362 protein-coding genes, 2 pseudogenes and 1 other annotated feature (1 of these 365 cut by a window edge) are annotated in these 461,373 nt (G+C 44.9%); of the genes and pseudogenes, 85 read left to right on the top strand and 279 right to left on the bottom strand.

What is annotated here, in order from left to right:
- Positions 1 to 1,174: the 5' portion of a helicase-exonuclease AddAB subunit AddB gene (addB, locus tag ACSQ8O_RS16735; protein WP_436242615.1), read on the bottom strand. 2,357 nt of this gene lie to the left of the window's left edge; the window shows 1,174 of its 3,531 coding nt (coding positions 1-1,174); the start codon lies at positions 1,172 to 1,174; the stop codon falls past the left edge of the window.
- A 359-nt stretch (positions 1,175 to 1,533) separates the two neighbouring features.
- Positions 1,534 to 2,907, bottom strand: coding sequence for a class I SAM-dependent rRNA methyltransferase (locus ACSQ8O_RS16730; RefSeq protein ID WP_436242614.1), 1,374 nt, complete (start codon positions 2,905 to 2,907; stop codon positions 1,534 to 1,536).
- A gap of 120 nt (positions 2,908 to 3,027) precedes the next feature.
- On the opposite strand from ACSQ8O_RS16730, the gene ACSQ8O_RS16725 reads away from it, so the two are divergent.
- Positions 3,028 to 4,059: a Na/Pi cotransporter family protein gene (locus ACSQ8O_RS16725; RefSeq protein ID WP_436242613.1), complete on the top strand. Its 1,032-nt coding sequence runs from the start codon at positions 3,028 to 3,030 to the stop codon at positions 4,057 to 4,059.
- Here the strand turns inward: ACSQ8O_RS16725 and deoC are convergent.
- The 5 genes from deoC to prmA all read right to left on the bottom strand — a co-directional run bounded on the left by deoC (position 4,022) and on the right by prmA (position 8,723).
- A complete protein-coding gene (gene deoC, locus ACSQ8O_RS16720) occupies positions 4,022 to 4,702 on the bottom strand; it encodes a deoxyribose-phosphate aldolase (protein ID WP_436242612.1) in 681 nt (226 codons plus the stop codon). The genes ACSQ8O_RS16725 and deoC overlap by 38 nt on opposite strands.
- 132 nt (positions 4,703 to 4,834) lie before the next feature.
- Positions 4,835 to 6,169, bottom strand: coding sequence for a tRNA (N(6)-L-threonylcarbamoyladenosine(37)-C(2))-methylthiotransferase MtaB (gene mtaB / locus ACSQ8O_RS16715; RefSeq protein WP_056609765.1), 1,335 nt, complete (start codon positions 6,167 to 6,169; stop codon positions 4,835 to 4,837).
- Positions 6,170 to 6,175: 6 nt separating this feature from the next.
- Positions 6,176 to 6,943, bottom strand: a complete 768-nt coding sequence (locus ACSQ8O_RS16710) for a 16S rRNA (uracil(1498)-N(3))-methyltransferase (protein WP_436242954.1) — start codon at positions 6,941 to 6,943, stop codon at positions 6,176 to 6,178.
- A 123-nt stretch (positions 6,944 to 7,066) separates the two neighbouring features.
- Entirely contained in the window at positions 7,067 to 7,738 is a 672-nt protein-coding gene (locus tag ACSQ8O_RS16705) for a site-2 protease family protein (protein ID WP_436242611.1), read from the bottom strand.
- 10 nt (positions 7,739 to 7,748) lie between these two features.
- Positions 7,749 to 8,723 carry a 50S ribosomal protein L11 methyltransferase gene (gene prmA / locus ACSQ8O_RS16700; protein WP_436242610.1) on the bottom strand — a complete coding sequence of 325 codons (975 nt, stop codon included), beginning with the start codon at positions 8,721 to 8,723 and terminating at the stop codon, positions 7,749 to 7,751.
- 208 nt (positions 8,724 to 8,931) lie between these two features.
- Between prmA and ACSQ8O_RS16695 the strand changes: the two genes are divergently transcribed.
- Positions 8,932 to 9,738 (top strand): glycerophosphodiester phosphodiesterase, encoded by an 807-nt coding sequence (locus ACSQ8O_RS16695; RefSeq protein WP_436242609.1) that lies wholly within the window; start codon positions 8,932 to 8,934, stop codon positions 9,736 to 9,738.
- A gap of 81 nt (positions 9,739 to 9,819) precedes the next feature.
- Here the strand turns inward: ACSQ8O_RS16695 and ACSQ8O_RS16690 are convergent, their stop codons facing one another.
- The 17 genes from ACSQ8O_RS16690 to gpr all read right to left on the bottom strand — a co-directional run bounded on the left by ACSQ8O_RS16690 (position 9,820) and on the right by gpr (position 28,893).
- Positions 9,820 to 10,095, bottom strand: coding sequence for a hypothetical protein (locus tag ACSQ8O_RS16690; RefSeq protein ID WP_056609774.1), 276 nt, complete (start codon positions 10,093 to 10,095; stop codon positions 9,820 to 9,822).
- The gene (locus ACSQ8O_RS16685; protein ID WP_082595230.1) at positions 10,095 to 10,244 is read right to left on the bottom strand and encodes a YfhD family protein; all 150 of its coding nucleotides are present in this window, start codon (positions 10,242 to 10,244) and stop codon (positions 10,095 to 10,097) included. Before ACSQ8O_RS16685 ends, ACSQ8O_RS16690 begins: the two co-directional genes overlap by 1 nt.
- Positions 10,245 to 10,339: 95 nt before the next feature.
- Positions 10,340 to 11,131, bottom strand: a complete 792-nt coding sequence (locus ACSQ8O_RS16680; protein ID WP_436242608.1) for a hypothetical protein — start codon at positions 11,129 to 11,131, stop codon at positions 10,340 to 10,342.
- 12 nt (positions 11,132 to 11,143) lie between these two features.
- Positions 11,144 to 12,343 (bottom strand): ABC transporter permease, encoded by a 1,200-nt coding sequence (locus ACSQ8O_RS16675; RefSeq protein WP_436242607.1) that lies wholly within the window; start codon positions 12,341 to 12,343, stop codon positions 11,144 to 11,146.
- The gene (locus tag ACSQ8O_RS16670) at positions 12,340 to 13,062 is read right to left on the bottom strand and encodes an ABC transporter ATP-binding protein (protein ID WP_436242606.1); all 723 of its coding nucleotides are present in this window, start codon (positions 13,060 to 13,062) and stop codon (positions 12,340 to 12,342) included. Before ACSQ8O_RS16670 ends, ACSQ8O_RS16675 begins: the two co-directional genes overlap by 4 nt.
- A gap of 36 nt (positions 13,063 to 13,098) precedes the next feature.
- Positions 13,099 to 14,829, bottom strand: coding sequence for an alkaline phosphatase (locus ACSQ8O_RS16665; RefSeq protein ID WP_436242605.1), 1,731 nt, complete (start codon positions 14,827 to 14,829; stop codon positions 13,099 to 13,101).
- 887 nt (positions 14,830 to 15,716) lie between these two features.
- The gene (gene dnaJ, locus ACSQ8O_RS16660) at positions 15,717 to 16,850 is read right to left on the bottom strand and encodes a molecular chaperone DnaJ (protein ID WP_420851923.1); all 1,134 of its coding nucleotides are present in this window, start codon (positions 16,848 to 16,850) and stop codon (positions 15,717 to 15,719) included.
- A gap of 125 nt (positions 16,851 to 16,975) precedes the next feature.
- On the bottom strand, positions 16,976 to 18,814 hold the full coding sequence (gene dnaK, locus ACSQ8O_RS16655) for a molecular chaperone DnaK (RefSeq protein ID WP_236291007.1): 1,839 nt from the start codon (positions 18,812 to 18,814) through the stop codon (positions 16,976 to 16,978).
- Positions 18,815 to 19,029: 215 nt separating this feature from the next.
- Positions 19,030 to 19,593, bottom strand: a complete 564-nt coding sequence (grpE, locus tag ACSQ8O_RS16650; protein ID WP_436242604.1) for a nucleotide exchange factor GrpE — start codon at positions 19,591 to 19,593, stop codon at positions 19,030 to 19,032.
- 57 nt (positions 19,594 to 19,650) lie between these two features.
- Positions 19,651 to 21,192: a TCP-1/cpn60 chaperonin family protein gene (locus tag ACSQ8O_RS16645; RefSeq protein ID WP_436242603.1), complete on the bottom strand. Its 1,542-nt coding sequence runs from the start codon at positions 21,190 to 21,192 to the stop codon at positions 19,651 to 19,653.
- Complete coding sequence (gene hrcA, locus ACSQ8O_RS16640; RefSeq protein ID WP_056609791.1) at positions 21,189 to 22,217, bottom strand: heat-inducible transcriptional repressor HrcA; 1,029 nt, start codon at positions 22,215 to 22,217, stop codon at positions 21,189 to 21,191. Before hrcA ends, ACSQ8O_RS16645 begins: the two co-directional genes overlap by 4 nt.
- 110 nt (positions 22,218 to 22,327) lie before the next feature.
- Complete coding sequence (locus ACSQ8O_RS16635) at positions 22,328 to 22,801, bottom strand: N-acetyltransferase (RefSeq protein ID WP_235549958.1); 474 nt, start codon at positions 22,799 to 22,801, stop codon at positions 22,328 to 22,330.
- A 141-nt stretch (positions 22,802 to 22,942) separates the two neighbouring features.
- Positions 22,943 to 24,094, bottom strand: coding sequence for a radical SAM family heme chaperone HemW (gene hemW, locus ACSQ8O_RS16630; RefSeq protein WP_436242602.1), 1,152 nt, complete (start codon positions 24,092 to 24,094; stop codon positions 22,943 to 22,945).
- 83 nt (positions 24,095 to 24,177) lie between these two features.
- Positions 24,178 to 25,992 (bottom strand): translation elongation factor 4, encoded by a 1,815-nt coding sequence (gene lepA, locus ACSQ8O_RS16625; protein WP_056609796.1) that lies wholly within the window; start codon positions 25,990 to 25,992, stop codon positions 24,178 to 24,180.
- Positions 25,993 to 26,065: 73 nt separating this feature from the next.
- Positions 26,066 to 26,458, bottom strand: a complete 393-nt coding sequence (locus tag ACSQ8O_RS16620) for a hypothetical protein (protein WP_436242601.1) — start codon at positions 26,456 to 26,458, stop codon at positions 26,066 to 26,068.
- Between the two features lie 27 nt (positions 26,459 to 26,485).
- Positions 26,486 to 27,715 carry a stage II sporulation protein P gene (gene spoIIP / locus ACSQ8O_RS16615; protein WP_436242600.1) on the bottom strand — a complete coding sequence of 410 codons (1,230 nt, stop codon included), beginning with the start codon at positions 27,713 to 27,715 and terminating at the stop codon, positions 26,486 to 26,488.
- Between the two features lie 179 nt (positions 27,716 to 27,894).
- Positions 27,895 to 28,893, bottom strand: coding sequence for a GPR endopeptidase (gene gpr, locus ACSQ8O_RS16610; protein WP_056609801.1), 999 nt, complete (start codon positions 28,891 to 28,893; stop codon positions 27,895 to 27,897).
- 195 nt (positions 28,894 to 29,088) lie between these two features.
- Between gpr and rpsT the strand changes: the two genes are divergently transcribed.
- On the top strand, positions 29,089 to 29,340 hold the full coding sequence (gene rpsT / locus ACSQ8O_RS16605) for a 30S ribosomal protein S20 (RefSeq protein WP_056609803.1): 252 nt from the start codon (positions 29,089 to 29,091) through the stop codon (positions 29,338 to 29,340).
- Between the two features lie 65 nt (positions 29,341 to 29,405).
- Here rpsT and holA read toward each other — a convergent pair whose 3' ends face one another.
- The 4 genes from holA to ACSQ8O_RS16585 all read right to left on the bottom strand — a co-directional run bounded on the left by holA (position 29,406) and on the right by ACSQ8O_RS16585 (position 35,245).
- A complete protein-coding gene (holA, locus tag ACSQ8O_RS16600; RefSeq protein ID WP_056610145.1) occupies positions 29,406 to 30,425 on the bottom strand; it encodes a DNA polymerase III subunit delta in 1,020 nt (339 codons plus the stop codon).
- A gap of 207 nt (positions 30,426 to 30,632) precedes the next feature.
- Positions 30,633 to 31,865 (bottom strand): zf-HC2 domain-containing protein, encoded by a 1,233-nt coding sequence (locus ACSQ8O_RS16595; RefSeq protein ID WP_436242599.1) that lies wholly within the window; start codon positions 31,863 to 31,865, stop codon positions 30,633 to 30,635.
- Positions 31,862 to 32,431 (bottom strand): RNA polymerase sigma factor, encoded by a 570-nt coding sequence (locus ACSQ8O_RS16590; protein WP_436242598.1) that lies wholly within the window; start codon positions 32,429 to 32,431, stop codon positions 31,862 to 31,864. The genes ACSQ8O_RS16595 and ACSQ8O_RS16590 overlap by 4 nt, the downstream gene beginning before the upstream one ends.
- Positions 32,432 to 32,674: 243 nt before the next feature.
- Positions 32,675 to 35,245 (bottom strand): DNA internalization-related competence protein ComEC/Rec2, encoded by a 2,571-nt coding sequence (locus tag ACSQ8O_RS16585; protein ID WP_436242597.1) that lies wholly within the window; start codon positions 35,243 to 35,245, stop codon positions 32,675 to 32,677.
- Between the two features lie 212 nt (positions 35,246 to 35,457).
- Here ACSQ8O_RS16585 and ACSQ8O_RS16580 point away from each other — a divergent pair, with 212 nt between their 5' ends.
- Both ACSQ8O_RS16580 and ACSQ8O_RS16575 read left to right on the top strand, forming a co-directional pair.
- Positions 35,458 to 35,916: a MarR family winged helix-turn-helix transcriptional regulator gene (locus tag ACSQ8O_RS16580; protein ID WP_436242596.1), complete on the top strand. Its 459-nt coding sequence runs from the start codon at positions 35,458 to 35,460 to the stop codon at positions 35,914 to 35,916.
- A 15-nt stretch (positions 35,917 to 35,931) separates the two neighbouring features.
- Positions 35,932 to 37,203 carry an MFS transporter gene (locus tag ACSQ8O_RS16575; protein ID WP_436242595.1) on the top strand — a complete coding sequence of 424 codons (1,272 nt, stop codon included), beginning with the start codon at positions 35,932 to 35,934 and terminating at the stop codon, positions 37,201 to 37,203.
- Between the two features lie 162 nt (positions 37,204 to 37,365).
- Here ACSQ8O_RS16575 and ACSQ8O_RS16570 read toward each other — a convergent pair whose 3' ends face one another.
- Both ACSQ8O_RS16570 and ACSQ8O_RS16565 read right to left on the bottom strand, forming a co-directional pair.
- Positions 37,366 to 37,878, bottom strand: a complete 513-nt coding sequence (locus ACSQ8O_RS16570; RefSeq protein WP_436242594.1) for a deoxycytidylate deaminase — start codon at positions 37,876 to 37,878, stop codon at positions 37,366 to 37,368.
- Positions 37,879 to 37,981: 103 nt separating this feature from the next.
- A complete protein-coding gene (locus tag ACSQ8O_RS16565) occupies positions 37,982 to 38,584 on the bottom strand; it encodes a ComEA family DNA-binding protein (protein WP_436242593.1) in 603 nt (200 codons plus the stop codon).
- 193 nt (positions 38,585 to 38,777) lie between these two features.
- Between ACSQ8O_RS16565 and comER the strand changes: the two genes are divergently transcribed.
- Complete coding sequence (gene comER, locus ACSQ8O_RS16560) at positions 38,778 to 39,611, top strand: late competence protein ComER (RefSeq protein WP_436242592.1); 834 nt, start codon at positions 38,778 to 38,780, stop codon at positions 39,609 to 39,611.
- Positions 39,612 to 39,639: 28 nt separating this feature from the next.
- On the opposite strand, the gene leuS is transcribed toward comER, so the two are convergent.
- The 18 genes from leuS to ACSQ8O_RS16470 form a co-directional block, all read right to left on the bottom strand.
- The gene (gene leuS, locus ACSQ8O_RS16555; protein ID WP_436242591.1) at positions 39,640 to 42,099 is read right to left on the bottom strand and encodes a leucine--tRNA ligase; all 2,460 of its coding nucleotides are present in this window, start codon (positions 42,097 to 42,099) and stop codon (positions 39,640 to 39,642) included.
- Positions 42,100 to 42,180: 81 nt separating this feature from the next.
- Positions 42,181 to 42,424 (bottom strand) — a binding site (T-box leader).
- A gap of 72 nt (positions 42,425 to 42,496) precedes the next feature.
- Positions 42,497 to 43,258, bottom strand: a complete 762-nt coding sequence (locus ACSQ8O_RS16550) for a class I SAM-dependent DNA methyltransferase (protein ID WP_436242590.1) — start codon at positions 43,256 to 43,258, stop codon at positions 42,497 to 42,499.
- 1 nt (position 43,259) lies between these two features.
- Positions 43,260 to 44,156 (bottom strand): CvfB family protein, encoded by an 897-nt coding sequence (locus ACSQ8O_RS16545; RefSeq protein ID WP_436242589.1) that lies wholly within the window; start codon positions 44,154 to 44,156, stop codon positions 43,260 to 43,262.
- Entirely contained in the window at positions 44,153 to 44,500 is a 348-nt protein-coding gene (rsfS, locus tag ACSQ8O_RS16540; RefSeq protein WP_028557974.1) for a ribosome silencing factor, read from the bottom strand. The genes ACSQ8O_RS16545 and rsfS overlap by 4 nt, the downstream gene beginning before the upstream one ends.
- A gap of 19 nt (positions 44,501 to 44,519) precedes the next feature.
- Positions 44,520 to 45,092, bottom strand: coding sequence for a bis(5'-nucleosyl)-tetraphosphatase (symmetrical) YqeK (yqeK, locus tag ACSQ8O_RS16535; RefSeq protein ID WP_436242588.1), 573 nt, complete (start codon positions 45,090 to 45,092; stop codon positions 44,520 to 44,522).
- A complete protein-coding gene (gene nadD / locus ACSQ8O_RS16530) occupies positions 45,082 to 45,669 on the bottom strand; it encodes a nicotinate-nucleotide adenylyltransferase (protein WP_236291024.1) in 588 nt (195 codons plus the stop codon). The genes yqeK and nadD overlap by 11 nt, the downstream gene beginning before the upstream one ends.
- A 12-nt stretch (positions 45,670 to 45,681) precedes the next feature.
- Entirely contained in the window at positions 45,682 to 45,975 is a 294-nt protein-coding gene (yhbY, locus tag ACSQ8O_RS16525) for a ribosome assembly RNA-binding protein YhbY (RefSeq protein WP_056609831.1), read from the bottom strand.
- Between the two features lie 20 nt (positions 45,976 to 45,995).
- On the bottom strand, positions 45,996 to 46,856 hold the full coding sequence (locus ACSQ8O_RS16520) for a shikimate dehydrogenase (RefSeq protein WP_436242587.1): 861 nt from the start codon (positions 46,854 to 46,856) through the stop codon (positions 45,996 to 45,998).
- A 20-nt stretch (positions 46,857 to 46,876) separates the two neighbouring features.
- Complete coding sequence (gene yqeH, locus ACSQ8O_RS16515) at positions 46,877 to 47,992, bottom strand: ribosome biogenesis GTPase YqeH (protein ID WP_056609833.1); 1,116 nt, start codon at positions 47,990 to 47,992, stop codon at positions 46,877 to 46,879.
- Positions 47,993 to 48,001: 9 nt separating this feature from the next.
- Positions 48,002 to 48,496 (bottom strand): YqeG family HAD IIIA-type phosphatase, encoded by a 495-nt coding sequence (locus tag ACSQ8O_RS16510; RefSeq protein WP_236291027.1) that lies wholly within the window; start codon positions 48,494 to 48,496, stop codon positions 48,002 to 48,004.
- 207 nt (positions 48,497 to 48,703) lie between these two features.
- The gene (locus tag ACSQ8O_RS16505; RefSeq protein WP_436242586.1) at positions 48,704 to 49,480 is read right to left on the bottom strand and encodes an alpha/beta hydrolase; all 777 of its coding nucleotides are present in this window, start codon (positions 49,478 to 49,480) and stop codon (positions 48,704 to 48,706) included.
- 60 nt (positions 49,481 to 49,540) lie between these two features.
- Positions 49,541 to 51,772 (bottom strand): DUF4129 domain-containing transglutaminase family protein, encoded by a 2,232-nt coding sequence (locus ACSQ8O_RS16500; protein WP_436242585.1) that lies wholly within the window; start codon positions 51,770 to 51,772, stop codon positions 49,541 to 49,543.
- Positions 51,765 to 53,051 (bottom strand): DUF58 domain-containing protein, encoded by a 1,287-nt coding sequence (locus ACSQ8O_RS16495; protein WP_436242584.1) that lies wholly within the window; start codon positions 53,049 to 53,051, stop codon positions 51,765 to 51,767. Before ACSQ8O_RS16495 ends, ACSQ8O_RS16500 begins: the two co-directional genes overlap by 8 nt.
- A gap of 4 nt (positions 53,052 to 53,055) precedes the next feature.
- On the bottom strand, positions 53,056 to 54,015 hold the full coding sequence (locus tag ACSQ8O_RS16490) for an AAA family ATPase (RefSeq protein WP_436242583.1): 960 nt from the start codon (positions 54,013 to 54,015) through the stop codon (positions 53,056 to 53,058).
- 351 nt (positions 54,016 to 54,366) lie between these two features.
- Positions 54,367 to 54,717 (bottom strand): stage V sporulation protein AE, encoded by a 351-nt coding sequence (gene spoVAE / locus ACSQ8O_RS16485; protein ID WP_056609845.1) that lies wholly within the window; start codon positions 54,715 to 54,717, stop codon positions 54,367 to 54,369.
- The gene (spoVAD, locus tag ACSQ8O_RS16480) at positions 54,714 to 55,733 is read right to left on the bottom strand and encodes a stage V sporulation protein AD (protein WP_056609846.1); all 1,020 of its coding nucleotides are present in this window, start codon (positions 55,731 to 55,733) and stop codon (positions 54,714 to 54,716) included. The genes spoVAE and spoVAD overlap by 4 nt, the downstream gene beginning before the upstream one ends.
- A gap of 4 nt (positions 55,734 to 55,737) precedes the next feature.
- Positions 55,738 to 56,208 carry a stage V sporulation protein AC gene (spoVAC, locus tag ACSQ8O_RS16475; protein ID WP_056609847.1) on the bottom strand — a complete coding sequence of 157 codons (471 nt, stop codon included), beginning with the start codon at positions 56,206 to 56,208 and terminating at the stop codon, positions 55,738 to 55,740.
- Positions 56,209 to 56,232: 24 nt separating this feature from the next.
- Positions 56,233 to 57,093 (bottom strand): DUF421 domain-containing protein, encoded by an 861-nt coding sequence (locus ACSQ8O_RS16470; protein ID WP_436242582.1) that lies wholly within the window; start codon positions 57,091 to 57,093, stop codon positions 56,233 to 56,235.
- Between the two features lie 196 nt (positions 57,094 to 57,289).
- Between ACSQ8O_RS16470 and ACSQ8O_RS16465 the strand changes: the two genes are divergently transcribed.
- Positions 57,290 to 57,496, top strand: a complete 207-nt coding sequence (locus ACSQ8O_RS16465; protein ID WP_056609848.1) for a DUF1657 domain-containing protein — start codon at positions 57,290 to 57,292, stop codon at positions 57,494 to 57,496.
- 166 nt (positions 57,497 to 57,662) lie between these two features.
- Here the strand turns inward: ACSQ8O_RS16465 and ACSQ8O_RS16460 are convergent, their stop codons facing one another.
- From ACSQ8O_RS16460 to ACSQ8O_RS16440, 5 genes are all read right to left on the bottom strand, one after another.
- Complete coding sequence (locus ACSQ8O_RS16460) at positions 57,663 to 57,803, bottom strand: hypothetical protein (RefSeq protein ID WP_056609849.1); 141 nt, start codon at positions 57,801 to 57,803, stop codon at positions 57,663 to 57,665.
- Between the two features lie 30 nt (positions 57,804 to 57,833).
- Complete coding sequence (locus ACSQ8O_RS16455; protein ID WP_436242581.1) at positions 57,834 to 58,592, bottom strand: C1 family peptidase; 759 nt, start codon at positions 58,590 to 58,592, stop codon at positions 57,834 to 57,836.
- 120 nt (positions 58,593 to 58,712) lie between these two features.
- Positions 58,713 to 59,441 carry a DUF6081 family protein gene (locus ACSQ8O_RS16450; RefSeq protein WP_056609851.1) on the bottom strand — a complete coding sequence of 243 codons (729 nt, stop codon included), beginning with the start codon at positions 59,439 to 59,441 and terminating at the stop codon, positions 58,713 to 58,715.
- A 30-nt stretch (positions 59,442 to 59,471) separates the two neighbouring features.
- Positions 59,472 to 60,398, bottom strand: coding sequence for a prenyltransferase (locus tag ACSQ8O_RS16445; protein WP_436242580.1), 927 nt, complete (start codon positions 60,396 to 60,398; stop codon positions 59,472 to 59,474).
- A gap of 173 nt (positions 60,399 to 60,571) precedes the next feature.
- Positions 60,572 to 60,898, bottom strand: a complete 327-nt coding sequence (locus ACSQ8O_RS16440) for an L-rhamnose mutarotase (protein WP_436242579.1) — start codon at positions 60,896 to 60,898, stop codon at positions 60,572 to 60,574.
- 219 nt (positions 60,899 to 61,117) lie between these two features.
- On the opposite strand from ACSQ8O_RS16440, the gene ACSQ8O_RS16435 reads away from it, so the two are divergent.
- From ACSQ8O_RS16435 to ACSQ8O_RS16425, 3 genes are read left to right on the top strand one after another with little or no spacing between them, the layout of a single operon-like run.
- Positions 61,118 to 61,621 carry a TRAP transporter small permease gene (locus ACSQ8O_RS16435; RefSeq protein WP_436242578.1) on the top strand — a complete coding sequence of 168 codons (504 nt, stop codon included), beginning with the start codon at positions 61,118 to 61,120 and terminating at the stop codon, positions 61,619 to 61,621.
- Positions 61,621 to 62,913, top strand: coding sequence for a TRAP transporter large permease (locus tag ACSQ8O_RS16430; protein WP_436242577.1), 1,293 nt, complete (start codon positions 61,621 to 61,623; stop codon positions 62,911 to 62,913). Before ACSQ8O_RS16435 ends, ACSQ8O_RS16430 begins: the two co-directional genes overlap by 1 nt.
- Positions 62,914 to 62,956: 43 nt before the next feature.
- Complete coding sequence (locus ACSQ8O_RS16425) at positions 62,957 to 64,012, top strand: TRAP transporter substrate-binding protein (RefSeq protein ID WP_436242576.1); 1,056 nt, start codon at positions 62,957 to 62,959, stop codon at positions 64,010 to 64,012.
- Positions 64,013 to 64,052: 40 nt separating this feature from the next.
- Here the strand turns inward: ACSQ8O_RS16425 and ACSQ8O_RS16420 are convergent, their stop codons facing one another.
- From ACSQ8O_RS16420 to ACSQ8O_RS16395, 6 genes are all read right to left on the bottom strand, one after another.
- Positions 64,053 to 64,811 (bottom strand): response regulator transcription factor, encoded by a 759-nt coding sequence (locus tag ACSQ8O_RS16420; protein WP_436242575.1) that lies wholly within the window; start codon positions 64,809 to 64,811, stop codon positions 64,053 to 64,055.
- Complete coding sequence (locus ACSQ8O_RS16415) at positions 64,804 to 66,657, bottom strand: sensor histidine kinase (RefSeq protein WP_436242574.1); 1,854 nt, start codon at positions 66,655 to 66,657, stop codon at positions 64,804 to 64,806. The genes ACSQ8O_RS16420 and ACSQ8O_RS16415 overlap by 8 nt, the downstream gene beginning before the upstream one ends.
- Positions 66,658 to 66,733: 76 nt before the next feature.
- Entirely contained in the window at positions 66,734 to 67,051 is a 318-nt protein-coding gene (locus tag ACSQ8O_RS16410; protein WP_057314467.1) for a cupin domain-containing protein, read from the bottom strand.
- A gap of 131 nt (positions 67,052 to 67,182) precedes the next feature.
- Entirely contained in the window at positions 67,183 to 68,688 is a 1,506-nt protein-coding gene (locus ACSQ8O_RS16405; protein ID WP_436242573.1) for an alpha-glucosidase/alpha-galactosidase, read from the bottom strand.
- Positions 68,689 to 68,795: 107 nt separating this feature from the next.
- The gene (locus ACSQ8O_RS16400) at positions 68,796 to 69,707 is read right to left on the bottom strand and encodes an AraC family transcriptional regulator (RefSeq protein ID WP_436242572.1); all 912 of its coding nucleotides are present in this window, start codon (positions 69,705 to 69,707) and stop codon (positions 68,796 to 68,798) included.
- 93 nt (positions 69,708 to 69,800) lie between these two features.
- A complete protein-coding gene (locus tag ACSQ8O_RS16395; protein ID WP_157256813.1) occupies positions 69,801 to 69,965 on the bottom strand; it encodes a hypothetical protein in 165 nt (54 codons plus the stop codon).
- Positions 69,966 to 70,170: 205 nt separating this feature from the next.
- On the opposite strand from ACSQ8O_RS16395, the gene kduI reads away from it, so the two are divergent.
- Genes kduI through ACSQ8O_RS16375 form a run of 4 tightly spaced genes read left to right on the top strand, consistent with a single transcriptional unit; the run spans position 70,171 to position 73,435 of the window.
- The gene (gene kduI / locus ACSQ8O_RS16390; protein WP_056609867.1) at positions 70,171 to 71,004 is read left to right on the top strand and encodes a 5-dehydro-4-deoxy-D-glucuronate isomerase; all 834 of its coding nucleotides are present in this window, start codon (positions 70,171 to 70,173) and stop codon (positions 71,002 to 71,004) included.
- A 34-nt stretch (positions 71,005 to 71,038) separates the two neighbouring features.
- Positions 71,039 to 71,794 (top strand): DeoR/GlpR family DNA-binding transcription regulator, encoded by a 756-nt coding sequence (locus ACSQ8O_RS16385; protein WP_436242571.1) that lies wholly within the window; start codon positions 71,039 to 71,041, stop codon positions 71,792 to 71,794.
- A 54-nt stretch (positions 71,795 to 71,848) separates the two neighbouring features.
- Positions 71,849 to 72,601: a 2-dehydro-3-deoxy-D-gluconate 5-dehydrogenase KduD gene (kduD, locus tag ACSQ8O_RS16380; RefSeq protein ID WP_276574892.1), complete on the top strand. Its 753-nt coding sequence runs from the start codon at positions 71,849 to 71,851 to the stop codon at positions 72,599 to 72,601.
- Positions 72,602 to 73,435 carry a sugar phosphate isomerase/epimerase family protein gene (locus ACSQ8O_RS16375; RefSeq protein ID WP_436242570.1) on the top strand — a complete coding sequence of 278 codons (834 nt, stop codon included), beginning with the start codon at positions 72,602 to 72,604 and terminating at the stop codon, positions 73,433 to 73,435. It abuts the gene before it with no gap.
- Between the two features lie 84 nt (positions 73,436 to 73,519).
- On the opposite strand, the gene ACSQ8O_RS16370 is transcribed toward ACSQ8O_RS16375, so the two are convergent.
- The 3 genes from ACSQ8O_RS16370 to ACSQ8O_RS16360 form a co-directional block, all read right to left on the bottom strand.
- Complete coding sequence (locus ACSQ8O_RS16370) at positions 73,520 to 73,993, bottom strand: GlcG/HbpS family heme-binding protein (RefSeq protein WP_236291047.1); 474 nt, start codon at positions 73,991 to 73,993, stop codon at positions 73,520 to 73,522.
- A 186-nt stretch (positions 73,994 to 74,179) separates the two neighbouring features.
- On the bottom strand, positions 74,180 to 74,395 hold the full coding sequence (locus ACSQ8O_RS16365; RefSeq protein ID WP_171635149.1) for a hypothetical protein: 216 nt from the start codon (positions 74,393 to 74,395) through the stop codon (positions 74,180 to 74,182).
- Between the two features lie 424 nt (positions 74,396 to 74,819).
- Complete coding sequence (locus ACSQ8O_RS16360; protein WP_236291048.1) at positions 74,820 to 75,821, bottom strand: LLM class flavin-dependent oxidoreductase; 1,002 nt, start codon at positions 75,819 to 75,821, stop codon at positions 74,820 to 74,822.
- A 210-nt stretch (positions 75,822 to 76,031) separates the two neighbouring features.
- Between ACSQ8O_RS16360 and ACSQ8O_RS16355 the strand changes: the two genes are divergently transcribed.
- Positions 76,032 to 76,226 carry a hypothetical protein gene (locus ACSQ8O_RS16355; protein ID WP_236291049.1) on the top strand — a complete coding sequence of 65 codons (195 nt, stop codon included), beginning with the start codon at positions 76,032 to 76,034 and terminating at the stop codon, positions 76,224 to 76,226.
- A 472-nt stretch (positions 76,227 to 76,698) separates the two neighbouring features.
- On the opposite strand, the gene ACSQ8O_RS16350 is transcribed toward ACSQ8O_RS16355, so the two are convergent.
- Positions 76,699 to 78,201 (bottom strand): hypothetical protein, encoded by a 1,503-nt coding sequence (locus ACSQ8O_RS16350; protein WP_436242569.1) that lies wholly within the window; start codon positions 78,199 to 78,201, stop codon positions 76,699 to 76,701.
- 130 nt (positions 78,202 to 78,331) lie between these two features.
- On the opposite strand from ACSQ8O_RS16350, the gene ACSQ8O_RS16345 reads away from it, so the two are divergent.
- Positions 78,332 to 79,198, top strand: a complete 867-nt coding sequence (locus tag ACSQ8O_RS16345; RefSeq protein WP_436242568.1) for a helix-turn-helix domain-containing protein — start codon at positions 78,332 to 78,334, stop codon at positions 79,196 to 79,198.
- Positions 79,199 to 79,246: 48 nt separating this feature from the next.
- On the opposite strand, the gene ACSQ8O_RS16340 is transcribed toward ACSQ8O_RS16345, so the two are convergent.
- The 7 genes from ACSQ8O_RS16340 to ACSQ8O_RS16310 all read right to left on the bottom strand — a co-directional run bounded on the left by ACSQ8O_RS16340 (position 79,247) and on the right by ACSQ8O_RS16310 (position 87,409).
- Complete coding sequence (locus ACSQ8O_RS16340; RefSeq protein WP_436242567.1) at positions 79,247 to 81,019, bottom strand: histidine kinase; 1,773 nt, start codon at positions 81,017 to 81,019, stop codon at positions 79,247 to 79,249.
- A 157-nt stretch (positions 81,020 to 81,176) separates the two neighbouring features.
- A complete protein-coding gene (locus tag ACSQ8O_RS16335; RefSeq protein WP_436242566.1) occupies positions 81,177 to 82,058 on the bottom strand; it encodes a carbohydrate ABC transporter permease in 882 nt (293 codons plus the stop codon).
- Entirely contained in the window at positions 82,055 to 82,966 is a 912-nt protein-coding gene (locus ACSQ8O_RS16330; RefSeq protein ID WP_436242565.1) for a carbohydrate ABC transporter permease, read from the bottom strand. The genes ACSQ8O_RS16335 and ACSQ8O_RS16330 overlap by 4 nt, the downstream gene beginning before the upstream one ends.
- Positions 82,967 to 83,050: 84 nt before the next feature.
- Positions 83,051 to 84,478 carry an ABC transporter substrate-binding protein gene (locus ACSQ8O_RS16325; protein WP_436242564.1) on the bottom strand — a complete coding sequence of 476 codons (1,428 nt, stop codon included), beginning with the start codon at positions 84,476 to 84,478 and terminating at the stop codon, positions 83,051 to 83,053.
- Positions 84,479 to 84,586: 108 nt separating this feature from the next.
- Positions 84,587 to 85,909 carry a response regulator gene (locus tag ACSQ8O_RS16320; RefSeq protein ID WP_436242563.1) on the bottom strand — a complete coding sequence of 441 codons (1,323 nt, stop codon included), beginning with the start codon at positions 85,907 to 85,909 and terminating at the stop codon, positions 84,587 to 84,589.
- Between the two features lie 242 nt (positions 85,910 to 86,151).
- On the bottom strand, positions 86,152 to 86,751 hold the full coding sequence (locus ACSQ8O_RS16315; protein WP_436242562.1) for a hypothetical protein: 600 nt from the start codon (positions 86,749 to 86,751) through the stop codon (positions 86,152 to 86,154).
- Between the two features lie 205 nt (positions 86,752 to 86,956).
- On the bottom strand, positions 86,957 to 87,409 hold the full coding sequence (locus tag ACSQ8O_RS16310) for a cupin domain-containing protein (protein WP_056610156.1): 453 nt from the start codon (positions 87,407 to 87,409) through the stop codon (positions 86,957 to 86,959).
- 158 nt (positions 87,410 to 87,567) lie between these two features.
- Between ACSQ8O_RS16310 and ACSQ8O_RS16305 the strand changes: the two genes are divergently transcribed.
- Positions 87,568 to 88,518, top strand: a complete 951-nt coding sequence (locus ACSQ8O_RS16305) for a hypothetical protein (RefSeq protein ID WP_436242561.1) — start codon at positions 87,568 to 87,570, stop codon at positions 88,516 to 88,518.
- Positions 88,519 to 88,590: 72 nt separating this feature from the next.
- Here ACSQ8O_RS16305 and ACSQ8O_RS16300 read toward each other — a convergent pair whose 3' ends face one another.
- From ACSQ8O_RS16300 to fucU, 3 genes are all read right to left on the bottom strand, one after another.
- Entirely contained in the window at positions 88,591 to 91,293 is a 2,703-nt protein-coding gene (locus ACSQ8O_RS16300; protein WP_436242560.1) for a UxaA family hydrolase, read from the bottom strand.
- Between the two features lie 72 nt (positions 91,294 to 91,365).
- Positions 91,366 to 92,334: an aldo/keto reductase gene (locus ACSQ8O_RS16295; RefSeq protein WP_436242559.1), complete on the bottom strand. Its 969-nt coding sequence runs from the start codon at positions 92,332 to 92,334 to the stop codon at positions 91,366 to 91,368.
- Between the two features lie 66 nt (positions 92,335 to 92,400).
- Entirely contained in the window at positions 92,401 to 92,826 is a 426-nt protein-coding gene (gene fucU / locus ACSQ8O_RS16290; RefSeq protein WP_436242558.1) for an L-fucose mutarotase, read from the bottom strand.
- A gap of 123 nt (positions 92,827 to 92,949) precedes the next feature.
- Here fucU and ACSQ8O_RS16285 point away from each other — a divergent pair, with 123 nt between their 5' ends.
- Positions 92,950 to 93,957, top strand: a complete 1,008-nt coding sequence (locus ACSQ8O_RS16285) for a LacI family DNA-binding transcriptional regulator (protein WP_436242557.1) — start codon at positions 92,950 to 92,952, stop codon at positions 93,955 to 93,957.
- A gap of 10 nt (positions 93,958 to 93,967) precedes the next feature.
- Here the strand turns inward: ACSQ8O_RS16285 and ACSQ8O_RS16280 are convergent, their stop codons facing one another.
- Positions 93,968 to 94,561 (bottom strand): hypothetical protein, encoded by a 594-nt coding sequence (locus tag ACSQ8O_RS16280; protein WP_436242556.1) that lies wholly within the window; start codon positions 94,559 to 94,561, stop codon positions 93,968 to 93,970.
- 197 nt (positions 94,562 to 94,758) lie between these two features.
- On the opposite strand from ACSQ8O_RS16280, the gene ACSQ8O_RS16275 reads away from it, so the two are divergent.
- Positions 94,759 to 95,922: an FAD-dependent oxidoreductase gene (locus tag ACSQ8O_RS16275; protein WP_436242555.1), complete on the top strand. Its 1,164-nt coding sequence runs from the start codon at positions 94,759 to 94,761 to the stop codon at positions 95,920 to 95,922.
- A gap of 128 nt (positions 95,923 to 96,050) precedes the next feature.
- Positions 96,051 to 97,121 (top strand): bifunctional 3-deoxy-7-phosphoheptulonate synthase/chorismate mutase, encoded by a 1,071-nt coding sequence (locus ACSQ8O_RS16270; protein WP_436242554.1) that lies wholly within the window; start codon positions 96,051 to 96,053, stop codon positions 97,119 to 97,121.
- Between the two features lie 48 nt (positions 97,122 to 97,169).
- On the opposite strand, the gene ACSQ8O_RS16265 is transcribed toward ACSQ8O_RS16270, so the two are convergent.
- From ACSQ8O_RS16265 to ACSQ8O_RS16240, 6 genes are all read right to left on the bottom strand, one after another.
- Positions 97,170 to 97,679: a hypothetical protein gene (locus ACSQ8O_RS16265; RefSeq protein ID WP_236291078.1), complete on the bottom strand. Its 510-nt coding sequence runs from the start codon at positions 97,677 to 97,679 to the stop codon at positions 97,170 to 97,172.
- 125 nt (positions 97,680 to 97,804) lie between these two features.
- Positions 97,805 to 99,604: a CBM96 family carbohydrate-binding protein gene (locus ACSQ8O_RS16260; protein WP_436242553.1), complete on the bottom strand. Its 1,800-nt coding sequence runs from the start codon at positions 99,602 to 99,604 to the stop codon at positions 97,805 to 97,807.
- Between the two features lie 112 nt (positions 99,605 to 99,716).
- Complete coding sequence (locus ACSQ8O_RS16255; protein WP_436242552.1) at positions 99,717 to 100,562, bottom strand: helix-turn-helix domain-containing protein; 846 nt, start codon at positions 100,560 to 100,562, stop codon at positions 99,717 to 99,719.
- 195 nt (positions 100,563 to 100,757) lie between these two features.
- Positions 100,758 to 100,970, bottom strand: coding sequence for a twin-arginine translocase TatA/TatE family subunit (gene tatA, locus ACSQ8O_RS16250; protein WP_056609959.1), 213 nt, complete (start codon positions 100,968 to 100,970; stop codon positions 100,758 to 100,760).
- 21 nt (positions 100,971 to 100,991) lie between these two features.
- Positions 100,992 to 101,555 (bottom strand): RidA family protein, encoded by a 564-nt coding sequence (locus ACSQ8O_RS16245; protein WP_436242551.1) that lies wholly within the window; start codon positions 101,553 to 101,555, stop codon positions 100,992 to 100,994.
- 17 nt (positions 101,556 to 101,572) lie between these two features.
- A complete protein-coding gene (locus tag ACSQ8O_RS16240; RefSeq protein WP_436242550.1) occupies positions 101,573 to 103,180 on the bottom strand; it encodes an FAD-dependent oxidoreductase in 1,608 nt (535 codons plus the stop codon).
- 220 nt (positions 103,181 to 103,400) lie between these two features.
- Between ACSQ8O_RS16240 and ACSQ8O_RS16235 the strand changes: the two genes are divergently transcribed.
- The 4 genes from ACSQ8O_RS16235 (at position 103,401) to ACSQ8O_RS16220 (ending at position 106,182) form a co-directional block, all read left to right on the top strand.
- A complete protein-coding gene (locus ACSQ8O_RS16235) occupies positions 103,401 to 103,631 on the top strand; it encodes a MerR family transcriptional regulator (RefSeq protein ID WP_082595234.1) in 231 nt (76 codons plus the stop codon).
- A gap of 32 nt (positions 103,632 to 103,663) precedes the next feature.
- Positions 103,664 to 104,422 (top strand): twin-arginine translocase subunit TatC, encoded by a 759-nt coding sequence (tatC, locus tag ACSQ8O_RS16230; protein WP_436242549.1) that lies wholly within the window; start codon positions 103,664 to 103,666, stop codon positions 104,420 to 104,422.
- 78 nt (positions 104,423 to 104,500) lie between these two features.
- Entirely contained in the window at positions 104,501 to 105,388 is an 888-nt protein-coding gene (locus ACSQ8O_RS16225; RefSeq protein WP_436242548.1) for a LysR family transcriptional regulator, read from the top strand.
- A 461-nt stretch (positions 105,389 to 105,849) separates the two neighbouring features.
- Positions 105,850 to 106,182: a hypothetical protein gene (locus tag ACSQ8O_RS16220; protein WP_436242547.1), complete on the top strand. Its 333-nt coding sequence runs from the start codon at positions 105,850 to 105,852 to the stop codon at positions 106,180 to 106,182.
- A 77-nt stretch (positions 106,183 to 106,259) separates the two neighbouring features.
- Here the strand turns inward: ACSQ8O_RS16220 and ACSQ8O_RS16215 are convergent, their stop codons facing one another.
- The 5 genes from ACSQ8O_RS16215 to ACSQ8O_RS16195 all read right to left on the bottom strand — a co-directional run bounded on the left by ACSQ8O_RS16215 (position 106,260) and on the right by ACSQ8O_RS16195 (position 117,655).
- The gene (locus tag ACSQ8O_RS16215; RefSeq protein ID WP_056609977.1) at positions 106,260 to 107,180 is read right to left on the bottom strand and encodes an EamA family transporter; all 921 of its coding nucleotides are present in this window, start codon (positions 107,178 to 107,180) and stop codon (positions 106,260 to 106,262) included.
- Entirely contained in the window at positions 107,177 to 108,346 is a 1,170-nt protein-coding gene (locus tag ACSQ8O_RS16210) for an iron-containing alcohol dehydrogenase (protein WP_436242546.1), read from the bottom strand. The genes ACSQ8O_RS16215 and ACSQ8O_RS16210 overlap by 4 nt, the downstream gene beginning before the upstream one ends.
- Before the next feature lie 145 nt (positions 108,347 to 108,491).
- A complete protein-coding gene (locus ACSQ8O_RS16205; protein WP_436242545.1) occupies positions 108,492 to 113,681 on the bottom strand; it encodes an AAA family ATPase in 5,190 nt (1,729 codons plus the stop codon).
- A 29-nt stretch (positions 113,682 to 113,710) separates the two neighbouring features.
- Entirely contained in the window at positions 113,711 to 115,366 is a 1,656-nt protein-coding gene (locus ACSQ8O_RS16200; protein WP_436242544.1) for a hydroxysqualene dehydroxylase, read from the bottom strand.
- Between the two features lie 144 nt (positions 115,367 to 115,510).
- Entirely contained in the window at positions 115,511 to 117,655 is a 2,145-nt protein-coding gene (locus ACSQ8O_RS16195) for a methyl-accepting chemotaxis protein (protein ID WP_436242543.1), read from the bottom strand.
- A gap of 237 nt (positions 117,656 to 117,892) precedes the next feature.
- Between ACSQ8O_RS16195 and ACSQ8O_RS16190 the strand changes: the two genes are divergently transcribed.
- Positions 117,893 to 119,089 carry a PASTA domain-containing protein gene (locus tag ACSQ8O_RS16190; RefSeq protein ID WP_436242542.1) on the top strand — a complete coding sequence of 399 codons (1,197 nt, stop codon included), beginning with the start codon at positions 117,893 to 117,895 and terminating at the stop codon, positions 119,087 to 119,089.
- A gap of 524 nt (positions 119,090 to 119,613) precedes the next feature.
- Here ACSQ8O_RS16190 and cysI read toward each other — a convergent pair.
- From cysI to ACSQ8O_RS16135, 11 genes are all read right to left on the bottom strand, one after another.
- Positions 119,614 to 121,335, bottom strand: coding sequence for an assimilatory sulfite reductase (NADPH) hemoprotein subunit (gene cysI / locus ACSQ8O_RS16185; RefSeq protein ID WP_236291092.1), 1,722 nt, complete (start codon positions 121,333 to 121,335; stop codon positions 119,614 to 119,616).
- Between the two features lie 38 nt (positions 121,336 to 121,373).
- Positions 121,374 to 123,200 (bottom strand): assimilatory sulfite reductase (NADPH) flavoprotein subunit, encoded by a 1,827-nt coding sequence (locus ACSQ8O_RS16180; protein ID WP_436242541.1) that lies wholly within the window; start codon positions 123,198 to 123,200, stop codon positions 121,374 to 121,376.
- 208 nt (positions 123,201 to 123,408) lie between these two features.
- Positions 123,409 to 124,251, bottom strand: a complete 843-nt coding sequence (locus tag ACSQ8O_RS16175) for a carbohydrate ABC transporter permease (protein ID WP_436242540.1) — start codon at positions 124,249 to 124,251, stop codon at positions 123,409 to 123,411.
- Positions 124,252 to 124,303: 52 nt separating this feature from the next.
- Positions 124,304 to 125,230, bottom strand: coding sequence for a carbohydrate ABC transporter permease (locus ACSQ8O_RS16170; protein ID WP_436242539.1), 927 nt, complete (start codon positions 125,228 to 125,230; stop codon positions 124,304 to 124,306).
- A 33-nt stretch (positions 125,231 to 125,263) separates the two neighbouring features.
- Positions 125,264 to 126,601: an ABC transporter substrate-binding protein gene (locus ACSQ8O_RS16165; protein WP_436242538.1), complete on the bottom strand. Its 1,338-nt coding sequence runs from the start codon at positions 126,599 to 126,601 to the stop codon at positions 125,264 to 125,266.
- Between the two features lie 126 nt (positions 126,602 to 126,727).
- Positions 126,728 to 128,317 (bottom strand): response regulator, encoded by a 1,590-nt coding sequence (locus tag ACSQ8O_RS16160; RefSeq protein WP_436242537.1) that lies wholly within the window; start codon positions 128,315 to 128,317, stop codon positions 126,728 to 126,730.
- A gap of 6 nt (positions 128,318 to 128,323) precedes the next feature.
- Positions 128,324 to 130,126 (bottom strand): sensor histidine kinase, encoded by a 1,803-nt coding sequence (locus ACSQ8O_RS16155; protein WP_436242536.1) that lies wholly within the window; start codon positions 130,124 to 130,126, stop codon positions 128,324 to 128,326.
- 119 nt (positions 130,127 to 130,245) lie between these two features.
- The gene (sda, locus tag ACSQ8O_RS16150; protein ID WP_082595238.1) at positions 130,246 to 130,416 is read right to left on the bottom strand and encodes a sporulation histidine kinase inhibitor Sda; all 171 of its coding nucleotides are present in this window, start codon (positions 130,414 to 130,416) and stop codon (positions 130,246 to 130,248) included.
- Positions 130,409 to 130,576 (bottom strand): hypothetical protein, encoded by a 168-nt coding sequence (locus ACSQ8O_RS16145; protein WP_157256816.1) that lies wholly within the window; start codon positions 130,574 to 130,576, stop codon positions 130,409 to 130,411. The genes sda and ACSQ8O_RS16145 overlap by 8 nt, the downstream gene beginning before the upstream one ends.
- A 316-nt stretch (positions 130,577 to 130,892) precedes the next feature.
- Entirely contained in the window at positions 130,893 to 131,162 is a 270-nt protein-coding gene (locus tag ACSQ8O_RS16140) for a late competence development ComFB family protein (RefSeq protein WP_436242535.1), read from the bottom strand.
- Positions 131,163 to 131,213: 51 nt separating this feature from the next.
- Positions 131,214 to 133,919 carry a family 78 glycoside hydrolase catalytic domain gene (locus tag ACSQ8O_RS16135; protein WP_436242534.1) on the bottom strand — a complete coding sequence of 902 codons (2,706 nt, stop codon included), beginning with the start codon at positions 133,917 to 133,919 and terminating at the stop codon, positions 131,214 to 131,216.
- 228 nt (positions 133,920 to 134,147) lie between these two features.
- Between ACSQ8O_RS16135 and ACSQ8O_RS16130 the strand changes: the two genes are divergently transcribed.
- Positions 134,148 to 134,669, top strand: a complete 522-nt coding sequence (locus ACSQ8O_RS16130) for a metal-dependent hydrolase (RefSeq protein ID WP_436242533.1) — start codon at positions 134,148 to 134,150, stop codon at positions 134,667 to 134,669.
- 54 nt (positions 134,670 to 134,723) lie between these two features.
- Here ACSQ8O_RS16130 and ACSQ8O_RS16125 read toward each other — a convergent pair whose 3' ends face one another.
- Positions 134,724 to 136,475 (bottom strand): sensor histidine kinase, encoded by a 1,752-nt coding sequence (locus ACSQ8O_RS16125; RefSeq protein WP_436242532.1) that lies wholly within the window; start codon positions 136,473 to 136,475, stop codon positions 134,724 to 134,726.
- 201 nt (positions 136,476 to 136,676) lie between these two features.
- On the opposite strand from ACSQ8O_RS16125, the gene ACSQ8O_RS16120 reads away from it, so the two are divergent.
- Together ACSQ8O_RS16120 and greA are read left to right on the top strand one after the other, a co-directional pair.
- Positions 136,677 to 137,459, top strand: coding sequence for an SDR family NAD(P)-dependent oxidoreductase (locus tag ACSQ8O_RS16120; protein ID WP_436242531.1), 783 nt, complete (start codon positions 136,677 to 136,679; stop codon positions 137,457 to 137,459).
- A 98-nt stretch (positions 137,460 to 137,557) separates the two neighbouring features.
- Complete coding sequence (gene greA / locus ACSQ8O_RS16115) at positions 137,558 to 138,028, top strand: transcription elongation factor GreA (protein ID WP_056610031.1); 471 nt, start codon at positions 137,558 to 137,560, stop codon at positions 138,026 to 138,028.
- A 57-nt stretch (positions 138,029 to 138,085) separates the two neighbouring features.
- On the opposite strand, the gene murI is transcribed toward greA, so the two are convergent.
- The 14 genes from murI to ACSQ8O_RS16045 form a co-directional block, all read right to left on the bottom strand.
- Positions 138,086 to 138,859, bottom strand: a complete 774-nt coding sequence (gene murI, locus ACSQ8O_RS16110; protein WP_436242530.1) for a glutamate racemase — start codon at positions 138,857 to 138,859, stop codon at positions 138,086 to 138,088.
- A 40-nt stretch (positions 138,860 to 138,899) separates the two neighbouring features.
- Positions 138,900 to 139,670: a Cof-type HAD-IIB family hydrolase gene (locus ACSQ8O_RS16105; protein WP_436242529.1), complete on the bottom strand. Its 771-nt coding sequence runs from the start codon at positions 139,668 to 139,670 to the stop codon at positions 138,900 to 138,902.
- A gap of 127 nt (positions 139,671 to 139,797) precedes the next feature.
- Entirely contained in the window at positions 139,798 to 140,328 is a 531-nt protein-coding gene (locus tag ACSQ8O_RS16100) for an ATP-dependent Clp protease proteolytic subunit (RefSeq protein ID WP_056610039.1), read from the bottom strand.
- A 151-nt stretch (positions 140,329 to 140,479) separates the two neighbouring features.
- On the bottom strand, positions 140,480 to 144,157 hold the full coding sequence (locus ACSQ8O_RS16095; protein ID WP_436242528.1) for a family 16 glycoside hydrolase: 3,678 nt from the start codon (positions 144,155 to 144,157) through the stop codon (positions 140,480 to 140,482).
- Between the two features lie 97 nt (positions 144,158 to 144,254).
- Positions 144,255 to 146,195 carry an alginate lyase family protein gene (locus tag ACSQ8O_RS16090; protein ID WP_436242527.1) on the bottom strand — a complete coding sequence of 647 codons (1,941 nt, stop codon included), beginning with the start codon at positions 146,193 to 146,195 and terminating at the stop codon, positions 144,255 to 144,257.
- 21 nt (positions 146,196 to 146,216) lie between these two features.
- Positions 146,217 to 147,116 carry a carbohydrate ABC transporter permease gene (locus tag ACSQ8O_RS16085; RefSeq protein ID WP_436242526.1) on the bottom strand — a complete coding sequence of 300 codons (900 nt, stop codon included), beginning with the start codon at positions 147,114 to 147,116 and terminating at the stop codon, positions 146,217 to 146,219.
- A 14-nt stretch (positions 147,117 to 147,130) separates the two neighbouring features.
- Positions 147,131 to 148,030, bottom strand: coding sequence for a carbohydrate ABC transporter permease (locus tag ACSQ8O_RS16080; protein WP_436242525.1), 900 nt, complete (start codon positions 148,028 to 148,030; stop codon positions 147,131 to 147,133).
- 89 nt (positions 148,031 to 148,119) lie between these two features.
- On the bottom strand, positions 148,120 to 149,541 hold the full coding sequence (locus tag ACSQ8O_RS16075) for an ABC transporter substrate-binding protein (RefSeq protein ID WP_436242524.1): 1,422 nt from the start codon (positions 149,539 to 149,541) through the stop codon (positions 148,120 to 148,122).
- Between the two features lie 112 nt (positions 149,542 to 149,653).
- The gene (locus tag ACSQ8O_RS16070; protein WP_436242523.1) at positions 149,654 to 151,261 is read right to left on the bottom strand and encodes a response regulator; all 1,608 of its coding nucleotides are present in this window, start codon (positions 151,259 to 151,261) and stop codon (positions 149,654 to 149,656) included.
- A 1-nt stretch (position 151,262) separates the two neighbouring features.
- Positions 151,263 to 153,014: a sensor histidine kinase gene (locus ACSQ8O_RS16065; protein ID WP_436242522.1), complete on the bottom strand. Its 1,752-nt coding sequence runs from the start codon at positions 153,012 to 153,014 to the stop codon at positions 151,263 to 151,265.
- Positions 153,015 to 153,316: 302 nt separating this feature from the next.
- The gene (locus ACSQ8O_RS16060; protein ID WP_436242521.1) at positions 153,317 to 153,961 is read right to left on the bottom strand and encodes a transcriptional regulator; all 645 of its coding nucleotides are present in this window, start codon (positions 153,959 to 153,961) and stop codon (positions 153,317 to 153,319) included.
- A 163-nt stretch (positions 153,962 to 154,124) separates the two neighbouring features.
- On the bottom strand, positions 154,125 to 154,439 hold the full coding sequence (locus ACSQ8O_RS16055) for an MGMT family protein (protein ID WP_436242520.1): 315 nt from the start codon (positions 154,437 to 154,439) through the stop codon (positions 154,125 to 154,127).
- On the bottom strand, positions 154,436 to 155,524 hold the full coding sequence (locus ACSQ8O_RS16050) for a lactonase family protein (RefSeq protein WP_436242519.1): 1,089 nt from the start codon (positions 155,522 to 155,524) through the stop codon (positions 154,436 to 154,438). The genes ACSQ8O_RS16055 and ACSQ8O_RS16050 overlap by 4 nt, the downstream gene beginning before the upstream one ends.
- Positions 155,525 to 155,774: 250 nt before the next feature.
- The gene (locus tag ACSQ8O_RS16045; RefSeq protein ID WP_436242518.1) at positions 155,775 to 157,211 is read right to left on the bottom strand and encodes a collagen-like protein; all 1,437 of its coding nucleotides are present in this window, start codon (positions 157,209 to 157,211) and stop codon (positions 155,775 to 155,777) included.
- A gap of 158 nt (positions 157,212 to 157,369) precedes the next feature.
- Between ACSQ8O_RS16045 and ACSQ8O_RS16040 the strand changes: the two genes are divergently transcribed.
- Positions 157,370 to 158,479: a CotH kinase family protein gene (locus ACSQ8O_RS16040; protein WP_436242517.1), complete on the top strand. Its 1,110-nt coding sequence runs from the start codon at positions 157,370 to 157,372 to the stop codon at positions 158,477 to 158,479.
- A gap of 266 nt (positions 158,480 to 158,745) precedes the next feature.
- On the opposite strand, the gene pruA is transcribed toward ACSQ8O_RS16040, so the two are convergent.
- Positions 158,746 to 160,317, bottom strand: coding sequence for an L-glutamate gamma-semialdehyde dehydrogenase (gene pruA, locus ACSQ8O_RS16035; RefSeq protein WP_436242516.1), 1,572 nt, complete (start codon positions 160,315 to 160,317; stop codon positions 158,746 to 158,748).
- Between the two features lie 54 nt (positions 160,318 to 160,371).
- Positions 160,372 to 161,286 carry a proline dehydrogenase family protein gene (locus tag ACSQ8O_RS16030; protein WP_236291117.1) on the bottom strand — a complete coding sequence of 305 codons (915 nt, stop codon included), beginning with the start codon at positions 161,284 to 161,286 and terminating at the stop codon, positions 160,372 to 160,374.
- 232 nt (positions 161,287 to 161,518) lie between these two features.
- Here ACSQ8O_RS16030 and ACSQ8O_RS16025 point away from each other — a divergent pair, with 232 nt between their 5' ends.
- Positions 161,519 to 163,246 carry a sigma-54 interaction domain-containing protein gene (locus ACSQ8O_RS16025; RefSeq protein WP_436242515.1) on the top strand — a complete coding sequence of 576 codons (1,728 nt, stop codon included), beginning with the start codon at positions 161,519 to 161,521 and terminating at the stop codon, positions 163,244 to 163,246.
- Positions 163,247 to 163,374: 128 nt separating this feature from the next.
- Here ACSQ8O_RS16025 and ACSQ8O_RS16020 read toward each other — a convergent pair whose 3' ends face one another.
- The 3 genes from ACSQ8O_RS16020 to ACSQ8O_RS16010 form a co-directional block, all read right to left on the bottom strand.
- Positions 163,375 to 165,024 (bottom strand): exosporium glycoprotein BclB-related protein, encoded by a 1,650-nt coding sequence (locus ACSQ8O_RS16020; protein WP_436242514.1) that lies wholly within the window; start codon positions 165,022 to 165,024, stop codon positions 163,375 to 163,377.
- 309 nt (positions 165,025 to 165,333) lie between these two features.
- Positions 165,334 to 167,385 (bottom strand): exosporium glycoprotein BclB-related protein, encoded by a 2,052-nt coding sequence (locus ACSQ8O_RS16015; protein WP_436242953.1) that lies wholly within the window; start codon positions 167,383 to 167,385, stop codon positions 165,334 to 165,336.
- Positions 167,386 to 167,925: 540 nt separating this feature from the next.
- Complete coding sequence (locus tag ACSQ8O_RS16010; RefSeq protein ID WP_436242513.1) at positions 167,926 to 168,627, bottom strand: class I SAM-dependent methyltransferase; 702 nt, start codon at positions 168,625 to 168,627, stop codon at positions 167,926 to 167,928.
- A gap of 181 nt (positions 168,628 to 168,808) precedes the next feature.
- Here ACSQ8O_RS16010 and ACSQ8O_RS16005 point away from each other — a divergent pair, with 181 nt between their 5' ends.
- A complete protein-coding gene (locus ACSQ8O_RS16005; RefSeq protein WP_436242512.1) occupies positions 168,809 to 169,915 on the top strand; it encodes a glycosyltransferase in 1,107 nt (368 codons plus the stop codon).
- 58 nt (positions 169,916 to 169,973) lie between these two features.
- Here the strand turns inward: ACSQ8O_RS16005 and ACSQ8O_RS16000 are convergent, their stop codons facing one another.
- From ACSQ8O_RS16000 to ACSQ8O_RS15990, 3 genes are all read right to left on the bottom strand, one after another.
- Positions 169,974 to 170,933: a glycosyltransferase family 4 protein gene (locus tag ACSQ8O_RS16000; RefSeq protein WP_436242511.1), complete on the bottom strand. Its 960-nt coding sequence runs from the start codon at positions 170,931 to 170,933 to the stop codon at positions 169,974 to 169,976.
- Between the two features lie 33 nt (positions 170,934 to 170,966).
- Positions 170,967 to 171,806, bottom strand: a complete 840-nt coding sequence (locus ACSQ8O_RS15995) for a glycosyltransferase family 2 protein (RefSeq protein ID WP_436242510.1) — start codon at positions 171,804 to 171,806, stop codon at positions 170,967 to 170,969.
- 136 nt (positions 171,807 to 171,942) lie between these two features.
- Positions 171,943 to 172,782, bottom strand: coding sequence for a phytanoyl-CoA dioxygenase family protein (locus ACSQ8O_RS15990; RefSeq protein ID WP_436242509.1), 840 nt, complete (start codon positions 172,780 to 172,782; stop codon positions 171,943 to 171,945).
- 128 nt (positions 172,783 to 172,910) lie between these two features.
- On the opposite strand from ACSQ8O_RS15990, the gene ACSQ8O_RS15985 reads away from it, so the two are divergent.
- The 3 genes from ACSQ8O_RS15985 to ACSQ8O_RS15975 all read left to right on the top strand — a co-directional run bounded on the left by ACSQ8O_RS15985 (position 172,911) and on the right by ACSQ8O_RS15975 (position 175,876).
- On the top strand, positions 172,911 to 173,708 hold the full coding sequence (locus ACSQ8O_RS15985) for a helix-turn-helix domain-containing protein (RefSeq protein WP_436242508.1): 798 nt from the start codon (positions 172,911 to 172,913) through the stop codon (positions 173,706 to 173,708).
- Positions 173,709 to 173,796: 88 nt separating this feature from the next.
- Entirely contained in the window at positions 173,797 to 174,948 is a 1,152-nt protein-coding gene (locus ACSQ8O_RS15980) for an MFS transporter (protein ID WP_436242507.1), read from the top strand.
- A 46-nt stretch (positions 174,949 to 174,994) separates the two neighbouring features.
- Complete coding sequence (locus ACSQ8O_RS15975) at positions 174,995 to 175,876, top strand: exonuclease domain-containing protein (protein ID WP_436242506.1); 882 nt, start codon at positions 174,995 to 174,997, stop codon at positions 175,874 to 175,876.
- A gap of 194 nt (positions 175,877 to 176,070) precedes the next feature.
- Here ACSQ8O_RS15975 and ACSQ8O_RS15970 read toward each other — a convergent pair whose 3' ends face one another.
- The 6 genes from ACSQ8O_RS15970 to ACSQ8O_RS15945 form a co-directional block, all read right to left on the bottom strand.
- Entirely contained in the window at positions 176,071 to 176,445 is a 375-nt protein-coding gene (locus ACSQ8O_RS15970) for a hypothetical protein (RefSeq protein WP_436242505.1), read from the bottom strand.
- A 78-nt stretch (positions 176,446 to 176,523) separates the two neighbouring features.
- Complete coding sequence (locus tag ACSQ8O_RS15965) at positions 176,524 to 177,366, bottom strand: carbohydrate ABC transporter permease (RefSeq protein ID WP_236291226.1); 843 nt, start codon at positions 177,364 to 177,366, stop codon at positions 176,524 to 176,526.
- Complete coding sequence (locus ACSQ8O_RS15960) at positions 177,356 to 178,309, bottom strand: carbohydrate ABC transporter permease (protein WP_436242504.1); 954 nt, start codon at positions 178,307 to 178,309, stop codon at positions 177,356 to 177,358. The genes ACSQ8O_RS15965 and ACSQ8O_RS15960 overlap by 11 nt, the downstream gene beginning before the upstream one ends.
- Positions 178,310 to 178,379: 70 nt before the next feature.
- Positions 178,380 to 179,711 carry an ABC transporter substrate-binding protein gene (locus ACSQ8O_RS15955; RefSeq protein ID WP_436242503.1) on the bottom strand — a complete coding sequence of 444 codons (1,332 nt, stop codon included), beginning with the start codon at positions 179,709 to 179,711 and terminating at the stop codon, positions 178,380 to 178,382.
- A 141-nt stretch (positions 179,712 to 179,852) separates the two neighbouring features.
- Positions 179,853 to 180,593 carry a response regulator transcription factor gene (locus tag ACSQ8O_RS15950; protein ID WP_436242502.1) on the bottom strand — a complete coding sequence of 247 codons (741 nt, stop codon included), beginning with the start codon at positions 180,591 to 180,593 and terminating at the stop codon, positions 179,853 to 179,855.
- A gap of 4 nt (positions 180,594 to 180,597) precedes the next feature.
- Complete coding sequence (locus ACSQ8O_RS15945) at positions 180,598 to 182,295, bottom strand: sensor histidine kinase (protein ID WP_436242501.1); 1,698 nt, start codon at positions 182,293 to 182,295, stop codon at positions 180,598 to 180,600.
- A 197-nt stretch (positions 182,296 to 182,492) separates the two neighbouring features.
- On the opposite strand from ACSQ8O_RS15945, the gene ACSQ8O_RS15940 reads away from it, so the two are divergent.
- From ACSQ8O_RS15940 to ACSQ8O_RS15930, 3 genes are all read left to right on the top strand, one after another.
- On the top strand, positions 182,493 to 184,049 hold the full coding sequence (locus tag ACSQ8O_RS15940) for a hypothetical protein (RefSeq protein ID WP_436242500.1): 1,557 nt from the start codon (positions 182,493 to 182,495) through the stop codon (positions 184,047 to 184,049).
- Positions 184,046 to 187,009: a DEAD/DEAH box helicase gene (locus ACSQ8O_RS15935; RefSeq protein ID WP_436242952.1), complete on the top strand. Its 2,964-nt coding sequence runs from the start codon at positions 184,046 to 184,048 to the stop codon at positions 187,007 to 187,009. The genes ACSQ8O_RS15940 and ACSQ8O_RS15935 overlap by 4 nt, the downstream gene beginning before the upstream one ends.
- Positions 187,010 to 187,269: 260 nt before the next feature.
- A complete protein-coding gene (locus tag ACSQ8O_RS15930) occupies positions 187,270 to 188,724 on the top strand; it encodes a stalk domain-containing protein (RefSeq protein WP_436242499.1) in 1,455 nt (484 codons plus the stop codon).
- 108 nt (positions 188,725 to 188,832) lie between these two features.
- On the opposite strand, the gene ACSQ8O_RS15925 is transcribed toward ACSQ8O_RS15930, so the two are convergent.
- The 6 genes from ACSQ8O_RS15925 to ACSQ8O_RS15900 form a co-directional block, all read right to left on the bottom strand.
- A complete protein-coding gene (locus ACSQ8O_RS15925; protein WP_436242498.1) occupies positions 188,833 to 189,726 on the bottom strand; it encodes a glycosyltransferase family 2 protein in 894 nt (297 codons plus the stop codon).
- A 12-nt stretch (positions 189,727 to 189,738) separates the two neighbouring features.
- Positions 189,739 to 190,335 (bottom strand): hypothetical protein, encoded by a 597-nt coding sequence (locus tag ACSQ8O_RS15920; protein ID WP_436242497.1) that lies wholly within the window; start codon positions 190,333 to 190,335, stop codon positions 189,739 to 189,741.
- A gap of 222 nt (positions 190,336 to 190,557) precedes the next feature.
- Positions 190,558 to 191,133 carry a glycosyltransferase family A protein gene (locus ACSQ8O_RS15915; protein ID WP_436242496.1) on the bottom strand — a complete coding sequence of 192 codons (576 nt, stop codon included), beginning with the start codon at positions 191,131 to 191,133 and terminating at the stop codon, positions 190,558 to 190,560.
- 55 nt (positions 191,134 to 191,188) lie between these two features.
- Positions 191,189 to 191,899, bottom strand: coding sequence for a hypothetical protein (locus ACSQ8O_RS15910; RefSeq protein WP_436242495.1), 711 nt, complete (start codon positions 191,897 to 191,899; stop codon positions 191,189 to 191,191).
- Entirely contained in the window at positions 191,874 to 192,065 is a 192-nt protein-coding gene (locus ACSQ8O_RS15905; protein ID WP_436242494.1) for a hypothetical protein, read from the bottom strand. The genes ACSQ8O_RS15910 and ACSQ8O_RS15905 overlap by 26 nt, the downstream gene beginning before the upstream one ends.
- A 93-nt stretch (positions 192,066 to 192,158) precedes the next feature.
- A complete protein-coding gene (locus tag ACSQ8O_RS15900; protein ID WP_436242493.1) occupies positions 192,159 to 193,658 on the bottom strand; it encodes a DHA2 family efflux MFS transporter permease subunit in 1,500 nt (499 codons plus the stop codon).
- A 141-nt stretch (positions 193,659 to 193,799) separates the two neighbouring features.
- On the opposite strand from ACSQ8O_RS15900, the gene ACSQ8O_RS15895 reads away from it, so the two are divergent.
- Both ACSQ8O_RS15895 and ACSQ8O_RS15890 read left to right on the top strand, forming a co-directional pair.
- Positions 193,800 to 194,450 (top strand): TetR/AcrR family transcriptional regulator, encoded by a 651-nt coding sequence (locus ACSQ8O_RS15895; RefSeq protein ID WP_436242492.1) that lies wholly within the window; start codon positions 193,800 to 193,802, stop codon positions 194,448 to 194,450.
- Between the two features lie 4 nt (positions 194,451 to 194,454).
- Entirely contained in the window at positions 194,455 to 195,294 is an 840-nt protein-coding gene (locus ACSQ8O_RS15890) for an AraC family transcriptional regulator (protein WP_056613170.1), read from the top strand.
- Between the two features lie 398 nt (positions 195,295 to 195,692).
- Here the strand turns inward: ACSQ8O_RS15890 and ACSQ8O_RS15885 are convergent, their stop codons facing one another.
- The 4 genes from ACSQ8O_RS15885 to ACSQ8O_RS15870 all read right to left on the bottom strand — a co-directional run bounded on the left by ACSQ8O_RS15885 (position 195,693) and on the right by ACSQ8O_RS15870 (position 200,988).
- A complete protein-coding gene (locus ACSQ8O_RS15885) occupies positions 195,693 to 197,126 on the bottom strand; it encodes a HEAT repeat domain-containing protein (RefSeq protein WP_436242491.1) in 1,434 nt (477 codons plus the stop codon).
- Between the two features lie 160 nt (positions 197,127 to 197,286).
- Positions 197,287 to 197,931: a PAQR family membrane homeostasis protein TrhA gene (gene trhA / locus ACSQ8O_RS15880; protein WP_436242490.1), complete on the bottom strand. Its 645-nt coding sequence runs from the start codon at positions 197,929 to 197,931 to the stop codon at positions 197,287 to 197,289.
- Between the two features lie 1,339 nt (positions 197,932 to 199,270).
- Positions 199,271 to 199,897: a glycerol-3-phosphate acyltransferase gene (locus ACSQ8O_RS15875; protein WP_436242489.1), complete on the bottom strand. Its 627-nt coding sequence runs from the start codon at positions 199,895 to 199,897 to the stop codon at positions 199,271 to 199,273.
- Positions 199,894 to 200,988 (bottom strand): glycosyltransferase family 2 protein, encoded by a 1,095-nt coding sequence (locus tag ACSQ8O_RS15870; protein ID WP_436242488.1) that lies wholly within the window; start codon positions 200,986 to 200,988, stop codon positions 199,894 to 199,896. Before ACSQ8O_RS15870 ends, ACSQ8O_RS15875 begins: the two co-directional genes overlap by 4 nt.
- A gap of 173 nt (positions 200,989 to 201,161) precedes the next feature.
- Between ACSQ8O_RS15870 and ACSQ8O_RS15865 the strand changes: the two genes are divergently transcribed.
- Positions 201,162 to 201,419, top strand: a complete 258-nt coding sequence (locus tag ACSQ8O_RS15865) for a hypothetical protein (RefSeq protein ID WP_436242487.1) — start codon at positions 201,162 to 201,164, stop codon at positions 201,417 to 201,419.
- A gap of 37 nt (positions 201,420 to 201,456) precedes the next feature.
- Positions 201,457 to 202,209 carry a hypothetical protein gene (locus tag ACSQ8O_RS15860; RefSeq protein WP_436242486.1) on the top strand — a complete coding sequence of 251 codons (753 nt, stop codon included), beginning with the start codon at positions 201,457 to 201,459 and terminating at the stop codon, positions 202,207 to 202,209.
- Between the two features lie 465 nt (positions 202,210 to 202,674).
- Here the strand turns inward: ACSQ8O_RS15860 and ACSQ8O_RS15855 are convergent, their stop codons facing one another.
- Positions 202,675 to 203,292: a S1C family serine protease gene (locus ACSQ8O_RS15855; protein WP_056613154.1), complete on the bottom strand. Its 618-nt coding sequence runs from the start codon at positions 203,290 to 203,292 to the stop codon at positions 202,675 to 202,677.
- A gap of 321 nt (positions 203,293 to 203,613) precedes the next feature.
- On the opposite strand from ACSQ8O_RS15855, the gene ACSQ8O_RS15850 reads away from it, so the two are divergent.
- Together ACSQ8O_RS15850 and ACSQ8O_RS15845 are read left to right on the top strand one after the other, a co-directional pair.
- Positions 203,614 to 204,468, top strand: coding sequence for a helix-turn-helix transcriptional regulator (locus ACSQ8O_RS15850; protein WP_436242485.1), 855 nt, complete (start codon positions 203,614 to 203,616; stop codon positions 204,466 to 204,468).
- Positions 204,469 to 204,514: 46 nt separating this feature from the next.
- Positions 204,515 to 204,748 (top strand): hypothetical protein, encoded by a 234-nt coding sequence (locus ACSQ8O_RS15845; RefSeq protein WP_436242484.1) that lies wholly within the window; start codon positions 204,515 to 204,517, stop codon positions 204,746 to 204,748.
- Between the two features lie 259 nt (positions 204,749 to 205,007).
- On the opposite strand, the gene ACSQ8O_RS15840 is transcribed toward ACSQ8O_RS15845, so the two are convergent.
- From ACSQ8O_RS15840 to ACSQ8O_RS15780, 13 genes are all read right to left on the bottom strand, one after another.
- On the bottom strand, positions 205,008 to 205,916 hold the full coding sequence (locus ACSQ8O_RS15840; protein WP_436242483.1) for a phytanoyl-CoA dioxygenase family protein: 909 nt from the start codon (positions 205,914 to 205,916) through the stop codon (positions 205,008 to 205,010).
- A 62-nt stretch (positions 205,917 to 205,978) separates the two neighbouring features.
- The gene (locus tag ACSQ8O_RS15835; protein ID WP_436242482.1) at positions 205,979 to 206,776 is read right to left on the bottom strand and encodes a response regulator transcription factor; all 798 of its coding nucleotides are present in this window, start codon (positions 206,774 to 206,776) and stop codon (positions 205,979 to 205,981) included.
- A gap of 1 nt (position 206,777) precedes the next feature.
- Positions 206,778 to 208,559: a sensor histidine kinase gene (locus ACSQ8O_RS15830; RefSeq protein ID WP_436242481.1), complete on the bottom strand. Its 1,782-nt coding sequence runs from the start codon at positions 208,557 to 208,559 to the stop codon at positions 206,778 to 206,780.
- Between the two features lie 131 nt (positions 208,560 to 208,690).
- The gene (locus tag ACSQ8O_RS15825; RefSeq protein ID WP_056613145.1) at positions 208,691 to 209,518 is read right to left on the bottom strand and encodes a carbohydrate ABC transporter permease; all 828 of its coding nucleotides are present in this window, start codon (positions 209,516 to 209,518) and stop codon (positions 208,691 to 208,693) included.
- Between the two features lie 4 nt (positions 209,519 to 209,522).
- Positions 209,523 to 210,392: a carbohydrate ABC transporter permease gene (locus ACSQ8O_RS15820; RefSeq protein WP_236291200.1), complete on the bottom strand. Its 870-nt coding sequence runs from the start codon at positions 210,390 to 210,392 to the stop codon at positions 209,523 to 209,525.
- Between the two features lie 81 nt (positions 210,393 to 210,473).
- Positions 210,474 to 211,802, bottom strand: a complete 1,329-nt coding sequence (locus ACSQ8O_RS15815; protein WP_436242480.1) for an ABC transporter substrate-binding protein — start codon at positions 211,800 to 211,802, stop codon at positions 210,474 to 210,476.
- A 160-nt stretch (positions 211,803 to 211,962) separates the two neighbouring features.
- Positions 211,963 to 217,872: an S-layer homology domain-containing protein gene (locus tag ACSQ8O_RS15810; RefSeq protein ID WP_436242479.1), complete on the bottom strand. Its 5,910-nt coding sequence runs from the start codon at positions 217,870 to 217,872 to the stop codon at positions 211,963 to 211,965.
- A 119-nt stretch (positions 217,873 to 217,991) separates the two neighbouring features.
- Positions 217,992 to 219,503 (bottom strand): response regulator transcription factor, encoded by a 1,512-nt coding sequence (locus ACSQ8O_RS15805; protein ID WP_436242478.1) that lies wholly within the window; start codon positions 219,501 to 219,503, stop codon positions 217,992 to 217,994.
- A gap of 128 nt (positions 219,504 to 219,631) precedes the next feature.
- Positions 219,632 to 222,439, bottom strand: a complete 2,808-nt coding sequence (locus tag ACSQ8O_RS15800; RefSeq protein WP_436242477.1) for a carbohydrate binding domain-containing protein — start codon at positions 222,437 to 222,439, stop codon at positions 219,632 to 219,634.
- 536 nt (positions 222,440 to 222,975) lie between these two features.
- Positions 222,976 to 223,146 (bottom strand): hypothetical protein, encoded by a 171-nt coding sequence (locus tag ACSQ8O_RS15795; RefSeq protein ID WP_157256877.1) that lies wholly within the window; start codon positions 223,144 to 223,146, stop codon positions 222,976 to 222,978.
- 66 nt (positions 223,147 to 223,212) lie between these two features.
- Complete coding sequence (locus ACSQ8O_RS15790) at positions 223,213 to 224,049, bottom strand: helix-turn-helix domain-containing protein (protein ID WP_436242476.1); 837 nt, start codon at positions 224,047 to 224,049, stop codon at positions 223,213 to 223,215.
- A gap of 65 nt (positions 224,050 to 224,114) precedes the next feature.
- Entirely contained in the window at positions 224,115 to 224,849 is a 735-nt protein-coding gene (locus ACSQ8O_RS15785) for a phytanoyl-CoA dioxygenase family protein (protein WP_436242475.1), read from the bottom strand.
- Between the two features lie 116 nt (positions 224,850 to 224,965).
- Complete coding sequence (locus ACSQ8O_RS15780) at positions 224,966 to 225,412, bottom strand: DUF1761 domain-containing protein (protein ID WP_056613135.1); 447 nt, start codon at positions 225,410 to 225,412, stop codon at positions 224,966 to 224,968.
- A 338-nt stretch (positions 225,413 to 225,750) separates the two neighbouring features.
- Here ACSQ8O_RS15780 and ACSQ8O_RS15775 point away from each other — a divergent pair, with 338 nt between their 5' ends.
- Both ACSQ8O_RS15775 and ACSQ8O_RS15770 read left to right on the top strand, forming a co-directional pair.
- Complete coding sequence (locus ACSQ8O_RS15775) at positions 225,751 to 227,877, top strand: CotS family spore coat protein (RefSeq protein WP_436242474.1); 2,127 nt, start codon at positions 225,751 to 225,753, stop codon at positions 227,875 to 227,877.
- A 19-nt stretch (positions 227,878 to 227,896) separates the two neighbouring features.
- Positions 227,897 to 229,039, top strand: coding sequence for a glycosyltransferase family 4 protein (locus tag ACSQ8O_RS15770; protein ID WP_436242473.1), 1,143 nt, complete (start codon positions 227,897 to 227,899; stop codon positions 229,037 to 229,039).
- Positions 229,040 to 229,316: 277 nt separating this feature from the next.
- Here ACSQ8O_RS15770 and ACSQ8O_RS15765 read toward each other — a convergent pair whose 3' ends face one another.
- Entirely contained in the window at positions 229,317 to 229,739 is a 423-nt protein-coding gene (locus tag ACSQ8O_RS15765) for a hypothetical protein (RefSeq protein ID WP_436242472.1), read from the bottom strand.
- A gap of 238 nt (positions 229,740 to 229,977) precedes the next feature.
- Between ACSQ8O_RS15765 and ACSQ8O_RS15760 the strand changes: the two genes are divergently transcribed.
- The 4 genes from ACSQ8O_RS15760 to ACSQ8O_RS15745 all read left to right on the top strand — a co-directional run bounded on the left by ACSQ8O_RS15760 (position 229,978) and on the right by ACSQ8O_RS15745 (position 234,216).
- A complete protein-coding gene (locus ACSQ8O_RS15760) occupies positions 229,978 to 230,967 on the top strand; it encodes a sugar phosphate nucleotidyltransferase (protein WP_436242471.1) in 990 nt (329 codons plus the stop codon).
- A complete protein-coding gene (locus ACSQ8O_RS15755) occupies positions 230,964 to 232,256 on the top strand; it encodes a UDP-glucose dehydrogenase family protein (RefSeq protein WP_436242470.1) in 1,293 nt (430 codons plus the stop codon). The genes ACSQ8O_RS15760 and ACSQ8O_RS15755 overlap by 4 nt, the downstream gene beginning before the upstream one ends.
- A gap of 27 nt (positions 232,257 to 232,283) precedes the next feature.
- On the top strand, positions 232,284 to 233,237 hold the full coding sequence (locus ACSQ8O_RS15750) for an NAD-dependent epimerase/dehydratase family protein (protein ID WP_436242469.1): 954 nt from the start codon (positions 232,284 to 232,286) through the stop codon (positions 233,235 to 233,237).
- A gap of 436 nt (positions 233,238 to 233,673) precedes the next feature.
- Positions 233,674 to 234,216, top strand: coding sequence for a hypothetical protein (locus ACSQ8O_RS15745; RefSeq protein WP_436242468.1), 543 nt, complete (start codon positions 233,674 to 233,676; stop codon positions 234,214 to 234,216).
- Between the two features lie 302 nt (positions 234,217 to 234,518).
- On the opposite strand, the gene ACSQ8O_RS15740 is transcribed toward ACSQ8O_RS15745, so the two are convergent.
- The 3 genes from ACSQ8O_RS15740 to ACSQ8O_RS15730 form a co-directional block, all read right to left on the bottom strand.
- Positions 234,519 to 236,393, bottom strand: coding sequence for an LTA synthase family protein (locus tag ACSQ8O_RS15740; RefSeq protein WP_436242467.1), 1,875 nt, complete (start codon positions 236,391 to 236,393; stop codon positions 234,519 to 234,521).
- Between the two features lie 195 nt (positions 236,394 to 236,588).
- Complete coding sequence (locus ACSQ8O_RS15735) at positions 236,589 to 237,629, bottom strand: S-layer homology domain-containing protein (RefSeq protein ID WP_436242466.1); 1,041 nt, start codon at positions 237,627 to 237,629, stop codon at positions 236,589 to 236,591.
- Between the two features lie 165 nt (positions 237,630 to 237,794).
- Positions 237,795 to 241,112, bottom strand: coding sequence for a discoidin domain-containing protein (locus ACSQ8O_RS15730; protein WP_436242465.1), 3,318 nt, complete (start codon positions 241,110 to 241,112; stop codon positions 237,795 to 237,797).
- Positions 241,113 to 241,483: 371 nt separating this feature from the next.
- On the opposite strand from ACSQ8O_RS15730, the gene ACSQ8O_RS15725 reads away from it, so the two are divergent.
- The 9 genes from ACSQ8O_RS15725 to ACSQ8O_RS15685 all read left to right on the top strand — a co-directional run bounded on the left by ACSQ8O_RS15725 (position 241,484) and on the right by ACSQ8O_RS15685 (position 254,521).
- A complete protein-coding gene (locus tag ACSQ8O_RS15725) occupies positions 241,484 to 242,803 on the top strand; it encodes an extracellular solute-binding protein (RefSeq protein WP_436242464.1) in 1,320 nt (439 codons plus the stop codon).
- Between the two features lie 74 nt (positions 242,804 to 242,877).
- Entirely contained in the window at positions 242,878 to 243,753 is an 876-nt protein-coding gene (locus tag ACSQ8O_RS15720; RefSeq protein ID WP_436242463.1) for a carbohydrate ABC transporter permease, read from the top strand.
- 19 nt (positions 243,754 to 243,772) lie between these two features.
- On the top strand, positions 243,773 to 244,648 hold the full coding sequence (locus tag ACSQ8O_RS15715; protein ID WP_236291182.1) for a carbohydrate ABC transporter permease: 876 nt from the start codon (positions 243,773 to 243,775) through the stop codon (positions 244,646 to 244,648).
- Positions 244,649 to 244,688: 40 nt separating this feature from the next.
- Positions 244,689 to 246,461 carry a sensor histidine kinase gene (locus tag ACSQ8O_RS15710; RefSeq protein WP_436242462.1) on the top strand — a complete coding sequence of 591 codons (1,773 nt, stop codon included), beginning with the start codon at positions 244,689 to 244,691 and terminating at the stop codon, positions 246,459 to 246,461.
- The gene (locus ACSQ8O_RS15705) at positions 246,442 to 248,025 is read left to right on the top strand and encodes a response regulator transcription factor (protein ID WP_436242461.1); all 1,584 of its coding nucleotides are present in this window, start codon (positions 246,442 to 246,444) and stop codon (positions 248,023 to 248,025) included. Before ACSQ8O_RS15710 ends, ACSQ8O_RS15705 begins: the two co-directional genes overlap by 20 nt.
- A 31-nt stretch (positions 248,026 to 248,056) precedes the next feature.
- Positions 248,057 to 250,567: a beta-mannosidase gene (locus ACSQ8O_RS15700; protein WP_436242460.1), complete on the top strand. Its 2,511-nt coding sequence runs from the start codon at positions 248,057 to 248,059 to the stop codon at positions 250,565 to 250,567.
- A gap of 251 nt (positions 250,568 to 250,818) precedes the next feature.
- On the top strand, positions 250,819 to 251,907 hold the full coding sequence (locus ACSQ8O_RS15695) for a GerAB/ArcD/ProY family transporter (RefSeq protein WP_436242459.1): 1,089 nt from the start codon (positions 250,819 to 250,821) through the stop codon (positions 251,905 to 251,907).
- Positions 251,904 to 253,376, top strand: a complete 1,473-nt coding sequence (locus ACSQ8O_RS15690; protein WP_436242458.1) for a spore germination protein — start codon at positions 251,904 to 251,906, stop codon at positions 253,374 to 253,376. Before ACSQ8O_RS15695 ends, ACSQ8O_RS15690 begins: the two co-directional genes overlap by 4 nt.
- Positions 253,373 to 254,521, top strand: coding sequence for a Ger(x)C family spore germination protein (locus tag ACSQ8O_RS15685; RefSeq protein ID WP_436242457.1), 1,149 nt, complete (start codon positions 253,373 to 253,375; stop codon positions 254,519 to 254,521). Before ACSQ8O_RS15690 ends, ACSQ8O_RS15685 begins: the two co-directional genes overlap by 4 nt.
- A gap of 100 nt (positions 254,522 to 254,621) precedes the next feature.
- Here the strand turns inward: ACSQ8O_RS15685 and ACSQ8O_RS15680 are convergent, their stop codons facing one another.
- From ACSQ8O_RS15680 to ACSQ8O_RS15670, 3 genes are all read right to left on the bottom strand, one after another.
- A complete protein-coding gene (locus ACSQ8O_RS15680; protein WP_436242951.1) occupies positions 254,622 to 256,283 on the bottom strand; it encodes an FAD-binding dehydrogenase in 1,662 nt (553 codons plus the stop codon).
- Between the two features lie 128 nt (positions 256,284 to 256,411).
- Positions 256,412 to 258,142 (bottom strand): AAA family ATPase, encoded by a 1,731-nt coding sequence (locus tag ACSQ8O_RS15675; protein ID WP_436242456.1) that lies wholly within the window; start codon positions 258,140 to 258,142, stop codon positions 256,412 to 256,414.
- 89 nt (positions 258,143 to 258,231) lie between these two features.
- Positions 258,232 to 258,522, bottom strand: coding sequence for a hypothetical protein (locus tag ACSQ8O_RS15670; RefSeq protein ID WP_236291176.1), 291 nt, complete (start codon positions 258,520 to 258,522; stop codon positions 258,232 to 258,234).
- Positions 258,523 to 258,946: 424 nt separating this feature from the next.
- On the opposite strand from ACSQ8O_RS15670, the gene ACSQ8O_RS15665 reads away from it, so the two are divergent.
- Positions 258,947 to 261,112: an S-layer homology domain-containing protein gene (locus tag ACSQ8O_RS15665; protein ID WP_436242455.1), complete on the top strand. Its 2,166-nt coding sequence runs from the start codon at positions 258,947 to 258,949 to the stop codon at positions 261,110 to 261,112.
- A gap of 367 nt (positions 261,113 to 261,479) precedes the next feature.
- On the opposite strand, the gene ACSQ8O_RS15660 is transcribed toward ACSQ8O_RS15665, so the two are convergent.
- The 10 genes from ACSQ8O_RS15660 to ACSQ8O_RS15615 all read right to left on the bottom strand — a co-directional run bounded on the left by ACSQ8O_RS15660 (position 261,480) and on the right by ACSQ8O_RS15615 (position 274,973).
- Positions 261,480 to 262,400 (bottom strand): IS3 family transposase, encoded by a 921-nt coding sequence (locus ACSQ8O_RS15660; RefSeq protein ID WP_436241947.1) that lies wholly within the window; start codon positions 262,398 to 262,400, stop codon positions 261,480 to 261,482.
- 11 nt (positions 262,401 to 262,411) lie between these two features.
- The gene (locus tag ACSQ8O_RS15655) at positions 262,412 to 262,732 is read right to left on the bottom strand and encodes a transposase (RefSeq protein ID WP_436240722.1); all 321 of its coding nucleotides are present in this window, start codon (positions 262,730 to 262,732) and stop codon (positions 262,412 to 262,414) included.
- 311 nt (positions 262,733 to 263,043) lie between these two features.
- On the bottom strand, positions 263,044 to 264,150 hold the full coding sequence (locus ACSQ8O_RS15650) for a rhamnogalacturonan acetylesterase (protein ID WP_436242454.1): 1,107 nt from the start codon (positions 264,148 to 264,150) through the stop codon (positions 263,044 to 263,046).
- A gap of 18 nt (positions 264,151 to 264,168) precedes the next feature.
- The gene (locus tag ACSQ8O_RS15645) at positions 264,169 to 265,365 is read right to left on the bottom strand and encodes an FG-GAP-like repeat-containing protein (protein WP_436242950.1); all 1,197 of its coding nucleotides are present in this window, start codon (positions 265,363 to 265,365) and stop codon (positions 264,169 to 264,171) included.
- Positions 265,366 to 265,460: 95 nt separating this feature from the next.
- Positions 265,461 to 268,028 carry a hypothetical protein gene (locus ACSQ8O_RS15640; RefSeq protein WP_436242453.1) on the bottom strand — a complete coding sequence of 856 codons (2,568 nt, stop codon included), beginning with the start codon at positions 268,026 to 268,028 and terminating at the stop codon, positions 265,461 to 265,463.
- A gap of 123 nt (positions 268,029 to 268,151) precedes the next feature.
- Positions 268,152 to 270,497 (bottom strand): helix-turn-helix domain-containing protein, encoded by a 2,346-nt coding sequence (locus tag ACSQ8O_RS15635; protein WP_436242452.1) that lies wholly within the window; start codon positions 270,495 to 270,497, stop codon positions 268,152 to 268,154.
- A 245-nt stretch (positions 270,498 to 270,742) separates the two neighbouring features.
- Complete coding sequence (locus ACSQ8O_RS15630) at positions 270,743 to 271,246, bottom strand: hypothetical protein (protein ID WP_436242451.1); 504 nt, start codon at positions 271,244 to 271,246, stop codon at positions 270,743 to 270,745.
- 203 nt (positions 271,247 to 271,449) lie between these two features.
- Positions 271,450 to 273,036, bottom strand: coding sequence for an extracellular solute-binding protein (locus tag ACSQ8O_RS15625; RefSeq protein ID WP_436242450.1), 1,587 nt, complete (start codon positions 273,034 to 273,036; stop codon positions 271,450 to 271,452).
- 47 nt (positions 273,037 to 273,083) lie between these two features.
- Positions 273,084 to 273,968, bottom strand: coding sequence for a carbohydrate ABC transporter permease (locus tag ACSQ8O_RS15620; protein WP_436242449.1), 885 nt, complete (start codon positions 273,966 to 273,968; stop codon positions 273,084 to 273,086).
- A gap of 33 nt (positions 273,969 to 274,001) precedes the next feature.
- Positions 274,002 to 274,973, bottom strand: a complete 972-nt coding sequence (locus ACSQ8O_RS15615) for an ABC transporter permease (RefSeq protein ID WP_436242448.1) — start codon at positions 274,971 to 274,973, stop codon at positions 274,002 to 274,004.
- A gap of 253 nt (positions 274,974 to 275,226) precedes the next feature.
- On the opposite strand from ACSQ8O_RS15615, the gene ACSQ8O_RS15610 reads away from it, so the two are divergent.
- Complete coding sequence (locus ACSQ8O_RS15610) at positions 275,227 to 277,218, top strand: beta-galactosidase (RefSeq protein WP_436242447.1); 1,992 nt, start codon at positions 275,227 to 275,229, stop codon at positions 277,216 to 277,218.
- Positions 277,219 to 277,326: 108 nt separating this feature from the next.
- Complete coding sequence (locus tag ACSQ8O_RS15605) at positions 277,327 to 278,085, top strand: YheC/YheD family protein (protein WP_436242446.1); 759 nt, start codon at positions 277,327 to 277,329, stop codon at positions 278,083 to 278,085.
- Positions 278,086 to 278,283: 198 nt separating this feature from the next.
- Here ACSQ8O_RS15605 and ACSQ8O_RS15600 read toward each other — a convergent pair whose 3' ends face one another.
- The 7 genes from ACSQ8O_RS15600 to ACSQ8O_RS15570 all read right to left on the bottom strand — a co-directional run bounded on the left by ACSQ8O_RS15600 (position 278,284) and on the right by ACSQ8O_RS15570 (position 287,377).
- Complete coding sequence (locus tag ACSQ8O_RS15600) at positions 278,284 to 279,327, bottom strand: glycoside hydrolase family 88/105 protein (protein WP_436242445.1); 1,044 nt, start codon at positions 279,325 to 279,327, stop codon at positions 278,284 to 278,286.
- Between the two features lie 24 nt (positions 279,328 to 279,351).
- Positions 279,352 to 280,128, bottom strand: coding sequence for a carbohydrate ABC transporter permease (locus ACSQ8O_RS15595; RefSeq protein ID WP_420851928.1), 777 nt, complete (start codon positions 280,126 to 280,128; stop codon positions 279,352 to 279,354).
- 67 nt (positions 280,129 to 280,195) lie between these two features.
- The gene (locus ACSQ8O_RS15590; protein ID WP_056613083.1) at positions 280,196 to 281,098 is read right to left on the bottom strand and encodes a carbohydrate ABC transporter permease; all 903 of its coding nucleotides are present in this window, start codon (positions 281,096 to 281,098) and stop codon (positions 280,196 to 280,198) included.
- 543 nt (positions 281,099 to 281,641) lie between these two features.
- Positions 281,642 to 282,976 carry an ABC transporter substrate-binding protein gene (locus ACSQ8O_RS15585; RefSeq protein WP_436242444.1) on the bottom strand — a complete coding sequence of 445 codons (1,335 nt, stop codon included), beginning with the start codon at positions 282,974 to 282,976 and terminating at the stop codon, positions 281,642 to 281,644.
- A 96-nt stretch (positions 282,977 to 283,072) separates the two neighbouring features.
- Positions 283,073 to 284,635 (bottom strand): response regulator transcription factor, encoded by a 1,563-nt coding sequence (locus ACSQ8O_RS15580; protein ID WP_056613080.1) that lies wholly within the window; start codon positions 284,633 to 284,635, stop codon positions 283,073 to 283,075.
- 3 nt (positions 284,636 to 284,638) lie between these two features.
- A complete protein-coding gene (locus ACSQ8O_RS15575; protein ID WP_436242443.1) occupies positions 284,639 to 286,387 on the bottom strand; it encodes a sensor histidine kinase in 1,749 nt (582 codons plus the stop codon).
- Between the two features lie 147 nt (positions 286,388 to 286,534).
- Complete coding sequence (locus ACSQ8O_RS15570; protein ID WP_436242442.1) at positions 286,535 to 287,377, bottom strand: AraC family transcriptional regulator; 843 nt, start codon at positions 287,375 to 287,377, stop codon at positions 286,535 to 286,537.
- Between the two features lie 156 nt (positions 287,378 to 287,533).
- Here ACSQ8O_RS15570 and ACSQ8O_RS15565 point away from each other — a divergent pair, with 156 nt between their 5' ends.
- Positions 287,534 to 289,045, top strand: coding sequence for a sulfatase family protein (locus ACSQ8O_RS15565; RefSeq protein ID WP_436242441.1), 1,512 nt, complete (start codon positions 287,534 to 287,536; stop codon positions 289,043 to 289,045).
- 98 nt (positions 289,046 to 289,143) lie between these two features.
- Here the strand turns inward: ACSQ8O_RS15565 and ACSQ8O_RS15560 are convergent, their stop codons facing one another.
- The gene (locus ACSQ8O_RS15560) at positions 289,144 to 289,977 is read right to left on the bottom strand and encodes a hypothetical protein (protein WP_436242440.1); all 834 of its coding nucleotides are present in this window, start codon (positions 289,975 to 289,977) and stop codon (positions 289,144 to 289,146) included.
- Entirely contained in the window at positions 289,943 to 290,671 is a 729-nt protein-coding gene (locus ACSQ8O_RS15555) for a hypothetical protein (RefSeq protein WP_436242439.1), read from the bottom strand. Before ACSQ8O_RS15555 ends, ACSQ8O_RS15560 begins: the two co-directional genes overlap by 35 nt.
- Positions 290,672 to 290,907: 236 nt before the next feature.
- Between ACSQ8O_RS15555 and ACSQ8O_RS15550 the strand changes: the two genes are divergently transcribed.
- Positions 290,908 to 291,174 carry a hypothetical protein gene (locus tag ACSQ8O_RS15550; protein ID WP_436242438.1) on the top strand — a complete coding sequence of 89 codons (267 nt, stop codon included), beginning with the start codon at positions 290,908 to 290,910 and terminating at the stop codon, positions 291,172 to 291,174.
- Here ACSQ8O_RS15550 and ACSQ8O_RS15545 read toward each other — a convergent pair.
- The 4 genes from ACSQ8O_RS15545 to ACSQ8O_RS15530 form a co-directional block, all read right to left on the bottom strand.
- Entirely contained in the window at positions 291,128 to 291,949 is an 822-nt protein-coding gene (locus ACSQ8O_RS15545) for an ABC transporter permease (RefSeq protein ID WP_436242437.1), read from the bottom strand. The genes ACSQ8O_RS15550 and ACSQ8O_RS15545 overlap by 47 nt on opposite strands.
- A 4-nt stretch (positions 291,950 to 291,953) precedes the next feature.
- Complete coding sequence (locus ACSQ8O_RS15540) at positions 291,954 to 292,763, bottom strand: ABC transporter permease (protein ID WP_436242436.1); 810 nt, start codon at positions 292,761 to 292,763, stop codon at positions 291,954 to 291,956.
- Complete coding sequence (locus ACSQ8O_RS15535) at positions 292,760 to 293,809, bottom strand: ABC transporter ATP-binding protein (RefSeq protein ID WP_436242435.1); 1,050 nt, start codon at positions 293,807 to 293,809, stop codon at positions 292,760 to 292,762. The genes ACSQ8O_RS15540 and ACSQ8O_RS15535 overlap by 4 nt, the downstream gene beginning before the upstream one ends.
- A 152-nt stretch (positions 293,810 to 293,961) precedes the next feature.
- Complete coding sequence (locus tag ACSQ8O_RS15530) at positions 293,962 to 294,726, bottom strand: phytanoyl-CoA dioxygenase family protein (RefSeq protein WP_436242434.1); 765 nt, start codon at positions 294,724 to 294,726, stop codon at positions 293,962 to 293,964.
- 167 nt (positions 294,727 to 294,893) lie between these two features.
- Between ACSQ8O_RS15530 and ACSQ8O_RS15525 the strand changes: the two genes are divergently transcribed.
- Positions 294,894 to 295,715, top strand: a complete 822-nt coding sequence (locus ACSQ8O_RS15525; RefSeq protein WP_436242433.1) for a helix-turn-helix domain-containing protein — start codon at positions 294,894 to 294,896, stop codon at positions 295,713 to 295,715.
- A gap of 287 nt (positions 295,716 to 296,002) precedes the next feature.
- On the opposite strand, the gene ACSQ8O_RS15520 is transcribed toward ACSQ8O_RS15525, so the two are convergent.
- From ACSQ8O_RS15520 to ACSQ8O_RS15480, 9 genes are all read right to left on the bottom strand, one after another.
- Positions 296,003 to 298,291, bottom strand: coding sequence for a stalk domain-containing protein (locus tag ACSQ8O_RS15520; protein WP_436242432.1), 2,289 nt, complete (start codon positions 298,289 to 298,291; stop codon positions 296,003 to 296,005).
- A gap of 300 nt (positions 298,292 to 298,591) precedes the next feature.
- A complete protein-coding gene (locus tag ACSQ8O_RS15515; RefSeq protein ID WP_436242431.1) occupies positions 298,592 to 299,413 on the bottom strand; it encodes a helix-turn-helix domain-containing protein in 822 nt (273 codons plus the stop codon).
- A 157-nt stretch (positions 299,414 to 299,570) separates the two neighbouring features.
- Complete coding sequence (locus ACSQ8O_RS15510; RefSeq protein WP_436242430.1) at positions 299,571 to 301,220, bottom strand: exo-alpha-sialidase; 1,650 nt, start codon at positions 301,218 to 301,220, stop codon at positions 299,571 to 299,573.
- 291 nt (positions 301,221 to 301,511) lie between these two features.
- Positions 301,512 to 302,468: an ROK family protein gene (locus tag ACSQ8O_RS15505; RefSeq protein ID WP_436242429.1), complete on the bottom strand. Its 957-nt coding sequence runs from the start codon at positions 302,466 to 302,468 to the stop codon at positions 301,512 to 301,514.
- 11 nt (positions 302,469 to 302,479) lie between these two features.
- Positions 302,480 to 303,163 carry an N-acetylmannosamine-6-phosphate 2-epimerase gene (locus ACSQ8O_RS15500; RefSeq protein WP_436242428.1) on the bottom strand — a complete coding sequence of 228 codons (684 nt, stop codon included), beginning with the start codon at positions 303,161 to 303,163 and terminating at the stop codon, positions 302,480 to 302,482.
- A gap of 17 nt (positions 303,164 to 303,180) precedes the next feature.
- Positions 303,181 to 304,098: a dihydrodipicolinate synthase family protein gene (locus tag ACSQ8O_RS15495; protein WP_436242427.1), complete on the bottom strand. Its 918-nt coding sequence runs from the start codon at positions 304,096 to 304,098 to the stop codon at positions 303,181 to 303,183.
- An 82-nt stretch (positions 304,099 to 304,180) separates the two neighbouring features.
- On the bottom strand, positions 304,181 to 305,011 hold the full coding sequence (locus tag ACSQ8O_RS15490; protein ID WP_056613048.1) for a carbohydrate ABC transporter permease: 831 nt from the start codon (positions 305,009 to 305,011) through the stop codon (positions 304,181 to 304,183).
- 11 nt (positions 305,012 to 305,022) lie between these two features.
- Complete coding sequence (locus ACSQ8O_RS15485; RefSeq protein ID WP_057309617.1) at positions 305,023 to 305,919, bottom strand: carbohydrate ABC transporter permease; 897 nt, start codon at positions 305,917 to 305,919, stop codon at positions 305,023 to 305,025.
- 80 nt (positions 305,920 to 305,999) lie between these two features.
- Complete coding sequence (locus ACSQ8O_RS15480; protein WP_436242426.1) at positions 306,000 to 307,391, bottom strand: ABC transporter substrate-binding protein; 1,392 nt, start codon at positions 307,389 to 307,391, stop codon at positions 306,000 to 306,002.
- Between the two features lie 344 nt (positions 307,392 to 307,735).
- On the opposite strand from ACSQ8O_RS15480, the gene ACSQ8O_RS15475 reads away from it, so the two are divergent.
- From ACSQ8O_RS15475 to ACSQ8O_RS15460, 4 genes are read left to right on the top strand one after another with little or no spacing between them, the layout of a single operon-like run.
- Positions 307,736 to 309,355: a response regulator transcription factor gene (locus ACSQ8O_RS15475; RefSeq protein ID WP_436242425.1), complete on the top strand. Its 1,620-nt coding sequence runs from the start codon at positions 307,736 to 307,738 to the stop codon at positions 309,353 to 309,355.
- Positions 309,356 to 309,359: 4 nt separating this feature from the next.
- Positions 309,360 to 311,168 (top strand): cache domain-containing sensor histidine kinase, encoded by a 1,809-nt coding sequence (locus tag ACSQ8O_RS15470; RefSeq protein ID WP_436242424.1) that lies wholly within the window; start codon positions 309,360 to 309,362, stop codon positions 311,166 to 311,168.
- A 54-nt stretch (positions 311,169 to 311,222) separates the two neighbouring features.
- The gene (locus ACSQ8O_RS15465) at positions 311,223 to 311,621 is read left to right on the top strand and encodes a CidA/LrgA family protein (protein WP_436242423.1); all 399 of its coding nucleotides are present in this window, start codon (positions 311,223 to 311,225) and stop codon (positions 311,619 to 311,621) included.
- On the top strand, positions 311,618 to 312,310 hold the full coding sequence (locus ACSQ8O_RS15460; RefSeq protein WP_436242422.1) for an LrgB family protein: 693 nt from the start codon (positions 311,618 to 311,620) through the stop codon (positions 312,308 to 312,310). The genes ACSQ8O_RS15465 and ACSQ8O_RS15460 overlap by 4 nt, the downstream gene beginning before the upstream one ends.
- Positions 312,311 to 312,628: 318 nt before the next feature.
- Here the strand turns inward: ACSQ8O_RS15460 and ACSQ8O_RS15455 are convergent, their stop codons facing one another.
- From ACSQ8O_RS15455 to ACSQ8O_RS15425, 7 genes are all read right to left on the bottom strand, one after another.
- Positions 312,629 to 313,612, bottom strand: a complete 984-nt coding sequence (locus ACSQ8O_RS15455; protein ID WP_436242421.1) for an SGNH/GDSL hydrolase family protein — start codon at positions 313,610 to 313,612, stop codon at positions 312,629 to 312,631.
- A 22-nt stretch (positions 313,613 to 313,634) separates the two neighbouring features.
- Entirely contained in the window at positions 313,635 to 316,097 is a 2,463-nt protein-coding gene (locus ACSQ8O_RS15450; RefSeq protein WP_436242420.1) for a hypothetical protein, read from the bottom strand.
- A gap of 46 nt (positions 316,098 to 316,143) precedes the next feature.
- On the bottom strand, positions 316,144 to 317,028 hold the full coding sequence (locus ACSQ8O_RS15445; protein ID WP_436242419.1) for a carbohydrate ABC transporter permease: 885 nt from the start codon (positions 317,026 to 317,028) through the stop codon (positions 316,144 to 316,146).
- A gap of 20 nt (positions 317,029 to 317,048) precedes the next feature.
- Entirely contained in the window at positions 317,049 to 317,939 is an 891-nt protein-coding gene (locus tag ACSQ8O_RS15440) for an ABC transporter permease (protein ID WP_436242949.1), read from the bottom strand.
- Between the two features lie 133 nt (positions 317,940 to 318,072).
- Positions 318,073 to 319,740 carry a response regulator transcription factor gene (locus tag ACSQ8O_RS15435; RefSeq protein ID WP_436242418.1) on the bottom strand — a complete coding sequence of 556 codons (1,668 nt, stop codon included), beginning with the start codon at positions 319,738 to 319,740 and terminating at the stop codon, positions 318,073 to 318,075.
- 34 nt (positions 319,741 to 319,774) lie between these two features.
- Positions 319,775 to 321,547, bottom strand: coding sequence for a sensor histidine kinase (locus tag ACSQ8O_RS15430; RefSeq protein WP_436242417.1), 1,773 nt, complete (start codon positions 321,545 to 321,547; stop codon positions 319,775 to 319,777).
- A gap of 172 nt (positions 321,548 to 321,719) precedes the next feature.
- The gene (locus ACSQ8O_RS15425; RefSeq protein ID WP_436242416.1) at positions 321,720 to 323,432 is read right to left on the bottom strand and encodes an extracellular solute-binding protein; all 1,713 of its coding nucleotides are present in this window, start codon (positions 323,430 to 323,432) and stop codon (positions 321,720 to 321,722) included.
- A gap of 322 nt (positions 323,433 to 323,754) precedes the next feature.
- Between ACSQ8O_RS15425 and ACSQ8O_RS15420 the strand changes: the two genes are divergently transcribed.
- On the top strand, positions 323,755 to 324,987 hold the full coding sequence (locus tag ACSQ8O_RS15420; RefSeq protein ID WP_436242415.1) for a helix-turn-helix domain-containing protein: 1,233 nt from the start codon (positions 323,755 to 323,757) through the stop codon (positions 324,985 to 324,987).
- Positions 324,988 to 324,999: 12 nt separating this feature from the next.
- Here ACSQ8O_RS15420 and ACSQ8O_RS15415 read toward each other — a convergent pair whose 3' ends face one another.
- The 3 genes and pseudogenes from ACSQ8O_RS15415 to ACSQ8O_RS15405 form a co-directional block, all read right to left on the bottom strand.
- Positions 325,000 to 329,289 carry a S8 family serine peptidase gene (locus ACSQ8O_RS15415; RefSeq protein WP_436242414.1) on the bottom strand — a complete coding sequence of 1,430 codons (4,290 nt, stop codon included), beginning with the start codon at positions 329,287 to 329,289 and terminating at the stop codon, positions 325,000 to 325,002.
- Between the two features lie 409 nt (positions 329,290 to 329,698).
- Positions 329,699 to 329,830, bottom strand: a pseudogene (locus ACSQ8O_RS15410) (YebC/PmpR family DNA-binding transcriptional regulator); the annotation flags it as partial.
- Between the two features lie 679 nt (positions 329,831 to 330,509).
- Positions 330,510 to 331,112, bottom strand: a complete 603-nt coding sequence (locus ACSQ8O_RS15405) for a hypothetical protein (protein WP_436242413.1) — start codon at positions 331,110 to 331,112, stop codon at positions 330,510 to 330,512.
- Between the two features lie 180 nt (positions 331,113 to 331,292).
- On the opposite strand from ACSQ8O_RS15405, the gene ACSQ8O_RS15400 reads away from it, so the two are divergent.
- The gene (locus ACSQ8O_RS15400) at positions 331,293 to 331,529 is read left to right on the top strand and encodes a helix-turn-helix domain-containing protein (protein ID WP_436242412.1); all 237 of its coding nucleotides are present in this window, start codon (positions 331,293 to 331,295) and stop codon (positions 331,527 to 331,529) included.
- A 58-nt stretch (positions 331,530 to 331,587) separates the two neighbouring features.
- On the opposite strand, the gene ACSQ8O_RS15395 is transcribed toward ACSQ8O_RS15400, so the two are convergent.
- The gene (locus tag ACSQ8O_RS15395; protein WP_436242411.1) at positions 331,588 to 332,439 is read right to left on the bottom strand and encodes a copper amine oxidase N-terminal domain-containing protein; all 852 of its coding nucleotides are present in this window, start codon (positions 332,437 to 332,439) and stop codon (positions 331,588 to 331,590) included.
- A gap of 230 nt (positions 332,440 to 332,669) precedes the next feature.
- On the opposite strand from ACSQ8O_RS15395, the gene ACSQ8O_RS15390 reads away from it, so the two are divergent.
- Positions 332,670 to 332,930, top strand: a complete 261-nt coding sequence (locus tag ACSQ8O_RS15390) for a helix-turn-helix domain-containing protein (protein WP_436242948.1) — start codon at positions 332,670 to 332,672, stop codon at positions 332,928 to 332,930.
- A gap of 164 nt (positions 332,931 to 333,094) precedes the next feature.
- Here ACSQ8O_RS15390 and ACSQ8O_RS15385 read toward each other — a convergent pair whose 3' ends face one another.
- From ACSQ8O_RS15385 to ACSQ8O_RS15325, 13 genes are all read right to left on the bottom strand, one after another.
- Complete coding sequence (locus ACSQ8O_RS15385) at positions 333,095 to 334,591, bottom strand: SIR2 family protein (protein WP_436242410.1); 1,497 nt, start codon at positions 334,589 to 334,591, stop codon at positions 333,095 to 333,097.
- Positions 334,592 to 334,692: 101 nt separating this feature from the next.
- On the bottom strand, positions 334,693 to 334,911 hold the full coding sequence (locus tag ACSQ8O_RS15380) for a nuclease-related domain-containing protein (RefSeq protein WP_436242947.1): 219 nt from the start codon (positions 334,909 to 334,911) through the stop codon (positions 334,693 to 334,695).
- Positions 334,912 to 335,074: 163 nt separating this feature from the next.
- The gene (locus ACSQ8O_RS15375) at positions 335,075 to 335,707 is read right to left on the bottom strand and encodes an EcsC family protein (protein ID WP_436242409.1); all 633 of its coding nucleotides are present in this window, start codon (positions 335,705 to 335,707) and stop codon (positions 335,075 to 335,077) included.
- A 314-nt stretch (positions 335,708 to 336,021) separates the two neighbouring features.
- Positions 336,022 to 336,735: a hypothetical protein gene (locus tag ACSQ8O_RS15370; protein WP_436242408.1), complete on the bottom strand. Its 714-nt coding sequence runs from the start codon at positions 336,733 to 336,735 to the stop codon at positions 336,022 to 336,024.
- Positions 336,736 to 336,809: 74 nt separating this feature from the next.
- Entirely contained in the window at positions 336,810 to 337,781 is a 972-nt protein-coding gene (locus ACSQ8O_RS15365) for a stalk domain-containing protein (protein WP_436242407.1), read from the bottom strand.
- 519 nt (positions 337,782 to 338,300) lie between these two features.
- Positions 338,301 to 338,864 (bottom strand): hypothetical protein, encoded by a 564-nt coding sequence (locus tag ACSQ8O_RS15360; protein ID WP_436242406.1) that lies wholly within the window; start codon positions 338,862 to 338,864, stop codon positions 338,301 to 338,303.
- A 28-nt stretch (positions 338,865 to 338,892) separates the two neighbouring features.
- Positions 338,893 to 339,144, bottom strand: a complete 252-nt coding sequence (locus ACSQ8O_RS15355) for a hypothetical protein (RefSeq protein ID WP_436242405.1) — start codon at positions 339,142 to 339,144, stop codon at positions 338,893 to 338,895.
- Positions 339,145 to 339,397: 253 nt separating this feature from the next.
- The gene (locus ACSQ8O_RS15350; RefSeq protein ID WP_436242946.1) at positions 339,398 to 339,568 is read right to left on the bottom strand and encodes a tyrosine-type recombinase/integrase; all 171 of its coding nucleotides are present in this window, start codon (positions 339,566 to 339,568) and stop codon (positions 339,398 to 339,400) included.
- An 8-nt stretch (positions 339,569 to 339,576) separates the two neighbouring features.
- A complete protein-coding gene (locus ACSQ8O_RS15345; RefSeq protein ID WP_436242945.1) occupies positions 339,577 to 339,963 on the bottom strand; it encodes a tyrosine-type recombinase/integrase in 387 nt (128 codons plus the stop codon).
- Positions 339,964 to 340,279: 316 nt separating this feature from the next.
- Positions 340,280 to 341,140, bottom strand: coding sequence for an FRG domain-containing protein (locus ACSQ8O_RS15340; RefSeq protein ID WP_436242404.1), 861 nt, complete (start codon positions 341,138 to 341,140; stop codon positions 340,280 to 340,282).
- Between the two features lie 25 nt (positions 341,141 to 341,165).
- Entirely contained in the window at positions 341,166 to 342,029 is an 864-nt protein-coding gene (locus tag ACSQ8O_RS15335; RefSeq protein ID WP_436241980.1) for an IS3 family transposase, read from the bottom strand.
- An 11-nt stretch (positions 342,030 to 342,040) separates the two neighbouring features.
- A complete protein-coding gene (locus ACSQ8O_RS15330; protein ID WP_436241574.1) occupies positions 342,041 to 342,367 on the bottom strand; it encodes a transposase in 327 nt (108 codons plus the stop codon).
- Between the two features lie 138 nt (positions 342,368 to 342,505).
- On the bottom strand, positions 342,506 to 342,910 hold the full coding sequence (locus ACSQ8O_RS15325; RefSeq protein ID WP_436242403.1) for a DUF6979 family protein: 405 nt from the start codon (positions 342,908 to 342,910) through the stop codon (positions 342,506 to 342,508).
- Between the two features lie 106 nt (positions 342,911 to 343,016).
- On the opposite strand from ACSQ8O_RS15325, the gene ACSQ8O_RS15320 reads away from it, so the two are divergent.
- Positions 343,017 to 344,147 (top strand): SIR2 family protein, encoded by a 1,131-nt coding sequence (locus ACSQ8O_RS15320; protein ID WP_436242402.1) that lies wholly within the window; start codon positions 343,017 to 343,019, stop codon positions 344,145 to 344,147.
- Positions 344,148 to 344,644: 497 nt separating this feature from the next.
- Here the strand turns inward: ACSQ8O_RS15320 and ACSQ8O_RS15315 are convergent, their stop codons facing one another.
- From ACSQ8O_RS15315 to ACSQ8O_RS15270, 10 genes are all read right to left on the bottom strand, one after another.
- The gene (locus ACSQ8O_RS15315) at positions 344,645 to 345,727 is read right to left on the bottom strand and encodes a DNA sulfur modification protein DndB (protein ID WP_436242401.1); all 1,083 of its coding nucleotides are present in this window, start codon (positions 345,725 to 345,727) and stop codon (positions 344,645 to 344,647) included.
- Between the two features lie 377 nt (positions 345,728 to 346,104).
- The gene (locus ACSQ8O_RS15310) at positions 346,105 to 348,042 is read right to left on the bottom strand and encodes a DEAD/DEAH box helicase family protein (RefSeq protein ID WP_436242400.1); all 1,938 of its coding nucleotides are present in this window, start codon (positions 348,040 to 348,042) and stop codon (positions 346,105 to 346,107) included.
- Between the two features lie 55 nt (positions 348,043 to 348,097).
- Complete coding sequence (locus ACSQ8O_RS15305) at positions 348,098 to 348,517, bottom strand: hypothetical protein (protein WP_436242399.1); 420 nt, start codon at positions 348,515 to 348,517, stop codon at positions 348,098 to 348,100.
- Positions 348,518 to 348,603: 86 nt separating this feature from the next.
- The gene (locus tag ACSQ8O_RS15300; protein ID WP_436242398.1) at positions 348,604 to 349,299 is read right to left on the bottom strand and encodes a helix-turn-helix domain-containing protein; all 696 of its coding nucleotides are present in this window, start codon (positions 349,297 to 349,299) and stop codon (positions 348,604 to 348,606) included.
- Between the two features lie 153 nt (positions 349,300 to 349,452).
- Complete coding sequence (locus ACSQ8O_RS15295; RefSeq protein WP_436242397.1) at positions 349,453 to 349,713, bottom strand: hypothetical protein; 261 nt, start codon at positions 349,711 to 349,713, stop codon at positions 349,453 to 349,455.
- 204 nt (positions 349,714 to 349,917) lie between these two features.
- Entirely contained in the window at positions 349,918 to 350,829 is a 912-nt protein-coding gene (locus ACSQ8O_RS15290; RefSeq protein WP_436242396.1) for a tyrosine-type recombinase/integrase, read from the bottom strand.
- Positions 350,830 to 351,062: 233 nt separating this feature from the next.
- Positions 351,063 to 351,773 carry a YebC/PmpR family DNA-binding transcriptional regulator gene (locus ACSQ8O_RS15285; RefSeq protein ID WP_056613021.1) on the bottom strand — a complete coding sequence of 237 codons (711 nt, stop codon included), beginning with the start codon at positions 351,771 to 351,773 and terminating at the stop codon, positions 351,063 to 351,065.
- 176 nt (positions 351,774 to 351,949) lie between these two features.
- Positions 351,950 to 353,899 (bottom strand): hypothetical protein, encoded by a 1,950-nt coding sequence (locus ACSQ8O_RS15280; protein ID WP_436242395.1) that lies wholly within the window; start codon positions 353,897 to 353,899, stop codon positions 351,950 to 351,952.
- 144 nt (positions 353,900 to 354,043) lie between these two features.
- Positions 354,044 to 357,568 (bottom strand): S-layer homology domain-containing protein, encoded by a 3,525-nt coding sequence (locus ACSQ8O_RS15275; RefSeq protein WP_436242394.1) that lies wholly within the window; start codon positions 357,566 to 357,568, stop codon positions 354,044 to 354,046.
- A 211-nt stretch (positions 357,569 to 357,779) separates the two neighbouring features.
- Positions 357,780 to 358,634 carry an AraC family transcriptional regulator gene (locus ACSQ8O_RS15270; protein WP_436242393.1) on the bottom strand — a complete coding sequence of 285 codons (855 nt, stop codon included), beginning with the start codon at positions 358,632 to 358,634 and terminating at the stop codon, positions 357,780 to 357,782.
- Positions 358,635 to 358,774: 140 nt separating this feature from the next.
- Here ACSQ8O_RS15270 and ACSQ8O_RS15265 point away from each other — a divergent pair, with 140 nt between their 5' ends.
- Positions 358,775 to 359,641: a phytanoyl-CoA dioxygenase family protein gene (locus ACSQ8O_RS15265; RefSeq protein WP_436242392.1), complete on the top strand. Its 867-nt coding sequence runs from the start codon at positions 358,775 to 358,777 to the stop codon at positions 359,639 to 359,641.
- A gap of 312 nt (positions 359,642 to 359,953) precedes the next feature.
- Here ACSQ8O_RS15265 and ACSQ8O_RS15260 read toward each other — a convergent pair whose 3' ends face one another.
- Positions 359,954 to 361,936: a glycoside hydrolase family 127 protein gene (locus tag ACSQ8O_RS15260; RefSeq protein ID WP_436242391.1), complete on the bottom strand. Its 1,983-nt coding sequence runs from the start codon at positions 361,934 to 361,936 to the stop codon at positions 359,954 to 359,956.
- 144 nt (positions 361,937 to 362,080) lie between these two features.
- On the opposite strand from ACSQ8O_RS15260, the gene ACSQ8O_RS15255 reads away from it, so the two are divergent.
- Complete coding sequence (locus ACSQ8O_RS15255) at positions 362,081 to 362,950, top strand: AraC family transcriptional regulator (protein WP_436242390.1); 870 nt, start codon at positions 362,081 to 362,083, stop codon at positions 362,948 to 362,950.
- A gap of 433 nt (positions 362,951 to 363,383) precedes the next feature.
- The gene (locus ACSQ8O_RS15250; protein ID WP_436242389.1) at positions 363,384 to 363,929 is read left to right on the top strand and encodes a DUF559 domain-containing protein; all 546 of its coding nucleotides are present in this window, start codon (positions 363,384 to 363,386) and stop codon (positions 363,927 to 363,929) included.
- Between the two features lie 394 nt (positions 363,930 to 364,323).
- Here ACSQ8O_RS15250 and ACSQ8O_RS15245 read toward each other — a convergent pair whose 3' ends face one another.
- Positions 364,324 to 365,214: an SMP-30/gluconolactonase/LRE family protein gene (locus ACSQ8O_RS15245; RefSeq protein WP_436242388.1), complete on the bottom strand. Its 891-nt coding sequence runs from the start codon at positions 365,212 to 365,214 to the stop codon at positions 364,324 to 364,326.
- A gap of 166 nt (positions 365,215 to 365,380) precedes the next feature.
- Here ACSQ8O_RS15245 and ACSQ8O_RS15240 point away from each other — a divergent pair, with 166 nt between their 5' ends.
- Positions 365,381 to 366,457, top strand: a complete 1,077-nt coding sequence (locus tag ACSQ8O_RS15240) for a YncE family protein (RefSeq protein WP_436242387.1) — start codon at positions 365,381 to 365,383, stop codon at positions 366,455 to 366,457.
- A 500-nt stretch (positions 366,458 to 366,957) separates the two neighbouring features.
- On the opposite strand, the gene ACSQ8O_RS15235 is transcribed toward ACSQ8O_RS15240, so the two are convergent.
- On the bottom strand, positions 366,958 to 367,110 hold the full coding sequence (locus ACSQ8O_RS15235) for a hypothetical protein (protein ID WP_436242386.1): 153 nt from the start codon (positions 367,108 to 367,110) through the stop codon (positions 366,958 to 366,960).
- Entirely contained in the window at positions 367,089 to 367,439 is a 351-nt protein-coding gene (locus ACSQ8O_RS15230) for a hypothetical protein (protein ID WP_436242385.1), read from the bottom strand. Before ACSQ8O_RS15230 ends, ACSQ8O_RS15235 begins: the two co-directional genes overlap by 22 nt.
- A gap of 167 nt (positions 367,440 to 367,606) precedes the next feature.
- On the opposite strand from ACSQ8O_RS15230, the gene ACSQ8O_RS15225 reads away from it, so the two are divergent.
- Complete coding sequence (locus tag ACSQ8O_RS15225) at positions 367,607 to 368,083, top strand: CBO0543 family protein (protein WP_436242384.1); 477 nt, start codon at positions 367,607 to 367,609, stop codon at positions 368,081 to 368,083.
- 308 nt (positions 368,084 to 368,391) lie between these two features.
- Here the strand turns inward: ACSQ8O_RS15225 and ACSQ8O_RS15220 are convergent, their stop codons facing one another.
- Both ACSQ8O_RS15220 and ACSQ8O_RS15215 read right to left on the bottom strand, forming a co-directional pair.
- Positions 368,392 to 369,546, bottom strand: coding sequence for a glycoside hydrolase family 88 protein (locus ACSQ8O_RS15220; RefSeq protein WP_436242383.1), 1,155 nt, complete (start codon positions 369,544 to 369,546; stop codon positions 368,392 to 368,394).
- 25 nt (positions 369,547 to 369,571) lie between these two features.
- Positions 369,572 to 372,085 (bottom strand): glycoside hydrolase family 2 TIM barrel-domain containing protein, encoded by a 2,514-nt coding sequence (locus ACSQ8O_RS15215; protein WP_436242382.1) that lies wholly within the window; start codon positions 372,083 to 372,085, stop codon positions 369,572 to 369,574.
- A gap of 117 nt (positions 372,086 to 372,202) precedes the next feature.
- On the opposite strand from ACSQ8O_RS15215, the gene ACSQ8O_RS15210 reads away from it, so the two are divergent.
- Positions 372,203 to 373,093: a helix-turn-helix domain-containing protein gene (locus tag ACSQ8O_RS15210; RefSeq protein ID WP_436242381.1), complete on the top strand. Its 891-nt coding sequence runs from the start codon at positions 372,203 to 372,205 to the stop codon at positions 373,091 to 373,093.
- Positions 373,094 to 373,264: 171 nt separating this feature from the next.
- A complete protein-coding gene (locus ACSQ8O_RS15205; protein ID WP_436242380.1) occupies positions 373,265 to 373,630 on the top strand; it encodes a hypothetical protein in 366 nt (121 codons plus the stop codon).
- Between the two features lie 142 nt (positions 373,631 to 373,772).
- Here the strand turns inward: ACSQ8O_RS15205 and ACSQ8O_RS15200 are convergent, their stop codons facing one another.
- Complete coding sequence (locus ACSQ8O_RS15200) at positions 373,773 to 375,608, bottom strand: LTA synthase family protein (RefSeq protein WP_436242379.1); 1,836 nt, start codon at positions 375,606 to 375,608, stop codon at positions 373,773 to 373,775.
- 25 nt (positions 375,609 to 375,633) lie between these two features.
- Positions 375,634 to 376,089, bottom strand: a complete 456-nt coding sequence (locus ACSQ8O_RS15195) for a CBS domain-containing protein (RefSeq protein ID WP_056612979.1) — start codon at positions 376,087 to 376,089, stop codon at positions 375,634 to 375,636.
- Positions 376,090 to 376,292: 203 nt separating this feature from the next.
- On the opposite strand from ACSQ8O_RS15195, the gene ACSQ8O_RS15190 reads away from it, so the two are divergent.
- Positions 376,293 to 376,715, top strand: a complete 423-nt coding sequence (locus ACSQ8O_RS15190; protein ID WP_327205095.1) for a MarR family winged helix-turn-helix transcriptional regulator — start codon at positions 376,293 to 376,295, stop codon at positions 376,713 to 376,715.
- A gap of 107 nt (positions 376,716 to 376,822) precedes the next feature.
- Here the strand turns inward: ACSQ8O_RS15190 and ACSQ8O_RS15185 are convergent, their stop codons facing one another.
- The 14 genes and pseudogenes from ACSQ8O_RS15185 to ACSQ8O_RS15120 all read right to left on the bottom strand — a co-directional run bounded on the left by ACSQ8O_RS15185 (position 376,823) and on the right by ACSQ8O_RS15120 (position 399,700).
- Positions 376,823 to 380,986, bottom strand: a complete 4,164-nt coding sequence (locus tag ACSQ8O_RS15185; RefSeq protein WP_436242378.1) for a glycoside hydrolase family 9 protein — start codon at positions 380,984 to 380,986, stop codon at positions 376,823 to 376,825.
- Positions 380,987 to 381,434: 448 nt separating this feature from the next.
- Positions 381,435 to 382,787, bottom strand: a complete 1,353-nt coding sequence (locus ACSQ8O_RS15180; protein WP_436242377.1) for a hypothetical protein — start codon at positions 382,785 to 382,787, stop codon at positions 381,435 to 381,437.
- 22 nt (positions 382,788 to 382,809) lie between these two features.
- Entirely contained in the window at positions 382,810 to 384,384 is a 1,575-nt protein-coding gene (locus ACSQ8O_RS15175; RefSeq protein ID WP_436242376.1) for an ABC transporter substrate-binding protein, read from the bottom strand.
- A 78-nt stretch (positions 384,385 to 384,462) separates the two neighbouring features.
- Complete coding sequence (locus tag ACSQ8O_RS15170) at positions 384,463 to 385,374, bottom strand: carbohydrate ABC transporter permease (protein WP_436242375.1); 912 nt, start codon at positions 385,372 to 385,374, stop codon at positions 384,463 to 384,465.
- Positions 385,375 to 385,398: 24 nt separating this feature from the next.
- Positions 385,399 to 386,532 (bottom strand): ABC transporter permease, encoded by a 1,134-nt coding sequence (locus tag ACSQ8O_RS15165; protein WP_436242374.1) that lies wholly within the window; start codon positions 386,530 to 386,532, stop codon positions 385,399 to 385,401.
- Positions 386,533 to 386,669: 137 nt separating this feature from the next.
- Positions 386,670 to 388,520 carry a sensor histidine kinase gene (locus tag ACSQ8O_RS15160; protein WP_436242373.1) on the bottom strand — a complete coding sequence of 617 codons (1,851 nt, stop codon included), beginning with the start codon at positions 388,518 to 388,520 and terminating at the stop codon, positions 386,670 to 386,672.
- Positions 388,408 to 390,048, bottom strand: coding sequence for a response regulator transcription factor (locus ACSQ8O_RS15155; protein WP_436242372.1), 1,641 nt, complete (start codon positions 390,046 to 390,048; stop codon positions 388,408 to 388,410). Before ACSQ8O_RS15155 ends, ACSQ8O_RS15160 begins: the two co-directional genes overlap by 113 nt.
- Before the next feature lie 189 nt (positions 390,049 to 390,237).
- Positions 390,238 to 391,701 (bottom strand): RICIN domain-containing protein, encoded by a 1,464-nt coding sequence (locus ACSQ8O_RS15150; protein ID WP_436242371.1) that lies wholly within the window; start codon positions 391,699 to 391,701, stop codon positions 390,238 to 390,240.
- 281 nt (positions 391,702 to 391,982) lie between these two features.
- On the bottom strand, positions 391,983 to 393,230 hold the full coding sequence (locus tag ACSQ8O_RS15145) for an MFS transporter (protein ID WP_436242370.1): 1,248 nt from the start codon (positions 393,228 to 393,230) through the stop codon (positions 391,983 to 391,985).
- 17 nt (positions 393,231 to 393,247) lie between these two features.
- Complete coding sequence (locus ACSQ8O_RS15140) at positions 393,248 to 393,673, bottom strand: MerR family transcriptional regulator (protein WP_056612959.1); 426 nt, start codon at positions 393,671 to 393,673, stop codon at positions 393,248 to 393,250.
- Between the two features lie 503 nt (positions 393,674 to 394,176).
- A pseudogene (locus tag ACSQ8O_RS15135) lies at positions 394,177 to 394,800 on the bottom strand (YfbR-like 5'-deoxynucleotidase); the annotation flags it as partial.
- 153 nt (positions 394,801 to 394,953) lie between these two features.
- Positions 394,954 to 395,325 (bottom strand): response regulator, encoded by a 372-nt coding sequence (locus ACSQ8O_RS15130; RefSeq protein ID WP_436242369.1) that lies wholly within the window; start codon positions 395,323 to 395,325, stop codon positions 394,954 to 394,956.
- 156 nt (positions 395,326 to 395,481) lie between these two features.
- Complete coding sequence (locus ACSQ8O_RS15125) at positions 395,482 to 396,600, bottom strand: response regulator (RefSeq protein ID WP_436242368.1); 1,119 nt, start codon at positions 396,598 to 396,600, stop codon at positions 395,482 to 395,484.
- Positions 396,587 to 399,700 (bottom strand): hybrid sensor histidine kinase/response regulator, encoded by a 3,114-nt coding sequence (locus ACSQ8O_RS15120; RefSeq protein WP_436242367.1) that lies wholly within the window; start codon positions 399,698 to 399,700, stop codon positions 396,587 to 396,589. The genes ACSQ8O_RS15125 and ACSQ8O_RS15120 overlap by 14 nt, the downstream gene beginning before the upstream one ends.
- Positions 399,701 to 399,794: 94 nt before the next feature.
- Here ACSQ8O_RS15120 and ACSQ8O_RS15115 point away from each other — a divergent pair, with 94 nt between their 5' ends.
- Together ACSQ8O_RS15115 and ACSQ8O_RS15110 are read left to right on the top strand one after the other, a co-directional pair.
- Complete coding sequence (locus tag ACSQ8O_RS15115; RefSeq protein ID WP_436242366.1) at positions 399,795 to 400,337, top strand: hypothetical protein; 543 nt, start codon at positions 399,795 to 399,797, stop codon at positions 400,335 to 400,337.
- 94 nt (positions 400,338 to 400,431) lie between these two features.
- Positions 400,432 to 400,656 carry a hypothetical protein gene (locus ACSQ8O_RS15110; protein WP_436242365.1) on the top strand — a complete coding sequence of 75 codons (225 nt, stop codon included), beginning with the start codon at positions 400,432 to 400,434 and terminating at the stop codon, positions 400,654 to 400,656.
- Between the two features lie 18 nt (positions 400,657 to 400,674).
- On the opposite strand, the gene ACSQ8O_RS15105 is transcribed toward ACSQ8O_RS15110, so the two are convergent.
- Positions 400,675 to 403,065 carry an ATP-binding protein gene (locus ACSQ8O_RS15105; RefSeq protein WP_436242364.1) on the bottom strand — a complete coding sequence of 797 codons (2,391 nt, stop codon included), beginning with the start codon at positions 403,063 to 403,065 and terminating at the stop codon, positions 400,675 to 400,677.
- 85 nt (positions 403,066 to 403,150) lie between these two features.
- The gene (locus ACSQ8O_RS15100; protein ID WP_436242363.1) at positions 403,151 to 404,005 is read right to left on the bottom strand and encodes an AraC family transcriptional regulator; all 855 of its coding nucleotides are present in this window, start codon (positions 404,003 to 404,005) and stop codon (positions 403,151 to 403,153) included.
- 142 nt (positions 404,006 to 404,147) lie between these two features.
- Here ACSQ8O_RS15100 and ACSQ8O_RS15095 point away from each other — a divergent pair, with 142 nt between their 5' ends.
- Positions 404,148 to 406,535 carry a glycoside hydrolase family 2 TIM barrel-domain containing protein gene (locus ACSQ8O_RS15095; protein WP_436242362.1) on the top strand — a complete coding sequence of 796 codons (2,388 nt, stop codon included), beginning with the start codon at positions 404,148 to 404,150 and terminating at the stop codon, positions 406,533 to 406,535.
- A 675-nt stretch (positions 406,536 to 407,210) separates the two neighbouring features.
- On the opposite strand, the gene ACSQ8O_RS15090 is transcribed toward ACSQ8O_RS15095, so the two are convergent.
- The 9 genes from ACSQ8O_RS15090 to ACSQ8O_RS15050 all read right to left on the bottom strand — a co-directional run bounded on the left by ACSQ8O_RS15090 (position 407,211) and on the right by ACSQ8O_RS15050 (position 420,628).
- Entirely contained in the window at positions 407,211 to 409,367 is a 2,157-nt protein-coding gene (locus ACSQ8O_RS15090; RefSeq protein WP_436242361.1) for an MMPL family transporter, read from the bottom strand.
- Positions 409,368 to 409,376: 9 nt separating this feature from the next.
- Positions 409,377 to 410,528: an NAD(P)/FAD-dependent oxidoreductase gene (locus ACSQ8O_RS15085; protein WP_436242360.1), complete on the bottom strand. Its 1,152-nt coding sequence runs from the start codon at positions 410,526 to 410,528 to the stop codon at positions 409,377 to 409,379.
- A complete protein-coding gene (locus tag ACSQ8O_RS15080; protein WP_436242359.1) occupies positions 410,525 to 411,244 on the bottom strand; it encodes a methyltransferase domain-containing protein in 720 nt (239 codons plus the stop codon). Before ACSQ8O_RS15080 ends, ACSQ8O_RS15085 begins: the two co-directional genes overlap by 4 nt.
- Positions 411,237 to 412,382 carry a type III polyketide synthase gene (locus ACSQ8O_RS15075; protein WP_436242358.1) on the bottom strand — a complete coding sequence of 382 codons (1,146 nt, stop codon included), beginning with the start codon at positions 412,380 to 412,382 and terminating at the stop codon, positions 411,237 to 411,239. The genes ACSQ8O_RS15080 and ACSQ8O_RS15075 overlap by 8 nt, the downstream gene beginning before the upstream one ends.
- Before the next feature lie 235 nt (positions 412,383 to 412,617).
- Positions 412,618 to 414,459 carry a glycosyltransferase gene (locus ACSQ8O_RS15070; RefSeq protein WP_436242357.1) on the bottom strand — a complete coding sequence of 614 codons (1,842 nt, stop codon included), beginning with the start codon at positions 414,457 to 414,459 and terminating at the stop codon, positions 412,618 to 412,620.
- A 97-nt stretch (positions 414,460 to 414,556) separates the two neighbouring features.
- Positions 414,557 to 415,921, bottom strand: coding sequence for an RCC1 domain-containing protein (locus tag ACSQ8O_RS15065; protein ID WP_436242356.1), 1,365 nt, complete (start codon positions 415,919 to 415,921; stop codon positions 414,557 to 414,559).
- A gap of 99 nt (positions 415,922 to 416,020) precedes the next feature.
- The gene (locus tag ACSQ8O_RS15060; RefSeq protein WP_436242355.1) at positions 416,021 to 418,552 is read right to left on the bottom strand and encodes an S-layer homology domain-containing protein; all 2,532 of its coding nucleotides are present in this window, start codon (positions 418,550 to 418,552) and stop codon (positions 416,021 to 416,023) included.
- Positions 418,553 to 419,056: 504 nt separating this feature from the next.
- Positions 419,057 to 419,671, bottom strand: a complete 615-nt coding sequence (locus tag ACSQ8O_RS15055) for a PH domain-containing protein (protein WP_056620153.1) — start codon at positions 419,669 to 419,671, stop codon at positions 419,057 to 419,059.
- 93 nt (positions 419,672 to 419,764) lie between these two features.
- A complete protein-coding gene (locus ACSQ8O_RS15050) occupies positions 419,765 to 420,628 on the bottom strand; it encodes a helix-turn-helix domain-containing protein (RefSeq protein ID WP_436242354.1) in 864 nt (287 codons plus the stop codon).
- 138 nt (positions 420,629 to 420,766) lie between these two features.
- Between ACSQ8O_RS15050 and ACSQ8O_RS15045 the strand changes: the two genes are divergently transcribed.
- Entirely contained in the window at positions 420,767 to 421,549 is a 783-nt protein-coding gene (locus ACSQ8O_RS15045) for a phytanoyl-CoA dioxygenase family protein (RefSeq protein ID WP_436242353.1), read from the top strand.
- 49 nt (positions 421,550 to 421,598) lie between these two features.
- Here ACSQ8O_RS15045 and ACSQ8O_RS15040 read toward each other — a convergent pair whose 3' ends face one another.
- The 12 genes from ACSQ8O_RS15040 to ACSQ8O_RS14985 form a co-directional block, all read right to left on the bottom strand.
- The gene (locus ACSQ8O_RS15040) at positions 421,599 to 422,636 is read right to left on the bottom strand and encodes a DUF4432 family protein (protein ID WP_436242352.1); all 1,038 of its coding nucleotides are present in this window, start codon (positions 422,634 to 422,636) and stop codon (positions 421,599 to 421,601) included.
- A gap of 105 nt (positions 422,637 to 422,741) precedes the next feature.
- Complete coding sequence (locus ACSQ8O_RS15035) at positions 422,742 to 425,480, bottom strand: alpha-mannosidase (protein WP_436242351.1); 2,739 nt, start codon at positions 425,478 to 425,480, stop codon at positions 422,742 to 422,744.
- A gap of 92 nt (positions 425,481 to 425,572) precedes the next feature.
- Positions 425,573 to 427,123, bottom strand: coding sequence for an ABC transporter substrate-binding protein (locus ACSQ8O_RS15030; protein ID WP_436242350.1), 1,551 nt, complete (start codon positions 427,121 to 427,123; stop codon positions 425,573 to 425,575).
- Between the two features lie 82 nt (positions 427,124 to 427,205).
- Positions 427,206 to 428,090, bottom strand: coding sequence for a carbohydrate ABC transporter permease (locus ACSQ8O_RS15025; RefSeq protein WP_436242349.1), 885 nt, complete (start codon positions 428,088 to 428,090; stop codon positions 427,206 to 427,208).
- Positions 428,091 to 428,110: 20 nt separating this feature from the next.
- A complete protein-coding gene (locus ACSQ8O_RS15020) occupies positions 428,111 to 428,974 on the bottom strand; it encodes an ABC transporter permease (RefSeq protein WP_436242348.1) in 864 nt (287 codons plus the stop codon).
- Positions 428,975 to 429,260: 286 nt separating this feature from the next.
- Entirely contained in the window at positions 429,261 to 431,459 is a 2,199-nt protein-coding gene (locus ACSQ8O_RS15015; RefSeq protein WP_436242347.1) for a helix-turn-helix domain-containing protein, read from the bottom strand.
- A 167-nt stretch (positions 431,460 to 431,626) separates the two neighbouring features.
- Positions 431,627 to 432,385: a DeoR/GlpR family DNA-binding transcription regulator gene (locus tag ACSQ8O_RS15010; protein WP_436242346.1), complete on the bottom strand. Its 759-nt coding sequence runs from the start codon at positions 432,383 to 432,385 to the stop codon at positions 431,627 to 431,629.
- Positions 432,386 to 432,413: 28 nt separating this feature from the next.
- Positions 432,414 to 432,962: a D-lyxose/D-mannose family sugar isomerase gene (locus ACSQ8O_RS15005; RefSeq protein ID WP_436242345.1), complete on the bottom strand. Its 549-nt coding sequence runs from the start codon at positions 432,960 to 432,962 to the stop codon at positions 432,414 to 432,416.
- Between the two features lie 3 nt (positions 432,963 to 432,965).
- Complete coding sequence (locus ACSQ8O_RS15000; RefSeq protein WP_436242344.1) at positions 432,966 to 434,189, bottom strand: carbohydrate kinase family protein; 1,224 nt, start codon at positions 434,187 to 434,189, stop codon at positions 432,966 to 432,968.
- A 2-nt stretch (positions 434,190 to 434,191) separates the two neighbouring features.
- Complete coding sequence (locus ACSQ8O_RS14995; protein WP_436242343.1) at positions 434,192 to 435,349, bottom strand: Gfo/Idh/MocA family protein; 1,158 nt, start codon at positions 435,347 to 435,349, stop codon at positions 434,192 to 434,194.
- Positions 435,350 to 435,377: 28 nt separating this feature from the next.
- Positions 435,378 to 436,211 (bottom strand): class I fructose-bisphosphate aldolase, encoded by an 834-nt coding sequence (locus ACSQ8O_RS14990; protein ID WP_056620123.1) that lies wholly within the window; start codon positions 436,209 to 436,211, stop codon positions 435,378 to 435,380.
- 236 nt (positions 436,212 to 436,447) lie between these two features.
- On the bottom strand, positions 436,448 to 438,475 hold the full coding sequence (locus ACSQ8O_RS14985; RefSeq protein WP_436242342.1) for a beta-galactosidase: 2,028 nt from the start codon (positions 438,473 to 438,475) through the stop codon (positions 436,448 to 436,450).
- Between the two features lie 120 nt (positions 438,476 to 438,595).
- On the opposite strand from ACSQ8O_RS14985, the gene ACSQ8O_RS14980 reads away from it, so the two are divergent.
- A complete protein-coding gene (locus ACSQ8O_RS14980; protein ID WP_236283912.1) occupies positions 438,596 to 439,417 on the top strand; it encodes an AraC family transcriptional regulator in 822 nt (273 codons plus the stop codon).
- A gap of 62 nt (positions 439,418 to 439,479) precedes the next feature.
- Here the strand turns inward: ACSQ8O_RS14980 and ACSQ8O_RS14975 are convergent, their stop codons facing one another.
- From ACSQ8O_RS14975 to ACSQ8O_RS14920, 12 genes are all read right to left on the bottom strand, one after another.
- Positions 439,480 to 442,551, bottom strand: a complete 3,072-nt coding sequence (locus ACSQ8O_RS14975) for a glycosyl hydrolase (protein WP_436242341.1) — start codon at positions 442,549 to 442,551, stop codon at positions 439,480 to 439,482.
- Positions 442,552 to 442,672: 121 nt separating this feature from the next.
- A complete protein-coding gene (locus tag ACSQ8O_RS14970) occupies positions 442,673 to 444,886 on the bottom strand; it encodes a helix-turn-helix domain-containing protein (RefSeq protein WP_436242340.1) in 2,214 nt (737 codons plus the stop codon).
- A 188-nt stretch (positions 444,887 to 445,074) separates the two neighbouring features.
- Positions 445,075 to 447,501 (bottom strand): alpha-L-rhamnosidase C-terminal domain-containing protein, encoded by a 2,427-nt coding sequence (locus ACSQ8O_RS14965; protein WP_436242339.1) that lies wholly within the window; start codon positions 447,499 to 447,501, stop codon positions 445,075 to 445,077.
- 21 nt (positions 447,502 to 447,522) lie between these two features.
- On the bottom strand, positions 447,523 to 449,016 hold the full coding sequence (locus ACSQ8O_RS14960; protein ID WP_436242338.1) for a glycoside hydrolase family 28 protein: 1,494 nt from the start codon (positions 449,014 to 449,016) through the stop codon (positions 447,523 to 447,525).
- 203 nt (positions 449,017 to 449,219) lie between these two features.
- Positions 449,220 to 450,767 (bottom strand): extracellular solute-binding protein, encoded by a 1,548-nt coding sequence (locus ACSQ8O_RS14955; RefSeq protein WP_436242337.1) that lies wholly within the window; start codon positions 450,765 to 450,767, stop codon positions 449,220 to 449,222.
- 61 nt (positions 450,768 to 450,828) lie between these two features.
- Positions 450,829 to 451,686 (bottom strand): carbohydrate ABC transporter permease, encoded by an 858-nt coding sequence (locus ACSQ8O_RS14950; RefSeq protein ID WP_436242336.1) that lies wholly within the window; start codon positions 451,684 to 451,686, stop codon positions 450,829 to 450,831.
- Entirely contained in the window at positions 451,680 to 452,567 is an 888-nt protein-coding gene (locus ACSQ8O_RS14945) for an ABC transporter permease (protein ID WP_436242335.1), read from the bottom strand. Before ACSQ8O_RS14945 ends, ACSQ8O_RS14950 begins: the two co-directional genes overlap by 7 nt.
- A gap of 667 nt (positions 452,568 to 453,234) precedes the next feature.
- A complete protein-coding gene (locus ACSQ8O_RS14940) occupies positions 453,235 to 454,731 on the bottom strand; it encodes a response regulator transcription factor (protein WP_436242334.1) in 1,497 nt (498 codons plus the stop codon).
- Positions 454,706 to 456,496 (bottom strand): cache domain-containing sensor histidine kinase, encoded by a 1,791-nt coding sequence (locus tag ACSQ8O_RS14935; protein WP_436242333.1) that lies wholly within the window; start codon positions 456,494 to 456,496, stop codon positions 454,706 to 454,708. Before ACSQ8O_RS14935 ends, ACSQ8O_RS14940 begins: the two co-directional genes overlap by 26 nt.
- 91 nt (positions 456,497 to 456,587) lie before the next feature.
- Positions 456,588 to 457,613 (bottom strand): GDSL-type esterase/lipase family protein, encoded by a 1,026-nt coding sequence (locus tag ACSQ8O_RS14930; protein WP_436242332.1) that lies wholly within the window; start codon positions 457,611 to 457,613, stop codon positions 456,588 to 456,590.
- Positions 457,614 to 457,701: 88 nt separating this feature from the next.
- Entirely contained in the window at positions 457,702 to 459,375 is a 1,674-nt protein-coding gene (locus ACSQ8O_RS14925) for a glycosyl hydrolase (protein ID WP_436242331.1), read from the bottom strand.
- A 200-nt stretch (positions 459,376 to 459,575) separates the two neighbouring features.
- Positions 459,576 to 461,303, bottom strand: coding sequence for an FAD-dependent oxidoreductase (locus tag ACSQ8O_RS14920; RefSeq protein WP_436242330.1), 1,728 nt, complete (start codon positions 461,301 to 461,303; stop codon positions 459,576 to 459,578).
- Positions 461,304 to 461,373: the final 70 nt, after the last annotated feature.

Genomic DNA, 461,373 nt, shown 5'->3' with positions numbered 1-461,373 from the left:
GATGCAGCACTGAACGCTTCTGATCGAAAAAGTGAGGGATCTCATAATCGGTAAGCACCATGTTTAACAAATCTTGATACCCTTCCATGTTACGCACCATGATAGCCATTTCACGCCAACGCACACCATGTTCTCGAACTAGCTGAAGCATATCACGTACTGCACCCTCAACTTCTGCGCGACGATGAACGGCTTCCCTAATGACGAGCTGGTCGCCAATCTTTTCTCCTGGAGAAGGCTTATATTTCGGAGCTCCGCCACCGATTCGACGGTCAAAATTCTGCTCCAAATAGGCAAGCGCAGGACTATCCTCGTATCGCGGTGAACGCTCTTGACCGAGATGAAGAACTTCAGCCGCACCAAGACCCAGCTGCCATATCATATCCTGTAAACGTACCATCGTCGTAGCTGTCGGATGAAATAAATCCAATTCATCCGGGGTATCACCCGCCTGCAGTTCGCGATCCAGACATAATGTAATCGTTACTTGCTTACAAGTAGCAAACAGTGCACCAAGCACCTTGAACTCTTGCGGTGTAAAGCCATGAAATCCATCAATCCAGACTGTCGCTGAACGCAAATAAACCGAGTTCTGAACTTGCTCAGCGAGCAGCGTCAAGTAATCTTCTCCGTCCAAATACTGCCTCGCAAGCTCTGCCTCAAATTGACGATACACCAGTTGAATATCATGCATTTTGTCCCGCAGCAAACCGTGTTCACCCAGGTTAGTGACTCGCTTATTCTCATGCGTTTCCAATTGTTCAGCCGTCACACAATAGCGTTTCATTTCCGTAAAGAGCTGATTCAATCGGTCGATAAAGCCCATTTGCTCAGCGGAATGACCAAAGAGTCGGAGTTTATCCTTATATTTATGTAAAATGCTCGTTAACAGCAGTTTCTTTCCTGTATCATCAATAGGCAGACGAGCTGTCCCGCCTTCTTCTTGCATGACACGCCAAGCTAAACGGTGAAAGCTTAATACTTGCGCGCGGATCATCCCACGAATACTTGGATCCGATACCAGAGCATGCTCAGCTTGAAATGTAGCTTGTTCAGGAACAAGCAAAATCAACGGATCACCTTCGGGCGCCGATGCCAGCTGCTGTTTCATTTCAATCAGACAACGTTCACTCTTGCCGCTTCCGGCTCTACCAATCACGAATCGAATGGACATTCAAGGCCTCCTAACACTTTCCGTCGGAAAGCTTGCTTCGTAAGCAATTCTCGTATTCTATCTCTCTATTCTAGCATATTTTTGGTTGTGAGTCGGCGTGGTAGATGATGGAGGGGGATCTAAGGGGTTTAATTGGCGGAATCATATACGAACATACATTCTATCATTATAGCATGGAACGCAAAAAACAAAAAGGGATACGCTATGAAAACTATCTGATACACGCCTTACACAACTTTACAGAACATTATCTAGACGTCGATATCGGACTATTGGGTGGCAGCCCCCTCCCACCAACACCATAAAACTCAATAAAAAAAGCAAAGCCAGATTAACTAGCTTCGCTCACTTATATCAGTTTATTTGCTGCGCACTTCAAAAATCGCAAATTTCAAATAATGCCCTTCATCCACGCCTAGAATACGCGGGTGGTCCATCCCTGCGCCACGGAACTCAATTAAGCGTAGTAGCTTACCTGCATCCGTTGCTGCAGCATGAATCGTTTCAAGGAATAGCTCAGGATGCATATGGTAGGAACAGCTTGCTGTGACGAGATAGCCCCCTTCATTCACAAGCTTCATGCCATGCAAATTGATGTCTTTATAGCCGCGGCAAGCTCCTTCCACAGCACTTTTGGTCTTAGCGAAGGCAGGTGGATCGAGAATGACGACGTCCCAAGTACGCCCACCAGTGCCTACAGGCTTCGAAGTGTCTATCTTAGCTTGACCTGCTGCGCCAGCCACAGCACGAAGCTTGCGCTCATCCAAGCCCTTCACCTGCGTACGCAAGTACTCGAAGGCATCAGCGACGACGAATTCGACGCGATCCTCGAAGCCATTCAACGCAACGTTCGTACGAGCACTTTCAATCGCATGCTCGGAGATATCGAGGCAAGTTACTTTTTTGGCTCCGAATTGACACGCGTTAAGCGTGAAGCTTCCCGTATGTGAGAAGCACTCCAGCACAGAAGCGCCGTCCCACAGTGGAAACGTCACTACTTTGCCATTCGCGTTCACAGGGAGCATTTGCGTTACACCATTTTCTTCAACTTCCGTCAAATTGATGCCACTGCGATGCCCCCAGCCAGTCATCAACGGTGCGATCGCCGCGCGATTCTCACGTTGGTCGAAGAAGTAACCTGTCTTCTGCCCTTCCTCAATATCAACGCGAATGCGAAGGCCATTTTCCAAAATATCAACATGCTTCGCACAATCTCCATACAGAAGTCCCTTCGTCTGCTTCAGACCTTCCAGTTCACGTATGGAAACGTCACTTCGCTCATAGATCCCAACTGGCTTCATAACTTGTACCAGTGCGTCGACGATGTTGTCTCGGCAGAGATCCATCCCCAAAGTCAAAAGCTGAACAACCAATGTGTTCTCGAATTTATCAACAATAAGACCTGGGAGGAAATCAGCTTCTCCATATACCAGACGATAAGACTGCGCTCCTTTCACAAAGCGCTGTCGATGTAGAAAACAACGTGTGAATCTTTCGACGAAAAACTCCTTCGTCATCGTCTCAATCGGGTTATACGATACAATACGTACCGTAAGCTGTGAAGCTTCGTTATAATAGCCCGTTGCTAGATATTTGCCTAGGTGATTCTGAACGGATACAAGCTGTCCAGGCACAATGTCCCCATCCGTACGCTCAATTTCACTCTTATACACCCACGGATGTCCTTGCTCCAAGCGGGGTTTGCGTTTCTTATGTAAAAATACTGCTGCCATTATTTTAGCCGTCCTTTGCGTGAAACCGTTCACCTATACCATCTGGCTTGTCATGCTTGTCTTTACGGTCACATATATTGGTTGAAAACGTCGTACACTCACGAAAAGGAGATCCCTCTCATGATTCATGCTATTATACTGCCTGTTGCTACAGGCTTTATCTTATTTCTGCTCGGGATGAAGCTAATGGAAACCTCGCTTCAGACCTGGGCAGGACCCCGCCTCCAGCTGTGGCTGGAGCGGTTTACCCGAACACCGGTGCGCGGTCTTATCACCGGCACCGTGCTCACCGCGGCGCTGCAGAGCAGCACCGCCATCACAGTAATCGCCATCGGCCTCGTCGGCGCTGGCGTCCTGTCCTTCCCGAGAACACTAGGCGTGATTCTCGGAACCAATATCGGCACGTGCCTCACCACTGAGCTGATCGGGCTCAGCTTGGGCGGCATCGGCGTGCCGATCCTGATCGCCAGCGCCAGCGTTTGGCTGGCGAGCTGGCTGGCCGGGCCGCTGCCTCAGGCAAGCGAGCCCCGCTCCAACGCCGCGCAAGCAGGCGCGGCACTACCGCAGACCGCCGTGCATGACGGCGGTCGCCAAGGGCTGCGCAGCGTCCGCTACGGCTCGCTCGCGGTGGCTGGCTTCTCTCTCGTGCTGCTCGGCATCGAGATCATGCAAACCATCGGGCCTGCGCTGCAGTCCCGCGGTCTGTTCGCCTGGTTCGTGCACCAGGCGCAAACGAGCCTGCTATGGGGCATCCTCGCAGGCGCAGCGGTGACCGCGCTTGTGCATAGCAGCGCAGCCGTTATTGCGATGGCGATGAGCCTCGCCGCCACAGGGGCAATCCCCGTTGAGCTCGGGGTTGCCATTACCATTGGTGCCAACGTTGGTACCTGTGTCACTGCAGTGATCGCAGGCATGAGCAGCTCGCGCGCCGGGCGTTATGTCGCTTGGTCACATGTGCTGCTGAATGTGGGAGGTGCAATCCTTTTTTATCCGTTCATCCACTGGCTCGTCAGTCTTTCCGCTCTATTAGCTAATGATGCAGCATCGCAAATCGCAAGGTCCCAAACCATTTTCAACATCGTAGGTTCCTTAATCGCGTTGCCTCTCTGCTATCTTAGTATGTGGAAGCGCCTTGAGTTCCGTTCACAATAGCTACACCAGAGCTAGTCCCTAGTCTCGTTGCTCCCGCTTCAATCATCGCAATTGCCGTCTCTACGTCGCGAACACCGCCAGAAGCTTTCACACCAATCGTGCTTGATACATTTTGACGCATCAAGCGAACATCTTCTACCGTAGCTCCACCAGGTCCAAAACCAGTCGATGTTTTCACAAAATGAGCACCTGCTTCTTCCGAAAGACGGCAAGCTGTTGCTTTCTGATCATCATTCAGGAAACCCGTTTCCATGATCACTTTAACGATAGCTTTTCCTTTTACAGCATCCACGACTTGTTTAATATCCGAACGAACCGCATCCAGTTGTCCTTCCAAAAGCAATCCAATCGGCAAAACGGTATCGATTTCAGCAGCTCCGTTTTCAACAGCTTTTGCCGCTTCGAATGCTTTAACTTCACTCAAACTAGCGCCAAGTGGGAAACCAACTACAGCTGCAACCTTAACGCCAGTCCCTTCCAGAGCTTTGGCAGCAGTTGCTACAAACTGCGAATTTACACACACACTGAAAAATTGATGCTGCGCAGCTTCCTCACACAATTTGTGAATCGCCGCTGTGCTCGCATCTGCTTTCAATAACGTATGGTCAATATAACTAGCAATTTCTTTCGCGTTCAATGTCATTATGAAGCACCTCATCTAATTTAGTCATTTCATCCATAGCTCTGGGCTCCCGTGTAATCGAGAAAACCTCTATCGCAGTCATTCTAAAGGAACGACCACGCGTAGAGGTGGGTAATTGCCTTACAACTTCACTTACAAATTCACTACGCCTTCAAGAATGCGTACGAGTTGTCCCTTGCTTTCATTGACACCGGCTTCCGTAACCTTCACACGGCATACTTGACCGATCATCTCTTCCGAGCCTTCAAAAACTAACTGCACATAGTTGTCAGAATAACCACTGTACAATCCGCTATCTGGAGCGCCTTTGTAGGTACGTTCCGGAATGACTTCCAGGACTTGCCCAACAAATTTCTGCGCATACGCCAATTGCATTTTCTCAGATAGATCAATGAGTTCGTGAACACGCGCATTTTTGATTTCTTCATCCACTTGATCCTCCATCCGCGCAGCAGGCGTACCTGTCCGCTTGGAATAAGGGAAAACGTGCATTTCAGAGAACTTCATTTGCTCCATGAACTTGTAACCGTCACGGAACATCTCTTCTGTTTCACCTGGGAAACCAACAATAACATCCGTCGTGATGGCAACATCCGGCATAATTTCGTGAAGACGCTCAATTTTACGAGCGAACTCAGCAGTCGTATATTTCCGACGCATCCGCGCAAGCACCTGATCATCGCCCGCTTGTAACGGGATATGCAGATGACGGCACATTTTGTCCGAAGATTTCAGAACATCAATCACTTCATCTGTAATTTGGCTAGCTTCAATGGAAGAAATCCGAATACGCTTCAAACCTTCCACTTTATCCAAATCCTTCAAAAGCTTCGCCAAGCTGTAGTCTTCAATATCTTCGCCATAGCCCCCAGTATGAATACCTGTGAGTACAATTTCTTGATAGCCTGCTGCAACCAGCTGCTCCGCTTGTGCAATTACGCTTTGCGGTTCCCGGCTACGCATAAGACCACGTGACCACGGAATAATGCAGAAGGTACAGAAGTTGTTGCAGCCTTCTTGAATTTTCAGAAAAGCCCTTGTACGATCAGCAAAATCAGGCACGTCCAACTCTTCGAAAGTGCGGGTTTTCATGATGTTACGAACGGCGTTAATCGGTTGACGATCCGACTCAAATTGCTTCACAAGCGGAATGATTTTCTCACGATCCTGTGTCCCGATGACCATATCCACACCTGGAATTGCCATAATTTCAGCTGGTGACGTTTGCGCATAACAACCTGTTACTGCGACGATTGCTTCTGGATTACGACGAATCGCACGACGGATCATTTGGCGACTTTTCTTATCCCCTGTATTCGTAACCGTACATGTGTTAATCACATAGACATCCGCTGTATTTTCGAAATCAACTTGCTCATAGCCCTCATTTTTGAAAAGCTGCCAAATTGCTTCTGTATCATAAAAGTTTACTTTACATCCTAGTGTATGAAACGCTACCGTTGCCATTTTCGCTTATCCTCCCATTTCTCCGGTTTCATAGAACAGACACGTAAGGCCGACCATCGCGGCCGTCTCCGTCCGTAAAATACGATTCCCCAGCGAAACCGAGCGAAAGCCAGCTTCTTCAGCTTGCTTAATTTCTTGCTCTGTGAATCCACCCTCGGGGCCTACCGCAATCAACACTTGCTTACCTGGTTCGATTTGCCCTGCTGCAATCGCGGACTGAATCGCAGGTTTCAGTTGTTGACCATCTTCTTTCTCATAACAAATCCAAGCGACATCCGCTTCCTTCGCCCGCTGCAGCAGTTGCTTCCACGAGTAGACGGATTCAATCTGTGGTACACGGTTGCGATGGGCTTGCTCTGCCGCTTCCTTGGCAATTTTCTGCCAGCGCTCTGTGCGCTTAGCTTCTTTCTTCGCATCGTACTGTACAATGGTTCGTTCCGATAAAAAAGGAAGAAACCGGGCTGCCCCGATCTCGGTCCCTTTTTGAATAATTAGCTCCATCTTATCGCCTTTGGGTAAGCTCTGTGCAATCCATACGTCAACTGACGCTTCCGCATCCATCGCAAGCTCTTCCACGATCTCCGCGGTAACAGCTCCCTTATCCAGGTGAGTGATACGAACGAGTACCTCACGATCCACACCATTGCTGCAGATCACTTTATCTCCTACTTCTGCTCGCATGACACGACCAAGATGATGCGCATCGTCACCCTCAATGGTGACCGTTTGTGTAGAAGCATGGAACTGCTCAGGCGGGAGAAAATAACGTTGCATAGTCAAAGCCTCTCTATCTTCGTTCATGTGAACATCATTTGAACAGCTTGTTGCAAGTGAAACTTCCACACACCATCATACCTCGTTTGAGTCTTAAAATCCATATGGAACTATCTGGTTAGGTTACATGCCCAATATGGAAGTAATCACGATCGCAAATTGGTTAATGATGTCATCGCCTAAACGTAGGTATGGATCTAATGTAACTCGACGCAATGGGCCAATAAATACTACTAAAAGGAAAATGACTGAAGCCCATTGTTCAAACTTTTGAAGTGCCTCCGTATACCTGAGGTTTACCAAATCTTGAATAATTCGATAACCGTCAAGCGGTGGAATTGGAATTAAATTGAACATAAATAGTGTTATATTAATCTTCAACATCAGCTGCAAGAACAGAACAATCGCATCTGAGCTTCCCTTGGACATCCCATCTAGCCACCCATATTTCTGGAATAGCGCAAAAATAAATAAAGTAATAAAGGCCAAAACCAAGTTACTAATCGGCCCAGCCGCAGTCACAATAATCCCAAACAAGCGGGGACGCTTGAAATTCCCACGGTTTACAGGCACCGGTTTTGCCCAACCAAAACCAGCAATTAATAGCATAATCGTCCCGAAGAGGTCCAGATGGACCATAGGGTTCAAGGAGACACGACCAAATTTATAAGCCGTATCATCTCCTAATTTATAGGCGCTATACGCATGCGCCCATTCATGAATCGTAAACGACAGCACGAGTACCAAAATAACAAACGGCAACGTGCTCCAATCGTAAAATAATAAGCCTCCCATGAGCCAACACCTACAGCTTTCTAGCTACGATCACAACCCAATTCGAATCATAGTTTTTCTCTACGATCGTGAATTTAGCTGCAACCAGTGCTTTTTCTACATCCGCTTCTTTGTTCGTAATAATCCCTGAAGTTATGTAATAACCGCCTTGTTGCAACACCTCGTACACATCATCAACGAACATGACAATGACCTCAGCCAAAATATTCGCAACAACGAGCTGAACAGGAATGGAAACACCTAATCCCGCATCCCCTTCTGACTCGCTTTCTTTAAGTACGCCAAGAAGATCACTAAGTTTCACAGTAATTTGATCTTCGAGTTGGTTTTGCTTCGTATTATCCAACGCACTAGTAACCGCAACGGGATCCAGATCCACAGCAAGTACATGCTTCGCACCAAGCTTAGCCGCTGCAATGGAAAGAATACCTGAGCCCGTTCCAACATCAATCACATCATCACCAGGCTGAAGAACTTTCTCCAACGTTTTCAAACAAAGTGAAGTTGTTGCATGCGTGCCTGTCCCGAACGCCATACCTGGATCGAGCTCCAAAATCAATTCGCCTGGTGAAGCCGTATATTCTTCCCAAGTAGGTTTAATCGTCAAGCGATCGGATACACGAATTGGTTTGAAATATGTTTTCCATGCATGCGCCCAGTCTTCATCATCGACTTCAACAACCTCAAACGTCGGGTTCCCCGTATCAATATCAAAATCCGCCAATTGTTCCACAGAAGCCTTCAAATTAGCCAGAACAGGCTCCATGTCAGTGCCGTGGTAGAAGTAACCTTTGATGACAGCTCTACCTTCCGGGATATCGTTAAATGGCGTTTCGTATAATTGGCCAAACGACGTATCTCTCTCTTTATTTAAGGTACCGGATTCTTCAATGGAAACACCTCCGGCTCCCAATTCATGAACAAAGTTGGTTATCATTTCAATCGCTTCTTCTGTCGTATGTACAGTTAATTCTTGCCAAAGCATCGGTATTGCTCCTCCTGTCGGTTATTCCCTATGTAAAATGAACCTAATAGGTCTATTTTCACAAAGAGTATTGTACTACACTTCGCTTCTGGGGTAAAATGAAGTCATTCATGTAAGCGCTTTTTTATTTTCTTAACACAGTTCTAACACTTAGGTGTTACATTGAATTTGTCATCATCATTATGTATCGTAAGAACGGAGACATCTTATGCGCAAAACACTCATGGTTCTTCCTATTTTCCTTGCAATGGCACTCATCGCACCACTGACTACCAAAACCATGATGGCTGATAATTATAGTCAAGTTACTGCTCATCGCGGAAGTTCAGGGAATACACCTGAGAATACACTAGCTGCATTTCAACAAGCCATTACTGATCACGCAGGATACGCAGAGTTAGATGTGCAAGAAACCGCTGATGGTATCGTCATGCTCATGCATGACAATAGTGTGTATAGGACAACCGGTATCAACAAAAACATGTGGGAAGTCACCTCAACTGAACTCAAACAAGCAAGTGCAGGAAATTGGTATCATAAGGATTACAAAGATGAGCATGTCCCTACGCTGGATGAAGTTATTTCTCTCGTCAAAGGTCATATGAAGCTGAATATCGAGTTGAAAAATAATGGCCATGTAATGGAGCTTGCACAAAAAACAGTGGACATCATCCAATCGCATAATTTTGTTAAAGAATGTACGGTGACCTCTTTCGATGCAGATCTTTTGCATAAAGTAAAATCACTTAACGCCTCCATAAAGACAGGCCTCATCGTTGGTCAAAATACAGAAAATCTCGATGAACTAATGAAAAGTTCTGATTATGAAGTCATTTCTGCGGCCTACCCTCTTGTGAATGAATCTTTCATGAGACTCGCCGAGAATCGCCATAAAGAAGTTTATGTTTGGACTGTTAATGATACACGGATGATGCGACGCATGTTGGCACTTGGTGTGACTAGCATTATTACGAATAATCCGGATAAGCTCGTCAAATTGATGAGCGTTGAATAATTTCCCACTATCTCCACAGTTAAAAAGCACCTGTCCCGTCGACCCCGAAACTCGAGGTCCAATGGAACAGGTGCTTCTTGTTTAAACCGAGCCCCCCGCTGTTTCAATCACACGGATTGCCTGTTCATAACACTGCTCATCAATGACTGCTGCCAATACAATATCAAGTCCTACCGCATCGATCTCATGATCTTGACTAATCATACTGTCTGCCATCGACGTCTCAAATCCACTGCCGATATCATTTGTGAAGCGGTCAACCTGCACATCTACAGCGCGCAAGGCCTTCAATTTAGAAGCAACACCTTCCGCTTGTTCGGGGGAATGAAAATAGGCAAGAATCCCTCTTTCTGCCATTACTGATCTTCCTGACGGTCATCCGCCGCTTGCGCGCGCTCAGCAGCTTCGAAATCGTCTTTATCCGCTACTTCCGCTGAAAATTCTACATCCTCTTGCTTAGCAACGGGTAGATTGCTTTGTCCTTGATTATTGTTCTTCTGATTCATGTTGTCATGCCTCCAATATATTCCTAATTTCTTTCATGATAGCCCCATATATCATTTGCGAACGGACATCGTTTTATGCAAAAGCCAGACCACGTTTATTCTTTTATTTTCTCAAAAGACGCATCATATAGGCGAAACATCGTTTTGTAACCCGACTCATCAAGCTTAATGCCAACGTCAAGCCTCCCTGTGAGTTGCAAAGGGCCGGAGGTATACCTGAGTTTCATTGAATCAGGCACGTACACAATCATGATCTTATTCCAGTATGTTTCATCGCCATTATCAAATGGACACTCGGCACCAGGCTTAGGAATCAGTAGAAACCAATGTTTATCAAAGGATAACACTTCTCCCATAAAGCCTTTGATCTGTACGGTTTTTCCATTCAAATCCCAAAACTTATTAGAAGGTGTATCTTGTTTATCCGAATCGAAAAACTCATCCCATTTCAGTTCGTTTGACAATTGCTGTTGTTTCGCTGGTAACGCTGTGATAGGCTCAGGGGGCTTAGTTGTTGCCACTACAGTGCTCGAATTACCACTTTCTATCTGAGCCTGTGGGGAAGGCGTTGGAACTATGGAAGGGGCAGCATTGGACGATGCAGATGCAGTCACACTTTGAACAGCAGCGCTTGGGCTTGGAGTCACTATGGGGGTTACAATGGGAGTTGCAGCAGGTGTTTCGGCAGGCATTTCTGTAGGCCCAGCGGTAGGTGTCTCCTTAGAGGAGACACTGCTGTTCGGAATCGGAGATGCAACAGACTCCACATTTGACACGATACTTCCGAAGGATTGCCCTGAGAGCTTAGCCTCCTTTTGACCACAGCCAGTAAGGATAACGAACAAGGCAAGCAAACTCAGCCCAGTGATTCTATGTCTATTTTTCATCCTCATGTCACCTCAAGAACGGAATAATTGCAATGGATCTACACGATATGCTTGAATTGCTGGACCTATGGACGCGACAATCGCGATCAACAAGGTAACGATAACTAGTAAGGATTCACCTGGCACGAAAGCTCCCGCCTGTATTTGTAATCCTGTATTCGCAAAGACTGCATCACGGCTCACATATCCTCCGATATGTCCAGCAGCAAGCCCAAGCGTTAGGCCAATTAACGTTAAAATAACACCTTCACCAATAAGCGAAAGCCAGATGAAATATTTTGATTTCCCGATGAGTCGTAACAGTGCGACGTCTCTCTTGCGTTCATGAACCGCAGCAGTCAGCGACAATAGAATGGATCCCGCCGCAAGCAGAATACATATCATCGTCACGAACTTCACTGCCTGTGTCCCTTGATCAACAACATTTACAACATCTGCAATCGCCTTGCTTGTATAAACAGCCTGCACATTGTTGTATTGTGCGAAACCCGTTTTGATTGACTGGGCTCCTAGCAGTGATTTCGGTTTAACGACAATCGCAGTAATCTCTTTAGCCGAGTTTGGCTGACTTTCGTGAACAGCCCACGCATAGTCCAATGTAGTGAAAACAGCTCGATCATCCGATGTATGGAATGGTGGCAATATCCCCACTACCGTATAGGTGAATGCATGATGATGCTCTTCTTCCTCTCCATCTTCCTCCAAACCTTGTATCAGCCCATGTGCACCAGCGAAAGTGTCTCCTACATGAAGACCCAAAGAGCTTGCCACATAGGAACCAACAATAGTTTCACCTAGCTTACTGTAGAGCTTACCTTGTGCCATTTGTTTCTCAGCACCATAACGAGTTAAGAAATAACCGGGTTCCATGCCGACAATCGGAAAACCATTATAATTATCCCCCGTGGTCATGGCATAGGCTGAGTCGACGAATTCATTTTTGCGAACATCTTCTAAAACCGTAATCGGAACATTGCCCGTCGGCGCACCAATATGGTAGTAGGTATTAAGTGCAAGCTGAGAAGCGCTGCCTTTCGCGCCAATCGTGATTTCGAAGGGGCCATAGCCTTTTTCAGCACCTTGCTCCACACCTTGGCTGCATAACAGTAGAAATACAACAAGTGCTGCTGTAATTGCCACAGAGCTTATGGTCAAGAGTGACAAGGTTTTACGATGCCAGATGTGACTCCAAAGTAAGGAAATTACTTTCATACGGAAACACTCCTAAGTAGTTCGTTCAGCTCTTGCATATACACACGTTTGGGGAACATGTCTGCAATATGCCGATCATGTGTGACTGTCAGTAAAGTCAATTCCTCATCTCTGCAAATATCAAGCAGCAACGTCATCATTTCACTTGCTGTGTCCCAGTCCAAACTACCCGTAGGTTCATCCGCTAATAGCAAGGGAGGCTTGGTGATTAACGCCCGAACGATAGCGGCTCTTTGCTGTTGACCCCGAGATAATTGAGAAGGTAGATGATGCCCACGATCCTGCAAGCCCACACGCTCCAACCAATCGTCGAGCTTTTTCTTTCTCTCCTGCTTCGTCCCAGTGCGCGGCATGATGAGTTCAATATTTTGCCTAACAGTTAACGAAGCGATCAGATGAAAATCCTGAAAAATATAACCGATATTCTCCGCGCGGAAGCGATCTCGTTTACTTTCGGTGAGGAGATGAACGGGGCGTCCAGCCACCCAAACCTCTCCCTGATCAGCTGTTATGACCCCGCTAAGCAGATGTAAAAGCGTGCTTTTTCCACAGCCACTTGCTCCCATCAGTGCAATTCTTTCACCTTTTTGAATATGCCACTGGGTCACCTGTAAAATAGATAATCTTTGACCATGCAGTTCGAAAGATTTCGATATTCCTTGTAGACTAATCATCTGTAGGCCCTCGCTTCCATTCGACTCCAAAAGAAAAGAGGACACAGGGAAGGAGCTCCCCATGTCCGTCTGCTCCACTGTTTAATTTTTCACAATACGCTCGTTAAAGGAATCCCATGTGTACGTTTTTCCAGTCAGTTGATTAAAAGCTTCTAGTGGCAAATACAACTTGCCGTTATCCACATTACCAACCCATGCGCTTGCAGTACCATTTACTGTGATCGCACCAGATGAGACTAGAACGGAAACCTTTTGACTATCCTTTGTAAAAGTAACTGTACCCGTCGCTTCATCCCATGCTACTTGAATTCCGAGGGATTCTGCTAATGATCTTGCCGTAAACAAAGTTTTGGAGTCACGTGTTACTTTGAACATCGGGTACAGATATTTATCTTGAAGCTCTTTCGTTGCAGCTGCTAAATCAGCGCCAATCACTTTCGCACCGCTTTTAGCAATATCCGTGTTATCAATATCACCTTTGACAAGATCAGCTATCGGACCATAAGCCCAAACACCAACGTCAACCCCTGTATGACCATGTCCTGTCCAGCCTACAGCAAGACGCTTCGACACGACTGCATTATAACCGCCACCACGACCGTAGGATGAGCCATCACCGTTCAGAATCAATTGTACTTCCTCATCAGAAAGATCCGTGAAGCCAATGTTGTCTGCTACGATTTTGCGGATATCATCTGCGGTTTGAGCTTTTTTCAAGATGCCATCGATATACTCATACGAGTGCTTCTGTTTGTTAAACAAATCCACATTCAATTCATACACATTGTCTCTTGCAAGAGACAAACCGCCTGTTTCATGATCTGCTGATACGACAACAGATGTATTCCCATCTTTCTTAGCAAAATCCACTAACGTTTTAAATGTCGCATCCAACTCTAGCATTTCTTGAATGTTCGCAGGAAGATCGTTCGCATGACCCGAGTGGTCAATACGACCTTGCTCAACTAACAAGACGAAGCCATTTTTATTTTGGGATAAAATATCGAGTGCTTTTTGCGATAATTGTGGTAACGACGGCACCGTATCCGTACGGTCAAGTACATAAGGAATTTCGGCATCCGCGAAAAGTCCAAGCGCCTTGCCCGCGGTTACAGGGATAGCATCTAAGCCTTTTTTATCAAAAGCCGTTTGGTAGCCCTTTGCTTGAAAATCAGGAATGATATTTTTGTCAGTACGCTTACCTTTGTCCTCTTTCGTCGTGAAGTTAACTTTCCCTCCGCCGAAGATAACATCAACACCACTGTTCAAATATTGCGAAGCAATCGCATTCTGGTTACTGCGTTGGCGAACATGTGACGCCCATACAGCAGGAGTTGCCCCGGTAATATTGTCAGTTGATACTAAACCAGTTGCTTTGCCTTGCTTCATCGCTGCTTCAATAACAGAAGCATACGGCTTAGCTACATCCCCATTGGATACACTGATCGCATTGTTGTATGTTTTATTGCCTGTTGAAAAAGCGGTAGCCGCTGCAGCTGAATCCGTAATCGCACCTGACTCTGTTGTGTAAGGACTTGCTTGTGAATATGTAGTCGCTTTCCCCACATAATAGCCGCCATCCAATTCCAGACGGTCTTTACCCAGGAATTTCTTCGCGTAGTAACGAGCAGCTGTCACTTCAGCTGGCCCCATCCCATCGCCGATGAGTACGATCAAATTTTTAGAAGGAACTGATGACGGAGCTGTTGATGGTGTTGCTGAATCTGCAGCGGATACTGTGCCTGCTAAACTTAGAGTTAATAAAGAAACTGCCATTCCTGAACCCATTAATTGCTTTAACCCTTTTTTCAAATGTCTTCCCTCCAAAAATAGTATTTCACCTTCCTAGCATAAGGCTCGTAGATTCGGAGAACGTCAAAATCATATGAAAGTATTGTAAATTTGATAGGATTTGTTAAGAGATGATCAATGGTGCGAGAAGGAGAGCTTTCGTTAGGTGACGTCTGGGGCTACTAGCGTTTCACACTTCATGATTCAAAACAAATAACGTCTTCTATGTCCGTTAGGAGGCTGGAGGCTGGGTGCTGGGTGCTAGGTGCTGTATGATGGATGATGGATGATGGTTGATGGGCGCCGGTACGAGGTAACTGGTGGGGGCTGGTTATGTTTTCACGTTGCTCAATAGTCGATTGCATCCCCTAACGGACAGAGTGTACGCTAATTCACTTAAAAACCACCTTTTCTATGACTAACGGACACTATTGCAGCTATTTCGGTGAAATTTCCACAAATAAGCTGATTTACACCCCAATAGTGACTTCTGTGTCCGTTAGCGCTTCAATTCCCCTGATTTTAAGCAAATAGCGTCTGCCATTTCCGTTAGGTGGTGGGGGTGCTGGGTGCTGGGTGCTGGGTGCTGGGTGCTGGGTGCTGGGTGCTGGGTGCTGGGTGCTGGGTGCTGGGTGCTGGGTGCTGGGTGCTGGGTGCTGGTGCTGGTGCTGGGTATCTTCTGAAGGGTTTCTAGTCAAGAGGGGTTCGGAGTTCGGGTTCGGAGTTCGGGTTCGGAGTTCGGGTTCGGAGTTCGGGTTCGGGTTCGGGTTCGGGAGAAATCGCGAAGAAGTTTGCATTGGATATAAATTCACTGAAATGATAGAAATTCACTTCAAAGCAAAAAGCACCTCAAATGCGTGAATGCACAGATTAATCTGTTATCCACACACTTGAGGTGCCATAGTCATCTAGTCGCCTAAGAAGGCTCTTTTCATACGTTCAAAAATAGACTGGCTTTGCTCATGCGTATGCTCGCCACTTTGCTTGCCGAACTGACGCAGTAAATCCTTCTGATCTTCTGACAAGTTCGTCGGTGTCATCACGATAACTTTCACGTGTTGATCCCCTTGACCGAATCCACGAAGATGCGGAACGCCTTTGCCTTTCAGACGGAAGTACGTATCGGTTTGCGTACCTGCTGGAATCTTGAGCTTCACTTTCTCAGTTAGCGTAGGGATTTCGATTTCATCACCAAGCGCCGCCTGCATGAAAGTCAATGGCACTTCACAGTACACATCATTACCTTCACGTTGGAAGAACTCATGGTTTTTCACACGAATCACAACATAAAGATCACCTGACGGGCCTCCACGTGTTCCGCCTTCACCTTCACCAGAAACGCGAAGTTGAGCACCATCATCTACCCCAGCTGGAATCTTGATGTGAATGGTGCGAGTCTTTTTCACTTTACCAGCGCCATGACATGTTCCGCATTTTTCTTTGATGATTTTACCGGAACCATTACATGAGGTACACACGCGGCGATTCACAATACGGCCAAATGCTGTATTCTGAACCACTTCTTGTTGTCCGCTACCATGACAGCCGCCACATGTTTCTGGCTTTGTTCCAGCTTTGGCACCGGAACCATGACATGTATCACAATTTTCAGTACGCGGAATGTTGATATCCATTTCTTTGCCGAAAATGGCTTCTTTGAATTCCACTGTCATCGTGTATTGCAAATCATTACCGCGTTGTGGGGCATTCGGATTACGACGATTACCACCGCCACCGCCGCCAAAGAACATATCAAAAATATCCCCGAAGCCGCCGCTGAAGTCTTGACCGCCGCCAAATCCTTGATTCGGATCTACGTGACCGAACTGATCATACTGCGCTTTCTTCTGATCATCACTCAGAACGTCATAGGCGTCTTTCGCTTCTTTGAACTTATCTTCTGCATCTGCCGCTTTATTCACGTCAGGGTGATATTGACGTGCCATTTTACGGTAAGCCTTCTTGATCTCTTCCTGTGAAGCATTCTTCCCGAGACCTAACACCTCGTAATAATCACGTTTACTCACTTGTTCCACTCCCATGTTCAAGACTACAAACGGAAAGTCAAAGCCGTGGAGAAACTCCAGTGGGCTTTGACTCTAACGTTCCATGCGTAACAAACAGTGTTTAAAAAACTTCTTTAAACTTCTATTTAGTTAGAATATGTTTATTTTTTAGGTTCGTCAACCACTTCGTAGTCCGCGTCTACAACATTTTCTCTGCCTTTAGGTGCTTCGCCTGCGCCAGCATCAGGACCTGGGCCTTGATCTTGGGAAGCTTGCTCATATAATTTAACAGAAAGTTGTTGAATGACTTCAGTCAATTCTTCTGTTGCTTTTTTGATCGTTTCAAGATCGTTGCCAGCAAGAGCAGCTGTAACTTTCTCTTTCGCTGCATTCGCTTTGTCGATCTCGCCTTGATCTACTTTGTCGCCAAGATCTTTGATCGTTTTGTCAACGGAATACACCAATTGATCAGCTTCGTTACGAGCTTCTACAAGCTCTTTACGTGCGCGATCTTCTTCAGCATGCGCTTCCGCATCCTTCACCATTTGTTCAACTTCTGCATCGCTCAAGCCGCTGGAAGAAGTGATCGTGATTTTTTGGCTTTTGCCTGTTCCTTTATCCAAAGCAGACACGTTAACGATACCGTTCGCATCGATATCGAAGCTTACTTCGATTTGTGGAACGCCGCGTGGAGCTGGAGGAATGTCACCTAGCATGAAGCGGCCAAGTGTTTTGTTACCGCTAGCCATGGAGCGCTCACCTTGAAGTACGTGAATCTCTACGCTAGTTTGGTTATCTGCATAAGTGGAGTACACTTGTGATTTCGTAGTAGGAATCGTTGTGTTGCGGTCGATCATTTTCGTGAATACGCCGCCTGCTGTTTCGATACCAAGGGAAAGTGGTGTTACGTCAAGAAGAACAACGTCTTTCACCTCACCAGTCAAGACACCAGCTTGAACAGCTGCGCCAAGGGCAACAACTTCATCCGGGTTAACACCTTTGTGTGGCTCTTTACCGATTAATTTCTTGATCGCTTCTACAACCGCAGGAATACGAGTGGATCCACCGACAAGAACAACTTTATCGATTTGGCTTGTTGACAAACCGGAATCTTGAAGCGCTTGACGAGTTGGTCCTAATGTTCTTTCAACTAGACCAGCGGAAAGCTCTTCGAACTTCGCACGCGTCAAGTTTAACTCCAAATGCTGAGGTACGCCGTCTGCTACCGTGATGAACGGAAGGGAAACCGTCGTAGTCAAAACACCGGAAAGTTCTTTTTTCGCTTTTTCAGCTGCATCTTTCAAACGTTGTACAGCTGCTTTATCTTTGGAAAGGTCAATGCCTTGCTCTTTTTTGAATTCAGCAACGAGGTAATCGATGATCACTTGGTCAAAGTCATCGCCGCCCAATTTGTTGTCGCCGCTTGTTGCTTTAACTTCGAAGAAACCATCGCCTAGCTCAAGGATGGATACGTCGAATGTACCGCCACCAAGGTCATAAACGAGAATTGTTTGATCTTCTGTTTTCTCCAAACCGTATGCAAGTGCTGCTGCAGTTGGCTCATTGACGATACGAAGAACTTCAAGACCAGCAATTTTACCAGCATCTTTAGTTGCTTGACGTTGGCTATCGTTGAAGTAAGCAGGAACCGTGATTACCGCTTGCGTAACCGTTTGACCAAGGTAAGCTTCTGCATCCGCTTTTAGCTTTTGCAGGATGATTGCAGAGATCTCTTGTGGCGTGTAGTCTTTGCCATCAATGTGCTCTTTGTGGTTCGTACCAATGTGACGCTTGATGGAGCTGATTGTTTTGTCTGGGTTTGTGATCGCTTGACGCTTAGCAGTTTCACCAACTACACGCTCGCCATCTTTCTTGAAACCTACAACGGATGGCGTTGTGCGGTTACCTTCTGGATTTGGAATAACAACAGCTTCTCCGCCTTCCATTACGGCAACGCAAGAATTTGTAGTACCTAAGTCAATACCAATTACTTTACTCATGTAAAGATGCCTCCTTATGTCCCATAGGAACGTCATTAGTTTTTTAGGATGAAATAAGATCCTTTAGTCTGGTTTTCAGCACCGAGAAGATTGAAAGAAGCTAGGAAATGAGGAGCGGAGCGTAGTGTAAACTACGTGAACACCGGAATTTCCGGCTGAATTCAATATTCGATGTCGAATAAGCTTCTTGGACTACTTCGTGATCAAAATTAGACTTATACGCTAACTTTAACCATTGCTGGTCGGATGACCTTATCTTTCAAGATATAGCCTTTTTGCAATTCTTCAACGACGATACCTTCTTCATGCTCCTCGGATTCCACTTGCATCACGGCTTGATGGAACTCAGGGTTGAACGGTTGACCAACAGCTTCGATAGGCTTAAGCCCTTCAGCAGTTAATAGTTGATCAATACCGCGGTATGTCATATCCAAGCCCTTCACCAATGCGTCGAAATCCTTCGTCTCTTTGCTTGAAGACAGCGCGCGATCAAAGTTATCCACAATCGGTAATAGCTGCTCAATCAATTTTAGCGAAGCGTATTTCGCGAAATCTTCCTTCTCCGCTCTTGCACGGCGACGGAAGTTGTCGAAGTCCGCTTGAACGCGTAATAAACGCTGATAGTTTTCTTCGGCTTGCACACGCGCCTGTTCCAATTCGCTAGATACTGTAGCTTCCTCGGAAACTTCTACACCAGCTTCTTCAGTCATTGCTTCGTTATCGGCTGCGTATGTAGTGTCAATGTCTTGTTCGACTGTTTTGTTATCTCCAGTACTCAATTGTCCTTCACCTCCTAAACATAATACACGATGGATTTGGGTTTAGTTTGCCCATCTTTAGTTCTCTTCAAAAGGCTGCTTCATCTTAATCACTGTATGGATACGCAGTACCGCGGCAGCTACTTCCCCAGCCGCTTGCAGAGCGTGAATTTTCACATCTGTCGGATCCATGATCCCCGCTTCCACAAAATCCGTGATCAACCCCGTATCACAATCGATCCCTAGGCTGTCCGTATCCTGCGCAAGCTGGGCCGCTTTCAGCTCTTCAACCTTCTCGAGCGGATTGTAGCCTGCATTCACGACGATTTGAGACAATGGCTTGCGCAGTGCTCCCGCGACAGCGGCCACACCAAAGCCCTCCATGCCCTTCATCGTCTCGCGCACACGCTCCAGATCATGCGCGACGGCCATCTCCGCAGCGCCGCCGCCAGGCAAGTACCCGCCGCGTACTGCGGCTTGGACGGCTGACGCAGCGTCCTTCGCGATACGCGAGCGCTCATGCGCCGCTTCGCGCGTCGCGGCGCCAACGATCACGGTCACGTGCTGTTCGCCGTGACCGCGCGCCACGCGCACGCGCTCCAGCCGCTCGTCATACGCGGCATAGCCCGCGTGACCGAGCGCAGCGCTCAGCTCCGGCGCGCTCTTGCGCAGCGCCGTGCGCCGCACCGGCCTAGCGCCGGTGTGCTCGCTCAGCAGCTGCAAGTCCCGGCGGGACAGCCGCTGCAGCACGAGGATGCCATGGTCGGAGCAGAACTGCTCCGCCTCAGGGTCAACCCCGCGGTCTGATGCAATCAGCCCGACGCCAAGCTCCAGCAGCGAGCCGAGGCTGCTGCGGAAGAGCTCCCGGAGCTGCATGTAGCGCTGGAAGCCTGCCTCGGTGACCAGCGATTCCTCGCTGACCGCCTCAGGCTCCAGGGCATCATGCAGCACGAGGATGCGTGCATCTCGCCGCTCATGCTCGAGATGTAGGTTCATCGGCTTCTGGTTCAGCAGAATGCCGGTCCAAACCTCGCTGCTCGCTTCTTCATGTGCGAGCACGCTGTCCGCGAAGCGATAGCCTTCTTCGCGCAGTTTCGCCTCACCAACCGCTTCCGCTGCTTGAATGATAAGCTTAGCGATGTCCGTTTGCTCGCGACCTGCCGTGTAAGCAATCCGCTGCAGCGCGCGATCTCCAAGGCCAACAATCTGACGACTACGGCCCTGCAAGCTCGCTACGGCCAATTCAATGCCCTGTAGCATGCCAGTGACAACCTTGGCAACAGGAACGCCGCGAGTAACTTGTGCGACGCCTTCTTGCACCATGGCTCCGGCAAGCACTGTGGCTGTCGTTGTGCCATCGCCAATTTGGCGTTGTTGACTGCGAGCGACTTGAATCATTAGCCTAGCAGCAGGATGAGTTACATCCATCTTTTCCAATATGGTTACACCATCGTTAGTAATGATGACATCACCTTGGCCGCCAACTAACATGGTATCTAGTCCTTTAGGACCTAAGGTTCCTTCGACAGCAGAACAAATCGCTCTGACTGCCGCAGCATTATTCACTAACGTAGAGTACCGTTCTTCACTTTCACCGTGCATGGGTTTGACTCCTGTCATTTGCCATACCAACGTCCTAGGACCAATTCCATATGCTTCGATAGATGTTCCATTAAACCAATGACTCTACCGTATTCCATGCGAGTAGGTCCCAAAATACCAATCGTTCCAAGCGGCGTACCGCCAATGGAATAGGAAGCTGTAATTAAACTGCAATTCGATATGGCTTCAATACTATTCTCAGCACCAATTTTAATCTCAATGCCTTCATTTGACGGAGTAAATAGCTTGATTAGGGTTGGTGCTTCTTCCAGCAAATCAAAAATGCTCTTTACTTTCTCCACATCCTTGAACTCAGGCTGTGTAAGCATATTCGTCATCCCGCTAAGGAATACACGGTCCTTCTCATCACTTTGAAGCACGCTTTCCACCAAACCAAGAAGCTCTTGATAGCCGGTGACATATTTGCTTAACTCGTTAGAAATTTCATTGTAGAGCTTCGATTTAAACTGAACCAATGGCACATTCTTAAGCCTAGTGTTCAGAATATTAACGACCTTCTCGATTTCCGACATCGGAATCCCTTCGGGTATCGTTACAGTCTTATTTTCAACATGACCCGTATTCATCACTAGGATCGCAACAGCCGTTGTATCCGAGATCGGAATGATTTGGATATGCTTCAATGTCGTGCTAAATACTTCAGGACCGAGCACAATAGACGTGTAATTCGTAAGACTGGAGAGCATGCCAGCAACGTGCTGAATAACACCTTCCATCTCTTGAATACGTTCTGCGAAAGCCCCCTTCATGGAGTCCAAATCATGACTTTGCAAGGAGCCGTGCTTCAACAAATGATCGACATAATAGCGATAACCTTTGTGTGAAGGAATACGACCTGCGGACGTATGAGGCTGCTCAAGATAGCCCATTTCTTCGAGATCAGACATTTCATTACGTATGGTCGCTGGACTAAAACCAACATTCCCACGCTTCGAAATACTTCGCGAACCAATTGGCTCCGCTGAACGAACGTAATCATCAATGATTGCACTTAAAATCATGCGTTGGCGCTCTGTCAACATGAGTACCCCTCCTCCTCACTTCTCACTATTTGCCACCTTCGTTAGCACTCGTATTTAGTGAGTGCTAAATCCTAATACAAAAATAACAGACCCTAAGGTCTGTTGTCAAGTCAATCCAAACGTTTAAGTACGGCGATTTCGTCGCAACAATACTGTTTTTTGCAATGCATGCAGTCTCTCCAAACCTTCTCAGGAAAAATCTCCTTCGGAACGAGTGTAAAGCCGTTTTTCAGAAAGAAAGCCACTTCATAAGTAAGTGCCATAACTTTAATAATTCCTTGACTTCTTGCCTCTTCAACTAAGAAATCAACCAGCTTGCCACCGATCCCTTGACCCTTGTAGCCAGATGTCATCCCAAGTGAGCGAATCTCAACAAGATCTGGTCCTAGTCTCGTCAATGAACCGCAGCCTATTAATAAGCCATCAAATTCAGCGACAACAAACGTATCAATTTGATCTTGGAGCATTTCCCTGCTCCGCGGCAGCATGATGCCTTGCTTGGCATACCCCTGTATAATTTCAAAAAGTTTATCGATGTCATCCACTGAAGCTTTTCTTACGGACACCGTAGTTGATGTATTCACGCTTCCCCACCCACCATTCACACAAAAATGCATAAAAGCCACGCTAGCGCCCTGCGGCTTTCCGCTGTTTCGCTTGTGGATTCATGTATAAATATACAACAATACGTATAAATGCACAAGCGTTTTTTGCGCTACTTCAGTTTAGCTTAAGAACGAGGCAAAGACTTCATTTCCTAACAAAATGCCATGTTTGGACAGACGATATCCTTCTGGCGTTTGCTCAATCAGCTTTTTGTTTATCCAGCTTTGCAGGGTAGCTCCAAAATGGGATTCGATCGTCTCTCCGAATTGATCCATGAAGTCGTTGCTTCGCACACCCTCTAGCAGCCGCAAGCCAACCATCATAAAGTCTTCCATCGCTTCTTGTGGAGTAACATCGAATTGCTCCATGATCGGTAATCCAAGCTTCGTTGCATCAATGTACGGTTGGATGCCCTTCACATTCACATGACGCTTACCATTCATATACCCGTGTGCACCTGCGCCTAATCCGTAATAAGAACGGTTGCGCCAATACATCGTATTATGTCTGCTTTCGCGACCCAGTTTGGCAAAGTTACTGATTTCATATTGCTTGTAACCCGCTCCCTCCAGCCTTTTCATAATCAACTCGTACATATCGACTTCCTCATCTTCACTCGGGAGCGGCAGTTGATTTTTGTTGAACAAGGTGTGGAATAACGTATTTTCTTCTACTTTCAAGCTGTATATTGAATAATGCTGCAAATCAAGCGATAGCGCCTCATCTAATGTAGCCTGCATGATTTCCACCGTTTGCTTCGGAAGACCGAACATCAGGTCGATCGATAAATTATCGAAGCCTAGCTTTTTCGCATTGGCAATGCTTCTATGCACATCATCTGTATTATGAATACGGCCGATAGCCGCAAGAATTTCATTGTTAAAAGATTGCACACCGAAGCTGATGCGATTTACACCGCCAGCTTTCATGACTGCAAGTTTATCTTCGTCCGTTGTTCCCGGGTTGGCCTCCATCGAAAATTCGACTTCTGTACTGTCCGCTGGGAAATAAGTGCGTACAATACGTAAGAAACGTTCCATTTGATCTGGAAGCAACACAGTTGGCGTTCCACCGCCGACAAAGATCGTCTCCACCTTCTGAGGAGGATGGTTCCTTACCGTGAGCTCCATTTCACGCTCAAGCGCATCTAGATATTCCATCACAGGTTGGCCTTTGAGCACGTACGAGTTAAAGTCGCAGTAATGACATTTATTTGTGCAAAAAGGGATATGAATGTACACCGCCGTAGGCGTTGTATAAGTAACTAACATAAGGGTATTCCTTTCCACGGTCACAATTGACAAAAAGCCAAGGGACAGCGTACGCTGCCACCCCAGCTTTGAGTTCCATGCATCTATTCGTCGATTTTCAAAACAGCCATGAACGCTTCTTGCGGCACTTCTACACTACCGACCTGCTTCATGCGTTTTTTACCTTCTTTTTGCTTATCTAACAATTTACGCTTACGGGAAATGTCACCACCGTAACACTTCGCAAGTACGTTCTTACGCATCGCTTTAACGGTCTCACGCGCCACGATTTTCTGTCCAATTGCCGCTTGAATCGGCACCTCAAACATTTGCCGCGGGATAAGCTCCTTGAGCTTGTCACAAATGATTTTGCCACGATGATAAGCTGTATCTCTGTGAACGATGAAGGAAAGTGCATCCACTTGCTCAGAATTAAGCAAGATGTCCATTTTCACGAGATTGGATTTCTTGTAGCCACTAACTTCATAGTCGAAAGAAGCATAGCCCTTCGTCCGCGACTTCAGCATATCGAAGAAATCGTAGACAATCTCAGAAAGCGGGATCTCGTAAGTCAATGTAACACGATTCGTATCTAAGTATTCCATATTCATATATTCACCGCGTTTACCTTGGCAAAGCTCCATAATGGTACCCACATAATCATTAGGCACGATGACAGAAGCTTTCACGTAAGGCTCCTCAACGAAATCAATTCGTTGTGGATCCGGATAGTTCGATGGATTGTCAATTTCCATGACATCACCATTCGTTAACGTAATCCGGTAAATAACGCTCGGTGCCGTTGTAATCAATGGGATGTTGAACTCACGTTCGATCCGCTCCTGAATGATTTCCATATGCAAGAGTCCTAAGAATCCGCAACGGAAACCGAAGCCTAATGCTGTTGAGGTTTCAGGCTCGAAACGCAAGGAAGCATCATTTAGTTCAAGTTTTTGCAGCGCTTCACGCAAATCGTTGTAATCGGTCGTTTCGATTGGATACAATCCACAGAAAACCATTGGGTTAATGCGACGGTAACCTGGCAGCGCTTCAGGTGAAGGGCGATCTGCTTCCGTTACCGTGTCACCGACACGGGTGTCTCCAACATTTTTAATACCGGCAACGATAAAACCAACATCTCCGACCTCTAGGGAAGGAACCGATGACATTCTAGGTTTGAACGCACCTACTTCAATAACTTCAAATACTTTGCCTGTTGCCATCATTTTGATTTTGGAGCCTGCTTTGATCGCGCCGTCTACAACACGCACGTATACGATAACACCTTTGTAGCTGTCATAGTGGGAGTCGAAAATCAATGCCTTCAGTGGTGCGTCAGGATTACCTTGTGGTGCCGGTACCTTTAAGCAAATTTGCTCAATGATTTCTTTAATACCGATCCCCGCTTTAGCTGATGCATGTACAGCATCGCTTGCGTCAAGCCCGATCACGTCTTCGATCTCTTGCTTTACTTTATCAGGGTCCGCACTTGGTAAATCAATTTTATTGATAACTGGTAAAATTTCTAAATTATTTTCCAATGCGAGATATACGTTTGCTAATGTTTGAGCTTCAATCCCTTGAGCCGCATCAACAACCAGCAATGCGCCTTCACAAGCCGCTAGGCTTCGTGAAACCTCATAAGTAAAGTCTACGTGTCCTGGTGTATCAATCAAGTTAAGGATGTAATCGACACCATCGTCAGCGCGGTAACCTAATCTCACCGCTTGAAGTTTAATCGTAATTCCACGTTCACGCTCCAGATCCATCTGGTCGAGAACTTGCTCTTGCATCTCTCGTGAAGACAATGCACCTGTATATTCCAGAATACGATCAGCTAGTGTTGATTTACCGTGATCGATATGAGCGATAATTGAAAAGTTGCGAATTCTTTGTTGTCTTTCTCGAATGTCCGTCATGCTAAAGACTAACCCCCACTACATGCAAATAATTTTCATTATAGCAGTTGTGGGAAGTCGGAGCAATGCACACCTAGCCTTTGCCTAAAACAGCATCAAACAAAGAAATAAACAATTTAATGCCATGGTGCGCCGTTATCTGTAAAAGTTCGCCTAATTTATTCCCTACACGATTCAATGAATTATCATGAATGGCAACAGGTTCAGCTTGTGGCTCTGTCGTCTGTTTCCCTTTTACAACCGTGTCTTTACTAGCTGGTGTATGCGTAGGCGATGCTTGGGCAACCGTCGTTACTACTTTTCCCGGTGCCTTCGTTGGCGCAACTTGTTGGGCTGCTTTGGAGGAAGGCTGAGGACCTTCTATGCGTTCCATGCCGCTGGAAGCTAGACTGACGCCGAACAAGATACAAAACAACAGCAAGAGTCCAAACAAGCCAACCTTGATATAAAAGTGCCTCAGCCTCATTTTATCCCTCCTCCAATGTTAACTCGCTTACGAGTTTTTAGGTGTAGTCACGGGTGCATCCACTTTTTTCGCGTTCAAAATTACTTCAGATATCGCTTCAGCCAGCCAATCTGTCGTCCGATAGCACTCCTCGAGGGTATTGTAAGGCCCTCCCACCTCGATCAAAATACTATTCGGCGATATGTTCTGGTTGTATAACCCGTTGCCCTCACTGGCTTCTTTCGCATGAATCCCCTTCGAGACCCCTGGGTGCTTCTCTTCCAGCACTTGATGAATTTTTCTTGCAAATTCTTCGTTCTTTTTCCAGTTTGGGTTTTTTCCGCCGATTATAAAATAGACTTGTGCGACATCTTTGCCTTCGATCGTTGCTGTTGTTTTGCTGCGCGCTGCTGAATCGCGATGAATATCGAAGAAGTACTGTAAATCCTTATGCGAAGCCATCGCTTCCTGAAGCGTTTTGGCTGAATACTTGTAGGAATACGGATATTCAAACCCTTTGACAGTACTCGGATAAACAGTTGAAGAATGCACAGCACCAATGCCATCTCTCTCTAAATTCTGAGCTAACCGTTGCCCCACGGAGATGATATTCACTTTATCACTGTAGGCTTTATCTGGATCGGTTACACCTTTCAGCTCTGGTAGAAAGGACTCATTACTATGTGTTTGATAGATAAATGCGATATTATCACCAGCTGTTTTCGGTGGCTGTGCAACTGCATTTGGTGAAGGGGATGAAGAGCTAATCGGTGTTGGCTCAACGGATGGCGTTGGCTGTGGAAATCTAGCTTCCGCTTCCAAATCACTGGATATGGGATTTAGATCATAGGGGGCACTTGGATTCGTTTCGCTCCCTCTTACTAATACCGTCGACTTATTCAACTCCATGCCAGGCACTTCACTTGCGACTAAACTCTTTGGATCACTCGGATTAATATCCGTCATCATCTGAAAAGCGAAGTGAAACACGTTGTGTTGGGAGAAAGTGAATTTTTTCTGATCCTTATTTAAATGAGGGACTTCCATACCCAACATATCGATAAAAAATTGATTCGTGACAGAGGCGGCGAGACCTTTCATGGATGAAACAGGCGATGTAGACATTAATCTGCTTTGTAGGACGCCACCCAGACCAATTAGTACGAATAGAGCTAAGGTCGAGGTGCTAAGAACCATAAACGTTTTCCCGACGGAACTGGCGCTCTGAAAGGTTTTGCGAACTTGGCTGAAATTCCATGTGGCTGATGTCCATTTCATAGTTTGATTCCTCCTAAACTATCTTAATTCAATCTATGAAACGAGCCCGAACGATAGAACTAGTTTTCGCTAGATTTTTTTGATAGATAGGATGAAAGGTTCTCTACCTGATTTTGATAGGAAGCTCCAACGCCAAAAAGAACTGCCCCCACGTATGTAGGCTCAGTTCTCTCGTTACATTAATGCGTGTACGCAGCTACGTTATCGACATCTACAGCGTCATGTAAAGCCGCGTTTAAGCCGCTGGCAATAATATTGGCTATATCCTCAATAAATTGGTCAATCTCCTTCGGAGTAACGAGTAGGTCGTGTCCTACGGGGTTTAGCACCTCTTTGACCAGTTGCAGCCGCTCGTCTTCGTTGATATTGTCCAGAAGTCCGAAAATCTGCCCCGTATTGCTCGTTTGACCGCTGAAATGCTTCTGCATGAGATCAAAAGCATTGTTCACAATCGTTGAGGCATACACAACGGTAGGTACCCCAATTGCAATAACTGGAATGCCCAGTTGCTCCTTCGTCAAGCCTTTGCGCTTATTGCCAATTCCTGAACCTGGATGGATGCCGGTGTCTGCGATCTGAATGGTCGTATTGACACGATCCAAGGATCTAGATGCCAGCGCATCTATAGCGATGATGAAATCAGGCTTTGATTTATCCACAATTCCTTGCACGATGTCGCTGCTTTCTATCCCCGTTGTGCCGAGTACCCCTGGGGCTACAGCACTTACAGCTCGATAACCCGGACTCACATCTTCAGGTACAAGTTCAAAGTAATGACGCGTCACCATAATATTCTCAACGACGAGTGGCCCCAAGGCATCGGGAGTCACATTTCCATTACCCAGTCCAATAATCAGGGCTTTCGCATTTTTCGGAATACCGACTTGTCGTAAAAACTGCTCAAACTCCTGAGCGAGCTTCGTCGCCACGCGATCTTGAAGCTGACTGTCTTTCTCCCGGAGTGCGGGTACCTCAATCGTTATATAATGACCCAGAAGCTTACCTAGCGCTTTGGAGCCTTCTTCGTTCAGGACGTTTATTTTGGTTACGCGGATCCCGTTTTCCCGTGTGAACTCCTGTTCAATACCAGGAATCGGTTGCCCCTGATTGGCTGCATGGGCCATATCCCTTGCATCGAGTGCAAGATCGGTCTGTGTGTTAAATATGCCTAAGTCCATTGGAGGTCCCCTTTCATACTTGCGCTGTGTTGCTTATTGTGTGACAGATGCCGCGGCGTTATGCAGAGATAAAGACCACTGAAAACCTATTGACAGCTCTTGCAATTTGAAATATTGCGTGGTAGAATACTTAAAGTTGTCAGCAAACATACAAATGTAACGTTGAACGTGTTTTGTAAGTAGGAGGTGAATTTCATGCCAAACATTAAATCCGCTATTAAACGAGTAAAAGTTAGCGAAAAGCGTCGTCTTCGCAACGCTTCCCACAAGTCCGCTTTGCGTACTGCTGTGAAAGCTTTCGAAACAGCTTTGACCCCTGAAGCTTTAGTTTCTGCTTCTAAGAAATTAGACAAAGCTGCTTCTAAAGGTTTAATTCATAAAAATGCCGCTAACCGCAAGAAGTCCCGTCTAGCTAAAAAGCTAAACGCTCTTTCGGCTCAAGCGTAATTCACGGACATAAAAGCAAAAGACTAATTCTCCTAGGAGAATTAGTCTTTTTTCCATTGTTCTTCCTAGGCAGCCAGCCTAAGAAGAAATAATTCCAACCCTAACACTTTATCAATTTTCCCCGTTTTCATCTGCAAATCAAGATCAGCAAGCTCACCCATAATTCGGCTCAGCTTCTGCCCATCGTATTTTCGTGCCTGCCCTTCGGCAACTTTAACCGCAAAAGGATGCAAGCCAATTTGTGAAGCCATCTGTTGCTGTGAATAGCCCTGCTTGCCAAGCTCCTTCACCTGCAACATGATCCGGAATTGTCTGGCGATAAGCGACGCGATTTTGATCGGCTCCTCTCGCTGCTTCAGAAGCTCCTCTAAGATCACAAATGCCCGCTCCAACCGCACATTCACGATATCTTCAATAAGTATGAATACGTTCTGCTCCGTGCTCCGAGCGACCAATTGATCTATAACGTCAGGTGAAGCTACTCCCTCGGCACCGACATATAAGGAAATCTTCTCAAGTTCGGCCGATAACGATTGTAAATTGCCTCCAGTATACAAGATCAACTGGTCTGCCGCGCCACCTGAGAATGTAAAGCCAAGCGTATTGGCTTGTTTAGCAACCCAATCCGTCAATTCCTCTGCGCTCAAAGAAAGGAACGGCACAGCGGCCTCCATATCCTTTAAAGCCTTTACAATCTTCTTACGCTCGTCCAATTTATCGGCATCCACTGTGAATACCACAACCGTATGTTCCGCTGGTGATTTCAAATAGTCTGTTAAGCGATCCATATTGTGCTCTAGCTTCGTATTTTCCTTCGCTCCAGTGAAAAACATCGCATTTTTAGCAATAACCAGTTTCTTCGGCACCATAAAAGGTAACGTTTCTGCATCATCTAGCGCAGATGAAAGTGGCATTTCACTCAAATCAAATTTACTCACTGCAAATTCCCGGTCTTCTGGCCCCATTAATGAATCTGTTAAAATCTGAATAAATTCGCGCATTTTATATTTCTCAGGTCCGTAGCATAAATAAACGGGCGCTGGGCGGCCTGCTTGTATATCTTTTAATGCTCTTTTGGCATCCATGACTAGCATTCACCCCTCCTGTTTATTTTAACAACAACAAAGGGATTACGTCAAAGCCCGAAGACTTTGATGCAATCCCTTCGCCAGTCTATTTAAACACCGATTCAAGGCCCTAGAAACCTTAACTCGTGTGGATGAATGAACTGTTCCATGTTCCCTAAGATAGTTTACGCAATTTCAGCCAAATTGGTGCAACGAAATTTCTTTTTATTTATTGGCTTCTGTTTTCTCTTTGACATCGATAAGAATCGTTTGAAGCAATCCTTTACTAATAACCTCATAGAACAGCTTGTCATCCTTCGACCATTCCAACAACCTAATTTGATCTTCTGCTTGCCATACATGCTCGGAAGCAAATACAAGCTCAAGCGTGAGGGTGTTTCGAATGACAACGTGTCGTTTTTCAATCGTCGCCTCATAAGTACCCGTTGTAGACTTTAGCTTAGCCTCCCCTTGAGGAACGGTATAGGAGAGAATACCTTGACTCGCACTTATTCGGTCTGAACTCGAAGGATCAACGTTTGGTGTCGGTTGCGCTGTTTTCCTGACTGGTGACTCCGTCGACTTCGGCTCTAACGATGATTGCGGTACGCTTAAGCCAGCGGCAGGCGTAGCGGCCTCAGCATTGGAATCCATCTTATCCGACTTTAGAACAGATGCATCAGGATCTCTCAACCGCTCTGGAGCAGATGTAGATGGTGATACCTTGTTCGTCTGCATGTCACCGCCATTCGTTGGCGAAATATATGCACCTGGTTTTTCTAGCTGTGCCTTGGAAGTAGCCTGCGGCAAATTCCCACCGTTGCCAGTAGCAGTGTTTGCTGTGTCTGTCCCTTTTGCAAATGAATCGGCAGTAGGCGCAACTGGCGATCCTTCGTTTGTAGCAGCGGTTTCCTTGGTTTTAGCGATGTCATCGCTGCCTATTTGTTGATTCGTTTCTGAAGTTGCCGTTACACGCTTCTCCGCCGCAGCTTTGGAATCAGAGCTTGAACGAGACATAAAACCGTCCGCATTATCGATAATAGGCTTCTGCATATTAAATGCGAAAAATCCAATAATCAATCCCGCGGCAACAACGCCGCTTGCGATTTTCCACGAGAATTGTTCTTTAAATCGGCTCACCCCTGAGCGCTTAGGCATGTCTTCTACTGATTCTATCCTAGCAACCTTCGATGGGAAGACAACGACATTATCCGCCACTTCCATCGCATTTTGTTTATCCAATTCAAGCAGCTGTGGCATAATAGCATCAACCAAACTGAAAGGCGGCATAACTTTAGGAAGCTGGGACAATTCGTTCGACAATGCCTGCAGACGCTCAAACATCTGTGCACAGTCCAAACAATGCATAAGGTGAGCATGCAGCTCATTTTCTTCTTTTGGAGTTAAATCTCCATCTAGCTGTCTTTGCATGTACATCATCACCTCTTGACATTTCATCCCCGAACACCTCCTTTCTGATAATCTTGGAGTAACGACTGTAAGGTGTGTCTAGCTCGGAATAAGTAAGACTTCACCGTATTGAGTGGTAAATTAAGCGATTCTGCAATTTCATGATACGAAAAGTCCTGCAAATAACGTAGAACAACTACAGTGCGATGGTGTTCGGGAAGCTTTTCAATTGCCTCTCTAATATCCTGAGCTAGGTAGCCTGTCAATATTTCCTGTTCTACATCATTATCAGCTGTAAAAGTCATCTCATGTTCATCCATTGAAACCGTTGGCTTCGCTCTGCGAAATTTATCGATGCAGATATTCGTAACAATCCGCTGCACCCACGTTTTGAACAAGGCTTTTTCTTCATAGGAATTAATTTTGGTATAAATCCGAAGAAGAGCTTCCTGCGAAGCATCAAGCGCATCCTGTTCATTATTCAAAATATAAAAAGCCGTCCGATAAACGTGAGACTCAATCTCTCGCAATAGGGTAATGAGCGCATCACGGTCACCGGCTTGTGCTGATCTTACCAGTTCGGGTGCTATCACTGGGATCCCTCCCCCTTGCATTCTTACAGACGCGCTCGCATCTCATAAGGTTGCAATTTTTTTAGAATAAATATATTAATAACTTGCATCTATCAGAATAACAAATAATGAGCCACATAACATCTTTTAGACGTAAAAAATGAAAATTAGTTTCACAATAGTGGATTTTTACAACAGAAAAAGCCCTAGAAGAACATTCCAAAAGGAAATGCTGCTTCTAGGACTATACTTGCGGTGGGAGTGATCGTTTAAACCTTCCTCTTTCTATTTCCATAATTTCATTCGTGTGAAAATCCCTGAATTCCGCACCTCCATCTGTACTTCTCCCATTCGATCAGTCCGATAAATGGCTACGTTCTCATTGACCAAGCGATCTGTAATTTCTGGAGATGGATGGCCGTAGGTATTCATGGCACCCACTGAGATTACTGCCACAGCTGGTTTCCAGTAGGTCAACCACTCTGAAGTCGTTGAGGTTTTACTGCCATGGTGGGCAACTTTAAGAACATCGATTTTGTTATTGCTGCCGATTCGGGCGACAGAGTTGGAGGAACCTACTAAAGCAGGATGATCACGTAAATAATCCAGCACTGCCGCTTCGGATTCTTTCTCCATATCCCCTGTGAACAGCCAACGTGTTCCTTGCATTTCAAGCAAGAAGACAACAGATCTCGCATTCTGCTCTTTGACAACTTCAATCATTGTCGGATTCGTTTCAAGCGGATAAATCACCTGCAACTTTGTGACGGGATCGATGTCGATCCAATCATCTACTTGCGCAGGTAATAAGGGAACATCCTTTTGAACCAATGTAGAAAAAAAGGTCGTCATGGAGCTGCTTTCCTTAAATGTTCCGTTAAATAGGAATTGCTTCACTGGAATTTGTTCAATAACAGCCTGTAAACCGCCGCTATGATCAGCATCCTCATGTGTAAGCACGAGAAGATCTAGACTTTGTATCCCTCGTTTCTTGAGGAGAGGAACAAGCAGTTTACGCCCTACTTCATACGGATCCTTGCGGATTTTCCAGTCATCACCTGCCTTATGGAATGTGAGTGTCCCTCCTCCATCGATTAATAAATGCCGACCGTAAGGCGTTCGAATTAGAATGGCATCACCTTGTCCAACATCGACAAATTGCACAAGCCCTGTTCGTTGAAAACGATTCGGTGAATACCCCATCCATAACAGGATGAGAAATCCGCTTATTGCAAGAAGTAGACTGAGTTTAATTGGCATTCCCTGTGTGCTTTCCCTCGTACTAACCTCCAATATAATAGGTATCTCATCTTTCGAATGTAGGTAACTACGCTGCCAGAGTAGATAGATCATAACTAGGAATCCATAGTAAAAACAGATCCAAGGCATACTAGGAGATGGCCAGATCATAGTGAGATGAGGTATCTGCTGAAGTTGATCGGTTATCCAGAAAATAGCTTGATTCAGCCAAGTGATGAGTTGACCAATTCTTTGACCTAGAGGAATGTAAACTAGACCAAGCGCTAAGGCAACCAAGCCTGCTGGAAACACGATCATGCTAATTACAGGGACTAACACGGCATTCGCCAACCAAGATAATAAGGAAAATTGATTAAAATAGTAAATGGAAACCGGAAAAGAGACGGATTGGGAAACGAGTGTGATGGCGAGGGTGTTTCGGAGTGTAGGAGAAATTAAGTAAGGTGTGAGCAATATCGTTACTCGTTGCACACCGAGAATGAGTCCAAGTGTGACTAGGAAGGAAAGCTGGAAGCTTACATCCAGCAAAAAGTAAGGGTCCCATACCAGCATAGCCCACGCTGTTACGGCTAGTATGTGCAAAACCTCTTTCATACCTCCACGACGAGCTGCGTACAGGGCGATCATCGACATTAGCCCTGCCCTGATTATGGACGGCGATGCCCCAGTCACGAGGACGTAGAACGGGAGCAAGCCCATGCAGATGAGCAGATAGTTTTCTTTGGTGACTTTAAAACGGCGCAAGATCCAAATGCATACACCTAGAAACACGGCAATATTCAAGCCTGAGATTGCTAAAATATGTGTCAGTCCTAGCTGTGAAAATTGCTGGAAGCGGTCTGGGTCCAGATCGTCCGTAAGGCCGATCAACATACTTTTCATGAATCCCGCCTGCGACGCGGGGAAGATCACGTCCATGCGCCTGCTGAGCGCAGCGCGCAGCTCGTCGTTCCAGCGCAGCAGCTGGACGACGCTGAGGTGCGCTGCCGTAGGCTGCACCTGCGCCTGATCCACCCCTTTGGCTGAAAGCAGCCAATGGGTGTGGTGAAGGCGCAAATATCGGCGGTAGTCGAAGCCGCCGAAGTTGCGGGCCGGGGACGGGCTGCGCAGCGTTCCCGTTAACGTGATGGCGTCGCCGCGGCGCCAGCCCGACGCGATCGTCTGCTGCGCCTGCTCCATCAGGCGCAGCGAAACCTGCACGCTTTCCCCGCCGAGCGGGAAAGCGGTGTTGTCCTGGAAGCGGACGGACTCCGCTTCCAGGGTGAAGCTGGCCCTGTCACCGTCAATGGTGACAGGGCTGGCAAACCGGCCGAGCAGCGTGGCCTCGCTGCCGTCAGGGCTGATCTGCTGCTGCTGCGCCAGCGGCAGCGCGGTGATGTTGCGCTGGTCGGTTCCTTGATAATAGCCGTAGGCTATTACGACCAGCAGCAAGGCGCCCAGCGGCTGCCGACCAGGCAGACGCAGCGCGTAGAGGATGACAAGCGCGGCTAACAGCAGCGCGCTTGTCATCCATGTCAGCCACGGAAGCTCAGTATAGATCGCGAGGACATAGCCACTTATCCACAGATAGCATCCTTGAACAACTGGTCTTTTCATGGGAGATCTCTCCTTCATTTTCACTTTCTTACGATCCCAAACTAAAAAACCTCTTTCTAACGCAGCCACTATGGCTGCAATAGAAAGAGGTTCTTCCCCTTAACTACATGCCGTTCACATTTCTACATCCATCTTGTTTCATAAATACAATTGACAGGCGAAATCACTTGGTTTATATTCGTTGTACATACAAAATAAGAGGAGGGAAATATATGACTAACAAAAAAACTCAAGTAACAGAAACGGATAACAATGAAGCTTTTTTGCATCAATGCTTATACTTCACTACGAATCGGCTAAGTCGGGCCATTAGCCGAATGGCCGACGATGCATTTGCAACAACAGGGCTTGCACCTGCTTACGGTTATTTACTCAGACTGGTTGTTGCAAAACCTGGAATTCCACAGAAAGAACTTTCAGAAAAGCTCTATATTACGCCATCTACACTCACCAGATTTATCGATAAGCTAGAAAACAAACGACTCGTGGAGCGCCAAGTAAAGGGAAAAACTGTACTCGTCTTCCCCACGGACAAAGCAATTGAACTCGAACCAGCACTTCGTGCAGCATCGAAGGAACTTCTTCGTTCTTATAAGGCTATTCTTGGAGATGAAATCGCGACTCTATTGACGCAATCCTTGGAATCAGCCAGTGAGAAATTAGAAATATAAGATGAGGTGCAGATCATGAATCAAACAAAAAGCAAGTTTCATTACGGCTGGATTATTGTGTTGCTAACGTTCGTCACATTACTTGTGTCAGCAGGCATTCGCTCCATGCCAAGCGTCTTGATGATCCCTTTCCAAGAAGAATTCGGTTGGAGCCGCGCGGCTATATCAAGTGTGGCCTCTATCGGAATTTTGCTATATGGACTTGTTGGTCCGTTTTCTGCAGCACTTTTATTGCGTTTCGGTATCCGTAAGGTTGTATTGCTCGCACTGTCTGTTCTGGGTGCCAGCCTTGCCGTCACGCCGCTGATTAATTCCTTGTGGCAGTTCGATTTGCTGTGGGGAGTCGTTTCTGGACTTGCAAGTGGAATGATGGCCAACGTGCTTGGTATCACAGTCAGCAATCTATGGTTCGTCAAACGTAAGGGCCTCGTAGTTGGCATACTAACAGCAAGTGCAGCAACGGGTCAGTTACTGTTTCTCCCATTAATTGCAAAGGTGACTTCCGATTACGGCTGGCGGTATGCGATGTATGCAGCGGTAGCCGCTATCGTAGTTGTCTTTATTCTGGTAGTCATATGGATGAAGAATAATCCTTCAGATGTTGGTGCAGCGCCATACGGTACCACAGAGGTAGTAAAGCCAGAGCCTTTCAAGGGCAATGTATTCCTTACCCCCATCCAGAACCTCGTTATTGCAAGTAAAAATAAAACATTTTGGCTGCTCGCGGGCACCTTCTTCATTTGTGGATTCTCGACAAATGGTTTGATCGGCACACACCTCATTGCCGCTTGCGGAGATTTCGGGATGATGGAAGTCGCCGCTGCCGGACTTCTAGCCATGATGGGCGCTTTTGATTTATTCGGAACAACGATATCTGGCTGGTTAACTGACCGATTCGACAGCCGCTGGCTACTTTTCTGGTACTACGGTCTGCGCGGTTTATCCCTCATATTTTTACCGTATGCATTGGCTACTACTCCATACATGCTAGTCGTGTTCTCGGTATTTTATGGACTCGATTGGATCGCAACCGTACCGCCAACTGCTAAACTTGCAGGAGAAACATTCGGTAAAGAAAAATCTGGCATGATTTTCGGCTGGATTGTGGTGGCTCATCAGATCGGTGCCTCCTTTGCCGCGTATGGTGCCGGTATAATGCGTGACTGGCTTGGCAGCTACTCGCAAGCTTTCTTTATTGCTGGTCTTACCTGCTTCATTGCCGCTTTATTCGCTATTCGTATACAACGACAACTTAAAAAGCACAAAGAACAGGCCGTACTGTTGTAAAACCTTTATATGTAAGTCGCTCAAGCATAGGCACTGCCGTATAGCAGCTATGGGAGTTGTCAACACAATGACTAATTCCCTAGCTGTCGAATACGAATCAAACAAGCACATTTGCATGAACGCGTGCTTTCTAGGCTTCGTCAAAGCTGGCAGCGTGCTAAATTAATTCACTACCTCTGATACCGTACCTGCAGGCGGCTCATACGCGGTCATCTGACGGAACGAGATGCCTCTAGCTCCCATTAACTCGCTAACTTTTTCATGATCCTTCGGATACCCCCGATGAAACACGATCTCTGTCACCCCGCTGTTAGCTAACATATTCGCACAGGTCCAGCAAGGTTGATCCGTCACATAAACGGTAGAACCCTCACGATCTTCCCGATCGGTAAACAACAACAAATTCTGTTCAGCATGAATAGTGCGAATACAACGGTGCTTCCTTACGACTTCCTCTACATCAGCAACGAGCTTCAGCTCGATTTCTTCAACAAGCATACAACCTGCTTCCGTGCAATCTGCTACGCCCATCGGTGCGCCATTATAGGCTGTTCCGAGCAGCTTTTTCCCTTGAACGAGTACCGCTCCAACGTGTCTGCGGTTGCACCGTGAGCGTGTGGAGGCCATATAGGCAATATCGAGGAAATACGTATCCCAATCTTTTCGGATGCTCATGATGATTGACTCCCTCCTGATGACTAGATTTTCCATTACTATTTTCGAAGTTAAAACGATTTCTAGTATTTTCTCATATTTTGCTAGAAATGAAAAGACAGAGCTAGTCTGGCCCTACATATATCAACCCTTTCAGCTTATCAAACATTTTATCTCCGATCCCTTTCACGTCCTTGAGTTCTTCGACTCGCTTGAAACGTCCCTTTTTCATCCGGTACTCGAGAATAGTTCTGGCTTTACTTTCACCGATCCCAGGCAGTTTATCTAACTGCTCCAACGTAGCCGTGTTTAAATCTAAAAGTCCCTTTTTAGCTTCATTCGACGGAGGTGTAGGTATTGGAGGAGGTACAGGACTAGCAGCGGAGGTTGGATGAGTCTCTGAAGATGGAGGCGAAGTTTGCGTGCTTGCTCCCGTTGAACTTGAGGGTTTGGATATCACTTCTGAAGATGACGTTGATTCATTCGAACTCGCCTTTGGTGTTACTTTAGCTTTTTCATTACCGACGGGCACAGCTTTCCCTGTTGTCGCTTTTTTCTCATTCTCCCCTTGCACAAGCAATTCTTCCATCTGGGCATTGATCGGCATGAACGCTGTTTGAATGGTTGCCTGTCCTCCACGTAGAAATGGCCACACAACCCAAACAAAAAGCGAGACAGCACCAAGAATCAGCCCAATTTTCTTTATTTTATTTCCAAATAAATCCACATACTACCTTCTTTCTTAGCATATTTGCGTTTGGGCAACCATATACATGAAAAAGCGTCCTATTGACCACACGACTAGTCACAATACGGATGAGACGATGCTTGGACCTCTATCCTTGCCTTTCATGGCTGAGCGACCGCGATTATAGGTTGGTATTCGTATAAAGACTGATTTTATCGGGAGGGATCACTTGATGAAAGCTGGATTCATCGGTACTGGGAGTATGGGAAGTATACTGATTGAAGCATTCATTCATTCCGGGGCATTCAATCCCGAGCAAATTATTGCTAGCAATCGCACATCACGTAAAGTTGAACTACTTGCGGAGAACTATCCTGGCCTGCACGTGGCTGAAACGAATCGAGAAGTCGTGCGTGAAAGTGATTTGATTTTCTTATGTGTGAAACCATCTGAATTCATAAAGGTTATTGATGAAATCAAAGAGGACGTGCTTTCCTCTCAATTTATAATATCCATCACGAGTCCTATTCTGATTAAGCATTTAGAAGGTCTTTTACCAGCTAAAATTAGTAAAATCATACCGAGTATCACGAACTACGTTTTAAGTGGTGCAACGTTATGTATTCATGGAAATCGCATGCAGCCCGAAGATAAAGAATGGCTTGAAAATATTTTCACACATATCTCTACACCCATACGTGTATCTGAGAATTATACGAGAATTTCATCAGATTTATCTAGTTGTGGTCCTGCTTTTCTAGCTAGCTTTATTCAAGCATTCATTGATGCGGCTGTAGAGGAAACGGGTATTTCTGCAGAAGAAGCTACATTGCTGGCAAGTGAAATGACGTTAGGTACAGGAAAGTTACTTACAACTGGAGGCTTCAACCCTGTTAGCTTACAAAAGCGGGTATCTGTTCCTGGGGGCATTACGGCAGAGGGCTTGCGTATTTTGGAAAAGGAGCTTTGCGGAGTTTTTTCTCAAGTAATTAGTGCTACACATGCGAAATATGAAGAAGACATTGAGAAGGCTGAGCAGCTTTTCACCTTAAAGCAAAAACAGTAGCCTTCCCAATGCATTAGATCTTCATTTCTTAACCAACAACGATATTGACTAATTTACCCTTTACAACAATCAATTTGCGAACGGCCTTTCCGGCGGTCGCTTCTTTGACTTTGTCGAGTTCAAAAGCCATTTTCTCCATCGCTGCTTCATCTGTATCTTTGGAAATCATCACGCGATCAACAATTTTCCCATTGATCTGAACAACGATTTCAACTTCATTATCCACGGTCCATGCTTCATCATAAGCTGGCCATGCTTCGTACGTAATGGATTCTACGCCGCCTAATTTCTCCCAAAGCTCTTCTGCTAAGTGAGGTGCGATCGGGGAAAGCATCTGCACGAAGTTTTTCATCGCTTCCAGTGGCAGGCGCTCTGTTTTATAAGCTTCATTTACGAAAATCATCATTTGACTAATCGCTGTGTTGAAGCGAAGCGCATCGAAATCTTCTGTAATTTTTTTGATCGAACGGTGCCATGTACGTTTAAATGTATCGCTGCCTAGCGTCTCATCTGCGCTAATTTTGGAGTGAACTTGACCATTGTCATCAACGAACAGTCTCCACACGCGATTCAAGAAACGGTAGATTCCGTCTACACCCGTTGTATTCCACGGTTTAGTCGCTTCCAATGGTCCCATGAACATTTCATAAATACGAAGTGTATCTGCACCTTGATCGCTCACGATATCATCTGGATTCACAACATTGCCGCGTGATTTACTCATTTTCTCCATGTTCTCGCCAAGAATCATCCCTTGGTTAACAAGCTTATGGAATGGCTCTTTGGTATGCACAAAACCAAGATCATAAAGCACTTTATGCCAGAAACGTGCGTACAGCAAGTGAAGAACTGCGTGCTCCGCTCCACCAATGTATAGATCAACTGGCAACCATTGCTTTTGCAGCTCATCTGAACAGAAGGCTTGATCATTCTTTGGATCGATGAAACGCAGGTAATACCAGCAGCTTCCCGCCCATTGCGGCATCGTATTCGTCTCACGACGAGCTTTCATACCCGTTTCTGGGTCAATCGTATTCACCCATTCAGAAACGTTAGCAAGCGGTGACTCCCCAGTACCCGACGGTTTGATTTCATCCACTTGTGGAAGCAATAATGGCAGTTGATCCACAGGAACAGGTTTCATGGTGCCATCTTCAAGGTGAAGAATCGGAATCGGCTCACCCCAGTAGCGTTGACGGCTGAACAGCCAATCTCTCAAACGATACGTTACTTTGCCGCGGCCTTTGCTATTTTGCTCCAACCAAGCGATCATGTGGCTAATGCCTTGCTCAATGTTCAATCCATCGATTGGACCGGAATTCACATGCTTGCCGTCGCCTGCATAGGCTTCCTTCTCCACGTCTCCGCCTTGAACCACTTCGATAATTGGCAAATCAAATTGCTTCGCAAATTCCCAGTCACGTTGATCGTGACCTGGAACTGCCATGATCGCCCCAGTACCGTAACCGCCAAGGACATAATCAGCGATCCAGATCGGCACTTTCGTGTCATTAACCGGATTGATCGCATAAGCCCCTGTGAACACACCGGATTTGTCTTTCGCCAAATCTGTACGCTCCAAGTCGCTTTTACGTGAAGCTTTCTCTTGATATTCTTTGATCGCAGCTGATTGCGCTTCAGTTGTGATCTGCGCTACAAGCTCATGTTCCGGCGCTAATACACAATAAGTTGCACCGAAGAGTGTATCTGGACGGGTAGTGAAAACTGTTAAACTTTTCTCCGCATGACCTTCAATCGCGAATTGAACCTCAGCACCAGTCGATTTACCAATCCAGTTACGCTGCATATCTTTAATACTCTCAGACCAATCAAGCTCCTCAAGATCTTCAAGCAAACGCTCCGCATACTCCGTAATTCTCAAAATCCACTGACGCATCGGTTTCCGAATTACTGGATGGTTACCACGTTCACTTAAACCGTCAATGACTTCCTCATTCGCAAGTACCGTTCCAAGTGCCGGACACCAGTTAACAGGAACTTCATCAACATAAGCAAGTCCTTTATTATATAGTTGGATGAAAATCCATTGTGTCCATTTGTAATACTCCGGATCCGTTGTGCTGATCTCCCGATCCCAATCATAGGAGAAGCCAAGTGACTTAATTTGACGGCGGAACGTATCAATGTTTTTCTTCGTAAATTCGCGAGGATCATTCCCTGTGTCTAAGGCATATTGCTCAGCAGGAAGTCCGAACGCATCCCAGCCCATTGGGTGAAGGACATTAAAGCCTCTCATCCGTTTAAAACGGGAAACGATATCTGTCGCTGTGTAGCCTTCTGGATGACCTACGTGCAAGCCAGCTCCTGATGGGTATGGGAACATATCCAAGGCATAGAATTTCGGCTTATCCGAATTTTCCAACACCTTAAATGTTTTCTTCGCATCCCAGTAAGCCTGCCATTTGGGTTCAATCGCTTGTGGATTATAGCCCTGTTGTTCTTTCGTTTCTTTCAATTCCTGTGTCATGACCTTCCATGCCTCCTTAAGTTGCTCACTACTCATGTATGCAAATACGCACAAAAAAACCTCACATCGCTAGCGGATATCGCTAGGGACGAGAGGTATAATTCCCGTGGTACCACCCTAGTTAACACAAGGCGTTCTTCACCTGTGTTCACTCTGCCCCTTAACGCGGGTGAGACGATCCAGCTAGCGCATCTGATCCAGGATCAGGCGGTTCACCTTCTAGCTCCGAGGCGAGTTCTCAAGACTAACATCTGCCGGCTCACACCCTAACTCCGACTCTCTGAAAGATGCTGTACAAGGTACTATTCCTCATCTAAGCTTTCCATACAACTGATTAGCTTTGATTATATGTAAAATAATGCCGCACTGTCAAGCCGATGGCAAATTCCCGTCAGCATTATTTTTTCGCAATAAAGAAAGCGCGCTCTGTCTTCTCAGTTGGTTGCTCCCATGTAAAGTCAGCTGCTTGATGTACCTCACGAAAACCTACCTCGATCAGCATTTGTTCCAGCCACTGCAAGGGATATGCTCTTTGTTCATGCGTCTCATCAATGCGACGGAAGGTTTCCTGTTGGCCGATGTCCTTGACGAAGATCGTTAAATCATGTTCAATCTGAACACGTTCCTCATCTAATTCGCTTGTCCATATGTAAGCAACATCGTCTTCGTTTAGAAAAAAGGGCTGCGATTCTGCATATGCGAACAATTGCTGTGGCGGATGTACATCAAAGAGGAATAACCCACCAGGCTTAAGTCCCGCCCATGTTTGACGGAAAGCATCTACAATGTATTCTTCCTCTAGTAAATAGTTGAGGCTGTCACAAAACGAGATCGCGATATCCACTTCCTCGCCAAGTTCCCATTCGCGTATATCCTGCTGAATCCAACGAATGCCACCGCCGCGAAGCTGACTGGGTTGTTCGCTATACTTCTGCTCAGCGACAGCCAACATATCCTCGGACAGATCTATGCCAGTCACCTGAATACCTTCAGCAGCCAATGGAATCGACAAATTACCTGTTCCGCAACCTAAATCAACGAGCGTTGCAGGCTTTGCACCAAATCGCACGAAACTTTCCTTCACAAATCGAAGCCAGTCTTCATACGGCATGCTGTTCATCAAGCGATCGTACGTGTAGGCGAATTTTTCGTAACTCATCTCAGCCTTGCGTCTCCTCTTGTTTCAGATAGGTCCAATCTGCTTCCTGATAGATGAGCCCATCTTTCATAAGTTTACCTAAGGCACGTTTGAAGGCTGCCTTACTTAGTCCGAATTTATCTTTAATAACATCAGCTTGTGTTTTATCCGAAAATGGCATCGCATTTCCTGGACGTTCACGCAGCACTTCAAGGATGCGATCTGCATCTTCATCGCGTCCTTTTTCCTTAGGAAGCCTCATGGATAGATTAACTCGTCCATCTTCTTCACGGACGAAGGCAATTCTTACATCCACTTGCTCACCTACGCGAAGTAAACGTGTTCGCTCTTGTGGGATGATAAGCCCAATGACGCCATATCCAAGGACACCTGCTTCACAGATGACGAAAGTCCCCATTTGCAGAGGGCGATACACGCGTGCTTTCACCCATTGGTTCGTCCAACTTGAAGGTGCTCGTACACAAAGTGGAGCCAAATCTTCTTCAAGTGCCAACTTAGCGATTAATCGGCCTTGTCGGTCATGTGCAAGCGTAGCAAATACTTTGTCACCTACTTGAGGACGAAGATCCTCAAATTCAGGCACGTGCCGATAAGGCAAAAGCAGATGACGCCCTAGACCCATTTCTAAGAAATAGCCAAATCGCGGATGAATATCAACAACCTCTAAAAGTCCCACCTGACCCATGGTCAGTAGTGGACGTTTCATAGTGGCCATGATTCGATCCTGCGTATCGTGGAATAAGAACACTTCCACTTTATCTCCCGGACTAATTCGATTACCAACGATTTCTGCGTAAGGGAGCAGAAAATCCTGATAACCATCGCTCAGGAAGAAGCCGTTTGGTGGAACTTCCCTTGCTACCTCTAAGGTAACAAGGGATCCTGCTTCCATTCTCATACGCGCTCCACAACTTTAGCATCGGACCAAAGTCTTTCGATGTTATAGTATTCACGGTCATCACGATGGAAAACGTGCAGAACAACATCCCCTAAATCAAGCAGTACCCATCTTGCGGTATCAACGCCTTCAAACCCTCGAATATGAACACCATGTTCGTGTGCTTTTTTACGAGCCTCGCCCGCAATCGCTTGAACTTGTGTTTCCGAATTCCCGTGACAAATCACGAAATAATCAGCGATTAAGGATACGCCTTTCAAATTCAGGCTAACGATATCTGCCGCTTTCTTGTCTTCCGCTGCCTCAACAACGAATGCTAATATTTCTTCTGGGTTTTTACTCATGCAATCATCCTCCATGTCATTAGGTGTGTAGTTGTATTTGTTCCAATAAATCGTTCCGTGTCAGAATTGTTAACGGATAAATGCGCTTTCCTTTGGAAATCAAGAAGTTGATCGTGGAGTCGAAACCAGCAATCAACGCGCGTTCAAGACTCGTCTTTGCCAGTTCACGAATAGTTTCGACTCCTGGAAAATCACGACCTGGCTCCATATAATCCGCCAAGCAAACAATTTTGTCGAGCAGCGTCATCTGTTCTCGACCAGACGTGTGATACCGAATCGCATCTAAAATTTCCTCGTCGTCGATTCCGAATTGCGTCTTCGCGATGAAAGCCCCTGCATGTGAATGCCATAACTCCTTATCGAAAACTAACAAATCTTGCGGTAAATCGTTCTCACGAATAATCTTAGCTTGCTCCCCAGTAGGCCAATACTTGCAATAATCGTGCAAAATCGCTGCAACATCCGCTTTGACCGCATCCCCGCCAAATCGTTCAGCCAGCATAACGCTCGTTTCCATCACACCAAGCGTATGCTGCCAACGCCGCTCCGGCATTTGCTCCTTTACAGCTGCCATGAGGTCTTCACGTTTCATATAAGCCATTCACCTCCATGAATTGCCCAACCTTATCTGGCACAAGATACCTGACAGGATCCCTCTTCAGTCTCAACGCCCGAATAGCTGTCGATGAAATTTCAACGAGGGGCATCGGAACGAGCTTCACTCGGTTTCGTATATGTTCGGGAAGCTGCTTCAAGTCCAGCTCATACCCAGGTCTGGCTAATCCAATAAAATGAATATGCCGCACGATGTCATCAATGCGATGCCACTGCGGCAAATACTGAACCATATCCGCGCCAATAATGTAAGTGAACGCGATGTCCGGATATTGCGATTTCAACAGCTCGATCGTATCGATACTATAAGATACGCCGCCTTTGTTAATTTCGATATCGATAGGACGAAAAAAAGGATTGCCTTCTGCAGCAAGGCAAACCATCTCCCAACGCTGCTGGCTCGTTCCTTTCGGGGCATTAGGTTTATGCGGCGGGACGTTCGCTGGCATGAGCCAAACCTCGTCCAAGCCCCCTTCCACCCTCGCACGTTCAGCTGCGATTAAATGACCGGTATGAATGGGATCGAACGTACCTCCCATAATTCCGACAAGCATACGTCCACCTCATTAGCGCGGCAGTTCAATCTTCTTATTGTCACGCGATTCTTTGTAAAGCACGACGATTTTCCCAATAACCTGAACAAGCTCTGCGCCAGATTTCTCGGATAATTCAGCTCCGACCTCTTGACGGTCTTCTCCACTGTTGTTGAGAACCGTAATTTTGATCAATTCACGAACTTCAATTGCTTCATTGATGTGACGAATCAAATGCTCATTCACGCCACCTTTACCTACTTGAAAAATTGGATCTACATGGTGCGCCAAAGAGCGCAAATATCTTTTTTGTTTGCCTGATAACATTGATGTCCCTCTATTCATTCTTATTCAGTTAACGACTGTTCTACCACCTGTCTCATCGCCGCAACCGGCGCAGGTGTACCCGTCCAATACTCGAAGGCATACGCGCCTTGATAAATAAACATGCCGAGCCCGCCATGAATGCGCGCCCCAACGGCTTCCGCTTCACGAAGAAATCTTGTGATTCGCGGGTTATAAATAAGATCACTAACAAGGTGATGCGGTCGTAGCAGGTGAAGCGGTAAAGGGAGCTCATCAACATTAGGATGCATACCAGCGGAAGTCGTATTCAGTACGAATTCCACATTGTCCACAACGTTCTCCAATTCGCCCATGCCTAAACCAACGGTTTCGGTGAAAGCGCCAATTGTGGCTGCCAATTCGATTGCACGCTCCTTGGTACGATTCGCGATATAAATGCAGCTCGCACCTTCTTTCGCAAGTGCATAAGCAACACCTCTCGCCGCGCCGCCAGCACCAAGTACAAGAACTCGTTTACCTTTGAGCTCGATTCCCGTCTCTTCCTTCAAAGAACGAACATACCCGATCCCATCGGTATTAAAGCCTTTGAGCTTACCATTCTCATTCACAATGGTATTGACTGCGCCAACGATTAAAGCCCCTTCATCGATCTCATCGAGGTAGTTCATGACATCAACTTTATGCGGAATCGTCACATTCACTCCGCGATAACCAAGTGCCCTAATTCCCCGAACTGCCTCGCCAAGCGCTTCTGGCTTCACGTGAAAAGCTGCATATACGCCATTGATGCCCGCTTCCTGAAAAGCACGATTCAACATAATCGGTGAACGAGAATGCCTAATTGGATCCCCGAAAACCCCGTATAAAACTGTATGACTATCGATCGTCCGAAGTTTATCCATGATCTCCCCCATGTTCTCTCCTAAATCAACGACTCCCGTGTAATGACTTTAATACCTTTCGGTGCATGCACAGCAAGCTGAGCACCAGCAAGGCTGTTCACTTTAATCCATCCCAAACCAGAGATCAGCACATCCATCTGTTTCCCCTTCGGAATGTGCAACGGATGTTTGACCAGCTTCGGAAGCTCTTCAAGATCCGCCTGCGCTGGAGGAGTCAGCATAACACCCTTATGTTCTTCATATAACTGATCCGCTCGCTCTAGCTTCGTACGATGAATCTGAATGGCATTTGACGTATATATGGTGAAGGATTGATGCTCACCTTGGATAAAATCAAAACGAACTAACGCACCGAAGAATAAGGTTTGTCCCTCATTAAGTTGAAATACCATTGGTTTCAGCGGTTTGTCTGGCATGAGTGGCGTTAAATCACGCTTCTTCACTACCTCCGTAAGACGATGCTTGTACACAATCCCAGGCGTATCAATAATGAATTTCCCGTCATCCAGAGGGATTTTGACTAGATCAAGTGTAGTTCCCGGATATTGTGACGTCGTTAATTCGGCTTCCAGATCACTGTAATCACTGATCAGACGATTAATGAGCGTCGATTTCCCTACGTTCGTAGCACCAACCACGTACACGTCCATGTTGCCGCGATATTCTTGTACAGCCGAAATAACACGATCGAAACCGATGTTTTTCTTCGCGCTGCAAAGCACGATATCAACAACCTTAAGGTTCTCTTCCTTGACTCTGCGCTGCACCCAGTTAATGATTTTGTTGGCATTCGTCACTTTCGGAAGTAAATCAATTTTGTTAACTACGAGTAGAACGGGATTATTCCCAATAAATCGGGCAAGTGAGCTAATCATACTGCCTTCAAAATCAAAAATATCCACGATCTTCACGACTAACGCCTTCGTTTGACCAACATGTCCTAATAATTTCAGGAAGTCGTCTTGTTGAAGGGTAATACTCGAAGACTCATTATAATGCTTTATCCGATAACAGCGCTGGCAAATCAAAGGTTCCTTCTGCAAAGCAGCCTCTGGAATAAAGCCCAGCTTACTTTTGTCTTCTGTTTGCAGCCCAATGCCGCAACCCGCACAATGTTGTATTGTTTCTGTACTCATGAAACCTCCCTATTTCTTCATCCTTGCTAGAGCCCATTTCTCAATCTGGCGATTCACTTTCGTGAAGAAGCCTTCATCTTTTCTTGAGATAGGTTGAACCAGGATCGTGTATAACCCCATTCGATTGCCGCCAAGCACATCTGTTAGCATTTGATCCCCGATAACAGTAGTCTGTCGCACATTCGTTCCAAGCAACTTCATCGCTTTATGGAAGGAAGCATTCGTCGGTTTTTTGGCACGGTGAATAAACGGAATGCCCAGTGGCTTAGCAAAGGTCGAAACTCTGTTATGGTGGTTATTCGACACAATAACAACTTTGAAGCCGATCTGCTGCAAATGATTCAGCCATTCTATTAACTCAGGTGTCGCATGTGGATCACGTGCACCGACAAGTGTATTATCAAGATCGGTTATAATTCCGCGAATACCGAATCCCCACAGGTGATTGGCATCAATATCATAAATTGTATGAACAGACTGTCTGGGTACAAGCTTTTTCAGCAAACAAATTCCCTCCAACTGCTTCCTTGACATATACGTGAAACTATATCATAGTGCCTCGTTTGTTGCAAAAAGAAAAGAACATATTTTCCTTCCACATAAGAATTTATAAGTTTCCGATACACGGAGAACAAATTCTTATTGGCGATAAAAACAACATTTAAAACGCGGTAGATCATCCTCGAACGACTTCGATAGAAGTTTTTCTCACTAGTCTTTTGTTGGCAACGGCAACCACGCTAAAACGCGTTGAATTTTGCGATCCCAATATCCCCATTCATGGGTGGCGGACTCTTCTTCATAGGTAATTTCCAGCCCTTGTGCTAGGCAATAATCCCTGAATCGAATGTTATCTTCATACAGAAAATCCTCAGTACCACAACATTGAAATAGCTTAGGTTGCTCTTGTTTACTAGCAACAAGCTGATTGGCGAGATAGAATAAATCATTTGGGGTATTTTTTATCGTCGTCACATCGCCATAAATTAATTGAAAATCATTCGGAAATGCATTAGCGCGCTCAACAATATCTACGGCTCCTGACAAACTCGCTCCCGCTGCATACCGATTCGGATGCGAAAGTGCCAACTTCATCGCGCCATATCCCCCCATAGACAGTCCGGCCACGTAATTCAACTCTCGTTCTTCGGCTAAAGGAAAGAATGATCTTGCTAACACAGGTAATTCTTCACTAATGAACTCCCAATACTTTGGACCTGACGCCATATCTGCATAAAAGCTGCGGTTTACAGCTGGCATAATCACAGCAATTCCATGCTGAGAAGCATAGCGCTCAATGGATGTTCTACGCATCCATATGGTATGGTCGTCGGACAATCCATGCAACAAAAAGAGGGTAGGGTGCTTTCCACCAAAAGCATGTGAGGCTAGTCCAATCTGACTTTTGGCAACTTGAGGTAATATGACATGCATGGAAGCTGCAACACCAAGGGATTCTGAATGAAAATGACAATCGATAAACGCCATCTGAATAAATCTCCTCTCATAGGAAGCCACCCTCCTAGATGGGAGAGTGGCTTCGGCTCATCATTTAATTTGTTCTTTCACACGGATAATTAATTGGTTCGCTTGTCGATATTCAACTTCAGACACAGCTAATTGACTGTATTTTGCACGTTCGAACAGCTCAATTAATGCGTCCAATTCTTTCTTCATCCATTTGCTCTGCGTTGACCATCTGGTTGTTGCTTCGCGCACCGTTTCATACTCATATCGCGTGTATCCTTTACGACGACAAGCACGGAGCATTCTTTCAAATTCAACGATGATTTTCTGATTAAAATTCACGACTTGCAGCTGTTTCCTGCGAGCACGCCAATTATGCCACGCCTCGCTTCTTACTAAGAAGAATACAGCAACAGCAAGAAGTGCTGCGACAACTACACCACTTAATGTCAGCCAAAGCCATGTGAAACTTGCTGCTTCTGTTGTTTCTTCAGGCAATGTGCTAGTTTCAGTGTCTGTGGGTAAATCTTCTACAACAGGTGCTGCTTCAGGGAACACATTAGGCAACGCAAAGCCGGAGGTTGGCTCGAAAGAGATCCAGCCAAAGCCTTCAAAGTAAACTTCTACCCAAGAATGCGCATCTGAGTTGCGAACCGTATAAGTGCCAGCACCGTCTAAATCAAGCGTTGCTCCTAACTGGCTCAAGATACCCTGCTCGCGAATGTCGTCAGCAATCGAAGAAGCGCCTGAGGAGTATCCTTTCACCCAACGAGTAGGTAATCCAAGTGATCGTGTGAGGACAGCCATTGCAGTCGAGTAGTAGTCACAATATCCCTGTTTCACTTCGAATAAGAAACGATCCACGAAATCCTTGCTCTTCCCTTTTGTTTCATCAGGCGTATTCGTATAAGGATAATGTTCGGATAAATACTTCTCTATCAATTTCGCTTTATCATAAGGATTAGTCGCGGATTTCGTAATATCAAGCGCTAACTGTTTCACTCGCTCAGGTAAATCGACAGGAACTTGCAGGTATTCTGCCCACTCCGGTTTGTTGGTAAAATCTTGCTGCGTTTGACGCAGTAGATCTTCCTCTAGTATCGGCTCTTGGACAACGATCGAGTAGTCTTTCGGATAATTAGTCCGTCCCGTAAATCGAAGTTCCGATTGTCGCGGTGTCCAAATGATGCGTTGGAACGGATTCTCACCTTGATTGATTTCCACGATTTTCTGGATGGCATAGCCCCCGAATAAGACCGGGAACGTCTCATCTCGATCCATCACAACACTTTGAGTAACTTCTTGTGTTTTCAATTGAGATACATCAAAACGTGGGTCTAGCGGTAACGGGTTCAAATTCACCCGATAAGCAGGCAATCTCTTCTCCGTCGGCCCAAGCTCCCATCCTTTACCGTTATACATCGATCGGGTTTCCCCACGGAAGTAGGTTCGTTTGGTAGATTCAACGGTCATCACCGGCGTGTAATCAAATCGAAATCCGCCACCCAGGCGGCTGTCATCTCGGCTATAGCCGGATGAGGCATCCGCAGTCGATGTGGCAATGCTAACCCCTTTACCAAGCAACGGCACCGTTTCCCCACGACTCACTTTCCAAGCTGTGTAAGGGTCTGTCAGTATAGGATTTACAGTCGGAGCGAATACGCCTGCTAAAGTAATCACACCAATTAAAATAAGAATAGGAACGGTAAATGAAGACGGATAATCGGAAATCGTTTCCCAAACGTCTGGCGCTTTCTTCTTCAATTGGGAGAAATGTCTCACAATTAAAAGCAGAAATCCACAAAGCATAATCATCGCCACTTGCGGCCAAAGAAAAATCATACTAAAGGAATCACGAACAGCAAAAAACAAAATGCTAACAAAGATAAGGACAACAATACGGAACCTTGATTGAACGGACCACATGGCGAATAAATAAATGATCCATGCTCCCAAACTAAACCAAATATACGGTTCAAGCTGCCCCGCGTTAAGTCCAATGAAACGAAGCGCCTCTTTCCATGTTGTAATATGTACGGCTACCCAATGATAGCCCATGCCCAAACCATGGAACCAGATGATAAGAACGAATTGGAGAAACCCTCGCCAGCCGTCTTTTATTTTGGGAATACAGTAGGTCGCTGTAGTAAGAACTAAGGTCCAGGTAACGAACGAAACCGTCTCTGGAAGCCACAAACCATCTTCTTTCATAATCCAAATCAGAAATTGGTAAAGGAATATCCCCACGAATATCGCAGATACGCGCAATGCCCAATCCTTGAGAAGAATTCTGCTCCACCATGTGTTAGGCATACCGTTTCGCCCCTCCCAAGAGGTTAGGCAAGTCCGTCAATTGACTCACTTCATACCCCATATAGCCTTGTGAGCGAATGGCCTTAATATAATCCTCATGTGCTGAAATATGCTCCACACCCTGTGGGCTGAAAGCTTGATCTGCTTGGGCATGAACCCAAATATGACATGGCTTCATTTGAAGCAGTGCCATTTGCTGAAACATCTGCAGCATTGCACTACCTTTTTGAGGAGAAATGAGCACAATTAAACTACCTGCAGGCCAATCCTGTGAACGTTCCTTCATAATCTGGCCTAGCGTTTGAAAACCATCCGCATCAACACCAACGAGATGTTTAACAATTTCCTTGTAATGATGCTGACTGTGCTTCGGTTCAAAGTAAGTAAATTCCTTGCCAATCGACAGTAAACCAAGTGCCATTTCGCGTCCAGTTCCGTATCGGAATAGAGATGCTGCAACAGACACTGCTAGCTCAAATTCGGCCGCATCTCGGTATGCTCGAGCAGTTCGGTCCAATAAAACGATGGTTTTCGGCAAGGATTCTCGCTCGAACTCCTTCGACTTCCAAGTCCCTGTTTTCGCCGTTGCATTCCAGTGAATACGTGAAAGGCGATCACCATAAATGTATTCACGAACACCATTGATTTGAGTTGTTTCCCGGTGTGCGCTCGTCGCCGTTGAGTGATGCTGCATACCTTTGAGCATTTGATGAAATTGCGCCCATTCGCGAATCGTAACGGTTTGGGGATACACAGTAATTGGTTGTTGCAGATCTAATCGACCTTTATGCTGAAAAAAGCCGAAAATATCTTCGGTCAAGCATTCCGTTTCACCAAACCGATAATACCCTCTCCGAAGAGGCGGCGTGCTATACGTGAATTCACCCCGACGTTTCCAGTCTGGGACGATAGATCCTTCAAAAACAGATTCGTCCCCATTCTGACGTATAAGCTGATCTTTAATCATCACGTAAGGAACTGGCCAATAGCCTGGTAATTGGACGCCCAGCTGAATTTGTAAAGATTGTCCTGCCTCCAGTTTGGCTTCTACGCTTGTATTTGTAAGCTTCCGAGTCCCTTGCACACGTCTGATGCCGCTCCAGTTCCCTGAGAGTAAATAGATCGTTAAAAAAGTCATCGTTATGAACAGCATGGAAGCCAGCTTGCCACCTTGAAATAGCATGAATAACAAGCTAGCTAACAAGCAAGTTACAAGTAGCCAAAAAGGTGCCGGAAGCCGGGTGAGTTCCCCGAATCGTTTGAATACGGGTCGTTTCATAGGCTCACTTCTCCAATCTAACCGGAACCCGTACTTGCTCAAAAATCGTCGCGAGCACAGAGGCAATACTGACACCATCCATACGCGCTTCCATTTGAAGGATCATACGGTGACCCAGTACAAAAGGAGCTAAATATTTAATATCATCTGGGATGACATAATCGCGACCATGTAAGAAGGCATAGGCTTTGGAGGCTAATACCAACGATAGCGTAGCCCTTGGACTCGCACCGAGGAAGACCGCGTGATGTTCCCTTGTTTTTCTCGAAATTGTAACTAAGTAATCAGCCACGGCTTCATCCAAATGTACCAGGCGAACCTGCTCTTGAATTTCAAGAACTTGCTTCGTATCCACAATGGCATGCAGCGCTTCCATCGGATGTACCTTGCTTTGGGAAGCTATCATCATTTTCTCGGCAGCTTCACTCGGGTAGCCTAAGCTCAACTTGATCATAAATCGATCTAATTGTGCTTCTGGCAATGTATACGTTCCCTCAAAATCAATCGGATTCTGAGTGGCTAGCATAAGGAACGGGGATGGGAGTTCATGCAAATCACCATCTACCGTAATATGTTGTTCTTCCATCGCTTCAAGAAGTGCTGATTGCGTTTTGGTCGTCGCACGGTTAATCTCATCGACGAGTAAAATATTAGTCATAATCGGCCCTGATCGGAAAAGAAACTTCTCTTCTTTGGGGTGATATATAGATACGCCAGTTATATCCGTTGGCAATAAGTCCGGGTTACATTGAATACGGCGAAATTGCCCATTAATAGATTTCGCCAGCGCTTTAATAAGTACAGTTTTTCCTGTCCCTGGGACATCCTCAAGCAGAACATGACCACCTGCCAACATCGCAGTAAGCAACAATTCAATTTCGGCACTTTTGCCAAGAATACATGATTCTAAATTTGCTTTCAGCCTAGCTAGTACTTCTACATGATGCTGGGTGGCAGTTTCCATGTGTTGATCCTCCTTAGAGTTTTGCTTGCAAAACTTGCTTCGTAAGTACTACTGAGTTTTCGTCGAAAGCTTATATGCGTAAACATCGCTTTTTTGTACGAACCTGCTTCATCTTCTGTATAGCTCAGAAAACAAACAATATGTACGTAAATCTAGTTTACAGGAAAGTTTTTCTTCCGTATACTTGTAAATCCTCTAAAGTTATTTGTTAAAATTAACCACGTAAATGAGCCTTATACGACTTACCAAAACAATTCCAAAAGCCCACCACCGCAAACATACATAAATGCAAAAAAAGACGCCTCGCGGCGCCTTTTTTACATTATGTTTAGCCTTCCGCATCAGCCTGCTTCAACCCTTGGGTTTCACAAACAAAGCAGCTAAAAAGGAGAAGATGATCGCGGCGGAAATCCCTGCACTGGTCACCTTGAAAATACCTGTAATAATACCTATATAGCCTTCCTTATGCAGTTCTTCCAGAGCCCCATGAACGAGTGCATTCCCGAAACTCGTGATCGGCACTGTCGCACCAGCGCCAGCAAAGGCAATCAACGGTTCATATAAATTGCAGCCATCGGCGATGGCACCAAGTACAACCAACGTGCTCATGGTGTGTGCTGGTGTTAATTTCCCAACGTCCATCATCAGCTGCCCCAGTACACAGATGGCTCCTCCAACAACAAATGCCCAGAAAAAACTCATACGTATAAACCTCCAGACTCTATGGAAACAGCATGTGCGATACAGGGAATACTTTCACCTTGTTGGAATGAAATTGGTGAAAGCAAGGCACCTGTTGCGACAACGAGGATTCGCTTCAATTCTCCTTTTGCCATACGCTTTAATAAGTGCCCATAGGTCACCGTAGCAGAGCAACCGCAACCACTCCCCCCAGCTTGAACCGTTTGCGTTTCTCGATCAAAGATCATTAATCCACAATCGCTATAGGTTGTCTGCTCGATCGGGAATTGATGCTTGTGAAAGAGCTCACGTGCAATGCTGATCCCCACCGATGCGAGGTCCCCCGTCACGATGAGATCGTAATAGGAAGGGTCACGATTCAACTCGCGGCAATGTGTTTGGATCGTGTCGACAGCGGCAGGCGCCATGGCAGCGCCCATATTAAACGGATCCGTGATCCCCATATCCACGACGCGTCCGATCGTGGCCGCGGTGACGACAGGGCCGTCACCGGTCTTCCCAAGCACGGCGACCCCAGCGCCAGTGACGGTGTACTGCGCCGTCGGCGGCTTCTGAGACCCATATTCCGTGGGATAACGGAATTGCTTCTCCGCCGTGCAATTATGGCTGCACGTGCCAGCCATGACATAGTTGGCTGCACCAGAGTCTACTAATTGAGCAGCTAGCGCCAGCCCTTCCATCGACGTGGAGCAAGCACCGAATATCCCTAGATAAGGGATATTCAGTGTCCGCGCAGCGAACGTGTTGGAGATGATCTGATTCATCAGATCTCCCCCAACATAGAACTGGATTTGGCCGTCGGTAAGGCCGGCTTTCGTCAGTGCAAGCTGAGCAGCTTCCTCCAGCAACGCTTTCTCAGCTTTTTCCCACGTTTTTTGACCAACAGTCAAATCGCCGTGGACGATATCAAAATCTTCATTGAGCGGTCCTTTCCCTTCATCAGGACCAACAACAGTGCCTGTTGAAAGAATGACAGGCCGATTTTCAAATAGCCAGCTTTGGTGTCCCTTCAGCATCTTGTCAGCCCCCCGTGAAGATCAGATGTGCAATCCCTACAAAAAAGGCCGCCACTGTTCCAAATACGATGACAGAACCCGCTAATTTAAACATATTGCCGCCAACACCGAGCACAAGCCCCTCAGCACGATGCTCAATTGCTGCGGAACATAGTGAGTTCGCAAAGCCAGTAACTGGGACAGAGCTTCCGCCACCTGCCCACTGTGCGATTTTGTCGTAAATACCCAAGCTTGTTAAGATAACCGAGATAATTATCATGACAGCAACGGTGGGGTTGCCGGCGGTCTTCTCCGTAAAACCAAAGCAATTTATGAACAAATGCATAAAGCACTCACCGATCAAGCAGATTGTCCCACCTACCAGAAAGGCTCTTCCGCAATTTTTAAGAACAGGTCTTTTGGGTTCTTGCTGCTTAGCTAATTTTTGGTACTCCTGTTGTGTCATCGTTAAGTTTTTCTTCTTGTTGTTAGGCATGACTTACTCCTATTCCCTCAAAACCTAAGCTCTGAGAATCGTATGTACCTGCTGGATAATTTGAGTTAACTGCATGGAACATGTTTCATACAACTGTTTAGCCTCAGAATTCTGCGTCGTCAATGCGTACAACTCTAAATCTGCTTCACATTTCTTCAGGCACGCAAGTACTGCAGGGCGTTCGGTAGATGCCGGTATGACTACTTTGTCATCAAAAAGATCCACGGTTAATTCACCATGTGTATCAACTTGTCCAAGAAATACATTTTCTTTCGCCACACCCATTTTTGCAAGCTCATCTTGCAGCCAGCCTCTACTTTTACCCGCTGCAGCTAAGGGCTCATTTTGAATAACACCATCCATCATAACGGCTTGAGTTGGTTTCTCTATAGGAAGCTTTAGCCCTAAATGCTTTGGCGTTAGTGGTTGGTTCTCACTCTTTAGTAGAATACTCAAATCACCGCTGGACTCCAGCATCGCAAATTCCACATCCGCGACCCGAAATACACCTTTTGTACGCAGCTGTTCGAGTAATTCATCCCCTGTATAACGTTCCTTTTTTAAATTACCTTCTAGAATCTTGCCATCCTTAATGAGAACTCTGCCATTGCCTTCAAACCAAAGTCGAAGGATCTTGCTCTTTAACGTTAATAATTCCAGCACTAATGGCACAAGCACCCATATTAGAATCGCAATTACACCATGAAAATAATTTGCTTCAACGTCAGTCGAAATGTTCCCAGCTAGATCCCCGAGCGTTATTCCTATCACATATTCAAAGAAAGTGAGCTGAGAAATTTGTTTTTTACCTAGAATCCGCGTCAATACAAACAGAAACATCAAGGTACTTAATGCTCGAATCGCAATAAGTATCCAGTCCGGCACATCATTCCTCCCCCTTCTTCAACTTTCAATATCTACATTATGTGTCATTTGCCCCCTAACTATTATTGCTCTAAATTGGATTTATTTGTTAACATGTATCACTTACATTGGGGGCATATTAACAACCGCAAACAAGAGAGCACATATGGCATTGATTTGTTCTCATCCATTATCAAAATTGAGGAGTGTATACGACATGACAGTAGCATCAGACGTTAAAACCACCTTGGCATCTTTAAAAAGTGCCCAAGCCAGTCTTGAAACCTTCGCACTAAGCACACAAAATCAAGAGGCCAAGCAATTATATGAGACAGCGGCCCAATCGACCCAGCAAATCGTTGATCAAGTTGCCAGTCGCGTCCAGCAGTTAGAAAATGAAGAGCCGCAATATAAAGGCTTTTAAACGCCAAACAGCCGCTGCGCGGAAAACGCAGCGGCTGTTTGTTCTTTTTTCAAAAGAACAAACTAAGAAGTAGAATTAGCAATACAAATAAAATGAGAATGAGCAATTTCAGTTGGTCCTTTGGCATGAGTGCCGTCCCTCGTTTCATTGAAATTCCTTCCGATACTCATTGCGGTGGCTGTCCCGAAGCTTTCCTCACTTCATTGGCTAACCGATTAAATTCCTTTTGTGCTTCCGGATCTGAGGTCGCGAAATAGGCTGCTGATAAGAAAGCTATGATCTTGTTCGCATCTTCCACACTCATCATCGAAATAGGCCTCCTCTATATTAGACAAATTTATTTTCCAGTCCAGTAATCAAAGGTCAGTGATTTATTTCTGAAAAAAGAATAAGGAATATAGCAGTATCCTGCGTCTCCCCAAGCGGTTCCCCATGAGTTTCGTGCAATAATAACTCCTTTTCCTTTTTCCTTTCCATCCTTATAGCCAACCGCAAGCAGCGCATGACCGCCAAGAAGTTTTTCCTTTTTCCGATTGGGATATGGGATTTTCCCAGTACTGGAAGCTTTCTTATTCTCAAATGAGTCATACAGCCATATTCCAAATACAACCGGAGAGCCATCCGCGAGCGCAGCCTTCATCCCTGCTAAATCATGAATGCGATGATAGCCTTCAATACGATAATATCTAGCAAGAGACTCCGCTTGATAATTCGGTGTTTCTTTAAAGTTTGCAATCTTATACGGCCATACTTCCTCGGGACAAACGCCTGTTTTATGCAACACTTTCATGCCGTCACGGATTGTCGCCCCTGCATCACGATTTACCGTATTTTCTAACTCGCGTTCATGCCAGTAATGATAAAGGCGTGATAGCCGCGTTGGATTCTCTTCTTCAGATTGCAGCCAATACTCTCGCAATCCACTTACAATTGCATTTGATGTGCATGATCCTAAAGAACCTTGGTTGACAATCGGAGTGAGTTTGCCCCGTAAATCGATTTGCCCCGGCAATTGAGATTCCCGAATATAATTGACACTCCTGTATGTGAAATCACGAAAATCGCGAGGGTCCTGTTTGACCGTATATTTCCGCATACCTGTACCTCCTAAGAAGCCTAATCGCTGAGTACTCCAGTGTATTCACCCATAGGCAGGAGCGTGCAAAAAAGAGCCCGACTTCAGAAACGAAGTTCGAGCTCTTTCATGTATTTCTTCTTATTCCGTTATTGTAACTGTTACAGGTGACCACTCGCCGATAATCGTCTGTCCATGCAAGGAGACACTGCCTTGTGGTGTCAAATCCTTCTCCGTCATCATACCTAAGGCAACTGTGAAGCGATTGAATTTGATCGGTACATTTTTCTCACGTCGCACTTCGACACCATTCACATAGAAAATGACTTCGTCATTGCCGCGGTGATACGTAATTTTGTACGTATTGAATTCACGTGGTTGGAAATTCGTTTCCTCTTTGAAAATACAGAAAAAGCGCGTTTTGTCCGTCTCAGGAACTTGTACACCCGGGAAAGGAAGTACAGCATATACACTCGCATACTTATCATTCCCAGCAAAGAAATCTAGCGCAGCGCCTGTCGTGAAATCAAGCAGATTCAAGGAGACGAAGCCATCATATAAATCGTTCGGCTCTGTGTTCTGCGTGCGAGCACGGATTTGAAGCTCGAAGGAAATTTCTCCTTCTTCGGGCACCTCAACATCTTGAGCTGAATAATACATATGCTTTGCGTTATCTAGAAATTGTACATAGTCATTTTTGCGGCTCAGCGGCGCACGTGCATATAGAATGCCATTTCGAACAATAATCGTCGCATTCGGCTCTCTGAATTCCCAGAAGGACCCATCTGGCATCGGGAACCCACCTATTTTCCAAACTTCGCCTTCGGATAAAATGGTGTGGAAATCACCTATTGTAAATTGCTTGCTCATCGCTTATGACCTCACTTTGTTGTAATATTCTCATTGAAAAATAGCTTGGACGACCAAAGCCAGCATCATAATCAAGCCGCCTCTAGTTGTTGCTTTTAGTGAAGCACCCATTAATGGCAGATAGGCCGGAGAAGGATTCTCTGACTTCAAATTACCATATACCCGATAAAATGGTATGGCTGTCACTAAAGCAAGCAGGGAATAGTATGGGAAAACGCCTACTATCACGCACAAAATCAAGGCCAAATAAGAGAGTACGAATAAACATTTGGAGAATACGAGCGCTCTCTTCTCGCCCCAGACAACAACTAGCGTTCGCTTACCCGCACTTTGATCTGATTGCCAGTGAAGGAAATGATGATTAAATAGAATTAATGTAGTCAACAGGCCGATCGGCAAAGATAGCAAAATCGGTTGATAATCGACTTGCATAGTCTGCACATAATAGCTGCCTAACGTAGGTAGAATGCCGAATGACAGCAAAATAGCAATCTCGCTATATCCTTTGCCGCGATAACCAAATTTAATGGGCGGTGCCACATAGAAATAAGCAATCAAAGCACCTAAACCACCGAAAACGAGTACGAGCCAGCCGCTGCTTATGCTTAAGATAAGACCACAAATAAGGGCTACAGCAAATAATGACCATGTCAGAAAACTAAACGTTCGCTCTGCAATGGTGCCATTGGCTAGAAAACCTGAATTGGTCGAAATGGTTGAGGCTGTTTCCCTGGCTGCCGTATCAATGCCATTACGAAAATCCCATAAGTCATTAATCATATTCGAGAATAAGTGCGCTGCAATTGACCCAATGAAAGTTAGCACAAATAAGATTGGATGAAATGTATCGTTCCATACGATTGCTCCTAATCCACCTAAAACGACAGGAATAACCATGACTGGAATAACCCGAAATCGTGATGCTTTTAATAATAAACTTAAGTTGAGGTTATTCATTTCTCACGTCCCTTTCAACAAAAATTGCTTTGCTATTCATACTATCCCAATCCTAGTAGTACTTCAAGTAGGTTTCAATTCCCCTAAAACCACGGTATGCCATCTCTGTCAATAGTCGGAAAATGAGAAAAGGATGCTAGAATAATCTCTAGTCATCCTTCTTCCAAAATAACTTATTTCAAATAGAAAACCTCACGCATCGGCGTAATTGGAACGGCTTCACGGAAATCGAAGGAGCCTACAACCATTTTGGACGTTATGGCATTCCACCGATTACAGGCATCACTCTCTGCCAGATAGGCGAAAGCAGCATCTATATCATCGCACAAGAATACATAGAAAAATTGTGCACCATTTTGAAAAATGGAGTAATCTCGGATTCCTGCTTTACTATGTTCCTCCATAATCTCTGGCCAAGGAGCCAAGTGCATTTCCACATATTCCTCAAGAGCTTCTTCGCGAATCGTCCATGTCCAAGCAAATTTACCGCTGTTTTGCATAAGGCTCAACCCTTCCTTTTTCACATATGGTAGATTTCATAATTTCAACTTTACTTTGCCGTCAATCGCCAGTCAATACTGATCTTCACTTTCAACGATTCTAAAAATATTACAAAAAAAACTAAAAACTATGGCGTACCTGCCCAATAAACCGACCGCTATACTAAAGACATCGCAAATGGAAGCACTTACAAATAGAGAAAGGAGGTCCATTTCACGATGCGATTGTTCCGAAAAATAGCTCTTGGTATCGATACCTTTATTGAGTCGGCATCTCTTATCGGTTTACTGAGTATGATTATCATCGTGACCGCTCAGGTCATGACGCGTAAGTTATTCAATTTCGTTTTTTTCTGGTCCGAAGAAGTCACGATGTTACTGCTTGTCTGGTTTTCATTCATGGGAATCGCGATTGGTTTTCGAGAGAAGCTTCATCTTGGCATTGATTCCTTCACACACAAGCTTCCGGCTTCATTCAATAAAGCGCTTGATAAGCTCATTGAAATCACGATTCTCGCATTTGGTATCTATCTCGTGCTATACGGCTGGGATTTCACTGTCATGATGCACGAATCTGAACTGCCAGCAACAGGTCTTCCCAACAGTACGTTGTATGTCATTATGCCGATTACTGGCGTCATGACTTGTGCTTATGCACTTTTGCAGCTATTTGGGATTGAAACGAAACGGCATGTCAATATAAAGGAAGGAGGCAACCACTAATGGACTCGACCATTGCCATTCTCATCTTATGTGTCACCTTCGTTGGTCTGATCGTCCTGCGTTTTCCGATCTCCTTAGCGTTGGCAGGCTCATCACTGCTTACCCTTGTTTACTTGAAGGTTCCACTTGCAACCGTTGGCCAAACCATGATTCAAGGCATGAATTCTTACTCCTTGCTGACGATCCCCTTCTTCATCCTTGCTGGCCAGATCATGAGTGAAGGACAAATGGCTCTTCGACTTATCAATCTCGCTCAGGTTCTTGTTGGTGGGATTCGCGGTGGACTTGCCATGGTGAACTGTGTGGCATGTATGTTTTTCGGTAATATCTCAGGCTCCGCGATAGCCGATGTTTCTTCTATTGGCTCTGTCATGATTCCCATGATGAAAAAGAAAGGATATGACACGGACTACGCCGTAGGCGTCACAGTTTCTGCCGCCATTCAAGGCGTTGTTGTTCCACCGAGTCACAACCTTGTCCTTTATTCCCTTGCAGCAGGCGGCGGCATCTCCATTGCTTCTTTGTTCCTCGCAGGCATAATCCCTGGTCTAATTCTCTGTGTATCCCTCATGGTTACAAGCTATATCATTGCGATTAAACGCGGTTATACCAAGAGTGAAACGGTTCCGTTACGTGAAATTCCAAAAATCGTTCGTGACGGGCTTCTGTCACTTCTGACTGCGGTCATTATTTTGGGCGGCATATTCACTGGATGGTTTACAGCAACGGAAAGCGGCGCGCTCGCTTGTTTATATGCTTTCATCCTTACGTTTCTCGTCTATCGGGATATTCCAATCAGCCGTATGTGGATCATACTGAAGCGTACCTTTCGAACCGTATCCATGGTCCTATTCTTAATTGCAGCCTCGGCTACCTTCAGCTATGTGCTTGCCTTCCTCAAGGTTCCTGGCATGTTAACGGACTGGATGTTAGGGGTTACCGACAATCCCATTATTATTTTGTTAATTATCAATGTACTTTTGTTAGTACTAGGCGCACCTATGGATATGGCACCGCTAATCTTAATTATGACGCCAATCTTATTGCCCGTCGTAACGACCCTTGGCATGGATCCTGTTCACTTCGGCATCATTATGATGTTAAACTTAGGCATTGGACTACTGACCCCGCCTGTCGGGACCGTCTTGTTTGTTGGATCCGCGATAGGCAATATTTCGATTTCTGAAGGTACGAAGGCGATGATGCCATTCTTCTATGTCATGTGTATCGTCCTTATGATCCTGACCTATATTCCAGGCCTCGTCATGTGGCTGCCTAATCTTCTCAAATAGTTAAAAGATCTACCAAACTTTCGGACAAAGGGTGATAATCGACATGCATATAAATAAAAAATATTTCTCCATCCTAAGCACAGTCATTGGTACAAGTTTGTTACTTTCAGCTTGCGGCAGCACGCCTACCAACAGCTCAACTTCAGCACCCGGAACAACTACACCCGCTTCAGCAACGAAAAAAAGTGATGGACCTAAATTAAATTTCCGTTTAGCTGAAACGCACCCGGCTGATTACCCGACAACAATTGGCGATAAGAAATTCGCTGAGTTGGTCAATCAAGCATCAGATGGTCGTATCAAAATTGATGTATTCCCCGCATCCCAGTTAGGTGAAGAGAAGGCTGTTATCGAGCAAGTCCAGCTCGGTGCCATCGAATTTACCCGCGTCAGCACAGGTGCTCTAGGCGGATTCAACAAGCAATATGAAGTGTTCAGCTTGCCTTATATTTTCGACAATGACGCTCATCAATGGAAGTTTCTAGAGAGTGAGCAAGGGACGAAGCTTCTGGATAGCCTGGAGACCTCCCGCATGAAGGGGCTTGCCTACTATAGCTCTGGTGCACGACATTTCTACTCAAAGAAACCGATAAAAACTTTAGCCGATCTTAAGGGACTCAAAATACGTGTTATTCAAAATAAAGTCAATATCGATCTCATGGCTGCACTTGGCGCAAATGCAACCCCCATGCCCTACGGTGATGTCTTCAATGCATTACAGACCGGAATCATTGATGCCGCAGAGAACAACTATCCAAGCTATTTCTCTTCTAATCATTTCCAACAAGCCAAGAATCTCATTCTAGACCAACATCAACGTGTACCTGAAGTTTTGCTGATTTCCAAAGTAGCTTGGGATAAGCTTTCAAACGAAGATAAGGATTTAATTAAGAAAGCAGCTCAGGAGTCCGTCAAAACACAAAAAGCCGAATGGGATAAATTCGAGAAGGATTCAGAAGCTAAAGTAAAGGCAGCTGGCGTCACGATAACAGATGTTTCCGACCTTAAGCCTTGGCAAGATGCTGTGAAGCCTGTAATCGAGAAATATCGCAGTGAATATAAAGAAACCCTGGAAGCGATTGAGAAAGCGAAAAAGTAAGCCTGAATTGAAAAAAGGATACATGGAGGTGAAAGGCGCCTCACATGTGTCCTTTTTCTTTTGGCATTCCGCCACTTTTGCGATATTCTAGCGGGGAGTACGTGGTGATCTTCTTAAACGTAGTACTGAAGTAAGAAATATCCGCATATCCAAGTCTTTCCGCGATTTCCGAAACACGCAGGGATGTTTTTACAAGCAGTCGCTTCGCCTCATCCATTCGCATTTCAATGACGAAATCAACGAACTTACCCCCGGTTTGCTGCTTAAAAAGCTGGCTTAAATAACTTGGATTGAGATGTACCAATGTCGCCGCATCAGTCAAAGAAATCTCTTTATGCACATTCGCCATAACGAATTGCTGAACGCGTGCAATAGCGGATAGTTCATCTGAATTTATTACTGAAATATCAGTACGTAAGGCCTCTTCCCGCGACTCACGTTCTTGAATCCATCTGCGCAAACAATCCGCCATGGCTTCCGTTTCAACAGGCTTTAACAAAAAATCCTTCACGCCATGCCGAATGGCTTTCTGTGCTAGTTGAAAATCATCATACCCACTGACTAAAATGACATTCACTGATTTAAGTGCCAGTTGCTCGGCTAATCCAATTCCATCCATAACGGGCATCTTAATATCAGATATCACGAGATCTGCTTGATGATGCTGAAGCGCGTCGAGTGCCTCTAACCCATTTCCACATTCCTGCATAATAGCTACAGGCAGCTTGGTCTGCTCAACAGCTTTCCGCAACACAACACGGACCCATTTCTCATCATCCACTAGTATGATTTTATACACAACTAGCCCCTCCCTCTCCTTGTAGCTTCAGTGGCAGCTTAATCCTAACTATGGTTCCAGCACCAACGCTACTTTCCAGTTCAAGGCCAGAATCCTCCTCAAATAAGTACGAAATTCGCCGATGTACATTGACTATGCCAATCTGTGAGACAGCAGTCACCATATCCTTTTGACGTAAATCGAGCTGTAAGGACCTCAATCTATCAACAGGTATTCCGGTTCCAGTATCTTTTATTTCTATTACAAAATGCTTCTCGTCATAACGTTTTGCAGAAATATCAATATGCACGGGCATCGCACTCGTCTCTAAGCCATGAATGACACAATTCTCAACAAGTGGCTGAAGAGCAAACTTGGCTATCAACTGCGTCTCTGCCCATGATGGAATCTGAAACGAATACGTCAGTCTCTCTTGGAACCTATATTGCTGAATCCGCAAATACATGTCACAGATATGAACTTCTTGTTGCACGGAAATCGTTGCGCCTGCATGATTCAAATTGTAACGAAGTAATCGAGCCAATGAAGCAACCAATACAGAAATATCCGTCATATCCTTTTCCAATGCCATACCTCGGACCGTTTCTAACGCATTCATCAAAAAGTGCGGGTTCACTTGGGATTGCAGCACTTTCAGTTCCGTCTCTTTCTGGCGAAGCTGAAGATCTTTCTCGCGCAGCTCTGAATAGTAAATTTCATCTAAAAGCACTTGCAGCTTCTCAACCATTTTATTAAAATCATTGGTTAACTGACCAATCTCATCTTTGGACTCAATATCTACACGAGACTGGAAATCCCCTGCTTTCACTCTTTTCATAAAAAACTGAAGTGATCGTATCGGTCGAACAATGCTTGTCGCGAAACCAATGCCGATTAAATAGGCGATAAGCAGCGTAAAGACAACAGTCCACCAAATGGTTTGCCTAATATACTGCGTACCATGCGTCAATTCGGATTCCGGAATCATTGTGACTAATCGCCAATTCAGATAGGACGATTTACTCCACGTATAGAACGGTTTATCGCCTGTTGATGCTTGGTAAGAGCCGCTATCTTGCGTGAGAATCATCGGTAATTGCTCAAGCTCAGACAACTGACCAATCTCCTCATTGGCTGGGGAAAATATATAGTGACCCGCGGAGTCGATGATCGAGAGATATCCCGTGCGTCCAATCGTTACGCGATCAGCAATTTCTTGAATACGTTTGAAATTCACTTCCATGATCAAGGTTGCAACCGGTTCCAATGTATTCGGACTCACTAGCCTCTTCACAATGGAGAGCACAGGCACATATTCGAGCTCATAGCGTGGTGAGGGCGGACGAATAATAAGTCGAATATCACTATTGTTAGGAACACTTGAAAACCACGGTTCTTGAATTAATTCAATGGCTGGAGTTACGTTCTTGTTGAAGCTTGTATCCAGAACCGCTTTATCCTCCATAACTAGCAGGATGCGTGAAATATCCGATCGAGAGTACGCGGTATCGTGAAATAATTGCAGCAAGGGTTCGCGTATGCCGGATTCCTTCACTTCTTGCTCACTCATCATCCGTAGGAATTGCTGCATGGCTGGGTGATTTTGCATGCGGATCGAGTCAATTTCGAAATCGCGTATGTAGTACTCGATATGGAGCTTAACCTGCTCAATAATTTGTTCATTACTTAGATTCGCTTCTTCCCGAAGCACCTCGGACGATTTCTGATAGGAGATGAATCCAACAACACATAGCGGAATCACAACTAGCATGGCTGAATACACGAGCAATTTAACAGTCAGTGGACGATCACGTAAAAATAAGCTGCGGTGAAACCAATTCCACGCTTTACGTCCCCTTTTTCGCATAGTCTGCCTCCACTCAACAAATGTAAACGCATTCAATTATCGCACTCAAAGTAAAACCAGTTGCGGGAGCAACTGGTTATCTTTTCACCAAATCTTCTCGAATTGGTGTAAATACATCTAAGAGTGCTGAATCTTCCAGTGCGGTAACACCATGTTTAGCTCCACTTGGTATATAAATCGTTTGGCCTTGTTCAATAACCGTAACAACACCATCGATTGTGAATTCGATTTTGCCTTTCAAGCAATATGACATTTGTTCGTGAACATGACTATGCTGATAGCCAATCGCCCCAGGTTCGAAGTGAACCTCCATCATCATTAAACCTACCTCTGCTTTCAAAATACAACGAGTCACGCCTGGTTCTGCAGCTTCCCATACGCCAATATTAGACATCCGACTTTCCCCTTTCGTTATAAAACGCTTCCATCCTGAAATGAAAAAGAAGGACCGCAAGCGGCCCTTCACTTACTCACTAATTATACCCGAAAAGAACCCAAATGAACATACTTGAAAAGAAACGAACCTCACGCCGTTGTCGTCGCGCGATCCTTCCCTTTGTCAGCTTCCCCTGCGTTCTTGTTGGCGGCCTCACGATCCTGCTGCATATCAGCGACCGTTTTCACCTTCACACGAGCAGCCCCTTCATAGTCACGCGTCGGAATGAGGTTCCCTGCTGCAAGACGCTGTTTGGCTTCAGCAATTGCCGCACCATATTGCGGCAGCCATGCCTCTTGTGCGACCAACATTTCATCTACCATTTGCCAAATTTCCTTCGGATTGCAAACAGCTCCAACGAGAGGATCCATCATAAACGCTTGACGCAGCAGCTTATCATCTCCATGTACTGCTGCTTCTACAGCTAAGCGCTGAACGGAGATACTGACATTACATACCGCCGCTGGGCCCAATGGCAGCTCACCGACATGCGGCATCGAGATGCCGTTGCGATCGACATAGCCTGGTGCTTCAATAATCGCATCATCCGGTAAATTCGAGATCACACCTTTATTCACCACGTTAAAATGACCACGATAGACGCGTCCTGTTTCTAGACCTTCAATAATGTAAGAGCCATGCTCTTCACTTCGTTTCTCGCTCGCATAGACGAATGCGGGATCCTTCATCCAGTTCGGGAAATCCGTCTCAAACCAACGTCGTCCCTCTGTGCACACGCGTAAGTATCCGCCCGTTTCACCATTAATCCAAGACCCCATATCAATCCAATCCCCAATTTCACTTGCCCGTTTCCGATACCAAGGAACATATTCACTCAAATGTCCATTGGACTCCGTGCTATAGTAACCAAAGCGGCGCAGCATATCAATGCGAACTTTCTCTGTTCGTGCATACTCGGCATGATTTTCAAATGCTTCTAATAAGCCTGCTGTCAAATCCTTCCCCTCATGGGAAGCTTGGATATACCATGTTTGATGATTAATGCCTGCGCATATAATGTCAACGTCTTTCTTATCTAACCCGTAAACATCTGCGATTTGATGATGGCCATGCTGGACACCGTGACAAAGGCCAATCGTACGAACGCCGCCATACTTATTACATGCCCAAGTCAACATAGCCATCGGGTTCGCGTAATTCAATAAGGTAACATCCGGCGCAGCGACTTCGCGAATATCTTGGCATATGCGGAGCATTTCGGAAATGCCACGTTGACCGTACATGATGCCGCCAGCACACAATGTATCACCTACGCATTGATCCACACCATATTTCAAAGGAATGTCCACATCCGTTGCAAAAGCCTCTAAACCGCCTACACGAATTGTACAAAGTACGTATTTGGCGCCTTCTAACGCTTCCCTGCGATCTGTCGTCGCTTGAATCTGAATCGATAAGCCATTCTCATGAATATCACGTTGGCATAACTCCGTTACCATCTCTAAATTGTGTGGATTAATGTCTGTAAAAGCCACTTGAATATGTTGAAATTCGGGTACAGCTAGTAAATCTCGTAATAGTCCACGTGTGAAACCAATACTGCCTGCGCCAATGAATGTTACCTTAAATGCCATATATATCGCCCTCTCTATCACTTCGTCTATGCTTCACATTGTACCAAGCAAAAGAGAGAAAACGATATCAAATTTCTAACTACTTCACTTCTCAATTGTCAAAAATCCTAACTTCCTTCTGGATACATATGTTTGTGCGTATTCATCGATTTGCGATAATCTGTAGGTGTTAAATTCGTATGCGCCTTGAATAACAGATGAAAATATTGACGGCTGCCAACTCCGATATAATCAGAAATATCCGCAATCGGAATGTCCGTCTCGAGCAGCAGCATTTGTGCTTTTTCCATTCTGATATCCGTTAAGTACGCCATTAAGGTTTGTCCAGTCACCGCTTTGAAAATGCGCTGTAAGTAGCCTGGATGCAAATTCACAGCCCCTGCTATTTCTTTCACTTGAATCTCGCGATCGTAATTTTGATGCATATAATCCATGCTTTTCTTCACATACCATTCGCTTTGTACCAAACTACTGCTTGCGGATTCACGCCGTAAACGGGCGATTCGGATCAGCAGTTGCGCAAACAACAGTTGAATCATGAACTCGCTTTTGTCAGCCGGCTTATCTAGCTCAAGCACCAAACTTTTCATCACATGATATACTTCATCTGGATCACGCAGCACTAAATAAGCGGTCTGAACTTCTAATAAAGAGTTCAACTGTTTCTCTTCCGCTGCAAGATGTTGTAAAGAGGGCATCACGCCCTGATGCGGAGTAAACCGAAATTCCACATTAAGCATCCGACACGGCTCATCATCTTCAACAATAAGTCGATGAGCAATATTGGCATTGAGAAGAATGAACTCCCCTTTTTTCAATCTAACTCGTTCAGTTCGTGTTGGGGAAAGCTGTATCTCTATCTCACAAAAGCCATGTATGGTATACATGATCTCAGTCGCATCATGTCGGTGAAAGGGCATATGGAAGCCTTGCCATTGTTTAAAATAATATGCAACCACCTGTGGATGACAGGGGTGATTCGGTAACAAAGCCGGAAATAATCTTGTCGATTGTGGCATCAGGGGCTCCTTTCCATCCGTTCATATGGTCATTGTACTCCCCTGCCTTCAAAAAGAAAATCCCTTCCAATGGAAGGGATTCAACTGCATCCTTTAGTCTCGATCTGTATAATCATCATCCGAAAATGGATGACTTAAATTATCCATAATTTCTGCAACGGCATCACTTAACATATCAGTCGGAGTTGTATCTTCTTCTTCTGGCAGTGTCGGAATTGTATCATTGCAAACGTGGTCGAAATAGTGACTTTTGTCCATCGATGTATGCCTCCTCCTTATTAACTTCCTAATAACTGTGCCCGTTTGCTTGTTTTGTACACTTTCCGCTCACTTTATTCACAACTCCCATAATTTCCACAAATCGCACACAAGATCTCCTTGCCTAAATGGTTGATATGAAGTAAATTAAACCTATATGAACGTATATCAACACAAATAAACCAACTAAAGGAGAGATTAATCCATGGATATCCGCTACGCATCACACCCGAATGAAGTTAAACAATTTGATACTGAACGTCTACAAGCTGAATTTCAAATTCAATCCTTATTTACAGAAAACCAAGTGACATTAGTTTACTCCCACGTTGATCGTTTTATTATCGGTGGTGTTCTGCCTACAACTGAAACGCTTAAATTAGAAGCTGACACGAAAGAAATGGCTGCTGACTACTTCTTAGAGCGCCGCGAAATCGGTATTATCAACGTTGGTGCTAGAGGGACAATCACTGTTGATGGCACAGCGTACACAATGGATTCCAAAGACTGCATTTACATCGGTCTTGGCTCCAAAGAAATTTCCTTCGCAAGCGATGATGCAGCGAACCCAGCAAAGTTCTACTTCAACTCCACACCAGCTCACACAACGTACCCGACTGTGAAAGTAGCGATTAGCGAAGCGACACCTGCTCACCTGGGCAGCATCAATACTTCCAATGAGCGTACGATTTATAAATACATCCACTTGGACGGTATTCAAAGCTGTCAACTTGTTATGGGTATGACATTATTGAAGCCAGGCAACATGTGGAATACAATGCCGACTCATACACACAACCGTCGTTCCGAGGTTTATTTCTATTTTGACATGCCAGAAGATGCCGTTGTCTTCCACATGATGGGTGAGCCGCAACAAACTCGTCACGTTGTTATGCGCAACGAGCAAGCTGTCATCTCACCAAGCTGGTCCATCCACAGCGGTGTTGGTACGAACAACTACACATTCATTTGGGGTATGGCTGGCGAAAATCAAATGTTCAACGATATGGACGCAGTTGCTATGCAAGATTTGAAATAATCGGTACTCCCATTAGAAGAACGGATGAATCCCGATGAATCCATTACGTAGATATGAAACGATCATGGAAGTTTTACTCGCTCAGAAAGAAGTCACTGTGAATGAGCTGAGTGAACGTCTACAAGTAACAGGAAAAACCATTCGCGAAGATTTAGCCAAGCTGGAAGAAAAGGGGCTGCTTATCCGCATTCATGGCGGTGCTATGCTAGCTCAAAGTGACCAGTTAGGCATTCTCTCTGCGAAAGAACCGAATATTAAGCATGCGGACAAGAAATCGGAGATTGCCTCTCTCGCACTCCGATACATCCAACCTCGCGATATTATCGCACTGGATGGTGGCTCGACAACGCTTGAAATTGCTAGGCGGCTGGATAATCAGCCGCTTACCGTTGTAACTAACGATCTTTACATTATTTCTGAACTTGTCCACAAGGATGAAATTCGGCTTGTCGTGCCAGGTGGCTATCGTCTGCGCAACATGCTTGCCGGCCCCGAAGCCGTAGACTATGTACGCGGCCTCAACATTCAGAAATCGTTTATTTCTGCCACTGGGGTGCACCTGCAGCATGGCTTTACGATTTATACGAATGATCTTGTCGAGTACAAACGCGCATTAATCAGCTCCAGTGCAACCGTCTATGGGGTTATCGATCATTTCAAATTCGGGCAATGTGCGTTACGAACTTTCGCATCCCTTTCTGAGGTGGCTATGATTCTAACCGATAGCGGGTTGACAGAAGAAACGGCTCAGCAGTTCCGTGAAACAGGCATCCAGATTGAAACACATTAAGAGCAAGTTGCAAGGTTGAAACCTATCATTTCTTTTTTAGAAAAGGAGTACGTTATGACACTTTTTAATCTATCGGGAAAAACAGCATTCGTTACAGGCGCTTCAGGCGGCCTTGGCCAAGCCATGGCGATCGGACTTGCAGAAGCAGGCGCGAACGTCATCGCGGTTTCCTCTTCTGAAAGCGTTCAAACTGTTGAAGCGATCCGTGCATTAGGCGGCAAAGCCGAGCTTATCGCTGCAGATCTAAGCAATGAAGACATCCTTGAGGATGTCGTTGCTAGAGCGATTGGCATTTACGGCAGCATCGATATCCTAGTAAATAACGCAGGTATTATCCGTCGTACTCCAGCGGTTGACCATGCGCGTCAAGATTGGCACGATGTTATTGACCTGAACTTGAACTCGGCATTCTTTCTATGTCAGCTGATTGGTCGTCATATGATCGAGCGCGGCAGCGGTAAAATCGTGAACATTGCTTCCATGCTGACATATCAAGGCGGAATTAACGTGCCAGGTTACACAGCTAGTAAGCATGCGATTGCAGGTGTGACGAAAGCATTAGCGAACGAATGGGCTGGAAAAGGTATCCAAATCAATGCCATCGCACCAGGCTATATGACGACGAATAACACGGCTCCAATTCTCAAAGATGAGAAACGTACAGCTTCTATCACGGAGCGTATTCCAGCGGGTCGTTGGGGTTCTCCTGAAGATTTGAAAGGTCCTGTTGTATTCTTGTCTTCGGGTGCTTCCGATTATATGAACGGACACGTGCTTTGCGTGGACGGCGGATGGATGGCCAGATAGATGGGCATCGGGACACTCGCTCATACCGTCGGCCATCTGCCCTTGAAGGAATTGACCGCAAAGTTAAGCGGACGAGGGATTGACTTCGTTCAATTAGCACTCAGTAAAGCGATTAGCGATTATGATTTAAGTCTTGGGAAATTAAGCCCAGCTCTCGCCAATCATATTGGCGAGCAATTTCATCGCGCAGGCGTGCGGATTGGCGTACTCGGATGCTACATCAATCCCATTCATCCCGATCCGCAGCAGCGTCGTTATGAAATCGATAGATTCAAAGAGCATTTGCGTTACGCCCGTGATTTCGGAACGTCCATTGTGGCTACTGAAACAGGTGATCTAACAACCTATCTTGCGGAGGACGCTAATGGCTATGAGGCCAAAGGATGGTCCATCCTGAAGCAAACGGTTGAGGAATTAGCAGAAGAGGCCGAGCGTTGGGGTGTTCACATCGGATTAGAGCCGGTTGTCACACATACTTTGTCTAGCACAGAGAAAATGGCGCAAATCTTAGCCGAAGTGCCTTCCAGCACATTAGGTGTTGTTTTCGATCCGGTTAATCTGATTCCGCCAACTGTGGTTGAGCCACGAGATCAAGAAGCTTTCTTGGATCATGCCTTCGCAACTTTTGGCAACCGAATTGTGCTGACTCATTTGAAAGATTATGTTGTGAACAATGGTCGAAAGAATGAAATTGAGTCCGGTAAAGGAATATTCGAGACAGCCTCTTTCTTGGCAAAGCTTCACTCGAATAAGCCTGGAGTCGACATTTCGTTAGAGCGCCTCCAAGATCATACGATTGAAGAAACGTTCTCGTACGTGAGAAGCCTGCTATAGTGAATCGCCCCCCGACATCTCTCAACAGAGAGGTTTCGGGGGGTTCTTTTTACACCACACCTTGGAACGCGGTCGCTTCGCTTCTTACTTTTTGATATCCGCATCGGTTAGCACTTCGAATTGATCGCCTAGGTGCTGCTGCAGCGCCTTCAAGGTCGCCACTCCAACGGCAATATCCTCCTCGCCAGCCCCTCCGCTCACGCCAACCCCGCCAATAACTTGACCGTTAACCACGATAGGAAAGCCGCCTACGAAAATCGCAAACTTGCCTGGCATCATGGCATGAATGCCAAACGCTTCCCCATGGATCGTCGCTGGCCCGCCAGGCTGATTAAACAAGTGTGTAGAACGTCTATGCCCACTTGCCGTAAAAGCTTTCGCCATTGCCAACTCAGGGCTCGTATTGCGTGCACCGTTCATTCGCTCTAATGCCAACAAATAACCGCCTTCGTCAACAATACAAATCGTTTCTGCCGCCTGAGCCTCCTCCGCAGCTTGAATACCAGCAGCAATCATCACCTTCGCTTCCTCGATTTCTAGCTTTAAGACGGTTCTCATGATGCATATCCTCCTTAGTCGAACCTATCCGCTTGGCAACTAAACATCTCACCTTCGGCACTTTTTCCATTTATATGAGGTTTTAGGCGAAAAAAGTCGCATGAGTGACTTGCTAACGAGAATTTTGGCATAAAAAAAGCCCTCACCATCTCCATGAAGGAGACTAGATAGGCTTTATCGTGTCAGTTACTTATTCGGCTGTTGCGCGCGAGCTGGTCGGGTCGGACGTTCTACCCAGTTCTCACGGCTCATGCGCTTCACTTGATTAATTGGATTCGAAAGATCAATCACTTCCGCTTTAAAAGGTTGCTCTGCTGCAAGCTTCTCTTTGTAGCTTGTTCCAGGTGCAGGCCCGCCTCCACCATTCCGTTTTCCCTTGTTCCATACGCGATTCTTGCTCATGCCACCACTCCACCGTTTTTTGTTTAAGTGTAATGGCAGTCGCCAAAAAACGCAAATGTGGTTTTCAGCTTGGCGCTGGTTGGATGCGCGGACAACCTACCTCCTACCACTCGATTTGCAAAATCAATGGAAAACATGCAGCTAATTTCACGCTAAATCGCTGATTAAAGAGATTAACTGGAAAACCTACAGCTAATCTTCACCGATTGGTTGAAATCAAACCAAATCGCAGAAATTAGCTGCATGAAATCCAGTTATTTCTCCTTTACGTGCAAATTCAGTGAAATTAACTGTACATTTTCCAGTTAATGGCGCGAGTGATGGTGGGGCATGGCCCGTTCGATTAGGTGAGCTCCGTTCGTTACGGGAAGTCCGTTTTATTTGGCGAGCGCAGCTGACAATAGGAGCACAAGCTCCCATATCTTTACAAATCGAAAGCCTTCGCCAGCAAGCGATACGAATGCAACCGCGCTTCGATGTTATGAATCGGCGAAACGACCATGATTTCATCCGCTTGATAAGCTTCATTCAACTTCAAGATCTCTTCCTTCACTTGCTTCGGCGTACCAACAATTCGTCTGTGACGACCATTACGAATCATGGCATAGTCATTCTCCGTATATGGGTAATTGAGCGCCGTATTCACGGAAGGGAATGAGGGAAGCAGCATGCCGCGACCTAAAGACAAAAAGAACAAGTCTGTGCTAAGCGCCAGTTGATTTGCTTCTTCTTCCGTGTCTGCACAGATGACCAAAACAGCTGCTAGGGAGTGAGGCTTCTCATTCAGGATTGACGGTGTGAAATGCTCACGATAAATTCGCAGTGCCTGCTCACAATCCGCGTTCCCAAAAAATTGCGCGAAACCGAAAGCCGCCCCTTGATCAGCAGCAATTCTTGCACTGTCGTAGGAAGATCCGAGCAGCCAAATCTCGGGTGCCGTCGGGATAATTGGTGATGCATGCAGCGCGGCGAACCTATGCCCCGCCGGAAGTGAATCATATAAATAACCCGTCAAATCAGCGATTTGCTGCGGGTATTGGTCAACACCTGTATATTTGCCCTCTTGCAGTGCACGCGTGGATATCGGCATACCGCCTGGTGCACGACCAAGCCCAACATCAATACGCCCCGGGTGGAGAGCCTCTAACAAGCGGAAGTTTTCGGCAACTTTATATGCACTATAATGCGGCATCATGATGCCGCCAGAGCCTAGTCGGATGCGCTCTGTTTTGGCTGCCAAATGTGCGATTAGAACCTCTGGACTTGAATGCGCCAAGGCTTGTGAAGCATGATGCTCTGACACCCAGAATCGGCTGTAGCCAATTCGATCAGCTTCTTGTGCAAGTTCAGTCGTCTCGGCCAACGTCTGCGCGGCATTACGACCTTCTCCAATTTGCGATTGATCCAAAATACTTAATTTTAACACTTGAAATCACCTCCACATAACTGTAACATAAAAAAGAACAGAATAGCAAAAAACACGTATATCCACCTATTATCTTCTCCAGTTCACGATTTTAATGTGAAATTCACATGAACATTCATAAAGTGACAGAATCTCTTATTTTACACCTCTACCAAACTTATCCATAAGATGGTATTTTATTATATACATGCTAGCGAAGGAGAGATTGCCATGAAAACCATTTACGAGAATTATAGAGGATTCAAAATTAACAAAGATGATAGCACCTATAACGCTATTCACGCGGATCGCATTATATTTACTCAATCTCCGTTAAGTCAGGTTCTTGATTCAATCGATCATTATATTGATGTGACAGGAATTTCTGATTCATCCGAAGATCTATCTTCCTTTCCGCAAAATTAATCAAGCACTTCCACGAATGTGGATATACGCATTAATTGGAGCACACACTGTCACCTGGTTGAAATGAGAAGGAATGCCGCGGCAGAAGTACGGAGGTAAGTACGTGGATACAAAAAAACGCAACTGTCCATTTCGGACTGTTGCGTTTTTTATTTGGTGGTTGAAGTTAGTCGGTTTCATCGACTAACTTCACTCTCTTTGCCTCTGTTGTGGGGCAGTTAGTCGTTTTCATCGACTAACTCCACTCTCTTTGCCTCTGTTGCGCAGAAGTTAGTCGGTTTCATCGACTAACTACACTCTCTTTGCCTCTGTTGCGCAGAAGTTAGTCAGTTTCATCGACTAACTACACTCTCTTTGCCTCTGTTGCGCAGAAGTTAGTCGGTTTCATCGACTAACTACACTCTCTTTGCCTCTGTTGCGCAGAAGTTAGTCGGTTTCATCGACTAACTCCACTCTCACGCTATCGTAACAGCTACATAATCACATGCTTCACCTTCATCAGCTCCGCGACTTTCTGAAACTGGGATGCATTGTGCCCAATGGACATCGCACAGTGATGCGTCGGCGCTTCTGCAAACCATCGCAACATGTACGCATCCGGGTGCTCGCGGAACTTCACCGGTGTCTGCGTGTTGCCGATCTTCATAATTGGCCCGTTCGTCGACTCGCCTTCGCTCGAGATCAGCTTTAGCTTACCATCGCCAGTCTGCGTCACGTTCAGCGTCGTGATCGCGCCTGTCTTCACCTTGGCTTCGACGGACACGCCAGTGCCCTGCTTGCCGTGATACAGCCCCATGCCGCGCAAAATCGGCTTTCCTTCGGAAATCGCGATGTGGAACGGACCGTCATGGCCAAGCAGAATCGTCTCGTCGATATAATCCACGACGACGATTTCCGAGAAGGAGCCGCCGACGCCGAGAATATCGCTGATTTTCATCGCGACAGCTGTCTTCAGGTCTCCTTCGCCCGAGCATGGAATGCCGCGCGCTGTAAGCAGCGAGTGACCGACAATGAAGCCGCCTTGCAGCTTCTCGTATTCACCACCTGGTGCACCGTGGTAATAGTACGACAAGGCGTCTAAATCATAGGCCCGCACAAGCTTCTCTTGCGCGGCAGCTACCCGACAAGACCACTCCAGCTGCTCCTCCGTTGGCTTCTTCGCAATCGGATCCGAAGGGGAGTCGCCGCTGATCTGGAACATGTCATGCAGTTCACCCAGCTTCCGTTTCATATCCTGTGCCGTCACTTCTCGCAGCATGCGATCCAGATCACACATTTCAAGCACTTCCACATGCAGACCTGTCTGCGCAGAAACCATCGTAAAATCACTATACATATCGAGCATCCCGCTATAGGTATTGCCTAAGAAACCGAAGCGGCTATGCTGCAAGGTCCTAGGTACTCCTGCTGCCCGCACCCACTCTTCAATTTCCTTCCACGCACGTACCGCCTCACGGCGCTCATGCGTCACTTCATTCGTTAATGAAATGGCTGGCGTATAGTCGAGCCCCAGCATCCCATTCACAACTCGGAATGGGATACCCGCTCGATTGAATACATTTGCGAACTCTGGCACAGGACAAGCTCCACAATGCGCCAACCATTCCCCTGTCGTAGACTGCTCATAATTAAGTCTCGCCGTTGGCTGTAAATTGAGGAAGACAACAGGTGCTTTACAAATTTGATGCACCGGTAGCACGGTAGAACTTGTGGAGTAGGTTGCTGCATGGCAGAAAACAAGATCCACTTGTCGCTCGTTCAGCCATTCGCCTGCCTTCCGCCCTTCCCCTTCCGTATCAACAAGCCCATAGTAATAGACGTCTGCCCATGCTGACATTTTGTGTTCAATAAAACGTCCATATTCTTCTAAGCGTTCTTTTAAACCAGGAAACTGCTCCCAATATGCTCGGAGTCCAACAGAATATAATCCAATTCGCGGCTTGAGGCTTGCCTTAATTGCTGGGTAAATTGACATCGAAACATCTCCATTCGTCCATAAATAATAGCTTTATAAACTTATTGTAATGGCTTACAATCAAGATGACATCCAATAATCTTGGTATATAATAATAGAATCTTGCGACAGACTTGGAGGCGTTTCTCTCATGAAAGAAAATTTCACTACCGCATGGTCGGAAGATTCGATTCGTTTCATCGCCAGCCCTTCCACATTTGCCAAAACGAACCTGTTTTACGTACAAGAAATTGGTCATTTCCATACGCTTCCAGGCTATTTCACAGAACGTGAAGGTCTTAATTCCTATTTGATTGCTTACATTTTGCGAGGTAAAGGACAGTTGAGATATCGGGATAGCAGCTATTCTTTAGAAGCTCATCAGTTATTTTTCATCCATTGTGATAGCTACCATCATTACGCAACCCATCCCCAGGAACCACTTGAGCTTCTATGGGTACATTTTCACGGGAGTGCGTCATCAGCCTATTATGAGCATTATGCAGCCTCACACGAGCCAGTTTTGCAGCAAAGCAACGAATCCCACGTATCCAAGCTGCTACGTCAAACATTGCAGATCCAACAACAACGAAACGCATCAACAGAGTTCCTCACATCGAAGTTGCTCGTTGAGCTGCTGACAGAGATCGTCCTCTCTGCGCAGCAAATAGGCTTATCCGAATCGGACAAGCCTGATTACATCGATGCTATATGCCAAACCCTGGAATCCAGATTTAGGGAATCCATCTCTCTAGACGAGCTTGCTCGTGAACATGCCGTTAGCAAATACCATATGGCCAAACGGTTTAAGCAGTATACAGGTTTCTCGCCTCATGAATACTTGATTAGCATTCGAATAACACATGCCAAGGAACGCTTAAAATACTCTGATATGCCTGTATCTGAAATAGCAACCACGATTGGCATCGATAACGTCAGCCACTTCATCAATCTGTTCAAAGACCGTACCGGTGACACGCCGCTGGTCTATCGCAAGAAATGGCAGCGGCCTCGCTGATAGGGCGGGATGTAAGGGGTGTACTTGCAATTCGCAATTCCCCTGCCCCTATTTCAAATCCGTCTCATCCAACACCGCCGGTATCTCGATCCACGCCCGTACCCCTTGATCCTCCCGTAACGCATACTGCAGGCCATAGCCTTCCCCGAAATGCAGCTGAATCCGCTTTTGCACATTAATAATACCGAATCCCTTACTGCTCTCTTTCCCCTGCAAAATGGCATTCAACATCCCGATATCCGCAGGGCGATAACCGTTATCCTCCACACTAATTATCAGTTTACCTTCCGTATGCTTCACCTTGATCCAAAGCTCCCCATCATGGCTCATATTCTTGATTCCGTGTAGGATGGCATTCTCAATAATCGGCTGCAGGAGCACCTTTGGCATCAGATAACGTTTAGCCTCTTCTTCGATTTCCCAATACGCCTTGAATGCGTACTCATATCGGAACAGCTGGAGCCGCACATACGCCTCCGCATGATTGATTTCTTCCATCACCGGAATGAGCAACTTCCCCTTACTTAGCCCAATTCGCATAATGAGCGACAAATCCTTAATCATTTCCGCCGACTCCGCTGCCCCCTCCATTAATGTATGCCAGTAGACAGACTCCAACGTGTTGTAGAGAAGATGTGGATTGATTTGTGTATGTAATATCGACAATTCAACTTCCTTGTGCTTTAATTCAAGCTCATATTGATCATAAATCGTCTGATTTAATCGATTGGTCATTCGGATGAAATGATTGCTCAGCAGCACGATCTCATTTTTACTCTCCGCATGCATGGTAATGCCCAAAGCTTTTCCTGGATGATACGAATTCGTGATTCGAGCCAATCGAGAAATAGGCTTCAAAATCGATTGTATGAAATACATACTCGCCAAAATCAAAATAAAGAAATAAATCAACATAATCCAATCGACCAAGCGTTGAACACTAATATGATCAATAATAATCGACTGGACTGGAACACGCATCAGCAGCTTCGTCCCCGTAAATTCACTTGTGTGAATGACCGACATGATCTCATTACCGTTCTCAATCTGCTTATAAACCCCCTCTTCCTTGCCTTCGGGCACACCAATCTTCGAGCCAATCCCGAAGGCTTCGGTATTCGTCGCCAAGACCGTATTATCGGGATCTAGCAGCAGTATTTGGGCATCTTTATACTTATCAAAAGGGACAAAATCCAACTGTAACGGCGTTTCAATGCCGGAAACAACCAAGTAGCCGATAACTGTTTCGCCGTTATAAATACTGTTTAGTTGCCTCAAATAGGCTACCGTTTGCGTGTTGTTCGGGTTATATCCGAATTTATCAATGACACGAATAATCCCCCTGCCTTTCGCATTGCTGACCGCTTTATACCACGAAAGATCCGTCATATCTGTGGAATAAAACACGCCATTATTCAACAGGTCTGAATTAGGGACAAACGAATACAACTTATCCTTATCTGAGAAAAACAAGGAATATCTCACTGCATTGGTAGAATAATTGTTCAAATATTTATCTAACGCTTTGAAGATTTCAAAACGTTCATATTCAGAGGATGATGGGACGCTCACTAATTGTTGGATTTCTTGCGAAATCATAATTTTTTCCGTTTTTTCTTCAAAATCGCTGCTTTCGCGGTCTAGTGTCAAATGACTTCCCCGGACTAATTGGAGCAGAGCTGTCCCTACTTGTTCCTCCGTAATGGATTCCAACTTCTTGGCAACAACCAAATCCAACATGAGCGTTGGAATTACCACAAAGACGATAAGCAATAGGATCAACTTTTTCATCAGCTTCATATTTTGCAGCATTTTACGCATCCCTCTTACCATCCTTTCAAAAAACTTTCCGTCAAGCTGCCAGAAGAAGCAGCACTGCTGTTGGTTAGGCTATCAGTACGTTCGCTATGCCGGAAAGAAACTCCTTTAAACACAAAGAAAACGCCTCCAGAATTCGCATTCTGAAGGACGCTTCTCCCTATCCTTTCACGCTCGATACTGATAAGCCACGAATCATAAACTTCTGGAAAATCAAGAAGAACAGTACCGGCGGCAGCATCGCCATGGTCAACACCGCAAAGCGTACACTCCATGGAATGACCGAGTTGGAATACACTACATAACGATAAATACCTGTGGCCAGCGGGTACATGCTTTTATCCGTCATTACAATGCTCGGCCAGTAGAAATCATTCCACGTCGTCGAGAACGACAACATGAGCAGCGTGCCAATGATTGGCATTGACAGCGGAATTGCAATCCGAATGAAGGATTTGAATTCACTTGCCCCGTCGATACGCGCTGCTTCCAGCACTTCCTTGTGAATGCCATCGAAGAAATTTTTGAGCAGCAGCATGAAATAGGCATTCGCCGCCGCGGGCAGCCAGAAGGCCCAGTAGGTATTGATCATCCCTAAGCTTTTCAAATTCAAAAAGTTAGGTACGATGTACGTTGCTGGCGGAATCAACAGTGTAGAGAAAAAGAAAACTGTTATCCATCGCTTGAACGGGACTTTCAAATGAGATAACGCATATGCGGCTAGCCCGATAAATAACAACGAGCACACAACATTCCCCATATAAATGAATATGGTATTTTTCAAAAACGTCAACAATGGCAAATCGAAGCTGTTGAACGCATCATCATAATTTTTCCAAATCCAGTGTTTCGGGAAAAAAGTGGGAGGAAAGGTGAAAAACTCTTCCCGCGTTTTCAGTGAGCCAAAAAACGTATTCAGAAACGGATAGATCGTCGTAACCGCAATCGCCACGATAAGCAGCACCATGATCGTGTAACCGAATTTGACTGATCCTTTTTTGAAATCATGCTGGGAAATTAATCCTCGTTCGCCTTGCTTCATGCTTTCTCACTCCTACGCTGCATGACGTTGTAAAGGATAGTCATTCCAATGAGCACAAAGAACATCAAGCTGCCCATGGCACTCGCTTTACCGAATTCCAAATCACGGAACGCCGTGTGGTTAAGCCATAACAAGTACGTCAGCGTTGCATTATTCGGACCGCCATCCGTCATGGATAGTTGTGCTTGGAAGCCTTGAGAGGTCGTGATCAGTTGGAGAACCAACAATAATCCCATTAAGGTTTTGATGCTAGGCAAAATGATATAGCGAACACGCTGCCATACACTGGCGCCATCGATTTCAGCAGCTTCGTACAAATCCTTCGGAATCCCGACGATCGCGGCAATATAGATTAACGTAGCTGCCCCGAAACTTTGCCATGTCTCTAGAACAACAATTGAAGCCATCGCCAATTTCGGACTAAAAAACGAAACTTGGTCTATGCCTATTTTTTGCAACAGACTGTTAATAGGCCCTACAGCATCAAAAAACCACATCCACATGCCGTACAAAACAATGGCGGGCACCGCACTAGGTAAATAGCTGATGATACGTGCTGCCCCTTGAAACCGACGAAGCTCCGAAACCGCGATTGCCACTAACGGTGGGATCCAGAAGCCCAGAATAATCCCCAAAGCCATATAGATCAATGTATTCTTAATTGAAATCCAAAGCAGATCATCCTTCAGAATACTCATATAATTTGCTAAGCCAGTGAAATGATTGCCATCTACAAAATCAACGTTATAGAAGCTATAGAAAATCCCTTTGAAAATTGGCACCCACAGAAAGATAATGAATAACACGACTTCCGGTAAAATAAACAGCGTACCCCATAAATACCAGTTCATTTTCTTCTTCGAAACATTGCTAACTCCGATAGGTTGTGAACTCAGCTCTGCATCCATCCTAAACACTCCTTATAATGAGAAAACCTCTACCCACGACCACTCCAAATTAAGCGGCCGCAGGTAGAAGTAAGTTAGGCTTACCTATTCGACCTTCACTTTGTCAAACGTTTCCGTTTGCACTTTGGTCGCGGCTTCAGACAGTGCTTTTTTCAAGTCCACATCTTTCGTCGTAAATACTTTTTGAATGACATTCGCCATTTCCGTATAGTACTTTTGAGCTTCGTATTGCGCTTCTGGCTTACCATCCCATAGAGCAAGCAATTGCGGATCGTATTTGAACACGTTATCGTACTTCGCTAATAAATCCGTATATTTCTTACCGAAATCAGAGGAATCTTTCCAGTAGTTGATCGGTTGTGGAATGTAGACACGATTTTTACCTTTACGATCTTCAATTTCTTTCTTCGTAGAGTTCAAGAAATCGTCTGTGAAGTACTCATCTGTAATCCATTTGAACGCCATTTCTTGTTGGTCTTTATCGCTCTTCGGATTAATTACGCGATAGTTACCGCCAAGTACTCCTGTATGCTTACCGCCTTTCGTAAACGAAGGCATAGGATACACAACGAGATCATCCTTACTGATGCCGCCTTCGTTGATCGCCGTATCCGCTGCGTTACCACTGCCACACATAACCATCGCGCCACGCCCTTGAGCAAATGCATTCAAAGCATCGCCATAACCAAGTGCCCAGTTCTGTGGGATCAGGTTCTCATCCTTCAGTTTCTTGTAGAATTCAAGCGCTTGCAAACCAGCATCCGAATTGAACACGCCGACTACTTTACCATTATCTAGCTTCTGTACATCGCCACCTGCAGCATACAGGAAATTCGTCCAGTTCCAACCAGCTTCCGGCCCTTTACCCATAGGAATAAAGCCTGCAATCCCTTTCGCTGGATCATTGATTTTTCTCGCTGCGGCTAGCAGATCGTCCCATGTCCAATCCATTGGCGGAAGGTCTACGCCTTTCTCTTTGAACAACTTTTTATTTAACGTGATCGTCATGACGTAACCATCAATCGGCACACCGTATGTTTTCCCATTTACAACAAAAGGTTTGGAAAGCAAATCATTCATATCCTTGGCATGCGCCCATGAACTCATGGAATCGGTAATGTCCGCGACCCATTTCTTATCGACAAGCACTTTGCCTTCTGTTGCATACGTCGTATACTCCGTTGGTGCACTGTTCGAGGCCATTTTGATCCCGATTTCGAGCGGATTGTACTGCCAGTCGTCTTTTTTGAAATCAGCATTCGGGAATTTCGTTTTAAATCGAGCAATACGCTGATCTAACTGATCATTCTTCTCTTTTTGATCGGCTTTAAAACTTTGAGCTGTAATCGTTACTTTCTTCGCAGCAGGTGCTGGCGTTGCAGCAGCCGGTGTGGACTCTTTTGCCGCTGGAGTTGGGCTTGTCGTTGTTGATGTTCCGTTGCTTGAACTGCACCCCGCTATCAATACCGTTAACGCAATCGCACTCATTGTAGACGCTTTCTTTACTCTCATGTTTGGTTCCCCTTTCGAATCGCATTCACTTGTAGTTGCTACATTTTTGATTATAAGGGGAGTTCAAGGCAAGGGCGATGTGTCGTATTACGCTTAGTATGTCGTATGTTACGCACCTGTTTGTTTCACTTCCGAGATATTAATTCCGAAATGTTTTTTGAAAATTTTGCTAAAATGCTCCGGAGATTCGTAACCGATTTCCTCGGAAATCTCGTAGCGTCGTTTATCTGTCGTCAGAATGAGACGCTTCCCTTCTTCCATCCGCAGCTTCGTGACATAGTCCCAGATGTTCGTGCCCATAACTTTTTTGAACAAATAACTCAAATAATTCGGACTTAAATGCACCGCATCTGCGATATCTTGCAGCTTCAATCCTTTATCGCAGAAATGACCCTCGATATACACTTTCGTCTCATATACGATTCGGTTGTTCGCCTCATCTACACTAGCTATGGTTAAGTCGGGATCCGGATTGATGCTGTCTTTATCCTCAATATAGAACATGTAGTGACCCTTATTGGTCTCACAGCAAGTTAAGCTTTCGAGCGCTTCTTTATACATCACAGGCCACTGCGTAATGCCCTCACGGATGCGACTGATGCCGATTTGACTCTTCACATTCAAATATTTCAGCAGATTTGTATGGATCATTTGAGCCACCATCAATAGCTGGTTCACACGCATCGAGCCTCTGCTCTCCTCTTCTGTTATTTGCAGCAGCAAGGTGAAGGTGGAGTTGTGATTATTAAAAACAAGATGGCTCCACTGACTCGCGGTTTCCTCCATGATGTTCAACGCTGCGTATTTCAACAAACTGCGATCCTTCAACGTGGATATTTCCTGATCATGAATGCCGCCACGTTCTAATGATAATTTAATAGTCAGCATGCTAAAATACGTGCCATTCATGCGATTATCCAGTGTTTCTTTTATTGTAGGAACCTCGGACTCATGGATCGTCCCTGTCACCAATTCATTTAAATAATAATTCGTCTCATGCGTCATATGGCCAGGCAGGGTACGCGAGCCTTCCCAATTCGCAAAGCGCTGACCCTTATCTTCCTTTTCCTTCAACAGCTTGGTCACAACGGAAATGAGATGGGGCGGCGTAATCGGCTTAACCAAATACTCTTTTGCTCCAAAACGGATCGCTTTCTGTGCATACTCAAACTCACCATGTGCCGACAAAATCACTATCGGGATTGAAGGATCCTCTAAGAAAATATTCTCGATCAACTCGATGCCATTCATTTTCTCCATCTGAATATCTGTAAATACTAAATCTATTTTCTCCAAATGTATAAAATCCAGCGCCTCAAACCCGTTATACGCGATGAAAACCTCGTTAATGTCCAACTTGGACTGCTTCAAAATCGTCGCAACACCCTTGCAAATCATCGGCTCATCATCTACAACCAAAATATTAACCATGCTGCCACCTCGTTCATTTACTTGCCATAATTCCATTTTATTGTACAACAATCGATGTGAATATGTGTTTTATTACGTTTATTGTGTGGGATGTGTGGATGGTTGGCGTGAAGCGTGTAAGTCGATTTTTTGGAGTTATGGAGCTCCATTCGCCTCGGTCGTCACCTGTAACTCGATTTTTTCGACTTACGGAGCTCCATTCGCCTTCGTAGCCACCCGTAACTTGATTTTTTCGAGTTACGCTACATCCTACGATGCAAGAGACACATCGCTTTTTCAGTAATCATGAATTTATGACTTCTAATCACGCCTCTACCAATGGGATACACCAAACCTCTTGCTTCCAGATCTCGCAATACGTTTCGGCAAGTCTCACTTTTAAGCTGTAGCCACGTACATACATCCGTCAGACGAAAAGGTTTGTTTCCTAGTAACGAGAACCTCAAAACTTCCCGCTCGTACACTGGCAGCTGGAGTAACCCGACACCATCCGCGTTACCGATCCGACCGATTAATTCATACAAGTTTCTTTGGCAAAAACTCGCCTTCTTCTCTAGCTCATCTCGACTATATGGAAAATAAGTGTAACCTAATATCGCAACAGAACGCGCACGTGCCCTCTCAAATGAAAAACGGTCTCTCGTGATTTTCTCCGCATGGGTGATGAAACTGTCTTCCTCGAAAACGGTCCGTAACTTAGGGTGAAACACGTCGCCATATATTTTCACACCTGACAGGCTCGTCATTTCATATTCAAGCACCAATCCATCTAACGATCCCAATACAGGCAGAAGCGCTTCTTCCAAAAGTTTCTTCGTTCCTGTCAGGTCCCTCTGCAACATTTCTAACCTCTGACCACTTGCACTCCTAACTTGTTCTTCCCAAAAGATTTCATACTCCTTCTCGAACACTATGATCATCTCCTCCAAAAAAATAAAACGCCGCCAGCTCCAAAAAAGAGCTAGCGGCGTATGCTTTACGCTTAAAATCATTCTTATCTTCAAGATACCAAATTACATGACACTAGTAAAATAAATCTATGTCCTATCATCTCTTAATTAATTTGAAATCATCATAATGGAAACCTGGTGCAACTACACAGGAAACCAGAACGGGTTCATCGCCTAGCGGTCGCGCCATTTGCCATACATGTGCTGGGACAAGTGCCTGTGGATGCTGACCGTTCAGCACATCAGGACCTAGAATAATTTCCTGTGTCGCTTTAGGCTGCTCACTCGTTCCTCCTAATGTAAGCACGATCGGGCTGCCAGAGTGCCATAACCATAACTCGTCGGACAATACGGTGTGCCACTCCGAAAATTCATCTGGGTGAAGCAGGAAATAGATCGAAGTTGCTGCGTATCGCGAACCCGAGTAGGCTGCATGGAGTACTTCTTTTGGGATTTCGAATGAGGCTTTCCATAGCTCTTTGTACCATCCACCCTCAGGGTGCGGTTTCAAATCTAACGTTTGAACAAGTGGTGAAAGTTGTTTGGTAATCATATGATTTCTCCTATTTTTCTCTAAACTTACGAAGAAAGAATTATACCATAGGGAAGTCACAAAGTGTATGTGAAAAAAATTCCGAAACCCCTAACCGAATAGCACGTATTGAAAAAGTGATCTATCTAACAAATGCTGGGAAACGAGGGATGAAGATGCCAGATAATCTAAACCTTCAATTGAGGGTAGCGAAAGAACGGATGTTTCGACTGCACAAAGCAGAACGCAAAAGAGAAGATCTTCTGAATAGAGTATATGAGCAGGAACGTCTCATAGGACGGCTTGAGTTACAACTTGAATCGGAGCAGGCAGATGTAGAACGATTGACGCGATTGTCACTTACCAATCTATTCCACACAATTCTCCGCAGTAAATCCGAGCAACTTGAAATGGAACGGCAACAAGTCCTTACCGCTGCTCTTCAGTTAGACACGGCCAAACAGGCACTTCTGGATGCACAGAATGCTTTGATTCAAGTCGGTGATGACCTCGCCAACTATCAACGTGCTGCAGACGACTATAAGAAGCTAATGGCAGTGAAGGAAGAGGCACTTTTAAACGCACCACTATTATCTAGAGAACTTGAACGAATGGACGACAACATCGACGATCAGAAGCTTCTGGTAAAAGAGCTACAAGAAGCACTGACTGCTGGAAAGCTTGTTCTAGCTTCGTTAACTGATGCCTCCAACAGCTTAGAGAAAGCAGAGAATTGGGGGAAATGGGACTTATGGGGCGGCGGCGGCATGATAAGCACCCATGCAAAGCATAGTCATGTGGATGATGCCAAACGATTCATTCATCAGGCTAATCACCAGATTCTGAATTTTCGTGACGAACTAACTGACTTGAATCGAAGTTTTCATATTGAAATTGATATCAGCGATACGTTGAAAATGGCTGATTACTGGTTTGATGGCCTCATTGCAGACTGGATTGTACAAGGTCGGATCACGATTTCTCAAAGCCAAACACTTTCAGCAATGAATAAAATTCGTCCTGTCGTTTCTCAGTTGCAAAAAGAGTTTTCAACCGCAGATGCGACTTTAGCTGACCTGATTATGAAACGGATCAATTGGATCGAAGAATCTAGCTTGGACAGTTGACAATAAAGAGCCACTCCCAACAAATCGTTGAGGGTGGCTTTTTCGTAGCTCAAATTCTTTTCCAAATAAAATTTACAATGAAACACCCAAAAAGCCCCGTGTTAATTGGAAATCAATATTACCTTGCTGGTAGAGACGAGGCGTATAGGTATGCTCAATGACTTGCTTGACGCGCTCGAGTATACTGTTCGTCCAAGCGTTCGGATCTCCACTGAGCAGTAAATCAAGATCGTTGTCATCGTTTTGCTGCATTCCCGTTTCCGATGCTATTTGCAGCATAGGAACGAACGGATGCGTCTGCATCGGGCGATTACCGACTAGCGCGATAATGATCTCTACCCCTGTAGCAGCTAGGCCAGTAACCGTCTCCACCCAATGCTCCGTCGGGGTCTCCATGATGTGAAAGCCATTGCGGCGGACATGTTCCCCATACGCAATTGACGGCTGGACATTGGACGAAGTCAATATATTTTGGCTATAAGAAGCCGTGGAAAGTAGACCGCTGTTCTCTGGAATTACCACTAACCCACCAGCGCCAACAACCATTTGAGTCAGCTTCACCAGCTGTTCTCCTTCATCATCGGAGATGGAACCATCGCTTAGGATGCCAATACGCAGTCCTGCCAGACCGACTGTCTCCTTCTCAGTTACTCCAGCTGCTGCCACTTGATCGGCAAACCACGCTTCTACCTTCTCCGTCACCTTTGTAATTCCGCCGTCAAGCTGAATGCTGGCAAAACCAAGGGAGCTCGTTTCAACACCCATCTCTTCCATCAGATGGTGCATATAGTCGTTGTGGGTTTTCTCGCAGCCATGCTCCAGCAGCAAACAATGCTTCACCATCGGGTGTGTGATATAACCGATCATTGTTCGGGCATACAACTTTTCAGCTTGGCCCCCCGAATTGCCGCAGCCTTCCGTATGTGCCAAAGCCACAAAACGTGAGACCTCAGGTTGCCCAACACCCTGTTTATTCAGCTTCTGCGTTATCATATTTGCTACCTGTCCAGCACAGAGACTGGTTGGCAGGATCAAGCCGATATTGTCGCTCGCTTGGCGATTTGGATGCCGTGTGAAGGAAAATTGAAACGAGCTATCCAACGCATCTGTATCTTCTATAATTTCAATTGGCTCTCCCGTTGGCGTATAGGGATGGAGCAATACATCCAACTGACTTGCATCATTTTGCTGCCAATTGCGCCAGATCTGCACCTGGGAATGACCCGCCTTCTCACCGACACTACGCTGACCAGAAGCTGTTTGGATAGTCAGTTCGAAAACCTCTTTGCCGAGCTCATCCATGGACACGCCTTCCAAGTATTTACCAGCATTGACATCCATATCATTAATCAGCAATTGATAGCGGCGCGACGTCGTGACGACCTTGACCGTCGGCACATAAGGAAAATTGGTGATTGAGCCGTTACCTGTTGTAAAGAAAATCATGTTGCAGCCTGCAGCAACCTGTCCGGCGATACTCTCGAGGTCGTTGCCGGGACTATCCATGAAATAGTATCCGCCATCTTTCATGAGCTCCCCATATTCCGTGGCATAATCGAGGCGAGTGATCGGATCTTTCTTACGGGCAGCACCAATGGATTTGAGATAAATGTTATAAAGGCCGCGATATATATTACCGCCAGATGGATTTCCCTCTGCACTAGCACCGTGCCAAGACGTGCGCTCCTTGAAACGGTTCACAAGTTCCAAGAATTTGTTGGCGGTTTCAAGGTTACGAACCTTGGACAGAACATAGGGTTCCGCGCCAATTAATTCATCGGTTTCGGCTATGCTGGCAGCGCCGCCGTAGCGCACCAATTCTTCAGATATCCAGCCAAGCAACGGGTTCGCTGAAATACCGGAAAAGGCGTCCGAGCCACCGCATTGCAGTCCAATTTTCAGGTGGCTAATCGATTCCTCGGTCCGTTGCATCGCATTCACCGTAGGCAGCCACTCCCTGATAATCGCTTCGCCTTGGGCCAGATTCTGTTCAAAGCCGCCTTGGAGCGACACAAACTTGTGCAATACATCATCGATCGGGTAGCTGTGTTCTCGTATATACGCTTCCACCATTTTGTTGGTTACCGGTTCATTACCATAATCAACTACTAAGACAGCACCCACGTTAGGGTTCACGATAAATCCGGCGAGTGTCCGCAGCAGTAAATCCAGGTTATTAAGCTTATCTGTGCTGCCCTCTGTATGCGCCACAGGTACAATCCCATCGATATGGGGATAGTTCTTCAGTTCACCTTGTAGTCGAGCGGCAAGCTGCTTCGAATAGCTGCCCGTACGCGAGGTGGTACCTAATAGAACTATGTGGTTACGAGTACCCACGCCACGGGGTTCACTGCGGCGATAACCCATAAAAGTACGAATATCTGAGTAAGCGGGTGATGCTGGTGCGGACTTAAAATTCGCCTCAGCAAAAACATATGGCGGAATTTTATCCGTAAAATTAGGCCTTGCAGGCAGTGAAAATTTCAGCTGACGCCCGCTAAGTGCATCTAACACTGCCTCATTAATCACATATTGACCGGGCTGAATCACTTGCAGAGCCACGCCAAACGGCATTTCCCAAGATAACAGTTCAACACCGGGATCAATTGTCTTCACAGCAAAACGATGACCTTCCAAAACCGTATAATCTATGATTATGTTTTCGCCTTCATAATGAATGACGGTGCCGGCATCCAAATTGCGCGTTGCAACAGCACAGTTATCCCCAGGTAACGGTAGTCTAGCAATTTCATCAAATTGGTAAATTTCATTCATCGATACCTATCTCCTTTTTGAAAATGACTCATCAAATACGAATTGTCTGAAGAGAGAATGCACGCAACATTTTTATGAAAATCTCTCTGATTCGGGATCATCCGTAGCATATCCGATATCGTCCAGTGCAGGCCAAAGTTCTGAAGGAATTGGATAATTGGCAAGTTCCAATGTCTGTGCTACACGTTCCGGCTTGCTCATTCCAACGACAGTACTCGCGACGCGGGAGTCACGCATGGAGAATTGGAGTGCAGCTGCGGCTAAAGGTACATCAAATTCCTGGCAAACTTTCATTAAGGATCTTGCACGTTCAATTAACAAAGGAGGTGCCTCACTATACGCATAACGTGCGTAGGCATCCGGCCCTTTTGCCAATATTCCGCTGCCATAAGGTGCTGCGTTAATGACAGCAACCCCCAATTGATTGGCGATATCAAGCAAAGGATCGGCTGAGCGATTGAGCAGTGTATAGCGGTTATGGGTTTCAACGGCGCTAAACTCCCCAGTCTCTACATAACGAATAAGCATGTCGATAGGTCCACCAGATATGCCAATGTGATCTATGACCCCCTGCTCCTTGAAGTTTTTCAACACCTCAAGCGGCCCACCTGCTCCCATAACATTTTCAAAGGTGGAATGCTCCGGGTCATGGATATAGACATATTGTAGACGATCTAGTCCTAACCGACTAAGACTTCCTTCAATGGATCTTTTTATTTGCTCACCGCTGAAGTCGCCAGTCCGTAAACACCGATCAGCTTTGGTTGCGAGCACAAAACCCGCTGGGAGTCCGCCGTTCTCCTTTATGACCTTGCCAATGCGGCGCTCACTCTCGCCTTCACCATAGGCAGCTGCTGTATCGAGAAAGTTAATCGGGCTAGCAAAGGCAGCACGAATTGTGTCCAGTGCGATTTCCTCTGGTGCGCTAAAATTAAAGGTTTCCGGCATATCACCAAACGGAGCTCCACCAACACAAAGCGCAGAGACAAACAGGCCAGTTGTACCAATTGGTCGATTCGAGTAAAGGGATGTAGTTGACATAAAGTAACCTCGCTTCTTATTAAGTATTAAATAGGTTTAAACACCTCAGGGTTATCGATAATTCATTTACTCACTAATAACGCCTTTTCTTAAAATAATATTGGCATACAGTGCCTTTTCACTCGTCGCTACAATGGCATAAGCTTTCTTCGCCCGCTCATAAAAAGCGAATCGTTCCACGTACTCAATGGCAGGCGTTGTATGTTCACGTATGATCCCCTCGTACTCGCTCCAGATCGGTGTTTCAACTGGATCTCCAGGAACGACAGCCATAAGCGCAACAGGCTCATTACCGTATGTATCAAGTGGATACAGGGATAATACCGCTTTCAACAATTCCGGTACACCATGGCCATCGCAACGTAATAGACGGTTCGCATGACTGGCTGCCGGGAAATTCCCGTCTGCCAAGATGATTTCATCCCCATGCCCCATCTCCATTAATACTTTGAGTAACTCTGGCGAAAGGATAGAAGGTATCCCTTTTAACATACTCATCATCTCCTTGAAAATCTTGTGTTATCGATAACTCAAAATTAACAACTTTATGTCTTGCTGTCAATCCTTTATTTCTATACAATATGAAATAAACCGGCTAGCAAAGGAGATTAACACGTGATAACAATCTATGACATCGCCGAGAAGGCTGGTGTTTCCGCGATGACGGTTTCCCGAGTGATCAATAATACGGGCCGAATCAGCGAAGAGACGCGTAAGCGAGTGCGGAAAGTCATGGAAGAGCTCCATTATATTCCTAATGCATTGGCACGCAGCTTAGTTTCCCAGAAGACGAATCTCATCTCTCTTCTCATCACGGATATTACCAATCCTTTCTATACAACCTTAGCACGAGGCGCTGAGGACGCAGCGAAGAAGGCGGGCTATCGATTACTTTTTGCCAATAGTGATGAGGACTATGAGAAGGAGAAAGATTACGTCGATATGATTCTATCCACACGGGTAGATGGCGTATTATTCGCACCAGCAGGCGACCATTCTCATGACAATTTAATGCAATTGCAGAAGCATCAGATTCCATTTGTTGTATTGGATCGTGAAATCCCCGGTATTGATGCGGATGTTGTCCTTGGCGACAGCAAGGAAGGTGCCCGCAATCTGGTTGAACATTTGATTACACAGGGGCATCGACGCATCGCTTTAGTTAACGGTTCACAGGATGTTTCAACAGCTCGATTGCGATACATAGGCTATAATGAGGCGCTTCAACTTAACGGAATAACCCCCGATGATTCACTCGTGCTCCATCTAGGTTACCGCGATTTCCACGATGAGACTGCACTCCATGAGCTGCTTCAACTTGATGATCCACCTACCGCTATTTTCGCAGCTAATAATATGCTGGCCGTTGGCGTCATCCAATCCCTGCGCCATCGCGGCCTACAAGTACCAAGAGACATGTCTGTTGTCTGTTTCGATGACTTCGGACCAGCAGGTGCAATCAATCCATTTCTCACCGTTGCGTCACAACCAGCTTACCAATTCGGGAAATTAGGCATGCAACTACTCATTGAACGAATAGAAGGAGAAGCTAGCGATGCATCTCGCAGAATCATGCTGCCTTCTGAGCTCATTGTTCGCTCATCAACACAACCTCTCTCATAGCGATAGCGAGCTATTGTTCTTCCCATTTATGAACAATAGCCGCTACAATCTCTTCCTTCGTCGCCTCGGTTAATCCATTCCGAAGTTCCGTAATAAATTCAATAAAAAGCAGAGATAAGAGCTCATTCATATCCATGTTGAGCGCTTGATGGTGTTTCCAGTTCATATCGTCGAAAAAAACACGCATCCGATTAGTCTCGGCTGGGTGCAGTCTGACGTTGAGTGTTAAATAAGCAGCACGATCCGAATGCCCCTCCTGAAAGGAAAGTCCCCATTGAAAGCCGGGTACAGTTCCACCGTTCGGTCGCTCATTCGTGTTTGCAGAGGCAACAATGCCTCCAAATTTGCTTCTAAGCTGTAAAATGTAAGTATATAAATCCTTGCCCTTGCGCACATGATCCATAAAATTATCAAACAATAGTTTGACTAGGAATGTTTTGTTGATTCCAGTTAACTCCTCTTGTGAGGTATAGACAATATCCTCCAAAAAAGCATCTGCTCGGTTAAAATAATCCCGAGGCGCCCTCACTTTAACCGTCTGGTAAATATCCGTATCCGTTGCTCCCCTTTGAAATAAGCCCGTCCATGACTTTAGTGTGAGCATAGCATACTCCCCCTTCTTCTCCCTCCTAAACTATTATTCCGAATCTAGCAGAAAAATGACTACAACGAAGAGAGATTACCCATTTATATCTTAACGAATTTGATTCGGGCATACTTTTTGGGTGGTCATTAGGGAGCTCATTGTTTATGATGAGACTAAGTATTATAGCGGCGATCTAACGAAGGGAGGTCATACACATGGATGCAGTAACGTCAAGGAAAGCGATAGTCATTGGAGCGGGAATCGGTGGATTATGTACGGCATTGTCACTTCAGCAACAGGGATGGCGTGTAGCGGTTTACGACAAAGCAACATCACTGAGAGAAGCTGGGGCTGGAATCGTACTCGCAGCTAACGCCATGAAAGCACTCGATTTGCTTGGCATTGGAGAAACAATCCGGAACGTGGGAGCACCTGTTATTCAAGCAGACATTCGAAAATGGGATGGCACGATGATTACGAGTCTCCCAGCTGCCAAACAAGCGGCACTATACGGAACGCAAAGCTATGTCATTCATAGAGCTGACTTACAAGCGATTCTTGTGCAAGCAGTAACAGCCACAACTACCATTCAGACCAATAAACAATGGATCAATGGGACACAGAGTGAACGAGGAGTTACCGCAGTTTTCCAAGATGGTACGCAGGAATATGCTGATGTCATTATCGGCTCTGATGGGTTTCACTCTGCCGTACGAGAACGACTATTTGGTCAAAGCCCAGTCCGTTATTCGGGATATATTGCTTTAAGAGGCGTATGTACACAGGAGGAGGTGAGCAACACAAATGATGGTGGCGGGTTCGAGGCACTGGGACCGGGAAAACGATTCGGTCTCTCAAGCCTCGGCAATGGCCGTGTATTCTGGTTTGCCGCGATTAATGCACCACAAGGAAAACTACCTCCGGTAGAAGAGAGACAATCTGAGTTGCTGCGTCAATTTCACGGTTGGTACAGCCCAATCGTGTCTGCGATTGAAGCAACAGAGGCATCGACCATTCTGGCTCATAATATCGTTGACCGCCCTCTCCTATCCAAATGGAGTTCAGGATGGATGACGCTTCTCGGCGATGCCGCACACCCGATGCTGCCCAATTTGGGACAGGGAGGTGCACAGGCAATTGAAGATGCCATCGTACTGGCAAGGTGCCTCCGAAATCCTGATATTCCGGCTGCACTTTCAGCATATGAGAATGCGCGAATGGCTCGGACAAACCGAATCGTGCGGATGTCTCGGTCGATGGGACGAATGGTACAACTTGAGAACCCATTTCTGATCTACTGCCGCAATAAGCTGTTGGCATCCTTGTCTGATGCCCGTTATATAAGCCGTTTCGATCCTATCATTGGTTATGAGGTGTAGAATGGGTATAAACACCTTTTTTACTGTAAGATACTGCACATCGGCTACCTTGTAACATAAATTGGTTTAAGCGCATAGAAGTCAAAGCTGTAAAGCTGATATGTTTTAAAGCCAAAGGGTGAACATAAATGGAGAATACGAAGTTAGATGACCTTAGAAATCGAATTGATGAAATAAATGAGACTCTGCGGGAGCTGCTCTCCGAAAGAGCACGCATTACCCAAGAGATCGGGCTGGAGAAGGAAAAACAAGGCGTGCCGAAATTCGACCCGCTACGTGAAAAGAAAATGCTAGACACCTTGGTTGCACGAAATACAGGCCCATTCGATGACGAAACAATTCGTCACCTTTTTAAACAAATATTCCAAGCATCGCTGACTCTGCAACAAACGGTTCACAAGAAACAGCTGCTCGTTAGTCGTAAGCGGCAACTAGCAGATACCATCATTCAACTTGGTTCTGCCGCCATCGGCGGAGGTAAACCGATCATGATCGCGGGCCCCTGCTCTGTAGAGAGCGTTGAGCAAGTACGCACTGTTGCTGCCGCTTTAAAAAACGCTGGCGTGACCGTGCTGCGCGGAGGTGCCTTCAAGCCTCGCACATCTCCGTATGATTTTCAAGGGCTCGGACTGGAAGGATTACGAATTCTCAAAGAAGTCGCCGATGAATTCGGACTCCAGACGATCAGCGAAATCGTTGATCCTGCACATATCGAGATCGCGGGACAGTACATTGACGTGATCCAAATTGGCGCGAGAAACATGCACAATTTTGAACTACTTAAAGCGGCTGGCGAAGTACGTATTCCGATACTGTTGAAGCGCGGCCTGTCTGCTACGCTCGATGAATTCCTGCATGCTGCCGAGTACATCCTATCTCGCGGCAATACGCAGGTGATGTTAATTGAACGCGGCATCCGAACCTATGAGCGGGCGACACGAAATACACTCGACATCTCGGCAGTTCCGATTCTGAAGCAAGAAAGCCATTTGCCTGTCCTGGTCGATGTGACCCATTCCACGGGACGCAAGGACATTTTCGCACCTTGCGCCAAGGCAGCCTTGGCCGCAGGAGCGGATGGGATCATGGTCGAAGTCCATCCAAATCCGGCTACAGCTCTTTCGGATGCTCAGCAGCAGCTGACGATTGAGGAGTTCAACCAATTTTATGCAGAGATTCAGCGATCCGGATTGTTTTAAAGCAAAAAAGCCCCCAACCCCACACAAGTGGAATTGGAGGCTTCTTACCTATACGGTTTTATCTACAAAGGAAATTTTATTGGTTTCAGCAAATTTTTTCAGCTTAGACGCCATCGCCGCGATATCAAAACGGTTCAACGTTTTGTTATATACCCAACGAGGAGACTTGCCAGTAAGCTCAATGATAATTTGACCAGGTGCGTGTACAATCTCTTTAATATTTTCCGCACCAAGCACTAATTCTCGGGCAAGACCTCGCTTCGAGAGATTCGTCTTGGTCACTCGCAAGTACGGTCTCCGCACGAAATAAATAAGTACGCCGACTACCAAGTAGCTAAGCGTTGTATACCAGTACATTTTGTCCCCTTCGGTTTTCGTCAACGTAAATAACAAGAAGAGCGAAACTACGATGAAGAACGCAGCCAACAGGATGCTTCTTCCCTTAAATACGACCGGACGATCCGGATCTGTTGAAATCGGCGCCTTCCCTTGTTTGGATCTGGTTTGATTTGCCTTTTTCGTATTCTTACTTACCATTCTTTCCCACTTGCGTGACATGCCTTTCACTCCCTGCGTAATAGTTACCAAACTCTTCTCCTCATAATCCCATACTTACGACAGAATGTCGATATTTAGCTTGTCATACACGGCAAAAAGGAGCCCTCTCGGACTCCTACACTACCCTATTCGTTCACATTCGAGTTATACAGATTTCCTCCACCTGTACGTACATCATTCACCGCTGTGGTTCCTGTTGCCGCACTCGTTGCATAGACGACGTATCCTGTCGAGCTATCCAAATTTACGGTGTTATTGTTAAAAGAATTATTCACACCTGTCGCATAGTCCGTACCATGCGTACGAACTTGGAAAGCATCGACTACATTCGCGTTGCCGTTCCGATACCCTTGATTGTAGCGGACAATGGTATTCACACCTTTTACGTCAACGAAGCTGTCGGCACTATTCGCACCACTTATCCCCGTACCATTAAACGTGCAGTACTCAATAATCGTTCCACTCGCGCCTTCCTTCACATCAATATGTTCTGCTGTAATACCGCCATCGAAATTTGTATGACTAATCACATTCCCTGTCACAACATGCTCATAAGGCGAGCTGGAATCGGAACCCACATAAGCACCTTCTCCATACCCTGCTTGATACAAGCCTGTATCGTAAATAAGCGAGTATGACAATGTATTATAGGAGCTGCCGTCGCGGAAATGGACACCCTCATCACCTACATTGTGAACCTCTACGTTATTTAACAAGTTGTTGTTCCCGTTGTCGATAATGATGCCTTTCTGTGCTTGCGTAATTTCAACATCGCGAATCTGCCAATAGTTACCTGTCAAGTGAATGCCATAGGAACCATCGTTCACATTCACGCCCTTGAGCACAGCTGGATTCGCCGCATCACAACTCTTAAGAACAATCGGATTAAAAGCCGTTCCACTCTGATCCGAATAAAATAGACCCTGCCCACCTGGATCACCACTCGTCGAACGATCACCTACATAATTACCAGGGGCAAGCAAAATGACGGACCCTGCCACTGCATTCTTCATCGCATTTTGAATCGCAACCGTTGTTGTCAGTGCATTTGAACAACCAGTAGGCGGCGTCCCCGCAGTCGTTGTCACATTCATTGTGCTGCTTTGGCTTGAAGCATTCCCAGCCGCATCTTTAGCTTTCACATAGTAGCTATACGAAGTAGACGCCGCTAAACCCGTGTCACTCGTGGAAGTGCCCGTCACGGTCTTAAGGAATGCGCCATTCCGATACACATCATATCCCGTTACGCCAACATTATCTGTCGATGCACTCCAACTGAGGTCGATCTGGCTGCTGGAAGCCGCCGTCCCATTGAATCCAGCAGGCACTGTTGGCGCTTGGGTATCCCCACCCGTGCCACCACCGCTAACGACAACTAGCTGCGGCTTGTTCGAGGCATTCTCATTACTATTCAGTGTGGTGTATTTACCTACACTTTCTTGAAGCGCAAATGAAACAACACCATCTCCTGCCGCTTGTGCAGTCACATATGCTGTCACATCAATCTCGTTGTACACCGTCGTCGTATTAATGGCAACACTACCTGCTGAGCTGCCAACCGTTGGTTTCGTGCTCCAGGTAATCGCGGATTGCGTCCAACTGTCGGTTGTTTGATACGCGGATAGAACGGTTGATGCGGATGCGCTGCCATAAATCCGGAGCTTCGCACTCGTTACACCCGAAAGGCCTGAGAGACTGTATTTGAGATACGTATACCGAGAAGCACCAGGGTCATTTTTCACATACAACGAAGTGGCTGTTCCATAATTGCTTGTCGGGTTACCTTCATGCACATAGGAATCATCAGATGGGCTTAATGTGGTTGTCGCTGCTCCTGCCACTGTAGGAATTGCAAGCAGCACAACTGATGCGAATATGGCCACAATTCCGATCTTACCTTCCCATGCCTTGAAAAACTTTCTCATTAATATTCCTCCTCAGATCCCATTAGATAGCGCTTACAAATAGAATTATAAGAGATCATCGCCTGCACATGTTTCCCGCTATTGTTCAGAACTTGCACTGTGTTGCTGTCTTTTATACCTGCATGCGATACGACTTTGGTGTCGTTCCAAGGATGTTTTTAAACACACGTGAAAAGTAAGAGACATTCTGAAAGCCCACCTCCTGAGCGATATAACTAGCCGATTTCGACGTGGTTTCAAGCAAGAGACAGGCTTCCCTTAATCTGCGAGATATAATAAATTCCGTTATTGTGCGCCCCGTTGACTGCCGAAAAACATGAGATAAATAAAAGGTGGAGAGATGTAAATCCTCCGACATCCGTTGTAAATCAAATTTATCTTTGTAATGTTTTTCAATCCATTCTGTGATCTGCCCAGCCGTATGATTACTGCTCAGCTTCATCTTCTCCTTTGGCGCCTCACAAATTTCACTTTCAAATGGCTCAAGCTGCTGAAGCATGGATATTAAGCATAGGACAAATTCTTCTTGCTGTTTATGCATCGAAACACGACTTAGTTTCCTATGTAAATGCTCATAAAATTTGGCTAGATGCTGTTGCTGAGGGATCACATGACGGGTTAACGCATGCTTCCAAAGCGTATTAAACCATGTGCGAATCCCGCTAAAAGCGCGCAGCGCTGTATCCAATCTGTACGGGTCAAACATCAGGATAGATCGAACAAAGGGACCTTGGATTTGAATACGATGCAATTGAAATGGTTGGAAAATCAAAAGGCTGCCTGGCTCAATAGTGTACCAGCGTTTATTCACTTCCACACGTCCTTCCCCTTCATACACATAGAGGAATTCCATACATGAATGGGCATGATAAATCTCCCAATACTGCTTTCGACTTGATTTCTCATGATTTAGATGAAAGGACTCTTTGGTGACATCAACACTAGTGCTAAGTTTCAACAGCTATCCCTCCCGATTATTGGAAATCGTTTACAATATAAGCGTGAGCACACTCTATCACATTCTTGTACAAAACAATTGTACAAATTCTAGGAATTCCTGTGTTTTGTTTAGATGGATGCTCGCACACAAAAAAGCAGATCCTGCCATTTTCTCCTGAGAGAAAATCTACAAGATCTGTTTATCCTAGCCTGCTTATACGTTGACCTTTTCTACGCGTTTGTCCGGAGCTTCCAAGTGTTCAGGGGATTCTTTCCCTTCACCTACGAGCTCCCTAGCTGAATTTTTAAATTCATGCAGGGTACGACCTACAGCTCGACCAAGTTCAGGCAGCTTAGAGGGTCCAAACAATACCAATACAACGACTAAAATTAACATGAGTCCAGGTAATCCAATATTTTGCAGCATAGGCACATCATCTCCGTTTCATTAGTCTTGGTTATGGCGCTTTGGATACACAGCAACAGCTTCAATTTCAATTAGCCAATCAGAGCTAACGAGGCTTGCAACCCCAACCGTGGAACGTGCTGGCTTCACAGGATTAGCTTCTGTACCAAAAAATTGCGCATATGCGTCAAACCAACCTTGATAATCGAATTTGCCTTCTTTGGCCGCATCTGGCGTCACATAAACACGAAGATAGGCAACATCTGCAAGTGTGAGACCTTTATCTTTTAATTGCGTTTCAATGGCTTTTAGAATGCCAATCCCCTGTGTTTTCGTATCCCCGTAACGCTCATATACGGTCTTGCCTTCTTTATTAATAACGGGTGGTACCGTGCCACTAGTAAATAAATAGGAGGCTCCCGCAGGGACCGACACACCCGCAGCAATGGAAGAAGCTGGATTACCATAAAATTCAACTTCGTTAATGGGCTCTGCATTGTATTTACTTGATTTTTCTGTCCCAGCCGCATAAGCACTTACACAAATCAGGCATGAACCAACGGTAGCTGCTACGATCGTCTTCCACTTTTTCGTGATATTCATCATGATTCACTCCTTCTCCTCTACTCTTTCATTACTCGCTCATGAATTTCAGTAACGACTTTCCGCGCAGATTCAATAGCCCCAGCTTGCCAAGCAGTGATATAACTGATATGCTCCCCTGCCAAATAAATACGGCCATCCGGTTTACATAGAGTTGGATAGTAGTTTTTACGATCGTCTGCCGTATAGGAGGCCCAGCCACCTTGATTATACTTAACCTTCTTCCAATCCACAGAGAACGAGGTTTCGAACTCCTTGTGGTACTGCGGATGAATCTTTGCGCCTTGGCTCAATGCATATTCCTCACGAGCTGCAAGTGACATACTACCTAGTTTATCTGCGTTTCCTCCAAATGAATAATAGCCTAATAGAATTCCTTTTTTAGAAAAATAGTCGGTCGGCGGGTAATAGATATTGGCAATATCCATATTCGTTAATGAGCTTCCACCATAAATCATCTCATCTTCTTCCCAGAAGCGACGCTTGAATTGAAGGCCAATCTTGCCTGCTGCAGCATAGCTAATATTCGCGATAGCTGTTGACATCTCTGGAGAGAAATCTGCTTTAATGTTCTTGAGAACTGGAAGTGGGATGGTACAGATGCAGAAATCGCCAGAAACCTCTTTATTTGCACCGCTCAACAAGTCTTTATACAAAATCTTAACACCATCGGAAGATTGCTTAATTTCGTGAACTTCCGCATTAAATTGAATTTTATCGCCTACGCGTTTCTCGAACGCCTTCGCAATCATATCCATCCCGCCTACGGGGTGGAACATCATCATTTGCTGATCATAACCATACTCACTGCTGAGAAATTGACCAAAACCAGAATTAATAATCGCTTTCAAGCTAAATGGATCCTTGCGAACACCTGCGTCAAATTTGCCGCCCGGCTCTTCCACATATCCAGCTCTGCTTGAACCTTTATAGAACAGATCCGCATTCAGATCCCCTTCACTTTTCAAATACGCAACAAGCTTCGTTTTTTCTTCTGTTGTCAAAGGTAGATCTAACGCTTTCTGATTAACAGCTTTAGCCAGCATTTCTGCGACATAACCACGCACATCGGCTTTTGCTTGCCGCTTAGGAATTTTCACTCCTGACAACTCGCCTACATTTTCATTATAGTAGTACCCGCTCTCATTCACATTGTTAAAGGGTTCGATAGCAACACCGAATTTACGGGCATAATCCAGTGTCACATGAAATTGAGGAATTCGCATTGGCCCTGCATTGAAATACATGCCATTATCGAACCGGGCTACTTGCTTCACGCCACCGATCTCCGTTACCGTCGTACCTCTGCGCACTGTCCATGCTCGTCCACCTGAACGCGCTCTCGCTTCTAGTATTGTGCACTGATAGCCTGCCATTCCCAGCTCATACGCCGCCGTCATCCCAGCAATCCCACCGCCAAGGATGATAACTTTCTTTCCATTGCGGTTTGTTGATGTAAGATCCCTGCCCGACGGCGGTGTATAATCTGCTGCTTTCATCGTTTCGGGGGAGAGTAGTCCTAAAGTACCCATCACACTGAATATTGCAGCTGACCCTCCTAGTTTGCCGACTGTTGTCAGAAATTGTCTGCGTGTAATTTGATCTTCCTGGATCGGTGTCTTCTCCATACATCCATCTCCTCGTGTTTGAGTTTTGCTATCCGCTACTTAAACTTAACAGCGAGGAAATGAATAGTCATTATATTATGTAAGGTAACATGACATAAATTTTACTTATACTAAGATAACCAAAGCCTATTTGATCGTTTTTCCAAATAATGATAGAGTTTCATTTATTAGTGTCACATTTAAGTTAATTTACCTTACATTTAACTGGAGGGATAGGCTGATGATGACAAAGAAAAAGGTAATTCAAATTGGTATCGTAAGTGAACTGACGGGATTAACAGAAAGGCAAATTCGATACTATGAGGACCGCAAGCTAATTTTTCCAGACAGAAGCAAGGGAGGCGTTCGCAAATATTCATTCGAGGACATTCAAACGATTATGGATATACATACAAAGCTAACTGACGGCTTTCATACAGTAGAATTAAGACGAATGCTAGCCGGCTCCTAACACTTCCATACCCATTAGACTGGAGGGCTACTATGCAGATCAAAGAAATGATGTCACTTGTCGAACATCTAACCGAACTACGCACACGCATTATTCGCGTCCTCATCGCCGTAATCCTAACGTTATTTATTGGTTTCATTTTCGCCCAGCAAATTCTCCTTTACCTCAAACACAGCTCTACAGCATCCGATATTACTTGGCATGTCTTCTCACCGATGGATAGCCTTCGCATTTATATGTTGATCGCATTCGCCGTCTCTCTCACGCTAACGCTTCCTTTTATTCTTTATCAAATATGGGCTTTCGTCAAAAAAGGACTTACCAAAGAAGAGCAAGTCGCCACACTGCGGTACATCCCCTATACGTTTTTATGCTTCATGATTGGTTTAGCTTTCGGTTACTTCGTTGTGTTCCCGATGTGTATCAAATTCACTTTGAGCGTTACCGAAAACCTTGGATTAACTCAAACCTACGGTGTTGCTCAATATTTCAGCTTTATGCTCAATATTATCATTCCGTTGTCTTTAGCCTTCGAACTTCCTATTGTCGTTATGTTCCTCACGAAACTGAAGCTGCTGAATCCTAAATTACTTCACAAAGTACGCAGATACGCCTATTTGATTCTCATTATTACAGCTAGTCTCATCTCTCCTCCTGATCTAATCTCTCATCTTATGGTAGCTATCCCTTTATTTGCTTTATATGAAATCAGCATTTTACTTTCTCGTATCGTGTATAACGGGCAACAACGGGAACAGAGCCTCAGTCAAGTTGAATATGGTATCTCTTAAAATAGTCCTTCTCTCATATTGTTCATCTCTATCAATTCGGATATAGTTACGTTAACTGACATGCAGAATAGGTGAACTATGCGAATTGAACAACTCATTTATATTATTGAAATTAATCAAACAGGTTCTATTTCTTTAGCAGCGGAAAAGCTTCACGTATCCCAGCCGAACATCTCTCAAGCGATTGTCAGCTTAGAGGAAGAGCTCGGCGTGAAGCTTTTCGTCCGTTCGCGCACCGGAGCCACTCCTACGGAAGACGGGAAATTAATTATTAGTAAAGCTATAGAGATCATGAATAAAGTAGAAGAACTTCGTGAAACAGCAGGGTTTCAATTCAATCAACTTTCAGGCTCTCTCTCCATTGCCTCTGTGCCAAGTCTTTGTTTGAGTGTTTTGCCTCCAACGCTGGCTGTTTTCAAAGATAAGCACACGGATGTTGATCTAATCATGATGGAATTGAATTATCCACAGATTATCCAAGAGGTTCTAAGTGGACAAGTCGATTTGGGACTCATTGCTGTCGCAAGAAATTATCAAAGCCCCAACACGCAGCTGATCTCGGAACATTTGATGGACTGCCGAATTATGGCCTATGTGGGTAAAAAATCCCCTTTAGCGCACCGAAAAAGCATCACTATTGAAGAACTCCTTCAAGAGCCTCTTTTGATTTCCTCTGATTACTTAATGAACATATTTAAAAAGCATGGCGAGCCTAATATTCTTTTTAAGCTAGGGAATTCAGAAGCAGCTAAACGGATTATTGCTGAAGGAATCGCGATTGGCTTCTATACGGAGACAGGGATGCGGTATGACCCTTATTTAGAAACAGGGAGCATTGTTGCAATAGAAGTCACTGGTGTAGATTTTGGGGTTTCCTTCCGAACCTTGCGCCTTAAGAGCCGACATCTTTCACTGCCTTGCAAAGAATTTACGAAGGAACTTAAAACCATTATCGCAGCAATGTGACATCCGTAGTCACACACGTCCCACCTACCAGCTCTGATCCTTTCCCTATCAACGAATATCCAAAGCTCTCCCCCTTTTCAATAGCTCGAAATAATGTGGCACTCGATGAATTTGTCGAATTTAGACTAACATTATTTAGGGCTTTTCCCTCATTGTTCCATCCTTCATTTTCAGCTATAGTTACCTCATAACAAAGTTCTAGGCATATTCCATCCGCACATCTCATATCATGTATAGTTGCTTATTTCTGAAAACCAAATGTAATTTGCAGAAAATTAAGTTCAAACTTGAAGGGATGTTGATTTCGTATTCTTACTCTAGAGAAAATCCAATTTATCGAGACACAATGTATCAATCCGCAAGATGCTATTATTATTCGTCTACTTATCGAGGGTGTCGCTCCGCACGAAATTGTTTATTTGAAAAGTAATTCCTTAGATGAAAAAAAGCAAATACTTACTGTGTCTGACGCTATGGGCGGCAAAAGGTACATACCCGTTTCCAAAACCTGTGTCGAACGTTTTCAATCCGCTTTGAAGCAAACCAAATATTTGACTAACTTGGGCAACCCGCTTCAACCTAAGAAATATACAGATTTAAGAAACAGTCCTTTTCTAATCAAAATGAGTATGACCGACTATATCGCGAATCGAGCAATGATTACCGAATTGGATTCTGTTATTTTACGAACAATTTACATGCGCCTTCGTCGATTAGCTGAGTATTTCTCGCTCCCTGAGCTCACTCATTTAACAACAGTTAAGCTTGAAGTGAAACAGCTTGCGATTGTATAGCTTTCATGTTAAAGGCCTATAGGCCTTTTTTTATGCAAAAAAAGTGGATCTCCTGCTTACTCGGAGATCCACTTGTATCATTCGGTTTGAAGACGATGGGCACGTTGTCTTCGTTTCAATAACTCTGGCAACGCTATGCCTAACATCGTCACTATTACACCTAACCACTGCAGTCCACTCACAGATTCGTGGAGTACGATGAAGGACATAATGACAGCCGTCGGCAGCTCCGCTGCGCTCATGATCGTGGCCATTCCACCGCCAATACGCGGTACACCGATGGCAAAGAACAATGGGGGTATTACGACACCGAACAAGGCTAGCAGTAATGCCCATGGCAATAGTGATTCATGCAAGGAGCCATTCCACAAGAAATGAGGCGGGAAGATCAGCATGACGATGATAAAGGAGCCTGTTTGCATCACAGCACCTCGCGTGATTGGCGCAATCTGCTTAGCAACCTTACCGCTCATGGCAATAAACACCGCGTACGTCAATGCAGATAGCAATCCTAACCCTACTCCAAGCCACGAGGGTGCTTCCAGATTTCCTTTTAGATAACCACTTGCCATAATAATGCCGATAAATAAGAAAATAAGTGCGATGAGTTTATCTTTGCTGGGACGTTTTCGATCCATAATAGCTTCTAGGACGATACCAATCCATGTAAATTGAAATAATAAAAGTATGGCAAATGATGCGGAAACGTATTGCAATGCTGCATAATAAAATATCCCGGTTAAGCCTGAGCTTGTTCCTACTAGCATAAGCAGTAAGGCATTACGAGGCGAAACACGAAACGTTTGGGCTTCTGCTGATCCTTGTTTAGCTGATTTGGCCGTTACGAAAGCCATGATCCACATCATAATGAGTCCAAAAAAGATCTGTGAGCCAACCACCTCACCCACATGGAAACCAGACTCGTAAGCCTTCTTCACGAAAGTTGACAACAACCCAAAGCTGCAAGCGCCAGCTAATACATACACGTAGTATTTCATGCTAATGACCTTAACAAGATATCTCTGACAGTATCTCTAGTCATGACTTTATATTGACCAATCGTAGATTTCATAAATGATTTGTGCACTAATTCTTCGATGCGCTGATCATCAATACCATAATAGCCGAGCTGGCTCGGCGCTCCAAGAGAATCCCAGAATTGACGCAAGGCTTGAATTCCTTCTAGAGCCACTTCGTGATCCGTTTTTCCCGTGTCATTGATCCCGAAAACCGATATGGCCAATTTCTTCATCCGCGAAGGATCATCTTCTGCACAATGCATCATCCAATTCGGGAATACAATAGCAAGTCCTCCTCCGTGAGGAATATCGTAAACGGCGGATAAACCATGCTCAATTTGATGAGACGCCCAATCGCCTCCATCTGTCCCACAAGACAGCAAACCATTGAATGCGGTAGTTCCCGCATACATAATCGTCGCACGATGCTCGATATCTTCCAGATTCGATAATAGCTTTGGCGCAGCCTCCATAACGGTCAGCAAGACAGCTTCCATGAAACGATCCATCATCGGGGTATGCTCGGTTCGGTGGAAATATTGTTCAAGCACATGTGACATCATATCTACAATGCCATAAACCGTCTGATCTAATGGAACGGATGTGGTATAAGCAGGGTCCAAAATAGAAAAAGCCGGATAAGCTAATGGACTGCTCCAACCGCGCTTCTCATTTCGATCCCAATTGGTAATGACAGAGATATTATTCATCTCCGAGCCTGTCGCGGCTAGTGTTAATACAGTCCCCAGAGGCAGAGCCTCTTGCGGTTCAACTTTCCTCGTAATGATGTCCCAAACATCCCCATCGTAATAAACACCTATCGAAATGGCTTTAGCACAATCAATGACGCTTCCCCCACCAACAGCAAGGATCAGATCGATTTGATTTACTCGGCATAGCTCAATACCTTTTTTCACTGTTGTCAACCTGGGGTTAGGTTCAACACCCGACATTTCGACTACAATGGCTTGCCTATCTAGAAGCTGCTTCATCACAGCATCGTATACACCATTTCCCCGGATACTACCTCCACCATAAACTAGCAGCACGCGTTTTCCGATATTTCCTAGCTCCTGTTGCAACTGTTTGATCTGACCTACGCCAAACCATAATCGTGTTGGATTAAACTGAATAAATGATTGCATATGTGTGTAAACTCCTTCGATGACTAATATCTACAGAAGTATATCACAACTCGAATTCAATAGCATTGGAAACACCTTTGGCATAGACACTCCTTTCCATGAGAAAAACCGCACACCTCTTAGTAAGATGTACGGTTTAGAGCACTTATATGCGATGTAAAGGAAGTGAGAATGAAATGCTGCAGCCCTCACCTAATCGGCTTTCCGCCCAAATTTGCCCACCATGATATTGCACGATTTCCTTGGCTATTGCGAGCCCTAAGCCGCTTCCGCCCGAGTTGCTTCTTGATTTGGATACCTTATAGAACCGTTCGAAAATATGAGGTAGATCCTCCTCACTAATCCCCACTCCTGTGTCGGATACCCGAATAACAAGTTCACGTGGCTGGTCCCTTATCTCGGCTTGAACATGAATGGAACATCCCTTGGTCGAAAATTTAATCGCATTGTAAATAATGTTGGCATACACCTGCTCAATTCGATCCACATCCACAGTCAGCATGTCCTGCCCATTCATCTGCGCCATGTTTAACGTGTAGGCAATTCCAGCATTTTGAGTATCCAATTCATATTTGTCAAAAAGCTGACGAATCATCGTCATACAAGACGTTGAGGCCAGTTGGAAATGGAACTGCTTCGTTTCAAGTCGGCTCAGTTGATATAAATCCGTAATTAAACGTTGAATACCAACGATACGCATATGCACTACGCTCAAATATTTCTTCTGTTCTTCTGGTTCTTGAATGACATCATCTAGAATCGCTTCTACATAACCTTGGATCGATGTGAGTGGCGTCCCTAGATCGTGGGAAATGTTCGATAAAAGATCGCGCCGCGAAGTCTCCATCAAGATTAACTCATTTGTACGTTCTTTTACTTTGGACTCTAGATCATTGTATAATCTAGCATTCTCAATGGATATCGCAGCTTGAGCGGATAGTAACTTGATCACATCCAAGCGATCTGATGTAAAGGCATTGCGAATTAAATTGTTTTCCAAATAAAAGACACCAATTAGATTACCTTGATGTAGAATCGGTTCACAGAAGATAGATTTACTTTCCGTTTGTCTTATGTAAGGATCGTACGAGAAAAGCGTTGATTTCTCCGCATCATCTAACACGATCCCCTCTTTCATACGCGCAACATACTGGATCACGGAATGCGGAACATTATCACGTGTTTCGAGCAAAACAGAGCTCACCCTACAGGAATCCTTCCCTGAGCTCGCAAGCATCTCCGCTTCAACGTACAAGCGATCCTTATCTTTCAAAACAAGAATACTACGCTCTGCACCGGAAGAATACGTAACAATCTCCATCAATCGTTTGATCAGTTGCTCTAGATTCACTTCACTTGAGAGGGACCGCGACGTATTCATAATTGTTTTGAAATCAATGGCTTGTAAGGAATAATCACTGATTTTGGTTGTTGCCCAATCAGGTGACTCCGCACGACCTGTAAAGTAAGCCGGATATCTAAGCCTTAGATCATCCGCCTTCGCTTTTGCCCCCCAATTCACATAACCAAAGTAAGCATCAACGAAATACGTTTTTGCGAATTTTTCGCGGCCACTTTGCTTGTAATATTTCCCCGCTATCTCGCAAGCCATGGCTTCATGTTGAATAAATCCTTGCTCACGCGCTTGTCGTATGGCCGATTCATATCCTTGCTCCGCTAATTGCCCAAACCCCCTCACACGATTCCACTCTGCATGCATGAGCAGTGTTAAGTGTGAATAGTTCTCAGGACAATGAGCAGCCCACTTATCCATCTTTCTGAGCATTTTCTTAACTCGCCTAGCAAGCCATCTCTGTTCATCACTTGGAAGCTCAGGAAATGCCGCTGCAATGGAGAGGACATAATAGAAGTAATTTTCAGGTATATGAAATAAACCAAAAGATGCAGCTTGATATAACTCTGTCGACTTCCCTGTCTTTACTGCATCTTCAAAATAACCGAACAAATAGTACAGCATCATTTTTTTTACCGAATATACATGGATAATGACCTGATTTGGGTGAACTTTAAGCTTACTAACGAATTGTTCTTCCTCTTCTTGATGATTGCCGAAAAGGATCGGATTCACCGACATCCCTTCCAAATTCAAGGTCAGCATTCGCAGCATCTCAAGCATAAGCAGGGTATCATGATGATTCGTCTGTTCCAAAATGCGATAGTTTTTGGCCAAATCTTCTTTAACTTCCGCGAGTACAGCTCCCTGAAAATCCTTCATAAGCATCTGATAGGTTAGCGCATACCCGGCAAACACAAGATCGCCATCTTCAATGCCGCATCGAAATGACTCTTTCAAGTGTTCCAGACAAATGCGTAACGATTTCACCCAAGGAGAAATGAACAATCCCAATGAGAAATAACTTTTACTCCGATATTGGTGAGATTGAAACCTTGCGTTCATCCGCTCGCCAAGTTGACCATATTGATAGCCCCTCTGGTAATCTCCAAAGCCTGACCCAAGAATCAGGCCATACGCACCATACACATACGCCATCGAAGGCGTATTCCCATACTTCAAAGCAAGCTTCGTCATAATTAACATAAAAGGAACGAATAAATTCGTATTTACGAAATAGGCAGACACCGCGACACTCATCATTAAATCAATTAATTTCATCCGAAACTTATCTTCCATAATTGGTAAATCATACAGCTCCAGCGTACTTCTTCGCCCTATCAAACCTCTCACATTTATGTACGTCATTAAGATATACATGTTAGACGGTGCAACAGACAATCGGATGCCATGCTCTGCTAATGCCTTTAATCCAACCTTGATACTCTGATGATGCTTGCCAATATTCGTGTGCAAGACGACTTGCAGATTATAGACCTCTAGCTTCTGCTCGTTGGATAATGGTCCTAGCAGCAATTGCTCATAGAGGGTTTCTGCCTCCTCCGCTTGACCACTCAAATAGAGGCATTCCGACTTCTCCAAGCGAATCGCAAAACCTAATTCTTTCTGCTCAAATCCCTCAATCTGATCCATCACTTCTAATGCTTTATTAAAATATTGGATAGCCGAACGATACGCATTCGAGGATTTCGCTTTGCGTCCCGCATTATAATTAAATTCAAGTAATTGCATTAATTCATGATCCATACTAAGGAGTGATGAACCTAAATTCATATGATTAACAATTTCAAGCAGACGCTTCTCAATCTCATTATTTGCCAGTTCCTTCAGCAGCATCCGAGCGATGCTCAGATGCATCCCAGGCAGCTTCAATTCCTCAACGGAGCCATATACAGCTTCTTGAATGGAATCATGGACAAACATAAACCGAATATCTCTCGCAGCCGCTTCACCTTGTGCATCGTTATAGAATTTATAATCTGTTCCTACAGGGATAATCAAACCATTCTGTATCGTCAGTTCCAACTCTTGCAAAGCGTCGACGAAGGATTTTCCCATAATAATACCCAATGCTTCCAAGTCAAAAGAAACGCCCAAACAAGCAGCTAAGCGCAAGATATTTTGCGTATTCGGTGGCATACGATCTAATTTTTCAGCAAGAAGAAACATCAGATTGTCTGTAATTCGCAATTTTTGAATCTCGTTCATATCCCAGATCCAACGATTTTCCTTATAATTAAACGAGAGTAAATCTTGCTCATGCAAGGCCGTCAGAAATTGTTTGACGAAGAATGGATTGCCTCCGGTCTTCTGTAAAATAAGCACAGCCAGCTCCGTAACGTGCTCCTCATCCGAAATCAAGGACTCCGCTACCAAGGTTTGAACATCCTCTAGCTTCAACGCTTTTAACACGATTCGATCCAACACAAGGTGCTGCGGCAGCTTATCGAGTAGTTGAACATGCATAGAAGACAACCAATTCGTATCATACTCACCGCGATATGAACCAATAAACATGAAATATTTCATTTGTGTATTGTTCAATAGCAGATCCAAAAATTGTAAGGACGCCGTATCTGCCCACTGCAGATCATCTAAGAATAGAACGATCGGTCGATCCTTCCCCGAAAAAACCAACAAAAATTGTTGCAGCAAATAATGCAGACGATTCTGCGTTTCTTTTTGCGGAAGCTGCTTCGCATTCGGCTGTTCGCCTATCAGTAAAGCTAACTCAGGTACAAGATCAATAATGACTTTGCCGCTAGTTCCTAAGACACTAAGCAACCGGTCACGGTACTCTTCAATTTGCCTATTCTTACCTGTCAGTAGCTGTCTTACTAATTCCCTCAGCGCTTGCGAGAGCGCGTGGTAGGATACGTGCTGTTTATTCGGCTCGAATCGTCCTGAGAGGAACCACCCACGGTCCTTCATAATCATTTTCATCGTTTCAGCAATTAGGAACGTCTTACCAAATCCAGATTCCCCTGTTACCCAAACCGCTTCCAATGAGCCATGAACGGCCTGCTCATACACATGCAGCAGTTTATCGATCTCTTTGTCTCGCCCATATAAGCCTTGCGGAATCTGAAATCGATCCGTCATATCATACAACCCTACTGTAAATTCCCCAATATCCTCTCCAGCGTTGATTTTCACTAAGCAATATTCGAGATCCTGCAGGATACCATACGCACTTTGATAGCGATCCTCGGCATTCTTGGAAAGCAGCTTCATGATCATATCAGAAATTGGTTTAGGAATACCGTTCACTAATTGATCAGGAGGTGGAGGAGTCACTGCTAAATGCCCGTGAATTAATTCCACCGGATCTTCCGTTTGGAAGGGTAATCTCCCCGTCAACATTTCATAGAACGTAACTCCTAACGAATAGTAATCCGTCCGATAATCGATGATCCGATTCATTCGCCCTGTTTGCTCTGGGGACATATATTGAAGCGTTCCCTCTAGCATCAAAGGATCCAGCATCTCTTGCCGCTCTCTTGTAAAAGATGAGATGCTGAAATCACCCAACTTCATGATTTGCTTTTCCCAATTCACGAAAATATTGCTTGGATTGATATCTTTATGTATGACATACTTTTTATGAACATCCCCAACCATCTTGACGATTTGAATGGCAGCTGCTAAGAAATCCTGAATAGACTTTCTGAACACCGGGAATAAATTGGCTAATGCTTCGCCATCAAAGTCTTCTAAAATCAAAGCAAAATTATTCTGGAATTTCGGAAGGGATAATGGTTTAAGAACGCAGGAAATATCCAGCATCTTCCCAATCTCATACTCGCGCTTAAGTCTGGCAATATCCGAGGAAATCGGAAAATCAGAACGAAGTGTCTTAATCATTACTTTCTCCATAGACTGCTTATGAACCGCACGATATAGGACCGTCCGTTCATCCTGGTGGATGGGTCTGATGAACTCAAAATCCGGAAAAATCAACCCTAATACCCCCCTCACAAAATCGCCTGTCAGAACTTAAAATTTAGAACTTTGCCATTCCAAGGAAGTCCTTTGTCGAAGCGCTTCTTGTCCTTCTGTCGAAAAACTTTTAACACATCGATATTCCCCATCTCGAATTTATACATGTCCCATATTTCACATGGCATCTCTGTTGATTCATCTTGTTTCAACAGGGCATTAACCGCTCGTCTCGCTGCTTCATTAGCCCCTTCCATCGTCGCTAGATTCGTGTTTGTACGTACATAATCTGACGCTAAGAAGAGATTCGGAATGCCAGTGAAAGCTTCTGGCCGATCTTCCCACGTACCGACACGATTAATGAACAGAAGGGCTTCATTCGTGCAAGCTTTTGCCACTTCATCATATTGAATGTCACTATCCAAAAACCAGGAATGAAGATTCTCGTCCCTCAAAATAACCGCACCATCTACATTCAGACTTTGCTTCATCTGAGCCCAGACTTCTTCCTTAATTTCTTCTGGTGTACAATGGGTCGCCGGTTTACCATAAAGAATACCAGGTGCATCCCAATCAGAAATATCAATGGAGAGAACTCCTCTAACGCTGCCATCACCATATTCACTTAAATTCACATCTGGCCAAAATTGTTTCTGGGAGACGGAAGTCAATGACCATGGAGCATCCAAGTAAATCACATGTCCATGTGTTACGGGGACGTCTTCTTTCAAATAATATTGAATGCCGTTCATCCAAGCGACCGAATCCACAAGCCTCTGAACCCCTTGGAGAGTTGGATCCGCCTCGAGCATAGCCTGTGTAATTAGAGGCCCCATCACTTCAACAGGGAACGCAGCAATATAGTAATCCGCTTCAATATGGCTCGTTTCCCCGTTCTCCGTAATCTCCGCACTGCGGATAATCCCGTCAACACAATGGATTCGCTCAACTTTGGCATTTAAATGATAGTCCACGCCTCGCCTCTGAAGAAACGTTAACCAAGGATATATCCATTTCTCATTCGTTGGCCCATTCAAGAGACGCACGAAGCTCGTTCCTGGTGTAGACAGATTAAGCGTCATCTGAGCTGCTACAGGCCCTACAGTTTGCGTACTTGCGACTTTGGATTGACAGGCAACCAACGTTTTGGTGAAACCTGCAAAAATATTCTGGAATGCAGGAGATTGCTTCTCCGCTTCTATGAAATCCCACCAATCGATCGTTTCATATTCCTCGCGAATACGCTCTTCACAACTCGTCATGACTTGCCAAAGCTTCCGACCATATTGCTCTAAATCTTCTTTCGTAAGCCCCAGCTTATGACTTATCAGATCCTTCGCTAGTGCTATATTATCTTTGTTAACTACGATTTTGGCAGGGAGAGGCTGCAGTGGTGCTGTATTGGTAGCGATATCTAATCGCGTTACTTCCATTAAGTTATCGTAAACGGTTTTATTTTCGTAAGGAATTCGTTTCAACGTATCAATGACATGTCGATAAAAGCGCGGGAATAAACGAAAGCCGTGTTCTCCCGGCAAATCCCTTCGTCCACCTTTTCCACTACCAACATAAGGCATACTTCTTGCTTTCCCGCCTGGAATACTCTTAAACTCGTAAACAGACACATCATATCCTCGTACGATCAGCTCATGAGCAGCACTCAATCCAGCAACACCGCCACCCAAAATTGCGACCTTTTTCAACATACTTCCTCCTCATTTTGGTTTAATTTGTCAAAACATGGTTTCTCTATCATATCATTTAGAGCCGCTTACGCATAGAATAATCCTAGTAAAATAAAACCTTTCATTGCTGTGGTAGTCAGCAATGAAAGGTTTATGCCATACGTATTAATCAAGCTGAAAATGAGTTAATGCGTGTAATAGCTCCTCGGAAATGTGATTCAATGTTGTTGAGGAGCGCTCGACTTCCATGGTCGAGGCTGCTTGTTTCTGTAGAGACAAGGTAACATCTTGTGTGTAAGAAGTTGCTTTCCGTGAAATCTGAACACTATCCTCCATCGAGGCGGATACTTGCTGTGTACTCGCGGATATTTGCTCAGAAGCGGCTGAGACCTCCTGAATTTGTTCCGCTACCTGATTCACAGCGTGCAAGATCGATTCAAATACGATGCCTACCTTTGTGATTAGCAAGCTCCCCTTCTCTACTTCGGCAATCTCCAATTGCGCTTTCTCTACGACAGATTTAGAGCTGCTCTTCACTTTCGCAATCAACTGAACAATGTTCTTGGCAGATTCGCTTGATTGATCAGCTAACTTCCTTACCTCTGTAGCGACCACCTGGAACCCCCTACCCTGATCACCTGCTCTCGCCGCTTCAATGGAAGCATTCAAGGCCAGAAGCCGAGTTTGATCGGAAATATCCGTGATCACATCAAGCATTCGATCAATCTGCGTACATAAATCAACAAGCTCCGAGATCGTGGTTGCCGTTTCAAATACTTTCATTTTGATTGAAGTCATTTGATGGACAGCTAGGTTCATATCTTCAAAGCCTTGTCTTGCTTCGAGCGCAGCTTCGTTGGCCGCTTCAGCGACGAATGAAGATGTTTCTGCAATGCGCTGAACCCCGGCAGCCACCTCGTTCATCGCTAATGAGGTTTCCTCTGAGCCTTTCATCAAGACTTCCGAACCTTGTGCCATATTGGTCATGATGGACTGAATAACCTTCGAATCAGCGGAGGTATCCTTCACATTCGATTGAAGTTGCTTGGACGAGTCGAATGCTCGCTGAACGACAAGTCGACTCTGGCGAATAACATCTGTAAAGCTATCTGCAATGTGATTAAAAGCGTTTACTACACTGCTAAATTCATCCTTAGAGTGGGATTGGACACGGACTGTCATATCCCCTTCAACAAGCAGTTGTGAAGCTCGAGCCAGCTCGTCAATCCCCTTTTTCACAGATATATAAAAAGCCATAAATAAATACGCAGCTAGAAGCAGTACACCCAGTACAATAAGTGCGTCAATCACTAAACTTTTCGTATAAGCATCCACACGTTGTTGGAGTAATTCGGTTAACAAGCTAATCTGGTGCGTATACAGAGCAATCGCTGCCTCTTTGGATGTACGTGATGTAGCCGCGAATTCTTTCGCCGTAATTTGAATAACACCCGTGTTGACTAGCTTCTCATTCAATGCTCCGAATGTTGCAAGCGCAGACGATATGCTCTTTTCATGCAAGGCAAGACTCATGGAGGCAGTCTCAGGATTTAGCTTATGCAACTGTTCACCAACCGATTGAATCTCTGTTAAAATAGACTGTCCTTCACCACTTAGATGGATTAATTCCTCTTGTTCCTCTGGGTTTTTGATAGACCGACGAGCAGCAACTTCGATGCCTTTTCGCTCAATTTTCTCAAGATTGTTCCAAAATGCAGGAAAAAGATGTACAGTAAAGTCTATGAGGGCACTCGTGCTTTCCTCAGGATCCAAATCCAGTTTCGCCTGCTGTTCAACCGTATGTATGAGTTGGATCACCTGTTGTTCCATTTGCTCATGTTGAAGTTCATAGTACTTCTGACTTAACCCATCTACACTCGAAGTAATTGATTGCCACTGCTCCAAGATAGCTGAAACAAATTTCTCTTCCAGCCATGATGTATTGGCATGCTCCACTTCCGCTTTCAACCATGACATGGTACGATCAATTTGTACTTGCATTTGTTTCAAATCTGTCTTCTCAGGTGGTTGAACACCGTCCGTCGAAGGTAAACTTTGTCCGAATTGATCCAATCGGATCAATAATTCACCCAATTCACGTTGAACAGATATCCCTGACATTTCGCGTTTAGCTCCACGCATATTTTGCGTTGTCCCAGCTAATAATTGTTCGGCTAACAGCGTAATCGGAATTATGAATACACAACCTATAAGGAAAAATTTATGCGGGTACCTAAGTTTATTCAATAAGTAAATTGCTTGCTTAAACAACGGTGAAGTCAAGTTAGTACCCATTCGGTTATCTTTCATCCTGATCCACGCCTCCATTTGCGTCAACTATCCTTACGCGAAACTTAATTTATGGACCCATCTTACAACGAATCCTATCTAAATACAGGCAGTTCGAACTATTTTGATAAAATTCCACAAATTTTTCACTTAATTATGTGATTTTTTATAACGAGTACTCCTAAATTCCTATCTGCCTTCGAATCCTTTATAATAAAGGGTAAACCAATCATACACGCCAGAGAGGATGGTTATTCCATGCCCGATCGAATAGGTACACGATACGTGCCAAGTACACAAATCGTCTCTTTCCCTCATGGAACTCTCCATTATGGTGATGATGTATTTCTGACTCGCAAAGTATTACTGTATCGTAAAGCGCTTCGTCACAATCAACTCGGTGTCGATTACATAAGCTCACTTCAGGATAAAGCCGCGTTTATTCACGATGGATTTCATCACATGTTGGATACATCTATCGCCCAGGATGCCGTCACCATTATTTTACAAGCCAAAAGTGGTTCGCTGTTTGCCCATACCATGTTCAAACGCAAATGGACCTATGCCGCTGTTGTCGCGATTATTAGCGACCTAGGAGTTTCCTTGTTAGATGCGATGGAAGACAAGATTACAGGCTTTTCCGTACGTCCAGATAATTTATGGTTAACCGATCAGAATAAACTTTCCGTCATCAATTATTGGGAGGTAGATGAACATCAAGAGCAAGGAGCCGTTGGCCTTTGCCGCTTAATGATTCAGCTGCTTACGGGGAGCGAAACGATTTCCGACACATTCGAGGTTATGCATACGAGTCTGGAGCGTGCTTCGATTCCAAGTGCGACGACAGAGCAAAAATTAGCTTTGATTCGCCTCATCAAATTTATATGTCATGGGCAGTCTTCGCTATCCTCACTCGTATTCGGACTGCGGAGTTTACCTCCTTCTGTCCCTAGCAACCCTAACAACAAAAGTATAAAACAAGATGAGCTGATCTCTGAGGAGACAACAGAAGTACTGCCAACTACACAATATGAGAGCCATACCCGATCTACTCGTTCGGCTAAATGGATTGCGCTAGGTTCCGTTTCAGCTCTCGTGATAGGGATTATCTCTGTATGGTATCTGTGGCCAGAGCCAAAGGTTGTTCAAACCGTCGTCATCATCTCTCCTACGCCAACAAGTACACCAATAGCAACCGGAAGCCCAAGCGCCACACCAAATGCTAAGCTAACGAGTATGAATGAAGCTGCCAAGGAAACTGAAGTACCTAATCTGGTAGGCAAGACACAAGCGGATGCGGAACAGCTCGCTCTAGCTGCGGGACTTCACTACAACTTCGTCATTGAAACAAGCACCCAGGCCAAAGGTATCGTAACGAAACAGGAACCAAAAGCAGGAACCAAGGGCTTGGCTGGGGATAATGTAACGTTTTGGGTGAGCAAGGGGGCACAGTGAGGAGACAGGTAAGGGAATGAGTCAATGATCGCGGGAACAGGTGAGAGACGAGCGGCAAACTCCATTCACCTCTCGCTACGTTGCATAAACGAGTTTTATAGCTCCATTCCAAGCTCAAACACAGCTTTAACTGGAAAACATACAGCTAATTCCACGTAAATCAGGTGTTTTTAACATTTAGATGGAAAAACTCCAGCTAATTTTCGAGTTTCTGTTAGTTTGGCAGGAAACGACCGAAAATAGCTGGAGTTTTTCCAGTTATCTCCCTTATCGACGAGAAATCAAAGGAAATAGATGGAGATTTTCCATCTATTTCGCATTAGATAGCCGGCTAAGATATGGTGTAAGTTTCTGAACTGTCTACAACCCAATCTATCTAGCTACTCCAAAACACGCCCCCCACCAAAATCACTCCTTCCACACAAACTAAGCATTTACGAGCTACCTCGTCACGGAACACTTCCACGCCGCGGAACAAAAAAAGCAGTTCAAGTCGCGAACGACTCGAACTGCTCTTTTCATTTTTAAGCGTGGAAATCTTGACCTGAACGAACTTCTTTCACATAACCAGCGCGGATAACGAAGTCACCGAAGTGTTCTTCATGTTGACGCTCTTTGGCATAATGAGGAATGATCGTTTGCAAGGAATCCAGAATCTCGGATTCACCGATGTTTTCTTTGTACAATTTATTCAAGCGGTTTCCTGCAAATCCGCCACCAAGGTACATGTTGTACTTGCCTGCAGCCTTACCGATGAACGCAAGTTCAGCAAGCATTGGTCGTGCGCAACCATTCGGGCAACCTGTCATGCGAATCGTAATTTCCTGCTCACGAAGGCCAACACCTTCAAGAATAGACTCTACTTTTGTAATCAAAGAAGGCAGGTAACGCTCCGATTCCGCCATTGCGAGTCCGCAAGTCGGGAACGCAACACACGCCATCGAGTTTCTACGCAATGCGGAGTAGTGTAGACCATCCGTAATGCCGTGATCTTTGATCAGTTCTTCAATTTTCTTCTTTTTCTGAGCGCTGACGTTGCCGATGATCAAGTTCTGATTCGACGTAAGTCGGAAATCACCACTGTGGATCTTTGCAATTTCACGAAGACCTGTCATCAAGCGATAGTCTCCATCATCCATCACGCGGCCGTTCTGAATGAACATTGTGAAATGCCATTTGCCATTGCTGCCCTTCACCCAACCATAACGATCTCCATTGGATTCGAAATGAAAGGCGCGAGCTGGCTCAAGGTTCCAACCTAGACGCGTTTGTAGTTCATTCACGAACCACTCAATACCGCGATCGTCGATTGTGTATTTGAAACGAGCATGCTTACGAACGGAACGATCCCCGTAATCGCGTTGGATCATGACTGTTTTCTCAGCTAGATCAACAGCCTGCTCCGGCTTAATGAAGCCGATCACTTGACCAACTTGCGGATACGTTTTGACATCTCCGTGAGACATCCCCATACCGCCACCGACGGATACGTTAAAGCCCACCAAACGGCCATCTTCAATAACCGCGATGTAACCAAGATCTTGTGAATATACATCCACATCGTTGGATGGTGGAACTGCGATACCGATTTTGAACTTACGCGGCAAATACACAGGTCCGTAAATCGGCTCTTGCTCTTCTGCGTCGCGGCTATCGACGATCTTCTCGCCGTCTAACCAAATCTCATGATACGCTCTCGTACGTGGATCCAAGTGGTTTGAGATGCGATTCGCCCACTCATATACCTCGCCGTGAATTTCGGATTGGTAGGGGTTCGGGTTACACATCACGTTACGATTCACGTCGCCACATGCAGCAAGCGTGCTTAGCATAGATGCGTTAACTTCTTGAATCGTTTTCTTCATGTTCCATTTGATCACGCCATGCAATTGAAAGGATTGACGTGTTGTAAGACGAATGGTGCCATTCGCATACTTCTGAGCAACACGATCCATCATCAACCATTGGTCAGAGGTTACGATACCGCCTGCAGCACGTACGCGTAGCATGAACTGATAGGCAGGCTCAAGCTTCTGCTTCGCACGTTCATTACGCAAGTCACGATCGTCTTGCATGTAGCTGCCGTGGAATTTCATCAAACGGTTGTCATCCTCAGGGATGGAACCTGTGATGCGATTTTCAAGCGTTTCTTCTAGACTTCCGCGTAAATAATTACTGCGGATTTTAATTTGTTCAACATCACTATGCGGCGCACTATTCTTCGATAGTAAATTATTTTCTGACATCTTGAGCTTTCTCCTCTCGCGATCGCGGGGATCCCGTTTTAATAAACATCCCGTTGATAACGTTTTTGCTGTTGCATATTAGCCAAATATTGCACGGCTTCTTCGTTATTTAATCCGCCTTCTTGCTCAAGAATCGTGAGCAGCGCAGCATTCACATCGTGTGCCATCTTCTTCTCGTCTCCGCAAATATAGACAACAGCGCCTTCTTGCAGCCATTGATACAGCTCGCGACTTTTCTCTAACATGCGGTTCTGTACGTATACTTTTTGATCCGTATCCCGGGAGAAAGCAACGTCTAATTTCGTTAGAACGCCGTCTTTCAACCAACGCTGCCATTCAACTTGGTACAAGAAATCTGTAGCGAAGTGTTGATCTCCATAGAATAACCACGTTTTACCATCTGCACCCGTCTCTTCTCTCTCAGCAAGGAAAGAACGGAATGGCGCTACACCAGTACCAGGTCCAATCATAATAATTGGCGTTTCTGGGTTCTCAGGAAGCTTGAAATTCGGGTTGCTCTGAATATAAACCGGCAACGCTGCACCTGACTGTGCACGCTCTGCCAAGTGAACGGAACAAACACCATAACGATTACGGCCATTCGCTTCATAACGAACCGCACGTACAGTGATGTGCACTTCATCTGGTGAAGCTTTGGATGAGCTAGCAATGGAATACAAACGAGCAGGCAGTTTACGAAGCACGGCTACGAATTGACTAGCAGACACACCTTGTAAGGAGAAGTCTTGCACTAAATCTAATAAATCGCGGCCAGCGATGTACGATTTCAACTCAGCTTCATTGCCAGCAGCAACAAGCGCTTGGAGCTTATCGTTTGACGTCAGCTTTGCCACTTGCTCAAGCAAAGGTTTCGTCAGTACAGTAATTTCGAAGTTGCGAGTAAGCGCTTCTTGTAACGTACGCTCTTCCCCATTTTTGTTGACAGGAACTGGCGTGCTAGCATTCCAGTCCATCGCTTGAATCAGTTCATTAACAAGACGAGGATGATTCTCTGGGAATACCCCTAAGCTATCACCTGGTTCATATTGCAAATTGGAACCTTCTAAAGAGATTTCCACATGGCGCGTTTCACGATCGGAGCCGCGGCCATTTAAGTTCAAGTTCTCAAGCACTTCTGCTTGGAACGGGTTCGTTCTGGAGTATTCCGACTCTCCGGAAGCTGCATGCCCAGTCGATGCTGCTGCACCACCAACGGAAGCTGTAGCTGATGCCGCATTTAAAGCACCCAGCACACCAGAAACCCAAGCTGCAGCCGGCTCATCAAAGTCAACATCACAATCAACACGCTCAGTTAATGATTTGGCACCAAGCTCCTGCAAACGTTTATCAAAATCTTTACCTGTTTGACAGAAGAATTCATACGACGTATCACCCAAGGAAAGAACGGAATAACGAAGTTCTTCTAATTGAGGTGCTCTTTTGCTATGAAGGAATTCGTAGAATGAAATCGCATTATCCGGTGGATCGCCTTCGCCATGCGTACTAACGATCATCAGAAGGTTTTGAACCTTTTTCAAATTGTTCGGTTTGAAATCGCTCATGGAAGAAAGCGTGACTTGGAACGATTGCTCTTCTAGCTTCTTCGCTAGCTTTTTAGCTAATCCATGAGAATTACCTGTTTGGGATCCGAATAGTACTGTTACTTCTTTGGAAATAACAGGTTGACTAGCTACAGCCGTTGGCACGGTAGTAACAGGTGCAGCCGCGGAATTTGTCGAACCCTGTTGAGCTGTTAGATAGCCACTCAGCCAAATACGTTGAGTATCCGTTAACGTTGATAGGACGCGGTTGAGCAATTCAACTTGCTCTTGGTTAAAAGGACTGTTTAAGACTTGAAGTTCCAACAAAATCCACCTCATCAGCATGTATTGATAAGCTTTGCTATAATTCGCACTATTTTTACTCTCCATTGAAAACTATCATAGTGCGCACCATAGGTCAATTAGAATCATCTTATGAGACTTATAAGGGGAATTGATATATGGTTAAATGAGCACTTTTCATGCAAAAAATGACCCCAAAAAGGGGTCATTTCATCTTTTTTTTACATATTTAACCTTTCACTGCTGACCCTACGGTCATCGCTTTCTCAACTTGCTCACTGAATAGGATATAAACTAAGACCGTTGGCAAGCTTGCTATTGTCATCGCCGCCCCCATTGCCCCCCAGTTCGTTGTAAACTGGCCTTGGAAGAAAAGTAAGCCGAGCGGTAAGGTTTTCAGCGATTCTTTCGTAATTAAAATGAGGGCCATCGTGAATTCATTCCACGAGGATAAGAAGACGAAAATGACCATCGTCGCCATTGCCGGCTTGATAATAGGTAAAATAATGGTGTAAAACGTCCGATAGATGCTAGCTCCATCCATGCAGGCTGACTCTTCAAGCTCGACCGGGATCGATCGGAAGAAACCATAGAACACCATGCTCGAGAACGAAATATTAAATGCAATATAAGGAACGATGAGTGCACCATACGTGTTAGCTAAATGGAAATCACGAACAAGAATAGCCAATGGGATCATGATGACTTGTACCGGAATGAACATCCCGATGACCACATAGATTCTTGCGACTTCCTTGAAACGCCATTGCATGCGAGCTACCGCATAGGAAAACGTTACAGAGAGCACAATCGTCCCTACGACAGTACAGGCTGCCACAAGCAGGCTGTTGCTGAAGTACTGCGGTACATTAAATTTGGACCAAGCGTCCACATAATTTTCGAAGCGAAAATGCGTTGGAATTCCGAAAGGATTCGTAACGAAAATTTCATTGTTATTTTTCAGTGAATAGAAAATCATCCACAATAACGGATACACCGACAACCCCGCATACACCCATAAAAGGATGCCAAGGAGCGGATTTTTTTTGCGAAATTTGAGTAAGCCGTTCATCTGTCATCCTCCTTAAAGTTTTCGTAAGAAAACTGGCTTCGTAAGCATTAGCTTAAAAGGTAATACGTTCACGTGCGATAAGTTTATTAATCGCTAACGTTACGATCAAACATTCAATAACAAGGAACGCTGCAGCCGCACTGCCATAACCGAATTCGCCAACACGGAAAGCAGAACGGTACATCAGGTACGTCAACGTGTAGGTGGAGTTACCTGGCCCTCCGCCTGTCATGATAAACATGTTAGCAAAAGCGTTCAACCCACCTGTAATTGCGAGGACTAAGCAAAATTTGTACGTCTCAGCCAGCATCGGAATCGTAATTTTCATATGTGCTTTGAATTTGGAAGCGCCGTCGATACGGGCAGCCTCTAAGTACTGTTCAGGTACAGACTTCACAGCCGCAAGAAGCAGCGCGAACTGGTAGCCCATGTACTGCCAAGCATTTACGAAGGCAATCGCGAAGATCGCTGTTTTACTGTTCGTCAACCAGTCTTGACGATAGGAGATGCCCAGCGCTTCAAACACCTTGTTGATCAACCCATACTCGCTGTTATACATGGCCAACCAGAGCTGACAAACGACGGTAATTGAAAGTACAACCGGAATGAAGTAGGAAATACGTAGAAGCTTACTCCCTTTGAAGCCTTCTGCTACGGCAAAAGCGAGTACAGACCCGATCCCAATTTGTACAACGGCTAAGATGCCTGCAAACATAAGACCGTTATAGAGGGACGTATAGAAAATACTATCTTGAAACAATCGCGTGTAGTTATCTAGAAAGATAAACGTGCCTTCACTCAAGCCGTCCCATTCGAAGGTACTGCGGTAAAAGGTTTGTAAAATCGGATAAAACACGATCACTGTATACAAAAGGAGAGCCGGCAGCGTGAACAGCATAATCGCTACTTTATTTCCCATGAATTTGCGCATGTCATCACTTCCCTTGTAGAGTAGAAGACTCACTCTGGGTTTGAGCATTCCAGGGTGAGTCTCCTTGTCATAGAATCACATTTATTTGGCTGTTACTGCTGCTTTATTCAAATCTTTGACGAATTGATCAGACGTATAATTACCTGTCATTAGGTTTTGTGTAGCATCTTCAAGTGCTGCTTTGAATTTCGGATTGGACAAGCCCCATGAGAAAGCGGTTGTGCTTGTGATTTTCGGTATATCCTTGGAAAGTTGATCCATCATTGGAGGGAACTGCTTCACAATCGGTTTGTCTACCTTTGTTGCTACGATCGGGTTGCTGCGGTTCGTGAACTTGTACTCGGCATATTTCAAGGAAATGAATGAGGCAACTTTCGCTGCTAGCTCTTTATCCTTTGTGTTTGCGGATACCGCATATCCACCTGGACCACCGCTGCCACTGAATGCAGTTTTACCTTTTTCATAGGCTGCTGCATCAGCTGCTGGCAAGTACATGTAGCCAGCTTTGTCACCAAGTGCTTTGGTTGCGGCTTCAATTTCCCATTGACCGTTGATAAACATGGCTGCTTTACCTTCATGGTAAAGTGCCGCGGCTTGGTCATAGTTCAAGTTGGTTGCGCCTTTTGGCAACATGCCTGCTTTCACAAGTTCAATGATTTTATCAGCAGCTGTTTTGTACGCCGCGTCTTCTGCTTTCGCCGTTCCTTTATCCAACTTGTTAATACCGCCTGGATCAGCTCGTGTTACGAACATGTCATACAGCGCTACGCAAGGCCATTTCTCTTTGGCAAAAATGGAAAGCGGTGTCACACCTTTTGCATTGAACGTTTTAACAGCTGTCATCATTTCATCATAGGTTGTTGGTACTTTCACGCCATTTTGTTGGAACAGATCTTTGTTGTAGTAAAGGAGAGCTACTTCATTTCCTGCATACGGGAATGCGTATGTGTGACCATCATCCGTCACTAGTGTGTTCATTGCGCTCGGCTGCATTTTGTCCTTGAAGCCAAACTTAGTTACGTACTCATCCAACATCAGGATGTTATTGGATTTTTTGAACGTGTCGATAATATCTAGACCCGCTTGAAAAATGTCGGGAAGATTACCCGTCGCTGCATACGTCTTCAACTTCTGTCCATCATCTTGTGCTTGGATATCTAGCTCTAGCTCGACATTCGGCATTTCCTTTTTCAATTCAGCTACCGCATAGTCATAAGGTGTTTTCGTATCTTCATCTGCATATTGGGCATATATTCTAAGTTTTACTGGCTTTGCATCCGCCTTAGCCGGTGCTGTCGTTGCTGCAGCTGTGGCCACCGGGGCCGCGCTGGTTGTTTCTTTCGGTGATTCTGTGGAACCGCAAGCTGCTAGGCTAGTCGCCGCGAGTAAGCTTACGAGAGTAACTGCCATCTTTTTCATGTGTAGACCTCCCAATAATTCTTGTGCGTTTCTCCTCTTTACATCCTCAGTATAGAGGCAAAAACCCACAGTGATAATGGAATAACTGAGGGCTTCTTGTAAAATCCGCACATTCGTATGCAGTCGTTATATGCGATTATTCTCATACTCACTTGGCGAATAGCCGAAGAATTTCTTGAAGCTTTTGCTAAAATAACTAGGGTCATTGACCCCAATCTGCTCCGCAATATCCGCCAATCGAATGTTTCCCCTACCAAGTAGTTCCTTCGCTTTATGCATACGAACATGCGTCACATAATCCGTTACAGTCATGCCGATTTCCTTCTTAAATATCGCCCGCAAATAGCTTGGGTTAATGAACACCTGCTGGGCAATCTGATCCAATTGGAGCTCCGAATCCATATATTTCCCCTCGATGTACTCTTTGGCTGATTGGGCAATTTTCGACGATCTCGTCTTCTTGTGCTTGTTCGTATATTGAATCGCCTTAGCGAATAGCTCCTTGATCCATGTCGATGTGCTCTCGATTGAACCCAACCGCTTGATTTCACTATAAGGGTAAAAGGCTTCGCCAAAGCAATCCTCGATGGGATGTCCCATCTCCGTGACATAGGATAAACAAACTGAGATGAGTCCCATGGATATCACATAGGTATACTCCAAAGACAAGCGCTGCTCCCGAATAGATTGGAAAACTTCTTCCAGCTTATCTTCTACTTTCTCCGTATTATGCATGCGCAAGAGTACGAGCAGCTCCTCGTTGACTTCCGTCGGGTAGAGCGCCTGCTTACCAGAATCAAGCACACTGGAACCGTACGCAATGACGCGATCATTTCCTAAGACGAATTTGTTTTGTAAAGCCTCTAACGCTTCTAGGTAAGAAGTACGAATTCCGCCGTAGCCAGACTGACTCCGACCAACACCAATGGTGATCGTGAATTTCAAGTACTTTTTGATCAGAAAAATGAGCTTCTCATATCCCTCTAACGCAGGCACCTCGAGTTCCTTCCCCCCTTGATGCTCGACTAGACAAATAATCCGCCCTTCTGCCCCGTTGAAAATAAGGTGATGCCCCGTCTCCTCTAACGCTTCATTGAGAATGTTCGTAACCGCATATTTCCACAATAAGCGCTCGCTCACTTGATTCCACTTGACATCCATATGGTCAATCTCAATGCACGCAACCACAAACAAGGAGGAGGCGAAAGACTCCCCGAGTTGTTGGAGCTTCTGAGTTGTTTCCTCTGGAGAATGATGATAGTCACTGCTAAGCAAATGGTTCAAGTAACTTTCTTTCATCATTTGCTGATTTTCCTTGAGGGTGGATCTTTCTTCCCGCGCTTTTTCGTGTTCTTTCTGCAGTTTTAACAGTGTTAGGATGAGTTCATCCTTGGAAAATGGCTTGAGGATATAATCCTCTACACCGAGCTTCAGCGCTTTGCGTGCATAATCAAATTCATTATGTCCCGTGATGAGAACCACACTCGTTGCTGGATAGTGCTCCTTCAATTGCTCAGTAAGGGTCAAACCATCCATGAAAGGCATTGTTATATCTACAAGCGCTATGTCAGGCTGATGCAATTGAACTTGCTCGAGGGCTTCGATCCCGTTCTTCGCTTCCGCGCAAATTTCAAAGCCATAGGCCACCCAGTCTAATGCTGAACGCAAATATTCTCGGAAAATCGATTCATCATCGACGATTACTATTTTCTGCATGCTTATCTACTCCTCGTCACTTTGAAAAGGCAACCATAGTGTAACTTCCGTGCCTTGTCCTTGTTCACTTGTAATTTGTAAGCCATATTCATCCCCATAGTACAATTGGATACGGTCGTTCACGTTTTTGAAGCCATATCCCACGGCCTCTTGCGGAGATTCCGTCTTTTTCACGATCGCCTCGAGCCGCTCTGAATCCATACCCACACCATCATCGGCGACGATGATTTTTATTTTGGCATCAACAATTTCGCCTGTTACCTTGAGAAGTCCAAGACTTCCTTTCGTTTTGAGCCCGTGATATATGGCATTTTCGATAAGCGGCTGTATGGTGAGTTTCGGAATTTGACCGATTAGCACATCGTTATGAATATCAAATTCATAGGTAAATACATCGGAATATCGGATCCGTTGAATAGCTAAATAGTCCTTCACGTTGCGAATTTCTTCTTCAATCGTGATGGTTTCGCGGCCTTTACTTAGTGCAGCACGATAGAAATCAGCCAGTGCTTTCGTTGTCCGCTGCACATCGCGGGTTCGTCCCATTTCTGACAAGGTATAGATGACATCCAACGTATTATAGAGGAAATGCGGCTTAATCTGCGCTTGAATCAGGGCAAGCTCGTATTCCCGCTTCTTCTTTTGCTCCCAATTAATGTTGGTCAAAAGCTCTTGAATCCGCCGAATCATCGCATTAAAGCCAGAAGACAGCATCCCGATTTCATCTTCAGAATTTACTTGGAATTCGATATCTAAGCTGCCTTCCTTAACCTTCTTCATGTATTTCGTGAGCCCCATTATGGGCTTGGCAATCAATTGGGAGAGCATTCCTGCGCCAAGAAGGGCAAAAAAGAGGCAGACAATTCCCAGCAGAACGATGAGTAACGTAATTTTGCGCGTATCCGCCGTTAATGAAGCTAGTGGTGCCATCGAAATTAATTTCCATCCAAAGCTAGGGACATCGGAGCTTACAACGAGTGTTTTCTCATATTCAAAAGAAGTCGGCTCGGACGCATGCTTACTTGATGTAATCCAACGCTTCATCTCAGGAATCGCCACTTCTTGGAGCACATCCTCTGGATGCTGCGAAGAGGTAACAACACCTTCATTATCCACAATAAAGTAGCTGCCATCTTGGATCGAACCGATTTTCTGATAAATTGCTGATAAGGAGCTTTCCTTGATATTTAGCACAAGCAGGCCAAGCTTCTGTCCTGTATAGATGTTTACAATCCGCTTGCCTAACGTCATCACCGTTTCTTGGGAGCCATTCGTTAAATAATCCCTGCGCTGCATGGGGAACCAAATGTTATTCCCGCTCGATGCATCAATTTGTTTGAGCATGGAACTTGAGGGTATCCACTCCCGATTCCGCTCCATGAGTACATTCGAGCCATAGACTCGATTATTCGTATCAATGAATGCCGCTGACTGCACATCAGGGAAAACGAGCAAGGCAAAGCTCAGCTGATTCGTGATTTGCGTGTACATTTGCAGGCTAGTTTCTGGTGCAGCTAAGGATTGGGGATCTTCTACGATCACCTTATTAAGATTGATCGTTAGCATATTTGCGCAGCTCTCTACGTTCGTTAACATGCCTGTGATGCGGGTAATGATGAGGGAGGAGTTGTCCGACACGTTTTTGATCGTTTTTTTGACGATGGCGTTCGTATACACCTGGTTCGAAACGAAACCCAGTACAAATAAGGGCACGAAGATCAGTGGAAAATAAATGAGAATGATTTTATATCGAATGCGTTGGTTGCGGAACCAATGTGTTGTTGGAATCAACTTCTGAAGTATATGCATGAATGCCCTCCCTTTAGCGAAAACAAAAAAATCCCCTACCATGCAACGTCAGGAGTTTCCTGTCCGTTACATTGTAAAGGATTCATACCTTTTTTTAAACTCACCACTTGGGATGAACATTAGCTTGTGCTTTCTAAACTATTTTCTCGGAATAAACTAATCTGTCTAGCTTGAATTTCTAAAAGTAAAAACATGAGAAATTCCTTACTCAGCTTCATCCGGCTTGCATTTATATAGGCATCAACAAGCGTGTCATTGGAGATGGCTTTCAAATTATCGCGATCATTCATTGTGCAACAACCATTTCGGGTTTTCTTCTAACATCGACATCATTTTCTTCATCGATTGTTGGATTTGTTCATCGGAGGGCAAGCATATATTGCCATAAGATTGTTGTACAACATCCGTTAACACCGAATCAAAAATGCCATTAAACTGCTCTGATTTCACATGAACCCCTCCTAATTTTCATTTATTTGGAAATTCCTATTTCTATCTTAGCTTGAAGTGCGTGAAAAAACAGCGCATTTTTTTTTGCATCTCATACATCTTTTTTTTCTATATTATGTAATTTTGTTTGCATTCAGGGAGGCATGATAAATGGGTTTGCGGCGTGGGTTCGCGCATGATAGTGCGTAAGAACTATGTTGAGATAGTGAGTGAGTCTAAGCTGTGATGTAGGGTTACTGTGCCGCGTATTCACCCCAAATCAAAAACGCCGCCACCTCCGTCTGAACGGAGATAGCGGCGTTGGCCTAACTTGCATTTACTCGCGATGATGCTGATGATGTTCAACAATGCTTGATGCTTCCATTAATTCTCGCATGACGTCAGAGCGCAACTGTTGATTCGTGAATTCACCTTTTACAAATAGATGTCCCTTGTCACTGGAAGTATAACGTGGTGGAAGCTTGTTCAGCGCGATTGCCAATATATCATCTTGGCACGTTAAACAATCACACTTCAATTCATAGTTCTTCCGGAATTCTTCGAACAACTGCTTAACCACGGTTTCCATTGCGTTGACGACAGCCATCTGTAACTCTCCCTCTAAGAACCTTTGTTACGTCTATTATACTCGATAAACTTAGAATGACAAAGATAAGGAGTTGGTACGTTGATCTTGAAATTGATAGATTCCTGAGCCAAGCTCAATCCTTACATCTCCATCAACTTCCCGAGCACCTAAAATGCCTGGTATAGTATTTAATTTTTGACCATGACATGTCACTTCCGAAAGAGTCGTTCCAGCTAAGACGACCTCTGCACTAGTGTTTGGTGGGAGCTGGAACGTATAACTGATAGCACCTTCATCTTCGATGACCCATTCACTGCGAACCTCCCCATAATTCGTGATGAGGGATGCTTTGGCATACGTAAGACCAGAATCCGTCCGAGGTCGGAAGCTCATCCGTTTATACCCTGGCTGCTGGTCGTCGGAATCCAAACCAGCTACTTTCCTATACAACCAATCGCCAATTGCACCGTATGCGTAGTGATTATAGGAATTCATATCATCACTCCAGAACGTACCATCCGGTTTGATACCATCCCAGTGTTCCCAAATCGTGGTAGCCCCTTTATGAATCGTGTACAACCAGGAAGGATAATCCTCTTGCATAACAAGCTTGACTGCCACATCATGATAGCCATTCTCTGTAAGTACATGACATAGATATGGTGTGCCGACGAAGCCTGTCGTGAGATGGTAATTTTGCTCTTTGACATACTGAGCAAGGGTCGCTGCTAAGCGTTCCCTAACGCTTCCTTTCACAAGTCCGAACATCAACGGAAGCACATGAGCAGTCTGCGTGTGTCCTGCTAATCGGCCGCTTGGTGTCACAAATTCCGCTGTAAATGCTTCAACAATATTCTCATAGAGCGCTGTGTATTCAGCGACATCTTCTTCCCGTCCTAGGACTTCTGCTGTTTTGACAAAAAGCGAAGTCGAATACGCATAGAAGCATGTTGCAATTAAATCTTTCGGCGTTGCCCCGATATAACTGCCCTCTTTGGCGTCCAGTCCGAGCCAATCACCGAAGTGGAAACCCGTTTGCCACAAGTATTCATTCTCACCTTGCTCACGGATGTAAGTAATCCAACCTTTCATACTGTCATACTGTTCTTCCAGGACGCGTTGATCCCCATAAACCTGATAAAGTGTCCATGGGCAAATCACCGCCGCATCTCCCCAAGCTGCAGAAGAATGATCTTTCTCATAAAGTACATGCGGAATGACGAAGGGTACGCCTCCATCCTCACGTTGATCCGCTTTCAGATCTCGCAACCATTTGCTGAAAAAGAGTGCCACATCGTAATTGAAAGCTGCTGTTCGAATGAACACCTGCGCATCCCCTGTCCAGCCTAACCTTTCATCACGCTGCGGACAATCGGTAGGCACATCGAGGAAATTACCTCGCTGCCCCCAAACAATATTGCGCTGCAGCTGATTCAGAAGTGCATGCGAGCATTCAAAGGTTCCCTTCGCAACCATATCGGTGTGGATAACCAACCCTGTAAAACACGCAGCATCAAATGCAATATCCTGTGGCCATCCCATCACTTTGACGTAACGGAAGCCTTGGAAGGAGAAATGCGGTGCATAAGACTCTTTTCCTTTCCCACTACACACGTAGGTAACCGATTGCTTTGCTGCCCTCAAATTGCCAATATAGAAATTCCCTTGTGCATCAAGCACTTCTGCATGCAGCAGCTCAATGCGTGTACCCACGGGCAGATTTAATTGCATCTGTACTTTTCCCACCATATTTTGACCAAAATCAAGCACCGTTTCCCCTGACGGGGTTTCAATGACAGCGACAGGCTGCAACTGTTCCGTCACACGGGAGGGTTCATTCTCTTGCATCACCAATGTTTCCTTGCCATAATCGAGCTCAACACTCGGAACCCAATCTTGGTCATCATAACTTGGCAGACTCCAACCCGAAAGCTCTAACCCCGCATCGTAGATTTCGCCATGATATAGCTCTGACATACGGACTGGCCCAAGTGATGCTCGCCAGGAGGAATCGCTGCCGATAATCTCTTCGGTACCGTCCTCATAAACGATATGCATTTGCATGAGCAGTGCCCGTACGCTTCCAAAAACATTCCGCTGATGCTTCCACGCGAGGTTGCCTTTGAACCACCCATTCGCTAACGCAGCGCCAATCGTGTGTTGCGTCCCTGAGACCAGACTGCTCGTAACATCGTAGCTCTGAACCTGCAGACGGTGCTTGTAGCTGGTCCAGCCTGGCGTCAACTCCCAATCGCCAACTCTCGTACCATCAAGCTCCAGCTCATATACACCGTGGCTTGTCGCATAAATCGTCGCCTTGCGAATCTGCCCGTTTACTTGGAAGGTTTTCCGAAGATAATAGGCTTCTTCCGCATCCGGGTCTATATGTGAAGGATCTGGCGTAATCCACGCCGCTTGCCAATCCGATACTTGAAGCTGTCCCATTTCCCAGTAAGCGATTTCACTCCATGGCGAAGCCAAACCGGATTGGTTCCATACCTTCACCCGATAGAAATACCGAGTGCGCGGCTGCAGCTCAAGGCCAGCATAGGCAACAAGCACAGATTGATCTGAAGCGATACGGGCCGTATCCCAAACCAAGCTCGCTGGTTCAAAATCACTTGGATGCATGCTTACCTGAATCTGATATGCTGATTGCACGGTAGCGTTAGTGTCAGCTTCAAGCTGCCAAGTAAAGCGTGGTTGAGCCGTATCCAATCCGATTGGATTAACTTGGTATTCACAAAGCAAAGCTGAAATACGAATGAAACTCATAGGTTTCTCCTCCTAGATACACGAGCTGTCGTGTGAGATGTGCTTCCTTATTTATTGCATCTTTATGACTTATTGTAGAATATCCACCCTCTTGTTTGTAAGGTGTATTCAGACATTTATATAGGTGATATACGACAATCTCTCTTTTGTATTGCGATACCCTTAATTTCCATGTATAACTCGAATAGTATAAAGTTATATGAACTTATAGATAGGAAGGCGCTTATTATGCTACAAAAAACACACAGTATCGCTGGAATGATTGCAGCCGAAATCGTACTTATTCAAGGCGACATCAGTTTCTTTACATGGGATGCTGCAGGTTCTTTATTACTCGGTTGTTTGGCAGGCACCTTAGCCGATGTAGATAAACCAGGTTCCACCATGGCCAAGGTTCTCTTTCCTTTGTCTGCCTTGCTTCATGTTTTAAAAATCAAACATCGAACATTGACGCATTCTTTGCTTTTTATGGCGCTGCTCGCGATGATATGCTTACATCTGCCGCCTTTATATTTCTGGGTATTCATCCTTGCGTACGCTTCCCATCCCTTAATCGACCTACTGAATGATCGTGGTGTCCAACTCTTCTGGCCGATCACGCTCAAAATCCGACTGCTCCCCAAATGGATTGCAATCGACACCGGCTCCGCGAGTGAAACTGTATTCCGTTGGGTTTTACTCGTTGTCTGTCTTGTACTTCCATTTTGGAACTATGTGTTGCCATATCTGCCTTATTCATTTACAAAATAAGACCAAAAAAAATCGCTGATTTGGCTGACCAAATCGCGATTTTTCTCATTTCTGCTATTGCATGGGAATCGATAGCTGAAAACAAATAAAGCCTTCCTCCAATGTAACTTCAATCGTTCCTCGATAGTACTCAACACGTTCCTTAACTACTGGCAAACCGAGCCCTTGATGTCCACCTTCTAATTTGGTGCTATAGCCGATCGCGAACAAATCCGTGTCGTCTTCCAGATGAAAAGATGGATTCACCCGATTCTTGACTGAAATCTTCACAGCGTTCGATTCCTTCCAACCTTTTACAGAAACCTCTCGCTCTTCTGCTGGGAATTTATTCGCTTCATCAAAGGCATTATCAATGAGATTCCCGATAATTTTCACGAGATCAACCGATTTCACACCAAGGGATAATCCATCCAGACCTATGAATTCATAACTGAAAGCTACTTTGGTGCGCATTGCAAGTGTTATTTTCGATTGGATTAATGCAGCGATAGCTGGCTGTCCAATTCGAATAATATCATTGACTTCATTAATTTCCTCAATTAATTCCTCCATATAGCGCATTTGATCCTCTTTTTCCCCATTGGTCAATAAGGCATAGAGGGTTTGAACATGATTCAGGAAATCATGTCGCTGACTACGAATCGTTGCAAACATAAGGTCTACATTTTGAATATACATTTCTTGTGTCGACTGAACGGCTGTTTCACGCGACTTCGTATTGAATCGGAATACAAGAAATACAAGAAGACAACTGAATACGGTAAATAGAACAATGATCAGAGCTACACGAATAAGTTGGTCATTTAACGTCTTCTGTATGGACTGGTAGTCCGAAACAATGGTTATCACATAAGGGATTTCTCGCTGAACATCCGTTACTCTCTCTTTAATTGGCACATACACAAATGTCTTTAGAATCGGTTTTCCCTTATAGCTTTCAACCACACTCACTGGCTTTTCGTCCTGTATAGCATGTTTGAAATTCGTGAAATCATTCACATGAATGATGTTATGTGTACCGAAAAGCACAGGACGGTCATACATGGAAACATACATAATGCCATTCGGTCTCGTATATTCCTTCGGCTTCGTACCGAATGTGATCCCGTTTAATCCGGAAATTTCTATAATATCCCGATTGGATGTCAGTGTTTTTTTTACAATCGTATCCGCACCAATAATATCCTTGAACTTCTTAATTTTACCTGCATTTACAAACACACAAATAATATAATTCGCTTCCCCGTCGTAATAATAGCCAAATTTACTAACATCGCTCGTACCTGAAGCAGGCACTTCATAAATTCCCGCCCAGAAATTAGGAAGTTTTTGCCCTTCAGGTATCGTAACATTGTGATATTTCATCAATTGGTCAAAAGCGGTAAACCAATACCCAAACGTAATTGTGCTTGTGAGCGTAAGTTCATTGGGATCAGAGGATTTACCAACCATGATATCATCGCCGATTCCGCTGCGCTTCATGAGTGAAAATCCATCGACACCTGCTTCAGCAGCAAGGGGAACAAGTTGTTCATTCGTTACTTTGTCGATATCGGGATCCAGCTTCGTTTTGGCAAAGATGGCGGCCGATCGTAATTGTTCCCCAATCATATCTTCCACAAAGAATGCTCCCGCTTCTGACTGTTCAATCGACGTTCGAATTTGATTCGCTGTCGTTGCCATTTGCTCTGACATTTCCTGCGTTAAGATGGATTTCGCATACCAATAATAGGAGCTATTGTTCGTAATTAATAACAAAATAACAATTATAAAAGTGATATAAATAACTCTTCTGTTTATTCTCATGAAGTTGTCACACTTTCTCATTTTGTATGCTGGACATTACAATTCTGCGCAAAAAAAATTTGCGATAAAATTTCGACAAATAACGCAGAAATCACTGCCACGTTATGTTAGTATAGTAGCTGAAGAATTTGTTGTCTATCAATTAAAAGGTATTCTCACCTTTATTTGGTTATATTATAAAATTGCGGGAGGAATTTTCATATGTCAGCTACGGTTTTAATTACAGGTGCATCCTCGGGAATAGGTGAAGCCTTTGCTCGTAAATTAGCTGCCAAAGGGCATCCGCTCATTCTAGTAGCCCGATCCAAAGCCAAATTAGATGAACTAGCCAACGAGTTGTCCCGGACATACGCGATTGAAGTGGACGTGATCGCCATTGACTTAACAAGCGCAAATGCGTCGGCTGAAGTATTCAAGCAAACTGAGCAGCTTGGTCGGCATATAGGCCTGCTCATTAACAATGCTGGCTTTGGTTTAAGTGGCGAGTTTCTAGCCCATCCCACTGACAAATATCAACAACAGATCACATTAAACATTGCCGCTGTTGTGGATCTAACCCATTTCTATTTGCCTGCCATGGTTCAAAAAGGCGAAGGCGCCATCATCAATGTAGCCTCCTTATTAGCGTTCTTCCCGTTCCCGTATTGCTCCGTGTACAGTGCAACCAAAGCTTTCGTCCTTTCTTTTACCGAATCCTTATGGGAAGAATATCGTCACAAGGGTATCCAGCTTCTAGCATTGTGTCCAGGTCCTACAGATACGAAGTTCTTCGATACGGCCAAGGAAGTTGAAACCAAGAGCAAGCGGACACCTGAACAAGTCGTCGAAACGGCATTAAAAGCACTTGGCAAACGTTCATCTTTCGTCCTTGATGGAGGCAATAATGCCTTCACTGCACTACTCGCACGGATCCTCCCGAGACAAACAATCCTTAAAATGTTTGGGGCTTCCATTCGCAAATCCATGCAGCATAAATCTTCCTAATTGGGTTCATCACAAATAATTCCTTATGCCGATTGCTTTACTTGTCTCATAGACTTTAGTAGTATAGCTAATATCGAATGAAACGAGGTGCTTTACTTTTGTCCAATGATGAAATCATTTTGACCCCTGAGGGTTTACGCAGTTTAGAGCTTGAACTTGAAGAATTGAAAACAGTGAAGCGTAAGGAATTAGCAGAACGTATCAAATTGGCTATCTCCTACGGTGACCTTAAGGAAAACAGCGAATATCATTCTGCCAAGAACGACCAGTCTTTCATGGAAACGCGCGTTCTTACGATTGAACGGATGCTCAAGAAGGCCAAAGTTGTGAAGAACACGGGTACATCCAAGGTACAAGTTGGCTCAACCGTCATATTGAATGACGTGGAATTCGCCGAAAAAATCGAGTACAAGATTGTTGGTTCTCAAGAAGCCAATGTCAACGAAAATAAAATTTCGTATGAAAGTCCGCTTGGCATCTCGCTCATGAATAAATCGGTAGGCGATGTCATTAGTGTGAATGCACCCATGGGCATTATAAGCTACGAGCTTCTAGAGATTCGCATATAGCTCCTAATAAGAAAAAGCAGTTCGTAACTAGAAGTTCTAGTTATGAACTGCTTCTTTTTATTTTACCGTATGAAGGAAGGCAAGCGCTTTTTCCATCTTCTTTATGTAGGCGTCATCTAAGCTGGAACACATCCATTTCACATGTCCGTTCCCCGTACCCTGCAGTTGGCTGCTGTCCTGCAACACTTGCATTAAGTGATTCACAGTCCCTATACTTCCATCTACAATTTGAATGTGGTTCGGTAGGATTTGACTCAAAATCCCACGATAAAATGGATAATGTGTACAGCCAAGTACAACCGTACCAAAAGTACTCAGGTCAAATGGAGCTAATTTGGTTTTAAAATAATCAACGATCTGTGGACCATCCATCATGAGATTTTCACAAAATTGGACCAACTCCGGAAGCGGTACGGAATCTACCATTCCCATATCATCGATGCGGGATACGAGTTCTCTATATTTCGCTTCCTGAAGTGTAAGCTTTGTGGCGAATACGAGCACCCTTTTGCCTGAAGAACGATTCATCTCTACGGCTGGCTTAACAGCTGGCTCCATTCCAATAATAGGAATCCGGTGGATTCTCCGCAACTCTGCGATCGCGATACTTGTTGCTGTATTACAGGCGATGACAAGCGCCTTAACTTCTTCTTGAATTATGGTATCAACGGATTGCTTGACGAAGGTTAGAACCTCATCTTTCGACTTCATACCATAGGGAACATGCGCGGTATCGGCAAAATAAACGAAATCTTCCTGAGGCATTCGCTTCATGGCTTCGTTCAGAACTGTGATTCCACCTAGACCTGAATCAAAAAAAGCAATTTTCATCCTATTCACCCTATTTATTAGCGTTCTTTCTTAAAATGACTTAAAGTAGTCCTGCTGTGATAAGACCGTTCCGTACGCCTTCTTCATCCACATGTGTAGTCACGTGATCAGCGTATGGCAATAAATCTTTATGCGAATTGCCCATGGCGATGCCGAAGCCGACATAAGAAAGCATCTCCATATCATTCAAACCATCACCAAAGGCTACCGCATCTTCCGGCTTCAAACCGACCAACTCTAGCATCGCCGCTATGCCTTGTGCCTTAGAACCACCTGCAGGCAACACATCCATCGCATGTTCGTGCCAACGAATGAGCTTAAAATCTGAAAGCAACCCCTCGTACAAATGTTCATCTTTGGCTTCACAGTGCAGGAAAATTTGATAAATATCGTTCGATTTCCAGAAATGCGGATCATAACTTGGCAAATCAACTTTTAACGAGGATACAGAGCTCTGTACAAATGGGTGATCCTGTGCATCTGTTGCAAATGCATGCTGACCCTCGAATACGAGTGAATGCTGATGAGCAGCAGCTAGCTCAACTAGAGCTTCGATCGCACTCTTAGCGATTACGCGGTGGTAGAGAGGCTCGCCTTTGTAGACGGCATATCCGCCATTCAAGCACACATAGGAATCAATGCCAAGTAACTCCGCCAGTGGCTTGATGAAATAAGGTGCTCGTCCGGTTGCAATAACGGGTTCGATCCCGCTCTTTTTCAGATCGTGAATCGCCTTAACGGTGCTCTCTGGCACCTGCTTGTCCTCATTAATTAACGTACCATCAATATCAAAAAATACAATTTTGTACACAGTAGGGTTCTCCTTTTCATTCGGAAGCAGTTGTTGCCGCCCGATGTCTCTATCTCTCAATTAAACACCAAATGCCCAGAAAAAACAAAGAAAAAAGAGAATCCCTTGGGCTTCTCTCCCACTTTGCCTAAATGATCGTATCGATGATGCCATAGGTTAACGCCTCTTCTGGACTCATGTACCAGTTCCGTTGATGTTCCTTCACACGAGCCAGCTCCTCCGCTTGCAGATTCGTTTTGGACAAAATACATTCATCATAGATATTCTGCAGCCTCTGCGTTTCATCCACTCGATTCTTCAAATGCTCCAAATGACCATCAATATGTGTGGAAACGGAGTGATACATAAAGGTACTCAGTCGACCTGCGTGCCTTTTGTGCCCGCTAACTGCGATCAGCAAACTCATACTTGCCGCTAGTCCGTACACATAGGTGTGAACGGGTGTTTTACTGTTCTCAATCACATTAATAAGACCAAAGCCATCGTATACACTGCCTCCGTTACTATTTATGATCAGGTCGATCGGCAGGCGTTTATAATCCTTTTCCTTCTTATCTTTGTCGTCATCAAATTGATTAAGTTTCATAATTTGCTCAACAATCAGTTTTACAGAGGTCTTATTGATGCCATCGAATAGATAAAGGGTTCTGTCACTCATAACATGCCTCCTGTCCGTATGGCCTTGTATTACAGTAGTCTATTCTCGGTTTGGAAACTTTGTAACTCTTTGCGTGCTGTTTTCAGATTTTTGGGCGAAAAAGAGCCCCTCCTACCCCGCAAAAGGGAAGAAGCGGCTCTCCTAGCTACTTTTAGTAAATACTCACATTATCATATTTGCTGCTCGCCCGATGCGAGTAAAGTCCAAGTTGTCCCGAGGTGAAACTCGTATCTGTCGTCGTCAGCAGTTTAATTCCGTTCACCCAGAACTCTAGCGTGCTGCCATTCACCACAGCTTTGAAGTCATACCAAGTTCCTAAGGTGAACGTGAAAGGCACGGTGACGAGATCGGTAGTCGTACCTCCGACGACTTTCAGGATCTTCAGACTATTCGTGGATTTATAGTACATGAAGGTATAGTAATTGTTCGCATCCACGCGACGTGCAACGAGACCAATACCAGCTTGATTGTTGGCATCGAAGCTGTCAGCTTTGACTTTTGCCGCAACCGTATAGTTCTGCCAAGTGCTCAATCCGGAATACGCGTTGATATTGGCAGCTGCATTGTTCGACTGGTTATACACCTTCGTCCCATCGGTAACAACGCTCCAGGTGCCACCTGTTGTTGCCCAGCTTGAGGCTGAACCCGACTCATAATCATCGCCGAAAATAGGCGCCACGCTCACATTATCAAATTTGGCATTTGCCCGATGAGCGTACATCCCGATTTTGCCTGAATTAAGCGTTGTATCCGTCCCGGTTAGCTGCTTCGTCCCATTCACCCATAGCTCTAGAGTGGACCCGTTCACGACAGCTTTGAAGTCATACCAAGTGCCTATGTTGAATGTAAAAGGTGTCGTAACGACATCCGAAGCAACGCCAGCGGAAATCTTGGTAATTTTCAACATATTCGTCAGCTTATAATACATAAAGGTATAGTAATTGCTGCTATCCACGTACCGAGCCGCTACGCCAACTCCGGCATAATTCCCCGCATCGAACGCATCCACTTTGAGTTTTGTAGACACCGCATAATGCTGCCAAGTACTATCACCGATAAAAGCAGTAGCTCCACCAATCGTTGTATTCAATTGGTTATATACCTTCGTGCCATCCGTAACGACGCCCCACGTTCCACTTGTTGTCGACCACCCTGCTGCTGTACCAGACTCGAAGTCATCACTCAGAAGTACGATCGAATCGGTGCTCGTCATGCCAGGAGTGTCGTCTGTTTGGAAACTAATCGTAACCGTATCCGACGAACCGCCTGCTTCACTGAACGTTAAGGTCTTGGAGTAATTTGAATTTGGTGACAAACCGAACGTATTAATTGTAAAATAGATCTCCCGCTCCCCTCGCAAATTCCCTGCGGATTGCGAAAGCGCAAGCCAATCGCCTTGACCGCTAACGGTCCAATTCGCACTCAAACCACCGCCTTTATTGACGATCTTCAATTTGTGCTTTTGTGAGCTGTTGATTACGTTTTTCGTCCCAACGTTGATACTGGCTGGCACGTCTATTTTGGCTGCAGGGATGCTTCCCAATGCCCCAAGCTGATTCGTTTCTTGGAATTTGGTTATCGTTCCCTTTTTGGCTGTCAATTTCAATTGCAGCCATTGCGCAGAAACACCAGAAGGTGGCGTAAAGGAAATCGCTTGCTCCACTTTGTTGCCATACGGAACCGAGACATTAAACGTACCCGTTTGGAAACTCGTGTAAGTACCATTCACCGGATTCAAGTATCCCGCTTCCCAAATCACATCCACGCTCGTTCCGTCCCGCTGTTCATCGTTATAGACAATAATGGTCCGATTCGTTGCCGTACCGCCCGTAAATACGATAGGTGCAACACCTATTAAATTATTCTTATCTCCATCCTTGTCAAAAGCAGCAACCGGCGAATACGTATCTTGTGTGTACTCATACGAGTCTGATTTGATAAAGGTTGGTTTCGCTGGATCATACGCGTTAAAAACAGGTCGACTAATTGCTACCGGCTTCAATCCAGGTGCCGTCATATCCGACCACGTCGGATACAAAGTATCCTCCGTCACTTCATAAGCATAGATCCAATTGGCATAATAGCGAATGTCTGCAAAGCCCGCATATCTCATCGCTCTTGTCATCCGATCAGCCGCACGGTGCCAAACGGCTTGTGAAACGACATTATCGTTCAAAATATCTTTCGCCAACGTTGCGTTATACGTCCCATTCGCATTGAGTGTCGGCCACCCACCCGAAGGTGTGTATGCTTCCCCTTCACCTTTGGGTTTCGTACTGTTATTCGTGTACAGTCCATACATCGTGCTATTGTTCAACCAGCCTATTTGGTAACCGCCCGTATAGTGATGATTCTCTTGATCTGCCGTTGTAAAGTCATCCTGAATAATTGGTTTCGATGTATCAATCGATGTGATTGCCGCTGCAATGGTTGGATGCAGAATTGTCGTATTGTTGCTCGTTGAACTCCAATTTTCATTTCCACCGCTCCAGATCACAATACTTGCATGATTCTTCCTCGCATTCACCCATTGTTTAACCCATTTCGTAATGTGATCCATTGCATCAGTTGTATAACTATGCACACTGTGATACTGCCAGTAAGGCGTCTCATCTATGAGAAGTAAGCCGATTTCATCCGCATAGTCGTATACTTGCTTGATCCCTCCGTGAATGTGCGTTCGCGCAACATTGTAGGTGGTTTTCCATTCATCCATGGTTAGTTTAACCTCGGCAATGCTCGCATTCGCATACGATTGCGATGAGCTATATGCTGCCCCGTGTCCACTACCCGTTGCCCAGTTGAACTGCAGCGCATCTCCGCGGAGATTCGTTTTAATACCATTGAGCTGATAGTAATTCGTGTTTACAGCAAATTGTCTAAATCCAAATCGTGTTGCCAAGCTATCGATCGTGACCGCACTTTGAGTAAGACTTGTGTTCAAATTGTACAGCTTAGGGTCGTGCGTCCACCAATATTTCGCATTCGTCCAAGATACAGCAGACCATGTCACCGTTTGCGAACTATTGGCTGCCACCGTCACGGTTTGGTCAGAGAAAGTTTTCTCTGTACTTCCGCCAACGAGCTGAGCGCTATTTTTGACTGTGACCGTTTGGCTGATCGCTGTCGTGTTCGTCACCGTCGTTTTCACCGTTATTTCGTCGTCGGAAGGTGACGTGTTATTTTTCAAATCGGTGATGACGAATGTATCTGAAACAAATACTTTGGGATACGCCACTAACGCTACGTCATCGTTGATCCCGCGACCTTGCCCCCAGCTTTGATTGTCCACACCAATGGGATATAGGGATTTTCCACTTGCATCCTTAGCATCGGCTGGCAGCGCATAGTACCCCCACACTCGTACTTCTAACGTATTCGTCCCCCCAACAATAGCGAGAGGTGTGATATCCAGCTTATACGGCAATCTCGTCATCAAGTAACCGTCTGTTTCTGTCGCTAGTTGTGTGCCGTTAACGAACACTTTGGACAGCGGGCCGATATTCTCGAGGTCTAGGAAGATTTCCTTCCCTGTCATTGATGAGGGCACCGTGAAATTCCTTTTATACACTCCATAATTCAGTGTATTCCATGATGTTGGGTACCCAAAGCCAGCAGATGTATCCCAATAGGAAGGGACCGTAATATCGTAGCGGGTTGCGCCGCCATTGGGATAAAAGTCCCACACCCCATTCAATGAAATCTGCTCCCGACTCGTGTCTGCCTGTGCGTTGTTTGTCACTGCAAACAGTGTACTTATCACTAACGAAGTGAATAACAACAAGACGATCCTTAGATTCATTTTGCCTAAACTCCACGGTATTCGCATCTAACGTCCTCCTTCAAATGAGCGATCCACAATAAATGGTAAGCGCTTACAAAGCCTTCGCTATTAATCCCCTCCTCTCATGCACATCCCTTATTTCTCAATTCTCCTCTATCGAAACACCTCGCTGATCCACCATTATGGCTACCTGACTATCGACGGATCCTGTTAACAGAATCTGAATCTCCGTACGACCTTCCACCTCATTTATCTTCAAAAGCGTCACCTGCCACGCCTTACTTTCATTCGTCTCACTCTCTGGTAAACATAATGTCGCGATAACCGCTCTTTGCGTAAAAGATTGACGGTAAGCTATGACCGGGATTACTTTCTTTGTGCCATAATGGTCGGATCTCCACCCCTCTTTCGTAGCAAGAGACGCCTGACCCCCTGCACTCCCAGCCCAGTACATCCGGCAACCCGATGTCTTCCCAAGCTCCTCCTCGTATGAAATCGACACTTCCAAGCTTTCATCCACCCGATTGCCCCAATCCATCACCTTAGCTTCATCGGACAAATGAAACATCTGTTCGATCTCATGCGTACCTACGCCATCCAACTCATCTACGACAAGGAGGAATGACAGCGATTTCCCCATCAACAGCCATCTCCGATGCGCAACTGGCTCGCTCAACCGCGCATAGCCATGATGCGAAGCATCAATGAAATCATAGGCCTCGCAAGACAACCAACGATGTAGCTCAACAGTCGCTTCCGGCTCTCCCCATTGCTGCGTCGATAGGTACGGCGTTTGATCCTGTCCATCGACCGTGATCGTGTTGTGTGCAGAAGTTCCTTTGAAATATCGCCGCCATTCGCCTTCTTGATACGTGTATCGGCCTGAATCTCCAAAGATTAAGCGCCCTCTATGCATCCATTCAAAATGCAAAGCATCCGCATGACCATGTGCCCCGCCTAGAGGTGCTGCGTCAAAGAACACATACTGCTGCGCATCTTGCATCACATAATATCCCGAATCGGGGAAGGCAACGGTTGACCGAATTTCCTTCTCCGTTCCTCCCATCCTCTCCGCCCAATACTCAAACTTCTCGCTTCCTAACAGCCAGAGCAGGTCCTCACTGATCTCGCCTTGCTGGCAGATGGCTTCATCCTCACAAATTGCGCCTATAAAGCCGACTTTCGCTCGCACATGCGCACCGCTATCCGAATCGGATAGCGCGACAGCCTTACCATCTGGCCGAATCGTCGCTACGCTAAAAGCCACCATCGATTTCAGCTTATCCAAATAGCTGTTAGGAAAAGGATGCCCCGTCTGCTTCGCCAGTAGAAATGGCGTTCCAAACATATCCAAGCTGGCCGTATGATAATGCGGTGTCAGCTCATTTTGAATCCCATCCGCACGAATCTGATCGTGCAGACAAAGCGTAAGCCGCTCTTGGGCAAGCTGGCGCCAATATGGCGCCTCCGCATGATCGGCAAGGAACGTGCCAACCATGAACAACCCTTGCATATGCATGGTGGCATGATTGATTGAGGTTTCTCCCAGATGCCTCGATAGAAACGTCGCCTGTTCGGACAAGCTGTCTCGCCACTTTCTCTCAAAATCACCATCCAGCAACGCACTATGGCTCATCAACATATATCCCCAGACCCAAGATTGCACACGCAATCCCACTTCGAGCAGCCTCCATGGACCAGGCCGTTGGAAATACACCATCTTCTCGTATGTTAGCGAAGTTGGCTTTGGATTCTGCTCGATCCAACTCGTGATATGCCGCTTATAAGCCTCCACATACCGTTCATCACCTGTTAATATATACGCAATTCCCAAGTTGCGCAGATGCCAATGTCGATTGAGAATCCATGTATACTCCAGGTCCTCCGTAGGATTGTACAGCCAATCTGGACGCAAACCGTGATCGATCCACTCTCTTGCAGCCATCGTATACGGAAGCTTGAACTGTCCCGCACAGGAATGGTCAGCTTGCTCCAAAATGTGTTCCACACGTAGAGGAAAATACGTTTTAAACATCCCAGCCGCTTCACGCAGCTCCGCATTGGTCAGATAAAATTGCATCATGATCTCCTTTACTCACACGAATTATCCTTTGACAGAACCCGCTGTGACACTAATGAACGATTTGTTCGCAAGGATATACACGACGAGTATCGGCAAAATCGACATACAGGCGCCAGCGAGCATAATGTGCGTCTCCGCAGCGGCTGAGGTGCCATAGCGCAGGCTGGCTAGCCCTACGGTCAACGTTTGAAGCGCTGGCTTCGTCATCGTGAATACCAACGGCAAAATGTATTCGTTCCATGCGTTTCGGAACACGAACAACCCAGCAACGCCAAGCCCAGGCGCTAATAACGGCAGGATAATCCGCCAGTAAATACCATACACACTGCAGCCATCAATTTTCGCAGCTTCATCTAGATCTCGCGGGATCCCTTTGAAGAAACCAATCAACGTAAAGAAGGTAGCTGCATGACCACTAATCAGAATGATCACAACGCCCCATAAGGACTTGTGCAGATTCAAATGCACCATCAATTCGAATTGTGGGCGCAGTACAACAGCGCCGATCGAGATGAACATCGTGGACGCGAGCAGCGCCACATAGACTTTTTTACCCGTAAACTCCTGTCTATCCACGGCATAAGCAGCTAACGAAGCTACAAGTAGACTACCTATCGTGGTTGCAATACTAACGAACAAGCTATTCATCGTAAAATGAGCGAAATTCGCTCCCTTCCACGCCCTCACGTAATTAGAGAACTGCCAGACGGATGGCCAGAACGTTGCACCTGTGGTTACTTCTGCATTTGTTTTGAAAGAACCGAGCACAGCCATGATGACTGGAAATAAGGTGAACACCACGATTAGAATCAAAAATGCCCATAGTATGAGCTTACCCGTTAGTTTCGCAATGAACAGTGAGATATAGGAGGGTAGCGAGGTTGTTTTGTTATTCGTTATACGAGTTGGAACCGTCTGCATGTATGCCTCATCTCCTATTCGTTAATCTGATTCAAGCGTTTAGATAAGTAGAAGTAACCTAACGTTACAACGCCTACAATCAGCGCGGATACGAAACCAACTGCACTCCCGTAACCGATTTGCTGCTGAACAGCACCGCCTGCCGACGATACGGGGAAGAAGAGCTTATACACGTAAAGATACATGACTTCTGTTTTGCCAATAGGCCCGCCTTCGGTCAACACCATGATGCTCTCATAGCCTTTTAAGGCTGCTGTTATAGCGAGTAGTACAATCATTTGCAGCACAGGGCCTAACATAGGGACAGTGATGTAAATAAATTTCTTCCAACCATTTGCCCCGTCAATGGCGGCACTTTCGTAGACGTCCTGCGGTATATTTTGCAATCCGGCAAGGAACAGCAGCATGTAATTCCCGATGGCACCCCAAACGGCGATGATGATCATCGTGAGCATGGCGAACTTCGTTCCCAGCCAATCGATATTCGAATGGATAATACCGTATTTCACAAGATATTGATTGAGAATCCCATTATACGAATTGAAAATAACGTAGAAGACGACAGACATGACAGCTGTACTAATGACCGTTGGTAGAAAATAAATCGCACGAAACAGATGTCGTCCACGCAATGCCCCGTTAAGTATCACGGCGAGCACTAAGGCGATGGGTAAGGTTAGAATGATTTTGCCCCCAGCATACACCAAGGTATTGATAACCGATTGCCAATAAGTCTCGTCCTCATACAGTCTTCTGAAATTATCTAAGCCATTGAATGTCTTAGCCCCATAGCCAGGATAGCTGTAAAACATATAGCGCATGGCCCACCCTAACGGGTAAATGCTAAGCACCAAGGTCAGAAAAAGACTCGGAAATGTAAGGATATAAGGGGCAAGCGCATGCTTACGCTTCATCAATGCAAGGCTCCTTTCTACTTGAGAAAAAGAGCTACCCGCTTCAAACACACGGTTTCAGGCGGATAGCTTCCTCTCCTAGCGTGATCTTATTTAACTAGACTGCCTTGCAGATTTTTGGCATCAAAGTCAGGCATGGGTTGATTCTTGGTCGTACCTGTTTGCCTAGCTTTATCCAAAGCGGCGTTATATCGTGTCGACAAATCTGTCGTTATTTTATTCACATCACCGCCCTCTAGGATGTATCGCAAGGCTTCATCGCCCAAATTTTTACCTTCTGGCGTCACTGCTGGGACAACTGGGAACAAGGCGTCATATTTGTTAGGTAGGAACAAGTCCATATTCGCGAATCCTGGTTTCTTCGCAACAGCCAGCACATCTGGTACAGCGGAGATCCCTACACTATCCTCTTGGTATGTTTTCAACACTTCTGGACCGTACATCGTTTCGATGAATTTCCACGCCTTCGCTTTGTTCGCCGATTTCGCACTCATCGCGAGCCATACCGTCGCATTTGAGAATGGCGAAGCGCCATTGATTGTGCCATCTACCGTAGGAAGCGGGGCCGCACTCCATTTGATTTTGGCAGGGAATTGGTTCTTGTATACACCTGGCTCACTCGCATGGTTGATGTACATGCCGATTTTACCTTCCGCAAATTGTGCACGGAGCGGGTCGATATCAAGTAGTTCAAAACCAGGAATCATACTGCCATCCTGCTTCATTTTGCGCAGAGCCTCGAGCATTGGGATTTGACTAGCGAAGTCGAACTTGCCTGTTTTGAAGTTAAAGCCATCTAGGATCCCTGTGCTCAGCGCGACAATCGGTGAAGCGGAACGGCCAAAGCCTCCGTTATTTTTGAAGTTACCTGCGAAGCCATAAGCACCAATATCCTTCCCAGCAACGGTAAGCTTCTTGGCTGTTTCGACCATTTCATTGATCGTTTTCGGCGGTGCAGTAATACCCGCTTTTTGGAAAAGATCGACGTTATAGATAAGGCGCCAAGTGATACCATAGTTCGGCAAAGAGTAAATTTTATTATCCACACGGTTCCCGTCGTCGATGATGAGGTTCTTAAAACGGTTTTTGAATTCAGGGGTCATGTAGGTATCTAATGGTTCTAAGTAGCCTTTCTTGATGAACGGGGCAAAATTAGAGCCTGATGTCTTGATAATGTCCGGTGCTTGATTACTAGCGAAAGCGACATCTAAAGATTGCTCATAGTTGTCAGCCATAATCGTGACTTCGACTTCGATATTGTCCTTATTCTCGGCATTATACTTCGCGATCTCCGCTTTGATATGATCCGATGCACCACGGTCGTTCGTCCAGTAAGTTAGCTTTGTTTTGGGGCCGGTGGCTGCTGCTGGCGCTGCGGAACTTGCCGCTGCTGTTGCTGCAGCTGTTGCTGCAGGGCTTGCAGATGTATCCGCTGTATGGCTGCTCCCGCAAGCAGATAAGGTGACTAGCAGAGCTGCGGATGCAGCGAGATGAAACGGTTTCTTACGCATAAATGGTTGGCCTCCCTTTTCTTTTCCCATGTGTTTACTTCTAAAGTGTAAGCGAATTCACTCTAGCTGTGAGGAGGGTAAAACCACTATTCACTAGGAAAATATGATTGTATTAGGACGGTTTATAGCCTTGCTTGAACTCCGTCGGTGTCATCCCGACATGTCTCTTGAACACGTCTGTGAAGTAAGAACGATCCTCGTAACCCAAATGAATCGCAACTTCTTGCACCTGCTTATCCTCAAGGAGCATCTCCTTTGCCTTCTCGATTCGCAGTCCGTTCATGTAGTTGATGAGCGTCGTCCCTGTCACCTTTTTGAACAGATTCGCAAAATAACTGCCGCTCAAATACACATGCTTCGCTAAATCAGTGACCGTTACATTCTTGTCCAAATTCTCTCTCATATAGTGAATCGCCTGGGTGATGACCGAATCCGCTTCCAGCTCACGCTGCTTCTGCAAAGCGTCGCAACCTGCTGAAACCAATTGATCGAGTAATTCATTTAACTCACGCAGCGTCAAGCGCTCCCCCTTTTTCAGAAGATCCAGCTTCGCTGTCAGTTCGTCCAACCCACTTGGCATCGTAATTTTCTCAGCGAAAATGCGATTCATAAGCAGCCCTAGCTCATAGCACACATTCATCACATCGCTAGGTTGTACCCCCGAATAGCTATGTACAATGCTCTGCAGAAGAGGCAGTGCTCTCTCTTTATTGCCCATGCGCAAGTAATTGAACAACTCTTTTTCTTGCTCGGCACTATGTCTAGAACGTGTAACAGCATGATGCTGAATATCTTCATAGTAGAAAACACTATTCCCGCCTGTATAGAAATTGTGGGACAAGGCTTCCGTTGCCTGCTGATAAGATTGGGGCAGCTCGTGAATCGTTCTGGCCTCAAGTCCGACACCGATAGAGATCGTGTAGCGTGAGTAGTTCAGCATATGCTCGCGACACTGTTCAGCCAGCGTAACGATATCCATGTGAGTTGGCACATTCAGCAGACAAATGAAGCCGCTCAATTGCTCCCGGAATACAATGGATTTCGTGACAGAAGCGAGTGTTTCTTCGAGGATGTTTTTTACCGCAAAACGGGCCAGTTCAACGTCATGAATGCCATGGGTATCCACTTGCTTCGCAAAGCCATCGATTTCAATGCACATAATGATGAGGCGCTCCCGATTTAGATCGAGCTTCAAATAGTCCCAACGCTCCTTCAGTCTGGATTCATTGGCGTTGTAACGCAGCAACAGATGCAAATATTCTTGACGCAGCAGCGGCATGCTTTCCTTAATTTGGCGTTCCATTTCGCTTTGTTTGGCAAAATGGACACGATCCAGCTCAATTTGCTCTTTCGCTTTCTGCACAACCGCTTCAATCGCCGTTTTCAAGAACGGCTTCGCTATAAAATCGAACGCACCTAGACGAAGCGCTTGCTGCGCATATTCGAAATCCGTATAGCCGCTGAGCAGGATTACTTTGCAATTGGGCATCACTGCTGTGATCGCTTTCGTCATCTCCAAACCATCCATTCGCGGCATCCGAATATCCGTTAAGACGATATCTGGCCTGAGATCTAAGACCATCTGCAGGCCGTCCTCTCCATTGCCTGCTGTCCCTACTACCTGCACACCATGTGTGTCGATTTGGATCAAATCAGCGATCCCTCGAACGACACTTCTTATATCATCAATGACACAAAGTGTTATATCAGCCCTACTCATGTTAGACTTCCCCCTTGATCGGAATCGTTATATACACCTTTGTCGCTTCAAAAGGCTCACTCGAGAGAACCATCGTTGCCTCGCCACCATAGTACAGCTGCAAGCGGTTGAAGACATTCCGCAGCGCATAGCCTTTCTTCTCTGTGTTAGGATGATTCAGGCTCAGTTGCAGCTTATCTGCATCCATGCCGGAACCGTTATCTTCAACAACAATATGCAGTTGTTGATGATCGGATGTAAGTTCGATACGAATCTTACCACCAGATTCCATATGCTCAAACCCGTGAAGCAAACTATTCTCAACCAAGGGTTGGAGCATGATTTTCATAATGGGCAGTGCTAGGCTGGTATCACTGCTTACCACAATTTCAAAGTCAAAAAGCTCCTCATAGCACAGCTGTTGTATAGTCAAATACTGCCGCACATGACGTAGTTCTTTCTCGACCGTTGTCCATTCTTCGCCATGATTGAGGCCTAATTGAAAGAGCTGTGATAAGGCGATGACCATCGACTTGGAGTTGTCCAATTCGTCCGTTTCCATTTTCCAAATGATCGTATTGAGTGTGTTATATAAAAAATGCGGTGAGATCTGTGCCTGCAACGCCTTGGCTTCGGACTTGCGTTTCTCTCGTTCAGCGTCCTTCACTTCGTCGATGAGTTCATTGATTTCCAGCAGCATGCTGTTAAATTTATGGCCTACCTGACTGACCTCATCTTGATAATGGCTCTGGAATCGAACTGACAGATCATTGCGTCCTACCTTACTCATCAGCATTTGCAGATGATACAGCGGCTTCAGCAAAATCGCCGAAAGCACATTCGACACCAGTACCGCCATAATGATGCAGACGAGCATAATGATGCCGGTCGCCCATTGAATCCAGCTCAAATCCTTGAGCAGATCAGATCTCGATTGGACGCTGAGCAGCAGCCAGTCCGGATTGAATTGCAAAGTCGCGTAGTTAATTAGGTCGTATTGCTCCGTGATCCCTACCTCGAAATGGCCCCTCAAGCTCGTCCCAATATGTTTCTCAAGGAAATCTTTGTCATAGCTCTTGGGTAAATTCGGCTGATTCAATAGCACGCTTGCAGCATTCCGATTCACAAGGAACAAATTCTGATCTTCCTTCTCGGTGTGCCGGTCGGACAGTATGCCTTGGATCGCCTTCTCGTTCAAATTCACAACAAAATACATGTTTGGGCTATCACTAATCGATTTCATGACTAACGAAATAACGCGATCTTTCCCTTGAAAAAGAAGATCTTCATGCCCTTCGACCCAGAATGGCTCTTTGGTTAGTTGCGCCTTCTCGTACAGAGGCGAATCGTAGAAAGAGTAGCCTTGATTCCGATAGTAACTGGCAGAATAGAACTCCCCAATCGGTGTCGCAATAAAAATCGATTCGATCGACGGCTCTGCCAGCTTCGCTTGCGTAAACGCCGAGTTCATCGCTGTCATGTGACCGTAGTAGCCATCTTTCTTGCCAGCGGCAGAATCCTTCGACATCTGGACAAACGGCTGCGAAATCATAATATTCAACACCGACACGAGAATCTGCTTCGCTTTCTCATCCAGCACACGTGCAGAGGTGTTTAGATTATCCTGGCTGAGCTGAAACGTGTTCCGTTCAATGACGCGCGCACTTATATTATAAGACAGTCCCCCTGTCGCCGCGATCGACATGGCAATCAGCAGAACGAACGACACCCACATACGCTTCTTCAGCGTAAGTTTGTATAGCATGGTTTTCATGAACGTACACCTCCATGCTCACATTGTATCGCAAACGATTTCAGGGAGGATATAGAATTTTCCAGTGTGGTGGAAAGAGCGACTGACCCTGACATCCGCTCCCCTTTCTCGGGTGGGAACGAGGATGCGCTAATTGTGCATTTGGGGGCCGATTCAAGGATTGAGAGGAACGTGGGTGCGCTATTTCTGCATTTTCGTCTGAATTTTGCCATATTCCACTAGAATAGAGTATCCTCGTTCCCTTTGGGATCGCTTTAAGCAGCTAATGCGTCAGATAGTGAATCTACGTTCCCCCTCATACGCTATAAGTGGAGTAGATAGCTGCGTGCACGTTCATTACCACTCGCTACAACCAAAAGTTGCTTATCACATAACACATGCAACAAAGTTCTAGCGTGTCTTTCACTTACTTTGAGATGCACAGATAGTTCTGGAGCTGTAAATGGACGGATTGTTCTGCGAGCGAAACGAATGATTTCACTTTCCAGCCAAGAGAGTGTCGGTAGAACATCGGTGGCCATAAACTTGCCAATAAGAGAAAGAATCAACTGTTGGCATTGTTTCGGTGCTTCAACTATCGAAGGGTAGGCAAGAGGGAGAACTAACCACCCATCTAATGCGAGGTGTGCATGACGGATGCACAAATCTTTGAATCGCCAAACTTCAAGATCTCGCGCATGTGAACTGTAACCTTGAATTTCAATTGCGGCTTTTACATCTCTAGGCATATAGGCAAAATCCAAATAACGATAGCCGTTCGCGAAGTCACGAACCTCCCATTGGGGATACAGATCGTTGAAGTTGCCGACCTTTGGATACCAAATGGACCGAAGAAACTCCATCTCCGCATGGCCTAAACCTCGTTCTAATCGTTCCCTTCTGCGGGGGGTTGTGTCATCTGCAATTTGTTGTGCCATAAATGCTGCGAATGCTTGTTCAAATTTCATTAGCCATCTCTCCTTAAGTGGACCCAAAACAAAACGCCGCTCTCATCACTATAACTGAAAGGACCTATTCCTCAGTTACCATGATAAAAACGGCGTGTGCTTCACGACCAATGTCATATTATTTGTTTTAAAGTATACTAGACGAAGCCTAGATCATGCTACTTCATTCTGCTTCCGATTGAACTTGATATTCCGCAAGAGATACTGTCAACTCGTCCGTAACATGGATACCCTCAGATACTAGCAAAAACCGCTGCAGCTGCGCACCCTCATCATCTTGGATCGCGATTTCTCCACGAACATTGAGGACTCTGTGCCAGGGGAGACGGAACTTTTTGCTCATGGCATGCAGAATCCGCACAACTTGCCGAGCTGCTCTTGGACTTCCGGCTTGTCGCGCAATTTGGCCATACGTCATCACTTTTCCTTCGGGAATGGATCGAATGATTTCGAGAACTCTCTCTGTAAAAGGTGTCATTGTACCGGAAGGAACTTGATGCATACAGGCTGAGACATCTCAAGTACACTGCCAGTTGGGACTAGTTTCCCAGTCGTCTCATCGCGCGCAAAGCTAACGATATTGTCAGAATCTTTATTCGCGACTAGGACAAAACGTCCATCAGGCGAAATCCCAAAATTTCGTGGGTGCTTCCCTAGGGTTGGTGCATGTTCCACAACGGAGAGCTTTCCTGTTTGATTGTCAATGGCATAAACTACGATGCTATCGTGTCCGCGATTGGAACCATAAAGGTAACGTCCGTCAGGTGAGACGTGGATGTCTGCGCACCCATTTTCGCCATCGTAGGAGGCTGGCAGGGTTGGAATCGTCTGGATTTCTGTTAGTTTACCTTGTTCTTCATCATAGCTGAATGCTGTAACCGTGGAACCAAGCTCATTAATCACATACCCGTACTTGTAGGATGGGTGGAAGGCAAAATGGCGCGGCCCCGAACCAGGCGTGACAGACACTTCGCCATGTGGAATGAGACGCTTAGCGGCAAGATCGAGTTTATATAGGATAATTTTATCAAGGCCTAAATCACATGCACCTATGAACCGATTGGCACGATCAACGAAAACGGAATGCGCTCGCGGCCGATCCTGTACGGGAAGTAGGCTCGCACCGTGATGCTGCTGAATGTCCGCGGAAGTCCCAAGATGGCCATCGGCTTTAATTGGAGATAAGCCAACCATGCCACCATGATAGCTCGTAACCATTACAACTTGATTCATGTTGTCTAGCTGGATGTGGCATGTTGTCGCAGGCAGCGTGTTTTCCTGATTAAGTAGCGATAATTCACCCGTTTCTGGCTGGATAGAGTAGGCACTAGCTGCTCCACATTTCTGACCTTCAGCACCAACACCTTCACCAAGTGCGTATAATCGCCAATTTGCAGCATCGACAGCTAGAAAGGTTGGATTTTGGAGACCCGTTACGTTATGGGTAAGCGCTAAGCTACCTGTTTCTGCATCAAATTGTGCCGTATAAACCCCCGGATTCTTTGCATCGGCGTAAGATCCAATAAAGGCTAAAGTTTGTTTCGTTTGTTGCTGCTTGTCCACGGATGTCACTCCCATTCTCATCTAATTTCAATATGAGCATTATCTCAAATCTGCCCCTTGTGGGCAACTATTGGATTTATTGTGGGGTTGGAGAAATGAGATTGGCGGGAGAGTAATATTCGTATGTTTTCTGACATGAAAATCACTCATGGTCAACAACGCAAGGTAATCTACACAGATAACCTTTTTTAGGTTGTTGACCATAAGTGATAATACCCGATCCAGACCGCCTAGGACGGTCCTTCTCTATTTAAACAGCAGATGAAATATACACAGAGTAAACGGCATTTTGTGAAACGTTCATATTTAGGAATACTGAAATTGCATCGTTTCTTGTGACAGGGTTACCAGCTATATTACTGGTCCATGTTACTGTGGCATTTGGAGTGACTGCATATGGAGCACCATTGGAAATACGCACAGGCTGCGCTCCTACATCTGTAGGTCTAATTGAGAAAATTATGGTTCCTGTAAGGATAGCCGTAGTTGTAAGTGTAATTGTAGATATGATGTTAGCTGCTAACGGTGCCACTGCATTATTAATAACATCAAAACATACTTGGAAAAGATACGTTCCAGCAGGTAAGTTGTTTACATCTATTGCACCAGAAAAAGCAACTATGCTTCCATTCGCAGCATCGACATAAGGTACCCTATTAGAAAGTGCTCCAGGCGACCCTGCTAAACGTTGAAATCCTGCATTATTTCCACCAAAATTAAGAATTTTTGTGAAATTAGTTGGTGTCGCTCCGGTTGCTCCTCTTGCTCCAGTCGCTCCAGTTGCACCAGTTGCTCCAGTTGGTCCGGTTGCACCAATTGCTCCTGTTCCTCCAGTTGCTCCTGCTGCTCCTGTTCCTCCAGTCGCTCCAGTTACTCCTATTGCACCAGTTGCTCCGGTTGCTCCGGTTGCACCAACTGCTCCTGTTCCTCCAGTCGCTCCAGTTACTCCTATTGCACCAGTTGCTCCTGTTCCTCCGGTTGCACCAACTGCTCCTGTTCCTCCAGTTGCTCCAACTGCTCCTGTTCCTCCAGTCGCTCCAGTTATTCCTATTGCACCAGTTGCTCCTGTTCCTCCAGTCGCTCCTGCTGCTCCAGTTGCTCCCGTTGCTCCAGCTTCTCCTGTTCCTCCAGCTGCTCCTGTTGCTCCTGCTGCTCCGGTTGCTCCTGCTGCTCCGGTTGGTCCTGTTGCTCCAGTTGGTCCCTGTGGTCCACCTGCTGGCCCCGTCGCTCCGGTCGCTCCTGTGTCACCTGTTGCTCCTGTTGCTCCAGTTGGTCCAGTTACTCCAGCTGCACCAATTGCTCCAGTCGGCCCAGTTACTCCTGTTGCTCCGGTTGCTCCCGTTGCTCCAGCTGCTCCCGTTGCTCCTGCTGCTCCTGCTGCTCCCGTTGCTCCAGCTGCTCCTGCAACACCTGTTGCTCCAGCTGCTCCTGCAACACCTGTTGCTCCAGCTGCTCCTGTTGCTCCAGTTGCTCCAGTAGCTCCAGTAGCTCCTCTCTTCCCTCTATGCCCCCGCTTCCCTCTAGGCCCTCTCTTACAACACTTTGATGATGAGGACGTTGTTGTGGACGTTGTCGTACAACAACAATCTGATCTCGATTTTTTCGGATTATTACTCATATAAATTTGTAACTCTGGTTCAATCGAATCGAGAACATGTTTAAGTTCCTCTTTATTTAACCGCTCCAAGTATTCCACCACCTCTTTTCTTTGTCCTACTAGTTTATGAGCTAGAACATATATTGCGAGGGCTAGAAAAGAAAACAAGCATTTCCCTACTAGAGTGACATATTGCATGAAATCTTAATACTATATTATGTAAAATACAACTTACAAGAGGTGGCAGAATGAGCACTACTGATAATCTTTCTATCCCACATTTTCACATTACTGCAATTCCCGAGCAACTCGAAAAATTAAACAAGAACATCTACTTAGAGCTATGGATCCCGGCAGTCCTTCGCCTTAATCAAGATGAATATCAAATAAAGCTGGCCTATCGGGGCTCACATACCCGTAAATTTCCAAAAAAATCGTTCCAGGTCAAGTTCATTTCACCAATGGTTTACAAGGGAGAACGAGAATTTCATCTTAATGCCGAATATGCAGACCCCTCACTCATACGAAACAAACTTTCCTTTGACTTTTTTACCCGTATCGGTACCCTATCACCACAAACCTACCATGTACTACTGTCTATCAATGAACAATTTGCCGGTATATATTTGAAACTTGAATCTGTAGATAATCGTTTTTTACAAACAAGAGAATTGCCGGACGGGCCGATTTATTACGCCATAAATTCGAATGCCAATTTCTCGCTTCTTAATCCTAAAACCTCTGAAGTTAAAGACTCCCTTGAAGAGGGGTATATGAGAAAGTGCGGAACGGCTGTAGACAATGCCGATTTACGCACGTTTATTTATAAAATCAACACTACCCCAGTCGCTCAATTTGAAGCCGAAATTGAAAAGCTGTTGGATGTCGATAGTTACCTTCGGTGGTTAGCGGGAGCCGTATGCACTCAAAACTTCGACGGTTTTATTCATAATTACGCTTTATACCGAAATAGAGAAACAGAAAGGTTTACTATCATTCCGTGGGATTACGACGCAACCTGGGGAAGAAATGTGAACGGACACGTACTGAAGCATACGTATCTTCCGATAGAGGGGTTTAATACACTCACTGCGCGTATCTTGGACGTGTCATCGTTTCGCTCATCTTATTGTAGTCTTTTGCATGTCATTTTTCGCGAGCATTTTACGGAGATGGCACTGGAGCCTGAAATTATTTCACTGCAGCAATTGCTTCATCCATTTATCCATCTCGATCCTAATAAAAAAGTCGGCGATGGCATATTTTTAGACGAGCGAGGATTCATTCTTTCTTTTATCGAGAAGCGGAGGACATTTTTGATGGAGAGTTTAGAGTCGTTTCAAGCCCCCAAACAATAAGGTAAGCAAAGCTCTTCAAGTTTTCTCTTTGGTTCTTCAAAGGATAACCAGATCGTCCACATATCGGACGAGCGTGGGCTTCAACCTTAAGATCTCTCCACCAGTTGCCTGTTAGCCACGAAGCGACTTGGCTCATGCCTTAATTTAAATTTCTTAAATTTAGTTACGCTTATCTTTGCTTGGCGCGCTAAAACATAAAAACCCCACTTCATCGAAGTGGGGCCGCCTATACATATTGTCGCCTGCTCTTCAGCCAGCAAGTAAACCTACACCTTACGCGAAGTCAACTTCGCTTGTGTCAGCAACATTAAGTAATCGTAGCCGCCAGCCTTGGAGTCGGTACCCGACATGTTGAACCCGCCGAAGGGGTGCACGCCGACAAGTGCTCCTGTACATTTGCGGTTGATGTACAAGTTACCGCAATGAACGGTCTCTAACGCTTCTGCGATGCGATCTTCATCCGTGGAGAAGTAAGATCCCGTCAACCCAAATTCCGTATCGTTGTACATCTCAATAGCTTCCTGCCAATTCGCGGCTTTCGCAATCGCAAGCACAGGCCCAAAGATCTCTTCCTGCATCAGGCGCGCTTTGCCGCTCACATCTCCGAACACGGTTGGCTGAATGTAATAGCCATTACCTTCCGCTTTGCCGCCGCCAACTAGCAGCGTGCCTTCGCTTTTGCCAACCTCGATGTAGTCCAAAATCCGCTCATACGATGCTTTATCGATGACCGGACCTGCCGCGAAGTTTAACTCTGGCAGACCGCTTTGTAATCTATTCGTGTAAGCGATAATCTTCTCGACCACTTCATCGTAGACTGACTCAACGATGATCGCACGGGAGCCCGCGGAGCACTTCTGGCCTTGGAAGCCAAAAGCCGAAGCCACAATCGCAGCTGCAGCTGCATCCAGATCCGCCGTTTCGTCGACGACAATGCCGTCTTTTCCACCCATTTCAGCGATGACTCGCTTAATCCAAATCTGCCCTGGAGCCACATCAGCAGCCAAACGGTTAATCCGTAAGCCAATTTCTTTCGAACCTGTGAACGAAATAAACCGTGTTTTCGGGTGCGTCGTCAAATAGTCACCAACCTCAGCACCACTGCCCGGAATGAAGTTGATCACCCCCGCTGGCAGACCTACTTCCTCCATCAAAGCGACAAATTTATGTGCGATAACAGGTGTCGTAGAAGCTGGCTTCAGCAATACCGTATTCCCGGAAACAACAGCAGAAACCGTCATTCCTACACAAATTGCAAGTGGGAAATTCCACGGCGGAATCACAACGCCAACACCAAGCGGGATATAAGAAATCTGGTTGTTCTCACCAGGAATGCGCACCAAAGGCTGTGTCTCATTGATCTCGCTCAAACGGATCATTTCACGCGCATAGAACTCGATGAAATCAATCGCTTCCGCGGTATCGACATCCGCTTCGACGTAGTTTTTACCAGACTCAAGGATCATCAGTGCTGAGAATTCATGCTTACGAGCACGCATAAGTGCCGCCGCTTTGAATAAATATTCCGCGCGCTCTCTAGCGGGAACCTTCTTCCAGGACTCGAACGTTTCGAGTGCGGTGTTCATTGCTTTTTCAGCCAAAGCCTGATCAGCCTTACTCACGTACCCGATCACTTCATCCACATTGCCTGGATTGATTGATGTAATCTTCGCTTCCGTCATGACCTTCTCAGATCCAATATATAGCGGGTACTCGCGCCCAAGCTCGCCCTTCACCTTCGCAATAGCATCTTGCATCGCCTTCAAATTGTCCTCTAGTGCAAAATTCGTAAACGGTTCATTCGCGTATGGAATTACCTTCGTTGATAATGTCGTCATGTATAATGGCTCCTCTCCGAATAGAAAGCTATTTTAATATTTATTTAGTTGAGTTTATTTGAACATATTTTTAAGCACAAACCAGACATTGGCTGGACGCTCTGCTAACCTTCTCATGAAATAACCGAACCAATCAACGCCATATGGCACGTAAATGCGGACACGGTAGCCTTCTTTCACGAGTTGCTTTTGCAAATCTTCACAGATTCCATAAAGCATTTGGAACTCGAACTGATCTTTCCCGATGTTATTCTCACTCACGAATTGTTTCGTGAAATTAATAATCGCCTCATCATGACTAGCGACAGCTGTATAATGTCCATTCAACAGATGCTTCTGAATAATGACTTTGTAATTCTCATCGACAGCACTTTTCTCTGGAAAAGCAACCTCAGGAGACTCCTTATAAGCTCCCTTCACCAATCGCAAATTCGCGCCAAGCTCATGTAAATCATCAATATCCTTCAGAGTGCGGAACAGATAAGCCTGAATCACGATCCCGACATTGTCGTATTCTTGACGAAGCTCGCGGTAAATATCAAGCGAAACCTGACAATGCGCATAATCCTCCATATCGATACGGACAAAATTCCCATGCATCCGCGCACGATCCAAAATCCGTTTCATGCTGCTTACGCAAAGCTCTCTGCTAATATCTAATCCTAAGGAAGTCATCTTCAAGGATAAATTGGAGCGAACGCCCGACTCCGCAATCGCGTCGAGGGTTTGGATGCACATCGCAGCTGATTCTAACGCTTCTTCCTCGCTAAAAACAAACTCGCCCAAATGGTCCAACGTCGCCACGCGGCCATCTTGATTCAAACCACGCACGGCATTGATCGATTGCTGAATCGTCTCACCAGCTACAAAGCGTGCTGCGCCAAATCGGAGTCCATATTTCTTCGCTAAGCGATTGGCTGCGCGACTTTTGCCTAGGGATTGAAACATATTACGCATCATGAGTTCCATCTGTGGTTGCCTCCAAGTAGAAATTGTACACTTGTGTTTAATTTATAATCGAATTATACACTTTATTTTCGATTTTGAACACTATTTGTTTAAAAATAATTTCAAACTTGTACAATACACCTTTAATTCATGTCATATCTGTACAATATTCATCATAAAGCCAAGTTGTGTTGAATCACCTACCTTTTCATGGTAAATTAAAACCAAATAAGGCGGATAAAAGAGGGTTAACATGTTCATTCCTGAACACTTTCCATTACACACACAGATTCAAACACTTCCAATAGAGACGACATTTACGGAGCTCATTTCCATTATTCAAAAAGGAACCGCCGTAATCGTCCAACAAGAAGGTGCCGTAGCATTATTTACACCAGAGGATGCAGAGTTATTGAAAGCTTTTGAAGCATCGACGATGCTTGCACATCTTGTAAACATGAACTATTTTAACGTTCCAAGTTGCTCATTGAAGGAGCTCCACGACCTAGACCACATTCAGCAGCTTATACGCAGAGAAACTCGCTCCTTTCTATGCACCAATGAACAAGACACTATTCTAGGCTATGTCCCCCTAGGAGCATATGCCGCATACGTGATGAATGAAGGGCAGAAGTGGTACGCCTACTTCGCTGCTCTCGCAGATACTGTGACTGACGCCGTCACCGTTGTTGATCGGGATGGTGCCGTGATTTGTTGGAACCCTGTCGCAGAAGAGCTCTATGGGCTGCCGCGTGAAGACATTGTTGGCAAGCGCATAGGTGAACATTTTGATGTGGAAACCCTAATGGTTTTGAAAATGTTAGATGAAGGCAGACTCATTCGCAATACATATCACCGCCCAAGACCTGACACGCATGTACTCATTAATGCATCACCGATCAAAGATGCCGCAGGCACGATTATCGGCGGTATTGCAACTGAACAAGATATTACCCAATTGGTGCGACTAAACGAACAATTAACAACCGTCGAGTCCGTTGGGCTTCCGAATGAAGCGTCGCAAGATGACCCTTTTGCCCTTATCAAAGGAAAGGGGCCTGCCATCGGCAAAGTTATTCAATGGGCCAAAAAAGTCGCGGCTACGGATACCCCCGTCCTGCTCATCGGAGAATCAGGCGTTGGGAAGGAGCAGCTCGCCCAAATTATTCATCAATCGAGCTCGCGCTCGATGCAGCCTTTTATAACTGTTCATTGCGGTATTGTACCTGCTGGCATTTTGGAGACGGAATTGTTCGGCTATCAAGGGGGGGCATTTAGTGGAAACGAAAGTGGTCAACCCGGCAAATTAGAATTAGCCAAAGAGGGTACACTATTTATTAACGAAATTGAGAAAATGTCTCTGGAGCTTCAAGCCAAACTCTATCGATACATCACCAAGCAAATGCTTGTCCGTTCTGGCGGCAATCAACCTATCAGTGTAAAAACTCGCATTATTATTGCAACTACGCAGGATCTTGCTAGCAAGGTTGCTTCCCATGAATTCAGAACTGATCTTTACTATGCGCTGAATGTTGTTTCTATCCGAATCCCGCCTTTGCGCGAACGAAACGAAGATATCCCGGCGATGGTTCATATGTATCTGAAGCAATTTTCAATGCATTACCAGAAACCAGCACCTGGTCTGTCGCCAGAGGTGATTCTAGCGCTGTCCCAATACAATTGGCCTGGCAACATTCAAGAATTGAAAAATATCATAGAGCGGTGCATTATTTTAAATGAAGATGAGATGATCACGCTTGAACATTTACCACCTGCCTTGCAAGAGCAGCAGCCAAGTCTGATTCAGGATGCAGAATCCTCCAGTATTCAGCTTAAGGAAAAAGTCACTGAAGTGGATGAAATCACATTAATTGTGGAAGCTTTAGCCAAAACCGCGGGTAACAAAAGTGCAGCTGCGAAGTTACTTGGGATCTCGCGCGGAACGCTTTACAATAAAATGAAAGAATTCGAGTTGGAATAAATAGAGTTCGCGTAATAAGAAAAAGCTCAAGTAACTACCATTCATCCCTAGTAATAGACTGGGCAATGAATAGGAGTTACCTTGAGCTTTGTTATTAATAACCTAACTATTATCTAAACATTAGTTCATTAGTTAATCGTAATACCTGCACTAGCAAAGCCTATTACAGTTTCCAGAAGATCTAGACCGCCTGTATCGAGGGAGAATACCATTAAGAGGCGATCTTGTGCTGCAACTGCCACATTAACTGGAAGTATTGCATTCCTAGTCGTACCTATATTAATTAAACCAGTTAATGCTGGAGTCAACGGTAATACAGCAGAGGTCGGCGAGAAGATATTGCTGCCTGCAGCTGCTCTATATAAAGTTGCCCTGATCGTGACTGGGCTTGCCACCGTGACGCCAAGCGTAACACTGAAAAATGCAGATATAGATGTGACTGTTCCGGCGCGAGGCGAGGAGAATGCGAAGTCGAGAAGTCCACCGCTTGCCGAGAGATTGATAGTTGCTCCACCAACAACAACATTATCGACCGAACTTCCGAAGCCGATAAGGCCTCCAGTGTTGAGCACACCTCCTATAACCGATGCTAATGCTACTGGAATACCTGATGCAAATGGAATAATAGATCCCGGTCCAGCTGCTCCTGTTGCTCCTGTTGCTCCGACTGCACCAGCTGCTCCCGTTGCTCCGGTTGCCCCGGTTTCACCTGCTGCTCCGGCTGCTCCCGTTGCTCCGGTTGCCCCGGTTTCACCTGCTGCCCCCGTTGCTCCGGCTGCCCCTGTTGCTCCTGTTGCTCCTGCTGCTCCGGCTGCCCCCGTTGCTCCGGTTGCCCCGGTTTCACCTGCTGCTCCGGCTGCCCCCGTTGCTCCGGCTGCCCCTGTTGCTCCTGCTGCTCCCGTGGCTCCTGTTGCTCCTACTGCTCCAGCTGTTCCTGGCGCACCTGTTGCTCCCGTCGCTCCAGTTTCTCCTACCCCTGGACCCGTTGGTCCCATCGGACCTATTGCTCCCGTTGCTCCCGTTGCTCCTACACCCGTTGGACCCATCGGACCTAACGGCCCCATTGGTCCCATTGCTCCCGCTGCTCCTACACCCGTTGGACCCATCGGACCCATCGGACCCATCGGACCTAACGGCCCTAACGGCCCTATCGGCCCCATCGGACCCATTGGCCCCATTGGCCCCATTGGCCCCATTGCTCCCGCTGCTCCTGGTGCCCCGGTTGGTCCAGTGCCCCCAATTCCGTATGGTCCTGTTGCTCCAGTAGCTCCTGCTGCACCATGCGGTCCCGTTGGTCCATGGTGTCCATGATGTCCATGTTCCCCTTTAGGACCTGTTGGACCTGTATGGCCTCTTTTACCTCTATCGCCATCGTCGCCTTTTTTGCCTTTTGGCCCTTTTGGCCCTGTTGGCCCTGTTGCTCCGATTGCTCCTGTTGCTCCTGTTGCTCCATTTGCTCCAGTTGCACCGTGTGCTCCTGCTTCTCCAGTTGCCCCTGTTGCACCAGCCGCTCCTGCCGCTCCTGCTGCTCCTGCTGCTCCAGTGAAACCTCTGAAACCTCTAAAACCGCGTGGACCGCGATCTCCTTTGGGGCCTTTTTTACAGCATTTCCGCTTGATTTTCTTAAATACAATTTTGTGACAGTGTTTCTTCACTCTTTTCTTACGTTTATGGCAGCCGCATCCACTTACTTTATGGAGCTTCGCTCCACTTTTTTTAATAATTACACGTTTTTTCACTGTCGTGGTACTTTTCTTTTTGCCAACTAAGAGACTCAACTACAACACCTCCTGTGATGCTTCATCATACGGATTATCCCAGAGGTTTGTCTGTACTTTTTGGCAATAGATGGTTGTCCATTCCAAAATATGCATATGACTATATGTATAGGAAAAATGTTTCTTCAATAGAAGGAAGAGTCAAAACTACTACGTCGAGGAGGATGAATACATATCACCCGCTACCAAATTACCCAAAAAAAAGACTCTATCTCCTAGATTTCATTCCCATCAAACATCATAGGGCAATGAAAACTGACAGAATAGAGTCAATTTTAAAACTAAATTTTAGTTAGTATTTTAAAAATATTAGTTCATTGTAATACCTGCACTTGCATATCCAACAACAGTATTAACTAGTGAAACACCTGCTGCAGTAGCAGTAAACACCATTAACAGACGTGTTTGTGCTGGAAGAGTAATCGATAAACCTGTAGTAATATTACTAGTAATATCCCCTAATGATAGAGGGCTTGCAAGTCCTGGTAATGTTACGCTTGCACCTGGAACTGGCGTAAATGAATTGCTGGTTGCCGTTGCGCTATATAATTGTGCAGTTACTGTAATTGTTGTTCCTACACCGATAGCTAATGCTACAGTCTCACTGAAGAACGCTGAAATGTCTGTGATCGTTGAAGTTCTAGATAAAGAAAATGCAAAGTCAAGAAGCGGACCTACAATAGTACCTTCTAAATCGATAATTGGGCCGGGTAGTAATGTAACGTTAGAAGCTGAATTTCCAAAACCTACAAGTCCTGCTGTACCAGCTAATCCAAGTGCAACAGTTGTCATCGTAATTGGTCCACCGGATGCAAATGGAACAAACGCGCCTGATCCAGGTATACCTGTAGCTCCTGTTGCACCAACTGCTCCAACTGCTCCTGTTGCTCCGGTTGCTCCAACTACACCTGTTGCTCCCGTTGCTCCTGTTGCTCCAACTTCTCCAACTGCTCCTGTTGCCCCGGTTGCTCCTGTTGCTCCAACAGCTCCAACTACACCTGTTGCTCCCGTTGCTCCGGTTGCTCCAACTTCTCCAACTGCTCCCGTTGCTCCTGTTGCTCCTACTGCTCCAACTGCGCCTGTTGCTCCTGTTGCCCCAACTACTCCTGTGGCACCCGTTGCTCCTGTTGCTCCAACTTCTCCAACTGCTCCTGTTGCTCCTGTTGCCCCAACTGCCCCAACTACTCCTGTTGCACCTGTTGCTCCTGTTGCTCCAACTTCACCAACTGCTCCTGTTGCTCCTGTTGCTCCAACTGCTCCAGCTACACCTGTTGCTCCTGTTGCTCCAACTGCTCCATCTGCACCCGTGGCTCCTGTTGCTCCGACTGCTCCAGCTACACCCGTGGCTCCTGTTGCTCCGACTACTCCAGCTACACCTGTTGCTCCTGTTGCTCCAACTAACCCATCGGCACCCGTGGCTCCTGTTGCTCCAACTGCTCCAGCTACACCTGTTGCTCCTGTTGCTCCAACTAACCCATCTGCACCCGTGGCTCCTGTTGCTCCAACTGCTCCAGCAACACCCGTTGCACCCGTGGCTCCGACTGCTCCAGCTACACCTGTTGCTCCGGTTGCTCCAACTAACCCATCTGCACCCGTGGCTCCTGTTGCTCCAACTGCTCCAGCTACACCTGTTGCTCCTGTTGCTCCAACTAACCCATCTGCACCCGTGGCTCCTGTTGCTCCAACTGCTCCAGCAACACCCGTTGCACCCGTGGCTCCGACTGCTCCAGCTACACCTGTTGCTCCTGTTGCTCCAACTAACCCATCTGCACCCGTGGCTCCTGTTGCTCCAACTGCTCCAGCAACACCCGTTGCACCCGTTGCTCCTGTTGCTCCAGTTTCACCAGCAGCTCCTGTTGCTCCGGTTGCCCCAGCAACTCCTGTTGCACCCCCAGCTGGGCCTTGTTCACCTACAGGCCCTGTTGCACCTGTTGCTCCTGCTGCTCCTGTTGCTCCAGTAGCACCTGTAGCTCCTGTCACACCAGTTGCTCCTTCAGCTCCTGTTGCTCCTGTTGCTCCTGCTGCTCCTGCTGTTCCTGTTGCCCCTGTTGCTCCTGTAGTTCCTGTTACTCCAGTTGCTCCTGCAGCTCCTGCAGCTCCTGTTGCTCCTATTGCTCCTGTTGCTCCTGTAGTTCCTGTCACACCAGTTGCTCCTGTTGCTCCTGCAGCTCCTGTTGCTCCTGTAGCACCTGTTGCTCCTGTAGCACCTACGGCACCTGTAGCACCTACAGCACCTGTTGCTCCTGTAGCACCTGCAGCACCCGTAGCTCCAGTTGCACCTGCTGCTCCTGTCGCACCTGTTGCTCCTGTAACACCACCTACATAAGGAAATTCAATTTCAATTTCCCCACCGTTGTACATTTCAATTTCTATTTCCGCGACTTCATACCAATCAATGTCTTCTAGAAAATCCTCAAGCTCGGACATTCTTTGAATGGGGCCATCGCCTATTTCGAACTTTATTTTGTATTCTTCTTCGTCAAAATACTCGATTTCAATTTTTTTGATGTTCATTATTCCTACGATTCCAATTAAATTCATTAACTGAGCAAGTTTACTCAACGTACTTTCACCTCCATATTATATTAATGCTAGTAATCTGCAATCGAGATACGGTTTCTTTTAATAAGACCAGCCTCCCTTACCTAAAATGAAACTACTCTAGTTTCCTCGTATAGTATATGTGTACAAACTTTCAGTGCATGGACGAATGAGAGAGGACAATGATGGAAAAAACATTATTTGTAAATACTTGATTGAATTAGGTAATAAAGTTTTAACTTGGACCTCCCAACGCACTTCTAAACACATATCGAACATGTAATAGTTGATAGACTTCAAGTCATATGTACCGCAAAAAGAAGCGACTGCGCCCAAATATATGGGGAGCAGTCGTTTCTTTTATAAACCTGATGTATCCATAATATACTGCATCACCGTATCTACCTTTTCGTCGCTAGGAACAAGAATTCCTAATCCATTATTCGTGTAAACGCGATGGAAACTTAGAGAGAAAGTCGTTACCTTCAAGAAATCTTCTATTGCTGTCAACACACCGTTTTCTTCCCCATATTCATTCATCGCATTGAACTGGGTTTCATTAATCCCCCCTGTTTCAACAAGCTCACTGGAGCCAGCTTTAACCCCTTTTTGGGCATGCAATTTACGATATTGGGTAGGTATCGTTTCCGGAAAATAGTAAGAATCACGTCTTCCATATGGCCACTCCGTATCATGAAGAATGACAATCGGAAATTTACCTGATCTAATTGCCATTTGCTCTATTGCCATTAATTCATGATAAACGGTGTACCAATTATGGTCTCCGTCGATGAGAAATACATCAGCAGCTTGAAGCTCTGATAATACCTCCAGACTGTGCTTTTTATGAACAACTAATTCCTCTGAAAAAACAGCCTCATAAGCATAAGTATTAAATCCCGGTGCAGGATCAATGACTGTTAGCTTACCGTTCATCATTTTACAAAACTCAAGCAATTTTATGGTGGTACGACCACCTAGGAAAACGCCAATTTCTACAATGTGTGTAGCCTCGTATTTGATTAAAATGGGTTTAATTATTTTTTCAAAAAAACGATCCATACCGCACCTCCTCTTTGTCACCATATTCCGTCAAAGGAATTTTGGTTCGATGTAACAATCCTGTATACAAAAGAATCTCATGATAAGGAGCTTACCCTTTATTCACATGCCGTGCCCTCTTATTGAAACTATGAATAGTTTAGAAAGACCACATTGGATTTTATCCTTGTATAGAAAGTGAGTGAAAACGTTGATTACCATTAGTCTTTGTCTTATCGTTAAAAATGAGGAGAAAACACTTCGACCTTGTTTATCTTCCGTTGCGAAAGCGGTTGACGAGATCATCATAGTAGATACCGGTTCTACCGACCAAACGAAATCGATAGCAAGCTCCTTTACGGATCACATCTATGATTTTAAATGGATAGATGATTTCTCGGCAGCACGTAACTTTGCTTTCCGGCGAGCCACGAAAGACTACATTCTATGGCTGGACGCGGATGATATTTTGAAAGAAGAAGATTGCAACAAGCTTATAAAGTTAAAAGCAGATCTGGAGCCTTCCGTCGATTCGGTCACGATGTTTTATAATTATGCCTTTGATGAATTTGGCACCCCGACTTTCAGATTTAAGCGAAATCGGTTGGTGAAACGGGAGAATCACTTCAAATGGATAGGCGCGATCCACGAATATTTAGAGGTTAGCGGCAATATTATGGACTCTGACATTACCGTTACACATTGTAGAATCCATACGAAGAGCGACAGGAATCTCAAAATATTCCAGAATAGACTACTGCGTGGAGAAACGTTCACGCCAAGGGATTTATATTATTTCGCGAATGAATTAAAAGATCATAACAAGTATGCAAAAGCAATTATTTATTACAATAAATTTCTGGCGAATGGAAAGGGCTGGGTGGAGGATGAAATCTCCTCCTGCAGTAATCTAGCGGATTGTTACCATCAGCTAGGCAACAGTGAAATGGAATTACAGTCCGTTTTCCGATCCTTTCAATATGACAGCCCGCGTGCTGAGTTCTGTTGTCGTCTAGGCTATTATTTTCTAACTCGGAAGCAATATGAACCAGCTGTGTTTTGGTACAAATTAGCTTCAGAACTGCAGGTCCCGACACACAATTTGGGATTCTCTAATCCTAAATTTTCAACTTGGCTGCCACATCTACAGCTCTGTGTCTGTTATGACCATCTAGGGCAACACGCAAATGCTTATAAGCACAATGAAATTGCCCGCACCTACAGACCCAAAGATCAGAATATCCTGCATAATAAAAAGTACCTTGAGTCCGTTCTGCATATTTCGGACAGCTCTGAAGCCGCAGAATGAGAAAGAAAACAGCGGCTGCGCCCTATGTACGAGGTGCAGCCGCTGTTTATCGTTTAATTCAACTTTCTTCCTCAATAATGCTTTGGTAAATCTCGAGATATTTATCGGTCATCCCACTTGTTGTAAAATGCTCGAGTACATATTCGCGAAGCTCATAAGGGTCGGGAAGCGTCTCATGGATCAATTTATTCGTCATCTCTTCGACAGAGCGGCATATCAATTGAGGAAACCCGCTCATTACTTCAGGAACAGATCCATTTGGCAAGGCCAAGACAGGAGTTCCACATGCCATAGCTTCCGTCATGACAAGCCCAAATGGCTCCTCAACCAGTGTCGGAAATAACATGCATCTAGCATGCTTCAATAAATCTTGTCGAGCTTGCCCTCCGACTTCACCGACATATTGAATAGATGGATTCGATAGGGTCTTGGAGAGAATCTCTTTATGGAAATAGTCATGATCATAGACGGGGCCAGCTATAATTAACTTTTGTCCCGCCCGCTCTGCCGCTTCTATCGCATGATGGACGCCTTTATAAGGAATAATTGCACCAATGAAAAGCAAATAATCACTTTTTTGATCAGAGAATTGAAATTCATCCGGGTTTAATCCGTTATAAACGACGTGGTCATGAGGGTTGCCGAACAAGTCCCGATGTCTTTTGCTTAAATAGACGGCATGTTTAACCGGATTGGTTAATGGATTATGAATCGTACAAACCGTAGGTACTGCGAGTTTCTTTTGGCCGACAACGGAAAGCTGTGTATGGTCATGAATGATATCAACACCTGGTGGCAAAGTTAGCTTGACAAAACCAGGAATTCGCCACATATCGTGCCCCTCGTGTAAATAAGGCATTAGCTTTCCTCGAATCCGACTTCCAAAGGGCGCATATAGAATGACTTCATGCCCCCGTTCAACAAGCTCCTCTGCCAGCGTATAAACAACTCGCTCTATGCCGCCGTATTTTACGGGTGGGACAGGAAGATAATCGGGACTTATCAGTGCAATCCTCATTCCTTTTCCTCCTACAAGATTCCCAATGAGATACTACTTCTTTTTAATAGGTATATAATGCCGTTCAATTCGGAAAGGCTTCTCTCTCTCTACAAGCTCTGAGGGATTGTATCCAAACTGATCCAGCTCTAAACCCGTTATGCCTAACGACCACTTTTTGGAAAAGCGTTCAGCATTCGAGTATGCGCTTGCTGAATAATTCGTTTTATTCGTTTGAAACGTACTTCCTCCATAGTGATGAACGTAAACGTCATTCGCAACCCACAGAATTTGACCGCTGACGCGGGCTCGCAAACAGAAATCATCATCTTCATAATTCCCTGGGAAAAACCTTTCGTCCAGCCCACCTATTTTGGTAATAAGATCTTTATGAAAAAGCATGCAATGCCCGATTAATTTATGCGGAAAGAAGCCTTGATCTTTATGCTGCAGCGACCAATGGGAGGCAAAAACCTCCATCTCTGCTGAGGACTTATAGGGGACATTGTAGACGAGCTGCGACCATGCGACATTATTAGAACGTGGCCCAACGATAGCGATATTTGGATTCTTCTGAAGGCATCCGAGTAAACGAATCAACCAACCTTCGGTAACAACGGTATCGTTATTCAGCAAACAAATGTATTCACCGTCTGCTTCTGCGATCCCTTGGTTGTTTCCAGCAGCAAACCCTTTATTTTCCTGATTACAAATGACCTTAGAAGAAGGAATTGTTTGTAAGTACTCCACGGTACCATCCGTCGATCCATTGTCTACAAACACAAATTGAATCTCTATGTTGTCATCGGCATGTCGTAAAATACTTTCTACGCATTCTTTCGTAAATTTCAATCCATTCCATGTCAGCATGACTATTGAAATAAGTGAAGGCATCCCATTTCCCCCTTTCAACTCGCCTCTTTTAAAATGACTATAATATAAGTATTCATTTGATTTTCATATGGTGCAGGCTCACTGAAACATGAAAAAAGTCCTCTTTCCTACGATCGGAAAGAGGACTCCATGTAATTTAGCATTCTGCACCGCTCATCTCATTTGTAAAAAATCGTTTATACTCTTTTGGCGTAAGTTTAATAGCTGATTCGCCTACATAATGGAACTGCAAAGCGCGACGTTTCTTCGTAGAGAGATTATACGGAGTACCGTGCTTGAGTAACCCGTGGAACAATAGGATACCTCCAGGTAATAGAGGCACAGCAACATCTCTTTCTACCTGTACATGGGCATCACATAACTGCCAATCTCGAATGGCATAATGTGGTGTTGCCCCATCGGCATGCGAACCAGGTATGACATGCATACAGCCATTATCAAGCGCTGCTTCATCTAGTGCGATCCACACACCAACCACGGGTTTCTCATACGCCAAATTCCCATAGGCCATATCTTGATGCCACGGCTTCTCCCCTCCACCATGCGGAGGTTTAAGCAATGCCATATCCTGAACAAGCCGCGGCGTTTCACCCAGAATATCTTGCACGATGGCAAGAATCGCAGGGTGCTCTGCAATCCCTCGCAAGCGTTCGTCCACCTTAACGAATTCGTGTACCTTCCTTACCGCTAGTTCCTTCTCTTCGTCCGTTTTCAATTCACTTTTCGGCTTTGAGAATTGGATGATTGCCCCTTTATTATCTTTAAAAATAAGCTCATACAAAGCTTCTTTCGAATTCTGAATATCTTCTTCATCTAATACATGTTCGACCGCCGCGAAGCCATTTCTCCAATAATCGGCGAGAGATGACTCATTCCAATTTTCCCCACCGTCAATTTTATCTGCAATACGGTCGTAACGGTAAAGCTTTGCCGAAATTTCTTCAGGTGATTGATCGGTTGGTTCAACTCTAGGCATAACGGTAATCCCTCCGTTTAAATAATTTAACGATTCATAGCTTTATTATATGAATAGAAAATAGTAAAATAAATGCATTCAAGCACATTACTATTTGCACTATTTTACATAAGGAGCAGTGATCTTGCATGTCAGTTTTCTCATCCCAGGCGTTAGAGCTCAATCGTTATTTCGGTAAGACCATTTGTGAAGTGAATTGGAAATGGAGCAGCCGCGAGAATGAACCTTTCCAAGACTTTGATTTCTGGTATGTATGGGATGGTGAAGGAGAGGTCACCTTAAATAGCAAACGTTACCATGTGAGTAGCGGCGATTGTTTCTTGTTTAAGCCAGGGGACTTGTCCAGTGCGAAGCATAATCCAGAACGTCCGCTTACCGTTACGTATATCCATTTCTCTGCAGAAGGGGATCATTCGTATCCGATGTCACTACCTTCTTTCGTACATTTCGATCCCGCTGAGTTCCACGAGAGCTATCTAGATCGTTTCGTTCAAGTACGACACACCGAATCGTATGGGCATGAAGAAGAAGCGAAAACGCTGCTCAAGCTCATACTTTTGCTTTTTGAACGTCAAGCACCTGACCATCAACCTCAGGGTGATCCGGCACGGCGCTCGATGAATCGAGTGATGATGGATATCGCGGCTCACATTCGGCAAGATCCTGGGCGGCAGCATAGCATTCAAGATTTAGCCAAAGAGGCGCATCTATCTCCACGTTATTTCTCTCTAAAATTCAAAGAAATCATGGGCCAGACGATTGAATCGTATCTCATTCAGTCCAGAATTGAACGTGCCTCCTATTTGCTCAAACTAGGGATGAATGTCAGTGAAGTCGCTGAAGCGCTGGGTTATCGAAGCATTTATTTTTTTAGCCGCCAATTCAAAAAAGTAACAGGAACGAACCCCTCTCAGCTTCGCTCTTGATAATTTTTTTTTGCAACTTTGGCTGAGCGTGATAAAATGTACATTCATGACAGCATCGCGCTAGTACATCAAGGAAGGTTAGGTCATCATGCATTCATCCAATTTATTACGCTCGTTTAACTTTTTGTATTTCGCATTACTTGCCCTCTTCGTCTCTTTTCTACCCGTCTATTTGGACGCACAGGGACTTTCTACATCACGAATTGGTCTCATCATCGGGACAGGTGGTTTCATCGCCATCTTTTCGCAGCCATTATGGGGCATGATCAGTGATCGAACGAAAACGATCAAAAAAATCATGTTACTTCTTCTCTTCTGTTCCACGATCATCGGGTACTTGCTGTACGATTCCAAGAGCTTTCTTGTACTGCTTCTATTTACTATGTTGCTTTACTTTTTCTTAATGCCGCTGGATCCATTGACAGAAAGCCTTAACTTCCAAACCGCGGAACGCCTTGGCACGAGCTATGGTTCCATCCGTACATTCGGTGCTGTCGGCTACGCAGTGATGTCGTTAATTGTTGGCTATGCAGCGCAGTACTTCGGCATTCATAGCTTGGCCTACCTGTTTGGCGGCATTGGTATATTGAGTTTGATCATATGCTTCGCGTTGCCTGATGCTCCTGTGACTGGGAAACCAATCTCCCTGCGCAGTCTGCGAAATTTTCTAAGTAATAAAGAAACCATTTGGTTCATGGTCTTAATCTTCATTTGTGCAGTCCCGCAGCGGATTAACGATACGTTTCTTGGTGTCTATATCCGCGAATTAGGCGGCAGCAATCATTTGGTCGGGATTGCCTTCTTCTTAGCAGCTGGGAGTGAAATTCTAGTATTCGCCTTAAGCTTCTGGTGGCTTCGAAAAGGTAGAGAATTAGCGCTTATTTCATTTGCTGCCTTCTTCTATTTCTTGCGCTTCTTGGTCAGCGCTTGGGTAACGGATCCGCATGTGCTTGTTGCGATTCAACTCCTCCAAACGTTCACGTTTCCTATTTTCTACTCAGCTGCGATTCAATACTTGTATCAGATTGTCCCTGAGGAGTGGCGTGCAACGGGACAGACCGTGCTAGCGATCATCTTCTTCGGGGTCTCGGGTATCGTCGCTTCTTATCTTGGCGGATGGTTCTATCAAGCCTTTGGTGTACACACATTATTTATCTGGGTGTCGGTCATGTCTTTCTCTGGATTCACATTAAGTCTGGTGCTGCGTGCGGTCTATCGTAAACAGAAGCTGGCAACCTAAGCTTTTTCTGCTAAAATGATAGGATAGGATGAAACGGGGGCACATCATGGATTACATTATATTAGATATCGAATTTAACGGCCGCAAGTTTGCCAGTGATTTACCTATGGAAGTAATTGAGATCGGCGCTGTTCGATTAGATGCTTCTCTTAATGAAGTAGATGAATTCTCAGCCTTGATTAAGCCTGTATATTTCTCTAAATTGAACGCCTTTATTAAGAAAAAAACGGGGATTCCCCAAGAAGATATTGATGAAGCGGCTGGTTTCCGCAAAGTGATTACCGACTTCTTGGCTTGGCTCGGACGGAGTGAAGAATTGTTGCTTGTCACTTGGGGTGGCGAAGATCTCAAGCGAATCGTGTTTGATACACGGATGCATAAGTTAGATGATGCGTATTGGATGGCCGCTCACTATTTCGACTTATTGAAGGGGTTCACCCGCTTCAAAAAAGTAACGAATGACGTCAGCGTCGAAGCCGCGCTTGTTGATTTGAACATCGTCGCTGAAGGAACGGCACACAGAGCGTTGGACGATGCGAAGATGACAGCGGAAGTTTTCCGCTCGATCTTCACCGAACTGGATTTTGACCGCAAGCAGCAGTACGTGGACATGTACACGAATGCCAAGGAACGCAGGCTGATCAAAACTGCCGTAAAAACCATCCACATGCAAAAGGTCGTTCCGACCTGGGAACTTTTCGTGGAGAAATACTTCGCGGATAAAATAGAAACAGCCGACGCTAAAAAAGTCACCGAAATGCAGACGCTTTTCGCCGCGGAAGTCGCGAAAGGCGTTCCAGTGGCGAAGCCCACGGGGACGGGGAATACGGCAACGACATCTGCGGGTAATAGCGCGGGAAATACGGTAGAGAACACGGCAGGAAATACAGCTAGAATTACAACAGAAGATACGGCGACATCAACTTAGAGCCCGTTCTGCAACTTTTCCAAATCTACGTTCACCTAAATAAGGGATCGTCGTTCCGCAAGTATGAGTCAACTGTTACTTTGGTGCTCATCTGCGGATCGGTGGTCCTTTTTACATAACGAAAAAGCCAACCCAACCGATACACCTTGCCGAAGCAAGTTATCGATTAGATTGGCTTCTTATCATACCAACGATCACAGCTGATCCACACCTAAACGGTTCGCATAGAAACCGGAGATCACATTATCAGTGGTCGGCTTGGAACCATTAGACTGTAAGGAAAGTAAAGTATCGGTTAGCTCCATAAACCACATCTCATCCTTGATGCCAAGAGCAATGTCAATCATACTCCGAATGCCATCTTCTGAATCAAGTCCGCTTATTGGGAGTGTCTTCACACTGGAAAGTTTCACTTCAATTTGATGTCCAATAATGTCATCTTGATCCGAAGCAATGACATGAACGAAGGCGACACCATGCTGCCAAGCGATCGCTCCCACATACCCATGAACCATTTCATCTTCACTTGTTGTTGCGACTACCCAATCACCAATTGCAACATTCAACATACGCCTCGCCACCTTCACTCGAAATGTTAATTCATACTGTAATTATAATGATTACAGTATGAATTGTCAAGTGATGTCCTACTTCAGGCCAGTCGTTGCAATCCCATCAATAAACTTCTTCTGTGCGAAGAAGAATACGAGTAAGAGTGGAACGGTAGCCATTACAGAGGCTGCCATTAACAAGTGCCAATCCGTACCTGCTGTATCGGTGAATAACTTCATCGCAATCGGTAGTGTAAACAATTTCGACGAGCTGATGTAAATTAACGGATCAAGGAAATCTTCCCAACTATTTAAGAAGGTGAAAATAGACAATGTCGCGAATGCCGGTGTTGCCATCGGCACCATGATCCGCCAGAAGGTCTGCCAAGGTGTACTGCCATCAATTTCAGCTGCTTCGTCCAAATCCTTCGGAATCGTAATGTAAAACTGACGAAGTAAGAACACGCCGAAGATTCCGCCTGCCCCAAGCATGGGAGGGATGATTAACGGGAAGTGATTATTCACTAACCCTAACTTAGAGAACCAGATAAAGTTCGGAATAATCGTAACCTCATTCGGGATCATCATCCCGCTTAGGAGAATGAGGAAGAACGTATTTTTGAATGGAAATTGAATCTTGGCAAATGCAAACCCGGCTAACGCACCGAAGATACACGTGCCAACGGTTACGAGAATCGCAATGTATAAACTGTTCGCATAGTGCGTTAAGAATTGCGGCTGTGTCGTAAATACCTGCGAATAGTTTGACCATACGATCGGATTCGGAATCCATTGTGGCGGGAACGAGAATATTTTCGTTTGATCCTTGAGCGATGTTGTCAACATCCATACAAAAGGCATCAAAATAACTGCAGAAACGATCGTTAGAAGAACATAAGTTAACGTATTGCCAAGCACGCGCATGGATTTATTGCTCATGATGCACCCACCTTTTTCTGAAACTCCACTGTAACATCGTAAGTACGAGTACTAAGAAGAAGAGGATAAACGCAACAGCAGATGCGTAGCCAAGATCATATGTTTTGAAGGCTAACTTATAGATGTAATACACAAGTACACTTGTACTATTCCCAGGTCCGCCATCGGTCATGACACTGATCTGCGAGAACACCTTCAGTGACCCGATTAAGGTAATAATTAACGTTAGGAATAACGATGGTGAAATCATTGGTAACGTAATTTTCGTGAACTGCTTCCACTTCGAGGCTCCGTCGATCGTTGCGGCTTCATAGTACATTTTCGGTACATCTTGTAGCGCCGCTAGAAAGATAACCATGTTCATACCTACTTTTTTCAATACGCTAACTAGAATCACTACGGGCATCACTAATTTCGTATTGTACATCCAAGCAGGTCCGGTTATGCCGAAGAAATGCAATATTTGATTCACCAGCCCGGCATCCGTTGCGAATACATATTTCCAGACGATCGCCCATACGATGATGGATGTCACAACTGGGGTAAAGATCGCGGTACGGAAGATGCCGACCCCGGGAAGTTTTGTCGATAATAGAAGAGCAAGTCCCAATGCTAGAATGAGATTAAGCGGGATAAGTCCGGCCGAGAAATATAACGTATTTTTCACAGATGTCCAGAAGAGCTCATCCTTCGTAATCACTTGCACATAGTTATCTACACCTACAACTTTCGTTGCATGTAGAAGTGAATAATCGGTAAAGCTAAGTCCGAAAGCACTAATAATGGGTCCAGCCATGAAAATCAAGAATCCAAGCATCATTGGTGCAATAAACAGATATCCATATATCGCATTTCTGCGTTTCGTTCGACTGAACGTATTTCTTTTCTTATTAACTGCGGTTGCTCCTGGCACCTCGAGGGTAGCCGTTCTATACGTTGCCATGGTGTTCGCTCCACTCCTTTGTGAGAAAATGGCCAAGCTATTTGACGGCTTGGCCATAGATTCCATCCGATTATTGCGCTAGAACCGCATTCACGTCTGTTTCCATCTTTTTCAAGATGTCAGGAACTGTACCTGCTTGTGTATAGATCGCATCGAAGTGCAGCTTCATCTTGTCATCAATTTTTTGGAAGTTAACGAATCCTTGACGTACGCGAGCAGCAGCCATTTGATCCAGTACCGCTGTTTTCATGCTTTCAGGAGATGGTCCTTGTTTCAAGAAGCCATCGGAGTTTAGAACCGATTTACGACTTGGTACGAAGAACTGGGATGTGATCGCCATGTTCTCTTTGTTACTCAAGTATTTAACGAATTCAATCGCTTCAGCTGTGTTCGCGTTGCCTTTAGGAACCATGTACGCTGCATAGCCAAGTGTTGTTCCTTGACCGCCCGCCGCCTTCGGCATAGGTGCGATATCCCACTCGAAATCCTTGATCGCTTTCGCTTTGCCCATGTAGCTTAACAGATCTTGTTGCATCCCGATTTTGCCGGATTCGAACGTCGTTTGGTCACCTGGCTTCGGATGTACCTTTGTTTTGAACATAGAATCACTGAAGAATTGCAGCGCTTGTTGACCTTGTGGTGTGTTCAAAGCTAATTTCTTACCATCTTTCGTGAAGAAATCAGAACCGTATGCCCATACCAATGTTTGTAGTGACTCGATCCAGCTTGGACCCCATCCACCTGGACGAATCAAGTTCATGCCATAGATGCCTTTATCCGGTTGCGCAATCGCTTGAGCCGCTTTATTCATTTCATCATACGTCCAGTTGCCATCTTTATAGAGCTCTGTCGGTGTTTTCAATCCTTTTTCTTTGAACAAGTTTTTGTTGTAGTACATCATGTTCGGCGGTGTAGAGAACGCTACCCCATATAATTTGTCTGCTTTGGTTACCAGCTCTAGTGTGGATGGAATGATATCGTTCGCATCGTAAGCCGTATCCGTTTTGATAGGTGAAAGATCTTCCATTTGTCCAGCTTCAAGGAATTGTGGAATCCCTCTTTCCAGCATCCAGATCACGTCTGGGGCTGTTTTGGAAGCAAGCATGACGGACATTTTTTGCAAATAATCTGCCGATGGAATGATCATAACTTCTACGTTGACGTTCGGCTTCAACTTTTTATAATTCGCAATCATGTCTTCATACATTTTCTTATGCGCGTCACTGCCCCAAATACTGAAAGTCAGCTTGACGTCCTTCGCTGGTGCTTTCGTTGCATCTGCTGCCTTGGAGCTAGCAGGAGCTGTTGAAGCTGTGGAAGTCGTTTCTTTGGTCGAGCTGCAGCCTGCAATAAAACTACTTACTAACAGTACGGAAGTCGTTAAGAGTAGAGCTTTCTTCATTGTGTTTAGTCCCCTTTTTCTTCATGTGGTTTGAAGCGCTTTCATACTCTTATTATAAGCCTTGCCTACTTTCAGGATAACGCCACAAAATCCATAAAAGGTTCAAAATAGCAAGGTAATCGCCTACCCAGATCAAACCCATTACTGTTCCCGAAACTCGGATGGCGTGCATCCGGTGTGCTGCTTAAACAACGAGGCGAAATATTTATGATTGGCAAAACCACACATCATCGCCACCTCAGCAACCTTCAATGTCGTTTCCTTCAACAGCTTCCTCGCCTTCTCCATACGCCGTTCTGTCACGTAATCAGACAAGTTCTGTCCTGTTTCCCGCTTAAACATTTCGGACAAATATTTGGGATGTAGATAAACGCGTTCTGCTAGAAACTGTAGGGAAATGTCCTGATTCAGATACTCATTCACAAGCTCTTTCACTCTACGAATTAAAAGCCGGTCCTTGTCATCATGGACGACCGTCGCCGTTGTAATCTGGTTGGGCTGCTTCGTTGCATTGATCTGCTCACTAATTTTCTGCAACACTTGGGCTAGCTCCACACGCTCAATAGGCTTTAATAAGTAATCACTTACCCCATAACGCAAAGCTTCTCGAGCGTAGGCAAACTCATCATACCCGCTAATCACGACAAATAGCAGACTTGGGTGCGACTCTTTCGCTCGCTTGATCAATTCGATCCCATTCATTTCACTCATGCGAATATCGGTAATTATGAGATCCACTTGATCCTGTGTTTTCAACCAATCCAACGCCTCACGGCCGTTACTTGCTTCGGTTACGCGCAGTTTCGAGGTAATCACATCTTCAATGATTTTCTTAAGACCTTGCCTGATTTTCTGTTCATCTTCAACTAACAAAATATTCATCTGACTATTCCTCCCACTGAAATGGTATACGAATACAGAAGGAGGTGCCTTCGGGACCCGTATGTGCAATTGACAAACCGTACGACTCGCCATATAAAATCACTAGACGTTGATGTATGTTGCGCAGGGCAAAGCCTTTCGACTTCTTATCGGAAAGCAAGCCTGATTGCTGACGTTCTGGTTCAATTAAGCGTTGTTCGACTAGCTTTCTGCGCTCTGGATTAATGCCCTTTCCGTTATCTGTGACATACACATAGAGATCCTGCCCTTCCGCTTTGGAGGTAATCTGAATCGTGATCGGCTCCTTGCCGAGACCATGTTCAATGGCATTTTCAACGAGAGGTTGCAGAATAAGCTTAGGGACCATCGCATACTCATGTGAGAAATCTACGAGGATTTCAGCGCTCAACTGATCTTCTAGACGGAAGCTTTGTATATTCAAATAGTTTTGGACAAACGCCAACTCATCCTTCAAATAGACGAATCTCTCCTGTTTATCCACCGTATACCGCAGTAGCTTCCCTAGACTCGTGATCACTTGAGATAGCTCGTTATTACGCTCTTTTACAGCGACCATATTAATAGATTCTAACGTATTATACAGGAAATGAGGATTAATCTGACTTTGCAGCGCATTCAACTCGGAATCTTTCTCCCGTAAGCGAAGTTCGTACATCTCTTTAATCATAATATCAAGACGAGAAACCATGCTGTTAAAGCCCTCTGTCAACAAACCGATCTCATCATTGGAATGAATTAAGGCTCGCTCTTGGAACTCACCGCTCTGAACGCGTCGCATTTTACGCTGCAGATGAAGGATTGGCTTGACTAGTCGATTCGAAGTGAACAAAGCCGCGATGAAGGCGAAGATGAGTGAAGCCGCTGAAATCCAAAGTGTGAAACTCGTGAGCTTGCGTGCATCTGTCAGCAGATCTCCCTTAGGAATTGTCCCAACAATTCGAAGTCCACCATAAGAAGTTGTTCTCAAGGAAGTAAGCGTATCCGAAGAACTGGTGCCGACTATGTCATCGTAGGACGGAATATTAGCTTCATCTGTAAACGGATATATAGGCTGCAAATTTTCATTGAAGACATACAATTTACTGTTTTTGGACACTTTGACCGAGGAAAGAATTTTCTCAAAGCCTTTACTCGTCAAATCGACCTTCACATAGCCGAGTTCGCGATTCGTCAGCGGATTTTTGATCAAACGGGCAAAAGAAAAAGCTTCCTTCGGCTTCTCGAGATAATAATTCCACTCCACAGGGGGCAGAATGACTAACCCGCCATCCTTCTGCTTTACTTGCTCCATCCAACCCGATGTACTCGAGTCCCAGTTGCTTTTGATCGTTTCAGTTAAATTACTGAACAATGTGCCATCCAAGCCAAATATGAACACACCTTCTAGTTCCGTCCGATCAATAATAATCGAAGAAATAAGTTGATTCATTTTGGATTGTTCTTCAATACCTTTGTAACTCCCAGCTTCATTGGCTACTTTATGTTTATCTAAAATTTGTAATAAGTTCGGGTCGTAGTACAGCGCAATTGTGATTCGCTCGACTTCTTTCACATATCGCTCTAGGTTAATGGACAATTGTTCGGCGATTTGATCGGAGTAAGCCTTAGCATCTCTTTCGACATTGGCGGAATACTTCTGATAGGTTAAATAGCCACTAAATAAGAATGGTAACGTTATCATTAGGCAAAATAAGATGAGAAATTTCGTCCGTAAGGACACGAACGGCGATTTATTTAACTTCACAAGCTTCCCCCGCTTCAAATGCGTGCTAGTATTGTAGGAAAGTATAAATTGTCCCTGTTAAATTTACAAGTTAGTTCTGACATTTTATAATAGAGACATGTGTTCTTATTGTACGAACCAAAAGGAGTTTATTCATGTCTTCTACACCTATTTTGAATGACGACCAATGGTCGAGATTACTCGAATATGTAGCCGAAACGTATAACGAAGTTACGCTAAGTCGAGGCTTTCATTTTTATAAACAGCAAATGGTAACATCTATGAATATTGCTACAGAGCTTAGGAAGGTTAACGCCGTCGTGGAAGAGTTTGGCGAGAAATGTCAGGTTGCGATTGACCTGAATCAATTGAAAGCCAGCTCTTGCACCTGCCCTGTTAAGACTTCCTGCAAACATGTGGCGGCAACCTTAATGGAACTGGCAGATCGCCAAGGCTATCCAGCCTCGCAAATCATGAATGCCAAGATGGCCTTGAAGCGCGTAGCTGCGCAATCTTCCAACGTGTCCAATTTGGAGCAACTTCCTGGGATGACTGTGGATGGTTGGCACAAGTTCATGGAGCACTACACCTTTCATCTCAAGCCCTCTTATGATCAATGGAACTACGTTGAATTACTGCGTGGGCAATTCGCGAATCTCAAGCGTACACCGATTCCGTTCTCTGAAACGGACCTGTTTTACTTCGAATTCCATCAGCGATTGTTTATTTTACGCAAAATCGTGGAACAGAACGCCCAAGCTGGTGTTACCTTTTTCACAGCTGCAACCGTCTATCATTTGAGCGATGAGCTGGATGAGTGGTTGAAAGAAACTGCCAAGCCGTTGAATGATGGGCATCATGAGGTGAGATTAACTCAGACTTCCGCTTATCTTCGCGCGCAAATGGCGATCGAATCGCCAAAGAAGCTGCATCACTTCAGGGTGTTTACGACGTTCTGGGCTTATCATGTCCCCGTCGAAGCAAGCCTGATCGCTTCAGAGATAACGGCTTTCGAAGAGATGGAAGCGGCAGATCTCTCCTTTTCCCTATGTGCAGGACGAGCGTATCTGTATCTTCGTCAAGGGAATTCACGTCTGGCCTGGGATACATTAGTATCACACGCAACATTCAAGGAAGCGCCAACGCTTCTGTTCGTACCGTTCCTTGACTACATGAAGGACGCGCAGGATTGGCAAGAAATGGTTCAATGGTTGCGAAGATTGAGTTCTTTCTATCAAGGAAAACGACATCTCGAAGTTGACGTCTACGTCTCCTACTGGAAGCTGGTCGTCGCTGAACTGCCTGAAGCCGAAGCTGACATGTGGCAATCGTTAGGAGAGCTTTTGCCAACCACGTACCGTATCATTGAAAACCTCTATTATGAGAAGCGCCAATGGAAGCCGTGGATTGAAATGCAAATTGCGCAGGGCTACGACCCTTTTACACATCGCGTAAATGTATTGCAGCCCATTGAGAAGGAGTCGCCTGAGCTACTACTACCTTATTATCATCAAGCAGTGGAGCACTATATCCGACTCAAAAATCGTCATGACTACAAATCGGCAGTACGGCTCCTGAAACGATTAGAAAAGGTATATAAAAAAATGAAGCAACCCGAAAGATGGGAAGCGTTCTTCACCCGATTCGTCAGTCGGTTCAGCAGGCTGCGCGCTTTGCAAGAAGAATTGAAGAAAGGGAAGCTGCTAGAATGAGCACCAAACTGCACGAAATGTCGTTATGCATGTCTCTAACAGATAGCGGAGATGCCTTGCTCTGGGGCTTCAAAGATGGCCGGGATGTCTCTGGCGACCACTTCCGTAAACTCTTATTCACATGGCATGAGCCTTCGCTCTATGGCACTTTATTAGAAACGCAGCAAGCTGGTGAGCTTGTCGTGACGATTCTCCCTGCTGAGCAGGTTCTTGCCTTCTTTGCCGAACCGAATTTCATGGATATTGTAAGCTGGGAAATGGGTACAGAATCTTCAAAGACGATGCTGATTCTTGCTCCACTTCTCTATGAAGCCGCTCAGAAAGGGTACTATATACCGAGCTATGAGGATTTCCGCAATGGTCAGTTAGTATGGACTTGGGATCGGAATGCGGATAAGCTGGCCGATATAGATTCACGAATGCTCGAGAGCATTGATGATCTTGGCGAGACTGGATTACGTGCTGCCTTTTCGGCTGCAGTTGTAGAGGCTCATTATGCGGATGCGACTGCTATGGCTGATTTACGTCGCGATTATCCAGCTTTATTTGCAATGAATCGGAAGACGAACACAGCGGACGATTCTCCCGCAGCTTTTACGGAAAATGAATGGCTCTCTACCATGGGTTGGCGACCAGACTTAGCACCTTTCCGCCCTGCTCTGCAGCTGCTTGAGCCTGATGAGCTTGAAGAAGACTGGCGGTTGCGACTCGTCTTGCAAGACAAGCACGACAGCACCCTGCTCACACCGATTCGACTGCATGTGGATGGTACAGCTTCAGGCCAATGGGCGTCGGAATGGACGCCACATGTGGTGGAGCGTGCCCCCGGCTGGGTAACACGCTTATTGGAAGCACTGCCACGTATGGCCGATGACGGGGAACTTCTCGCTCATCCGATAAGCGATGACTCGGCATGGACGTTCCTGACTAAGGATAGCCGCATTTTGCTCGAGGACGGCTGGAACGTTATGCTGCCTGCATGGTGGGAAGCCGCAGCGAAGCGGAAGCCTCGCCTGAGTGCCAAAGTCGCTGCAGAAGCAGGCAGCGGTGCCGGAGGCGGTGGCAAAAGTGAGTCCTTATTCGGCATGAACTCGCTCGTTAATTTCGATTGGCGGATCGCCATCGGTGACTCCGAATTAAGCGAAGCGGAATTCAACAGCCTGCTTACCCGCAACGAACGGCTAGTTCGTTTCCGAGGACAATGGATCTATCTGGATCCAGCTTTCTTAGAACAAATCCGCCGACTCATGGACAGTATCGACCCGGCTGAGGGTTTGTCGCTGCAAGATATTTTCCAGCTGCACCTCTTGAGTGAGTTAGAGCGAGATAAGGTGAAATCCTCCTCATGGGACGGCGATCATCTGGATGAGGTTGATCCAGAAGAAGAAGCTCGCTTACAACTTGAGGTTGAACTGAACGGACATCTGCTTAAGTTGGTTCGGCAGCTAGGACAGCCTTCTGATCTTGAGCTCATTCCCGTGCCGCAAGGGCTTCGCGCCGAGTTGCGTGGATATCAACACCAAGGGTTTACTTGGTTAACCTATCTGCGAAAGTTCGGCCTCGGTGCCTGCTTGGCAGATGATATGGGACTTGGTAAAACCGTCCAATTCATCACGTATCTCCTGCATCACAAGCCGGTTTCTGAGCAGCCAGCGCTGCTCATTTGTCCTACTTCTGTACTGGGTAACTGGCAGAAAGAGCTTGCGCGCTTCGCACCTGAACTGAATGTTATGCTGCACTATGGCAAAGGTCGTTTGGGCGGAGCCGCACTTGATGATGCATTGCAAGGAGTCGATATTGTCCTGACTTCCTACACGACAGCACTAATGGATCAAGAAACACTTCAGCCATACATGTGGAGCTCCCTCTGCTTGGATGAAGCTCAAAATATTAAAAATGCCCAAAACAAGCAATCTGCCGCCATCCGCTCATTAAACGCTGTTCATCGTATAGCTCTCACGGGTACGCCGATTGAGAATCGTTTATCAGAGCTGTGGTCCATCTATGATTTCCTGAATCCAGGTTATCTCGGGAACCAGCGCGGTTTCCAAGTCCGCTTTGCCAATCCGATCGAGAAACATCAGGATACCGAACGGACTGCGCAGCTTCAACAGTTGGTGAAACCTTTCATGCTGCGCCGCAAAAAGAAAGATCCAGCCATCCAGCTCGATTTGCCGGATAAGCTGGAAATGAAGGTCTACATTAACTTGACGGCCGAGCAAGGAGCGATGTATGAGCAGACCGTCAAAGATCTGATGGAGCGCATGAAGAAGCTCGAGGGCATGGAGCGCAAAGGTGCGATCCTTGGCGCTTTGACACAGCTGAAGCAGCTGTGTGATCATCCGATGCTGCTTACGAAGGAAGCGGAGCTGGCTGAGGAAATGGCTGCCAGCGAGGATAGCCGCGCTGAGTTGGTGTTGCGCTCGGCGAAGCTAGAGCGGCTTGTTGCGATGGTCGATGAGCTCCGCGATGAGGGCGATTCGTGCTTGATCTTCACGCAGTATGTGGGCATGGGCCGCATGCTGGCGAGTGTGCTCTCCGCGCAGCGCGGAGAGCCGGTGTTCTACCTCAACGGGAGCACGCCGAAGCAGGAGCGCGACCGCATGATTGAACGGTTCCAAGCCGCAGACGGCGAGGGACCGAGTATTTTCGTGCTGTCGCTGAAAGCCGGCGGCGTCGGGTTGAACTTGACCGCGGCGAACCACGTGTTCCACTTCGACCGTTGGTGGAATCCCGCGGTCGAGAATCAAGCGACCGACCGCGCGTATCGCATGGGCCAAACACGAAACGTGCAGGTCCACAAGTTCATCTCGCTCGGCACACTGGAAGAGCGGATCGATGAGATGCTCGAGAGCAAAATGAGCCTCAGCGACAACGTCATCTCCTCCTCTGAAGGCTGGATTACCGAGCTTTCGAATGATGAGCTGCAGGATTTGTTTACGCTGCGCAAATCTTGGTAATTGGAAGCTGCCTCAAAGCAGTGAAGCACATCTTAAAGCTGAAATAGGCCTTAACGGCACTCGCTCTAGCACGCGAACGGACAATAGCGCCCCAAAAGGGCGCTATTTCTTTTGGTTTGCTGCCTTTGCGGCGGCAGCCCCCTCTCGTGACTTAGTTCCACCTGCGTCTAAAACACTACAACTCATCCGAATGTTATAATCGACAGTATATATTCCATCAAATTTCGACATCAACTTTTCACTAAAGGAGACCCTACCATATGTTTCATTTGAAACTTGTTATACCTGCCACTACTCTGCTCCTAACGGCAGCGCTTCTCTCGGGCGGTGCGTCAGCATCCGCTGCTTACTCCCCATCCGTTAACACGTCAACGAAACTCGTGTATGCTTCCGGCAAAAACTTCACAGTTAAAACCGTCACGGTTGACCTCACCGATCCAACGCTTGAGCTCGTTCCTGCCTTAGCCGATGGTGGTATCGGACACGACGACGCCATGCAATCTATTGTGGAGCGAGAGAACGGTGTTGCAGCGATTAATGGGACATTTTTCAACGCCTACGAGTCTGACCCTTATATTCGCTACCCCAACGGGACGCTTCTGAAGTCTGGTGAGCCGATGCATTCTGGGGAAAATCAGACGCTTTTTCTAAACAAAGATAAGGTGCCTGACATACAGTTCGTCAATCTCGACATTGCCATTCGCACTAGCGAGGGCGGCGGTACCTACACCATTAATCCATGGGGTATTAACAAATATTACGGAGACACGAGCACCGACCAGATAGTTTGGTACACGTCGGATTTTGGCCGATGGATCGGCTTCCCCAATGGCACCAAAGTGGTGATCAGCGATGGACTGGTCACACGGATTACGCAGGATTCCGTTTCTGTTCCGGAAGGTGGTTATGTTTTATTCGTCGGCAACAGCGCCAACAATAAGCAGAATGTACTGACCAAACTGGACGTAGGTGACAGAATCACGAAGGATATTCTTGCAAAAGGTGAAGGCGGGAGCAATCTCGACGCTAAAACTTGGCTGTCCGCGATCGGTGTAGGTCCGAAGCTCGTAACGAACGGCTACTCGGATATCAACGTGAGTAGAGATGGCTTTACGGATCCGAAAGTCACACAATCTTCCGCGGCTAGAAGTTTTGTTGGGATCGACGGCTCTAATCGTCTAGTCATGGGCACCGTACCAAGTGCTACCTTATCAGAGCTTGCTGCGATTTCAATTGCACTTGGATTAAAAGAAGTGATGAATATGGATGGCGGTTCCAGCTCCGGCCTTTATGCAAATGGTACTATGATGACTTATCCTGGACGGAAACTTAGTAATGTACTTGTCGTCCGCAAACTGGATAAACCTAAAGTACAAATTGATATTAACGGACAATATATCTCGGATTTTACCGGTTTCATCGATAAAGAAACAACTGTTGTACCTATTCGTCCTTTTATCACAGCAATGAATGCCAAATTTACCTGGGATGCGTCAACACGAACAGCCACAATTACGAATGCTGGTGTTACGTTGAAGCTGCAGGATGGAAGTTCTATCGCTACTGTGAACGGCAAATCCGTTTCTGTCCCTGTTCCCTTGCAAATCATGGGCGACAGCCGGATGTATGTCCCGCTTCGCCTCGTTGCCGAGTCGCTCAAAAGCACAGTCGACTGGAACAGCAAGCTGTATCGCGCATCGGTGCGTTTGCCATAATTTCATACTATAGTTACAAAAAAGCAGGTAGTTCAAACATGAGAAAATGTTTGAACTACCTGTTTTTTATTATGTGGTGATCTGGTTCTAATCGGTATTTGAACTTCCTCACAGATTGGAGATGATGGCTTCGATCTTTTTCTGCTGTTCGTTGATTTTCGGAACATATTCCGAAAAAGACGGTAACATTTTATCTTCAGCAAGCCTATTCAGTTGTAACTCAAGCGCAGCCTTGTACCGGTACGAGTCCTGTAAGAAACCTGCCTCTCTTGCACCTATCGTCAATTCACTCCAATCTGCAAATGAAGATATGCCGAGAGTGCTTTGATTTTGACCGAAATGAATGCGGAAATAACTGAGGGGCTCAGGTAAATAGACGGCGTTGCCCCGAACAAGAAGCGAGAGCCATGTCGCCAAATCATTGAGGGTTGTAAACTGTCTGCCGGAAAGAATGCCGAACGGTTCTTTTAAATCTTTTTTTCGAAAAAGGACAGTAGTCGGCTCTCCGATCACATTATGTCCGTCACTCAAAATGTCATTGCCAAAATCAATTCCGTTCAACACCGTCGTCTCATTGTACAATCTTCGTGATGCATATACAGCAGATCTTTCGTTCCCGGATCCATCGATCAATTGGCGGTAAGAAGTAACTAGCGCGACATCCGGTATCTCTTGATAGCATGCCATCATTCGTTCAATTTTCTCAGGGTGAAACAAATCATCATCCATTAAATAGTTCACATATTCACCAGAGGATAGTTCATAACACTTGTTCCAATTTTTCACAAATAGCACCGTGTCATTTTTAACATACTTGATATGCGGGTATTGTGCCAGATAAGGCTGCATCATAACCCATACGCCCATGTCCGTGCTATCATCACAAATGATAATTTCAATATTTGGATAGGTTTGATGAATGGCACTTTCTAGAGCTAACCTCAAATAATGAGGCCGGTTATAAGCTGGGATCAGAATGCTGACAAGCGGCTTACTTTCCATGTCATTCCTCCATCACTGATTAAATCTGATTTTATGATCCATTTGTTTCGATAACATGCTCATAAATGTAAATGATTCTCCTTTAATCGGATGAATCCAATAATAATGAGGAGCTATTTTCGCCACCTTCATTTCATCGAAAGAAATAGGTTTTACAGTTCGTACGTATTGTAGGCTTTCATCATAATTCCAAGGATACTCCCCGCACTTTCCTCCATATTTCATAGCGAGGGTTGCATAGAGCATTTCTTCCATTGCAAAGGTATCGGTTGCAGCCAACAATTGCTCTAGTTGATTAAAATCGGTTTTATCCAGTATTTTCCTAACTATGGAACGGCGATAAACTTGTGCGGGATTAAAATAGCGAACAAAGTAGTTTGTCTGGAAGAACGGCTGCCAGCGATGCCATTCGTTCCACAGTGTAACCCCCGGATAAAATTGCGGATTATCATGTACGGAATGTTGTATTTGCATATGAGCTCCCATACAGTCATAGCCTTCCATTACCTCTTCGATAAACGACTCAAAACCGTGCTTGATAAAAAGCACGTCAGAGTCCAGGTTAATGAAGTAATCGTATTCAATGTTCGTTTCTTCCAGCCAATTCATAACATCATATAGAAATCTACCTAATTTTCCGTATTGTAAGGGTCTGCTGTACGGACAAATGGGAATGCCTTGGCAACTGCCGAAGTCCTTATTTGGCCCTCCGTTGTATAAGACAATCCTGGCATTTGGAATGTAATGTCGAATATTTTTTATTTGCTCCGTTAGTACTCTTTCGTCCTCATGTGCCAATATTGTAAAACAAATCATATAGGATCACATCTTTCAAGATAGATTGAACCAGCTAGATGGTTTGGTAAGATCGCAATCATAATGGTATAAAACAGCTGGAATTCTTATTTGTTTCACAATATCCTCCGATACTCTTCCGCCCCATTCATCATCTTCGCCGCCACTTATATCCTTAAATTTATGACTAGATGCAATTCTTTTGGCATAACACATAAGGTGATTAGGCCTTCTATAGTAGAAAAATTGATCTTGGCCGTTTGAATACTCATTGCCATACTTGCACAGCTTGATAAACTGTCCGTTGAAATACACGGCTACGTCAAAAACGATGCAATCCGCGTCTGGCGTCGATTCGATTTGCGTCAACAAAGTGCTCACATAATCGGGTACCAGACGATCGTCATCATCTACAAAAACGATATATTCGCCCTTTGCTTGTTTGAGCAGCAAATTTCGTTTTGCACCTATGGTGCTTTTTTTATTGTCCATTAATACGAGGATTTCTACAGGCTTACCTTGCGTTTGTTGAGATAACTCTTGGATCATTCGCGATAAAAAATCCATACGTTCGGGTACGGAGGGAATCAGGACGGATAAGGTAATATTCATTTCACTTGTCACACCCTTTTTCAATCTTATTAGCGGATTGTCGCTACCATTTGTTTTAAGTAAAATTACGGTGAATGTAGCTGCCGTGTTTATACGTTATTCTTAAATATTGATGGTTCCTCATCCATGAGTCCACCCGTTTCTCGAACAATTCACCACCGTATGCTGGGTACCTTTGCGATGCCGGATGTTTTTCATTGTAGATGCGTGCTCGGAAATCCTCGGTACGAATCAGATAGCATTGATCAGAAAATCCATACCCCAGATAAAAACAATCATTCTCTTCTACAGATTCCTGCTTCGCATACTCGTAACTAAAGTTCCAGGTCGGATTTGCAACCTTGATTCTGGGGTCATCTTCCATATTCTGAAGCGCTGGCTCCACCCATTCGAGCGGCCCCGCTAGGATCGAGTCACTGGAGAAATGGAGCAAATAATCTGTTCTGCACAAGTAAATAGCGACGAGCTCGGAAATGGAATAAAAATAGCCTCCGTTAAAGCTGTCCTTATCGATTGCAAAGAAGTCCAACGCCTCACTTGCATAATGATCAACGACGGTATAGGAAGTGAGAACGCCACTTTGAACCAGCTTGTCGGCATAAAAGCTAACCTCTTCCGGATCGTTCACGTTATTGATATATAAAACTGCTTCCTTGAACTGAAACCGATTGTAGCGAAGATTAGCTTCCAGTCTCGGTGTTTGAAGAAGGTGACGCCAATCATTTTCATAGCATTTCGTCTCAAAGGTCACGTTCCACCGTTTCATATAACGCCTCCTTACTCAGACACCCTATCTCTTTGAAGGACTTCATGTTCTCGCTACCTGGATCGAATACGAAAACCTTGCTCATAAGATATGCCCTGGCAGGTCCGCCTGCAACGGCTAGAACCCCATAGTTCATCCAATAATTCCCAAGGAAGGGCTTATCCATAGCTAGTACTCCACGGTATAAAACAAACAGCCTGTAAGTAGAGGATCTACTTGCAGGCTGTTTGTTTATCTAAAATAGACCAATCAATCTAGCTTAGTGCAAACCTTCTAACGCAACGTCTGCTCTAGTTTCTTGATGTGCTTCAGTTTTGCCGCGGCGTAAGAAGAATCCAAGAACAACTCCGCACATCGCGATAATCATCATACATGTGAAAGTATACCCGAATGCATCAGGAGCTACGGATAGCATCGACTTTTGCATATCTGCTGGTGAACTCACAGGAAGCTTCTGCTCGGTAATCAACGTTGTCACACGTGAAGTCAGAATGGTCACGACGATCGCAACCCCGAAGGAGCTAATTACTTGCTGCATCGCACTTGTCAACGAAGTAACGCGGCTGACGAGGTCTTGCGGAGCTTTTTTGATCAAATGGGAGTTGATTGGCATCATCATGAGCCCCATACCGGCCCCAGCCATCGCTAGTGGTAGAATGAGATCTGTTCTTTGTGTGCTCAGATCCAAATGAGAATATTGGAAAATGGCCCCTGACACCAGAGTAAGACCGATGACAACTAACCAACGAATACCGATTCTATCAAATAAATAACCGCCAATTGGCATCATAAGTCCAGACGCGATCGCCTGTGGGAACAGGGTCAAACCGGTATCAAATGCACCGTAACCACGGGCTTGCTGCAGGAATTGCGGGAGAAGGAAAATCGCCCCAAACATACAGAATTGGATCACCCATTGAATGAATATACTAAAGGAAAAATCGAATGATTTGAAAACGCGAAGCTCAAGCAATGGAATTTTCGTTCTGAGCTCAACGATGACAAAAGCAATCAAAGCAACCGCACCAACGATGATACCACCAAGCGCTTTATCGGATGTCCACCCTGAAGCACCTTGCGAAATACCATAAGATAGCGAAGCGAAAGCAATTGGACCGAGGATCATCCCTGGCAGGTCGAAGCCAGCCACTTTTTTACGTGCCACAACAGGTAACTTCCATAACCCGAAAATAAAGCTGAAAATACCGACAGGCAAATTAATGAGGAAAATCCAGTGCCAAGAATGGTATTCAACTAACCAACCTGACAAGATTGGCCCAATTGCTGGCGCTAATAAAATAGGTACGCCTAGCATACCCATGACTTGCCCGATTTTGTTCGGTGGGCTAAGTCTGTATACATACGCCATGGCAACTGGCATCACGAAGCCCCCGCCTAAACCTTGCAGAACGCGGAAAAAGATCAACATTTCAGCCGTGTTCGGCGTCGCACATAAAAGGGATGCAATCGTAAACAACAGTACGGACGTGAGGAAAACATTTTTCGCTCCAAAGCGGTCAGATAACCACCCCGCTAATGGAATTACTGCAGCGGATGCCAGCATATAGCCTGTTACCGCCCATTGAATTGTAGGTAGATCAGTTTTGAAGTCAACCACTAACTTCGACAATGCAACGTTCATTGCTGTCGTGTCGAGGATAACCATGAATATGCCTGTGATAATAGCGATTAACGGCACCAGAATGCTCGTAATCTTAAATTCCGGCTCATTTCCACCGGATACAACCGTTTGACTCATCCTAACTCCTCCTTAGACAATCTCTCTCTTCACGTGTTACAATATAGGGGACAATTGTCCGCTACCTCATATTACGGACAATTGTCCGCGAAGTCAAATAAATTTTTTATGGACGATCTTTCTACCAGGAGGAACGAAAATATGACACATCCAGATGATCATCAAGGAGTCTGTGAACTTATAAAAGAAGCCATTCCACCAAGCAGCCGCCGTGGAGAACGTGATACGGAATATCGCCGACGCATCCTGTCTGCTGCGCGCACGCTTTTAGAAACAAATGAAATAGAATCCGTTACGATGCATCAAATTGCGAAGGAATCTGGCGTGGGCCAAGGAACCTTATACCGCCGCTATACCCATATAGGCGATGTGTGCAGCGATTTGATCAAATCTACGACTAATCGGTTTATTGATATGATGGAGGAGAAGTACCGCATTGCTGGACCTGTAGAATCAGGACTAGCGCAGCTATCCGCTTGTATCCATGATGTCATTGATTTCGTTGATGAGAATGTCAGCCTGTTGTCTGTCATCTCTTCCATGCATGCAGACAAGCGCAACTACAGCATTCACAAAAAGCCTTTTTTTGTCAGACTCCACAATATCCTAGCTCCACTCATCCAATATGCCATTCAAACTGGCGAGATCGAGGACATTGACGTCACATTGACGATCAATACGTTGCTCATTTCCCTTTTTCCAGAACAGTACACGTACCATAGAGACGTACTTGGCTATACGAAACAGCAGTTTACTGAAGGCATATGTCGACTATTTGTAAAAGGAATATAAATCGATGAAATCAGATATGAATGCGAGCCAGCGTACCTTTTGGAAGAAATATATGGCGAAAGCCAGAATCGATGTCGAGTATGCGGCTTATACAAAAGTACCGCGAAGCTGGAACGATGAGATTCCCTCGTGTCCTGTCAATCGGCTGTATTTTATTATGGAAGGCGAAGGTTTTGTTAAAATAGGCAATCAAACCTACAATCCGCGCCCTGGCGAGCTCTACCTTCTTCCTGCGGGCAGTGACCAAGCCTATGGCACAATTAGTGAGGATACCTTCGGCAAGTATTGGTGCCATTTTACCGCGAAAATCGGTGATTTAGACCTCTTTCAGATTTTGCACACGAGCCCGTCAATTGTGGTCAAGGACTCTTTAGCGCTTGGGCAAACGTTCGAGAAGTTGATTGCACATCGTCGAAGTGATGCTTTATCTGCAGAATTCCGGGTAACAGGCATCCTCCATGAACTCATCGCGGATTTCATAGATGGCAATGCTTCCGTGAAGCTTAATTTAGCTACAACCCCAACCCACGAGAAAATGAATGTTGTGCTGCGCTATATGGAACAGCATATGGCGGATCAGGTTTCGATTGAAACGCTTGCCCAGCTCGCTCATTATCATCCGAATTATTTCATCAATGCGTTCAAACAATTCACGGGGTACTCCCCGATCCAATATATGAACCATCTACGCTCTGAAAAAGCCAAAGATTTGCTCCTGACGACGGAGCTGAATGTCTCTCAAATTGCCGATTCGTTCGGCATGGAATTATCGTATTTCTCCCGAATGTTCAAGGAACAAACGGGATTTAAACCAACGGCGTTCCGCGATTTGCGGCCGCGGTGAGTTGTGGATGTGGTTGTAGAGCAAGAGCAAGAGTAAGAATAAGAGCAAGACAACAGCCGCTCACTCCTACTCCTACTCCTACTCCTACTCCTACTCCTACTCCTACTCCCAACCACCGCCGCGCCAAATTTAACTGTATATTAGGTAGTTAATTTCTTGTAAAACAAGTTAAGAAGCGAAATAGATGGACAACCTCCATCTATTTTCGGGAGATTTCCCCTTTTCGGATGAAAATGCCTGGATTAGCTGTACTTTTTCCATTAATTTCATTTAAAATGATAATTTCGAGTAAATCAGCTGTATGTTTTCCATCTATTGGTGGTGGGAGGCGTACCACTCCTCCCCATAAATGAAAGCAGCCCCCATCACATCAATGGGGGCTGCTTCTCGTTAATACCTTACGGATAAAAAGCATTCTTCGCCGTCGTCGTTGGACACCAACGCGCGTTAAGCAAGAACTTAATGAGTGTGTCTTTCGCACGCTCCGTGCCAACATAGCGCAAGGATTCCGCCGCATGCGCACGCACGTAGCGGTTCTCATCGTCCAGAGCGATTTCCAATTGTGGAATCGCTGCTTCTGCGCTTGCCCCTAGTCGGGACAGCGCCAAGCTAGACATGAACCGCACCTGCGCGCTTTCATCCCGCAGCGCATTCCCTAAGCACGCCACCACTTGATCGTGGCCAGCTTCCATAAGACCAAGTGCATCAACTACAGCGCAGCGGATCGTCTCCGACGGATGCTGCATCAAGTTAACAAGTGCAGGTACCGCCTCACTTGCAAGTCCTCTTAATTCACCAAGCGCGAACACGGCATTCGCGATGATTTCCTCGGTATTGGCTTCCGCAGCTTCATTCTCCACTGTCGCCAATGCTGCAACCAATCCGCTAACAGCATCACTTCCCGCAACGGATAAGCCATATGCAGCAAGTCGAGATACATTTTTATTCTCGCTATGAAGGGCTTGAAGCAATGCGTCTACACCACTTTGACCACTTGCCGCAAGCTCGTAAGCCGCATTAATGGCATCGGGCTCAAAACGGCTCAACCCCGCGCTCAATTCCGCGATCCGCTGGGAATCAGAACTAACCGTGTTCGCGATGCTGCCAACTTGTCCCGACAGCCAATTCCACGTCTCTTCCCACATCAGATCGTGCTGCGCAATAGGAAGTTGTAACGCCTCCGGTTTACGCCAGCCGCTCTCTTGGTTGTTCCAGCTTGGCGATAGTGGCAGCTCAGTACGCATAAATTCAAACTTCAACATATAACGGGGCTGACCCAACACATTCGGAGTGGAGCGGTGCCAAATATCATAATGAATCAGCGCAAAAGTCCCCGCTTCCCCACTCGCCAGAACCTCACCTTCTGGTTCATTCCCTTCAAAAGTTCGAGATTCATAGTTTTGCGTACCTGGAAGTACGCCTGTCGGCCCTAATTCCACAGGTGTATCCTGTGGGAAATACATAATCATAGCCCATTGCGGGTGATGATTACGCATCCTTTTATAACCCCAATAGCTATCTTTATGCCAACCACCAGCTACGCTTGAAGCATTGAAATGCCCATGGCGATGCGCATGCATCATATAATTAGGTCCTAGCACACTCGTCAACGCACCTGTTACAACCGGATGATCGAATACTTTGCGCAACTCTCGAATTCGAGGTAAAAGATTGTTCCCAGGATTGCCTTCTTCGGTGTAAACCGTGTTCAATTGCTCTACTAAACTTTCATGGAATTCACGTGGAAAATCAGTTTTGAGAATCAGGCAGCCATTCGTAATAAACGATCTCATTTGCTCATCAGTCAATAATAAAGGTGTGTTGCTCTGCATTGTCTCTGCCTCCTTGGCATGTAGGAATGAGTGAACCATGCTTTTATTATATGAATGATGATTCGGACATTAAATAAACAATCTTAATCCGTGCTAGCACAAAATTAAGGTATTATTATCCGCCTTACACTTCGCTGCAATAATCTTAAACTTGGCTAGTTTATAATAACGCTGGCATCACGTAGCTATAGACGGCAATAAAGTGGCAGGTACTACCCGCCAAAACGAACAGGTGCCAGATCATATGATGATAGCGCAATTTGTGCCAGAGGAAAAAAGGTACACCGCCAAGGTAGCTCACCAATCCGAGCCCAAGCCATGTAAATGCCATATGTGGAAGTCGCACATAAAGTGGCATAATGAAGAGCATCATGAAGGCTCCCATGCCCAGATACATGAGCAGTCCCCAGGGCATAAAACGTTGAATAATAACATGCACATACCTTACGCCGCCGAAGGCTAGCGCCCAAATGACGATGAGCAGCTCAATCGCAACTTGGCTATGCCAGGTAATGAGCAGGAAAGGCGTATAGGAACCCGCCATGGCGATAAAAATCGCTGCGTGATCCAACTTTTCAAAGCGCTTCCCCCACTTGGGTGAGCGTACAGCATGCAGAAGCGTCGAGGACACATAGAGTAGGCAAAAGGAAACTCCGAACACAGCGTTGCTCGCCGTGTACAGCCAATCTTCAAAAAGCACAGACCGCTGCAAGAGCAGAATAAGCCCATAGACGCTTAAACACACGCCAATCCCATGGCTAACCGTGTTTAAGCGTTCTTCTTTGCGTGCAAGTTGTTCCTCCATGGCTAAGACACTCCTTTCGTGTATTTGTCCTAGTTTTTCCCAAGGAGGTGGCGCGTATGTATGGAATCTGGGGCGGCGGTGCGGTGGTGTGGGCCCGAGTTAGTCGGTTTCACCGACTAACTTCACGCCTATCGCCACTGCTGCGCCCGAGTTAGTCGGTTTCACCGACTAACTTCACGCCTATTGCCACTGCTGCGCCCGAGTTAGTCGGTTTCACCGACTAACTTCACGCCTATTGCCACTGCTGCGCCTGAGTTAGTCGGTTTCACCGACTAACTTCACGCCTATTGCCACTGCTGCGCCTGAGTTAGTCGGTTTCACCGACTAACTTCACGCCTATTACCTCTGCTGCGCCTGAGTTAGTCGGTTTCACCGACTAACTTCACGCCTATTGCCACTGCTGCGCCTGAGTTAGTCGGTTTCACCGACTAACTTCACGCCTATTGCCACTGCTGCGCCTGAGTTAGTCGGTTTCACCGACTAACTTCACGCCTATTGCCACTGCTGCGCCCGAGTTAGTCGGTTTCACCGACTAACTTCACGCCTATTACCTCTGCTGCTCCTGAGTTAGTCGGTTTCACCGACTAACTTCACGCCTATCGCCACTGCTGCGCCTGAGTTAGTCGGTTTCACCGACTAACTTCACGCCTATTACCTCTGCTGCTCCTGAGTTAGTCGGTTTCACCGACTAACTTCACGCCTATTACCTCTGCTGCTCCTGAGTTAGTCGGTTTCACCGACTAACTTCACGCCTATCGCCACTGCTGCGCCTGAGTTAGTCGGTTTCACCGACTAACTTCACGCCAATTGCCACTGCTGCGCCTGAATTAGTCGGTTTCACCGACTAACTTCACGCCAATTGCCACTGCTGCGCCTGAGTTAGTCGGTTTCACCGACTAACTTACACCTCAGTTTTTACCATGCAAAAGAGCCACCGCCTTTTCAGTAAACATGAACTTATGGCTTCTGGCTTACCCACCACCAATGAGTAGAACGAGTACTTACTTTCTAGCTTTCGCAATATCTCTCCACAAGCTTCCCTTTTAAGCGATGACATACGACCCCATATACCTTCACCCCTGACAAACTTGCGCAGCATGTCCAGTCTCTGACCTTGTGCTTGACGAGCTTGCACATTCCAAAAGATCTCATACTCATACTCCTTCTCAAACAAGTCAACCGCCTCCCACAAAAATAAAACGCCGCCAACTCCAACATTCAGGAGCTAGCGGCGTCTGTTTCACGCTTATATATTTGCTTCTTCACAACCAAATTCTAGGACACGTCGCAAAACAAACTTAATTCCCCTGCTGAATAACCCTGTTTTATAACGTATATTTCAAAGTGGAGATCCTTCTTTTTCCTTCTTCTTTTTAAGGAGCAAAGCAGCTAACTCTTTATGATGTTTGAACATGATGAGCAGCGTATTCCCCACCCATATCCACAGCAACATCGCCGCCGCATCCCTCACATACAGATAAACGCCTAACAGAAGCATCCCCATCACAACTTGCTGACCATCTGCCTCCGAAGATATCGGCTTCCATTTGTTAATAACCTTCATCCCACCAAGCATGACTGCCAAAATAACTGCCAACGCAAGTGACACTTCAAATTGTGTCAATCCACTCCAGACGCCGAAGGTGACAGCGATGGCTTTACCCCCTTTTCCACGCAAAAATGGCGAAAACGCATGCCCAAATATCGGTGCTAATGCGATTGGGATCAATCCATACCCTGACATCCCTCCAACTTCCACTGCCAGTAGAATAATGAGATACCCTTTAATAAAATCGAATAAAACCCCGGCAACCCCTAGCCGATATCCCGCCGCTTTCCACAAATTAAGGGCACCTGGGTTGCCGTCCCCGACGGTTTTTAGGTTTTTTCGAGCTAACCGACCTAACCAGTAACTAAACATGAGCGCACCGGATACAAAAGCACAAATCGTCCAAACGATGATCATTGCTCTCGCCTGCTTCCTACTTTGACGTGCCGACCTTTCCAGGCCACATGCCCTAGAAATACGACCTGATACATCGAGTACAGCATGACCATAATGAAAAATAACGTCGACACGATATGTAGCACAGGCGTAACAATGCCGAAAATGCCAACGTATTTTACAAAATAAAAGAGCTGTGCCATATACAAGAGATAGCCAATTAAAAGCGGAATGCCCCATGATGTCGTTAGGAAAAATGGAAATGCTGTTGAGAGGATCAGCCCAATCGCCCAAATCGCGGTAAGCGTAAGGGTACCTGCTTTGAGTTTAGACGTGCCTAGGACAGCGCCTTTGCCAAAGCCTTGGATCTGGCTTTTTAACCCCTGTGGATACATTCGAAAAGAAACCTGTCCATAGCCGATAAAATTGTTCACTGGAATACCTGCTCTTGCATACGTAGCACCGAGATTCAGGTCGTCCAGCATTTCCGATTTGATGCCTTCGTGGCCTTTGATCGATTCGTAATCTTCCCTAGTCGTTAAAATACAAGACCCATAGAGGCCTTTCTGTTTATTATTTTTCTCAAAAGGAGATGTAAACGCAAATACACCTAGCACATTAAAGATGAGCGCTAGTCTCTCTCTTAGATTCTCCGTGTAATGGTAGGGCACGATCGACAGTACTCCACCTAATTTATTCCGTGTTTTTACCAAACATTCTAATGCTCGAGGTGCAAATCGAATATCAGCATCCAGGAAAGCAATCAGATCGCCGGTGGAGTGGGAATAGCCGTTCCATACGGCCCAGTTTTTGCCCGTCCACCCGTCAGGCAGCTTAGGATTGGAAATCACGGTAACGCCGTAATCATCAGCGATTTCCTTCGTGTGATCCTCCGAAAAATCATCCACCACAATGACTTCATAGGGTTCCAAGGTTTGGATTCTCAGGGCATGAAGAAGATGAGGGAGATTGTCCGCTTCATTCCTAGCCGGAATAATAATAGACAACTTAACTGCATTCAGAGCTTGATCGGTGCTGCGCGGTAGTACTTGTCTTCTGAAGATCAAGAAACCAGACAGACACCCTAGGATACATATGACTAGTAACGCCATCCTTGGAACTCCTCCTTCACATCCCACTGCTAACGGATCCTAAGTGAGACATTATTTTGATCCGGAAATACAGGCTATATAGATGTATATGAAAGATCAATCGCTTCTCATGCGAACAATTCACTCGGTATGTTATAATATTGCTTATCACCTTATTGGAGGCATCCTTAATTATGAAAATTTATGTCATCCTCTCTTTTGATGGGGAAACACTTGAGAATGTTTATGTCGGTCCCGACGAGGAAAAAGCGCTTGCTTTTAAACCGGCTGATTTTGAAAATTGCGATGCACTCTTTGTGGAAATTTGGGAAGACGGGGAAAAGACCGATGATTTCCGATTAGAAGAAGAGGAAGAATTTGAAGACGATAATGTAGAAGCTGAGGAAGTGGATCTAGTTAACGAAGAAGACAATGAGGAAGAAGTGAAATAAGTTTTCCCTCTATATAGCATAGAAAGGTTGATTACATATGGATTATGCGTTCGCCATTGAACCATCTGCGTTTACTCGTTTTGATGATGAGTCCGAGTTGATCGAGCAATGTAAAGAATGGGGTTTAGTTTCTGAAAAAGCGGTAAAAGCGAAAGCCTTTTTCTACAAAGGGAATAGTCTTAATGTGGCATGCAATATCGTCGGTCTCGTGGATCCAATGACGGCTGTCATTGAATTGGATACGAAGCAGCTGCACTGCATTCATCCCTCCTATTTGAAGGAAATGCAAGCTGCGAACTATAGCCAGCGAGGTGCGGCTCTAGCTGAAGATGCAGCTGTTGCCGACGAATTAGAGACTGCTGAGCCGGAAGAAAAGCCAGCTAAAGCATCAAAATCCGCGAAGGCCGAAGCTATTTCAGAAGATGGACAAGCAGCACCCGCCGAGAAAGCGCCTGCTAAGGAAAAAACGAAAAAAGAGAAAGCCCCTAAACTGGAGCTTCCTGAAGAAAAAGTGAAAATGAAGGCAACGGTTACCGAGTTTACAACCGTACCGAACAATTTCTCGGATACCGATGATGAAGTCATCATCTATGAAGCTGTGTCCATTCTGGATCCAGCCCTCGACATCGGAACTGCGTGGTCGAGCCATAGCGCAACGCTCAAGAAGCTGGAACTCGCCGTCGGCGACACCGTCACCTTCGAGTGCAAAATCGTCGCGAAGAAGTTGAGCAAACATCCAGTGCCGTATAAGATCAACAATCCGGGGAAGATGCAGAAGGTAACGGAATAAGATTGGTATTGTAGCGCTTCAGCCCATCAGGGCTGAAGTTTTTTTGTTTGGCGGGACGGCATGCGCGGCTAGCAATCGAGCACCGCGGGTGATTCGGGCGAAATAGGGCCCAGAAAGGGATATAGCTTTTCCCTAAATCATTACTGCCTGATATATTTCCAATGACATTGGATGATCCCGAGTAACCACTCGATGGAGCTGTGTAACTTAGTGTTGATGGATTCATATTAGGTGCCGAGCTAGTGTAATTGTAACTTGGTGCAGGAGTTGCGTAGACAGGAGCGCTACTATAACTTGACCCTTGGGATGCTTGCTGAGGCGTCGAAGGTGTATATGAAGGTGTTGGAGCAGCAGGTTTATCTACTAGCCCCACTAAGCTGTGACTTTGCCCACTCACCATTGCCGCATCCTGCTTGTACTAGACTGTTCAGGAAATCGTATTGATTCTGACTAATTGAGGCCATGTCATTTACTCCTCTCGTAAAATCTTTTCACGTCCGCTGCTTTAATCGCGAACCCAACATACTCCACGTCTTTGGCGCCCTTTGAAACTACCCCGATCACTTCACCATTCAGATTAGCTAATACACCACCCGATGATCCGAACGTAACCTTTGCATCAAACTGGATCATGTTCCAACTAAGAGAGCTAACAATTCCCTTGGACAGCGTAAATGGGTACACTTGCGGACTGCCGAAGGCTAATACTGTCTGACCTTCTGTGACGTCTATATTAAGCGTCAATACGGTATCACTGGTGCATGATGAGTGGATGATAGCGAGGTCTAACTTTTCCTCTCGATAACCAACTGTCCCGGTGCACGTGTAACCTGACTTTTTACGGAGAGTAAGCGTGTCCGTGGGCATGTTACGGACTACATGTTCATTGGTGATTACAGTATCAGGGGATATGTAGAAACCTGATCCACCTGTGACTAAACCGGTTTCTACACTAACAGATGCCTTAATCAGCTTCTGTGCAGATGTTATTGCCTTTTCCTCGTCCGTCTGCGTTTCCGCATTTGTAGTAGATTGGCTTAATAATATTAAGATAAATAATATGAATACTAGCTTGTTTTTCATATAACTACCCCCTAGATACTTGTACATTATCTTATGCAGGTACATGAAATAAAAAGCACTACGAGGAATAATCCTACATAGTGCTTCATTTTATGGTGATGATATTCGAATTTTCGCGTTTGCCAGTTACCTTTTCGACGATGGAGAAAACGCATGAATCGGTGGTAATAGTAGAGTATTTTCATAGTTCACCTCTGTTACGTAAAATGGTACTTAAACATCGATAGCTTCTTCGAATACCACTCCATCTCCTGTTGCCAAAGGCACTCTGCAAAATCAGCCCTACATGCTATAATTAGCACTGAGAAAGGTGCTGATCAGATGGCTCTCAACCTGACAACCATGCAGCCGGCCGAAACGATCGGCATGCTTGCGGATTATCATTTCCCGCCTTACATTACGTTAGCCCATATGTTCCATGCTCCGCAGGGATGGGCGATACGCAACCGAGAGATGACGCAGTTCATTTTACAATATGTCGTGGATGGTTTTGCTCATTATCCTGTTGAAGACATCCCCTACGAGACGCGCCGCGGTGATCTCTTATTTCATCGTCCAAATGAACGTCACTCGATCATAAAAGAAGACCACAGTCCTTATGTATGTATTTCACTTGTCTTTCATTTCGGTACGTCAGCGTTCCCCTACGAAGATATCTTCAAACATAAGCATCTGCTCGGTAATTTCGCGGATCATCCGGTAGAAACGATGCTATCCCAGCTTGTTTCGCATTATCGTCAGCCAGGACTTGTGCATCAAATGCACTGTCAAAGCTTACTCATGCGCATTCTTACTGAAGCTGCGCAAGCCTTCGAATCGGGTTCAACCCGCGCCAAAACGGACGCACTCACGATGCCCAAACTCGTCTTAATCAAAAACTATCTCACCGAGCACTATAGCCGCGAAATTCAAATTAGAGAACTGGAAGACGTTTCTGGTCTCAGCAAAAATTACATTTTGACCTTATTCCGCCAACATGTCGGCATGTCCCCTATGCAGTATTTAACGTGGATCCGCATCAACAAGGCCAAAGAGTTGGCCATACACAGCAGCTTATCCTTCAGTGAAATCGCGGATCGTGTCGGCTATTCGGATGTCCACACATTCGGGCGTATGTTCAAGAAAAAAACGGGGCAGAGTTTAACCCAGTTTTGTTCAAATCTGATTTATTCTTAGCTAGTTAGGGAGAATCTGGGCAGGGGCGAATTTGGGTTGGGTTGGGTTGGGTTGGGTTGGGTTGGGTTGGGTTGGGTTGGGTTGGGTTGGGTTGGCTTGGGTTGGCTTGGGTTGGCTTGGGTTGGCTTGGGTTGGCTTGGGTTGGCTTGGGTTGGCTTGGGTTGGCTTGGGTTGGCTTGGGTTGGCTTGGGTTGGGTTGGGTTGGGTTGGGTTGGGTTGGGTTTATCGAGACGGGAGATCAGCTGATCGGGCTCAGACGGGTGAGGTCAGCATAAATTAACTGGAAAATCTACAGCTATTCCATTAAAATTCACCCACTAAATTGAATTAACTGGATTTCATGTAGCTAATTCTGCCCCTTCTTCTCATTTCGGCCAAAATGCCATAGATTAGCTGTAGATTTTCCATCTATTCGACAAATACAAGGATTTCCCGAAGATTTAACTTCATAAAATACATCTATTTCATTTTGGCACGTGAGTATCTACAATAAAAGGCCGTTCCCAGGAGGGAACAGCCTCATCCTTACTCATATTAACTTAAGCACGCCAATAATCAGAATGCGCATATCGGTAAGTCTTCGGCGCCTGCTTCGTACCTAATGCAAATGCGCCTTTGGGCTGATAGTCATACGGTGTTTCACCCGACGTATAGGACGCTTCTTTGCGCTTTTCGATACAATCGACAAGCATATGCTGCTTCAACGATAGATACTCTAGCGTATGCGGCCCAAATTCCGCTTCGATTTCGCCTGGGCGGAACTCGTAGTACACGGTACGGCGAAGTGCGTTGCCATCCCCTTCCGGTGAGCCATGCAGCAGCTGAATATTGTGAAAAATGACATCCCCAGGATTCATTGGCACGGGTACAGCATCGCTGACATCGAAGCCTGGCAGTGCACAGCGTTCCTCGGCAGCGTCAGCTGCCCAATGGTTCGAACCAGGAATTACCCACAAGCAAGACTTCAGATCCGCCTCATCCAAATAAAAATCAACATTGAAGATTGGCCGTGGATCTGTACAACCCTCAGGCACTAACGCATCGCGATGCCAAGGCACGCTGGCCGCCTGATTCGGGATTTTCACAACTAAGGAATCCCAGGTAGGAATGAAGTTAATCCCTTGAATCTTCGCCACAGATCGCAAAATAAACGGATGCGCCAGCAACGCCTTATTCGCCTCTTGCTTGTCGATAATATACTCCGTACGCCAATATTTGCGTTCACCATTTTTCCTCACACGGTACATATAATCCTCATCACCGCTTCCAGCCATGCCAATTTCTACGGCCTTCATCGTTTGTTCCTGTAGGAGTCGAAGCTCTTCTCCAACTACCACATTACGAATAACCAGGAAACCATTTTCTAAGAAAAACTGTGCTTGTTCACTCGTAATTTCATCTTGCAGTAAAGCATCGGCTTCCGGTATATGAATCTTTTGTTGGCTCATGCGAACAACCTCCTCAAATAACTTTCATACCTTTACTTTACTGCAACGGTTCGCGAAAATCTTTAGTCTAAACAGGCATTATGGTTGCCAAAAGCACACTGTCCACTTTGATATTCTTTTGGTGTCATACCGACAGACTTTTTGAACAGTTTTGTAAAATAAACCGGATCTGAATAACCCACAAGCGATCCTACTTCGTACATTTTCACATCCGGATAATCCTCCAAGATATGCTTAGCTTTCACGATTCTTAGATCGGTCACGTAATCGGTAATCGTCTTCTTCGTCTCTCTTTTGAACAACTTGCACAAATAACTAGGATTCAAACCTACTTTAGAGGAAAGCTCATTTAATTCAAATGCTTGATTCAGATCTGACTCCAGCATACGAATCACATCCGCAATGATTTGCTTCTTGTGCACCTTTGCCTCTGCAGGCACGTGATCAGGAGCTTCCTTTTCTGCTGAATCCAGCACCGTAAAACGCTCCCCAACTCGCTTCAAAACTTGAAATAAATCCTTCTTGTTCACCGGCTTCGACAGGTACTCTTCTACACCAAATCGAATGGCTTGTCGCGCATACTCGAATTCGTTAAATCCACTTAAGAGAATAATATGAGCATCCGGATAATCCGCCCTTGTTCGTTCGATCAGCTTCATCCCGTCCATCATGGGCATTTTGATATCGGTCAGGAGTATCTTGCAATCGGCAGGTTCCCAGCCACTCATTTTATCCATCGCTTGAATCCCATTTGCGCACAACCCTATAATTTCAATAGGTAAATCCATCGCCTCAACCATGGCTTGAAGTCCTAATCGAATCCGTTGTTCATCATCGACTATCAACATTTTCATCGTCATCTTAAGCGCTCTCCTTCCATGCTTCCAGAACGGGTAGGACAATCGTTACGGTCGTGCCGACCTCAATTTCACTGCTCACTTGCAAACCATATGATGCACCATATTGCAAAATAATTCGCTCATTCACATTAGCAATCCCAATGTTATTGCGATTTTCTTGCCGTAAGCCTTGCATCGCATTCCGAATGATTTTCAGCTGCGAATCGTCCATGCCGCACCCGTTATCCCGAACGGTAAAATAGATCGCTTGCTTATCCATGTAAGAACTAATCGTGATTAGACAATTCTCTTCCTTCATTTCAAAACCATGTAGAATGGCATTTTCCACGATAGGTTGAAATAATAGTTTAATAACCGGGTAGCTCAGATGAGCTTCGCTGATGTTCAACTCCAGCTGAATATCTTTGGAGAATCGAAAGTTTTGCAGGGCCAAATATTTCTCCAAATGATCCAATTCCTTATGAATCGTCACCTGATCCGTACCGCGTAAGATTCCATACCGCAGGAGCTCCCCCAAATTATAGGTCATTTCCGAAATCTCATAATCTCGCTTAACCTCGGCTGTCATACGGATCACTTCCAGCGTGTTATAGATGAAATGAGGGTTAATTTGATGCTGCAGCGACCTTAGTTCAGCCTCCCGTTTGCGATTTTGCGTCTGATAAACTTCTTCCACCAGCTCATTAATTCGTCTAATCATATTATTAAAATGCTTCGCCAGTATGCCAAACTCGTCCGAATACTTCACCGGAATTTGAACGTCCAGATTCTCCTTGTTAACCTGTTTCATAGTCCTCATTAACGTACGCAATGGCCGCGTCAACGCGATGGCAATGATCGCTGAAGTCACTAAGGCCACAGTAATCGAAAGCAGAACGAGAATCATCGTGAAATCCCGCGTTACCCGCGTCTCCTCTGTCAGATGATCCACTGGAATGAAAACAATTTGCTTCCACCCCGTTACTGCAGACGTTGTATAGGAGGTTAGATACGACTTCCCTTCAATCGTCACCTTGAAGCTGCCTTGTGCACCGACTGCTTTTTGCACGAGTTCATTGCTAGCCACATTGGTAGAAATCCATTTCTGCTCGCTATCATAGATCACCGTATTCTGATCATCAAGTACCATCGTTCGACCTTTGGTCACCTCATCCAACTCACGGACGGCATCCCCGATGACTTGAATTCTCGAGTCAAAGATGATCATGCCAATGCCTTCTAATGAGTTCGTATTCTTTAATTCGCGGGCAATGGAGAAATAATATTTAACCGTATGACCAACGGTTATTTTCTGTGTGGAGATTACAATGGAAGACCCCTGTGCATTCCGTACTTGTTGCCGTAAATCGACGGCCTGCTGCCGAATGTCAGCCCGAATCGTATCATTTTTGGTACTGTCGTACATGTTGCCATAATTATCGAAAATGTACACGGACTCCGTATCATTCTTCAGACTGTTCAAGCCTTTCACAAAGTTCTGGAGGCGGTTATTTTCTTCCACCGTTTTATTGCGATTGGCTAACGATTCCTGAATATCCTGCATATAAATCTGGCTGCCCGTTACACGCTTAATATCCGAGACGTACTGGTCGACCCGCTCCAAAATTTTCTGTGAAATCTGGTTTACATAGAGAGCCGTATTCTTTTCAATCGACTTTGAATAACTCGAATAGGAGATCATCGAGATCGTAACAATCGGCACTGTGATCAAAATGACAAACACCGTAATCAGCTTTTGAGTAAGTGATAACCTCACAATCCAATGCCATATTTCGCTTCGCACAACAAGTTCCCCCCAGCTCTATCGCAGGAATGTAAGCCCTTTCTTTTTAAAATCCAAGAAAACCCATGGCTCTTTAATAAGGGCCTTGGGTTACTATTTCGACTCACCAACAGCGGTGTCCTGCTAGATTTTCATTTCACTGCTCCATTCGTAATCCCAGAGAAAATGTATCGTTGCAGGAACAAATATAATAAGACTGTCGGAAGTAGGATGATAAGAATGGCCGCACAGATCAATTGCCACTCGGCACTATTCGTACCTGTAAATTTCATCAAGGTCGTCGAAACAACACCTAGCTTCTGCGATGGCATATACAAATATGGCGTGTACATATCGTTATAAATCGAAATCGTTTTTAAAATAATGACCGTTGAAATGGCTGGTGTTAATAGCGGGATGATAATGCGGTAAAAGATACCATACAGGGATAAACCTTCGATCATCGCATTCTCATCGAGTTCATACGGGATATTGCGAATGAACTGAAGCAAGATGTAAATTTGGACAACGTCCGCTCCAATGTACAAGAGCACTGGGGCGAAATGGGTGTTGAATAATCCTAACCATTTGATAATAGAGAAAATCGCTACCTGAGTCGTGATGGCTGGAATAATCGCAGCTCCGGTATAGAGCCCAAGAATGAGGAAGCGGCCTGGGAATTTGAAGCGCCCGAGCACGTACGCCACCATTGTCCCCATGACGATATTCCCGATCAAGGATAAGCCAATAACAATCGTCGTATTCAGAAACGCCTGCCCGAGATTCCCTCGTTCAAACACGATCTGGAAATTCTCAAAATTTAGAAAGGAGTTTGGCAGTGAAAACGCGCTGGACATGCCATATTCCTTGCTCCCCTTAAACGCATTTATACACAGAATATACAAGGGGAAAAAGATAATGAGACTTGCCACGGATAAAAGCGCGTATTTCACTGTCGATGTGAACGGTCTTGATTTCATGGTGTCACTCCTCCTTTCCTCCAACAATTCTCCGTTGCGCGGATACTACGACAATCACGACAATCATCAGTAGTACACTCATCGCTGAAGCGAGTCCAAAGTTGTTATATTGAAACGCGGTCTCCACTGTTTGCTGAACATACGTTTTACTTGCCGCCAAAGGACCACCTTTGGTTAGGACGAAGGGAAGGTCAAATACCTCCAAAGCCCCAATCACAGTCAGAAACAGATTAAGCTCGATAATTTTCCTCATACCAGGTATTGTGATGTAGCGAAGCACTTGGAATCTTCGTGCACCGTCTATTTTTGCTGCTTCATAGAGATCTTCAGGGAGCGACTGGAGTGCCCCTAAGTACACAACCATATTGAAACCCATAAACTTCCATACACCGATTGAAGCTAGAGATACATTGACAAGACCTGGCTTACCTAACCAGGAAATCGGATCCATGCCTAGCAAACTCAAGAAATAATTCAATGAACCTGTGTTTGTATCGAAAACATAGCCGAACATAAACGCTACGGCGACCCCATTCATAATGTAGGGCAGAAATAACACCGTCCGAAACACGTTACGTCCTTTGAGCTTACTGTTCAACAGAACCGCGAAGAAAAAGGCTACAACATTTTGCAGGATACCACCTACGAAGTAAGCAACATTATGGAGGAAGACATAGAAGACTTCCCTATTCCCCATAATTTCTTTGTAATTTGAAAATCCAACCCACGTTTTAACCGGTGTTAATCCATCCCATGATGTAAAGCTTAAGTATATGAGCCTCAGAGCTGGATAGTAGGTAAATGTCAAAAGCAGCGTGAGTGGCACGATTAGGAAGGATAATATTAAGGTAATTTTTTGTTGTTGGTAGCTCATCTCCATACCTCATTACTCTTTAATTTGAAAAAGAGGACTGAATGCTTGCAAACTATCATTCAGTCCTCTTACGTTTAACGCTTACTTACCGAGCGCTTTCTTCGCTTCTACCCATTTTTTGTTGTATTTATCAAATACTTTAGCCACATCCGTTACCGCTACTTCTTGTGCGATATCGTTCAGGTCGATTTGTGCTTTGTTTTGGATCGCCATAGCATCACTATTATCCGCAGCGATTTCAACGAAATTCAAATCTTTCGTAGCAAGGAAATCAGACAATTGCGTAACAGAGGACTTCTTATCCTTCAAGGATGGAATGAAGCCAGCAAAATCATCATAACCGGAATCTTCAATTAACCATTTCACGAAAGCCTTGGCTGTCTTGAGGTTTTTACTGTTTTTGCTAACGGCATAGAAATAATCAGGTGTCATTAGTGTAGTCAGCTTACCTGTGTTATCGAAAGGCATTGGGAAGAAGCCTACGTTAGCACTTTCTGTGCCATTTTCAATAACTTGTGGAATAACCCAGTTCGGCAAGAGGTACATCGCCATTTTACCAGAGGCTACATCCTTCTTGGATTGCTCCCAGTTAGAAGAGTTGATATCTTTCTCCACATAACCCTTGCTGATCATCGTTTTTAGGATACCTAGTGACTTGGCGAAGGCACCATTCGGGTCAAAAGCGTTCTCCTGCTTAATGCGATCATTCCAGAAGTTCGGATTGCCGGACATCGCTACAGCTACATGCTGCCATGTATAAAGCGGCCATTTGTCTTTGTAGTTAGTTGCAAGAGGGACAATTCCCTTCGCTTTTAGCTTCTCGGATGCGGCATAGAATTCATCGAGTGTCTTCGGAAGCGCTGTAATACCAGCATCAGCAAATGCTTTTTTGTTGTACACAATCCCTGTAGTGGAACCGCCTGTTACCAGACCATAGGTGCCACCGTTCGCTGTTTTGTAGTCTTTAAAGCGGATTTTATCATTCAGACCGAGATCATCCAGTGGGGCAAAATAATCAGGAAGCTGTGTATTCGGAATGTTCGGAATCAGTACAACGTCCGGCACTTCCGCAGTGGCCAGGCGTAATTTGATAGCGGCTTCATAATCCTTCAGTGCTTCGAATTCTACATCTGCATTCGGGAATTTCTTCTTGAACGCTTCGCGATATTCTTTCAGCTTCGTATCAATTAAGTCTGTGCGGTTCGTTGCGAATACGACTTTACCTTTAATATCATCATTCGGATTCGCTGCTTTGGGAGCTTCTGTCGCTGGAGCTGGAGTAGCCGCTGCCGTCGTTGCTTTCGCTGCAGGTGTTGGGCTAGCTGTCGTTGTTGTTGATTCCGAACCGCATGCTACGAGTAAAGTTGTAAGTAAACAAATCGATGTTGTGGCTACTAATGTCTTCTTCATCCTATTTCCCCCAATGAACTAGTTTGTGTAGCGCTTACATTTTTATTATAAAACGTCCATGTCTCGAGTAAAATGGCACGCATTTGTTTTTCCTTGTACTGTATTTCCACTTTTCGGTGGGAAAGAGCTAAATTAATGGGGGCCGAAGCCCCCATTTCACTCATTTAACAATACCCAGCTTATGCAGCAAGTTATAGAAGACCATGGCAGCTTCCGCACGCGTTGCAACAGCTTGAGGTCGGTAGGATCCGTCCGGATTGCCGCTTAATAAGCCTGCGGCTATTGCTAGACGAATCGATGCCTCTGCCCAGGAAGATACAGTAACAGTGTCTGTAAATGAAAGTGTTGCAGCAGGCTTCACCACCTGAGACAGCTTCGTTAATGCCATCGCTCTGCTGAGCATGACAGCCATCTGCTCACGCGTGATGGTCGCATTCGGCTTGAAGCTGTGGTCTTCGAAGCCATCGACCAGACCTAATTCACTTGCTGCAAGGACTGCTGAGGCATACCAATCTTGTGCGGCTACATCTGTAAATTTGGCTTGCGTACTCTTCGACGGTACAATACCCATCGCTTTCACGAGCATCGTGGTAAACTCTGCACGTGTGACTGCACGGTCTGGCGCGAACGTGGTGTCCGTCATGCCATTCAACAGCAGCTTGGAAGCTAAGGCTCCAATCGCAGACTGAGCCCAATGTGTTAGCGGAACATCTGTGAAATGAGCTTGATGGGAGACAATGGCATACACGCTATTCCCATTTCTGCTAATTATCGCTTCTACCCCATTTACTTGGGGCTGGAAGGCTGCAGGAACGAACGTCATGGCGCCTGTTTGTTCGTCAATAACGACAACTGTAGCAGATGATAGGTCGCTAAGGCTGTTCGCCAAGATGCTCCGAGTGACGAATAATGAGCCGAAATTATCAATCTCGGTTTGTTTGCCACCACTTGAAACCATTAGGCGGAAAGACACCGGCATACCTATCAATGTGACGCCTTGCTTTTCAGCGGCTTTGCGAATTTGGTCAGCTTGCTCCGCAGATACAGGCGTGATAGCTACATGCAAGCTAGCATCCCTAGTGTCTGTACCAATCGCTTTCAGTATGGCAGGGTTAGATAGCATTTGGAGTGGGATCTCGTAAGAACCCGCTTCGTTTTGCAGCGTAATTACGGTATCGGCTAGAGCAACGGGATTAGCTGCGAGTGCTTTGGACAGTAACGAACTTGGAATCACGACTTCATCGGTTTCCTTCGTGCTGTATGCCAAAACAAGTGGCGTCCCTTGCTCTTTCGTCAACAGAAGCTCCAAAGCCTTCTTCATATCCGCTTCTTGAATGACGGCTTGACGCACCTCTTTCCCGTTGCTATCAGTGACCGTTAAGTGTTTGAAAGCCTCATTCGTCAACTCGATTTGATTGGCTTTATCCAAAACGGTTGGTGTAGGTATGGCAGCTCCAGGTGAGGTTGAGCTACTATCTCCTTGATCTACAGGGTCGACAGGATCTACGGGATCTACCGGATCTACCGGATCTACTGGATCTACTGGATCTACTGGATCTACTGGATCTACCGGATCCACGGGATCCACAGGGTCTACCGGATCTGGTTCCTCCCCTGTCTTATAAACCTTAATCGTATCAAAATACAGCGTCCCTTGGCCGATTGCGCCTTGTGCCCCTTGATTCACATATATCGAGAACTCTTTAATCGCATCCAAATTGATGACATTGTCACCGCTTGAGCTCCATGGTGCTTTGGTAAATAGATTAAATGGCAGCTTAATCACACTTGATTTATCATCATTGAGCTCGATATACGATTCCCAAGCTGAGCCGTCTGATTCTAGGAACTGAATTGTCAATTTGCGATTGGACGCGTCCTTTTTCAACCAGAAACGTATGCCTTCATACGCTCTCCAGTCTAAAGCATCGAGCTTTTTATTCACGCCGGCGAAATTCTTCGATGCTGTTGGCAGCTCATACACATATTTGCCTCCGAAAGGTCCAGCTTCTTTCCGATCCGAGACCGGTGTTAACGTAACGGTTCCGCCGTCTTTATTCGTGGAATAGGAACCGCCTGCCACGAGTTCACCGCCGCCATAATAGTCGAAATTATCAATCGTCGGCACTTGATCAATCGCGATGGAATCGATATAGATGGCATTCGATCCCAATTGCCCTGCACCCTTGTTTACAAAAATCGCGTAGGAAGCAATTTCAGCACGATTGAGCTTGCCATCCCCTTTCGACCATGTTTGATTGCGAGCAAAACCACCAAACGGAACTTGAATAACACTTGCTTCTGTTGAAGTCATCATCGTCTGGGCTTCCCAAATATCCCCGTCACTTTCTGTTAATTGGAGCGTAAGTCCATGCCCCACTGAATCTGACTTCAGCCAGAAAGATAGCGCGTTGCCACCACCCGCAATATTGAGCTTACCAAGCGTCCGTTTGACACCGGCATAGACTTTGGCAGCTGTCAATGTGTAGCTGAGTTTAAGCGCATGCCCACCCTCTTGTTTAACGCTATTTTCTAGGAAAGCTGTGATCTCAGCGCCGCCTTCATCTTTCACATAGTCCGCTCGGACACCAGCATCCGTTGAATAGAAGTCGAAGTTATCGATCTCACGAAGCGAAGCCGCTTGAATATCATCCAGATAGAGCGTTCCAGCACCATTTCCAATAGAACCTCTATCCACATAAATGGAGAATTCAGAAACTGACGTTAAATCAAGTTTCCCATCTACCGTTACGGATTGCCATCCTGCCAGATGGAAGGAACCAAAAGGTATCTTCATCAGCGTACCATTCGTATGGTTGACATACACCTTGGCTTCCCAATATTCGCCGGTTGCGTCCTTTAATTGATATGTAACACCGCGTCCAGCTTCTCCTGCTTTCATCCAAAGCTGGATACCATTGTTGGCCGACCAATCCGCTCCTCCGATGGATTTGGTTACACCCGCGTATCCTTTGGCAGCAGTCAGATCAAAGCTCAGCTTGAGACCAAATCCACCCGATTGTTTGGTATCAGCATCGAGTGTTGCCGTAATGGGATCCCCATCCGAGTTGCGTTTATATTGGGCTTGCAGCTTTGTATTGTCCCCACCATAGTCTTCGTACGAATCAACAACTGGTGACTTATACAGGCGGAAATCATCGAGGTAAACCGAACGTGTAACGTTGGCTGCTCCATCAATATTGATACTAAAAGTCGTAATGGACGATAGATCAACGACATTGTTTCCTACACCTTGATGCGAGTTTTTCCACCAGTCAGGCACATAAAATTGGTTAAAAGGCAACTTAATTAACTGCGGTTCACTGCCCGATACCCCAATATCTTTTTTCCAAACCTCACCTTTCGTAGCACTTCCTTCATTGAACTGAATGGAGATGCCTGTGTAGGCTTCTGCAGGCTGAACCCAGAAAGAAATTCCACTGCTGCCAGACCAATTGGTATTCGTAATTTGCTTTTCCATCCCCCCCCAGCCTTTGCTCAGCGATGAGGTTAGATTCAAGCTGTAATTCCCTTCGGATTTATGAATCGTATCCAAGTTCAACCCAAGTGGTGAACCCGAATTATTCACTGTATATGCGCTTTGTAACATGGAATCTGAGCCTGTATAACTCTCGAAGTTTTCAATGACATCACTTTTCACATTGGTAGGCGGCTCTAACTTTTCTGAACCCACGCCAATTTGGATGCGACCTACTTGTGGACTCCAGTACTCAGAAGCGAAATTAATAGGAATAACCGGAAAAACAACCTTCAAATATTTGGTTCCCGCTGGCAAGGTGTATGCGGTGTATACCATTTTGCTCCACCAACCGTCACCTGGCACTTCATCTACGCGAACTTGACTTACAGCCGAGTAATGTTCACCATCTGATGATGTTAAAAAGGTAAAATTCGGAAGCCGGTATTTACTTGGTTCTTGTCTGGCAAAACTCGTCATCACGAAATAGTTCATATCCCCAGCCGTTTGATACACGAACGATTCCGCTGTGTTAGCTGTACGTACTAATCGTTTCAAATCGTTGCCAAAATACACACCACCGGACTCGAATCCTAAGTTAGGCGAGTGGTCGGCCATTTTCAGCATATTATTCATTTCGTCTGTCAACACACCATTGGTAATCGCAACACTTGAAATGGCATCCTTATAAATAAGTTCTTCACCACTTGTATGGTTGTATACAATTTCAATATCACCCAGCTGAGACTCGCCATCCCCATCTGGGAAGGTTACTTTGAAATACTTTGCATTCAGAGGCAGCGAATTCGCGCTATACACAATTTTGCGCCAATCGCCACCGCCAACATCCGATTTGTTTACCTGAAGCTCCGTGTAATTGATTCCATCCGCAGAAATCCAAAATGTAAACTCACTATTCGGATGCCCCGTATGTCGGTATGCGGAAGCCTTTAATGATAATGCTCGCAACGCACTCGAATTCGTTGGTGTCGAAGGAAGTGCGTAAGCTACGAATTGATCAACGGCATTCGGCTGCAATTTCAGTCGATAATGATCTCCTCCGAACAAAGCTGGATCTAGATCATCTGTGGTAAATTTCAAATCCGTTGAGAATTGATACATTTTACTATAATCAATGAGTTCATCCTGAATGGCATGCTTCGCAATGACTGGACCTACTACTAGAGAATATGTGGATTCACCAACGGTATTCCGTGCCTTCGTTCGATAGAAGTACGTAGCACCTGTCACAGAGGTCATATCATCAAATAAATCTGTTTTGTAAGTGTCGTAAACCTGAGCTCCAACAATATCCCAAGGCCCATTGGCATACACGGAACGTTCTACAGTATAGGCCGTTGCACCAGTTGACCCCTTCCATCCGATACGGGATACCGTATCAATCGGAAGCATAATAGGTGCTTCAGGTAGCGGTAGAGCTGGCTTTGAAGTAATCCCGCGAATCTCATAAGCTTTATCCCGTAACAGCCCCAATACGGATGATTCCTCGAAACCTTGCTCGCCTGCCGGGAAGCCTGGCCATTTATACGCTTCATAGAATGTCCCGCCATAGGTGCCTTCCGTGTGTCGGAAGAAGCCGCCGTCCTCACTGTGATACCGCAGGCTCCAGATTAAGGCACCACTGGTACCGTTTTCAATCACATTGGCTAAGAAAGGTGTTAATTCACTTTTTGGAATGAAGCCGAATTCCCCTACGTAGAAAGGTTTTTTCCCTTTGGCCATATTCTTATCAATGTTCACTTGAGAAGCAAAGCTAGCGTAATGGTTCGGATAATAATGATTACTTACGATATCAATAGGTGAACTTTCCTCTAGCGAGCTGGCATCAATGCCATATTTACCATCAATCAGCAAGTGATTAGTATCCATATTTTTAATAAAAGCACCTATTTCAGTCGTCCATGCAGAGGATGGAGGTGTTAATTCATTCCCTGTCTCCCAAGCGAGAATTGCTGGATCGTCTTTATAAAGCTTGTTCGTTATGGTATTCCGACGATTCAATACATACGAGATTGTATCTTTAAAATCCTTCTTGATGTCCGGATCCGTCCAGAACGCATCCTTGCTCTTCCCGCGAAACTTGGCATACTCAGCAATTCCGCCCCACCACTCATACTGATCAACGAATGGAATGATAAGACGAATACCATACTCGTTGGCAAGTGCAAGCGCACGGTCTAGGGCGACAAACGCTTCTTCATTAAACTGATTAGGTCCAACAACATGGCGAATCATGCCAGGGTAATCAGTATCCTTTTTGACAGAAAGGACATAGGTTCTCGTTGCTGTCGCTCCCATTTGCTGCAAAGCTTTAAATGCATCTCGCTGCTCCCATTCTGTGGGAACCTGCCAATAACCATCCTCAACCATCGTTAGCGTAGGCACATTCGCTCCAATAAAACGAAACTCGCTGGCACCATCCATCAATTTATCACCTGATCGCGTAATAAATTGGGTTAGTACTGGATTTGATTCCGCTTTCATTTTTGGCGTGCCTACAAATCCGCTCATGAGCAAAGACATCACTAGCATAGCTACTACAAGCTTTGCACACATGCTTTTCAAACGCATACGTTCGCCCCCTCGTATCCTACATTTTGTATCATTTTAATTATAGGAGGGATGATCGGCGGTTGAAATGTACTGGCTTGGCATTTTATTGGACTCTATTGTCCTTTGATCGTTTTCCGTTAGTTGGGCATTTGAGAGATCTGTGTTTGTTCCCTGTACATGCGAGGAGTGGTACCGACGACCTTTTTAAATAAGCGATTAAAGTAAGCTGCATCGGGATAGCCCACGGCTTGCCCAACCTCATAAGTTTTCAATTCCAACTGGTTAAGGAGCAGCTCCTTGGCTTTTGAAACGCGAAGATCCATAATGTATTCGGTGATCGTCATTCCTGTTTCTTTGCGGAAAAGAAAGCTGACATAGTTCGCTGTTAAATACACTTGATTCGCTAACTCTGACAATTCAATCTCACGTTTGTAGGTTTGCTCGATGATTTTTTTGACTGTGCTCACCACTTTGCGTTCATAGGCACCAGGCTCCAGTTCCATATCCCCTAACAGACGATCCATCCTGTCAAAAATATCATCAAACACATCCTGTAAAACTGCATGCTCGCATAGCTGTAGTTCTATCTCATTCGAGTCGGGTTGAGTAATAAGCGACCGGTTGGTCGCATCCGAAATACGCATTCTCAGCTGATATAGTAAATAGCCAAGTACACGACATATATCAGCCCAGTGAATCTGGATACGCTTCGATCTATGGTATAGCTGGTCTTTCAGTTTATTCAGTTCTTCACGGTCCATCCACTTGGAGGAATTCTGCAATAAGGAATCAATCAGAGATACCATCATTGTCATTTCAGAGCGATGGTAACTAGGTTCCACATAGGGAATTAGACTGATCCTATCTCCGGTATGCCAATGCAAGCAATAGGCAGAGATGGCTTCCGAGTATCCCCTAGGCCAGTCTTCGAAGCGTGAAATGACGGACGATATGCCTCGCAAATCAGCTTTATCTACCCTTATCGTTTGTGCCAACGCCTCGACGTCACCTACGCCAAATACAATGAACAGCTGCAGATTAGGTGTTAATGTGCATGTGATCATTTCAGGCATGGAAGTGTCCATAGGTGATATCTGTGAAATGGTTGAGATCATCGTTTGCTTAGCTTTGCACACAACAAATACACAAGGTATGGCATGCCCACTATAGGTCGAGAAGGATTCCCAAAGCACCTCTAGTTGATCTGCCTTCATCTCGCCTGCTAAATAACTTTTTAACAACAAATCTGTCGTCTGCCCCTTGCGCATTCTTTCTTGAAGTCGATGATCCATCAGTTTCTGAAGAACTTGGTGAAGTTCCTTCTTATTCACGGGTTTCACTAAATAATCACTGACCCCTGACCGCAGCGCATTGCGCACATAATCAAATTGATTGTAGCCACTCAAGATAATGATGTTCGTTTCTGGGGAAGTAAGTCTAACATGCTCTGCAAGCTCGAATCCATCCATTCTTGGCATTGAGATATCTGTGATGATGACATCTACGGCTTGTTTGCTCAGAAACTGAACTGCCTCCAAGCCATTTGCGAACGATCCCACTACGCTGACGTCAAGTTCCATATGCTCAATCATGCTTACGATGCCCAATCGAATTGCCTTCTCATCTTCAACAACCATGATGCGGATCATGTTCATCCCACCCTTGAGGGCATTCCAGCATACAACTCTGGTCCCCTTCATTCTATCATATAGGCAAAAGCCATCATACGGATTTTCCGCATGACGGCTTCAGTTGTGATCACAAACACTGATGAAGCTTAATAAGCTTGGATATCATCCACATAAATCGTACTGCTGCCTGTTCCTCCTGAACCTTGATTCACATATAAATTAAACTCAGAGATTGAACCCAAATCTTTCGTCCCATTACCTCCTGAATACCAAGGCGGATGTTGGAAAGCTGTGAACGGGAATTGGATCGTTCCGCTAGTTGTACTAGAGAGCGTATACGTGGTTTCCCACGGCTCTCCGTTCGGCTCTTTGAACTGAATGGTTAAGGTACGATTCGATCCATCTGGCTTCAGCCACAATTGGATACCTGTTTTACCCGACCAGTTCTGACTAATACTATGCACAACGCCTGCAAAGGTAGGCGTTCCCATGGTATACGCAAGTTTCAAGCCATATGAGCCTTGCGATTTATTCGTCCCATCTAAAGTCGGTGTAATCGCGTTTCCATCCGTGTTACGTACATATGCCGCAAGTACGCTCGGATTGGAGCCGCCGTAGCCCTCATAATTATCAATAATAACCGTCGTTGGCGGTGGCGGTGTTGAGCCATTGCCTAAGCTAATGGAATCTACATAGATGGTGCTGCTGCCATCTGCACCTGAACCCTTATTAATATAGAGATTGCTTTCTGCGATGGAGCCCAAATCAATGACACCATTTCCTCCGCTATACCAACCTGGGTGCTGGAAGCTCGTAAATGGAATGGACAACGTCGTGGCAGTCGTACCGGCAAGGGTATAATACGTTTCCCATAGTTCCCCGTTGGTTTCCTTAAATTGAATCGTTAATGTACGATTGGATCCATCTGGCTTCACCCATAGATTGAAGCTTGTGTTCCCCGTCCAATTGGCATTACCGAGCGTATGTACAGCACCTGCATAACTGGTCGTTGCATTGACGGTATAGACAATTTTGGCGCCATACGCGCCTGCATCCTTCGTCGTTGCTTCACGGGTCATTGTGAACGTGTTGCCACTTGCGTTTTTCACATATGCGGCTTGCAATGCTGCATCGGAGGCATATCCATCGAAATTATCAACCGTCGATGTTGGTGCTGGAAGTGCCACCGTCGTGAATGCGATTCCCGAATTGGTGGCATTCGTTGAGCCGGTACTATTAACAGCCGTTACCTTCCAATAGTAAGTTTTGTTGTTAGCCAGCACACTCGAAGGCGTGTAGCTTGTGCTCGTTAATCCGCTCACATTGATAACAGGATTCGAATACGACGTGTTATCTGCGACAACAATTGTATAGGTAGCCGCATTAGTGGCTGTACCCCATGTAAACGATGGCGTCACGTTCACACTTGTTGCTCCGCTAGCTGGAGCAGATTGCGTAAAGCTTCCAGGTGCTTGCAGCTGCGTACCAGAGATTGCATACACCGTTGAATAGGCACCAGCTGTGCCGGATAAGTTATGTCCTTTGACCCTATACCAAGTTGCTGCACCTGCCGTGGAACCTGTGTCCGTCCATGGTGTTTGATTATCCGTGACGCATTGATTACATGCGACAGTCCAAGGTCCACTGCTGCCTGCTGTAGAGCGTTCGACCGTATATGTGTCGGATGGCACAGAACCGCGCCAGCTCAACACATATTTACCACCGGAGGTTGTGGAACCGGTAATCGTAGGTGCACCTGGAATGCCATGTGCAGGTGGTGTTGTGATACCTCTCATTTTGTAAGCATGATTCCTCATTTGTTGTGCTTGTGTGCGCATGAAAGTTGTGTCACCTGGATAGTGAACCGTATAGCCATCCGGATGCTGCACATAGCCATAATTATCGTTATGCCCAAATAACGCCCAGTACATGTCGCCTGCGATCACACTGTCATTCTCAATGGCCGTATGGAAGGCTGCCAAGGTGCCAAACTGCTCGCTTTTCCAATCATACTCCCCAACGAACATGACTTTCCCAGCATTTCTTACTTTATTGGCTTGCGTCTGGAGAACTGGGACGGATAATCCTTTATTCCCCCATGTATAGAAGTGGTCCGAATACATATCAATGCTCGAAATTGTCAAATGAGCATCGGCAATCCCATAATTCCCATCAGCTACTAAGTGATTCGCATCCTGCTGTTTCAAGTAGTCAGCAATTTGCTGGGTCCAATTTTTCAATTGTGTCGGATTGTCGTACCAGCCTAACTCGTTTCCTGTCTCCCATGCGAGAATCGTCGGGTCATTCTTGTAGGCAACTCCCGTATAGGTGTTCACCCGATTTAACATGACACTCAGATGTTGTTTGAATGCAGTAATAATATTCGCATCGCTGAAAAACTCGTATCCTGTATAAATGACGCCATCATCCGGATACCCGTACCATTTAGTCCATGTTTTCTTGCCGCCATGGTAGTAATTATACATATCAATGACTGGTAGGATGAGGCGAATACCTTGATCTCCAGCGGCTTTGATGGCATAATCCACCTTCTGCCAAGCTGCTTCGTTGTAATTGCCAAGTGTGGGCATAATACATTTGGCACAACCAAATGAGTTGACCAAATGTGAGCGTACAACGGTAGCTCCCATTTCTTTTGCGGTTGCGAGTGCATCATCTACTCGGAAGTTCGTTGGAAAATCAATCGTACCATTCGTTGGTACATTCTCATCCAAGCCCAGCCAATAAATGTTCGCTGAGCTGAACCGAAATGGCTGTCCATCCAGCTGCAGCTGATTGCCCGATCGTGTTACATAGCCCGTCACAGCAGCCTCAGCCGCAGGCGGCGTATAGATCATCCCCCACAGCATTAAGAGCGGCAAAACCCAAGCTAGCAGAATTGTCCTATTCCTATTGCTTATTGAACCTGTGTACATCACTATCACCCCAGTCATCTTATTTCGAGGCACTGTAAGCGCCTACAAATTAAGTATACGCTGTTCAAACTGAGATTGAATTGGACTCAGCATCAAAAACTTGACCTTAAACTGGAATCTATGTGTTTGCTGATGCGTAATCTTCGCAGCACTGCAGAGGAAGGCTTCTAAGGCGCAGGTTGGGTTGGTGGTGCTCAATCTAAATAACTGGAAAACCTACAGCTAATCTGGCGGAATTATTAGGAAGATTTGATTTAGATGGAAAATATGTAGTTAATTCTCTCTGATTTGATCATTTGGGTCGGATATACTGAATTTAACAGTATGAAATCCATCTAATGTCCGATTAGACGGAATTTCATGAAAATTAACTGGAGGAAATCCATTTATTCGCAGCGAGAATGGTAAATGAGCAAAATCATATCTCACTCTACTCTCAAACCACCATTAGCTGCGCATTAGTCCCCCGTCCCCCACCAACACAAAAAAACACCAGACCATGTCAGGTGCCTCACACTGGGTAGCCCCAGTCATTACTATGTGATTCTACTCGCCTAATGCTTCAATCTTCTTCTCGATTCGAGCTCCTGCTTCAAAGCTTTTTCCACCAGTTCGGCCATCATGTCGAATTTCTCAGCAACCGTGTAGGGTGACAAAGCCCCGCAGTGCGAACAACGCTGCGTATGGATTTCTGTTGGTTTGGAGCACGATTTGCAAGTAATCATGAGAAGTTGTCCCCTTTGTGTAAATTAGATACATCTATTATACACATCTGGAGAGCAACACACACCTTAGTTCGAGCGGAACGTTCGCGGTGAGCTTCCATATTTCTGCTTGAACGCTCTCTCGAAATGCGTTAATGTATTGAATCCTGAGGCGAAGCAAATTTCAGTAATTGGAATGTCCGATGCTTGAAGAAGTGATTTGGCAAATTGCAACCGTAGCCCTTGCAAGTAGATTTGGAACGAAATGCCGGTCATTTTGTGAAAAACGAGACTAAAATAATTCGGTGCCAATCCAGCTTGCTTAGCAGCATCCTCCAACCGAAGTTCTTCCCGAAAATGATGATGCATATAAACAAGCGCTCGTTGTAGCGTTGAGGACTGAGACGGCATGGCCTGCAATTCAGGCTGATCATTACGTTCATGGTAAGTTCGAAATAAATACAAAAGGATTCGCTCGAAAGCTCCTTTGATCAGAATAGAATGTCCTGACTTCTTCATTTGAACCTCATCGCGTATCAGCTGAAACTCGGACTCTATAATCTCATGATGCGTCTCGTTCAGATCTACCATATATTCCGCAACTTGCCCAAACATGAACTCTCGTAGTTCTTGATCCAGCAATTCCTCATCAAACACTAGATTATACAGCTCCATGGGCTCATTCGGATACGAATAGATTTCATGGAAATCCGCGGGAGTTAATAGGAACAAGCTGCCTTTCCGCAGCTCATGCTCTGTTCCATTCACAATATTCATACCTCTGCCTCGAACCACAAAACAAAGCTCATAGAATTCGTGCCAATGTAGTTCATGATGCGTATTAATATTCTGAAAGTAAATTTGAAAGGAGGAGGCAGGTTGAATAAATTGTTCATTCGTAAGTCTCACAGGTTGCTTTTTCATCCAAGTCCTCCTCATTCCACATTTCGTTTATCATAAGATTTCCATGAATGAAGCCTAAATCCCTTCTACTTTACGTTCGCATAAATATTTCCTGCTAGATCTTTGCCACGAGCGAGCCAAACTTTGAAGTTTGGATTTTTATCCGCGTAGACCTTCGTATCTGTAGAGAAATAGCGCATCGTATAGCCACAGCGACGGAATTCGCTCTTGTTCGGATCCGCACCATGAATAATTCGTGAATCATGCAAGGAGCATTGACCTCTTTGCAGTTCAAAATGAACAGCAGTCGATGTGTCCATATTTTTAATCTGCGTACTGAAGAGATTCTTCTCTCCGTCTACTTTCTCATATTCGGAGAACCCATTGTTGTGTGTGCCTGGAATAACTTGCATACACCCATTTTCCTTCGTGCTATTATCGATGGCTAACCAAATCGTAATGATATTATCGAAGTTACTAACGCGGCCCTTCCAATAAGCAGAATCCTCATGCCATGGCGTCGCGCGTCCAACGAACGGATCCTTGCATATAAAATGGGAAGACCACAAACCAATGTTAGGTCCGATAATAGGTTCAACGAGATCCAATACTTCATCTGCTAAAAGAAATTGTAATAGACGCTCTTCACGGAAATGCGGTGTGTCTAACTCGTCTGAGAGTTTACTGCCTTTTTGCTTCAGTTGATCTTCAAATAGCCCCGTTAACTCGGCTAATTTCTCTGGAGAGAATACTTGCTTCTCATAAAGAAAATACCCATTCTTTTTATAAAATGCGACTTCTTCTTGTGTTAATTTACTCATTGTAACCCCTCCTGAAAGTGTGATCTTATCTACACACTAACTATATCCTGAAATAGGGTCCGGAGGCTTATCGTAAGCTTAGAAGAAGTTAGCGTATCTTCAGGTTCTTAACATTCTTACACCCAGAACCAGAATACAAGCAACAGCATCGTAAAGCGAACGATCTCATAAGAAGTGTCTACAGCCACGACTAGCCAACTTTTGAACTGCCAAACCTTTTTACCAACTGTAAACGGAAGCGTGTAACCTGCTGCTAATAGCATAGTGAACCAAAAAGCATTCATTAGACTATCGCCATCATAACCAAATGCTTGTCCACCTGTTTTCCATAGCTCTAAACAACCTGCAAATGCAATGGAAGTTATGAAAGATACAAGAATATAAATCACAAAAGACTGGATTTTATCCGCTTTACTTACGTTAAGATTGGTTTGTTCTCCCTTGCCGTACATGTGCTTCTGATAAGGTTTGGCCCATATAACAGCCATCCAAAGAAAACCTAACACTAAGGATAAAATCCCCGTAACGAATACGGCCCAATAATTAATTTCTTGAAATAACATTTTCATTCTCCTCTTTACCCATATGTAGTTATACGAAACCTTTTGGTTTCGTTTTTCATTATATACAACCATTTGGTTTCATGTCAATTCCTATTTTTTGTAAAAAAGTGTACAGATGTCTAATCGTTTTTCATGAAGTTCCACTCTTGTACATATCAACCATTCACCTAATGACATATGCATAGAATTAGATAAACCTAAACTGGTTTATGTGAGGTGAACTTTCGTATCACAGTAGTTCGAAGAGGTACAATAGTGGATCATATTAGCAATTTCGCAACATTTGTAAGGGCTTAGAACGTACAATTCACTTTAAAATACGTGATGGAGTGATGGTGGTGGAAAATTATCAAGTCGTACCCTGGATAAATGATGTCTTGGATCCAGGTGTCGTTGCTAACATGTATGTTCCTCCTGGTTTAGAGATGCTGGCACGAGAGGTCTTGGGACATTATGACTTTCAAGTCAATGATATGCTCTTGATTACCTCCAAGCCAGATAAAGGCGGAGCTATTTGGAAAATCGGCACAAGTAAGGGCAATCTTAGTATTAAATGTTTGCACAGACGACCTAGAAGAAGTCTTTTCAGCGTTGGTGCTCAAGCCTACATGTCTGGTTTAGGTCACAGAGTTCCATCTTTTATTCCTACGAAAGAAGGCCATTACTACGTTGAAGCAGGTGGTAAACTCTGGATCGTGACAGACTGGATTGAACCCCTGGTGCCCGTATCAAAAATCGACCTAGATGGAGCTTCTCAGCTGTGCTTTGGCTTAGGGGAGTTCCACAAAAACTCAAGGGGTTATGTCCCTCCTAGCGGTTCGGAGAAATCCTCACGCATCTACGGCTGGGGCAAATATTACGAAAAAATAATCGCCAAAATCGGATGGTTTCAAGATATCGCTCAGGCTTACTCTGAAACCGCTGCAAGCGCAAGCTTACTTGCCGTGATTGAGGAATTCAAGCGGCAGGCTAACGACATGTACCTTCGTTTCCAAAACTCCCCTTACAACGCGATGTTAGCCAAGGGTGAACCCCACTGGGGACTTGCCCATCAAGATTTCGGATGGTCGAACGGCCAAATGGGACCTGGCGGCATCTGGGTTATCGACTTAGACGGCGTTTCCTACGATTTGCCGATACGTGATTTACGTAAATTGATCACAAGTACCATGGATGATATGGGCGTGTGGGATTTAACATGGATTCGTGGCATGATTGATGCTTATCATCGTGCTAATCCTCTTGATCAAGAAACCTTCGAAATCTTGTGGATCGATATGGCTTTTCCAAATGAATTTTATAAGCATGTCAAAGAAATCGTGTTTGATCCCCAAGTATTCCTTGACACTGAACTTGCTTCGATTCTTCAAAGAGTCATGACTACTGAAGCAAGTAAATGGCAAGCGTTAACGGAGCTTGAAAAAGATAAGGCGAATTACCCTGCTGGTGACTACTCAGCGGATTATGTCAAACCGACCTTACAAAATCCTGCAGTTATTCTTCCTGGCGATGTGTTGACACCTATTTATTCCGATACGCCTACAACGCCTGCAACACCTATTACACCTATTACTCCGGTTACGCCTATAACACCTGCTACGCCTGCTGTTGAAGAGATCATGCCAATTCCACTTGAGCCAGAACCTGTTTATGCTGAGTTACCTGAAGCAGCAGAACCTGTTTATGCTGAGTTACCTAAAGTAGCAGAACCAGTTTATGCTGAGTTACCTGAAGTAGCAGAACCTGTTTATGCTGAGTTACCTGAAGCAGCAGAGCCTGTTTATGCTGAGCTACCTAAAGTAGCAGAGCCTGTTTATGCTGAGTTACCTAAAGTAGCAGAGCCTATTTATGCTGAGTTACCTAAAGTAGCAGAGCCTGTTTATGACAAGAAACCAGTCGATAAGAAAGTCCTCCCCGTACCTTATATCCAAGAGCCTGTTGCAGTCACCATTCCTTCTACACGTAAGCCAAAAAGTGACTACACCAAAACGCCAGCTATATCTGAACCTGTCTCGATGCCAGTTACACCAGAAACTGTATCTGCAGGAGATCCTGCTGCTGTTACTGTGCCTCCAATATCAATACCTGCCCCAGCCCTCATCCCTGCTGGTGGACGGAAGCGATTTAAACTCCGTGTTCCAAGAAAACGGCGCGTATTGAAGAAAACCAGAATCATCAAGAAAACCCGATATCTAAGACGCAGAAAACTAAAGAGACTCACCAAATGGAAGCGCGTCACAGGTATAAAGATTATCTGGGGATACAAAACATGGCGTGCTAAGAAAAAAGTAAAGTCAATACGACGACCTCTTAAGAAACAAATGAAACGTAAACTGGGACTTAAGAAGCCAGTTAAACGTGCAGTGAAGCCAACGATGAATAAAACACAACAACCACGATCGAATATGAATGTACCGCCACCGTGGAAAAAAAGGCAGATTCCACCTAGAAAAAGGACTGCTTGAGAAAGGAAGCTGTTAACTTGTGAACATTCTGATGATTTGTACAGAAAAGCTGCCTGTCCCCAACATTCGTGGGGGAGCAATCCAAACCTATATTGACGGTGTGGCTTCGCTACTAAGTAAACGTCACAGAATTACCATTTTAGGTAGAACGGACCCTGCTTTACCAAACGATGAAGTCACGAATGGTATCCACTATGTTCGTGTGGAATCACATGGTCTACTTGAAGCTTACGCTACGGGAGTTGTCCAATTTCTACAAAATACGTCGGAACATTATGATATTATTCAAATTTTCAACCGCCCTTTACTAGTCCTTCCTGTGAGGGAAGTTGCACCTACATCACGGATTATTCTAAGTATGCATAACGATATGTTCAATCCCTTTAAGATCGACTTTGCCGAGGGGAATAAAGTTATCGAGCAAACTGAGCGTATTATCACCATTAGTCAGTATATCGGAACAGCTATCTGTGATTACTATCCCCATGCGGCTGATAAAATTAAACCGATATACTCCGGCGTTGACTTGAATCGATTTGCTCCTTGGATGGAGTCAGAAAGTGCACGAAGTGCTCGTGAGAGCCTTAGAGCAGAACACAACCTATCCAATAAAAAAGTCATTTTGTTTGTGGGGAGGCTAACTCGCAATAAAGGCCCCCATGTGCTGGTACGTGCAATGTCTCAAATCAATCATCCTGATGCTGTACTCGTTGTTGTCGGTGGTGCCTGGTTCAGCGATAACTCGGTTAGTGACTATGTCGCTTACGTCAGAGCACTTGCCGTACGCTCACCTCTGCCAGTCATCACAACCGGCTATGTGCAAGCGCAAGATGTTCACCGCTGGTTTTGCGCAGGAGATGTCTTTGTTTGTACATCTATTTGGCAGGAACCGTTAGCACGTGTGCATTATGAAGCGATGGCCGCTGGATTACCCTTCCTTACAACAGCTAGAGGTGGCAATCCAGAGATAGTAAAGAACAATAACGGAATACTCATCAATAACCCTGAAGACCCGAGCGAATATGCACAAAAACTAAATTCGTTGTTGTCTGATATGAACCATGCACGACATATGGGACTTAACGGACGAAGATTGGCAGAACAAAACTTCGCATGGGAACGTGTTGCTCAGGAAATTCTTGCCGTTTGGGAACAACGATAAGTACAAACATGGAGATTGTTAGTTAACTTAACTGGCTGTCCCAAAAGTAGATACTTCTACTTAGGGACAGCCCATTTGTTTGCCTGGAGTCTCAGAGCAAAGCGAATTAGCTACTTAACCTATTTTACAGGAAAAACCCCTTCTACGAGAATGGATCCTCTGCGAAACTAGCAGAAGCCATAACAAGAGTAAGAGGTTTCCCATGAATGGTTCAAGCAAATAACAAGCAGTCTACTTACTTGACCAAATCTCTTTGATATTAGTTAATTTCTACGATTTATGCTTCCTCTTCATCTTCATCTTCATCTTCATCGTCGTCGTCGTCATCATCATCATCGTCGTCTTCGTCTTCGTCTTCGTCTTCATCTTCTTCGTCTGACTCTTCTTCGCTAATAGCTGACACCGTTACTTCGTCTTCTTCATCTTCTTCATCTTCTTCATCTTCTTCATCTTCATCATCGTCATTTGATTCTTCATCTTCTTCATCTTCTTCGTCATCTTCTGAACCAAACGCCAACTTGGAACCGTCAGCTAATTCAATCTCAGCTTCATCAACTTCTGCCCAATTAATTCCAGTTCTTAAATCAGCGATTTCGGACAAATCAACTTTGTCTTTGTCACCGTTCTCAAACTCCAATGAGAGCTCTGTTACTTCAGGATGTGCTTGTAAATAACTCAGTAATTGTTCTAAACTTTCCAAAAAAATCATTCCCCTCGTCATAAATTAGAAACTTTAATGTCTCCATGTATACTATGATATTTCCAACCTCATGCTTAGGCTCTTGATAGAGTAGATTGGCGGATTATGTTTGTCCCCTAGAAGATTTCCCATAAAACGTATACATATCAGCTTATTTTCCCTGTGAATAGCCCTAACATTTCATATTTCTTCATCATAAATTAATAATGTCTTCATATAGACAAGGAGGTAAAAGCTTATGAAAGGATTAATTCTCTGTGCAGGCAAAGGTACTAGACTCCAACCTTTTACCAATATAAAACCTAAAGGTCTGCTTCCAGTGGCGAATAAACCCTTAATTCATTATGGTATTGAAAAGCTAGTGGAATTAGGCATCGACGAGATCGGAATTGTAATTCGGCCCAACCTTCATCCCATGTTTATGGCTGAAGTAGGTGCTGGCGAAAGGTGGAATGTAAACATCACATATATTTTTCAAATTAATCCTTTGGGTATTTCAGACGCTGTAAAACACGCTGAGTCATTCATGAATAACGAACCCTTCATACTGCTTCTTGGGGATAATTTGATTACCCAAGATCTTCATGGCTTATGTCACGCCATTACACATGATAACCATGATGCAGCCATTCTTCTAAGAAAAGTGATGAATCCAAAGCAATTTGGAATTGCCCAAGTGAATAAAGATCGAATTATTGGTCTGGAAGAAAAGCCTTCAGAACCCAAGTCTGATCTTGCGGTTCTGGGGAGTTATGCGTTTAAACCAAGTATATTTAAAGCTGTACATGCGATCAGTCCCTCCGCCAGAGGCGAATACGAAATTACAGATGCCATTCAGTGGCTGATTCATCAACAATATTCGGTCACCTATCAAACAACAGATAAAAACTTCTCCGATGTTGGAACTATGGAAGGCTGGCTGGAAGCGAATAGGTGGATGCTAAAGCAGCTAGAGGAGGAAGGTTTGTTAAAGACTCCATCAGAATCTGAATACCCAGGAACTACAATAATCCCACCTGTATGCATCGCCCCTAGTGCAGAATTGATTAATTGTGTGATCGGGCCTTACGTGACGATCGGCCCCAATGTCAGACTTGAAAGTTGTATAGTAGAAAACAGCATTTTGCTAGAGTACGCCATTCTTAATCCTAACCACTATCCAATGACGAACTCGATTATCAGTCCACAGTCGGTGTTTGTGCAAAAAGACGGAGGGTCAGGAAAATGAACATATTAATTATGGGAATGGGATATGTAGGCGTTACAACTGGATTGGTATTTGCAGAACTCGGCTGGCAAGTTACAGGGTTAGATACGGATACTATAAAAATTCAAGCATTGTCAGAAGGTAAATTATCCTTTTATGAACCAGGACTGGATCAGTTATTAAAAAAACATATTGCAACTGGTAAAATCAATTTTATATCCTCTTCAGAAAAGGGGATTCGTGAGAATAACATTATTTTCATATGTGTCGGTACTCCTTCCGATAAAGATGGAAGCGCTGATCTTCAGGCTGTTCGCGGGGCCGCCCAAAGTATTGGCACTTACATGAATGACTATAAAATTATTACTGTGAAAAGCACAGTTCCTATAGACACAAATCGTAAATTAGTCGAGTGGGTCAAAGAATCTCAAATCCATCCCCACCCCTTCGATGTTGTTTCTAACCCCGAGTTCCTTCGGGAAGGAAGTGCCTTGTTTGATTCCCTGAATCCGGATCGCATTATTATTGGAAGCGATAATGAGCAAGCTGCAAATGTTATTCAATCCTTATATGACAGCATAAAAGCCCCCATTTTTGTGACCAAACCTCGAACAGCGGAATTGATCAAATATGCATCGAACGCCTTCTTGGCAACTAAAATTTCCTATGTCAATGAATTAGCAAGACTCTGCGAATCGTTAGAGGTCAATGTTACCGATGTCACCAAAGGAATGGGAATGGACCAACGAATAGGTCCCCATTTTCTAAAAGCTGGGATCGGTTATGGCGGCTCTTGCTTCCCGAAAGACAGTATGGCTCTCTTATATACAGCGAAAGAGCAACAAGTTGAGCTGAGCATCCTTGAACAAGTTGTTGCTGTCAACAACTCGCAGTCTTCATACTTTTTGAACATATGGGAACAAAAGCTAGGTGGATTTAGAGGCAAAACCATTGCCATTCTCGGCATTTCCTTTAAACCAAATACGGATGATTTAAGGGAAGCACCCGCACTATCCATTATTCAGCAATTACAGCATAAGAAAGTGAACCTCAGAGTTCACGATCCCATTGCCAAACTGCCTGAAGCTCTTCGCTCGGATACGACACAACAATTCGAAACACTTGCAATCACATTGCAGCAGTGCGACGCAGTCATCCTTTGCTCGGAATGGAAAGCGTATCGGGAGGCAGATTGGCAGCAGTTAAAATCACTTATGAAAGATTATTATATTTTTGATGGAAGAAATACGCTGGTCGGCAAAGAAATGACCAAGCTAGGCTATGCTTACTATGGCATTGGAAATAGATAATCGCTCTAAGATGGGAGGTTTACTGGTATGAAAATACTCGTCACAGGCGCAGCTGGGTTTATCGGATCTCATCTTTGTGAAAAACTTCTCCAGGATCCAAGCAACGAAGTCATTGGATTGGATGCTTTTGTTCAGAAATCACCAACCCCAGTTCTGGTAAGGGAATATAACCTTCGTTATTTACTGCCACATGCTCGATTCACTTTCGTTAATCAGGATCTGTTGCATGTTCCGTGGTCGGAGATTCTTCCTGGTGTAGATGTTGTCTACCACTTGGCCGGAATGCCTGGCGTGCGTTCTAGCTGGGGAGAGGATTTCAAAACCTACGTCACCAATAACATCGAAGCGACTGGGCGGCTGCTAGAAGGCTGTCGTACGTATCCTATCAGTAAAATCGTGTATGCATCGACATCCTCCGTGTATGGTGAAAAAACGAATCAAGTGAATGAGGCCGCTACGACGGTGCCACTCTCGCCATACGGGGTCACCAAACTCACTGGAGAACAGCTCTGTAAGGTTTATGCTACGAAAGATGATCTCCCTATCGTTATTTTGCGATTCTTCACTGTGTACGGTCCTAGACAGCGTCCTGACATGGCGTTTCATCGGTTTATCCAGCATATTCGGCAAAACAAACCCATCCCTATCCACGGGGATGGTCTCCAAACTCGCGACTTTACATTTGTTGGCGACTGTGTAGAAGCCATTGCAGCAACGGCCCATGCAGCGAATATCATTGGCGAAACCATCAATATCGGAGGCAAAGAACGTGCCTCTGTCCTTGATTGCATCGCAATTCTTGAAGAGCTTTTTGATCGAAAAATAGACAGGCAATTTCTTGGCAAGGCCTCCGGAGAACCTCGTCATACCTGGGCAGATATCAGTAAGGCACAATCCCTTCTCGGTTATCAACCGAAAACCGATTTACGAACTGGATTACAAGCCGAAATCATGGATTTATCTCAGACTCCTTATTTATAAGGAGACGCACATTAACATAAAACTGGATTTTCTACATTTAAGGGTTTGTAGAAACATCCAGTTTTTCTGTTGAAAACATCGACTATCTCCAGACCGCGTTCTACATAAATTCGAAATTTGGACAAAAAGTTGACTCATTTAACGCCGCGAAATCCATTTTTTTGTAAATAAAGGTAGAAATCATTCATTTTAAACATTTCACATCCAGTTATTTGAAAATATCAAATCTAATCCCCCTTCAAATCGTCACAATTACAAGCGTTTCCATCACTTTTATTAACGTAAATCAGCATTTTCCTGCACATCCACACTCTCTCACGGTTGCATTTCCCGCTCTTATCGTTTATATTTTTATCTTGCTGGCTATCCTATTAGCATAGAATTCGGTTTTTTTAACAATATAAGCCAGTACATAAATGATGATGAGGTGTACCCAATGACATTGAAAAAAACAGCTGCAGGGCTTCTTATACTAACGATGGCAGTTACAGGCGCTGCTTGTACTTCCAAAGATTCTACAACTTCTCCGACACCTGCTGCGACAGCAACAGTAGCTCCACAAGCAACAGCGGCTGTAACCCAAGATGCAACAAACATGAAAGGCTATATCGCTGCTAGAATTGCACGTGAAAAAGTAGATTACTTATTCGCTGAAGCCAAGTCAGCAGACGGCGCTTTCGTCGTTAATCCGATTGCTGCAACAGATAAAGAGACAGCTAAGAAGTTTCTTGCTAGCTACGTCGATGCCACAATGCTTGATACGTTAGTGAATCATTATGTAACAGATAAGAAGGCTGGTACGACTTATTTAACAAACACGAAATCGTACTTCACTTCCAATATTTTAGAGTCAAAAAAAGAAGAAATTACTTTCGATAAAGCAAATACGCCTGAACTCGTGAAATTCACGACAAAAGATGGCGTTACGTATACAACGAAAAAAGCAAACGACAAATACCTTCTTTCCGAAGTGAAATAATACTTTCACATCACAATAGCCCAGCCCTTAAGAATGAGGGTTGGGCTTTCTTTTTTAACTAACTAATCTTCCCAAGTCTCCTCTACTTAAATGGGGATATTCTATTCCTCTTTGCAGCTAATATCGAGGATTTTCATCGATAATGGTATATCCATGAAAATTAACTACATTTTTTCCATTTAATTTAAATTTTCAGCCTAAACGAAACAATTTAGATGTACATTTTACAGTTAATCAATTGCCTCCCCCACGCCACTCACACAATAAAGAGCTAAGCATCCGCTTAGCTCTTCTTACTTTATCTATTCCTTAAAATAATTGCTCTCGTGCAGCCAATCCGCGATTTGGAACGATCGCAGAATATGATTTTTCTCCGCATCCTGTGGCTCGCCAACCAACGTACCGTTGTTAAGAATAGTGAAATTTCGATTCGTATTCACGAGGATTTTGCCCATCGCGGTTGACTCGAATTTCGCTTTATCTACGCCCATCAGATAGGCAAGTGTAGGTAAGGTGTCGATTTGCCCCCCGATGGTGGGAATCTTCTCCCCTTGCATCCCTTTGCTGTAAATAAGGAACGGGAGCTGCAGCGAATGCGTTCTCCAGGCTTCATTTTCTAAGGAAGGAATCGCGTCAACTTGATCTTGATAGTACTTATGCACACCAGTATGATCCCCATATATGGCAACTACGGATTGATCTAACACCCCTAATTGATCCAACTTGTCTAGGAATGCACCAATCTGCTTGTCTGTGTAATTGATTGCTTGAAAGTAGGCACCCATGATCGTCTTATCCAAGCTTGGATCAAGATGAAGCGATCTCGTCTTCGCCGGTAAATCGAAGGGGCCATGGCTAGACAATGTAATGACATGCAGCATGAATGGGGATTGGACATTTGTCATTTTGTCCCCAAGCTGTCGGAGATAAGACTCATCCGACAAACCAAGACCGACGGTATCGTCTTCCTTATATTTCCGCAGATCCCAACTCGTTTGGTACCCGATATTGTGATGAGCCTCAACCCAGTTCCAGCTCCCCGCTGGTTCCGAATGTGTGGAAATCGTCTGATAACCCATACCTTCCATCAGCTTTGGCAACGAATTATAGGTGTTGGTTGGATACCGGAAGAAATTCGCACCCGATCGAATAGGGAACACCGATGTCGTCGTCAGCAAATCGCTATCTGAACTCGTCCCATTGTTAACTTGCTCATAGAAATTGTTGAAATATAAACTATTTCTTAGTAAACGGTTTAAGTTCGGTGTAATTTCCTGCCCGTTCACCTTTTCACCAATAACGAAGTTTTCAAGTGATTCTACCTGAATGACAATCAGATTCTTCCCTTGAAACATACCTTTGTAGTTATTATCCGGAAGGCTTTCGGCGTTCCCTTTAAGCCACTCCTGCACTTCTGTACGTTCTTGATCTGCAAGCTTGATACTGTTCGATGCACCGAACAGCCGTATTCCATCATACAGATGATAGCCAATCGGTGACATATCTGACATCGATTGAAAAGGAGCCCAGCTCAGATTAAAGAACATCATCTCGCCCTTCGATGTATTCTTAACATCAATACGATAGTGTTCGTAGGAAACAACACCCACAGCAAGGATAATCAGCAGCGCCGCCAGAATCGGCTGCCTTTTGTTTTCACGTCGGCGCGATAGAATCGGTGTGTTTCTAAAGCGAAAAAGTGCAACCGCAGCAATCACCACAAGATCCACAAAGAACCATAAATCAAACGCGCGTATAAATGTCCACAGATTATAATCGAGAGGATTAAATCCATTGGGATGAGCAAGAAAACGAAGGGATAGAAACGCTGCATAGGCTCTGTAATAGACTAAATCGCAAAACAATACTAAACTAAACAGCACCTGTACACAGAGCAAATAGTTGCGACGCCCTCTTTTTTTGAAGAAGAGTCCAAACGCGACGACAAATACGATGAACATCAGATGTGACATGACAGGTGGGATGGTAAAATACATTTTACCAATATTAATCCCCGCCATATCGGGTGCATGAAGAGCTGCCAGCAAGAGCTGGGACTTCCATAGAATTGCAAAGAACGTATACACGGTCAGCTTTTCGCTGCTCAGGACTAACCGAAGAACATGTACAATCGTGTTACGAATGGTCTTTCTTTTATAGGATGATAATTGCAGCAAAAACGGTTCACCTCATACCTCTTGATTTTAAGCCGATTTCCCCATTTTACCACAAGTTATTCGCGTATGTTGCTTACAAATATTGCAATCTAGCGACAAGCAAAGGGAAATAAACCGCTCTCCACATAAAAAAGAACCTGAGACGAGTGCCCCAAGGTTCTTTCAACTGGTACGTTCTCCCATAACAACTAATCGTCACTTGATATAAGTTAACAAATTATAGATCAGTACTGCAGCTTGAGCACGATTCGTCGTCTCCTTTGGAAACACCTGATTGTCGTAGCCATGGACCAGCCCTATTTTAACCAGCGTAGCAACACTTGTGAACGCATAATCAGATAATAGCGAGACGTCTTCAAATATGGTTAGATCAGATTGATCTCCTGTCTGGATGAGATGATTAGATATGCGTAATGCGCGATCTGTGAGCACCATCATATCCTCTCTCGTAATCGAAGCTTTAGGATGAAACTGATTCATTTCGTCTCCTTGCACAATGCCCAACTCTCTTGCAATAGCTACGGGCTGTGCATAATAAGCATCAGTTTCAATATCATCAAATAGTTGGCCGACAGTCCCCATCAAGCCAAGCGCTCTCATCAAAAGCACAAGGAAGTCCGCACGCGTCACCGCCGAAGCAGGACTGAACTGCCTCTCACCGGTGCCATTCACGATGCCTTGGGATGCCAAATCTTCAATCGCCGCCACGGCCCAATCGAAGGAATCAAGATCATCGAAAGCATAGGGATGATGTATCGTAAGTGTGGATCTCGTATTGATTTGCTTGGTAATATTACCAAGCTTAGAATCTACAATTTTCACACTGCTTAGTGTAAGTTCATTGTTCCCAATCTGGATCGCTTGAAAATGCAACTTGAATAAAGATTGCTCACCTTCTAATCCTTTCCCTTTTCCAACCTTTGTATGCGCAATCTGAATATGTGTGTCCTTTACAATCGGCGGAACAGAGAACCCAGGTGCATCAGATTTGGCATCTATGAATTTTAACCTTGTAGGATCATACTCCAAATTAATTTCGAAAGCATATACGTCGATTAATTGATGTCCCGAAATGAGCACTTCAATGGTATCGCCATAATTCGGCATTTGTGAGGAAACCTTCATCGTAAATGTGCCTGACTCATCGGCCTCAGAGGCCCAACTGGTTGTAGGAAGAATCCAACTTATGAAGAGTACTAGTACGAAGCTTATTTTCATCCATTTTCGCAAAACCATGTTCGATTTCCTCCCTCAGCAATCAGCACTCGGTATTCAGAACTCAGAACAATTATCCATCTATGCAAATGTAAGATCGCCCGCCATGAAACTATACGAAATGTATCATAGCGGGCGATGTGGATCCTGCTTAACCTTGCTTACACCTTATTGAAAGATTCACCCTTACTGTTGCAAAATGCGTTGTGCTACCGCAGCCAAATCAACCAGATCCACTTTGCCATCCCTGTTGAAGTCAGCTTTCTTGAACTGTGCCCAATCTGTATCTGTGGATGTTTTGCCGTAAGCCGCTGCTACGTTTGCCAAATCTACGACGGAGAGGACCCCATCATTATTCAGATCGCCTGGATCGCCAACGTATTTCAACGATTCAAAGACTTCTATAGCTTGTTGCAGATTCGCAATCGCTTGCGTCACTTGCGGTTTCGTGACAGCTGGATTCGCAGCAACACTTCTTGCAGCGTCGATCGCAACCAGCAGGGCAGCTTTTGCGCCTGGTGCGTATTGACCACTGCTGTAGCCTTCTGTTGCGGCATCATACAAGGATTGCGCCGCTCCAATCTTGCCATTCAAGATCGATAGATCGACAATCGCTTTCACCAGAATCACTTCGGAAGCTGAGCCGAGGTTCGTTGCCGTCTGCAAATCAGCTAAAGCTAGACTGTCTAGTGTGATCGTTGTGGACACATCGTCACTTGGCGTTAACGCTTTCCAGTGAAGTGTCATCAATGGTCCATTGACATCTCCAGCAACCAAATTCGCTGTCAGAATGCGGATATGTCCCGCTCCAACCTTTTGACCAATGATCGATATGGCAGGATTCAAAGATTCCACCGAGTCAAATTCAAGCAATCCTGTGTCATAAGACAATTGAATATCTTGCGCATATACGCTGGAAACGACATCAGACAAATTTATTGTAGTGTCAAAATTTTGCCCGCTTGTGACTGTTGTAGGTCCCACTATGGCGGCTGATGGCGGTACGGAACCGTACACTCTTACCTCATGAACAGACCACCAACTGGAATTCGTTCCGGTTTGAACCACCTTGAAGTACCTTGCCACCTGTGGAGCAAAATCAATGGAGATAAGCCTGTTGCTACCCACTCCCGTCGCGATCGGACTCCCCCAAGTCACACCATCATTGGATACGTATAACGCATATCCCCGTGCATAATCATTATTGCTTCCTGTGGAATCCATCTCGATGTTATTGATACTCGTGGGTACCTTCATATCAATAGTGAACGATTGCTCTGGCGTAGGTGCCATTGGCTTGCCCGCGCTCCAACGTGTCCCCATATCGCCATCAATGAGATGTGCCGCTGGATCCGCTGATGTCGAGGTCGCTGTCCAGGCGGAACGATCTAAGGCTCTCTTCGGCGTTGTTACACTTAGCGCTGCACTTAACGCGGAAACGTTATTTCCTCCATCCTTAGCTTTCACCGTGTAGCTGTAAGTTGTCAGTGGTTTTACTGTTGTATCCAAATACTCAGCCGTTGTTGTTTGGCCAATTAACGTCCCATCACGATAAACTTCATAACCTGTGACATTGAGGTTATCTGTTGAAGCCGTCCACCCTATTTTGACACGATCATATGCAGCCGTCTCTTTGAGGACCAAATTCGTTGGCACACTTGGGGCTTCCGTATCCCCTGCATCTGTTCCATAGAAGTTTATAGTCTGCCTTTGAGCGCTGCCAGATGTCCCATACACACGACCGCCGATCCCATTAATGATGTGTGTGATTTCACTGCCAGCTGTCCCATTTAACCAAATCGTTGTCGCATGATGAATTTTGACGCCCGCCGCATTCGGTACTTCAATGGCATTCTCCAGCTTCACCGCTGCATCTCGGAAATAGGAGTACACGCCAAGTCCCCAAGCTTCATGTGTCGTGACGGTATCAGCTACTTTATAAGAGGCATATCCATTCTTGCTTCCGTCCATCCATGCCGCTTGATTCGGAACATCATAAGGAATCTCGGACTGATAGAAGTAAACGCGACCGCCGTTCCCATTCCATAGGGTCTGATACTCATTGTGATGCTCATTAAATAAACCGTATAAGGTCACATCATCACCATTCACGATGAGGCCATTGGTCGAAACATTCTCTGTCCAACCGGCACCAGCACCGTGGTCTGCCCGCCACATCCAGAAGTGATCGCCGATAATGTCATCGCTGTTAATGGTCATTTGCGCTTTATTTTGACCAACGACAGCGCCTCCAGTACGGAAGAATAAGTCATGCAGCGATGTTGGGTTAGCTGCGTGATCTAATGAACTGCCCGTTGGTCCAACTTCCAAAAGAGAAGAGGTAGCATTAGGCCCTGCCTCATACAGCAATCCTGCCAGCTTTACGCCATCCACATCAGCAATCGTCATCGCTGGTTTATCTGTCGTTGGAATTAGCGTTGGCATCCCGATGCCGAGCACAACTGTATTCGCATTATTGATACGAATTGTATCATCAATGTGATAAATTCCCGGCGTAAATAGCAAATTCTTGCCATTCGCCAATGCAGCATTGATATTCGTAGCACTCGTTGTTGCCGGTACATCCGCGCGAACAATGTAGAATTGATCGATACTAATGGAATCTCCTGGTGTTGCGCCATTCGCCCAGCTTGCCCCTTTCGTATTCTGAGAAAGTGATGGGACGAATACTTGATATTCATTAGCATTGTTGATATAGAGATACGGCTTCTCTCTTATGACTGGTGTGTTCTCGACCACTGTATAAGGCGGATCCGGGAAGTTCCCTGTTGGCGTATTCTTGTCACCGACGAACACCATGTTCCAAACCCCATTGGACCAACTCGACCACTGACTGTTCCGCGAGAACCATTGTTGCTGTGAAGCTGGTGTTACTTGACCATCTACGATGGAGTCCGCAAGAAAGCCGCCACTTGCCCATCCAGCGCCCCACCCTGAATCAAAATCGAACAAATTTAATTTCCCTTTAATATGTAAACGCCTAAGTGGTGCTGCTTGTGAAACCGCGATTTGTGTTGTACCTGCTGAGAAATGAGCTGGCGCTGGCGGTGTATAATTGAAAGTCGGATTAATGCTCAGATTCTCAATCCCCCGCCAAAAATTACGTGTCGCATTCCCATTATCCCAATCCGCATTCACATTCAGTCCACCATTGATCAATACATCATCTGGATTGAGCCCAAGTCCTGAAGCTTGTGTGTTAAACCCAATAAAGTAATTGCCATTATATGTTCCCGGTTTAAAAAGAAAGGCATCTCTTTCCGTACCAAATTCATTGGACTCCTGTCTAGTGAATACCGCATTCACAGCACTCTGAATGTCAGCTGCAGGCATATCAGGATCGAATACATACACATTTGGTCCAAAAATCGATGAATTGGCATCACCGATTGGTGTTGCTGCACTTGAAACACCAGGACTCCACAAACTAAGAACGATTGCCATCATCGATACAGATGAAACCATTTTTTTCAAACTACGCATTGTATACCTCCCTTAGATTTAGAAACGATCTATCCTGCTCCACATTCTATTGGTAAGCGATTACATAATTGCTCCGATCACCCTCTCGTTTTACAAAGTAGGATGCTGACTCGTAGTTGGTATCTCCATCATAGAAAAATACGGATCGTAATGAAAGCGGTAAACTTAAGAAGATTAGGAGAGTTACTTAAGGTATTGGGATATTTTAACTAAAACGACGACCTTGCCTTATTCTACCTTACTTATGGATATGCTGAAGAATAGCAGGTCGATATCCGATCATTTTCTACCCTGGTCCTTATCCTGTTCACCTTACGAAACATCCGAAAATCCTTAGAATGAAGTAGAGTCAATCAATCAGGAGGTCGAACATGAAAAAACTAACACTTATCTCTACAGCTTTACTTGCTACAACAGTTCTTGTATCCGCATGTGGAAACGGCGAAGAAGCTGCTCCCGCAGATAAAGGTACTTCCGGTGAGAAAGTAAAGCTTACCATTTGGCACAACTGGTCTGGTCAAGATGCGAAAGCTGTTGCTATGCGTAAAATTCTAGATGATTTCCAAGCTCAAAATAAAGACATCACGTTGGAAATTGAAGGTCTTCCAACTGACGGTTTGAAAACGCGACTGAAGACTGTTGCAGCAGCCAATGAAATGCCTGATCTATTCGTGATGTGGCCAGATGCGATGACGAAGGAATTCGTTAGCGGAAACTTGCTGCAACCGATCAATGAGTTCTTGGACAGCAAACCAGAATGGAAAAACAATTTCATTCCAGGCGCTTTGGACGGATATACGGTAGATAACAAAATCTATTCTGTACCTATGAACCTATCTCCAACTTCCTTTATCTATTACAATAAAGCGCTTCTTGATCAATACAAAGTTGCTGTTCCTAAGACATGGGATGAGCTAATGGCTGCGGTGAAAACGTTCAACGACAACAAAATCATCCCAATCGCGCTGGGTAACAAAGCAAACTGGGCTGCCCAGTCCACGATTTTCAGCGGGTTAGCTGATCGGATGACGGGTTCAGACTGGTTCCTTAAAGCCGCTAAGCAAGATGGCGTGAAGTTTACAGATCCTGAATTTATTCAAGCCTTGAAAAAACTGCAAGAGCTAAGCAATGCCAAAGCGTTCCAAGACGGCTTTAACAGTATTGATCAAAACCAAATGAGACAATTGTTCTATCAAGGTAAAGCTGCGATGTTCATCGATGGTGGTTGGGCAATGGCTGATGTCGTTCAAAATGCACCGAAAGATTTGCTTGCCAACACACATATCGCTTTAATGCCATCCATCGCAGGTGGTAAAGGTGATCCTCAATCCACTTCTGGTGTTGTTGGAACTGGTCTTGGCGTTAGCAAGAAACTTACTGGGGCTAAGAAAGAAGCCGCTCAAAAATTGTTCTACGCACTATCTGGTCCTGATGGTCAACAAGCAACGTTGAACAGCTCCACATTGGTTAGCTACAAAATTGAACTTGATCCTTCAAAAGCAAACCCGTTATTCGTTGAACTCAATGACCTTATGAAAACAACAAAAATCACACCGGTTTATGATGCTAAACTAAGCTCCGCTGCAGTTGAAGTTATCAATAACGGTCTGCAAGAGCTTCTAATGGGCGGAAGCGCCGAAGCGATTGCTAAGAAAATTCAAGACTCACAAGCTGCGTCACTAGGTAAATAATACGTTATCGTACAACCAGCCCTCCACATCTGTGGCAGGGCTGGCTAATTTCATACATGAAGGAAGTGAGATTGATGAATGCTGCTTACGTCCGCAGGTTTGTTTTTATGAGCCTTGCCCCTGCGATACTTGTTTATGCCTTATTTGTGTTTGTCCCTGTTCTCTGGTCAGGCTATTATAGTTTCTTCGACTGGAAAGGAATTGGTACGGCGAAATTTATCGGTTTGAAAAACTATGTAGAAATTATTCATGATCCTATTTTTTGGACATCCTTAAAGAATAACCTTATTTTTCTTGTTGTTGCTGTGTTCGGCCAACTGCCAGTTGCTCTCATCTTGGCCATTCTGCTGCATAAAAGCAATGCGCTGCAACGGTTCATCCGTTCTGCCGTTTTCGTTCCGATGGTCATGTCCTCGGTCGTTATCGGAATGATCTGGCAATATATTTATCATCCGCAAATCGGTATTCTGAACCTTCTTCTCGAGAAGCTAGGGTTAGCGTCCTGGAAGCTGCAATGGTTATCAGATCCTAAGATTGCGATCTTCGCATTGGCTCCTCCTCTGATTTGGAGTTTTGTCGGTTTATATCTCATTATTTTCATCTCTGCTTTTCAAAATATTCCTGGTGAAATTCACGATGCTACACAAATCGATGGTGCTGAAGGAGCACGCAAATTATTCTCCGTTACGCTACCAATGATGTGGAGTACTGTACAAATTGCCATTATCCTATGTATTTCTGGTAGCTTGAAATCCTTCGATCTCGTGTATGTCATGACCAAGGGCGGACCTGCTCACGCAACTGAGCTGCTCGCTACGTATATGTATAATTCGACTTTTTCCTCATATCGATATGGATTTGGTAGCGCCATTTCGACAACAATCGTCTTGATCTCCCTTATTTTCATTGGAATTAGCCAATGGGCAACAAGTCGTAAATCCAAAGTATAACGAAAGGAGGAAGCTGACTATGTCTTCTATTCCCATTCAAGTAAAATCAACCGCGACAACTCGCAAGTTCTCATTTCAAGGATGGAAACAAGGCGCACTATGGACGTTCTTAACCCTGTATGCGATTCTCACGCTATATCCGTTGTTTTGGCTCGTTATTTCCTCATTTAAAACGAATAGTGAATTCTTTAATCATCCGTTCGGGCTGCCTCAAGTTTGGAAATTCTCGAATTACGCAACTGCATGGAAAGCATCCAAAATGGGTACGGCTTTTCTCAATTCGGTTATCGTCTCGCTGGTCTCACTCGCACTTACGCTATTTCTGAGTTCCTTAGCAGCTTATGTATTAGCGAGAATCAAATTCCGCTTCAAAGGCATTATTCTTGCATTTTTCGTCATTGGGATGTTGATCCCTATTCATAGTACGTTGGTTCCTTTGTTTATACTTATGAAACAAATCGGACTATTGAATACGTACTGGGCACTCATCTTGCCTTACACGGCTTTCGCATTACCGACTGCCATCTTCGTTCTTACCGCTTATTTGTCTTCGGTACCCAAAGAAATCGAAGAAGCTGCCTATATTGATGGAACGAGACTTTGGGGAGTATTCTGGCGTATCATGCTGCCAATCTCACTGCCAGCCCTATCGACAGTCGTCATTCTAAGCTTCTTGCATTTCTGGAATGACTTCTCGTTCGCCCTTGTTTTTATTAGCAAAAGCAGTTTAAAAACGTTACCGTTAAGCATTGCTAATTTCGCTGATGGCTATCAAACGGATTACGGTTTAACACTAGCCGCTATGACGATCGCTGTTATTCCAACAATCGCCGTATACTTGGCCTTCCAAGAACAAGTTATGAAAGGTATGACCGCGGGAGCTGTAAAAGGCTAATTAACTTTAACGATCCAGACAACGAGTTAGGAGATGACACGTGTTGCGCGAGTGGTTCGGCTATTCTTTACAGCGTAAGCTATCCTTCATTATGCTTGTCACAACATTAATCCCCCTCTTGTTTCTGGGTACCTTCGCTTTTACAACATCATCGGATATTACCAAAGATAAGGCTCAGCAAGCAGGCTTGAATTCACTCGCTCAAATGGAAGCCAAATTTCAATTCATCCTGAAAGATGTTGAGAATATCTCCATTTTCCTCATCGGGCAACGGGACATTCAATCATATTTGAAGAGAACCGATGAGAACTTGGATGCACAGGCACAAATCCTTGGGTTAATGACGAATCTGGTATACACCAAGGATTACATTTCAAATATCACTATTTATCCCAGCAATAACACGACGCCTCTGTCTACCTCTACGATCTACAACTCGAGTTTGGATAAGGAGATCACGATTAACCAGATTACGGACAAGATATGGACGGGCTTATATCACATTGAGAATTATTTGGGGAAACGTGACGTGTTTTCCTTTATTCGACCCATACGCGCTATGAATACCTTCCAAACACTTGGTTGGCTATCGATCAGTGTGGATGAGCAAGTGCTATCTCGCATTTGGTCTGTTCCACAATTAGCCGATGGCTATGGTCAAGTCGCTTTGTTGAATGATCGGAATGAAATCATGTCTTCAACCTCCAAGAGTTGGCTGTCACAAAAAGCCGATAGCTTGTTCCCTGGCATAATGGATCGCGTACGTGGCCATTCTTCCGGTGTATGGACGTCAGGTACCGGGAACACACAACAGAACATTCTATTTTATCGAGAACCGATGATCAACTGGACGATCGTTGGCATTATTCCATCGAAGCTATACAGTGCTCAGAATCGGTACATTTTGCAATTAACAGCTGTTGCTGTGGCGCTTTCCGTTCTTACGAATGTGTTTCTCACCATATTCGTTATTCGCAAGGTCACCACGCCTCTCGGATCATTAACCCGGTTGTTAACTAAAATCAATCCGGATGAACCTTTACCCCTCTATCCGGTCTACACATCAGATGAAATTGGGCGATTAGCAGGCAGCTACAATTTGCTAAGCACACATATCGAAGCCTTGAAAAAGCAGCTCATACACAATGAAACGCGTAAAAAAGAAGCAGATATGCGCGCATTGCAAGCCCAAATCAATCCGCATTTCCTCTATAACACGCTGTCTTCGATTCATTGGATCGCTTTGCTCAATGAAGAAAATCGCATTGCAGAGATGGTCGGTGCTTTAAGTGACTTCTTGCGTTTCAGCTTGAATAAGGGTAAAGAATATTGCAAGGTCTCTCAGGAGCTAGCCCATATTCGCAATTATGTGCAGGTGCAATCCATCCGTTTCCCAGATGAATTCACTGTGGACTACGTGGTTGACGCCCGACTAAGTGATTCGTTCATGCTGAAATTGTTGCTTCAACCATTGGTTGAAAATGCGATGATTCATGGCATTCAAATGAAAGAGGAACCAGGTGTCATTTCCATTTATGTCGAGCTTAAGGGCAATTCGATGTATGTCAAGGTGATGGATGATGGTATTGGGATGACCGAGGAACGGCTACGAGAGGTCACTGAAAGTTTATACCCTGCTGAGGAAACGATAGCAAATGATGCAAGTTATGGGCTGCGTAATGTGCATGAGCGCTTGCAATTGCATTACGGGCTTGATTCGGGGATTAAGATCGAGAGCCGATTAAATGAGGGTACGTGTGTGTCATTTTCGATCCCAGTTTTGGAGGATAACCATGAAAATCTTGATCGTTGATGACGAGGTCATCATCCGAACAGGCTTGGCCAAAGTTATTAATTGGAAAGAGATCGGACTCGAGCTGCTTAAACCAGCTGTTTCCGGTGAAGAGGCGCTGCGCCGCATGCCTGAGGAACGTCCGAATATTTTATTAACGGATATCCGAATGAAGCACATGAATGGGTTAGAACTTGCCCTTAAAGCGAAAGAAATCATACCCGATATCGAGACGATTATCTTATCTGGGTACGATGATTTCATGTATACACAGCAAGCGATTCGGCAAGGTGTCAGCGACTATCTCTTGAAATCAAGTCGGCCTGAAGAGATTATGAAAACCGTCCTCCAAGTCAAACAACGCATTGAAGATAAATGGAAGCATCTCAATCAGGATCAATATAAGAACAAAGAAGTTCGCAATCGTTTGTTTGAACGCTGGATCATTGAGGGGGAAACCGCCGCCGTCGATGCAGATATGCTGCCGGACTACCTTCCTCGCTTATTTCTCTCACATGAGCATGAGCAACCCAAATTTCAAACCTACGTTGTCACCGCTGAAGGATGGGGAGAAACAGCATCGGAGATATCACTGCTGCTTTTCGCAGTAGACAATATGCTGCACGAAATATTGCGATGTGAAACGTTGATTTACAGGCAGCGAATTGTCGTGGCGCTTCCGAAAACAAGTGCATCCGACTTCTTCGATCATCCTGATTCTGCGAAGCAAAAGATCGAGCGGCTGCTCAAATGTAAAGTCAGTATATCCGTCGGCGAAGTCGTTCAGCAACAGTCCGATTTATATAAGTCGTATGTCACGGCGGACTATGCTTTTAGTTATAAACATCATCTCGATGAATCTATTCTGATTTATACAGACATTGTTAGGCGTAAAGGCGGCAAAACAGTCTGTACGCACGAGGAGGAGCTAGAACTCTCTTCGATCTTGTTGGAGGACGACTCCGTCGCATTGAAGAACTGGGTTCAGCGTTATTTGCAATCCGAACTCAGCGACCCTCACATGACGATCGAATCCCTTGAATCGTTGGTTCGTTCAGCTGCCCTTACCGCACATCGTTGGCTTGAACGTATATTGACCGCAACGGGGCGTCATGGTGCACTCGATGACCAAAACATCGCCTTCGTTGTCAAACGGGATATCGTGCTGAAGGACGCCTTATTTCAATATTTATTGACCCTTATGGAGCTGTATCATCATCGCCTAGGTGGAGGACAAGCCACACATACACAGAAAGCAATGGCCTACATCCATGAGAATTTGGGGAAAGATGTTGGGTTACAGCAGGTAGCGAAATATGTGCATCTGCATCCGAATCATTTGAGCGAAGTTTTTAAAAAGGAAGCAGGTATTACGTTTGGTGATTATGTGACACGACAAAAAATTAATCGTGCCATGGAAATTCTAACCGTTTCCCCTGCCAAAATAGCCGATGTCGCAAGCTCCGTCGGATTTGAAGATATTAAATATTTCAGCCAAGTGTTTAAGAAATTCACTGGCAAAACGCCGAGTGAGTTCCGGGAGGAAGCAGTCCTTCATCCTACTGCTCCACCTCCAAAATTGTAACAATATCATGGTGTACGAGGAGAAATCACAGATGGAATTATCAGGATTATGGCGATTGCAGCAGTTCGAAGTAGGACAAGTTCGACCACTTGAAGTCGCGGCAGCATGGCTAGATGATCGTTTCTGGATTACAGCGAAAGTTCCCGGGGATGTCCATTCCGCCCTCATTGAACGAGAATTGATTGAGAATCCGTATTTCGGTCATAATGACGCGAAAAGCCGCTGGATCGAACAGAAAGAATGGTGGTACCGCCACTCCTTCAATTATTCATTAGGAAATGTGAACGATGAGAAAGAGAAGCATGAACTTACGTTCGAAGGTCTTGATACATTTGCTACGATCTATGTGAACGGCAAAGAAATCGGAACAACAAACAACATGCTGATGGCACATACCTTCGATGTTACCCGTGTCATTCAAGATGGTAAAAACTCCATTGCCGTGAAGTTTGATCCTTTGCATTTGCATAATAAGGATAAAGAATTGTTCCAATGGTCTTCTTATACGAAAGAGCGCCCTTGGCTCCGCAAAGCTGCAATGAACTTCGGCTGGGACTGGGGTCCGCGTATGGTCACGGTGGGGATCTGGGGCAAAGTATTTATCGAGCGTTACCGCCGCGCGAAGCTGGACAGTGTTTTTGCAAGAACACGCACGATCCGTGATACTGGGGCTGAAGTCCAAGTGGATGTCGACGTAACCACACTTCGCAAAGGTGTACAGAAGTCGTGTGACATTCGTTTAGTGGATGCGACAGGTCAAGTTGTTGCTTCTGCGCAAGGGAATGTGCAGTCTTCCGAATCGTTTACTTTAAATGTCGCTGATCCACAACTTTGGTGGACTCATGACCTCGGCAAGCCTTACTTGTACGAGTTGGAAGTAGTTCTATATGCTGACGGTGAGCAAGTGGATGCGTATCGCAAACCGTTTGGTATCCGTACGATTGAGCTGCAAGTGAAGGATGCGGAAGGTCAGAATGCCTTTGCCTTTGTGCTAAATGGCGTCAAACTATTCGCCAAAGGCACGAACTGGATCCCAGCTGATCACTTCATCGGTAACATTCCCGATCAACGCTATAGGGACTTAATTGATCTTTCAGTTACTTCGAATCAGAACATGCTTCGCGTATGGGCAGGTGGCATCTATGAGAAGGATGTCTTCTATGAAGAGTGCGACAAGCGGGGCGTGCTGGTTTGGCAGGATTTTGCCTTCGCGAATGCGTTGTTCCCGGATTTCAACCGTGACTTTATGGAGAATGTCCGCAGTGAGGTGATCTACAACATCAAGCGCTTGCGTAATTATACTTCCCTTGCACTTTGGTGCGGGAACAATGAAATTGACTGGCTGTATGATATGAAATCCGCTGGCGGCGACATCAACTGTCCGTTCTATGGGGAAATCATTTACCACGAGCTGATTCCTGATGCGCTTGAGCAGCTTGATGACAGTCGTGCTTACTGGCCATCTTCCCCATTCGGGGGCAATGATGCCAACGATCCTGATGTCGGCGACCGCCATAACTGGCAGGTGTGGCACGGTTCCGTTTACCCACGTCAATTCGGTGATGTGCCTTTGCTGGATTACAGTATTCAAGGCGTCACGTTCAAAAACTACAAAAAAGACTTCACCCTTTTCAGCAGCGAATTTGGTATGCATGCCTCAGCTAATCGTTACACATTAGAGAAGAACATTCCAAACGGCCAATTCTACTGGAACAGTGTTGAAATGGCTTATCGCAACAAAGATACCAATCACCAAAAGGGTATTCTGCTCATGGAAGGATATACCGGTATTCCGACCAACATTGAGGAATATATGAACTTCTCCATGCTGACACAAGCCGAGGGCCTGAAGTATGGTATCGAGCATTATCGTCGGAACAAACACCGTACAAGCGGTTCCCTCATCTGGCAATTGAACGATAGCTGGCCAGGCACGAGCTGGTCGCTCATTGATTACGAATTGCTGCCGAAGGCTTCCTTCTACTATGCGACGAAGTTCTATCACCCGCTTCTGCTCTCGATAGATCATGAGCCTGGGCAGAACTTGAACGTGTGGGCTGTTAACGATACGTTAGCTACGTTACAAGGGCAAGTTCACGTTACCGTTTATAACTTCACCGGAGAAATCGTGTTTACGCATACGTTCGATGCTGCTGTAGAGGCGAACACAGCGATTCAGTTGGGAAGTCTGCCAGAAGCTACCGTCTTAAATGGCACAGCTGCGGAGGAGGTTGCTGTCCGCGTTCACACGACAGACTGGGCTGCGCCTGATAATCTTCATTATCTACGTGATCAGAAAGATCTTCAGTTCCCGACAACTTCGCTTAGCGTGAACGTCGATGCAGAGTCGCAAGCTGTGCAGATTACCGCTAATGGTGCACATGCCCGCATGGTGAAGCTGGATCTGCCACAGGGTAACATTCGCTTCAGCGACAACTTCTTCGATCTACGTGCTGGTGAGCAAGTGATTGTACAGATTAGTGATCCAACTGGTGCCAAAGTAGATTTGAGTCGTTTGAGTGTAAGTGCAATGAATTTATAAAAACAAATAGAGACTAATCATACTTAAAATCTGCTATTATGCTTCTCTTTCTCAAAATATATATCAGCGTATAAAGACAAAACCACTCCGTCCAATGGAGTGGTTTCTTTCGATTGAACATCTCTTTTATTGTTTGCGAGCCACTTGTTCATTGTTCCAACCAATAGCATCCATTTCAGGGAAATTGTATAAACTCCAATAAAGTGCGGCATACTACAGGAACAAATTACTAATAAACATCGGAGGTTTTAATGAAAAATGGTTCCATAACGTTTTTGCAAACATCCATGATGTTTATGCTTTCTGTTGGGCTACTGAACCATGTCATTATCATTCCGTTGGTGTTAGATAAAGCACAACGCGACAGTTGGATCTCCGTTCTGCTTGCAGGCGCTTTTTGTATGATTTGGGTCGTTCTGCTTTATTCGGCTATTGCTAAAAATCGAGAGATACGTTTTTTTCAATGGCTAAAGCTTACCTACGGTGCAACGGTATCCTACCTAATGGCAGGGATTGCTAGTTTGTACCTTCTTACTTTATCAATGATTACGTTAAAAGATACCGTTACTTGGATCCATCTATCATTCGCAACTAGCACGCCAAAATTTGTTTTAGCATCTGCTTTGTTAATTGTTTGCGTTTACAATGCTTATAAAGGGATCGAATCTATAGCAAATACAGCAGTAATCTTTTTACCCTTAGTTGTAATTTTGGGATTTTATGTAAGCATCGCTAATTATCCTAACAAGGATTACTCCTTACTTAAGCCATATTTGGAGCATGGCATGATGCCAGTCTGGCATGGTGTTATTTATGTTGGTGCAGGTCTAATCGAGTTATCATTGCTATTATTTATGCAGCATCACATTCGTACTCGCATTTCATTCATGTCACTTGTGTATCTGGCCTTAATACTATTAGGGCTTACAATTGGTCCTCTTATTGGGTCTATCATCGAATTCGGTCCTAAGCAAGCTTCACATTTGAGGTTCCCCGCCTATGAAGAGTGGAGGCTCGTGACAATTGGCCATTTTATTGAACACATGGACTTTTTAAGTATTTATCAATGGTTTAGCGGGGCATTCCTGAGAATTTCTTTGAGTCTTTTTTTGATAACCGACATTCTAAATATTGAAAAAAAAGGGAGAAAATTGTTATTTCTTTTCCTCATATGCACTATCCAGTTAATAGCGATTAGTTTGCCTTTTAGCGATCCTAAATTTATCAACCTGTTAACAGAAATCTTGTTACCCCTTATATTTTGGGTGATGTCGTGCTATTTCCTAATTGTCATTGGGCTAATTCATTTCGGAAACAGATGGAGAAGAATAAAATCATGACCAATACATTAGATCAGTTGGATTCTATGAATGATGAAACATTTCAAACCTTTCGGCAACTGTTCAAAGACTGTAGCGATGTACTCACGAACAAGCTGACTGTTTCGCAAAAGAATGGAACTTCATCCACTTTACTCCTGATATATTGTGAGGGGTTGTGTGATGTTAATCGGATTAATGAGTTTTTTATTCCTCACTTGATTGAAATGTTTAAAAACCATGTCATATCCGATGACACTGAACTCAGGCAGCACCTGCCATTCCATCTTAACTCCATCCCGCAAGATCTAGATATGAATTTTATCATGAATAAAGTATTTAATGGTGAATTATTAGTTTATTTTTATGACACAGCCTCCTTATATGCTTGGAATCTGGCCAATGCGCCACAGAGGAAAACGGAGGAAACAAATGCGGAGATTTCGGTAAAAGGTCCTCGAGATGGTTTTATTGAAGAAGCGAAGACCAATGTCGCATTAATTAGAAAAAGATTAAAGACAAATGCTCTGGCAGTTGAAGAATATACAATCGGTACGCAGACGCAGACGAAATCAATGCTACTATATCTGAAAGATAGTATTAATCCAGTCGTAGTAGAGGAGATTCAATCCAAGCTGGCCAAGGTCAAGGTTAAAGGCCTGATTAGCACTACACAACTGGAGGAGCTGCTAGTCGGTAATACGTTATTCTCGAAGTTTGCGTATACGGGCAGACCCGATTTTGCGGTGAACTCACTCATGCATGGCAGGTTTGTCATTGTGGTCGAAGGTTCTCCAACGGCGATCATTGGGCCTATTAACCTGACCTTTTTGTTTAATACTTCGGAAGATGCCTATACACTTAATTTATTTGTCATGTTTACACGGACTTTAAGGCTATTTGGTATCTTTCTTTCTGTATTTCTTCCCGGATTTTGGATTGCATTGCTTACCTATCATCAGGATCAGCTTCCTTTCACTTTGCTAGGAACACTTGTAATGTCAAGGCAAGGTGTTCCGTTGCCGGCGACTCTCGAAGCCGTTGTCATGGTTTTACTGTTTGAATTATTTCGTGAAGCAGGCATGCGCTTGCCATCCACTATCGGACAGACAATATCCGTTGTGGGCGGATTGATAGTCGGACAAGCGGCGATTAGTGCGGGAATGACGGCACCAGGCATTCTTGTGGTGGTAGCCATCTCGGTATTAGCATCGTTTACCATGGTAAATCAAAACATGGTTGGCCTAGTTAGTCTGCTGCGATTAGTCATATTGCTGATTTGCGGTCTGCTAGGATTATTCGGATTATTGATATGTATCTTAGCTATTGCCATATATATGGTCAATCTGCAATCCTTTGGCGTGAAATATTTAAGTCCGATTGTTCCGATCAGCTTCCGAGACCTTTACAAAATTGTATTCCGAATGCCTTGGGGGAAGAAGGAGGAAGTACCAGATTTTACCCGAAATAACGGAGATGAGCAACCGTGAAGATAATACGGCAATCACTGGTTTTTGGACTAGTCTCTCTAATGCTTACCGGATGTTGGGGAGCCAAAGAAATTGAACATCTCGCTTATGTCAATTCGATCGGAATTGATTATGTGAATGGCAATGTCGTATTTTACACCAAAATGATTAGTTTTACTAATATTGCCAAGAAAGAATCCGGGGCAGTATCTAACAAGGAGCTTGTTTCCATTGGCAAGGGTAAAGGAAAGACAGTGGATGAGGCTATCTTTGATCTCTACAAAACGGCGCAGCAAAGACTCTCCTGGAGCCACGTGAAAACTTTGGTGTTTACAGAAGCAGCGCTGCGACAGGATGTCATTCATAGCATTTTAGATCAAATGGACAGATATTTCGAGTTTCGGTACACCATTTGGACGATGGCAACCCGCGGCTCGATCGAGGATATGTTTAACGTATACCCTACCCAAAACATGTCTACCCTTTATTCACAATTAAATAACCCGCTTGACCGATATTCTCAAAGCTCGTTGGTTGCTCCTCTATATTTGTACAAATTTATTTGGAAATGGGAAGAAGACGGACAGATATTGCTCCTTCCCGTCTTAAGCATCAATGAAGATAGCTGGATAGAAAATAAGAAGTCGTCACCACAGCTTCAACAAGATGGCATATGCGCCATTCAAAATAAAAAATTGACTGGGTGTTTTAAACTTGACGATATTAAAGGTCTACGTTGGATGGAGAAAAAAACGGTACGTACCCCATTAATGCTTCAGATCGATCAAGAGCCGATAGCGATGATGATTATGTCAAAAATCAAACCTTCCATCGAACCCAAACTATCAGACGGAAAACTAACGTTTCAAATTAACGTCAAAGTGCAAGGTTCGATAACGGAACAGGAAAAGCCTGCTACAGAGAAAGAACTGGTAGATCTCGCAAGTAAGGAAATAAGAAGGCAGATTCAGAAAACGTATCTGATCGGACTTAAATCAGGTACTGATCTTCTTGGTCTTTCCAATATGGTCTACCGATCCAACCCAAAGGAATGGCATCGCTTGAAGGAAGATGGCAAACTACCATTAAACCCTGAATCTTTAGGAGAGATTGATGTGAATGTAGATTTAGTCGATGTGGGGATTGCTAAAATAATTAAAAAATAAGCAGCGTTCAAAAGAACACGTTACAAGGAATCAATCTATCTATCAATTAACAAAAACCTTCACTTCCACTTGCGTGGCGGTGAAGGTTTCTTTCACATTGCTACAGCTTATTTAGTTCTTTCGCAACAGCTCGTCCCGCTACTCGTCCAGTAAATAAGCATCCTCCGAGGAACGTCCCCTCCAGCGCACGATACCCGTGAAGACCCCCACCTCCGAAACCGCTTGCCTCACCAGCAGCATAAAGTCCTGGAATCGCCTCTCCCGCTTGATTCAGCACACGACCAGATAAGTCCGTTTGTAATCCGCCTAACGATTTACGACTAACGATATTCAATCGCACAGCGATAAGCGGTCCATTAGCTGGGTCTAGTAGACGATGCGGTTTCGCAACACGAATTAATTTATCCCCGATATAATTACGCGCGCCCCGAATGGCTGTTATTTGCAGATCTTTGGTAAAGGGATGCGCGATCTCCCGATCTCTCGCTTTAATTTGCCGCTCAATATGGTCAAAATCAAGCAACTTCTCCTCCGTCAACGCATTCATGCCAGTGACCAGCTCAGCCAATGTCGGAGCAACGACGAAATCCTCTCCCTTATCCATAAAAGCTTGCACCGGAGCCATCGCTCCTGGCAGTGCTCTGGACAACACTTTGGGGATGCTTTTTCCCGTTAAATCTGGATTCTGTTCGGAGCCTGACAATGCAAATTCTTTTTCAATGATTTTCTGGGTCAAAATAAACCATGAATAGTCGTAGCCAGACTTTTGGATCGTCTCTAACGTGCCTAATGTATCAAACCCCGGGAAGTTAGGGGCTGGAAAACGCTGACCACGCGCATCTAACCAGAGTGAGGATGGCCCCGGAAGAATACGAATACCATGATTATGCCACACCGGATTCCAATTCTTGATCCCTTCCGTGTAGTGCCACATCCGGTCACGATTCACTATCCTCCCTCCGGATTGTTCCGTAATGGCGAGCATCCGGCCATCGACATGTGCAGGCACACCAGTGAGCATGTGCTTAGGTGCTTCACCAAGCCGACTCGGCCAATATTGGCGGACTAATTTGTGATTAGCACCTATTCCACCACTACAGACGATCACCGCTTGCGCATGGTATTCGAATTCACTAATCACCTCACGCGAGCTCGCTTCCCCGCGAGCCGCCGTGCTAGCCACAAGCACGGAACCTCTAACACCCGTAATAGCACTACCGCTTTGAATAAGCTCGTTCACGCGATGACGTGGTCGGTACACAACAAGCCCATTAGTCATGTGCGCCCTGACTCTCTTCTCAAATGGCTCAACGATGCCTGGTCCTGTTCCCCAAACGATGTGAAAACGAGGTACAGAGTTGCCATGCCCCTCAGCCAAATAACCACCGCGTTCGGCCCAGCCGACAACTGGGAAGAAGCGGATCCCCAAGGCATACAGCCATTCCCTTTTTTCACCAGAAGCGAACTCGACATAAGCCTCCGCCCACTTGCGGCCCCAGTAATCCTCGTCGTCTTCACGATCAAAACCAGCTGATCCCTGCCAGTCCTGCCAGGCTAGTTCTTGTGAATCTTTAATTCCCACCCTGCGCTGCTCGGGGGAATTAACAAGAAATAAGCCGCCGAATGACCACCAGGCTTGTCCACCAAAGGATGCCTCTGGTTCTTGGTCCAAGAGCAGCACCCTTTTGCCAGAATCCGCAATCTCTACCGTTGCCACTAAACCTGCGAGTCCTGCTCCAACCACAATAGCGTCATAGTTCATGATCGAGTTCTCCTTTGATTCTGTCTCTTCTCTTGCTAGTCTTAATCGATCTTTTGCCAAAAAAATGGCCTCCTTCTGACCACTATAGCCAAAAAGGAGGCAATCCAACGAATGGAATGTCCATCCGTTTACGAATCCTTGAGATCTTCTTCCATGTCGTCAATGACGACAAGTGATTTTTCAAGCGTAAGCTTTCGCAGAGGCTTCACCTCAATTGCCCTAGGACGTGAGTCGCCATAAAGTTCAGTAAAGATTTCTTCAATTTCATCACCTGTCAAATCTTCACGTTTCAGCAGCTCTTCCGCAATCTTGTGGACGAATTCCGTATATTCGTTTACAAGTTTCTTGACCTCGAGCATTTGCTCTTTAAGCAGCTCATTAATTTGTGGTCGAAGTGCTTTAAGTCCATCCGCGCGCGAACCGACCGCTAAGAAGCTGAATAGTTCATCGCCCATCCCCAGCATCCCGAGATACGCACCTGCAATTTGGGTCGCATGCTGTAAATCTGACGTTACGCCGTTTAATTTCTTGTGCAAGAATTCATCTTCTACCGCACGGGCTGCCAGACAAACCTGAATCTCTGCCAACATCTCAGAGTCGCTGCGGTTATATCGCTCATGTGTCTCTTTCGTAGCCGAAAGTCCAAGAGCACCGCCACGCCTAACAATCGTCACTTTCCATACACGTTCATGAGGCTTAAGCAGAAATTGTGCTACCGCATGACCCGCTTCGTGATAAGCAACATTCCGCTTTTCATCATCGCGCATTGAGCGCAGCGGTTGTTTGAGCCCCCACTCATAGGTTTCCATAGCAGCTCGGAAGTCTTCATAGCTCGCCGCCTGTGCACCACGTTGATGTGCGATAACAACAGCTTCGTTGACGATATGCTTAATTTGAGCTGGGCTGTAACCAATGGAATCTAGACCTGCTTTTTCCGCGGTTAGCGTTTCGTCCAGCTTGACCTTTTTCAAATAGTATTGGAAAATATCAACCCGACCGTCATAATCCGGGACATCCACCCAGAGTTGTCGATCGAAACGACCCGGCCTGAGCAAGGCTGAATCAAGCACATCAGGCAAGTTGGTAGCAGCTACCGTAAGCACGGGCGGACGTTCTGCCTTTTTACGGCGTAGTCCTAGAGAGCGTAGCATTTTTACAATTTTGGAGGTATCAATATTAGGTGGGTCCATTTGCAGGAGAAGTTCGTTCAGAAGGCCTGAACCGCCGCCCATCCCCATCATGCCCATCATCCCGCCGCCAGCACCGCCGCCTTGTCGGCTCATCCCGATCGCATCAATCTCATCAATAAAGATGATACAAGCACCGTAGACGCGTGCAAGCTTGCGGGCTTTTTTGTAAATCCCCATCACCTTGAGGTTACCTACACCGAAGAACATATTCTGAAAACTTGGTGCAGACGCGTAGGCAAAAGGAACTTGTGCTTCATTTGCAATAACCTGTGCTAAGTATGACTTCCCAGTACCTGGCGGCCCACAAAGCAATAATCCACGAATCGCTTCGCCGCCCATTTCCTTGAACTCTTTGACACCTTTAAGCAGGGTCACAATCCGTTTCGCATTTTCCACAATTTCAGGGTTTCCACGATAATCATCCCATGTCGATCCGGTCTCTCCAGGCAGAATCCAGTACGTTCGTCCTCGAGCCAGGAACCAGAACAGCGCAACAAATTGAATGATCATAAAGGCCATAGCGAAAACAAGTTGCATCAATAAAGTCGCAATACTTATCGCTATTCCCCAAGCGGTCGGCCCACCTGCCCATAACAGCCCGCCAAACAACACGATGGCTGCTAGCCAGAGGATGAACTTTCGCCATCTAATCCATTGATATCTCCTCATGGCTACACTTCCTTCATATGATTAAGTTTGAATATCCCTATGAAAAAACAACATTATTGGCCCCGCAAGAAGCAGGGCCACAGCAACGATTATTGGAATTTTTTAATGATATCAATCACGTACTTGGCCATCACAGCAAGACCGCAAATGAAATAAAAAATCACCACAATCCACCCGGTTGGATCGAAAGAAATCATAGATAATAGAACCGTCAGTGGCAGCACATAGTATAGGACATCTTTCAAATAACCTAGCACGACTGTAGGTCCAAAGGAGCCAACCCAGAAGGATTTGAAGAACGCAATAAGAAAATCAATCAACATAAAGCCAAAAATGCCCCAAATCGTGTAAATTATCCAGCCCTCAATTGTATTTGTCACTTTTCATCACCACCTTCCTACATACTATGCTAGGATTACTGACGGGTGAGAGATCAGTGGGCAACAAGCAATGAGCCTGAAATATTTACCTTCTATTACTTACTTCATTCAGCTTTATTTTCCTTCTCAATTCGAATTGTTTTAAGAAAAATATATTACTTTTTTTTGAAAATAAGACCGAAGAATGCAGCGGAATCTTTGAAAATCAACCAAGAAATAGCTTCTAAATCGCGAAAGCGCAACCAAGCTAATGATATTCAGCGATAGAAACGAATGAGTTGAAGTTGATTTTCCTTTTTTTACAAATCAACACCCAGAAAAACCCATCTACTCCCGAATGCTGTGAGTAAGATTGACTAACTCAAGCACACACCGCAGGGTCGCAATTTCTACTCATTTATTTTATTAAGGAGAGAAGAAAAAGATGAAGCATTCGCGAATGAAAAAACTGCTTATCCCCACCCTAGCCCTCACACTTGTAATGACGACTGGCACAACCGCTTTCGCTCAGAATGGTCGGGACCACAAGGATGATGATCGTAACAACAACGCGCGCCAAGTTTTTGACAAACGCCCACAAGCAGCCATCAAATTTGACTTCAAAGACATCAAGGGCAAAGAATTCGAATGGGCTTTAAGCTACATTATGAGTCTAGTCTCTAGACGTATTTTCGATGGGTATCCCGATGGTACCTTTAAACCACAAGAAACGGTCACACGAATCGAGGCCATAACAGCAGCTGTACGGTTAATGGGACTCCGCGATCAAGCCGAATCCGATGAAGAAAAAGCGACGAAGCTAAACTTCAATGATGCAGCCAGTGTACCTTCGTGGGCCGTCGGATATGTAGCAGTCGCATTGGAGAACGATCTTTTCGCCGAATCAGATACGAACGTCAACCCGAATCAACCAGCTGATCGCCTCTGGGCCACCACACTCCTCGTGAAAGCTTTGAAGCTTCAAGACGAAGCTGAAGCCAACATGAATGCAAGACTCCCTTTCTCCGACTCATCTAGCGTACCTGCGGGTTCGGTTGGCTATGTCAAGGTCGCCGTTGACAAAGGTCTCGTGAACGGATTTGAGGACAATACATTCCGACCTAAACAGCTCGTAACTCGCGCACAAATTGCAGCCTTATTGGATCGCGCAGGTAATCAATTGCCGGGCAGCATTGACGGACTCGTGACAGGAACTGTCGTGGCGCCAGTCAGCGGTAATGTACTAACCGTCCGAACGAACGGCCAGAACATCAATTTGACATTAAATCCCGATGTGTTTATTTATCGAAATGGTGCCAAAGTCAGTCCTTCCGCCTTGCAAATAGGGGACGTCCTGAAGATTCGTTCCAATGATAATGCCATCATTTATATCGAAGTCTCTCAGCCAAGCGGAGGCAACCCGACAACACCTACTCAAGCCGTTGGTGTCAAGACGGGGATGGTAACTTCCGCGATAACTGGCAATACACTCACCCTTTTAAGTAATGGGCAAACGATTTCCCTTCCTTTGAATAGTAATGTTCTTTACTTCCGTAATGGCGCTCAAACGACGGCCGCAGGCTTGCAAGTAGGTGATATTGTAAGCACGCGCTCCTACAACTATGGCATCAGTTATGTAGAAGTAACGCAATCTGTGGGCACCGTCGGTACGCCAACGAATTTCGCTTCAACGATTACTGGCACGATGACTTATCCGATCAGCGATAACACGTTACTTCTAACCACGTCTACTGAGCTTCAAGGCGTTTCATTGAACAGTAATACCATCGTTTACAAAAATGGTGCATTTACAACTCTTTCAGCGCTTCAGGTTGGCGATATCCTAACAACGTACGCCTATAATCATGTGGCTGCTGTTATTGAAGTAACCAAAAGTGTGTCCCCGGTAACGACGACAGGTGAGATGACGGGAACTATTTCTGGCCAAATCAACAACAACTTAATCACGCTCACGAGTGGCGGACAATCATACAGCCTGCAGCTACACGCAAACACCTCTATCTACTCCGATGGTGTTCAAACGACGAGCGGCGTATTGCTGCCAGGTCAAGTCATTAAAGTGCATTACTATAACGGCGTTGTGCTCCATGCCGAAGTCCTTCAGCGTGCAGATGGCACCTCGGTTACACAGCCAACTATTGCCCAGCTCACTGGTACGATCATTTCAGCTACGAACAATCTTATCGTTCTTGTAAGTGGCAATCAGGCACAAGCGATTAATCTGAACGACAAAGCTTTCATCTATCGCAGCGGCACTCAGGTCAGCGGTTCAGCGTTGCAGCCAGGTGATATTGTCAAAATCCGCTCCTACAATAATTCAGCCATCTATGCGGAAGTCACACAGCTCACTAACGGTAACACTCAGAACTTTAGTGTGTCTGGAACGTTTAACAGTGTAACCTTTACGAATCAAGGTAAAATCGCTACAATCACCATCAATCAAACAGGCTCCAATGGAAGCAACGTGACAACGACTTACAACGTGTCCTCATCCGTAAGTATTACTGGCAACATGTCAAATTTGGTGTCAAATCACGCCATAACGCTGCAAGGCACAGGTGCGTTGATTACGAGCATCAACATTCAGTAGTCAAAGAAAAGAGGGTCTCCCAAAAGCCATGGAATTGGCGGGCGGGGGCCTCTTTTTTTTGAAAAGCTACAAGAAATCGTAGCAACTACGTACGATTCACCTGGAAGCTACGCCTCCAACGTTGCTTGTTTAGGTTGTGGAGACAGCTGTGGAGCTTCAAAAATGCAAAAGAGCATCCTTTTGACTCGAAGTAACTTAGCTAGCTGAAAATGCTTGCGAATAGGCAACTATTTCTGGAGGTTTGGCTCATTTTGGAACTTTTTGGTCCAAAAGGTTGTATTTTTGCACTAACGGCTAGGCCCCTTTAATCCGGAGTCTTAGCCTACAGTCTTTGCTCATTCTTAGAAATACTCTTTATTTCGAGCGTTTACATGGAATTATGAAATGCTGATGAGTCGTCGAGCGTCTTTACCCATTCCGAAAACTTCCTTGGTGGCATTAACTTCAAACTACCGTGCATCTTACGATTGTTGTAAAAGTCCATATAGTCGTCGAGCCCCTTATACGCTTCATCAAAGGTCATGAAATCTCTTTGACTGAAGAGATCGCGTTCTAGCAGGCTATGGAAAGACTCGATGAAGGCATTCAAGTTCGGGGTTCGTGGCGGTATGCGCTCATGGACTAGATCAAGGCTCTCGCAGGTGTCTTGAAATAACTTGCTAATGAATTGTGGCCCGTTGTCCGTTCGAACGACGGGTAACGTTTCATTTGCTGTTGTCCGGTTCTGTAACGCGTTCCACAGTGTTTGGACGGCATGTTTGGCTTCACATACCCGACCCTTGTATTGTCCAACGACGACGCGGTCGAACACATCAATAATACTGAGTACATAAAAGAAACGTTCCTGTCCAATGACATAACCATACTTAATATCCATTTGCCAGAGCTGGTTGTGCCCCGTAATGGATCTGTTTTTCGCTAATCTGCGAGGATGTGTTTGGATCCTTTTGCGTTGTTTTTGAAGGATTCCTAGCTCTTTACACAAGCGATACGACTTCTTTTTGTTCAGTATCACACCACGTTGGTTGCGAACACATTGTGCTAGAAGCTTATAGCCGTAGACATGTTCTTCGCCTTCAAGGAGTTCGAGCAGCCACTCTTTGATCTGTTCGTCACTAACCGTATCCCCCGATTCCGTAAGCGAATAGCCAGGCACTGGACGCCCCATTACAGCAACTTCCGGGCTTTTTGGTTCCAATTGTGCAGCTCGCTTTTTCCGATCATAGTAGGTGGATTCTGACAATCCAAGTATGCGCAGAACCTTTGCAGTTGGATTTCCCCGCTTAATAAATAGGTCTGCTACTTCAAATTTTTCAGATAAGCGGGGTTCTTCTTTTTTAGCAGCTCACGTAAAATCTCAATTTCTAGTTCCTTTTCACCAAGCACCTTACAGGCCTTTTCATAGCGTTCTTCAACTTTTTGTAGCCTTTGAAGTTCCTGTAAATGCTCGTCAGCCTTAGGTATTTCTTCTTGTGGAATGGAATCACGATGCTCCCTAATCCACTCCCGGATAGTTTCTGGATGAATGTCGTACATGCGGGCTAACACCCCAACCTTAACTCCAGCCAATGCTTCTTTAACAATTTTAAGACGTTCTTCTTGGTTCAACCTTTTTCCCATACCGGATCATCTCCCTTATCCCTATTTTAATAAAATGGGTAGGAAGACTCCAGTTTCTTTAGGGGGCCTAGGAGCTAATACATCTTAATTCAGGCTATTTGCTTAAAATAAGTGTACTTTTGCATCTTTGACCCTATATTTCAGTGTGACTACACGGAGTTGGGGGTGATAGGTTGGCGGGAGGTTGGCGGGAGGTTGGCGAGAGGTTGGCGATTCGTGCGATTCTCGCCTCAGCCACAAATTCGCACAAAAAAAGGAGCTAAGCGCAAAACACGCTTAGCTCCTTTTCCACGCAACAGTGCCCACCTGCATCACCGCAAATACAAGCTAAGCGGCTGCAGCTTTAAATCCTTCAAGCCGGCATGAACCAGCTTCGCAACTTCAATCCCGCCCAACTGCTGGAAATGCGTGTTGTCTTCCACGCCATCCGGGAAATTCATGAACTCACCTGGCGCAAGCCACATGAATAATCGCTTCGTCCCCTCAGTCCCTAACGCTTCAAACAACGCCTTGCTGCTAGCGGCAAGATCGATTAAAGGCACTTCTTCCGCCGCAGCTAACTCGCGCATCGCAACCAGATAGTCGCCGTGCGTATCACGCAGCATACCGTCTTCCTCGAAAAAACGTCGTTGCACAGACGTGATCAGAATCGGATATGCACCTCGCTGCCGGGCGCCGTCGATATAGATTTTCAGCGTTTCCTTGTAGGTGGAAAATGGCTCCGTAAACCGCGCCTCATCTGGCTTCTGGTCATTGTGACCGAATTGGATGAGCAGGTAATCGTGGGGCTTGATTTTGCTCCAAATCGTATCCAATACTCCTTCGCCTATAAAACTCAATGAGCTCCGTCCCGACAAAGCAAAATTGGCTACCACCGCATCTGCTTTGATGAGTAGTGGGAGCATTTGTCCCCAGCCCGCGTACGGGTACCCGTCTGTCGGCTGATCGGTCACCGTGGAGTCTCCTGCGAGAAACAGCGTACAAGCTGTAGGCACAGGCTCGATTTCCAGCGCATTGATGCGCGGTGCTCTACCCGTGAACGTTAGCTTAAGCTGCCCGTCAAAGACCCATACAGAGAAGCTCGTACGGACAAAATGCCCCGCAGAAGTGCGTTGCTTATGAAGCATAAGTCTTCCTTCACCTGTAGTGATCGTCGTTTCCGTTTCAGCGATTTCATCACCTAACAGGATCGAAACGCGATAGGTCCCGTCCGGAACATCCACCAGAAACGAAGTGTCCAACGGTATGCAGAAATCTCTGCGTAATGAGCTAGGCTCGTCTCGATCCTTGGCATGAACATTTTTCACATTACTAAATCCATATCCAACTGATTTCTCATACTGGGCTGCCGGAGTAATCTTGGTGTAACCTGACTCCGGGTTCCCGACCCCGAAATCAAACTTCAACACGTGTGTCATGGTAGATTTCCTTTCTCTTTACAACGGAATTTCGCCGCCAGGATATAAGGTTGAGCTGGACAAGCGTTTGGGTTGCGGTAACTGTACACCGGATAGTCTTTCTCGCAATGCAAGCGGCCTACTTGCATAAATAGCGGCTGTGTCGTCATTATAAATGATCACTTGCTCTGTCCCGCTACCACATATATCAGCATGTACAGCATATCCGTTTAGTGGAAATTCAACAACAACGTTCATTTCCCCATCATACAAAGATGGCCACACGCCACCGCCTCTGCGGTAAGCAAGGATTAAATCCGCAGAATTGACATCCCACCCGCGAAGTGGTTCGATAATCGTCAACCAACCATCCGTTTGGCGATCTTCCTTCCAGATCTCTTGACCTTCGCTGTCCAGCAAAAACAAGCCGTCCTTCCCTTTCAATCCCTTCCCATCATCCTCACGAACGAGTCGATCCAATCCTGCTATTTGCAACCCTGGCTTATCGCTGCAGAACCTGCCCAAAGCGATATGCTGTGATTCAATCGAGCCTTCATAGCGCCATAATTCTTTCCCGAAGCGGTCATACATCACCGTAACACTTCCGCCAATCACAAGCTCGGGCTGTCCATCGCCATTCACATCTCCGACCCAGATACAATCGGCATGATCCTCGAGATTCTTACAGCTCCACAGCTTCTGACCATCATGGTCCAACAGATCATAACCAGCCATGACCTCGTCTTTCCCATCTCCATCCAAATCGTAGACCCATGGAAAATGTCCAGGATTGCCTTCATGCGTCCATAGTAGATTAAAATGACGATCGAGCGCCCACATCCTGTGGTAGCGATCTTTCAGGATAATGTCGCTGGCGTATTCCCCGCCAGTCAAATTCGCCACGATGATGCAATCATGAGCATGCTCATGCGGCAGCTCGTACGAAGCTTTCACCTCGCCAGTCCCCCCGTTCAGGATGAGAAACCGCCCATCCATCACGCACAGTACTTCTAACTGACCATCGCCGTCGATGTCAGCGATTTGTGCAGGGTAGTCGGACCCTGCGCTTCCAGCTCCCGAATCAGGCTTTCCTGTCTGCCACAGCAGATTGCCCTCCAGATCAAACGCCGTCAGGCACTGCACCTGATGGGGAATATATCGAACATCCTGCCGGTTGTCAGGATGCACCAACAGCATCTCCATACGACCGTCGCCGTTCAGGTCGCCTAGGAGCATTTTACAGCGCGGGCCAGCCGCGCGAATGTCTACCTTGCCAAGCAAATAAGGCTCTTTGCTCACTTGTTCCACAGCCAATTCCTCCTATCATCTGTCTATTGGGGGAGCCAATCCGAGATAAGCTCAAGTGCAATAATCGTATTCAATGACCATTGTGCGGCCTCATTCGTATTCATCCAATCGATTTCTTGCAAAGTATCCACATGCGTGACGATGGAAGCTTCCTGCTGAAGATCAACCTTAGCGAATGCGTTTCCGAGCAAAATAGCCCAGCATTTCTCAGCTGTCTCATCGTCCCGCTTATAAAAGGCACCATAAGCAGTGATCGCTGCACTCAGCACAGGATGCTCGAAATTTTTCGTGGATATCTGACCATTGGTCAGCTTATCCTTCTGCTCTTGTGTTTGGTTGTAATACACGCCAAGCTCCGCCATCATGTCTTCCCATTCGGGGTCCTTCAACATACCAGCAAGCTCGAACCACACCTGCGGTCCTCCCATACATATGGCCAAATGCCTGCCCCAGTTATCGTCACCAAGTGGCGAGAGCACGCCTGTTTTCGGATCATATCCATAGGTAGGTCCCGAGATCAGCCCATAATTGGCATCCTTAATACAGTTAATACCTACCAAGATTTTGTCCCGATACGACGTATCTTCATAGCGCTCCCATCGTGTCATCCAATTCGAGCTGAAAGCTGCCCAATCCGGACCCACACGGATATGCGTTGGATGCTCATCCTTCGGAAAGTAAGCACGCATCGGATCCAAATTCACCGTGGTGAAATCCGAATCACGGACTTCATCCATGATATCCCCAATTCGCTCATCAGCGGTCAAATAATAGAAGTATCGATGTAAACCCGCCATCCCAATGCGAGCCTCCTTGCATCCGCAGCCCCAATGGACCACATTATGCCGAGACCCTAGTCCCGCATATTCGCCGAAATGGTACAGGTCCACTTCACTTGTGTGCCGAGTCATCGCTTCAGCCATCCGGAAGATATCCACTCGTCCCGTACGCAGGAACATCACCCATAGCCACATGTTGGGCGCAAGCTCTGTATTTTGCCAAGCACAGCCGCCTAAATCATAGTTCCATACATGCCGAACAGGATCATAACTATGCATGTAATCGCCGTAATCCCAGAATCCATACCACTTTCGTTGCTCAACTTCATCTTGATAAAAGGTAATAATGCCATCCAGCCGATTCTCCAGCTGCGCTTTCACTGGATGACTACGGTCTGGCAGGCTCCAATATCCGAAAGCTCCCGACTCGTGATAATACCCAGGCTCGCAAATCAGTAGCGATGGATTTTGCGACTCCTCCTGCATGTGCTGCAGATTTTCCCCATCCGGCGTCCCGCTTGTACACCACAGCATCAATTCACTCGTATTCGCAATGCCATAAGGTGTGGCACGCATCTCTTCTGCCCCTTCATATGAAGATTCCACGTGAGTTTCTGTGTCATAGTGACGAAGGTCCATCGGTGTCCCGTCTGGAGACCACAACCAGATCGTAAATGCAGCCTCCGAAGCTGCTGTACCGTGTACCTCCAAGCTAGATGGATGCTTCTCCCAGAAGTGTCGCAGTCCCACCGCTAAGCCGCCACCTTCACCGCCGACATAGCCCAGACCGCCAGCTCGCGCGCCGTCTGTCACCTTGACCCAACTGCAGCCTGCTTTCGTCCGCTTCCAAATGCGGTAATGCTCGGATGAATCTTGTACGAGTTTAAAGCTATCCCACGTTGCCGAATCATCCAGCAGTCCAAGGAAATACGCATCTTCTGCGGGGTCAAATGTCGTCAATTCACCTGCCGTTTGACGCTCAAATAATTCTCTATACTTTCCTTTGGTTCGACGAGTATGTAACGTTTTGGGCGATTCGCTAAAATAGCCACGATCCCCTGCCAAACGGATATGCCGATTGTATTGGGCCCCTCTCATCGGCACCGTGAAACGAATGCCTAGGCCTTTAATGAAATCCTCATGAGGATTTCCATCATATTGAAACGTGTGCACGAGTTTAATCGTTTCCTGCCCCGCATACACATACATACGCAGTGTAAAAGGCAGCCACTCTCGCGTTCCCGTCGTCGAGCGAAGTCTGCCATCAAGTTTAACGACAGCCCGAATCGGGCCGTCTTGTTCAACAACAGCGCGTACGACACGGCTTTCGAAAGTCTCCTCGCGACTTATCCGTTCACCCGACGCCTCGCTGAGTCCTTCTTTCAAACCGATCAACTCGCCACCGCTGCAAATCTCGTTGCCCTCACGAACGATGCTGCGGAGCCATTGTTTCCCTTGCTTGCCTATCGTGCAAATCATGACGCCTGTGTCCAGCGAAATGACATCGTCGGTTTCCGATACGACTAAACGATGAACGGGATCCTGCACACTCCCTTTGCGAATGGCAAACCCTTCACCAGAACTAGGAAGGACTGCCGCCGCATGCGCGGACCATTTCACGCTCCCATCCGGCCAGTAAGCCGTCGGCCAGCTTTGGACGGGTACGGCGTCTTGGCCGTCACTGGTTTCCAACCGTAATGACTCATCGCGTCCAAGCTCTCCCTCACGCCATGGAATTCCCCACGTTATCCCTACAGGTTTTGATGCCTCTTTGTTTAACCAACGCAGCTTAATTGCCGAATTCGAAGCCAAGCGATCATCTCCTTTTCACATGTAGCCCTATTGTAGAAAGCGGAGCTCTTGCGAACAAGGGGACATTATTGCTAAGCAGTGATTCAGCGGATTGCACTTTTTTGGCGAACTCATACATTATTGCTAGGATGTTCGACTGAGCTCTCGATAGCGCGTTGGCGTCATGCCCTCCAGCTTTTTGAAAATCCGATTGAAATACGTATGTTGGTATCCGACCTGATCGGCGACATCGTTGATTCGCATTTCCGAATCTCTTAGCAGTTCTTTAGCTTTGTCCATGCGCAGTTCCGTCAAGTAATCGATAAAGTTTTTGCCGGTCACTTGCTTAAAGGATCTGCTAAGGAAAAATGGATTCGTCCCCGTATGCTCCGCACAATTATCAAGCGAAATATCCTGTCTGTAATTATTTTGCAAATAAATCATCGCTTGTTCGATAATCCGTTTCACTTGAGCGTCCGAACGACCTGACATCTCCCTCATGAAGGGACTTAGCACTTTATCCTGAAACCATGCAAGAATTCTCGTAGACTCTCGAATCTGGGAAAGCTGTTCATATAAGTTCGCACCCTTGAAGAGGCGATTCGGATTAATCCCGGACACCATGATGGCGTGCTGAACATTGCCAAGCAAATGCAACATCCCTTGCTGAACCTCAATTTCTTTGGCACCTTTGCAGGTTAAAACCTCCAGGAAAGACACCAGCAGTTCACTTGCTTCCCCTTCTTTTCCTGTCCGTAAGGCTTGAATGAGCTCCCGCTCCTGTGTAAATGGATATTGCAACTCCATGTCTTCATCTCCTGCAAAATTGTCATGCTCCATATCGATAATCTGATTCACATTCTCGAAGTAACGATAGCTAACTGCTTGCTTCGCTCGTTCAAATGCGATTGGCACATCTGAAATCAGTGATACCGGTCGGCTGATCGCCAAGGTCATGCGCATTTTCAAAATACGGTTAATCGACTGCTTCAAATCATCACTAAAAGCTTGGGTGGCTTCCGTATAAGATTGATCCTCAGGCAGGATGAGAAGAATACCCGCTGTTAAATCGTGAAAGTTAAGGGTATGACGCTGTTCAAAATACTGAGCCGCCAGCTCATCAATCATATTCACGGCTGCAAAAGTAACAAGTCCCTCTTCACCTAGCCGGAAGTTCCCCTCCATGCTCGTCATCCCAATCAACTGGACATAGAGGACAACGAATTGCTTATCCTTCACGTCCCATTTAAAACGTTCCATCCGATGGCGTAAATCGTCCTCTGAATACGCATTCAAATATCCTTGCAGCAGTTGGTGCAGAAAGCTGTCCTTGAGGTGGGGAAGCTGTTCTGTCAGCTTCGTGTTCAACTCTAGACTCTCGTTATGCAAATTCATCCACTTCGACTCCAGCAATGTGAATTCATCCGCATGCTCATGGTGAGTCGCGCTTCCCCCCAGCATTGCAACAAGCCTTTTGACAGGTAAATAAATGCGACGTGAAGCCAGCCATGCAAGAATAGCCGCGAGCAGCAATACCGCAAGACTTACCGTGATAATCAACTTGGAAATAAAGACTACCGGTGATGTGATACTCGAAATCGGCGAGGCGGATACATAGGTCCAATCTTCTGCAATTCTGGCCAAGCTACCGTACGATACCGTGTATGTAGAGCCTTTCCAATCCATAAAAAAGGAACCTTTATTGCCTTTTAGTGAGTCAATTTTGTCACGAAGAGCGCTTACAAATGGAGATGACGACGTGTTCCCGTTTGCTGAAACGAACAGTTCTCCAGCGTTCTGAATCAGAAATGTCTCCCCGCCATCATAAGGCGTCAGCGTATTGAGCATATTGGCCACCTTCTGACTATCAAAACGGAAAACTAAGACCCCGAACGGTTTCAAACTTCCACCGGGAACTTGATGAACGAGCGTTAAATCTTTGTTATCAGGACGATTCGCATCAAATGACCATTGCGTCCAGTAGGTCGTATTTTGACCGTGGATGAGAGGTTCATACCTAGAAGCTGTCGCTGCTGTTCGATCATCTATCTTCATATATTCAGGGTTGAACAGAACAGAGCTTGTTCCACCCACATAAAGTTCTGCATGCTTCACCATCGCATTAGATCCCTGCATCGCGACCAGCGTTCTGGTAATATCCTGAGTCCGTTCGAAATTTCTTACAAAATCAAACCCATTTAAACTATAGTCAAATTTATTATCAAACGCCCAGTGGGATAGCAACAGCTCCAGATTGCCTAACTGGTCATCGATATTTTGCGACCTTTGTTCGATTTGCCGATAATGCAGTTGAAGCAGCTCACTTTCCACGCGCCCACCTGCCATCCAATATACGAGGACTCCCATCACTAGCCCAGGAATACCCGAGACGATGAAGATCGTAATCAGACTCTTTTTGTAAAAGCGGCCTTGTCCACCGATCGTTTTGCTTAAACTTCTTGCCAGACCTTGTTTCAATGCTCGGAACATGCTCTCACCAACCGTTCGAAAGTTTAGTTTGGAGCGAAGACTTCAACTTAGAGCGTATACCGGATGGCAGTCGGATGGAAGTTAATTTCCAGAGGAAATACATTACTTTTCCGACTTTTTGTGTTTATAATGCAGTGGTGAAGGAGATCAAGTTTCTCCACGCTTATGTGGTAAAAAAAGACAGCTCCCCAACTGTCAGGGAACTGCTGCATATCGTTGCGGAACGATAGTCCGCTATTCATCACTTATATCGAGAAATTTTTCATCAATGGCATTATAAATGAAATAACACCCATGCCCATTTTCATGAAGCTGCCGATGTTGCCAAATATGCCGCCTGCCCCACCTGTACTTCCAGCTGCCCCTTGACCAAGTCCGCCGAGCAAGCCCCCAAGTCCGCCCCCTGACGAACCTCCTCCTCCAAGCAAGCCACCGAGCCCCCCGCCACCTAACATCCCAAGCATGCTGCCTAATCCACCTAAACTGCCTAGACTAGAGATTTGTGCTTTGGATTTGCTTTTCTTGCGGGTAAGTTTTTTATTTGCCTTGAAGCCTTGAAGAATGACTTGATTGGCCTCAATGTCTTCCAAAATACCGTAGTAGACAGATCCATCTTTAAGCCCTATACAAACCGGTGTTCCTAAATGAGCTCTCGCTTGTGCAGCCATTGCGGACGACGCTCTGGCAACTGATTTTTGTAAGACATGACCGCGTTTATGTTTACTTTTGGACTGATATTGAGGTTTCATGCAGCTCACGCATCCTTTAAAAGTAGTTATTCTTGTCATCTTATGTTCAGCAGACAAGTTTGGACTAAGCTTTTAAGGACTTATTTAATTAAATAAAGACCAGCCTTACACACTATTCCTAGTGGTAGACTGGTCTTTGTTTTTCAGAAAAGGAAAGAGCACCCTGTCGGGTGCCCTCGCTCATCGCTTTCACAAATGCTAATTTACTTCTTCGCAGCAGCATACAAGTCGTTCATTTCTTTCACCAAATCATCTCCGCCTGATTTCTTCCAAGTTTCAAAAGCAGCCTTCAGAGCCGCTTCGTCACTTTGGCCGACGATAAATTTAATACGCGCGTCGTTGATGATGTTATCCAGCTGTTGACCTTTTTGCGAGTACACTGTGGAGATGAATGGCTCAACTGGATTGGCCACGATGTTTGCTTCTGCTTCTTTTTGAATCTTCGTCGTTTGCAAGCGAAGCGGTGTTTGCTTCACTTTCAAGCCGCGATCTTCCGGTATAAATGGCAGCATTTGGTTCAAACCTTCGACTTCGGACTCGAGAAGAGCTGTATCCTTACTCACAACAAGCGCGTCGCCATCCTTCGTATAATGCTTGCCTTCGATACCATAGCCAGCTAACGTTTGAAGATCCGGCTCATTCATTTGATCTAAGAATTTCAGCACACGTTTCAGTTCATCCTCCGTCTTCACGGTGGATTTCGAAACAGCTAGAATACCAGCAAATCCAGAGGTAGGCAGCGCTTTCAAGCCATTTTTGCCTGTAACGCCAATCATATTATCTACATAATGAATGTTAGGATTATCTTTGCCATCCTTGGCAAGCGCAGCATGAATTTTATCATCCATACGCGCGGCATTATCGGTTACGTCTACGATGACCCCTGCTTGATTGTTGGCAATTGGATCGTTCCACTTCGCGGAATCAAACACAGCAAAATCCTGATTAATTAACTTCTCATCATATAGTTTCTTCATAAATTTAAGGGCTTCCAGATATTCGGCGGTTTGATGCTCAGGTACGAGCTTCCCGTCTACAACGCCCCATTTGTTCGGTGCTCCGAACCAGAGTTTCATAATATCAAAGCCGCTTGCCCATTGCCCCGTCCATTTGACCAATACCATGCCGTATGTGTCGTCTTTGCCGTTTTTGTCAGGATCTTTTTCTTTAAACGCCTTGAGCATATTGTAGAAATCATCAATGGTTTTCGGCGGTTGCATACCAACAGCTTCCAACCAATCTTTGCGATAGTTAATCCCATTTCGACCCAAAGCACGACCACGGTAAATACCGTAGTTTTTGCCATCGACCGAAGAGTTGTTCATAATGACTTGGTTCGCTTTGCTGAGGTTCGGATAATCCTTTAAATATTTTCCGATATCCCAGAAAGCACCTGATTTGGCCGCGTTTACAAAGCTTGGATTCTTCACATCACCAACATAAATGATCTGAGGCAGCTTGCCTGAAGCCAATGTAATATTAAATTTATCTGTGTAGGAAGCGTTCGGGACCCACTCCAGATGAATATTGGTGTTCGTTTTCTTCTCAATTTCAGTCGTAACAGGACCATCATCCTTCGGGAAATTCGTTTTGAAGATCGGAAGCATGATGCTTAGGTCCAGTGGAGCTAGATTCTCTGGCGCTTTGGTCTGTGTAGCTGCTTGTGTGGTTGAGGCGGATGCTGCAGGTGTAGCTGTTCCCTCTTTGTCATTGCTGCAACCAACAATTGTTGTCATGACAGCTGTTCCTACAGTTGCTACGGTAACCCATTTCTTCGCATTTTTCTTCATCTAAACATGCCTCCTCTAAGTTATGGACTTGCCTCTATCGTAATCCGTTACCCCTTGACCGAGCCGATCAAGACCCCTTTAGCAAAATGCTTTTGCAGGAACGGATAGACAAACAAAATTGGGATAGTTCCAACCACGATAACAGCCATCTTGATGGATTGCTCGGGCGGTTTCACGAAATTAGGATCCATGGAGTTGAGATCGCCAGCAGCAGCTTGAGATAGTAAAACAATCTGTCTAAGCATCACTTGCAGCGGCCATTTGGCCGGATCGTTGATGTACAGCAAGGCTGAAAAGAAGTTGTTCCAATGGCCCACAGCGTAAAATAACGTGAAAGTTGCCAGTACAGGCATGGATAGAGGCAATACGATCCGCCAGAGAAGGCCTATTTCTGTACAGCCATCAATTTTCGCTGCTTCCTCCAGTTCAGGTGGGAGCTCTTGGAAGAAGTTTTTAACAATAATCAAGTTAAAAGCGCTAATCGCTCCAGGAATCATTAAAGCCCAATAGGTATCCAACATATGCAGTTCGCGAATCACGAGATACGTGGGTATCAATCCACCACCAAACAACATGGAGAAAATAATCAGATTCAAAACGGTGTTTCGTCCCATCAGGGTCCGCTTGGATAAGGCATACGCCATCGTCACGGTGAAGAACAAGTTCACGATAGTGCCCACAACCATCACATAGAGTGAGACTCCAATACTTTTTACAATCGTATCCGTCGAAAAGATAAACTTATATGCCGTCAACGTAAACGTCTCTGGTATGAGAAAGACCGCGCGTTTCGTCAGCTCTGCATCCGATGCGAAAGACCCTGCTATGACGTAGAGAAATGGCAGGATAGCCACGATGCCAATGATGCCAAGGAAAATAAAATTGCTTATATCGAAGATGGTTCCGGAGACGCTTCTATATTGCTTTGCCAAAACCGCTCTCCTCCTTTATCCATAATATTCGTATTAATAAATGCCGGATTGTCCGAAACGTTTCGCTGTCCAGTTCGCGCCGAGTACCAAGATGACACCTACCACTGCCTTGAACAAGCCGACAGCTGTACTATAACTAAACGCGCCTTGTGTGATCCCCATCATATAGACATAGGTATCGAACACTTCCGCTACATCTCTGTTCAAAGGATTTAGCATAAGGAAAATTTGTTCAAAACCATTATCAAGAACGTCTCCCATCCGTAGAATGAGGAGGATAACGATGGTGCTGCGAATCGATGGCAGCGTGATATGCCACAGCTGTCTAAAGCGGTTGGCCCCATCCATGATGGCTGCTTCATATTGCTCGACATCAACACCAGCCAGTGCGGCTAAAAAGATAATCGTGCCAAAACCGCACTCCTTCCACATCGTTTGCATAATAATCATCGGCCTGAACCATTCCGGGGTGGCTAAGAAGTTAATTTTATAACCAAAATACTTCTGTAAGAGCTCGTTAATGAGTCCACCTTCCGTTGTCAGGAAGACATAGGTTAAGCTGGCCACGATGACTAAAGATATGAAATGAGGCACATAAATCAATGTCTGAATGGTTCGTTTATACATATTGACCTTGATTTCATTTAATAGAAGGGCCAGCACAATCGGTGCCGGGAAGTAAAACACCAAATTATATAACGAAAGCAACAACGTATTGCGCAGGAGCATGAAAAACTCTGGATTCTGAAAAAACACACGAAAATGCTCCAAACCAACCCAATCACTCTTCCAAAAACCTAGAAAAGGCTGATAATTCTTAAAGGCAAGTAGCACACCCCACATGGGCACATATTTAAAAATAATGAAATACAATAAGCCCGGCGTTAGCAATGCGTAGATCCATTTATCCTTGCGCAACCTTGCCCAGACCTGTGATCTGCGAAGCCCTTTCGCCTCGCTCACCTGAACCAGCTTTCTGTTGCTAGGAGCAGCTGCCTGCTTCATCCTTTTCACCTCCATGTCATGATCGCCTTGTGAGCGTTTGTAGCCCTATTATGCATCTCCTGTGATTTACCGCCTATCAGACATTCTTGTAAGCCCTTCCAAATGATTAAATTCGTGTTGTATCAAGAAAGTGCAAACCCGTCAAAACAGTTGAAACTTCCTAATTTACCCAGCAAGAATGTGTTATTGCCCCTGAGTAAAATAGCACTTATAGTAGAAACTAACTTTCTGATGAAAAGGATGGATGATGGTAATGGGTAAAAAGCTATATCATGGTGCTGCCTGGTATCCTGAACTTTGGGATCAATCGGTCATTGAACAAGATATCGTTCTTATGAAGCAAGCAGGTATGAATGTCGTGCGAATCGGCGAATTCGCCTGGTCTAATATGGAGCCAACGGAGGGGAATATTGACCTTGGATTTTTTGTGCAAATGGTTAACCTCCTCCATCAAAATGGGATAGATACTGTGATGTGTACACCGACTCCGACTCCGCCAATTTGGTTCACGCACGGTCATCCAGAACGGATGTATGTGAATGAGCAGCTGCAAGTTATGGGACATGGGTCGCGTCAGCATGCTTGTACGAATCATCCTTATTTTCGTGAAAAAGCCGCCATTATCACCGAGCATATTGCAAGGGCTATTGGACGCTTGCCAGGTCTGATCGGTTGGCAGATTGATAATGAATTCAAAGCGCATGTATCCGAATGTATGTGTGGAACCTGTCTTGTACAATGGCATGAATGGCTTGAAGCACGTTACGAAACTGTTGAGAAGTTGAATGAAGCGTGGGGCACACAAATTTGGAGCGAATACTATCATAGCTTCGAGCAAGTACCGCAACCTGGTCCTGTGCCGTTCTTGCATAACTCTTCTCTCAGTACGATGTACCAGCTATTTTCGATGGAGAAGATTGCGGAGTTCTCAGATGAACAAGCGGCGATGATCCGCCAATTCTCGGATGCGCCGATCACACATAATAGCAGCGTCGCTTTCAGCGTAGATAATGAGCGTTTATTCCGCGAATTGGATTTTGCGTCGTTCGATACGTATGCAACCTACGATCATCCAGCGAACTACTTATTAAATAACGACTTGTGGCGGAACTTTAAGCGCGGTCGAGATTACTGGATCATGGAAACGAGTCCCTCCCATGCGGCCTCCCTTGCAAGCTACGCAAAGCCGCATCCTAACGGCTATCTCAAAGCTGAAGCTGTTGCTGCTTATGCGCTTGGAGCAGAAGCCTTCTGTTATTGGCTCTGGAGACAGCAGCGAGCAGGCTGCGAGCAGCCACACGGTTCTGTTATCAGCACTTGGGGCAAACCTACGGTTGGCTTCCCTAACGTATTAGAAGTCGAGCAGGCTAGAAAAGAAATTGAAGCCACAATCGTAGAGACTCGACCTACTCAAGCTGAAGTTGCGATGATTTATTCGGATCGCTCCAAAGCGTTTCTGAAAACAGAACCGCATCAAAAACTGAATCATCGCGGACTTGTAACCAGTTTCTACGAACGGATACTCCATCTTGGACTTCACAGGGATATCGTGCCAGAAGGTGCCGAGCTGACCGGGTACAAGCTGCTGTTCACGCCATTCCTCCCTTATATCTCATCGGATCTGATGAAGCGTGCTTCTGCATTCGTTGCGGAAGGCGGTGTATGGGTAGTTGGTCCTCTCTCCGGCGGACGCACCGAAGAACACACGATGCACACAAATGCTGCCCTCGGTGAATTGGAGCACCTAGCCGGTGTAGAAACAGTCTACACGTTCCCTATGGACGGCAGCGGATCCATCGGCAGCGCCTTTGGTGTCGCTGCCCCGCTATCGCTTTGGAGCTCCGTCTTTGAACCGAAGGAAGCTGTCGCCGTTGGAACCGTCGAATCGGGGCTGACACCGGGGCTCGCCTTCATTACCGAGCGCACCTATGGCAAAGGTAAGATCGTCATGCTTGGCTCTATGCCGACCGGCGAGGAAGGTGAGCAATTGTTGAACAAGCTCATCCTGCGGTATGCGGATGATGCTGGCGTAACACTACGTACCGATGTAACAGCAGGTACGATTGTTGCTCCGCGACATGGCGATGGTCGCGAAGTCTGGGTCGTGGTTAACATGGACGGTGCAGGCGGCAGCGTGACTCTCCCACGTGATGGCGTCGACCCGATCACGGGAACCGTCTACCGCAAGGGGCAGCTAACACTTGGCCGGTATGAACACAAACTAATTCAATTCACAGCTAGGTAACAAAGGCACTCAGAGGTTATGTTTATGCAAATTTGATGGGTCCATGGGTATAAGCACTGACAAGCAGCGTGCACCTCACATACGCTGTCTAAAAGAGGTGTACTCCCTATGCCCACGTATAAAAGCAGTTCAATCAAGAGCAAATGGCGTAAAACCAAATGGTTGCTTCAACAACCTCAATTACGTCACTATGTCCCTCGAACGTTGCTTTTTACGAAAAATAATTTGAATAGGATGCTGGATGATTATAAAACAGTCTTTTTCAAACCTACAGATGGTTCCGGCGGTTCCAATATTATCCGTATCAAACGGACGACAACAGGCTTCCAAACCCAATTGAATCGTACAAAAAACTTCTATACCACGCTGAATAAATTGCATAGCAAATTGTCCAAACATGCGGGTAAACGTTCCTATTTACTTCAGAAAGGGATTAAGCTCGCCCATACGAAAGGCCGACCTTTCGATATTCGCGTCATGGTGCAGAAAACGAATCAAGGTGAATGGGTCAGCACTGGCCTCTTCGCCAAAATCGGCAGACAAGGAAAAGTAGCTACGAATTATAATCAAGGCGGATCTATCGGCTATTTTAAACCCACCATGCTCGGAGCAGGCTATTCCACACCTGATACGCAAGAACGGGAAGCACAATTGAAGCATCTAGGCGTGGCGGTCGGGAATGCTTTTGATGATCATAATCGAGGATTCCGAGAACTGGGTCTCGATGTCGCGATTGATTCCAAAGGAAGACCCTGGATTCTAGAAGTGAATACGCGACCTCAGTTCTATCCACTGAAGAACATGTCTAATCGTAAGCTGTATCGGCGCATGGTGGACATAGGGAAACAGTATGGGCGTAAGAAGTAGATGATTGGTTTCATTTTACTAGCAAGCTAGCTGCAGGTTTTGGAAAATAGATGGAAATTCTCCATCTATTTTTTCATTTTCCCGCTGTTTGTAAGAAATCACAGGAAAACCTCCAGCCATTTTCAGGCTTTCACTGCGAATACCGCAGGAATGCGAAAATGAACTGGAGGTTTTCCATTTAAACTTAATTTTTACACTCTAACAACCATTCCCAAAACTGTTTTTCTTCGAATTCAGCACCTCAGCGAGGAACGTCAAGGTTAACCCTTGCCCCCAACCTTGAATGCGTTTGTCAGGCACGCCTTTGTAGCCTTCTGCATTTTTCATGACAGCCGTTCCCGCGGATACACCAGTTACTGTGCCTTCCTCGGTAATACGCGCTAAGATACCGTCGATCGACTTCTGAGTGTATTTGTTGTACAGTCTGCCGCGCGTTAGCAAAGCAGTGGCAATTCCTGCCGATCCTGAAGTCTCCAGCGGAGCTGTTGGGTCATCAAGAATAGTGTGCCACAGACCTGACTCATCTTGCAATCGAACAATTGCGCTGAGTTGATCACGCAAAGAACCATCAATAATCATGAACGAAGGATGCGTAACTTCTACGAGATGTAGTGCGCGCGCCATCGTGAGAGCAGCCCAGGAGTTCCCGCGTGCCCAGAACATAGCGGACATATTATTTTGAGCGATATTGTCCCATCCATGGTAGTACAGGTTGGTTTTCGCATCTTGCAGGACGTTCTCATGTCCATGATACTGCTTCAAGCCAAGCTCGAAATAGTCATCATTATTCAGCAATATGCCAACACGAAGTAGGAAGTAACCAGCCATAAACATCGTATCTACCCAAGCTTGTTCTGGAAAGTTATACGTTTCGGAATTAACCGTATGTTGGAGAATATCGTCCCCAAACCGCTCCGCTTGGGTGGCTAGGAATTCCGCCATTTCCTTCACAGTGTCTAGATATTTCTCGTCTTTTGTCACGTCATATAGGGTAAGAAGGGAGTGTCCGATGGACACCGCATTGACCGAAAGCTTCGGCAAGCCATCCTCCATATTTTCATCCACCCAAGCCTTCAGCCTAGTTAGATACGATTCGTTCCTTGTAGCCGCATAGGCTTCGCAAACTCCATAAAATGCGACACCACCTGGCCAATCCCATCCGAAGTCCATTCGAAACGTGCGATCTACCACACGATCGATGGCTGAAATGATATCATTTTCCTCAAATACTAATTTCGGCATGTCTATAAGTTCTCCTCTCATCCTCTATCCTTTCAAGCCGCTTGTGCTAATCCCTTCAACAATGTACCGTTGGAAAATGAAGAACACGACAACAATCGGTACCAGTGAAGCGGATGCCATTGCGAACATGCCCCCCCAGTTATTCACTGACTCTCCATCTAAGAAAAGTTTCAAGGCCAGAGACACAGGGTACATACTCGGCTTATTTAAGTAAAGCAGCGGGTTTATGAAATCTTCCCAGCGCCAGTAGAAGGAGAAGATCGTTGATGTAATGAGCGCCGGAACGATAAGTGGAACCAAAATCCGGAAAAAGATGCTGTATTTGCTGCAGCCGTCCATTTTAGCCGCTTCATCAAGCTCAATGGGAATTGTCCGAATGAACTGCATAATCAGGAAGATAAAGAATGGAATTGCGAAGAACTGCGGCATGATGATCGGCTTAAAGGATCCAATCCATTCTAACTTCGCAAACAATACGTATTGCGGAATAATTGTAACATCGTGCGGCAGCATCATAGTAAGCATCATACAACCGAACCAGAAGTTTCTTCCGAAAAATGGGATACGGCCAAACGCATAAGCAACGAGGGCTGAACTGACCACCGCGCCGATCGTAGACAAGATCACGATATAGAACGAGTTCATGAAAAAGCGACCGAATGAATTACCTGCGAAGCCTCTCCAGCCTGTTTGAAAGTTCTCCCAAGCAATCTTGCTTGGAATCAAGCTGTATGCGGTTGAGAAAATTTCACTGTTTGGCTTCAGCGAGCTAGCAAGTAACCAAATGATAGGGTACATCATCACAAGTGAGCATAGGACTAAAAGGAGATGATAGCCAAAGCGTTTGTAGTTATTCGAATGTGCCATGTTATTTCTCTCCTTTGTTTTCGTAGTAAACCCAGTATTTCGAAGTTTGGAAAATAACGAGTGCAATGATACCGACAAGTATTAGCATGACCCACGCCATTGCGGAAGCATAACCCATTTCGTAGAATTGGAATGCTCTGCGATATAAATACAAAGAATAAAGTAATGTATTGTCTAGCGGTCCACCTTCGCCGCGTGAGATGATATAGGCTGGCGTAAAGGTCATGAACGCAGAGATGGTTTGCATAATTAGGTTAAACAGGATAATTGGGCTAAGCAACGGAAGTGTAATCTTGAAGAACTGGCGAATTTTATTCGCGCCGTCTACACTCGCCGCTTCATAATAAGAGGCTGGAATGTTTTTGAGACCGGCAAGGAAGATGAGCATGGAAGAACCGAACTGCCAGACGGACAAAGCAATCAGTGTCCATAGCGCCGTCGACGGGTTCCCAATCCAGGATGTATCTGTATGAATCCCAATAACACCTAGTGCGGAATTGACCAAGCCTTTATCTCCGAACACTTGCGTCCACATGATGGAAACCGCCACGCTGCCCCCGATTAAGGAAGGCAAGTAAAACGAGGAGCGGTATACGCCGATACCTGAGACAGCTTTATTGAGCAGTACCGCTACCATCAAAGCGAATGCGAGTCGAAGTGGTACACTGGCGAACACGTACGTAAAAGTTACACTGACGGATTTCCAATACTTATCGTCCGCGGTAAACATTTTTTCATAGTTGTCAAAACCGATAAAATTCGGAGCATCAAACAAGTTATAATCCGTAAATGAATAAAAAAGTGAAGAAATGATCGGATACAGTGTGAAGATGAGAAATCCCAGAATGAAAGGGGAAGCAAATATGTACCCCACCAGGTTATCGTTATAACGCAGCTTGTTCATTGGTGATCAACCCCTAACCTTGATTTATGAAGCGGAAGCCTCGCTTCCTCTCTTCTCTACCTTTATTATAAAAGAGTTGATTCGCTGCCAGAAGGCAAAAAACCGTTCTATTTGTATAAATAACAGAGTGATAATAGCGGTTTCATGGTCCTATTGGAAGGTCATTTCTATCGTGGGGTGCGGCAGGCTCGGGTGTTACGTAGCTTCTACTTTCGATTGATCACTAAAGATGACGATCTCGCCAGATTCGTCTCTCCTTCTGCTCTTTAGTGATGAAAAACATCACTAAAGATGACGATCTCGACAGATTCGTCTCTCCTTCTGCTCTTTAGTATGAAAAACATCACTAAAGATGACGATCTCGCCAGATTCGCTTCTCCTTCTGCTCTTTAGTGATGAAAAACATCACTAAAGCTGACGATCTCGCCAGATTCGCCTCTCCTTCTGCTCTTTAGTGATGAAAAACATCACTAAAGCTGACGATCTCGACTGAACGATGAAAAGCCTCCGCACAATCATCATGCGGAGGCTTTCGGACCAAACTTATTTTTTGTTTTTAGCTAAGATTGCGTTCGCGTCCTTACGGAATTTCGCTGCGCCTTCTTCAACGGTTAACTTTTTGTACATGATTTGTTCAGCCGTATCTTTAAGCAGCTTCTCTACTTCAACGGAACCAATTGGGCTTGGCGGATCCATTGGAGAAGCGTTTTTCTCTGCCCAAGCTACGTACTCAAATACTTTCTTTTGTTCTGGTGTCAATAGCGGCATCAAAGCTTCTTTCACTTTGGAGGAAACCGGTACACCGCGCTCGCCCATGATGATTTTGTTCGCATCGATATCATTGATCAAGAAGTCAACGAATTTTGCTGCTTCTTCTTTATTCTTAGAGCTCTTGGACACAGACCAGAACATACTTGGTTTTAAGAATAGGGCTTTGTTTTGACCCCAGCTTGGCGTTTTCATTACATCCAGTGTACGTTTAGCCGCTGTATTGAAACCAATAAATTGGTTGGACCAACCGAATGTAGCAAGCGCATTGCCTAGTACCATTTCGTCGTCTTCTGCCGTTCCTTTTTTCTGTGCTAGCTTATCAAGCGGCAGCAAGTAACCGGAATCATACAATTTTTTATACATCGTGTAGTAGTCAACAAAGGCTTTATCATCGGTATAACCAAGACTAGCGCCATCTGCCGCGTATAGCTTCTGACCAACACTTCTCAGATAGAATGGGAAGTATACGTCATGACGAAGATCACCTGCAAGCAACTTGCCTTTGGCTTTCAGCGTCGCGCCAACTGCGTCCAAGTCAGCGAAAGTCCAATCTTCTTTCAGTGTAATGCCATTGTCTTTCAGCAATTGCGGATCAATCGTAGCGCCAAGTGCATTGGAGCCTGCATTCATCGCAACCAGTTTACCGTCAATTTTACCACCGGAAAGACTGTTTTCTGCAATATCTTTCACATTCAACACACCGCTTGTTGTAAATGGTGTCAAATCTTCCAATTGCCCTCTAGTGCCATATTGTGTAAGGTAGGAAACGTCCATTTGAAAGACGTCTGGCAATCCGTTAGCTGCAGCTTGTGGTGCAAGCTTCTTCCAATAGTCGTCGAATGCGGCATACTCCGATTCGATTTTCACATTCGGATGCTTCTGCTGATACAATTCAATTACTTTCAATGTATAGTCATGGCGTGCTTGTCCACCCCACCAAGAAACGCGCAAAGTAACTGGATCTGCTTTGGCACCCGTCGTTGGTGCTGCACTTGCTGCTGGGCTTGTGCCTGTGCTCGGTGTACTTGTTGATCCGCTAGAACCACTTGTACCGCAACCTGCAAGTAGTAGTGCTGCTGAGATTACTGTAAACATGACTTTTTTCATCTGTCATTTCCTCCCCAAAGTTGTAATCGTTTTCTTTCTACTCGTATTATGCCGCTGGAAGGAGCAAACGTTAATCCAAAATACAGACCTATTTGTTTAAAATGCAGAGGTGTCTGTCGATTTCATGTATTCCGATGGGGTTGAACCTCGATATTTTTTGAATACTTGACTAAAGTATTGTGGATTGTCTCCGAAACCAAGTCGTTCAGCGAGTTCGAAAATTTTGATATCCGCATCCTCGGCGATCAACTCGGTGGCGCGATTTATTCTAGCTTTCATGACATAATTGGAAAATTTCTCGCCAGTTTCCTTCTTGAATAGTTTCCCGAGATAGTCTGCATTCATATACAGCATTTCATGCGCTACCCAGTTCAAGCTGAGCTCGGAGTTTCCTAGCTGAGAAGTGATGACATCAATAACCTTTTGAACAATTGCACTATGCTTCACTTTGTTAAGTCCATAGAATCGTTCTGTCATGGTAATAACAACATTCTCCATAAACGTTTGAATCGTTTGCAGTGTGTTCATTTCAACAATTAAAGGAATTTGGGTGAAATAATGATTCATTTCTTCTGGTGCGCACTGTCGAACTAGTGATACAAATTGCTGAATGACATATGATTTTGTTACATCAATATCAAGCTGAGCTTCTTTTAAGCCCCCAATAAAAGAACGTAAAGCTGCTTCCGCTTCCTCACGATGACCGGATCTCACCGACATATTGAGACGTTCCTCATCCCAACCTAGCTCCTTCGGCGAAGCTTCTTGGGAGCCTTCGGTATCTTTACGGGTAATGAGACTGCCCTCTCCCAAATAAAAGCGATAATTCAACAAATGAAGACATTGCCTATACAGCGTTCTAGCTTGTGTTATGTGGCTAGGTTCACTAAGTGCGATCGTGACATCCCTTTTATAATAACTTTGAAAAGTATCTCGAATATGATAGATCCGCTCATGGAGCTGATCGATGTGATCTGATTCTTCCAGTAGAATTAAGACATGATTCCCAATGGTCGTACTAAGGAGAGGACTAACTAGGATTTCCTGAGCAATATTCTTGATGGCGAACAATAGTTCAAACTCAAATCCCTCTTCCAACTGAAACAAGAGAAGTCGAATTTGGTAATCAAAGTCAAGCTTAAATAAGCTTCGGAAATAGTCCCAATCCACTTTGCCATACGTCTTATTCGTCACAAACTCCTTGAGGAATTGTTCTTTCACATGCGGCATCACCTTCTCAAGCTCAGCCTTCATATTCCGAACGAACGACTCTTTACTTGTCTCCTGTTCTAGCTCTGCTACGATTTCCTTCAGCGCTTCCCCAATCTTCCCTTCATTCGTTGGCTTGAGTAAATAATGCTTAACGCCATACTGCATCGCTCTGCTCGCATAGTCAAATTCACCAAAACCCGATAGCAGCACGAAGCGAATATGCGGATACGCCTCATGCACACGCGCCACCAGCTCAAGCCCATCCATCCCAGGCATACGAATATCACTTATAATAATATCAGGCGCCTGTCTCTGTATAATTTCAAAAGCTTCTACACCATTACGTGCAGTCCCCATAAGTTCCGTTTGTAAGGAAGACCAATCCACCATACGTGAGATGCCATCCAGGATAATACGCTCATCATCAACTAACAATACGTTATACATTCCTTATTCCTCCTGTCCTTTAGGTAAACTTAAAATGATAGAAGCCCCCTGTTTGGCTAACTCATCCACTCGTATTCCGTAGGCTTCGCCAAAAGCAAGCTTAATCCGATCATCAATATTCAGGAGTCCGATACCTTTCCCCTTCGTCGTCACTTCACCACTACGCAGTCTTTCAATAAGTCCATTGGGAATTCCTGGTCCCGTATCATCGACAGCAAGGAAGATGCCATCTTCTGTACTCCAACCTCGAATTGTAATCTCACAAGGTTCAATGATTGACTCTAACGCATAATGAATAGCATTCTCCATCAGCGGCTGGAGGGTCAGCTTGGGAATAGCCCGACTCATTAATTCTTCAGGCACATCCAACCTAAACACCAATCGTTCTTCGAATCGAATTTTCTGAATCGTCACATAGCTGCGAACGATATCAATTTCCTCACCGAGTGTAATGATGGGTTCCTTCAAATCGACAGAGTGGCGAAGTAAATAAGCCAGCGCTTCCACCATTTCGGAGATTTTGGATTGTCGATTTACTTTGGCCATCCAATTAATCGATTCTAACGTGTTGTACAGAAAATGAGGGTTTATTTGGGATTGCAGTGCTTTAAATTCCGTTTCTTTAATCAGAAGTCGATTCGCATAATTCTCCTGAATTAACGTATTGATCCGTTCAATCATGAATCGGAAGCTTCGCTGTAAGAGCCCAATTTCATTCATGGCTACCTGCCCGCCTGGCGGAAATAAATTCGCCTCTTCGAAGTTCCCTTTCTCCGCCAGCTTCATCCGCACCATCAGTTCGTCGATCGGCCTAGTTAAACTGTACGAGAATCGTATGCCTAACAAGATCACGACTACGAATATCGCAATAAAGACGAAAACAACCATTTCCTTGATGAAGATGATGCGATCAAAGATTTGATTAAATGGCGTGATGTTCAAGTAAGTCCAACTTGTATTCAGTGACTGGATTTGGGCAATGAAATATTCTTCGCCGTTAATCTTCTGAATTTCATAACCTTTACTAGCATTCACAGGCTTCGTAATTCGACCCAAATCAAAGGAAGGTTCTCTAGGAAAGATCACATGCTCATCGGAAACAATCATAACATCGCCATCTTCAGGCGCGATATCACGTACAAGCTTCTCAATATTGATTCGAATGACAAGCGTCCCTAAATAGTCCAGATCAAAGTTCGTTTTGTGAAAGGAGCGAATTTCCCGCGTTGCAATCAAGGCAGAATCATTGCTGTCCGGGTATATCCAACGATTTTCCCCATTGCCTTCCGCAGCCACATTCAAGATGTGCCTTTTCCGTTCAGCGTCCATTCTTAAAATGTTGCCGCCCTCATGCTCATTTCCTTTGGCATCCATAATTTGAATGGAAAATAAATAGGGTTCCTCTCCGGAATAGCTGATAAGTCGATCTACCAAGTATTGACTAATGATGAGTCGATCATAATCGGAAGGATTTTTTTTGAGTGAAGTCAACCATTCTTGAACTTGCTCTTCTGCCAAAATTCGATAAGAGAGTTGTTGCAATCGCTTAAGCTCCGTTTCGATCGCGGTAGACGATAAATTGAGCACGCGTGAAGATTTATCATAAATTTGCCCATCGTAGATCGAAAACACATATTGCTGGATCAAAATTGTAAATGCCAAAGATACCGCGATAATCATCGTTATCAAAATCGACAACTTATTTTTGATCTTCATATGCCGATACATATCAAGGACTGAACGTAATCCCATAATTGGCCGACTCCCTATTTCGTTTTATCATCGATTATGGCATTCTGAAGGATAATGGTCAACGTTCAACTGTCAAAAATCAATAGTAAAATAGACCGCATCCCTTGGATACCAAGAAAACACGGTCTTATTATTAATTGTCGAGCATTACCCCCGATAACTGCGTGGTGAGACCCCCATATACGTCGTAAATGCCCGTGTGAAGGCATATAATTCGGAATACCCCAACGAATAGGCGATTTCTGTTACCGATAACGAAGTGGTTTTGAGCAGTTCGGCGCCCTTCTCCAAACGCTTGGTGGCTAAGTACCGCTGTGGTGAGGTGCCATACTTCTTCAGGAATGCAGCATACACATGCGACCGATGGTAGCCAAAATGGTTGGCGGCATCCTCGATACGTATATGCTCCGTATAGTGCAAATCAAAGAAATCCTTCACCTGTGCAAGCCAATTTTCTTTCTCCTTGGAGGCTGAACGGTTCGCTTGCAGGTTCATTTTATAAAAAAGATCACTGAGAGTCCGCTGCTCGAGAAACATATTTTTCTTCGCCCCCGAAATGACACCTATCACGCTTCGCAGTGCTTCTCCAACTTCGTTATTCACCATGTCATGTAACCAATACTTCTGTGGCGTTAGGCCAAACTCCGCTGTTAATAACGGCAATTGATTGCCTTCCATAGCTAACCAAATCATTTTCAACGGCGGAGTACTGTCTTCCGTTTGCATCGTTTCGTACACATAAGGACGTCCGGGAAATAAGCAAAATAAATCCCCTTCGCTTAATTCAACTGTATGGTCAAGGGAAGTCACTCTTACTTTGCCTTGCATAATCCAATGAAAGCTCGTCTGCTCAATCACTTTAGGTCCTATGTGATACGTGGACTTGGCGATATTCTGCCCCGCCCGTACAATCCAACAGCCGCTTGCTGTTTGAAAGGGGTGTGAAATAGCGAACCAAACATCGGCAAATTCCATCTCATATTCTTGCATCTCTTGCCTCCTACACGCCCATGTTACTCAATACCTAATTTTACGAAAAAGTAGACATAATGACAACTTTCTAACATTCTATCATGTTATTTTCTCCCTCGTATTTCTATACTGAACCTAGTATGTAAGAAGAATAAAGAAAGGCGGAAGATCCCCTTGAAGAAACCGAATATTCTACTCATCACAAGTGATCAGCAGCATTGGAACACGATTGGCGCTTTTAATCCAGAGCTATCTACGCCTAACTTAGATCGACTCGTTCATGAAGGAACGACTTTTACAAGGGCTTATTGCCCCAATCCGACATGTACACCGACTAGATCTTCCATTATAACTGGACAATATCCTAGCCAACATGGTGCATGGACGCTCGGCACGAAGCTTTTGGAAGATCGACATACCGTAGGTGAAGATTTCAAGAAAGCGGATTATCGCACAGCACTGATCGGTAAAGCACATTTCCAACCGCTCAAAAGTACAGAGGAATATCCCTCACTAGAAGCTTATCCAATCCTGCAGGACCTGGATTATTGGAAAGCATTTGACCAACCTTTCTATGGCTTTGACCATGTTGAATTAGCACGGAATCATACGAATGAAGCTCATGTGGGACAACATTATGCGCTATGGATGGAGGAGAAAGGGCTAACGAACTGGCGTGATTATTTCTTAGCTCCAACTGGAACCATGGACCCTAATCAGCTGCATCATTGGGCTATTCCGGAGGAGTTCCACTATAATACGTGGATTGCAGAAAGAACGAATGCGCTGCTTGAACAATACAAGGAGTCCGATGATGGCTTCTTCCTATGGTCGAGCTTCTTCGATCCGCATCCCGACTATTTAGTCCCTTCGCCATGGGACACGATGTATGATCCAGAGAAGTTGACCATCCCAACCGTCACACCTGACGAGCACGAGAAGAATCCACCACATTTTCAGCTGACACAAGAAGAGAATCCCGACTTCTCTTATCTGAAAGAAAGCGGCTATGGCATTCATGGCTATTCCTCCCATTCCCACCTGCCGGAGAGTGAACGCAAGCAACTCGTGGCCACCTATTACGGGATGATCAGCTGCATGGATGCACACATTGGCCGTATCTTGGATCGGTTGGACGAGCTTGGGCTTGCCGAGAATACGATCGTTGTATTTACCACGGATCATGGTCATTTCTTCGGGCAGCATGGTCTACAATACAAAGGCGGCTTCCATTATGAAGATTTGATTAAGCTCCCTTTCATCGTCCGCTATCCAGGTCAAGTTCCAGCGGGTAAAACGTCGACTGCAATCCAATCTCTCGTCGATCTCGCACCTACTTTTCTATCCATGGCTGGCCTCCCGGTCCCATGCTTCATGACGGGTGTCGACCAAAGCAGCGTGTGGACAGGTCAATCAGAACGCGCGCGCGACCATGCAATTTGCGAATTCCGTCACGAGAAGACAACCATTCATCAGAAAACGTATGTAGATGATCGATATAAGCTAACCGTCTACTATAATCAAACCTATGGTGAACTCTTTGACCTCCAAGAGGATCCAGGTGAGATTCGTAATTTATGGGATGAGTCCGATTATAAAGATTTGAAAGCTCGCCTGTTACTGTCCTATATTTGGGCGGAACTGGGGAAAGAACCGATAGCCATGCCAAGGATTTGGCATGCTTAGTTAGGCTTTACAGCACGATCTCCTCTTTAGTCCCTTCTCCTCTCTTACAACCAATTGAAAAAAGCTCCCGCGAATAAATCGCTGGGAGCTTCTATGTCTTACAAAACCGTTTGAAAACCCGTCTTATCGGCATGTTTATATTTAATACCTGAATCACGCGTCGATATGACCATCATATCACGCCAAATCAGTAGATCCGTCACCTCGGCTTGCGCATTTAACGCGTGCAGTATAATGTTGCCTCTGATCTCGCTCAGCTTATACAGCCCCGTATTGGCACATACGTAGACTTCCCCCCGATGCGTGACTAAGCGATTCAAGAACATCTCATCGAATCGATGTTGATTGAATCCGCCATTCTTATTGCCCACGATCAAACCCCCACGTTCTGTCGTCCCGACCAGCATCGTGTTGAATACGGCTAAACTAGTCACCGCTTGATGGAGTGGCATACTGCACCATTCGCCAGTAAATAAATCGTAAAAGGCAACGCCATCCTCGTAGCCCAGGAATATAAAATGAGGTGTAACTAGCAAATCATAGGTTTTCTTCCCACGGTAGGCCAGCGGCAGCCATTCAGCATCACTTCCACAGAGCAAGCCGTTCTCCGTGAGAACAAATCGATCACCCCAGCCAATCGCCGCATAACAGGGATCGGTGACACTCGTTTGGAGCCATATCTCATCCTCTAAATGATACAATCCGCGGCTCGTAGAAGCGAATAGCTGCGTCTCCACCCAGTCTAAACGGTAGACATGAACCTGCGCTGGCAACCCTTCCGATGCGCTTTCCCAGGAACGTAACGGTGAGAACTGGACCACACCATGTCCTTCCGTTCCCGCATACAATACCCCGTCTCGGGATGCGGTCAACGTAGTAAACTTTAGGGACAGCAAGTCATTGGTGGATTGCCAAGTCGAATTTATTTCCATGAAGTCCGTCCTCTCTGCAGCAGGTACACCTGCGACTTTCCAAATACACATCTTTCACAAGCCTGAGATAATCGAGCGATTGGTCCATTGTGAAATGGTTCGTCTCGATGCGGTGCTTCTTGCCGCTCATCAGATTGACGACTTGCAGCTGCACAGGTTTCTCTCCAAAAGCCTTATTGCAAAAAACAACCGACATATGTGTAAACAGGGCAAGCGAAGCCGCGCTGTCCTCCATGACAAATTTATGAATCACAATGGATTCTTCTGTAGATTCCATTACTTGAACGATCATGGATAATCCCAAATCTAGCTCATCAATCCATACATCCATGCTTTCGAATAAAAGGAGCGGCCACTCGATCCGATTTTTATTCGTCAGAATGTGATACAACTGATCCATGACGCGATGTTTAACCTCACTATAAAATGTATCCGTTCCGAATTTTTGCGTTTTATTCGTCCACTTTTTCTCGAATTCATTCTTTAACATATGTTGTGTCCGAGCAGCAGGTGGTAATGAATACCATGCGTTGATCGCGTGATACGCTGCGAATTGAGTAAGCTGCTGCCAATTCAACTCCTGCGAATCTGTCTCACGATCTTCATGAGTAAGGGTATGCAGCCATCGCTCTAATTGAAAATCCGCAATAACCTGCAAGTTCCCGACGCCAATACCATTCTCGCTATGTTCCATATCGACTAGCCCCCTCATGATGCCTTTCACTCTCGCCACCAATTGATAATCATTTTCATTTAGTCCTCTACAACGAATGATAATGGTTCTCACTGATAATGTCAAGATAAAGGAATACATTTAGGAGCCTTTTGAAGCCTTTTGACAATATGTCAGAAAACGACACCGACTTTCGAGCGACATCGCATTTGAAATGCGTTAATCTATGAAAAATGATTCATAGGAGGCGTACTAGGATGCAAAACTTACAAATCTGCGGATTGGGTTTTATCGTGCTATGTATTATGTACTATCTCGTCATTGATGTCTTCGAGAAGAGTAAGCGCCTCAGACAGACGGCTTCCAACTTACAAGAGCCTCTACCCGCAGTGATACCTCCTGTTACCATGAAGGTCGCTCCTCCCATACAGGAAGGTGTGTATCCCATGTATATCGACTGCAGTCGCAACGAACCATTTATCCCGCAACACTCGAATAACGCCTTAACCCCTGTGACCATATAAAATAAGCCCCCATTACGACCACCATCGTTACGGCTGGAACGCCCCAAGCGGCCCAGCCGTATTGCTCTGGTCGCAATAAATATGCCGCTGGATAGAAGCTGGCCAATGAGTACGGGATGACATAAGTTAACAATCCACGTAGAATGGGATGAAAGATTTGCATAGGATACCTTGTGAAATCATATAGCCACGTTATTGGATAAATGAGAGATCGTATCTCCTGAAACCAGAACGTTAATACACTAATCGTTAGTAGAATCGAGAATTGAATAAGAGCGCTGCACAATAAAGCAATGACTACATATAGTAAGCTCAAGAACGTCCAACTCATCTCCAAATGAGACGCCGCATAGCCCATAATTGCCATGCCAGTAATTAATTGGCCGACGCCATTCAACTCTTGGGAGTAGCCAATGGTTTGAAAAAGCACGCCAACAGGCCGCACCATCATCATATCCATCCGACCATTCCGAATGTTGCCTGTTAGCATGAAAGGCGCATTGAAAAATGTTTGATTCAGTGCTCGACCCGTGGCGGCCAGTCCGAACATGAAGACCAACTCATTGTAGTCCCATCCTGCCAACATCGGAATGCGTTTGAAAATGACCGTCAAGAAAATTAGCGTACTTCCCTGCGCAACGATCCCCGCAATGACCGCAATGATCGTATCCGCACGATATTCAACCAACGTTTTGACATACACTTTTAAAAAATGACCATACATCCCAATCAGATACGCAACCTGCTGCATGAAGCTTCTCTTTGGCGCCAACATCCTCTCACCCCCCGTTAATCGCTAGTCGCTTCGCTGCTTTCATCCACAACAATCGACTAATGACAATCATAACTAGCGCCCACGCAAGCTGCTCCAATAGCGCGACACCCATATCTACACCCGTTAGCTTGCCTGTATAAATCGATAATGGAATATAAGCCATTGCTTGAAAAGGTAAATAGGTAAGAATCGTTTGTAAGCTGCTTGGGAAGAAATCGAATGGAATCAACGTTCCTGCGAAAATATCCATCATCGCTCGTTTCGCCAACTGTACTCCGAACGTATTCGTGGTCATGAACGAAATCATCATAATAATCGAGTTAATACTGAAGGCTACCAAGAAACCGATAATAAGACTTAAAAGAAAGGCCGCTCCAGTAGCCAAGCTTGGTGGTGATTGAATGCCGAGCCCAAAGATCAGCAGCAGAAGCGCGGGAATATTCACCCACAACATTTCCACGGCAAAAAAGCCTGCGGCTTCTACAAATCGTTGTACTTGGAAGTCCACCGGTCGGATCAAATCCAGCGCTATGTCCCCGGAACGAACACGTAACGCCATGGCGTAGGTGGGAGCACGTTCCGCCGGTGACCAGCGAGCAAAGTTAATCGTTTGACCTACCATGACATAGGTTATTAATTGCTCCCAAGGCAACACCTGCCCGCTGCCATACTGATAGATCGCTTTCCACAACATGTAATACAGCACACAGAACATGAGCGTTGACACGAGTGTCATCATAAAATCAAATCGAAACTGCATGCGCTGGCGAACCGCAATGCGAGACATTCCGCCTAGTCGTTGAAGGGTATTCATGAGCTAACAACCACACCTTCCAACTCATGCTGTGGCTCCTGCGGTGAGCCTGAAATACCTTCCCGATAAATCCGAGAAATTAAGGCGTCGATGTTTTCATCCTGCATGGTCAGATCACGCGGCTGTGTGTGCTCTAACAGATGCTTAAGTAATGTGGACGTATCAATGTGATGCTGATCATAGGAAATTTTGAGCATCCGCTCTTCAACCAACGTGTGCACATTGAAGCCAATGAATAGTGAAGCCGCCGCTTCGGCGTGCTTTGTATCCTCGAAAGTCGCTTTAATTTGACGCTCAGTCGCATAATGATCGCGAATATGCTGCAAGCTGCCATCATAAATGAGGCGCCCCTTATCAATAATCATCGTCCGGTGACACAACCGTTCGATATCATGCATGTCATGAGTTGTCAGCAGCAGCGTCACGCCTTTTTCCCGATTGATCTTCTCGATAAATGCACGGATTCGCTCCTTCGCCACAACATCGAGCCCAATGGTAGGCTCATCCAGAAAGAGGATATCCGGCTCGTGGAGCAAGGAAGCCAGGATTTCACAACGCATCCGCTGACCAAGAGAAAGCGTTCTCACCGGACGATTGAGTAGATGCTCAACTTCCAGAACCTCTGCAAATTCACGTAAATTTCTGTGATATTGCTCCCAAGAGATGCTATACATATACCGTAATAAATCATACGAATCCTTCACAGGCAAATCAAACAGCAGCTGACTTCGTTGTCCGAATACGACACCAATCTGATAGGAACTCATCTTCCTGCTTTTATGCGGGATCAAGCCTGCCACCTCAATACTTCCGCCGCTCGGCTCCAGGATTCCTGTCAGCATTTTGATCGTTGTCGATTTGCCTGCACCATTAGGTCCCAAATAGGCAACACTCTCCCCTTTTTCAATGGAAAAAGAAATATCCTCCACCGCGACCATCTCTCGCTTCTCGGGCTTGATCAAGCTCCGAATTGTTGCAAATCGCCCCGTTCGTCTCACATCGGTTTCAAATGTTTTCCTTAAATGCTTAACCTCAATTAACGACAAAGCGCTCTCCCCTTTGGTTGCGATAGTCCGAACTGAATCCCATCCATTATAGCAAGGATTTCCATAGGGATGTTATTACTTTTTCGCAGCATGAGAGACCGTTGTAATAAAAAGAAGCCCTCATCTGAAGATGCAAGGCTGCTTTGACTGAATTAATATAGCGGATATTTGACCCGTAGATCTTCCCGGAACAAGACTGTGGAATCATTCCGAATATAATGACACACATACGAACGGCGCCAGCGATCCTTGCTGCGATTTTTGTAGGAGGAATGAATGAGCAGCTCATGGAAAAATAAAATGTCCCCTTTTTCCATAATAACTGGAATCTCTCGACTCAAATCTACACCTTCAGTTTCATCCGTCCAGCTTTCATGCTCTTCGAGATTCGTTACTTTCCCATGCGGGAGCAAACCTAATTTATGTGTACCTGGGATTACCCATAAACAGCCATTCTCTTCATCAACGACTTCCTCCAAAGCAATCCAAGCAGCAATCATGGACTTGGGGTCATCCTTAATATAGTAGTAGTCCTGATGCGGCGCTTGCCCTGGGGAGCCTGGCTCCTTATAGAAGTACATACTTTGCACACAAACGGCTTCGTCCCCCATCATTTGAGCAAGCGCACCTCGCACGACAGGGAGCTTCATGATTTGTTGTGAGAAGCCGTCATGCTTATGTGGATTAAATAATCGCACCGAGAATCGGTCCTTATCTGTTACATGCTGACCGCCTTTTTTGGGGAGCGCCCATTCGGCTATCTCATCAGCTGAGCGTATCGAGTGAATGTGTCCATTAAAGGCATCAACAAGATCCTCACTGCACCCTTTTTTCAATAAATAGTACCCATGTTCATGAAAAAATGCCAATTCTTTTTCCCCTAACGGTGTCAACCGATCCTTAACTTGACTTTGCATATCCCATTCCCCTTTCAAAATATAAGCTCGAGCTATATACTTAGCATACAGTCGCACTCCCATTCCGAAAATGGCTGTGATTGACGATTATATATCTGTAATTGATATTCAAGTGGTAGTGAACAATATCAATCTCTTTCATTAAACCATGGAAAAGGATCTCGCTCATGACATCAGAATCCATTATTAACATCCCCAAAGTACGAGCTGCCGTTGGCGGAACTGTTGTCTACCCAGCGGGCAGTAGGTTTGGTCCCCGTGTACAGGCGGATCTGCAACTAGTTTTGCTGCATACCGGCTCCATGACCGTGCATATTGATGAGGTTCCGCATAGGATTCAACCTGGACAAGTGATCCTCTTGAAGCCTGGTCATCAGGAACAGTTCTTGTTCGCGAAAGAGCAAGAAACTTGGCATCGCTGGATAGCCGTTCATGTTGGTGAACTTACGGAGCAGCAACGCGACCAATTGGAGCAATTGCCACATACACAAGCTATAAGTGAAGAGATGAATCGCTTAACGGACATCTTAATTTCCTTAAGATTACGCTACGATGCGGCCTCGGAAACCCTCTGCAGTCTGGGACTAGCGGCTATTCAGTTATTTATTGCGGAATCGACTAGCAATCATATGCAGCATACGCACCCTTCGGTTCTACACGCAAAGCAATATATCGAGCAACAATTCCATGATCATCTCTCGCTGGAAGGCATTGCTGATGAAGTCGGGTTGTCTCCTGAGCATCTGGTTCGCTTGTTTCGTAAACACGAGGGCGTCACGCCGATCAAATTCGTATGGAATTATCGCATTTTGCGGGCAAACGAGTTACTAACGCAAACTGGCTTAGCCATTGGCGAAATCGCCATGCGCTGCGGGTTCAAGAACTCGTTTCATTTTGCGCGTATGTTCAAAAGCACGACGGGCACTACACCTTCCGATTACCGGCATGGCAATTGGCGGGGAAATGATAAAGAAGCTGATCTCAAGTAGATTATTCTACTTAAGATCAGCTTCTTGTCTAGCCGCAACGGTCACGGTGCCGCCGAGAACCTCCAGGCACCCATCTTGCTGTAAAAACTACAGCTAATTCTCCCTGTTTTTGCAAATCCGATCAATTAGATGGATTTTGTACAGCTAATATTGCCTGATTTGGCTGAAACAGCCGATCGTGGGTATTTTAGCTGTACTTTTTCCATCCTTTCAGCAATATCAAGCTTTTCGAGTGAAGATAGATGGAGGTTTTCCAGTTAAACACCGAGTGACGTGCCCAACATCATTTATGGCAAATTCATGGTTGGCGTATTATCGAAGAAGTTCCACGGCTTCAACATCGCGTGTACCCATTCCGTTGGCATAATCGGCCATTCTTCCGCACGAGCCACATGGGTAGCGCCTGTCGTGATCCAAACCACGTCATCTGTGTTCTCGATTGAAGCATTGTCTGCTGTAAATTCACCTAAACCTGTATCCTTTGCAGTGCGATTCGGGTACTTGCCTTCTGGATAACGCTCATCCGGATTGTAAGTCGTCACCCAAATTTGCTTATCCATAAAGCCTGCACGTTTGAATAGCCAGTCGTCAGCACTGAATAGCGCTCCCTTCGCAATTGGATGTGTTCCACCAGCAAAAGGAATAATTTGATAAGAGACCTGGTTACCTACTTTGTTTTCCTTATTCGGATTACTTAGAATTCGAATCGTAGATGGATCGAATTTCTGCGTAGCTTCTTGTTCGGTTTTAACGGTTTTATGCTCGGTGATCATGACACTTTTACGAGGTCCACCATCCATATTCACAGCGACTTTCGGATCAATTTCCGTTAAAGAGTTATTTTCCCCATCCACATCCATATCGAGTCTAAAATTATAAATATGCTGATGTGTTGTGCCTACGATATTTTTATCAAGCAATGTGCCATATTTCGTATCCTCAGTCGCCGATGCATCGTGCATATTGGTGGTTACGACACCTTTGACCGCTTCAATTCCGGAAGCACCCACATCGATTTTGATCGTACCGTTCGGTTGCAGCACCCAATCGAAAATATAATCATAATTCCCCACCGTCGAAATCCAACGAACGACTAATTCTCTACGCTCTTTGCTATCAGTTCCTTGCGCCGACATCGTATCATGGCGATACTCGGGACCTGCATATTGTTCGAACACAGCCATTGCATTCGGGATCGTACGCGGATTCCCTTGCGTGTCTGCAGTAACCGCATCTAGCAACACCGCGTTGTTAGGTACGTCCTTTCCTTTTACAAGAGAAGACGTCAGCGTCCCCATGCCATACTCCCCGGAATCAAAATACGTCTTGAAATACCAGCCGATATCCGGATCGCCATAAGGTACGACCATGCCACCGAGTGAACCTTCGTACATGATTTTACGCTTTTCTCCTTGATCGTTATACGTCATTGTCGAAAGAATTGGCCCCACACGACTATCCAATCTCAAATGGAAATCCCAATTCCCCCAGGAGATCATATTGCCCGTTAAATTGTAATTTTTACCCGCTGATTCATCAATCGTAAGAGGCTTCTGGGCTAGCTTGTCAGCAAAATTACGACCATCATAAGGGTTCGCTTGCATCGGAACTGGGATGACCCCGTTATCTTCAATTTTAATAATTTGTTTCTTTTCCAAATCGACAACAGCTACTAGGTCTTCAATGGGGTGTGCCCAGAAGTTTCCATCCCCTGTATCCAAATAGGAAACAACCTTCAAGAGACGCGCATCCTCAACCAGATCATCCTCACCGCCAAAATAACCAACCGTCAAAGGAGTGGTCACCACTTTCTTGATATCCGAAATACCTCGCTTCGCAATGGCTTCCGCATACGCTGCATTCCTTTCAATGACGCTCTGTACCGTAATCATATCGTCCAGTGTAACCATACCTTGTGCGCCTTCCTTGGTTTCCCATTTGGTCAGCTTCCCATCCGCAAGATTCACTTCCCCTTCGATGACATATTTACCGTCCAGCGCTACGAATTCAGCTACTCGAGGTAGAAGCTTATTTCTTTCACCTGCTAAGACATAGCTCCACACATCGCTTTTCGCCGGCGGCTTCAACGAGATTTCCGTAAAGAGAATCGTCTCTTTGTAACCTTCAGATCCTTTTACAATGCTGACAGCTTTCTCTATCTCTTGAGCGGTTAGCGGATTAAGTGGGTTCGAATCCTTTGAAATTTGAACACTTGGCACTACGTCAGATTGGAAAATAGCATTAATAAAATCATGATACACGTATGTGATCCCATTCTTCATCACCACAGGCCCAGCAAGTGTCCGCAGCGTCCCATTCACTTTTGCATCGGCACTATTCAACTGAAGCTGAGCCACTTTGCCATCCTTCACGACTTGAATCGTCTTCGACGTTTCATCCCAATACACCGCAGCACCAAATTCCTCAAGCGTTGGTCGTAAGGCCATGTATTCATCTTCAAAGCTGCCACCATGTGCATAAGCTTGTTGCGAACCAAATGGCAGGAATGGCGTGATCGCCATTGTTAGCACCGTGCCAACTATTATGCTTTTTTTCAAAGAATTCCTCATTTTCATTCGTGTATTCCCCTTCTGTTGTGGAGTGAAGTTCATCTCGATGTGGTTAGTATACTAGAAGAGTGTAAAGAAATATTGGAAAAATCGGCCATTATGTTAGGTTAGTTAACATTAAGCAGGAAATATTTACTGGGAGCAGTTGACGTGATGGAGAGTCTGGGATTTCAGAGGGGTTGGGAATTGTTTTAGTACGGTGATGGAGAATAGATGTGCGTTGGGTTCGGTGAGTAGTTGGATGTTGCTGGATTATTTACTACAAATGGAGACAAAAAAAGGACCAACGATATGGCCCTCGCTCCTTTACTCCTGCAAACAACGCTTCATCCAGGCATGCGGTGTTTCTTGATAAAACTTCTTGAACTCATTAATGAAATGAGCTTGATCATAGTAATAAGCGTGCTCTGAAATGCTGTCCCAAATCGCAGAGGCTTGTTGAGCGGTAATCAATCCGTTCAGCGCATGCTGGAATCTCGTAATTTGGCTAAATACTTTGGGAGATAAGCCAACAAAATGCTCAAATTGCTTACGAAGATACCGCTCCGAATAAGTAGTTTCAGCCGCCAAATCCTTTACACTCATATTCCCTTTTGCCATAATCATCCGATTGAGGGCAAAGCGCACCAACCGTGAATCCTGCTGAGTAGTTAAGACTTCACCGAGTATTTCCTGGAACAAGCGTATCTTTTCTGTGAAGGTTGCAGCTGTAAGAATAGGCTCAACACTCTTCGTATTCAACTTGATAAAATCCGATAAAGGGCAAGATTGACTAATTAAATCCTTCATATCAATCTTCGAGCTGCCTGTTACATGAAGGGAGAGAAATCGAACACCAAAATAGTTCGTATCGCTTTTTAGCGTGATCGTGCGTTTGGAAAGGACAGAACCGTATACTTGAATATTAGGCTGGCTAGCATCACAGGTAAATAACATATCTACATGACCGTCTGGAATAGCGACGAAATCAGGTGATCCAACACCTTTGGACCGAAATTGATAATATAAAGCTGGGATATGATGCGCATCACCACGCGCTTTATATTCTTGATAATCAGCAGTTTGCCAGGCCATCTCAGGCTGCAAAGGGATATAAGCATTGGTTGTATCCGTCACGAACTCATTCATCGCCTGCTCACCTCTTCAATTTGTGATGCTTATTAAAGCATTATATTAAGGAGTCCATTCTCATTTGTCAATATATATAACATTAAAAGTTATGTTAAGTTACATACAAAAGCAGAAAAGGAGCCCCGCATGACATGCAAGGCTCCCTATAATAAGCTTATGGCGCTTCAATCCACGCTTTACTCATGCGCACTAACGCGATTTTACTGCCCGCAGGCTTCTCGTACAAGACGAATATGGTTTTATCCGGTGCAACACCAATATCCGAGTAGCCATTCGTTCCAGCATAAATTTCTTTGGACTTATACCAAGTGGACGCATCGTCATTGCTCATCCGAATCGTCATATTGGTACGTGTACTCGTGTTCGCTGGGTTTGTAAACAAAATCGTAGAAGTATCATACCGCTGTATACTTCCTGCTACGACGGGGTCAATCAAGGTGGTATCCGATACCGGCGTGCTCCAAGTACCATTAACCCCCGTGGAGGTTGATACAGCTCGATAATCACTGCCAGGATTCCGCATATTCGTCATCAGCATGCCATTGGACAGCTGTACCATTATATTCTCGTGGATAAGTGAAAAACCAGATGGATTCGGTACTTTCGAGCCTGCATTCCATGTCACACCATTATCCGTGCTATAAATGGAGGCCACGGTTGAATTCGTCCAATTGGACGTCGTGATATAAATAGGAACGAGAAGTACGCCATTACTCATTTGAATCCCGTGGCCCGGCCCCATGCCAGCGCCTGCTAAGTTAGCAAAATATTTCGCGTTGCCAACCGTTTTATAAGGTGTCAGGACGGACGTAATATCTTGCGCCGCTCCCCAAGTTACGCCATCGTCGGTACTTGTACGGATGAAGTACTGACAGTTCCCCCAGATCCATCTACTCCACAGAAGGTGGACCCTCGTGCCCGTATTCTCTGCGATGAGCATGGGGTTCATTTCCGCGTAACCTTGCGATTTACCAGGCGCCAAAATAACTTGACTCGAGAACGTTGTTCCACCGTCCGTACTGCGCTTAAAGACGATATCGGTTGGCGTTTGATCTCCGCCGGTACGAGCTTCTGCCGCAACGAGCACCGTGCCGCTTGCACTTACGACAATACTAGGTATGCGATACTGGCCATAGCCCAAGCCATCGCTTGTCGTAAACAGTGTTTGTTCCGTAAGGAACGCTAATTCTTTGACCTGTGCCGCTGTCAGTGCAACATTGTAAACGTTCACATAATCAAGCGTGCCCGAATAGTACCACTGGCCACCACCGCTGTCTACATTTCGACCCACCCACATGCCAGTGATATTCGTCACATTGGTGAAGAAGCTGGTTGATGCTGAACTCGCTTTTTGATAGCCATCCACGTAAATTTTTGTTCCAGAGGAGCCAACAGTGAGTACCGCTGTATGCCAATTCCCATCATTATAGGTTCCTGAAGCACTCAGCTGCGTGGCATAAGTACCATTTTCTCGATTTTCGAAGTAAACCGTCCCATTATTCATGGTAAAAGATAAATTACTTGAAGGATCGTTCGTGTCTGATACACTGAGGAACGTCTTGGCAACCGCTGTGCTCGTCGATTTAAACTTTACCGAGATAGAGCCTTGAGTTAGTGATGAAACCACAGTGCGATCAGCCGTTTTGTCCACATAGTCAGAGGTTCCATTGAATGTGCTATTGATCGAATAGTTCAGCACACCTGCAGGAACGGAAGCCTCTGCGGAGTTGCCTTGAAAGGTGAACGCCGTCATAAGTACGGTCATACAGAGCATCAGTCGAATAACCTTCGTTAGAGTAGTCATTAATAATTACCTTCCTCTCACTCATTTATTGGCGTTTCTTTTCCTTTTCCCAACCTTAGCTTGCAAGCTACCTCCCTTCCGCCTATTCGTGAACAGGCATCCACCTGCCCGACTAGCTCTATCATAGAGCGACTTTTCTTCCTTGATAATCCCTCGAACTTGACTTTCAGGGGCTCTTTTTTGACCTCCCTTCACGATATTCATCCTAAAATACGTAAAAACCTCCGCTCTATCGCGTTATACGATAAAACAGAGGCTGCCTTCTCATCTTTACTCGTTCTTCCATGACGTTCATTCCCACCATTGCAGTGCTGCGCCAATCATACCGCTCCAATTCCCTCGATAAGCTGGCTCAATGCGAACACCTTCCAGCATCGAAGGCATCGTCCTGCGTGCTACTTCTTTCCGTAGCTCTGCAAACAAGAGATCGCCTGCTTCAGCTACCCCGCCACCGATCACGATTAACGAGGGATTACACATATGAATTAAGGAAGCAATGGCCGATCCTAGCGCAGCCACGGTTTCCTTCATAAGCTCATTCGCCGCCAGATCCCCCGCATGCCATCGAGCAAACACCTCCCGTGTATCCACGGTTTCCTCCACTACACCCATGTGGTCAAGCTTCTCGCGCATACGCCTCGCAATCGAAGTCCCTGAGGCATATTGCTCCAAACATCCAATCCCACCGCATACACAAGGGATACCACCGAAATCAACCGATATGTGGCCTAGTTCACCGCCACCGCCCCATGCGCCGTGGACCAGACGGCCATCCACAACGAGTGCACCGCCAACACCAGTCCCTAGTGCAAGGCATAGAAAATGTTCCACACCTTGTCCCGCTCCCAAGTGTTTCTCTGTCAGAGCCAGCACATTTACATCGTTATCGATGATGACAGGCAGCTGAAAGCGTTCCTGAAGAATGTCTTTAAGTGCCGTTCCCGCATAACCGGGAATCAGCTCAGATGCTGAGCGAATCGAGCCGCTCGCCCAATCGATTTGCCCTGCACTTCCAACACCAATCCCTTTAAAGCATAGGCTCGGCATTACTCCTTCACACTCCGCGATCAACTCGCGAATGACTTGCTCAATGCGTTCCACTGTCCTTGCTTCGCCCGCCATCGTCGGCAAACTAACCATACACAAAACTTCACCTTGTGCATTTACGAGGCCAGCGTTGATCTTGGTACCTCCAACATCAACACCAATTACGTAATTTGCTAAGGGGTCATACATATACACGCCCACCCGTCTCCCCCCTATGCACGCTGAGTGAATAATGCCTTCACATAACGCTCCGTAATAAGCTGCGGTCGTGTGATCGCACTTCCAACCACAACATAGGTCGCTCCACAGGCCAACGCTTTCGCCGCTTCCTCCGGTGTCCAGATCCGGCCTTCTGCTACAACAGGTACGCTAACTTTCGCACATAGCTGTTCAAGCAATTCGAAATCCGGCCCTTCTTGCTGTGTACTGTATGGTGTGTATCCAGCAAGCGTCGTCCCGATGAAATCAACACCAAGGGATTCTGCTGCTAACCCTTCTTCCAAGGTTGAAATATCAGCCATGACAGCGGCTCCCATTTCGTGAGCCCAAGCGATTAGGGGCTTTACGACTTCCAATCGGCCTTCCCGATTCGTAACATCAAGCGCAACGATATCCGCACCAGCCATCACGATGGCTTTTACTTCGTCCAAAGTTGGTGTAATAAACACACTGGACCCAGGCATTTCTCTTTTGATAAGGCCAATCACAGGCACGTCTACTTCTTTTTTTATCATCAAAATATCGTGAACACCGTTCGTGCGAATGCCAATGGCACCCGACTGGACAGCTGCTCTCGCCATTTTCGCCATCGTATCGCCACCATGAAGAGGTTCATGTTCCAGCGCCTGGCAGGAAACGATCAAACCGCTCACTGGAAATATCTCTCTGCATTCCATCCACAACACTCCCCCACTTATGCCTTTGCCAGCTCAACCAGCGTCATGATCCGTGTATTCAACTCTTCAATTCGTCCTTGATCACCCGAAGTGCAAGGTAATAACGGCATTCTCGGCTCTCCAATATCGTACCCACGCAGCTTTAGAATCGCTTTGCAAGCCCCATATAAAGATGGGAATGAGAGTAATTGGGTAATGAGTTCGTTCACCTTGAACTGCCACTCCTGTGCTTCGCGCATCTTCCCTGCTACATAGCATTGTTCAATTTTGAGGAAAAGCTCCGGCATTACCCCATAAGTTCCGCCAATACCTCCGTCTGCGCCAATACTGCGTCCCGCTAAATACTGCTCATCAGGTCCGTTGAATACGAGGAACTCGCTGCCTCCTGCTGCTTTGAATTGCTGCAGCTCAAAGGTACTTTCAGCCGAGATTTTCACTCCGATCACCTTGTCCTGTGCAGCCATTTTCATAAGCAGACTCTTGGATAAATGAAAGCCTGTAGTCTGAGGAATGTGATAAATGATGAATGGCAGTGATGTCGCATCGATAATTGCCTGCCAATGCCCCTCCACGCTATCCGGTGATAGGCGATAATAAATCGCAGGAACTGCTGATACCGCATGCGCTCCAACTTCCGCTGCATGCTTAGCAAGCTCAACACTATCTCGCGTGGCAGCTGATCCTACATGGGCAATGATCGTCAGCTCGTTGCCGACTTCTTCCATCACGGCCGCAAGGATCAGCTTACGTTCTTCAACGGTTTGCAGCATACCCTCACCTGAACTGCCGCCAACATAAAGTCCTTTCACACCCGACGTAGCGTAATACCGAGCCAATCGACGCACAGCATCAGTATTCATTTCTCCCTGCTCATCGTAACTTGCATATAAAGCGATAATAATACCGCGAAATGGTTCCAAATCATAAGGTTTCATGTATGTTTTCCTCCGATTGTTTGGACTGTTTAGATTGTGTACATGATTATTAGCTGTTATTTTCCATCCCACTACTGCAACTTTATCCCTTGACCGCACCCATCGTAATACCTTGTGTAAAGGCTTTTTGGAACACGAGAAAGATCGTAATCATAGGTACAGACGCTAGTGCCGCTCCTGCCATCATGATTCCGTAGTTGGTCGTAAATTCGCCTTGCATCGTTGCTACCCCTAGCGGCAGTGTCATCATCGAGGTAGACCTCGTCATAATGAGTTGGCTGAAATAGTCGTTCCACGATGCAATGAAAGTAAAGATCGCTAGCGCTCCTAACGCTGGTTTGAGTAATGGCAAGATAATCGTGGAGAATAGTCGGATTTCGGAGCAGCCATCGATCTTCGCCGCTTCAATTAACTCTCCTGGTACCGTTTGAGCGAATTGTTTCATCAAGAACACACCAAATGGCCATCCAATCGCTGGTAAAATAAGTCCATGATACGTATTGACCCATCCAAAGTCGGCCAACATCGTAAAGAGCGGAACAAGAATGACTTGTTTCGGTAAAGCCATTGCAGCAATAAACATTGTAAAAATGATTTTCCGGCCAGGGAACAGCTTCTTCGCCAGCACATAGCCAGCAGAAGCGGAAACCAGACAGACAGCGAACATTTCAACCAAAGCAATGATGAAACTATTTAACGTCCAGCGCCATACCGGATTCTTAAACAAATCCACCCAATTCTGTAAGGTCGGTTTGAGCGGGAACCATTCTGGCGGAATTTGTGTTGCCACCGTTTGGAATTTAAAAGCCCCCGTCACAATCCAATAAAACGGAAATATAAAAAACAACGTAGAAAGAATTAATAATAGCGTAGAAAATCCGTTAAATACCCTTTGCCCAGCGTTTACTTTCATGATGTCCCCTCCTAGTACTCAACATCGCTGCCAAAGAATTTAAATTGAATCAACGAGATAACCCCGATAATAATCGCAAGGAATACACCCATAGCCGAGGCGCTGCCGAAATGACCCAGCACGAAGGCTTGCTCGTACACGCCATACATGACGGTCGAGGTACTATAAACAGGCCCGCCAGAAGTAAGCAATTGAATTAAGGCGAAGCACTGAAACGTATTGATCGTTGTGATGACGATAATATAGAGATTGGTCGGCATGAGCATGGGCCAAATAATTTTCAAAAAAATTTGCCAAGGTGTCGCTCGGTCGATTTCAGCCGCTTCGATATACGAAGTTGGGATATTCCCTAGGGAGGCCACGTAAAGAATGATAGGCTGACCTACTGAGGTTGTGATCAAAACCGCGATAATTGCTAGCAAAGCTGTCCGCTGGTCACCCAACCACGAAATCGGCTCAAGCCCAATTAATCCCCCTAAATAGTTGAGAATACCGTAATTCGGATGGTAGATCCATCCCCATACAACTGTAATACTGACGACAGAAGAAACGGCTGGCAAATAGAATACGCCTCGAAAGAATGATCGAGCAAACTCTTTTTTCTTATAAATAGAAATGGCTACGAATAAAGAGAAAACGATTACTATAGGGACCGTAATAACGACTAGCAACAGTGTATTTCGCATCGATTTCAGAAACGTTTCGTTTTGAATTAAATCGACATAATTATCAAATCCAATAAAGTTAAACGTTCGCAAGGAGTAATCGAAGAAGCTAATATAGATCCCTTTTACCATGGGATAGGCAACAAAAAGCAGAAAGAATCCGAGTGCAGGCAGTAAAAAGACATAGCTCATAAGCCAATCTCGACGTATGTAACCTTTGGTTTTACGAACCGTTACCTCCATATTTCTTCCCTCCCTTTCTTTTTTGAGATGAAAAGAGTAGAGTACAATCGCACTCTACTCCCAGTGGACATTCCTCGTTCTTATTTGGCAGCTGCTTGATCTTTCTTCGCTTTCGCAATGGCTTCGTTCGCTTTGGTCGCAAAGCTATCCAGCGCTTCCTTACCTGTTGCTGCACCTGTTAACACACGTTGTAATTCTGGGAACCAGAATGTACGAATTTCCGCGTAACCATCAGCAATTGTGGGTGCATCCGTGATGAATTGACGAGCTGTTTCTGCGTATTTATATTCGGCATCACTATAAAGGCCTGTAATCGACGTACGTGCAGATAGTCCGCCTGTTTGAATCAAATTCTTCTTCGCATATTCGGGATCATTCGCGATAAAATCAACTAGCTTCTTAGCAGCCGTAATTTTGTCTGCGTTTCCATTGTTAAACACGGCCATACCGCCCAAATACGGCTCAAGCTTAGGCTTAGATCCATCTAGTGTTGGGAATGGCAGCAGAATATCTTCGAATTGCACCTTTTTAAGCGGAACGTTCTGCGCTTTAAGTACCGCTGAATAATTCAAAGTAAAGGCTAATTTACCTTGCAAGAACAAATCGTTGACATCCGCAGCTGCCAAGGAGGCAGAACCGGACACACTGATCTTATCCTTCGTCGCCTTAGCTACCCAGTCCAATGCTTTCGCAGCGTTGTCGGTATTAATGGCTACTTTGGAGTTATCTTCACTCAAGAATCTCGACACACCTAAGTTAGCAATATAAGCGCGAGTCCCTTGATCGCCTGCCGTACTTTTTGCAAAGAATCCCGTTGGAATAATCTCAGGTGCTTTCTCCTTCACGGCTTGAAGCGCTTTCTCATATTCAGCTACTGTCCACGTCCGATCAGGACGACTTAGTGGCAGTAAATCCAGGGCACCGATTTTCTCAAATACGGTCTTATTGACGGCCATCATGAATGGCGCTGTATTGATCGGGTACATATAAATCTGATCGCCAACCATGGATTGCTTCCATAGCGCTGGCGTAATATCTTTCTTCACCTCGTCGGTGACAATGTCATTCAGTGGAGCTAGTAACTTCTTCTTTCCCCAGTCAATAATGCGCCCCGGAGCATCGTAAATCACATCTGGTGCCGAGTTCGAAGCGATGGCCACGTTCAGCTTTTGCGGACCACCTTCAAAGGTAATCATTTCTAGATTAACTTTAATTTCTGGATACTTCTTGTTAAAAGCGGCAATAATCTGCTTCTCGTATTTCCCAACTTCTCCATCCAGCGGTTGAAAGTTCGGGAAGTTCCACCACGTAATCTCAACTGGCTTCGCAGCCACTGGACTTGGTGTTACCGTTTTGCTTTCGGCAGTACTCGTGGCTGTGTTCGCTGGTGTATTCGTAGATGAATTCGTACATGCAACTAACTGCGACCCGACAAGAGCAACGCCGATCAATGTCATTAATCCTTTTTTCATAGCCCTCATTTGAGCACCCCCGTTATTGTTTGTGGAATAAACATGCTTCGTTTCATTCCGTGCCCTAAGCATACGTGATATTGAAATGGAGGAGAATCCCCGTATCTTTACATTCATAGTCGTATTCTGACCTGTTCGTTTTCCAGCAAATGAGAGCCTCATTTCCGATAATTTTAGTGTTATACTTTATAAATAGTAGCCCTTATTGATGAGTAAATCGAAATAATCGACAAACTCGAAAGAGATAGATGCTTTTCTGGCTAGTTAGTCCAAATAATCGACTAACTCGAAAGAATATTTTTGAAAATAAATGTTACAAAGCTTTTCGAACAAGGGGGAACTTCATGTATAAACTACTAATTGTCGAGGATGAACCTCTAATCAGAGCTGGCTTGCAGCACTATTTTGACTGGACAGAGCTTGGTGTTACCACGATTGTTGAAGCTGAGAATGGCAAGGAAGGCTGGCTCACAGCTTTGCATGAGCAACCTGATCTGATCATCACCGACATTCGCATGCCCGAGATGGACGGACTTCAGATGATTGAACACATTCGAGCGACACTCCCGGATACCCTCTTTATTATATTGACTGGTTTCAATGATTTTGAATATGCCCAAAAGGCAATTCGTCTTGGCGGCGTGCATGCCTTTCTATTAAAGCCGCTTGAATATGAAGAAAGCTTTTCGACCATTCAAAGCTGTATGGCTACACTTAAGCAAAAGCGAAATGAACGGGCCCAACGTACGGAGTTGGAAGCGCAAGCCAGCGAAAACAAAAGCTTTAAAAGCAAAGAGTTGGTCAAATTTTTACTGGAAGACGAGCATGCAGCTTGGGAAGAAAGCGTGCGCCAACTACTCAACGACTTCGGGCATTTGGCGATTAGGTATCAACCTTTTGTGGTAACATGGATACCTTCAAATCCCTCTCAGACTTACGAAAGAAGAGAGTTCCAACAACACGCTGAACGCATCATTCGAGCCACGTTAGAAATGATGTCTAGTTCCAGTATTCCCCCACAACTATTTATATATATAGATAAGACCAAATGCTATGCTGTAGCGATATTGGATGATCAACCAAGTTCGTTCGAGACCGATCACTTCTCACTTCCAGCTTGTGATGCCAACTTTTTCATGGCTATTGGGAAAATGACGACAGAAAGCTCGCAATTAACACAATCGCTTCGTCAAACGGATCAAGCGCTATATCAACGCTACTATCAGGACAAGCGACAGATCTTCTTTCCGATCGCAGCCAATGAGTCACCGACTCGTGCCAAAGATTCACGTTTACTTCTTGAAGAAGCGGATAAGAACCGTATCATTGTCGGTCTTGAAAGCGGTAATCCTACGGAAATCGAACAGCTGATGCAACGACTCGCGCATGACTTGAGCATACATCTGCCCCGCACTTCAATGGATCGTGGATTCGCCTTTATCCAAGAAATCATCTCCACCACCGTTCGCTTCGCCCACCGGAATGGCATTCCTGTCGAAGGCGTCTACAGTGAAAAACTGCTAAAGCTTACGTGTGTCGATGATTTCCCAACGCTGGATGCCCTTTTCAGCTGGCTAGCAGCTTGGATGGTGCAAGTCAGCGACGTGTATCGCGATGAGCTCTCTTCAACGAACCACCAGGATGTGCTTATTTTTGAACATATTGAAGCTTATATTAAAGAGCATATCGACCAAGATATTACGCTGCAAATGGTGGCCGATCGTTTCTTCTATAATCCATCGTATTTAAGTCGTATTTTCAAAAGAAAACTAGATAAGAACTACATGCGGTTTGTGACCGAAATTCGCATCCATTATGCGCAAGAATGCTTGAAGAAATCAGAGTATCTGGTGACGGATGTGTGCACGATGTGCGGGTATAAAAGCTACAAGCATTTCGTCAAAACCTTCCGAAGCATTACGAATATGACGCCAACCGACTATCGGAAGAAATGGGGGTGGTAGGCGTTTGAACGCATGGCAGCGGCTTTCGCAGCATTACCGGATGAAGCATGTTAACCATCAAATATTCGTACTTATGATCCTAATTATCACCGTTCCCTTATTGATTATCTCCGTCATTATTTATTTTTTTTCCATCCAAGCCGTCAAAAATGAGTACCAGAGCTCCTCGAACCTGATTCTCACGAATCTATCCTTCAATATTGACCAATATTTGCAGAGTATCGAAAAAGGAACGCTCAACGCGCAAATGGATGGGCAACTGCAGAATGCCTTGGAGCACTGGGTTGCTGATGGCGACGAGAATAGTAATGATCAACGAATTCAATACGGGAACACCATTGAGCACTTTGTCAGTTCGATCGAAATGACAATTAAAAATGTGGACAGCGTGCAAATTTACGCAGGCTCCCGTGTCTTTTACTCGGCTAATTTCAATCGCTCGGATTACGATGTCGAGGATTTCACCCATGAGGATTGGTACTTGCAGACACAGCAAAGTAAAGGTGGCATCGTCCTGTTCGGAACACACCTCCCCTTCCATCGCGTGAATGCCAAGGATCCCGTTATTTCCATCGCTAGGGTCATTAATAAGGTAGGAAGTAAGCAGCCGCTCGGGGTTATGCTCATCGATATTCGATTGGATTCTTTGCGAGAAATATTGAAATTGTCCGAAACGAGTAAACGCAACTTCACTATTATAGATAGTCAGGGTGCGAGTATTTATAATTCCGAAAGTACGACTACGAATGCCAATGTACCAATCACGTTAGAGAGTCAGAAGCTTCAGACCGTTTTGAATACTGAAAATGGGAGCTTTTACGCTTATTTTGCCGGGTCCAATTCGTACATTAACTTTGTGACCTCGCCTTATTCGGGCTGGAAGGTCATTCAATCCATTGATGAGAAAGAAATGACGAAGCAAGCCGAAATTTTGATCAAAATCATATTAGCATTAGCCTTCTTGTCCCTAGGAACTGCGATTTTATTCATGTTCATTTTATCCGCGCGCGTAACGAAGCCAATCATTCTACTAAGCCGCAAGGTGAAAATGGTTGGTTTAGGCAATTTCGATGTCGATCTTAGCTCGAATCGGCAGGATGAGTTCGGCGTGCTGTATCAAGGTATCCGCAAAATGCTAGAAGACTTGCAGAACTATATTGAACGTTCCTCCATGGCCAAAGCACAGCAAAAAGTCGCGCAATATGGCGCTTTGAAAAGTCAGATCAATCCGCATTTTCTGGCTAATGTGCTGGAAACGATTCAAATGAAGGCGATCATCAGCGGACAACGAGATGTCGGTGAAATGGTCGGTATCTTAGGTCGCCTGTTCCGCATTCATATCCAAACGGGGAAAGAAACAGTTACCTTGCAGGAGGAATTGATCCACATTCGGCTGTACGTAAAAATCCAACAGCTGCGCTTCGGGGATAAAATTCAGTATCGCGAGGAACTCTCGGTGAATAGTGAGACTTTGCAGGTGCTGCATTTTTCATTGCAGCCGCTGATCGAGAATGCCTTTGTGCATGGACTGGAACGGAGCAGTCAAGCAGGACTGTTGGAAGTATCTTCCGAGATATCGGGGGATGACTTACTGATCCAGATCAAGGATAATGGAGTTGGCATGGATGAAATCAAGCTTGGGCAGCTGCGAAATCGGCTAGCCCAGCCTTCAGACACACTCGATGAAACACATATTGGCATCAAAAATGTGCATGATCGGATTGTTTTCTACTTCGGAGATCCGTATGGGATTGACATAGAAAGCCAGCTGGGTGTAGGGACGATCGTGCGGATACGTATTCCTGCGCGGTAGAGCATTCCCCTTCAGCTCAAGACAACAGACCAAGACGACAGACAGGAGGACCTTATGCTAGGACTCGCGATTTTACTTGCTTTTAACCTCATTGGCATTTGGCTTCAAACGAGCTTTCACATCCCGCTTCCTGGCAATGTGATTGGACTCATTCTTTTCACTATCGCGCTATTTGCCAAGCTCATCAAGTTAGAATGGGTGGAAACGACGGCGAATTGGTTCACAGGCCATATGATGCTATTTTTTCTACCCTTTGTTGTGGGAACCATGGCATTCTTCCCTCTGATTGGGGGGAATTGGCTTTCTATCGGGGTTGGCGTCATGGGGAGCTCTGTGGCTGTCCTACTCGTAACTGGATTTATCACCTCGAAAATGCAACGTAGTCAGGTTAAAGGGCATCGGATGCCTACAGGTGCAAATGGGCAAAAGACGGCTGAAGGTGGGATGAAGTGAACACCTCCGATTGGTTAATGAACCCGATGTTTGGCATCGCGCTTAGTGTTGTAGCCTATACGGCTGCACAACATATTCACAAGCGTTGGCGGTGGCTTCATCCGCTTTTTGTATGTTCAGGCTTGATCATTTGCATCCTGCTCAGCTTTCGTATCCCATATGCCGCCTACAAAGTAGGCGCTGATCTGATTACCTTGTTGCTTGGGCCAGCAACCGTAGCGCTAGGTGTACCGCTGTATAAACATGCCGGTCTGATAAAAAAGCATATCACCGGCATCTTGATCGCCGTTACGATGGGATCGTTGACCGGCATTGTTTGCGCCGCTGCCCTAGTTGGACTTCTCGGCGGAAGCCGCGAGATTCTGCTCAGCATGCTGCCGAAATCCGTGAGCTCGCCGATCGCCCTAGAGATATCACGCCATCTCGGCGGATTGCCAGAGCTAACAGCCGTGCTGACGGTGCTCACTGGGCTATTCGGGAGCATGATCGGCCGGAAGCTGCTGACCTGGCTCGGTTGGCGTGATTCGCTATCCATCGGCATCGCCGTTGGCACCGCTGCGCATGGGATTGGCACGGCACGCCTCCTCAAGGATTCCGAGGAGGAAGGCAGCATGAGCGGCTTCTCCATGGGCGCTGCTGGGATTATAACGTCGATTTTGTTTATTCCAGTTTATTGGTGGTTTAGTTAGAGGGAAGCGCGTACCAATAACCCCCATCTCGAAGCAATTGCTTCAGGTTGGGGGCTTCTTTGATTCCGGAAGTTGTATGTTGTGGTGTAACAAGTCACCTGTAAAAACTACAGCTATTCTACTACTTTTGCGCCAAGTATAAGCACTAGATGGATAACCTACAGCTAATTTTAAGCAATTTGGCAATTTCGAGGGAATTAGGTGTAAATAGCTGTACAGTTTCCAGTTAATCCTTCTCGAAGGCTGAATCAGACAAAATTACATGGATGTTTTCCAGTTATTTGGAAATGTAGTCCTAACTATGTGCCATTTTCTAGCTCAAAGCAACTCCGCCAATGCCCTTGCGTAAAACGAATGCCCGTATTCATTCGGATGATTGACGTTATTCATCAACAAACTCGCGGTTGATTTGCCTGTTGCTAATTCAGCTACCCATAGCTTCTGAACATCCGCGAGTGCAACCTCATACTGGTTGGCAAGCCGTCGCAGACAATCCGCATATTCCGCTGCATTTTTACTAGCAAAATGCCACTGTCCATTAGGTAGGCAAGGTGTGATTAAGATAATAGCTGCATCCGTCTGTGCGCGCAGCTGTTCAATCATTGCTCCTATGTGACGTTCAAATTCAGGCGGTGGAACGTCATTCCCTCTGTCCGCATCCACATTTTGATCATTCATACCATAACCAATCGTCACCACATCCGGTCGGCTTGCGATCACATCCTCTTGCAGACGAAGCAAGCCGCGCCGGCTTGTTTCACCGCCTACGGCTTTCATCGTCAACGTAACTTCTGATGTTGAGATATGGGAACGTAACTGCTCCGCAAATCGGTGAGCAAATGTGAATTTCACATTGGGGATTTCGGCCCCCATTGAAATGCTATCACCAAGCACGACGAGTGAAATGTCCTGCTTCTCTTTCAGATGTTTCAGCAAGCCGCTCGCCTGTGCCACCTTATTTTCATCAACAACCGGCTCTGTCTCGTACTCATAATCAGCATACACGGTATAAGCCGCATTCGAAATTGCCTTATAATCGCGATGATCAAACTTCTCTAGCCCATACAAAGGATGGTCTCGCCAATCAGGTATCGCACCACTTGCCAACCGAAAGATCGTTCCACCTTCCCCGTCGATCATGTAGTCGATACCTTGCTGGAACGTCCGATTATCTGGATGTGTGGTATCCGGATGACTCCTCAGCTGCACATCCCTGCCACCACAATGCGGTCGATAACGCATCTTTTGTTTCTCCGAGCCGGGGAAAACGAACGCTTCCCCCAGCTGACTTCTTAGCTCCATCGTTCATTCCCCCCTTTTACACTTACCAAAGTAGATCTATTCGACCTGTAATTCCCTCTAGATAAATACGATCCTCTTGGCAAGCATCCGTAAGATCGAGATACTCGTTCTCGTTCAATCTGACTTCCACGATCCCAGCAGCAATGGCCTCAATAGGTGGAAACAACGTAAGATTGGCCTCTTTCAAATTCCAAACGGTCAGATTACGGCTAGATTGACGCTTCCACGTTGGGAAAGCCTGATTTTCGCGGCAAAGAACGATTGATTTCTGCTTTTGAGAAGCCACGATACGGCATTCCTCATGAAATGTACGGTCCAACGCGTACACGCCCGTATCGCTCCCTAGCTGAACCGATTGTCCTGGAAATAACGGCACACCTTCTGGCAGACCGATTTGCAATTGAACTGTCGTATCCTGCTTACAACCTGTGAACCAGAATGCGTTCTCGTGACGCGAGACAAATGTAAGCGCTGATTGCGACTCGGTTGTCAGCTTCTTTTGTGACAGATGATAGCCATATGGCTGCAGCATATATCGTAATAGTACGGAAGAATCGTACCATTCTTCCTCTTGCCGAATCGGCAGATGCGTTACTCCAGCTGGCTGGAAAGGTAAGGATCCGCACAACCAACCGATTCTTCCACCGTTCCAATCTGCATCGCATCGTGTGACAGCAAACGCGCGTTCCTCCCCATTTTGTACAGCTACGGCATGAACGGTTGTACTCGAATCTGCGTTATCCCGGAGCGTTAAGCTCAATCCGCCATCTCCAATATCAGCACGATGCCTAAGCTTATGAGAAGAAACCTGCTCTCCAACCTCATCCTGCGCAAGTGAAATCCTCAGCTCAAAATCACCTTCTAAAGGTTGCTCCCTCTGCAATTGCAGCATCTCCAATAAAACTGGCTCCAACACGTCCCCATAGAGCAACACCTGAGCACCATCGGTTACGAGTGCCTCAATCTCTTCGACCAAATCCCTCGTTAATCCTGCTGTAGAAATCAATAGCACGGTGCTTTTCAGCTTCAATTTGGCTTCTGCCGTCATTGTCCGAAAGGTATCCGTCCCGAGCACAGTATTCAGTGGCAATCCTTCATTAATCGCATTCCGAATGAACCAATCGTGAAAGAACACTCGGCCAGTCGTATTCCGATCTGCTTTCAGCAGGTCATGCAGCTCACGAAATGGATAGAGCCAAGTAACCATACCAAGCTGATCTGGCGCATCTTTGAACGCTTTGCGAATATGCGGAATGATTTCAGATGCACTTTCTGCTTGCAGTTCCCCATACTCCGTATCAATCGTTAGAATTTGAACGACGCCAGGCGGCTCTACACCTCCATCTGCATTTACCCTCGCCGCTGCTAGCGGGCAATAAATATCGTGTGGCTCCCGATCATAATAGTCGAACCAAGGATTTTGCCAGAACCAAGGATCATTCGCGTAAAAACGGTACATATAGGTATCCTGCGGAAGCTCGGCAATCCGTGATAAGTAACCTGTGATTTCTAGTCCAAAATCGTAATTCAACGCTCCCCATGGGGAGTTCGGAGGTGGATACGCGAGATAACCCTTGTCGTAGAGTTCTTGCATCGGTACATAATCTTTGGCCAAGTCCATGCCGGTTCCGTAATTCGTTCCTCGTATTTCCGTTCGCACTTCAGGACACTCCAACTTGAATGCATCCCAAAAGGATAAAATCTTGGTCGAAACTTCCTCGTAATCCGCAATCGCTGCATGCGTCCCATCATAATTTGCCCCTAAATACGTCCAAGGAAAATACGAAAGCGCAAACCCATTAGAAAACCAGATATAGTCAAACCCAAGCGTAGGCAAGTAACTAGCACATTGTTTTCCTAGAAATTCACCGAAAGGTAAATCCTCCGGAATACCATTTGGATAGGCCGCATAGTGCACGTTGTCAGCCTTCAGCTTCGACCAGCTACACACGACCGTGTAGTGTGTTTTTAACGAAACGTACTTGCCGCCGATCTCGGCCCGGTTAATTTCTGGATGATCCTTATATTTAAAATCCGAATATGCAAACTCGGGTCCCGCATCGAACGTAGCACCGACCTCCAACTTGACACCAAATTTCTCCGCAGCGATCCGTTTAAATGATGCTACTACACGTTTCAGATCCCCATAAGTGAAGGTAACGGGCTCACTCGTATAGAGACGAGCAATATGAGGGTCCTTGTTATCCGTGACATGACCGAACATGTCCTCATTCGCGAACCCAATGTATCTTGCCCATTCAAAAGGGACTTCCAACTCACCCTTCCAAGTCAGGATTTCACTGCCATCCGAAACCCATAGCAGCATGGAAGCCACCTCGGCCATCTCCAACAGCGGCTGCCATTGGCGCAGCGCCTCTGTGCAAACTTCGTCTATCGCGGAAGGATCGAGGTTTTTGAAAGGTTTGAGACTCATTTCCAAGGAGGCTCGTTGAAGTGTCTTTTTAGTAACATGATCTATCGCCATATCTGTCATCTCCTCACAATCAATTATACAAGTGCCAACTCTGACGCTATTCCTTCACACTGCCAAGTATAATTCCCTTCGTGAAATACCTTTGTAGAAACGGGTAGATGATGAGAATCGGCAACGCTCCAAGAAAGATTTGCGCGGCACGTGCGGTACGATCCGATATGAGTGTCAGCACCTCGAGATCCGTGTTGCTTTTGATCAGCGTATCCAGACCTACAACCACCGTATATAAATAGCTTTGGAGTGGATAATGGGATGGCGTGTTCATGAATAGAATACCGTCAAACCATGAATTCCAATGGGAAACTGTCGCGAAAAGCGTAAGTGTTGCCAAAGATGGCGTAGATAATGGTATGTAAATATTCCACAGGATTCGCCACTGCCCTGCACCGTCCATGAGGGCTGCTTCTTCTAATTCTTTGGGCAATGCCCGGAAAAAGTTCAGTAATATAACGACATTATACACAGGCACCGCATGCGTTAAAATTAAGGCCCAAATCGTGTCTAACAACCCTAGCGACCGCATTGTCATATAGAGTGGGATAATCCCCCCACTGAACAGCATGGTGAACACGAATATCCATACATACACCGTTCTGCCCTTGAAGCTTGCTGCCTCCTTGGACAGCGGATAAGCGACTAGAATGGTCAGTACCATATTCACGATGACGCCTAACACGACTCTTTTGATCGAAATGATGAAAGAGGTCATAAACTCTGGTTTTTCGATGATGAATTGATACGATTTCCAAGTGAACTCAATGGGCCAGAAGGTGACTGCGCCTGTTGCAACAGCATTATTGGAGCTGAGTGACATCGCCAGTAAATGAATTAATGGCAATATACACAAGACAGATAAACTAATAAGAAACACATAGTTCGCAATTGTGAACCCTCGATATGCCCAAGACGTCGTCTTGATCATGCTGAATTTCCTCCTTCCCCTCAGAAAATGCGGTAATTGGCGAACCGATACGCCATCGTATACGAAAGTGCGATAAGGATAAATGAAACGAGTGACTTAAAGAGTCCGACTGCTGTCGCCACCCCGTACTGTGCATCGATCATCCCAATCCGATACACGAAGGTGTCGATGATATCTCCACTTTCATACACAATAGGGCTGTACAAATTGAATACCTGCTCGAACCCGGCGTTCAGCACATTTCCGATACTAAGTGTCGCCAGCAATACGATGATCGGAGCCATCCCAGGCAAGGTAATATGCAGTGTTTGCTTCCACCGATTTGCGCCATCCATCGTCGCCGCCTCATACAGCGCTGGGTTAATGCCCAGGATCGCTGCCAAATACACAATTGTGCTGAAACCGAATTCCTTCCACTCATTCGTCAGTACCAACGTAAATGGGAACCAATGATTGTCTCCCAAGAAGAAAATCGACTGCATTCCCAAGGCACGAAGTCCCGCATTGACGATCCCTTCTTTTGGCGAGAGGACATCCAATAAGATCCCGCTTAGAATAACCCACGAAAGGAAATGCGGCAGATACACCAGCGTTTGAACTATACGTTTCACCGCATTCTTTCGAACTTCATTCAGCAAAATGGCAATGACAATCGGCACGATCAGACCTACAATAATTTTCATGAGTGCAATATAGATCGTATTCCAAAGCACACGATAGAAATCTGGCAACTCCATCACATATCGAAAGTTATCCAGCCCGATCCATTTGGAATGAAAAAGCCCCTGTGTTGGCATGTATTTCTGGAACGCAATAGCAATGCCGGCCATCGGATAATACTGAAAAATAAGGATGGCAATCAATCCGGGAATGAGCATCAAATGCAGGGGCATTTGCGCTTTCCATTTCATTCTGTTCACATGTTCTCCCCCTTACCGGATGAAAAAAAAGAAGCTGGATTATCGCCAACCTCTTCCATGTCTTTATTATAAAATTAACGAACATGCCACCGATACGGGACATTATTGCGGCTCTTGCCTTATATTAACCAGTTAATCGAGAGTCGCGATACACCTGTGGCGTAAGACCTGTGACCTTCTTAAATAGTCTTGTAAAATAAGGCGCAGACTCCAATCCAACCATCGCAGCGATTTCATGGATTTTGTGCTCTGTCGTCATTAATAGGGTCTTCGCCCGCTGAATGCGCACATCCGTAATATAATCAAGCAGACCTTGCCCTGTTGTTTGTTTATACATGCGAGAGAGGTATGGCGGACTCAAATACACCAACTCTGCTAGGCGCGTTAACGACAGCTCCTCTTGTAGAAATGCATGCACATAATGATGAATCTGACCGATCATATCCGTCGTTCTCTCGGCCTTTTTCAGCCCGTTATAGTCCGCCAGCGACAACGCGATACCCGCCAGAAATTGAACGGCTCCTACCGTACTATTGTGCTGATAAGGATTCAGAATCTCTTCGATCCGGAACGATTCACCCAGCTGCGCGATCAAATGACGCTTATTGATATACGTTAAAAGAAAAGCAGCAAGATGCGAGAACGCCTCATAGGCCAGCGCTTCGCCCGCATCAATGTGCGATAACAACTTGATCGCTTTAACGACCTCACCAAACAGGTGCTCACACCCTTCTTTTTCACCGTTATCCAAATAGGTCTCCAACAGATCCATTTTGTGCAGATGAATACGCAAATCCTGCTCTTCATAGAATTGCTTACTAGAGCGCAGTTCTTCTTTGTCTTCCCTGCGTTGCTCGGTTAGCAGCATCTCATGGCCTTTCCCGATGCCATAGGCCAACTGCAGCTTCATGGCCTCAATCCGCTGCATCATCGCTTCCCATGTGCAGAAGCTAGAAGCCAGCAGGAAGGAAACCGGCACCTTCAGATGCCGCCGACAGGCAGACTGAACAAGCTCTACTCCGCCGGAAAGCGTACGAATCGCTTGTTCTTCTTGCCCGTCATCGGTAGGCTCGGTTGGTTGAACGAGCCAAATAAACCGATTGCGATCATACGGAAGCGCTATCATGTTTAGTGAGCCGTTCAAATATTCCTCCGCTATGTTGTGGACGGAATAGAACAGAAGCGATTGATCCGATGGTGCGGCGAAGGACCCCCATTCATCCAATCGTCCGATGACGAGGAGCACAGGACTCCCTGCGTGCAGGCCGATGCCCAGCTCCTCGAACCTGCGAGCCCTAACGGTGAGCGATTCGGACTCGCCTTGCACGAGCTGCCGCAGGTAATCGCGGCGAATCGTTGGCAATGCGGCATGCAGCTGCTCTCGAGAACGCTTCAATATTTCTTCACGGTTGATTTCGAGCGCGATATCCTGCGTCGCCTTCTGCACCGCTTGAATGATGGCCTCATCGCCCTCTGTTTTGAGGACGAAATCGATGCCCCCATTGCGAATTGCTGTCTGGGCATAGGCAAAATCATCAAAGCCCGTCAAGAAAATGATGCGGCAGCGCGGCCATCTTTTACGGGTATAATCGGCAAGCTCCATCCCACTCATCCCCGGCATCCGAATATCCGTGAGCAGAATGTCCACTTTCCCAACTTCCATCTTCTCTATCGCTTCCTTGCCGGAGTGAGCTTTCAACATCTCGAAATCCATGTCTTCCAGCTCAAGCAAAGTTTCTGTCAAATAGTGAACGGCCAGCGGCTCATCATCCACGATCATCATTGTCAGCATGACATCACGTCCTCTTTTTGCAAATTGAAATCCCCTATCCGACGAATGGAATGACGACCGAAACGATCAAACCGCCTTCCTCTCGTTGGAGAATCCGAACACCGGCCTTCTCACCAAACCTTAATTGTAAGCGTCGATGCACATTCAACATCCCCGTTACTTCCTCCGTCGCTTGCCCCTCTTGCGTTTTGGCCTGAAAATCTCGCAGTTCCTCGTCGGTCATCCCTTTGCCATTGTCCTCAACTTGGATGATAACAAGCCTCTCTCCGTCATCGTCCTCCTGGCATGCGGTCGAGATCCGCAGATGACGCTCATGATGGTCCTGATCAAACCCATGATGATACGCATTTTCCACGATTGGCTGTAAGATCAACCGTGGAACAACAATTTGTTTGCATACCTCTGGCAATGGCTCCATTTCAAACGAAATCCGGTTCATATACCGGATAGTTTGAATCTCAGCAAAAGCACGAACATGGCTCAACTCCCGCTCCAACGGGACTTCCTCACTGCCATTTCGGGTCATGTACTGGAAATAATCGCCGAGATATTTGGTAAATCGGGTTGAGTTTTCGAAATCTTGCGCTTTCGTCATGCGATACAATAAGTAGAAGCTGTTGTATAAAAAGTGCGGATTAATCTGCGACTGCAGCTGCTTCAGTTCGGATTGCTGCGTACGAATTTTCTGCTCGTATATTTCGAAAATTAGTTTCTTCAAATGCGCGACCATGTTATTGAATTGGGCATACAAATAATGAAATTCATCACTGCTTTTATACGTTAGCTCGACTTGTAGATCACCGGATTCCACCTTGCGGAAAGCTCGGACAAGCCTACTGAGCGGGCGATGAATGATGCGGTACACATAGATAGAGAACAAGATAATGACAATAAGTGCGCATAAGGAGATGAGATATAAATAAACTTGATAATGATCCAGCGGCCCCATCACAGCCTTTTCCGGAACAAAAGCAACCAACATCAGATCTAGTGCCGATGAATAGGTGGAAACCGTGAGAAGACGCTGATTCCCGATCTTGATAAGCTCATTAGCTGCTTGAACGATTTGTGAAGACTTGATCTGGAGCATGGACATTTGCTCCCGAACCGTTTGACGAATGAGGGCGTAGGCCTCTTTATTTTGCGTATGGACGATATCCCAATCTGCTTTCACGATCGCTGCGCCGCCCTGGTCATAATTAGAAATCTGCGCTAAATACGATTGCATGGCGGGCATGGAAAGCTCCAGTTCCAGAACGAACATCGGGTCGCGCCCTTCCACCAACTGGTTGTTGGGATAATATTCACGTAAGTAAAGATGATCGCCATCGCGATAAAATAATCCTTTATGCGAGAACGAATCTTGTTTTAATCGATCCAGACGCTCTCGAGGCAAGCTGTCGGCTAACTCCGTAGATGAAATAATTTTATTAATAGGCGGAATATACACACTTGCCCGCTCGATATACATACTCGATTCCTTTAATAGGACGAGGCGTTGCTGAAACCTTTTCAAAATAACAAGCTTCTGATATTCCGTTAAACTATCGGCCGTCACACTCAGCGCTTCCAAATCTTCGTCATTCATGAATTGCCGTTGAATACGTCCCATTCTGTCGATTTCATTCTCAAGTGATGAGCGATAGAACTGAATTTGCGACTCGAGTGATTTGGAAATCTCCTTGCGGACAAGCCCCGCACCCCATTCATTAATCTGTGTCCCGATCACATACATAGGTGAAAGCACGATGAGAAAAGTCACTATTAATTTGCCAAGTATTGAGAACCGTCGCTGTCTCCCTGCCATTCACATAACTCCTCATCATACGTCCTTTTTCTCACTATACAAAAGATTGTGCGGATTGGATATATGACCGGCACCATAAGATAATAAAAAGCAAGTATGATAAAATTGTCCCATCCTACAAGAAACTACCCCGCACGTAGATTTCTCTACATGCAGGGTAGCCATCATCGACCTATTTGTTCTTCGCGTACCAATCGTTCACTTCTTGCTCGATTTTATCGCCGCCAAGCTTTTGGAACTCTTCAGCGAACTTGTCGAACTCGTCGACGGATGAATCACCCATGATAATCTTAGTGAACGTTTCTGCGACTTTCTTCTTCAACGTCGGCAGCTTCTCGGACATCGTCGGCGTTGCTGGAGCTAGGAACAAATTATATTGCCCGATCTTCGCTTTGTTATATTGATCAATAACACTATAACTGCCGCCATCGCCCATTACGATATTGCTAAACCACATCGTATCATCACCAGCTTTGAACTTCGTCATGCGATCAAAATGAACACTGGCTGGGAATCCAAGTTTACTGCCATCGCCGGTCTTTAAGGATTCTTGCACTTGGTGATAGGCATCTAGATTCGTATTTAGCGAATCCATCGTAACTGGCGCATATTTCGCTGCCATAATCCCCGTTTTCGAATCGGTAATGAATGGGTTCGGATCCGGTGCATACGATTTTTCGTAAAAACGATTGATATAGATATTCGCTAACTTAATAGCCGCTTCCGGATGCTTCGATCCTTTTTTCACCACATAAAACGTACCGGCTGTGTCGTAAAGCTGCGGTACAGCTGGCTGACTATCTGCAGAAACAATTGGGAACACTTTCCATTGCGCTTTCGGATCCTTCGTGTGATTCTCCTTCTGGATATAGCCGCCATCTGACACTAATCCGTAGGCAAGCCCTACACGTCCTGCTGCTACATCTTCTTGGATTTTAGCTGGCGGTTTAACGCCAAATTCCTTATCAAGCACGCCATCCTTATAGAGCTCTTGGAGCTTCTTCAAAGGCGCTTTTAGTTCTTTTTGAACAAAACCATATACCAATTTACCTGATGGATTCTTAATGAAAATATCGGTATAACCATGATATCCGTTAAAGAAGCCACGCAATGAACCGTGCCCATAATCCCAGAAATCTTTATTTACCGCAAGCCCGATCGTATCATCTTTCCCGTTTCCGTCTGGATCTTGTTTGGCAAAAGCGGTTGCTATTTTAATCACATCATCCATCGTTTTGGGTTCAGGCAATTTCAGCTTCTGCAACCAATCCGTTCGTACGTAGATCATTTCAGCTGTGCTGATACCGCCGTTACTGAACGTGTGAGGAATGCCAAGCATTTTGCCGTCAATTGTAGCTGCCTTAATCCCAATTCCACCATCTTGGTTCAACATATCTTTCAAATATGGCGAGCTGTATTGTGCCCATACTTTCGTTAAGTCCTCTAACTGACCCGCATCCGCCAAACGCTTCATTTCCTCTTTATTCACCTCAAGGAAATCCGGAATATCGCCCGATGCGATAGACACATTCAGCTTCTGATGATACTGAGTTGAATCAACCGACCACGCATTTTTCACTTTAATCCCATAGTCTTGCTCGAAAATTTTGGTCCAGATATTGCTGTCGATCGAATCGCCAGCTGCATATTTGAAAGTTGCGTCCACCGATCGCACCGTCGTCACTTCAATTGGCGGATCATATTTCGCCAACGGGTCTACTTTCACTGCTGCCGTTTGAGCAGCCACCGGACTAGCCGATGCCGCAGCAGTTGCGGATTTGGACGCCTCTGGTTGAGCCGTCGAATTGCTACATGCACTTGCGACAACTGATAATAACATCATGGAGCCTATTGAAACCGCCCCGTATTTTCTCCCTTGCTTCATGGCCATTTCCCCCTCGTTCGCCTATTAATTCAACTGGATACGTTTTCATTATAGAATCACTCGAGCATGGCTCGAAACGGGACATTCTTGCGAACCTTGCTTTTTATTACGCTCTTTGTATCTCTTTAGGATAAATGATGGCCCAGGGGGATGGCAATGGGAGGGATCGTCTTAACCATCAAAGTTAACAACGAGAAAGAAAATGCACTATGAAATCTCCTTATTATGGAAATTTATACCAACTAATCGAGTGTGCCTCTACACCTATTTTAATGTACAATGAGATCGTAATCACTTTCGACGAAACTTGGGGGAATTTAGTATGTATGAAGGGAAAATTATTAAATTCTATCGAGAGAAATCCCAATTAACGCAGGAGCAACTGGGGCGAGGTATTTGCTCTGACACGCATATTAGTAAAATTGAACGTGGATCTACTGAATATTCACCTGAGATTATCACCTTTCTGTCCAAACGAATGCAAATCGATATTTCATTAGAAGCCATTCGGCTTAAAAATATAAGAACACGTCTTCATCATTGGCATGACGTTATTATTGAGCAGCTATTTGAGGAAATGGCTGTGTTGTATAAAGAACTGGAACAGGAACCGCTTATCCAACTCTCAGACTACCAACCACTTTACAACTTGCTGAAGGCCCGCTACTATTTGATGCACAACCAAGCTGATAAAGCCTACAAGGTAATTAAAATCTTCCATAAGGATGTTCAGCAACTTCCCCTGTATGAAAGTAATTTATACAAACATGTCATGGGTATGTACTATATGTCGAAACAAGAGTACTTAAAAGCTATTGATACGTTAACGGCGATTGTTCATGAGGATTACAATAATCCCGAGTACTATTATCATTTAGCCTCAGCCTATCACGCCATTCAGTCACCCGTCATGGCTTACTTCTATGCTGAGAAATCACTTGCTTTTTTCAAAGGTATCAATAGCTTCTTAAGAATTATCGATGCCGAAATGCTGATGCTGATTCAAGTCAAAGATGAGAAAAGCCGCGACTTTAAAGAAACCATTCGACGGTTTGAGAAGCTGATTCAAAGTTGCGATATCTGCCAAGCACCTGTTCGTAAAGCAAGAGTTCTACATAATTTGGCTTATGAGTACATGAGAAGAGAAAATTATAAGCTTGCCAGCAAGTACTACCAGCAATCCATGAATTTAAAAGAAAAGAAAACAGGTGGATACCTGCTTTCTTTGGAGGGATATATTCGAAGTTGTTTACATGGGAATCTACTGCCAAGTGAAGAATTAATACAAATCGCCAAAGATGGGCTAGCCCTAGCCAAGAAGCTGAAGGAAATCTTCTATATGCATCTGCTTCAGCTCCTCCTTCTCTCGATACAGAATAGGGAACACGAGTATCATGTCTATTTAAGTGATATAGCTCTACCTAAGTTTAGAGAATCGGGCAATACATATCTAATCCAAAATTCGGAGAAAGAATTATTTGCCTTTTACATGAAGACGAATCAACCCGATAAGGCTTTGGATATCGCAACCAAAGTGATGAATAAAGTGAATTGATTTTCTTGTAATCTAGTTAATTGGCTTAAGACCGAGTTCAATCAAGTAATAAGCCAAATCCTTTTTCCCGTCTTTGTCTTTCGGTTTACTCTTACCTTTCACATCAGGATCCATCTTCAGGAAGTTCTTTTCAATGTAACGAACTTCTTTCTCGTCCACCGTTCCATCTTGATTTATGTCCTCTTTCTTGGAGGATTTTCCGAAAGCGTTGGCGACTTTCTTGAGATCTTCAATGTCGATCATCCCATCACCATTCACATCTCCGGCGTAGCTAATCGGTTGTAATTGTCCAAGCAATTGATTTGTCCCGATCAGCTCGCCACCTTCTGATTTACTCAATTGGACCGATAATTTACTTCTCAAATGCCCTGGGACCTCTACAATGACTTCATAAGCTTGTTTCGTGACAGGGAGATTATCAATGTAAAATACGCCGCTTGGATCAACAGTTCCCTCATACGTTTTGCCATCCGCCGATTTCGCAAACACTTTAGAGCCAATTTCACTTAAATCCTTCGTCCAATCCAAGTAACCATTCTCATCTAGAAAGGCCTCCACCCAAGTTACCGATGAAATTGTTGAGTGTTTTGGAATAATATCAAATCCATTGATTTGATTAAACACAGGTGCTATCGTTTGTACAGTTTCACCATATTTCTTGTAGAAAAACTCTTCAATATTTTGCTCGATATTCATCGTATCTTTGATTACCCCAAACCACTTATCATCCACTAATTTAAACGTGACATCAAGGAAGGCACTGTCTCCATCAAACCCATGGAAATTGTTGCCCGAAATGGTTGCTCCAACTTTCACCATTTGTTTCGCTTCGTACACATCGTGGTCCGTTACAACTGGCTTATCCACGTTCACCTTCAGGCCTTTTTGGGCAGCTATTTTTTGAAAAGCAGGATTTACCTTGACATCTACAAATTTAAAATGCTTATAGTAAGCTACTGTATATTGACCTGAGATTAGCTTTTCAACATTATTTAAGTTTAAGGTCATGGTAATCTCATCACCCAGATACACTTTTTTCTTGTTGTACTGCGGTACAACATATGCCGAGCCTGCTTTGATAAATCCGTAGTGACGGAAATCTCGAATCAGACGAGCATTTGTAGCCATATCAATAGGGAATACATTCATCGTTAACGGATGATCTTGTAAATCCTCTGGCGTCACACCGAACTTCACATTCCCGTTCGCTTGAATTGGGAATTCTCCGTCAGGGAAAACATTTTGATTTTCATAATAGTACAAATGATTAGCGGATTGCGTGATTTTTGATGTGGCCAATGATTCAATCGCTGTATCATGTACGTTGGCATGCACCCAGAGCGCACGATGGCTTTTTCCATCTATCTCTTCAACTGTATACATATCATCACTAACTTCATAAACGCCTGGTGCATAATCAAGGAATTTGAGTTCAGGTAAAGTATTATCAACAACAAATGCTTGTTCTTTTGTAAATGTGTGACCATTCGCTTCCGTCGCAATCATCTTGATTGTGTAAGCACCTTCAGGTAAGTTGACAGCATCAGCGCTAATGGTTGGATCAGTAGGATCTCCTATTAAAGGATACACCCATCCGCCAACGGGGTAGATATATATATCTTGGTCTAACGGCACATTAACCGCATTAAGCGTACCAACATTAGCACTTCCCAACACTTTTCCGTTTTTATCCGAAATGAGCACATCGATGGTTTGAATAGCACTATTTAATTTAAAGAACAATATTTTAATTGGGTCTTCTTGAAATGGATGCATGATCTCAGGAATATCCGTCATAATGGCCTGATTACTTAATTGTATATACTCAATTCCTGGCTCAACGACACGAACAGCGAAAGGAATTCGATATTTCTCTACTGTTTGTGTAGCATCTGCACTCACAATGTTAATATATCCTTCATATCTGCCTAATGCTGCATAGGCCGGCACCTGAATGCTCGCTGTCAGATCGAACAACTGATTGGCTGCCACATTCACCGTGTTTGGAACCGTAACTGTAACACCATTTGCTGCAGCATTCGGTACACCAGGCTTAGCCGGCATATACTCAACGGAGAACGTAAATTGTTTATTTTCAACGCTTCTGTTTTGAATGCTCAGACGTCTGCTCTCTTCTACGGCTTTATTAACAACTTTCGCGTGGTTCCCAAAAAATATGGAGCCAGTTGGATCTTCGATTTCGACTAGTTCGCCCTCATTGTTTACGTTTAGCGTCTTATCTATTACTTTAATAGAAGTAGTCGCATAAACCGCTTCGACAACATCAACTAATCCCGCACCCACTTCATAAACAGAATATGTACCATTCAGCGCATCTGCGGTATTCATCAATGCAGCCTTTACATCAAAAGGCGTGTACGTAGGATTTTTTTGCAAAATCAGTGCGGCAATACCTGCCATGTGCGGCGTAGCCATCGATGTGCCAGATATACGAGCATAGGCAGACGAATAATCAATCCCATCTTCTGGACTATTGATATACTCTGGGTAGCTGGAGTAAACAGCCACACCCGGCCCGATTACATCCGGTTTAATGTCGTAATTCGTATTGACCGGTCCTCTTCCACTAAAATCTGCTAGTTGATTACCTTCTGTTGTCAAACTGCTAACATGACCAAACGTAATTGTAGGCAAACTATCTAATCCTAATAAGAACTCCCCTTCCGCTCTAGTTAACCGGAAAGAAGGGATAAATTTAGGACCTTGCCCTGTATAATGCGGAATTTCGCCTTCGACATTATTGAACATGAGAACCGCTTCCGCTCCAGCCGCTCTCGCATTAACGACTTTCTCATCTAACGCATTTTCCCCACGCTGAATTAGAGCAACCTTCCCCGTAAAGTCCTTGCCTTCAAAGTCATTAGTCATACCTAGTCCCGCGAATTCGATAGGGAATGTCTGTCCTGTTAAATCTTCAAGGTTGTCCGTAAAATTTTTGGCTAGCAGTTTCATATCCGGAAGTTGTGTAGCAACGGTCGAATAGACAGTCGCAGATACCGTTGGAATGGTCATGGAGAAATTGCTTGCTCCAACTGTAATCCCAAGCGCTGTTACGCCAGGTACAGTTACGGTTCTCTCATTTGGTCCAGAATTACCAGCAGCCACAAGACAAACTACGCCAGAGAGCGTTGCGTTGTTAATCGCTGTAGATTCAGGTGCTAGTGGATCATTGTATGTGGCTCCCAAGGATAAATTAATGACTTGCATCCCATCTTTAATAGATTTATCAATGGCTGCAATTATGCCACTCTCAGCTCCACTGCCATAGGGACCTAATACACGATAAGCATAAAGATCAACTTCCGGCGCTACACCTAAAGCGGGAGAACCAACGTTATTGCTTCCTTGGCCAGCGATCGTTCCCGATACGTGAGTTCCATGAGAAGTGAAATAAGTAGCTCCTTCTGGTTTTCCAGCCTCTTCCCAATCCCTGTATGTCGTTTCCATAGGATCCGCATCGTTATCGATGAAGTCCCATCCTTTAACTGTTGTTGGATCGATTGACTTCGGATCAACATTCCGTTGAGCCTTATACCCTTTATACACATCCTTTAAATCAGGATGATTATAGTCGATCCCGGTATCAAGGACACCAACTTTGATCCCTGTCCCTTTAATACCTTTATCGTGAAGAACGTCAATACCATCTAAAGGAATACGATTCTCATCGGTTTGTTGCTCGGTCAGTGCTTCAATTTGAGCAGATGACAAGGCCGCTTCCTTCGGATCAAGCTTAACGACGTTATCTTTCCAAATTCGATTTACGACGCCTGATTGCATTAACGATTCAATATCAGAACCTGGCAGGGTCATGGCTACGCCGTTAATTGCATGGTGATACTCTCTTGTAATTTGTATGTTCTTTTCACCAATAACAAATGGATTAATTTCAGAAATAGATGGCGTCTTGCCTTGCTTTTTTTGCACAAACTTTTTAAATATGTCATGATTTTCTTCTGCATGAGATTGCGCGGCTGTAGGTGAGATGTGAATGCCCTCTGCCGCTTGCTTAATCACTTCTACCTTAGCAGGAGCCTGCTTAAATTCAATGATGACATTTGTCAATGCAGCACTCTTCAGATTGATTTCTGGCGAAATGACAGGTCGTCCGACTTGAATTTCGGTTAGCGCTTTCTTTTGCTCAATCGATAGATTTTTCAATAGACTCTCTGGTTGTGGAGAAGGACTATTAGCAAATGCTTGATAAGGAAGAAATGATGATACGACTAACAAACCAGCTAAAGCTTTTAAGGTCATTTGGCTACATTTACTTATACGCATAATTTCTCTCCTCACTGTTATTTACTCTCTATTATCAAATAGGTATAACGCTAATAGAGTTAGTCTACATGCACATCAAAAAGACGTAAATGGGGGGAATTTGGGCCGTTTTTCAGCATTTTGGGATTAAAAAAGTGATGTACGCATGGGGAAATTACCATATAATACAAAAAAATGCGCCCCTAAATGCTAGAGGCGCAAGCTTTTTATTACTTATTAATTGGAATATTTCTCCTATGAGTGAAGTCCGAAACTTTATGCTTTTCCTTCACTTTTGAATCTCGTAAATGATGAATTGCTCTCTACCAACAATTACCACTGCACTTCCAACCTATCCTGATGATCGAATCCATACCATAATAAAAAGCAGTGCGAGGCTAGATCTCGCACTGCTTTTTCCAACTATAACCTATTCCACGTTATGATACACTTGTTGAACATCCTCTAAATCTTCCAAAGCGTCAATCATTTTATCGAATTGTACTTGTGCGTCATCGGATAACGTAACGTTGTTTTGAGCAATCATCGTCAACTCAGCAACTGCTCGGGCTTAATTTATCATCGTTTATGTTACTCACTATTTTGTATGAAATTGTATACGTATATCTTATCACATATTATGGAATTTTACTATTTCAAAGTTAATGAGTATCCCACAATACAAGCTTAAAACATAAACCCATTCCACTCGTTCCCCTTTCCAAAATGTTCCACAAGCAATTCTAACGCTCATTTGGACATAAGAAAAGCACAACCGCTTGGATGTGCTTTTGAATGGAACTTCTCTTTTATTAAAACGCTTTTGCTACTTCTTCGGCATAATTTAATATATGAATACGGTCTGCTCGACCTTCAATGGCATATGTATCCGACCACGATGCAAAAGGTTTTCTATTTGATTCTAAGACAATTCCTGCTTACTCCATCGCTTCACGATTCAATGCTTCTTCGATGCTTTCACCACCTTCAACGTCCACCAACAGTCGTTAAAACTTGCTAATCCTTATCCCATACCATAACTATTGAACCATCTACTATGAGTGATTCGCCATCCCAAACCAGCATCCGTAAACCGACTCTCACGCTCAAACACCACCACACGATTTGTCACCCAATCCTTAAAATTTTTCTTAATAGAACAATGGTGACAAATCGAAGCTGTTACCGCTAACACAAAAAAGAAGTAGCCATCGGCTACTCCTAATCCCACTTTAGCAGAATCAGTTCTGAATTGTTACCAACTTACCATCCTCAAAATACAAATACTTGTTACCTGCGTATACCCACTGCTCAGAGACTTTGTTTGCAGAAGTAGTTTTATTTATACTTCTAGGACTTCCCCATTTTGACTGAAGAACTTCATCTTTGGTCATCCCTATTAATATGCCACCGTTCTCAATCTTTGTCGTATCTTGATATTTCACCTTAGACCCGTACTCTTTTGTTAATTTATTGATCTCATCTTGTGAAACTAAGTTACTTATTGGCTTCAATTGAGTTAAAAAGTTTAGAGCAGTATCAATGTTAGATGGTATGTTCTTATTAACTTCTACGAAATAGTAAAGATTCATAAGTTCTTGTTTATCTTGGGATAAGTAATCGATCTTAGCCATTAGATCATCTTTGATTTCTACTAGCAATACTTGTTCAGCGTCGTCGAACCTTTTCTCTTTAGTAAGAGTTAGTGCCTTTGAGAAGGGTGTAGTTGTATTGCTTGGCAGCTCACTCACTTTCGACTGCACTGATTGTTCTTTTGCTAAACAACCTGTGCCGATAAAAGCTAATAAAACAATGATAACTAGGTGATTGCATTTCTTATTCATTTTATGACACTCTACTTTCGTTAATATTTTGCCCTTCCACATAAATCTTAATGTAACTCTATCATTTATAATTTTTAATGCATCACAGTTTAATGTAAATTTAAACCATTTTGAATAGTTCCGTGTGCAGACACCTATTGAACCATAGAATGGTAATGGTTTCTAAAAGGAGTTACCCCTTTGCATATCGAAGCTATTTTTGGGAAAGTGCTAAAGAGTTTAAGGATTAAACATGACCTCTCACAAGATAAGCTTGCCGAAATTTCTACACTTGAAAGAACATTTATTTCTATGCTGGAACGTGGAAATAGCCAACCATCATTGACAACAGTCTTTGAACTTGCAAAAGCATTCAACATGAAGCCCAGCGAACTCATCAGACTTGTTGAGATTGAATTTGACGAACGAAACCACTAACAAATAGACAAAGAAGCCGCAGAGCGAATCCTGCGGCTTTTGACGTTACATTAGAGATTTATGGGTTAAGTGAAACTTTCCACTTTAATGTATTAGTTGATGGTTGTTTGCTAAAAAATGTTTTAGTTCCATATTCCAAACAAAATGCCTTTTGGCTTTTTGTAGCCTTAAAAGTATAAGTTCTTGAAATACTTTCTGTTGGCATTAGTTTACCAAAAAAACCATATTGAGGTTCAGAATCCCCATTATCATAATATATCTTGAAGGTTGCTTCATCAATAGCTTTATCAGTCGTATTGTTCTTCTGCTCATATGTAAAATTATACTCGTAGAAACCTCCTTTATCTACAACTTCAATTTTCGTAACAGTAACGGTCATTTCATTTTCTTCGGATTTGTAAGGTTTACTAAGTTCTAAATACTTAATGTCTGTTTGTTTTACATTAGATGTTGTTTCTGTTGAAGTATTTCCCAAATTTATTTGTCCATGTGTGGTCACATTAATCCTATGGTTTACTCCATCCCAACCAATTTCATTTCCACTCACTTCGCCAACAAACCTTAGCGGTACTAGTGTACTCCCTTCAATAATGGTCGGAGGTACTTCAAGGGTGACAGATTGCCCATTTACAGTGGCATTTTTTTCCCCAACTTGCATTTGGATATTTAATCCATCTTTTGTTCCAGTGATTGTTTGAGTGGACGCATCCCAGTATACTTTCATTCCAAATTTTTCGAATAATGCCCTAAGTGGTACAAGTGTAGACCCATCTTTTATCATTGGCGGTACTTCAAAATTGAGTTGCTGCCCGTCAACGAATACTGAAATAGGCTTATCTCCATCGGCAAGAGCAATGGTAGGAATAGTTAATGCCATACAAATTAATGATGCAAGTGTCTTTCGAATCATCCTAATCATCTCCATGGTATGAAAAATTTGTCACATTTCATATTATCGTATAAATACGAAGTTTACAATGATATATCTGATTTATATCTCTGTTTTCATATACTAACCTCACCTACGATTGTTCTTGGAAAGTGATGATATGTCATCAGATTTCATCAAATTGGTAGGAGAGCGAATTAGGACATTAAGAAAAGGAAAAGGATACACACAAGAGTCACTCAGGCGTATACATCACATACATATCGGATATAGAACGTGGGGAACGCAACATTTCCCTTGGAACGCTTGAAAAGGTACTTATTGCTTTGGAGGTTAATGCCATAGAGGTATTCCGCACCGAAGGAATTGAGTCAATTGAAGCACGTACTGACAGGAAATTGTTAACTGACGCTTTTCATTCATTATTAGTCGGAAGAAAACTGGAAGAAGTGCAAATGCGACTGAAGGTGGTAAAGGAAGTGTTAGGAACGTTTGACCGACTGGAAAAGTGATGAGTCGCAAACACAACCAACACAAACAGACGCACAGGAATCAATCCTGAAGCGTCTGTTTTCGTTCTTTGCAGTTACTTGTTCCTACATGAAAGAAGAATTTTATGGAAGAGCCAGAACGCAACACTCACGAGCGTCGTAAATTTCCCAAATCATGTCTAATATCAACTGCTAATAACAGCATTCATCAATTCAATCTCTTCTTCCTGTAATACTTCATCAGACTGAAACTTAAACTCTTTAAGTCGTTGCTGCCTTTTAATAGGATTTTCAGCTACTGTTCGACAATCTTGATTTAGTTTGTCAACCATTCCTGTAATATAGTTTTGAATGTTTGGTGGCATTAATTCAAAGTCTATACCTTGTTCAATCCAACGCCATATATTCGATACTAGTGGAGGTGTGGGCTCCCATCCCCAATCATAGACAAATTTAATTGCTCTTGCTGCGATTACACTATACAATCTTTCACTAATACCATTCACATTTGTAATAATGAAATGATCTGTACCATATTTAGACTTTGGTTGTCTAACATTTGATACTGACATTATCACAGCTATTATAATTGCTTTACTAAATGGATCAGTTAGTTTCAAATTAAAATTAGCAGCATTTAATTCTTGAGTTTCATCATCAGTTTTCACCTTTTTAGCCAACTCAATAAACATATTTACAATTTCATTCTCCATATCTTGAGGAATTACTCCCAAGTCACACACTTCTCTGAATGAATTAATGCCAACTCTAAATTCTTTTTCTCTAATTGTTTTTTCTAATATTTCAATTTCCAGTTTACTAATAATTTTTCGAGGTACATTTGGGGGTGAAGTAAAGAAATCACTCAAATCGTCTTCAAACTTTTTGAATCTTGCATTTTCTATTAATAGTCGCAGAAAATCCCTAAATGCTAAGTCAGGATCACTTGAATTCGGAATCTCTTTCATTGGATCAATTAATGTTATTCCATAATTATCACATAACCCCTGTAAACGATCACTATATCTATAGGCTACCATATAAGATTTTGGCAATCTTCCAAAGAAAGCTGAGTTCAGCTCATCAAACATCTGTTGAATATTATTATCCCTAAAACTATAACCAATGAAAAATAAATTTTTAGCGATTAAGTCAGATCGTAACCTGATATTAAGCGCATTTTCATTTTCTTTAATGCGCTTTTCGTAATCTTCTTTTGTAAATATTATTGACTCTGGTTTATTAAGATCACCGTGAAATTTAATATAGAGTTGCTCAGATAATTTTACTTCCGCAAAGTCGTTAATTTCGATTATTATCCTGAATTTCTTACCATACTTCTCATATCCTTTTTCCATCACGTTATCTTGGTTTGTTGTGTATATGGCAGGAACCCCCATATTCATTATAGTTAAGTGAATATATCCCTTTTCATCATCAAATTCATTTATTTCTAACTTATTCTTTAGAAACTCACAAAACTTTTCTCTGCCAAATGTATCCACATATGTTTGAGCGATTAGCAAATGATCTGTTTCTGATGTTAAACCTACCTCTTGCCTCATATCATTAACCAAAGAGTCCCAGTCAGGCATCATTGATACAGAACAACCAGCACCTATAAATGGAACTAATTTTTGTTTAGAAACCAAAACTGATAATTCATTAATTATTTTACTCATTAATACTCCTCACTTCATTTCCATCTTTTATACTAACCTATTTAATGCAATCATATATCTTTTGAACATCATCTTTACCTTGAGCAATTTCCATGTATTTACTAATAGTTCTTATTTGAGTCAGCCCTAGCGCTAAAGCATACGATGGAAGTGAATATCTTCTCTTCATATTCTACAAGCAATGCTTTTAAGGCTTGAAAATGTCCATAATTTTGTCTAAGTGGATTGTACAGCCTTTCCTTCCGCTTGTAGATGACTTGAGTCCAGTAATCTGCTCTTTCATCACCTAGAATCCAACCAGTATAATTCTTTGTCTCAATTACGAATACTCTAATGCACCTTAACTGGTTGAATAGTTAAATTGTACCATGTGATCTTTCGTTTGTAGAGAAAAATGTAATATTTTGTAGGTCTTATCTCATAGAAACGCAAAGAAAAAAGCTTCTCTTCATGGAAGCTTCTTAAATGACTAGAAATCAATTATTAGACGAATATTTTTTTAGCTGTGTTAGCAATTATATTTGTGCTTATGCCATCACTTGCTCCGCCAACAATCCCTCCTATTACAGGGACAGCTTTAGTTAAAACAATAGGTGCTTTTGTGCCTTCTTTTGAGATTAATCTAAATCCAACTTTCTTGTTGATTATCTTGATAATTTCAGATGATAACTTATTTTTAATATAGTTTGTCATCATTTTTTGAACAATGATGATACCTGAACTTTTTAATATCTCCATTGCTGAATTTCCAGTTACAGCAACAAATACTAATGTTTTGACCTGATCGCTTTTCAAATCATAGCCTTTCAAATGTGCTATTGCAGCAATCATTCTAATTTGAACGTAAAGCACACTAACCATGTTTGCTGGCAATGCAACAGGTAATGTAATTAGTCCACCTAGACCAGTTAAAAAGCCAGCGGTTATCGCCTTAGCGTTCTGATAACGAACAAGGGATTTTATAGCATCTTCTACAGATCCATTATTTTTCGACAAATAATCCTCAGCCATTTCCACCGCTGAATCAAACTTAGGGATACCATTAATTGCTTTTTCGTAACAGAAATCTAAAACTTTTAACATTTTATTACTTTCATGTTCTTGATTTGTAGACATATTCCCCCATCAATCCCCTCTATTCAGACATTTAGTAATCCCATTCGACAAAAGTAAATAAATACCTCTTTAAATTTGTAAGATTTTCCTTACATCACTGAATACACTCATATTAAGCCATTGCAAATAAATTATCGTGCAAATCGAGATTAGAGTCGCTGGCTGGGAGTGCATAGGGGGTCTAGAAATAGTAGGTATTTGCTCAGTATTTAAACTAGCCCCCTCCCCTGTGCCAAGCAAATATACATATATAAAGGTGTACTAAATAAAAAAGAAAGCACATCATTGTATATGTGCTTTCTGAGACTCCATTTTTATTTAATCCTAAAACTGTAACTATCGAAAGGATTAAGGTTGTTGTTTTCTAAATAATTCCTTACGTTTTCTATTGCCTTGTCAATCATCTGGTTATAAAATTCAACTGGATAACAGATCTCCCAGACTTTATTATTTATACTAATCTCACCAGTTTCTTCATTTCTACTCATTGTTTGATATTGAATATAATGTGGTATAGCTTTATCGAACAGGGGGGTTGCACCAATACTTCTCATTTCATGAGTTAAACTATTCCTTAATTTCCATAATAAATTTACGTGCCTTAAATTCTCTACTGGCATTCCCTCAATATTTCTTTCTCCCTTAGCGAAATATTTCTCTATTTGGTTAATAGTTGGGTCATAACTAAAAGGAACTGGTGTAGAAGAAGGGAATCTCCTTATTTCATCAATTGCATATTCCTTTAAATAAGCATATCGTTCTTCTGAATTATTAGTTAGTAACAGTATTAGCTGTTGTAAACTGATACGTTGAGCATCTTCCCATTCACAATACTCTATTATAAATTGAACAAATCGGAATCCATTCTTCCTTTCCAATGGATAAATACATTTTGAAAGCATATCTAACAAATTAAATAGCAAAGTCCTTTTATGATTATTTAGATATTGGTCACCACTAATATTCATTATAGATGCTTTTATCTCTTTAACTTTGCATATGTAATCATCAATATTGTTATACTTCATAATTTATCCCCCTGTTTTTAACACTTCTATCACAAAAATAGAAGAACAAATTACGTCTATGCTCAATTTGTTATTTATTTCAAACGCTCAACCGTAACTGAATCATCCATTCCATCAACCTTCATCTTATAAACTCCACCACTACTATAGATAATTACATCAGGCATGAAAGAATAATGATAACCGTATTTAAAAGAAGTCTGCTTCCATATTTGACCATTCAATAGTTTGTAAATATTGTCACTATCATATCCTTCAAAATCTCCATCAATTTTACTCTCTATCGTCGAAAAAGTAGAAGATGTTGGTGTTGGTATTGACGTTGGTACTGGTGTCGTTACTGGGAATGGTGCTGTGTTTCCTTTCTCTGCTGCTCTATACTTCGAATTTATCATCAAGGACAAAAACATTTTTTCATTACCTTTATGTGTTAAGTCAGTGAATGTAACTTTTTGAAAAAGTTCAGTATCCGTTATTTTTCCAGCGTAAAAATCTAATACGTCTTTGGTTTGACCTCTAAAAGACCCCAATACTTTTTTATCATTATTTGAGCCAGGAATTTTTACCCATAATAAGAAAGTTTCTGCATTTGTAAGAGACAGATTGTACAAAATATCCTCAATTTTTGAAGTGGAAAAAATATAATTTTCATCAGTCACTAAAAAACTAGCATCTATTTCATCATATTGTCTGACACTACTAGTAGCATATACGTCTCTTACATTATTGACATAAAGCCACTCTAAGACCTTAAACATTCTATTCGAATTATTAACATCAACGCTATAGCTTTTGGAATCCCATTCCACACTTGCTCCCAACTGTTCTAGCATGTAAATCGGAACCATAGTCCTTCCATTCAATATAACAGCTGGAACATCTTGAACATTTAATTCTTTGCCATTTTGCTTAACTTTGACAATGGGATTCCCCTCAAACTCCCCATTTATACTAGATGCACTTACTACACTCGTAAAAAGAAATATCATTGTCCCTATCAATATCACTTTCTTGTTTAATGTTACAGTGCCTGAAAACATCCCCATATTAGTTATCTTCCTCCTTAAAAAAGTTTTCTAGTGGGTATGCATTTGGATCTATCTCTATTTCGCTTTTATTCTCATAAGTAGCTCGATTAAAATTCAATCTAAGCGGACTTACCCATTTTGATCCAAATCCATCTACAGGAACAATTTCAACGATGATTGGATTACCAACTAACTCAGGTTGTTCAATTTCTAGATCAATAATTTTAACTCTTACCTCTATTTCACGTTCAATCGTAAGTCATGCATATTGACCAATATATTCCTCTCTTAATTCCTTTAAGTTATATTGTTTCACTTATACACACCTCCTACATGAATCCCTTTTTTTTCCTATTGTATCATTCTATTATCGGCTATTGTTAATAATTATCGTGCAATTGAGTTTAATGTCGCTGCCTGGGAGTGCATAGGGGGTCTGGGGATAAACACAATATATATTAGATGTTTAGTACGCCCCCTGTTCCCTTATGGATACAAGAAAAAAGCACCCAACCTTAGCTGGATGCTCTAAACGACTTAATCTAATTCTATGTTCCCATCAATCCCATATAACATACTTTCTAATTCTCTTAACCTTACTCTTTCATTCAAGTTTGAATGCCACAAATTAAGGTCATCCCAATAACTAAGATACGCTGTAAACCGCTTATGCTTATGATTCATCTCTTTTTCGAATTGTGAGTTAAATAATTTTGTCCATGAATTGATTACCCTGGAGTCAATAATTGGAACATACTCAGGAGCAATATAATGTAATACTTTAGATGTACCAACAATTGAATTATTTATATAAGGTACGAGTATCTTTAGTAAGTCTAATCGAATTGCCATATTGCCCTTCTTAAGTTCTAATAGTGCAGGATGAACATATTCCCAATCAATATCCCCAACAAGCTTTGGAATTGTAGGCATCCAAGAATATGCAAATGCAATTATTTTGATAAAGTCACTCTTGTTCTCTAGTGGATGATTCTTAAAAATTAGTTCAGAAACCTCAAACCAATTGTCCCTTGTTGTAGTCCTGTTATTTCGTTCATGAAGCAAAGACAATTTAACATAACCATCTTGATTAAGTTCCATATTGCTCTCCTAACTAAACACATCTCAACTATTTACAATGCAGACACCATTCCGCATTTAAATCATCTGCTTCAACCATACTATCAATCCAAAAGTAATTACCGTTTTTGTTATTATTGTCAATTACCTTTTGCTTGAAGTACCTATCCTCAAGGTTTTGACAAGTTGTTCTATGTAGCATCACTTTTCTTAAGGGCTTATCAGTAATAACAATGAATCCGTTGGATTGACTTTTTCGTTGCTTGTATTCAATAATTGTCTTTATTTCAATACGACTCATAAACAGCAACCTCCCCAAATGATTCACTTTCCAAATTATAGCATTTATTCTTTTGGAATTGTATTAAAATCTTAGTGTGCAATCTCAAATTCATTCCTCCAAAATCAATGTCGTTGAAATGAGGTACAATCTCTGGTTACTGGAGTGCATACCCCCTCAGGCGAAAAACCCAATATCTATATGATTTTAACTAGCCCCCCTGTTACCTTATAGAACAAGGAAAAGCACCCTACATTAGGATGCTTGGTCATTATTACAAATTCAAATTGATAATCACATTATCCATATCGTCTTGTAAAATACCAATATATCTCAACGTCACAGATGGAGATGAATGATTAAATATCTGTTGAAGCAATACAATATCTGTTCCTGCTTTATAAGCAAAGTAGCCAAACGTCTTACGAAGTGTATGTGTTCCAATGTTATCCTCTACGCCAACATATCTTGCTGCGTCATTGATGATGTTATAAGCTTCTGACGAGATAAAGCTTTACTCTCACCTTTGTTAGTCTTCCTTGAAGCAAACAGCGGTCTGTCTGCTCTGCCGCTGTAGCCCTTAAGATATTCGCTAATTGCTTTTTGCACATTCTCCGCAAATACAAATCTCTTGAACTTGTTCGTCTTCTTCTCACGTAATTCATAATAAGACTTAGGTTTACCTTTGGAGTCAAGCACATCCTCAACTTTCATAAGTAAAATGTCGCTAATTCTCAAACCGCAATTTATTCCTAATACGAACATCAATAAATCACGCTTGTTATCCGACATAACTTTCTTCATGGCATCAATCTTTCGCTTCTCACGTAAAGGTTGCACTAACTCCAAAGCTACCATCTCCTTATTTGTCATAAGCCCAGCAGCAGCTTACTATATGTCAAATAGGTTTGTCCAGCCTGGATATTATTAAATAAAAAAGGCTTGAAACCCTTGATACACTTGGGTTTAAGCCGTTTTCCGAACTTGTCACAATTTAGTTTTGTCAAATTCGTTTTAAGACAATATTCAGAACTTGATTTTGATACGAATTTTGTACCGCACACTGAGCTAAATATATGCTTTGATGCATCGGTGCGATAGTTCTTAATAACATTCGTTTTTGGTTACATCTTTAACTACCTACTCTCGATCAAAACTAATATATCCTTTTTAAATTACTAGCTTTGTCAAAAAGATGTAACTTGAACGAGCGGCAAAACCCTTCTATTCCTGGGAATAATGAATCAGGGATAATGTTCATCATCCTTAAATTCCTAATGCACTCAATTATCATAGAACTTTTGAAAATAAATTTATATGCCACTATTTCACCTGTGTCGCAATTACCATCATTTATATCATACTGTGATAATAAAAAATCAAATGTTCTGTAATTTGAACTAGGCACTAAAAATAAACCTTGTTGGCGTACTATTCTCTCATTACTAATTTGTGGCTCATAAGGATAAACAAAGTAATCAGTACTCTTCATAGCAAATAGTTTCTCTAATAATTCCTCCTTTTCACCTATAACCTCTATATTTTTTTTCTTTATGTATTCAATATTAAGAGCGTACAAAACAAAATCTTCTTTTGTATTTTCAACACCAAAAAACAACCCTATGTACGGAGAAAACGTCCAATCAAGCAATCTAGTAGGTGCGCCATAATGCTGCATTAGCGATAACCATTCTAATCTATTAAAAATGTATTCATTATTTGGAGAATCTTGTAGTATTTTTATAAAATCAAGATGATTATCTGGGTTTAAGTTGAAGTACAGATGCGCCTGTGATTTAAACATTCGTATTAGTTCATTTTCATACCTATTCTTCTTCTTCTGCCATTCTAGCCCATTATTTTGATACAAATCCTTTGCCCTTTCTAACTCTCTAAACAGGCTTGATGTCAGGTTCCAATTACTTGATCCTTGACCTCTAAATATCCAAGTCTTTGCTGTAAATGCATTAATGAATTTATAAAATTCAAACCAATCATCAATTTGGACCTCTGTCAAGAAAGTAGACACCTACTAAGAGAAATTAACTAACGCTTTTGTAATATAGTTCTTCAAATCGATCAGGCGAGACATAGCCCAAAGAACCATGGATTCTTTTACGGTTGTAAAAGAGTTCAATGTACTCGAACATGTCCTGTTGAGCCTGTGCCTTTGTCCAAAATTTCGTACAGTAAACAAACTCCTTCTTTAATACGCTGTGGAAGGATTCGATGCAGGCATTATCGTAGCAGTTGCCTTTTCGGCTCATACTTGCTTTCATTTTGTAGGTTTCAAGTCTTTCGCGGTAATCTTCCGAGGCATATTGTGAGCCTCGATCTGAGTGATGCACAAGCCCTACTGGGGGTTGCTGCGCCACATAAGCTTGGTCTAGTGCAGCCAGGACTAACTCTGTTGTCATGCGGTCTCCGAGCTTCCAACCTACAATTTTGCGCGTGTAAAGATCTAAAACACTAGCTAAATACAACCGGCCTTCACGGCACGGAATATAGGTAATGTCAGTGACCCAGACTTTGTTAGGTGCGGTTGTTTGAAAATTTTGATTTAGCAAGTTAGGTGCAATCGGTGAATCGTGGTTTGAATCCGTCGTGTTCACTCGAAACTTCTTAGAAACGCAGGAACGAAGCCCATTGGCTTTCATTAGTGAACCAACTAGTCGTTCAGATACCGTCCAGCCTTCACGCACGAGTGTCTCTGTGATTTTAGGGCTGCCATACCTACCAAAATGGTCATGAAATATGAACGTGATTCGAGCTAAGAGCGCAGTTCTGCGCTTCTGGTAGCTATTCACCGCCTCTTTTCCAAGTAACCATTTATAGTAACCGCTCCGGGAAACCTCAAGCGTTTGACACATCTTCTCCATTGAAAATTCGGAACGATGCTTTTCAATGAACTGGAACCTTAGTTCTTTGGTTTGCTGAAGATGTGTACGGCCTTTTTTACGATCGCAAGTTCTTCTTGAGCATCTGCAATGAGGCGATCTTTATCTGCAAGTTCGCGGTCTTTCTCTTTCAAAAGCTGTTCTAACTGGCGGAGTCTTTCTGGTGTTGCAATGGATTCACTTTCAAACTGTCTATATTTCGCTACCCATTGGTGCAGGGTTCCTGCCGGAATGTTCAATTCCTCGGCTATCTGCGTTACCGACTTCGTTTGTTCTTGAATAAATTTTACCGTCTGTTGTTTAAATTCATCATTATACCGTTGCCGCTGTTCACCCAAAATGAACACCTCCTGATAAGATTATTATCCTCATCTCTTAACAAGGTGTCTACTTTTTATTCTAGTTCCAATTTCTTGAACTTTCCACATTTATTTCACACCTTTTTCTATTTAAGATTGCGTTAAGAAAACTAATTCCACATATAATTACAAATTGATTGAATTTAACATCCCCTTTCCCCACAAAGCAAGCACTACATTCATTTGATAATTATGAGACATAACCTTCCCATCCATAACAGCTTCCCATAACACTTTCATATCCTCAGCTAATGCTTGATTCACTCTAAGCAACTCCACAGCCTTGATTGCATACCCCTTGTTCTTTTGTGAATTGCTTCTATGTGTATAGCTTCCTTTCGGAATACCCTTCACCAATCCTGCTTCACACAATCCAAGAAAAGCGTTCTTAGGACACCCCTTTTTCTGTCCCCAAGAAACTTCCCCAAAAATTTCCGTTGTAGCTATGTTCCAAGCGTCCAAAGGTGTTGAAGCTTGTTTGGTTTCGATTAATTTAGTTGCTATTAAAGCTGCCTGTCCATACTTGTTCATATAACCCCCAGCAACAACTTTTTAGTAAATAAATCCCATGTAAATAACCTTTTTAGTTATAATAGGTATATTGTACCATAATTTCTTAAATGAGGGTTGTGTTCTTATGTCAAAAGTTGTAGTCCTAACTGGGAATGGTTTGTCTGTTGCACTTAATCGTGACTTCTCCTTGCCTAACATCACTAGAAGATTCCAGAATCGTTTATCAGACGAGCATAGAGCTTTCATCGAACATCACATGGGTGGTCAATACAACCAAATTGATTTTGAGGAAAGTATTGCAAGCATCGAACAATCATATGATGCTCTACAAAATTACTATAATTTCTTATCAAATGGGGTTCATGGAGAACGTTTCATGCAATCATATGGATTAGAAGCAACTCCTTTAATGAGACATGTTAACGCTATTAAAGAAATTATCCATGAATACACCGCTTCAATCTTGGATCTAATAGATGGTCATGTTCATCATACAGAGATTGAAGAACACCTATCAGGATTTGTTTCATGGTTAAATGCCACACTTCGGAGAGAAGAGACTGAGGTTGATCTATTCACACTTAATTTTGACCTTCTATTGGAAACTATCTTACTTGAAGAGGTAGGTACAGAAGGATTCATGGATTTCCACCACAGAGGAAGACGCTGGGATGCTATAGATAATAATTTCCGTTTCAATTTCAACCCTGACTTGTCTAAGCAAATTGCTGGGAATAGAAAAATAAGACTGCATCATTTACATGGTTCCTTATCATCTTTTAAAAACGTTATTGATGGCAAACTTTTCAAAGTAAAAACGGAAGACTTAAGAGACTTTGAACTTTACGATAGAATATTCGATCTTGACTTAATTCCTTCAATTGTAACAGGTGGAGGTAAAAGCATAAAAATTCAGCATTCACCCTTCAACTTCTATTACAATGAATTTAAAAAGAAAATGTACATCGAAGATCAGCTTTGTGACGAACTCTATATTGTTGGTTATAGCTTTAGAGACGACCATATTAACAAAGCGATTGCTGAAAGGTTAAAACTAGCTAGGAACAGTACCAGTCCTCGCCCACTCAATATTGTCATAGTAGATTTTGCAGCAACACAAGCACAGAAAGATGAATTTATTGAACGAGTGAATACCGTTTTGGAATTAGGTCCAAGAACACGTGGAAGATTTGTAGTGAATGATACAAGGATTATATTTGATGGAGCCAACGGCATACGTCATTTATTGAATTAATATATCTAAAGCCCAATTAGACAATTTTTGTCCAATTGGGCTTTTTGCTTTGTTTAATAAGATTTATTCCAACAGGTTACGTAGTTTAACAGTCCCACTATCGTATCGTCAGATGTATCGTCAAAACATAGGATACTTCTTCACTTCCACCGCTAACAATGACGCTCAGATTAAAGTTATTGCTTTACGATGATATATGCTAAATTATAAGGGTTTTCACTGGTATAGTATGAGTTGGGAATATTATGTGAGGAATTTTCTTCATCGTACATTGTAACAAGCAGCACTGGGAAGTAATCAACATACCATACCAGCTATTAAGTAATAATGTAAGCTCAATGTCCAGTCACAGGACGGAAATTCGAACAGTTTTACTTATGTCTCCACTAAACACCAAAATACTAGAAAGCTTTCAAATTTGAAAATAAATTTAGTATGTTACTAGTTTCGAAACAGTAAAAAGTGAATACCTTAATTTCAAGGTATTCATCTTTGAATTATGCTACTACTTGGCTATTGTTGACAAGGTACTCGATAAGCACATTACATATGCCATTAACTCCAGCACCTGTACCACTAAAGATAAGTTTATTTTTGTTAGAATCGTAATGTCCGCCTGCACCATCCCAAATAGGATTCTGCGGACTCCAGTTAATCTCTTCTAACCGAGCGATGTGTTCTGATATATTAAGGTTATTTTTCTTCAAATGGTTGATGAACTTACCAATACCTTGTATAGTTGCCGCTGTGCCTAAGATGTACTTTGTTCTGTCATTACAATCAGTTGGTAATGCTTCGAATATCTCATTAAGAATTTGTGATACTTCCTCTTTTCTTGTTTCATAAATTTCTGGATTTTCCAACGAATTGCCTTTATCCTTTCCGTCGTTACCTACGATTATATATGCGATGGTATTTCGCAGGGTAGACAACACCATTAGCTCTTCATGTTTTTCATTAAGAATTGTTCGTTCAGTATCTACCCCAAATTGCTCCAAATAGTCGTTTTCGTCTTTGAGTTCTCTTGCCATGAGGTTATACAAATCGCTACTGTCGTATTTAAGGGATACTGACTTTGGTGGTTTGCTAGCTAACAAATTTAAATCATGGAAAAGTTGTTGTTCATGAACCTCATCCATATCATCAAAAATGACTACTGATATACACATCTTCTCAAGATATTCAAGCTTTTCCTTAATTGCCTTCTTTGATTCTTTATCTCTAGTTTCAATCAGTTCCTTGCGGACAGTATTCAAAGCCATTTTTATACCTTCGAATCGATGTTGACCGTCATTTACACTTAATTTATCACCGTAATCAAGAAGCAATTGATTACTGGTCGAATCATATTCGATAATTCCACGTGTAGTTGCTGTAATAGCGCTTAAGAAACAGAAATTCCTTTTATTAAGTCCTTTTAGAATATAGTCTGATATTTTCTTTGCACGTGGTTTGTTCAATTTTCGTTGGACTTCAGGATATACCGAAAGAATATCTTCTACAACCTTAAATGGCATTGCAGTAGTGTACATCCTTCTTCCGAATTGGTTACCTGTCGAACCTGGAAAGTGTACTTTCATAGACCATCGCTCCCTTTTTAGCTGAATAGTAATAGATATTAACGTATTTCTTCGTTTAGAACACTGAATGGAAACAATTATTGAATTAAAAGTGCTAAAAACGTGAATATCCTATCGTAGCCGAATGTAGCGGTGCAGAGTAATGGCTATGTCTCATTATAAAGTAAACAAACCAAGCCCTATTCGGGCTTGGGGCTACCGCAACAATTGCTTCGCAATTGTCTTGGTTAAACGAAAATGCTTCGCTATTTTCGTTATAATTTGCGTTCGCTAACGTTCTCTCTTACATTTACGTCGAGCAGAAGGAGATATAGAGCGATCAGGTGGGGTGAGTTTTCTCTGATAATATCAATCACTACCCACCTACCTCATTCGATTCATAACTTCGAACCAAACCGTGTATCCCATTCGGATTCAGTCAATTTAAAACTTTTCCATATTTTTTCATTTTTTATTTCTTCGACGATCTCAACACCATTAGAGTTAAATATTTCATGTATTACTTGCTTGTTAAAATCGCTAGTGTAGTTATTCTTAAACCAATTTTTTATATCCCCCTTTGGGGTAATTGCTCCTGCTGTGAAAGTTGGATTTTCAAAATTGTTAGATCTTTCAGTACAATACTTCAATATTAATTGAGAGTATCTTTCGCTCTTTTCTCTAATATTGTACTTATCATCCACCAACCCAAGTTTAAAGTTGGCATCAGTTAAGTCGAGTGAAATTTTCAGCAATTCTTTCATCCATTCCAACATGTGAGTGTAAATTACAATATTGATTTGAGTATTTTTATTCATTTTTCGAAGTTCACATCTGTGGATGATTTGAAATAGCTCTGCCTTAAATACTTGTTTATATATCACTTCAACAAAGACATGTTTAAACCAACCGTCATTAGATTCATCTTCGTTATTCTTTACTAAACGATCATTCATTGTTAGATCAATGTTTGCCCCATACAAGCCAATACATATTAACTTGTAATAGTTTGGATGCTTTATTGGGAGATTCAATAACGCTAGTCCTCTGTAATCTTTAAAAGCGTTCTTCCCTTTTGTATTCAATAGATTGATTGGCGAAGTTTCAGAATCTCCCTCATTTTCTAAATAAAACTCCGTTTGCTCTGCTGTAATTGCTTTCTTTTGAATGTATATTTTAATATCACCTTTATTACAGAGAGGAAAGATGCTCATATTTAGCCTTTCACGCATTGCTATTATGTCACTAGCGACTTTGCTATGAACATCTGCTTTAACAGATTGTCTTGCACTTTTAGTTGTGTTAATGTTCCTCAGGTGAATTACCAAGCGATTCAAGTAGTCATGGTTGTTTGGTACATCTTTCATTGTGTAGACTTGTGGATATATCTCTCTAGTCCAATGACTTGTCCCATCCAAAATCAAGATGTTACCCATAAAATGATAGTGAATCATACTAGAACACAAAATGCTAACACCATTTCGTTGCCTGTCGATTGCCCCTATTCCTGCTTCATTTAATAATCGTTGAAACCATTTGTATTGACGTGATGCTTCATAGTCCGCTGAGTTTGGCTTAATTTTCAAGATAATGCTTTTAAATCTCTCTTTAGACTCTGCTCCAGTAATTCCCTTTATCAGTGGCAAGTTAGTTGTTCTATTACCTTCACTTTCTAGCATTTCTAGTGATAAAAGCATCATTATCATGGTTCTTGCAAATTGCTTTTCACTAGCAGTTATTGCGCTACTTTCCGTTAAAATATCGAACCAATCCACGCTGTTATTGTTGCTTGAAATATCGAATACCGCTGTATCAAACAGTTCAGGCATTTCATCAACTATGATTAAACGTTTCCAAGGTATATCTTTATTGCGACTATACGACTCATATTTTGACCATTCACCGTATTTTAGTGTTAAATCCCTGAATCGTTGTTGTGTTATACAAATAAACTGGTATTCGCTAAGTGAGTCAATGACGAAACCAACATTGTCTGAATCAACATATTGTATGACACGACTCAATTCTTTTTCTTCTGAATAAGTGATAATTTCAGTGTAAATCTCTTGCATTAAACTCAATTCGTTAAAAACAAGTAATAGCGGAGTCCTTTTATTTGAATTTATCATGTGCTTTAACAACACCTTCAGAGCAGTTGTCTTTCCACTTCCCATAACTGCATTGCATACCCAAGCGATGGTATCTTCCGTTTGCGCTTCGCCCTCTACAACAAATTCAAACAATACCTTTGTAATGCTTTTAAAAGCTTCTATATTGAGGTTTTCAATATGTTGCTCTGTGAGATATGTGGGTATCATTGTATCTATGTTTGCCATATTTTAATCCTCCTAAAATTCAATAGAAAAAGGGCTACCTTTAGCCCTTCTAAGATCATATTGCTCTATTACTTGCCTTATAAAAAGTCACATTCCTAACACCATCTGTCTCGTTATCATACTCGTAGTCAAATTCAACTGGAATAGCGAAACTTTCATACTTTTCGTTAAGAGATGAAAATATTTCCTCAACTATGTTGCTTTCAAGCATACGAGAAAAGATATTGTTTATCTTTGCGCTTAATACGTTCTTATCATATTTCACTGATACCAATTCAGATTCCAACTTACTTTTCTCTCTTTCAAAGCGGAGTAACATTTCCTTTGTATAGGATACATCTAGCTTTTCTCCAAGTCCTTTAAGTTCTACTAAGAGTGCATTAATTAAAAATTGATAATCATTGACCTGTTTGTTGAGTGATCTTTCCTTCTGTCTGAGTTGGGTATATGTATGCTTCATTTCAATAGGTGTCATGTTATATGTAATCTCCATTGTCATTTAATTTTTTATTTGTTTAATCTCCAAAGGAGGACAATAAGCCCTCCTTCTTTTGCCTTAACTTAAATTACATTGTGCTTATTAAGTACTTCTTTCAAGTCGCTATAAAACGCCAATAGCTTTTCATTTGGAATTACTTCTTGTTCTCCCCATCTACTCTGATCAATACCATCGTAATTGAGTAAGTAATTTATTATTAGATCAACAGCCGCTATATCCTTAACTTGAAATTTTGATAAGAAGTCCATGAAGTTATTAAGCTTACCCACAATGAAATCTTCTGCGTTCTTGTCCCTAAAAAGTTCAGCTCTCCGTTGACTGTCCAAAGCCCAAACTTGTTCCATCAAGGAGGTAAGTCTATCTTGGTAAGAATTTACTTTGATTGTTTTGTTAAGTTCCTTATAGAGATGTTCCAATCTTTCATCGTAGATATTAATTTTCGCATCAATTATTAATGTATCATCGTCATCTAAAGCACCCACTGTAAATTCTTCTTCCTCTTGACGTTCCTCATATTTCAACACTTTCTCAATGTAATAAATTTGGATTCTTAGTTCATCAACGTAAGTCAGCTCTCTTTGAAAATAGTCTGGTGAAAGACCATTAAAGATTTTGGATAGTTCATGTAAATATTTAGTAGGAATCTCCCTTGTACCCTTTAACCAAGCACTAATGTTTGGGGCTGAAAGGTTTAACATTTCAGCCAAATCTTTTTGTTCCATATTAAATACCTTGCCAACGTATTCTAATCCGATCATTTATATCACTCACTTTCTCTTTTATATTTATACATTCATATTATATTAATTATTGTTCATTGTAAATATATTTGTTTAATTTTGTTTAATAATTAACATAATAATGTTTTCATCAAAAAGAAAAAGGCTTTTCAGCCCCTATCTTTAAAAATTCTATTCCATTAGATTTTCCTTCAATACCCCAAGTCTTGCAGTCAGAATCATATTCTCAGCTTCAATTTTCATATCGTAAAGCTGCATAATGATTCTTTCTGTTGTTTCAATGTGGAAATCATCCTCTGCTCCAATTCGATTTCCCATCTCAAATATTGCTTCTATTATCAAGTCACAAGTTGCGAATATACTGATGTTTTCGTTCTGGATGTTGGCTAGATCGTTGAGGTTTGGTTGGTTATCGTTTGAATGGGTTGTCATTTGGGTGAGTACTCCTTTGGAATGGGGCTAGGATAACGTCACGTTCTATTCTGAGTGCGCTAATTTCGTTCCTGATCGCTTCTCTACGTTGTTTGGTAGTTTGGGGTTGACTATGCTCTAAAGCGAATTTCACGTGATTCCTGGCGATTTGGATAAGACGTTCGGATGTGGCATCGTCAAGCATCTGATCGGATAGGGAATTTTTCATAGATTCATTAAGGGGCTAGTTGTTCTAGCTAACTCAATTATTTTGTCGTCATTTATGGATTGTAGATAACGATTTGTGATTAAAGTTGATTCATGTCCTAATAATCGACTTAAACTATAAATATCCAGACCTAATCTTAATTGTTTCTGTGCATAATAGTGTCTTAAAGTGTGTGGACTACAACGTATGTGTTTTCTAACCTTTGCTTCGACACCTGCCCTTTTAACAACAATTTCAACTGCACCATTAGTCAAGACCTTTCCGTTCTGGGACAAAAAGTAATTTGAATCAGTTAGCATCTTGTCTTTAAAATACATTTCTTTCATTCGCTCATACTTTATCATGTATTTCTTGAGGTAAGGTGATATATATAAGTTTCTCTCTTTGTTTCCTTTTCCATTTATCTTAATAACACTTTCTCTAACATCCAAGCATGTAAGGGAACATAACTCAAGATTTCTAATTCCAAGATCAACGAAACACATCAAAATCAGTTTATTTCTCAGCTCTAAGTAGTAATCCCCTTTATACACGCTGATCATCTTTTTAACTTCATCATCTTCAAAGGTCTGAATCAAAATCTTTGGTTCTTTCAACCACTTTAACCCAATGACTGGACTTTTCTTTTCAGCAATATAACCTTCCTCAATGCAAAAACGAATAAAAGAACGTATGTTTTTTTGGATGCCATTGATATAGGTTTCTGATAGTCCCTTTTTCTTTAAATTCATCAGATATGCCTTGATATGGCTTGTAGATACCTCTTCAATCTCATTAATGTTAAATTCGTTTTTTAGAAAGTTCAATACAGCTAAGTTGTTGTTTTTATAACCTTTTTTTGTTCGAACAGAATAATTTTTAATGTCCAAATCGAAAAGAAATTCTTTGAAAATGTCTTCTAGCAACATAAAAAAACTCACTCCTTATATGGTATTATTCCATACAAATAGTGAGCGAATCATATGCTAATCGTGTCGTTACAACAATATATGTACATCACCGTATTTCCCAGTAAATTTCTGCATGTATACCATCGCTGAACTAGAAAATCGGTAAATATCACACATTTTGAACAGACTACCGCTAAAGCAAAATGAGCATAAACGTTGATAAATCAAGCTTCATCAAGGTGGGCTACAGCCTATTCCACGTTATGATACACTTGTTGAACATCCTCTAAATCTTCCAAAGCGTCAATCATTTTATCAAATTGTACTTGTGCGTCATCGGATAACGTAACGTTGTTTTGAGCAATCATCGTCAACTCAGCAACTGCGAAATCCGTGATGCCCGCCTTTTTGAGCGCCTCTTGAACGGCGTGGAACTCCTCGGGCTCTGCATACACCATAACCATGTCTTCTTCTTCAAGAAGATCACGAACATTTACGTCCGCTTCCATCAGAATCTCCATGATCTCATCAATGCTTTTATCTTCAATACCGATCGCCGCTGTCGCATCGAACATGTAAGCAACAGAACCCGTTACACCCATGTTACCACCATTTTTACTAAATGCGGCACGAACGCTTGACGCGGTACGGTTTACATTATTCGTTAGCGTGTCCACAATAACCATGGAACCATTCGGCCCAAAGCCTTCATAACGAAGCTCTTCATAGATTTCATCGGAGCTGCCTTTGGCTTTATTGATGGCACGATCAATGATCGCTTTCGGTACATTGTACGTTTTGGCGCGTTCAAGAACAACTTTCAACGCACGGTTTGATTCCGGGTCTGGTTCACCTTTACGTGCTGCTACATAAATTTCGAGGCCGAACTTCGCGTACACGCGACTCGTACTTGCATCATTCGAAGCTTTCTTCTCTTTTATGTTATTCCATTTACGTCCCACTATGGATCCCACTTTCTATTATGATGTCATTCCCTATCATAACCTATTTTCATGCGAAATTAAAATATTTCCATAGGTTCTGATGATTTTGTCATTATAGATAATACCAAACTTCGAGCGGTGTAGGGAAGATTTTAAACGATTTTTATTTGAAGTGACCCTTCGGCTTTCCTTTTTTACCGCAGATGAATTGTTATCGAGCCATCTTGATCCCATAGATAAGTTTCCTGCTTTTCGGGTGTCACACATGTTATTAATACCCCTTCGTCACCACGGGTAACGACTAGATCGAAACAAGAATCGAACGCTCGGATTGAACGAAGCGCCATCGTGTCCCAGTGTTCAGGCATTCGAGGCGAACAGGAAAAGGTACGAAGACCCGTGGGCACGATACCGAATAAGCCCTCGACAATGACTCGTGCGTAAAGCGCGCTTTCCGCAGAGAGATGCCGCCCATTACCTTCGGGAAATGCTTCAACCGCATAGGGAACATGTTCGCCAAGCAATCTATTTCGCGAATATTCGAGCAGATGTGTGATCCCCAGCTCTATTTCGCCCGCATAGAGAATGCCCCGAAGTGCATACAATGTGGAGCGATCCCAGTAAGTAGTTTCCCCCGCCTGCGTGACAAGTCCGCCGTTTACCCACAATCGCGAAGAGAATAAGGCTGCAATCGTCTGTTCCTTGCGATCTAAGATATTCATTGTCAGAGGTACACAAATCCACGAACGCAGAATGTCGTTTCCTTCATAATAGCGATAGGTCTCGTATCCTTCAATAGTTGCGCCAAAATGGGATTCAATCGCTTGTCGCAGTTCAGCCGCCTCTTCCTCTAAGCATGGAGCTTGATCCGCTTTCCCGACTGCTCGCGCAAGGTGAGCGGACGAAAGAAGAGCACCGTACGCAAGTGACGAAGTGAACAGATTGGCGTCACCGCTAGGAAAGCGATTCTCCAGTTCATCCGAATCTGATGCGACTACACCAGCTTGGGTTCGTTTCCGCCGGCAATAGGCCAAACACCATTCGATAGCTGGCCATAGCTCCTCGGCTAATCTTTGGCTGCCGCTCGCCAGTGCAAACCGCGCCGCACCATAGGCGTACATCGCCGCATCCCCTCGATCTCCCGCCCCCTCCCAAATATCTACGCCTTCGGCGATGATAGAGGATGGTATGGGATGGAAGTCAGGTCCCATGAACGGCATATAAAGTCGATAGGCATTCAAGGATGCCTCCATTGTATCTTGCTCGCCTAAAAAAGGGAAAAATGGACCCGCATATTCCGCCTGATCGTTCGTCCATACGGCCGCGTAGTAGGATCCGCCACCGGGACAGTGCATGAAACCGCACTTGGTGCGAAAAATACTCTCCGCCGCACGGATTTTGGCCAAATCAAACATCCGGTTCAAATGAGGCTCTGGCGTTTCAAGCTGCAATGACGAACCGATCTCCTTCAAGAATTCCCGCCGCTTCCTTTCCTCGTATAACACGTCGAGACTTTCATAGGTTCCCTGCAATGTCGAAGCACAGATCCAACTCTTGAATTCCAGCGTCTCACCTGCTCTCAGCTCCACGATTGATGGCGCATCATGTCCTGCTTCCACCTTATATACCCCTTTGGTACCTCTTCGATAGTATACACGTGCTATCCGCCCAATTTCGAGCTGCACAGAGTCCTCCGTCATGTTCTGAACTTGAACGCGTTCAAGCGCATACGGTTTATCTCTCGCCGGAAATACAGTTCTACGAACCAGAACGCCTTGATCGGAAACAGAAGCCATATGCAGAATCCCGTCGAATGTAATTTTGAATAGTTTTTCTTGGACAAGTTGACCCCCAACACGCATACTCGGCATAAGCTCCTGTCCAAATACCTCCATTAAACTAGCATGCGTATCATTCGGAATCGTACGCAAGCCTGGCCATACGACTTTGCGCTTTAAAATAACGCAACCTTCCGAATCTATACCGTACATCACGATGAGGGAAATCTCTTTCCCACTCATTTCGACATGATCCTGGTGGGCAAGATGTCCGAGATGAATGTCCCAGACGATTCCTGCTCCTTCACCTAAATGCCAGCGTATATTTGCCTCTGAGGAGGACTCATTTGAATCCGTTGTTCGCATCGTTTCTCGCCCCTTTCTGGTCTATTTATCCTTACTTCATGCGGATAACTTCTATGACAACTTGACTGCCAAGAGGCGATGATCATTGGTCTTAAAAATTAAAAAAAACGTTCCCTGGTAAAATACCAAGGAACGGTCGTTACATTACTTCGATGGATCCGGGTACACATCAACCGAAATGCTTTTCCCGTTGGCTGTAATCATCGTTGCTGTGAAAGAAGCCACCTCGACAGGTGTTCCATCAATCGCTGATGTTGCTGGTTTGTAGATATACTTCGCATCTCCGCGATATAATCTGATCTTACTATTGATCGTGGAGAATACCCAGTCGGTAGGATCGACTTTACCGCCAGCGGTTGCACCAATATCCGCGTCTGTTGATGGATAGGTATAGCCAGCCGTTTCATCTCCTGCTAAAGGATAAGGCTGATTCGACAATCCATTCACATTGTTAACACCTGTAATATTGGATTCAACTGCAAGATATCCTGAATCTGGTACAATGTTATCATTCGTCCATTTGACATTGCTAATAAAGATTTGAATGCCGAAAATTGGTGCTACACGGATCACAGAACTGTTTCTAAAGGCATTGTTGCCATATTGATCCATTAGCGTAATATTGCTAAACGTTTGTTTCAGCAGCAATTTCTTGGCCACCGTATCGATGGTATTACCTGTAAAAATGTTAACGCCTGCTTTCAACTGCGACAGTCCCATAATTCTTGCTTTCCCATTATAAGTTGCTGTTAGTGAGCTAACGACTAATGGATCATCTTTAATGGCGATGTTATCGAGGAAAGCCACTTTATTACCCGTGTAGTTAGATGGCTTGAATAGCACGGATATGCTAGTTGTTCCAACATCCTTACCACGAATCCCATACCCGTCAAAAGCGTTTGCAACAGCACCATCAGCTCGTGGCTTATTCACAATGGAAGAAGCTCTCGTATTGGAAGTCGTGACCGATTTCAACTGTTGAATCGTGTTGTTCGGGAGCTGAACAATATTGCCGTTAGCATCCTTGGCCGTGAGTACAACTTTGCCCGAAAACATATTTTCTAAAGATACACCTTCTGTTGAATAAACGTTATTAATGACATTCGTAAGTGAACCTTGCAGCGTATCCTTGACCTTATCGACAGCATAAATGCCATTAGCAAATGGTGTCAGTGTATACACCAAGTTATTGGCTTCTCGACCTTTCAGAAGCTGCGTCGTACCAATGGCTGTTGACATTAAGGATGCTGATCCTGCGGCAACCGCAGCTTCATCCCCTTTATACAACTGAGCTGTAACCTGGTACGTACCTTCATTGTTATCGCCAACCTTGGCAATAAAGAAGAAATCGCGATCTCGATAATAACCGAAATCAGTTGACACTTTACCTGAGTCATAACCTTCTACCGTGCCATCTACACCCCTTACGATAAATGATGTTTTAGTTGTGTCCAAGAAGGCAGTTGTACTTCCTCTAAGTACATAAACTGCATCTGTAACCGTACCAGACGTTTTGGCAAAAGATAATTTCATCGAATAGCCTCGGTAATCTCGATCAAAATCCTCATTATACTGATCTTTGAACTTCAAACGGAACGCATTCTCCGTTCTTCCATTCACCATTTCGAGCGAAGGAAGCATCTTAGGTTTCGGTACAACGGAAAAGTACACGGTTTTCGGAAAACGCTTGGCAACAATATTCGTGCTATTCACAGCCGTTTTCTCACTTGTGAGGAGCGCAGCTTTAATCGTTAACGGACCTTTATTTACGTCTGATAACGTTTTCAAATCGGAGACGCGAATTGTACCTCTATTTGCACCACTCTTCTCTATTCCGCCAATTAGTCTGCCAAGTGAATCCTTGGCGCCAACTGATATACTGCCGTTTGATAATCCAAATACACTTATCTTATCGGCATTTTCTACAACTTCATCTGTCGTAAGGATCGTCCCGCCTTGGTCTTTGACAACGATTGGCAAGTAGAAATCCTCGTCACCCACCGCTACCGTATTCGGGAAGTTACCAATGCTAATCTCATAAGGCGCTTTGGAAGCAGCCACTTTCATCACCTTGGAAACGGATTGGCCGGATCCAAGTCCCGTCAACGTAAGCGTGACATCCTGGATGCTGAAATTAGTAAAGCTAGAAGCAGCTTTGACCTTCAACTCGGGAATGCCATCTCCGGTTTCGTCAGCAATAAAGTCAAATCCTCTTGCTGGACTAGTCGCAGACATGTCGATTACACCTGTTGCAGTGGAGCTTGTTAACGTACTGTTTGTTAAAATATCCAAATCCGTAACGGGATAACCATATTGGTCATAAGCCTTGTAAGGAACCGAAATCAGATCACCAGCCTCGAATTTCGTCTTCCCACTCACATAAACAACATCGCTCAGTTCAACTTTACTAACCGATTGCAATTCACCAACCGTAAATGTCTTATTGGCGGTCACGGAGTAATCCGGAGCCATGATGGTGACGATCACTTGCGAGTCTTGACGCAGCTTGTTGCTGTAGACGGCATGGGTAACATCGAGCATGACTGATTGTGAATCACCCGCAGGTATCGCATCTCCATCTAGACTTGAATTGATGGTAAATACGGCTGCACTCAGATCAGATACTTCCTTGTACTGATTCACAGCTTTAAAAGTCAGTTTGACTTTCCCCTGAGCAATCTTATCCGACGGTGTCGTGAAATCAATTTGCGTGATTTTCTCGTTGCCAACAGACACTTCTGCCGTTCCTTTATCCACGGTTAAACCGCCATCTTTGACAGCCTCAACTTTTACCGTATAAAGGCCTTCTGTCATTTTCGTATCCAACGTGATCGTCACTTCGTTCTTGTTGGTATTCCACTTCTGAGCACCTGTAACGACTGATCCTGTAATGGAGCCACGAAGAATGGAAACCGTCAACTTACTCGTGTCAGCGAGTGAGCCATTCAATTTAACCACGAGTGTTTTAGCGCCCGTAGCTTTAAAGTCAGCCACAGAAACTTTGGACACAACGGGACCTCCGGCTTGAATCAGCTGATAAGCCGCGTAAGCGGCATTGACAAGCAGCTCTCGATTCACTGTTTTGGTGAAATCAGCCATGTCAGCTAAGAGTCCCACTTTGATCGCAGAAGCCACATTCCCTTTCGCCCAATCGGATACGATGCCCTTCACTTTGGCCGTATCGGTTTCATCTGCCTCCAGCTTGAAAATACGTGAGAGTACAGAAGCTGCTTGTTCGATCGTGACTATGCCGGTTGGATCAAATTGATCTTTCTCCACACCTTGCATATAGCCCGCTTTGGTTGCTGCACCGATATATCCTGCTGCCCAGCTTGCTTCTGCCAGGTCTGTATATGTGGCGCTTGAAGGAACATCTTCCTTTAGACCATTCAACAAAACGGAGATTTTGGCAAGCTGAGCCCGCGTCACCTCTTTATCGAGTTCAGCTGACCCTGCTTCGTCGGAACCATCGAAAATACCTTTGTCTTTGAGAGCTTTGAACTTGGATACCGAGTCCATCGTTGTTGCCGCTGGTGTCGTTGCCGTTGTAGTAGAAGTAGTTGGTGTAGTGGCATCTGCATAAGCAAAATCGACGGAAGCAAACAGTGAGAACATCATGACGGATACCATGACTGCGGATAACTTTTTCTTCATAACGTTTGTTTTCATTTTTCCTCCATCATTCCTTAGTCGAATTCGAAAATCATTGCATACTGCTTCCAATCAACCCGCTTTTTCAAATGCAAGCGCTTACCAAATTGGCGGTCCCTCCTTCCATTTCTAAGACAAATTATAGTTTATCGGAGAAATCGCAACATACTAGTTATTTATGTCTATATTGAACTAACTTATGGTACAGGAACCATATCGCAAATAAACTCTAATTTTTCCTCCTCCGGAACTCCGTTGGTGAAACACCATGAAATTGTGTGAATTGTTTGGTAAAATGATGGACTGATGAATACCCGAAATCCTCCGCAATGGCCGTTATGGAACGGTTGCTCTCCCACAGGGCTGCTTCCACTTGCCTCATAATGGCTTTGGTCCAGTACGCTTTGGGCGATATTCCTGTTGCTTGCTTGAATAGCTCATGGAATTGCGTCTTCCGAAGCCCACATTGGCTCATCCATTCATCATAACCTCGACTTGCGTTCGCTTCCTTGTCCATTCGCTCGATGATCGGACTCATTCGGTAATCGATGAAGTGTGGCCTTGAAGCAATTTGTACAAGTGATAGAAGAAATGCTTTGAGGAGATTGCTTACGATTAATTCGGAATAGTGGTCACTTTTCCTCGACTGGGTCACGGCATGTATGAATAATTGCCCAAGCGAAGCATCATGCTGGATAGGCGTAACGACAGGTAGCATGTCCAGCTCTGAACACGGAACAATGTGCGTTAGTAAGTCACGATTAAAGTCAGACTCGTCCCAAACGAGATGTTGACTGCTTCTCAATTGATAATTCCATAAATCACAATATAAGTTATACGTGGCTAACGGTTGATCTGGATGGGCGTAAAAGGAGTGACCCACTTCAGGTGGAAAATAGATCAGATCACCTTTCTTCACCGGATATGTTTTCCCCTTGGCGCTGACCGTCCCTTTGCCTCCGGCAACGAAATGAAAGGCATAGCAATACCCGATTCTGCCCACCTCAGCTTGGTTTCGTTCGACTGGAAATTGATAATAATGTCCCACTCTTACATAGGGACTAACGGTAGTTAAGGAAGTCATAGTAACCCTCGCAATCGAAAGTAAATTGACGATATGAATGACCGGAAGAATTGATCAATAGACGAACACAGAAGCAAATACAATAACCATATGACATGTTATATTTTCTATATTACAACACTTGTTGGAGGGTGAGTAGGTTGATTAAGCAAAATGGAAGCGGAAGTTTAACTAACGAGCAATCGCAGTTTTATGAGGAACAGGGCTATCTCATCATCCCCCAGTTATTATCGGAAGAAGATTTGGCCTCTGCACGTGAAGCGATGACTCAGAAGGTGTCGATGATTGCGGACGAACTGTTCGCGGATGGACTTATTACGGATAAGCTTGAAGATCGGCCATTTCCAAATCGGTTAGCTGAGCTATTTCAGGATCTGTCCGCCGAAAACTTCTTGAAATACGGCAGAAGCTGGCGCGACCGCATCCCTGGTTACTTCACCTTGATGAGCAATCCGAAAATTTTGGACGCGGTAGAATCGTTAATTGGCGGAGAGCTATTCGCTAATCCGGTATATAACGTGCGGCCGAAGGTCCCGAAAGTAGCAGCTGGCGCAGTTCCTTGGCATCAAGATAAATCGTATTGGCCGGATGCGAATGCGAATCCCATTATTACCGTCTGGATCCCACTTGTCGATGCCAATGAAGTAAATGGATGCCTCCATATCAAGCCCCAGACACATCGCAAACGTGTGCTCAAGTGGCATCGTGAAACCTACACAGGAACAGGCTATACGGCTCTCAAAGATAGTCAGCTTGGCAAAACGGAAACCGTTGCCCTCCCTGTACTCGCAGGAAGCGCGATTCTATTCAATGATCGCTGCCTCCATATGTCCACTCCGAACATGTCCGATACGGTTCGCTGGAGTGTTGATCTGCGCTATCAGCCTACAGATCAAGATCCTATGGTTCAGCATGGGGTCGGCTTCCTAGCCAGAAGCTACAAATTTCCATCACGTGTGGCTACGCTGGAGGATTGGCTTGCTGGAAGACCAGAGCATGAGGAGTAAGTGACAAATGCGGTTGGGTTATGCTGGTGATGGTCTGGAATAGTTGGAAAACCTCCAGTTAAATCCTCCATTTTTCACAAGACAATAATTTTAACTGGAGAATATTCAGCTAAAATCCTGGAAATACGCTCATCTAGCCGAAAGTCATGAAATTAGCTGTAGGAAATACAGGTAATCCCTCTCAACCTCGAATTTCCGAGAAAATAACTACCTTTCAAAACCTCCAGCACCAGATCCGCGTGGTTCCCGTGCTAACGCAGTAAAAAGTCCTTCGGATTCATCTCCGAAGGACTTACAATCATTCACAAAGGCTTACACGCCGCCCTTGCGAATCCACACTGCCATCTCGCCTACTCCTCGATTGCCCCAGAGATAATACGGCACCGCCTTGAGCTTCACTCGCTCTGAAACATCCTGCTGTGTGAATGGACGGTAGGGTGTATCCTCCGACCAAGAAGCAGACTCATTGGCACAGCCTTCTGCTTCAATCACCACGGCTCCGCCTAACATACCTGCATCGTAATACATTTGCAGCTTTTGCATGGCATCAATCGATACAGTCGCTAGAGACGTACTATTGTCCACTTCTTCCAGACAATAAACGAGAGGTCCGCGCTCAATTGCAACTTTGCCAGCATTAGCTCGGATTGCGGGATGAGCGATCGTCAACTGCGCCTCGACATTAAGCTCCCATTCTACGAGATCCCCTTGTACCCATTGCCGCTCAACGGATGCATAACCATTCACAGTCTCATAAGCAGTCCGTACACCGTTGATTGTCATAACCGCTCCACCCTGGCTCCAGGATGGGATGCGCAGCGCAAGTGTAAACGGATCTTGCGGAGCCAACGTTAGCTCTATGCTGACATAACCTTCCCATGGAAGCTTTGACTGCTGGGTATATGCAACTTCGCCAACGGCAAGCTCGAAGCGAGCCTCGCTGCCTATAAATAGATGCGTGTAGACTGTATTTAACGCTGGTGAAGTCGTGTAGATATAACTGTTCAATGAACTAAGCAAGCGTGCCACATTCGGAGGACAGCATGAGCAGCCGAACCACTTCTGCCGTTCTGCTTTGACATGATATCGACCTGGATTTAACTCCGATGCTTTCGGCCAAACTTCCAGCGGATTCACATAGAAATAATGCTTGCCATCCTGCGACATGCTGCCAATAACGTTGTTGTACAACGCGCGCTCCATGACATCCGCATATTCACTCTTCGCTTCTAGCTGCAGCATACGCTGAGCAAAGAAAATGAGGCCAATTGAGGCACATGTTTCAGCGTAAACCGTGTCGTTGGGCATATCATAATCGAAAGTGAAAGCTTCACCGTGATGTGTTGAGCCTATGCCACCTGTGATGTACATCTGCTTCTTGGTTGTGTTATCCCATAAGCGGCGGCAAGCTGTGAGCAATTCTTGATCTCCCGTCAATCTGGCAAGATCAGCCATAGCTGTATACATATAAACAGCACGCACCGAATGACCGATGGCCACTTCCTGCTCGCGAACCGGCTTATGTGCTTGATTGTACGCCATTTGCGCTACTGTCGGAATCGGTTGCTTCTTTTGCGTCCAATAGCTAAATCCTTCTCTTTCCTTACATTCTTCAACTAGAAAGTTCGGTTTCGTACCGCGCTCATCAATGAAAAATTGCGCCAGCTTCACATAGCGTTCTTCTCCCGTTACTTGAGCAAGCTTAACGAGTGCAAGCTCGATTTCTTGATGGCCGTCATAGCCTCTGATCTGACCAGGTTCACGACCGAAAATCGTTTCAATATAGTCAGCAAATTTGCACATGACATCTAACAATTTTCTTTTCCCCGTTGCATTGTAATAAGCAACAGCCGCCTCCATCATGTGACCCGCACAATATAATTCATGTGCTTCATACAAATTCGTCCATGCCTGACCTGGCTCTTTGATCGTATAATACGTGTTTAAGTAACCGTTCTCATGCTGAGCTTTGGCAATCAAATCAATGACCTCATCCGCCGTTTGTTCCAACGTAGGATCCGGCGTGTTCGCCAGTGAATATCCCACCGCTTCAAGCCACTTGGCAAGGTCGCTATCCTGAAAAATGAAACCGCCAAACTCTCCTTCTTCAAGACCTGCTGCAATACGGAAATTGCGAATGGCATAACTAGGCTCTGCCTCAGCAATCGCATCATTCAAGGCATCCCATTGATACGGAATAACCGTTCCTCGTACTAGCTCCATAAACGGGTTCCAGAATTGATCTTGTATGCGTGTCTTCATGATAGCAGCCTGCGTGTGTGTAGAATTCACCATATGTAAACTCTCCTCTTACGATTAAATTTTATATAACATTTGATTATCAACTATTTACAGTTTATCCTTATAAATAAAGAGAAACTATGAATAATTACAACTTATTTTATATAAAATTTAACACTTCACAGTGGAGGAGAAACGATGAGTGAACTTAGCCATATCTGGATGGAACTACCACCACTGCCCTATTACCTCATGATTGGCTTGTCCACCTACCGTCCAGGCGAAATGCACCCCAGCCGACGCAATCTAGGCATTTTTGATCTTCTCTGGGTAACCAAAGGGACCTTATACATCGGTGAGGATGACAAGGAGTGGGAGGTTACAGAAGGCCAAGCGTTATTACTGCTGCCAGATCGCTACCATTATCCCGTCAAAGGCTGTGACACAGAGACCGTTTTCTATTGGATCCATTTTGACTTTCATGGTAGCTGGAACCAAACATCCGACCAGGATCTAGGAACTGTTTACCCGCAGCAAGTTCGGAAGTCTTGGGAAAATCCGTATCGGATCCGTATCCCGCAATATAGCGCTCCACCCGAGTTCGCGCTTGCCGAGCGGCATCTCCGCAAGCTATTGACCGACTCGGCGCATCATCGTTCAGAAACCTATTGGAGTGAGCAGCAGCTTTTCATTGAACTGCTACGTCTCCTTGATGCTGGACAGTCGCGTAACGATGCGTCACCTGCCCTGATACTCGCCGACAAGGTCGAAGCGTATTTGCGCCAACATTATCAATCTGATGTGACGAATAGCTCTCTTGCCGAAGAATTTCATTTTCATCCAAACTATATCGTCAGATGTATGAAAGAAATCTATGATTGTACGCCAATGGCCTATCTGCATGACTACCGAATTGAGCAGGCGAAGCTGCTGCTCATTAAAACAGAGTGGTCCATTGCGCGAATCGCTGAACATATTGGTTTTCTCAATGCGCCATACTTCTCCAATTGCTTCAAAGCAGCTACAGGCATCTCGCCGCTGCGGTTTCGGAAGCAGTATTCAGCATGATGGCATGTAATTCGAGGTTAAATAAGCACACCAAGCTTGCCTACTCTCAATACTACGGGCAAATTTCAACGCATAAGACCACCGTTTGTGCTTATTCAAAGTCTTTCGATGCACTCCGGTAGTATAATTGGAGCAATAAGCACTCCTAGCATGCTTATACAAGCTAACCAGCTGTTTGCCAGATTGGTAAGCACTTTCTATTGTCTTATTCACCAGTTAGAGCTCTCGCCATCAATAAGTACCCACCAACTAGGTTAATCAGTATTGGTACTTGTGTATGATCCTCACAGCAATTTACGAATAGTGACTTGTCATGCTGACAGGCATTCATGTACAATACAGATGAATAGTTTCAATGGTCGTGAAGCACACAGACCGCCCTCTCCAACAGGAGATGGGCGGTTTTATTATTTTATGAACAGGAGGCATTACTATGTCATTTAACCAATTCTATGAGGAATTCCTACAATTTCAACTACGGGAGAGATCTGGCGAAGCATTAAGACGTCTTCAGGAGGGGCATGGTCATGCGGAGAAAATGTTTCTTGAAGTGATTTGGTGGCCGGCAGTTGGTCGATTTGAGTACCTACATGCCGAATACCCCATTTCAGACTTTAAAGATGGCGTTCGATATTTGGATTTTGCCTATATGCGTGGAACACATTTGGTCTGTATCGAAATTGATGGTTATAAAGCACATCATACGGATTTGAATCGTTGGCAGTTTGCAGACCAGTTAACGCGTCAAAACCATCTCGTACTTGATGGGTGGAAGATACTCCGATTCTCTTATGATGAAATCAAAGAAAAACCTCGTCGTTGTCAACAATTGATCCTCCAAATGATGGGTAGCTGGTTTGGAGAGGGACAATTTGGCCCTGTCTTAACATTAGAAGAAAGAGAAATCCTCAGGATCGCTGCTCAATCCAACGCCCCCTTACTTCCCCAAAACAGTCTCCGAACAGCTTCACATAAGTAGAAATCATGCAGGTAAACTCCTTCGCAGACTTGTTCAGTTAAAAAAATTAATGCCTTCTTCAGGTACCCACCGAATCCGTTCCTACAAACTTCCTCACAAAATTAATCATTCATAGGAAGGGCGAAAAATCATTTTGTATGGATGAGATAAGCACTCTAGGCTTGCTTATTCTTGTTAATGTAGGTGTATTACACCCGATAAGCCCTCCATATGTGCTTATTCCCTGTCTTTCTAAGGATTTCGGCTGGATACGCAAGCAATAAGCACTCCTAGCTTGCTTATGCAAGCAAGCTAACTGTTCTACAGGAAGATAAGCACTTTCTATTGCCTTATCCACTGCGCAAAAAAAAGCTAAGAACAACATGCGACTTAGCTTCTACTAGGTGCAACTGCCTTAACCCCCGTAAAAATTCGCCCGAGGGCCTTTCACATGTAGCTTTATTCGAAACAAACCACCTGCATGGGGTTGATTCACGCGATCCTCATCACTCACACCTATACTAGCCGTCGTGATATACAATTCATCCATTTGCTCTCCGCCAAATGCACAAGAGCTTGTTCTCTCCACAGGGACAGGAATCGAGCCTATTTTTTCACCAGTCAAGGGGTTATAACACCCTACCTGCCAGCCTCCCCATTGCGCAATCCATAACATGCCATGGTTATCCACAGCCATCCCATCTGGAAAACCTTCATCCTCAGCTATGATAACAACAGTACGCGGATTGGAGATTCGCCCTGATTCACCATCATAGTCATAGGCTACGACTTTCTTCGTCGGCGAATCGATGTAATACATGGTCTTATTATCAGGACTCCAGCCAAGCCCATTGGATACCGTAACGCAGCCATCCTCTAGGGTACGAACGGTACCGTTGATATCCAGACAATAAAGTGAACCTGTTGCCACCGACTCATTTTGTGCCATCGTGCCGGCCCAGAACCTACCTGCTTGATCACATTTCCCATCATTAAACCGATTGTTCGGCAAATGACTCTCTGGATCCTCAAGGAGTGTTAACGTCTCGGTTTCCAAATCCAGCAGATGAAAGCCTCGCTCCATAGCTAGAACCAAGCCACCCTGCTGTCTTGGCACGGCGGCTCCGACCTTTTGATCCAATGCAATTGTCCGGTTACTTCCATCAGCGGGATTATACAGATGTACGGCTTGTCCATTAATATCAACCCAGATTAATTGCCCTGTCGTGTGGTCCCAGACGGGACCTTCGCCAAGATTAGCTTGTATATCCCCGATGCGCTCAGTTCCAGTATATTCGTATGCCATTACCATGCCTCCTTAGATATTCGTTCGTAATTGTCGTCATGCAATTATAACGCTGAAACGGGTCAAAAGTTGTGCCCTGATACGCTAACTTCAGTCTACCAGTTCCCTACTAACGTGGTCATGAATATGATTGAAGTACCACATGTCTTGGGGAAGGGGAGCCTTTATGATTATCCGTAAAGATGTGAGCATTACAATGCCGAGAATCTCATCGACCAAGCCACGCCTGATTGCATCTATTCCCGTCAGCAGTCCGGCTGTACAATTCGCTATCAATCCCTTAACGAATCGGTTATATGTTATACAAGGAGACAACCACCTTAGTGTTCTTGATACCAAAACCAACAAAATAATTACTACAATTAAAATTGGTAAAATGCCTTCTTATATGGCTGTCAATACGCATACGAATCGTATTTATGTATCCAACTTTTATGATGGTACCGTTTCCGTTATCAACGGCCGTACGAACCGTGTTATTTCTACAATCAAGGTGGGTGAACGCAGCGATCATATCGCGCTCAACACACATACGAATCTGGTTTACGTTTCAACGATCTCCTTACGTTCGCGGAACGCCAATCTCGTCGTTCTGAATGGAGCTACGAATAAAGTACACAGCAAAATTCCATTCAAAGGACGCCCTTCGCAAATACTAGTTAATGCTTTGACAAATCGAATCTACGTAACCAATACAACTACGGATACATTAGCCGTAATCCGAGGAGATACCAATAACATCATAGCTACACGGAAAGTCGGAAGAAACCCTGTCATCACACCAGTTCTTGATAGGAAAACTACCCAACTATATGTCGCTAATAATTTAAGTAGATACAGCTCGGTCGTGAACTTGCGTACCCTCCATGTACGAAAGATTCAGCTCGGAAGACGACAAAGAGAAATTACGTTGAACCCTCTTACGTGTCGGATTTATATTTCCAGTGCACAAATTTCCGTGAAGGGGCGGCTTTTTGTTGTAAATAGCAGAACGAACAAGGTCATCGGTTCGTTAACCGTACCAGCCTTTACGGATGTGCTGATTAATCCGCGAACAAACCATTTATTCGTTTCAGAGTCAACAGAAACAGGTGCAGTTCCACTAATCGTTTATCATGGCAGCAGCCTAAAGCCACTTGCAAAGCTCAAAGTTAGCGTTGGGTCTGGATCTTTACTGCTTAATCCGCGCACGAATCGCATATATGTTGGCGGAGAAAAGACGATATCTGTCATTCAAGATTAGGATTCGATGTATCTGATTAAGCTGACTCTCTAGCTCCCACAGGCGCCGTTTCCACTCGAGATAGTCGATTATTTCGACTATCTCACTTCCTCAGGCGCCCTTTCCACTCGAGATAGTCGATTATTTCGACTATCTCACTTCCTCAGACGCCATTTTCTCCCCGGCTTCACAAAAACAACATCCAATTGAGCGGCAAGACCTGTTCCCATTTGTGACAAATCCGGTAACCACTTCGATGGAGCGCTTCTCCTACTTTATTATTCTGTGCGACACCCTGTAGAAATCCATCTTCCGTTAGAGACAGTGTGAGTGGCAGTTCTTACACTTTTGCTCGAAGCTAATGAGGAATCTCCAAGAAAAGAGTGCTGAGCTGCCTTGGGTTACTTGTAGCTCAATACCCTCGCTTGCCAGCAGCCCGACTTGCTCAGCACTGAGCTTCAGCTGATTGGGCTAAAACACAGAGGCATACCTGATGTCCAACTCACCTATAAATGTGCCAGTCATTGCTGAACAGCCTCGACACGTACTTCCTCACGAACATCAAGGGCCACAGTTATTCTCAGCCAAGCTGGCTGTCGGGTAACCTCATTGCTCCATAAAAGCCGTACACATTCTGCAGCTGTTTCACCTATCACAACTGCTGTCCAGCCCATGGGAATGCGCTTTCCATCGGGCACCTTATTGCCTCCTGCTTTAACCTGAGTAGCCCCCATGTAAGAAACCAAGTTCGAACCTCGTAATCAATACCATATTTATTAAAATGATGCTTTAACATATGCTGCGGATCACTGCCAGGGATTCCACCCCCATCAGGCACGGCATCTTTGCGCATCACACCTACTGGAGAATGCCAGCCACCACCATAGCCTGGTCCGGCAGAAAGCCAATAATCGTGCCAGACCTTAGGCAAATAAGGCAGCAGATCTCTCGAATGAGCTACCGCATTATGGACATCTGTGTCAATGATATTCGGTTTATTCATCTTCAACATCTCCTCAGGTGTGAGCTTGTAATCGCTTATATATACAACTATAAGCGTCAGACCCGTTGACGCACATGAAGATATGTTGCAGAAAACTGGATTTTTGTTATGTCATGTTTCAAGGCGAAATGTACGGGTCATACTTGATAGTATCTGCGAAGTAAGGAGTGGACCGTATATTTATTAATATCCTAATCGGCTTTGTTGTTCCCTGGTTATTCGGAATTGCCTGGTTTAAAAAAGCTCCAACCATAACCATTCTCATATTTCCCGTTTCTGCCATCATCTCATCACTTATTAATGCGATTGGCTATCACGTAGATTTTTGGGATTTCACACCAAAAATTGAAGATGATGAAACGATTTCTGCACTCCCTTTTGACATTGGACTCTATCCTTTGGTAGGGTGTGTAGGCATTTACTGGATTGATTTTAAGAAGAAGCACCCTTTGGTTGTCCTGATTTTACTTGCGATCATCTTAACTTGCCTTGAATCAATTGCTTATGTATTTGGTAAAGTTGAGTATAGACATGGTTGGACGATTGGATGGACTTTTGTCTCTTATCTCATCGCTGTTGCAGCTGTGTATGGATTCTATGCGCTTGCTAGAAAGCACGGGGTAAACTTTAGTAGTACAAAGTAAATACTTCTTTACAATATGAAAGATCCGCCCCAGCATGAGGCTGAAGGCGAATCTTTTGCTTCCCGTCGGACAATTCATGGGTGTCTCCCTGTTAATCAAACTCTTGCTTCTCAATGATCACAGGAATCCCCAGCTCCGCTGAATCATATGCTACTTAAATAATTGCAAGCGCCTTTGCATCCTCCTCACCAGAAACGCAAGGTTCTCGAGCAATTTAGTGATGTTTTTCATCACTATGGCATGCTAGGCATGGGATTTGTATAAAAAGGAGCTAAACGCAACATGCCGCTTAGCTCCCTTTTCCTATTTTAGAATATACGCTGCTTCCAACCCACCAGCTTAGCTAGCGCTTCGACGTAATAGTAATCGCCGTAGATGAGCGAAACGTTCACATTCGAATTAGCAGGTTTATTTCCTGTTCCCTCGAGTAGAATGGCTTGATGTTCGGGCTTATCCCACGTACCGTAATTCACTGTCAGTGACAGCAGAATCTCTTCTGCTGCACGGAGATACATGGCACCTTCGTTTGGCGGCAGGAAGGCTGCAAGGTCAATCAACCCAGAAGCTGCGCAGGAAGCGGCCGACGTATCTCTCGGCTCGTTATCCAACGACGCATCCGCACGGAAATCCCAGTGTGCCACGTGATCTTCAGGCAGGCACGCCAAGAAGTAATTCGCCACGCGTTGAGCTGCTTTTAAGTACTTGGTGTCTCCTGTGAAGCGATACACATTGGCCAAACCATGCAATGCCCACGCTGCGCCTCGGCTCCAAGCCGATTGCGGGCCGGCACCTTGACCGCCAAGCGATTCAATTAGCTCGCCTGTCTTCGGATCAAAGCTCAAGATATGGTTCACGGAGCCATCTTCCCGAATGAACTTCTGAACAACCGTATCGGCTTGTGCTCTTCCGATATGTTCAAAGCGTGGATCACCCGTTGTCTCGGCTGCCCAGAATAAAATGGACAGATTCATTGTGGAATCGATGATCGACCAACCTAACTTCTCTTGGTTCCACGCGCGAAGGAAGTTACCAGCGATGTTGAATCTGCCTGCCAAGAAATTGGCTGCTTGCAGGCCACGACGCAAACCATCTTTATCACCTGTCAGCTTATGTTTAATAACCGCTGTCGGTAAGTATTGGAAGCCAACGTCATGATGGAAATTATTATCTATAATACTTTTTTGCTCAAACTTGCCGTCCCACTCCCAGGCTGCTTCCTTGTAGTGTTCTTTTCCTGTCATCTCATGCATAATCCATAGAATGCCTGGCCAGAAGCCTGACGTCCACCAATCGACCCGCATATCATCATAAACGCCGTCTTCTTTGGCAACATGAGGCGATTTATCCCCAATTTGCTCGATCATCCGATCAACCTTCACTTGCAGTTCTTTCCATACTTCTGGCAAAATCTCCTCTAGCTTCTGTTCGTTTTGCCACTTTGCTATATTCATAAGTTCACCCATCTTTAAACGCCTCCTCGAAGTGGTTTTACTTCACAACTTCTATGACTGCAGTTACCGTAGACATACCTTCACATGCAGCGCTGACAACGGACGAAAATTTCCGCTGAACATCTCTATTCCCTTGTGATAAAGATGCAAGTGATGATGCTGGTCCACCTGCACTTACGAAATCCGTCACCGTCATACCAGCCGGCAAGCCACCTGTAGGATCTACGTAAATTCCTGCACGCCCACTAGCTAGCTGAACCTGTCTCGATCCACGAATCGTGCCGAGATTATCGAGCAGCTTCCCATCCCCAGCTAACCCAAAGCGAACAAACCTAGCTGCATCGGGACAAAAAACACCTTTCCCATCATACGCACCAACTTCTACGTAAACGCGTCCATCCTCTAAAGCTTCCGTCGTTACTTGAATCTCTGTCGGCTCTCCCCACACATCCGATTGATACGTGAATTGCAGCTCGTCGCTTACAATCTCGCCGTTGCAGTTCGCTTCCGCACGCAGCTGATACTCGCCCGCAGACAATTCCGCTTCCCACCGAAGACCAGCACATGGGAAATCTTGCGAATCGCGCTGCTTCACGCCTAAGCTCTCTCCATTCAGAAAAAGCTCAACTTGTTCGGCGTTCGAGTACACCTTGATCAACTTCCGCTCTCCTTCAGCTCCCCAGCGAATTGGCATCGTATGACCATAAATACGAACCATCGGCTTGTCTGACCAGTAGGATTGGAACACATAAAAGGCTTCTTTCGGCGTGAGATCACGCTCAACGATCCCCTTCATATTCAAATATGGAATCGGTGAATCCGGCCGGACCGGTGTCGCAAAATCTTTGAAAGACCACTGTGCTGCACCCGTCAGCCAATCCATCTTCTCCTGTGATTTCAAGTACCAATCGATCATCTCGCAGAAATACGTTTCCGACCAATCGCCGTCACGTGATACGCGAGGTTCGCCACCCGTCAATAAGTAATCCCCATCTCGCTCATCCGTGACGCCATCTGAATTTTTCATAAAAGCAAAGCCCGTGAACGGTTTCTCCACATGCCGAGTTGGCAAATTGTCCGCTCCCCACTCCATATGGAAGAACGAATCCACATTCTCAAATGCTGTCTGACAACTGGATTCATAGTCGGTATACACACCACGATACCAGCCTGCCCAAATGGAAGGCGAATACACATCGATAATATCCTTGCAAAATTCACATCGGCGAATCGCAGTTAAGCGGCTTGGATCCAGCTCATGCGACAGATCATGCAACTTTTTCATGAAAGTGCGGATTTCTTGCTGATCGAAATGATCGAAATCGCACTCCCAATCGTTCTCATTGCCCAATCCCCATAAAATAACGGATGGATGATTATAATGTTGAGCGATCATCGCTGTAAGCATATCAATGCATTGTTGACGATACTCGGGACCACCAAGTCCACCGCGACACCAAGGAATTTCCTCCCAGACGAGAATGCCCAGCTCATCACATAGATCCAGCACGATGCGAGACTGCTGATAATGCCCTAGGCGGATGAAATTCGCGCCCATCTCCTTAATGAGAAGCATTTCTTCACGGATCATGTCTTCCGTCATCGCAGCCCCAACAGCTGCATGATCCTCATGTCGATGCGTACCGCGCAGCAAGAGACGCTCGCCGTTCAGCTTAAACGGACCTTGCTTCACAAATTCAAACGTTCGGAAGCCGAACCGCTCTTGACTTGTCGTTTCGCCATCCGCACAGACAAGAGCAACGGAGCAGTTGAATAAATATGGGTCTGCGACGGACCATAGATGTGGATTCTCAACCTCGAAGGTCGCAATCTCCTTCTCACCCTGCCAGGCTGGTAAGGAAATCTCCTTTTGACCGACTATGGTTCCATCTTGCTGCTTAAGCACAATTGTGAGCTTGATATTCTCCGCCAGCTGGTCCGGATTGTACAACTTAGCTCGTACTTTTACTTTCCCGCTTCCAGCTGTTGGTGCAGACAAATTATCCACAATCGTCTCCACATGCACCTGAGCCAAGGAAATCTGCGGCACATAGACCAGATTCACATAGCGATATACACCGCCATATAGATTGAAATCACTTGCATCCGAAGGAATCGTCTCCAGTTCTCGGCTATTATCACAAGCAATCGCGACCGGCACCCGCCCCGCATATCGTTCGATTTCCTTCGAACGCGCCATCGCTTCCGAAATATCCACCGTGAATTCGTCGTATCCGCCCAGGTGGGAATCCACCTTTTCGGTATAGACATACACATCCGTGCGTTGCCCTGCGCCTTCGAAATGCAGCAGCGTTCTCCCCTTCGGATAAGGGTTATGTACCTCCAATTTGTTCCGATACCAGCCTTGTCCTTGATAATATTTATGATCGGGATCCATCACATCCGACCCGTTGTACGTGTGTGGAAGCGTGACCGCTTCCCACGGGACATTATAATGATTTTGCAGCTTATCTGAACGCCACACCTCCCAAACACCGCCTAAGGAACCGCGATAATGCTCCCATTGCTCTGTTAAACGTTGTTTCAACATGTCACTTGTCTCCTCCTAGTTGCACATTCACTTAACTCCATCCTATCAAAAAAAAGACCAAAAAAGTTTATGCCTCTTATGATAAAATGTTGTTAGAATACGATGAGGTGATCTCCTATGAAGCTGATGAATTACATGAACTTAAACGTGCACCCGGTGCAATTATCGTTTTTTAAAGATCGAACACACGCCTTCGAAGAAGTATTTCATGCTCATCAGGGAATGGAGCTGCTTGTCGTGCATGAAGGCACTGGGTACGTCGTAATAGAACAACAAATTGTCGAGCTGGCACCGGGCTCTATTTTTTGCTTTAGACCTTTTCAACTACATCGCATTCGGATTCACAATCTGCCAGAAGACAACTACATCCGCTCGCTTTTCGTCCTTGAGCCCGCTATCCTAGAGGCAGCGCTCTCTGCTTTTCCAACGCTACGCGAATTCCTCATGAAGCTATGGAAGGATCCGCTTATGCCGCAGGCATTCCGGAGTGAAAGTCTTGCAGAGCTTGAGGTCTTATTGCGCAGCTATGTGCCTAGACTGGATGCTGCCAAAGAAAGAGGACCCGAACGACTGCTGGAAGAGCAGACACTCTTCCTCACGGCGTTCTTGCACCAGCTCCGTACAGATTCCGAGAAGCATTCAGATTCTGTGCCTCATCTTTCGGTTAAAAGCACATCAACAGCCGAGCGAATGCTCGCTTGGATTGAAGCGCATTACATGGAGCCATTTAAGCTTGATGAGCTCGCCGCGTCTGTTCACCTAACGCCCAATCATGTATCTGCTACCTTTCATCAATCCATTGGCAGCACCATTACAGAATATTTAACCGCACGTCGGATCCGACAAGCTTGTTGGCTTCTGCGAACGACAGATATGTCCGTGCAAGATATTGGTGAGGCTGTTGGATTGGGGAACTTTTCCTACTTCTGCCAACTATTTAAGAAGCATGTTGGGTTCACGCCCTATAAATTCAAAGGAATGAGTGCTTACACCAATTTCATAGAGTGACATAACGTTGTGCTGCTTTTCTTCTATAGTTGGTATTACATATCGACGCGCGTGAAGCACACCGCTCCCTCCCTACTCGGGGAAGGCGCGGTGTTTTTTGTCTTAACTAAGGAGGAATGTTCTTGGACATATACGAGTCATGGTTGGAAAAACAGAGGAAAAACCTTGGCGGTGAAGATCTTCCGTCGATTGAATGAAGGACATGCTCACAATGAGAAGTTATTTGTACATGATCTGTGGATGCCTGCCGTCGGCAGCTTAGACTTTTTGCATGCAGAGTACGAGGTTACCAATTTTCGGGACGGTTTCTACTATTTGGACTTCGCTTATATCAGACCACCCTATTTGATTAATTGGGAAGTCAATGATTTCAGTTCGCATGCCAAACTTGTGACCCGTCGAAGCTTTGAGTATGAGCGCGAAAGACAAAACCAATTGATGCTAGACGGTTGGCAAATTTATCGTTTCCCTCTGGACGCCATTCGTACCTACCGTTTAGGCGACATGGCCATACAGCGGCATCATATAAGGTTATAGTATAACGCTAATCGGCTCCATTAGACTCCCTTAGCGTTACCTCATCACTTTATTTGCCCAGAGGATAGCAAAAAGCCCAAGATAAGATGATGCCATCATCTAATCTTGAGCTTGGGCGAGCCTCCACTATACGTATGTGTGTTTATTCAGGCTCCACACGATCTGGAAGTTGGGATACATAGCTATCGGATAATTGCAAAAGCCTTAACGCATGATTAAATTCATCTTCAGTTGCTGATTGATGTTCATTGGCATTGCCGGCAAGCGTAAAATAATTGCCATCCTCGAAACCTTTGCCTGACATATAAAGTTCTTCATTATTTACAAATGAGCCTGTTGGCAAGTAGTACCGTTGTGGCAATAAGTTATAGGCCGTTTGGTTAAGTAAATCTTGACCAAAGTGTATATAGTCTGTCAACGACACACCAAGAAGGTTGGCAACCGTAGGTAAAATATCAATTTGACCACCGAGCTGACTTTGCACTTTCGGTGTGGTGACGCCTTCCGATGCAATAATAAGAGGAATATTAATGAGTTCTTTTTCGCTGTATTCATGACCTAGTATTTCCGTCATCAAGTGTTTGTCATCCGCTTTTAAAGAAAATAAGGGAAGCCCGCGGTGATCACCGTAGACAACGACGACACTGTTTTCCCAAATCCCCCGTTCTTTCAAATCCTCAATAAACAAACCAAGTGCATAGTCCGCATAATTCTCTGCGCGAATATAGTCACCAACGAAGGTGCCTTCGTACCGTTCAGGCAAGATCATTTTATATTTTTCCTCGGGAATCGTGAACGGGTTATGTGAGCTCATCGATATCACGTGTGCATAAAAAGGTGTGCCTTGATTTTGATACGATGCTAATTCCTCCGCTGTTTTCTTATACAATACTTCATCGGACGAGCCATAGAAGAAAGCATCCTCATCTTTGAAATACTGTTTGTCATAGTATCGATCATAGCCAATGGCTTGATATAAATCATCCCGATTCCAGAAGCCAACTTCATTCGTATGGAAATTCATCGTCGTGTAGCCTTGTTTCTGGAGAAGCTTCGGAAGGCTGGGTAAATCTTTCTTTCCATAGACTTGTGTAGCCGCGCCATCCGGTGGTACGTAATACGAAGTGTTTACAATAAACTCAGCGTCCGATGTATTTCCTTGACCAATTTGCTGATAAAATTTCGGGAAATAATAGCTGGATGCAGCCAACCGATTCAGGTTGGGGGTAATTTCAGTCCCATCAATGTTCAAACCGATGAGGAAGTTCTGGAAGGACTCCATTTGAATGATAATCAAATTCTTACCACTCGCTGCGCCATGTAACGTTGGTTCTCCGACAGTAACTTTATTCTTCAAATCGTCAATAGCTGACTGTGTAATTTGATCCGGACTAATGATTTCTTCTTTCTTAGGAGAAAGCAGGTTATACATCTCATAATTTAATATGCCCATTTTGGATGCTTTCACATTTTCATTGAAGGAACTACGGTTAGGAATCACACTAAGTGCACAAAGTAATACGGAGAAGCAAGCAACACTAGCCACGATTTTCATGCTAAGAGGCTTCCATTCTCTCGTTTTCGGCTTGAAAAATGCAAAGAAAGCAATAATCATGATGTCCAAGAAGAACAGCAGATACTGGGGCTCAATCACAGAGAATATACTTTTCTTGACTGCACCGACTTGCTTAGCTTGGGTTAAAACGTGATAAGTAGCAATAACTCCAAAATGCTTATAATAAATTACAAGTGCAAAAAACAAAATGGTCATAATCAGGTCAACCGCGAGATACCAAGCTAGTTTATGCTTTTTGACAACATATTCAACCACGCAATACGTAATTAAGATCGCGGGTATTTCTGTCAAAAGAATCCTTGCCGACGGACCTGTTTCAAATAAAATCATCCAAGCTACATAAATTTTAATCACGATAAACAATGGAAATAAAAATAATCTATGCCTGAGCCGTTCCAACATACAGATAGCTCCTTTCATTTACATATCATAAAATAGAATGGAAGGAATGCCGAATCACATCTCCCCTGCTAATAATGCCTACCAACACGCCTCTTCTTAGAACGGGGAGTTTTTTTATCCGCTTTTTCCCCAAAATCGCTGCGATTTGTTCAATGTCTTCTTCTGCATCTACAGCAATGACCTTCTTCTGTGCTATTTTCATCACATTCAAAGGAAGCAAGTTGCGCACGCGATCTTGAAACTCATCATTATCGCCTTTGATCACAGCTGTGTAGAGATATGAACCAAATATATAATCATCATGCTTGCCGATATATCGCATAATATCCCCATCACTGATGTAGGCCACAACTTCATTCCGATCATTAACAACAGGAAGTCCGCTAATTCGGTGCGTGAGGAACTTCTCAATAACCGCGCGAACTGTATCCCCTTCTTTTACTTTATACACCTGACTTACCATAATTTCCTTAGCCTTCAAATTGTGTCCTCTCCCGTCTACAGTTGCCTTCTATTCAAACAAGAAGTATGATGACACTATATACTTGCATTATACAACTATGTCGGATGAAGTCAATCCTTAAGAGACAGTCGATCACCCTACTTTGGAAGATATTCAAATAATCCGGTGTATGTTACGATACAACCATAAATGTTTGCAAACACCTAACAAAGAGGTCTATTATGATGACAAAAAATCCCATTGAAACCATTGAAGTTGAACTAGGCATATTCATTCGCCGTTTTATCGCTGCAACTACAAATAAAAAAGTCGGCAATTTGGATCGTGCTGCTTATCTATTGCTCCATCAAATTTCGACACATGGATCTGCTGGCGTGAAAGCTTTAGCAGAGGAATTCCAACTCGACATGTCGACAATCAGCAGACAAACAGCAGCTTTGGAACAAAAAGGCTACCTCTACCGCATCCCGGATCCGCAAGATGGCCGCGCCTACTCCATGCAACTCACGGATACCGGCACAGCGGAATTAGCTCTGAACAAGCAAGCACGCTTGGAGTATTTAACGAAGCATCTTCAAGATTGGACTGAAGAAGATCAACAAAGATTCGGTGAGCTGCTGAATAAGTTTAATTGTACGTTTTAATCATCTCAGAGATACTATCCTCTTACGAGAATCCCACCACTTGGTTTCCATCTTTTTTCTAACGAAAAAACTTCCAGTTAATTGAACTGGAAGTTTTTTGCATTTAATTATCTCGTTACCAAAACATCATCGAAATAGGCCTTCGTATTCGCATACGTGCGAGCTCCGATTTTCCCGCTCGTAAAGGTTGTATCCACGACACTAAATTGGAGTGCACCATCTTTGTACACCGAGACATTGCTGCCATTTAAGACAATTTTATACGTGTAGAACGTATCGGCAGCTATACTTGGGCTTGTGTAGCCTAATGTCGTTTTGACCCCAGCAACCGATTTGACCAGTTCCATTTTCCTACTACTGGCATGATCATTATTTTTCAAGTAGAGCATGTAGTAGTTATTGGCATCGGTATAGCGAACTAATAATCCCGCGTCTTTGTTCCCACTCGTGTTGTTCGTTACGTTGACTTTCGCTTCCAGTGTGTAGTCGGTCCAAGTAGATTCACCAGCAATGGAGTAGCTGTTTGAACCTCCTGCTTGCCCGCTGTATTGCGAGGATTGCACCGACCAGGTTCCGCTCGTAGGTGTCCAACCTGTCGCAAGACCATTATTGAAATCACTGAGAAGCAGCTGTTGCGTTACACTTGGACCCGACTGTACGGCGCTGCTTAACGCATTCGAGGTCGTATCTGTCGTGTGGAAATAATAGGAATGGTTCCCTACAGGCAATTTGGTTGTATATTTATAAGATTTGCCATCGCTGTAGGTGACATCTGCTGGATCAACAGCTTCCATTTGGTGAACAATGCCATCTAGAATAAGTTCCATGGAGAATGGTTTCTCATTTTGCGCATCGGTGTAAGTTGTATTGAACGTGAAGTCTGTTGCTGCATCACCAGTAGCATGATCTACGCTGATTGCACTCAGTGTCGGAGCTGTTCCACTCGCTACGTTCGTTGCTTTGATCTCATCCATAAACATTTCTCCATAACCAACACTCGTTTGGTTCAACCAGATGGATAATGTCGCTTTCTTTTTGTTCACGGCAGGCGTTAAAGTATCTAGATTATAGACTAAATCCGTCCATGTGGTCGGAACTGCAATATAACCGCCAGTCAGGTTATAAGTTCGCGAGCCATCATTTAGTTCGATTTTCATCTTCAAATTGGCATAGCTCGGATTCTTAACCTTGAAATTCAAATAACGATACCCAGACAAATCAACGATGTCGTGCCAAGGCTGGAACTTCGCATAAGAATTAACGGCCGTCGGTGTTTGTGAGAATTTACCAACTGTTAACCCATCCAACGTTGTCTTCACGAATGCCGCTGTTCCGCCATTCTGCGTATACCAGTTCACCCATTCGCCATTACCGCCCACAGACCCCCAGATGCCGCCGCCACCAAAATCATCATAGATTAGAGGTGTAGAAGGATCTGGCAAAGGTGCCGCCACCGTGTAATGCGTCGAGCTATAGCTTTGTCTGCCTGTTGCATCTGTCCCACGAATGTCCACGCGTTTATTCGCATAGGCGACAGACGCACTTTCATCAACCGTAGCTGCATACACGCTGCCAGAAACGGACATCGGCAGGAATGTACCTGAAGTACCTGTTGACGAATATTCAAGATTACTCAATCCTGTAGTAGGACCGCTAAATACAGTTACATTGCCTCGCACATAATCGCCGATTGTCGGAGATGTAATAGGGAGCACCGCTGGTGTTGAACCGCCTGTAGAGCTTGCAGATGCATTCGCGCTTAATCCCATTATCGTGTACAGTAGGCCTGCTTGAATGCTGATACTGAACTCGTTATAACGCCATTGGTTCGTATCATCTTGATACAGGGAACGGTCTTCATACCATGGGCTTACACTTGTTTTATCCTTCGTATCCTTCATATTGGGTCCACTAACCATAGCGCCTGGGAACACTACACCAGCACCTTGTTTGGAATTGGCGCCTTCATCAAATCGTGTGTGTGGGTAAGTCACAAAATCCGAACCAATCCCAGATACCCAGCTCATATTCCAAGGATTTTCCCCGAAAATCCAGTACATCCCCTTCTCGACCGCGCGCAGCGCAGCAGGATCTTGGAAAAGCTCATAATAACGCATCATATCGCCAAGATAAGACGCATGTGGTTCGTTCACACCGAAGTTCTTAAATTGGTTCAACACACTGTACGGTGTGTCATCTGTTGAAGATAGGAAATAATCAACTTGCTGCTTCAATAGCGACTGAATATGCGTTTTCGTTGTGGCATCTGCAACAGGATAGAACTCCGCTAAAGACATCGGTCTCATATCCCAATAGTTCGTTGAGGCCAGATCGGTAAAGACAAGTGTGTTGATATTATCCGTTGCAGCATTTTTGTAGGCTACATTGTTCGTCAACAGGTACAGCTCTACATCCGCTAGAAGCTTGGAATTCGGAATACCGCCACGCGTGGAGTAGGAACCAACTGGCCCGTTCGGATTCGCAACGACATAGTTGTAAAAAGTAACCGCAGCCGCTTCACAATTGTTTGCGAAGGTTGTGAGCGCTGTGACCTTCGCTGGCGCGATGTCACCTTTGGTGATTGCTGTGCGGATAGCCCTTGCTGTAGCGGCAAGTGTTCCCGCTGCTTTGGCGGAACCGCCAACGCCTAAGCCGGAGAGCTTGCGATCATCCGCTGTACCGTTAATGTTATCCGTCGTCTTACTCGGATGAACAAAGCTTGCGTTATTCTTAAGATCATACATTTCTCCTCCGAGTTGATTCGCGAATTTGACCAAATACTCACTGCCAAATACCGCTTCATCAACAAGATCAGGAATACCATTGCTGTCATTATCGAACTTCGAGCTGGCTGCGTCGGCATGCCGTATGTAGGCTAAAGCAATTTCGCTGCCTACCCATTGGTTGCCGCCATATTTGCCGTAATCACCCGCATCATACCAACTACCTGTCAAATCGTAGTGAGTTAAACCATCAGCCGATTGCGCATCATCCAAATGACCCGCTGCATGATATATATTAGCAGATGGTGCTATCGTGCTATAGCCAGCAGGATAGGCATCGGAAGTTGCCACGCTCGCGCGTAAGATGCGATAGAAGGCAGTCATTTCATCCTTGTAATCCGACCAAATGTTCGGTTGAATGGCGAAAGGGAAGGAGGAAATGCTATTGCTGACAACAGTATAATTCGTACCGCTAGCAGTGATGGATGAGAAATCGATCGAATATACGTGTTTATTCCAAAAGAAACCATCGTACGTCATATTGCCCGTAGCAACAACTGTTGCACCATTCTTCACGACATATGACGTATCCGTTAGAGCAAGCTGCGCTGTCACCTTGGCATTTTTAAATGCACCAGCGTTATATCCGGCTTGGCTGACCGTGACGTCGATAACTTGAGCTGTGTTCGTAACGATAGGTTGATTCTGGATCGTCGTTGATACTTGATTCGACGTCAAATCCGTCGTTCGGAAATAATACGTATGTGAGCCCACGGGCAGCTTCGTGATGTAGTAATAATTTTTGCCATTGGAATAGGTGGTATCTGCATTATCCTCTTCCCTCATATCGTAGAGGGTATCGTCGACAACAAGCTGCATAGCGAAAGGCTTCTCATTATCTGCATCCGTATATGTCGCTTTGAAAGTAAAGGACGTGTTCTGATTATAGCCACTCGCCGAGTTAGCCGTCATGCTGCCTGTTAATGTTGGTGCAGTGCCACTGTTGTCCGTAGATGCGAAAATATCATCAATCAGTGTCTCACCATATGTTCCTCCGGATTGACGGAGCCAAATTTCAAGCCTAGCTGTTTTTTTATTCAGCGCTGGTGTCAAGGCGTTCAAATCAAATTGACTCGTTGTCCACGTTGTCGGAATGGCAACCCATCCATTGGTCAAATTGTAGTTGGTTGTTCCGTCTCCAACTACAACTCGAATGAGCGAATTCGCATACCCAGGATTTTTCATGGTAACGTTCAAATAGCGATAGCCTGTCAAATCGACTGTCTCATTCATGGGCTGGAATTTCGCCCAGGACGAGCTCGACGTTGGCGTTTGGGTGAATAAGCCGACTTGACGCGAGTCGACAGTTGTCTTTGAATATGTGCCCGTTCCACCTGCTTGGTTGAACCAATTCATCCAGTTCTGCTTGTAGAGACCACCGCCATTAAAATCGTCGTATAGCAGCGGATTGTTTGGTCCTGGCAGCGGTGTTACAGCTGCTGAGGTTGTACTTGGTGAAATCAACAGGGTGTTTAACGCGAGGATCAATCCTAAACATATGCACCAAAATCTCCTTGACCTTCCTTTCATACGAGTGGTGCTTGACATTAACCATTCCTCCTGTGCTTAAATATTTTGGAAATCGCTTACATTTCAATTATACGTAATCTTTGATATTCGAACGATGATGTAATCTCCACATCTTGTGATCAATTCTGGGAGTTGGGCAACTCTAACTACTGTGACTACTTCTGCTACTTCGACTACTTCTGCTTTGACTACTTCTAGGGTTCCTGCACCACTCCCGATCAGGGCCGCAAAACAGATTAACTGGAAAAAGTACAGCTAATATTGAGCAATCTCATCGAAAATCCGATATAGATGCATATTATGTAGCTATTTCACCCCCATAAGCTCCTGATTATCCCCCACATCTGATAAGAGCGTAAAAAAAGAACCTCGCAAACGCGAGGCCCTCTTCTTATCTTCTGCTACCCTACATCTTTCTCCGGAAGACTAGCCGTATCGTTCTTTTCTCTCCAGTCAGATTGAAGCGCAGAAAGGCTAATTCATCTTTGATCACTTTCAACTCCACATCGCTTGAGCAACTTTCAATTTCATAGTCACTTAGCTCATCATCCCAATACGTCAAACCGAACGGCATCGGCTTCCAGTTCCAGATCTCGTAAACGAGCTCGATGCGTTCACTCGTCTTCTCGTATGTCGTTATAAATAACGGTGGAATCTTTTCCTCAAATTCGTCTTGCATATCCCACTGACCGACATAATTGCGGACAAGACGCGGTTTACATTCCCCTTTGACGAATACCATTTGACACTGATTGTCATAGTAGAAGAACGTATCCGGCCAAGGTCCTGCAGCAACACCGCCAAGCGTCATGGTGTAATCGTTGACTTCTGGCCTAATCGGCTTATCTTTGGTTAACATATAGGACGGTGCAGTAATTGCGTTGCTTTCATGATAGCTAGCGAGCGTCTTCGGCAAGGTTGTAAGTGTTACGCCACACTGCGCCACGTAGGCAAAGAATCGATCGAGCATCCCTTCACATGCCTCAACATGGGAAGCCGGAAACACTTGAAAGCGATCACTGAACTCCATTTCATGTGCCTCCTGCTGTTGCAGAAAGAACACCTGCTCATTGTGATCCGTATTGGCCAAATATTCGTCAAACAGCATTTTCCAATACGTAATCTCTTCCCCCGTACACAAACCTGCACGCAGCACATCATTAGGGTCGGTCGAGTAAATAACAGGACTTCCTGTATGGTAGGACAAATGCAGATCCCGTACTGTCCATTCACATGCGACTACTTTTCCTTTGCCTGCATGTGGAATCTTATAGCGATGACTATCCACATACCAGGATCCCCATGGGATCCCTTTATGTGTTATACCATCCCACCACACTTGCTCCCAGCAATAGCCCCACATGCCCTGAAAATCCAACTCCTCGAGCACTTCAATCACTTCATTGTAAATCTTTCCTCTGCCTGCAATCTTCGTTGTGGCCCAAGGAAAGGCTTCCTTCACAAGATTCCAATCGGCTTCCAGACGCGCTTTCAATGCATCCTTCGACATCCCCATATCTTCCATAAAGAAAGGGCATTGCAGAATGATATCGTCGCCATAAGCCTCATGCCACTGCCGAATTTGCTCACCCAATACGGGTATTGAGCCTCGGTTGACGATCCATGTCACGGGTATCCCGTGTGCATGGGCTAATCTTGCTGTTCGCTCCACACCTTCGACAGCAGTTCCATGTCCCCAAGGTGTATCGTAGTGGGAGGCATAGCTAACGAAAGTGTATATGAGGTTCTGGGGTTTCAACGGTAATCACCTCTTGCTCTTCCTATTTTTTGTTCTCTTTCCACCAAGCATCGATTTGCTTCTGAAGCTCTGCACTAACTTTCTCAAGTCCTGCTGTTTTCAACTTCGCATTACGCTCATCAAGCAATTTCGAAGGATTCGGCACTGCACCTGTACTAGTCACTTTATATTCGTTCACAATTGTCGTTAACTGAGCAATCTCATTCTTCACATTCGTGTCATCGAAAACAAATCCAATTAACGGGAAGCGTTTTGCATCATTGTTGAATTTCTTCCAGCTGTCATACAGGTCGTCTGGTTGACCAGGTTTCATGTAGTTCAAGAATTGGTTACCAAGCACCCAGAATACTTGGCTATCATAACCGGAATCTTTAATCGGTTCGATACGGTTTGGACCTACTTTTTTGTAGTGTTTGCCTTCAATTCCATTGACAAGAAGGTTGATTACGTAAGGATCTGTATGAAGGTAGTTAAGCACCATCATCGCTCTCTCTGGGTTTTTCGAAGTTCTGGAAATGGAAAGCATGGAACCTGTTGCCAAATCCGTCGTTACAATTGGCTCCTCGATAACGCGGGAAACCCAGTCATACGCGCCGTTGTCGGCAATCTTCAACTCAATATCAGAACCTGGTTTCCACACCGTGGATTGCACCCAAATCTTACCTTGCTTACGAATTTCCCCAATATTTGTCGTTACCGTAGCTGCATCAGCATTGGTGTACCCTTTTTCATAAAATTTACGGTACGTTTCTGCATCGGCTTTATTCAAATCAACAATATCTTGATCCAACACAGTTTTGACCTTCATATCCGTTGACTTGTAATCCAAGAAGAACATCGGCATTTTAGCAGGAGTTGGCCCGATCGGACGATAATTCGATTTGGATTCATACATCATGAAGCTCGCACCGTTAGAAGTTCCACCAGCCACATAGTTATTGATAATGTCCGGATTATCTTTTTTAATTTTTTCAAAATACGGTTCCAAGTCTTCTACCTTATTGATCTTATCAATCGGAATTTGATACTTGTCAATGATATCCTTACGGAATGTCCAAGCTTTCCCTTGTGTGATTTCTTTATCCGTTGGAACCGCATACAATTTTCCTTTATAACGTGGTGCTTCTAGATATAGCGGGTGAAGCATTTTTTTCGTTTCTGGTGCAAATTTATCGAGAAGTGTATCGAGTTCCAAGAAAGCACCCTTTGTCACATTCGCTGAGAAATCCAGCCAAGAAGCTGTGAATACGAGATCCATTTTCTCACCCGTGTTCATCATCAACTCTGTTTTCTTCTTATAATCGGCTGAAGCAATCGGCTGCAGGGAAACTGTTGTGTTAATTTTTTCTTTCAAATATTTATTCAGTTCTTCCTGTACGAGCGCATCGTCCTTCATCGGTTTAGCTTGATAGATGAGTGACACATCATAAGGCTCCAAGGCTGCTTTCGGACTAGCTGGAGCTGCCGAACTGGCTGCAGTTGCGGCTGGACTTGCAAATGTAGTTACTTTGTTATCACTGGAACACGCAGGCAGTACTGCGGTCAATCCAAGCGCTAGCGCCATAGGGGCTAACATTACTGATTTTCTACGTTTCATTGTGGACCCTCCTGTAATGAATATTATAAGAAACGGCTGATGAAAGCGAGTAGCAGTTCGCAGCCGGTATTACTGTGATCAGCCTTTAACGGCACCGACTGTTAAACCTTTGACGAAATACTTTTGAAAGAACGGGTAGACAATCAGTATGGGTCCCATAGCAATAAAAGCTAAAGCCATTTGCAGTGACTCATTGGGCAAATTCTTAAGCAACTCTGGATTCTGAGCGGCTATCGTCAGATTCTCACGGATATACTGAACATCCTTCAGCACACGCAACATGAGGAACTGTATGGGATACATATGCTCCTTATTGATGAAGAGCAAGGCATTGAACCAATCGTTCCAATAATTAATCGTTGAGAATAAGGCCATCGTCGCGAGCACTGGAAGTGATAAGGGAAGTACAATGCGTAAGAAGATACGCAGTTCACCTGCTCCATCAATGCGCGCAGATTCGATTAATGCGGGATGAATCGTTGACTGGAAAAATGTGCGCATTATAATCACATTGAACGGAACGATTAAGAGCGGTAGGATCAAGGCCAAATAAGAGTCTTTCAGATGAAGCGTCTGGGTGTAAATCATATAACGACTCACTATTCCGCCATTAAATAGCATCGTGAAGAATAGAAAGAAAGTAAACACGTTACGATATGGATAATCCTTGCGAGATAAGGGATACGCGTATAAAGCCATCAGTAAGACACTTAATAGGGTGCCTACGACGGTAATCCCGATAGAAACTTTGTAAGCATTTGCCATCGTCGTAAAATCTTTGAATACAGTCTTATAAGCAATCAACGACCATTTCGAAGGGAAAAAGCTGTATCCTTCATTAATCAAAGAATCATTATGTGTGGCGGATACAATGATGACGAGAATGACAGGTAGTAGGCAGGCTAGCGATAATAAGACGAAAATGACATTCAGTATCGTCTCAGCCAATGGGGAAATTCGGTTTTCCCTTCGATACGATTTGGAGACCATCAGGTTCACTTCCTATCCAATCAATTAGAATAAAGCTTGATCCGAATTTATTCGACGGACCGCTCCATTCGTCAGAAATACCATAATGAAGCCTAGAACCGACTGTACCATAGCTGCTGCCGAGGACATGCCGATATCATTCAGTTGCGTCAAAACACGGTACACATACGTATCTACGGTATCCGTGGCTGGATATAAAACACCAGAATCCAACGGCACTTGGTAAAATAATCCAAAATCTGAATTAAATATATGTCCCATATTCAGAATTGTAATGATAATGATAATTGGCATAATCGAAGGTAAGGTGATATGCATCATCTGCTTCCACTTCGAGGCCCCATCAATGACTGCAGCTTCATAATACTCGGGATCAATGCCAGCGATCGCTGCGATGTAGATGACGGCACCGATACCTACGCCTTTCCAAGCGCTGACCACCGTGAGGATGAATGGCCAATATTCCTTCACCATGTACCAAGACACTGGTTCTTTACCCAGCCACTCCAATACTGTGGAGTTAATGAAACCATGCGTCGGGTGCAGGAACGCGTAAACAAGATAACTTATGACGATCATAGATAAAAAATGGGGCATAATCAGTAAACTTTGATAACTCTTAACCGCTATGCGGCTCCGGAGCTCATTGAGTGCCAAGGCAATAGCCACGGATAAAATCAAATTCACAATCATAAACGTCATGCTGTAGCCTACTGTATTTCGTACAATTCGCCACAAAGATCCATTATTGAATAGAAATGTGAAATTTTCGAAGCCAATCCAAGGACTCCCCCAAATACCATCGACATAATTGATTTTCTTGAAGGCAATGAATAGCCCGAACATCGGTAAATAATTATTAAGCAATAGCACGAGTGCTGCAGGCACTAACATCAATGTCAGCGTTCTGAATTGCCAGAAGTTCCGCCACAACTTAACTCCCTTGGCGCGATATCGTGTCTGCCCTGCCTGTCGTGCAGGTGCGGCTGTCTCTCTCACTGCGTCCACTCCTTTCTCTGTTAAATCAAGTATAGTACACGGAATCCCCCAATTCGATGATGTATCCGCATAAGAACGTGATGAATACTCAGCAAGTACATTCATGGAAAAATCACCACTGCTGCGTGTAAAATGCGGCTGCGCCGCGATTCCTGACACGCTACCCAAAACTGAGAATAGGCGGCATGCACCGCCTTTTTAATATTTGTGCGCTAGCGTGCGAATGGCACAAAATCTGCAAAATCGCCACACTAATGACAAAAAAGATCCGGCCCAAGGCCGGATCTTTACTCACGTTATTCACTTGGATGAATCGGAATCGTAATGGTAGCAATGAGCCCGCCGCCATCCCGCAGACGGTAGCCTAACCCATACGAATCCCCATAATGCAACTGTATGCGTTGGTGAACATTGCGAATGCCATAGCCTTTGTCGTCTATTTCCCCACTGACAATCATGATAAGCTTTTCGAGATTCACCGGAATAAATCCATTGTCCTCAACAAGGATATGAATCTCATCATCAACGCGTTTCAATCGAACCCACAGATGGCCTTCCCCATCCATACTTTGAATACCATGGAATATCGCGTTCTCCACAAGCGGTTGGATGATGACCTTGGGCATTTTGAACACTTCGAGGTCTTCATCAATGTCCCAGAACACTTCGAAGTTCCCTGGATAACGCTTCATTTGAAGGCGAATATAGGCACGAACATGCTCCAGTTCTTCGCTGATCGGAATCATACTCTTCCCTTTGCTTAACCCGATGCGCAGCAGTTTCGATAAGTCTTTGACCATACCGCCAACATCATGATTGCCGCTTTCTAGGGCATACCAGTAGATCGAATCTAGCGTATTGTAAAGCAGATGCGGCGTAATTTGAGAATGGAGTGTGTTCAACTCCTGTTCCTTCTGTTTGATTTTCATCCCATAGTTTTCTTCAATCGATTCATTCAGCCTGCCCGTCATACGAATAAACGCCGTGTACAAAACGCCGAACTCATCCGATCGTGAACGTGATGACGGATCTCCAAAGTCAAAAGGTCTGCCCAGCTCATACACGCGTGTGAATGTGACTAGCCGAGCCAAAGGTTTAATGATATTTCGCAGCAAATACAAGACGAACAGTAAAACTAAAACTAAATAGATGGCAAGCATCACCATAATTAACTGTTGAAAGCTCGTTTGTTTGCCCATTATTGATTCCAAGGGAATCTTATAGATTAATCGTGTATTGAAGTTAAACTCATAGGAGACGGCATAGAGATATTTATGATTATTGGACTCCGAATAATAGTAACCATTCGATTTATTGTGAAGGGCTTCTGGTAATTCGGATAACTCCATGTCTGCCGAACCCGACTTCAAGAGCAGTTCATCCCGGTTATCGAATAAAAAGACTCCTGCTTGATCCGGCAGTTGTACCGAAACAAGATTCTTGGTCAATAAAACCTCCACTTTGGAAACAGCAAGAAAGCCAATCAATTCGTCATATTTTTCTGGATTCAAAATACTTCGTGTAAACGTTACTGTCGGCTGTCCTGAACTCGACTTGGCTAGTCGAAGACTTCCAGCCCCTTTCTCTTCTTGGGTCTGTAAAGCCCATTCCGGGTAAGTACTGCTGCTATCCAGATAAATAAGCCCCTGCTTTTTATAAAGTGCATTGATTGGAAATGGCTGATTTCCTCTATTCGCCATATAGATGGCGTATTCGGTGCCATCCGATGACCAGCGATCCAGAATCGTATCTGCTTCGCTTAATGCATTTATCGTCTCAATATGAGTCCAGAAAGCAAATTGCTTGGGGTTGCTGAAAAAATGATTATCCAGAAATGTTACTGTCTTATCTCTAACCGAAGACAACGAATTCTCCACCGTGGCGTGATTCTGCTTCACTAACTGAAGCATCGTCTTCCCAACCTCATCCTTAATCGTAGCGGAGGTACGAGAGAAGGAGATCCAGCCGACTATCAGAAACGGCCCGATGATGAACAAACAGAATGCCACAATGACTTTATATTGGAGCTTCAGTTTAATTCCCCCTGATCTCTTTGCGATAATCAGCCGGAGAGATTCCGATGAAACGTTTGAACATTCGGCTGAAATGCTCCGGCGACTGATATCCCACTTGATATGAAATTTCATACCGCTTCAATTCGGTTACGGCAAGCAAACGCTTCGCTTCCTCAATCCGTACTTCGGAGACGAAGTCCCAGACGTTTTTGTTCGTTTCCCTTTTGAACAAATAACTCACATAGGCCGCACTGAAATGCACTTCACCCGCTATATCCTGAATCTTCAGCTCATGATTGCCATAATGATTGTAAATGTAAGCCGTTATGCGCGATACAACCGTCTGATCCCTCTCGCTAATACAGGCACGGATCACATCAGCGAGCCCTTGAACATACTCGTGTAGACAGGCTACTTTCCGGCTGATTTCCATACCTCTGAAGTAAACATCCGGATCATACTGACGGAAGGAACTGCTCGATTCTTGTCCATTATCAAAGAGTAATCCATACAAACGATACACCAATAATCCGAAGCAGCTATGAAACAAGCCTTCTGAATGCGTCAAGTTTGCTAGTATTTTCACCGCGGATTGCAGCTCCTGAGTAAGCCTTACTTCATCCACCGTTTTCATGTGGAGCACGATCTCTTCCACCATGGCTGCCCATTCCATCATCCTCATATTGCCTAGAGCCGACATATCCTCATAATACAGCACGTTATTATCAGGGTGCAGCTTGCGCCATTCGATGGCCGCATTCGCCTCTTCCATCAGCTTCGGCAGCATCGACAAATCCGGACTAAGTGTACTCATCCCGACGGTGACGTCTACGTTCAAATATTGCTTCAGATTAATAATAATCGTTTGACCGATCAGATTCAGTTGCGAATTCATCGGCAACCGCGTGTCCACGTTATCGGAAGCTTCCAATTGGATCACACAAACAAGCTGATTGCCAAATCCGTAAAAGGCTACGCCGCACCAATCCGACAGACTTTCTTCCAAAATATTAACCGAGGCATATTTCAAAAGCTTTCGGTCCATTAATGTAATGTCTTGATTACTAAAACCACCCTTACTTAGGTTCAAATGAACGGCGGCGATACCATACCAATAGCCTTGCTCTTTGAGCGAGCTGCCGATTTCACGAAGAAGATCTTCATAATCTTTCTCCTGCAGATCGGTTTCCGTTACCAATTCGATGAGCGCTTCGTGCCTCTTTTTGAGTAAATGACCATCTTGACTACGATCCGCCTCTGGACGTTGCAGCGTTAGTCTGCCCATTTCCTTCTTCTCCTGGAGGGCTTTGCCGACAACGCGCATTAATTCATCCAGCTCTACGGGCTTGATTAAATAATCCTTGGCACCTAATCGGAGCGCTCTCTTGGCAAAGTCAAACTTCTCATGGGCGGAAATAACAATGACTGGAAGATGAGGCTGCTCCAAAAGAATCGCTTCCATCAGTTCGATCCCGTTCATCATCCCCATCTGTATGTCCGTCAATACGAGATCATAAGTGTCCATGCGTAAGCAATCTAATGCCTCAAACCCATTCGAAGCGGTTTCAACATGATCGATTCCCAGCTCTGATCTCATCAAATAACTTTTAATCCCCGCACTAACTGTCGGTTCATCATCCACGACCAGAATTTTATACATCGCTGGTTCCCCCCTGTAAGACAACCTACTGCCAAATATCCTCTATGATACCATGTTAGCCTTCGGCTTTAGCACTGTCTATGATAATTTCAGGGAAGAACGTGATCAATTCTAGGACGCTGACACTCGTAGGAATCAGAAATGAAAAGAGGAAGGGGATATGTTCCCCTCCTCTTATGACTAATCCATTTAATTAATCGTCCACTGCTGATTATTGCCGCCATTCCACGTATATTGTATGTTCTGTCCACCATCCGCTGTCGAGCTGCCACTGATATCCATAAATTTACGGCTATTGCGATTCTCAATGGCATAATAGCCATTTTCTAGATCCACCAGCAGCCATTCTTGATTCTTACCACCATTACTTGCATATTGAATATTAGTGGCTCCATCCGCCGTGGATTGACCGTTGATATCCATATATTTGCCGCTTTGTTTGTTGATGATACTGTAGTAACCATTCGCTTTCTTCACGAATTGCCATCTCTGGAAGAGCGACGTCGTATCCGTAAACTGCTGGATCGGTGCTGCACTGAGTGTTTTATCTGTGCCGCTAACGGCCAATGACTTATTGCTATTTCGATTGAGTATCTTGTAATTCGTAGTTGAATTAATGCTGTAATTCGATCCCGAAATCGTGCCAGTCGCCGTATCAATCGTTAATTTGTCATAATACGTAAGGCTCATAGAAGTATTCGATGGGAAGGAAATCGGTAGGAATACGTACCTCGAATCATTCACAATGCCTCCCCATGCGCCAGCCCATCTATCCCCAATATAGAGGTAGGATGTTGTGGAAGTGCCTTGAACAGGGACAATGTAAGCTGGCTGTGAATCAAATGAAGTACCATCTCCAACATTGCTAAGCGCACTCCATGTTCCTGCAATGCTTGTTGCTGTTCCATATTTCATTTGATTCGGCGCCCAGCCGGTTGCTCCCGAGGTCACGAGGAAGTAAACACCATTCCTTTTGAACATAGCAGCGGCTTCACGTTGAGAACCTACCCAAACCTTCTGAACTAAGGAGGCAATGGATCGGTAATCGGAAGAAAGCTTATAGATATGCGTATCTAAATTTTCCCTGGCAGATGAAATGAAATAGGCGGATCCATCGTCATCCACGAACAAGGTATCGTCACGAGACATGTACTGACCTTGTGGTTGGAAGCTTCCCTGCCATGTGTAGTTGCCATCTATGGTAGAAGAGTACGCAACTGCCGCTCTTGCTTCGCTGTAATCTACGCCATTTTCTTTATGCATCCACATGACAAATTGACCGGTAGAGGCATTGTAAATGACTTTAGGCCGCTCAATATTCGCAGTCGCGAGTTCAGGTGCTGACGAATGTTTGAGAACATTATTGCGGAATTCCCAGGTTTTGAGATCCGTGGAGCGGTAGCAAGCGACTAAGTTATCCCCGCTCCTATTTTCGCCGAACCAGTAGTAATACGATCCTACTTTAATAATACCTCCGCCATGCGCTTGCAAAAGATTTCCTGCACTATCCTTTATTTGAACGCCATTACTTGGAATGGTAACGCTTGCAGCTTCAGCCTTATGTGTGGTCAAAAACAATGATAGGAAAAGTGCAACAATTAATCCTGCAATGAACAACTTACTAACGTATTTTTCATTTGAATGAACGTACACGGCTCTCATCCTTTCGTTCTAAACTGAGACAAGCGGTACTTCAATCTACTGAGACATCCATCATACAGCTTTATGTTCACCCCCCATTCCATCTCCAGCTGAGGCTAATGTTAGAGGATTCATGGGCTATTTCATAGTGAATTATCACAAGTTCTATGAACAATTCGAACAATGGGAATCCCCACTTTGATCACATTCCTGAACATTTTGCATGTCCATCCGGTGAAAGTGACCTAGAACGAACAAAAGAGCCTCGCAGATTAGCGGGCTCTCCGAACAATTTAATGCGCACTCTCAACATCATCGACATGTTTCAAATGTTGGCGGTTCAGCCAAAGATAAATGACAGCCACAACAACACATGCGCCGCCGACGATAAACGGCATATGTGGGTTAAACCATTCAGCTAGCTTGCCTGCCAGGAATGGGGCGATGGCCCCTCCGATGAAACGCAAGAAACTGTATGCCGCCGACGCTGTTGGACGTTCGACTGGTGCCGCGTTCATAACCGCGGTTGTGATTAAGGTATTATTATTTCCTAGGAAAGCGCCTGCGATGATGACAGCGACGATAATGACGGTTTTATCTGTCGTCCAGTTCGCCATGACAAACAAAGTAACAGCGAACAGAAGTAATTGAACACACATAGATGGTACTGTACCATAGCGTTTCTGCAGCTTTGGCGCTGTAAAGACAGAAGTAAAGGCAAGCATAAGTCCCCATCCTAAGAAAACGTAACCGAGTTGATGCTCATCCAGTCCTAATTTCCCCAATACTAGTGCAGCGTATACAAGCAAGGTGAAGAATCCGAAGTTATATAGAAAAGCTGCGATTCCAAATGTACGAAGTGCTTTGAATTTTAAAGCGCGGAACGGATCGGCCAATGAAGCTTTCTTGGGACGAATTTGAGTTTGTGGTTTAGGCATAATAAAAAGAATCATAAAGAAGGCAATGACCATAAGACCTGCTACGCCGAAGAATGGACCTCTCCAGGAGATAGCACCCAGTTCTCCACCTAACAGTGGGCCTACGGAGATCCCCAGACCAACGGCTACTTCGAACAAAATGATGGAACGTGCGACACCTGTTTTGGACAAAGATACGATAGCTGACAACGCTGTAGCGACGAATAGCGCGTTACCGAGTCCCCATCCCCCACGTAACCATACAAGACTCCAAATACTATTTGACATACCACCTAATGCTGAGAAAAGAGCAATGATGATGATGCCAGCGAGCAACGTTTTTTTGATGCCCAAACGGGACGAGACGACGCCTGTAATTAACATCGCTACCGCCATGACGGCATTGTAGCTTGTAAACAACAAAGTGACATCACTATGAGAAGCATGAAGCTTCTTAGCAATAGCAGGCAAAATCGGGTCAACGAGACCGAGACCCATGAAAGCGATAATACTGGCGAAAACAACAGCCCATACCGCTTTCGGTTGACTGAACATACTAACTTTTGGTGCATTCTGATGAGGCTGTAAGACCGGATTGGCCTTACTCGTAGCTGTAGGTTGCATGTGCCCGAAGACTCCTTTTATGTTGACATTTTAGTAATACCATCATTGATACGTTTCTGCATATATTCAATTTCTTTACGAAACTCAGCCATCTTGGAGAGTTTCTGGTCAACCATATCCATTTGTTTGTCGACCATGACCTTCATCTCCCGCAATTGTGAAAGCTTCTCTTCTGCGGCCTCGGTTTTCCAATAGACTTGCTTTTGTTCGTCCATTTTTTCGCGAATCGCAACGAAATCTTGAATTTCCATGAGTGAAAATCCAAGAACATCCCGGGCATTTACGATTTGACTCAATCTTTCGATATGTTTGCGTGTATATAGGCGCATGCCTCCCTCACTACGTTCCGGGGGAAACAGTACTCCGATTTCCTCATAGTAACGAATCGTTCGTTTCGTCAATCCGCTCTCTTTAGCCACATCGTCAATTTTGAATTTATCCATCTGAACACTCCCTTCAAACCAATTTTCTTCTCGATGTCATTATCATAACCTCTTCTAACGTTAACGTCAACGTTAACTTTTCGAGGACCGAGCACTACTCAATAATACAAGACTTAATATGCCCAGTTGCTCGTTTGCTATCCCTTCTCCCCCTCCATATTCCTAAAATAAGTAATAACAAATTGACGGAACCATTCTGCCGCGAGTGATAGATAATGCTTCCTTGACCACGCAATTCCGCGGAATCGGTCACTATGGCGGCGAGCTCGGTTTCGAGGAGTTCACGAGCAAATGGATTTCCGTTCAAAAAGAGCCGCGGGTATTCCCAATTTAATTGGCTGCAGACAGAACAAAAATAAGCATGTTTCATCAATGATCTCATTGATCGAACATGCTTTTTTCCATGCCTATTTTCATAATTGATACACTTCATTCACTGACAATGTAGCTACAGTACGTTTTCCTACCTTATGCGTCATTCTTCCTTCTTCGTTTTGAACGTCAGCCAACGCCTCTTCCGTTATCCTTTTGATGTCAACAAGTGAAGCCATCTCATCATTTACCATATCGGGAAGGATGTTAGTTAAAAAATATTCCACACAAAATAAATCAATGTTTTTAATTTTAATTAAAGCATTTCGATACATCGTAACGAATTCTTTTTCTGTATTTCCCTTCTGTATCTCAGCAAATGCCTCATACACTTGATCCATTTTATCCGCAACTTCCAAAATCAGTCCTTCTATTGAACCGTCTTTACCCTCTTGCAGTTGTTTATGGAAAGTCTCTTTAAACTCTGCGGGGATATGTTCTTCAATAAAGTTATAGACCATTCCTTCTTCTACTTGTTGTATCAATAATCGGAGTTCATGTGACGCATGTTTGACAGGCGTTTTAATATCTCCAATGAAGATTTCACCATAATCATGACTGCTGGTAATTTCATAGAGCTTTTTCCAGTTAATTATTGCGCCATTTTTCTCTTCGATGTCCGCAAGTGTTTTGGCATATTGAACAACTTTCCATGAATGAGCCGCTACACTATGTTCTTCAAATTTGAACTTCCCTGGACATCGTATGATTCTTTCTAGCTCATTTAAAGACCTAAAATAAGTATGAATGCCCATAGTTGTAATCTCCCTGTTTGTATAGTCGGGTCCCTCTTTATATTATACAAGCTACCTGTTAATTGGAGATTAAAACTAACTCATACAATTGTTAACGTACGCAACAAAAAGACGCTCACTTAGAAAGTCAACGTTTTTTTGTTAATCAGTTCTCTAGCTATTTCTTGATAGAAGCACACGATCCACAGCCTCCACAATTCTTTCATTGTTAAAAGGCTTCACCAGAAAATCTTTGGCACCAGCACGTATGGAATCGAGTACCATTTGCTGCTGCCCCATGGCCGAACACATGATGATATTTGCCCGGGGATCGAACTTCATAATTTCCTTCAAAGCTGATATCCCATCCATCTCGGGCATCGTAATATCCATCGTCACTAAGTCTGGTTTATATCGCTTATACAATTGTATGGCTTCCCGCCCATTGCTGCCTTCTGCGACAATCTCGTGACCGAGGGAGCTCAAGTAATCTTTTAACAGTGCTCTCATAAAAGCAGCATCATCGATAATCATGATTCTTTTCATGGGACGTACTCCCCTTTCAACTTTCACTCAACATATCCTCTCTATTCATACATTGTAGCAATGGCTTCTCTCAAAATTCTCACAAAAAGGAAATTCATGTCGAAAACACGCAAAAAGACGGAAAGCAATTGAACGCTCTCCGTCTTTTAAATACATTTAATTTAAATAGGCAGCTATACTATTACTCATTTCCTTCGAAGGCTCTATCCCGAGTTCTCTCAAGTACAACGCTTTGAAGCTGGTATAATGCTTAGCAATTCGTTCCCTTTTCCCGCTTTTTGCATAGATATCTATCAGCATTTGGTGCATCTCTTCATTCAAAGGATACAACGTCAAGTACGTATCTAACCTCAACTCCGCTTTGCTCCAGGCTTCTTCACGCAAGTCGCGTTGAACCATTAGACATACAAGTGACGTATATTGCTTCCTATAATTCTCCTCCAATTGGGTTTTCCACAGATAATCCTTGCGGTCTAACAACGTGCCTCGATAAAGGGAAAACACCCTTTCCGCTTGTGTCATGTCTTGAATCCCTTCTAGGGAAGCTATCTCACTTAACTGGAACTCCAATAGATCATACATACTCCCTAACGTATCTATCATATAGCCATCATTTGTTTTGAGAATATCCATCCCGATTTCTTGTTCTTTCAACAGTTTCTTCAAACGATAAATGGTATTATGTAAATTGTGCGAAGCGCGGTCTTCCAGCATATCCGGCCATAACATATCGGCCAAATACCATTTATTAATGTCCTGTCCTGGATTGCACAGGAAATAGGCGAATAGCTCCTCCGTCTTTTTCGTTGGCCATCGGACAAGTGCACCTTCCGGATTGCGTACCTCCAAACTTCCGAAGCAACGGATTACAGACTGCCGCGCTTTACTTACAGTAGGCTCAGTCACTTGTTCTAACTTTAAAAGGCGACTCGTAATGCGTTCAATTGCAGCAGGTGTGACTGGCTTTAGAATATAGTCAAAAGCATAGACCTTGAAGGCATCTAACGCATACTCCTTGTAGGCTGTCGTAAAGATAATTTTAGTCTGCTCCATCATGTCATTGATTCGCTGAGCAAGTTCAAGCCCATTCATTTTCGGCATCTCTACATCCAAAAAAGCCAGGTCAGGCTTTAGTTCACATATAGCGGTTAGCGCTTCCTGCGGATTATGAAAAGCCCCAATGATGCTATAATGTGGGTTCCTTCCGATCAGAACCTTCATTAATTCGAGAATTGGTTTTTCATCTTCAACAATTACCACCCTAATCAAGTTCATCCCACCTTTCTACAAAGACATCCTTATCTTTACCGGTTAAAGGCAGATACATGGTAACCTTCGTTCCACGCCCCATCTCTGAATTGATCGACAGCGAAGCTCCTGGGATCCTATCTACCCTTTTACGGATATTCGCAATCGCAATGCCTCCACTTCCATGTTCTCCGTTCGCCATCTGGTAGAGCAAATCATCTGGGATTCCGATCCCATTATCGTGTATCGTCACATGTAAATAACCGTCTCCTTCTTGAATCGTTAGTGTGACGGTTCCGTACTCATCTTTCTCAAACAAGCCGTGTCGAATCGCATTCTCCACAAACGGTTGGATGCAAAGCGAGGGGATAGAGAAATGTTTCAGGCTTTCATCTACGTAACAAATAAATTCAAATCGATCTCCATATCGCGCTTTCTCAATCTCCACATAGGCATCAATCAAATCTAGCTCCCGATGAAGATTGACGAATAAGTCATTTCGGTCCATATCCAGAATATAACGCAGGAATTGGCTCAGCTTCGACAATAAATATGCAGCTTTCTCGCCATCCGTATAACAAAATGAAATTACACTGCTAAGCGCATTATAAAGGAAGTGAGGCTTAATCTGTGCTTGATGGAAGGCAAGCTCATTACGAATCGCTTCTTGGATCGAGGTTTTCATCGCAATCAAGGTCTGAATTCTCGCGATTAGTGTCTCTGCTTCGAATGGTTTCGTGACGTAGTCATTCGCTCCCACACTGAATCCAAGTGCGATATCTTGTGAAGTGTCCTTGGCCGTCGCGAATAAAATAGGCAAATCCAGAATGGAGTGCTGTGTACGCAACACTCGGCAGAGCTCAATCCCAGAAACGCCTGGCATCATCACATCTAGGATAATCAGATCAATTTGCGGGTGTTCACTCATTTTGCTCATCGCTTCTTTAGCAGAAAAAGCCGTAAGCACATTATAGCTATGTCTTTTCAGAATATTCAGCAGTGTATACATATTGGAAGCCTCATCATCCACGACGAGAATCGTATGAGCATGCTCCTCTAGACTATCCAAAGATTCAGGGTCATTTCCATGTCTTTGGGGATAGCTATCTATCATCGATCGTTCTTGGCTCACAGGCATGTAATTAATGGCCATCGGTAGTTTAAAAGCCATTCGCGTACCCTGTCCAACTTCTGTCCATTCAATCCGAATGTCCCCACCCATTCGCTCTACGAGCTTGCGACTAATATACAAGCCAACCCCCATGCCTGTGTAGCCGTCCTCTGGTAAAGCATGCTCTTGTTGTTCGAAATACTCGAATACTTTGGCGTATTTATCAGGTGAAATCCCCGTCCCTGTATCCTCAACGACAATGTGAATGTCCTCTTCCAATATGCTTGCACTTACGCTGATCATACCTTGTTCGGTATGCTTCATTGCATTGTGCACTAAATTGTACATGATTTGACGTAACCTATTCTCGTCCGCTTGGACCCACATATCCGGTGGCACTTGGTTATCCAAGCGTACCGCTTTGCCTGCAAGCTCGAACTGCAAGACATCAAATACGATTTGAGTCACGGCCCGCACATCGACAACGGTCATAAGCAACCGCAGCTCGCCATGCTTCAACCGCGTAACATCAATGAGATCCTGCATGAGCATCGATAATTTTACAGATGTATCCTTGACTAACCATAAATTTTGCTTCTGCCTAACAGATAAATTGTGCTCATCATCATCCAGTAAAGATGAGGTAATGTTCATGATTCCGTGCAGCGGCGTCTTAATTTCATGAGAGGTGTGCATCAGAAACTCGTCCTTCAACTGATTGGAGACGGTAAGTCGATGTGTCAGAAGCTCTGTTTTCTCATACGCATTGGTTAAGCGTACCGCTAACAATAGATTCATAATCGTAATGAAACCAATAACCCCAACTTTATGCCATAAATCCGAGTTTATCGCACTTTCCGAATATAAAACACCATCTACTAACGAGACCATTAACGAGACGATAGCTACTATAAACAAGCCAAGTTCTTTCCGTTCATAGGTACCTCTCTTACTATCGAAGAACAGATAAACCATTCTACCGAGAAGTAGTAGGGGCACGAAACCAATGTATAGAAAGAATAAACTTCTCACTTCATTGTAGAGAGCATAAGGGAAGATAATGATCACGACTACAATCAGAACGATTGGAGCAATGAGCAGCCTGATCTTGTTGCGTGAAATCAACTTCTGGTGGATGGAACAAAAAAACAATAAACAAAGAATGGAACTAACAAACTCAAAACTATCCAGCATTTTATACGTGATATCAAAAGGAATCTCAGGCAACAGTCGTTGAAACAGCTTCTCACCGTACAGAAACTGCACGCCAGCCGTGGAGAAGAGATATAACCCGCTCAGTAAATATGTTTTCTCTCGACTACGAAGGAAGTAGAGACTAAGATGATAAGCTCCGAACATGACAAGCACCAAAATGAGGGATAAATCGCCTCCGATTAATAAGCTATTTAGTTTAGAAATGTCTGCATGCAAGCCAAATTGAATGGCATTTACAATCCCCCCAGACATATATTCATAATTCGCCACTTGCAATAAAATCTCAAATTCCTGCGAATTCACATGAAAAAATGTGCTGTAAGGTGTATTCCCCGGCATGTTGGTTTCTTTATTACTACCTGGAAGTCCGCTTCCCCCCTCCAATTTGCCATCGACATACAGCCGATGGGACATCCGGATGCTGCGCAGCTTCATACCATAGATGTCATCGGTATTATCCACTCGAACTAAGAGACGGTAAGTTCCGTAACCTTTGTTGCTTACACCACCTTCTATCGTCTTCCCTTTCCATAAACCGGGCACGTCTATATAAGAGACATCTCTGCGCGTTCCTGATTGAAAATCGGCAGGCGTTAACAGCTGCCCTTCATAAAATTCCCACTCCCCATCTAAAGAAACAACGCCTAGCTTGCGGAAATCCTCCTTAGATAAATCCAAAACACCCTGTTTGGCAGTCTGCTTGTTTTGGCTTGGGATCATCTGCGAATAAATGCCAATAAATAATAAAATAGAAAACGAGAACACCAAGCTGATTCCTATGATTTGACGAAAACTCCTCACTATGGGTCCCCTTTCTCCGATTATCAGATACAAGTGATTCTATCATTTCATACTCACAAAAATCTCACAAGCCCTTCTATCACTTATACTAGGAGTGAAAAATTTTAAAAAAGTTGGATCGAAAGAAAAACTTGCAGTGTCGAAGTCGAGTAACTTTTACAAAGTTCCTTCTTATAGAGGCTTTGAAGAAGGTTATGGTGAAATTGATCATTTACTTCGTTATCCTCATACAAAAGTTCCCAAAATATTAGAAGATAACATCCTACTTCTGAATCGTATTGCTGGCAGTGCAGATGAAATGGCTTCATTCATTAACATACTCAAAAGAGATTGGTTTGCGATGATGGGTAACTATGAAGAAATAATTGATACTACAAACAATCCTTATAATACTTCTGATTTAGGAGTCTCAGGAACTAGCTTTTTTACTATTGGTGTACATTCAAAAAAATTGGTTGATCAGCATGGAGAAGCTATACAAAAAATTGGAGGTACTGCAATTCAAGTTGTAAACCGTCATGGAGATGCTATTAAAATACTTGGAGATGCTGCAATTAATGTAGTGAACAAACATGATCAAGCACTTAAATCACTACAGAAGTCACTAGATACCTCTCAATCACAGAAAACACCATAAGCTAAGAATAATGATCACTCTTAATTAAAGAGGTTATCACTATTCAACGAAGTCAGGTGACAATGGTAAATGAATGTTGGCGAGGCACCGCTGCTTGGAATTAAGGTTAACTGGAAAAACTCCATTTATTTCAGCGATTAAATCCTTGAAAATTCAGTTTAAATGGAAAAATTTAGATGTACTTTTTCCAGTAATCGCAAATCAGACGCTGAAAAATGAAATCAACGACCAAAATACCCGTGTTATCCGCGTCAAAGCTGTAAAAACAAAAGCATGCACAATCCATAGAAATCTTGGACTACGCATGCTTTCTCTTTAACTGGATTCTCTCGTCTCCTTACACCCGCTTCAATCCGAGAATCTCGAGCAACATACCTGACAATTGGCTAGGTGGATACGGTTTGACGAAATACATGTTTGCCCCGATTTCCTTCCCCTTCTCCGTTTCGTCCAGTGCGGAGGAAATGAAGATAGGCAGGTCATGTAAGACTGGATCTTCCTTGATGAGATTGATAATCTCCCATCCGTCGATACTATTGTTTAGCATGATGTCAACGATAACCGCATCCGGCCTCTTGATCGACATGTCCTTAAGAGCTTTTTCGCCCGTCGTGTAATTGATGACATGGAAGCCTTTCTCAGTGAGCTCCTCGGTGAGCAGTTCCGTCAAGCTGACGTCATCCTCGATGAGTACGACGGTTTTGCCTGTGAATTCATGTGCTGCAGCGGTTAGCAGCTCTTCCCCGTTGGTAATCTCAGGCATCGAAATCAAAGGAAAGCTAACGCGGAACGTACTTCCTTCTCCTAGTTTAGAGGTAACAGTAATTTCGCCGCCATGTGCTTCGACAATGCCTTTCACAATAGCAAGACCTAACCCCGTTCCACCTATGGCTCTTCGATCCGAATTATCAATGCGATAAAACTTCGTAAACAGCTTTGGAATGGCTTCTTCCGGAATTCCCAATCCCTCATCGGTAATGTCAACAAGAGCTTGATTACCAACATGGTAAAGCTTCGCCGTAATCCGTCCGCCTTCTGGTGAATACTTGACTGCGTTGCTAACGAGGTTCATGAAAAGCTGCGTCAGATTATCCTGATCTCCTGAAATAACATACGGTATATTAGGGATATGAACGTTGAAATCATGCTTCGTGGAGCTTCCTTGCTGCAAAGTGAAGACGACATTTAACACCTCAAAGAGATCAACTGGATTCTTCTGGTGAGTCGATTTACCCGATTCCATCCGTTGGACATCCAGGAAATCATTAATTAATGCGGTCAGCCGAATAGTCTCTTGATGTATTGTTTTCAAATATTTCTGTTGCTTCTCTGGACTCATCTCTTTGGTCAGCAATCGTTCAGCAAAGCCCAATACACTGGAAAGCGGTGTACGCAGCTCATGACTTACGGTACTTACGAACTCCGACTTTAATTGGTCGACTTCGGCTTGTTTCGTCATATCCCGATGGACAAAAACCGTTCCGATTCTCCCCGTTTCTCTATACAACGGCTCCGCATAGGCTTGAATGACTCTTCGTGTTGGAGAAGTAATCTCATACATATATGCGCTTTCCTCTATCGCTTCTTCGGTAATCTGTGAGATCATAAACGACTTTAAGTCCGTGCTATCCGCAATGGAATGTGATGTGGAAGCGATAAACTGGGATAATTGGATATCTGACATGGACTGCTGCTTAGGAATACCAAATAATTCATTCATCGTTGAGTTCGCCTTTACGATGACCCCCTCGACATTGACGAACTGAACTCCTTCTTGAATGGTATCCATGATGTCTCTCGTAAGCGCTCTTTCGTTAATCAAGAGTTCTTCGTTTTCTTCCATTTTACGCAATAATTCCTGAAGCTCTTCCTGCTGCATCTGTAGCTCTTCTTGCTGGGCAATTAACTCTTCATTCTGCGATAGTAGCTCTTCTTCCTTCACTTGAACCTTCTGCAGCATGGTGTGAAAGGACCGATTGAGAAGACCAATTTCATCGTTCCGCTTGGACATTTCCAGCTCAACCGACTGCCCTAATGACACTTTTTCTGCGTGATCTGCCAGTTTGCGCAGCGGTCTGCCCATGTTCCTGGCCGTGATCGATGTCAGGAAAGTAATAAATACCAAAATGCCAAATACATACGCAAAGAATACATAATTCAGATTAGATAAGGTCTTAAACAAGTTCCGTGCTTCTGTTTCCGATTGGGACGAGTTCTGCATCGAAATGTCATTAATTTTGCCTAACAAATCATAGATACTTGTCCCTACACTGCCGTTTGGTGTCGTTGCACCAGCTTTCACTATGGCCAATGGATCCTCGTTATGCGCGAGCTTTACGTATTTCGGAAATACATTTTCAAAATAGTTTTTCTCAAATGACTTTAACGTTGTAAGTAGCTCTTTCTCCTGATCTGTTAAAGGAAGCTGCACAAATGTCTCCATGGCTTTCTCTAGATCCGGCTTTTCCTTCATAACGGCCTCATATTCAAACTCCTGGCGGAATGCGTAAAAGGCCCTTGCATGCAAAAAGATTTGATTGTAGTGGAGATAGATAGAAGCCGTAGCCTTTTCTTTCTCTTTGAGCAGCGTGATGCGCTCTTGATAAGACTGTTGTACATGATGGCCAATGAATGAAACACCAATTGCCCCAACCATGACAAGCAATGCGAAAAACAATATCATTCTAACAAATCGACGGGAAAGGCTCGACTTCACAAGATTAGGCATGGCAGATCTCCTTTACACATCAATTCACCAAAATTCGACAAATTCCTACCTGACCAATTCGGTGACTGCCATGAAATTCCTCTAATTATAGTTCCACCTGATCCTTATATCGACTAGGCGGGATTCCCACAGCTTGGCAGAACACTCTGCTAAAGTATAAGGGATTGTCATAGCCGACAATTGCAGCAATTTCTTTCACATGTAAGGAAGTTTCTGAGAGCATCTTTTTAGCTTCATTGATCCGAATATTGGTTACATATTTGCCTGGTGTCGTGCCTGTAACATCCTTGAATTTATGGATAAATCGAAAAAGACTCAAGTTGCACGTCTTGGCAAGTTCCGAAACAACCAAGTTCTGGCTATAATTTTCGTACATGATTTCCATGATCATATGGATGTCAGCATGGTGGTCATCTTTCCCTTGATTTTCAGTTCTTTGCAGCCTTCTGCCTAGCAGCGCGAGCAAGGTGAGTAAGTAGGCTGACGTCACATGCTCATTGAAAGGCTTCTTCATATTCAGTTCCCGGATAATTTTTTTAAACAACTCCCCCACCTCATCTACAAGGCCAACCGTTTGAATAGAAGTGTCTAGTAGTCCACATTGCTGCAAATAATTCTGTACGCCATGTCCTGTAAAATGAATCCAGTATGCCTCTGTAGCATCTTTCGCGAAATACGTGTACGTCTGCGGCTCGTTGGGAGCATACAAGACGATTTGACCTTTATGCACGTCTTGTGAGAGCTGATTAAAGTAGAAAGTCCCTTTTCCACCCACCAAATAAATCAACTGATAATCGACACGACCTTGTTCACGCTTCCGATTTAAATCAATGGTCATCAGCTTCTGATAACCGCAACAGTTGACAGTCAGCAGGTTGTCGTTCCGCTCAACGCCTTGCTCATACCAATCGTCTAGCGCATTGCCGGATATATTAATCATCACAATCACTCCATTAGCAATTTTGTGCATGTTATTAGCAATATATTTTATTCACTAACTCTAATTCTAATCTTATAATGAAAGCGCGACAACGTAATTCCTTGCAATTTTGTGAATGCTCAGATGAGAAGGGAGAAAGACGATGAATAGGAGCAGAATCATTGAAAATATCAATTTGTATTGGAAGTTTTTCAGAGGGGATGAATCCCAAGCCTGGTATAGAGGTTATGAAGATGCCAGTTGGCGTGATGTGACGCTTCCTCATGATTGGTCCGTTGAAGAACCATTTTCACAAGAGCATTCCAGTGGTACGGGCTACTTGCCTGGCGGCATAGGTTGGTATCGTAAAAACTTACTGCTTCCTCAGGAATTGGCAGGCAAACGCGTAAACATTACCTTCGAAGGGGTCTATAATAACGCCCAAGTATGGTGCAATAGCTATTATCTGGGGAAACGCCCCTACGGCTATAGCAGCTTTACCTATGACATCACCGATTTCATCTCCTTTGGGAAACAGGACAATGTGATTTCTGTCAAAGTTGACCACCAAGATATTGCAGACTCCAGATGGTTTACCGGATCAGGCATATATAGAGATGTTTATATCACGATTACAGATGCGATACATATCGATCACTACGGTGTATTTGTCACAACACCAGAAGTTTCAAAGGATCAAGCTACCGTTGCTGTTAACATACGATTATCCAATGAATCACAAGTAGATGCGACAATTGAGCTTTCAAATACCCTAAGGGATGCGGACGGAAACCTGATCGAATCGGTAGGAGAGGAGATTGTCGTTCAGACTGACTCCATTACGGAATTGAATCAAACCATCAAGGTGACTGCCCCAAATCTATGGTCCCCTGACAGCCCTGATTTGTACGTATTATGTACGGAGATTAGGAAGAATGGCGAAATCATCGACCATGTGAACACCAATGTGGGCATTCGATGGTTTGAATTTGATGCCCATAAAGGCTTCTTCTTAAATGGCGTGAATATGAAATTAAAAGGTGTTTGTGTCCATCATGATGCGGGGGCACTAGGTGCTGCAGTTCCTGTACAGGTATGGCAGCGGAGACTTCAAGCGCTTCAAGACATGGGCTGTAACGCCATTCGAATGAGTCACAACCCGCCTGCTCCTAATTTGCTCGATTTATGCGACCGCATGGGATTTCTCGTCATTGATGAAGCGTTTGACGAATGGGAAGGCGTGAAGCATAAATGGTCAACCGGACACAACGTGTACCCGCCAAAGCATTTTGGCTACTATGAGGATTTCCCTCAGTGGGGAGAATTGGACATCAAGGAGATGGTTTTGCGGGATCGGAATCATCCCTCTATCATTTTATGGAGCATCGGAAATGAAGTGGATTATCCCAATGATCCCTATTGTCACCCATATTTTCAAACAATGACCGGTAATAACGATGCCAACAAACCTGCCGCTGAGCGCGAATATGATCCGAATAAACCGCAAAGTGAAAGACTGACTACGATCGCCAAAAAACTTGTGCGCTATGTGAAGGAATGCGATACGACTAGACCCGTTACTGCCGCTCTAGCCTTTCCCGAATTAGCGAATTTGATTGGCTATGCGGATACATTGGATGTGGTGGGCTACAATTACAAAGAACATCTCTACTCAGAAGCGCGGCAGCAATATCCGAATCGAGTTACCTTTGGCAGTGAAAATAGCGCGAGCCTAGAGGCTTGGCTTGCTGTCAAAGACAACGATGCGATATGTGCGCAATTTATTTGGACAGGAATCGATTATATGGGCGAAGCCAAAGGCTGGCCTATTCGGGCTTCGCAAGCCGGATTCATGGATCTTGCTGGCTTTAAGAAAGCCAGATATTACTTCCGTCAGAGCCTATGGAGCGCGGAACCAATGGTTTTTCTAGCCACGGCTAGTAAAGAAGATCCCGCGTATACAAGTAATAAAAGATGGCATGGCGGTTCGCCACACTGGAACTGGAAGCCTGACGAACAGCTGGATGTCATCTGTTATACAAACTGCGAGGAGGCAGAGCTCTTCCTTAATGAACGATCGCTAGGAACGAAGAAGCTGAATGATTCTTCGCTAGGCTACCTTACATGGGAAGTCGGCTTTGAGGAAGGAATTTTGAACGTCGTTGCCAGAAGCACTGAAGGCATTGGCTGTTCCTGTGCTTTGGAAACGGTCACGAAAGCAGAGAAACTGATGTTACGGGTAGATAAAGCAGAATTAAGCGCTGATGGACAGGAAATTGCTCATGTTGAGATCGAGATCACTGACAGCCATGGTAAACACGTTTATCTTGCAGACGATCTCATCCGATTATCCATCGATGGGCCCGGTGAAATCATTGGCATAGAAAACGGCGATGTACAGGATTTAGAGCCGTATCGCTCTAAATTTAGAAAAGCCTATCACGGCAAGCTGCTTGCCTATGTTAGAGCTGGCGTCACGTCTGACCAGATCGTCGTGAAGGCTGAAGCACAGGGGTTAGTCACAGCAACGATTGTCATTGCTGTGAACTAGAAGATGATCTTTACAGCCACCGTGTACACAAGAAAACCCGTTAACATCCGTTTTTTTGGATGTTAACGGGTTTTTATTGGTGCTCCACATCGCCACACTTGTTGTTTTGGCTCAACAAATCCAGGGAATGCCACGGTGTGATGGCTGTGGAGACTGGTGGTTGGTCGAGATGGCTTGTGTGGTTGTAGGTAGCGTATGTTGGTTTTCGTGCAACTTCCACTCATTAGTTCTTGTATTAACTGGAAAATATACAGCTATATACGATAAATTCCATCAAAAATTCAATTTAAATGGAAAATATGTAGTTAATTCTACCATATCAGTCTAGATCGGATAAAATGGTCAAAATTAACTGTAGGTTCTCCATCTATTGTTTGATTAATCGGAAAATCTAAAGATTTAACTGTAGAAAACCCATCTATTTTGCCGGGAGCATAGAAGATTTACGAAACTTCATCAGACCAGCTCAACTAATGTTACTCAACAATCTACTTCTACTTCTACTTCTACTTCTACTTCTACTTCTACTTCTACTTCTACTTCTACTTCTACTTTTACTTTTACTTTTACTTTTACTAACATTCCCTTTCTATCACACAACTATCTTCTCATACTACTACTCACCTTAACTTTACTCACAGCCATCACGAGAAACCTCTATGCTGCCATTCGAACTTATGTACGCCTTTTACTCACACCAGGTCCCCACCAGTTCCACTTGCCGAGAATAACCATTAGCGCAGGAACAAGCACCAATCTAATCACCGTCGCATCGATAAAAATCGCAGCTGCAATGCCCAGACCTAACTGTTTCACACCAACAACATCTCCAAATGCAAAAGGCAAAGTAACCGCAATCATGATTGCTGCCGCAGAGTTAATAATCTTACTTATAGACCCTAAGCCGACTAGCACAGATCGCTGATTATCGTACGTCCGCTGGTACTCCTCATAAATGCGCGATACTAAAAAAACACCATAATCCATCGAGATCCCAAACGCCAGTCCAAAGATAAACACAGGAATCATAATGGCGATTCTACTCGGTTCTAAGCCGAATTGCCCCTCTTCAAATAGCCAAGCTAGAATTCCGAAAGACGCACCTAAGCTCAGGAGGTTCATGAGGATTGTTTTTAAGGGGATGAGAATGGAACGGAAAGCGATGAATAAGACCACATAGTTAGAAATCAATATGAACAGAAGGACATAGAGTAAGTTGTCAAAAATATCATCGAAAATCTCCTGCTGATACTTCGCCTCACCTCCTAATAGGAATGGGATTGCTCCTGATTCCCCCTCTATTTCCCAACGTCTCACCCAGTCCTTCACTTGCTGTGAGGAGTGTTCACCTTGTAATTGAACCTGTACGAGCATCTCATTCTTATGGACAAAAGCTTCAAAGACTCGCTCGTAGTGCACTCTCGCATTTGGATGTTGAGATAACACATAGAGCTGATCATGTGACATTCGCAATTTTGAGTAAATCGAATCTACCCTTTCAACGAGCGGATCCCTCTCTAACTTTTGTACGAGTAAAGAAGCGTTCTGCCAATCATTTTGGGTTAATTGAGTTGTTTCCCCCGTGGCAACTAGATAAACATCTGAACTTGTTTTCGTTCCAAAATGTGTTTGATACGCCTCGAATGCTGCGCGGGATTCATAGCCTTTCGGCAAAGAGGTCGCATCCGGTATGGCTAATTTCATTCTCGTGAGCGGCAAGAAACAACAGATAAGGATGCAAGCTGCGAGCAGGCTCATTTGGACAGGTCTTCTCATCACAAAATGTGCCATGGCAAACCACAAATTGTTCGCGCCTTTTGTCGTATAAAGCGGTCTGCGTTCAGCTCGAATGGCAGGCCACCACAGGTTTAGAAGCGCCGGCACTAACGTTAGCGTCAGCATAACAGAGACCGCTAACACTGTCATTGCACCTAAGGCAATGGTCGAAAATATGGGTAGAGGAATGAACAATATGCCCATGAGGCCTAAGAAAACACTCAGCGCCGAGAATAAGACGGCTCTTCCAGCTGTCGTCATCGTGGTCAGGATGGCTTGTCCAACAGGAAACACCTGAATTTCCTCACGAAAACGACTAACCATCATCAAGGCAAAATCTATGCTAAGAGCCAGACCTACCATCGGAATAACATTCAGGACAAAGTTAGATAAATCAATTCGTGTTCCTATCCCATACATGATCCCCATCGTGCTCATAACGCCGAAAACGCCAACGATGATAGGAATCAGCGAGGAAGTCATCCCGCCAAATGCCAGCCAAAGAATCAAAAAAGCCGCTGGGATGCCTAAGCTTTCCGCTTTTCTCAAATCATGCTGACTCGCTCGGTTTACATCTTCTTGCACAACCGACTTCCCTGTCAATGAAACTTTCATCTCTCGATGCCCGGGTAATCGTGTTTGAATTTCACCCAATACAGGCTCCATGTCATGCGGACTTTGCTCGAATCCAAGCAGCGCATAGGCGTAATTCCCTTGGATCATCCCTTCCCGTTCGAGCGGAGATACGATCTCTCTTAATCCTTGCATACCGTGCAATGTCAACAAATCTTGCTGTACGTACCGCTCGAATTGCTGGGGCTCCAGCTTGCTATTTTTCTCAAATACGAGAATGACGGGATTCGCTGGCATATGAAAATCAGAAGCGAGTGTTTGCTCGACCTTGGCAAAAGAGCCATCTGAAATCAGCCCATGATCCTTCAGAACAGCAGGCAGCTTGGGAGCGTACCATCCAAAATATAGGAAGAATAGGACCCAGAATAAGACGATGGTTTTGGGATAACGGAGGGATAACAAGGCAAGTTTATGCAAGTTCATATCCCTCCCTTAATACTCGATTTCTTTCAGCCTAGTCGCTTGCACAAATCGATCTGCCAATCCAGGTGTGAACTTTGCTGCAGCAAGCATCACGCTGGGCAAATAGGGAACAGCTAACATCCCCTGCAACCGATGTCCCCACTTCAAAGGTCCTTTGAAATCCCGATGTATGGCCCCCGTATAGTCCCGTTCCCATTCAACTAAGCTGATCTGACCCTTCAGATATCGTGATGCGAATGGTGCACATAACATTGCCGAGCGGAGCGCCATCGACATCCCGTCACCGCAAAGCGGCGGCAGCATCATAGCAGCGTCTCCTAAACGTGGAAACATATCCCACGCAAGGGGCTTGCGTGTTAACTTTACAGGTGCAACAGCCGCTTGTGTGCCAGCAACAGGTTGTGCAGAAGATAAGCGATCTGATAGCTTACTATGCCTAGCGCATGCCGCCTCGATTAACCCTAGAATGGATTTGTCCGTCTCCAGAAAAGCCTCTCGTTCCAATAGTGCTGCCACATTCACCAACCCATCTTCAATCGGGGATAGACCTAGGTAGCCACCTTCAAAGAAATAGAGTTCGACAACCCCATCCATATTCAACCCTTTATAGTGGGATTTCACGCCTAGATGCGCCCCTTTGATGGACATGGCGTCACGGGGTGTTTGGCTTTGCAGCCCAGAAACAGCCGTTGCGCCACAAGCAGCGATAACGGCACGTACCTGATATTCATGAACCACACCGCGCTGCTTCGTAGTTATGAGGTATCCCTGCTCACCGGGTTTCACAGACATCACCGTTGTTTCCGTCTGCAGCTGAACTCCTGCGCGTAAAGCCGCTTGATGAAGCGTTGCGTCAAGCTGATAGCGGCTTACACCCCAAGCTGTTCCTGGAAGAGCAATCTCCAATGGTTTTCCCCGACTTAGGATTAAGCTTGTCCGCTTGATCGCACTTGGCTTTAAGGCGGCTACTGCTTCACGTAATCCAAGTTTTTTAAGCATCATGAGGGATTCTGGGGATAGAAATTCCCCGCATACCTTATGCCTTGGGAATGTTTTACGATCGAACAGCACCGTATCCCAGCCATGATCAGCTAACGACTTGGCCATCACGCTGCCTGCGATTCCAGCACCGATAACGGCTGCATCATAGATGTGAGTCATCGCTCCCGCTCCCTTTTTACAATGACGACCGCATACCTGAACAAGGGTCTCCAAGAGACGATCATGTCGGAGAGGTCCAATGATTGGCGTAGCATCGTCCAATCCTTCGCACGAAAGCCTTTGGCTACCGATAAGGGACCATCATTCAGAATATAACGATTCTTAGAGATAACGCGAGCCGTAACCCACACAGCCCCCCAGGCAATCCAATGCCGATGAATATCATTAATGACAACACCTAATCGGGATGCCTTCAGCATACAACCCACAACTTGCGGAAGCTCCGTATTCGTAAAATGATGCACAAATTGCGTGCCGGTTGTAATATCGACCCCATTTTCCGGTAACTGAAATAAACTGCTCCGCATCACGCTTACACGTGGCTCTGTACGGAAGAACTCGCGCGCCTCTGCACACGCTTCCTCTGTAATATCGACTAGCGTAATACGCAGTTCTACGCCATTCTCATCCGCCCAGCGTAAAAGATGGCGATTGACATCGCCAGAACCAGATCCAACATCCAGAATCGTTAATGTCTTAGGTTTGCCAGCTTGCAGCCATAAGCGTTTAAAGCCATACAAAGTAGGCCCTGCAGCGCCAAAAATGCGATTAAGCCGACGCAAATGTTGCAAAGCTTGCCGAAGCTCGGGGCCTCCCGACGAGAAGTCATCCATTAATTCATGCTGCATTGCCCGTTGTTTTAGCCCCTTAAACATACGTTTCATCTAACTTCGTTTCTTGTATGGCGGCTACACCTTGATAGGTGAATTGAATCATTTCACAGGTAAGTCCTGGCCCGAATGCGAGAGATAGCCCACTTGTCGGTCCCGCTCCGCGGTTCGCCAGTTCCTTCCTCATTTCATCTAGGACGAAAAGGATCGTAGCCGAGGACATATTGCCATAATTGCGCAATACTGTGCGGCTCGGTCGCGTTTCTTCAGCGGTTAATCCGTAAACCTCCTCCAACGCATCAATAATCCCTTTACCTCCTGGATGAATCGCCCAAAGCTCCGGTTTAGGTCCGCCATTAAGCAGATGCGCAACTTGTTCGGGGATCCAGGTTCCAATTAACTTAGGGATATTTGGAGACAGATATAGATCAAAGCCGTGATTCCCTACCTCCCATTTCATTTCATCCGCACAATCTTGTAGAAGAATGGAATGATCATTTCCTAATTGAAAAATGGGATGATGCTGTTCACTTGCGACACCAACTACACAGGACGAAGCCCCATCTCCGAAAAAGGAAGCGCCAAATAAAGCCTCACGATCACTTGAAGGCTGAATATGGAGGGTACACAACTCCACGCAGACGACTAGGATTTTGGCAAACGGGTTGCTGGAAGCGATTTGACGGGACAAACATACAGCCTTCAATCCGGCAGCGCAGCCAAGGAAATTGAAAGGGATCCGATTGACATTGGCAGCTAGTCCCAACTGCTGCGTCAATGCGGCATCTAATCCTGGCAGGAACTGTCCTGTACAGCTTACGGTGATGAGATGCGTGATGTCAGACACGTCAACTTTGGCATCACATAGAGCTTTTCCTGCCGCCTGTAGAGCTAAGGGAACAGACTCGCGCTTGTACGTGGCCATGCGATCGGAGGTCGAAGGCGCTTTCTGATTCGATTGTGAAAAGTATCGGCAATGCTCCGCTGTTTGAAGCAGATTGGGTTCGCAGGTATATCTCGTTTCTACGCCGCATTGCTTGAAAATTTTTTTAGCCCAACGGGCAGAGTTGGGGTTGTCACGCAATGCTTCCGTTAATCGCCCAGAAGTATCTGCTTGGTCTAGACGGAATTCAGGCACAGCGGTACCAATTCCAAGAATTGCGATAACCTGATTTTCTTTCATGGTCAATACTCATCCCCTTGGCTCATCAATTCTTGGCTGGACATGCAGGTCACTTTACACATATGTATTCAAGAAATGTGACTTATATGAGAGGAATTTCCATTAAGAGGTTATTGTTGCAGAGCGCTATGTCAAAAAAGGCAACCTCGCAATCGTTCACTTGAACGCTTTGCAAGATAACCCTTTTACATTCAAATTCCCACGACTGCGCGCATCATTCAAACAGCCAGAAGCTTCAAGTCGTGCTCGAGGAAGCCCCAATGCCCAAGCCTTGAAAATAGGCGCGATTGCTCAGGATTCTGCTGTCTTCAGGTATAAAGGTGGCAGCAATTTCGTTGTGGTGATTAGCTCGTTCATTTTGTCCCAGCTTATTATAGCAGACACTAAGCTGGATATGCGGCAACCAGGTCCAGCAGGTATGCTGCAGCAATGCTTGAGGATGCTGCGGTTTCTCCAGCGAAGCGGCCATTTGGTACCAATACACAGCGCTGGCATAATCGCTTTCTTCCATATGATAATAACCCAGTCTGCAGCAGTTCTCCGCCCTGGGCAACTGGTACGCGAACGATAACAGCGCCTTCGCCTTTGCTTCCATCGGATTGCCCAGATTGTGCAAGCAGTCGGCTGCACGACCGCAGGCATTGATAATGTCTTCGATCCAGCCGTCCTTCTGTTCAAGGAACAGCTCGTACTTACGCAAGGAACGCGCCCATTGCTGATGGTCGAATAGTTCATTTGCATAATAATACAAATCGCGAGAGGAGAACTTCTTTCCTTCTTTCTCTTTTTTTTCATAGAGATTCAGATTGCGGGAAGTTTGGGTATGCTTGCGATCGTGCGTTACGCATACATCGGCGTATTCGATCGCTCCTATCACTTCAAGATACTCGTGTACGACACCAATCCAGCGAAACCCCCTTTCTCGCTTAACCAGCCTGTTTCTGCGCAAACTGACCGTGACATGGCCGAATTCATCGAAGGCGAGGTTGTATACCATCGAAACAGCATCAGTTTGCCATGGCAATGATTGCTTCAGGGCGAGGAATTTGTCAGCGTCCCTAGGCAATAAGATATCATCGGCGTCAAGCCATAAAATATAGTCCTTCTCAGCCTTCTGAAAGGCAAAATTCCGCGCTGCGGAAAAATCATCCATCCATTCAAAATCGTATACGCGATGCGTAAATTGACGAGCGATCTCTTTGGTTCGATCCGTGGAACCCGTATCGATAATAATGATCTCGTCAACGCTTCCCTGTACACTGGACAGACAGCGTTCTAACGTTTCTTCCTCGTTTTTAACAATCATGCACAAGCTGACCGTAACAGCCCACTTCCAACTGTGTAACGCCAATGAGATATCCAATCCCCATTTTTCAAACGATTTTCGGCTATTTGTGCTAATTTGTTCATCATACAATGAAGGATCGTCAGCATATTTTCCATATTTCCGCTCGTAGCGCACAAAGCAGTCCTCGGCAACATAAAGCTCGTAACCTTCTTGTAAAGCACGGTAGCATAAATCGTCATCCTCGTAACTTTCTTCTTCGAATCTTTCATCAAACCCGCCCAACTGGTTGAAGGCGCTTTTACGGAGCATCACAAGATGACTTAGCACGCGAGTTACACGTTTGCTCCGGCTTTCGCGCATAATGCCAATGCTCTCGGAGTAGGACTGCATAACTCGCGGGTTTTCGCTGATAATTGGCGTGTTTTGCAAGCCGCTAATACCGCTGCTGACAGGGCCAACCACAGCCGCAAGCTTGTGCCGCTCCATGCAGTCGTTCAACCGACCGAGCCATCCATCCGTAACGTACATATACTCGCGCATACATACAATATGGGGTGATGAAGCAGCAGCAACACCTATATTGTAAGCTGCCGCAACGCTGGTTCCAGGCTTGCAGAACACGACCGTTACGTTTCTATTCTGCTCTAGCCATTGAGACATTCGCAGAGAGTCTTCCTCCAACACAACAATTAAATGGTAAGGGTGCTCTGTAGTAGAGAGACGAAGGTTGAGGATGCATTCTTGCATAGCTTCAAAATGCTGAGCCAGCAGGACGATGTCCGTTATCATACCAAATCACGCTCCGAGTTGTTATTCGACATAGTCTTGTTCCTACATGAAAAACAGCTGCAGTCGCAGCAATTGCAGACCGCAGCTTCTTTCTTGATTAATTCTCTTTCGACGCTTTTAAATTCAATCCATTTATTCCTTGCGGATAAAGTTGCAGATTCTTCTCTTGATTTCCTAATTGACCGAATATGTTGGAGCCCCATGTGTAATATATGCCGTCTGTCCCCAGCGCCCCACTGGCATAGAAGCCTGCGGAAATTCGGCTGGCTGCAAGTCCAGGTACTTGCACCGGACTGTTTTGATGCTTGGGTGTTTCGTTGCCGAGCTGCCCATAGCTGTCTGAACCCCACGCCCAGACTGAACCGTCTTCCTTCAATGCCATGCTGTACCATGTTCCAGCAGAAATCGAAGATACATGAGCAAGTCCAACTACCTGTACGGGAACAGCCTGTCCTTTATTCGTCATGTCGCCAAGCTCTCCGTATTTATTATGACCCCACGCCCACACCGTTCCATCGTTCAACAAAGCGAGAGAATGAGCGTATCCCGCGCTAATCGATTTAACGCTATGAATGCCGCCGATCTGGTACGGTCGGTTGCGAGAGCTTTTCGTGCCGTCGCCCAGTTGTCCTTCTAAGTTACTGCCCCAGGCCCACACTGTACCATCTTTTGTCAAAGCCAAATTATGCCATCCAGCTGCTGATACGGCAATCACATCATGTAGGTCTGGAACCTCAACGGGTATGGTTTGCGTCGTATTCGAACCGTCACCCAGCTCGCCTAACACATTGGAACCCCATGCCCACACCGTGCCGTCCTTCTTCAATGCCAAGGTATGTGAGGAGCCCGCAGAAATTGCTGCGACATCGCTAAGTGTCGCTACCTGCTCCGCCGTCTCGCGGGATACAAAAGCGCCATCGCCCAACTGCCCATAACGGTTGTCGCCCGATGTCCATACGGAACCATCATCTTTCAAGAACACATTATGGTTGCCTAGAACCGCATCGACAACGTGATCCATACCGGCAGCTTGTTTAGGTACTGTATCCGGCTTGCCACCCTGTCGTTGATTCGAACCCCAGATCCAGAGCGCTCCGTTATCGTCAATGAAGATGCTGCGGTCGAAGCCCATTCGGATTCGGAGCATATCCGAATAGGTGACTGCCGTCACCGTAGAAGCGGTTAGCGGTAGTTTGTCTAAACCATAAGTGGCTGTATTCACTGAAACATTTGTTCCTAAGTCCCCAGTTGTTCCATAGACCGCAGACAAGACATTATCAGCATACAATTGTCTTGACTGATATGCGCTTCCTGAATCATTCAGAAGCCCTACCGATGACCCGGGTACTAAATGTCCCGATATTCCCACTGCCTGAGCAGAATTCCCGTATGCGAACGCCGAGGTCATCAGTAGACAACTGGCAAACGTGCGGAGCCATACCGTGTTTCGCTGTTTGTGCATTGCATTCCCTCCATCCGTCCCGAAGCTATTCCCTTTCGGAACACTGTACTATCCTTCCAATTTACGGTTACAAATGTTAATTTAAGTAGGATTCTGAACCTACTGAGCTATTTTCTCAATTACGAGGGAGACACCCACTGCAGGCGATATCGCCAATTGGATAGCAGTCGCTGAGTTATTCTTAATCGAGATTCGGGAACCCGCGCTCAATACCAAAATGACTCTATTTGTAATCTGACTTGTATCATTTGGAATCTGGATAGTTGTGCTAGGGGCTACCATTCCATCAACGACAAGCGCTATCTGGGCTCCCAATCCAGAAGTTGTCGATACTTGATAGCTGATCTCATAAATTCCTGCTTGACTTACAACAAGTTCTCCCATAAAAGACGCCATATACCCTTCATCAATGCCAGGGGTTACATATCCACGTGAACTCATCGGGAGTATGCTATTTCCTGGAAAAAAAGCTCCCGATGATAATAAACTATACAAATAGCCAAAAGTGGACAAGCCACCTGCGCCTGCTGCGCCTGTCGCTCCTTGTGCGCCAGTTGCTCCTGTGGCACCGGTTGCCCCTGTCACTCCTGCACCGGTTGCTCCTGTTGCGCCTGTTGCGCCTGTTGCTCCTGTTACGCCTTGGACTCCAGCTGCCCCTGTTGCTCCCGTTACGCCTTGGGCCCCGGTTGCTCCTGTTACGCCTTGCGCTCCAGTTGCTCCTGTTACGCCTTGGGCCCCGGTTGCTCCTGTTATGCCTTGGGCCCCTGTTGCTCCCGTTACGCCTTGCGCTCCAGTTGCTCCTGTTACACCTTGGGCTCCTGTTGCTCCCGTTACGCCTTGGGCTCCTGTTGCTCCTGTTACGCCTTGGGCCCCGGTTGCTCCAGTTACACCTTGGGCCCCTGTTGCTCCCGTTACGCCTTCGGCTCCGTTTGCTCCTGTTACGCCTTGGGCTCCAGTTGCTCCGGTTACACCTTGGGCTCCAGTTGCTCCTGTTACGCCTTGAGCTCCAGTTGCTCCTGTTACGCCTTGGGCTCCGGTTGCTCCTGTTACGCCTTGAGCTCCGGTTGCTCCGGTTACGCCTTGGGCCCCGGTTGCTCCTATTACGCCTTGGGCTCCAGTTGCTCCTGTTACGCCTTGGGCTCCGGTTGCTCCTGTTACGCCTTGGGCTCCGGTTGCTCCTGTTACGCCTTGAGCTCCGGTTGCTCCTGTTGCGCCTTGGGCTCCGATTGCTCCGGTTATGCCTTGGGCTCCAGTTGCTCCGGTTACGCCTTGAGCTCCGGTTGCTCCGGTTGCTCCGGTTACGCCTTGGATGCCTTGGGCTCCTGTTGCTCCGGTTATGCCTTGGGCTCCAGTTGCTCCGGTTACGCCTTGGGCTCCGGTTGCTCCTGTTACGCCTTGGGCTCCGGTTGCTCCCGTTACGCCTTGCGCTCCAGTTGCTCCCGTTATGCCTTGCGCTCCGGTTGCACCAGTTACGCCTTGGGCGCCGGTTGCTCCCATTACGCCTTGGGCGCCGGTTGCTCCTGTTGCACCTGTTGCACCTTGGAGACCTTGTGCTCCTGTTGATCCTGTTGCACCTTGGATGCCTTGTGCTCCCGTTGATCCTGTCTCACCATGTTCGCCTTTCTCGCCTTTCACACCTGCAGGTCCAACTGGGCCTACAGGACCAATTGGGCCTACTGGTCCAGCTGGTCCAATTGCACCCTGCACAGCAGACGGTTCTTTCGGTTGCCCTTTTACTCCTGAAGACACCTCAATCAAAAAAGCTTTATCCTCTTTATTCACGATTGATACAAGCAGTCCTACCTTCAAAGCATCATAGCTTAGTTGTTGCGAAGAATTTTTGTCGAAATATTGCGTTTCCGAAGTAAGACTCAGCTTTTTTGTCTCTGAACCGAGCGTTACCGATACCGAATCATTCGTAATCGCCGAAATAATGCCGTTAGTTACACTATTGGACACGCCTGCCAAGGAGCTTTCCATTCCATTCGTTAAATAGGGCAACGCATTGCTTAGCATTGCCGCCATCTGAGCCCGCGTTACGAGATCCAACGGTTTAAACTTATTATCGGCAAAGCCTTCTACGATGTTCAAACTGACTCCCGCGTTGATGTAACCCTTGTAAGATGGCGTAAAATCTTCCTCATCGCTAAACAAGGTTGTGCTTTCAGTCAATCGGCCTGCATCTGACTCACGATTAATTGCCCGAATGATCAGCTTGATCGTCCATTCACGGCTTGATGTCTGCTGACCCCATCCTGCCGTGTTCGTTTCCTCTTGTGCCACGAGAAGACCTTTTTTCAACGCTACCGAAATGTAAGGTTTAGCGAAGTCGTCAACAGAAAGTGTAGGATTGACTGCTCCCTCTTTCTTGACTTCCTCCTCTAAACCCATTAGACGGATCGCCATAAGAACAGCTTCCTGGTGCGTGACATTACTTTGCGGATTAAACATCCCTGCGTTATCGCCTGCGATAATGTCAAGCAGCGCAAGTTTGGTCATATACTTTTGTGCCCATGGCGCCGTATCTGCATCCTTAAAAGTGGGCGCAGCCGCTGATACGATTTGAGTTGCAGGTGCCAACGATACCAGCAGAGCCATCGCCAACGAAGTTTTTTTAATTTTGTGTTTCATCTGTTACCTCCTGATTTTCTTCATAATTTTTATTTTTCTGCAAAACGCTTGAATCTCCTATTTCTTATTAATTAGAGGTCTAAAAACTTATAGACTTATAGACTTATAGACCTATAGACTCATAGACCTATACTGCACTTATGTGGGCATCCTACCCCCTATCGATATTCCTTCAAATTTCGACTACATTAGCCAAAATCACCCATAGACCATAGTACTATGTGCTTCTCTCAAATTTCTCACAAAAATCCCTATCGAGATAGGCGACCACATTTAGCGGCTGATTTTATCGCTAAGGCTTGAAGTTGCTTAGGACCAAAGCTTATTTATACGATTACGCATAAACCAAAAAGACGACCTTCCATTCAAAAATCGAATGGAAAATCGTCTCAAGTGATGTCAACTACTCAACAAGACATACTGTGTCTGCATGGATGCAGTCAAAATATGTAAGAATCAAGCAATTATATGGAAGTAAACTAATCTAACTGAATTTCCTCGCATTTAGTTATTAATATAACGTTCAAAGATAGCACCGAAATCCTTAACCTTCAACTCCGTATGCTTACCTTTTAACCAGTTGTAGGTGGATTCCGTAATCGCATCGAATTGAGTAACAGGAGAAGTCGTTTGAGTTGAGATACGACCAGTCGCTTCCTTCGCAACAGCTACGCTTTGCTTAGCGTATTCGAACAATTCGTCATTATGAGCTACTGTCTCGGAAATTTTAATCAAAGCTTTGTACAAATCTTTGATCTGTTCAATTTGCTTTTTATCCACATCAATGGAGAAGTTCGTGTTACCGATAATGAATTTGATCTCAACATCTAGATCGATCGTTCCTGCCGTTTCCATATACACTTGGGAGATCGCATGTGTATGGTAGCTGAAACGTTTCAGCACTCGCTTAGAGCTAATCGCACTATCTCCATCTAAATGGATGAGTGCAAGGTTCGTAAAGCAATATTCATCCTTCTTGGATTTAATAATGAAGTAAATTTTCTCGCCATCCTCATGCATCACATAATCATCAGAATCAACCTTATCAAAATCCGCTGGACTAATTACTTTACCGATATCACTTAAGCCTAACGCATCTGCTGCAAATTTCTTGAACAATGGAACCATCCTCTCACTTATTAAAATGTATGTAGACTATTCCCATTATACGGTATGGGTAGAATTTACATAAGTAGCAAATTGTTAGCCATTCTAACGTTTCTCTTTTTGACGGAAACGGCCAGGCGGAACCTTCTTCTCCAGTAAGAACGTACGAGTAAAATAATGAACGGAAGAAAACCCCGTCATTTCAGCAATTTCTTTAATCGGCAGGTCGCTGCTCAACAGCAAGTGGGCTGCTTGGCGAATACGTTCACTCCGAATGAAATTCGTGAAGCTCTCATGGATTCCTTCCGAGAATAGACGGGATAGATGACGCTCCGATACACTCAAATAGCTTGCAACATCTTTTAGCTGGAGCGTTTGGGAGAGATTATCACGGATATAGAGCTTGGCTCGCCGCATCAAAATATGTGTACTTTTATGCCGAATCACAGGGATCTTGGATTGCCTTCCGAATACAGCAGGGAACGACACCAACAGTGCATAGGCAACCGAATGAATGGCTGTATATGGGAGACTTCCATGCCCCTCTCGGATGAGAAGTGATCGCCATAATTGCACAGTAGGTACATCATCTGCCTCATATAGAACAGCATCACCATGGAGTGCAAGCCCATTGAATGTTTCACGCATTGCATCATCACACAAGGTCTCATCTAGCTCGAAAGCAATATATAAAATGTTAAACCCTTTTTCCGTACGAATTTGGTGGGTAATGCCAGGCTTTGAGCAAAAAAGCGTACCTGCTTGAAGTGGATAGACCATGTCTTCCTCTGAATACAGACCTTCTCCATCCAAAATGTAACAGATCTCAAAAAATGAATGCTTATGGGGTTGATTATCATACAAACAAGGATCAGCTCCCCAATAATGCACTTTAAAGACAGCTTCCGCGCCTTGGATGACCGTTAAAGCTTCATTCAACATCGCATACGTTTCCTTATACTGATACATGAACTTCACCTTTTCAAGAAAATGGCCTTATTGTGCAAAAGTATGTCCTCTGTTGAAAAAGATTACACCGTCGATATCTCCTATAATTATAAATAGAAAGCGACTCAATGAGCAACCACAAAATGGAGGCATGGTACGATGATACAATCCAAAGATGTTGATTTTTACAAAGAAAATGGTTACTTGTTAGTCAAAGGAGTATTTAATGAAGCGGAAGTTGTGGAGATGCGAGAAGCTGTTGAGAACATTATTCTGCGTGCCGCACACGCGAAAGCCGATAGTAATGCTGCTTGGCAAGGGGATTATCTACCTGCTGAAGAGCTGAAGAAGCTTGTTCTTAAAGGCTTTCATGATGTACACTATCACGATGCCTCCTTCATGCGAGCCGTCATTCACCCGAATATGGTAGCGGTTTTGAGACAAATTATTGGGCCCAACGTTCAGCTCCATCATTCCAAAATGCTGGTCAAGCCACCTGAGAATGGTGCTGCCTTCCCGATGCATCAAGATTATCCGTATTTCCCGCATGAGAAGCATACGATGTTAGCAGCAAGCGTTCACTTGGATCGTGCCGATGAAGAGAATGGCTGTCTGCGCGTTATTCCTGGCTCCCATCTTGCAGGAAGCTTGCCGCATATCGGGACGCATTATCTGAATCATAAAGAGTATCCGATCCATATGGGAACACCTTGTGAAGCGGAAGCTGGCGATGTCCTATTCTTCAATTACTTAACGATCCATGGTTCATCTTCGAATAAGAGCTCCAGAACACGGAGAAATGTGTTGTTCCAATATCGGGAGGCGAGTGATTTCCCGACCACACAAGAGCATTTTGATTGGGGCATGGGATTAATGGTCAGCGGGGAGAATCCGAATTTCACGAAAGTGAAGCCGAACTTCCACATTATTAAAGAAGCTTAGCGCATGAAAGAACGGGCTGTCCCCTACTTACGGGACAGCCCCTTTGCATCTAGGTAAATACACTAACTTGCATGGTGAACTTTTTATGCTCAAAGGGAGCAATCGAGCCCGCTGAGCCGTTGCGAATAGCTTCTTCGATGCCATACGTAGGGTAACCTGCAAATGGCTCAAGCCCAATATTATAATGCCTTCCATACCACGGATAACTTGTGGTCGCGCCAAACTCCTGCCAGTACCACAGATAGGGAAGCGTCCTCGCGTCCCATTCAACTTTCATGCCGAATCCCTTCTGTCCGTTTACGACCGAATACCACCCTTTATTACCGAAGCCAGTCAAATAAACGATCTCGGAAGGTGTCCCTTTCGGAGGGAGCTGTGATAAATCGACAAGCTCACCAAGCTCATTATACGCAAGCGGCCATTCATACTCATGCCCGCGCTTCACACGACCCGATGGATTTTTACTTGCATCTTCTGTTATTATGCGCACCCCAGTTGGCATATGTATGTGACAGTTTTCATCTAGAAATGGTTTACCCAAAGCGATATGCTGTCCCCACATATACCGTTGTGAATAACCGCTTAAATTCTCCACTTCTTCTTCGATATACAGCTTCGCATCCCCACTTACAAGGGACATCGTTTTTGATAATGAGAACGGTACTTTCTTCGTCCGAACGCTGAATCTAACTGTAATTCTCTCCGCCTTATCCTCGACGATTTCATAATGCCAAGGCATGTGTGCGACTTCGCCGTGTTGGCCGAACTGAGCTCCCCCATAGCTGCTTGAAGACCCTCCATTAGGAAATACTTCCTGCCATCCGCCAGGGTAATAATCAATGAATGCTGCGATCGGATCATCTGACGTTGATAAGTAACTGTTCGGATTTTGCACGCCATTCTCGGTCAACCACATGAAATCCATATCGATCGGTTTATATAAGAATTCGAAGATTTCAGTGCCTTTATCCACCAAGATGGAGATGCGCAAGAGTTCATTTTCAATGACAACCGTACGCATTCCGTAATAACTAAACCCATCTCGGATGCGACAGCCATAATTACGCTGGGGACGATAAGGATTCATAACCGATCACCTCCTAAATTAAAAATAAATCCAACTAAACTTGATCAAATACAAAAAAGGACCGCCGCAATTAAACGCAGCCAACGGTCTCATTACGATTCGTGTCTACAGCCTTATTCTAATGCTGATAATCTGCTTCGCCTTCGCTACAATGGATATGACATCATCTGTGAAGGGCGCCTGACTTTGCAATTCTTCATCCAAATTAACGTAATGAGCGCTTACTACTTTACGATCAAATTTAATTGATCCCTCCACGTATTCGGCCGAGATGTTGAAGAGACGGATCACATAGCTATCGTTCCGATCCTCAGAAACCTTGATGGCACTGATGAGCAGTTCAGCTGGACTTACTTGAAGGAAGGAATGGCTAAGTGATAAGTCAGCTGCACGACGCTGCAGCGATTCATAAACAACTTTTCCAAATTTTCTGTCCACAGACCGAATTCCCGCCACGAACTGCTGATGCTCATGCCAAAGACGGCTAGTGTGCATCTCGTTCACAGCATAAGGGCTGATCGCATAATGAAATTCAAGCTCTGTGAGAAGCTGGCCTCCATCTCCGCCATCTGAGAGAACCTCTTTGCCTGTACTGCGAAATAAAGTCAGAGCGATAGTTCTCGATCCATCCCTACGTACAGCCGCTTCATATAGCCCTTTGCTGTACACGGCTAGCCCACAGCTGCCATCATCAATCGAGATGATCCCATTATGGGGCACCGTTCCTCTAGCCTTTTCCATGTACCCCGAATAGTCATGTTGCTCGATGCTTCGTTGAACATAATCAAACGGCGTACTTGTATGAAAATATTCGGTTTGTAGGCCTGAAGGAAACAACAGCCGCAGACGGTGATCTCGCGCACGATTGTTGACCAAGGTTCTACAGCGTAGTATTGGATCATTCTTTCTTAATTCCAAAATGGTCGTAACTTCGATCGTGACAAACTCGTTGCTCCTTCTCGTTTCTTGCGGATGAATGGCATGTGGGATGCTTATGGAAGTGCGAATTCGAATACGTGTCTGTAGCGGACCATCGTAGACAACAGAAATTTTGGCGTTAGAGCCATAGGAAGTAAATACTTCGTTCGTAACTGGGCTCACATGGTTCCAGCCCTCACCGATGTCCGCTTCGTCTTCAAGCAGCAATAAACCAGCATAACATCGCCACGTCTCCATATCTGTTACATCAATGGTCCCGTTCGGATGAACGGCTACGCGAATTCGCCCATTTTCCCAAGTGTGTGCGTTTACTGCCATGGATCCCAGGAAGCGTACAGGAGCCGTCAAGTTAGGGGCTTGGTATTCACCAGGACCAGGAGCAGCTAACGGTGTATTTTTAGTTACATAAGCAGCATATCCATAGGACGGAACACGAGCATGGAAGGCTATGCGACACCGATCCACGGTGTCCGAATACGGAATATCCCGATAAGGCCTCCACATGCGGGTGCTGTTTTTACGCAATTCCAGCAGTTGATAGGGGATCTCATTTCGTCCATGGTCGTATAGACGGAAAGAAGTGCCCCCCAAATGATACATCGTTGAGGCTGCATCCGACATTGCAGGCATGGCGAACTCAACTTCAATCACACCGTCAATGTCGGTTTGGGAAGCGTTGAATACCGTAATGACTTGATCTCCGTCTTGATCGGATAATCCGTGATGGTTAGACAGATAGAGCAGCTGCTCTCTTACCATACCTTCGGCCATGAGTCTGCTCTGATCAAAGCGATACATCATATCGCGATGGACTTGATCGATCGAACAGCCGCATATGGAATCGTGAGGGTGATTCTGAATCAAGTACTCCCAAGCTTTCGCTAGGAAGGTTTTGGGATATGCACGCCCTTGAAGCGACGTGAATACGCCCCAGGGCTCCGCCCATTTCTCAAGGAGCACTTCACAAGCCTGATTATTCATCTTCAAATGAATCCGAGAAGAAAGCACATTGGCGAGCACCCAATTATTTACACCATTATAGCCAGGAGATCTTTGCTCGCCTTTAAACTTGGGTAGATCACCGATTTTTTCACGCAAATCTTTCACATACTCTTCTAAGGAACAATGAACAAACTTGGCACCTATGTCTGCTTCATTCAGTGTTTTCAATATCCACGGCAGACGAGGTTCAATTTCGATATGATCAACACCGTCAAACCCTGCGATGATGGAAGTTGTAGCCCGTTTGGACTTGTAGTCCAACATCCCTTTCGCCCGCTCGATCAATTCCTCGCGATCGTATTGAAATTCCCGATCTGCGAATGGCCATCGGATAAAAAAATAAAAGTCTCCATATGAGCGATCCTCATCCAATTTGAGCCCTAATATGCGGGTGCCATCAGCCCCCTCCCACCATATCTCAGCAGCATCTGCATCTCCGTAGAATCCACGAAACAAGACAGCGTGATCAATCCCGAAGCCATGCAAGATTTGTGGAAACTGACTGTTATGGCCAAAAATATCCGTGATATACCCGGATTTCACTGGCTGGGCGCCGAAAGCGCGCGATCGGCGGTATCCGATGAGAAGATTCCGAATCAACGATTCTCCACTAACTAGGAATTCATCGGGCATGACATACCAAGGTCCTATGCTGATTCGGCCATCTTGGATCAGCTTCACAAGCCGCTCTCGGTTCTCTGGCCGTATCTCTAAGTAATCGTCCAAGACAATGGTCTGACCGTCCATCATAAAATGACGATAGGCCGGATCCTGCTCCATCTTTTCAATGAGCTCGTCAAGCAAATAGACAAGCCTTATGCGGTAACCTTGAAAATCCTGATACCATTCGCGATCCCAATGGGTATGTGAAATCACATAAACCTTTTCTATTGGTTGAGTCATTTTCACCTGATCTCCTTTTCAATAATACAGACGGACAGTCTGTCGTCATCAGTTTCACAGATTGTCCGCCTGATTTCTTGTCGTTACATACCTTACTTTTTACTAGCCATAAACGCATCCAGCTGCTTCTGAACTTCTGCAATCGCTTTATCGATGCCGGCCTGTTTCATTTTTTCTTTAAATTGCGGCAACACTTTATCTACATCGGCAGTACCGCTTTTTAAGACCGTTCCATACTCAGCATTTACGCTATCCAAGGAAGCAACCTCCGTTTTAATCGTGCTCGTATCGAAGAGGAAGCCCATCGCAGGGAATCTCAAGGTCACATCTTTATCATAGTCTTTATAGGCTTCAAAGAATCCCTTCACATCTGTACCTTTAGATTTCATGAATTTCGGATTTTGCCAGATCCATTCAAACGGCAAGTAAGGTGGTTTAGCAGGATCAACGCCAGCTGGGAAGTTCACTGCACCGTCTTTGATGACATAATGTTTACCCTCAACCCCGAGTGTTAAGAGGTCGTAGTTTTGCTGATTCTTTTGGAACCAGTTTAGGAACGCAACCGCTCTCTCAATATTCTTGCTTCCTGCCGCTATACTTTGGTAGTTCCAGGTGGTTACCTCTTGAAAGACCTTAGGCGTGATCTGAATTCTGACGAATTCGACTTGAGCGCCTGGTATGGCGGATACAGTCCTTGCATTGATATTGTACTCCGGTAGATCTCCTATCACGGAAGCTGCTTTACCTGCAGCAAAAGCCGCCCGGAAATCCTTGATCGATAAGACATCCTTCGAAATATACCCTTTGTTGAATAGTTCCCTGTGGAAATCCAGACCTTTTTTGTACGCTGGCGTATCCAGCATATTCTCTGCCTTCATCGTGTTCATATCGATCCCAACACCGCTTGGTAATCCGCGAACGAATTCTTCTTTGAAGTTTAGGTCAAAGGAGGTGTTGCTTTGGCTCAGCGGTATGATTTCAGGATTATTTTTCTTCACTGCTGCGTAGAAGGCTAACATATCATCCAATGTTTTGATTTCCGGCAGCCCGTATTTTTCTCTTAGATCTTTTCTGACCGTGAATGTGGCATAGCCGGCAGCTGTGCCGATCTGTGCGGCAGGCACACCGTAGGTCTTACCTTTCACTTGAACAACAGGCCAGTAGTAATCTGGAATATTCGCTTTTAAATCTTTACCTACCTTAGCAATCGCATCGTCAAGCGCTGCGACGGAATTAGAGCTGATCAATTGGGCAAGCAGCTCCGGATGTGTCCAGAGAATATCTACGTTTCCACCTGTCGAAGTCATCACTTTGACTTTCGTTGCATAATCGTCCCATGGCACGTACGTATAATTGAGCTTCACATTTAACTCGTCTTTGACTGCTTTCTCAATCGCTGCATTGACAGTGGCTTGATCAGGCTGCGGATCCCCAGGGAACACAATGTTTAAGGTGACTTGATCAAGAGGCTTAGCTGTTGCTACAGGCTGAGCTGTCGCCGTTGTAGCTGTGCTGGCGGCAGGAGTAGCTGGTGCAGGAGTGGATTCAGTCGTATTGGAAGTGCAGGCTGCAAGTGTGGCCATCGTGGTAATCATCATCGTTGAAACCAATATCTTGGAACCTTTCGTCTGTAGTCCTGACATGGTTTGAACCTCCCATTATTTAATAGTTTCTGGGTAAAACTTTATATAAACGGTGGTTAACCGCATATATCGAAACTTCGTGCTAACCTTTGACACCGCCAACCGTTAATCCCTTGATAAAATACTTTTGCACAAAGGGGTAAACAAAGACAATCGGTCCGATAGTGACAATCGTTATCGCCATTTTGATGGATTCTGCGGGTACTGCTGATGCTGCATACGTACTGCCAGCACCGCCAGAAGAAATATACTGCATACTGGATAGGACCATTCGCAGCAAATACTGTACCGGATACAGCTTCTGATCATTAATCAACAGGAGTGGAAGCCACCAATCATTCCAATATTGCAGCGCATAGAACAATCCAACCGTCATAACGCCGGGTAGAGCTAATGGGAATACGATCCGAAACAAAATGTTGACTTCATTAGCACCGTCTATTCTTGCTGATTCCAACATCGCATCGTCAATCGTAGAGAAAAAGTTCCTCAGTAGAAACATGTTCCACGCGTTCACTGTATAGGGCAGAATGAGTCCCCAAACCGTATCGCCTAGATGCAAATACTTTGTCGTCACGATATACCATGGTACCAAGCCACCATTGAAAAGAATCGTAAAAAAGACGATGAATGACAGACTATTACGAAACTTCAATTCTTTTCTGGACAGTGAGTACGCAAGCAAACCAGTGATGACCATACTGAAAGCGGTACCAACTACAGTTACAAAAATGGTCACCCAATAAGCCTTACCTATCGATGAATGTCCGGAAAAAATGTAAGCGTATGCTTTAAAGGAAAATACATGAGGAAGAATGCTGTATCCGTTCAACTGTAAATATTTCTCATCCGTTATGGAGCCAGAGAACATGATGAAAAAAGGAATGACGCAAACCAAGGCCAGCAAGGATAGAAATACATACGCTGTGTACGTCACGATTTTATCTTGCACATAGTTATTTTTCATGCACAATCTCCTAAACGTCGTTAGAATAATGAGCCTTCACTTTTGTACTTTTTGACAAGTGCATTGAATCCTAGTACCAAGATAAATCCAACCACCGACTGATATAATCCCGCCGCAGATGACATACCTGCATCACCAATGGTTCGTAAGGAGCGATAGACGAACGTATCAATGACATCTGTTGTGGCATACAGACTCGCATTATCACCAACGAGCGCATAGATCATGCCAAAATCACCGTAGAAAATCCGCCCGACTGACAACAGTATCATAATGGTTATGGTCGGTGAAATAACGGGCAGTGTAATATAACGAATTTGTTGTAATTTCGTTGCCCCATCCAATGCTGCCGATTCAAAATACTCCGTGTTCACGCCAGTAATTGCCGCAATATAGATGACCGTAAGGAAACCTGCATACTTCCAAATTGAAAATAATACGAGAATGCCCGGCCACAAATCCGCTCGCTGTCCCCAGGCAATCTCTGGGATGTGGAGGAACGCAAGAATGCTATTAAGCAGACCACCTTCAGAAGCAAACAAATTATAGGCAAAAACACTTACAACGATCCATGAAATGAAATAGGGCAAAAAGATAAAGGACTGCGTCACTTTTTTAAACAACTTGGAACTGACTTCATTCAGAAATAGCGCTGTGACGATGGCAATGGCTTGTTGAAAGAAGATAAACATCGCGTTCAAGAAGACGGTGTTCCACGTAACTCTAAGCACTTTATCGCTGCTGAAGAGGAATTTAAAGTTATCAAATCCCACCCATTTGCTGCCCAAGATGCCCAAATTTACTTTATAATCTTTAAATGCTACGATAATGCCGGCCATAGGCAGATAAGCAAATAGGATGAAATATAACAACCCAGGCAACATAAAAAGATATAAAGCTTTATTTTTTGAAATATCGATCAGAAATTCAAAAACAATGAATTTTCTTTTTCTGATTAGGCTCTCCACCTTTCTTAGTTCTCTTGTTGCTTGGCTGTTTACACCGTTAGTCTAAGAGTTTTTGAGCAAATGTGAAAGTAAAAAGACTATACATGGTTTATATTTGCATACTTCTACGCTCATAAATTGCATACCCAGATTGCAAAAACATACTTGTGCTAAAGAAAAGGCCACTCCTTGATGAAAGGACGGCCTACACTTAACTTGGATATCAGATTTTTAGTTTATTTCGATATTCGCTCGGAGACATGCCGGTATGTTTTTTGAACAACGTAACGAAATAAGACGAGTTGTTAAAGCCAACTTTAGTGCCTACTTCTTTGATGGCGATATGATCTTGTGCCAAATAGATCTTGGACTTATTTAATCTCAATTCCGTGATGTACTCCGAGAACGATTGGTTAAATAACTCCTTAAATAACCGACCGAAATACATCGGATTATAGTCAAATCGATTGGCAACCATCTCAACGGATAACTCCGTATTGGCGTAGCAGCCTTCAACGAATCCGCGGATTCGCTCTAGGAGGTCAGAATTGAGGTGCTTTCTTTTCTCCTTAATTCGTTGCATGTCATGAAGAATGTATTGAGCGAACCAAAGCTTCATCTGCTCTAACGTCTCCAATTGCCTTAGTTTGCTAACCGCATTGTTAAAGTTCGATAGTAGGTCAGCTTTTACATCTTGTATCGAAAGCTCAGTCGTAATAAACACCGTAAGCAATAAATGATTGACCGATAGCTTAATCAATTCGTATTGGCAGTCTTTTAAAGCATTAAAAATATCATCCAGTGCTCCCCAAATAAGCTCCTCTTTACCTAGCTTGATTGCTTCCAAAAGCGCTTTTAAATGCTGCTGTGGATACTCAAACTCATGCTTCACATTAGCAAAGACGGTTTCATACGTTAGCATGCTGCCTAAGCCGTACACCATTCTATAATCTGCTGCTTCCAACGCTTCTTGAAAGGATGCGTGATAATTCGCTGCATCATTCACATAAGTCCCCCATGCTACGGTGACAGAGGTACCCATCGCTTGCCTGAATTGTTCTTGCAGCCTTTTTATCAGATTCACTAGATGCTTACGACTATTGAAAGCGTTGTCATGATTGACTAACAGAACAACATCTTTATTGATTACAAGGGATTCATAGGAAAAGTGCGGTTGTAAGAGATCGAATACCCTATTCAACAAGCTCAGCCTCATTTGATTGTGAACTTCGTCTGCAACCTCTTCCACTTCTAATGCAGTTGCATCAAAATGCTCATCAATTTTGAGAATCAGGATGCTCGTACCCTTAAACAAATCCACACGCAATGCAAATTCTAGTTCACTGGAAACCTGCGGCGCCTTTACTCCACCTAGGATATCTTTTAAATAATCAACCTTCAAATTGTTCTTTGATTTCTCTTTCATTAACTCCAACGTTTCTACAAGACCGCGTAATGGCGAAGAAAGCTTCCCACTCACAAACAATGAGGCGATCCCGCTAAAAGCAAATAAAATCAAGCTGATCCAAATTACCGTGTTCCTAAGTCTGCTGATACTGACGACCGCTGCTTGATACGGTACAACATGAAGAAAATGCCACCCCAATTGAGTAGAATAGCTATGTGTTACCAATACTTTTTCGCCGCTTAAGCTTGTGTCAACGAAACTGTTCGATTCCGATTCCGTAAGACTCTTTTTAATAAAGCCTAGCTCTGAGTAATCCTTTAAAAATTCGCCGCCTGATGGATCTGAAATCACTTTGCCTGTTGTATCTACAATTAGAATATTACCTTGATCTACACTGTCATCCGGATTAATGCCACTACGAACCGCTTCCTCTTTCACATTTACTATTAGCGCATTGAGAATAGCATTCGTTGATTTATCCCTATTGTAATACAAAATTGAATACACATTTTCTTCTTGATTTTTGCCTGAGCTCAGTTTTAATTTTCGGGGCAATAGTCGGATTTTCGTTTTAGGATCGGAATTGTTCAACATTTCAATAGCTTCGTTATCGATATTCGGGTAGTCACTGGTCAAAAACGAGGTGTTATTCCCATTGTAGATGCCGATCGAATAAATACTTTCATTAATGAAGATGATATCGTTCAGCTTTTTCAAAGAATTGTTTTCTACTATTGGATCACTTTCAGCGGTGTTCATCTGTTGTATGATCGGATAATCAAAAGATAGCTGTGCGGAAACTTGCATAGCTTGGTTCATCAGATACTCGGTAGACTTTTGACCTTGCATCAGTGTCCGGTCTGAGAGCTCATTGATTTGACGAATGGAACTGTTCGAAAAAATGTGAAATAACCAAATCGAAATAACTGCAATTGCAAGCGTTAACATAAGAAGATACGCGAAAAAAAACTTGGCAAACATGGTTTTGACAGGAAACTTCGTTTGAAAGACCATGACACCCCGCCTTACATTTTTAATAAGCTATCTCTACTTTATTTTACCAATGCTATACTTATTCGTCCTCCACTAGTTGACCTCCTTGTAATCGGTCTTAAACAGACATGAAGCCGTTAACTCTTGCAGCAGCAAAGTTGACGGCTTCCCTTATAAGATCCCAGGATTCAGTTTATTTCCAAAATTTCCACGTCTTCTTCCTTGAAGGCGTCAAATAATTCCTGCTTAGGAAATTGGTCCGTAATAACGCGGTCTGCGGCCTTCAAGCTTGCGAAAGAGAACAAGTCCTGCCTGCCAAACTTGGAATGATCCATCACAATATTCACTTCGGATGACTGCTGGATCGCAAGACGTTTGATCTCCGTCTCGTGCATATTGGAGTTGCTGAAGCCATGCTTCAAGCTCACGCCTGTTGTTCCAATAAATGCCCTGTTAAATGCCATTTTCTCCAAAGCCTCCGTTGCAATTGGACCTACGAGTGTTGAGGTTTGGCCCATCAGCATGCCGCCAATAACGATCGTAGAAATCTGCTTTCCTTGCAGCTCCGCAGCAATATTAAGTGCATTGGTGACAACCGTAATATGCTGGTTCACCTGGATAAACCTAGCCACCTGAAGCGTTGTTGATCCCCCATCAAGAAAGATAGAATCCCCAGGCTGAATCAGCTGCGCGGCTAGTTTGCCAATCCTTATTTTCTCTTCTATAAAGACGCCGGACCGCTCGTGCAGCGCAATATCATTGCCGACTAATATCGCGCCACCGAATGTTCGCTTAATATATCCCCCTTGCTCCAGCTTCTCCATATCTCGGCGCAGGGTCATCTCCGTGACCTCGAACATTTCTTTTAATTCAGCCATTTTGACTTCACCATCGACAGCCATCCGATCCAGAATTTGCTGCTGTCGTTGATTGATTGGGTTCTGCATGTTGAAAGCCTCCGTGTTAGTTCTGATCTTACTCATCTTCTTCAATGCGCGGCATCCGCTCAATGCGCGGGTCGGTGAATATATCAAACTCATCTCTGCTGGTACTGGAAAATTCAGAAACAACTGCGCCTTGATCCCCTGCTTGAAACCAGTGTTTAATACCTGGTTCAATGGTATATTGCTCACCTGGAAGTAACTCAATTTCGTGAAACACCGTAAAGTAAGCCTCACTGCCGACAGGGATTTCTGCTTTAATTACGACAGGTGCTTCACCCTCCACATATAACCAAACGCTTCCTGAGCGGCAGCGAAACGTTTCCATTTTACCGGGATCATTTCCTACTGGAGGATGTAGATGCTCTGGGCAGGTCTGCCTTGGGAACAAGACTAATTCCTTCGCGCAATAACGGTCTGTATTCACATAGGTAACCAACTCAAGACCTTGAACATCCAATTGCTGGAGCCCGAAACCAGCTACTTCAATGTGCCGAATTTCATCCTCCGTCAACACAATTCCGCTTAATTCCAAAATGTGCGCTGTACGCTCCTGAGCTTGACGAATTTGGCTTCTTCTCATTAACTATCGGCTCCTTTGGCTTTTTTTGTGATGCGGCCCGACCCATACCTGCTGCTCATCCAAGACCCAGTTAGGTAAATCTAACTTCATCTCATGTTTGGCCCAAGCGTTATTTATTCGTTCCCAAACCTCCGAACCCGTTCGAATTCCGCTTATCGCATCTGCATACTCCACATTGCAAGCACCTACACCTACTGCGGTTTGCAAGACATGCTCAAGCTTCATCCCCTTCATAAGACTATATAAAAAACCTGCAATCGTACAATCACCAGCTCCTGTTGTGCCAGCAACATCGACTTGATAACAGGATGAAATGAGTTCGTTATCCAACCAATTCTCACGCACATCTTCCGAAGGGGAGCATCTTCCCATTGCGGATAAACGAGCTTCTTCGGAGGTCGTTCTAACATATAGTCCATGCTCGCCTAACTTTAGTCCGACGATTGCGACGCCCATTGCCAACAGCTCCTCCGCTACCTCAGAAAGGACGCCTCCGGTAGCAAAAGGAAGCAAATCACCTGAATCTGATTCACGCATCCAAACTTCATACCAATCCCGATGAAGCATATACACAATCTCTTCAAAGCTAGGCAGAAACACATCAACATAAGGGAGCGCTTTTGTTAATATTGCAAGCCAATCCGCGCGCCCTGCATCGGATGCAGGGTCCGGCTTTGCTAGATCAAGAGATACCGTCACCCCATGGCTCTTCACCTTTTCCAGCAAGAAAGCAAGCTCATCACCATCATTCTGATACATGCTGCGCATCAAAGGTGGATACCCAAAATGGAATAAACGAGCAGCTTCAAGCTGATCTACGTGCAGGTCAGCCGCTGCATACGTATCATTAGCTCCCGTCGAATGCAGAAAGATCCGGTCGGTCTGCGGCGGACTAATGACAATGGAGTAGGAGCTACTTTCACTAGGTGCTATGATCATGCCCTTTGCTAATGATGGATTGTGCCCGCCAAGAATCGATAGTATGGCTTCACCAAATAAATCATTGCCCACTTTGCCCATTAGACTAACACTACTGCCGAGGCGATAAAGCGCTATCCCTGTATTGGAAACAGCACCTCCTGTCGAGATCACCGCCTTGCCAACATCAACAAGCTTTCCCGGTACAAATAACGCATCCAAACCTATTTGCTGGCCACGAATCGTTGGGATAATATCCAAACAAATATGTCCAGCTACAATCACTTCCGCTTGGCTCTGTCTGGACAAGTTTAGTTCCTCCAGTCAATCGGTATCGTTTGACCTGTTCGATAAGATGCTAATGCCGCTGTAAAAATGATATGGCTATCCCCTGCTTCCTCTGGAGTAGCACAGTAAAACGGCTGTTGCCTATCCTCTTTGTGAACCAATTCATCGCAGAACGCTGCCCACATTTGAAGAATAGAATCGGAGAAGCCAAATTCGAAAATGCCTCCTGTAATCGTAGCATAGGCTGATTTATAGGGTGCATCTGCCACGTGCCAAGCCTGAACCTCTCCTGGTATATAGGGTAAAGATGCTACCTGCTTCGGATTTTTCGTTGTGAATTCGGCGGAAAATGCCGTTCCCGTAATACGAATAAACCAAGTATTGGCATGGCCTGGAGCAATTCTTTTCGTAGACAGCAACATCGGAAACTGCTGGCTTTCCGTCTGAACTTCACAGGCGAGAATGGCATTATCCCAAGTCTCACATGGCACCATAACCCCATTGCCATCAGGTCGATTAGGCACAATTTTGGACAAGAGTGCTCTGACCGATTGGGGCTTCCAACCAAAACGCAGTGGCAAATGCAGGACATGCATACCTAAATCTCCCATACATCCATATTCGCCATTTGTGGCGATTCGCCTTTTCCAATTAATCAGTTTGGTAGGGTCCAAATCGCTGGAATGCCAAAAGCCTGCCTCCACTTCAATGATTTTCCCAAATTTATTTTCTTCAACCCACGTTGCAATTTGTTGCGCGCCTGGAAAAAATGGAAACTCTGAAGAGCATCTAACGATAACATGAGGATTCACTAAAATGGCTTGCTGGATAAGGGAATTCGCCTCTTGATCTATACCGAAAGGCTTCTCCCCTAACAAATGTTTGCCAGCCTTGATAATATCGATATAAATTTGAGCATGTAGATTATGCGGAACGGCACAGTAAATCGCATCTATATTCGGATTGGCCAACAACTCTTTATAATCCGTATAAGCAGCTTCTACGCTGGGGACATTCTCTTGAAACCACTGTGTAGCGGAAGCGTTTGCATCACAAACAGCTACGATACTTGGCGCAAAGTCTACTTGTGTCAAATGACACCAACGAGCAGCCGCACTTGCGAATTCCTTGCCCATTAGTCCACAGCCAATAACACCAAAGCGAATGATCGTTTTTGACATGCATGCATCCTCCTTATGGATAAGTTGACTAGATGGACAACTGGGCAAGTGCTTGCTCGGCAGTTGCGCCATGATGAACAATGGACATTAACGCCTTGGTCATTCCTGCAGGATTCGGATGTTGAATGACATTACGCCCATAGACAATTCCCGAAGCACCTTGCCTCATCAATTCAACCGTTCGCGTCATGATTTCTTCATCACTTGCTCGACCACCCCCGCGCACTAATACAGGAATACCGGAAGCAATCTCAATGACACGAGCATACTCCTCAACGTGATCGCATGGATCTGCTTTAATGACATCTGCCCCCAGCTCAACCGCCTGCCTTACCAGTGGGAGGATTTTATTAATATCTCCATCTACCATATAACCACCTTTAGCTTCGTTCGCCAACATGACAAGGGGTTCTACCATCAAAGGCATGGCATACTTTTCACATTCCGTTTTGAGGAGGGAAACGTTCTGAACACATTGATAATGAAGCTCGGGCTGATTTGGCAATAAGAGCAAATTGACACATACCGACACCGCGTCCATACGAACGGCTTGCTCGATAGCCTGATGAATGAGTTCACTAAACACAAAACGAGGAAGTGTATTTCCGTAGATGTTAGCCGCGTCAGTACGAAGTACAAGCCCTGGCTTATGACCGCCTGGAATCGATTGGAGATGTCTAGCTTGACCAATGCTGAGCTGGATACAATTCGGTCCTGCTTCTACAATCGTTTCAATCGCTTGTTTCACGTTTTCAATGCCAGACAAGAAACTGATCTCGTTAAAAAAGCCATGATCAATCGCAACGTCAAAGCATTTGCCCTGCTTGCTGAACATCCGGTTAAGTCTAGGTTTTAATGACATCTTAACGTATCACCTCATTCTTTTTTAATGTTATTTTATAACAATATATGTTCGTTTTCAACATAAATTCTATTGCTTTACAACAAAAAATAAGGAGAAAGTTTCACAGCAACCTGCTCCTTTTTTTTGAATTATTGCTTGCACCATAAAAAAAAACATAAGCCCTACGCATGAATGCAGGGCTTACGTTGATTAGGTTCCCTTACCATGTCTATTTCACCATGGAGAAATGTCGCTTACTTTTCAATAATGAGGACTGCTTTAGGTGGGAGTGTCGCTTCATTTTCAATGAAATCGCCGGAAATTAAGTCCGTCCCTTTCAAGTCCCCAAGAGAAATCGTAGCAGCTTGATCATTATGATTCAAAATAAAGACGAATGACTCATTCTGCTCATTGGTTCTCGTAGAAACCTCAACGCCAGGCACTGGTGGGATTGGTGCAGTAATCCCTTTATCTAGGCACAAGTTGCCTAACAGCCCTTGTAAAAATGCTGGTTCAGGACTGGAAGCTACGTACCATGCTTGACCTGCTCCATATTTATTTACAGTCAGCGCAGGCATCCCTTGATAGAAATCCTTGCCATACACAGCTTTTACTTCGGCTCCCTCAGCATGGATTAAATCACACAGGATACCGCATCGGTAGTTCCCATTAAGGCCGCCCCATTGCTCATTCAGCTGAATTTGGTTGCTCTGATCGGGGAATAACGCATCGATTTCTTCTGCCCAAATACCAAGAACACTGCGCAGCTCACCTGGATATCCACCAAGGGTTACGCGATCATGCTCATTGACGATACCGCTGAAGAATGTAGTCAGGAAGGTTCCTCCAGCATGAACGAATTGTTCCACGCGCTTCGCATATCCCTCTTTCACCATATAAAGTACAGGTGCAATGACAATATCATAGCCCGTGAGATCCGTATCCGTGCCGATGAGATCAACTTGAATATTTTGCTGAAACAGAGCGTCATAATATTTATGAACTTCATCTACATACTTAAGGTCGATTGTCGGTCCACTTGAAAGTTCAATCGCCCAGCGGTTTTCCCAATCGAACACAATGGCAACACGTGCCTTCACTCTTGCGTCCAACACTTTATCCGATAAACGCTCCAGCTCATGCCCGAGCTCCGCGCACTCGCGGAATACCCGTGTATGCTCATGCCCAACATGCTCAATAACAGCGCCATGGAACTTCTCGCACGAACCTGCTGATCGGCGAAGCTGGAAGAAAAGAATGGTATCCGCGCCACGAGCAACCGCTTGATAGCTCCAGAGCTTCATAACACCAGGGCGTTTCAACGAGTTATACTTCTGCCAATTCTGTTGGCTTGGTGTTTGTTCCATCAGCATGAACGGTTGACCATCCTTTAATCCACGCATCAAGTCATGCGTCATGGATGTCAGACTGACCGGCGTATCCAAGGAAGGATAGTTGTCCCATGAGATCACATCCAAATAAGGCGCCCATTTGAAATAATCCAATGGCTTGTAAAGTCCCATTAAATTCGTTGTTATTGGCAATTGTGGGGAATGGCGTCTGATCGCATTGTACTCCAACTTATAGCAATCTAGTAAACTATCTGACATGAATCGGCGATAATCTAAGGAAATAGATTGAAAGAACGAACGATCTCCAGGCTCTTCCTCGGTAAGGGCATTAGGAGGAACGATTTCTTCCCAATCGTAAAAAGTATGACCCCAGAACCCTGTATACCATGCTTTGTTTAACTGATCTAACGTCGTATATCGTTCTTGCAGCCAGGTGCGGAATGCATCGGCGCAATTATCACAATAGCAATACCCGCCATATTCATTCGAAACGTGCCAGATCAGAACAGCTTCATGATTGTTATAGCGTTCAGCTAACTTCTCAGCAATTCGTTCCGAATAGGTACGGTAAGTTGGACTATTGGGACAAGAATTGTGTCTCTTCCCAAATTTATGTTTGCGTCCTTCAAAATCTACACGACAAACATCCGGATATTTCTTGGCCATCCAAGCAGGGTGAGCCCCTGTACTCGTAGCTAAACATACATAAGTTCCATTCGCATGTAGACGATCAATGATGTCATCCAGCCAAGTGAAATCGTAGGTATCTTCATTCGGTTGTGATAGCGCCCACGAGAAAACATTGATCGTCGCCACATCAATTCCCGCAAGCTTAAACATGCGTAAATCCTCATCCATAACCTCTTTATCCCATTGTTCTGGATTGTAATCTCCACCGTACCAAATTTTTGGCAGCTTAGCATGTATCACGATTCGCACCTCTTCATGTAAATTCATATAAGAATAAGTACATTATATTTGATTCATATTCATGTTAAAATATAATATAAATGCATTCCTATATAAGAAAATGGAACAGGATGATTCGTTGTGCATACCCGATTTCTACTAACCCCTAGTACAGCCCAGCCTTACCCTTTATTTATAGACAGCATTGGTCATCACGAAGATCAGGAGAAACTTAATCGTAAAGATGGCCTCCCTCACTATCATTGGCTGCAGACTTTTTCTGGTGAAGGCGAATATGAAATGGGTAATCGGAAAGTCCTTTTATCAAAAGGTTCTGGTGTCCTCATGCTGCCCGGTGAACCGCACGCTTATTATGCCGTTACGGATACCTGGTGCACACAGTACGTCACGTTCGGAGGCACTAGTGTGCATACGATCTTAAGCACATTAGATATGCTGGAATCCGCCGTCTTCCGTTGGGATGAGGAAGGTCCTTTAAACCTAGCTCTCACCCATATTTTGAACAAACTTCAAACGCAAGCTGATTATTCCGGCTATGACGCATCCGCGGATTTGTACCATTTCTTGATTCAGATTAAAAAGCACGCACAAATCAATAATCGCACCTCGATTACGAATCAGATGCTTCACTTACAACCACTAACGGATTGGCTAGAAGATCACTATCCGAATCCGGATACCGGGATCGAACAGATGGCCGCGGTCTTAGCGATTACACCACGACATTTGAATACGTTGTTTCAGCATGCTTTCGGGCTATCGCCTTATGCCTACCTCATTATGATGCGACTTCGCAAATCCAAGGAAATGCTGCTAACCGACAGACATCGAGCCATTAAAGAGATTGCTGTGCGTGTAGGATTTCGGGATACGAGCCACTTTATTGCCAGCTTTCGCAAACAAATTGGCCTTACGCCGGAGCGATTTAGAGAGTTGAATTAAGCGGCTGGCCAGCGAAAAAAACAGATCACAGGCAGATGATCCTCTGTCTATGATCTGTTTTTTTAGGTAGATGAAATCACAATACGCGGCGGGACTGGCAATCCGAACCTGACAAAAGTGTATCGGTCTACATACATCGAGACTCCCTGAGGTATCCCTTTGTCCGTCCAACCTGGTGTATTCGTGAAACTGGATGGGCCTACTTTGTAAATTTCACCATGGATATGATGATGTGGGCCAAGTAAGTTCCGGCAGCTATTCGTTAGCTCCATCTCGATGACATTCTCCCCAGCAACCAGGTATCTCCCAATGTCAGCCTCATACGGTTCCCATAATAAGGTTCGAACTTCGTGTCCATTCAGCCACAGTTTGCATACAGCAGCATGAGGTGGCTCAGGAAAGAACCATTTCGCAGCAGCGCTATCATTCCAATTCACAACGATATGCTGGCGCAATCGAATCGTACCCGCGAAGAAAGGAAGCCCTTGCTGAACAAGTTCGCTCGCATGAACAACCTGAGGAATCTCCGTAAGGACAAAAGGCCCCTCCGTCTGAACCGCCCTTCGTTCGCCGTACACATACCCAGAGCGGGATTCAACACCAAACTCACCCAGTAGGTAAATGCTCTCAATTTCGGTATCGAAAGTTAACTTATTGCCTTCTGATTCAAATTTCTTCGCATTCTCAATCGCTTGATACGTTTCAGGTGAATTATAGAAATGTCTGTTTAACCGAATGTGATTTTCCCCGCTTTGTACATTGCCGCTGATAGCGACTTTGTGGAGTGAACCGTCTCGCCATGTTCCGCAGCTCTCGGAGGAGACCTTACCACCGTTAACTTCTATGATGAAAAGCTCAGGGCTTTCCATGACAACAAATAGCTCCCTGTTATATCCAGTTTCCCATCCAACGTAGAAAGGAAAGTCTAACTCGATATCAACAGATCGACCCAGATCTAATAATTGTTCCTGGATAAGAATCACAGGCTGTAATTCAGACCACTCGCCATCCTCCACTCGTAATCGACACGTATCCAAGGTGAGGCTGTTCGGGGTGAGGGAGACTACGTCCCAATGGGAACTCAATATGGTTGTTTCTGCGGATTCACTCTCACTCTTACTCTTTCCTGACACTTGTTCAATAACATTCGCTGGATGTCCATTGCGTGGCTCCAGACGCAGCATATAGGATTGACCAGGATGCAGAGGCAGCTGAACCCGAATGCCATCCGCCGTTTCATCCTGCCCTAGAGCTCCAATCTTATCGCCGCTTGTAAGATCAATTAAAGTCACATTCCCTTTATGAAGTAGCTCGATATCAACCTGAGCATAATGCTCGTCCCCGGAATTGACGACATAATACAAACGAGATCCCTCAAGTTCCAAAGTTTGCACGTTAACTGTGTCTACTGCAATGGTAACTCCGCGCTCATCGGTCATCCGAATGGAAGGTGCACTGACCTTCGTTATGGCGTCCACCATGGCAGCCGATGACCACTCCGGTTTGTTCGCTTGCAGCAGCAGCAACTCTGCAAGTTCACTGTCCGGCATCCCCTCAACTAGCTGAGGATAGGGTGCACAAGCAATCAACTGTCCGCCTTGCTGCACGAATTGTTTCAGCAACGTAAGTGTCGTTCGACTAATCGTCACGCTTGGCGGCAGAACCACCACACGATAGGCTGCCTCGCCAATGATGAATTGGCCGTCCTTCACATGACCATGCCCCTCCATGATACTTTCACTGCCGTAATCATGCTCGATAAAGGCTTGGCACATCCAGCGGGACAGCTGGGCGAATGCTGCGTGGAACCGCGGAATGTCGGAGCGATCCTCTCCGCGCTGCAAGGTCCACGCACTGCGAATCGGGTGCAAGAGCAGAACTTCGACTTGTCTTGTCCCCTCTGATAGCAGCATCGACAATCTGGCGAAATAAGCGTTGAAGCCCTTATAATCCTCCCACCAAGGCTGTTGGACGAACAGGGATGGCGGATAATCCCGCTTCCGCAGCCCTTTCAGGCTATAGCTCTGCAAATGCTGGCAAATCATCGTAATGCCATGCACGAACTGCCATTCACCTATTCGCTTCAAATCCGCGAAGCTAACGTCCCAACCGGAACAACCGAAGCTTTCGGTAATCGATTGTTTTTTCCCAAGTTGATGAGCGACAGATCCGACCTGCTTCGGGACAATTGGTTCATCACCAATAAAACGGCCGAGCCAATCACAACCTGGCATGTTCAAATGTTCATAAAACGCCATGGGATCTCCAACAGAGGTTACTTGAATCTGCAGCGCTTGTTCATCAACAACATGTCCCGTAAATGACCAGCCTTTACTTTGACACCATTCACCGATTTGTTTCGCGTACGCCTTCGTGAACATCGCTGTTACACACGCCCAGTAGTCGTATCTGGCTTTCGCAGTGCCGTCGACTTGCAGGAATAACGCTGGCAATACGTCTTTCAACTCATACCCATTTGCAGATCGAAATGCCGCTTCCAATTCAAAGGACCACGGTAATTGACCGCGAGCAAATTGAGGTTCGTCGGTAAAAAAACCTTGAATGACATCCCCAAACTCCTCTCCAAAGCGCTCCCAATACGCGTCATAGGCGGCTTCAATGAACGCTCCCACTGCTTGCTCACTTAAGGCATCTAAATAGTAGGGATTAACCTCATAGTACAATCGAAGCTGTGCCTTTTCTGTATCCTCATCCCCAAGTAGCTTATACCCGGTCTCTGTTTGCTCGTAGTACGCGATCGTATGTTGGGCAGGACTTTGAAAAGGCGCGTCTTCACAGAGCAGCTTCTTTTGCTGAAATGCCACGCCTTTGGCAGTCACCTTCCCATCAGCGAAGCCGCTAGGCCACCCATTTTCATCATACAGCCATGGCGACAGGCCTAATTCTTTGCCTTTTACGATACAAGCGCGAATCGCTTCCATCCACTCCTCCCCCATGTAGGGGGTTTGAAGTCCACCTCTCGCATGCATGAAAAAGCCGCCAATCCCCGCTTTATGCATCTCTTCAATTTGCCGTTCTAATTCGGCGATCTCCAATTTATCATTCCATGACCAAAACGGGATCGTCCGATACTCATTAGGCGGATGCAGCAATTGTTCCCAAATATGTGACATAAAAACCTCCGAAAGTAGTTGTAGGTGAAAGGCAACATCGCGGCACTTTTCACTCACTTTACCTACTTTGGAGGTTCTCTTCAATCTACATTTTTTTGCCCAGTTAACATGCAGGCCGATCTTATTGGTGAACCTTTCGATAATCCCCAGGCGTGGTGCCAATCATTTTCTTAAAAGCGCGAATGAAAGACATCTGATGTAAATATCCTACACGTTCCGAAATTTCTTGGATAGGCAAAGGTGTCGTTCTTAGCAATTCTTTGGCATGCTCCATCCGTATTTGGCAGAGATAGACGACGAACTTCTCACCGAAATCCTCTTTAAATATCGTGCTTAGGCTGGACGAATTCATATTAAATTGTTCGCTTAGGCTCGATAAAGATAAATCCGGATCACTGAAATTAGCTTCGATATAGTCCCTTACCTTTTGGACCACACCGTGATTGCCTTTGCTGACGCGAATTTCTTCCATTTGCTGTGCACACGACGAAATGGTTGCCAAATAAAAAGATTCCAGCTCATCCAGCGTTTCAAGTGTCTCCATATTCTCATCCCACGGTGTGCGGAACTCCCGATTCCATAGTTCTTGATACTCAGGAGGCAGCTCCATCATTTCCCGATAGAAATAATAGTTCATGTAACTGAGAATGCCGCTGATCTCCTCTTTGGGAAGCAAAAGCCGACGTAAACCCTCAAATAGCAGTTTTAGCTGCTCCTGCCACCCATCGTTACCAACACGGAAAGCTTGAGCAATCGTCCGTACATACTGCAGGTAAACATATAGATCATCATGCGACAATAGCTCGATTTCCCAATGACCGATCACCCGATTGCTGCCAAGCGCAGACTTGTAGTCCAGCGCCCTTGCCGATGATTCATAGGACCGATGTATCGCTTGAACTTCGTGTACCGTACAGCCCAAACCGAATGTCACCGTCAGCTTCAAATTGTTCTGCATCCATTGACGGACTTGCTCCGTCAGCGTCAGCATCATCGTCTCTAGTGGAATCTCTTGCTGCTCTTCAAGAAAAATAATACACAACCTATGATTCGTGACCCATTCCTGCCAAATGCGCAGACCACAGGCTTCAGCCGATTCTTCCACTACTTTTTTCAAAATATACTTAAAAAGCCCTTGATCCTCACGGGAATGCCCACTAATAAACTCGGTATATTTATCAATTTCGACAATGCTGACTGCGGCACTCCCCAATTGTTTCATGCCAAGCCCCATCAGCTCATTGTTCCAATCTGCCTGCTCTAACGGGCGACTTCCATCAATAATCTCGTGGAATAATTGGATACGTCGATACTTATGATTCACGAGACTCTGATTCTGATACTCCTGACTCACCTCAATGATGTTGCTGAGCGTGTAATCAATATAACTAAGTTCATCGACCGTTGGTCCTTGTATCGGATGCTCTTTATGCACCTGATTGTATTTCTCGATTCGCGACATGATTGTTTCAATTGGCTTATAGTTTTTACGGGTAATATACACAATCCATCCGATCGCTAGCAGCAGTCCCAAGAATCCAACGATAAACCAACCGCTCTTCATATAGCTAAAAATATTACCCAGCTCTTCCTTCTTAAGCGAGCTCGTATACATCCAACCCGTATAGTTGGATATAATCGTAATATCATCAACCTTCAGATCCTTGCCTTTTTGCTCAAAAATCATCTGGCCTTGACTATCTTTGAGTGCAATCTGATTCACTTCCGATATGCCATATTTACTTAGAAACTCTTGGATGGCATTAACTTTCACATTAACAACCATTATAGCAATCCCTTTACTTTGCAGGGGAATACTTCTGGACAGGGAAATGACACTGCCTTCCAGATTCCCATCTTTAAGCAACCGATAAGGACGGGGCAGACTCCAGCTAGCTAGTTCAGGATTATTTATATGACTTTCAATGAATGGTTTATCTGCAAATTGATCGACATTCAGCTTTGTTTTATCACTTATAACCGTTGCATCACCTGCCCGATACAAATAGACAGAATCAATCCATGGGTTGGTAGATGTTAAGCTCTGAAGCAAACGGGATAGCTCGATGAAAAAGTTAGTATCACTTTGCATCCCAGCGAAGGTCGTTATGTTAGCATTGCGAGTTATCGTTTCCAGCATCATTAATTCAATGGAGTTTAAGGACATGTCGATGCTATTCTGAATATTTTGCACGTATACGCCGCTCGATTTCAATGCTTCCTTGCGAGACAGATCATTGAGCTGAACGACCCCAATAAATACGAATAAACAAACGATAAGAATAAGAACAGGTACATAGGAAAGTAGCAAGCGACGGAACCAATTTCTTCTCAAGTTGAGCTCTCTCCTTCATGATAAAGAGGTGTTTATCTTACCATTCTATCCTTGATGTGAGGAAGGAGCAATATACATCCTTTCGCGGAGTTAACATGGATTTATCTGGAAGCAAAATGAGGCTAGTGTGACGATTCGTATAAAAAAGCCCCGCAGTAACTACGCTGCAGGGGCTTTATAATCAAGCATCAGCCTAACAAGGGAAACTCAAATTCATTCTGCCCCTCATTCAGAGGATATCTCTCATTGCTCCAAACCAAAGTACCAGGCAAACCATGTGGCAGTACAACTTCGACGTGCCATTGGCTGCCCCGACACCCCACGTTCACTTCAATAAAGCCATTCGGGTGCGGAAGCTTACCGTGCAGGCTTGTCAAAGATCCTAGCTGCGGACGAATCACGACCGAAGCAAATCCCATCGATGCAGGGCGGATGCCAAGCAAATTGGTATAGAGATGATAGACCGGATGAGCGCCCCAAGCATGACAGTCCGAACGCGTCGAATCCAAGAAAATTTCCGGCGTCGTCTTAAGCCCATTTGCTTCCATGCTAAACCAAGGATCAAGTCTGTCCAACAGCGCTTCAATTTGATTGGCAGACGCTAACACATTAAACGTATAATGATCGAAATATACGCTTGTGCGCATCAAGTCGTCATCAGTCTTCAACATTTCAGGTACAAGGCGATGGTTAAGTCGCGGTGAAATCGACTCGGATAATAAGGAAAGCACCTGAGGATGCTCGGAATAATACTGATGGCCGGTATCGTCCGCAAACAGCCCTCTCTCCTCATTCCAGAACAGCTGCTCGACGACGCTGCTCAGTTCTTTTGCCAGCCGTCTTGCTCGTGATTCCAGCTCTGTTTCACCTAAATAGGCTTCAAGTTTGGCAACCAACTCTAACGTATGAATCATCTGCAGATTATAGGCAGCATTCAAGCGATCCGCCCCATGCGGCGGGGTGCCCGAGTTCCATACCTCTGAAGGCGCTGTCTGCCAGTCCATGAAGTTCCATGAAATAGGTAGCTTTATCGCCCCATTCGATGAACGATTATGCAATAGCCGCTCCAACTCATCCCGAACGCTGCTCATCATGAAACGAATCCATTCTCGATCCCCTCTCCACAAGGCATAATCGTAGACCATCGCCACCCACCACAAGGAGAAAGAAGAAATATGTTTACCGCTTTGGTCCGGGTAAGCACAGTTCACAAGTCCAAGATGGTTGTTGCGCGATGCTCGGAACATATCCAGTGCTTTACGCGGTAAACGAGCATCGAGCGTACTCACGTAGGTAACAAGCGACTGAATGCGAGTATCCCCCACATACATCAACTGCTCCCAATAGGGGCAATCCATGTAGGTTTCGTGTGCACACATTTGCAGCGTCCTAAATGATGTACTAACGACTTGATTTAAGCGTTCATCACTACTCTGAATTGAGCCTTCCATTTCCAACGGATATCTTGTTTCCAGCAGCCTAAACTCCTTCAAGTCTAGCGCATCGCTCCCCGTCTCCACGATCAACTCGCCATAACGTCCTGCATGCCACCACAACGTATCAAAACTTCGGCTAGGCCCGCCATCCGGGCGAAAGGTATCGCCGTGACCTCTAAACCATTTACCCGCGATCTCGTTCCTATTCGTCTTGCGTCCGCCATCCACTTCATCATAGAAGGACTCTTCCCAGTAAAGTCGAATGACAGAACCTTTTCCTCCTGAAACGATAAGCGCTGGATAGAAACAATAATAATCACCTAGATCGATAATGATTCGTCTACGGGTATTCGCTGGAATATGCGTTGCTTGCCCGATAAGTAAACCATTCCAACGCTCATGCTCCTCTAATAAATCGCGACTCGCAACGATCGGATGTCCGTCAGATTCTAGAATACCGGCATCCTCTACAAAGCGAACCCCCATCGTCGTTATGCCAACCTCTTGCATCGGTGGCAATGTAGCCGGGCGCATAAGCCGCTGTACCGACGAAAAGTGATAATTGTCCTTACTATGGTAGACATTCGCCAAAGGTTGTACGGGAAGCCATCCGTCTCCGCCCCCTAACAGGGCATCCCAATCGATGGCAGCGCCGTCAATGTCCAGCTTTGCACCGGTACCGATGGTGGATGGCAGTGGAACAAAACGATAGCCAAGCATCGGCTTCGCTTCCCACGGAGCAACGCCGGTACCCATCAGTGGCGCGAGTGCTTCATCATCCGGACTTAGCAGAAAGCCTGGTTGCACGCTAACTTGCGCCCATGGCTTATGTTCTCCGATTGCCCAACAGCGCGCAATCCATTGATGTTCTCCTGCGGCAAGCTCGACCTCATAAGTTTCATAAAACCAATTGCTGCGGTCTCCACGTTCGCTGCCTCGGCCTATTCTATTATGATCCAGAAACAGCTCATACCTTTCATCTCCAGAGACGTGTATCCTTAGGCGAATAGCTTCATTTAAAGTGAATTTGCAGCGGTAAATGATGACATAGGGAGGTTTAAGAGCCTCACTCAAAGTCACCCAACGGCTCGGCCAACCTGTCGTCTGTTCCCACGGTTTTTGGGATTGATTTCTCTCTATGTCTCCACTATAGGGCAAGTCAGTAAGCAGTATACGCAATCCGATCACCTCCTCCATTCGTTATCGGATATCATCCACAACGTATAATTGTTTCACGCGTATATTCATCTCTTCCAAACTTGCTGCTGGCTTCGTACTCTCCATCATATAAATCTGCTCAAAGGCAACCCGTTCAATCAGGAAAGGATCTGTTCCACGCAGAATGGATGGGAGTCGCCCTTGATCACGCACTTTAATATTTTTCAGAAGCACTTGAGTAACAGGACCAATCCCTCTTCCACTCTCTTCGATTTCCAGATGCAGCCAAAAAGGTCCATTTCTTTCATGAATAACTTGCTCAATATCAATGTTCTCAAAAGTGATATTCTCCGCGGAAGCCTTACCAAAACGATGGTGAATCGCTAAAGCCCGACTGGCTTGATAGACGTAACTATTTTTAAAAATAACATTCCGTTGAGCTTGCTCTACGCCCATCCCTACCTTAAAAGCAGCACAACAAGTCCAAGCGATCACATCATCAAACGTCACATGCTCAAGCACTTGCGGTGATCCCGGCCAATTTTGCGCAATATCGGTTGCTTCATTCCACGTTTTGGTGGAGAACGGATCATCCTCCGAAATGGCGATTGTATGTGTAACAAGCACATGCTGCGACTCTACAATATCTATCGCGTCATCCTCATAGTCAACCAACGATTGAAAACCCTTGTAGTTCGTAATCTTCACATGATTAGAGCGAGTTGGGATGAGCGCCCAGAGACCGGCATCTCGACCAATAATGCCATCAATCGTAAAATTGGTGGTAAGCATAGGCACAATTAGATTGCTAACAAAACTTTGATTCGCTCTCAACCAAGATCCATTCCCATCAATCGTCCCTCGACCTGATATCGTAATGTTAGTGGAGTTGGGTTCTGTTTGAATGAACCAGGTTCCATCCAGGTCCAGACTATCTTTATGAAAATCGACGGTGTAATCCTCTTTATGATCGGTTGCTCGAAGTACGGCTCCCCCTTGCAGATAAAGGGTAACATGACTTTTCAGGATTAGATTGCCGATCAGGAAAACACCTTCGGGAACATAAACAACGCCACCTCCAGCTGAACTCGCATCATTGATTGCTTCTTGAATCGCTGATGTAGCCATCGTTTCCCCTGTGAAATCAGCACTATAATTGGCGACAACATGGAAGATGCCATCACCAGATACAGGTGGAGCACTCACTTCAAGTGGATCTGCGATGACGACGAGCTCCTTCAAATTGTTTATTTTCACAATGAGATATCGGGAGTCTTGGATGTCGAAGGTAAGCTTATTCCCTTCTACCGTTCCTTGAATATCAAAAGCTAATGGACTTATCGCATACGTATCGATCGGCTCGCACACCGTGATGGTTATGGTTGTTGATCCGGAAAAGGAGAAATGAGCGTAATCATAATCGCGATCCGTCAGGAAAGAGATCACCGGTACTCCAATATGATCAGCTTTTACCGCGTAATACGATAATCCGGAGTAAATGGACGGTACAGTGTAGGTCTCAATTGTTGTAGGCATACTAATCCTCCTATGCTTCTTAGCTAACAGGTTTAACATACCGATTTTGCTACGACCCATCAATCTACATTTCTTTGCTGAATTAACATACATAGATGATACACAAAGAAACCTGAGACTTTGATAATCAGGCTTCTTGGAAACAAATTACGAATTATAGCTCAACAACCCCTGGAATTCCTCCAGAGGTTGTTTGTTTGAAACTACTTCACATAGCCCAGTTCCTTCAATTGTTTGGCTCCCTGATCCAAGAGCAGCTTGTATTTAAATGTATCCTCTAGCTTTTTCAGGAAGCTGTCGTACTCACTGATTGGCGTCTTGCCGTACAGGAACTTCACAAATTCCTCATCGATGAAGCGCTCCGCATCCGCCTTATTGTAGCCTGTCGGCAAATCGATGAAACCGTTCAACACTTTGATACGAGGAGCTGCCGCATTGCCCGCGATGTCTTGTGCCTGCTTAGCAAACTTAGTGGACAGATATTGCTGCTCCGGGCGTCCTGTGAATTGATATACCCAAACATAGGCTGCTTCTGTTGCCATTAAGTCCGTCGGCACGACTTTGTCGCCGGTTACATTATAATGTTTGCCGTTCAGACCGTACTGAACCAACCGACCGCCATCTGTCGTAGATACATAGTTCAAGAGGTCGAAGATTCGTTGTAATTTATCCTTATCCTTTTCCATCGTTTTAGGGATGGCTACAAGTCCAGAAGTAGCACCAATATCCTCGATTCCGTCGAAAGCGCCTCCAGGACCTTTCACAGTCGGAATCTGCACCCATTCCGCATTCGGATTAGCGGCTTTGATCTGCTTCTGGAACTCTTCTTTCATGATGCCCGACCATGCGGTATAAATGATGCCAGCCATGCCTTTAAAAGCTTTCTCCTGAGCGGTCTGCGCCTTGTTCGTGTAGAATTCTGGGTCCATCACACCGCCGTTTGCGAACTTCTGTACCGCTTGAATGGCATCTTTCATGCCCGGGGCATATAAGGAGTTGACTAATTGACCGTCCTTCGCGTAGAAATTCTTCGGACCCGGTATGCCAAATGCACCAAAGATAGGAGCTAACGCGGGAACACCGTTGCCTGTGATTCCAATGGTGTCCTTCTTACCGTTACCGTCAGGATCCTTCTCGACGAAGGCTTTCGCCGTGTCATAAAGCTCATCCAACGTAGATGGCATCTTCAGGCTCAGTTTGTCTAACCAGTCCTTGCGGATATAGAATACATCTGCAGCGAGGTTCGGAGCTTTGGAGAAGCCGTATACTTTGCCGTTAATGGTACCCTTCTTGAATGAATCATCGCCAAGGAACTTCTTCACATCGCCGAGTTTATCCATGTACGGTGTTAGATCCAGGAGAAGTCCCTTATCCGCATACTGCTGCAGATGATTTCGATCATTCAACTCCATGATGTCCGGATAGTCGGCGGCAGCGATCCGAGTGTTGAGATTATTTTTCAAGTCATCGCTATTCGCCGGCAAGTTCAAAATGAGATCGATATTCAGCTTCTTATCCAGTTCCGTCTTGACATAGTCCGCTGCTGGGTCTGGCATCTTGTTCCCCCAGCCTACCTTCATGACTTCTAATTTCACCTTCGCGGGACCTTTGGTTGGCGCTGCTGATGCCGCTCCCCCTTGTGTTGGTGCCGCAGAAGATTCAGCAGCTTTGTTACTGTCATTTCCACATCCTGCGAGTAGGGCTCCTGCGGTTAGGACTGCGGACAAGCTGATGGCTGTTCTCTTTTTCATGTTCATATGAATCCCCTTTCAATCGAATTGTACTATAAATACCGGGCTTTGAACCGGATATTTAACCTTTGATAGAGCCCAAGAGCATGCCTTTGGTAAAATATTTTTGGATGAACGGGTAAATCGCGATGATGGGCAGACTGGCAGTCATCACAACGGCCATCTGCAAACTGACGGTCGGGATGGTGACCTCTGATTGGGAGCTGACATTCTGTGAGCTCAGTAGCATTTCCCGTACAATGACTTGGAGCGGCTGCAGATTTTTTTTCGTCACATACATAATGGCTTGAAAGATCTCATTCCAGTGGCCCACCAGATAGAACAGACCAACGGTCATCATGGATGGAAGTGATAGTGGCACAACAATTTGCAACAGCACACGCCATTCCTTTGCCCCATCTATTCTTGCTGATTCAAACAGTTCTTCCGGTAAACTCTCGAAAAAACTCTTCATGATGAGGACATTGAAGGTCCAGATCGCATTTGGGATAATCATTGCCCAGAGGGAATTCAGCAATCCTAAACTCTTGACTACCAGATAGGTGGGGATGATCCCCCCGTTGAAGACCATAGTAAAAATGATCCCCAGCAGGATGATGGATCGCCCTGGTACGTTTTTGCGGCTAAGTGGATACGCTAGAAGCGTGGTTAGGATCAAGTTAACTGCCGTACCGACTACCGAAATGAAGATGGTGTTCAAGAAGGCTCGATGCAGCATGGATTCCTTCAGCAGCGTCTTGTAAGCCTCTAAGGTAATGGAGCGCGGGATGATCATGTACCCGTGTTTGATCACTTCTTCATAGGGGGTGAGCGACACGGATACCACGTAAAGGATCGGGAATAAGGCGGCCAAGCCCACTAACAGAAGTGGAATTAGAATGATTGTGTCGAACGTCCTGTCTTTCCAGCTTCTTACCATATGCTGCCGCCTCCTGTCTTAGCAAGCTGGTTGGCTAAGATGACAAGCGTGAAACCGATAACCGATTTGAATAATCCGACTGCCGACGCCACACTGTAGTTCATCTGTTCCAACCCTGTCCGGAATACCCAAGTATCAATGATGTCCGCTACTTCGTAGACCTGCACGTTATACATAATGTAGATCTGCTCGAACCCAGCGTCGAAAATGTAGCCCAATCTCATGATGAGTAGCAGGATGAACACGGTTCGGATGCCCGGCAGGGTGATGTGCCAGATCATTCGTAACCGACCAGCTCCGTCCACCTTAGCCGCTTCATACAGCGTTGGGTCGATACCCGCTATGGCGGCAAGATAGATGATGGCTCCCCACCCCAGATTCTGCCAGATATCCGTTGTGACAAGGACGCTGCGGAACCACTCATTAGAGCTCAAGAAGGGAATAGCCTTGCCCCCGTAATCCACGATTAACCGATTAATTAATCCTGTCGTCTCCGAGAATAGCGCGAGCGATATCCCGTAAATGATGACCCAAGAAAGGAAATGCGGCATATAACTCAAGGTCTGTATAAACCGCGTGAACCAGGGAATCCGGCATTCGTGCAGCAGGATGGCCAGGATCACCGGCGGCACCAGACCAAATGCCATCTTGTAAATGCTGATCAGGAATGTGTTCGCAATAAGTTGGGTGAAGTATGGCGAATCAAAAAAATATTGGAAATGCTTGTACCAAGGATCGGCCCAGGGGCTGTTCATGATTCCGCCAACGATGTCGTAGTCTTTGAAGGATATCACTAAGCCATACATAGGCAGGTACTTGAAAATGATGTACCAAGCAAGCCCGGGAAGCATCATCATGTAGAAGGCTCTGGCCTTCAGCATGGAGCGCCACAGCTTGGAGGACTTCGGAGCGGTCCCGGCAGTGGTGGAGAACTCCGATTGTTTGGGGATCATTCCGATCACCTCTTTCTCTTGATTGTCTATAAACTAATCTTACACGCTCCATGGAACGCCACAAATGAACATATTTGTGGTTCGACTCCACAAAATTATGCGTTTTCATAATGAGGGCTCCAGATGTGTGTCGTTTGGAACCAACCTTGAGAATGACTAGACATGTCTTCGCGTCCAGCCCTTAGGCCACTTATGGTTGCGAGTTAGTCGATTTCGTCTGGTTATCCGCTTTTTCCATTAGCTCTGGTTGGATCACTCACTCTCCGCCTATTAGTCCGAAATCGCAGAACTACACACACTGTCCACATCCATAAATCTCAAAGAGTCCTATATAGCCGAACTAAATCACCATAAACAACCCTCACATATGAAAAATGGGTAGTTAATTCGGCAGAATTGGACTATTGGTCTTTTTAAACAAGTAAACCTCGTTTTAGTTCGGAAAAATCGGACTAACGCCGTCCTAGCAGGTCTGTCCTGTCAGGTCGATCGAGACCATACAGAAATGGACGAGCGCTATTCTCCCCCACAAAGCAAACAAAGCCGGTCCAGAATGTCATCTCGACACCCAGACCGGCTTTGTGGACCGCTCCTATTATTGACTCCGGAAATCATTCGGCGTACTTCCGGTCCATCGTTTGAACATTTTGAAGAAATAGTTCTCGTTGGCGAAGCCAACCCGCGAACAGATTTCTCCTACGGGAAGATCCGTCTCCTTCAAATAAAACTTGGATTGCTCGATGCGAGTTCGCTGAATGTAATGGATCAACGTTTCGCCGATCTTCTTTTTAAAAAGGGCGCTGACGTAATGTTCATCCATGTTCACGAATTGGGCCAAACTCTTCAGGGTAATATCCTCCGTATAATGGTCTCGGATGTACTTCAGAATTCGGTTAATCTCAGAATGATCCGTCAGTTTGGTCAGGTCCTGCTGCCATTGGTCATGGTGCATTCGAACTCGGAGTACCATGTTCTCCAGCATGGCGATATGACTGTGTGAGGGAGGTACGACTCCTTGACTTCCAGCAGAACGGGCTGTTATGCGGGACATGATGAGATCTAGACGCTTAGCTGTTTCGAGGACAACGGCGGCGGGTAACCTTCTCTCAGCCATCCGCTCCCAAATGTCCCGGATCATGCTAATGGCCCCATCGATCTTAGACATCTCAAAGCTCCGGATAAATTCCCTTTCCTGGCTCCATTCCAACCCCATGGCTGAAAGAAGACGGCCAGACGGCACCTGAGGACGCTTGGAAGATGAACTGTCGCTGTACCACTGGTTGTCCCACTTCAGGAGCAGCTCCCCCCAGGTTTCCATCACCGAAAATCCTGGCTGATGGCTCTTTCGAAGGACCACTGGGCGGTTTCGTGGCCAAGCCTCCTTCTTCCCAGTGCCCGGCCTTCCTCCCCATACGAATACGGTCAGAATTCCCGACCGGATGAAGGAATGGATCTCCGCACCTTCCGTCTGTTCGTGCAAGTAAGTTTGCAGCCAGGACGAATCCGTATTCCCCCCTTCCTGCCAGGTCATGTAAAGCTCAAGAGATCCCAAAGCTGACGGGGTGAAGTCCAACAAACGGACTTCTTCCAAAGCCCGCTCCCGATCACGTTCGGATTCGAAGTAGCTATGAAACAGTTCCCATATCCGCCCGTATAAGTGACGATGTTCGTGCAATTGGAGCTGTTCCTGGTTCCTCCGCTGATCGGCCTTCCGGGAGAGCACCCTTGCTGCTTTTTGCAAGGATTCCTCCAGGGTAGATGCTTTCATCGAGCCTTTGAGAATATATTGCAGTGCCCCAAGTTCCAGAGAATGTCGGGCGTATTCGAATTCGCTGAAGCAGGTCAGCATGATGAATTCCGTGTCCAGACCCTCCTGTCGGACATGGGAGAGGAGCTCAATTCCATCCATCACGGGCATGTCAATGTCGCTAATTACGAGATCCGGCCGGAAGTCCTTCATAAGTTGCAGTGCTTCTTCCCCATTGCTGGCTTCGCCGTCAATCGTGAACCCATGTGCCTCCCAATCGATCGTCTGACGCAGTATTTTTCGAGCGAAAGTCTCATCCTCAACCAGTAGAATCTTCCACATCATTTTTACCTCCCTGCATCAACGGATTAGAAAGAAGCAGAGGCAGGGTCATAGCGACCCTGGTCCCCCCTTCGACCGGTGTGATCTCCAGACCTCCTTGCTCCCGGAACAGCAGCTGGAGCCGCTCTTTCAGATTGCTTAAACCGATTCCTTTGCGTTTGCGAGCCGAAGCCGACTTGCGAGCCTGCTCCAGACCCACCCCGTTATCCTCGATGATCATAATCAGGCGTTTCTCCTCCGAGCGGACGAGAACTTTCAAGTTACCGACTCCGGATCTCGGCGCAAGGCCATGCTGAATGGCGTTCTCCGCCAAGGGCTGTAGGGAGAGCTTCGGGACCAATGCGTACTCCAGCTCACCATCGACACTGTAGTTCACCTGGAATTTCCCCTCAAACCGTACATTTTGGATATAGAGATAGGCCTCCAACAACTCTAGTTCGTCCTTCAGATAAATCATTTCCACATCTGAACGGAGGCTAGATTCCAAAAGCAGGCACAATGAGACGCACATTTCCTCTACGGCTTGAGCATTTCCCTCGTGTGCAGTCCATTTCATTGTATTGAGCGTATTGAGAAGGAAATGAGGATTCATCTGCGCCAAAAGCATTTGGAAGCGCAGCGCTTCCCGTTGCCGCTCTTCCACCTTTAGCTTCCGCACCATGTCCCCCATTTCTTGAATCATCTGGTTAAAGCTTTGGGCTAGCGACAACAGCTCCCCACGGTGCTGCTCCTCGGGAATCTGAACATTCAAGTTGCGCCGGACCGTATCCTTCATCTTCTGCTCAAGCTGGTTTAGTGGACGTGTGATGGTGGATAGAATGAAAAACGTAATCACGATAAAGATGGCCGTAATGAGCAGGAACGACACCAGAAATCGCTTCTTCAAAGCAGACAGATCCCCAAAGAAAATATTTAAGGGAAACTTACTCACAATGATCCAATCCATCGACCGGATATTTGCAGCATTCAAGATGGAAGTGCCTGATTGGTTGATATACCCTTCCTTCCGGCTCAGCTGCGCTGGATCATGGACCCCCAGATCCTTGCCAGAGGTCTGAAAAACCGATTGGCCAGCAGAATCCAGGATGTAGTAGTCCTGCAAAATAGGAAACGTCCGAATACTCGTACGGAGCCAATTTTCGAACTCTATACTAAAACGGAGCTTTCCTGCGGGCTGGTTCTTCCCATCGTGGATGACCATATAGATGCTTGCCACCTTACCAGAGGAATCGCTATTAACTTTGCCTAAATCGGAATAAGGGTGAATCTCCCAGACGGTTTGATTAGGCTGGAGGGTCAGCTTCCGAAAGCCCTCCTCACTCTCCACATCCGCCGCCTTCCGAATGGAGCGTGCTGCAAAGGACGTATACAGATTCCCATTGTTGTCGATGAAAGTGAGATTGATATAGGCTCCGGCCTTTGGAAACAAGGCTAGGATCGAATTAAAGATGCTCCCGGCTTCCTCCTCGTTCTGCTTAGCATCCGGCAAAGGACTACTTAGCAACTTCCAAACCCTTTCGTTATTCTCCATTTGCAAGGCTGACAAAACGAGTGTAGTACGCATCGTTTCGAACTCTTGGGCCAGGTTGTCCACCTGTGCTTGGTTCTGGACACCGATCTTACTCTTAATCAGATTCTCAATTTCGGAATAGTTCCAGATCTGAAGAATGGTGTAAGGAAGCAAGATCAGAAGCGCGAACGACAGCAGCAGCCTGTTTCTAAGCCGGGCAGGCGCCCAGCGGAGTATGACGTTCCAAGCTTTCTTCATATTTGCATCCCCCCTTACACCAATATAGAAAAAAGAAGGCGCTTACGCAATGAGAAATCCTCGATTGCGGCTAGCTAAACCGTCCCTCTGCTTATTTGCCCAGAATACCTCGCATTTGCTCCGCTAATCGGCTTCCGATCTCGATCATCCCCTGGTGGTTTGGATGCAAAAGATCGTGGGACAGTCCGTTCCACTGGGTCAAAAGCTCTGTACCGTCAACGTAATATAGATTGGACAAACCCGATTCATTTACAACTTGGCGTAATGTCTCTCGATACTCCTGCGGCGTGGACACAGGGTTTCGCTCTGGCCATGCCAAGCCAAAGTCATTGAAGCTGGGAAACAGCCCGATGCAAATAACCGGCTTACCCGGGTTTCTTCCTGCAACGGCATCTGCCATATAGGTCGTCTTCTCTCTAAATTCCGCTGCGGATACTCCTTGGTTCAGCATGTTGACGGAAATACAGAGGGAGGCGATGTCCCAATCCTTCCGGTCAGCGAAATAATCAGCCAGAGCTGGCTCGCAATGAGCCGAACCTGCAGCACCTAAATTCAACAAATCCATTCCCAGGTTCGTTGCAGCTTGCATGACGTAGGTTACGTCGGGCACATAAGCATGCGCCCCGTACGTAATCGAGGTACCGTAGGCTAAATACCTAAGTTGGGGCAGCTCTTCCCTGAACGGTGGACGAACGTCTTTTCCTTCGATGCCGTGGAAGCAAATCCGGGTATCGTGGAGGAGGATTCTCCATACATGTCGAGGGTAGCGAAGTGCGCCAGGTTGAATCGCCTGATGGGTCAGCAAATAGGGAAACTTAGGCTCCATCCGGACTACGGTCGGTTCCGAAGTCAGTGTTACGAATCCGAATGGAAAGTCCCCGAAATACAGGTACGCTTTGCACGGACCGTCTGGACTCGACAAGGTGACATCAACGGGACTGCTATCCTCACTGACGAAGCGAATCTCGCTGCATCCCGCCCTCTTGTATTCACTCTGTGTTGTCTCTCGAAGCTGCAGGGCAACACTGCGGGGAATCCGCTCCAGCATAACGGCGGAGCTTCCTGGAACGGGAACAACCTCTTCAAAATTGTGAAGCATGACTTGCTGCAGAATCATGATTAACTCATCTCTCTTCCTTTTTACAAATTCCGAAGAGGCATAGGACCGCCCCTCGTTTGCAACCCGCTCCTAGATTCAGAGCCCCTTACTTAAATATTCTCACATTATCGACATAAAGGGTACCAGTAGCCTCAGAGGCAACGCCGAACGCTATTTTGGCCACATTAGCCGCAGTTGAATCCCGGAAGCTGAATTGATTGGCCACTTTCACTCCGTTGACATACAAATCATACTTTTTAGTTGTCGTATTCACCACTGCCTTCACATCATAGAATTTCCCATATGTGATCGGCTGGAGACTCATATGCGTTGTCCCGTTATAAGCAGTCAAGTACCCATTATTTAAACCGATATGTACAGCGACTTTGCTTGGGCTTGAGCTATCCACCACCAGGAAATCTTTCCAACTGGCATCTTCTGTGCGTAAACTAGCTTTGAAGGTCACAGTACCGGTTTCTGGCGCGAACGTTTTTTTGGCACTCGCCCCACCGGAGGTAAGGGTTTTATCGATTTTGACGCTTCGATCCTGACCATCGATTCCCACAGATTTAACGGCTGCCACGGCAACGGTACCTCCCGTGGTATCGATCGTCCAGTTTTCCGGGGCTCCGCCTACCGGTGTGGCCGGGTCGGACGCATAGCGGTTAAACGCATCTTTGAAGATAAACGTTCCCGGGTCAATCGTCCTTCCGAATGCTGGAACCTCATCTCGCGTAATAGTTACGGGATTAGCATAAAATTGTCTGAGAAGATAGGGATCATTACCCGGTCCATTGCCGTTAGGGAATCCGTAGAACTGATTATCCATCCAACCGGTAGACCAAATTTGAAACCATGTATAATCCCAGCTCGCTTGGACCGCACCTTCATATGGAAGCAGGCCCACTTCGGACAAACCATATCGCTTGCCCGCCATGACAGATGTTAATTCACTGTTCGCATTCGCATATTTCGCATCATTACGGTTTTGGACATAGATATCAGCTCCACCTAGATCAACAAAAGCCGACCCTGGATAATATTTATTGGTAACAGTATTATTATCGTCCCGGGCCGGAGACCACACCCAGATCAGGTTGTTTAAACCATGGTAATTGGTAAACCGCTCATACATATTCTGCCACAATTTCTTGTAGCTGTCCGCTGTTTTCCCTCCCCACCAAAAGCCGATGTTCATCTCATGGTAAGGTCTCCATAACACTACGACGCCTTGGTCCCTCATCGTCTTGAGATAACCTGCGATCAGATCGATGTGGCCCAGCCACTTGTTGTATAATGGCGTACCTGGCGTAGTCATCAAGTCAAAATCCGCTTGGGACATCGTACTGATGACACTGTTCCATCCTCCAGCATCTGGTGCGGGGTCCAAGGGATTCGTCTCATGCCAGCTCATCGTGACAAGTCCTCCCTTTTTCCAATAATCAATGGCATGCTCCGTCATCGTATCACGCCAAGTCGCGATATCGGTACTCGACACGGTGAAGCCCATATCCATAGCCAGCATCGCGGGGAATTTGCCGGTCAAGTAGCCGAGGTGGTCGATTTCGTTATATCCGTATTGTGTGCTAACAATCTGCGAGGAAATGATCTGATTGTTGCCATACACCGTATCAAAGTAATTCAGCACATCCTTCGCAGCTTGTGTCGCATTCGATTTCGCCGGGGTTGCGGCACTAGCTTTCGTTTCTCCCAGCCATTGCGGAGCGAGCAAGGTCAGTAGAAGTACGGATGCTAAACACTTTGCCAACGATTTTTTCATAAGTTTATTCCTCCTTTTATTGTGAGAGCTTTCATTTCATACACCGCATGAACTTCCTAATCACTACCTCCTTTTTGTTTCATTGTACACAATCGCCCAACCCGCAATAATGAACAAATTTATGGTCGGACTCTACAAAATTAAGCCCTTTGTAAGAACAACAGTCCCGTGTGCCAATTAGAGACACGGGACTGGTATAGTTACGATCTAATCTCCCACGAAAAAATGTGAACCTGCTCGGAACCCCAAGTACATAAAGGGATTAGACGTACAGCATGTGTTGTAATATCTATCTTCAATTTCCGCAGCCTCTGGTAATTTCGGGTAACTGTCAGCAATTCCCTCCAGCTGCCGTCGCTGTCCAGGACTTCTACCCTGAAATCCTTTAACATCGATTGGGGAACATGATAGGACGTATTGTTCAATGGATAGCTGTTGGGCATATTACGAATTTTGCGGTTCAGATTGCTGTCCAAAACCAAACGTAGTTCACCGATCGGTTGAGGCCTTTCCAAACGGTATTCGATCCAGTCCCCTACCTTGCCGATCCATCCGTTATCCGCCTCGCCGATCGTCCGATCATAGCCATTTCTTAACACTTCGGCATTGCCGTTGGACGCGGTTAAACTGGCCATCTGCGTTAGCAAGGACGGAGTTCTACGGCGCCAAGGTAGATAACAATCATCTTCCATCAGCATGTCCTGCAGCTCCCGAATTTTCAGGCGGTAGATTTCCCTTGGCGTCAGCTTGTCCTTGATTGCAAGCGCCGCCGCAGTTCCGATCGCTTGCCCCAGCAGAGAACAGGTACCCATAACCCGTGTTGAGCTCAATGCAGCATGTGTTGCACTAATATTTCTACCTGCAAAGAATAGGTTGCCAATATTCCTAGAATACAGGCTCCGGTAAGGAATGCCGTATGGAGATGGCGCTCGATGATAAATCGTCGGATGACCGTCCTTATAGTGGAAGCCAGCAGGGAAGTGATCATCCATGCTCCAGCCGCCATAAGCCACCAGGTCGTCAAATTTCCCTTCCGCTTCGATATCATTCTGTGTCAGCATATAATCGCCGACATAACGGCGGCTTTCCCGTTTGCCGGGCACGAAACCGATCCAATCGATCACCCAGTTTTCCACGCCGTGGTCACCATGATTTTTCATATGATCCCATACGCCAAACACAATCTTCAGGAGCTCATCCTTAATTTCTTCCGCATCATGAATGGAATCGCGATCTCCTCCTAGCTCAATCCACCAGAAATTCGTCCGTTTATCATGCTGTCTATGGGGAAGATCTTCATCACTGGTGTAGGTATTAGCCCATGAAGGTGGAGTGAACGGCTGCGGCTTATCCGTTTCACGGATTTGAAACAAGCAGCTTATTCCCATGGTCATGCTATCCGCCTGCTCAGGCTCAATCGATTCATTGAACTCGCTTGCCGCTTCCCTTCCAATTCGAAACTCCGCGCCAGTCAGCGGTGCCAGTATACCGTCGCCTGAACAATCTGCAAAATAGGCTGCTTGAACGCTATGCCACGTTTCGGTTGTCATTTGCCAGCCTTTGACAGACTTGATGATATTCCCATCCATTTCTGCTTTCATACAGCTGCAGTTCAGCAATAGGGTAATGTTCTCTTCAAAACGTACTTTCTCGTACAGCACGCTATCCCATATGGAATAGTTTGCCGTGTGATTCCGGGAAAGGTTCTCCATTTCGAACTCTTCCAACAAGCCTGTTTCACGGTTATTGAGTCCAAGTGCCCCGCCGATATTCATTCGAATCTCAGAAGAAGCGTTTCCTCCTAGCACCGGCCGATCCTGCATCAATACGACTTTAGCTCCATGCCTCGCAGCGGCAATCGCCGCACACATTCCCGCGATCCCCCCACCAATAATGCACAAATCGGTTTTGTGAAATTTATCTTTCATACGAAAGCACTCTCCTTTTGACTACATTCTATTGTAGGTCAGAGGGTCATTACCTTGAAATTTCTGCAAA

The sequence above is a fragment of the Paenibacillus sp. LjRoot56 genome, assembly GCF_964253335.1.
Classification (GTDB): domain Bacteria; phylum Bacillota; class Bacilli; order Paenibacillales; family NBRC-103111; genus Paenibacillus_E; species Paenibacillus_E allorhizoplanae.
The sequence above is the reverse complement of the archived record's forward strand: the minus strand, read 5'-3'. Positions and strand labels throughout refer to the sequence as shown.

Coding starts and splice junctions, on each gene's coding strand:
- ACSQ8O_RS16730 (WP_436242614.1), bottom strand. CDS start 2,907: ATGGCAGCAGTATTTTTACATAAGAAACGCAAACCCCGCTTGGAGCAA.
- ACSQ8O_RS16725 (WP_436242613.1), top strand. CDS start 3,028: ATGATTCATGCTATTATACTGCCTGTTGCTACAGGCTTTATCTTATTT.
- deoC (WP_436242612.1), bottom strand. CDS start 4,702: ATGACATTGAACGCGAAAGAAATTGCTAGTTATATTGACCATACGTTA.
- mtaB (WP_056609765.1), bottom strand. CDS start 6,169: ATGGCAACGGTAGCGTTTCATACACTAGGATGTAAAGTAAACTTTTAT.
- ACSQ8O_RS16710 (WP_436242954.1), bottom strand. CDS start 6,943: ATGCAACGTTATTTTCTCCCGCCTGAGCAGTTCCATGCTTCTACACAA.
- ACSQ8O_RS16705 (WP_436242611.1), bottom strand. CDS start 7,738: ATGGGAGGCTTATTATTTTACGATTGGAGCACGTTGCCGTTTGTTATT.
- prmA (WP_436242610.1), bottom strand. CDS start 8,723: ATGCTTTGGCAAGAATTAACTGTACATACGACAGAAGAAGCGATTGAA.
- ACSQ8O_RS16695 (WP_436242609.1), top strand. CDS start 8,932: ATGCGCAAAACACTCATGGTTCTTCCTATTTTCCTTGCAATGGCACTC.
- ACSQ8O_RS16690 (WP_056609774.1), bottom strand. CDS start 10,095: ATGGCAGAAAGAGGGATTCTTGCCTATTTTCATTCCCCCGAACAAGCG.
- ACSQ8O_RS16685 (WP_082595230.1), bottom strand. CDS start 10,244: ATGAATCAGAAGAACAATAATCAAGGACAAAGCAATCTACCCGTTGCT.
- ACSQ8O_RS16680 (WP_436242608.1), bottom strand. CDS start 11,131: ATGAAAAATAGACATAGAATCACTGGGCTGAGTTTGCTTGCCTTGTTC.
- ACSQ8O_RS16675 (WP_436242607.1), bottom strand. CDS start 12,343: ATGAAAGTAATTTCCTTACTTTGGAGTCACATCTGGCATCGTAAAACC.
- dnaJ (WP_420851923.1), bottom strand. CDS start 16,850: ATGGGAGTGGAACAAGTGAGTAAACGTGATTATTACGAGGTGTTAGGT.
- dnaK (WP_236291007.1), bottom strand. CDS start 18,814: ATGAGTAAAGTAATTGGTATTGACTTAGGTACTACAAATTCTTGCGTT.
- ACSQ8O_RS16645 (WP_436242603.1), bottom strand. CDS start 21,192: ATGACAGGAGTCAAACCCATGCACGGTGAAAGTGAAGAACGGTACTCT.
- hrcA (WP_056609791.1), bottom strand. CDS start 22,217: ATGTTGACAGAGCGCCAACGCATGATTTTAAGTGCAATCATTGATGAT.
- hemW (WP_436242602.1), bottom strand. CDS start 24,094: ATGTTAGTTACTTATACAACGCCTACGGCGGTGTACATTCATATCCCT.
- lepA (WP_056609796.1), bottom strand. CDS start 25,992: ATGACGGACATTCGAGAAAGACAACAAAGAATTCGCAACTTTTCAATT.
- ACSQ8O_RS16620 (WP_436242601.1), bottom strand. CDS start 26,458: ATGAGGCTGAGGCACTTTTATATCAAGGTTGGCTTGTTTGGACTCTTG.
- spoIIP (WP_436242600.1), bottom strand. CDS start 27,715: ATGAAATGGACATCAGCCACATGGAATTTCAGCCAAGTTCGCAAAACC.
- gpr (WP_056609801.1), bottom strand. CDS start 28,893: ATGGACTTAGGCATATTTAACACACAGACCGATCTTGCACTCGATGCA.
- rpsT (WP_056609803.1), top strand. CDS start 29,089: ATGCCAAACATTAAATCCGCTATTAAACGAGTAAAAGTTAGCGAAAAG.
- holA (WP_056610145.1), bottom strand. CDS start 30,425: ATGGATGCCAAAAGAGCATTAAAAGATATACAAGCAGGCCGCCCAGCG.
- ACSQ8O_RS16595 (WP_436242599.1), bottom strand. CDS start 31,865: ATGAAATGTCAAGAGGTGATGATGTACATGCAAAGACAGCTAGATGGA.
- ACSQ8O_RS16590 (WP_436242598.1), bottom strand. CDS start 32,431: ATGCAAGGGGGAGGGATCCCAGTGATAGCACCCGAACTGGTAAGATCA.
- ACSQ8O_RS16585 (WP_436242597.1), bottom strand. CDS start 35,245: ATGAAAAGACCAGTTGTTCAAGGATGCTATCTGTGGATAAGTGGCTAT.
- ACSQ8O_RS16580 (WP_436242596.1), top strand. CDS start 35,458: ATGACTAACAAAAAAACTCAAGTAACAGAAACGGATAACAATGAAGCT.
- ACSQ8O_RS16575 (WP_436242595.1), top strand. CDS start 35,932: ATGAATCAAACAAAAAGCAAGTTTCATTACGGCTGGATTATTGTGTTG.
- ACSQ8O_RS16570 (WP_436242594.1), bottom strand. CDS start 37,878: ATGAGCATCCGAAAAGATTGGGATACGTATTTCCTCGATATTGCCTAT.
- comER (WP_436242592.1), top strand. CDS start 38,778: ATGAAAGCTGGATTCATCGGTACTGGGAGTATGGGAAGTATACTGATT.
- leuS (WP_436242591.1), bottom strand. CDS start 42,099: ATGACACAGGAATTGAAAGAAACGAAAGAACAACAGGGCTATAATCCA.
- ACSQ8O_RS16550 (WP_436242590.1), bottom strand. CDS start 43,258: ATGAGTTACGAAAAATTCGCCTACACGTACGATCGCTTGATGAACAGC.
- ACSQ8O_RS16545 (WP_436242589.1), bottom strand. CDS start 44,156: ATGAGAATGGAAGCAGGATCCCTTGTTACCTTAGAGGTAGCAAGGGAA.
- rsfS (WP_028557974.1), bottom strand. CDS start 44,500: ATGAGTAAAAACCCAGAAGAAATATTAGCATTCGTTGTTGAGGCAGCG.
- yqeK (WP_436242588.1), bottom strand. CDS start 45,092: ATGAAACGTGAAGACCTCATGGCAGCTGTAAAGGAGCAAATGCCGGAG.
- nadD (WP_236291024.1), bottom strand. CDS start 45,669: ATGCTTGTCGGAATTATGGGAGGTACGTTCGATCCCATTCATACCGGT.
- yhbY (WP_056609831.1), bottom strand. CDS start 45,975: ATGTTATCAGGCAAACAAAAAAGATATTTGCGCTCTTTGGCGCACCAT.
- ACSQ8O_RS16520 (WP_436242587.1), bottom strand. CDS start 46,856: ATGGATAAACTTCGGACGATCGATAGTCATACAGTTTTATACGGGGTT.
- yqeH (WP_056609833.1), bottom strand. CDS start 47,992: ATGAGTACAGAAACAATACAACATTGTGCGGGTTGCGGCATTGGGCTG.
- ACSQ8O_RS16505 (WP_436242586.1), bottom strand. CDS start 49,480: ATGGCGTTTATCGATTGTCATTTTCATTCAGAATCCCTTGGTGTTGCA.
- ACSQ8O_RS16500 (WP_436242585.1), bottom strand. CDS start 51,772: ATGCCTAACACATGGTGGAGCAGAATTCTTCTCAAGGATTGGGCATTG.
- ACSQ8O_RS16495 (WP_436242584.1), bottom strand. CDS start 53,051: ATGAAACGACCCGTATTCAAACGATTCGGGGAACTCACCCGGCTTCCG.
- ACSQ8O_RS16490 (WP_436242583.1), bottom strand. CDS start 54,015: ATGGAAACTGCCACCCAGCATCATGTAGAAGTACTAGCTAGGCTGAAA.
- spoVAE (WP_056609845.1), bottom strand. CDS start 54,717: ATGAGTTTTTTCTGGGCATTTGTTGTTGGAGGAGCCATCTGTGTACTG.
- spoVAD (WP_056609846.1), bottom strand. CDS start 55,733: ATGCTGAAGGGACACCAAAGCTGGCTATTTGAAAATCGGCCTGTCATT.
- spoVAC (WP_056609847.1), bottom strand. CDS start 56,208: ATGCCTAACAACAAGAAGAAAAACTTAACGATGACACAACAGGAGTAC.
- ACSQ8O_RS16465 (WP_056609848.1), top strand. CDS start 57,290: ATGACAGTAGCATCAGACGTTAAAACCACCTTGGCATCTTTAAAAAGT.
- ACSQ8O_RS16460 (WP_056609849.1), bottom strand. CDS start 57,803: ATGATGAGTGTGGAAGATGCGAACAAGATCATAGCTTTCTTATCAGCA.
- ACSQ8O_RS16455 (WP_436242581.1), bottom strand. CDS start 58,592: ATGCGGAAATATACGGTCAAACAGGACCCTCGCGATTTTCGTGATTTC.
- ACSQ8O_RS16450 (WP_056609851.1), bottom strand. CDS start 59,441: ATGAGCAAGCAATTTACAATAGGTGATTTCCACACCATTTTATCCGAA.
- ACSQ8O_RS16445 (WP_436242580.1), bottom strand. CDS start 60,398: ATGAATAACCTCAACTTAAGTTTATTATTAAAAGCATCACGATTTCGG.
- ACSQ8O_RS16440 (WP_436242579.1), bottom strand. CDS start 60,898: ATGCAAAACAGCGGTAAATTTGCTTGGACATGGACGATTCGCGAAGAA.
- ACSQ8O_RS16435 (WP_436242578.1), top strand. CDS start 61,118: ATGCGATTGTTCCGAAAAATAGCTCTTGGTATCGATACCTTTATTGAG.
- ACSQ8O_RS16430 (WP_436242577.1), top strand. CDS start 61,621: ATGGACTCGACCATTGCCATTCTCATCTTATGTGTCACCTTCGTTGGT.
- ACSQ8O_RS16425 (WP_436242576.1), top strand. CDS start 62,957: ATGCATATAAATAAAAAATATTTCTCCATCCTAAGCACAGTCATTGGT.
- ACSQ8O_RS16415 (WP_436242574.1), bottom strand. CDS start 66,657: ATGCGAAAAAGGGGACGTAAAGCGTGGAATTGGTTTCACCGCAGCTTA.
- ACSQ8O_RS16410 (WP_057314467.1), bottom strand. CDS start 67,051: ATGTCTAATATTGGCGTATGGGAAGCTGCAGAACCAGGCGTGACTCGT.
- ACSQ8O_RS16405 (WP_436242573.1), bottom strand. CDS start 68,688: ATGGCATTTAAGGTAACATTCATTGGCGCAGGCAGTATTGGTTTCACA.
- ACSQ8O_RS16400 (WP_436242572.1), bottom strand. CDS start 69,707: ATGCCACAATCGACAAGATTATTTCCGGCTTTGTTACCGAATCACCCC.
- ACSQ8O_RS16395 (WP_157256813.1), bottom strand. CDS start 69,965: ATGGACAAAAGTCACTATTTCGACCACGTTTGCAATGATACAATTCCG.
- kduI (WP_056609867.1), top strand. CDS start 70,171: ATGGATATCCGCTACGCATCACACCCGAATGAAGTTAAACAATTTGAT.
- ACSQ8O_RS16385 (WP_436242571.1), top strand. CDS start 71,039: ATGAATCCATTACGTAGATATGAAACGATCATGGAAGTTTTACTCGCT.
- kduD (WP_276574892.1), top strand. CDS start 71,849: ATGACACTTTTTAATCTATCGGGAAAAACAGCATTCGTTACAGGCGCT.
- ACSQ8O_RS16375 (WP_436242570.1), top strand. CDS start 72,602: ATGGGCATCGGGACACTCGCTCATACCGTCGGCCATCTGCCCTTGAAG.
- ACSQ8O_RS16370 (WP_236291047.1), bottom strand. CDS start 73,993: ATGAGAACCGTCTTAAAGCTAGAAATCGAGGAAGCGAAGGTGATGATT.
- ACSQ8O_RS16365 (WP_171635149.1), bottom strand. CDS start 74,395: ATGAGCAAGAATCGCGTATGGAACAAGGGAAAACGGAATGGTGGAGGC.
- ACSQ8O_RS16355 (WP_236291049.1), top strand. CDS start 76,032: ATGAAAACCATTTACGAGAATTATAGAGGATTCAAAATTAACAAAGAT.
- ACSQ8O_RS16350 (WP_436242569.1), bottom strand. CDS start 78,201: ATGTCAATTTACCCAGCAATTAAGGCAAGCCTCAAGCCGCGAATTGGA.
- ACSQ8O_RS16345 (WP_436242568.1), top strand. CDS start 78,332: ATGAAAGAAAATTTCACTACCGCATGGTCGGAAGATTCGATTCGTTTC.
- ACSQ8O_RS16340 (WP_436242567.1), bottom strand. CDS start 81,019: ATGCGTAAAATGCTGCAAAATATGAAGCTGATGAAAAAGTTGATCCTA.
- ACSQ8O_RS16335 (WP_436242566.1), bottom strand. CDS start 82,058: ATGAAGCAAGGCGAACGAGGATTAATTTCCCAGCATGATTTCAAAAAA.
- ACSQ8O_RS16330 (WP_436242565.1), bottom strand. CDS start 82,966: ATGGATGCAGAGCTGAGTTCACAACCTATCGGAGTTAGCAATGTTTCG.
- ACSQ8O_RS16325 (WP_436242564.1), bottom strand. CDS start 84,478: ATGAGAGTAAAGAAAGCGTCTACAATGAGTGCGATTGCGTTAACGGTA.
- ACSQ8O_RS16320 (WP_436242563.1), bottom strand. CDS start 85,909: ATGGTTAATATTTTGGTTGTAGATGATGAGCCGATGATTTGCAAGGGT.
- ACSQ8O_RS16315 (WP_436242562.1), bottom strand. CDS start 86,751: ATGTTGCAGAGGGACCTGACAGGAACGAAGAAACTTTTGGAAGAAGCG.
- ACSQ8O_RS16305 (WP_436242561.1), top strand. CDS start 87,568: ATGCCAGATAATCTAAACCTTCAATTGAGGGTAGCGAAAGAACGGATG.
- ACSQ8O_RS16300 (WP_436242560.1), bottom strand. CDS start 91,293: ATGAATGAAATTTACCAATTTGATGAAATTGCTAGACTACCGTTACCT.
- ACSQ8O_RS16295 (WP_436242559.1), bottom strand. CDS start 92,334: ATGTCAACTACATCCCTTTACTCGAATCGACCAATTGGTACAACTGGC.
- fucU (WP_436242558.1), bottom strand. CDS start 92,826: ATGTTAAAAGGGATACCTTCTATCCTTTCGCCAGAGTTACTCAAAGTA.
- ACSQ8O_RS16280 (WP_436242556.1), bottom strand. CDS start 94,561: ATGCTCACACTAAAGTCATGGACGGGCTTATTTCAAAGGGGAGCAACG.
- ACSQ8O_RS16275 (WP_436242555.1), top strand. CDS start 94,759: ATGGATGCAGTAACGTCAAGGAAAGCGATAGTCATTGGAGCGGGAATC.
- ACSQ8O_RS16270 (WP_436242554.1), top strand. CDS start 96,051: ATGGAGAATACGAAGTTAGATGACCTTAGAAATCGAATTGATGAAATA.
- ACSQ8O_RS16265 (WP_236291078.1), bottom strand. CDS start 97,679: ATGTCACGCAAGTGGGAAAGAATGGTAAGTAAGAATACGAAAAAGGCA.
- ACSQ8O_RS16260 (WP_436242553.1), bottom strand. CDS start 99,604: ATGAGAAAGTTTTTCAAGGCATGGGAAGGTAAGATCGGAATTGTGGCC.
- tatA (WP_056609959.1), bottom strand. CDS start 100,970: ATGCTGCAAAATATTGGATTACCTGGACTCATGTTAATTTTAGTCGTT.
- ACSQ8O_RS16245 (WP_436242551.1), bottom strand. CDS start 101,555: ATGATGAATATCACGAAAAAGTGGAAGACGATCGTAGCAGCTACCGTT.
- ACSQ8O_RS16240 (WP_436242550.1), bottom strand. CDS start 103,180: ATGGAGAAGACACCGATCCAGGAAGATCAAATTACACGCAGACAATTT.
- ACSQ8O_RS16235 (WP_082595234.1), top strand. CDS start 103,401: ATGATGACAAAGAAAAAGGTAATTCAAATTGGTATCGTAAGTGAACTG.
- tatC (WP_436242549.1), top strand. CDS start 103,664: ATGCAGATCAAAGAAATGATGTCACTTGTCGAACATCTAACCGAACTA.
- ACSQ8O_RS16225 (WP_436242548.1), top strand. CDS start 104,501: ATGCGAATTGAACAACTCATTTATATTATTGAAATTAATCAAACAGGT.
- ACSQ8O_RS16215 (WP_056609977.1), bottom strand. CDS start 107,180: ATGAAATACTACGTGTATGTATTAGCTGGCGCTTGCAGCTTTGGGTTG.
- ACSQ8O_RS16210 (WP_436242546.1), bottom strand. CDS start 108,346: ATGCAATCATTTATTCAGTTTAATCCAACACGATTATGGTTTGGCGTA.
- ACSQ8O_RS16200 (WP_436242544.1), bottom strand. CDS start 115,366: ATGTTGAAAAAGGTCGCAATTTTGGGTGGCGGTGTTGCTGGATTGAGT.
- ACSQ8O_RS16195 (WP_436242543.1), bottom strand. CDS start 117,655: ATGAAAGATAACCGAATGGGTACTAACTTGACTTCACCGTTGTTTAAG.
- ACSQ8O_RS16190 (WP_436242542.1), top strand. CDS start 117,893: ATGCCCGATCGAATAGGTACACGATACGTGCCAAGTACACAAATCGTC.
- cysI (WP_236291092.1), bottom strand. CDS start 121,335: ATGTCAGAAAATAATTTACTATCGAAGAATAGTGCGCCGCATAGTGAT.
- ACSQ8O_RS16175 (WP_436242540.1), bottom strand. CDS start 124,251: ATGAACGGCTTACTCAAATTTCGCAAAAAAAATCCGCTCCTTGGCATC.
- ACSQ8O_RS16170 (WP_436242539.1), bottom strand. CDS start 125,230: ATGCTCAAACCCAGAGTGAGTCTTCTACTCTACAAGGGAAGTGATGAC.
- ACSQ8O_RS16165 (WP_436242538.1), bottom strand. CDS start 126,601: ATGAAAAAGATGGCAGTTACTCTCGTAAGCTTACTCGCGGCGACTAGC.
- ACSQ8O_RS16160 (WP_436242537.1), bottom strand. CDS start 128,317: ATGCAGAAAATAGTAATCGTCGATGATGAATCGATTTTCCGAGAATAT.
- ACSQ8O_RS16155 (WP_436242536.1), bottom strand. CDS start 130,126: ATGCATATACTTCAGAAGTTGATTCCAACAACACATTGGTTCCGCAAC.
- sda (WP_082595238.1), bottom strand. CDS start 130,416: ATGAATGATCGCGATAATTTGAAAGCCATCTCCAATGACACGCTTGTT.
- ACSQ8O_RS16140 (WP_436242535.1), bottom strand. CDS start 131,162: ATGGCTGTCGTCAACGCAATGGAAACCGTGGTTAAGCAGTTGTTCGAA.
- ACSQ8O_RS16135 (WP_436242534.1), bottom strand. CDS start 133,919: ATGAGTTTCATTCGTATTTCAGCTTTGCTTTGTGAATACCAAGTTAAT.
- ACSQ8O_RS16130 (WP_436242533.1), top strand. CDS start 134,148: ATGCTACAAAAAACACACAGTATCGCTGGAATGATTGCAGCCGAAATC.
- ACSQ8O_RS16125 (WP_436242532.1), bottom strand. CDS start 136,475: ATGAGAATAAACAGAAGAGTTATTTATATCACTTTTATAATTGTTATT.
- ACSQ8O_RS16120 (WP_436242531.1), top strand. CDS start 136,677: ATGTCAGCTACGGTTTTAATTACAGGTGCATCCTCGGGAATAGGTGAA.
- murI (WP_436242530.1), bottom strand. CDS start 138,859: ATGAAAATTGCTTTTTTTGATTCAGGTCTAGGTGGAATCACAGTTCTG.
- ACSQ8O_RS16100 (WP_056610039.1), bottom strand. CDS start 140,328: ATGAGTGACAGAACCCTTTATCTATTCGATGGCATCAATAAGACCTCT.
- ACSQ8O_RS16095 (WP_436242528.1), bottom strand. CDS start 144,157: ATGCGAATACCGTGGAGTTTAGGCAAAATGAATCTAAGGATCGTCTTG.
- ACSQ8O_RS16090 (WP_436242527.1), bottom strand. CDS start 146,195: ATGATGCAATTTTATCTGACCAATGCGGAGCTGCGTGAAGCGGCTGGG.
- ACSQ8O_RS16085 (WP_436242526.1), bottom strand. CDS start 147,116: ATGCAGACGGTTCCAACTCGTATAACGAATAACAAAACAACCTCGCTA.
- ACSQ8O_RS16080 (WP_436242525.1), bottom strand. CDS start 148,030: ATGAAGCGTAAGCATGCGCTTGCCCCTTATATCCTTACATTTCCGAGT.
- ACSQ8O_RS16075 (WP_436242524.1), bottom strand. CDS start 149,541: ATGCGTAAGAAACCGTTTCATCTCGCTGCATCCGCAGCTCTGCTAGTC.
- ACSQ8O_RS16070 (WP_436242523.1), bottom strand. CDS start 151,261: ATGAGTAGGGCTGATATAACACTTTGTGTCATTGATGATATAAGAAGT.
- ACSQ8O_RS16065 (WP_436242522.1), bottom strand. CDS start 153,014: ATGAAAACCATGCTATACAAACTTACGCTGAAGAAGCGTATGTGGGTG.
- ACSQ8O_RS16060 (WP_436242521.1), bottom strand. CDS start 153,961: ATGAAATTTGAACAAGCATTCGCAGCATTTATGGCACAACAAATTGCA.
- ACSQ8O_RS16055 (WP_436242520.1), bottom strand. CDS start 154,439: ATGACACCTTTTACAGAGAGAGTTCTCGAAATCATTCGATCCATTCCC.
- ACSQ8O_RS16040 (WP_436242517.1), top strand. CDS start 157,370: ATGAGCACTACTGATAATCTTTCTATCCCACATTTTCACATTACTGCA.
- pruA (WP_436242516.1), bottom strand. CDS start 160,317: ATGACGACATTATCAACGAAGGTAATTCCATACGCGAATGAACCGTTT.
- ACSQ8O_RS16030 (WP_236291117.1), bottom strand. CDS start 161,286: ATGGAACTCATGATGCGTAATATGTTTCAATCCCTAGGCAAAAGTCGC.
- ACSQ8O_RS16025 (WP_436242515.1), top strand. CDS start 161,519: ATGTTCATTCCTGAACACTTTCCATTACACACACAGATTCAAACACTT.
- ACSQ8O_RS16015 (WP_436242953.1), bottom strand. CDS start 167,385: ATGTACAACGGTGGGGAAATTGAAATTGAATTTCCTTATGTAGGTGGT.
- ACSQ8O_RS16010 (WP_436242513.1), bottom strand. CDS start 168,627: ATGGATCGTTTTTTTGAAAAAATAATTAAACCCATTTTAATCAAATAC.
- ACSQ8O_RS16000 (WP_436242511.1), bottom strand. CDS start 170,933: ATGAGGATTGCACTGATAAGTCCCGATTATCTTCCTGTCCCACCCGTA.
- ACSQ8O_RS15995 (WP_436242510.1), bottom strand. CDS start 171,806: ATGCCTTCACTTATTTCAATAGTCATGCTGACATGGAATGGATTGAAA.
- ACSQ8O_RS15990 (WP_436242509.1), bottom strand. CDS start 172,782: ATGCCTAGAGTTGAACCAACCGATCAATCACCTGAAGAAATTTCGGCA.
- ACSQ8O_RS15985 (WP_436242508.1), top strand. CDS start 172,911: ATGTCAGTTTTCTCATCCCAGGCGTTAGAGCTCAATCGTTATTTCGGT.
- ACSQ8O_RS15980 (WP_436242507.1), top strand. CDS start 173,797: ATGCATTCATCCAATTTATTACGCTCGTTTAACTTTTTGTATTTCGCA.
- ACSQ8O_RS15975 (WP_436242506.1), top strand. CDS start 174,995: ATGGATTACATTATATTAGATATCGAATTTAACGGCCGCAAGTTTGCC.
- ACSQ8O_RS15970 (WP_436242505.1), bottom strand. CDS start 176,445: ATGTTGAATGTTGCAATTGGTGATTGGGTAGTCGCAACAACAAGTGAA.
- ACSQ8O_RS15965 (WP_236291226.1), bottom strand. CDS start 177,366: ATGAGCAATAAATCCATGCGCGTGCTTGGCAATACGTTAACTTATGTT.
- ACSQ8O_RS15960 (WP_436242504.1), bottom strand. CDS start 178,309: ATGGCAACGTATAGAACGGCTACCCTCGAGGTGCCAGGAGCAACCGCA.
- ACSQ8O_RS15955 (WP_436242503.1), bottom strand. CDS start 179,711: ATGAAGAAAGCTCTACTCTTAACGACTTCCGTACTGTTAGTAAGTAGT.
- ACSQ8O_RS15950 (WP_436242502.1), bottom strand. CDS start 180,593: ATGAATATTTTGTTAGTTGAAGATGAACAGAAAATCAGGCAAGGTCTT.
- ACSQ8O_RS15945 (WP_436242501.1), bottom strand. CDS start 182,295: ATGATAACGTTACCATTCTTATTTAGTGGCTATTTAACCTATCAGAAG.
- ACSQ8O_RS15940 (WP_436242500.1), top strand. CDS start 182,493: ATGTCTTCTACACCTATTTTGAATGACGACCAATGGTCGAGATTACTC.
- ACSQ8O_RS15935 (WP_436242952.1), top strand. CDS start 184,046: ATGAGCACCAAACTGCACGAAATGTCGTTATGCATGTCTCTAACAGAT.
- ACSQ8O_RS15930 (WP_436242499.1), top strand. CDS start 187,270: ATGTTTCATTTGAAACTTGTTATACCTGCCACTACTCTGCTCCTAACG.
- ACSQ8O_RS15925 (WP_436242498.1), bottom strand. CDS start 189,726: ATGGAAAGTAAGCCGCTTGTCAGCATTCTGATCCCAGCTTATAACCGG.
- ACSQ8O_RS15920 (WP_436242497.1), bottom strand. CDS start 190,335: ATGAATTGGCTGGAAGAAACGAACATTGAATACGATTACTTCATTAAC.
- ACSQ8O_RS15915 (WP_436242496.1), bottom strand. CDS start 191,133: ATGAATATTACCTTATCCGTCCTGATTCCCTCCGTACCCGAACGTATG.
- ACSQ8O_RS15910 (WP_436242495.1), bottom strand. CDS start 191,899: ATGAAACGGTGGAACGTGACCTTTGAGACGAAATGCTATGAAAATGAT.
- ACSQ8O_RS15905 (WP_436242494.1), bottom strand. CDS start 192,065: ATGGATAAGCCCTTCCTTGGGAATTATTGGATGAACTATGGGGTTCTA.
- ACSQ8O_RS15900 (WP_436242493.1), bottom strand. CDS start 193,658: ATGAGTCAAACGGTTGTATCCGGTGGAAATGAGCCGGAATTTAAGATT.
- ACSQ8O_RS15895 (WP_436242492.1), top strand. CDS start 193,800: ATGACACATCCAGATGATCATCAAGGAGTCTGTGAACTTATAAAAGAA.
- ACSQ8O_RS15890 (WP_056613170.1), top strand. CDS start 194,455: ATGAAATCAGATATGAATGCGAGCCAGCGTACCTTTTGGAAGAAATAT.
- ACSQ8O_RS15885 (WP_436242491.1), bottom strand. CDS start 197,126: ATGCAGAGCAACACACCTTTATTATTGACTGATGAGCAAATGAGATCG.
- trhA (WP_436242490.1), bottom strand. CDS start 197,931: ATGGAGGAACAACTTGCACGCAAAGAAGAACGCTTAAACACGGTTAGC.
- ACSQ8O_RS15875 (WP_436242489.1), bottom strand. CDS start 199,897: ATGATCATCGTTTGGACGATTTGTGCTTTTGTATCCGGTGCGCTCATG.
- ACSQ8O_RS15870 (WP_436242488.1), bottom strand. CDS start 200,988: ATGGCGTTACTAGTCATATGTATCCTAGGGTGTCTGTCTGGTTTCTTG.
- ACSQ8O_RS15865 (WP_436242487.1), top strand. CDS start 201,162: ATGAAAATTTATGTCATCCTCTCTTTTGATGGGGAAACACTTGAGAAT.
- ACSQ8O_RS15860 (WP_436242486.1), top strand. CDS start 201,457: ATGGATTATGCGTTCGCCATTGAACCATCTGCGTTTACTCGTTTTGAT.
- ACSQ8O_RS15855 (WP_056613154.1), bottom strand. CDS start 203,292: ATGAAAAACAAGCTAGTATTCATATTATTTATCTTAATATTATTAAGC.
- ACSQ8O_RS15850 (WP_436242485.1), top strand. CDS start 203,614: ATGGCTCTCAACCTGACAACCATGCAGCCGGCCGAAACGATCGGCATG.
- ACSQ8O_RS15840 (WP_436242483.1), bottom strand. CDS start 205,916: ATGAGCCAACAAAAGATTCATATACCGGAAGCCGATGCTTTACTGCAA.
- ACSQ8O_RS15835 (WP_436242482.1), bottom strand. CDS start 206,776: ATGACGATGAAAATGTTGATAGTCGATGATGAACAACGGATTCGATTA.
- ACSQ8O_RS15825 (WP_056613145.1), bottom strand. CDS start 209,518: ATGAAATCAAGACCGTTCACATCGACAGTGAAATACGCGCTTTTATCC.
- ACSQ8O_RS15820 (WP_236291200.1), bottom strand. CDS start 210,392: ATGAGCTACCAACAACAAAAAATTACCTTAATATTATCCTTCCTAATC.
- ACSQ8O_RS15815 (WP_436242480.1), bottom strand. CDS start 211,802: ATGAAGAAGACATTAGTAGCCACAACATCGATTTGTTTACTTACAACT.
- ACSQ8O_RS15810 (WP_436242479.1), bottom strand. CDS start 217,872: ATGCGTTTGAAAAGCATGTGTGCAAAGCTTGTAGTAGCTATGCTAGTG.
- ACSQ8O_RS15805 (WP_436242478.1), bottom strand. CDS start 219,503: ATGATCCGCATCATGGTTGTTGAAGATGAGAAGGCAATTCGATTGGGC.
- ACSQ8O_RS15800 (WP_436242477.1), bottom strand. CDS start 222,439: ATGACTGGGGTGATAGTGATGTACACAGGTTCAATAAGCAATAGGAAT.
- ACSQ8O_RS15795 (WP_157256877.1), bottom strand. CDS start 223,146: ATGATTACTTGCAAATCGTGCTCCAAACCAACAGAAATCCATACGCAG.
- ACSQ8O_RS15790 (WP_436242476.1), bottom strand. CDS start 224,049: ATGAAAAAGCAACCTGTGAGACTTACGAATGAACAATTTATTCAACCT.
- ACSQ8O_RS15785 (WP_436242475.1), bottom strand. CDS start 224,849: ATGAGTAAATTAACACAAGAAGAAGTCGCATTTTATAAAAAGAATGGG.
- ACSQ8O_RS15780 (WP_056613135.1), bottom strand. CDS start 225,412: ATGTTATTTCAAGAAATTAATTATTGGGCCGTATTCGTTACGGGGATT.
- ACSQ8O_RS15760 (WP_436242471.1), top strand. CDS start 229,978: ATGAAAGGATTAATTCTCTGTGCAGGCAAAGGTACTAGACTCCAACCT.
- ACSQ8O_RS15755 (WP_436242470.1), top strand. CDS start 230,964: ATGAACATATTAATTATGGGAATGGGATATGTAGGCGTTACAACTGGA.
- ACSQ8O_RS15750 (WP_436242469.1), top strand. CDS start 232,284: ATGAAAATACTCGTCACAGGCGCAGCTGGGTTTATCGGATCTCATCTT.
- ACSQ8O_RS15745 (WP_436242468.1), top strand. CDS start 233,674: ATGACATTGAAAAAAACAGCTGCAGGGCTTCTTATACTAACGATGGCA.
- ACSQ8O_RS15735 (WP_436242466.1), bottom strand. CDS start 237,629: ATGGTTTTGCGAAAATGGATGAAAATAAGCTTCGTACTAGTACTCTTC.
- ACSQ8O_RS15730 (WP_436242465.1), bottom strand. CDS start 241,112: ATGCGTAGTTTGAAAAAAATGGTTTCATCTGTATCGATGATGGCAATC.
- ACSQ8O_RS15725 (WP_436242464.1), top strand. CDS start 241,484: ATGAAAAAACTAACACTTATCTCTACAGCTTTACTTGCTACAACAGTT.
- ACSQ8O_RS15720 (WP_436242463.1), top strand. CDS start 242,878: ATGAATGCTGCTTACGTCCGCAGGTTTGTTTTTATGAGCCTTGCCCCT.
- ACSQ8O_RS15715 (WP_236291182.1), top strand. CDS start 243,773: ATGTCTTCTATTCCCATTCAAGTAAAATCAACCGCGACAACTCGCAAG.
- ACSQ8O_RS15705 (WP_436242461.1), top strand. CDS start 246,442: ATGAAAATCTTGATCGTTGATGACGAGGTCATCATCCGAACAGGCTTG.
- ACSQ8O_RS15700 (WP_436242460.1), top strand. CDS start 248,057: ATGGAATTATCAGGATTATGGCGATTGCAGCAGTTCGAAGTAGGACAA.
- ACSQ8O_RS15695 (WP_436242459.1), top strand. CDS start 250,819: ATGAAAAATGGTTCCATAACGTTTTTGCAAACATCCATGATGTTTATG.
- ACSQ8O_RS15690 (WP_436242458.1), top strand. CDS start 251,904: ATGACCAATACATTAGATCAGTTGGATTCTATGAATGATGAAACATTT.
- ACSQ8O_RS15680 (WP_436242951.1), bottom strand. CDS start 256,283: ATGAACTATGACGCTATTGTGGTTGGAGCAGGACTCGCAGGTTTAGTG.
- ACSQ8O_RS15675 (WP_436242456.1), bottom strand. CDS start 258,142: ATGAGGAGATATCAATGGATTAGATGGCGAAAGTTCATCCTCTGGCTA.
- ACSQ8O_RS15665 (WP_436242455.1), top strand. CDS start 258,947: ATGAAGCATTCGCGAATGAAAAAACTGCTTATCCCCACCCTAGCCCTC.
- ACSQ8O_RS15655 (WP_436240722.1), bottom strand. CDS start 262,732: ATGGGAAAAAGGTTGAACCAAGAAGAACGTCTTAAAATTGTTAAAGAA.
- ACSQ8O_RS15650 (WP_436242454.1), bottom strand. CDS start 264,150: ATGACACACGTGTTGAAGTTTGATTTCGGGGTCGGGAACCCGGAGTCA.
- ACSQ8O_RS15645 (WP_436242950.1), bottom strand. CDS start 265,365: ATGCTCCTAGGCGACCTGAACGGCGACGGTCGTATGGAGATGCTGTTG.
- ACSQ8O_RS15635 (WP_436242452.1), bottom strand. CDS start 270,497: ATGTTCCGAGCATTGAAACAAGGTCTGGCAAGAAGTTTAAGCAAAACG.
- ACSQ8O_RS15630 (WP_436242451.1), bottom strand. CDS start 271,246: ATGAAACCTCAATATCAGTCCAAAAGTAAACATAAACGCGGTCATGTC.
- ACSQ8O_RS15625 (WP_436242450.1), bottom strand. CDS start 273,036: ATGAAGAAAAATGCGAAGAAATGGGTTACCGTAGCAACTGTAGGAACA.
- ACSQ8O_RS15615 (WP_436242448.1), bottom strand. CDS start 274,973: ATGAAGCAGGCAGCTGCTCCTAGCAACAGAAAGCTGGTTCAGGTGAGC.
- ACSQ8O_RS15610 (WP_436242447.1), top strand. CDS start 275,227: ATGGGTAAAAAGCTATATCATGGTGCTGCCTGGTATCCTGAACTTTGG.
- ACSQ8O_RS15605 (WP_436242446.1), top strand. CDS start 277,327: ATGCCCACGTATAAAAGCAGTTCAATCAAGAGCAAATGGCGTAAAACC.
- ACSQ8O_RS15600 (WP_436242445.1), bottom strand. CDS start 279,327: ATGCCGAAATTAGTATTTGAGGAAAATGATATCATTTCAGCCATCGAT.
- ACSQ8O_RS15595 (WP_420851928.1), bottom strand. CDS start 280,128: ATGATGTACCCTATCATTTGGTTACTTGCTAGCTCGCTGAAGCCAAAC.
- ACSQ8O_RS15590 (WP_056613083.1), bottom strand. CDS start 281,098: ATGAACAAGCTGCGTTATAACGATAACCTGGTGGGGTACATATTTGCT.
- ACSQ8O_RS15585 (WP_436242444.1), bottom strand. CDS start 282,976: ATGAAAAAAGTCATGTTTACAGTAATCTCAGCAGCACTACTACTTGCA.
- ACSQ8O_RS15580 (WP_056613080.1), bottom strand. CDS start 284,635: ATGTATAACGTATTGTTAGTTGATGATGAGCGTATTATCCTGGATGGC.
- ACSQ8O_RS15575 (WP_436242443.1), bottom strand. CDS start 286,387: ATGGGATTACGTTCAGTCCTTGATATGTATCGGCATATGAAGATCAAA.
- ACSQ8O_RS15570 (WP_436242442.1), bottom strand. CDS start 287,377: ATGCAAGAATATGAGATGGAATTTGCCGATGTTTGGTTCGCTATTTCA.
- ACSQ8O_RS15560 (WP_436242440.1), bottom strand. CDS start 289,977: ATGGAAATAAATTCGACTTGGCAATCCACCAATGACTTGCTGTCCCTA.
- ACSQ8O_RS15555 (WP_436242439.1), bottom strand. CDS start 290,671: ATGGAACATAGCGAGAATGGTATTGGCGTCGGGAACTTGCAGGTTATT.
- ACSQ8O_RS15550 (WP_436242438.1), top strand. CDS start 290,908: ATGCAAAACTTACAAATCTGCGGATTGGGTTTTATCGTGCTATGTATT.
- ACSQ8O_RS15545 (WP_436242437.1), bottom strand. CDS start 291,949: ATGTTGGCGCCAAAGAGAAGCTTCATGCAGCAGGTTGCGTATCTGATT.
- ACSQ8O_RS15540 (WP_436242436.1), bottom strand. CDS start 292,763: ATGAATACCCTTCAACGACTAGGCGGAATGTCTCGCATTGCGGTTCGC.
- ACSQ8O_RS15530 (WP_436242434.1), bottom strand. CDS start 294,726: ATGCAAAGTCAAGTTAAGGATCGGTTGACACCGTTAGGGGAAAAAGAA.
- ACSQ8O_RS15525 (WP_436242433.1), top strand. CDS start 294,894: ATGACATCAGAATCCATTATTAACATCCCCAAAGTACGAGCTGCCGTT.
- ACSQ8O_RS15520 (WP_436242432.1), bottom strand. CDS start 298,291: ATGAAAATGAGGAATTCTTTGAAAAAAAGCATAATAGTTGGCACGGTG.
- ACSQ8O_RS15515 (WP_436242431.1), bottom strand. CDS start 299,413: ATGAATGAGTTCGTGACGGATACAACCAATGCTTATATCCCTTTGCAG.
- ACSQ8O_RS15510 (WP_436242430.1), bottom strand. CDS start 301,220: ATGACTACTCTAACGAAGGTTATTCGACTGATGCTCTGTATGACCGTA.
- ACSQ8O_RS15500 (WP_436242428.1), bottom strand. CDS start 303,163: ATGGAATGCAGAGAGATATTTCCAGTGAGCGGTTTGATCGTTTCCTGC.
- ACSQ8O_RS15495 (WP_436242427.1), bottom strand. CDS start 304,098: ATGAAACCTTATGATTTGGAACCATTTCGCGGTATTATTATCGCTTTA.
- ACSQ8O_RS15490 (WP_056613048.1), bottom strand. CDS start 305,011: ATGAAAGTAAACGCTGGGCAAAGGGTATTTAACGGATTTTCTACGCTA.
- ACSQ8O_RS15485 (WP_057309617.1), bottom strand. CDS start 305,919: ATGGAGGTAACGGTTCGTAAAACCAAAGGTTACATACGTCGAGATTGG.
- ACSQ8O_RS15480 (WP_436242426.1), bottom strand. CDS start 307,391: ATGAAAAAAGGATTAATGACATTGATCGGCGTTGCTCTTGTCGGGTCG.
- ACSQ8O_RS15475 (WP_436242425.1), top strand. CDS start 307,736: ATGTATAAACTACTAATTGTCGAGGATGAACCTCTAATCAGAGCTGGC.
- ACSQ8O_RS15465 (WP_436242423.1), top strand. CDS start 311,223: ATGCTAGGACTCGCGATTTTACTTGCTTTTAACCTCATTGGCATTTGG.
- ACSQ8O_RS15455 (WP_436242421.1), bottom strand. CDS start 313,612: ATGGAGCTAAGAAGTCAGCTGGGGGAAGCGTTCGTTTTCCCCGGCTCG.
- ACSQ8O_RS15450 (WP_436242420.1), bottom strand. CDS start 316,097: ATGGCGATAGATCATGTTACTAAAAAGACACTTCAACGAGCCTCCTTG.
- ACSQ8O_RS15445 (WP_436242419.1), bottom strand. CDS start 317,028: ATGATCAAGACGACGTCTTGGGCATATCGAGGGTTCACAATTGCGAAC.
- ACSQ8O_RS15440 (WP_436242949.1), bottom strand. CDS start 317,939: ATGAAATGGAAAGCGCAAATGCCCCTGCATTTGATGCTCATTCCCGGA.
- ACSQ8O_RS15435 (WP_436242418.1), bottom strand. CDS start 319,740: ATGCTGACAATGATGATCGTGGATGATGAGCCGCTGGCCGTTCACTAT.
- ACSQ8O_RS15430 (WP_436242417.1), bottom strand. CDS start 321,547: ATGGCAGGGAGACAGCGACGGTTCTCAATACTTGGCAAATTAATAGTG.
- ACSQ8O_RS15425 (WP_436242416.1), bottom strand. CDS start 323,432: ATGAAGCAAGGGAGAAAATACGGGGCGGTTTCAATAGGCTCCATGATG.
- ACSQ8O_RS15420 (WP_436242415.1), top strand. CDS start 323,755: ATGTATGAAGGGAAAATTATTAAATTCTATCGAGAGAAATCCCAATTA.
- ACSQ8O_RS15415 (WP_436242414.1), bottom strand. CDS start 329,289: ATGCGTATAAGTAAATGTAGCCAAATGACCTTAAAAGCTTTAGCTGGT.
- ACSQ8O_RS15405 (WP_436242413.1), bottom strand. CDS start 331,112: ATGAATAAGAAATGCAATCACCTAGTTATCATTGTTTTATTAGCTTTT.
- ACSQ8O_RS15395 (WP_436242411.1), bottom strand. CDS start 332,439: ATGATTCGAAAGACACTTGCATCATTAATTTGTATGGCATTAACTATT.
- ACSQ8O_RS15385 (WP_436242410.1), bottom strand. CDS start 334,591: ATGAGTAAAATAATTAATGAATTATCAGTTTTGGTTTCTAAACAAAAA.
- ACSQ8O_RS15375 (WP_436242409.1), bottom strand. CDS start 335,707: ATGTCTACAAATCAAGAACATGAAAGTAATAAAATGTTAAAAGTTTTA.
- ACSQ8O_RS15370 (WP_436242408.1), bottom strand. CDS start 336,735: ATGAAGTATAACAATATTGATGATTACATATGCAAAGTTAAAGAGATA.
- ACSQ8O_RS15365 (WP_436242407.1), bottom strand. CDS start 337,781: ATGGGGATGTTTTCAGGCACTGTAACATTAAACAAGAAAGTGATATTG.
- ACSQ8O_RS15360 (WP_436242406.1), bottom strand. CDS start 338,864: ATGGAACTTAATCAAGATGGTTATGTTAAATTGTCTTTGCTTCATGAA.
- ACSQ8O_RS15355 (WP_436242405.1), bottom strand. CDS start 339,144: ATGAGTCGTATTGAAATAAAGACAATTATTGAATACAAGCAACGAAAA.
- ACSQ8O_RS15325 (WP_436242403.1), bottom strand. CDS start 342,910: ATGAACAAGTATGGACAGGCAGCTTTAATAGCAACTAAATTAATCGAA.
- ACSQ8O_RS15320 (WP_436242402.1), top strand. CDS start 343,017: ATGTCAAAAGTTGTAGTCCTAACTGGGAATGGTTTGTCTGTTGCACTT.
- ACSQ8O_RS15315 (WP_436242401.1), bottom strand. CDS start 345,727: ATGAAAGTACACTTTCCAGGTTCGACAGGTAACCAATTCGGAAGAAGG.
- ACSQ8O_RS15310 (WP_436242400.1), bottom strand. CDS start 348,042: ATGGCAAACATAGATACAATGATACCCACATATCTCACAGAGCAACAT.
- ACSQ8O_RS15305 (WP_436242399.1), bottom strand. CDS start 348,517: ATGACACCTATTGAAATGAAGCATACATATACCCAACTCAGACAGAAG.
- ACSQ8O_RS15300 (WP_436242398.1), bottom strand. CDS start 349,299: ATGATCGGATTAGAATACGTTGGCAAGGTATTTAATATGGAACAAAAA.
- ACSQ8O_RS15295 (WP_436242397.1), bottom strand. CDS start 349,713: ATGACAACCCATTCAAACGATAACCAACCAAACCTCAACGATCTAGCC.
- ACSQ8O_RS15290 (WP_436242396.1), bottom strand. CDS start 350,829: ATGTTGCTAGAAGACATTTTCAAAGAATTTCTTTTCGATTTGGACATT.
- ACSQ8O_RS15280 (WP_436242395.1), bottom strand. CDS start 353,899: ATGCGAACAACGGATTCAAATGAGTCCTCCTCAGAGGCAAATATACGC.
- ACSQ8O_RS15275 (WP_436242394.1), bottom strand. CDS start 357,568: ATGAAAACAAACGTTATGAAGAAAAAGTTATCCGCAGTCATGGTATCC.
- ACSQ8O_RS15270 (WP_436242393.1), bottom strand. CDS start 358,634: ATGACTTCCTTAACTACCGTTAGTCCCTATGTAAGAGTGGGACATTAT.
- ACSQ8O_RS15260 (WP_436242391.1), bottom strand. CDS start 361,936: ATGGTGAATTCTACACACACGCAGGCTGCTATCATGAAGACACGCATA.
- ACSQ8O_RS15255 (WP_436242390.1), top strand. CDS start 362,081: ATGAGTGAACTTAGCCATATCTGGATGGAACTACCACCACTGCCCTAT.
- ACSQ8O_RS15250 (WP_436242389.1), top strand. CDS start 363,384: ATGTCATTTAACCAATTCTATGAGGAATTCCTACAATTTCAACTACGG.
- ACSQ8O_RS15245 (WP_436242388.1), bottom strand. CDS start 365,214: ATGGCATACGAATATACTGGAACTGAGCGCATCGGGGATATACAAGCT.
- ACSQ8O_RS15240 (WP_436242387.1), top strand. CDS start 365,381: ATGATTATCCGTAAAGATGTGAGCATTACAATGCCGAGAATCTCATCG.
- ACSQ8O_RS15235 (WP_436242386.1), bottom strand. CDS start 367,110: ATGGGCTGGACAGCAGTTGTGATAGGTGAAACAGCTGCAGAATGTGTA.
- ACSQ8O_RS15230 (WP_436242385.1), bottom strand. CDS start 367,439: ATGAATAAACCGAATATCATTGACACAGATGTCCATAATGCGGTAGCT.
- ACSQ8O_RS15220 (WP_436242383.1), bottom strand. CDS start 369,546: ATGGGTGAACTTATGAATATAGCAAAGTGGCAAAACGAACAGAAGCTA.
- ACSQ8O_RS15215 (WP_436242382.1), bottom strand. CDS start 372,085: ATGTTGAAACAACGTTTAACAGAGCAATGGGAGCATTATCGCGGTTCC.
- ACSQ8O_RS15210 (WP_436242381.1), top strand. CDS start 372,203: ATGAAGCTGATGAATTACATGAACTTAAACGTGCACCCGGTGCAATTA.
- ACSQ8O_RS15200 (WP_436242379.1), bottom strand. CDS start 375,608: ATGTTGGAACGGCTCAGGCATAGATTATTTTTATTTCCATTGTTTATC.
- ACSQ8O_RS15190 (WP_327205095.1), top strand. CDS start 376,293: ATGATGACAAAAAATCCCATTGAAACCATTGAAGTTGAACTAGGCATA.
- ACSQ8O_RS15175 (WP_436242376.1), bottom strand. CDS start 384,384: ATGAAACGTAGAAAATCAGTAATGTTAGCCCCTATGGCGCTAGCGCTT.
- ACSQ8O_RS15170 (WP_436242375.1), bottom strand. CDS start 385,374: ATGGTCTCCAAATCGTATCGAAGGGAAAACCGAATTTCCCCATTGGCT.
- ACSQ8O_RS15160 (WP_436242373.1), bottom strand. CDS start 388,520: ATGAAATTTCATATCAAGTGGGATATCAGTCGCCGGAGCATTTCAGCC.
- ACSQ8O_RS15155 (WP_436242372.1), bottom strand. CDS start 390,048: ATGTATAAAATTCTGGTCGTGGATGATGAACCGACAGTTAGTGCGGGG.
- ACSQ8O_RS15145 (WP_436242370.1), bottom strand. CDS start 393,230: ATGCAACCTACAGCTACGAGTAAGGCCAATCCGGTCTTACAGCCTCAT.
- ACSQ8O_RS15140 (WP_056612959.1), bottom strand. CDS start 393,673: ATGGATAAATTCAAAATTGACGATGTGGCTAAAGAGAGCGGATTGACG.
- ACSQ8O_RS15130 (WP_436242369.1), bottom strand. CDS start 395,325: ATGAAAAGAATCATGATTATCGATGATGCTGCTTTTATGAGAGCACTG.
- ACSQ8O_RS15125 (WP_436242368.1), bottom strand. CDS start 396,600: ATGAACTTGATTAGGGTGGTAATTGTTGAAGATGAAAAACCAATTCTC.
- ACSQ8O_RS15105 (WP_436242364.1), bottom strand. CDS start 403,065: ATGCCTAATCTTGTGAAGTCGAGCCTTTCCCGTCGATTTGTTAGAATG.
- ACSQ8O_RS15100 (WP_436242363.1), bottom strand. CDS start 404,005: ATGATTAATATATCCGGCAATGCGCTAGACGATTGGTATGAGCAAGGC.
- ACSQ8O_RS15095 (WP_436242362.1), top strand. CDS start 404,148: ATGAATAGGAGCAGAATCATTGAAAATATCAATTTGTATTGGAAGTTT.
- ACSQ8O_RS15090 (WP_436242361.1), bottom strand. CDS start 409,367: ATGAACTTGCATAAACTTGCCTTGTTATCCCTCCGTTATCCCAAAACC.
- ACSQ8O_RS15085 (WP_436242360.1), bottom strand. CDS start 410,528: ATGACTCACATCTATGATGCAGCCGTTATCGGTGCTGGAATCGCAGGC.
- ACSQ8O_RS15080 (WP_436242359.1), bottom strand. CDS start 411,244: ATGTTTAAGGGGCTAAAACAACGGGCAATGCAGCATGAATTAATGGAT.
- ACSQ8O_RS15075 (WP_436242358.1), bottom strand. CDS start 412,382: ATGAAAGAAAATCAGGTTATCGCAATTCTTGGAATTGGTACCGCTGTG.
- ACSQ8O_RS15070 (WP_436242357.1), bottom strand. CDS start 414,459: ATGATAACGGACATCGTCCTGCTGGCTCAGCATTTTGAAGCTATGCAA.
- ACSQ8O_RS15065 (WP_436242356.1), bottom strand. CDS start 415,921: ATGCACAAACAGCGAAACACGGTATGGCTCCGCACGTTTGCCAGTTGT.
- ACSQ8O_RS15060 (WP_436242355.1), bottom strand. CDS start 418,552: ATGAAACACAAAATTAAAAAAACTTCGTTGGCGATGGCTCTGCTGGTA.
- ACSQ8O_RS15050 (WP_436242354.1), bottom strand. CDS start 420,628: ATGTATCAGTATAAGGAAACGTATGCGATGTTGAATGAAGCTTTAACG.
- ACSQ8O_RS15045 (WP_436242353.1), top strand. CDS start 420,767: ATGATACAATCCAAAGATGTTGATTTTTACAAAGAAAATGGTTACTTG.
- ACSQ8O_RS15040 (WP_436242352.1), bottom strand. CDS start 422,636: ATGAATCCTTATCGTCCCCAGCGTAATTATGGCTGTCGCATCCGAGAT.
- ACSQ8O_RS15035 (WP_436242351.1), bottom strand. CDS start 425,480: ATGACTCAACCAATAGAAAAGGTTTATGTGATTTCACATACCCATTGG.
- ACSQ8O_RS15030 (WP_436242350.1), bottom strand. CDS start 427,123: ATGTCAGGACTACAGACGAAAGGTTCCAAGATATTGGTTTCAACGATG.
- ACSQ8O_RS15025 (WP_436242349.1), bottom strand. CDS start 428,090: ATGAAAAATAACTATGTGCAAGATAAAATCGTGACGTACACAGCGTAT.
- ACSQ8O_RS15020 (WP_436242348.1), bottom strand. CDS start 428,974: ATGTTGCCTGGGTTGTTATATTTCATCCTATTTGCTTATCTGCCTATG.
- ACSQ8O_RS15015 (WP_436242347.1), bottom strand. CDS start 431,459: ATGGTCTTTCAAACGAAGTTTCCTGTCAAAACCATGTTTGCCAAGTTT.
- ACSQ8O_RS15010 (WP_436242346.1), bottom strand. CDS start 432,385: ATGCAGAACCCAATCAATCAACGACAGCAGCAAATTCTGGATCGGATG.
- ACSQ8O_RS15005 (WP_436242345.1), bottom strand. CDS start 432,962: ATGAGAAGAAGCCAAATTCGTCAAGCTCAGGAGCGTACAGCGCACATT.
- ACSQ8O_RS14995 (WP_436242343.1), bottom strand. CDS start 435,349: ATGTCAAAAACGATCATTCGCTTTGGTGTTATTGGCTGTGGACTAATG.
- ACSQ8O_RS14990 (WP_056620123.1), bottom strand. CDS start 436,211: ATGTCATTAAAACCTAGACTTAACCGGATGTTCAGCAAGCAGGGCAAA.
- ACSQ8O_RS14975 (WP_436242341.1), bottom strand. CDS start 442,551: ATGTCACATATTTGGGAACAATTGCTGCATCCGCCTAATGAGTATCGG.
- ACSQ8O_RS14960 (WP_436242338.1), bottom strand. CDS start 449,016: ATGCCTACAACAATTGAGACCTACACTGTACCGTCCATTTACTCCGGA.
- ACSQ8O_RS14955 (WP_436242337.1), bottom strand. CDS start 450,767: ATGAAAAAGAGAACAGCCATCAGCTTGTCCGCAGTCCTAACCGCAGGA.
- ACSQ8O_RS14950 (WP_436242336.1), bottom strand. CDS start 451,686: ATGGTAAGAAGCTGGAAAGACAGGACGTTCGACACAATCATTCTAATT.
- ACSQ8O_RS14945 (WP_436242335.1), bottom strand. CDS start 452,567: ATGCTGAAGGCCAGAGCCTTCTACATGATGATGCTTCCCGGGCTTGCT.
- ACSQ8O_RS14940 (WP_436242334.1), bottom strand. CDS start 454,731: ATGATGTGGAAGATTCTACTGGTTGAGGATGAGACTTTCGCTCGAAAA.
- ACSQ8O_RS14935 (WP_436242333.1), bottom strand. CDS start 456,496: ATGAAGAAAGCTTGGAACGTCATACTCCGCTGGGCGCCTGCCCGGCTT.
- ACSQ8O_RS14930 (WP_436242332.1), bottom strand. CDS start 457,613: ATGATTCTGCAGCAAGTCATGCTTCACAATTTTGAAGAGGTTGTTCCC.
- ACSQ8O_RS14925 (WP_436242331.1), bottom strand. CDS start 459,375: ATGAAAAAATCGTTGGCAAAGTGTTTAGCATCCGTACTTCTACTGACC.
- ACSQ8O_RS14920 (WP_436242330.1), bottom strand. CDS start 461,303: ATGAAAGATAAATTTCACAAAACCGATTTGTGCATTATTGGTGGGGGG.